The 461,373-nt window shown below is 54.8% G+C and carries 375 protein-coding genes, 12 tRNA genes and 3 riboswitches (2 of these 390 cut by a window edge); of the genes, 222 read left to right on the plus strand and 165 right to left on the minus strand.

The genetic code is table 11. The features are described from left to right. The 5 genes from ACXADJ_RS02445 to ACXADJ_RS02465 form a co-directional block, all read left to right on the plus strand. Positions 1-721: the 3' portion of an undecaprenyl-phosphate glucose phosphotransferase gene (locus ACXADJ_RS02445; protein WP_475062673.1), read on the plus strand. Its footprint begins 683 nt before the window's first position; only the last 721 of its 1,404 coding nucleotides appear in the window; the start codon falls outside the window, past its left edge; it ends in the stop codon at positions 719-721. Positions 722-1,242: 521 nt separating this feature from the next. Next, entirely contained in the window at positions 1,243-2,421 is a 1,179-nt protein-coding gene (locus ACXADJ_RS02450) for an outer membrane beta-barrel protein (RefSeq protein ID WP_475062675.1), read from the plus strand. 88 nt (positions 2,422-2,509) lie between these two features. Continuing rightward, positions 2,510-3,079 (plus strand): polysaccharide biosynthesis/export family protein, encoded by a 570-nt coding sequence (locus ACXADJ_RS02455; protein WP_475062677.1) that lies wholly within the window; start codon positions 2,510-2,512, stop codon positions 3,077-3,079. Between the two features lie 11 nt (positions 3,080-3,090). After that, positions 3,091-5,307, plus strand: a complete 2,217-nt coding sequence (locus tag ACXADJ_RS02460) for a GumC family protein (protein WP_475062680.1) — start codon at positions 3,091-3,093, stop codon at positions 5,305-5,307. Next, positions 5,300-6,016 carry a hypothetical protein gene (locus ACXADJ_RS02465; RefSeq protein ID WP_475062682.1) on the plus strand — a complete coding sequence of 239 codons (717 nt, stop codon included), beginning with the start codon at positions 5,300-5,302 and terminating at the stop codon, positions 6,014-6,016. The genes ACXADJ_RS02460 and ACXADJ_RS02465 overlap by 8 nt, the downstream gene beginning before the upstream one ends. Before the next feature lie 947 nt (positions 6,017-6,963). Here ACXADJ_RS02465 and fabA read toward each other — a convergent pair. Together fabA and ACXADJ_RS02475 are read right to left on the minus strand one after the other, a co-directional pair. Further along, positions 6,964-7,479: a 3-hydroxyacyl-[acyl-carrier-protein] dehydratase FabA gene (fabA, locus tag ACXADJ_RS02470; RefSeq protein ID WP_028293937.1), complete on the minus strand. Its 516-nt coding sequence runs from the start codon at positions 7,477-7,479 to the stop codon at positions 6,964-6,966. A 290-nt stretch (positions 7,480-7,769) separates the two neighbouring features. Beyond that, positions 7,770-8,888: a beta-ketoacyl-ACP synthase III gene (locus tag ACXADJ_RS02475; RefSeq protein WP_475062685.1), complete on the minus strand. Its 1,119-nt coding sequence runs from the start codon at positions 8,886-8,888 to the stop codon at positions 7,770-7,772. A gap of 134 nt (positions 8,889-9,022) precedes the next feature. On the opposite strand from ACXADJ_RS02475, the gene ACXADJ_RS02480 reads away from it, so the two are divergent. Continuing rightward, a complete protein-coding gene (locus ACXADJ_RS02480) occupies positions 9,023-9,382 on the plus strand; it encodes a hypothetical protein (protein WP_475062687.1) in 360 nt (119 codons plus the stop codon). A gap of 71 nt (positions 9,383-9,453) precedes the next feature. On the opposite strand, the gene ACXADJ_RS02485 is transcribed toward ACXADJ_RS02480, so the two are convergent. Beyond that, complete coding sequence (locus ACXADJ_RS02485; RefSeq protein ID WP_028293940.1) at positions 9,454-9,759, minus strand: YhbY family RNA-binding protein; 306 nt, start codon at positions 9,757-9,759, stop codon at positions 9,454-9,456. A gap of 94 nt (positions 9,760-9,853) precedes the next feature. On the opposite strand from ACXADJ_RS02485, the gene rlmE reads away from it, so the two are divergent. From rlmE to ACXADJ_RS02565, 16 genes are all read left to right on the plus strand, one after another. Beyond that, positions 9,854-10,477, plus strand: a complete 624-nt coding sequence (rlmE, locus tag ACXADJ_RS02490) for a 23S rRNA (uridine(2552)-2'-O)-methyltransferase RlmE (RefSeq protein ID WP_028293941.1) — start codon at positions 9,854-9,856, stop codon at positions 10,475-10,477. Positions 10,478-10,545: 68 nt separating this feature from the next. Then, entirely contained in the window at positions 10,546-12,471 is a 1,926-nt protein-coding gene (ftsH, locus tag ACXADJ_RS02495; RefSeq protein WP_475062691.1) for an ATP-dependent zinc metalloprotease FtsH, read from the plus strand. Between the two features lie 517 nt (positions 12,472-12,988). Further along, positions 12,989-13,819: a dihydropteroate synthase gene (gene folP / locus ACXADJ_RS02500; protein ID WP_475062693.1), complete on the plus strand. Its 831-nt coding sequence runs from the start codon at positions 12,989-12,991 to the stop codon at positions 13,817-13,819. Positions 13,820-13,830: 11 nt separating this feature from the next. Then, positions 13,831-15,165, plus strand: coding sequence for a phosphoglucosamine mutase (gene glmM / locus ACXADJ_RS02505; RefSeq protein ID WP_475062695.1), 1,335 nt, complete (start codon positions 13,831-13,833; stop codon positions 15,163-15,165). A gap of 87 nt (positions 15,166-15,252) precedes the next feature. After that, a complete protein-coding gene (gene tpiA / locus ACXADJ_RS02510; protein WP_036537158.1) occupies positions 15,253-15,981 on the plus strand; it encodes a triose-phosphate isomerase in 729 nt (242 codons plus the stop codon). 6 nt (positions 15,982-15,987) lie between these two features. Further along, a complete protein-coding gene (secG, locus tag ACXADJ_RS02515; protein ID WP_084645127.1) occupies positions 15,988-16,365 on the plus strand; it encodes a preprotein translocase subunit SecG in 378 nt (125 codons plus the stop codon). 31 nt (positions 16,366-16,396) lie between these two features. Continuing rightward, positions 16,397-16,482, plus strand: a tRNA-Leu gene (locus ACXADJ_RS02520). Positions 16,483-16,740: 258 nt separating this feature from the next. Further along, the gene (rimP, locus tag ACXADJ_RS02525) at positions 16,741-17,202 is read left to right on the plus strand and encodes a ribosome maturation factor RimP (RefSeq protein WP_028294574.1); all 462 of its coding nucleotides are present in this window, start codon (positions 16,741-16,743) and stop codon (positions 17,200-17,202) included. 22 nt (positions 17,203-17,224) lie between these two features. Then, a complete protein-coding gene (nusA, locus tag ACXADJ_RS02530; RefSeq protein WP_475062697.1) occupies positions 17,225-18,712 on the plus strand; it encodes a transcription termination factor NusA in 1,488 nt (495 codons plus the stop codon). A gap of 27 nt (positions 18,713-18,739) precedes the next feature. Beyond that, on the plus strand, positions 18,740-21,550 hold the full coding sequence (infB, locus tag ACXADJ_RS02535; protein WP_475062699.1) for a translation initiation factor IF-2: 2,811 nt from the start codon (positions 18,740-18,742) through the stop codon (positions 21,548-21,550). A gap of 138 nt (positions 21,551-21,688) precedes the next feature. Beyond that, positions 21,689-22,120 carry a 30S ribosome-binding factor RbfA gene (gene rbfA, locus ACXADJ_RS02540; protein WP_475062701.1) on the plus strand — a complete coding sequence of 144 codons (432 nt, stop codon included), beginning with the start codon at positions 21,689-21,691 and terminating at the stop codon, positions 22,118-22,120. A 95-nt stretch (positions 22,121-22,215) separates the two neighbouring features. After that, positions 22,216-23,193 carry a tRNA pseudouridine(55) synthase TruB gene (truB, locus tag ACXADJ_RS02545; RefSeq protein ID WP_475062704.1) on the plus strand — a complete coding sequence of 326 codons (978 nt, stop codon included), beginning with the start codon at positions 22,216-22,218 and terminating at the stop codon, positions 23,191-23,193. Positions 23,194-23,327: 134 nt separating this feature from the next. Then, positions 23,328-23,597 (plus strand): 30S ribosomal protein S15, encoded by a 270-nt coding sequence (gene rpsO, locus ACXADJ_RS02550; RefSeq protein WP_028294569.1) that lies wholly within the window; start codon positions 23,328-23,330, stop codon positions 23,595-23,597. Positions 23,598-23,904: 307 nt separating this feature from the next. Next, positions 23,905-26,013 (plus strand): polyribonucleotide nucleotidyltransferase, encoded by a 2,109-nt coding sequence (gene pnp, locus ACXADJ_RS02555; protein WP_475062709.1) that lies wholly within the window; start codon positions 23,905-23,907, stop codon positions 26,011-26,013. Positions 26,014-26,610: 597 nt separating this feature from the next. Continuing rightward, entirely contained in the window at positions 26,611-28,692 is a 2,082-nt protein-coding gene (locus ACXADJ_RS02560) for a hypothetical protein (protein ID WP_475062712.1), read from the plus strand. Between the two features lie 76 nt (positions 28,693-28,768). Then, a complete protein-coding gene (locus ACXADJ_RS02565) occupies positions 28,769-30,553 on the plus strand; it encodes a VRR-NUC domain-containing protein (protein WP_475062715.1) in 1,785 nt (594 codons plus the stop codon). Positions 30,554-30,618: 65 nt separating this feature from the next. Here ACXADJ_RS02565 and ACXADJ_RS02570 read toward each other — a convergent pair whose 3' ends face one another. Continuing rightward, on the minus strand, positions 30,619-32,139 hold the full coding sequence (locus ACXADJ_RS02570) for an acetyl-CoA hydrolase/transferase family protein (protein WP_475062719.1): 1,521 nt from the start codon (positions 32,137-32,139) through the stop codon (positions 30,619-30,621). A gap of 399 nt (positions 32,140-32,538) precedes the next feature. Next, on the minus strand, positions 32,539-34,218 hold the full coding sequence (locus ACXADJ_RS02575) for a 2-isopropylmalate synthase (RefSeq protein ID WP_475062721.1): 1,680 nt from the start codon (positions 34,216-34,218) through the stop codon (positions 32,539-32,541). Positions 34,219-34,425: 207 nt separating this feature from the next. Between ACXADJ_RS02575 and ACXADJ_RS02580 the strand changes: the two genes are divergently transcribed. The 4 genes from ACXADJ_RS02580 (at position 34,426) to tadA (ending at position 37,882) form a co-directional block, all read left to right on the plus strand. Next, positions 34,426-34,923 carry an Lrp/AsnC family transcriptional regulator gene (locus ACXADJ_RS02580; RefSeq protein WP_475062723.1) on the plus strand — a complete coding sequence of 166 codons (498 nt, stop codon included), beginning with the start codon at positions 34,426-34,428 and terminating at the stop codon, positions 34,921-34,923. Between the two features lie 323 nt (positions 34,924-35,246). Then, positions 35,247-36,908: a sensor histidine kinase gene (locus tag ACXADJ_RS02585; protein WP_475062725.1), complete on the plus strand. Its 1,662-nt coding sequence runs from the start codon at positions 35,247-35,249 to the stop codon at positions 36,906-36,908. Between the two features lie 77 nt (positions 36,909-36,985). Further along, positions 36,986-37,342 carry a translation initiation factor Sui1 gene (locus ACXADJ_RS02590; RefSeq protein ID WP_475062727.1) on the plus strand — a complete coding sequence of 119 codons (357 nt, stop codon included), beginning with the start codon at positions 36,986-36,988 and terminating at the stop codon, positions 37,340-37,342. A gap of 6 nt (positions 37,343-37,348) precedes the next feature. Then, positions 37,349-37,882: a tRNA adenosine(34) deaminase TadA gene (gene tadA, locus ACXADJ_RS02595; protein WP_475062729.1), complete on the plus strand. Its 534-nt coding sequence runs from the start codon at positions 37,349-37,351 to the stop codon at positions 37,880-37,882. 38 nt (positions 37,883-37,920) lie between these two features. Here the strand turns inward: tadA and mltF are convergent, their stop codons facing one another. Then, entirely contained in the window at positions 37,921-39,363 is a 1,443-nt protein-coding gene (gene mltF, locus ACXADJ_RS02600; protein ID WP_475062732.1) for a membrane-bound lytic murein transglycosylase MltF, read from the minus strand. Positions 39,364-40,516: 1,153 nt separating this feature from the next. Between mltF and purL the strand changes: the two genes are divergently transcribed. After that, positions 40,517-44,419: a phosphoribosylformylglycinamidine synthase gene (gene purL / locus ACXADJ_RS02605; protein WP_475062734.1), complete on the plus strand. Its 3,903-nt coding sequence runs from the start codon at positions 40,517-40,519 to the stop codon at positions 44,417-44,419. An 80-nt stretch (positions 44,420-44,499) separates the two neighbouring features. Here purL and ACXADJ_RS02610 read toward each other — a convergent pair whose 3' ends face one another. The 3 genes from ACXADJ_RS02610 to ACXADJ_RS02620 form a co-directional block, all read right to left on the minus strand. Next, a complete protein-coding gene (locus ACXADJ_RS02610) occupies positions 44,500-46,257 on the minus strand; it encodes a diflavin oxidoreductase (protein WP_475062738.1) in 1,758 nt (585 codons plus the stop codon). A gap of 91 nt (positions 46,258-46,348) precedes the next feature. Then, the gene (locus ACXADJ_RS02615; RefSeq protein ID WP_475062741.1) at positions 46,349-48,106 is read right to left on the minus strand and encodes a NirA family protein; all 1,758 of its coding nucleotides are present in this window, start codon (positions 48,104-48,106) and stop codon (positions 46,349-46,351) included. A 444-nt stretch (positions 48,107-48,550) separates the two neighbouring features. Next, a complete protein-coding gene (locus tag ACXADJ_RS02620) occupies positions 48,551-49,021 on the minus strand; it encodes a DUF4174 domain-containing protein (protein ID WP_475062743.1) in 471 nt (156 codons plus the stop codon). A 380-nt stretch (positions 49,022-49,401) separates the two neighbouring features. Between ACXADJ_RS02620 and rpsP the strand changes: the two genes are divergently transcribed. The 5 genes from rpsP to ACXADJ_RS02645 all read left to right on the plus strand — a co-directional run bounded on the left by rpsP (position 49,402) and on the right by ACXADJ_RS02645 (position 52,395). Next, entirely contained in the window at positions 49,402-49,659 is a 258-nt protein-coding gene (gene rpsP / locus ACXADJ_RS02625; protein WP_028294554.1) for a 30S ribosomal protein S16, read from the plus strand. Positions 49,660-49,680: 21 nt separating this feature from the next. Next, the gene (rimM, locus tag ACXADJ_RS02630; protein ID WP_475062746.1) at positions 49,681-50,208 is read left to right on the plus strand and encodes a ribosome maturation factor RimM; all 528 of its coding nucleotides are present in this window, start codon (positions 49,681-49,683) and stop codon (positions 50,206-50,208) included. Positions 50,209-50,241: 33 nt separating this feature from the next. After that, the gene (trmD, locus tag ACXADJ_RS02635; RefSeq protein WP_475062750.1) at positions 50,242-51,021 is read left to right on the plus strand and encodes a tRNA (guanosine(37)-N1)-methyltransferase TrmD; all 780 of its coding nucleotides are present in this window, start codon (positions 50,242-50,244) and stop codon (positions 51,019-51,021) included. 11 nt (positions 51,022-51,032) lie between these two features. Beyond that, a complete protein-coding gene (gene rplS / locus ACXADJ_RS02640) occupies positions 51,033-51,386 on the plus strand; it encodes a 50S ribosomal protein L19 (RefSeq protein WP_475062753.1) in 354 nt (117 codons plus the stop codon). 70 nt (positions 51,387-51,456) lie between these two features. After that, complete coding sequence (locus ACXADJ_RS02645) at positions 51,457-52,395, plus strand: DsbC family protein (RefSeq protein WP_475062755.1); 939 nt, start codon at positions 51,457-51,459, stop codon at positions 52,393-52,395. A gap of 996 nt (positions 52,396-53,391) precedes the next feature. On the opposite strand, the gene truC is transcribed toward ACXADJ_RS02645, so the two are convergent. Continuing rightward, positions 53,392-54,171: a tRNA pseudouridine(65) synthase TruC gene (gene truC, locus ACXADJ_RS02650; RefSeq protein WP_475062758.1), complete on the minus strand. Its 780-nt coding sequence runs from the start codon at positions 54,169-54,171 to the stop codon at positions 53,392-53,394. Positions 54,172-54,327: 156 nt separating this feature from the next. Between truC and ACXADJ_RS02655 the strand changes: the two genes are divergently transcribed. Next, positions 54,328-55,896, plus strand: a complete 1,569-nt coding sequence (locus tag ACXADJ_RS02655; RefSeq protein ID WP_475062760.1) for a cation:proton antiporter domain-containing protein — start codon at positions 54,328-54,330, stop codon at positions 55,894-55,896. A gap of 46 nt (positions 55,897-55,942) precedes the next feature. Here ACXADJ_RS02655 and ACXADJ_RS02660 read toward each other — a convergent pair whose 3' ends face one another. The 4 genes from ACXADJ_RS02660 to ACXADJ_RS02675 all read right to left on the minus strand — a co-directional run bounded on the left by ACXADJ_RS02660 (position 55,943) and on the right by ACXADJ_RS02675 (position 60,929). Beyond that, on the minus strand, positions 55,943-56,488 hold the full coding sequence (locus ACXADJ_RS02660) for an LOG family protein (RefSeq protein WP_475062762.1): 546 nt from the start codon (positions 56,486-56,488) through the stop codon (positions 55,943-55,945). 42 nt (positions 56,489-56,530) lie between these two features. Further along, complete coding sequence (locus tag ACXADJ_RS02665) at positions 56,531-56,992, minus strand: hypothetical protein (RefSeq protein ID WP_475062764.1); 462 nt, start codon at positions 56,990-56,992, stop codon at positions 56,531-56,533. Positions 56,993-57,296: 304 nt separating this feature from the next. Next, the gene (locus tag ACXADJ_RS02670; protein WP_028294547.1) at positions 57,297-58,676 is read right to left on the minus strand and encodes a PhoH family protein; all 1,380 of its coding nucleotides are present in this window, start codon (positions 58,674-58,676) and stop codon (positions 57,297-57,299) included. Between the two features lie 759 nt (positions 58,677-59,435). After that, entirely contained in the window at positions 59,436-60,929 is a 1,494-nt protein-coding gene (locus tag ACXADJ_RS02675; RefSeq protein ID WP_475062768.1) for a methyl-accepting chemotaxis protein, read from the minus strand. A 578-nt stretch (positions 60,930-61,507) separates the two neighbouring features. On the opposite strand from ACXADJ_RS02675, the gene trxB reads away from it, so the two are divergent. After that, positions 61,508-62,473 carry a thioredoxin-disulfide reductase gene (gene trxB, locus ACXADJ_RS02680; RefSeq protein ID WP_475062770.1) on the plus strand — a complete coding sequence of 322 codons (966 nt, stop codon included), beginning with the start codon at positions 61,508-61,510 and terminating at the stop codon, positions 62,471-62,473. A gap of 52 nt (positions 62,474-62,525) precedes the next feature. On the opposite strand, the gene ACXADJ_RS02685 is transcribed toward trxB, so the two are convergent. The 4 genes from ACXADJ_RS02685 to ACXADJ_RS02700 are packed head-to-tail and all read right to left on the minus strand — an operon-like array spanning position 62,526 to position 64,727. Beyond that, on the minus strand, positions 62,526-63,026 hold the full coding sequence (locus ACXADJ_RS02685; RefSeq protein WP_475062773.1) for a hypothetical protein: 501 nt from the start codon (positions 63,024-63,026) through the stop codon (positions 62,526-62,528). Further along, the gene (locus tag ACXADJ_RS02690) at positions 63,023-63,922 is read right to left on the minus strand and encodes a M48 family metallopeptidase (RefSeq protein ID WP_475062775.1); all 900 of its coding nucleotides are present in this window, start codon (positions 63,920-63,922) and stop codon (positions 63,023-63,025) included. Before ACXADJ_RS02690 ends, ACXADJ_RS02685 begins: the two co-directional genes overlap by 4 nt. Continuing rightward, on the minus strand, positions 63,923-64,405 hold the full coding sequence (locus tag ACXADJ_RS02695; protein WP_475062778.1) for a YbjQ family protein: 483 nt from the start codon (positions 64,403-64,405) through the stop codon (positions 63,923-63,925). Between the two features lies 1 nt (position 64,406). Beyond that, entirely contained in the window at positions 64,407-64,727 is a 321-nt protein-coding gene (locus tag ACXADJ_RS02700; protein WP_475062780.1) for a YbjQ family protein, read from the minus strand. 118 nt (positions 64,728-64,845) lie between these two features. On the opposite strand from ACXADJ_RS02700, the gene ACXADJ_RS02705 reads away from it, so the two are divergent. From ACXADJ_RS02705 to ACXADJ_RS02715, 3 genes are read left to right on the plus strand one after another with little or no spacing between them, the layout of a single operon-like run. Next, positions 64,846-66,126 (plus strand): hypothetical protein, encoded by a 1,281-nt coding sequence (locus ACXADJ_RS02705; protein WP_475062782.1) that lies wholly within the window; start codon positions 64,846-64,848, stop codon positions 66,124-66,126. Further along, positions 66,119-66,838 (plus strand): OmpA/MotB family protein, encoded by a 720-nt coding sequence (locus ACXADJ_RS02710; RefSeq protein WP_475062784.1) that lies wholly within the window; start codon positions 66,119-66,121, stop codon positions 66,836-66,838. The genes ACXADJ_RS02705 and ACXADJ_RS02710 overlap by 8 nt, the downstream gene beginning before the upstream one ends. 1 nt (position 66,839) lies before the next feature. Next, positions 66,840-67,340, plus strand: coding sequence for a hypothetical protein (locus ACXADJ_RS02715; protein ID WP_475062786.1), 501 nt, complete (start codon positions 66,840-66,842; stop codon positions 67,338-67,340). Between the two features lie 2 nt (positions 67,341-67,342). Here ACXADJ_RS02715 and ACXADJ_RS02720 read toward each other — a convergent pair whose 3' ends face one another. Next, entirely contained in the window at positions 67,343-67,978 is a 636-nt protein-coding gene (locus ACXADJ_RS02720; protein WP_475062788.1) for a hypothetical protein, read from the minus strand. 289 nt (positions 67,979-68,267) lie between these two features. Here ACXADJ_RS02720 and ACXADJ_RS02725 point away from each other — a divergent pair, with 289 nt between their 5' ends. Both ACXADJ_RS02725 and ACXADJ_RS02730 read left to right on the plus strand, forming a co-directional pair. Beyond that, on the plus strand, positions 68,268-69,752 hold the full coding sequence (locus ACXADJ_RS02725; RefSeq protein ID WP_475062790.1) for an aminotransferase-like domain-containing protein: 1,485 nt from the start codon (positions 68,268-68,270) through the stop codon (positions 69,750-69,752). 494 nt (positions 69,753-70,246) lie between these two features. Then, positions 70,247-73,378, plus strand: a complete 3,132-nt coding sequence (locus ACXADJ_RS02730; RefSeq protein ID WP_475062793.1) for a bifunctional diguanylate cyclase/phosphodiesterase — start codon at positions 70,247-70,249, stop codon at positions 73,376-73,378. Between the two features lie 96 nt (positions 73,379-73,474). Here ACXADJ_RS02730 and ACXADJ_RS02735 read toward each other — a convergent pair whose 3' ends face one another. The 4 genes from ACXADJ_RS02735 to ACXADJ_RS02750 all read right to left on the minus strand — a co-directional run bounded on the left by ACXADJ_RS02735 (position 73,475) and on the right by ACXADJ_RS02750 (position 78,199). Continuing rightward, positions 73,475-75,238: a subtype B tannase gene (locus ACXADJ_RS02735; protein ID WP_475062795.1), complete on the minus strand. Its 1,764-nt coding sequence runs from the start codon at positions 75,236-75,238 to the stop codon at positions 73,475-73,477. 679 nt (positions 75,239-75,917) lie between these two features. Next, positions 75,918-75,993, minus strand: a tRNA-Arg gene (locus tag ACXADJ_RS02740). Positions 75,994-76,065: 72 nt separating this feature from the next. Continuing rightward, positions 76,066-77,532, minus strand: a complete 1,467-nt coding sequence (locus tag ACXADJ_RS02745) for a heavy metal sensor histidine kinase (RefSeq protein ID WP_475062797.1) — start codon at positions 77,530-77,532, stop codon at positions 76,066-76,068. After that, entirely contained in the window at positions 77,522-78,199 is a 678-nt protein-coding gene (locus ACXADJ_RS02750; RefSeq protein ID WP_475062799.1) for a heavy metal response regulator transcription factor, read from the minus strand. The genes ACXADJ_RS02745 and ACXADJ_RS02750 overlap by 11 nt, the downstream gene beginning before the upstream one ends. 172 nt (positions 78,200-78,371) lie before the next feature. On the opposite strand from ACXADJ_RS02750, the gene ACXADJ_RS02755 reads away from it, so the two are divergent. The 3 genes from ACXADJ_RS02755 (at position 78,372) to ACXADJ_RS02765 (ending at position 81,535) form a co-directional block, all read left to right on the plus strand. After that, a complete protein-coding gene (locus ACXADJ_RS02755; protein WP_475062801.1) occupies positions 78,372-80,153 on the plus strand; it encodes a copper resistance system multicopper oxidase in 1,782 nt (593 codons plus the stop codon). A 122-nt stretch (positions 80,154-80,275) separates the two neighbouring features. Further along, a complete protein-coding gene (locus ACXADJ_RS02760; RefSeq protein ID WP_475062804.1) occupies positions 80,276-81,103 on the plus strand; it encodes a copper resistance protein B in 828 nt (275 codons plus the stop codon). Between the two features lie 117 nt (positions 81,104-81,220). Next, the gene (locus ACXADJ_RS02765) at positions 81,221-81,535 is read left to right on the plus strand and encodes a hypothetical protein (protein ID WP_475062807.1); all 315 of its coding nucleotides are present in this window, start codon (positions 81,221-81,223) and stop codon (positions 81,533-81,535) included. A 4-nt stretch (positions 81,536-81,539) separates the two neighbouring features. Here the strand turns inward: ACXADJ_RS02765 and ACXADJ_RS02770 are convergent, their stop codons facing one another. The 4 genes from ACXADJ_RS02770 to flgA form a co-directional block, all read right to left on the minus strand. Next, positions 81,540-82,325, minus strand: coding sequence for a flagellar brake protein (locus tag ACXADJ_RS02770; RefSeq protein WP_475062809.1), 786 nt, complete (start codon positions 82,323-82,325; stop codon positions 81,540-81,542). A 23-nt stretch (positions 82,326-82,348) separates the two neighbouring features. Beyond that, on the minus strand, positions 82,349-82,849 hold the full coding sequence (gene flgN / locus ACXADJ_RS02775; protein ID WP_028294528.1) for a flagellar export chaperone FlgN: 501 nt from the start codon (positions 82,847-82,849) through the stop codon (positions 82,349-82,351). A gap of 14 nt (positions 82,850-82,863) precedes the next feature. After that, positions 82,864-83,178 (minus strand): flagellar biosynthesis anti-sigma factor FlgM, encoded by a 315-nt coding sequence (flgM, locus tag ACXADJ_RS02780; protein ID WP_028294527.1) that lies wholly within the window; start codon positions 83,176-83,178, stop codon positions 82,864-82,866. Between the two features lie 158 nt (positions 83,179-83,336). Then, on the minus strand, positions 83,337-84,005 hold the full coding sequence (gene flgA, locus ACXADJ_RS02785) for a flagellar basal body P-ring formation chaperone FlgA (RefSeq protein WP_475062815.1): 669 nt from the start codon (positions 84,003-84,005) through the stop codon (positions 83,337-83,339). 131 nt (positions 84,006-84,136) lie between these two features. Here flgA and ACXADJ_RS02790 point away from each other — a divergent pair, with 131 nt between their 5' ends. Both ACXADJ_RS02790 and ACXADJ_RS02795 read left to right on the plus strand, forming a co-directional pair. Further along, on the plus strand, positions 84,137-85,063 hold the full coding sequence (locus ACXADJ_RS02790; RefSeq protein WP_475062817.1) for a chemotaxis protein CheV: 927 nt from the start codon (positions 84,137-84,139) through the stop codon (positions 85,061-85,063). Between the two features lie 96 nt (positions 85,064-85,159). After that, the gene (locus ACXADJ_RS02795; protein WP_475062819.1) at positions 85,160-85,981 is read left to right on the plus strand and encodes a CheR family methyltransferase; all 822 of its coding nucleotides are present in this window, start codon (positions 85,160-85,162) and stop codon (positions 85,979-85,981) included. A gap of 74 nt (positions 85,982-86,055) precedes the next feature. Here the strand turns inward: ACXADJ_RS02795 and ACXADJ_RS02800 are convergent, their stop codons facing one another. The 3 genes from ACXADJ_RS02800 to pyrC all read right to left on the minus strand — a co-directional run bounded on the left by ACXADJ_RS02800 (position 86,056) and on the right by pyrC (position 88,250). Next, positions 86,056-86,421 carry a YacL family protein gene (locus tag ACXADJ_RS02800; protein ID WP_475062823.1) on the minus strand — a complete coding sequence of 122 codons (366 nt, stop codon included), beginning with the start codon at positions 86,419-86,421 and terminating at the stop codon, positions 86,056-86,058. 90 nt (positions 86,422-86,511) lie between these two features. Beyond that, positions 86,512-87,198 carry a ribonuclease T gene (rnt, locus tag ACXADJ_RS02805; protein ID WP_084645120.1) on the minus strand — a complete coding sequence of 229 codons (687 nt, stop codon included), beginning with the start codon at positions 87,196-87,198 and terminating at the stop codon, positions 86,512-86,514. A gap of 14 nt (positions 87,199-87,212) precedes the next feature. Then, positions 87,213-88,250, minus strand: coding sequence for a dihydroorotase (pyrC, locus tag ACXADJ_RS02810; RefSeq protein ID WP_475062827.1), 1,038 nt, complete (start codon positions 88,248-88,250; stop codon positions 87,213-87,215). Positions 88,251-88,517: 267 nt separating this feature from the next. Between pyrC and ACXADJ_RS02815 the strand changes: the two genes are divergently transcribed. Beyond that, on the plus strand, positions 88,518-89,546 hold the full coding sequence (locus ACXADJ_RS02815) for a flagellar protein MotY (protein WP_475062830.1): 1,029 nt from the start codon (positions 88,518-88,520) through the stop codon (positions 89,544-89,546). 43 nt (positions 89,547-89,589) lie between these two features. Here the strand turns inward: ACXADJ_RS02815 and ribB are convergent, their stop codons facing one another. The 3 genes from ribB to ACXADJ_RS02830 all read right to left on the minus strand — a co-directional run bounded on the left by ribB (position 89,590) and on the right by ACXADJ_RS02830 (position 98,433). After that, on the minus strand, positions 89,590-90,330 hold the full coding sequence (gene ribB / locus ACXADJ_RS02820; RefSeq protein WP_475062834.1) for a 3,4-dihydroxy-2-butanone-4-phosphate synthase: 741 nt from the start codon (positions 90,328-90,330) through the stop codon (positions 89,590-89,592). Between the two features lie 131 nt (positions 90,331-90,461). Continuing rightward, a riboswitch (FMN riboswitch) is annotated at positions 90,462-90,644 on the minus strand. Positions 90,645-90,745: 101 nt separating this feature from the next. Continuing rightward, positions 90,746-93,142, minus strand: a complete 2,397-nt coding sequence (gene pbpC, locus ACXADJ_RS02825) for a penicillin-binding protein 1C (protein WP_475062838.1) — start codon at positions 93,140-93,142, stop codon at positions 90,746-90,748. Between the two features lie 209 nt (positions 93,143-93,351). Next, positions 93,352-98,433 (minus strand): alpha-2-macroglobulin family protein, encoded by a 5,082-nt coding sequence (locus ACXADJ_RS02830; protein WP_475062841.1) that lies wholly within the window; start codon positions 98,431-98,433, stop codon positions 93,352-93,354. Between the two features lie 452 nt (positions 98,434-98,885). Here ACXADJ_RS02830 and ACXADJ_RS02835 point away from each other — a divergent pair, with 452 nt between their 5' ends. The 4 genes from ACXADJ_RS02835 (at position 98,886) to ACXADJ_RS02850 (ending at position 103,005) form a co-directional block, all read left to right on the plus strand. Beyond that, complete coding sequence (locus tag ACXADJ_RS02835) at positions 98,886-100,250, plus strand: thrombospondin type 3 repeat-containing protein (protein WP_475062844.1); 1,365 nt, start codon at positions 98,886-98,888, stop codon at positions 100,248-100,250. 73 nt (positions 100,251-100,323) lie between these two features. After that, entirely contained in the window at positions 100,324-101,016 is a 693-nt protein-coding gene (locus ACXADJ_RS02840; protein WP_475062848.1) for a hypothetical protein, read from the plus strand. Between the two features lie 308 nt (positions 101,017-101,324). Further along, positions 101,325-102,542, plus strand: a complete 1,218-nt coding sequence (locus tag ACXADJ_RS02845; protein WP_475062853.1) for an argininosuccinate synthase — start codon at positions 101,325-101,327, stop codon at positions 102,540-102,542. 244 nt (positions 102,543-102,786) lie between these two features. Next, complete coding sequence (locus ACXADJ_RS02850) at positions 102,787-103,005, plus strand: RNA-binding S4 domain-containing protein (RefSeq protein WP_028294518.1); 219 nt, start codon at positions 102,787-102,789, stop codon at positions 103,003-103,005. Positions 103,006-103,192: 187 nt separating this feature from the next. On the opposite strand, the gene ACXADJ_RS02855 is transcribed toward ACXADJ_RS02850, so the two are convergent. From ACXADJ_RS02855 to ACXADJ_RS02865, 3 genes are read right to left on the minus strand one after another with little or no spacing between them, the layout of a single operon-like run. Further along, a complete protein-coding gene (locus ACXADJ_RS02855) occupies positions 103,193-103,531 on the minus strand; it encodes an AzlD domain-containing protein (RefSeq protein ID WP_475062859.1) in 339 nt (112 codons plus the stop codon). Next, positions 103,528-104,271, minus strand: a complete 744-nt coding sequence (locus tag ACXADJ_RS02860; RefSeq protein ID WP_475062862.1) for an AzlC family ABC transporter permease — start codon at positions 104,269-104,271, stop codon at positions 103,528-103,530. The genes ACXADJ_RS02855 and ACXADJ_RS02860 overlap by 4 nt, the downstream gene beginning before the upstream one ends. Next, positions 104,268-104,822, minus strand: coding sequence for a helix-turn-helix domain-containing protein (locus ACXADJ_RS02865; protein ID WP_475062864.1), 555 nt, complete (start codon positions 104,820-104,822; stop codon positions 104,268-104,270). The genes ACXADJ_RS02860 and ACXADJ_RS02865 overlap by 4 nt, the downstream gene beginning before the upstream one ends. 396 nt (positions 104,823-105,218) lie before the next feature. Between ACXADJ_RS02865 and ACXADJ_RS02870 the strand changes: the two genes are divergently transcribed. The 5 genes from ACXADJ_RS02870 (at position 105,219) to ACXADJ_RS02890 (ending at position 109,179) form a co-directional block, all read left to right on the plus strand. Continuing rightward, positions 105,219-106,250: an ABC transporter substrate-binding protein gene (locus ACXADJ_RS02870; RefSeq protein ID WP_475062866.1), complete on the plus strand. Its 1,032-nt coding sequence runs from the start codon at positions 105,219-105,221 to the stop codon at positions 106,248-106,250. A 9-nt stretch (positions 106,251-106,259) separates the two neighbouring features. Further along, positions 106,260-107,042 carry an ABC transporter permease gene (locus ACXADJ_RS02875; protein WP_475062869.1) on the plus strand — a complete coding sequence of 261 codons (783 nt, stop codon included), beginning with the start codon at positions 106,260-106,262 and terminating at the stop codon, positions 107,040-107,042. Then, entirely contained in the window at positions 107,027-107,758 is a 732-nt protein-coding gene (locus ACXADJ_RS02880; RefSeq protein WP_475062871.1) for an ABC transporter ATP-binding protein, read from the plus strand. Before ACXADJ_RS02875 ends, ACXADJ_RS02880 begins: the two co-directional genes overlap by 16 nt. A 69-nt stretch (positions 107,759-107,827) precedes the next feature. Further along, positions 107,828-108,130 carry a DsrE family protein gene (locus ACXADJ_RS02885; RefSeq protein ID WP_475062873.1) on the plus strand — a complete coding sequence of 101 codons (303 nt, stop codon included), beginning with the start codon at positions 107,828-107,830 and terminating at the stop codon, positions 108,128-108,130. Positions 108,131-108,393: 263 nt separating this feature from the next. Beyond that, positions 108,394-109,179: a bestrophin-like domain gene (locus tag ACXADJ_RS02890; RefSeq protein WP_475062876.1), complete on the plus strand. Its 786-nt coding sequence runs from the start codon at positions 108,394-108,396 to the stop codon at positions 109,177-109,179. Positions 109,180-109,213: 34 nt separating this feature from the next. Here the strand turns inward: ACXADJ_RS02890 and ACXADJ_RS02895 are convergent, their stop codons facing one another. Next, positions 109,214-109,771, minus strand: a complete 558-nt coding sequence (locus tag ACXADJ_RS02895) for a tetratricopeptide repeat protein (protein ID WP_475062878.1) — start codon at positions 109,769-109,771, stop codon at positions 109,214-109,216. Positions 109,772-110,073: 302 nt separating this feature from the next. On the opposite strand from ACXADJ_RS02895, the gene ACXADJ_RS02900 reads away from it, so the two are divergent. After that, positions 110,074-110,466 (plus strand): MmcQ/YjbR family DNA-binding protein, encoded by a 393-nt coding sequence (locus ACXADJ_RS02900; protein ID WP_475062881.1) that lies wholly within the window; start codon positions 110,074-110,076, stop codon positions 110,464-110,466. A gap of 15 nt (positions 110,467-110,481) precedes the next feature. Here the strand turns inward: ACXADJ_RS02900 and ACXADJ_RS02905 are convergent, their stop codons facing one another. Further along, a complete protein-coding gene (locus ACXADJ_RS02905) occupies positions 110,482-111,447 on the minus strand; it encodes an integron integrase (protein ID WP_475062885.1) in 966 nt (321 codons plus the stop codon). Positions 111,448-112,177: 730 nt separating this feature from the next. Between ACXADJ_RS02905 and ACXADJ_RS02910 the strand changes: the two genes are divergently transcribed. The 9 genes from ACXADJ_RS02910 (at position 112,178) to ACXADJ_RS02950 (ending at position 118,600) form a co-directional block, all read left to right on the plus strand. Continuing rightward, complete coding sequence (locus ACXADJ_RS02910) at positions 112,178-112,600, plus strand: hypothetical protein (RefSeq protein ID WP_475062889.1); 423 nt, start codon at positions 112,178-112,180, stop codon at positions 112,598-112,600. A 433-nt stretch (positions 112,601-113,033) separates the two neighbouring features. Continuing rightward, a complete protein-coding gene (locus tag ACXADJ_RS02915; RefSeq protein ID WP_475062891.1) occupies positions 113,034-113,378 on the plus strand; it encodes a hypothetical protein in 345 nt (114 codons plus the stop codon). 100 nt (positions 113,379-113,478) lie between these two features. Further along, positions 113,479-113,958, plus strand: a complete 480-nt coding sequence (locus ACXADJ_RS02920) for a hypothetical protein (protein WP_475062893.1) — start codon at positions 113,479-113,481, stop codon at positions 113,956-113,958. Between the two features lie 47 nt (positions 113,959-114,005). Continuing rightward, a complete protein-coding gene (locus ACXADJ_RS02925; RefSeq protein WP_475062896.1) occupies positions 114,006-114,311 on the plus strand; it encodes a hypothetical protein in 306 nt (101 codons plus the stop codon). A gap of 327 nt (positions 114,312-114,638) precedes the next feature. Then, positions 114,639-115,043, plus strand: a complete 405-nt coding sequence (locus tag ACXADJ_RS02930; protein WP_475062898.1) for a DDE-type integrase/transposase/recombinase — start codon at positions 114,639-114,641, stop codon at positions 115,041-115,043. Between the two features lie 253 nt (positions 115,044-115,296). Further along, the gene (locus ACXADJ_RS02935) at positions 115,297-115,551 is read left to right on the plus strand and encodes a type II toxin-antitoxin system Phd/YefM family antitoxin (RefSeq protein ID WP_475062900.1); all 255 of its coding nucleotides are present in this window, start codon (positions 115,297-115,299) and stop codon (positions 115,549-115,551) included. Next, the gene (locus ACXADJ_RS02940) at positions 115,544-115,807 is read left to right on the plus strand and encodes a Txe/YoeB family addiction module toxin (RefSeq protein WP_475062903.1); all 264 of its coding nucleotides are present in this window, start codon (positions 115,544-115,546) and stop codon (positions 115,805-115,807) included. Before ACXADJ_RS02935 ends, ACXADJ_RS02940 begins: the two co-directional genes overlap by 8 nt. A gap of 514 nt (positions 115,808-116,321) precedes the next feature. After that, complete coding sequence (locus tag ACXADJ_RS02945; protein ID WP_475062906.1) at positions 116,322-117,911, plus strand: sensor histidine kinase; 1,590 nt, start codon at positions 116,322-116,324, stop codon at positions 117,909-117,911. Then, positions 117,911-118,600 (plus strand): response regulator transcription factor, encoded by a 690-nt coding sequence (locus ACXADJ_RS02950; protein ID WP_028294503.1) that lies wholly within the window; start codon positions 117,911-117,913, stop codon positions 118,598-118,600. The genes ACXADJ_RS02945 and ACXADJ_RS02950 overlap by 1 nt, the downstream gene beginning before the upstream one ends. Positions 118,601-118,777: 177 nt before the next feature. Here the strand turns inward: ACXADJ_RS02950 and ACXADJ_RS02955 are convergent, their stop codons facing one another. Continuing rightward, positions 118,778-119,638 carry a delta-class carbonic anhydrase gene (locus ACXADJ_RS02955; RefSeq protein WP_028294502.1) on the minus strand — a complete coding sequence of 287 codons (861 nt, stop codon included), beginning with the start codon at positions 119,636-119,638 and terminating at the stop codon, positions 118,778-118,780. 224 nt (positions 119,639-119,862) lie between these two features. Here ACXADJ_RS02955 and ACXADJ_RS02960 point away from each other — a divergent pair, with 224 nt between their 5' ends. Further along, positions 119,863-120,360, plus strand: coding sequence for an NlpC/P60 family protein (locus tag ACXADJ_RS02960; protein WP_028294501.1), 498 nt, complete (start codon positions 119,863-119,865; stop codon positions 120,358-120,360). A 119-nt stretch (positions 120,361-120,479) separates the two neighbouring features. Beyond that, positions 120,480-121,397, plus strand: coding sequence for a glutaminase (locus ACXADJ_RS02965; RefSeq protein WP_475062911.1), 918 nt, complete (start codon positions 120,480-120,482; stop codon positions 121,395-121,397). Between the two features lies 1 nt (position 121,398). On the opposite strand, the gene ACXADJ_RS02970 is transcribed toward ACXADJ_RS02965, so the two are convergent. Further along, positions 121,399-121,827: a group II truncated hemoglobin gene (locus ACXADJ_RS02970; protein ID WP_475062913.1), complete on the minus strand. Its 429-nt coding sequence runs from the start codon at positions 121,825-121,827 to the stop codon at positions 121,399-121,401. A 156-nt stretch (positions 121,828-121,983) separates the two neighbouring features. Further along, positions 121,984-124,152, minus strand: a complete 2,169-nt coding sequence (locus tag ACXADJ_RS02975; RefSeq protein ID WP_475062915.1) for a TonB-dependent copper receptor — start codon at positions 124,150-124,152, stop codon at positions 121,984-121,986. Positions 124,153-124,421: 269 nt separating this feature from the next. Here ACXADJ_RS02975 and ACXADJ_RS02980 point away from each other — a divergent pair, with 269 nt between their 5' ends. Beyond that, on the plus strand, positions 124,422-125,015 hold the full coding sequence (locus ACXADJ_RS02980; RefSeq protein ID WP_028294497.1) for a hypothetical protein: 594 nt from the start codon (positions 124,422-124,424) through the stop codon (positions 125,013-125,015). A 27-nt stretch (positions 125,016-125,042) separates the two neighbouring features. Beyond that, a complete protein-coding gene (locus ACXADJ_RS02985) occupies positions 125,043-125,417 on the plus strand; it encodes a cupin domain-containing protein (RefSeq protein WP_475062920.1) in 375 nt (124 codons plus the stop codon). Between the two features lie 305 nt (positions 125,418-125,722). Here the strand turns inward: ACXADJ_RS02985 and ACXADJ_RS02990 are convergent, their stop codons facing one another. Next, positions 125,723-126,493, minus strand: coding sequence for an inositol monophosphatase family protein (locus ACXADJ_RS02990; protein WP_475062922.1), 771 nt, complete (start codon positions 126,491-126,493; stop codon positions 125,723-125,725). A gap of 144 nt (positions 126,494-126,637) precedes the next feature. Between ACXADJ_RS02990 and ACXADJ_RS02995 the strand changes: the two genes are divergently transcribed. From ACXADJ_RS02995 to ACXADJ_RS03055, 13 genes are all read left to right on the plus strand, one after another. Then, on the plus strand, positions 126,638-127,522 hold the full coding sequence (locus ACXADJ_RS02995; protein ID WP_475062924.1) for an RNA methyltransferase: 885 nt from the start codon (positions 126,638-126,640) through the stop codon (positions 127,520-127,522). A gap of 53 nt (positions 127,523-127,575) precedes the next feature. Next, positions 127,576-128,457: a serine O-acetyltransferase gene (gene cysE / locus ACXADJ_RS03000; protein ID WP_475068110.1), complete on the plus strand. Its 882-nt coding sequence runs from the start codon at positions 127,576-127,578 to the stop codon at positions 128,455-128,457. Between the two features lie 97 nt (positions 128,458-128,554). Continuing rightward, positions 128,555-129,037 carry a Fe-S cluster assembly transcriptional regulator IscR gene (gene iscR, locus ACXADJ_RS03005; RefSeq protein WP_475062926.1) on the plus strand — a complete coding sequence of 161 codons (483 nt, stop codon included), beginning with the start codon at positions 128,555-128,557 and terminating at the stop codon, positions 129,035-129,037. Positions 129,038-129,143: 106 nt separating this feature from the next. Further along, positions 129,144-130,301 (plus strand): aminotransferase class V-fold PLP-dependent enzyme, encoded by a 1,158-nt coding sequence (locus ACXADJ_RS03010; RefSeq protein WP_475062928.1) that lies wholly within the window; start codon positions 129,144-129,146, stop codon positions 130,299-130,301. A gap of 152 nt (positions 130,302-130,453) precedes the next feature. After that, on the plus strand, positions 130,454-130,879 hold the full coding sequence (gene ndk, locus ACXADJ_RS03015; RefSeq protein ID WP_475062931.1) for a nucleoside-diphosphate kinase: 426 nt from the start codon (positions 130,454-130,456) through the stop codon (positions 130,877-130,879). A 98-nt stretch (positions 130,880-130,977) separates the two neighbouring features. Then, the gene (rlmN, locus tag ACXADJ_RS03020; protein WP_475062934.1) at positions 130,978-132,096 is read left to right on the plus strand and encodes a dual-specificity RNA methyltransferase RlmN; all 1,119 of its coding nucleotides are present in this window, start codon (positions 130,978-130,980) and stop codon (positions 132,094-132,096) included. A 12-nt stretch (positions 132,097-132,108) separates the two neighbouring features. Then, positions 132,109-132,909: a tetratricopeptide repeat protein gene (locus tag ACXADJ_RS03025; protein WP_028294488.1), complete on the plus strand. Its 801-nt coding sequence runs from the start codon at positions 132,109-132,111 to the stop codon at positions 132,907-132,909. A gap of 26 nt (positions 132,910-132,935) precedes the next feature. After that, a complete protein-coding gene (gene ispG, locus ACXADJ_RS03030; RefSeq protein WP_028294487.1) occupies positions 132,936-134,057 on the plus strand; it encodes a flavodoxin-dependent (E)-4-hydroxy-3-methylbut-2-enyl-diphosphate synthase in 1,122 nt (373 codons plus the stop codon). A 22-nt stretch (positions 134,058-134,079) separates the two neighbouring features. Next, positions 134,080-135,360 carry a histidine--tRNA ligase gene (gene hisS, locus ACXADJ_RS03035; protein ID WP_475062938.1) on the plus strand — a complete coding sequence of 427 codons (1,281 nt, stop codon included), beginning with the start codon at positions 134,080-134,082 and terminating at the stop codon, positions 135,358-135,360. A 62-nt stretch (positions 135,361-135,422) separates the two neighbouring features. Then, positions 135,423-136,082 carry a YfgM family protein gene (locus ACXADJ_RS03040; RefSeq protein ID WP_475062940.1) on the plus strand — a complete coding sequence of 220 codons (660 nt, stop codon included), beginning with the start codon at positions 135,423-135,425 and terminating at the stop codon, positions 136,080-136,082. Next, positions 136,082-137,305 (plus strand): outer membrane protein assembly factor BamB, encoded by a 1,224-nt coding sequence (gene bamB, locus ACXADJ_RS03045; RefSeq protein WP_475062942.1) that lies wholly within the window; start codon positions 136,082-136,084, stop codon positions 137,303-137,305. Before ACXADJ_RS03040 ends, bamB begins: the two co-directional genes overlap by 1 nt. Before the next feature lie 70 nt (positions 137,306-137,375). Continuing rightward, a complete protein-coding gene (der, locus tag ACXADJ_RS03050) occupies positions 137,376-138,896 on the plus strand; it encodes a ribosome biogenesis GTPase Der (protein ID WP_475062945.1) in 1,521 nt (506 codons plus the stop codon). Between the two features lie 287 nt (positions 138,897-139,183). Continuing rightward, a complete protein-coding gene (locus ACXADJ_RS03055) occupies positions 139,184-139,819 on the plus strand; it encodes a class I SAM-dependent methyltransferase (protein ID WP_475062949.1) in 636 nt (211 codons plus the stop codon). Here ACXADJ_RS03055 and ACXADJ_RS03060 read toward each other — a convergent pair. Further along, positions 139,806-140,315, minus strand: a complete 510-nt coding sequence (locus ACXADJ_RS03060) for a glycine cleavage system transcriptional repressor (RefSeq protein WP_028294482.1) — start codon at positions 140,313-140,315, stop codon at positions 139,806-139,808. The genes ACXADJ_RS03055 and ACXADJ_RS03060 overlap by 14 nt on opposite strands. A gap of 302 nt (positions 140,316-140,617) precedes the next feature. Here ACXADJ_RS03060 and ACXADJ_RS03065 point away from each other — a divergent pair, with 302 nt between their 5' ends. From ACXADJ_RS03065 to ACXADJ_RS03080, 4 genes are all read left to right on the plus strand, one after another. Next, complete coding sequence (locus ACXADJ_RS03065; protein WP_475062952.1) at positions 140,618-141,916, plus strand: homoserine dehydrogenase; 1,299 nt, start codon at positions 140,618-140,620, stop codon at positions 141,914-141,916. A gap of 453 nt (positions 141,917-142,369) precedes the next feature. After that, on the plus strand, positions 142,370-143,287 hold the full coding sequence (gene nudC / locus ACXADJ_RS03070; protein ID WP_475062955.1) for an NAD(+) diphosphatase: 918 nt from the start codon (positions 142,370-142,372) through the stop codon (positions 143,285-143,287). Positions 143,288-143,325: 38 nt separating this feature from the next. Continuing rightward, a complete protein-coding gene (locus tag ACXADJ_RS03075) occupies positions 143,326-143,676 on the plus strand; it encodes a VOC family protein (RefSeq protein ID WP_475062958.1) in 351 nt (116 codons plus the stop codon). A 49-nt stretch (positions 143,677-143,725) separates the two neighbouring features. Then, positions 143,726-144,001, plus strand: coding sequence for a cysteine-rich CWC family protein (locus tag ACXADJ_RS03080; protein ID WP_475062962.1), 276 nt, complete (start codon positions 143,726-143,728; stop codon positions 143,999-144,001). Between the two features lie 72 nt (positions 144,002-144,073). Here ACXADJ_RS03080 and ACXADJ_RS03085 read toward each other — a convergent pair whose 3' ends face one another. After that, positions 144,074-144,928, minus strand: a complete 855-nt coding sequence (locus ACXADJ_RS03085) for a LysR family transcriptional regulator (RefSeq protein WP_475062964.1) — start codon at positions 144,926-144,928, stop codon at positions 144,074-144,076. A 117-nt stretch (positions 144,929-145,045) separates the two neighbouring features. On the opposite strand from ACXADJ_RS03085, the gene ACXADJ_RS03090 reads away from it, so the two are divergent. Further along, complete coding sequence (locus ACXADJ_RS03090; protein ID WP_475062966.1) at positions 145,046-145,483, plus strand: PACE efflux transporter; 438 nt, start codon at positions 145,046-145,048, stop codon at positions 145,481-145,483. Positions 145,484-145,533: 50 nt separating this feature from the next. On the opposite strand, the gene ACXADJ_RS03095 is transcribed toward ACXADJ_RS03090, so the two are convergent. Then, positions 145,534-146,412, minus strand: a complete 879-nt coding sequence (locus tag ACXADJ_RS03095; RefSeq protein ID WP_475062968.1) for a LysR family transcriptional regulator — start codon at positions 146,410-146,412, stop codon at positions 145,534-145,536. A 280-nt stretch (positions 146,413-146,692) separates the two neighbouring features. On the opposite strand from ACXADJ_RS03095, the gene ACXADJ_RS03100 reads away from it, so the two are divergent. Continuing rightward, on the plus strand, positions 146,693-147,466 hold the full coding sequence (locus tag ACXADJ_RS03100) for a ferredoxin--NADP reductase (RefSeq protein WP_028294471.1): 774 nt from the start codon (positions 146,693-146,695) through the stop codon (positions 147,464-147,466). 207 nt (positions 147,467-147,673) lie between these two features. Here the strand turns inward: ACXADJ_RS03100 and ACXADJ_RS03105 are convergent, their stop codons facing one another. Next, positions 147,674-148,195 (minus strand): MarR family winged helix-turn-helix transcriptional regulator, encoded by a 522-nt coding sequence (locus ACXADJ_RS03105; RefSeq protein ID WP_475062973.1) that lies wholly within the window; start codon positions 148,193-148,195, stop codon positions 147,674-147,676. Positions 148,196-148,465: 270 nt separating this feature from the next. Between ACXADJ_RS03105 and ACXADJ_RS03110 the strand changes: the two genes are divergently transcribed. Beyond that, positions 148,466-149,338: a DMT family transporter gene (locus ACXADJ_RS03110; protein ID WP_475062975.1), complete on the plus strand. Its 873-nt coding sequence runs from the start codon at positions 148,466-148,468 to the stop codon at positions 149,336-149,338. A 107-nt stretch (positions 149,339-149,445) separates the two neighbouring features. On the opposite strand, the gene ACXADJ_RS03115 is transcribed toward ACXADJ_RS03110, so the two are convergent. After that, the gene (locus ACXADJ_RS03115; RefSeq protein WP_475062977.1) at positions 149,446-150,816 is read right to left on the minus strand and encodes a YjiH family protein; all 1,371 of its coding nucleotides are present in this window, start codon (positions 150,814-150,816) and stop codon (positions 149,446-149,448) included. Between the two features lie 335 nt (positions 150,817-151,151). Here ACXADJ_RS03115 and ACXADJ_RS03120 point away from each other — a divergent pair, with 335 nt between their 5' ends. The 4 genes from ACXADJ_RS03120 (at position 151,152) to ACXADJ_RS03135 (ending at position 154,588) form a co-directional block, all read left to right on the plus strand. After that, positions 151,152-151,601, plus strand: coding sequence for a hypothetical protein (locus ACXADJ_RS03120; protein ID WP_028294468.1), 450 nt, complete (start codon positions 151,152-151,154; stop codon positions 151,599-151,601). A gap of 130 nt (positions 151,602-151,731) precedes the next feature. Beyond that, on the plus strand, positions 151,732-152,793 hold the full coding sequence (locus ACXADJ_RS03125; protein ID WP_475062980.1) for a phospholipase A: 1,062 nt from the start codon (positions 151,732-151,734) through the stop codon (positions 152,791-152,793). A 33-nt stretch (positions 152,794-152,826) separates the two neighbouring features. Continuing rightward, positions 152,827-153,960: an ATP-NAD kinase family protein gene (locus ACXADJ_RS03130; protein ID WP_475062982.1), complete on the plus strand. Its 1,134-nt coding sequence runs from the start codon at positions 152,827-152,829 to the stop codon at positions 153,958-153,960. A 97-nt stretch (positions 153,961-154,057) separates the two neighbouring features. After that, complete coding sequence (locus ACXADJ_RS03135) at positions 154,058-154,588, plus strand: cytochrome b (protein ID WP_475062984.1); 531 nt, start codon at positions 154,058-154,060, stop codon at positions 154,586-154,588. 82 nt (positions 154,589-154,670) lie between these two features. On the opposite strand, the gene ACXADJ_RS03140 is transcribed toward ACXADJ_RS03135, so the two are convergent. The 3 genes from ACXADJ_RS03140 to ACXADJ_RS03150 are packed head-to-tail and all read right to left on the minus strand — an operon-like array spanning position 154,671 to position 159,089. Beyond that, positions 154,671-156,245: a DHA2 family efflux MFS transporter permease subunit gene (locus ACXADJ_RS03140; protein ID WP_475062988.1), complete on the minus strand. Its 1,575-nt coding sequence runs from the start codon at positions 156,243-156,245 to the stop codon at positions 154,671-154,673. Between the two features lie 28 nt (positions 156,246-156,273). Next, positions 156,274-157,455, minus strand: coding sequence for an EmrA/EmrK family multidrug efflux transporter periplasmic adaptor subunit (locus ACXADJ_RS03145; protein WP_475062990.1), 1,182 nt, complete (start codon positions 157,453-157,455; stop codon positions 156,274-156,276). 5 nt (positions 157,456-157,460) lie between these two features. Then, complete coding sequence (locus ACXADJ_RS03150) at positions 157,461-159,089, minus strand: efflux transporter outer membrane subunit (RefSeq protein WP_475062993.1); 1,629 nt, start codon at positions 159,087-159,089, stop codon at positions 157,461-157,463. Between the two features lie 98 nt (positions 159,090-159,187). On the opposite strand from ACXADJ_RS03150, the gene ACXADJ_RS03155 reads away from it, so the two are divergent. After that, the gene (locus ACXADJ_RS03155; protein WP_475062996.1) at positions 159,188-159,790 is read left to right on the plus strand and encodes a TetR/AcrR family transcriptional regulator; all 603 of its coding nucleotides are present in this window, start codon (positions 159,188-159,190) and stop codon (positions 159,788-159,790) included. Positions 159,791-159,813: 23 nt separating this feature from the next. Here the strand turns inward: ACXADJ_RS03155 and ACXADJ_RS03160 are convergent, their stop codons facing one another. After that, positions 159,814-160,677, minus strand: coding sequence for a bile acid:sodium symporter family protein (locus tag ACXADJ_RS03160; RefSeq protein ID WP_475062998.1), 864 nt, complete (start codon positions 160,675-160,677; stop codon positions 159,814-159,816). Between the two features lie 203 nt (positions 160,678-160,880). Between ACXADJ_RS03160 and ACXADJ_RS03165 the strand changes: the two genes are divergently transcribed. The 4 genes from ACXADJ_RS03165 (at position 160,881) to ACXADJ_RS03180 (ending at position 162,541) form a co-directional block, all read left to right on the plus strand. Next, positions 160,881-161,549, plus strand: coding sequence for a DsbA family oxidoreductase (locus ACXADJ_RS03165; protein ID WP_475063001.1), 669 nt, complete (start codon positions 160,881-160,883; stop codon positions 161,547-161,549). Positions 161,550-161,679: 130 nt separating this feature from the next. Then, positions 161,680-161,886 (plus strand): hypothetical protein, encoded by a 207-nt coding sequence (locus tag ACXADJ_RS03170; protein WP_051219499.1) that lies wholly within the window; start codon positions 161,680-161,682, stop codon positions 161,884-161,886. Positions 161,887-161,933: 47 nt separating this feature from the next. Further along, positions 161,934-162,062: a hypothetical protein gene (locus ACXADJ_RS03175; protein ID WP_281168045.1), complete on the plus strand. Its 129-nt coding sequence runs from the start codon at positions 161,934-161,936 to the stop codon at positions 162,060-162,062. Between the two features lie 185 nt (positions 162,063-162,247). Then, positions 162,248-162,541: a DUF3817 domain-containing protein gene (locus ACXADJ_RS03180; protein ID WP_475063003.1), complete on the plus strand. Its 294-nt coding sequence runs from the start codon at positions 162,248-162,250 to the stop codon at positions 162,539-162,541. Between the two features lie 46 nt (positions 162,542-162,587). On the opposite strand, the gene ACXADJ_RS03185 is transcribed toward ACXADJ_RS03180, so the two are convergent. The 3 genes from ACXADJ_RS03185 to ACXADJ_RS03195 form a co-directional block, all read right to left on the minus strand. Continuing rightward, positions 162,588-164,234 (minus strand): amino acid ABC transporter ATP-binding/permease protein, encoded by a 1,647-nt coding sequence (locus ACXADJ_RS03185; RefSeq protein ID WP_475063005.1) that lies wholly within the window; start codon positions 164,232-164,234, stop codon positions 162,588-162,590. Next, positions 164,231-166,096: a thiol reductant ABC exporter subunit CydD gene (gene cydD / locus ACXADJ_RS03190; RefSeq protein ID WP_475063007.1), complete on the minus strand. Its 1,866-nt coding sequence runs from the start codon at positions 166,094-166,096 to the stop codon at positions 164,231-164,233. Before cydD ends, ACXADJ_RS03185 begins: the two co-directional genes overlap by 4 nt. Positions 166,097-166,235: 139 nt before the next feature. Continuing rightward, positions 166,236-166,844 carry a hypothetical protein gene (locus tag ACXADJ_RS03195; RefSeq protein WP_475063009.1) on the minus strand — a complete coding sequence of 203 codons (609 nt, stop codon included), beginning with the start codon at positions 166,842-166,844 and terminating at the stop codon, positions 166,236-166,238. Between the two features lie 133 nt (positions 166,845-166,977). Between ACXADJ_RS03195 and ACXADJ_RS03200 the strand changes: the two genes are divergently transcribed. Then, positions 166,978-167,220 (plus strand): hypothetical protein, encoded by a 243-nt coding sequence (locus ACXADJ_RS03200; RefSeq protein WP_028294455.1) that lies wholly within the window; start codon positions 166,978-166,980, stop codon positions 167,218-167,220. A gap of 122 nt (positions 167,221-167,342) precedes the next feature. Beyond that, a complete protein-coding gene (locus tag ACXADJ_RS03205; RefSeq protein WP_475063011.1) occupies positions 167,343-168,170 on the plus strand; it encodes an amidohydrolase family protein in 828 nt (275 codons plus the stop codon). 21 nt (positions 168,171-168,191) lie between these two features. Here the strand turns inward: ACXADJ_RS03205 and ACXADJ_RS03210 are convergent, their stop codons facing one another. After that, positions 168,192-168,767 (minus strand): hypothetical protein, encoded by a 576-nt coding sequence (locus ACXADJ_RS03210; protein WP_475063013.1) that lies wholly within the window; start codon positions 168,765-168,767, stop codon positions 168,192-168,194. A gap of 243 nt (positions 168,768-169,010) precedes the next feature. On the opposite strand from ACXADJ_RS03210, the gene ACXADJ_RS03215 reads away from it, so the two are divergent. Together ACXADJ_RS03215 and ACXADJ_RS03220 are read left to right on the plus strand one after the other, a co-directional pair. After that, positions 169,011-170,003, plus strand: a complete 993-nt coding sequence (locus tag ACXADJ_RS03215) for a hypothetical protein (protein WP_475063016.1) — start codon at positions 169,011-169,013, stop codon at positions 170,001-170,003. 13 nt (positions 170,004-170,016) lie between these two features. Next, positions 170,017-170,457 (plus strand): hypothetical protein, encoded by a 441-nt coding sequence (locus tag ACXADJ_RS03220; protein ID WP_475063018.1) that lies wholly within the window; start codon positions 170,017-170,019, stop codon positions 170,455-170,457. Between the two features lie 243 nt (positions 170,458-170,700). Here the strand turns inward: ACXADJ_RS03220 and gcvP are convergent, their stop codons facing one another. The 3 genes from gcvP to gcvT form a co-directional block, all read right to left on the minus strand. Then, positions 170,701-173,625 (minus strand): aminomethyl-transferring glycine dehydrogenase, encoded by a 2,925-nt coding sequence (gene gcvP, locus ACXADJ_RS03225; protein WP_475063020.1) that lies wholly within the window; start codon positions 173,623-173,625, stop codon positions 170,701-170,703. A 248-nt stretch (positions 173,626-173,873) separates the two neighbouring features. Beyond that, a complete protein-coding gene (gene gcvH / locus ACXADJ_RS03230; RefSeq protein ID WP_028294448.1) occupies positions 173,874-174,260 on the minus strand; it encodes a glycine cleavage system protein GcvH in 387 nt (128 codons plus the stop codon). Between the two features lie 174 nt (positions 174,261-174,434). Continuing rightward, positions 174,435-175,523, minus strand: coding sequence for a glycine cleavage system aminomethyltransferase GcvT (gene gcvT / locus ACXADJ_RS03235; RefSeq protein WP_475063023.1), 1,089 nt, complete (start codon positions 175,521-175,523; stop codon positions 174,435-174,437). 534 nt (positions 175,524-176,057) lie between these two features. Between gcvT and ACXADJ_RS03240 the strand changes: the two genes are divergently transcribed. From ACXADJ_RS03240 to ACXADJ_RS03270, 7 genes are all read left to right on the plus strand, one after another. Beyond that, positions 176,058-177,998 carry a methyl-accepting chemotaxis protein gene (locus ACXADJ_RS03240; RefSeq protein ID WP_475063025.1) on the plus strand — a complete coding sequence of 647 codons (1,941 nt, stop codon included), beginning with the start codon at positions 176,058-176,060 and terminating at the stop codon, positions 177,996-177,998. Between the two features lie 299 nt (positions 177,999-178,297). Continuing rightward, complete coding sequence (dctP, locus tag ACXADJ_RS03245) at positions 178,298-179,317, plus strand: TRAP transporter substrate-binding protein DctP (RefSeq protein ID WP_475063027.1); 1,020 nt, start codon at positions 178,298-178,300, stop codon at positions 179,315-179,317. A 111-nt stretch (positions 179,318-179,428) separates the two neighbouring features. Then, positions 179,429-180,094, plus strand: a complete 666-nt coding sequence (locus tag ACXADJ_RS03250; protein ID WP_475063029.1) for a TRAP transporter small permease subunit — start codon at positions 179,429-179,431, stop codon at positions 180,092-180,094. 2 nt (positions 180,095-180,096) lie between these two features. After that, positions 180,097-181,503, plus strand: coding sequence for a TRAP transporter large permease (locus tag ACXADJ_RS03255; protein ID WP_475063031.1), 1,407 nt, complete (start codon positions 180,097-180,099; stop codon positions 181,501-181,503). A gap of 36 nt (positions 181,504-181,539) precedes the next feature. Further along, positions 181,540-183,696, plus strand: coding sequence for an ATP-binding protein (locus ACXADJ_RS03260; protein WP_475063033.1), 2,157 nt, complete (start codon positions 181,540-181,542; stop codon positions 183,694-183,696). 64 nt (positions 183,697-183,760) lie between these two features. Beyond that, positions 183,761-185,116 carry a sigma-54-dependent transcriptional regulator gene (locus tag ACXADJ_RS03265; RefSeq protein WP_475063035.1) on the plus strand — a complete coding sequence of 452 codons (1,356 nt, stop codon included), beginning with the start codon at positions 183,761-183,763 and terminating at the stop codon, positions 185,114-185,116. A gap of 189 nt (positions 185,117-185,305) precedes the next feature. After that, on the plus strand, positions 185,306-185,908 hold the full coding sequence (locus tag ACXADJ_RS03270; RefSeq protein ID WP_028294440.1) for a peroxiredoxin: 603 nt from the start codon (positions 185,306-185,308) through the stop codon (positions 185,906-185,908). A 231-nt stretch (positions 185,909-186,139) separates the two neighbouring features. On the opposite strand, the gene ACXADJ_RS03275 is transcribed toward ACXADJ_RS03270, so the two are convergent. Further along, positions 186,140-188,932: a bifunctional aconitate hydratase 2/2-methylisocitrate dehydratase gene (locus ACXADJ_RS03275; protein ID WP_475063037.1), complete on the minus strand. Its 2,793-nt coding sequence runs from the start codon at positions 188,930-188,932 to the stop codon at positions 186,140-186,142. Positions 188,933-189,881: 949 nt separating this feature from the next. Between ACXADJ_RS03275 and ACXADJ_RS03280 the strand changes: the two genes are divergently transcribed. From ACXADJ_RS03280 to ACXADJ_RS03300, 5 genes are all read left to right on the plus strand, one after another. After that, the gene (locus tag ACXADJ_RS03280) at positions 189,882-190,622 is read left to right on the plus strand and encodes a TetR/AcrR family transcriptional regulator (protein ID WP_475063039.1); all 741 of its coding nucleotides are present in this window, start codon (positions 189,882-189,884) and stop codon (positions 190,620-190,622) included. A gap of 72 nt (positions 190,623-190,694) precedes the next feature. Further along, a complete protein-coding gene (locus tag ACXADJ_RS03285; RefSeq protein ID WP_475063042.1) occupies positions 190,695-193,037 on the plus strand; it encodes an efflux RND transporter permease subunit in 2,343 nt (780 codons plus the stop codon). 13 nt (positions 193,038-193,050) lie between these two features. Then, complete coding sequence (locus ACXADJ_RS03290; protein ID WP_475063044.1) at positions 193,051-193,890, plus strand: outer membrane lipoprotein-sorting protein; 840 nt, start codon at positions 193,051-193,053, stop codon at positions 193,888-193,890. Continuing rightward, positions 193,887-195,089 (plus strand): hypothetical protein, encoded by a 1,203-nt coding sequence (locus tag ACXADJ_RS03295; protein WP_475063046.1) that lies wholly within the window; start codon positions 193,887-193,889, stop codon positions 195,087-195,089. The genes ACXADJ_RS03290 and ACXADJ_RS03295 overlap by 4 nt, the downstream gene beginning before the upstream one ends. Positions 195,090-195,326: 237 nt before the next feature. Continuing rightward, a complete protein-coding gene (locus ACXADJ_RS03300; RefSeq protein WP_475063049.1) occupies positions 195,327-195,995 on the plus strand; it encodes a YiaD family glycine zipper/OmpA-like lipoprotein in 669 nt (222 codons plus the stop codon). Between the two features lie 111 nt (positions 195,996-196,106). Here ACXADJ_RS03300 and dapD read toward each other — a convergent pair whose 3' ends face one another. Next, entirely contained in the window at positions 196,107-197,138 is a 1,032-nt protein-coding gene (dapD, locus tag ACXADJ_RS03305; RefSeq protein ID WP_475063053.1) for a 2,3,4,5-tetrahydropyridine-2,6-dicarboxylate N-succinyltransferase, read from the minus strand. A 69-nt stretch (positions 197,139-197,207) separates the two neighbouring features. Then, positions 197,208-197,555: an ArsC family reductase gene (locus tag ACXADJ_RS03310; RefSeq protein ID WP_475063055.1), complete on the minus strand. Its 348-nt coding sequence runs from the start codon at positions 197,553-197,555 to the stop codon at positions 197,208-197,210. A 248-nt stretch (positions 197,556-197,803) separates the two neighbouring features. Between ACXADJ_RS03310 and ACXADJ_RS03315 the strand changes: the two genes are divergently transcribed. Continuing rightward, positions 197,804-199,801, plus strand: a complete 1,998-nt coding sequence (locus tag ACXADJ_RS03315; RefSeq protein WP_475063057.1) for a methyl-accepting chemotaxis protein — start codon at positions 197,804-197,806, stop codon at positions 199,799-199,801. 18 nt (positions 199,802-199,819) lie between these two features. Here the strand turns inward: ACXADJ_RS03315 and ACXADJ_RS03320 are convergent, their stop codons facing one another. From ACXADJ_RS03320 to sufB, 8 genes are all read right to left on the minus strand, one after another. Continuing rightward, positions 199,820-200,506 carry an alpha/beta hydrolase gene (locus ACXADJ_RS03320; RefSeq protein ID WP_475063059.1) on the minus strand — a complete coding sequence of 229 codons (687 nt, stop codon included), beginning with the start codon at positions 200,504-200,506 and terminating at the stop codon, positions 199,820-199,822. An 80-nt stretch (positions 200,507-200,586) separates the two neighbouring features. Further along, positions 200,587-201,102: a putative Fe-S cluster assembly protein SufT gene (gene sufT, locus ACXADJ_RS03325; protein WP_475063063.1), complete on the minus strand. Its 516-nt coding sequence runs from the start codon at positions 201,100-201,102 to the stop codon at positions 200,587-200,589. Positions 201,103-201,127: 25 nt separating this feature from the next. Beyond that, the gene (locus tag ACXADJ_RS03330) at positions 201,128-201,397 is read right to left on the minus strand and encodes a hypothetical protein (protein WP_028294429.1); all 270 of its coding nucleotides are present in this window, start codon (positions 201,395-201,397) and stop codon (positions 201,128-201,130) included. A gap of 128 nt (positions 201,398-201,525) precedes the next feature. After that, complete coding sequence (locus ACXADJ_RS03335) at positions 201,526-201,885, minus strand: HesB/IscA family protein (RefSeq protein ID WP_475063065.1); 360 nt, start codon at positions 201,883-201,885, stop codon at positions 201,526-201,528. Between the two features lie 98 nt (positions 201,886-201,983). Next, entirely contained in the window at positions 201,984-203,228 is a 1,245-nt protein-coding gene (locus ACXADJ_RS03340) for an aminotransferase class V-fold PLP-dependent enzyme (protein ID WP_475063070.1), read from the minus strand. After that, on the minus strand, positions 203,228-204,556 hold the full coding sequence (gene sufD / locus ACXADJ_RS03345) for a Fe-S cluster assembly protein SufD (RefSeq protein ID WP_475063074.1): 1,329 nt from the start codon (positions 204,554-204,556) through the stop codon (positions 203,228-203,230). Before sufD ends, ACXADJ_RS03340 begins: the two co-directional genes overlap by 1 nt. A 2-nt stretch (positions 204,557-204,558) precedes the next feature. After that, positions 204,559-205,308, minus strand: coding sequence for a Fe-S cluster assembly ATPase SufC (sufC, locus tag ACXADJ_RS03350; protein WP_028294425.1), 750 nt, complete (start codon positions 205,306-205,308; stop codon positions 204,559-204,561). 177 nt (positions 205,309-205,485) lie between these two features. Then, positions 205,486-206,925: a Fe-S cluster assembly protein SufB gene (gene sufB, locus ACXADJ_RS03355; protein ID WP_475068112.1), complete on the minus strand. Its 1,440-nt coding sequence runs from the start codon at positions 206,923-206,925 to the stop codon at positions 205,486-205,488. A gap of 284 nt (positions 206,926-207,209) precedes the next feature. On the opposite strand from sufB, the gene ACXADJ_RS03360 reads away from it, so the two are divergent. From ACXADJ_RS03360 to ACXADJ_RS03380, 5 genes are all read left to right on the plus strand, one after another. Then, positions 207,210-207,677 (plus strand): SUF system Fe-S cluster assembly regulator, encoded by a 468-nt coding sequence (locus tag ACXADJ_RS03360; RefSeq protein ID WP_036536742.1) that lies wholly within the window; start codon positions 207,210-207,212, stop codon positions 207,675-207,677. A 147-nt stretch (positions 207,678-207,824) separates the two neighbouring features. Then, positions 207,825-209,177 (plus strand): TonB family protein, encoded by a 1,353-nt coding sequence (locus ACXADJ_RS03365; protein WP_475063080.1) that lies wholly within the window; start codon positions 207,825-207,827, stop codon positions 209,175-209,177. Positions 209,178-209,317: 140 nt separating this feature from the next. Further along, positions 209,318-209,932: a hypothetical protein gene (locus ACXADJ_RS03370; protein ID WP_475063082.1), complete on the plus strand. Its 615-nt coding sequence runs from the start codon at positions 209,318-209,320 to the stop codon at positions 209,930-209,932. 51 nt (positions 209,933-209,983) lie between these two features. Next, positions 209,984-210,793: a tRNA cyclic N6-threonylcarbamoyladenosine(37) synthase TcdA gene (gene tcdA, locus ACXADJ_RS03375; RefSeq protein ID WP_475063084.1), complete on the plus strand. Its 810-nt coding sequence runs from the start codon at positions 209,984-209,986 to the stop codon at positions 210,791-210,793. A 138-nt stretch (positions 210,794-210,931) separates the two neighbouring features. Beyond that, positions 210,932-211,633: a glutathione peroxidase gene (locus tag ACXADJ_RS03380; protein WP_475063086.1), complete on the plus strand. Its 702-nt coding sequence runs from the start codon at positions 210,932-210,934 to the stop codon at positions 211,631-211,633. A gap of 311 nt (positions 211,634-211,944) precedes the next feature. On the opposite strand, the gene ACXADJ_RS03385 is transcribed toward ACXADJ_RS03380, so the two are convergent. Together ACXADJ_RS03385 and ACXADJ_RS03390 are read right to left on the minus strand one after the other, a co-directional pair. Beyond that, entirely contained in the window at positions 211,945-213,882 is a 1,938-nt protein-coding gene (locus ACXADJ_RS03385) for a phytase (RefSeq protein WP_475063088.1), read from the minus strand. Positions 213,883-213,953: 71 nt separating this feature from the next. Next, positions 213,954-216,728: a TonB-dependent receptor gene (locus ACXADJ_RS03390; protein WP_475063090.1), complete on the minus strand. Its 2,775-nt coding sequence runs from the start codon at positions 216,726-216,728 to the stop codon at positions 213,954-213,956. A 419-nt stretch (positions 216,729-217,147) separates the two neighbouring features. On the opposite strand from ACXADJ_RS03390, the gene ACXADJ_RS03395 reads away from it, so the two are divergent. Both ACXADJ_RS03395 and ACXADJ_RS03400 read left to right on the plus strand, forming a co-directional pair. Then, positions 217,148-218,062: a GGDEF domain-containing protein gene (locus ACXADJ_RS03395; protein ID WP_475063092.1), complete on the plus strand. Its 915-nt coding sequence runs from the start codon at positions 217,148-217,150 to the stop codon at positions 218,060-218,062. 1 nt (position 218,063) lies between these two features. After that, the gene (locus tag ACXADJ_RS03400) at positions 218,064-219,155 is read left to right on the plus strand and encodes an AraC family transcriptional regulator (protein ID WP_475063096.1); all 1,092 of its coding nucleotides are present in this window, start codon (positions 218,064-218,066) and stop codon (positions 219,153-219,155) included. A gap of 14 nt (positions 219,156-219,169) precedes the next feature. Here ACXADJ_RS03400 and ACXADJ_RS03405 read toward each other — a convergent pair whose 3' ends face one another. Next, entirely contained in the window at positions 219,170-220,030 is an 861-nt protein-coding gene (locus ACXADJ_RS03405; RefSeq protein WP_475063099.1) for a M48 family metallopeptidase, read from the minus strand. A 232-nt stretch (positions 220,031-220,262) separates the two neighbouring features. Here ACXADJ_RS03405 and ACXADJ_RS03410 point away from each other — a divergent pair, with 232 nt between their 5' ends. Continuing rightward, the gene (locus ACXADJ_RS03410; protein ID WP_475063103.1) at positions 220,263-221,633 is read left to right on the plus strand and encodes a DEAD/DEAH box helicase; all 1,371 of its coding nucleotides are present in this window, start codon (positions 220,263-220,265) and stop codon (positions 221,631-221,633) included. A gap of 221 nt (positions 221,634-221,854) precedes the next feature. Here the strand turns inward: ACXADJ_RS03410 and ACXADJ_RS03415 are convergent, their stop codons facing one another. The 3 genes from ACXADJ_RS03415 to map all read right to left on the minus strand — a co-directional run bounded on the left by ACXADJ_RS03415 (position 221,855) and on the right by map (position 226,275). Further along, positions 221,855-222,688, minus strand: coding sequence for a pirin family protein (locus tag ACXADJ_RS03415; protein ID WP_475063105.1), 834 nt, complete (start codon positions 222,686-222,688; stop codon positions 221,855-221,857). Between the two features lie 99 nt (positions 222,689-222,787). Then, on the minus strand, positions 222,788-225,496 hold the full coding sequence (gene glnD, locus ACXADJ_RS03420; protein ID WP_475063107.1) for a [protein-PII] uridylyltransferase: 2,709 nt from the start codon (positions 225,494-225,496) through the stop codon (positions 222,788-222,790). Next, positions 225,496-226,275 (minus strand): type I methionyl aminopeptidase, encoded by a 780-nt coding sequence (gene map, locus ACXADJ_RS03425; protein ID WP_028294413.1) that lies wholly within the window; start codon positions 226,273-226,275, stop codon positions 225,496-225,498. The genes glnD and map overlap by 1 nt, the downstream gene beginning before the upstream one ends. 299 nt (positions 226,276-226,574) lie before the next feature. Between map and rpsB the strand changes: the two genes are divergently transcribed. The 16 genes from rpsB to rnhB all read left to right on the plus strand — a co-directional run bounded on the left by rpsB (position 226,575) and on the right by rnhB (position 241,049). After that, the gene (rpsB, locus tag ACXADJ_RS03430) at positions 226,575-227,330 is read left to right on the plus strand and encodes a 30S ribosomal protein S2 (RefSeq protein ID WP_028294412.1); all 756 of its coding nucleotides are present in this window, start codon (positions 226,575-226,577) and stop codon (positions 227,328-227,330) included. Between the two features lie 87 nt (positions 227,331-227,417). Then, a complete protein-coding gene (gene tsf / locus ACXADJ_RS03435; protein ID WP_475063111.1) occupies positions 227,418-228,272 on the plus strand; it encodes a translation elongation factor Ts in 855 nt (284 codons plus the stop codon). Positions 228,273-228,365: 93 nt separating this feature from the next. Further along, positions 228,366-229,100, plus strand: a complete 735-nt coding sequence (gene pyrH / locus ACXADJ_RS03440) for a UMP kinase (RefSeq protein ID WP_028294410.1) — start codon at positions 228,366-228,368, stop codon at positions 229,098-229,100. Between the two features lie 2 nt (positions 229,101-229,102). Continuing rightward, positions 229,103-229,660, plus strand: a complete 558-nt coding sequence (gene frr, locus ACXADJ_RS03445) for a ribosome recycling factor (RefSeq protein ID WP_475063115.1) — start codon at positions 229,103-229,105, stop codon at positions 229,658-229,660. A 9-nt stretch (positions 229,661-229,669) separates the two neighbouring features. Beyond that, positions 229,670-230,437, plus strand: coding sequence for a polyprenyl diphosphate synthase (gene uppS / locus ACXADJ_RS03450; RefSeq protein ID WP_475063117.1), 768 nt, complete (start codon positions 229,670-229,672; stop codon positions 230,435-230,437). Then, on the plus strand, positions 230,430-231,275 hold the full coding sequence (locus ACXADJ_RS03455) for a phosphatidate cytidylyltransferase (protein WP_475063119.1): 846 nt from the start codon (positions 230,430-230,432) through the stop codon (positions 231,273-231,275). Before uppS ends, ACXADJ_RS03455 begins: the two co-directional genes overlap by 8 nt. Beyond that, complete coding sequence (gene ispC / locus ACXADJ_RS03460; protein WP_475068117.1) at positions 231,275-232,480, plus strand: 1-deoxy-D-xylulose-5-phosphate reductoisomerase; 1,206 nt, start codon at positions 231,275-231,277, stop codon at positions 232,478-232,480. The genes ACXADJ_RS03455 and ispC overlap by 1 nt, the downstream gene beginning before the upstream one ends. Further along, positions 232,477-233,817, plus strand: coding sequence for an RIP metalloprotease RseP (gene rseP / locus ACXADJ_RS03465; protein WP_475063123.1), 1,341 nt, complete (start codon positions 232,477-232,479; stop codon positions 233,815-233,817). Before ispC ends, rseP begins: the two co-directional genes overlap by 4 nt. Before the next feature lie 35 nt (positions 233,818-233,852). Continuing rightward, positions 233,853-236,111 (plus strand): outer membrane protein assembly factor BamA, encoded by a 2,259-nt coding sequence (gene bamA / locus ACXADJ_RS03470; protein ID WP_475063126.1) that lies wholly within the window; start codon positions 233,853-233,855, stop codon positions 236,109-236,111. Next, positions 236,084-236,410, plus strand: coding sequence for a BamA/TamA family outer membrane protein (locus tag ACXADJ_RS03475; RefSeq protein ID WP_475063130.1), 327 nt, complete (start codon positions 236,084-236,086; stop codon positions 236,408-236,410). The genes bamA and ACXADJ_RS03475 overlap by 28 nt, the downstream gene beginning before the upstream one ends. Positions 236,411-236,445: 35 nt before the next feature. Then, positions 236,446-236,937, plus strand: a complete 492-nt coding sequence (locus ACXADJ_RS03480; RefSeq protein WP_028294403.1) for an OmpH/Skp family outer membrane protein — start codon at positions 236,446-236,448, stop codon at positions 236,935-236,937. Between the two features lie 39 nt (positions 236,938-236,976). Next, positions 236,977-237,999 (plus strand): UDP-3-O-(3-hydroxymyristoyl)glucosamine N-acyltransferase, encoded by a 1,023-nt coding sequence (lpxD, locus tag ACXADJ_RS03485; RefSeq protein WP_475063136.1) that lies wholly within the window; start codon positions 236,977-236,979, stop codon positions 237,997-237,999. Further along, positions 237,999-238,463: a 3-hydroxyacyl-ACP dehydratase FabZ gene (gene fabZ / locus ACXADJ_RS03490; protein ID WP_028294401.1), complete on the plus strand. Its 465-nt coding sequence runs from the start codon at positions 237,999-238,001 to the stop codon at positions 238,461-238,463. The genes lpxD and fabZ overlap by 1 nt, the downstream gene beginning before the upstream one ends. Next, a complete protein-coding gene (lpxA, locus tag ACXADJ_RS03495) occupies positions 238,460-239,227 on the plus strand; it encodes an acyl-ACP--UDP-N-acetylglucosamine O-acyltransferase (protein ID WP_475063139.1) in 768 nt (255 codons plus the stop codon). The genes fabZ and lpxA overlap by 4 nt, the downstream gene beginning before the upstream one ends. Beyond that, positions 239,227-240,363, plus strand: coding sequence for a lipid-A-disaccharide synthase (gene lpxB / locus ACXADJ_RS03500; protein WP_475063141.1), 1,137 nt, complete (start codon positions 239,227-239,229; stop codon positions 240,361-240,363). Before lpxA ends, lpxB begins: the two co-directional genes overlap by 1 nt. A gap of 80 nt (positions 240,364-240,443) precedes the next feature. Further along, a complete protein-coding gene (gene rnhB / locus ACXADJ_RS03505) occupies positions 240,444-241,049 on the plus strand; it encodes a ribonuclease HII (RefSeq protein ID WP_475063144.1) in 606 nt (201 codons plus the stop codon). 11 nt (positions 241,050-241,060) lie between these two features. On the opposite strand, the gene ACXADJ_RS03510 is transcribed toward rnhB, so the two are convergent. Further along, on the minus strand, positions 241,061-241,867 hold the full coding sequence (locus ACXADJ_RS03510) for a lysophospholipid acyltransferase family protein (RefSeq protein ID WP_475063147.1): 807 nt from the start codon (positions 241,865-241,867) through the stop codon (positions 241,061-241,063). Between the two features lie 100 nt (positions 241,868-241,967). Here ACXADJ_RS03510 and ACXADJ_RS03515 point away from each other — a divergent pair, with 100 nt between their 5' ends. The 3 genes from ACXADJ_RS03515 to ACXADJ_RS03525 all read left to right on the plus strand — a co-directional run bounded on the left by ACXADJ_RS03515 (position 241,968) and on the right by ACXADJ_RS03525 (position 247,550). Next, positions 241,968-243,191 carry a BaiN/RdsA family NAD(P)/FAD-dependent oxidoreductase gene (locus tag ACXADJ_RS03515; RefSeq protein ID WP_475063149.1) on the plus strand — a complete coding sequence of 408 codons (1,224 nt, stop codon included), beginning with the start codon at positions 241,968-241,970 and terminating at the stop codon, positions 243,189-243,191. Positions 243,192-243,407: 216 nt separating this feature from the next. Then, on the plus strand, positions 243,408-245,000 hold the full coding sequence (locus ACXADJ_RS03520; RefSeq protein ID WP_475063151.1) for an isocitrate lyase: 1,593 nt from the start codon (positions 243,408-243,410) through the stop codon (positions 244,998-245,000). Positions 245,001-245,459: 459 nt separating this feature from the next. Beyond that, positions 245,460-247,550 (plus strand): sensor domain-containing diguanylate cyclase, encoded by a 2,091-nt coding sequence (locus tag ACXADJ_RS03525; protein ID WP_475063153.1) that lies wholly within the window; start codon positions 245,460-245,462, stop codon positions 247,548-247,550. 20 nt (positions 247,551-247,570) lie between these two features. On the opposite strand, the gene ACXADJ_RS03530 is transcribed toward ACXADJ_RS03525, so the two are convergent. After that, a complete protein-coding gene (locus ACXADJ_RS03530; protein ID WP_475063157.1) occupies positions 247,571-248,323 on the minus strand; it encodes an enoyl-CoA hydratase/isomerase family protein in 753 nt (250 codons plus the stop codon). A 604-nt stretch (positions 248,324-248,927) separates the two neighbouring features. Between ACXADJ_RS03530 and ACXADJ_RS03535 the strand changes: the two genes are divergently transcribed. From ACXADJ_RS03535 to ACXADJ_RS03550, 4 genes are all read left to right on the plus strand, one after another. Continuing rightward, a complete protein-coding gene (locus tag ACXADJ_RS03535; protein ID WP_475063160.1) occupies positions 248,928-249,659 on the plus strand; it encodes a hypothetical protein in 732 nt (243 codons plus the stop codon). Beyond that, entirely contained in the window at positions 249,656-250,672 is a 1,017-nt protein-coding gene (locus ACXADJ_RS03540; protein WP_475063162.1) for a DUF6976 family protein, read from the plus strand. Before ACXADJ_RS03535 ends, ACXADJ_RS03540 begins: the two co-directional genes overlap by 4 nt. Before the next feature lie 130 nt (positions 250,673-250,802). Beyond that, entirely contained in the window at positions 250,803-251,810 is a 1,008-nt protein-coding gene (locus ACXADJ_RS03545) for an acyltransferase family protein (RefSeq protein WP_475063164.1), read from the plus strand. 172 nt (positions 251,811-251,982) lie between these two features. After that, positions 251,983-252,606, plus strand: a complete 624-nt coding sequence (locus tag ACXADJ_RS03550; RefSeq protein WP_475063166.1) for a phosphoadenosine phosphosulfate reductase domain-containing protein — start codon at positions 251,983-251,985, stop codon at positions 252,604-252,606. 133 nt (positions 252,607-252,739) lie between these two features. Here the strand turns inward: ACXADJ_RS03550 and uca are convergent, their stop codons facing one another. The 5 genes from uca to ACXADJ_RS03575 all read right to left on the minus strand — a co-directional run bounded on the left by uca (position 252,740) and on the right by ACXADJ_RS03575 (position 260,279). Beyond that, positions 252,740-256,363, minus strand: a complete 3,624-nt coding sequence (gene uca, locus ACXADJ_RS03555; protein WP_475063168.1) for an urea carboxylase — start codon at positions 256,361-256,363, stop codon at positions 252,740-252,742. 785 nt (positions 256,364-257,148) lie between these two features. Beyond that, positions 257,149-257,787, minus strand: coding sequence for an urea amidolyase associated protein UAAP2 (locus tag ACXADJ_RS03560; protein ID WP_475063170.1), 639 nt, complete (start codon positions 257,785-257,787; stop codon positions 257,149-257,151). A gap of 18 nt (positions 257,788-257,805) precedes the next feature. Beyond that, positions 257,806-258,546: an urea amidolyase associated protein UAAP1 gene (locus ACXADJ_RS03565; RefSeq protein ID WP_475063172.1), complete on the minus strand. Its 741-nt coding sequence runs from the start codon at positions 258,544-258,546 to the stop codon at positions 257,806-257,808. Positions 258,547-258,571: 25 nt separating this feature from the next. After that, the gene (locus ACXADJ_RS03570; RefSeq protein WP_475063174.1) at positions 258,572-259,411 is read right to left on the minus strand and encodes an ABC transporter ATP-binding protein; all 840 of its coding nucleotides are present in this window, start codon (positions 259,409-259,411) and stop codon (positions 258,572-258,574) included. A 58-nt stretch (positions 259,412-259,469) separates the two neighbouring features. After that, positions 259,470-260,279: an ABC transporter permease gene (locus ACXADJ_RS03575; RefSeq protein WP_475063177.1), complete on the minus strand. Its 810-nt coding sequence runs from the start codon at positions 260,277-260,279 to the stop codon at positions 259,470-259,472. 105 nt (positions 260,280-260,384) lie between these two features. Further along, positions 260,385-260,532: riboswitch (guanidine-I (ykkC/yxkD leader) on the minus strand. Between the two features lie 401 nt (positions 260,533-260,933). Between ACXADJ_RS03575 and ACXADJ_RS03580 the strand changes: the two genes are divergently transcribed. After that, on the plus strand, positions 260,934-261,893 hold the full coding sequence (locus tag ACXADJ_RS03580) for a DMT family transporter (protein WP_475063179.1): 960 nt from the start codon (positions 260,934-260,936) through the stop codon (positions 261,891-261,893). 117 nt (positions 261,894-262,010) lie between these two features. Here ACXADJ_RS03580 and ACXADJ_RS03585 read toward each other — a convergent pair whose 3' ends face one another. Continuing rightward, positions 262,011-263,072, minus strand: coding sequence for a putative urea ABC transporter substrate-binding protein (locus tag ACXADJ_RS03585; RefSeq protein ID WP_475063181.1), 1,062 nt, complete (start codon positions 263,070-263,072; stop codon positions 262,011-262,013). A gap of 73 nt (positions 263,073-263,145) precedes the next feature. Then, a riboswitch (guanidine-I (ykkC/yxkD leader) is annotated at positions 263,146-263,256 on the minus strand. Positions 263,257-263,726: 470 nt separating this feature from the next. After that, positions 263,727-264,593 (minus strand): LysR family transcriptional regulator, encoded by an 867-nt coding sequence (locus ACXADJ_RS03590; RefSeq protein WP_475063183.1) that lies wholly within the window; start codon positions 264,591-264,593, stop codon positions 263,727-263,729. 274 nt (positions 264,594-264,867) lie between these two features. Here ACXADJ_RS03590 and ACXADJ_RS03595 point away from each other — a divergent pair, with 274 nt between their 5' ends. Beyond that, on the plus strand, positions 264,868-265,230 hold the full coding sequence (locus ACXADJ_RS03595) for a YbaN family protein (protein ID WP_475063186.1): 363 nt from the start codon (positions 264,868-264,870) through the stop codon (positions 265,228-265,230). 88 nt (positions 265,231-265,318) lie between these two features. Continuing rightward, a complete protein-coding gene (locus ACXADJ_RS03600; protein WP_475063188.1) occupies positions 265,319-265,996 on the plus strand; it encodes a phosphatase PAP2 family protein in 678 nt (225 codons plus the stop codon). A gap of 58 nt (positions 265,997-266,054) precedes the next feature. Here the strand turns inward: ACXADJ_RS03600 and ACXADJ_RS03605 are convergent, their stop codons facing one another. Together ACXADJ_RS03605 and topA are read right to left on the minus strand one after the other, a co-directional pair. Further along, positions 266,055-266,453 (minus strand): ComEA family DNA-binding protein, encoded by a 399-nt coding sequence (locus tag ACXADJ_RS03605; RefSeq protein ID WP_475063190.1) that lies wholly within the window; start codon positions 266,451-266,453, stop codon positions 266,055-266,057. A gap of 244 nt (positions 266,454-266,697) precedes the next feature. Further along, a complete protein-coding gene (topA, locus tag ACXADJ_RS03610; RefSeq protein WP_475063192.1) occupies positions 266,698-269,391 on the minus strand; it encodes a type I DNA topoisomerase in 2,694 nt (897 codons plus the stop codon). A gap of 643 nt (positions 269,392-270,034) precedes the next feature. Here topA and ACXADJ_RS03615 point away from each other — a divergent pair. Next, positions 270,035-270,817, plus strand: a complete 783-nt coding sequence (locus ACXADJ_RS03615; RefSeq protein WP_475063194.1) for a hypothetical protein — start codon at positions 270,035-270,037, stop codon at positions 270,815-270,817. After that, positions 270,774-271,838, plus strand: a complete 1,065-nt coding sequence (locus ACXADJ_RS03620; RefSeq protein ID WP_475063196.1) for a hypothetical protein — start codon at positions 270,774-270,776, stop codon at positions 271,836-271,838. The genes ACXADJ_RS03615 and ACXADJ_RS03620 overlap by 44 nt, the downstream gene beginning before the upstream one ends. Before the next feature lie 14 nt (positions 271,839-271,852). Here the strand turns inward: ACXADJ_RS03620 and ACXADJ_RS03625 are convergent, their stop codons facing one another. Then, positions 271,853-272,737, minus strand: a complete 885-nt coding sequence (locus tag ACXADJ_RS03625) for a DUF1853 family protein (RefSeq protein WP_475063199.1) — start codon at positions 272,735-272,737, stop codon at positions 271,853-271,855. A 128-nt stretch (positions 272,738-272,865) separates the two neighbouring features. Between ACXADJ_RS03625 and ACXADJ_RS03630 the strand changes: the two genes are divergently transcribed. The 11 genes from ACXADJ_RS03630 (at position 272,866) to ACXADJ_RS03680 (ending at position 287,134) form a co-directional block, all read left to right on the plus strand. Beyond that, positions 272,866-273,750, plus strand: coding sequence for an NAD(+) kinase (locus ACXADJ_RS03630; RefSeq protein WP_475063201.1), 885 nt, complete (start codon positions 272,866-272,868; stop codon positions 273,748-273,750). A gap of 2 nt (positions 273,751-273,752) precedes the next feature. Then, positions 273,753-274,709, plus strand: a complete 957-nt coding sequence (locus ACXADJ_RS03635) for a metallophosphoesterase (RefSeq protein WP_475063203.1) — start codon at positions 273,753-273,755, stop codon at positions 274,707-274,709. Next, positions 274,709-275,782 carry a rhomboid family intramembrane serine protease gene (locus ACXADJ_RS03640; RefSeq protein WP_475063205.1) on the plus strand — a complete coding sequence of 358 codons (1,074 nt, stop codon included), beginning with the start codon at positions 274,709-274,711 and terminating at the stop codon, positions 275,780-275,782. Before ACXADJ_RS03635 ends, ACXADJ_RS03640 begins: the two co-directional genes overlap by 1 nt. Next, the gene (locus ACXADJ_RS03645; protein ID WP_245582679.1) at positions 275,779-276,048 is read left to right on the plus strand and encodes a YeaC family protein; all 270 of its coding nucleotides are present in this window, start codon (positions 275,779-275,781) and stop codon (positions 276,046-276,048) included. The genes ACXADJ_RS03640 and ACXADJ_RS03645 overlap by 4 nt, the downstream gene beginning before the upstream one ends. Then, the gene (locus ACXADJ_RS03650; protein ID WP_475063208.1) at positions 276,048-276,920 is read left to right on the plus strand and encodes a DUF2797 domain-containing protein; all 873 of its coding nucleotides are present in this window, start codon (positions 276,048-276,050) and stop codon (positions 276,918-276,920) included. The genes ACXADJ_RS03645 and ACXADJ_RS03650 overlap by 1 nt, the downstream gene beginning before the upstream one ends. A gap of 86 nt (positions 276,921-277,006) precedes the next feature. Beyond that, positions 277,007-279,652: an aminopeptidase N gene (gene pepN / locus ACXADJ_RS03655; protein ID WP_475063210.1), complete on the plus strand. Its 2,646-nt coding sequence runs from the start codon at positions 277,007-277,009 to the stop codon at positions 279,650-279,652. 110 nt (positions 279,653-279,762) lie between these two features. Further along, on the plus strand, positions 279,763-281,136 hold the full coding sequence (locus tag ACXADJ_RS03660) for a DUF1329 domain-containing protein (RefSeq protein ID WP_475063212.1): 1,374 nt from the start codon (positions 279,763-279,765) through the stop codon (positions 281,134-281,136). A 237-nt stretch (positions 281,137-281,373) separates the two neighbouring features. Next, positions 281,374-282,621, plus strand: coding sequence for a YCF48-related protein (locus ACXADJ_RS03665; RefSeq protein ID WP_475063214.1), 1,248 nt, complete (start codon positions 281,374-281,376; stop codon positions 282,619-282,621). 2 nt (positions 282,622-282,623) lie between these two features. Next, positions 282,624-285,104 (plus strand): efflux RND transporter permease subunit, encoded by a 2,481-nt coding sequence (locus ACXADJ_RS03670; protein ID WP_475063216.1) that lies wholly within the window; start codon positions 282,624-282,626, stop codon positions 285,102-285,104. 124 nt (positions 285,105-285,228) lie between these two features. Next, on the plus strand, positions 285,229-286,098 hold the full coding sequence (locus ACXADJ_RS03675; RefSeq protein WP_475063218.1) for a hypothetical protein: 870 nt from the start codon (positions 285,229-285,231) through the stop codon (positions 286,096-286,098). A gap of 25 nt (positions 286,099-286,123) precedes the next feature. Next, a complete protein-coding gene (locus ACXADJ_RS03680) occupies positions 286,124-287,134 on the plus strand; it encodes an AraC family transcriptional regulator (RefSeq protein WP_475063220.1) in 1,011 nt (336 codons plus the stop codon). Between the two features lie 679 nt (positions 287,135-287,813). Here ACXADJ_RS03680 and ACXADJ_RS03685 read toward each other — a convergent pair. From ACXADJ_RS03685 to ACXADJ_RS03740, 12 genes are all read right to left on the minus strand, one after another. Further along, positions 287,814-287,890: transfer RNA gene (locus ACXADJ_RS03685), tRNA-Asp, on the minus strand. 33 nt (positions 287,891-287,923) lie between these two features. After that, positions 287,924-287,999: transfer RNA gene (locus ACXADJ_RS03690), tRNA-Val, on the minus strand. A gap of 85 nt (positions 288,000-288,084) precedes the next feature. Further along, positions 288,085-288,161 (minus strand) — tRNA-Asp (locus tag ACXADJ_RS03695). Positions 288,162-288,196: 35 nt separating this feature from the next. Continuing rightward, positions 288,197-288,272 (minus strand) — tRNA-Val (locus ACXADJ_RS03700). 20 nt (positions 288,273-288,292) lie between these two features. After that, positions 288,293-288,369, minus strand: a tRNA-Asp gene (locus ACXADJ_RS03705). A gap of 44 nt (positions 288,370-288,413) precedes the next feature. After that, positions 288,414-288,489, minus strand: a tRNA-Val gene (locus ACXADJ_RS03710). A 19-nt stretch (positions 288,490-288,508) separates the two neighbouring features. Beyond that, a tRNA-Asp gene (locus tag ACXADJ_RS03715) sits at positions 288,509-288,585 on the minus strand. Between the two features lie 44 nt (positions 288,586-288,629). Next, positions 288,630-288,705 (minus strand) — tRNA-Val (locus ACXADJ_RS03720). Positions 288,706-288,742: 37 nt separating this feature from the next. Then, positions 288,743-288,819, minus strand: a tRNA-Asp gene (locus ACXADJ_RS03725). 20 nt (positions 288,820-288,839) lie between these two features. Continuing rightward, positions 288,840-288,915: transfer RNA gene (locus ACXADJ_RS03730), tRNA-Val, on the minus strand. 131 nt (positions 288,916-289,046) lie between these two features. Beyond that, positions 289,047-292,163: an efflux RND transporter permease subunit gene (locus ACXADJ_RS03735; RefSeq protein ID WP_475063222.1), complete on the minus strand. Its 3,117-nt coding sequence runs from the start codon at positions 292,161-292,163 to the stop codon at positions 289,047-289,049. Positions 292,164-292,165: 2 nt separating this feature from the next. Then, on the minus strand, positions 292,166-293,308 hold the full coding sequence (locus ACXADJ_RS03740; RefSeq protein ID WP_475063226.1) for an efflux RND transporter periplasmic adaptor subunit: 1,143 nt from the start codon (positions 293,306-293,308) through the stop codon (positions 292,166-292,168). Between the two features lie 266 nt (positions 293,309-293,574). Between ACXADJ_RS03740 and ACXADJ_RS03745 the strand changes: the two genes are divergently transcribed. Next, the gene (locus ACXADJ_RS03745; protein ID WP_475063230.1) at positions 293,575-295,503 is read left to right on the plus strand and encodes an ATP-binding cassette domain-containing protein; all 1,929 of its coding nucleotides are present in this window, start codon (positions 293,575-293,577) and stop codon (positions 295,501-295,503) included. Further along, a complete protein-coding gene (locus ACXADJ_RS03750; protein ID WP_475063234.1) occupies positions 295,500-296,051 on the plus strand; it encodes a hypothetical protein in 552 nt (183 codons plus the stop codon). Before ACXADJ_RS03745 ends, ACXADJ_RS03750 begins: the two co-directional genes overlap by 4 nt. A 93-nt stretch (positions 296,052-296,144) precedes the next feature. Here the strand turns inward: ACXADJ_RS03750 and ACXADJ_RS03755 are convergent, their stop codons facing one another. Beyond that, positions 296,145-296,936: a hypothetical protein gene (locus ACXADJ_RS03755; protein WP_475063237.1), complete on the minus strand. Its 792-nt coding sequence runs from the start codon at positions 296,934-296,936 to the stop codon at positions 296,145-296,147. 552 nt (positions 296,937-297,488) lie between these two features. Between ACXADJ_RS03755 and fadB the strand changes: the two genes are divergently transcribed. Both fadB and fadA read left to right on the plus strand, forming a co-directional pair. Beyond that, complete coding sequence (gene fadB, locus ACXADJ_RS03760; protein ID WP_028294364.1) at positions 297,489-299,654, plus strand: fatty acid oxidation complex subunit alpha FadB; 2,166 nt, start codon at positions 297,489-297,491, stop codon at positions 299,652-299,654. 20 nt (positions 299,655-299,674) lie between these two features. Continuing rightward, a complete protein-coding gene (gene fadA, locus ACXADJ_RS03765) occupies positions 299,675-300,856 on the plus strand; it encodes an acetyl-CoA C-acyltransferase FadA (protein ID WP_036536729.1) in 1,182 nt (393 codons plus the stop codon). Positions 300,857-301,053: 197 nt separating this feature from the next. Here the strand turns inward: fadA and ACXADJ_RS03770 are convergent, their stop codons facing one another. Continuing rightward, complete coding sequence (locus ACXADJ_RS03770) at positions 301,054-301,632, minus strand: NnrU family protein (protein WP_475063246.1); 579 nt, start codon at positions 301,630-301,632, stop codon at positions 301,054-301,056. A 127-nt stretch (positions 301,633-301,759) separates the two neighbouring features. Between ACXADJ_RS03770 and ACXADJ_RS03775 the strand changes: the two genes are divergently transcribed. From ACXADJ_RS03775 to ligA, 5 genes are all read left to right on the plus strand, one after another. Beyond that, the gene (locus ACXADJ_RS03775) at positions 301,760-302,635 is read left to right on the plus strand and encodes a DMT family transporter (RefSeq protein ID WP_475063249.1); all 876 of its coding nucleotides are present in this window, start codon (positions 301,760-301,762) and stop codon (positions 302,633-302,635) included. Positions 302,636-303,345: 710 nt separating this feature from the next. After that, a complete protein-coding gene (locus ACXADJ_RS03780) occupies positions 303,346-304,032 on the plus strand; it encodes a GntR family transcriptional regulator (RefSeq protein ID WP_475063254.1) in 687 nt (228 codons plus the stop codon). A gap of 196 nt (positions 304,033-304,228) precedes the next feature. Next, positions 304,229-307,738: a chromosome segregation protein SMC gene (smc, locus tag ACXADJ_RS03785; RefSeq protein WP_475063259.1), complete on the plus strand. Its 3,510-nt coding sequence runs from the start codon at positions 304,229-304,231 to the stop codon at positions 307,736-307,738. Between the two features lie 85 nt (positions 307,739-307,823). Next, a complete protein-coding gene (locus tag ACXADJ_RS03790) occupies positions 307,824-309,413 on the plus strand; it encodes a cell division protein ZipA (protein ID WP_475063263.1) in 1,590 nt (529 codons plus the stop codon). A gap of 104 nt (positions 309,414-309,517) precedes the next feature. Beyond that, entirely contained in the window at positions 309,518-311,569 is a 2,052-nt protein-coding gene (ligA, locus tag ACXADJ_RS03795; RefSeq protein ID WP_475063268.1) for an NAD-dependent DNA ligase LigA, read from the plus strand. 4 nt (positions 311,570-311,573) lie between these two features. Here the strand turns inward: ligA and ACXADJ_RS03800 are convergent, their stop codons facing one another. Genes ACXADJ_RS03800 through ACXADJ_RS03830 form a run of 7 tightly spaced genes read right to left on the minus strand, consistent with a single transcriptional unit; the run spans position 311,574 to position 319,412 of the window. Continuing rightward, positions 311,574-311,903, minus strand: coding sequence for a YnfA family protein (locus tag ACXADJ_RS03800; protein ID WP_028294358.1), 330 nt, complete (start codon positions 311,901-311,903; stop codon positions 311,574-311,576). An 11-nt stretch (positions 311,904-311,914) separates the two neighbouring features. After that, on the minus strand, positions 311,915-313,693 hold the full coding sequence (locus ACXADJ_RS03805) for a BatD family protein (RefSeq protein ID WP_475063273.1): 1,779 nt from the start codon (positions 313,691-313,693) through the stop codon (positions 311,915-311,917). Then, complete coding sequence (locus ACXADJ_RS03810) at positions 313,687-315,795, minus strand: vWA domain-containing protein (protein ID WP_475063276.1); 2,109 nt, start codon at positions 315,793-315,795, stop codon at positions 313,687-313,689. Before ACXADJ_RS03810 ends, ACXADJ_RS03805 begins: the two co-directional genes overlap by 7 nt. Further along, on the minus strand, positions 315,795-316,856 hold the full coding sequence (locus ACXADJ_RS03815; RefSeq protein WP_475063279.1) for a vWA domain-containing protein: 1,062 nt from the start codon (positions 316,854-316,856) through the stop codon (positions 315,795-315,797). Before ACXADJ_RS03815 ends, ACXADJ_RS03810 begins: the two co-directional genes overlap by 1 nt. Next, a complete protein-coding gene (locus tag ACXADJ_RS03820) occupies positions 316,853-317,395 on the minus strand; it encodes a DUF4381 domain-containing protein (protein WP_475063281.1) in 543 nt (180 codons plus the stop codon). Before ACXADJ_RS03820 ends, ACXADJ_RS03815 begins: the two co-directional genes overlap by 4 nt. Further along, on the minus strand, positions 317,395-318,423 hold the full coding sequence (locus ACXADJ_RS03825; RefSeq protein WP_475063285.1) for a DUF58 domain-containing protein: 1,029 nt from the start codon (positions 318,421-318,423) through the stop codon (positions 317,395-317,397). Before ACXADJ_RS03825 ends, ACXADJ_RS03820 begins: the two co-directional genes overlap by 1 nt. Positions 318,424-318,452: 29 nt before the next feature. After that, entirely contained in the window at positions 318,453-319,412 is a 960-nt protein-coding gene (locus tag ACXADJ_RS03830; RefSeq protein ID WP_475063287.1) for an AAA family ATPase, read from the minus strand. Positions 319,413-319,641: 229 nt separating this feature from the next. Here ACXADJ_RS03830 and ACXADJ_RS03835 point away from each other — a divergent pair, with 229 nt between their 5' ends. Beyond that, complete coding sequence (locus tag ACXADJ_RS03835; RefSeq protein ID WP_475063289.1) at positions 319,642-324,489, plus strand: NAD-glutamate dehydrogenase; 4,848 nt, start codon at positions 319,642-319,644, stop codon at positions 324,487-324,489. Positions 324,490-324,575: 86 nt separating this feature from the next. Here the strand turns inward: ACXADJ_RS03835 and ACXADJ_RS03840 are convergent, their stop codons facing one another. From ACXADJ_RS03840 to ACXADJ_RS03865, 6 genes are read right to left on the minus strand one after another with little or no spacing between them, the layout of a single operon-like run. Further along, the gene (locus ACXADJ_RS03840) at positions 324,576-325,400 is read right to left on the minus strand and encodes a PilW family protein (protein WP_475063291.1); all 825 of its coding nucleotides are present in this window, start codon (positions 325,398-325,400) and stop codon (positions 324,576-324,578) included. After that, positions 325,385-326,017: a prepilin-type N-terminal cleavage/methylation domain-containing protein gene (locus ACXADJ_RS03845; RefSeq protein WP_475063293.1), complete on the minus strand. Its 633-nt coding sequence runs from the start codon at positions 326,015-326,017 to the stop codon at positions 325,385-325,387. Before ACXADJ_RS03845 ends, ACXADJ_RS03840 begins: the two co-directional genes overlap by 16 nt. Further along, positions 326,014-326,508: a GspH/FimT family pseudopilin gene (locus ACXADJ_RS03850; protein WP_475063295.1), complete on the minus strand. Its 495-nt coding sequence runs from the start codon at positions 326,506-326,508 to the stop codon at positions 326,014-326,016. The genes ACXADJ_RS03845 and ACXADJ_RS03850 overlap by 4 nt, the downstream gene beginning before the upstream one ends. A 2-nt stretch (positions 326,509-326,510) precedes the next feature. Continuing rightward, positions 326,511-329,918: a pilus assembly protein gene (locus tag ACXADJ_RS03855; protein WP_475063297.1), complete on the minus strand. Its 3,408-nt coding sequence runs from the start codon at positions 329,916-329,918 to the stop codon at positions 326,511-326,513. Between the two features lie 8 nt (positions 329,919-329,926). Further along, a complete protein-coding gene (locus tag ACXADJ_RS03860; RefSeq protein ID WP_475063298.1) occupies positions 329,927-330,280 on the minus strand; it encodes a hypothetical protein in 354 nt (117 codons plus the stop codon). Next, positions 330,280-330,933 (minus strand): pilus assembly PilX family protein, encoded by a 654-nt coding sequence (locus ACXADJ_RS03865; RefSeq protein WP_475063300.1) that lies wholly within the window; start codon positions 330,931-330,933, stop codon positions 330,280-330,282. The genes ACXADJ_RS03860 and ACXADJ_RS03865 overlap by 1 nt, the downstream gene beginning before the upstream one ends. Positions 330,934-331,309: 376 nt before the next feature. Here ACXADJ_RS03865 and ACXADJ_RS03870 point away from each other — a divergent pair, with 376 nt between their 5' ends. Together ACXADJ_RS03870 and ACXADJ_RS03875 are read left to right on the plus strand one after the other, a co-directional pair. Beyond that, positions 331,310-331,537, plus strand: a complete 228-nt coding sequence (locus ACXADJ_RS03870; protein WP_475063303.1) for a DUF2835 domain-containing protein — start codon at positions 331,310-331,312, stop codon at positions 331,535-331,537. A gap of 53 nt (positions 331,538-331,590) precedes the next feature. After that, positions 331,591-332,613: a quinone-dependent dihydroorotate dehydrogenase gene (locus ACXADJ_RS03875; RefSeq protein WP_475063306.1), complete on the plus strand. Its 1,023-nt coding sequence runs from the start codon at positions 331,591-331,593 to the stop codon at positions 332,611-332,613. Between the two features lie 165 nt (positions 332,614-332,778). Here ACXADJ_RS03875 and rmf read toward each other — a convergent pair whose 3' ends face one another. Then, positions 332,779-332,976: a ribosome modulation factor gene (gene rmf, locus ACXADJ_RS03880; protein WP_475063309.1), complete on the minus strand. Its 198-nt coding sequence runs from the start codon at positions 332,974-332,976 to the stop codon at positions 332,779-332,781. Positions 332,977-333,153: 177 nt separating this feature from the next. On the opposite strand from rmf, the gene rlmKL reads away from it, so the two are divergent. After that, on the plus strand, positions 333,154-335,355 hold the full coding sequence (gene rlmKL / locus ACXADJ_RS03885) for a bifunctional 23S rRNA (guanine(2069)-N(7))-methyltransferase RlmK/23S rRNA (guanine(2445)-N(2))-methyltransferase RlmL (protein ID WP_475063311.1): 2,202 nt from the start codon (positions 333,154-333,156) through the stop codon (positions 335,353-335,355). A gap of 717 nt (positions 335,356-336,072) precedes the next feature. After that, complete coding sequence (locus tag ACXADJ_RS03890) at positions 336,073-337,284, plus strand: ammonium transporter (protein ID WP_475068122.1); 1,212 nt, start codon at positions 336,073-336,075, stop codon at positions 337,282-337,284. Between the two features lie 74 nt (positions 337,285-337,358). Here ACXADJ_RS03890 and hmuQ read toward each other — a convergent pair whose 3' ends face one another. Next, entirely contained in the window at positions 337,359-337,664 is a 306-nt protein-coding gene (gene hmuQ / locus ACXADJ_RS03895; protein ID WP_028294341.1) for a heme-degrading protein HmuQ, read from the minus strand. Positions 337,665-337,912: 248 nt separating this feature from the next. Between hmuQ and ACXADJ_RS03900 the strand changes: the two genes are divergently transcribed. Beyond that, positions 337,913-339,082, plus strand: a complete 1,170-nt coding sequence (locus tag ACXADJ_RS03900; protein ID WP_475063314.1) for a PilT/PilU family type 4a pilus ATPase — start codon at positions 337,913-337,915, stop codon at positions 339,080-339,082. A 158-nt stretch (positions 339,083-339,240) separates the two neighbouring features. Here the strand turns inward: ACXADJ_RS03900 and pgm are convergent, their stop codons facing one another. Next, positions 339,241-340,890, minus strand: coding sequence for a phosphoglucomutase (alpha-D-glucose-1,6-bisphosphate-dependent) (gene pgm, locus ACXADJ_RS03905; RefSeq protein WP_475063316.1), 1,650 nt, complete (start codon positions 340,888-340,890; stop codon positions 339,241-339,243). 156 nt (positions 340,891-341,046) lie between these two features. Between pgm and ACXADJ_RS03910 the strand changes: the two genes are divergently transcribed. Further along, positions 341,047-342,213 (plus strand): DNA alkylation repair protein, encoded by a 1,167-nt coding sequence (locus ACXADJ_RS03910; protein WP_475063318.1) that lies wholly within the window; start codon positions 341,047-341,049, stop codon positions 342,211-342,213. A gap of 61 nt (positions 342,214-342,274) precedes the next feature. On the opposite strand, the gene ACXADJ_RS03915 is transcribed toward ACXADJ_RS03910, so the two are convergent. The 4 genes from ACXADJ_RS03915 to cobB form a co-directional block, all read right to left on the minus strand. Next, positions 342,275-343,150 (minus strand): oxygenase MpaB family protein, encoded by an 876-nt coding sequence (locus ACXADJ_RS03915; protein WP_475063320.1) that lies wholly within the window; start codon positions 343,148-343,150, stop codon positions 342,275-342,277. Positions 343,151-343,276: 126 nt separating this feature from the next. Then, entirely contained in the window at positions 343,277-346,417 is a 3,141-nt protein-coding gene (locus tag ACXADJ_RS03920; RefSeq protein WP_475063322.1) for an efflux RND transporter permease subunit, read from the minus strand. Between the two features lies 1 nt (position 346,418). Further along, positions 346,419-347,543 carry an efflux RND transporter periplasmic adaptor subunit gene (locus tag ACXADJ_RS03925; RefSeq protein ID WP_475063324.1) on the minus strand — a complete coding sequence of 375 codons (1,125 nt, stop codon included), beginning with the start codon at positions 347,541-347,543 and terminating at the stop codon, positions 346,419-346,421. 184 nt (positions 347,544-347,727) lie between these two features. Continuing rightward, complete coding sequence (gene cobB, locus ACXADJ_RS03930; RefSeq protein ID WP_475063326.1) at positions 347,728-348,483, minus strand: Sir2 family NAD+-dependent deacetylase; 756 nt, start codon at positions 348,481-348,483, stop codon at positions 347,728-347,730. Positions 348,484-348,783: 300 nt separating this feature from the next. Here cobB and alr point away from each other — a divergent pair, with 300 nt between their 5' ends. The 7 genes from alr (at position 348,784) to ACXADJ_RS03965 (ending at position 355,029) form a co-directional block, all read left to right on the plus strand. Next, complete coding sequence (alr, locus tag ACXADJ_RS03935; RefSeq protein WP_475063328.1) at positions 348,784-349,905, plus strand: alanine racemase; 1,122 nt, start codon at positions 348,784-348,786, stop codon at positions 349,903-349,905. Between the two features lie 13 nt (positions 349,906-349,918). Continuing rightward, positions 349,919-350,710 carry a putative hydro-lyase gene (locus ACXADJ_RS03940; protein ID WP_028294327.1) on the plus strand — a complete coding sequence of 264 codons (792 nt, stop codon included), beginning with the start codon at positions 349,919-349,921 and terminating at the stop codon, positions 350,708-350,710. 17 nt (positions 350,711-350,727) lie between these two features. Next, positions 350,728-351,468, plus strand: a complete 741-nt coding sequence (locus ACXADJ_RS03945; RefSeq protein WP_475063332.1) for a 5-oxoprolinase subunit PxpA — start codon at positions 350,728-350,730, stop codon at positions 351,466-351,468. Positions 351,469-351,477: 9 nt separating this feature from the next. Beyond that, complete coding sequence (gene pxpB / locus ACXADJ_RS03950; RefSeq protein WP_475063334.1) at positions 351,478-352,176, plus strand: 5-oxoprolinase subunit PxpB; 699 nt, start codon at positions 351,478-351,480, stop codon at positions 352,174-352,176. After that, positions 352,169-353,125: a 5-oxoprolinase subunit C family protein gene (locus ACXADJ_RS03955; RefSeq protein ID WP_475063337.1), complete on the plus strand. Its 957-nt coding sequence runs from the start codon at positions 352,169-352,171 to the stop codon at positions 353,123-353,125. The genes pxpB and ACXADJ_RS03955 overlap by 8 nt, the downstream gene beginning before the upstream one ends. A 38-nt stretch (positions 353,126-353,163) precedes the next feature. Then, positions 353,164-354,048: a DUF4392 domain-containing protein gene (locus tag ACXADJ_RS03960; protein WP_475063339.1), complete on the plus strand. Its 885-nt coding sequence runs from the start codon at positions 353,164-353,166 to the stop codon at positions 354,046-354,048. A 123-nt stretch (positions 354,049-354,171) separates the two neighbouring features. Continuing rightward, positions 354,172-355,029, plus strand: coding sequence for a D-amino acid aminotransferase (locus ACXADJ_RS03965; RefSeq protein ID WP_475063341.1), 858 nt, complete (start codon positions 354,172-354,174; stop codon positions 355,027-355,029). A 316-nt stretch (positions 355,030-355,345) separates the two neighbouring features. On the opposite strand, the gene ACXADJ_RS03970 is transcribed toward ACXADJ_RS03965, so the two are convergent. Next, positions 355,346-356,503 carry a patatin-like phospholipase family protein gene (locus ACXADJ_RS03970; RefSeq protein WP_475063343.1) on the minus strand — a complete coding sequence of 386 codons (1,158 nt, stop codon included), beginning with the start codon at positions 356,501-356,503 and terminating at the stop codon, positions 355,346-355,348. 240 nt (positions 356,504-356,743) lie between these two features. On the opposite strand from ACXADJ_RS03970, the gene ACXADJ_RS03975 reads away from it, so the two are divergent. After that, the gene (locus ACXADJ_RS03975) at positions 356,744-357,391 is read left to right on the plus strand and encodes a riboflavin synthase subunit alpha (RefSeq protein ID WP_475063345.1); all 648 of its coding nucleotides are present in this window, start codon (positions 356,744-356,746) and stop codon (positions 357,389-357,391) included. A gap of 24 nt (positions 357,392-357,415) precedes the next feature. Here ACXADJ_RS03975 and ACXADJ_RS03980 read toward each other — a convergent pair whose 3' ends face one another. After that, positions 357,416-357,658, minus strand: coding sequence for a glutaredoxin family protein (locus ACXADJ_RS03980; RefSeq protein ID WP_475063347.1), 243 nt, complete (start codon positions 357,656-357,658; stop codon positions 357,416-357,418). Positions 357,659-357,743: 85 nt separating this feature from the next. Between ACXADJ_RS03980 and ACXADJ_RS03985 the strand changes: the two genes are divergently transcribed. Both ACXADJ_RS03985 and ACXADJ_RS03990 read left to right on the plus strand, forming a co-directional pair. Then, on the plus strand, positions 357,744-358,508 hold the full coding sequence (locus ACXADJ_RS03985) for a sulfite exporter TauE/SafE family protein (RefSeq protein ID WP_475063349.1): 765 nt from the start codon (positions 357,744-357,746) through the stop codon (positions 358,506-358,508). Between the two features lie 218 nt (positions 358,509-358,726). Next, complete coding sequence (locus ACXADJ_RS03990; protein WP_475063351.1) at positions 358,727-359,059, plus strand: DMT family transporter; 333 nt, start codon at positions 358,727-358,729, stop codon at positions 359,057-359,059. Between the two features lie 116 nt (positions 359,060-359,175). On the opposite strand, the gene ACXADJ_RS03995 is transcribed toward ACXADJ_RS03990, so the two are convergent. From ACXADJ_RS03995 to purE, 3 genes are all read right to left on the minus strand, one after another. Beyond that, positions 359,176-359,730, minus strand: coding sequence for a DUF2058 domain-containing protein (locus ACXADJ_RS03995; protein WP_028294315.1), 555 nt, complete (start codon positions 359,728-359,730; stop codon positions 359,176-359,178). An 18-nt stretch (positions 359,731-359,748) separates the two neighbouring features. Further along, a complete protein-coding gene (locus tag ACXADJ_RS04000) occupies positions 359,749-360,828 on the minus strand; it encodes a 5-(carboxyamino)imidazole ribonucleotide synthase (protein ID WP_475063354.1) in 1,080 nt (359 codons plus the stop codon). A gap of 106 nt (positions 360,829-360,934) precedes the next feature. Further along, positions 360,935-361,429 (minus strand): 5-(carboxyamino)imidazole ribonucleotide mutase, encoded by a 495-nt coding sequence (purE, locus tag ACXADJ_RS04005; protein WP_028294313.1) that lies wholly within the window; start codon positions 361,427-361,429, stop codon positions 360,935-360,937. A gap of 453 nt (positions 361,430-361,882) precedes the next feature. Between purE and yaaA the strand changes: the two genes are divergently transcribed. The 3 genes from yaaA to ACXADJ_RS04020 all read left to right on the plus strand — a co-directional run bounded on the left by yaaA (position 361,883) and on the right by ACXADJ_RS04020 (position 364,407). Then, positions 361,883-362,671 (plus strand): peroxide stress protein YaaA, encoded by a 789-nt coding sequence (gene yaaA, locus ACXADJ_RS04010; protein ID WP_475063360.1) that lies wholly within the window; start codon positions 361,883-361,885, stop codon positions 362,669-362,671. After that, a complete protein-coding gene (locus ACXADJ_RS04015; protein WP_028294311.1) occupies positions 362,664-363,272 on the plus strand; it encodes a YajG family lipoprotein in 609 nt (202 codons plus the stop codon). The genes yaaA and ACXADJ_RS04015 overlap by 8 nt, the downstream gene beginning before the upstream one ends. A gap of 286 nt (positions 363,273-363,558) precedes the next feature. Then, complete coding sequence (locus tag ACXADJ_RS04020) at positions 363,559-364,407, plus strand: hypothetical protein (RefSeq protein ID WP_475063362.1); 849 nt, start codon at positions 363,559-363,561, stop codon at positions 364,405-364,407. 371 nt (positions 364,408-364,778) lie between these two features. Here the strand turns inward: ACXADJ_RS04020 and ACXADJ_RS04025 are convergent, their stop codons facing one another. After that, entirely contained in the window at positions 364,779-367,784 is a 3,006-nt protein-coding gene (locus ACXADJ_RS04025) for a transporter substrate-binding domain-containing diguanylate cyclase (protein WP_475063365.1), read from the minus strand. 296 nt (positions 367,785-368,080) lie between these two features. Here ACXADJ_RS04025 and ACXADJ_RS04030 point away from each other — a divergent pair, with 296 nt between their 5' ends. Together ACXADJ_RS04030 and ACXADJ_RS04035 are read left to right on the plus strand one after the other, a co-directional pair. Beyond that, positions 368,081-368,716: a LysE family translocator gene (locus ACXADJ_RS04030; protein WP_475063367.1), complete on the plus strand. Its 636-nt coding sequence runs from the start codon at positions 368,081-368,083 to the stop codon at positions 368,714-368,716. 173 nt (positions 368,717-368,889) lie between these two features. Then, positions 368,890-369,447 (plus strand): DUF3750 domain-containing protein, encoded by a 558-nt coding sequence (locus tag ACXADJ_RS04035; protein ID WP_475063369.1) that lies wholly within the window; start codon positions 368,890-368,892, stop codon positions 369,445-369,447. A gap of 218 nt (positions 369,448-369,665) precedes the next feature. On the opposite strand, the gene ACXADJ_RS04040 is transcribed toward ACXADJ_RS04035, so the two are convergent. The 5 genes from ACXADJ_RS04040 to ACXADJ_RS04060 all read right to left on the minus strand — a co-directional run bounded on the left by ACXADJ_RS04040 (position 369,666) and on the right by ACXADJ_RS04060 (position 373,807). After that, positions 369,666-370,118: a hypothetical protein gene (locus ACXADJ_RS04040; protein ID WP_475063371.1), complete on the minus strand. Its 453-nt coding sequence runs from the start codon at positions 370,116-370,118 to the stop codon at positions 369,666-369,668. Positions 370,119-370,224: 106 nt separating this feature from the next. Further along, entirely contained in the window at positions 370,225-371,109 is an 885-nt protein-coding gene (locus tag ACXADJ_RS04045; RefSeq protein ID WP_475063373.1) for a LysR substrate-binding domain-containing protein, read from the minus strand. A 60-nt stretch (positions 371,110-371,169) separates the two neighbouring features. Then, entirely contained in the window at positions 371,170-371,940 is a 771-nt protein-coding gene (locus tag ACXADJ_RS04050; protein WP_475063375.1) for an amino acid ABC transporter ATP-binding protein, read from the minus strand. Beyond that, a complete protein-coding gene (locus ACXADJ_RS04055; protein ID WP_475063379.1) occupies positions 371,933-372,889 on the minus strand; it encodes an amino acid ABC transporter permease in 957 nt (318 codons plus the stop codon). Before ACXADJ_RS04055 ends, ACXADJ_RS04050 begins: the two co-directional genes overlap by 8 nt. Positions 372,890-372,991: 102 nt before the next feature. Next, positions 372,992-373,807, minus strand: coding sequence for a transporter substrate-binding domain-containing protein (locus ACXADJ_RS04060; RefSeq protein ID WP_475063381.1), 816 nt, complete (start codon positions 373,805-373,807; stop codon positions 372,992-372,994). Between the two features lie 316 nt (positions 373,808-374,123). Here ACXADJ_RS04060 and ACXADJ_RS04065 point away from each other — a divergent pair, with 316 nt between their 5' ends. Further along, entirely contained in the window at positions 374,124-375,041 is a 918-nt protein-coding gene (locus ACXADJ_RS04065) for a homocysteine S-methyltransferase family protein (protein ID WP_475063383.1), read from the plus strand. 219 nt (positions 375,042-375,260) lie between these two features. Here the strand turns inward: ACXADJ_RS04065 and ACXADJ_RS04070 are convergent, their stop codons facing one another. Further along, positions 375,261-376,163, minus strand: coding sequence for a DMT family transporter (locus ACXADJ_RS04070; protein WP_475063385.1), 903 nt, complete (start codon positions 376,161-376,163; stop codon positions 375,261-375,263). A gap of 258 nt (positions 376,164-376,421) precedes the next feature. On the opposite strand from ACXADJ_RS04070, the gene ACXADJ_RS04075 reads away from it, so the two are divergent. Both ACXADJ_RS04075 and ACXADJ_RS04080 read left to right on the plus strand, forming a co-directional pair. Continuing rightward, positions 376,422-377,321, plus strand: a complete 900-nt coding sequence (locus tag ACXADJ_RS04075) for a helix-turn-helix transcriptional regulator (protein ID WP_475063388.1) — start codon at positions 376,422-376,424, stop codon at positions 377,319-377,321. Positions 377,322-377,369: 48 nt separating this feature from the next. Further along, positions 377,370-378,296 carry an NAD(P)-dependent oxidoreductase gene (locus ACXADJ_RS04080; protein WP_475063391.1) on the plus strand — a complete coding sequence of 309 codons (927 nt, stop codon included), beginning with the start codon at positions 377,370-377,372 and terminating at the stop codon, positions 378,294-378,296. 310 nt (positions 378,297-378,606) lie between these two features. On the opposite strand, the gene ACXADJ_RS04085 is transcribed toward ACXADJ_RS04080, so the two are convergent. Further along, entirely contained in the window at positions 378,607-381,750 is a 3,144-nt protein-coding gene (locus tag ACXADJ_RS04085) for a hypothetical protein (RefSeq protein WP_475063394.1), read from the minus strand. Positions 381,751-382,116: 366 nt separating this feature from the next. Between ACXADJ_RS04085 and ACXADJ_RS04090 the strand changes: the two genes are divergently transcribed. Continuing rightward, the gene (locus ACXADJ_RS04090) at positions 382,117-383,277 is read left to right on the plus strand and encodes an aminotransferase class I/II-fold pyridoxal phosphate-dependent enzyme (protein ID WP_475063397.1); all 1,161 of its coding nucleotides are present in this window, start codon (positions 382,117-382,119) and stop codon (positions 383,275-383,277) included. 15 nt (positions 383,278-383,292) lie between these two features. On the opposite strand, the gene ACXADJ_RS04095 is transcribed toward ACXADJ_RS04090, so the two are convergent. Next, positions 383,293-383,889, minus strand: coding sequence for an NADPH-dependent FMN reductase (locus ACXADJ_RS04095; RefSeq protein WP_475063401.1), 597 nt, complete (start codon positions 383,887-383,889; stop codon positions 383,293-383,295). 161 nt (positions 383,890-384,050) lie between these two features. Between ACXADJ_RS04095 and nfsA the strand changes: the two genes are divergently transcribed. Beyond that, a complete protein-coding gene (gene nfsA, locus ACXADJ_RS04100) occupies positions 384,051-384,788 on the plus strand; it encodes an oxygen-insensitive NADPH nitroreductase (protein ID WP_475063405.1) in 738 nt (245 codons plus the stop codon). Positions 384,789-384,823: 35 nt separating this feature from the next. On the opposite strand, the gene ACXADJ_RS04105 is transcribed toward nfsA, so the two are convergent. Continuing rightward, positions 384,824-385,711: an AraC family transcriptional regulator gene (locus tag ACXADJ_RS04105; RefSeq protein WP_475063408.1), complete on the minus strand. Its 888-nt coding sequence runs from the start codon at positions 385,709-385,711 to the stop codon at positions 384,824-384,826. A gap of 131 nt (positions 385,712-385,842) precedes the next feature. Between ACXADJ_RS04105 and ACXADJ_RS04110 the strand changes: the two genes are divergently transcribed. Then, positions 385,843-387,282: an SLC13 family permease gene (locus tag ACXADJ_RS04110; protein ID WP_475063411.1), complete on the plus strand. Its 1,440-nt coding sequence runs from the start codon at positions 385,843-385,845 to the stop codon at positions 387,280-387,282. A gap of 60 nt (positions 387,283-387,342) precedes the next feature. Here ACXADJ_RS04110 and ACXADJ_RS04115 read toward each other — a convergent pair whose 3' ends face one another. Then, positions 387,343-390,051 carry a nitrate reductase gene (locus ACXADJ_RS04115; protein ID WP_475063413.1) on the minus strand — a complete coding sequence of 903 codons (2,709 nt, stop codon included), beginning with the start codon at positions 390,049-390,051 and terminating at the stop codon, positions 387,343-387,345. 933 nt (positions 390,052-390,984) lie between these two features. Between ACXADJ_RS04115 and nirB the strand changes: the two genes are divergently transcribed. The 4 genes from nirB to ACXADJ_RS04135 all read left to right on the plus strand — a co-directional run bounded on the left by nirB (position 390,985) and on the right by ACXADJ_RS04135 (position 396,032). Next, positions 390,985-393,564: a nitrite reductase large subunit NirB gene (nirB, locus tag ACXADJ_RS04120; protein WP_475063415.1), complete on the plus strand. Its 2,580-nt coding sequence runs from the start codon at positions 390,985-390,987 to the stop codon at positions 393,562-393,564. Positions 393,565-393,584: 20 nt separating this feature from the next. Further along, positions 393,585-393,899 carry a nitrite reductase small subunit NirD gene (nirD, locus tag ACXADJ_RS04125; RefSeq protein ID WP_036536701.1) on the plus strand — a complete coding sequence of 105 codons (315 nt, stop codon included), beginning with the start codon at positions 393,585-393,587 and terminating at the stop codon, positions 393,897-393,899. A 185-nt stretch (positions 393,900-394,084) separates the two neighbouring features. After that, positions 394,085-394,414 (plus strand): hypothetical protein, encoded by a 330-nt coding sequence (locus ACXADJ_RS04130; RefSeq protein WP_475063417.1) that lies wholly within the window; start codon positions 394,085-394,087, stop codon positions 394,412-394,414. Positions 394,415-394,745: 331 nt separating this feature from the next. Further along, on the plus strand, positions 394,746-396,032 hold the full coding sequence (locus tag ACXADJ_RS04135) for a nitrate- and nitrite sensing domain-containing protein (protein ID WP_475063419.1): 1,287 nt from the start codon (positions 394,746-394,748) through the stop codon (positions 396,030-396,032). A gap of 329 nt (positions 396,033-396,361) precedes the next feature. Here the strand turns inward: ACXADJ_RS04135 and ACXADJ_RS04140 are convergent, their stop codons facing one another. After that, on the minus strand, positions 396,362-397,861 hold the full coding sequence (locus ACXADJ_RS04140) for a RimK family protein (protein WP_475063421.1): 1,500 nt from the start codon (positions 397,859-397,861) through the stop codon (positions 396,362-396,364). Between the two features lie 212 nt (positions 397,862-398,073). Between ACXADJ_RS04140 and ACXADJ_RS04145 the strand changes: the two genes are divergently transcribed. Beyond that, a complete protein-coding gene (locus tag ACXADJ_RS04145; protein ID WP_475063423.1) occupies positions 398,074-399,210 on the plus strand; it encodes a peptidase C39 family protein in 1,137 nt (378 codons plus the stop codon). Positions 399,211-399,858: 648 nt separating this feature from the next. Here the strand turns inward: ACXADJ_RS04145 and ACXADJ_RS04150 are convergent. Together ACXADJ_RS04150 and ACXADJ_RS04155 are read right to left on the minus strand one after the other, a co-directional pair. After that, positions 399,859-401,157 (minus strand): NAD(P)/FAD-dependent oxidoreductase, encoded by a 1,299-nt coding sequence (locus tag ACXADJ_RS04150; protein ID WP_475063425.1) that lies wholly within the window; start codon positions 401,155-401,157, stop codon positions 399,859-399,861. 713 nt (positions 401,158-401,870) lie between these two features. Then, positions 401,871-402,149, minus strand: coding sequence for a hypothetical protein (locus tag ACXADJ_RS04155; protein ID WP_475063428.1), 279 nt, complete (start codon positions 402,147-402,149; stop codon positions 401,871-401,873). A gap of 295 nt (positions 402,150-402,444) precedes the next feature. Between ACXADJ_RS04155 and ACXADJ_RS04160 the strand changes: the two genes are divergently transcribed. After that, positions 402,445-403,911 carry a NarK family nitrate/nitrite MFS transporter gene (locus ACXADJ_RS04160; protein ID WP_475063430.1) on the plus strand — a complete coding sequence of 489 codons (1,467 nt, stop codon included), beginning with the start codon at positions 402,445-402,447 and terminating at the stop codon, positions 403,909-403,911. Positions 403,912-404,057: 146 nt separating this feature from the next. Further along, positions 404,058-405,800 (plus strand): bifunctional protein-serine/threonine kinase/phosphatase, encoded by a 1,743-nt coding sequence (locus ACXADJ_RS04165; RefSeq protein ID WP_475063432.1) that lies wholly within the window; start codon positions 404,058-404,060, stop codon positions 405,798-405,800. 131 nt (positions 405,801-405,931) lie between these two features. On the opposite strand, the gene ACXADJ_RS04170 is transcribed toward ACXADJ_RS04165, so the two are convergent. From ACXADJ_RS04170 to ACXADJ_RS04185, 4 genes are all read right to left on the minus strand, one after another. Continuing rightward, a complete protein-coding gene (locus ACXADJ_RS04170; protein ID WP_475063434.1) occupies positions 405,932-407,098 on the minus strand; it encodes an alginate export family protein in 1,167 nt (388 codons plus the stop codon). A gap of 283 nt (positions 407,099-407,381) precedes the next feature. Further along, positions 407,382-408,221: an ABC transporter ATP-binding protein gene (locus ACXADJ_RS04175; RefSeq protein ID WP_036536692.1), complete on the minus strand. Its 840-nt coding sequence runs from the start codon at positions 408,219-408,221 to the stop codon at positions 407,382-407,384. A gap of 105 nt (positions 408,222-408,326) precedes the next feature. Continuing rightward, positions 408,327-409,331: an ABC transporter permease gene (locus tag ACXADJ_RS04180; protein ID WP_475063437.1), complete on the minus strand. Its 1,005-nt coding sequence runs from the start codon at positions 409,329-409,331 to the stop codon at positions 408,327-408,329. A 179-nt stretch (positions 409,332-409,510) separates the two neighbouring features. Beyond that, positions 409,511-410,896, minus strand: coding sequence for a CmpA/NrtA family ABC transporter substrate-binding protein (locus ACXADJ_RS04185; protein ID WP_475068126.1), 1,386 nt, complete (start codon positions 410,894-410,896; stop codon positions 409,511-409,513). A gap of 1,218 nt (positions 410,897-412,114) precedes the next feature. Here ACXADJ_RS04185 and ACXADJ_RS04190 point away from each other — a divergent pair. From ACXADJ_RS04190 to ACXADJ_RS04220, 7 genes are all read left to right on the plus strand, one after another. Further along, positions 412,115-412,396: an ElaB/YgaM/YqjD family protein gene (locus tag ACXADJ_RS04190; RefSeq protein WP_475063439.1), complete on the plus strand. Its 282-nt coding sequence runs from the start codon at positions 412,115-412,117 to the stop codon at positions 412,394-412,396. A gap of 60 nt (positions 412,397-412,456) precedes the next feature. Next, positions 412,457-412,945: a hypothetical protein gene (locus ACXADJ_RS04195; RefSeq protein ID WP_475063441.1), complete on the plus strand. Its 489-nt coding sequence runs from the start codon at positions 412,457-412,459 to the stop codon at positions 412,943-412,945. 23 nt (positions 412,946-412,968) lie between these two features. Further along, positions 412,969-413,478 (plus strand): hypothetical protein, encoded by a 510-nt coding sequence (locus tag ACXADJ_RS04200; protein WP_475063443.1) that lies wholly within the window; start codon positions 412,969-412,971, stop codon positions 413,476-413,478. 212 nt (positions 413,479-413,690) lie between these two features. Next, positions 413,691-416,099: a YgiQ family radical SAM protein gene (locus ACXADJ_RS04205; RefSeq protein ID WP_475063445.1), complete on the plus strand. Its 2,409-nt coding sequence runs from the start codon at positions 413,691-413,693 to the stop codon at positions 416,097-416,099. 122 nt (positions 416,100-416,221) lie between these two features. After that, positions 416,222-416,416, plus strand: coding sequence for a hypothetical protein (locus ACXADJ_RS04210; protein WP_475063447.1), 195 nt, complete (start codon positions 416,222-416,224; stop codon positions 416,414-416,416). A 98-nt stretch (positions 416,417-416,514) separates the two neighbouring features. After that, positions 416,515-417,540, plus strand: coding sequence for an isopenicillin N synthase family dioxygenase (locus ACXADJ_RS04215; RefSeq protein ID WP_475063449.1), 1,026 nt, complete (start codon positions 416,515-416,517; stop codon positions 417,538-417,540). Positions 417,541-417,798: 258 nt separating this feature from the next. Beyond that, entirely contained in the window at positions 417,799-418,008 is a 210-nt protein-coding gene (locus ACXADJ_RS04220; protein ID WP_028294237.1) for a cold-shock protein, read from the plus strand. Positions 418,009-418,096: 88 nt separating this feature from the next. Here the strand turns inward: ACXADJ_RS04220 and ACXADJ_RS04225 are convergent, their stop codons facing one another. From ACXADJ_RS04225 to ACXADJ_RS04240, 4 genes are all read right to left on the minus strand, one after another. Beyond that, the gene (locus tag ACXADJ_RS04225) at positions 418,097-419,452 is read right to left on the minus strand and encodes a sigma-54 interaction domain-containing protein (protein ID WP_475063452.1); all 1,356 of its coding nucleotides are present in this window, start codon (positions 419,450-419,452) and stop codon (positions 418,097-418,099) included. A 216-nt stretch (positions 419,453-419,668) separates the two neighbouring features. Continuing rightward, positions 419,669-420,115 (minus strand): hypothetical protein, encoded by a 447-nt coding sequence (locus tag ACXADJ_RS04230; RefSeq protein WP_475063454.1) that lies wholly within the window; start codon positions 420,113-420,115, stop codon positions 419,669-419,671. Between the two features lie 54 nt (positions 420,116-420,169). Beyond that, positions 420,170-420,472, minus strand: a complete 303-nt coding sequence (locus ACXADJ_RS04235) for a hypothetical protein (RefSeq protein WP_475063456.1) — start codon at positions 420,470-420,472, stop codon at positions 420,170-420,172. 57 nt (positions 420,473-420,529) lie between these two features. Then, entirely contained in the window at positions 420,530-420,694 is a 165-nt protein-coding gene (locus ACXADJ_RS04240; RefSeq protein WP_475063458.1) for a DUF1328 domain-containing protein, read from the minus strand. A 675-nt stretch (positions 420,695-421,369) separates the two neighbouring features. Between ACXADJ_RS04240 and ACXADJ_RS04245 the strand changes: the two genes are divergently transcribed. Continuing rightward, positions 421,370-423,013 carry a diacylglycerol kinase family protein gene (locus ACXADJ_RS04245; protein WP_475063460.1) on the plus strand — a complete coding sequence of 548 codons (1,644 nt, stop codon included), beginning with the start codon at positions 421,370-421,372 and terminating at the stop codon, positions 423,011-423,013. 388 nt (positions 423,014-423,401) lie between these two features. Here the strand turns inward: ACXADJ_RS04245 and ACXADJ_RS04250 are convergent, their stop codons facing one another. Further along, complete coding sequence (locus tag ACXADJ_RS04250) at positions 423,402-425,687, minus strand: methyl-accepting chemotaxis protein (RefSeq protein WP_475063462.1); 2,286 nt, start codon at positions 425,685-425,687, stop codon at positions 423,402-423,404. A gap of 317 nt (positions 425,688-426,004) precedes the next feature. Here ACXADJ_RS04250 and ACXADJ_RS04255 point away from each other — a divergent pair, with 317 nt between their 5' ends. Further along, positions 426,005-426,769 carry a DeoR/GlpR family DNA-binding transcription regulator gene (locus tag ACXADJ_RS04255; protein ID WP_475063464.1) on the plus strand — a complete coding sequence of 255 codons (765 nt, stop codon included), beginning with the start codon at positions 426,005-426,007 and terminating at the stop codon, positions 426,767-426,769. A gap of 212 nt (positions 426,770-426,981) precedes the next feature. Next, positions 426,982-427,470: a hypothetical protein gene (locus tag ACXADJ_RS04260; protein ID WP_475063466.1), complete on the plus strand. Its 489-nt coding sequence runs from the start codon at positions 426,982-426,984 to the stop codon at positions 427,468-427,470. A 20-nt stretch (positions 427,471-427,490) separates the two neighbouring features. Here ACXADJ_RS04260 and ACXADJ_RS04265 read toward each other — a convergent pair whose 3' ends face one another. Then, complete coding sequence (locus ACXADJ_RS04265; protein WP_475063468.1) at positions 427,491-428,915, minus strand: aspartate aminotransferase family protein; 1,425 nt, start codon at positions 428,913-428,915, stop codon at positions 427,491-427,493. Next, positions 428,912-429,967, minus strand: coding sequence for a phosphotransferase enzyme family protein (locus tag ACXADJ_RS04270; RefSeq protein WP_475063470.1), 1,056 nt, complete (start codon positions 429,965-429,967; stop codon positions 428,912-428,914). The genes ACXADJ_RS04265 and ACXADJ_RS04270 overlap by 4 nt, the downstream gene beginning before the upstream one ends. A gap of 287 nt (positions 429,968-430,254) precedes the next feature. On the opposite strand from ACXADJ_RS04270, the gene fabG reads away from it, so the two are divergent. Beyond that, positions 430,255-431,034, plus strand: coding sequence for a 3-oxoacyl-ACP reductase FabG (gene fabG, locus ACXADJ_RS04275; RefSeq protein ID WP_475063472.1), 780 nt, complete (start codon positions 430,255-430,257; stop codon positions 431,032-431,034). Positions 431,035-431,103: 69 nt separating this feature from the next. On the opposite strand, the gene yghU is transcribed toward fabG, so the two are convergent. Together yghU and ACXADJ_RS04285 are read right to left on the minus strand one after the other, a co-directional pair. Then, positions 431,104-431,955: a glutathione-dependent disulfide-bond oxidoreductase gene (yghU, locus tag ACXADJ_RS04280; protein WP_475063474.1), complete on the minus strand. Its 852-nt coding sequence runs from the start codon at positions 431,953-431,955 to the stop codon at positions 431,104-431,106. Between the two features lie 348 nt (positions 431,956-432,303). Further along, entirely contained in the window at positions 432,304-433,404 is a 1,101-nt protein-coding gene (locus tag ACXADJ_RS04285; RefSeq protein ID WP_475063476.1) for an NADH:flavin oxidoreductase/NADH oxidase, read from the minus strand. Positions 433,405-433,511: 107 nt separating this feature from the next. On the opposite strand from ACXADJ_RS04285, the gene ACXADJ_RS04290 reads away from it, so the two are divergent. Beyond that, positions 433,512-434,423 carry a LysR family transcriptional regulator gene (locus ACXADJ_RS04290; protein WP_475063478.1) on the plus strand — a complete coding sequence of 304 codons (912 nt, stop codon included), beginning with the start codon at positions 433,512-433,514 and terminating at the stop codon, positions 434,421-434,423. Between the two features lie 318 nt (positions 434,424-434,741). Next, on the plus strand, positions 434,742-435,743 hold the full coding sequence (locus ACXADJ_RS04295; RefSeq protein ID WP_475063481.1) for a DMT family transporter: 1,002 nt from the start codon (positions 434,742-434,744) through the stop codon (positions 435,741-435,743). A 111-nt stretch (positions 435,744-435,854) separates the two neighbouring features. Here the strand turns inward: ACXADJ_RS04295 and ACXADJ_RS04300 are convergent, their stop codons facing one another. From ACXADJ_RS04300 to rsxA, 10 genes are all read right to left on the minus strand, one after another. Beyond that, positions 435,855-436,631, minus strand: a complete 777-nt coding sequence (locus tag ACXADJ_RS04300) for an amino acid ABC transporter ATP-binding protein (RefSeq protein WP_051219455.1) — start codon at positions 436,629-436,631, stop codon at positions 435,855-435,857. Between the two features lie 17 nt (positions 436,632-436,648). Continuing rightward, a complete protein-coding gene (locus ACXADJ_RS04305) occupies positions 436,649-437,785 on the minus strand; it encodes an amino acid ABC transporter permease (protein ID WP_245582676.1) in 1,137 nt (378 codons plus the stop codon). 2 nt (positions 437,786-437,787) lie between these two features. After that, positions 437,788-438,984 (minus strand): amino acid ABC transporter permease, encoded by a 1,197-nt coding sequence (locus ACXADJ_RS04310; protein WP_036536686.1) that lies wholly within the window; start codon positions 438,982-438,984, stop codon positions 437,788-437,790. Positions 438,985-439,051: 67 nt separating this feature from the next. Then, the gene (locus tag ACXADJ_RS04315; protein ID WP_475063486.1) at positions 439,052-440,065 is read right to left on the minus strand and encodes an amino acid ABC transporter substrate-binding protein; all 1,014 of its coding nucleotides are present in this window, start codon (positions 440,063-440,065) and stop codon (positions 439,052-439,054) included. Positions 440,066-440,926: 861 nt separating this feature from the next. Further along, entirely contained in the window at positions 440,927-441,640 is a 714-nt protein-coding gene (locus tag ACXADJ_RS04320; protein ID WP_475063488.1) for an electron transport complex subunit E, read from the minus strand. 1 nt (position 441,641) lies between these two features. Next, positions 441,642-442,304, minus strand: a complete 663-nt coding sequence (rsxG, locus tag ACXADJ_RS04325; protein ID WP_475063490.1) for an electron transport complex subunit RsxG — start codon at positions 442,302-442,304, stop codon at positions 441,642-441,644. Beyond that, positions 442,304-443,365 carry an electron transport complex subunit RsxD gene (gene rsxD, locus ACXADJ_RS04330; RefSeq protein ID WP_475063492.1) on the minus strand — a complete coding sequence of 354 codons (1,062 nt, stop codon included), beginning with the start codon at positions 443,363-443,365 and terminating at the stop codon, positions 442,304-442,306. Before rsxD ends, rsxG begins: the two co-directional genes overlap by 1 nt. Beyond that, on the minus strand, positions 443,365-446,175 hold the full coding sequence (gene rsxC, locus ACXADJ_RS04335; protein ID WP_475063494.1) for an electron transport complex subunit RsxC: 2,811 nt from the start codon (positions 446,173-446,175) through the stop codon (positions 443,365-443,367). Before rsxC ends, rsxD begins: the two co-directional genes overlap by 1 nt. Further along, positions 446,172-446,816: an electron transport complex subunit RsxB gene (gene rsxB / locus ACXADJ_RS04340; protein ID WP_475063496.1), complete on the minus strand. Its 645-nt coding sequence runs from the start codon at positions 446,814-446,816 to the stop codon at positions 446,172-446,174. The genes rsxC and rsxB overlap by 4 nt, the downstream gene beginning before the upstream one ends. A gap of 22 nt (positions 446,817-446,838) precedes the next feature. Further along, a complete protein-coding gene (gene rsxA / locus ACXADJ_RS04345) occupies positions 446,839-447,420 on the minus strand; it encodes an electron transport complex subunit RsxA (protein ID WP_028294218.1) in 582 nt (193 codons plus the stop codon). Between the two features lie 984 nt (positions 447,421-448,404). On the opposite strand from rsxA, the gene ACXADJ_RS04350 reads away from it, so the two are divergent. The 4 genes from ACXADJ_RS04350 (at position 448,405) to ACXADJ_RS04365 (ending at position 458,501) form a co-directional block, all read left to right on the plus strand. Continuing rightward, positions 448,405-451,353 (plus strand): cadherin-like domain-containing protein, encoded by a 2,949-nt coding sequence (locus tag ACXADJ_RS04350; RefSeq protein ID WP_475063499.1) that lies wholly within the window; start codon positions 448,405-448,407, stop codon positions 451,351-451,353. Positions 451,354-451,412: 59 nt separating this feature from the next. Next, positions 451,413-454,259 (plus strand): TonB-dependent receptor plug domain-containing protein, encoded by a 2,847-nt coding sequence (locus tag ACXADJ_RS04355; RefSeq protein WP_475063501.1) that lies wholly within the window; start codon positions 451,413-451,415, stop codon positions 454,257-454,259. Then, positions 454,246-457,488, plus strand: a complete 3,243-nt coding sequence (locus tag ACXADJ_RS04360; protein WP_475063503.1) for a M16 family metallopeptidase — start codon at positions 454,246-454,248, stop codon at positions 457,486-457,488. The genes ACXADJ_RS04355 and ACXADJ_RS04360 overlap by 14 nt, the downstream gene beginning before the upstream one ends. 611 nt (positions 457,489-458,099) lie before the next feature. Beyond that, positions 458,100-458,501, plus strand: a complete 402-nt coding sequence (locus tag ACXADJ_RS04365) for a hypothetical protein (protein WP_475063505.1) — start codon at positions 458,100-458,102, stop codon at positions 458,499-458,501. A gap of 63 nt (positions 458,502-458,564) precedes the next feature. On the opposite strand, the gene ACXADJ_RS04370 is transcribed toward ACXADJ_RS04365, so the two are convergent. Next, positions 458,565-461,024 (minus strand): transglutaminase-like domain-containing protein, encoded by a 2,460-nt coding sequence (locus ACXADJ_RS04370; protein ID WP_475063508.1) that lies wholly within the window; start codon positions 461,022-461,024, stop codon positions 458,565-458,567. Positions 461,025-461,050: 26 nt separating this feature from the next. Next, a protein-coding gene (locus ACXADJ_RS04375; RefSeq protein WP_475063512.1) for a DUF58 domain-containing protein crosses the window boundary here: on the minus strand, positions 461,051-461,373 show its final stretch. Its footprint extends 994 nt past the window's final position; 323 of the gene's 1,317 nt are visible here — the last part of the coding sequence; its start codon lies off the right edge, out of view; its stop codon occupies positions 461,051-461,053.

A 461,373-nucleotide genomic window follows, 5' to 3' on the forward strand; every position in this document is an offset into this window, starting at 1 on the left:
GCAATGTGGTGACACCACTGCGTCTGTACATTTGATTCCGGACTTCTTCACGTACAACCTGATTCATGCCCGCCTGAGTGAAGTGGGCAATATGCAAACCATCAGTGTTTATGAAACCCCGATCTTTGGTTTCAACGATGTGTTGAAGCGCATGTTCGATATTGTGTTTTCTCTGTGTGTACTGGCGGTGATCGCAATTCCGATGTTGGTGATTGCTGCTGCGGTGAAATTTACTTCGCCGGGCCCGGTTATTTTCAAGCAATTCCGTTATGGCCTGGATGGTCGCAAAATTCATGTGTGGAAGTTCCGCAGCATGTCGGTAACCGAGAACGGCGACAAGGTGGTGCAGGCCAAGAAAGGCGATATGCGTATTACCAAGGTTGGGGCGTTTATTCGTAAAACCTCGCTGGATGAGTTGCCGCAGTTTATTAACGTGTTGCAGGGCAGTATGTCGGTAGTTGGCCCAAGGCCTCATGCGGTGGCTCACAACGAGGAATATCGCAAGCTGATTCCTTACTACATGCTACGCCACAAGGTGAAGCCGGGTATTACCGGTTGGGCGCAGATTAATGGTTTTCGTGGCGAAACCGATACGCTCGATAAAATGGAAGGACGCGTTCACTACGACCTGGAGTACATCCGTAACTGGTCGATTTGGATGGATATCAAAATCGTTTTCCTGACTTTCTTCAAAGGCTTTGTGGGAAGTCACGTGCACTGAGTCACTCAAAGCGCCTGCACAGCCATGGCCAGAGCCCTCGAATTTATATGGGATGGGCTCTGGGTTATGACTGCTAGGGTTCATATGTGAGTTGTTGTTCCGTGTGTAGGACAATCGGAACGAATTTTAAAAATCCTGAAGAATAAAAATATTCTGAACACCAGTGTTGCTGAACACCTGTTGCATGAAATTTGTAAGTCGATTTTGTGAGTCGGTTAGCAAATCTTCATCGGGTTTTCATAATGTAGCGCTAGTGTTGCTTTCGGAATGAGATACTTCAGAACCGTGATTGTCAGCATTGGGTGGCTGTAGCATGAGCTTGTTTGGCTTGTGCTGGCCTGTCCGGCGCAGTTGGGCGTAAGGTTCTGGAAGATAAAGCGCGTTGCTGAAGAAAATTCATGCATGAAAGTCAGTATGTACTGTTATTTTCTGTAAGTACGCGTCATAATTGCGCCGATTTTTGGAACTGCCGGTTAGCCGGCTCCTTAGTAAGATTTCAAGCAAAATTTGAGAGGACTGATATGAAAGCTTGGCAGCTACCTTTGGTTGCGATGGCGACTGTTTCAACAGGCGCATACGCAGTGGAAGCGGACGGAATTCAGCTTGGAAGCGGCGTAACTGTGCTGCCGGGTGTTGAACTGTCCATCTCCGACAACAACAACATCTACCTGGAAGACAGCAACACGAACAGCGCCACCATTACTCGTGTTCGTCCAAACGTTGGCCTGAACGCCGACCTGGGCGCAGCGGTTGTTAACGCTTTCTACCAGTTTGAATCTGCAACTTACTCTGCCGATTCTGATGACAATTACCTGGATCACCTGCTGACTCTGGGTGCTGAGTACGAAGCAACTTCTCGCGTTTCTGTTGCTGGTGCATTCAACTTCACCAAAGGTCATGACGACCGTGGTACCGGTTCACTGCAAACCGAAACCACCAACGAACGAGATCCTTCCGAGTACAGCGAACTGACTCTGGGTGCTTCTGCTACTTACGGTGCCGACTCTGCATTCGCTAACGTAACCGGTTACGTTGAGGGTTTCGGTAAAGAGTACGACAACAACGAAGATATCACTGGCACTCTGGAATACAACAAGACCACTGTTGGTGCAGAGCTGGCTTTGACTGTTTCTCCAGACACCAAGGTACTGTTTGATATCAGCAACGCTGAAATCTCTTACGACGAAGATGCCGCTTCTGCCAAAGAAGGTTCTCTGGTTAAGTTCCTGGTAGGTGCTAGCTGGAACATGACTGGCAAGACCACTGGTGAGTTCAAGATCGGTACCGCGAAGCGTTCTTTCGATGAGTCCACTTTTGACGACAACAGCTCCTTCTCCTGGGAAGGTAACGTAAGCTGGTCTCCTAAGACTTACTCTACCGTTACTTTCATGACCAGCCAGAGCTCCAACGAATCTACCGGTATCGGTTCTTACGTTGACAACAGCTACACCATGGTTAACTGGGATCACGAGTTCTCCACCATGTGGGCAATGAACGTAATGGCCTCCCTGAACGGTGATGATTACGTTGATTTCGATCGTAAAGATACTACCAAGGCATTCACCATTGCGGGTATCTACTCTCCGATGAAAATGCTGGACGTAAAAGCTGCTCTGGATATCGCCAAGCGTGACTCTGACGCTGCCGATGCAGACTACAGCAAGCGAGTAATTTCTGTGGGTGCTACTCTGGCCTTCTAAGCCTTAACTCACTATATTCTTGCTTAAGTCATCGGCCTGCCTTGCAGGCCGATGGTGTTTTGGTAAGTTGCTAAACAGGATGTCTTCAATGCTGCGGTGGTTCAGCCTGCTGGTTCTCAGTCTGGTTTCTTTCTCATTCTCCATCAATTCGATGGCTGCTCCTGCTCAGTACCGTTTGGGTGCTGGCGACCTGATTCAGATCAGTGTGTATGACGAGCCTGACTTGAGTCAGGAAGTGCGTATTGGCCTGTCCGGGACTATTTCCTTCCCATTGTTGGGAGATGTATCGGTTTCTGGCTTGAGCCCTAAAGAGCTGGAAGAAGAACTGGTAACCCGTTTGAAGGGTCCTTACCTGTTAGACCCAAGCGTGACGGTGTCGATTGTTGAGTATCGTCCGTTTTACATGACGGGCGAGGTTGAGAAGCCTGGCAGTTATGCGTTTCACCCGGGCCTGACCGTAGATAAGGCAATTTCCATTGCCGGTGGTTTCACCGAGCGCGCTTCCAAAAGCAAGATTTTTGTTATGCACGATCAGAGTGCAGTCAAGGACGGTACTTCACAGGGGCTGCTGGTAGAGCCGGGTGAGAAGAAATCCCTGGATTTGTACGATGTGGTACAGCCGGGTGACGTAATTACGGTGGAGCAGAGCTTCTTCTGATTGTGATGACTATGAATGAACGTAATAACGGATTTGAAGCCGGCGGCACGGCTTCTGTAGAAACGATTGACCTGATGCACTACTGGCGAGTGTTTCGCCGCCATTTAAGCAAAATTCTGGCGCTGACCATTGTTGCTACTGCTATTGCGGTATTGGTGGTTATGTCCATGACGCCAGTCTACAAAGCCACCACAACCTTGTTGATTGAAGCTGAAGAAGCCAAGATCGTATCCATTGAAGAGGTGTACGGTATTGGTGGGCAGTCTTCTGAATATTTCCAGACTCAATTTGAAATCCTCAAGTCCCGTGAGTTGGCCAAGCGTGTAGCGATTCAATTGGATTTGGTGAATAACCCTGAGTTCAATCCTGCCCATCCGGCTAACGCCAAGTCGTTCTCTCTGAAAGAAATGATTTTGGGTGAGTCCGAAGCGCCGACCGAAGCCGAGATTCTGGCTGCAACAGTTGATAATTTCTGGGAAGCGGTATCTGTCTCACCACTGCGTAAAACCCAGTTGGTAAAAGTGTCTGTTGAGAGCGAATCTCCAGAACTGGCTCAGCGCGCCTCCGATGCCATGGCCAAGGCATATATCGATTCTCAGCTGGAAGCCAAAATTGGCATGACCCAGCAAGCAGCCAGCTGGTTGCAAGAGCGTTTGGGTGGCCTGAAAGCGCGTCTTGATGAGTCTGAGCGCCGTTTGCAGGAATACCGCGAAGCCAACAACCTGATTGATGTTGAAGGTGTCGACACGCTGGTGTCCAAGCAGTTGGATGAAATTACCGAGCGCCTGGTAGAAGCCAGTTCACGTCGTCTGGAAGCTGAAACGGCATACAATCAGCTGCAATCGCTGGATGACCGCAGCTATGACAGTTTGAGCAGCCTGCCGCAAATTCTGAATAACCCACTGGTCGCTGTGTTACGCCAGAATGAGACGCAGGCAGAGCTGAAAGTATCTGAGCTGTCCAAGCGTTATGGGCCAAAACACCCGAAAATGATCGCAGCGCAGTCTGATCTGGATGCGGTTCGTGAGTCTGTTCGTACTCAGATGATCCGTATTGCTTCCAGTATTGAGAAGGAATACAACACCTCCAAGTCAAAAGAGGTTGCTCTGGAAGGCGCACTGGCCGACAAGGTTGAAGAAGTGCGTAAGCTGAACCGTACGGAATTCACGCTGAACGAATATACCCGTGAAGTGCGTGGTAATCGTCAATTGTATGAAACGTTCTTTGATCGTATTCGTGAAACCAACGAAACTGGCGATCTGCAAGCAGCAAACGCCCGTATTACCGACCCGGCGGTATTGCCTAGCGAGCCGGTAAAACCTAACAAGAAACTGGTTGTGGCTCTGACCTTTGTAGTTGCCATGATGTTTGGTGTGGGCCTGGCGTTCCTGCTGGATGCTTTGGATGCCACTCTGAAAAACCCGGATGATGTTGATCGTAAGCTGGGTACGCCATTGCTGGGCATGCTGCCAATGATCGATTCCGGCATCCTGAAGAAACTGAACATCGAAGAAGGCCGACTGGTTCGTGCCTTCTCGGATGATACCTTGCATGGCTTGTCGGAGCAGGTGCGTACCTTGCGTACCAGCTTGACGCTGGCTGGCTTGGAAAGCCCGGCTCAGGTGATTTTGTTGACCTCATCCGTACCGGGTGAAGGTAAAACCACCACGTCTGCCAACCTGGCGGAAGCCTATGGTCAGATGGAAAAAACCCTGCTGATCGACGCCGATATGCGCCGTCCGACCATGGCCAAGAAACTGGGCCTGGCGCCAAACAGCAAGGGCTTGTCGAATGCGGTGGCCTACCCGGATACACTGGATGAGTGTATTCACCACATGGAAGACCTCAACGTTGATGTGATTCCGGCTGGTCCTATCCCGCCAAACCCGCTTGAGCTGTTGAGCTCCCGCAACTTCGAGAAGCTGCTGGGTACTCTGCGTGAGCGTTACCAGCGCATCATCATTGACTCCGCGCCAATGAAGCTGGTGAGTGATGCCTTGTACCTGTCGACCCTGGCTGACGGTGTGGTTTATGTGGTGAAGGCAGACGCAACCCGCGACAAGCTGGTGAAGAGCTGCCTGACCAAGCTGGACGATTCCAACGCCCGTATTTACGGCGTGGTGCTGAACCAGCTGGATGTTAATAAAGAAGCGCGTTACGGCAGCTATGGTGAATACCAAGGCTACTACGATGCGTACGGCTATCGTTCCGAGGAAAAGAATGCCTGAGTCGTTCGATAGCGCTTCAGCAGAGCAGGGGAGTGATTCCTCTGCTTTGACTTCCAAAACCCCGCTGCCAGTTCTGGTATTGCGGGTTTTTGCGATTCTGGGGATACCGGTTGCACTGTTCTGTGTGTATTTCGCTGTCGTTCAAGCGCTGATTAAAGTCGGGAGATCGGCTGATGTGGCCTTTGATGACGTTACTGTTGTGCATCCTAACTCCTGGCTTGAGCTGGTTGCTCCGGTTGCGGGTTGGATTCCCGAATATCATGAAGCCCAAGCCCAGTTTTATATGAAGCAAGGAGCTCATGCGAAAGGTGGTGCTGTTGTTGAGTCGCTAAGTCTATCGGTTGATCATTGGGATAGAGCCGCTGAGCTGCGCCCAGGCTGGCCTTATTACCCGTTATCCGCCTTGGTGGTGTTGTCGTATTACAACGCGCCAGTCGAGCAAGTTCATAGACACGTCGACCAGCTGATCGCACAGTCCTATAATGAGCGCGGCGTGCATCGACATCTTTTTAAAGCGGGATTTCGAGTGTGGCCAAGGCTGACCGAAGAACAGCGACAGTGGTTTATCAAACAAGCCGCTATGCCCTACGGCCAAACCACCCGCCGAGCGTTTCAGGCTGCGCGTGAGTACGGCTACCGTGACATGCTGTGCGCCAACCTGCCACTTAACCGCGCAGCGCCGTACTGCATGAAAAAACGTAAGAAGTAACCTTCAAAGGGCAAGCCGTTGAATCGTGTTTACCCGTAGGAGAAGGCTTGCCTGCGAACATCCGGCTCCGCCGGACGGATGGGACATGTCCCATCCCTACACTTCACTGAAATGCTTGGCGCTGTTAAATATCGCTTGCTCCATATGTATTACGCGTTCCGCTAATACATCCTACGTTGAGGATTGATACTTGTAGGAGGTAGCTTGCTGCCGATCGTGGGTACTCCATTGTAGGGCAGGCTTGCCTGCGAACATCCGGCTTTGCCGGACGGATGGGACATGTCCCATCCCTACACTTCACTGAAATGCTTGGCGCTGTTAAATATCGCTTGCTCCATATGTATTACGCATTCCGCTAACACATCCTACGTTGATGATTGATACCTGTGGGGGGTAGCTTGCTGCCGATCGTGGGTACTCCATTGTAGGGCAGGCTTGCCTGCGAACATCCGGCTCCGCCGGATGGATGGGCATGTCCCATCCCTACACTTCACTGAAATGCTTGGCACCGTTAAATATCGCTTGCTCCATATGTATTACGCGTTCCGCTAATACATCCTACGTTGATGATTGATACCTGTGGGAGGTAGCTTGCTGCCGATCGTGGGTACTCCATTGTAGGAGCAGGCTTGCCTGCGAACATCCGGCTCCGCCGGACGGATGGGACATGTCCCATCCCTACACTTCACTGAAATGCTTGGCGCTGTTAAATATCGCTTGCTCCATATGTATTACGCGTTCCGCTAATACATCCTACGTTGAGGATTGATACTTGTAGGAGGTAGCTTGCTGCCGATCGTGGGTACTCCATTGTAGGGCAGGCTTGCCTGCGAACATCCGGCTTTGCCGGACGGATGGGACATGTCCCATCCCTACAAGGCATTTCTTCCGGGCACAAAAAAGGCGATCCGAGGATCGCCTTTTTTCGCAGCTGATATCAATCGATATCAGAAGTCTTCGGTAGAGGTAAACAGGCCTACGCGCAGGTCTTTGGCGCTGTAGATTTCACGGCCGTCGACTTCCATTACGGCGTCGGCGATGCCCATAACCAGTTTCTGTTCCATCACGCGTTTGATGCTGATGCGGTAGGTTACTTTCTTGGCGGTTGGCAGTACCTGACCGCGGAATTTCACTTCACCACAGCCCAGTGCGCGACCGCGGCCCGGGTTGCCACGCCAGCCCAGGTAGAAGCCAACCAGCTGCCACATGGCGTCCAGTCCCAGACAACCTGGCATTACCGGATCGCTTTCGAAGTGGCAGTCGAAGAACCACAGGGATGGGTCTATGTCCAGTTCGGCAATAATTTCGCCTTTACCGTAGTTACCGCCTTCGTCGCTGATGTGGGCAATGCGGTCCATCATCAGCATGTTGGGCAGTGGCAAACGGGCGTTCCCTTCACCAAAAAGTTCACCGTGACCGCATGCCAGCAGGGCATCACGATCGAAAGATTGTTGGCGAGTCATGCTCGTTTCCTCATTTTAAAAGCGTATTCTTTTCCGTGGCCGTAAAGATGACACAGCGGACTTTGGTTTGCTAATGAAGGTTACTTGAATATTTGGAAATAATCGCTACGACTTCGTGCTGATTTTCAGACAAACGTTTATTGAAGGTTCGGTTGTCTTGATACGACGTGGAATTGCGTATTTCGAACACTTGTTAGAGTCGGGAGCCGGGGAGTATAAAAAATCGAGAGCCGCTGTTCCTGCGGTAGCCAGTGGCGTTTGTCGCAGGAACAGCTGTCGGGTGCTTGGCGTTAGACCTTTTCTACCAGCAGGCTGCCGATGGAGTAGCCCGCACCGAAGGAGCAAATCAGGCCTTTATCGCCAGATACCAGGTCCTGGTTGTGCAGGTGGAAGGCGATGACGGAGCCAGAAGAGGCGGTGTTGGCGTATTCGTCCAGCACGATCGGTGCTTCTTCAGGCTCGGGCAGACGGCCCAGTAGTTTTTTGGCGGCGAACAGGTTCATGTTGATATTCGCCTGGTGCAGCCACATGCGTTTCAGGTCGGTTGCTGCCAGCTCGTTGTCTTGCAGTTGGCCTTCAATGAATTCGGTCACCAGTGGCAGCAATTCTTTGAACACCTTGCGGCCTTCTTGCTTGAAGTAGGGGCGAGTGGCTGGCAGGTCGTCCTGGCAGTGGTCGGTGTAGTTGCCGTCGCAGCGAATATTGTCCGAGAAGCGGGTGAACTGCTTGGTGTTCAGCACCTTGAAGCCTTTGGGGACGCTCAGTGCGGTTGCTGGTTCCAGCACCACGGCGGTGGCTACGTCGCCAAAAATAAAGTGGCTGTCGCGGGAGGTCAGGTCAACCTGGGGGGTGACGAATTCCGGGTTGATCATCAATGCGCGTTTGGCGGTACCGGCTTTCAGGGCAATGAACGCGTTGATCAGGCCGAATGTGGCGGAAGAGCAGGCAATGCCCATGTCGTAGGCGTAACCCGTACAGCCCAGTTTGTGCTGAATTTCTACCGCAATGGACGGGTAGGCACGTTGGTGATTGGTGCAGGCAACGACAATCAGGTCGATGTCTTGTGGCGTCAGGCCGGCGTTGTCCAGAGCTTGCTTGGCTGCGGCCAGGCCCATGCTGACGGCTTCTGGTTCATCGCCTTCGTTGGTGGCTTCAAAACGTGGACGCATACGGGCTGGGTCCAGCATGCCATCTTTGTGCATGGTGTAGCGGTGTTTGATGCCGGAGGCTTTTTCGATGAATTCTGCGCTCGACAGTGGCACGGCAGCGACGGTGCCTTGTTCAATTTCTGCGGCGTGTTCTTCGTTGAAGGTATTGGCGTACTGGTTATAGGCCTCAACCAGTTCTTCGTTGCTGACGCCTTGCGCCGGTGTGAACAGGCCCGTGCCTGTTATGTAGATATCAGTCATTGCGTCCTACCTGTTTTTGCGCCCATTATCGACACAATGGTCAGATATTCCAAATAATCATTGGAGTTTTTCCGCCTTGTGTGGCTGATCCGAAAGCTGACATTACTGGCAGTTGCTGCAGAAAGGAGGGGATCGTGGTCCGTGATTATCTGATGTTCTTGCGCACGGCGTGGTTGGGAATGTTATGGAGCTGTGTGTATCTGGTGCGTCCGGTACTGGAGTCGCAGGGCTATTTTCCACATCACGGTTTGGATGTACTGAATTGGGCGGTGGCTGTGGGTGCGCTTATTGGGCTGCTAATGACGATGCTGTGCGTGTGGCGAAAATTGTTTGATTGGCAGTCCCGGCCACAGCAGTTGATGCTGGTGATGGTGTTGCTGTCACTTGGCTGGTTTGGGCTGACGCCCTGGTGGAAATTGCAGATGGTATTGCTGCATGGTTTATCGTTGTTGGGTGTGTTGTGGCTTTGGATGGCGCCGCGGCGGGTGGTCTGAGAAAAATCTAAAACAGTGCTTCAGGATAGCCCTGAAGCGCTGTGTTCAAGCCTGTATCACTAAGTCAGCGCTTAGAAGCGTTGCAGGTTAGACAGGTTCGCCTTGGCTTTCGGGTTACGACGCAGCAGCAACGCAGTGTTGCCAATTTGCTGAACCAGAATCGCACCAGTGCTTTCAACGACGTCTTCAACGGCTTCTTTTTTCAGCTCGCGGTCACCCACGGCGATTTTGATTTTAATCAGCTCGTGGTCGTCCAGAGCGCGATTCAGCTCGTCCAGGACGGCTTCGGTCAGGCCGTTGCTGGCAACGGTCACGATAGGATTCAGTTTGTGGCCTATTGAACGGTAGGCTTTCTTTTCGTCATTACTGAGCGGCATGTGTTTGTCCGGCCCTCGGGTGTTAGAATGTTGTGTTGCGCTGACTGTTTCAGCGAATTGACACCAAGTATATCTGACTGTAAGGCAAACCCCTATGGCTCGATCAAAATCCAGTGCTGGCTGGCTGAAGGAACATGTTGACGATATTTATGTCCAGATGGCCCAGCAAGACGGCTACCGTACCCGTGCCAGCTACAAGCTGATTGAACTGGATGAGAAGGATCATCTGATCAAGCCTGGCATGACGGTGGTTGACCTGGGATCGGCACCGGGCGGCTGGTCACAGGTGGTGGCGCAGCGGGTTGGTCAGGATGCTACTGTGATCGCTTCTGATATTTTGCCTATGGACACCATAGCCGGGGTGGATTTTATTCAGGGCGATTTTACGGAAGAATCGGTATTCAATGAGTTGATGGATCGTATTGGTGAAAACCCGGTCGAACTTGTAATTTCTGATATGGCCCCCAATATGAGTGGTATGAGCTCTATCGATCAGCCGGGTGCCATGTATCTGGTTGAGCTGGCGCTTGATATGGCGCGCCAGGTTCTCAGCAAAAACGGCAATTTTGTTGCCAAGGTGTTCCAGGGCGAAGGCTACGACGACTACCTGAAAGAGTTGCGTTCTTCGTTCAATAAGGTGCTCATTCGCAAGCCCAAGGCGTCCCGCGCACGATCTCGTGAGGTGTACGTTGTTGCCAAAGGTTTCCGTGGCGAGTAGATGCTTGCTAAGCTTACGGAAAGGATAAAAGTGGCCAACAGGCCGGAAACAGAGAGGTAATGCCGACCATGGCAAAGAATTTCATCTTGTGGGCAGTGATTGCTGCCGTCCTGATGATGGTGTTCAACAACTTCCAGAACGTTGGTACCGGACAGGAATTGTCGTATTCCGACTTCATTACGGCTGTTGAAAGCGGTCAGGTTGAACGAGTCACTATTTCTGGCCAATCCATCAAGGGCACCAGCTCCAATGGCGAAGCATTTGAAACTGTGCTGCCTGCCTACGACGACAAACTGATGGACACCTTGTTGAACAACCAGGTGAAAGTGGTGGGTGAGAAGCCAGAGAAACAGGGTTTCTTCACTCAATTGCTGTTGGCTTCCCTGCCAATCCTGATCATTCTGGCGGTGTTCATGTTCTTCATGCGTCAGATGCAGGGCGGTGGCAGTGGTCGTGGCGGCCCAATGGCGTTTGGCAAGAGCAAGGCCAAGCTGTTGAGCGAAGACCAGATCAAAACCACCTTTGAAGACGTCGCCGGTTGTGACGAAGCCAAGGAGGACGTGAAGGAACTGGTTGAGTTCCTGCGTGATCCGGGCAAGTACCAGCGCCTGGGCGGTAAGATTCCACGCGGTGTGCTGATGGTTGGTCAGCCAGGTACGGGTAAAACCCTGCTGGCAAAAGCCATTGCCGGTGAAGCTCGTGTGCCGTTCTTCTCTATTTCCGGTTCTGACTTCGTTGAAATGTTCGTTGGTGTTGGTGCATCCCGTGTGCGTGACATGTTCGAGCAGGCCAAGAAGCAAGCGCCATGCATTATCTTCATCGACGAAATCGATGCTGTGGGTCGTTCCCGTGGTGTTGGCATTGGTGGTGGTAACGACGAACGCGAACAAACCCTGAACCAGTTGCTGGTTGAGATGGATGGCTTTGAAGTCAACGATGGCATCATCGTGATTGCTGCAACCAACCGTCCTGACGTGCTGGACCCTGCCTTGCTGCGTCCGGGTCGTTTCGACCGTCAGGTGGTGGTTGGCTTGCCGGACATTCGTGGCCGTGAGCAGATTCTGAAAGTACACATGCGCAAGTTGCCAGTGGATGACGATGTCAATGCATCCCTGATTGCTCGTGGTACACCAGGCTTCTCTGGTGCCGACCTGGCTAACCTGTGTAACGAAGCGGCGCTGTTTGCTGCGCGTGCCAACCACAGCCGTGTGGGCATGGAAGAGTTCGAGAAGGCCAAGGACAAGATTCTCATGGGTGCCGAGCGCAAGACCATGGTGATGTCCGAGAAAGAGAAAACCAACACGGCTTACCACGAAGCGGGCCACGCCATTGTGGGTCGCTTGGTGCCTGAACACGACCCTGTGTACAAGGTGTCCATCATTCCGCGTGGCCGTGCGCTGGGTGTGACTATGTTCCTGCCAGAGGAAGATCGTAACTCCATCAGCAAGCGTGGTATCGAAAGCAATATTTGCTCGCTGTATGGCGGCCGTATTGCCGAAGAAATGACGCTGGGTAAAGACGGTGTTACCACCGGTGCTTCCAACGACATTGAGCGTGCGACCAAATACGCGCGTAACTACGTCACCAAATGGGGTCTGTCTGAAAAACTGGGTGCCCAGCTGTACTCGGAAGACGAACAGAATGGTTACCTGGGTTCCAGCGGAGGCGGCCAGATGGCTCACCTGTCGGATGAAACCGCTCGTTTGATTGATGCTGAAGTGAAAGACCTGCTGGATGGTTGCTACAAGCGTGCTTTCACCATTCTGGAAGAAAACCGCGACAAGCTGGAAATGATGAAAGACGCTTTGATGGAATATGAAACCATCGATGTGGATCAGATCGACGACATCATGTCCGGCCGCAAGCCGCGTCCACCAAAGTCCTGGAACAACGATGGCCCAACCAGTGGTCCATCCGCTCCAGCACAGGAAAGCCGCGACATGGCCGGTGACGAAGACACCGACTCCGCAGCCGAGCCTGCTGGTGATCGTTAATGGCTAAAGCACCTTTAGCAGGTGTTTGTTAAAAAGAGCGGCTTCGGCCGCTCTTTTTGTTTGTGCGATCGGCAGCAGGCTACCTCCCACTGGTTTTGCTCGTACATGTAGGATGTATTACGGGGCTGATGTGTGCTTCCGGGAGCGCGGGCCGCTGGCCCGCTTTGAATACGGACCAGCCATTCCACACCGCGACGTCAGATGGCATCCGCTTCGCGTTTTTATCTGACCTACGTTTACGTCACGGTTGTGTCGGGTGTTGCTGTGGCTGATGTGTGCTTCCGGGAGCGCGGGCCGCTGGCCCGCTTTGAATACGGTCCAGCCATTCCACACCGTGGCATCAGATGGCATCCGCTTCGCGTCTTTATCTGACCTACGTTTATGTCATGGATGTTTGCGGTGCGTATCCTCTACCCCAACTCTGTACCTCCGCCGATATTCTGTTATTTGACCGCGCCGGTTGGGCCGTGGCCCGTTCTGTTTTATTCTTCCCGTAAATGCAGTTTTGGACGATTACGTGATTCTTCAATGTGGTTCCCGTCAGCTGTCGCTGGCTCGCCCGGTGGTTATGGGCATTCTTAACGCTACGCCGGATTCTTTTTCTGACGGCGGCCGATTTAACTCCCTCGATGTTGCTTTGAAGCACGCCGAAGCCATGTTGATGGCCGGTGCGGGGATTATCGACGTGGGTGGTGAGTCGACCCGTCCGGGGGCTGATCCGGTGACGGTGGCGGAGGAACTGGAGCGTGTGGTGCCGGTTGTTGAAGGTATTGCCAAGCGTTTGGACGTGGCTATTTCGGTGGATACCAGTACGCCGCAGGTGATTACGGAATCCGCCGCGGTGGGTGCTCATATCATCAATGACGTGCGGGCATTAGAGCGTGAAGGTGCAGTCGCCGCTACGGCCGCGACTGGCTTACCCGTGTGTCTGATGCATATGAAAGGCCAGCCAGAGAACATGCAGGACGCACCGCAGTATGCGTCTGTGGTGGATGAGGTGATGGGATATCTGCAACAGCGCATTGAGGTGTGTGAAGCCGGTGGCATTGCACGTGATCGTATTCTGATTGACCCAGGCTTTGGTTTTGGTAAAACCGCACAGCATAATTATGAGCTATTGAACCGTTTGGCCGAGTTTGAATCCATGAATCTGCCATTGCTTACCGGTCTGTCGCGTAAGCGCATGATTGGTGATGCAACGGGCGTGGATGTGCCGGATCAGCGCACCGCTGGCAGTGTTGCTGCCGCTGTTATTTGTGCCATGAAGGGTGCGCGTATTATCCGTGTGCATGATGTGAAAGAAACCGTCGATGCCATGGCGGTGGTATCCGCTACCCTGGCGTTGTGAGCGAAGAGATTATGTCGAGAAAATTTTTTGGTACCGATGGTATTCGCGGCAAGGTAGGTGAAGCGCCTATCACGCCGGACTTTGTCATGAAGCTGGGCTGGGCGGCCGGTAAGGTGTTTGCCAAACAAGGTAAAACCCAGATTCTGATTGGTAAGGACACTCGTATTTCCGGGTATATGTTTGAGTCAGCGCTGGAAGCCGGCTTGTCGGCAGCAGGTGCCGATGTGGCACTGCTGGGGCCGATCCCAACGCCTGGCATTGCCTATCTGACGCGTACCTTCCGTGCCCAGGCGGGTATCGTGATCAGTGCCTCTCATAATCCGTACTACGACAACGGCATCAAGTTTTTCTCAGGAGCGGGTCAGAAGCTGCCGGATGAAACTGAACTGGCGATTGAGGAGTACCTGCAAAAAGACATGATCTGTGTCGACTCCCAACAACTGGGTAAGGCCGTACGCATCAGTGATGCGGCGGGGCGATACATCGAGTTCTGCAAGGGCACTGCCGGCTCACTGAATTTGCGCGGCATGAAAATTGTGCTCGATTGCGCCCACGGTGCCACGTACGCCATTGCGCCGGCGGTCTTCCGCGAATTGGGCGCAGATATCGTGGTACTGGGTAATCAGCCAGACGGCTTTAATATCAACAAGGGTGTGGGTTCTACCGAGCCTGCGGGGCTGGTTGATGCGGTTCTGGCTGAAAGCGCTGATTTGGGCATTGCCTTTGACGGCGATGGCGATCGCGTTGTGATGGTTGATCATCACGGCGATGTGGTGGATGGCGACCAGTTGCTGTACATCATGGCCGCTCATGCTCAGCAGCAAGGCAAGCTGCAGGGTGGTGTGGTGGGTACCCTGATGAGCAACATGGGCCTTGAATTGGGCATGAAGGAGCTGGGTATCCCATTCCTGCGCGCCAAAGTCGGTGACCGCTATGTACTGCAAAAGCTGGAAGAGAACGGCTGGCGCATCGGTGGTGAGTCGTCCGGTCATTTGTTGTCTCTGGATGTGCAAACTACCGGTGATGGCATTGTTGCGGCTCTGCAGGTGTTGGTAGCCTTGATGGATACCGGAACGTCGCTGCGCGATTGGCACCAGCGCATGATGAAAATGCCGCAGGTCATGATCAACGTGCGCCGCGGAGCCAATGCCGATATCAATAGCGATGCTATTCAAACCGCGGTTGCGGCGGTCGAAGCCGAGCTGGCAGGTCGTGGTCGGGTGTTGTTGCGACCCTCCGGTACTGAGCCTGTGGTGCGGGTGATGGTGGAGGCCGAGACCGATGATATTGCTGCTGGCAAGGCCAAACAGCTGGCCGAAGTGGTCGAAACCGAGTTAAACCGTTGAGCAGAAAGAGGATTCGGGTTGTTTAAAGCCCACTTCTTGGATAGTATCTGCGCTCTTTGATTTTGGGAGTATGCCGTGCGTCGCCTGATGATTGCCGGAAACTGGAAAATGAACGCTTCAACAGCCGCAACAAGCGAGTGGCTGGAGCAGCTTTCGGGTACTGCCGTTGCGGGTCGCGACGTGCTGGTATGTCCGCCGTTTCCTTATTTGTCTCAGTTCCGTGAAGCCATTGCTGACAGCCAGCTGATGCTGGGTGCGCAAAATTGCTCAACTGAAGACAGTGGTGCTTTCACTGGTGAAGTTTCTGCGTCCATGCTCCGCGATCTTGCTTGCGAGTACGTGATTCTCGGTCATTCCGAGCGTCGCGCCCTGTTTGGCGAGACCGATGAGATCATTCTGGCCAAGACGCGCCGTGCGCTGTCTTGTGGCCTGAAAGTGATTCTGTGTGTTGGTGAAACACTGGAAGATCGTCAGGCTGGTAATGAAGAAAACGTCGTTCGTCAGCAGTTGTCTCTGGCACTGTCTGAATTGAGCGAAGACGACTGGCGTTCTGTGGTGATTGCGTATGAACCGGTTTGGGCCATTGGCACCGGCGAAACTGCAACACCGGCGCAGGCTCAGGCGATACACGCATTTATTCGTAGCTTGCTGACTGAACGTGCTGCAGAGCTGGGTGAAAAGACCCGCATTCTGTATGGCGGTAGCGTCAACTCCACTACGGCTGAAGAGCTGTTTGCTCAAGCTGATATTGATGGTGGCCTGGTGGGTGGAGCCTCACTGGACGCCGAACATTTCCTGAAAATCTGTACGGCCTAGGTAATTATGGAATCTATTGTTCTTGTAGTTCACATCCTGCTGGCATTGGGCATCATCGGTTTTGTGATGCTGCAGCAAGGTAAGGGAGCGGATGCGGGTGCCTCTTTTGGTGGTGGTGCGTCCCAAACAGTATTTGGTAGCAGTGGTTCCGGCAATTTTTTGAGCCGCACGACTGCGTGGCTGGCTGCTGCGTTCTTCGTTACGTCACTGGGTTTGGCTATGTACGCCAAGCAACACGCGGAATCTGGCACTGATATTGGTATTCCTTCACAGGAAGTTATTGAAAAGCTTGAGAAAGATACCCCATCTGTGGAAGAATACGCGCCTTCAGTTGATGCACCCGATATGGATGCTTCAGCAAGCGATGCCCCGGTAGTTGAATAACACAACTGTCAGGCATTGATCTGGTAACGATGCGGATGTGGTGGAATTGGTAGACACGCCATCTTGAGGGGGTGGTGAGCTAAGCTCGTGCGAGTTCGAGTCTCGCCATCCGCACCAATAACCAGACCAAGATCAAGTGAACCTGGTTCGCTTTTTGAGCTCAAAGCATTTATAATGCGCCAGCTCAAGCTGTCCAAAGCCCCTCATGTCAGGGGCTTTTTAGTAGCTGTCGTCCGGGGTCACCCGATGGGTTTTACTGTTCGTCCGTGTTTTTTGTGGCGGCAGGGTGGATTTGGCAGAGCGGTTGTCCGATTCCTGGGCAACTTCATCGGGCTGGGCACTAGGTGCCCAGTTTTTGTTTCTGAGAGGTGAAAAATATTGGCACGTGATACTCGCCTGGTTGAAATGCTGAAACCGGTTGTTGAATCAATGGGTTTTGTTTTCTGGGGGCTTGAACTGTTGAGTCAGGGCCGTCAGGTAATGTTGCGCGTTTATATTGACCACGAAAACGGCATCACCGTTGATCACTGTGCAGACGTCAGTCGCCAGATGAGTGCGGTACTGGACGTTGAAGACCCGATTGCACAGGACTACACGCTGGAAGTGTCGTCGCCGGGTATGGATCGTCCGCTGTTTGAACTCTCTCACTATGAGCAGGCTGTAAACGAAATCATCGAATTACGTCTGCGTATGCCTTTTGATGGACGCCGCAAGTTCAAGGGACGTCTTCAGGGGATTGAAGAACAGGATATTGTTTTGCTGGTGGACAACCACGAATACCTGTTGCCGATTGAGCTGATTGAAAAAGCTCATATTGTTCCAAATTTTGATAACTAAGGTTGCACAGCGAGGCTGGAAGATGAGTAAAGAAATTCTCCTGGTCGCGGAAGCGGTTTCTAACGAAAAAGGCGTATCACGAGAAGTGATTTTTGAGGCCATCGAGTCTGCATTGGCAGCGGCGGCCAAAAAGCGTTACGAAGACGAAGAAGCCACCATTCGCGTAGATATCGACCGCAGAACCGGTGATTACGAAACATTCCGCAGCTGGCTGGTTGTTAGCAACGACGTTGTTCCTGGCCTGGGCGACGAACTGACGCTGCAAGAAGCTCAGGAAATCGACGAAAAGCTGCAGCCAGGTGACACCTACGAAACCCAGATTGAAAACCCGGATTTCGGTCGTATTGCGGCACAGGCAGCCAAGCAGATCATCGTGCAGAAAGTACGTGAAGCCGAGCGCGCTCAAATTGTCGAGCAATACGAGCACCGGGTTGGCGAGATGGTTAGCGGTACTGTCAAGAAAGTGACCCGTGACAATGTCATCGTGGACCTTGGCAATAACGCCGAAGGCCTGTTGCCGAAAGACCAGTTGATTGGTCGTGAAATTATGCGCATGGGTGATCGCGTACGTGCCATTCTGCACGCCGTTCGCCCTGAAAATCGCGGCCCTCAGCTGATGCTGAGCCGCACCATTTCCGACATGCTGATCGAATTGTTCCGCATCGAAGTGCCGGAAATTGCTGAAGACGTTATCGAAATCAAGGGCGCTTCCCGTGATCCGGGTTCGCGCGCCAAGATTGCCGTTAAAACCAATGACAAACGTATCGACCCGGTTGGTGCTTGTGTTGGTATGCGCGGTGCCCGCGTTCAGGCTGTTACCAACGAGCTGGGTGGCAGTGAACGCATCGATATTGTGCTGTGGGACGACAACCCGGCACAGCTGGTGATCAACGCTATGGCACCAGCCGAAGTTGCATCCATCATTATGGATGAAGAGACCAATACCATGGATGTCGCTGTCGAAGACGACAACCTGGCTCAAGCTATTGGTCGTGGTGGTCAGAACGTACGCCTGGCGTCCGAACTGACCGGTTGGGAAATCAATGTAATGACCATCGAAGATGCTGCTGCCAAGCAGAATCAGGAAGCGTCCGCTTACGTTGAGTCCTTTATGAATGCCCTCGATATCGACGAGGATTTTGCCATCCTGCTGGTGGAAGAAGGTTTTACCACCCTGGAAGAAATTGCCTACGTACCGATTGACGAGATGCTGGCAATTGATGGCCTGGATGAAGACATTGTGGAAGAACTCCGCAATCGCGCGAAAGACGTGCTGTTGACCCAGGCAATTGCTTCAGAAGAAAAGCTGGAGCCGGCAGATGACCTGCTGGCGATGGAAGGTATGGATAACGCCCTGGCGCACGTGCTGGCCGGTATGGGTATCTGTACGATGGAAGATCTTGCCGAGCAATCCATCGACGACCTGATGGACATCGAGGATATGACTGAGGAGAAAGCCGCGGAGCTCATTATGACCGCGCGCAAGCCCTGGTTTGAGGGCAACGACTAATACACTCACTCGGCACAGGAGATACGTATGGCAGAAGTAACAGTTAAAGAACTCGCCGGCGTGGTGGGGACCAGCGTTGATCGCTTGTTGTCCCAGATGAAAGAAGCGGGTTTGCCGCAAACAGGCGCAGACCAGAAAGTTTCTGACGAAGAAAAAGCTCGCTTGTTGACCTCTCTGAAGAAAAGCCACGGCGAAGAGGCACCGGCTGCAGAGCCAAAGAAAATCACCCTGAAGCGTAAGGAAACCCAAACGCTGAAAACGGGTGCTGGCAAGAAGCAGGTCAACATTGAAGTTCGCAAGAAGCGCACTTACGTGCAAAGCGACGAAATGGAAAAAGATCTGGAAGCAGCTCGCGCAGCTCAGGCTGAACGTCGCGTTGTTGACGAAGAAGCGGCTGAAGCGGCTCGCCAGGAAGCCATCCGCAAGGCTGCTGAACAGCAAGCCGCAGCGGACAAGGCAGCTGCTGATCGCGCAGCGCGTGACGCGGCTGAGGCCGATGCACGTGCCAAAGCGGCGGCGGCCAAGAAGCCTATTTCTGCAACTGCCAAGGTAAGCGTGGCCAAGAAAGCCCCTGCCAAGCCAGTTGCAACGGCAACACCGAAAGCAACCGTTAGCGTCAAGGCCACGGCTCGTCCAAAAGCCGATGCCAAGCCTACCGCGACTGCACGCCCGAAAGCTGAAGCCAAGCCACGTGCTGAAGCCAAGCCGCGTCAGGACAACCGTAGCGGTAACGACCGTCCGAACAACCGTAATGATCGTCCGGGTTCTGCTCGCCCAGGCACAGCTCGTCCAACTGCTGTTGCCAAAGCACGTGCGAAGCCAGAGGATGATGTAGCGCAGAAGCGTGCAGAAGCCGAACTGGCCCAGGCGCGTGGTGATGACAATAGCCGCAAGCGTGGTAAAGCCGGTGACCGTAAGCGTAACGACCGTGAAGATCGTTTCGTTGATGGTAACGAAGGCAACAAGCTGAGCGCTAACCGTCGTCGTGGTGGCAAGAATACCAAGGGCGCCAAAGGCGGCCGTGGTCGTCACCATTCGGATGCCAATAACGAACACGCATTCACCAAGCCAACCGCTCCGGTTATCCGTGAAGTGGAACTGCCAGAAGCGATCACTGTGGGTGATCTGGCAGCCAAGATGGCCGTGAAAGCCGGTGACGTGATCAAAGAGCTGATGAAAATGGGCGTTATGGCGACCATCAACCAGACTCTGGATCAGGACACTGCCACTCTGGTGGTTGAAGAACTGGGTCACAAAGTGACCAAACTGATCTCCGATAATCAGCTGGAAGAAGAAGTCAGCGATTCCGTTAGCTACGAAGGCGAACAGCGCCAACGTGCTCCGGTGGTTACTGTTATGGGTCACGTTGACCATGGTAAAACCTCGTTGCTGGACCACATTCGTCGTACCCGTGTTGTTCAGGGTGAGGCCGGTGGTATTACCCAGCACATTGGTGCCTATCACGTAGAGACAGACCACGGCATGATTTCCTTCCTGGATACCCCAGGACACGCGGCGTTTACCGCCATGCGTGCCCGTGGTGCCCAGTCCACCGACGTTGTGATCCTGGTGGTTGCTGCGGACGATGGTGTGATGCCGCAAACCGAAGAAGCCGTTCAGCACGCGAAAGCGGCTGGCGTGCCTCTGGTGGTTGCCATCAACAAGATGGATAAAGAAGCCGCTGATCCGGATCGTGTTAAAAACGAACTGTCTGCGCGCGACGTACTGCCAGAAGACTGGGGTGGTGATGTACCGTTTGTACCGGTATCTGCACACACTGGTCAGGGCATCGACGAGCTGCTGGAAGCGGTACTGCTGCAATCCGAGATGCTGGAGCTGAAAGCCCACTTCGACGGTCCTGGTCAGGGTTCTATTGTTGAATCCCGTCTCGACAAGGGCCGTGGCCCGGTTGCAACCTTGCTGGTTCAGAACGGTACTTTGAAGAAAGGCGATATCGTACTGGCGGGTACTTGTTATGGCCGTGCCCGTGCACTGCTGGATGAAAATGGCCGTCAGGTTGACGAAGCCGGCCCATCTATTCCGGTAGAAATTCTGGGTCTGAACGGTACTCCGGACGCTGGTGACAACTTCATGGTTGTTGAAAGCGAGAAGAAAGCCCGTGAGGTAGCACAGTTCCGTGAAGACAAGCTGAAGGAACAGGTTCAGCAGCGTCAACAGGCTGCCAAGCTGGATGCTCTGTTCAATGGTATGGGCGGTGGCGAACAGGCTTCCCTGAACGTGGTGTTGAAGACCGACGTTCGCGGTTCCCTGGAAGCGATTGTGTCTTCCTTGCAGAAGCTGGCTACCGACGAAGTGAAAGTGAACGTAGTATCCTCCGGTGTGGGTGGTATTACTGAAACTGACGCAACGCTGGCAGTTGCTTCCAGCGCAGTGGTATTCGGTTTCAACGTGCGTGCTGATAACGCCGCCAAGAAAGTGGTCGAGAACAACGGCATCGACATGCGTTACTACAGCGTGATCTACGATCTGCTGGATGACGTCAAGCAAGCAATGGCTGGCCTGTTGGCTCCAGAGCTGCGTGAAGAAATCGTTGGTATCGCTGAAGTACGTGATGTGTTCAACTCGCCGAAATTCGGCCAGATTGCTGGTTGTATGGTGGTTGATGGCACGATTCACCGTAACAAGAAGATCCGTGTACTGCGCGAAAACGTGGTTATCTACGAAGGCGAGCTGGAATCCCTGCGTCGCTTCAAGGATGACGTTGCCGACGTTCGTCAGGGCATGGAATGTGGTATCGGTGTGAAGAACTATCAGGACGTTCGCCCTGGCGATCAGATCGAGGTGTTCGACGTACGCGAAGTCGCACGTACTCTGTAATAGCGGTAGTTCGCTACCGTATAACCAAAGCCCGGATTATCCGGGCTTTGGTGTCTGTATGGACCGTAAAAATTTGATTTTCGCAGCGCCCAGTATTGGCTCGGCCGGTAACGCTGGCATCGCTGCAAGTGAGTGAATATGCCAAAAGATTACAGCCGTACTTCTCGCCTGGGTGAGCAAATCCAGCGTGAAGTGGCGCAAATGATTCAGTTTGAAATGAAAGACCCGCGTTTGGGTCTGGTGACCCTCAACCAGGTCAAGGTGGCCAAAGACCTGGGTTATGCCGACATCTACTTCACAGTGATGGGTGCCAAGGGCGAAACCGACGAAGAAATACGTGCCCAGACCGAATCCATTCTGAACGATGCTGCGGGTTATTTGCGTAGCAACCTCGCTCGTATCATGACCACTCGTGTCACGCCGATGCTGCGTTTCCATTACGACGAGACGCTGGATCGTGGTTATCGTATGAATAGCCTGATTCGTCAGGCCCGTGAGAAAGACGACAGCGCATTGAAAACCAATGTGACCGACGTTGATGGCCCGATTGGTGCCGACGAAGAGGAATAATCCTGCTTCGTTAGTCATCGTATTCTGCAACGGCTGACTGTTTACGCAGGCAGCCGTTTTTCGTTTTAACCTGATGAATTCCGCTAAGTTAAACCATGGCAAAACGTAAAAAAGGTCGTGACGTTCACGGCGTCGTACTCTTGAACAAGCCGCTGGGACTGTCTTCAAACCAGGCGCTGCAAACTGTGAAACGCCTGTTCAAGGCCAATAAGGCGGGTCATACCGGTGCGCTTGACCCGGAAGCCAGTGGCCTGCTGCCATTGTGTCTTGGTGAAGCCACCAAATTTTCCCAGTTGCTGTTGGAGTCTGACAAAACCTACGAAACCACTGCTTACCTGGGGGAGGTTCGTTCTACCGGCGATCGGGAAGGGGAAGTTATTCGTAGCGCTGATGTCCCTGAGCTGACGGACGAACAAGTGTTAGAGGTGCTGGAGCACTTCAAGGGTGACGTTGAGCAAGTTCCGCCAATGTTTTCGGCACTGAAGTTTGATGGCAAGCCACTGTACGAACTTGCTCGTAAGGGCATGACGGAAGAGGAGGCCAAGGCGATTGCCGAGCGCAAGCGTCGGGTGATTCAAATTCTGCGCCTCGATCTTGATGATCGCCCTTCTGATGTTGAGTTGAATCTGACGGTAAAGTGCTCAAAAGGCACCTACATTCGTACTCTGGTAGAAGACATTGGCGAACACATTGGTTGTGGCGCTCACGTCAGTCGTTTGCATCGCATCCAGACCGGGCCGTATGACGGTGCGAACATGATGACGCTGGAGCAGCTGGAGCAATTGGCCGAGCAGTGCACAGAGGGTGACTTCTCCGCTCTGGATGCGGTTTTGCAGCCGATTGAATCGGCCATTCCTGATTGGCAGGTGGTTGAGGTTCCATTGGAAGATGGTGTGAAAGTTCGCCTGGGCCAATCACTGGCTACTAGCTTGCCGGACGCTGAATCAGTACAATTATGGGCCTCAGAATCGGGCCAACGGCAGTTGCTTGGTGTCGCCAGGATCATCAAAGGACGTTTACGACCTGTCCGGTTGTTAAATATTCCATTGAATCTGGCGTCAGCATCGGCATAATCCCGAATCGGCAATTGGATCGTTAAGTTGTAGTTCCGGTTTGCCGCCCACATCCCACTGTTAATGTGCACGGTGACGATGTGACTTTTAATCCTCAGGCTTCGCCTGACGCACATTAAACTGGAGTTATAAGCATGGCATTGTCTGCTGAAAAGAAAGCTGAGATCGTAAAAGAATACCAAACCGCCGAAGGCGATACCGGTTCCCCTGAAGTTCAGGTTGCTCTGCTGACCCACAACATTGTTGGTCTGCAGTCCCACTTCAAGGCACACGGTAAGGATCACCACTCCCGTCGTGGTCTGATCCGCATGGTTAACCAGCGTCGTAAGCTGCTGGATTACCTGAAAGGTAAAGATGCAAACCGTTACCTGGAGCTGATCAAGCGCCTGGGTCTGCGTCGCTAATCTCGCTTACAGCAAAAGCCCTCCGGGGCTTTTGTTGTATCTGCAGTACATCCTGTAACACTCTCTGAAAACCTGTAGTCACTGTGGTGCCAACCCCGTAAGAACGGTGGTGCTTCTAACCATTTGTCGTTGATTCCGGCAGGCCGGAATCCTCAACTGCTTCGATTGTGCTGTGTTGGCGCATCGTTGCAGTCCTTATCAAGAGCTTATTGTGGTTGATGAAGGACTTGTTTGAGAAAAACGATCAATGCTTAGAAGTACCGGCGGTGATACAGAGTGGTATTTATCTCAATAGAATGGAAATGATATGAGCAATATCCCTGTTGCAAAGACCAAAACCTTCCAGTTTGGTAACGACACCATCACACTGGAAACCGGTCGTGTAGCCCGTCAGGCTGACGGCGCTGTCATGGCCACCATGGGCAAAACCCAGGTTCTGGCGACTGTTGTCGCTGCCAAAAGCACCAAGCCAGGTCAGGACTTCTTCCCGCTGTCCGTACACTACCAGGAGAAAATGTACTCCGTAGGTCGTATCCCGGGCGGTTACCTGAAGCGTGAAGGTCGTCCTTCCGAAAACGAAACCCTGACTTCCCGTCTGATCGACCGTCCAATCCGTCCGCTGTTCGCTGAAGGCTTCATGAACGAAGTTCAGGTGATCATCACTGTAATGTCTGCTGAAAAAGACGTTAACCCGGACGTACTGGGCATGATCGCCACTTCCGCTGCGCTGGCAGTGTCTGGCGTTCCGTTCAACGGTCCTATCGGTGGCGCACGTGTTGGCTTCATCGAAGACGAAGGCTACATCCTGAACCCAAGCATCAGCCAGATGGAAGATTCCCTGCTGGACATGATGGTTGCTGGTACCAAAGACGCCGTGCTGATGGTTGAATCCGAAGCCGACGAGCTGACCGAAGACGAAATGCTGGGTGCGGTACTGTTCGCTCACAAATCCTTCCAGGCTGCGATCACTGCCATCTCTGAATGGACTGCTGAGCTGGGTGTTGAGAAGTGGGACTGGACTGCCGAAGCCCGCAACGAAGCTCTGTACGAAGCCGTTAAAGCAGAAGCTGCTGCTGGCATCGCTGAGGCTTATACCACTTCCGAGAAAATGGCTCGTTACGCCAAGCTGGACGAAGTGAAAGCCGCTGCTGTTGCCAAACTGGCTGCCGCTGAAGGCGAAGACGGTTTCTCCGCTGACGAAATCGCTGACATGGTTGGCGAACTGAAGTACGAAGTGGTTCGTAACCGCGTTATTGAAGGCCAGCCACGTATCGACGGTCGTGACAACGACACCGTTCGTCCGCTGACCATCGAAACCGGCGTTCTGGCCAACACCCACGGTTCTGCGATCTTCACCCGTGGTGAGACCCAAGCCATCGTGGTAACCACTCTGGGCTCTGCCCGTGACGCGCAGATGATCGACTTCCTGCACGGCACCCAGGACGACCCATTCCTGTTCCACTACAACTTCCCTCCATACTCTGTAGGTGAAGCTGGCCGTCTGGGTACTCCAGGTCGTCGTGAGATTGGTCACGGTCGTTTGGCCCGTCGTGGTGTTCAGGCAATGATGCCAGAGCACGATGAGTTCCCGTACACCATCCGTGTGGTTTCCGAGATCACTGAATCCAACGGTTCTTCTTCCATGGCTTCCGTGTGTGGTGCTTCTCTGGCTCTGATGGACGCTGGTGTACCTCTGAAGGCACCGGTTGCCGGTATCGCCATGGGTCTGGTCAAAGAAGGTGAAAAGTTCGCTGTTCTGACCGACATCCTGGGTGACGAAGATCACCTGGGCGACATGGACTTCAAGGTAGCGGGTACTGACGAAGGTATTACCGCACTGCAGATGGACATCAAGATCGAAGGCATCACCGAGCAGATCATGGAGATCGCTCTGGAGAAGGCCAAGGCTGCGCGTCTGCACATCCTGAACGACATGAACAAGGTGATTGCAGAACCTCGTAAAGAGCTGTCTGAAAACGCACCTACCATGACCACCATGAAGATCGCTTCCGACAAGATCCGTGAAGTGATCGGTAAAGGCGGTGCGACCATCCGTGACATCACCGAGAAGTCTGGTGCGTCCATCGACATCAACGATGACGGCGAAATCAAGATCTTCGCAGCGGGCAAAGAAGCTTCTGATCTGGCTCGCAGCATGATCGAAGCCATCACTGCCGAGATCGAAGTGGGTACTACCTACAACGGTAAGGTTTCCAAAATCGTAGACTTCGGTGCCTTCATCACTGTACTGCCAGGCAAAGACGGCCTGCTGCACATCTCCCAGATCAGCGAAGAGCGTGTTGAAAACGTATCCGACTACCTGAAAGAAGGTCAGATGGTTAACGTACACGTAATGGACGTTGATCCTAAAGGTCGTGTGAAGCTGACCATGAAGGGTGTTGAACAGCCTGCATAATTTGCAGCTGTAGCAATGACCTCGCGGGCTCCGGCCCGCAAAAGAAAACCGCCCCTCGCAAGAGTGGCGGTTTTTTTATGGCTGCTGTTTGGTGGGGCAGGGTTGGGAGCCGGGAGTAGGGAGCAATTGTGTGAGAGAGCTTGCTCTCGATAAACAGCAAATAAACAACTGGCAGAATGTTTCCTCCCCGTTGGTTCGGGTCTATTGGCCAACAATGAAAAACAGTTTGTCGGTTACCAACATCCGCGCATCAAGATGAGCCGTTTTGGAACTGAGCGAACACAACATCACGGCCATGGATGGCCGGATAGCCCGGTTAAGGCATGGATGCCGCATCCGGGTGAGTTCGTTGTGAGCGAAGCAAAAAAACGATTAGCGAATCGGTAGCGCAAAGCGGAGGGGTTGGCCTGCCGCCGGGGAGAGAAGGTCTCCCCAAGAGGCAAAAGGCTTAGCTGTATATTTTGCCTCCTAAGGAAAAAGGCCCATCTGTAGGAGCTGGCTTGCCTGCGAAACCCGGCAGCTGCGCCAGATCAACACTCATCTATATTAATTCGGACTTTTTGATGCACGGCAAGGGTTCAGTACCAACGCGCCACTATGCTGAAATTATCACGGTTGGCGGATATCGATATGGGCCTGTTGAAGCACGAATTTACATCATCCGATCACGGCCTGGGCGAACTGCTGGTGCCGGTCGCCAGTGTTGATGCGTTGTGCGCCTTGCTGAATCGGGCAGGGCATCCAACATCGCCCAAGCAAGTGACTCATACTCTGGTTGATATCATCGCACTGGCGGGCAGCGCCTCGGCACTGCTACAAGACTTACAACGTCAGGCGACCTCTTTACCAACAGCTACCTATAGTTCTTTGCCCGATGACCAGCAACTGCATCGCCTCTCATCCATGGTGGCGGTGCGTTTTCTGCTGAACCGACTGGCACCGGCCAATCGGATCTGGCTGGTTGAAGACACTTCGCTGGGACCCGTGTTGGAGGTGTGGCAATTTTTGACTCAGAGGCCTCTGCCGGGACGCCCTCCATATACGCTGGACGTATTGGGGTGGCAGCAGTTCTTACAGTCGTTCGGTAGTGACACGTTCAGTCATTGCAGTGCTGGGCCATGGATTGCACCAGACCAGCCGAGTATCTGGTTGGTCGAGCAGGGTGCGGAATGGCAGTTTCCGGTTCTGGCGGAAAGTCAGCGGGTATGGTGGCTGGCGGCAGGCGATGCTGAACACCTGAGGCAGAAGTTAAGTGATAGTTATGTACTGCATCAAAACTGTCAGGCGGCGGATGGACAAGCCTTGGCTCATGCCGGAAAGGCACCAAAGAGCAGCCGCAAAGGCGCTGCCATTGCCATCGGTGTTGGTGATTCAAGCCAATGCAGCTCTGGTATTCAGGCGAACGACCTCGGCATGCTGGCCGTTCAATTGTTGGAAGCTGAGCTTGAAGGTACGGGCCTGTTGGAGTTACCCATACTCGGTGCTTTTGAGAAGCGAGAACTAGAACTCGCCAAGCCTGGTGCAATCGCTTCTGCACTGAACGGACTGCCCGACTGGTCGGCATTGCCACGCCGTCGTTTTCTGAACGACATGGTGACGGTGACCCGGCCTTCAACACAATGGCAGATGAGCGGTCGTGATGAGCCCGCTTCGGACTGGAAAGGCGCTTTGGATCACTACTTTGCCGATACCGCCGAGGTCAATCCGGGACTACCGGCTCAGGTGTTCAATTTGACGCACGAACTGGCGTTTCCATTGTTCAGCGAGCGTTTTCCCGCCAATTATCATGGTGCTGGCCTTGTCTTTGGTTCTGCCCCTGCCCCTGATTGTGCCTTAAAGGCTGTCTATGGAGCGGAGCTCTCGGGCAGGGTAGTGGAAAACGCCGAAGTTGCAGCCTTTAGCCGTTGCTTGGCGTCCCGCTCCGGCATCAGCTTGCTGACGTTAGAGCCGCACAGGCTGCAATGTTTACAGCCCTTGTTGGCATCGCTAACACAGCAGCTTCACTGGATTTCCCAAGCGGGAGATGTACCTTGTTGGGCCGGGATTCCAATTGTGGTGACGGCCGATGGCTGTGACACGAACATTGCCTCGTCAGACTCTCGGGTGTCGCAGTCCGCAGTGCGTTCGTTCTGGGTGCCGGATACACAAACCGTGCTGACGGCGGTCAGGCATTGTCTGGGAGAATTTGGCGCAGTTCATGTGATTCATGCGCCGTCGTACTCGTCCTCGTTTGCCTTGTCCCACGCTCAAGCCAATGAGCTAATTGAGCAGGGAGCCGTGTGTTTGCGTGGCAACTGTGCCAGTCAGGTTCAAGTGGTTGCATGCGGAGCCAAGGCACTGATGCAGGCTCAGGTTGTGTGTGACCACTTACATGCGCGTAAGATGGCGTTTTCCCTGGTGTATCTGGCAGAGCCTGACGCCTACTCGGACTGGAATAACAGACCATCAAGCGACGATGCCCTGGCCGGTTATTTTCCGCCGCAGGTGTCGCATCGATTGCTGCTGACGGAAGTGTTGCCATCAAGCGGCGGGTTCACTCAGGCCACCGCAAAGTCGCAGACGACTGTGATTTCGGTAACTGATAACACTAACGCCCGTACAGATCAGATGGCCTCTGGTTCTGATATGTCCGGGTACTCTGCTGCTATCGATCGCTGGCTGTCTGAGCTATTTGTCTGACGTCAGAACAGTGTCTGATCTTTAAGATCAACAGCAGCGTTTATCAGTGTTTGGCGCTCTGCGGCGGGTTTTCGGTATGATGATTGTTATGCCAAATAACCCGCCTGTTACCATGCCTGAATCTCCAATCAGCCCTGCTGCTTCAGAAGCCAACGCAACCGTTGAGCTACCGCCGTTTTACTATCTCGATAACTTCGATGCTCTGCTGCGGGATGTGATTGCCCGCTATCGGGATTTACTGACGGATAACGAAGACCGCATTCTGACTGCGCTGCAATCGCTGCCGGATCAGGCTCGTGCTTTATTCGTGCGAATGCACAGCCGCAAGGGCAGTGTGTTCCGGCTGTCGAAACTGCGCTACGCCGAGCTGGGTGACAGTGATGAGTTGGTGATTCAATTGGTCGAAGCTGAATTGGTTCAACGCACAACGGCAGACTCGTTGGCAGTGACAGACTGGCTGGGGCTGTTCAGCAAGCCAGAGCTGTTGGCCTGGCTGTCTGAGCAGGTGGCGCTGCCTAAAGGCTGTAAGCAGTGGAAACGCGTAGCGCTGGATGGCTGGATTGAAGAGGCGCTGCTGTCCGGTGATATTCTGCAGCAACCTGAAGAATCATTAGCGGTTTTGCTATCCGCTGTAGAGCAAGCCATGGCTCTCTGCCAGTTGCTCTATTTTGGCAACTTGCGTCAAAGCTTGACCGAGTTCGTACTGCGAGATCTGGGCGTATACCGTTATCCCAAAGTGGATATCGACGGAGCAGCCAGGGCGTTTCAGAGTCGGGCGCAAATCGAGCGTCACCTTGGCTACTACCAGTTGATGCCTGAAGATCCGGATGCTTTGAAGTCGATGCCCGCAGAGTCGCTTCTGACTTTGGCTGAAGCCTATCCCCTTGATGCTTTGGACGCGGTGCTTACCCGTCGGGTGGACCGTCAGTTATTGAACATTGCCCGTCAGCTGGAGCGACTCAACGAAACCGATGCCGCCTTGTCTATCTACCGTCAGGTACGGCGTCACCCGTCGCTGGAGCGTCAGATTCGTATTCTGGCCAAACAACAACCTGATCAAGCGATGGCGCTGGCGGAGTCTGGCTGGCAATCGCCGGTTAACGAGGAAGAGCAGCGCTTTTTGGAAAGCTTTGTGCCTCGTTTGGCCAAGCAAATGAAGCAGGCTGTGCCGCCCTGGTATTCACCGCCTAGTCAGTGGCAAGAGCAGAAAACGACCCTGCCCGAAGACGCTTTGCAGCAGTTGGCGGAGGGCGCTTCGATTGAAGCAGTGGCTTTGCGCCTGCTTCAAGATGAACAAAAGAGTCTGGCTGATGGGCATGAGGGCACAGGTTTTTACGTTGAAAATGCGCTGTTTTCGTCGCTGTTTGGTTTGCTGTTCTGGGAGGCTGTTTATGCACCGGTTCCCGGGGCTTTCTATCACCCGTTTCAGGTTCGGCCGGACGACCTGTACGACGAGTCATTTGTTGCCAGCCGACAGGACATCATTCAGCGGATACTGGGCTCGATCAAAAGCGGCGATTGGAAGCATGCTCTGGCCGAGGTAACAGCCGCTCATGCCGGAACCGCCAACCCGTTTGTGTATTGGGGCTTTCTACAGTCTGCCGCTGAAAGTGGCTGTTTGGCGCTGGCACTGGAACGGATTTCAGATGACCACTGGTACGCTATTTTTGAACGCATGTTAGGGGATTTACGCCGTCGTAAAACCGGTTTGCCAGATCTGATCTGGTTTGATGGCGAGGGTGGGTTTGAGTTGATCGAAATAAAAGGGCCGGGAGATACCTTGCAGGCCAATCAAAAAAGCTGGTTGGGCTTTTTCGAGCAGCAAGGTATACCGGCCAAGGTTTGGTATCTCACACGCTGAAGCGCAAAGTTACCGTCTTGCTGAACCACGGAGGGGAAATGTGGTTCAGCAAAATTTCAGGGCTGCTACTGCTTCATCGAGCCGGTTTCTTCATAACGCTGGTGCCAGCTCAGTGCTTCGTTCAGCAAATGAGGCGTGTGCATGCCACGACCACTGGCTTCGGCGCGATCCAGATAGTCCTGCAGCATTGGCCGGTATTGTGGGTCAGCGCAGTGGTTGATGATCTTTTCTGCCCGTTGGCGGGGTGACAGACCACGCAGGTCGGCCAAGCCGTGCTCGGTCACAATCACTTTGACGTCGTGCTCGGTGTGGTCAACGTGCGACACCATTGGCACGATCGACGAGATAGCACCACCTTTGGCGGTGGATGGCGACACAAAGATCGACAGATAACCATTACGAGCGAAATCACCCGAGCCGCCGATGCCGTTCATCATCCGGGTACCCATCAAATGGGTGGAGTTCACGTTGCCGTAAATATCGGCTTCCAGCAGGCCGTTCATGGCAATCACCCCCAAGCGGCGGATCAGCTCCGGGTGATTACTGATGTCTTGCTGGCGCAGGATGATCTTGTTGCGGTAGAAGTCGATGTTGGCTTCAAAGTCTTCCATGCCATCCGGGCTAAGGGAAAACGAGGTCGCAGAAGCCACTGCGAGAGTGCCGGACTTGAGCATTTTCAGCATACCGTCCTGAATCACCTCGGTGAACGCGGTCAGGTTCTTGAACGGTCCGGCGTTCAGCCCTTCCAGCACGGCATTGGGAATGTTGCCGACTCCGGATTGAATCGGCAGCATGGTGCGCGGCAGTCGACCAATTTCGATCTCTTCGTGGAGGAAGTTGATGATATGATCGGCGATGCGCTTTGACACATTATCCGGCGCTTTAAACGGGCTGTTACGGTCACCAGCGTTGGTTTCGACCACCGCAATCACCTTGTCGAGCGGGCAGTGCAGGTACTGCTCGCCAATACGCTCGGATGGGTCGGTAATCATAATCGGCTTGCGATGCGGCGGCAGTGCGGTGCCGTAATACACATCGTGCATGCCTTCCAGCTTGGCCGGTTGCTTGTGGTTCACCTCGATGATGATTTTATCGGCCTGCTCAATCCAGGTTTTGTTGTTGCCAACCGATGACGAAGGCACCAGACGACCGTCTTCCAGAATGGCCGTGGCTTCGATCACGGCGATGTCCATCTTGCCCAAAAAACCCGACCAGGCGTATTGCGAAACTTCCGACAAATGCAGGTCGGTGTATTCCATCTCGCCTTTATTGATTTTGTCGCGGCAAATCGGGTCTGTCTGGAACGGCAAGCGCATGTTAATGCCGTCGACCTTGGCCAGCTCGCCATCCAGTTCTGGCGCGGTGGACGCACCGGTCCAGATATTGATGCGGAATTTGTCGCCGCCCTGTTGGTTCAGTCGGCCGATACGGCTGGCCAGTGCAGCCGGGATGGCTTTGGGGTAACCGGCACCGGTAAAGCCACTCATGCCGACGGTGGCACCGGCGGGAATTAACTCGGCGGCCTCGGCGGCGGTCATCATTCGGGATTGCAGCTGTTGGCAAGCCATGCGTTGAGTATCGGCCATGGGAATCTCTCTGTTCGACACACGCCAGCCCGCGTTGAAAGAGTGACTGGCTTGTTTTGTTAATTATTTGTGGCAAATCGAGACTGATGGTACGGGTTGTTGTACGAAATGTATGGTAGGAAAGGGACGACCTTGGTCTAACGAAACAGGTTGTGGTTGTTTTTGGAACAATGGTGTCGGATGGCGCAAGCTTATCCGACCTACGGCAAGCTGCCGATGTTTATGTTTATCGAGAGCAAGCTCTCTCCCACAATATTGGCCAGACCCCAGACCCCAGACCCCAGACCCCAGACCCCAGACCCCAGACCCCAGACCCCAGACCCCAGACAAACAAAAGCCGCGAGCGGTTTCCCGATCGCGGCTTTGGTGGTGCGGTTTACCAGCGCCTATACGTTGCTGTTATTTGTCCGCCAGGGCCTGGTTTACGACGGCCAATACGGCGTTCATGCTGGCGCTGAGGGTATCAGCATCTTCGGCAGCACCAGTGTAGCGCTTGCCGTTGATGTTGGCCTGGATGAAGGCCATGGCACCGGCGTCGGAGCCTTCGCTGGTGGCTTGTTCGTCGAACTGTACCACTTGCACGTTTACACCCATGGCGCGCAGTACCGCGTCGGTGAAGGCGCTGATGGCGCCGTTACCGTGGCCGTCCATATTGATGATGTTGGCACCATCGTTAATCGCCGCTCGTACGGTGTGCTGGTGGCCCTGACCTTCCAGCGAGTAGCTGTCGAGCTGCAATTCGCCGTGGCTGGTCATGAAATGCTTGCGGAACACTTTGACGATGTCGTCGGTGCTCAATTCGCCTTCTTTTTGCTCGGCCAATTTCTGTACCGGCTGGGCAAATTCAATTTGTACCCAACGTGGCAAGGTAACGCCGAGTTCGTTTTCCAACAGGTAGGACGCGCCACCTTTGCCCGACTGGCTGTTAACCCGAATCACGGACTGGTAGTTACGACCGATGTCTGCCGGGTTGATTGGCAAGTAAGCCACGTCCCAATGCTCGTCGTCAGACTGCTTGGCCAAACACTTGCGAATGGCGTCCTGGTGGCTGCCAGAAAACGCGGTGTAAACCAGTTCGCCCAACCATGGGTGACGCGGGTGCGTCTTGATGTTGGTGCAGGCTTCCACGGTGCTGATGATGTCGTCAGCGATGGAGATATCCAATTCCGGATCGATACCCTGGCTGTACAGGTTCATCGCCATGGTGCAGATGTCCATGTTGCCAGTACGTTCACCGTTACCCAACAAGGTGCCTTCGATACGGTCGGCACCGGCCAGCAGGGCCATTTCTGCCGCCGCTACACCACAACCACGGTCGTTGTGGGTGTGAATGCTGACGGTGATGCTTTCGCGGTTGTTAACGTTGTCGCAGAACCATTCAATCTGGTCGGCGAAGACATTCGGCATGGCCGATTCAACCGTGGCTGGCAAGTTGATGATGGCTTTCTTGTCCGGCGTTGGCTGCCAGGTGTCGATCACGGCGTTGCAGATGTCTACTGCAAAGTCGACCTCAGTGCTGGAGAAGCTTTCCGGTGAGTACTGGAACGTCCATTCGGTGTTCGGGTAGTCACGGGACACTTGCAACACTTTTTCAGCGCCCTGACGAGCGATGTCGATGATGCCTTGCTTGTCGAGGCCGAATACCTTGTTGCGCTGCACCGGAGAGGTGGAGTTATAAACGTGTACCACGGCGCGACGAACGCCGTCGAGGGACTCGTAAGTACGTTCAATCAATTCGCTGCGTGCCTGAACCAGAACCTGAATGGTGACATCGTCGGGAATCTGGTTTTCTTCAATCAACCAGCGGACGAAGTCGAAGTCCGGTTGGGAGGCGGCCGGGAAGCCAACTTCAATTTCCTTGAAGCCCATGTTCAGCAGCAGGTTCCACATTGCCTTTTTCTGCTCGACCGTCATTGGGTCGATCAGTGCCTGGTTACCGTCCCGCAGGTCGACAGAGCACCAGATTGGCGCTTGCTGGATCTGCTGGTCTGGCCAACGACGATCACGCTTGTTGATCACCGGAAAGCGACGGTACTTGGCTGGCTGAAAGCCGGCATTGGAATATTTACTGTTGGACATGGTTCTGTTCTTCCGCAATAGGTTCGGTTTGCTTCGATGGTGATAATACTAGCCACAAACGACGGGTGAATGATTGTGAAGTTGCCCCGGATTGTCGGGCTGTTAAGTGTTTTATTGCCATAAATGTAAGATTTATAGAATTAAATTGCTCTTCGGCGTTTTTGCGTGGCAAGCTGTGTGTTGAACCTCGCTTGAGAGAGCCGAAATATGTCTGACCACAGCCGCCAGCAACCCGTTCAATTGGATCGCACCGATCGACGTATCCTGGACTTATTGCAGCGCGACGGATCGCTGTCGAATCTGGAATTGGCAGACCGTGTGGGGCTGTCGCCGTCGCCCTGTTCGCGGCGGGTCAAAGCCTTGCAGGACAGCGGTCTGATCGAAGGCTACCGCGCTCATGTAAACGCCCGCCAACTGGGGCTTAACCTGTTGGCGATGATTCACATCAGCATGGATAAGCACACGCCAGAGCGCTTTGAAGCTTTCGAGCGCACGGTGAATGGTTGCCCGGAAGTGTTGGAGTGCTACCTGATTACCGGCCAGCAGGCCGACTATATGTTGAAAGTGATTGTGCGGGATATGGAAGACTTTCAGCAGTTATTACTGGGTACTATTACTCGTATTGAAGGGGTGTCGGGTGTGCATTCCAGCTTTGTTATGCGCCGTATTGTTGACCGCAGTGCGTTGCCGCTAGGGACCCCCTGAATAACTCTGCACAGCTCTGCGCGTGTCCTGCAGGTTGTCAGAACAAGGCGGCGAATGAAGCGTAATGGCTGGCCCTTTCCAAATTCGCCAACACCGTTCTGGCGGCCTGCAGGCCGCGCCCGACGGGGATGACAGGGCATTGCTGACTCTGTGTCGCTGATTTTTGACGTGACCCGTCAGGCCTGCAAATCAGCTTCGTGATTCAGCTTCGCCTTGTCATCCAGAGCGGGCACCGAGTTATTCAGAGGGTCCCTAGGACCCCCCTGAACAAGACGGCTTGCTTTTAATATCCCGACATCCCCTAATTTCACTGCAAGCCCGGAATGGCTGACTATACTCAGGTGAAGTTTCCTGTTCGGGTCCCAGCCATTGTGAGTTCGCAGTCTCCGACCATTCAAAGCAAGTTGACGCTTTATGTCCTGCTATTCAGCGTTGTGTTTGGCGTGCTATTCAGCGCCATACAGTTGCGGCTGGATTATCAACAGGGGCAGGAGAAGTTTCACTCTGACCTGAACAATGTGCTCCATCATCAATCCGGTCAGCTGTCGTTGGCCCTGCAGCAGTACCACAGCGAAGCCATTCAGGCGGTTTTTGAAGGCATCATGCTGAACGAGAGCATCGTTGCGGTAGAAGTGGAAGACGAGCTGTCTGGCTATATCCAGCACCGCGGCATGCCCTCTGAAGAATTGCTGCAGCCGCCCGATTACATTGGCGCTTATGAAACAGGGCTGATGGGCACCACCTACACCAGCGACGGCCTGGAAAAAATTGGCACCTTGCGAGTATGGGTCGACAAGCGACTGGCTCAGCGCGATTTCCACAGTCGTGCGGCGGTTATTTCTGCCATTGAAGTGGCCAGGGCCGTGGTACTGGCTCTGGTACTGGTATTTGTATTGCGACTGCGTCTGGTATCGCCACTGCGTAACCTGACGGAAAAAATCCGCGGTCTGAATCCGGAAAACTCCCTTACAACCACACTCGAAGACCACAGTAACCTGCGCGAGCTGGAAGACCTGGTTGCCAAAATCAACAGCTTGCTGGCGTCGATCGAAATTGAAATGCAGCGTCGCCGACAGGCTGAAAAGCGGGCTCGTTATCTGAACGACAAGCTGGAAGAGAAAGTCCGCGCTCGCACCAAGGAGCTGAAAGACAGCAACAGCCAGCTGCAAACCAGTATTGATGAGCTACAACGCACGCAACAACTGTTACTGCAAGCCCAGCGCATGGCCTCGCTGGGGCATTTGGCAGCGGGCATTGCTCATGAGATCAATAACCCGGTTGCGGTGGTTTACAGCAACATTGCCACTCTGAGTGAATACACCACCGAACTGATTGAGCTGGCCGACCAGTTCCAGCTGATTGAAAACACCATCACCGACGAAGCCATACGGCAGTCGCTGTCGACCATGCGGAAAGCCATCGACCTGGACTTCGTGCGTGAAGATGCCCCTGATTTGGTCAAAGCGTCGCAATCCAGCCTGGAGCGGGTGCGCAATATTGTTGCTGAACTGAAAACCTTTGCCATTCAGGAAGGGCAGGCCAAGCGCACTGCGGATCTGTTCGAGCTGATGCAGCAGGCGGTCACGGAACTGAAACTGGAAGAGGACGACCGGATTCGGCTGGATATCAATATGTCCGGCATTCCCAAGGTCGACTGTGTCACCGGTCAGATCCGTCTGGCATTCCGCCATATTCTGGATAACGCCCGTGATGCCATCCCGGCCGAGGGGCGTATAGAAATTGCGGCGGCGCAACTCGACGACAAGGTGCAAGTGGTGGTGAAGGATTCCGGTGAGGGAATGGACGCTGAAGTTCTTGCGTGTGCCATCAACCCATTCTACACCAACAAGGAAATTGGCAAGGGCACAGGCCTTGGTCTGACCGTCGCTTTTAACGTGATGATGAATCACGGCGGTTCGCTCGACATCAGCAGTGTGCTGGGGTCTGGAACGACCATTACCTTTACCATACCGATCGTTGGCTAATAGAAGCTCCGCCTGCAACGTGATTGCCGATAGCGGGCTTTTGTTATAGCGTTGGCGGCCTGAAAACGAGGTCAGCTATGAGCAAGAAAAACAGTGGTGGACTGGTCTATTCCACCGAATTCGGACGCGCCTGTCCGGAATGCAACAACCCCATCGACGACTGTGTATGTGGCCAGCCCGAGGCTCCTCAGGGAGACGGCATTGTGCGTGTTTCCCGCGAGAGTAAAGGCCGTGGCGGCAAGGTTGTGACCCTGGTAACTGGCATCCCTTTGGTCGGTGCCGAGCTGAAAACCCTGGCCAAGGAATTGAAGAAAAAGTGCGGCACGGGCGGTGCCTTGAAAGACGGCGTGGTTGAAATTCAGGGCGAGCAGCGAGACTTGCTGGTGGCTGAACTGACCAAGCGCGGTTTTACCGTGAAAAAGTCTGGCGGATAACAGTCAGTGCCAAACGATTTGACCAACCCCATGTTGGGGCAGCAGGTAGAAACCGACCAGCAAGCCATGGAGCTGGCCTTGCAACTGGCCCAGCAGGCGGCGGAAGCCGGTGAAGTGCCAGTAGGTGCCGTAGTGGTGTATGAACAGCGGGTCGTCGGGACCGGTTGCAATGGCCCCATTACCCGGCTGGACCCAAGTGCCCATGCGGAAATGCTGGCGATACGGGAAGCCGCGCAAACCTTGCGTAATTACCGCCTCAGTGGCTGTACTTTGTACGTCACGCTGGAGCCATGCACCATGTGTTTTGGTGCCATCATTCATGGCCGTGTTGAACGACTGGTGTATGGTGCGACAGAGCCAAAAGCTGGTGTGATCGAAAGTGCGATCGAACTGCCCAAACAACCCTATTTCAACCACACGCTGGTCATCGAAAAGGGCGTCCTGGCAGAGCAGTGCGGAGCGGTATTGTCTGAGTTTTTTGCCGCCCGACGAGCGGCAAAGAAGCGCCTCAAGCAGGCAGTGCCGCCAGCTGATTCTTGATTACAGGTTCTTCAGAAGGACTGGCGAATTAACTGCGCTTACAGCAGTGGCGGGATGACCGTCATGGATTGGGATAGCTGAACTTCCGACTCCGTGCTTTGCTCGGCCACGGCTGTTGCCTGTTCTTCATTCCACACCAATACGTCGTAGTAGCGGCGGATGTTCTGAACATAGTCGACGGCTTCGTGGCCACGAGCATAACCGTGACGGGTGTTCTTGTGATAACGGCGCTGGCTCAGCAATGGCAGACTGTCTTTCACATCGCGCCACAGGTTCGGATTGCCGCCCATTTCGTACGTCAGACGGCGAGCATCCTGCAAGTGACCATAGCCAACGTTGTAGGCCGCCAGTGACATCCAGGTGCGATCCGGTTCGGCAACCTGGCTGCCCAGTCGACGACGCAGGCCAGCCAGATATTCACTGCCACCACGGATGCTTTGTTCGGCATCCAGACGGTCGCTGACACCCAGATCACTGGCGGTACCCAGTGTCAGCATCATCAAACCACGCACACCGGTAAAGCTGGTGGCGGTTGGATTCCAGTGGCTTTCCTGATAGCCCATGGCCGCCAGCAGACGCCAGTCAAAGCTGTGCTTTTCGGCGGCACTTTGGAAATACGGTTTGTAGTTGTCCAGCTTGCGGCTGGTTTGACGCAAGAAGCGCTTGGCACCAACGTAATCGAGCTCACCAAGATGGCCGTAATAGCGTTCATTCAAATTCGCCAGCTGCTGTCGGGTACGACGCTCGCTGAAAAACTGGTTGGTCTGCTCCAGCAATGACTGGTCGGCCGACATTGGCAGGGCCCATGCCTGGGATTCTTCATGGCTCAGGGTGATGCCTGTGCCAACGTTGGGGAAGTAGGCTTGCAGCAGACGGAATTCGTTGGAGTCGACCAGGGTGAAGTCGATTTCACCGGTTTCGACCATGTGCAGCAGGTCGGTGACGTCAAGATCGGCGGACTCGCTCCAACTCAGCGAGGGCAGTTCTGTCGCCTGGGTTTGACGCAAGGTCCATGAATGACTGGAGTTGGCCGTCACAATCATCATCTTGCCCGGCAGTTCGCTCAGTTCCCGGGGCTTGCGGGTACCGCGCTTGTAAACCACGACCTCACTGACGGTTTGATACGGCGTTGCGTAGCGGAACCAGCGCTGGCGTTCGTCGGTCTGGGTCAGGCCAGCAGCGGCGATATCTGCTTCGCCAGTTTCTAACTGCTGATAGATTTCACCAATGGAATCGGCCACGTTAAGGCGTAATTCAACGCCCAGATAGTCGGCGAACGACTGCGCCAACTCGTATTCGTAGCCGGTTTTACCACCGCGATCTTCAAAGTAGGTGGTTGGGCTGTTGCGGGTTACCACCGTGATGTAACCGCGCATTTTTACGGTTTCCAACTTCGATGGCCGTACACTGGCGGTGACGGTTGCCAGGCAGGCAATGATCGTCGCGAGCAGTGTCAGCAGTTTGACTGACTTACGCAGCATGTTGTCACTCCTCCGTGTACGTGTGACTAACGACCGTATGGTCGTTTTCAGTAATTATAGATGAATCAACGGGTTATTGATTCTTTTGTCTATTTTAAGAAGCCTGCCGACGTTACTCAACGGTAGCGGCATTGCAATTCTGAATGACGTTAAAAGCCGCAGCGTATTGCCCGGCAGCGCGTCCAGACCGCCTGTGAGAGGGCCGGGCAGTGGTTGCCGGTGCTAGGGTCAGTTTAGCTGGAACTCATTCAAAGTTCGGTTCTGTTCAGCTCAGTCGGTAGTAAAAAACGACTTTGCCGTACACTATGGGTGTGTAAACCCAGAGGTCATGCGGCTTCCGTTCCTGATTGTCTTTTTGTATCGATGGCGTAAAAAAAGATGACACGTGCCAGCGTACAAATCGGCCGAGCGGCTCCCTGCTCAGGCGGCGCGGAATATGACGGAAAAGTTTCGTCTGGTCAATTATTGAACGGGTGGCGACTATTCAACAAACTGTTTCCTTGCTCATTCTGCGATCCTGTTCCCATCACTTTAATGTGAAGGGGACATCTATTTAATCCTGCACGGCTCTCGGCTCGGGCTTCCTGCTTCGCCCTACCTCCTGCATCCATGCAGTCGTGCGCGAGTGTTGCCGTTGTTCAGTGCAAGGCGACGAATGCAGCGAAATGACGAACTTGTCCGGTCGAGTCTTTTCAAATTCGTCAACACAGCACTGGGCGGCGGCAACCCGCGCCCTGCGGGGGCTGCCGGATGATCTCGACTCTGTGTCGCCGACTTTTGACTTGACCCGTCAGGCCTGCAAGGCGGCTTCGTGATTCGAAACCATCCGGTAGTCCAGAGTGAGCACTGGATTAGATAGATGTCCCCTAGAGTCTACGTTGATGGCCGATCTTGGCCATTCACCTTTTGTATGGTTTTTAGCCAGTTACTGGCTCGGGTCTATGGTGAGAACCTGACCGAATGGTCATCGTGCATGTTGCTTAAACTGTCGTGAAAATGCAGCAAAACACCAGCAACCGACCAAAAAGAACGCCTTTCGCCTGCCGGTCCTCGGTGGCTATTAAAGGCAGTTTTCAGTATCATTCCGCCTCATTTTTTGGCTATCCCCTGTCGGCTGAACTCGACGGCCCAACCCCTTCGGAGTCAAGGCACAATGCTTGAGCTGCGCGGCGCACCAGCGCTTTCTGAATTTCGTCAATCCAGAATCCTGAACAAACTGCAGGCCTCTGTGCCTTCAGTAACCGGCGTTTACGCCGAGTTCGTTCACTTCGCCGATCTGAAGGAAGATCTGGCTGACAACGAATTGCTGGTGCTGGAACGCATCCTGCGTTACGGACCCAAAGCCGAACGTCAGGAACCTAGCGGTGAAATGTTCCTGGTGATTCCTCGTTTTGGCACCATCTCTCCATGGTCTTCCAAGGCAACCGATATTGCCCACAACTGTGGTCTGGCCAAGGTGGATCGTCTGGAGCGTGGTATTGCCTACTACGTGCAAGGCGCGACGGCTGCCGACCGTGATGCCGTGGCAGCCGCACTGCACGACCGTATGGTTGAAACTGTGCTGGCCAACACCGCTGAAGCCGCTAACCTGTTCTCTCACGCTGAGCCTGCGCCGCTGTCTACCGTAGACATTTTGGCCGGTGGCCGTGATGCACTGGTAGAAGCCGACAAGACTCTGGGTCTGGCGCTGGCCGACGATGAAGTGGATTACCTGTTCGAAAACTATCAGGCGCTGGGTCGTAACCCGACCGACGTTGAGCTGATGATGTTTGCTCAGGCCAACTCCGAGCACTGCCGTCACAAGATCTTCAACGCCAGCTGGACCATCGATGGCGAAGACAAGGATCTGTCCTTGTTCAAGATGATCAAGAACACCTACGAGTGCTACAGCGACAACATCCTGTCTGCGTATAAAGACAACGCCTCGGTGATCTCAGGTCACAAGACTGGCCGCTTCTTCCCGAACCCTGATTCCCGTCAGTACACCTACCACGAAGAGGATATGCACATCCTCATGAAGGTAGAGACTCACAACCACCCGACTGCGATCGCCCCTCACTCAGGCGCGGCGACCGGTTCCGGCGGTGAGATTCGTGACGAAGGTGCAACCGGTCGTGGTTCCAAGCCAAAAGCGGGTCTGACCGGTTTCACCGTGTCCGACCTGAAAATTCCGGGCTTTGAACAGCCGTGGGAAAGCCAGTACGGCAAACCAGACCGCATTGTTTCTGCCTTCGACATCATGATCGACGGCCCTCTGGGCGGCGCGGCATTCAACAACGAATTCGGTCGTCCTAACCTGTGCGGTTACTTCCGTACCTTCGAACTGCAACACGATGGCGAAGTACGTGGTTACCACAAGCCAATCATGATTGCTGGTGGCTACGGCAACATCCGTGACGAGCACGTGCAGAAGGGTGACATCCCGGTAGGTGCGGCTCTGATCGTACTGGGTGGCCCGGCGATGCAGATTGGTCTGGGCGGCGGTGCCGCTTCTTCCATGGCATCCGGTCAGTCCAATGCCGACCTCGACTTTGCTTCCGTGCAGCGTGAAAACCCTGAAATGGAACGTCGTTGTCAGGAAGTGATCGACCGCTGCTGGCAGCTGGGCGATGAAAACCCGATTGCCTTTATCCACGATGTGGGCGCAGGCGGTATTTCCAACGCTTTCCCTGAGCTGGTTTCCGACGGTGGCCGTGGCGGTAAATTTGAGCTGCGTAACGTACCGAACGACGAACCAGGCATGAGCCCGCTGGCGATCTGGTCGAACGAATCCCAGGAGCGTTACGTCATGGCAGTCGCCATGGAAGACCTGGACACCTTCGATGCGATCTGTGCCCGTGAGCGTGCGCCATACGCCGTTGTGGGTTACGCCACCGAAGAAGAACATCTGACCGTGACCGACGAACACTTCGGCAACAGCCCGGTGGATCTGCCTTTGCAAGTGCTGCTGGGCAAGCCACCGCGCATGCACCGTACAGCGGAAACCCGTAAGACCAACGCTGTAGCGTTTGAATCTGCCGGTATTGATCTGGCCGAAGCCGCCGACCGCGTACTGAAGCTGCCTACCGTAGCCAGCAAGTCGTTCCTGATCACCATTGGTGACCGCTCCATTACCGGTACTGTGGCCCGTGACCAGTTTGTGGGTCCTTGGCAGGTGCCAGTGGCCGACGTGGCTGTAACCACTTCTTCCTACGACACCTTCGCTGGCGAAGCCATGGCGATGGGTGAGCGTACTCCTGTGGCTCTGCTGGATTCCCCGGCTTCCGGTCGTCTGGCTGTAGCCGAAGCCATCACCAACCTTGCGGCAGCGCCAATCGAGAAGATGGCTGACATCAAGATGTCTGCCAACTGGATGTGTGCTGCTGGCCACGAAGGCGAAGACGAAAAACTGTACGCCACTGTAAAAGCTGTGGGTATGGAGCTGTGTCCTGAACTGCAAGTCACCATTCCTGTGGGCAAGGACTCCATGTCCATGAAGACCCGCTGGAACGACAATGGTGAAGACAAGGCCGTTACCGCACCAATGTCGCTGGTCATCACCGGCTTTGCGCCAGTGACTGATGCCCGTAAGGTGCTGACGCCAGAACTGAAGAAAGACGAGCCGTCCGAGCTGATTCTGGTCGACCTGGGTCGTGGCCAGAACCGCCTGGGCGCTTCCTGTCTGGCACAGGTTTATCAGCAGGTCGGTGACAAGCCAGCCGATCTGGACGACGCTGAAGACTTGAAAGCCTTCTTTGCTGTGGTTCAGGGCCTGAATGCTGATGGCAAGCTGCTGGCTTACCACGACCGTGCCGACGGTGGTCTGTTCGCCACGCTGGTGGAAATGGCCTTTGCTGGTCACGCGGGTCTGGATATTTCCATGGACCTGCTGGCCGACTCTCAGGAAGAGCTGGCCGCTGCACTGTTCGCTGAAGAATTGGGTGCGGTCATGCAGATTCGTCGTGACGATCTGGAAGAAGTGCTGGCGCAGTTCGAAGCCGCCGGTCTGGGCGATTGCACTGCCGTCATTGGTGCGCCAAATGAAGACGACCAGATCACTTTCAGCTTCCAGGATGAAGAGTTCCTGAGCGAATCCCGTGTTAACTGGCAGCGTGCCTGGTCTGAAACCAGCTTCCGCATGCAAGCCCTGCGTGACAACGCCGAGTGTGCTCAGCAGGAATTTGATGCTCTGCTGGATGCCGAAGATCCGGGTATCCACGCGGAACTGACTTACGACATCAACGAGGATATCTGTGCTGACTTGCCAGCATCCTCGTCCGAAGATGCGCCGAAAGTGGCGATTCTGCGCGAGCAGGGTGTTAACGGCCAGATCGAAATGGCGGCGGCGTTTGACCGTGCCGGTTTCCACACGGTTGACGTTCACATGAGTGATATTCTGTCTGGCGCTGTGACCCTGGAAGGTTTCCGTGGTCTGGTGGCGTGTGGTGGTTTCTCCTACGGTGACGTACTGGGTGCCGGTGAGGGCTGGGCCAAGTCGATCCTGTTCAACGAACAGGCTCGTGGTCAGTTCCAGGCGTTCTTCGAGCGCGCCGATACCTTTGCACTGGGTATCTGTAACGGTTGTCAGATGCTGTCCAACCTGCATGAGCTGATTCCGGGTGCTGGCCACTGGCCACACTTTGTTCGCAACATGAGCGAACAGTTTGAAGCCCGTGTTGCCATGGTTGAAGTTCAGGAATCCGATTCCGTGTTCTTCGCTGGTATGGCCGGTTCCCGTATGCCAATCGCCGTAGCTCACGGTGAAGGTCGTGCGGAATTCGGTTCTGAAGACGACATCGCCGAGCTGTCTGCTGGCCAGATTGCACTGCGCTATGTTGATAACTACGGCAAGGTGACCGAACAGTACCCGCTGAACCCGAACGGTTCACCACAAGGTATCACTGGTCTGACCGCCAATGACGGTCGTGTGACCATCATGATGCCGCATCCTGAGCGTGTGTTCCGTGCTATCCAGAACTCTTATGTTCCAGTTGGTGCTGATGGCGAGCAGTGGGACGAAGACGGTGCCTGGATGCGTATGTTCCGTAACGCCCGCGTATGGTGTGAAGAGAACTAAGCAGCTCTTTTTACTGGCCATTAAAAACGGCGGCTCGGGTTTCCCGAGCCGCCGTTTTGCTTTGGGGGCTTTAAATTCTCTCAGTACACATCACGCTGATAGCGGTGTTCACTGATCATCTTGTCCATGTACGCATCGGCACCGGCGGCATCCGTCGCACCGTGCTCCATAATCACTTCCCGAATGCTTTTATCTACATCGGCGGCCATACGTGAGGCATCGCCGCAAATGTAGATGTAGGCGCCGCTTTCCAGCCATTGGAAAAATTCCTCACCTTGCTCTTTGATCAGGGTTTGGACGTAGACTTTCTGGTCGCTGTCCCGTGACCACGCCAGACTGGTGTTGGTGAGAACTCCGCTGTCTTGCCAGGCTTTGATTTCATCGCGATAGAGAAAATCCTCTGCCTGATGCTGGTCGCCGAAGAACAACCAGTTGTTGCCTTTGGCATCACGCATTTCGCGCTCTTCCAGAAATGCGCGGAACGGGGCAATGCCGGTGCCAGGGCCAATCATGATGACGGGCGCTTCGTCGTTGGCGGTAATGTGGAAGTGTTCGGATGACTGGATGTAAACGCCGATGTTGCTACCGGCCTGCAAGCGGTCGCCCAGCCAGGTGGATGCCACGCCTTTGCGGGCTTTGCCGTTGAGGTCGTAGTGCACCTCGCCAACCGTCAGGTGTACTTCTCCCGGGTGCTTTTTCGGGCTGGAGGCAATGGAGTAAAGGCGGGGTTGCAGGGCGCGCAAGCCATCAACAAAGGTTTGCGCGTCGATGCTTGGCTTCAGCTCGTTGATCACATCGTATACCTGAAAGCCCTCGGGAGCGCTGTCGAGTCCCCAGGTTTCCAGGCATTTGGCGTTGACGGTGTGAATATCCAGCTTGCTTTGCAGTAGCACGCGCAAGCTGGCCTGGCCGCTTTTCAGGCTGACCACTTCCTTGCCGCTGAAGCCCGCTACCGCCAGCAATTCGCTGACTTCTTCCGCACAGTTCAGAGGCCACACGCCGAGTGCGTCGCCAACGTGGTACTCAACGTCTTCGCCGCCGCCGGCAAGAGATATTTCGATATGGTTTACCCGCTTGGCGGAGCCTGAACCGCTGAGATTTTCAGTGTGGATCAGGTTGGCAATAAACGGGTTGTTCTTGGTGTATTTGGGCTCCTGATCGCTGTCGTTGGCAGCGGGTGCCGCTGCAGCGCCAGCCGCATTGCTGAAGGCTTCCGATTGAAAGACCCCTTCCTTCCAGCTGGCATAGTCGTCTTCAAAGGCAACGTCGCACAGCACCAGGTCGTGGCATGGGGTCGCTCCCAGTTCGACCAGCCGCTGGTAGATATCTGAACCGACCTTGTTGAAGTGGGTGTAGCTGGAGTCGCCCAGGCCGCATACGCTGAAGTTCAGGGCTGCCGGCATAGGGGCGGCGTCATCTGCCATCAGGGCAGTGTAGAAATTCCGAGCGTTGTCGGGTGGCTCGCCTTCACCAAAGGTAGAGCAAATAACAACGGCGTGTTGTTGGGCGGCGAGGTCGGCCGGTGTGATGCTGTCGAGCTCAATCAGCTCGGCCGCAAAGCCTTGAGTCGCTGCGAATTTTTTCAGGTCTTTCGACAGCACTTCGCAGTTGCCGGACTGGGAGCCGTAGTACACCTTCAGCGGCGTTGCTGCGACCTCTTTTTCACCTCCTGCGGCGGCAGCGGCGATGGTGCTCAAACCGGTCAATAAACCGTTCAACCACTGGCGTTGCTGCGGGTCGAAGGGGGCGTTTTCAGGCAGCTCAACCACGGTATTTTGAGCATTCTGGGCGGTGGTATTAATGATCGAAGACAGCTCGGAAATCAGGGTGTCAGTCATGTGCTTGTCCGTCGTGATAATGGCTATTCGGGTGTGTCAGTAGGCCGGGGCCTTTGAGTCAATCGGTTCTGCGCTGGGCTGTCAGGGAGATTCAAAGGGGCTCAAGCAGAACGTCTTTCAGTTCTGTGTCGTTGAGTCGGTTGACGAAGGTGATAAAGCTTTCGTTGCCTTGCCTGGATTTCAGGTAGTTACCAACGATGGTTTCTGAGGTTTTGCAAATATCGCGGGAGGCGATGGGGCCACAGAGTGGGCGGGCGAGGTGTTGATCGTCATCGACGCCACCGCCAACCACAATGTTGTAGCCTTCGCTGCCATCGTCGGCGGCGGTACCAATCATGCCCAGATCGCCAATGTAGTGCTGAGCACAGGAGTTGGGGCAGCCGGTCAGATGGATGTTGATGGGTTGGTCGAGATCAAATCTGTCATTCAGATGATCGACAATGGCGTTGCCGTCTTCCTTGGTGTAGGCGTTGGCAAGTTTGCAGGCCCAGCGGCCAGTACAGGCAACGGCACCGGCTTCAAACGCGGTGGCGCTGGTGGTCATGCCAAGAGACTCGATTTCGCGGATGACAGTATCGACATCCTCGTCCTTGATGTGCGGGATCAGCAGGTTTTGCCACACCGTCAGGCGCACATCGTTGTTGCCGTATTTCATGGCAATGCGGCCGATGCCACGCATTTGCTCTGGCGACATCTTACCGAGTCGGAGAGCAACGCCAATGTACTTGTAGCCCGGTTGAGCCTGTGGATGTACACCAATATGGCCATGGCGGTTGATGGTGGGGCGTGGGGCGTCAAATTCGGTCGACAGCGGAATCAAACGGGTGCCTTTGCCATAGCCGTCCAATACTTCCTGAATACGTTCGCATACCCAATCAAATCCATGAGCATCCAGAACGTATTTAAAGCGGGCTTTCTTTCGGTTGGTGCGATCTCCATGTTGAACGAATACCCGTAATATGGCGTCTGCTATTTCGGTGGTATCTTCCGGTTTGCAAATAAAGCCGGTATCGCGGGCAAAATCATGGTGTCCGGTAATACCTCCGAGAATCAGGCGGCAATAAATACCGGGTTCCACATTCTGGTTATTCTCTTTGACGTTGACTGCAAGAAAGCCGACATCATTGGTATCTGAAACGCAGGATGTGGTGCCAGCGTTATCAAATGAGAAATTGAATTTGCGAGGAATCCCCTGATAGTCGCGGGTATTCAATATCAGATGGCTGAGCTTGTGTGCGTATGGACGCAGGTCGATTAATTCTTCCGGATCGAAACCGGCAGTAGGGATGCAGGTGATGTTACGCGCGCTGTCGGCCCCGGTGCCTTTACAGGACAAGCCGGAGTCGTAGAAGAGGCCGAGCATTTCTAGGATGCGGTTGGGTTCAATCTCTCGAAACTGAAAGCTGCCGCGAGTGGTCACGTGGGCATAGCCTCCGGCGATGTTTTCTGCAACATCGCCCAGTACCATCATTTGGTCTCCACGCAGTACGCAAGCAGGAATACGCATACGCACCATATAACCAATACTGGCTGGTGCGACATTAAATAAACCAAAATGGCGGGAAGCGAATTGATCCAGTCCTTCCAGTATTTGATTGGTGTCGTTACTTTTTACGATATCGTCCCAGATATCCAATACATGCTTTTCGTATTTTCTTTTTTCTTCCTTGCACAAATCCTCCACCGGCGTTCCCCAGAAGGTTTCCGGTACATTGGATTCCTTGGCCTGTGATGAAGAACCCAGGGCCATGTGCAGGTTGGTTTTTATCAACATATCGGCCAACCAGGCTTTTTGTTCGGCGGTAAAACCCTGCTGCTCTGTGGCTGATGTGTTAATAATTGGAATCATATTTATATCGCTACTTTTGTTGGCTATGAGAATTTCAGGCATAAAAAACCCTCAGCCCCATTGCTGGAGCCGAATATCGCCGTTGATAAAGATTCTTGGTTCTATCCACCAAGACCAGCAAGAGATGTGCCAGCGACGGCAGGAAGCGTTGCAGTTCAGAGCCGGAGTGGTCTACTACTTTCTATTGATCCCAGCTCCAGTCTGGTTTGGTTTAGGTTTAGTACTGTTTTGTACGGTGTAGGCACAGGGATAGGAAAGGCGTGTTGATGAGACAAATTTCTCTTTCTGGTGTGGTGTAAATGGTGCTTTGGAAGGATTTTTGCCCTGTTTGAGGGCGGTTTTAGTAGAGGTATGTCTTGTCAGGTAGCTCAAAGCTACTTTGCGAGAGCTAAGTGTGTGTCAGAGCAAGGCCTGCTTGGCAGGCCTTGCTTGTTGGAAAGAGGCTTATTGTTTCAGCTTTTCCTGACGCATTTCCCGCTGACGCATTTCCCGCTGACGCATGGGCATTTCATCAATGTCGTCGTAGATGGCGCCAATATCCAGCTCATCGTAGGTTTCCTTGATATCTCCATCCTTACCAATCAAAACCACCCGGGTTTTCGGGGGTGCCAGATACGGGCTGAACGAAAGCTTCATCACCAGCTCATCGGAGAGGGTGTGGTGGGAATTGGAGTCAATCAACTGTTGGCGGTCGCTGTCAATTACCAGCCAGACCACGTTGCGCAAGGTCAGTTGCAGGTCTTCCTGCTTGAAGGTCTTGACCCAGCGTTTGTTGTCATCCTGATCGGCAATGATGATGCGATGTTTGCCCTGAAACGGTTTCAGGCTGGTGATTTCTTCAGCGCCGGAGTGGGCGGTGAACATCAGGCTGGCAAACAGGGTGGTGAGAACGGCCGGAATCGTGATGGCGCGCATGTTGGGTTCCTTTATACAGAGTCAGAGGCTTCAGATTAAATGGATGTCCCTTCGAGCATAGCCTCAGATGGCGGCTGTATAAATGGGGCTCACTATGGACTCACCAGGGGGCGATAGCTAAGACTGTCAACTGTTTTGGATTTGCCGTTTACATATCGCTCAAGACAGTCCATAATTCGCGACCCTTTGAATAGGCCTTTTCTGTCCGTTCGGTGGTTTTCAGGCTCGTTTTCGAGCTTTTTTAGCCACTGTTTGTACCGAAAAGATGTTGAACGGTGGGCGATTTTAAAACCCGCCACCGGGACTCCCGGATTGCAGGAACTTCCTCCTGCGGTATCTGGTTTTCCCGCTTGATAAATCGATCGGAGTAGATCTTTTTTATGGTAGTTATTCGTTTGGCCCGTGGTGGCTCCAAAAAGCGTCCTTTTTACAGCATCAACATTGCAGATTCTCGTTGCCCACGCGACGGTCGTTTTATTGAGCGTGTTGGTTTCTTCAACCCTATCGCCCGTGGTGCGGAAGAAGAGCTGCGTCTGGATCTGGAACGCGTTGAATACTGGATGGGTAAAGGCGCCCAGCCAACTGATCGCGTTAAGAAGCTGATCAAGCAAGCTCAAAAAGCTTCTGCTGAAGCCTAAGGCGTGTTAGTGGAGGGAGCGATGGAGACCACCCAGGAAGTCACCATTCTTGGCAAAGTCACCACCGCGTTTGGCATCAAGGGGTGGGTCAAGGTGTATTCCTTTACCGATCCAATGACCAACATACTGGACTACCCAATCTGGCTGTTGAACGTTAATGGCGAGTGGCGCAAGTTCGAGTTGGAAACTGGCCATACCCAAAGCAAGGGGTTGGTGGCAAAAATCAAAGGCGTGAACGACCGTGATGCGGCGCTGGCTTTGTCCCAGACCGAAATTGCTGTTTACACCAGTGAATTGCCCGAGCCCGAAGAAGATGAACATTATTGGTTCCAGCTGGAAGGCCTGAAGGTAGTCAATACCCATGGTCAGCTGCTGGGCGAGGTGAAAGAACTGTTCGACTCTGGCGGTGGTAACCAGGTAGTTGCTGTTAAGAGCTGCGAAGGCAGCATCGACAAGCAAAAACGCCTGATTCCTTTTGTGGATGCCATCGTTCTGGATGTGGACCTGGATGCAGGTCAGATCCAGGTGGAGTGGGAAGCAGATTACTAACCGACGTACACGGTCGGATAGAGGCACAAGACGATGTGGTTTGGAGTGGTCTCCCTGTTTCCGGAGATGTTCCAGTCACTCACCGATTACGGTGTCAGTGGCAGGGCGGTGAAGCAGGGCCTGGTTTCGGTCAATCGCTGGAACCCGCGTGATTACGCATACGACAACTACCAGACCGTAGATGATCGTCCTTACGGTGGTGGTCCTGGCATGCTGATGAAAATTCAGCCGCTACAAGACGCCATTCGGGCTGCTCGTGAAGCAGCCGACCAGCATCCCGGCAAACCGGCCAAGGTGATTTATTTGTCACCTCAAGGTCGCAAGCTGGATCAGCAAGGCGCGCTTGAATTAGCGCAAGAAGACAAGCTGATTCTGGTTTCAGGACGGTACGAAGGCATTGATGAGCGTTTGATTGAGCGCGAAATCGACGAAGAGTGGTCTTTGGGCGATTTTGTACTCAGCGGTGGCGAACTGGCTGCCATGACGCTGATGGATTCCGTGATTCGTCTGGTGCCAGGTGTATTGGGGCACGATTTATCGGCCCAGCAGGATTCCTTTATGGAAGGCTTGCTGGACTGCCCACATTACACCCGCCCGGAAGTGTACGAAGGCGAAGCTGTTCCCGAGGTGTTGCTGAGCGGCAACCACGAAAAGATCCGCCAGTGGCGGTTGAAACAGTCCTTGGGCCGAACCTGGGAGCGACGTCCGGATTTGCTGGAAACGCTGGAACTGAGTAACGAACAACATAGATTATTGACAGAGTATCTGCGCGAGCACGGCCACACACCAGACACCGGCTCGGCAGACTGTTAAGGAGCAATGCAATGAGCAACAAGAATCCAATCATTCAGCAGATCGAAACTGCTCAGCTGAAAGGCGAAGTACCTGCTTTCGGCCCTGGCGACACTGTTGTTGTACAGGTTAAGGTTAAAGAAGGTAACCGTGAGCGTCTGCAGGCGTTCGAAGGCGTTGTAATCGGCAAGCGTAACCGCGGCCTGAACTCTGCTTTCACCGTCCGCAAGATCTCCCACGGTGTTGGCGTTGAGCGTACCTTCCAGACTCACAGCCCACTGGTTGACAGCATCGCTGTTAAGCGTCGTGGTGACGTTCGTCAGGCCAAGCTGTACTACCTGCGTGAGCGTAGCGGTAAGTCTGCACGTATTAAAGAAAAGGTATAATTGGTTCTCACGAACCTTATATCGAGAAAACGGGCCTTTTGGCCCGTTTTTTTATGCCTGTAAGAAATTGGTGTTAGTCTGTTACTTTGAATTCAAGGCTGGGAACCCGATCAAGGATTGGCGTTCAAAGGCCGACGAGCGACGACAAGGTAAGTGTCACAATGAAAAAATTGATGTTAGCCAGCCTGGTATCCGGCTTGGCTATGCTGCCCTGGGGGCTTCTGCAGAAGATATCAGCGACGTGGCGGAAGCCCGTTTGCAAACCATCTACGGTGACCACATCAAGGTGGCTGAAGCCAATCTGATCGCCAATGGCCAGATTCTGGAAGTCACCATGGAAAGCGGCCCATTCCTCTATATGACGCCAGACGCCAGCCACCTGATCTATCGTGACGAAGTGATTCGTATCGACGGTGGCAGCGCTGTGAACGTGACTGAGGCTCGATTGAATCCGAAACGTGCCAAGGCGTTGGCCGCTGTGGCGAATGATCAGACCGTGGTGTTTGAAGCCAAGGGCGATCAGAAAGCATTGATCAACGTGTTCACCGACATCGACTGTGGTTACTGTCAGAAGCTGCATCAGGAAGTCGATGAGCTGAATGATCTGGGTATTACGGTGCGCTACCTGGCGTATCCTCGTTCCGGCATCGTTGACCGTCAGACCGGCCAACCGACTCAGTCTTACCAGAAGATCAACTACGTTTGGTGTCAGGACGACCGCGCAGCGGCTATGACCGAAATGAAAACCGACCAACAGCAGTTGAACAGCCTGGGTCGCCAGTTACGCGCTGGTAACAGCGCGCTGCAGGGCAAGGTTGAAAAGCTGCAACAGACGCTGGTCAGCAACATGCAGGCGGGTAACGGTTGTGCCACGCCAGTAGCGCAGCAGTATCAACTGGGCCAGCAGCTGGGTGTGAATGGCACACCGGCTATCTTCACCGAAGACGGTCAGTTGTACCCGGGTTATATGCCGGCCAAAGAGATGGCCAAGGCGCTCGGTGTTTTGTAACAGAACCCGCGATGTGCCGGTGATGTACCTGTGTTAACAGGGGGGGATAGAGCCCTGTCAGAGAAACCCGCCACGGCGGGTTTTTTGTTGTCTGTAAGAAACCCTCCAAAGCCATTTTGGAAACCGCTGAAAATGACGGGTTGGTTAAAAAATAGACAAACAAAGGGAGGGATAGACATCGCTTGGGCCTGAAGCGTTTTTAAAGGCTATATGCACACAATTATCCACAGAATCTGTGGATTAACTGGAGGCTGTGGGCAAGATTCAGCGCTGTTTCAGATCGGTGCTGCCCGAAAATTCGCCCTTACATACCATGGTATGAGTCAGGGCGAGTCAATTATTCACAGTCCAACTTTTGATCGATTTCTCATTTGTAACAAAGTGGCATTTGCACCTTTGGTTAATAATCCGTCAAGTGGCTGTTTTTTAAACTGTTTTTGATAAGAATCTGACGCGTTCAGGATTGTTTAACAAATGTGCAATAAACTTCTGGCTGGCGCGGATTCTTGTCCCCCGAATTATCCACAGAGCATTTGTACCGCTTTGTTGATCCCGATGGCGCAAATTGGAAAAATTTTTTCCTGCAAGTCTTGACTGCAATCTTTTGCGTGAAAGATGAAAAAATAATATTGGCCAGGCGTTATTCACATCGCTGTAAATTGAAAATTTGCTCGCTAGAGATTTGTCAATAGACTGCTATAAAATACTTGTATATTTTATAAGTTACTGAAAAATAAGGAAAAATTAATCTGGTGCAAAACCGACCAATCCGTCAGAAAGCCAGTAATAATGCGGCTTTGCGGCACTTTTGAATAATTTATGCCCAAATTTATCCACAGAATCTGTGGGTAACCCTGAGTCAAGGGTAAAAATCGGAATTTGCGGGCAAAAATGCGGTTAAATCGAAAAAAATTGCCTTCGGCAGGGAAGTTGACGTGAATTGGTGAAAAGTTATCCACCAGCCGCTTGACTGGCGGATTTGCCTCGAAATCGGGCTTATTGCCCCGTCACAGAGCAGTCTTCTGAGGGGCGTTGGTTGTCTTCCTGGTGCAAGGCTTCTGGCAGCTGTTGTTGCCAGCCAAAACGGACGATCAGGCGGTTCCAGATGGGGTCCAGAGGGGCCACAAAGGTGAGCGTTTCGTTAGTAACAGGATGTTGCATCTGTAACTGCCAGGCGTGTAGCAACAAACGGCCAGCATCGAAGTGATCACGGAAGTAGCGACTGTGGCGACCCTTGCCGTAGCGTGCATCACCAATGATGGGATGCGACAGGTGTTTCAGGTGACGACGGATTTGATGTTTGCGGCCGGTTTTGGGCACGGCTTCAACCAGCGAATAACGGGACTGAGGGTACTTGTCGATTTCGACCGGGATTTCCACCGTGGCTTTCAGGTAAAAGTCGGTGATGGCTTCCTGAGCCGGCTTGTCTACTTCGTGCTTGGCGTATTTGTCGACAGGGGGCTTCATGGCGTAGTCCAGGTGGATGTGCTCCTGCATGTAGCCACGGGTAATCGCCAGGTAGCGCTTCTCGACTTCCCGTTCGCGCCATTGGTCGACAATCAGGCTGGCCATTTCACTCGATAGTGCAAACACCAGTACGCCAGAGGTGGGCTTGTCGAGACGGTGCACCGGGTAGACCCGCTGCCCCAGCTGGTTTCTTAGCAGTTGCAATACAAAGCGTGTTTCATGACGATCGATTTCGCTGCGATGCACCAGCAGGCCACTGGGCTTGTTGATGGCGACGAGGTACTCGTCTTTATAAAGAATTTCTAGCAAGGGAATCCAACCTGTAATATGAGCGCGCAAACTTTACCCAAAATGACGCTCACCAGCACCTCTTTTGCGGCCCGTCAATGTTGGTCAGGCGAGTGTGTTTGATGCTGGAAGGGGTTAGGCCTTGAACCTTGTGGCTGTTTAATTAAGGAAAACCGAATGGATTTTGTCTGGATTCTGGTGGCATTTGTGTGCGGCTTTGTGGTCAAGCAGCTGGGGATGCCACCTTTGGTGGGTTATTTGCTGGCGGGGTTTGGCCTCCATGCGGCGGGCATGCAGCCAGATTCCAGTTTGCAAAAGCTGGCCGATCTGGGCATTACCCTGATGCTGTTTACCATCGGTTTGAAGCTGAATGTCAAAGCACTGCTGAAAACCGAAGTGTGGGCCACCAGTGTGGTGCACACCGGTGTCTGGACGTTGTTAATCGCCGGTTTTGTGGTGCTGCTGGGCTGGCTGGGTATCAGCAGTTATTTGCAGCTGCCACTGACCACCGCCATTCTGGTCGGCTTTGCGCTGAGCTTTTCGTCCACGGTGTGTGTCATCAAAATGCTGGAGGAGGCCTCCGAGCTGAAAGCCCGTCACGGTAAGCTGGCGGTCGGTATTCTGGTGATTCAGGACATCGTGGCAGTCATTTTCCTGGTGGCTTCCACCGGCAAGGTGCCTTCGGTTCTGGCGTTTGGCTTGCTGGCGTTGTGGCTGCTGAAACCGCTGCTGCACCGTATGGTCAGCCGGGTTGGACACGATGAATTACTGCCGCTGCTGGGTTTTTTCCTGGCGCTGGGAGGCAGTGAGCTGTTCTATCTGGTGAATATGAAAGGGGATCTGGGTGCCTTGATTATTGGCATGCTGTTGGCTTCTCACCCCAAGTCGTCTGAAATCTACAAGTCGCTGATGGGCTTCAAGGATCTGTTCCTGATTGGCTTCTTCCTGTCGATTGGTTTTACCGCGCTACCAAGTTGGGACATGGTGCTGCCGGTTGTTGCCCTGACTTTGACCTTGCTGCTGAAGTTTGGCCTGTTCTTCGGTTTGTTGGTGATGTTTCGGGTCTCCGGGCGGGCGTCGTATCTGAGTGCCCTGGCGTTAACCAACTTCAGTGAGTTCGGTTTGATCGTTGCCAGTCTGAGTACCGAAAAAGGCTGGATGAGTCAGGATTGGCTGGTGATCATTGCTGTCGCCATGTCGCTGTCGTTCGTCCTGAGTTCGTTTATTTACCGTCGTGCCCACCATGTGTATGCCTTGCGCAAAACGTCGATCAACCGTTTCGAGCGGGCTGGTGCGCACGCCATTTACGAGCGCCCGGACAATGCCAGTGTGCTGATTCTGGGTATGGGGCGTGTGGGCAAGGGCGCTTATCAGGCTTTGGAAGATGAATTCGGGTCACGCATTTGTGGCGTCGAATCGGACGCTGAGCGGGTGATCCGGTTGCGCAAGCAAGGTATCAATGTGGTGGCTGGTGACGCCGACGATATGGAGTTCTGGGAGAGCATGGGCTGCTCTGACGGCCATATTGATCTGATTATGATGGCGCTGCCCTCCCATCTGGAAATGAAGAGCACCCTCGAAATGCTGCGGCTATCGGGCTATACCGGTCGGATTGCCGCCGTAGCGCGCTATGACGACGAACGGGATGAACTGCTGGCGATGGGCGTGGATGTGGTGTTCAACTACTACGCCGAAGTCGGTGCGGGCTTTGCGGCCCAGAGTCGCCATCTGCTGGGGACTTTCTGAGCCCGACTGCTCTGGCCCCGCTGCGATATTCGCTCAACCTTAATCCTCAGGCGGCGGCGTGCTCGTTCAACAGGGTCAATAACTCGGCGGGTTGCGTGGCTTTTAACAGCGGCACCTGATGATGGGCAAAGTCCTGTTGTTGGATGTGCTCCATCAGGGTGAAGAAGGGCTGCCAGAAATCGTTCACATCAAAGCAGACGCAAGGCTTGTTGTGGTCGCCTATGTTGGACCAGCACAACACCTCAACCATTTCGTCCAGTGTGCCGATACCGCCCGGTAAAGCGATAAAAGCATCCGCCAGTTCAACCATTCGGGCCTTGCGTTGGTGCATGCCGCTGACGAATTCAAGCTGGGTCAGCCCCTTGTGGGCGCGTTCCTGAATCCACAGGTTATCTGGCATGACGCCAATGACGTCACCACCTTCCGCGAGCGCTGCATCCGCCACAATCCCCATCAGTCCGGCGGAGCTGCCGCCATAGACGATACCGACGCCCTGACTGGCCAGGTAGCCGCTGAGTGCGGCGGCTGCCTCGGCAAATTGCGGGTCGTTGCCCATACGGGAACCACAGTAAATCGCGACGCGTTTAATCATTGGGAAGTCCGGTGCTGGCTGTTGAGCGCGCAGCATAACGGATCAGAACAGATTCAGCACCAGCGCAGCGGTTTCACAGTGGTCCTGCTCTTTCATGTCGTTTTTCTGGGTGCTCTGGTCGGAGCTTATTTTGGCGTAGCTGCTGCGAGAACCTTTGCACAGGGTGAGCCCCAGGACGTTGTTTTTCGAGCGTACGAACAGGTTCATATTCACCAGGCCACGGCTGCGAGAACGCAAATGTAGCTTTTGCGGCGACAGCGTAAACGAGCGCAAGCCGTCTTTGGAGGTGAGGTTCATGCTGGTGCCAACCGGTGCGTTAACGAACACCGCATCGTCGCGGATTTCAACGCTGGTCCAGTTGGAATCGGTCTCGAACTCCAACTCGTAAATCTTGTATTCGGAGTCCTCACCCTTGGCGTCAGCAGCCAGTAGCTGAAATGGGGCCAGGCTTAACAGTACGGTTACCAACCAGCGACAGACCGGGTTACGGGAAATGATTGCCATAATATCGTCCATAAACATCCGTTAAGAGAGATAGGGACTGGCACTCGTCATGGGGAAACAGCGGCCCATTGGGCGAGAAAAAGTCCACTTGTCTGGATCAGTATAGACAGCAGTCAGGAAAGTCACGGTCGTGCGGATGAATTTGTTGGTAGCAGCGGTTTGGTGCTGTATTGCTTGGCGGCCCGGTTCGCAGGCAAGCCTCCTCCTACAGGTGTTGGGTATGTGAGGTAAATGTAAGCCTGTGTGTAGCGGGTAGGGTGGGGACATGTCCCCACCGCTGTTTTTCAGGGTAATTCATGGCAATTTACAAATGCGTTTCCGCGTATTCCGCCAGCGGTGAACGTGGCGAGCCTTCCAAATGAATGGTGCCGCCCAGGTTAAACTCCTTGAAGCGTTCAATCAGGTAGGTCAATCCAGAGCTGATCGGGTTGAGATATGGAGTGTCGATCTGCGCCAGGTTGCCCAGGCACACCACTTTGGAGCCCGCCCCTGCCCGGGTGATGATGGTCTTCATCTGGTGTGGCGTCAGGTTCTGGCACTCATCAATCAGGATCAGACTGTGTTGGAAGCTGCGGCCGCGAATGTAGTTCAGGGATTTGAACTGCAACGGCACCTTTTGAAGGATGTAGTCGACGCTGGAATTCTGGTGCTCGTCATCGCTGTGCAGGGCTTCCAGGTTGTCGGTAATCGCGCCCAGCCAGGGCTCCATTTTTTCTGCTTCGGTGCCCGGCAGGTAGCCGATGTCTTCGTCCAGGCCGCGGGTGCTGCGGGTGGCGATAATGCGGCGGAACTGCTGGGTGGCAACGGTCATTTCAATGGCTGCGGCCAGCGCCAGAATGGTTTTACCCGAACCCGCCTGGCCGCTCAGTGTCACCAATGACACATTGGGGTCCAGCAACAGGTGCAGCGCCATCGCTTGTGGCAGGTCGCGGGGTTTCAGGCCCCAGGCGCACTGCGACATCATTTGTTCGGCAGGCAGATCCTGCAATACGGCAATTTCCTGCCCAAGGTCGACGATTTTGCCAATAAAGCCTGCTTCGTCGACGATAAAGCGGTTGATGTACAGCTCTTCCGGCAGATCGGCACGGGGAATACGGTGGAAGGTGCCGGAGGTGTCGTGGAAGGTTTCTACCTTGCTTTGGCTGTCCCAAAAGGAGCCGGGGTAGGTGTGGTAGCCGGTTTCCAGCAGCGACACATCGGTCAGCAGCTGGTCGTTCTGGTAGTCCTGCGCGCCGACGCCACAGCCCCGGGCTTTCAGGCGCATGTTGATGTCTTTGGTAATCAGCACTATGTCGCGGCGCGGGTTTTTCTCTTGCAGCGCAACCAGGCTGTTGATGATCTTGTTGTCGTTCAGGTCCAGCGGCAGGGTGCGATTACGGCTGTCAAAGCCGTCCAACAGGATGGAAAAGGTACCCTGGGTGCTGCCGTCAGGGCGTTGAATAGGCACCCCTTTGGATACTTCGGTCGGGCTGGCATCGCCAATAATCTGGTCGATCTGGCGAATGGCCTCGCGGCAGTCAGTGGCAATGCCTGCCTTGCCGATCTTCAGTTTGTCGAGCTCTTCCAGCACGGTCATTGGGATAACGACCTGATGTTCCTCGAATTTGTGAATCGAGGCTGGGTCGTGAATCAGCACGTTGGTGTCCAGCACATACATTTTTGCGGCGGTTTTGCGTGCGGCCATAAAGACGCTCTCCTGATGTCAGGTGATCGGAACAAAAACGGAATGAAAGATGTACCGGCGCAAGGCCGGTTGCAGGGCATAACGGTTGGTTTGGTGCTTGTGTGGGCGGTTGTTTGGACGATTGTTTGGGCAGAAGCCCGGCGAATTGAGTTAGCAGTTGGGCTAGTGGTTGGGTTCGCGATTGAATTGAAGGGTGGTTCAAGGGCGAAGTTGAAGGAGCGGGTAAAGCAGCTGCGTGAAGGGTATCTGAGGAGCTTGTCTGACGGCCATGAAATGAGTCGGCAAGTCCCCGGAAGCGTTGCACGTTCAGCGCCTCTGAGAGTGGCCTGCAAGCAGGCAATGGGCAGCAGCGAACCACTGCATGAACTTCAAACGGGTAGACTGGCAACGTCTCCCTCCCTCCGTGGGTGATGAATTCAATATGGCTCTAATTGCTGCTGATGTGAAGTGGCAGAAGTAATTTTTTGTGGAGTGGTTGGTTAACCCATAGGAGGTGCCAGGCGCGGGTTACAGCTCCAGAGCCGTGTGCCATGGTGCCCTGCCATCCCCTTTGGGCGCGGCCTGCAGGCCGCCAGAACGGTGTTGGCGAATTTGGAAAGACTCGGTCGGACAGGTTCGTCATTCCGCTGCATTCGCCGCGGGGGCGTTGTAAAGAGCCAATGACAGCCTGCAGGACTCGCGCACGACTGCATGGATGCAGGAGGTAGGGCGAAGCAGAAAGCCAGAGCCGAGAGCTGGGCAGAGTTATTCAGAGGGTCCTTAAAACAGCTCGACTTCGCTTTTGCTTTCCGAGCTTTCAAAGCGCAGCTTTTCATCGGTTAACTGATCAATCATGCCAATCAAACGGTTGCTGACGTCTTCAATGCGTTCGAATCCCATCCGCACGTTGTCGTGGCTTTCAAGGCTGTTTTGCCAGTCGGGCTGTCTAACAGCGAGGAGGATTTTTGCCATTTCCTCGTGCAAGGATTTATGCAGTGGCTCAATGCCCTTGTACGAGGGTAAGTGGCTGAAATACTGGTGGCCAATGCCGGTTTCATACCATTGGCCAAAGCGACAACTGTGGTGGTCGCAATCGACCGCGCGCCAGGCATCGCTGCTGGGGCCTGCTTCAATGGCCCGATAGCCGTTTTGCACATAGATCATGTGGTCTACCTTGATCAGTGAGGCGAAGCTCACAATCTCGGAATAGCTGATCTTCTGGTAAGTGCGCTGGGCGATGCTGGCCAGTTCGCCAAACGAGGTTTCAAACTGCAAGGTTGAGCCGGTCACCGAGCGGGTCGATTCCACCATATCGCTGGCGGCGTCTGCCATGGCGTTGGAGGATGTCTGAAAATGAGTCATCAGGCCGCTGATGTTGGCGGTTGCAGATTGGGTGTTGGCGGCCAGTGCACGCACCTCATCGGCCACCACTGCAAAGCCTCGGCCGGCCTCACCGGCGCGGGCGGCCTCGATGGCGGCGTTCAAAGCCAGCAGGTTGGTTTGTTCGGCAATGGTATCGATCTGACGCAGCACTTTGGCGATTTCTTCGGTGTGGTCGCGCAGTTCGGCGGCATTACCGTGAATGGAATTGGCTTTTTCCGACTGTTGTTGCAGGTCGCCCACCACTCCGCGAATGCGGTTCAACGCATCGGTCGATAGTTGTACCCCGGTGGCGGATTGTTTTTCAACAGCGGTCATTTCATTGGCCACTTTTCCCAGGTCTTCCTGATTGCGGGCCAGGTTGGTCAGCAAACCTTCGGTTTTGGTGTGGCCAATGTCGCGGTCGAGTTCTTTGTTGTTGCTGAGGAAGTTGGCTTCTTCGATGGCTTTGAAGGCCACGGCGATGTTGTTCAGGGAGTCGTTCAGTTGCCCCTTCAGGCCAGTGCAGTCTGGCGCCCGGAAGAACTTTTCTTCACTGGCGGCCCGAAAGGAAGATTCGGCTTCGCGGATGTAGCTTTCAACCTGATCCAGAAACGAGTTCAGGTTGCCGGACATCTCACGCATGTTTGCATCGGCGTTTTTCAGCGCCAGTCTTGGGCTCAGATCGCCCTGATTCACCTGGTTCAGTACACCGTGCAGTTGCCCCCGTTGCTGCTGCAAAAACTGTTTTTGGCCAAACCGCAGCAGCGTCATGATGGCAAACAACGTCAGGCTGGTGGCCATGGCGAGCATCGAGCCGCCGGAAAACATCAGGATGGCAATGCTGGTTAGCCAGCCGGCCTGGTTGATGAAGTTCAATGTGCGGGGTGAACAACGAGAACAAAACTCCCACATGGTTCAAAGGCTCCTTTTCGAACGTCCGTTATGGAACGGCGTAGTGCTGGCAAGGTGGCGGACTATTATCGAACGGCTGTAAGGCATCGAACGGCTGCAAGGCATCGGACGGCCGTGAGGCATCGATAGTGTTGGATGACTGTTGACCTTTCTCGCTTTAAGCGCGTTTTGAGTATAGGCAACAAATCCAAGGGTGCAGGGGTGAACCGATTAAAATCCGTAACAGCGTGATGCCAGAGCCAATCGGAGGAATCCGATGTCAGCCAGGACGACGAGGTCGGGTAGTCGCCAGAGCTGAGCGCCCTGCGGGGGCTGCCGGATGATCTCGACTCTGTGTCGCCGACTTTTGACTTGACCCGTCAGGCCTGCAAGTCGGCTTCGTGATTCGACACCATCCGGTAGCCCAGAGACTGCACCGGATTAAATAGATGTCCCCTTAGGTTATTTGCTTTCTGTATAAGGCAGCTATTGAAACTGCAGTAGTTGCCTATATATAGTCTGCAACCTTTCAAAGAAGTCTAAAAATCAAAGCTGCTATACGGGCTTTGGTTACCGGGCCGTCACATCTGGAGATCGAAATGAGCGAACCACGCCACGTTAAATTGTTGATTCTGGGCTCTGGCCCTGCGGGTTACACCGCTGCTGTTTATGCTGCCCGCGCCAACCTGAATCCTGTGATGATCACCGGTATGCAAATGGGTGGTCAGCTGACCACTACCACCGAAGTGGATAACTGGCCTGGCGATGCCATGGGTGTTCAGGGCCCAGAGCTGATGGAACGCATGAAGGCGCACGCCGAGCGTTTTGAAACCGAAATCGTGTTCGACCAAATCAGCGAAGTGAACGTGCAGCAGCGTCCTTTCTACCTGAAGGGCGACAGCGGTGAATACACTTGTGACGCTCTGATCATCTGTACGGGTGCTTCTGCCAAGTACCTGGGTCTGGAAAGTGAAGAAGCGTTCAAGGGCAAGGGTGTTTCTGCTTGTGCTACCTGTGACGGTTTCTTCTACCGCAAGAAGCCAGTGGCTGTGATCGGTGGTGGTAACACCGCAGTTGAAGAAGCTCTGTACTTGTCCAACATTGCTTCTGAAGTCGTGGTTGTTCACCGTCGTGACAGCTTCCGTTCCGAGAAGATTCTGGCCGACAAGCTGCTGGAAAAAGCCAAGAACGGCAACGTGACCATCAAGTGGAACAGCGAGCTGGACGAAGTGGTGGGTGACGACATGGGCGTTACTGGCATGCGCATTAAAAACCGCGAAACCGGCGAAACTGAAGACGTTGCCGTAGACGGCATCTTCGTTGCCATTGGTCACCAGCCAAACACCGGTATTTTCGAAGGTCAGCTGGAAATGAACGACGGCTACCTGAAAGTACACAGTGGCACCAACGGCAACGCGACTCAAACCAGTGTTGAAGGTGTGTTTGCTGCCGGTGACGTGTCTGACCACATCTACCGTCAGGCCATTACCTCTGCGGGCACTGGCTGTATGGCTGCGCTGGATGCTGAGAAGTACCTGGACAACCTGGAAGCCAGCAAAGGCTGATTAGTCGGTTGCTGAATGAAAAAGGCCTCTGATGAGGCCTTTTTTGTGGGCGTTATTTCTCTTCGTCGATGCAGAATGTGAATTCCTTTATCACCGAATTCGAAACTGCAAAGCCAGCTACTGGCTTTTCATCATCGCCTTGGCCCTCTGTCACCATGACAGCGCACCCGTCTCGCATCACGTGGTCATGTAATTGATAGGTATGGCCAGCCTTAGGCTCAAATCCCATGGCGGCGAAACAAAAGGTGCTTCCCCATGTATGTCTTATCCCGACGGTTACGGCTTTATCCGCAGTAATCATCACGGGAACCTGAGCTTCTTCAGACTGAATACCTTTAACAATTGCAGTCTCTGAGCATTTATCTTCGCCAATAACACCGATAAAGACCTGATTAACTCTCATCTTCAGAATGGAGTTGGTCTTTTCGTAGTTGTTCACAACCAGTGTTGCCTGTGGCGTATTCTCATCAGGAGTGACGTACTTGCTGGCACAGCCTCCCAATATCAGTGTGGAAATAGCGGTGGTAATCAGGGCGATCTTGCAGAAGTTCATTCCGTTTCCTTGTTAGCTTTCCCGGTATTCAGAAAATGGCTTTTGATTTGTAATTCTGAGGGTAATGCAGTCAGTTGAGCCTTACTGCCGGTTACCTGTTTTTGTTTGGCGATGACCGCCAGTCGCTCGGACGTCATCGGGTGTGTCTGAAACACAGTCTGCCAACGGGATTCACCGTGTTGGTCGAGCATCTTTTCAAAAAACTCTTCGGCACCCAGGGTATGGCCATAATGCTGTTGCAGCATGAGCAGAGCATCGCGGTCGGCGTCACGTTCCATATCGCGGCTGAAGGACAACAGTGTCACGCTGCTGGTGAGCTGGGCCAACCCGGCTGTGTCGCCGGTTACCAGACTGATCATCATGCCGACGGTCAGCTGTTCCAGCGCCAGTTTGAGCGGATGGCGTTGCTGTACATGGCTGTATTCGTGAGCCATCACCATTGCCAGGCCATTTTCGCTGTCGATGCTTCTTAATAATCCTGCACTGACGAATACATGGCCGCCAAGGGTGGCAAAGGCGTTGGGAATGTCCATGTCGCTGAGGTAATGCACGGTCACCGGCAGCCGGTCTGGCTGGTGGGCTGTCAGATCGTCCATCAGCTGTTGCAGGGCTTGTTGTTTGGCGTCTGCCTGTGCGTCGTTTTCCGTATGGGCGGTATCTTCTGCGCTGCTTTGCTCAAATGGCACATGGGTATCGCTAAACAGATCCCGCTCCCATTGGTAGGGAATGAAAGGGGCAATCCAGCGCGCGCTGTAGGCAAGCGCCAGTGTGGCAAGTAACAGGGTAAGCAAGACCCCGGTGGCCAGTACCAGCAGGTCTTTTACCGGTGCATTGTGGGCGTTGTTTATGTGTTCCGGCGGCTTGGGATTACCGCCGGGCAGGGTTGGCTGCGACATTCAGCGGTTGTCCGGCGCAGAAGCTTGAGTCGGAATCATAGCGGTGCCATAAGCCAGCACCTCGATAGACCCCAATCCTTTGCCGGCGTTTTCGCCAATGCGGCTGGTTTCCAGCTTCAGGTTGAGGACCGCATCGGCCCCCAGCATTTTGGCTTCTTGCTGCATGCGTAGAATGGCTTCGCGTCGACCGCGGTCCAGCAGGCTTTCATAAGCGCCGACGCGGCCGCCAACCAAACTGCGCAAACCGGCCACAACGGTTTTGAAATAATCCACCGAAATAACCACCGAACCACTGACCATCTCGCTGGAGTGGGACAGCATTGAGCGTGGCGGAATTTTGGTGCTCAGCACCAGCAACGAGCGCAGCTCGTCTTCCCGAGCCTGAATACTGCGGTAGTGTTTGCGTTCATTGCGGCGGCCAAACAGGTAGCCGAGCGACAGCATCCCCAGAAACAGGGCAACCTGAAACAGTAGCTCGCCCATGTTAGCGATCCTCGATGATCACTGCGCTGCCATACACAAACAGCTCAGAGGCACCGGCGGCAATGGAAGAGGTAGAAAAGCGGACGTTGACGACGGCGTTGGCACCCAGTGAACGGGCCTGCTCCTGCATGCGCGCCAACGCTTCATCGCGGGACTCGGTGAGCAGCTCGGTGTAGCTGCTGAGTTCGCCACCAAAGATGTTTTTCAAACCGGCCATGATGTCTTTACCGGCGTGTTTGGCGCGCACTGTACTGCCTTGTACCAGACCCAGGTGCTGGGTAATGCGTTTGCCAGGGACGACTTCCATATTGCTGATGAGCATGATGTTTCCTTTTTTGCATGCCTGATTTTATTGATAAGAATACTATCGCTATTGCCCGGCGCAAAAAAGTCAGCATGGACTAGACTCATACAAAATCACCGAATGCATGAGTTGTCCCATGATGGAATCCCTGTCTGGCTGGACCCTGCTGTTGATGGCCGCCATTGGCCTGTTAACGGTAGGTTTTCACTTCTGGCGGTTCAGTGGCAAAACCCTGGATGTTGCCCCCAATATTCTGACCTCGCTGGGTATCTTCGGTACCTTTCTGGGGGTTGCGTTAGGTTTGTCCGAGTTTGATACGACGGACATTCAGGCCAGTGTACCCACCCTGATGGAAGGCCTGAAAACCGCGTTCTGGTCGTCCATTGTCGGCTTGCTGGGAGCGCTCAGTATCAAGGTGCGCGGCGCGTTCGGTCAGTTGACCGCGCCGACCGGAAAGCAGCAGGGGGCGACCATCAGTGACCTGCTGGAATCCCTCGACAAGATGAAGCTGTCGCTGACAGAAATGAACCAACTGGCCCGCGATAACAATGCCGCCGCGGCCATCAGTGCCTTCCAGACTGCCGCCAGCAGTCAGGGGGAGCGCCAGCACAAGGCCTTGATGCAGGAGCTGGAGCAAATCAATCACTCGCTGGAGCACTATCAGGAGCGCATGGCAGAAGCCAACGCCAAGGCGCTGGTTGAGGCCATTGAGCGAGTGATGACCGAGTTCAACACCAAAATCAACGAACAGTACGGTGATAACTTCAAGCGCTTGAACGAGTCTGTGATTTCCATGCTGGACTGGCAAAAACAGTACAAGGCGCAGATTACCGAGCTGATTGATGAACAGCAGCGCAGCACCGAGTCGATGAAGTCGGCGGTTGAGTCGTTTGAATACATGGTGCGCCACGCCGATGCCTTTAACGGCATATCGGCCTCGTTGGAAGAATTGCTGACGGCGATGGAAACCCAGCGTGACAGTTTGCAACAGCAACTGGGTAGCCTGGCCGGTTTGATTACCAGTGCCGCTGATGGCTTGCCTCAGCTTGAGCAGCGAGTGTTGGGTCTGACTCAGGGCATGGCCGATGCGGTTGAAAAACAGCAAAGCTGGCTTAGCAGTGAGCTGAGCGAATCCCAGACCAAGCTGCAAAACCAGTGGCAGCAGCAACTGGCCAGCACTCAGGAAAACCTGCAAAACCAGCAACAACAGAGTCTCTACCAGCTGCAAAAACTGGGCGAGCGCGTCGAGCGTCAGTTTGTGGTGCTGGACGAGTCCCTCGAAGCGGAGCTGAACAAGTCGCTGAAATCGCTGGGTGTTCAACTCAGCGCCTTGTCCGAGAAATTTGTTTCCGACTACAGCCCGCTGACTGACAAACTGCAACGTCTGGTGCAAACCGCGGAGCGCGTGCATGAGTGATCAAAGCAGCCTGCTGGATGGCCAGCCAGCGCCGGAAGGTGAAGCCCACTGGTTGTCGGTAGCCGACCTGATGGCCGGGCTGATGATGGTCTTCATGTTGGTGTCGATGGTGTTTATGGTCAACGTCGAAACTGAGCGTAACAAGGTGCGCGACGTCGCCATTCTGTACGACCAGTTACGCACCCAGTTGTACAAGGATTTGCAAACCGAGTTCACCGACGACATGGCCCGCTGGGGCGCTGAGCTGGACGAAGACCTGGCGTTTCGTTTTAACAACACCGATGTGCTGTTCGACAAGGGCGATGCCGACCTGAAGCCTGAATTTCAGCAGATACTGGCAGACTTTTTCCCGCGCTATATTCGCATCATTACCGGTGAATCCTACCGCGAAGACATTCTGGAAGTGCGTATTGAAGGCCATACCTCATCGGGCTGGTTCGGCGCCAAAAACGAAGACGAAGCCTACATTCGCAACATGGAACTGTCGCAGGAACGTACCCGTTCGACACTGGCTTACGTGCTGGAGTTGTCGTCTGTGGAGCAGGACAAAAACTGGCTGAAAACCCACCTGACCGCCAACGGCCTGTCATCGGCCAAGCCGGTCCGCGACCAACAAGGCGACGAAGTGGCGGAAGGCTCACGCCGGGTTGAATTTCGGGTGCGTACCGATGCCGAAGGCCGCATCGCCACCATTCTTGACAAGGTGCTGTAGCGTGAAGCTGGTGGACTTTTCCGAGCAGCCCGAGTGGCTACAACTGAGACAAGCCATGGGCGCGGCAGACACTGGCTCGTTCGAGCTGTACGACCCTGAGCGGCACTTGAGTCATCAGGAACTGAAAGTCCTGGCAGAGCAGGGGCTGGTGATTCCAGCCAGCCGTTTGTTACTGCTGAAAGACCGCACATTGGCGCACAAGAATCGACGCGTATGGGTTCGGCAAACGGGAGTTGAATACCCTCAGTGGCATGTTTCCAGTTGTCACGAGGTCGATCAGTGGCGGCATAAGAACGTCGACGTACTGGCGAGCATATCGACCCAGGAGCCGCAACTGGCGGATGGCAAAACGTCGGGCATTTGTATGGCCTGTCTGGCCGAGATGGGCTATCAGGGGATCGACAGCCGCCGCATTCGGCGGGTCGATTTTGCCGAGCAGGTGAAAGCAGAATTCAGTCTGGCGGCCTTCTTTGCAGAATACCCGCCAGACTGGTCAGCATAGGCTTAGCGTGCGGTACGACGACGGCTACGAGCCCATACACACTGCCAGATAACGGCGTGGGCAATGCCCGTTAGTGCCATAGCGACAGCATCAATACCCGAGGCACTGTGCACACCGTCAATGGCAGCGGCATCCATTCCCAGCGAGTGACCAAACAGCAGCGCACACAGCGGCAGGGACACCACAAACTGCCATGCCACCATGGCATCGGTACGGCGGAACAACAGCAGTTGGCTACCCAACTGATAAACCGTCAGAGCAACCACCAATGACAGCAGGGCCCAGCCCAGCGACAGTTCTGTCACCGCATTCAGAGTGGCAAACGGCAGCAGCAGGGTGGCCAGCACGCTGGTGATGCCGATCCACGGCCAGTTAGCCGACGACGGAAAATCCCAGCCGCGTACCGACAACCACAGCATGGCCAGCACACCGGTCATGGCACTGGAGCCAAACGCCAGGGTATGACTGGAAAACTGCTCCAGCGCCAACCAGCCAGACGCCACCATCACCATCGCAGCGGCGATTGCGCCGGTAATCAGAATACCCAGTGTCAGCGTGCGCTTGTTGGTATCAATGGCCGCTTTACTCTCGATATTGCGGTCAGAAACGGGTAATTGAGCGGTAAGCGAATGTGTCATGGCGCCCTCCTGTGAGCGAATGATCATGGGACGATCACAGTATCCAACAGCGCAACTGTTGCGGTTAGCGGCAGAATCAAGGGGAAATACCAGTACAGAATGACGTAACAGTTAACTGAACTGGCCAAAAAGCAACAAACTGTACTGGTCATGCTTCAAGCCCCGGGCGTATGCTGTTGACATACTTTTCAACCACTCAGGACAGCCGTTACGGCGCGGTTCTTTTATTGCGGGACACCCCCTCAATACAGAGCCCGACGCTGACCCTTTTGTTATTCAGGACACCCTCATGCTGGAACGTACATTGGAAAAACCGCTTTACCTTCAACTGGCCGATAGCCTTGCCGCTGACATTCAGTCTGGCGTGTTTCCGGTCGGCCACAAGATTCCCAGTGTCCGTAAAATGAGTGCCCAGAAAGGCGTCAGCATTTCCACGGTGTCGCAGGCGTACGCCTGGCTGGAAGATCAGGGCTGGTTACAGGCTCGGCCGCAATCCGGTTATTACGTGCGCTCGGCATTTGCCGCCAACGACCCGGAAGGCGAGCCTCGGCTGCCAGTGTCTGAACCGGAGAAAACCCCCACCAAAGTCACCAAGGTCGATCTGATTACCGAGCTGTTGGACGAGTTGAAGACGCCCGGCATGGTGAACCTTGGGGCAACGATTCCTGAAGATTCGCTGATGCCTCAGCGGCAGTTGCAGCAGCACATTCAGAAGGCGGCGCGTTATCACATTGATGAAGTGTTGCAGTACCAGTTTTCGCCGGGGTATCCGGCCTTGCGGCAGCAGCTGGCGGTGCGCATGCGCGATGCCGGCGTGCACTGTGGCGCCAGCGAAATCGTGGTAACGCACGGTTGCGTTGAAGCGCTGACCCTGTGTTTGCGCGCCACCACCAAGCCAGGCGACCTGCTGGCGGTCGAGTCACCGTGTTATTACGGCTTTTTGCAGCTGGCCGAATTGTTGGGCCTGAAGGTGTTGGAAATACCGACCGACCCGCAAACCGGCATGAGCGTAGAAGCGCTGGAGCTGGCGCTGAGCCAGTGGCCGATCAAGGTCGTGCTGTTGACGGCACGCTTTTCCAACCCGCACGGTTCGATTATTCCGGTGGCACGACAGAAGCAATTGGTGTCGTTGGCCCGCCGTTACGACATTGATTTGCTGGAAGACGATATTTACGGCGAGTTGGCATTTATTGGCGATAAAGGGCCAAACAGCGCCCGCGCCGCAGACGGTGCTTTTTCGGCTCTGAAAGCCTGGGACACCGATGGCCGGGTGATGTATTGCAGCTCGTTCTCGAAAACCCTGTCGGCCGGTTTGCGGTTGGGCTGGTGTTTGCCGGGGCGGCACTTCAAACAAGTGGTTAAAGAACAGACTTTCACCACTTTCTCGGCCAGTACCTTGTCACAATATGCGGTGCAGTCGTATTTGCAGCACGGCCACTACGACCGTCATTTACGTAAGTTGCGGCAGGTTATCACCGAAAACTTCGCCCGTTTCAAGTTGGAGATTCGCCGTTTCTTCCCGGAAGAAACCCTGATCTCATGCCCCAACGGCGGCTACTGCTTATGGATTCAGCTGCCTGACGGCATCGACTCGACCAAGCTCTACCACCTGGCTCGTGAGCGTTCCATTACCGTGGTGCCGGGCAGTCTGTTCTCTAACAGCGATCGTTTTGACCACTACCTGCGTCTTAACATTGCAGTGCCCTGGAACGACAAGCTGGAAGAAGCCTTGCGCACCCTGGGTCAGCTGGTGCATCAGGGGACATCTATTTAATCCTGCACGGCTCTGCGCGAGTGTTGCCGTTGTTCAGTGCAAGGCGACGGATGCAGCGAAATGACGAACCTGTCCGGTCGAGTCTTTTCAAGTTCGTCAACACCGCACTGGGCGGCGGCAACCCGCGCCCTGCGGGGGCTGCCGGATGATCTCGACTCTGTGTCGCCGACTTTTGACTTGACCCGTCAGGCCTGCAAGTCGGCTTCGTGATTCGAAACCACCCGGTAGCCCAGAGTGAGCACCGGATTAAATAGATGTCCCCATCGGTCAAAGCGAATAAAACAAAGCTACAAAGTTACATAGCCAAGCCCAAAACCAGCGCCTGCCAGTTGTGACTGGCAGGTGGACTTCCTCTCTCCCTGTTCTTTACTGCAAGGATGACCCTTCGGGGCTCTATTGATCGCTCTGACAGTTTCAAGCTGTTGTGAGCTTGCTAGGAGAGCCCCACAAGACTCCCGGCATCTTGCCGAAGGACAGGGACGATGAGGACGTTTATGACATTGCGCAAACAGATGGTCGTCGCGGTTGTTAGCTTGATCGCTGTAGGTGCACTCAGTAGCTGGACCATTGGTCGTTTGCAGCTGCATCAGGAAGCTCAGGAACTGGTATCCCGTGAGCACGCTCAGGTGCTGAGCATGTCGGCGCGGTTTGAAGGTTACCTGCAAGGGGCGGTCAACATTCTGGAGTCGCTGTCGGGGGAAGCCAGATTTTCGGCCGCTCTGGCCGATCCTCACCCCGAGCCACTGGTAGCGCCCATGCTACGCGAGATCATTAACCGACATCCGGAGTTTCATCAGGTGCGCTGGCTCGACGAAAGCGGCCGAGAGCAAGTCCGCTTGCAGCGCTTTGGTCGCGAGGTGTTGTCCCTGCCCGATGGCGAGCTACAAGACAAATCATCGCGTTATTATTTCTCTGAGACTATCCAGTTACTGCGCGGCCAGGTGTATTTTTCGGACATCGACCTGAACATGGAAAACGGCCGTGTAGAACAGCCTTTCCGGCCGATGGTGCGGCTTGCCATGCGGGTGTTCGACAACAATGGCGTCGCCCGTGGCATTGTCGTCATTAACCAGCAAATCGACCCCTTGCAAATCAACCCGGACACGCCGGAATCCGTCTCTACAGGTCTGGTGCTGAACGCCAGCGGTGATTATTTACGTGGCTTCAGCAGCGAGCAGGAGTGGGGCTTTATGTTCGACCAGCCGCAGCGGCTGGGGCAGAGCCACCCGGATGCCTGGGAAACCATCTGGATGCAAAACGATGGCTTACTGGAGCGCGACAACCTGTGGACCTGGTCGACCGTGGCTCTGGCGAATGCCGCCAACGCACCTCGGGTAAAACTGGTGCGGTTTGTATCGGCCGAGACCCTGACAGCCATGCAATGGCAAATCTGCCGTTCTATTTTGATGGTCAGCGCACCGGTGACATTGCTGTTGTGTTTATTGGCAATGGCGCTGCTGCACTCCCGTCATCATCATCGTCAAACCAGTGCCCGACTGGAAATTTCGGAACGTTTGCGACAAATGACCAGCGACCTGCTGAAGGTACGAGCACGGGCGCAAAACCTGGTGGAAAGCAGCATCAACGGCATTCTGATTGTTGATAATCACGGCGTAATCGTACTGGCTAACCCGGCGCTGAACAGCATGTTCGGGTATCACGAAGGTGAGCTGGTGGGGCAACAAGTGGAAGTGCTGATTCCTGAGCATGGGCGCAAGGCGCATCAGCGAATGCGGCACGATTACTTGCAGCAGCCGTCGCGACTGTCGATCGTTAACGACCGCCACGTGTACGGCAGGCACAAGCAGGGCCACAAGATCCCACTTGAAATCAGCCTGAGCCCGGTGGACATGGACGGCGAGCTGGAAGTTTCGGCAACCGTCATGGACATCAGCCAGCGCCTGCACAGTGAAAAAGAACTGCGTAACTTTGCCCGAGCCTTTCAGGACTCAGGCGAAGCCATGGTCATTACCGACACCGAGTACTGCATCGAGCATGTGAACCAGACGTTTCTGGACCTGACCGGCTTTGACCGCAACGACATCATTGGTCAGGGAGCCAGTATCTTCCTGGGCGGCTCGGAAGAGCAGCGCGACCACTTCAAGGTCGAGAAAGGGGACGAACGCTGGACCGGCGAGCACTTTGCCAAACGCAAGAATGGCGAGCTGTTTCCAATTCGGTTGTCGGTTAGCCATGTTGAGGACGACAGCGTTGGTATGCATTCGCCGATGGCGTCCTGTCATTGTTTGTATTCGTTTATCGATATATCCGACATCAAGGCCAACCAGCGCAAGCTGGAGCAGCTAGCCCATCACGATACCCTGACAGGCTTGCCTAACCGGGTGCTGTTTGCCGAGTCGGTTGAGCAAGCGATTGCCCGGGCTCAGCGGCGTCGCATGCGCTTCGCCATGCTGTTTATCGACCTCGACAACTTCAAATACGTCAATGATGGTCTGGGTCACCATGCAGGGGATCAGCTGTTGATCAAGGTATCGGAATTAATCCGTACCGAGCTGCGTCGTGAAGACCTGGTGGCCCGCTTGGGCGGTGATGAATTTGTGGTGCTGTTGCAAGATATTCACGATGTCGATGATGTCATTCGCCTGACCGACAAACTGCTCGACAAGCTCGACGTGCCTTTCAACATTAAAGCCGAAACCGTGCGGGTCACCGCCAGTGCTGGGATCTGCATTTATCCGGACGACGGCGAAGATTACGAAACCCTGCTGCGGAAAGCCGACGGTGCCATGTATCAGGCCAAGGACGCGGGCAAAAACACCCACTGCTTCAGCAGTGACGACGTTAGCCAGCACTCCGCCAAGTTGCTGAAACTCGATTATGAACTGCACCGTGCCATTCAGAACCGTGAGCTATTCCTCAGCTATCAGCCGCAAATCGACCTGAGCACCGGTAAACTGTGCGGGGTTGAAGCGCTGGTGCGCTGGCGTCACCCGGAACTGGGTGTGGTGCCTCCGGGGGACTTCTTGCCGGTGGCCGAAAAAACCGGCTTGCTGGCTTCGCTGGAACATTGGGTGTTACGCACAGCGTGTGAACAAGCCAAGAGCTGGCGCGATCGCGATATCCGCTTTGGACGCGTGGCCATTAATCTCTCTGGCACCCGCCTGGAAAAAGGTCAGTTTGCTTCTGAAGTGATTGATATTCTGCGAGACACGGGCTGTGAAGGCGCCGACATTGAGCTGGAAATTACCGAAGACTTTATTATGCAGCGGGCCAACTCGGCTCTGGAAGAACTGCAGGAGCTGCGCAGTCGTGGCATCACGTTGGCCATTGATGACTTCGGCACCGGGTATTCGTCGCTGGCGTATTTGCGCCGCTTGCCGGTGGACAAACTCAAGATCGACAAGTCGTTCATTACCGAACTGGCGGAAGACAGTGGCAGCGAGCAAATTGTGATGGCGGTGATTGCGTTGGGCAAAAGCCTCGATTTGACCGTGACGGCCGAAGGGGTAGAAACCCTGAAACAGTCTGAAATCCTGCGCCGCAAAGGCTGCGACACGGTGCAGGGCTACTACTACGACAAACCCTTGTTCCCACAAGACTTTGAGAACAAATACTACCCGTCGGTGATTCCATTTCGTGGCCGCCAAAACGGTCAGGGCCAATAAATGGCACTGACCGTCCATAGCTATACCGTCCAAAACCTGACCGTACAAAACTGAGCCGGGCGGCGCCCAGCTCAGTTTTGCTCTTGCGCAGACGACTCACTCCGCGCTGTTGGCCGTAGCCAGGGTATCAGCGATCCAGCTGAAGGCCTCTTGCACATCGTAGTTACCGGAATGCGGTACCAGGTATGGCAAGGCGAAGTTCACATTTTCCACTGAATCGTCGTTGCGAATCGCCTGATACAGCAGAGTCTGCATGGCGTAGGCGGTATCGCGGTCGACCATGCCGTGGCGAACGTACCAGTTCGGTGCGCTGTCGGCGTCGCTGCCGAGATACTCGAGTGGGTTGATCAGTTTCAACTGGGTGGCCAGCTCTTCGCCATAGCTGCTGCTCAGGTATTCATCCCAGTCCATACCGGTGTCGTCCGGACCAGAGCCGTCAGCCAGGACTTCGTTGTTATTCCAGGTCCACTCCATGTAATTGGAGTATTCGTAGTTTTCGTTACCAAACAGGTTGGTTTCACCACTGACGTTCGGGTTACCAGTCACCGCCGCCGCATCAAATGCCACGACGGTTTTGAGTGAAATGGACGATGTTACAAAAGAGAGGAATTTCTCCAGATCGATACTGGCAACCGTTGCTGTAGTGCCACTGCCTTCCAGAGTCAGCCAGTCGTTTGGCAGCGTGTAGGTTGTACCGCGCTGGGTGACTTCGAAGTTCTCGCCAAATGCCGGAACGTCTGTACCTGCGGCAATCTGGCGTTCAATTTCTTCGGTCAGGAAAGCGATGGTTTGATCGTTTAGGCCATCTGCGGTCAGAGCTGTGCCATCTTCCAATGTCAGCCCCAGATGTTCGACATAATCCGGAAACAGTGCGGCAATGGCGGCGGAGGCTGCCGGTTGCGGCCCTTCCGAATAGGAAACGTCGTTCAGTGCGCCGGTATTGTCATCGCTGCGAATGGCGTTGTATTGCCACTCGTAACCAGCATCGGCATTACCAAGGTTGTTAATCGGGCAATAGGCTACCGCGGCAAATACATCGTCGTTGATGGTGCTGGCCAAGGTATCATCAGCGCCGGTGACACCAGCTGCGCCGATGGCACTGAGGAACGGAAGGTAATCGGCGCTGTTACCGCTGGCTGCAACCGCAGAGGTCAAACCACCGCCGCCACTGGTGCCGTTGACCACAATACGCTCGGCAGAGCCTGGCATAGTGGCGTCGTTCAGGCGCAAATAACGAATCGCGGCTTTGGCATCCACCACAGGGGCTGGCGCCTTGCCCACCCAGCTGCCATCAACACCCAGAGCGCCGCGGCTACGAGTCCCCACATTAACGACCACATAACCGGCCTTGAGCGCCGCGCCAATATTATCGCTATCGGACGTGCTGCTGAATTCAGCCCCTTCCTCGATGCTGGTTTCTGCCGGACTGTTGTACCAGCCGCTGTTCACAACAGCGAAGTAGAGCGCGGTATCCTGATCTTCGACTGAGCTTTCCGGCACTGATACATACATGGTCTGGAAAGTGTAAGGGTCGGTAGCGCTGTTCCAGCTTCCAAATCGATAGTAACTGGCAACTTCTACCGGATTGGCGACATACACAATCTTGTACTGGCGTACGGCCACGCTTTCGCCGTCGAGTACCACGTTTACGGTGGTGTAATCGGTGGCATCAAACGCCAGTGCAGTGTCTTCCACATCGGCGACTACCGAACTGGTATTGTCATTGTCGTCATCACTACCGCACCCCATCAACAGGGAAGCAGACATCACCGCAACCGCCAAAGGCTTGGCAAATGCAAACGGATTTGAGGAACGGATGGAGGACAAGGCCCCCAACAGGTTGGTATTGGACTGAGTCATTGCAGGCTCCAGCGAAGTTATCTTTGTTGTTATTAAAATGCGCAGTCAGCGTCGAAGACCGACCGCTAACGAGGATCGCCGCTGGAGCAGAACGGCGTATCGACCACTGCATCCGGCAGGCTTATCACCTTTTCGATGCTAGAAAAGCCCGCCGACAGAAAACAGCCTGCCAAACCAAAACGAATCGTTATCAATTTTGAAACGTAAAGACCGCCACCTGCCGCCACTGAACCGGCCTGACAAACCCCTGTGACTTATTGACGATACTGACAAGCCTGGCCTGAAATGCGCCACACAAACGCAACCATACGCGCCAGTGCACCGCAGAAAGTGATTGCCTGTTTCCCTAACTGAAAAATAGCCGTGGTGAATTGCTTAAAAAGTAGAGGGTGTTCAGGTCCCGAAAAGCCGGGAAATTAATAACGCGAGACAAAAACTTATGGCCGGAACTGCATGGAGCGCCAGAACAGCGGTGATGTAATGGGTGTTCAGCCGGACCGTGGTGTGAAAGTGGACCGAGTGTGCTGCTGGAAAGCGACGGATGCTTGAGGGCTTGTCGCTGGAAGTAGGATGTAATAGCCGAAGGCGTATTACATTTACCTGCTCGTTATATTGCACGCATCTGCTTGCGCAATCTGGTCAGCCGAAGGGGCGTGGGATAGTACAGAAATCGATGTAATGGCCTCCCCACAGGGACTCGAACCCCGATCGTCCGCTTAGGAGGCGGATGCTCTATCCTGTTGAGCTATAGGGAGTGGAAGAGAGGGCGCGTATGGTACTGAATTCCAGCGCGCTTGGCCAACGGGCATGAAGCTTTGTTGGTGTTTTTATGATCCTGTACGGTTTTGGTGTGAGGCTTCCGGGCTGGCATCCGGGATTGTGTCTGTGGCAGGCAGTGTGATGCTGAAGTGGTTTTCGTGGTCAGCACTTTGGGCCGCGACGCTGCCGTGATGCAGTTGCACGATGGATTTGCAGATGGCCAGTCCGAGGCCGGTGCTTTCGTTGCCTGTGCTGCGGTGGCGTGATGGGTCGGCGCGATAGAATCGCTCGAACAGGTGTTCAAGGTGCTGGCTGGGGATGGCGTTGCCGGGGTTGCTGACGGTCAGTGTTACGCCGGTTGGGGTATTGGCCAGTGTGACGGTAATTCGGCTTTGCTCGGCGGTGTGGCGGATGGCGTTGGAGATCAGGTTGCTGATGGCTCGGCGCAGCATATTGCGGTCACCTTGCACGTTGCGGGCTTCACCCTTCAAATGCAGCTCGATGGCACGTTCGTCGGCCAGCAGTTCAAAGAATTCAAACAGGTCTTCGACTTCTTCTTGCAGGTTTATCCGGCTGGTTTGCAGGGCTTGCTGGTGGTTGTCTGCTTTGGCCAGCCACAGCATGTCAGACACCATGCGGGCCAGCCGCTCCTGTTCTTCCAGGCTTGAATAAAGCAGCTCCTGATAACTGTCCAGGTCTCTGGGTTGCGCCAGCATTACCTGAGTTTGGGTGATGAGGTTGGTCAGTGGCGTTCGCAGTTCGTGGGCGATGTCGGCGGAGAAGTTTGACAGCCGTTCGAAGCCGTCTTCCAGTTGCGTCATCATGGTATTGAACGACTCAATTAACGGCACCAGTTCGCTGGGGCAATGTTCCGCCGACAGTCGCTGTTGCAATTGGCCGGGCTGAATCTGGCGAATGTAGTCGCCCACCTTGCGCAGCGGCGCATGTCCCTGTCGGATGCCCAGCCATACTGCGAGTAACGTTAGCCCGCCCATGGCGGCGGCAATCAGCCACAGCTGGTGGTTGAATCCGTCCATAAAGTGGCGATGGAAGGCCATGTCGGCGGCCAGTATCAGCTGGTAGTGATGGGCGTTTGGAGCTTGTCCGGTGCTGAGCGTGAGTACGGCGCCACGATAATGCTGTTGGTCGTGCTGCCACTGAATCAGGGTGTTGGCGTTGATGTGCTCGCTGCCCGACTGCTGCAGAACCCATTCGGGCAGGGCAAAGTTGGGGCTGCTGTGCAGCAAGGTGCCATTGTCTATTAGCTGTACCTTGATGCCGTGCTGGGCCTGCACTTGATCGAGCTGTTCCAGCAGTTCAGTTCGGCCGTGTTGGCTTTGGCTGCCAAGCAGTTCGGCGACCAGCGCCAGCTGCATGGCGTCTTGTTCGACGAAGTGGTCTCGAATGGATTGCTGTACCAGCATGACCAGGCTGATCAGGCCAATACCAATGGCCAATGCCGCATACAAGGTAACGCGCCGTTGCAAGGACAGCGGTCGTTTACGGGAGCGGCTGCACAGGGGTTCAGTTGTCATCGTCGTCCAGCCGATAGCCCATGCCGCGTACGGTATGGATCAGTTTGGGTTCAAATGGGTCGTCGATCTTGCGGCGCAGGCGGCGGATGGCAACGTCGATGACGTTGGTGTCGCTGTCGAAGTTCATGTCCCACACCTGTGACGCGATCAACGACCGTGGCAGCACTTCGCCTTTACGACTGGCAAGCAGTTCCAGCAAGGCAAACTCGCGATTGGTGAGGGAAATTTTCTGGCCAGCGCGAATGGCTTGCCGTTTGATGATGTCGATTTGCAGGTCGGCCACCGCCAGTGACTCCTGTACCGGACGGTTACCGCGTCGCAGCAGGCTACGTACTCGCGCCAACAATTCCGCAAACGCAAACGGCTTGACTAGGTAATCATCGGCGCCCAGTTCCAGCCCTTTGACGCGGTCTTCCACCTGATCCCGTGCGGTCAGAAACAGTATTGCGGTCTGGTTACCCGCCTCACGCAGTGACTGACAGATTTTCCAGCCGTCGACGTCTGGCAGCATCACATCCAGCAGAACCAGATCGAACGTTTCGGTCATGGCCAGATGATGGCCATCGAGGCCGTTACGCGCCAACACCACATTGAATCCGGCTTCGCTTAGGCCCTGATGCAGGTAATCGCCGGTTTTGGTTTCGTCTTCTACGATCAATAGCCGCATAAGGGTCTCCATGATGAGACTGCGATTGTAGCCGACCGGATAGGGTCTGCGACATGACGGCAACATGACGATTTTGTCATCTTGAGGTCATCGGCAGGTCAGATGTGTTTTTCGACAATGAGGCATTCATCAGGCGTCGTTGTTGGACGCATGGCTTCAAAAGGAGAACGGAATGAGCAGTTGGCAGATGCCCGGGTTGTCTCGTCGTCGATTTGTGCAGGGGCTGGTTGGTGGTGCTGCGCTGGCAGCGACCACGGCGAGTTATGGCGCCAAGGCAGATACACCTTCACACTTGTCTAACGGTAGTCAGGTTCTGAGTGGCAAGGTGTTTAACCTCGAAGTGTCAGAGACGCAGGTTAACTTCACTGGCGTTCGTCGTACAGCGACTGTCATTAACGGCTCCTTACCAGCGCCGACGCTGGTTTGGCAGGAAGGCGAAACAGTCACCATTCGTGTCACCAACAAACTCAGCGTGCCAACGTCGATTCATTGGCACGGCATTATTTTGCCGTATCAGATGGACGGTGTGCCGGGCATCAGTTTCAAGGGCATTGCCCCCGGTGAAACCTTCACGTATCGCTTTAAGGTCGAGCAAAGCGGCACTTACTGGTATCACTCCCATTCCGGCTTTCAGGAAATCACGGGTATGTACGGTGCCATTATCGTTAAGCCGAAAGCTGTCGACCCGATCAGTTATGACCGTGAAATCCCATTGCTGCTGTCTGACTGGACCGACGATGATCCGATGGCGGTGTTTGGCAAGCTGAAGGCTCATGCGGATTTCATGAATTACAGCCAGCCAACGGCGCCAGAGTTCTGGGCTGATGTGCGTCAGTACGGCCTGCAAGGGGCAATGAACAAGCGTCAGATGTGGAATGAGATGCGCATGAGCCCGACCGATCTGGCGGATACCTCCTCAGCGGCTTTTACCTATTTGATGAATGGTGTCACGCCTGCCAGCAACTGGACCGGCCTGTTCAAGCCGGGTGAGCGGGTGCGTCTGCGCTGCATTAATGGCTCGTCAAACACCTTTTATGACGTGCGTATTCCGGGCTTGAAGCTGACCGTGGTGGAAGCCGATGGCCAGCGGGTTGAGCCGGTTACGGTGGATGAATTCCGTTTTGGCCCGGGCCAAACCTACGATGTGATTGTGCAGCCGGCGGACCAGCCATACACCATCTTTGCCCAGAATATGGGGCGCAGTGGCTATGCACGCGGCACGCTGGCTCCGGTATTGGGTATGTCTGCGCCGGTACCGGCGATGGATAAGCCGGAATGGCTGACGATGACCGATATGATGGGGGATATGGGCGGCATGCACTCTGGCGTGGCCAGTGGTTCTGGCAATCATGCCGGAATGAGCCATCAGGGCATGAACCACGGTGCTATGAACCACGGAGACATGCATCATCAGGGCATAAAACAGCCGACTCATACCGTCAATCACGCCCGTTCGGAATATGGCCCAAGCGTCGATATGCGGGTCGATACCCCGCGTACCAATCTGGATGATCCGGGCATTGGTTTGCGCAATAACGGCCGCCGGGTACTGACTTTGGCGGATCTGCATACACCAGGCGGTCCAATGGATCATCGCCTGCCGGAACGCGAAATCGAGCTGCACCTGACCGGTAATATGGAGCGCTACAGCTGGTCGTTTGATGGTCTGGAATTTGGCGATTCGACTCCGGTGCATTTCCGTTATGGCGAGCGCCTGCGAGTGATTTTGCACAACGACACCATGATGACTCATCCAATGCATATGCACGGTATGTGGAGCGAGCTGGAGAATGACCGTGGCGAGTTTCTGGCACGGTTGCACACCATTCCGGTACAGCCTGCCCAGCGCATCAGCTTTCAGGTAACGGCGGATGCTCTGGGTCGCTGGGCCTGGCATTGCCACCTGTTATTCCATATGGACGCCGGTATGTTCCGGGAGGTAGTCGTATCATGAAACTGACGATGAAAAAGACACCGTTGGTAGTGGCTGTGCTTTCGGTTATGAGTGCGACGGCTGGGTCTGTCTTGGCAGATGACGCTGTGTCTATGGATCACTCTGGAATGGATCACTCTGGAATGAATCATTCGCAGATGAATCATCCTGTAACGGGCCACGAAGGAATGGGCCATGACAGCATGAACCACGGCGAGATGAACCATGATATGTCTGGAATGCAAGGCGGCTCTGCACCGGCTAACGCCCGCGATCCTCATGCCTATTCCGGTGGTTACACCCTGACATCGGGTCCTTATGCCATGGAAGGTCCTCGTCAATTGGTACTGGCTGATGAACATTGGTTCTCGTCGCTGTCACTGGAGCAGCTGGGTATCAGTCGCAGCGGTGACGAAACCAGCAAGGTCGCTGAAGGTGAATACTGGATGGGTACGACCTGGGATCGTCTGGTACTGAGCTTTGACATCGACCGTTTGAACGGCGAAACCGAAGCCGAGCTGGGCGGCTATTGGCGCCATGCCATCACCGCGTTCTGGAATACCCAGTTGGGCGTTAAACACGAGCGGGGCGAAGACGATTCCCGCAACTGGGTCGGGGTGGGCTTTCAGGGGCTGGCGCCTTACTGGTTTGAATCCGAAGCCATGCTGTTCGTTGGTGAGCAGGGCGTGACCATGCTGGAGTTGAGCGCCGAATACGAGATCCTGCTAACCCAGCGCTGGATCATCGCCGTTGAAGCCGATGCCAATCTGGCGGGTAAGAATGATCCGGAAGGAGAGTTTGCCAGTGGCCTGGTATCTACCTCTGTGGCACCGCGTTTACGGTATGAAATCAGCCGTCAGTTTGCGCCCTATGTTGGTGTGCAGCGCAGCCACTGGTACGGCGATTCCGCTGACTTGCAGGAATCCCCAGCCGAAACAGCCTGGCAAGCTGGTGTTCGGTTGTGGTTTTAAATCCGTCTTTGGCAGTAAAACACCGAGTTGGTACGGCCCGTTTGCAGCACAGACCTGCTGTAAGCGGGCTGCTACCATGTTGGTATGCCGCTGTTTATCTCATCATGGGGAGTTCTAATGAAAACACAGCAATCATTAACCCGGCCTGCCGTGGCTATGCTGGTTACTCTGTTTGGCGCGGTTGTTAGCCTGAGCAGTCACACTGCGTGGGCTCATGGCGATAGCCACAAGGGGCTGGAAGACGAGTGGTATATGAATATTGAAAGTGTTGAGGACCTGGAGTCTGATCACCATGACCACACGGAGTCGAAGTCAGTTGCGAAAAGCGCATCCGGGGATCATCATTCGCAAGCCCAGCACTCGGAACAGGCTAGCCAGCAGCACCACAAGTCCGATGGTTCGGGTAGTCCGTCGTCAGAAGAACCGCAATAAGCGTTTATAAACCCGCTGACCCTGTCCCGGCCTCTGATTCGGCGTTGGCCTGATGGCGCTCTTCCCACTGGAAGTCGGCAATCAGTTTGCGAATGTAGCGTTGGGCATTGGACGACACCCGTGAAAAGACAAATCCGGCGCGGGTATTACCATCGTTATCTATGATCAGGTGACGCACTTCCAGGCCACAATCCATATGGTGCTGCTCGTTGAAGCGGATGGTCGCAGCGGCAATCGGGTTTAGCGCTTGCAGCTCATTCTTCAGGTCGCCACTGAACAGCGCTTTAAAGCCGGATTCCGACAGGTCGAGCAAACGCCCGCGGTGCTTGGGTACCACCAGCTCCGGGTCGGAGTGGTCAACTTCCGGAATTTCAATTAACACCTTATGGGCTGTGGGAATATTCACTCGGTACGCGCCGCGGCGCTGTACATATTCCAACGAGCTGGGGAACTCGCCCCGATAGCGGTTGGCATTCTTCATATAACGCAGACGGCCATCGGCTTCGAAGCGAATTTGCACGCCACGGCTTTCGCAAAACACACGAAAGCGTTTGCCCTGATGCAGCAACTGATTGCCTTCGGTGGGAATCAGGGCACTCATAAAGAAGCTGCGGGATTTCAGGTCGACATCGGAAAATCGGGTGCGAAATTGGGTACTTGAGCCATCAATCATAATCTCGACGTCTTTTTCCATCAGCACCAGCGCCCGCAATGCGCCATAGATGTCGGCGGTGTTGGTTAACTGGCTGTTTGGCGTATCTGGCTCAAAAGAGGCCGAGGCGTGTCCCATGAAATGCTCCTGCGTGTGGTTCTTCAGGCGGAGATGTAGCCGCCGCCGGTTCCACCCAGCTGACTTTGTCCCTGCTTATTATAAAGAATAGTCGACTGTTGCTTTTTGCCACGCAGAATTTCCAGCCGTTGTTGAACCCGGCGGCGATTTTTCAAAACAATATCCGACAGCCGGGCCGACAAGGTTCGGTTGCGCTCGTACCAGGCGGCAAGTTGTTGCCACAGGGAGCGAATGTCGGCGTGGTGTTGAATGGTGGGGTGCTGAAGAAAGGCTTCGGCCAATGGCAATTGGTGCTCGTTGAGCCATTGCAGCCGTTCGTTGGCCAGTTGGCTCAGGTGTTGAAGGCTGGCTGATTTGCGCCGCGCAGCGGCCTGCAGGGCTTCGGCATTGGGGTGACGCAGCAGGGTGAGTTCATCGGTCAGACGATGATGCAACAAACGGGCGTGGGCCAGCTCGGCCAGAATCAATGCACGCAGTTGTCCCGTTTGTTGGTCGTTCAATGGCAGGTTTGGGGTCTTGGACATGGCAAGTTACCGAATCAGTTGAGGCCTCCCTCAAAGTCCAGCATTTTTCCTGCCAACCTATCGTAATCGATTTTGTACTCACCGCTGTCGATAGCGCTGCGAATGCGTTCGACGGTGGCGTCATTGACTTCCGGCATTGAGCTGATTTCAGCTTCAATCTGCTGGATGGTTTTACCGCTGGCACTCAGTTTTACCTGATCGCTATAGCCGCTGTCAGAGCTGCCCGCTTGTTTGGCGCTGTCGGCACTGGTTGCGTCGGTCGCATCGTTGCTCCGCGCTGTTGAACGAGTGCTGTTGTCCACACCGCCCGTAAGCTTGTTAATGTTCATGTTGAAGTCTCCAAACCATTGCATTGAATGTACCCCTGCTATGAGTGTATCGGCCAGCCCTTCACCGACTTTAGAAAATATTTTAAAAATTTTTGCCGATCGTTTATTTGCTGCTATCACGCGTGCAGGCAGGTGTGTTGAGGCGGTGGCGAGGGTCCCTAACGCACTTCCACTTCGCCCGGCCCAACAACAGTTGCTGACACGACCTTTCCTGAACGCAAATTCCGTACCCGAAGCGATTTTCCCATGCGGCCACTGCCCAGCGCCTCAGCACGGGACTCGATCCTGATGGGCCCACGAACTACCAATACCCGGACATGCTGACCACGCTCGATCACCTGTGCAGGCCGCATCATATCGGGCGACAGCACCGTGCCCTGGCGCAGGTTGCGACGGAATTCCATGTGCTCCAGCTGGTTAGCATCTAGCACATAGCCCTGGGTTAAATCGCCCAGGTCCTGTTCGGCAAAATGGATACTGGCGGCGTCGATTGGTTCGCCGGAGTTGACGGTGCGCGTCAGAATTGCGACGGGTTGCATCACATGCAACTGCACAGCGACAAATTGTTGCCACCAGGGTGAACGGCACACCAGTTCGACGCCGTTTCGACCCGGTTGGATGGGGCGTGTCAGAGAGGTTTCTATTTCTCCCTGGCAGCCTGGTAGCTGATAAGAAGCGCTGATGGAGGGCAGGCTGATACTGGCCTGTGCGCTATCGCCGCCAATAGCCTGCCACTGCTTTAGCAATGTCTGCTGCAACGTCTGTTGCCAGCCTGCGTGTGCCCAAACAGGCAGTGCCAACAGAAACAATACAAATATCCTACCCATGTTCCAGTTCTCTACTATGCTGATTAATGACTGATTTGAAACGTCATGATTCTGGCGATTAACCAGCGTGAGTGAATGTCCCACACAGGGTTTTGCAAGCGCTGTGCCGAATTACCTTTTGGGAGCTTTTTATGGCCGGTGTGTTAGATACGGTAAACCAGCGAACGCAACTGGTCGGTGAGAACCGGCTGGAGTTGCTGTTGTTCCGCGTCAACGGGCGGCAGGTCTACGGCATCAACGTGTTCAAGGTGAAGGAGGTACTGCAATGTCCTCCCTTGACCGTATTACCTGGCAGCAATCCGGTGGTTCGCGGGGTCGCTCATATTCGTTCGGGCACCATTCCGATCATGGATATGAGTATGGCCACGGGGAACGCGGGTTTGACCGATTTGAAAAATGCCTTCGTCATCATTACCGAGTACAACGGTAAGACGCAGGGCTTTCTGGTTGGCGGTGTGGAACGCATCGTCAATATGAACTGGGAAGAGATTCATCCACCACCGAAGGGTACGGGTAAAGAGCATTACCTCACCGCGGTAACCCGCGTTGAGAAGGAACTGGTGGAAATCATTGATGTGGAGAAAATCCTCGCTGAGGTGTCGCCAATCAACGAAGAAATCAGTGCAGGCGTTGTGACTGAGTCCGTTCAGGAACGAGCCAGACAAAAACGCGTGCTTATTGTGGATGACTCCAAGATTGCGCGTAAGCAGATTACCCGCTGTCTGGAGAACATTGGCGTCGAAGTGGTGTCTTTGAATGACGGGCGCCAGGCTTGGGAACATCTTTATGACATGGTGGAAGAGGGGCAGTCGCCTCAGGAAACCTACATGATGATGATCTCGGATATCGAAATGCCGGAGATGGACGGCTATACGCTGGTCACCCGCATTCGTTCCGACTCCCGTATGAGCGGTTTTTACGTGGTGTTGCACTCCTCACTCAGTGGGGTATTCAATAAAGCCATGGTCGAGAAGGTGGGGGCAGATGACTTCATCGCCAAATTCGACCCTGACGTGTTGGCAGCCCAGGTAACCGGTCGCGTGGAAGCGGGCGTATGACAAGGACTACCGTGTGTTAGAAAAACGGCCAGGTACGGCGATTCAGGCACCATGGACGGTGAGAATTGTCAGCGGCAATGAGGTTCGAAACAGAGTATGACACTGCAGATTACAGCGGATGAGTACAGGCAGTTCAGAGAGATGCTTGAAAGCAGTAGTGGCATCATGCTGGGCGAGGGCAAGGAGTACCTGATTGCCAGTCGCCTGCGTCGTTTGCTGGACTCCCAGGGCCTGAAATCCATCAATGACTTGCTGCGCAAGCTGTCGCTTGATCGTGCGCTGCAAGAGCAGGTGATTGATGCCATGACCACTAACGAGACACTGTGGTTCCGGGATGAGCATCCCTATCGGGTGTTTCGGGAGCGACTGCTGCCCGAGCTGGCGGAAGCACGTCGGCCGCTGAAAATCTGGTCGGCAGCGTGTTCGACCGGACAGGAACCGTACTCACTCAGCATCGAGATTGAAGAATTTCGCAAGTTGTATCCGGGCAAGTTGGCTACTGGTGAGCGCATCGTTGCTACAGATATTTCTCCCAGTTCACTGGCGGCAGCCAAGCAGGGGGTGTATCAGCAGCTGGCCATTCGTCGTGGTATGAGCGACAAGCACCTGAAGTCCTATTTTCATCCCCGTGATGGAGACTGCTGGCAGATTGACGAAAAGATCAAATCGCGGGTGGATTTCCGCTCGCAAAACCTGCAACAAAACTTCAGTGCTTTGGGCAAGTTTGACGTGATCTTCTGCCGCAATGTATTGATCTATTTCTCTGGCGATCTGAAATACGACATTCTGCGGCGCATGCATGGCTCGCTGAACCCAAGCGGCTATCTGGTGTTAGGCGCTTCGGAAAGCATGAATAATCTGGGCGAGTACTTCGATATGGTGCAGTGCCATCCGGGGATTATTTACCGGGCGCGATAAGCGCCTGGTGTGCCGTCAATCGTGGCGGCACTTTCAATCGGCATTTTCAGTCCAGCCGGCATTTGGCGGCAAATTCAGCTGGCGATAAAGTCCTTCCAGGCCAGCAGCAAATCCAGAAAATCGTCCAAACCACAGCCGGCTTGCTGGTCGGATTCCTGCAAGCTCAGTTGTTCTTCTTCCAGATTGATATCCTCATCGTGCATGACTTCGTGAGCCAGTACTTCGGCTTCGTGTTGGCTCAGTTGCAGGATGGTTTCCTTGCCTTGCCAGCGGTAGTCGCGCAGGCCGCCATCGAGCAGTAGTTCGACGGTGGTGATCAGTGCCCGCAGGTGTTTCAGGTCGTCGCCAATTTCATCGGTCAGCCAACGGCCCAGCAGCAGTTGTTCATCGTCCAGGCGGGCGACAGGCTTGTGGCCTTCAAACCAGAATTCGTAGTCCAAAGTGGGCTCCGGTAGCAGCAGAAAATCGGGGGCGGGAGTATAGCGTGGGGAAGGCGAGTGAGGGGAGCCCTCACTCGCAAAAGACAGGGCTTATTCGGCTGTGCTGTCGCTGTGGTTGTCAGCGTTGTCCAGCGCCAGTGGCCAACCACCCAGGTCCTTGTAGCGGTTCACAATAAAGCAGAACAGCTCTGCGGTTTTGTAGGTGTCGTAAGCGGCACTGTGGGCCGCATCGTTATCGAAGTCGATACCGGCGGTGATACAGCTTTTTGCCAGTACGGTCTGGCCCAGCGAAATGGCGGCAATCGAGGCGGTATCAAACGACGAAAACGGGTGGAACGGGTCGCGCTTGATGTCGCAACGGTCCACAGCCGCTTTCAGGAAGGCGTGGTCGAAATGGGCGTTGTGGCCCACCAATACGGCGCGGTTACAGCCGTATTGTTTGATCTCGCGGCGCACGGTCTGGAACATGCTGCTGAGCACGTCGATTTCAAATTCGGCATCGCGCTCCGGGTCAAATGGATCAATACCGGTGAAGTCCAGCGCTTCCTTTTCGAGGTTGGCTCCGTCAAAAGGGTGCACATTGGCTTCCAGGGTTTGATCCGGGTGCAGATAGCCGTCGTCGTCCATTCGCAGGGTTACCATGGCAATTTCCAGCAGCGCGTCGGTGTCTGGGTTGAAACCGCCGGTTTCCACATCCACTACCACTGGCAGGAAGCCGCGGAAGCGTTGCGCCATCAGGCTCTTGTCTTGCTTATCGCCGTTCGTTGCGTCAGTCATCATCAATCCTTAATTCAGCCGTTGGCCAGTTTCCAGCGCAGGGTGTCGCCTGCACGCAGAGGAACAATCACGTCGTTGCCAAACTCCATTTCCGCCGGTACTTGCCAGTCTTCCTTCACCAGGGTGATGGTGTCGCTGTTGCGTGGCAAGCCGTAGAAATCCGGGCCGAAGTGGCTGGCAAAACCTTCCAGTTTATCGAGGGCACCAAGGTCTTCAAAAATCTCGGCGTACAGTTCAATGGCAGCGTACGCGGTGTAGCAGCCAGCGCAACCGCAGGCGCTTTCTTTGGCACCTTTGGCGTGAGGAGCGCTGTCGGTGCCAAGGAAGAATTTGCCGTTGCCGGAAGTAGCCGCTTCCTGCAAGGCCGCTTGATGAATGTTGCGCTTGAGGATTGGCAGGCAGTAGAAGTGTGGCTTGATACCACCAACCAGCATGTGGTTACGGTTGTAGGCCAAATGCTGAACGGTGATGGTGGCGGCGACGTTGGCGTTCTGGCTGTTGACGAAGTCGGCGGCATCTTTGGTGGTGATGTGCTCGACCACCAGTTTCAGGTCGTTATGACGGGAAACCAGCGGCGCCAGAATGGTGTCCAGGAATTCCTTTTCGCGGTCGAAAATATCCACATGGTTGTGGGTGACTTCACCGTGTACCAGCAACTTCATGTTGTTTTCAGACAGGGCGGCGGCCAGTTCGTCCAGCTTGCCAAGATCGGTCACTCCAGAGTCGGAGTTGGTGGTGGCACCTGCCGGGTACAGTTTTACGGCTTGCACGCGGCCAGTGGCGGCGGCTTCAGCAATCATTTCCGGGGTGGTGTTATCGGTCAGGTACAGCACCATCAGCGGGTCAAAGGAGCTGTTGCCTGCCTGCGCCAGAATGCGCTCGCGGTAGGCCAGTGCTTGCTCGGCGTTCATTACCGGTGGTTGCAGGTTTGGCATGATGATCGCGCGCTGCATCACTCGGGCGGTGGCGGGTACCGTGTGTTCCAGTACCTGACCGTCCCGCACGTGCAGGTGCCAGTCGTCCGGGCGAGTGATTGTAAGGCGATCAGTCATTGGGAATTCCTTCGTCGTGGTGATCGTGCCTGTTAGCGGGCAGCCGGAATGGTCCGAGTGCCACTAAAGACACCGATTCAGAATTTGAATGGTAAAAATTGGCCGCCATTGTAGCGCAACAGCGGCTTTACTGCTTGGCTTTGTCGTGGGGCTTGCGCGTCGGCCATGAAAAGTCTGGCCGAAAGTATTCAAGCCAAATGGACGTCGGCCGATAACCCCGTTAAGCCATCCATGTTTTTGCCATCAGGCACAGGTTGCAATGATTCCATGATTCGCCCAACGCGCCATTCTTCTGCCCATGGCCGTATTGATGCCAGCGCCTCGCGTCGTGCATCCAAAACGGCCGTGAAGACTCGACCCGCCAAGCGCTGGTTGAGGCTGCTGTGCATGGCTGGGTTGTGTGGTTCGGCGTTCTGGAGCAGTGCCGGACAAACGCCGCGGCCCTTGGAATATGGGCTCAAGATCGATAACACCAGCTGGATGGTGTACGGCTCGGTGTTCGAGTGCAAATTTGAACAGCCCATCCCGGGCTACGGTGCGGGCATTTTTGTGAAAAAAGCCGGTGAAGACATCAGTTTTCATCTGACCAGCACCAAAAACATCATGGACTACAGCAAGGCTCAGGTGGCGCTGTTACCACCACCGTGGCGTCCGTCGGAGCGCACCGAGAATCTGGGGTCAGCGGACATTCGCCGCGAAGGCCCACTGCTGGCGCTGGATTCCCGCCGCAGTAACGTGTTTATGCACGGCTTGCTGGAAGGCAAGCGGCCGACCATCAGCCACCACACTTATTACGACGACAACCGTTACGTACGGGTGTATCTATCGAGCGTTACCTTTCAGGACTTTTACCCGATCTTTATGGATTGCGTGGCCCAGCTGTTGCCAATGAACTTTGATCAGGTATCGCGTCGCAAGGTGTTCTTCAAAAGTGGTGAAGACAAAATCGACGCGGCGGATGTGAAAGTGCTGGATCAGATTATTTATTACGTCAAACACGACCCCAGAGTGAAAGCTATTTATCTGGATGGCCACTCGGACAGTGTTGGCCGCCGCTACGACAACCGACAAATGTCCAAGCGTCGGGTGGAAGACGTACAGCAGTACATGCTTGATGAAGACGTTGACCCTGCCATGATCACCACCCGTTTTCATGGCGACCGTTATCCGGTAGCCAGTAACGGCAGCGCCAACGGCCGGGCGCAAAACCGCCGTGTGACCATTCGTCTGGAAATGGACGAAGACATGCCGATACCGGATGACCTGCTGTTTATTTCCACCGGGCCGCTGCGTTAAGCGCATGGCCCAGTCGTCGGGTATTCATTGCTCCAACGAAAACCTACTCCATTGCTTCTGCTTGTTCATGCTGGACGGTTGATTCCTGCAAGGTGCGGTACAGCACGATGTCTTCAATGGTCAGCACCGGCATATTGCGGGTTTTGCCAAAAGCGATGATTTCCGGCGTTTTGGCCATGGTGCCGTCTTCGTTGGTGACTTCGCACAATACACCGGCAGGGCTCAGGCCTGCCAGCTTCATCAGGTCGATGGTGCCTTCGGTATGACCACGACGTTCCAGTACGCCGCCGGCACGGGCGCGCAGCGGGAAAACGTGCCCCGGGCGCGCCAGGTCGTCCGCTACTGCGTCTGGTGCACACGCCGTTTTGATGGTGGTCACACGGTCGGCGGCAGAAACCCCGGTAGTGACGCCGCGCTTGGCTTCAATGGAAACCGTAAACGCTGTTTGGTTGGCGCTTTCGTTGTTGGTCACCATCGGTGCCAGCTGCAGTTTTTCGGCGGTGTCGTGTGGCAAGCACAGGCACACAATGCCGCTGCATTCCCGAATCATCAGCGCCATCTGGGCGTTGGTCAGATGGTCTACCGAGTAGATCAGGTCGCCTTCGTTTTCGCGGTCTTCGTCATCCAATACCAGTACGCCTTCGCCTTTGCGGAGGGCATCCAGTGCCTGTTCAACACGTTGGATCGGGGTGCCGAATTCGTTCAGCAGTGAGTGTTCGCTGGTAGGGGCAAGTGTGCTGTTCAAGGCATTTTCAACAACGGAATTTGAGGTGTTCTGATTCATGGTAATACTCCAGAAGAAATCATGAATCAGGGCTGATACGGGAGGGCCAGGCGCAAGGGAGCCGCGTCCGGCAAACAACAGACGACCGACTACCAGCCGTTAGACGGCAGGGCAGACGGTTTTTGAGTGTCGCTTATCCTCTTTCATCCGGACTATGACCGTCGGCTCTGGAGTTTGACCAGATCTGCTTGACCCTTTAACCGGCTGTTTATGGCTGATTAAAGGCGCTCGTGGGCTTGTTGCTATCAGGATTGTGTTGTCTTGATGGGCAACCTACCACCGGTGGGGAATTTCACCCCGCCCTGAGAATAAAACGGCTGTTTGAAAACAACCGCAATCGGAGCATAGAAAAAACCGTTTGGCGCGGTCAAGCCGCTGCGGTGGAACAAGCTGGTTCACGGCGTGGTAAAGGGCTTTAGTCCCACCAGAAGCTGACCCAGTCACTGTTGCCCTGATCGTCTACCAGCATTAGCTGTTGCTTGCCCGGCCGTTGCAGTTGGATGTTCAGGGTTTGCTCTGCCCCCGTGCTGGCAACAAACTGGCCGTTCAGAAACCAGTGTCGAGCACCTAATCCCCCTTGGCTGCCCAAGGTCATCTCGGGCGAGCGTTGAGCATTGACCGCCAACAGGTGGCTGTCGGGTTCTGCGCCGATGATTTGCAGCGGCTGTTCAATGGCGACCTGGGATTTGCAGTCGTCGGCCAGCGCGGGAATCTGGTGCTGGTAGCGGTGTTTGCGGTTTACCCAGGGCTCCAGCATCAGTGGCCACAGCGCCAGTTTGACACTGCTGGCGCGGGGGCCACCACAGCCCGGCTGAATCAGCTTGCCGTCGGCGTTCAGGCTCATGGTCATCGGGTTCTGGGTATAGGGACGATGGGCGTCGGGCAGGGTGGGTGGTACCTGACCACGGACAATCCAACCTTGTCGGGTTTGATGGCAGGAGGCTTGGTCGGTCTCGCTTTGACGTCGGCCTAACGGCCAGCAGACGGTGGCTTGTTCAACGTCGGCGGGCGCCGCGGGCCAGCCGGGTTGTCGGTCGACCATGCGGAAAACCTGTTCCAGCAGTGGCAATGCCGTTACGCCGCCAAAATACCCCGGTGATGGGGTGCCATCTGGGCGGCCAAGCCAGACGCCAATGGTGTACTTTTCAGAAACACCGATGGCCCAGGCGTCACGGAAGCCGTAACTGGTGCCGGTTTTCCAGCCGAACGGGCGATTTACGGCGACGTCGATGCTGCGGGTTCGAGACGGCAGTGGGTTGTGTATCAGCTCGGCGGTAACCCAGGCGGCTTCAGGGGACAGCAGCCAATGGCTGGCCGGAGCCTGAGCTGATGTTTGTCGTTGTTGTTGGTTCTGCTGCTGTCGCTGTTGTTTAAGTGGCTGCTGAGACTTCAGAAGGTATTGAATCGGGCGGGTTTGCCCCTGATTCATCAAGCCGTGATACAGCATCACCAAATCTTCCAGACGCACACCACCGCCGCCCAGTGCCAACGACAGATTGGCTTTGCCGTCACCGGGAATACGGTAATTGGCACCTGCGTTGCGAATGGCGGTGTGAAACACCTGGCTACCCAGTTGTTCCAGCACTTGCACCGCTGGCAGATTCAATGACTGATGCAGCGCCTGACGCGGAGTTACTGGGCCAAAGAAGCCGTTGGAAAAGTTACCGGGTTGGTAATCTTCCCTCAGCCTTGGTATATCGCTGAGCAGGCTGGCTCCGTGAATGATGCCGCGGTCCAGTGCCAGACCGTAGATAAACGGCTTCATGGTTGAGCCGGGAGAGCGGACGGCGGTCACCATATCCACATGGCCCCAGCGTGCCGCATTGCCAAAATCGGCGGTGCCAGCGTAGGCCGCTACCTGATTGGTGCTGTTTTCCAACACCAGCACGGCTCCGGAATGATGGTCTGGCAGTGGCTGAACATAGCGCTTCAGCAGGTCGGCCACTTCCATTTGTACGTCGAGGTCGAGGCTGGTTTGAATCACCGCCTGCTGCGGCTGTTGCTGCACCAACCGCCTGGCCAGCAATGGCGCGTGCTGAGGGACGCCGGGCTTGAGTGCCAGCACCGGTTCCATCAAGGCCTGTTCGGCTTCCCGAGCGGTAATTATGCCGTTACCTGACAGCCGTTTTATGACCTTGTCGCGGGCGGCTTTGGCCCGCTGCGGGTGGCGGTCGGGGCGCAAGCGTGAGGGTGCCTGAGGCAATACCGCCAGCAATGCGGATTCTGCCAATGACAGCTCAGCTGCGGATTTATCGAGGTAGGTTTGCGCCGCCGCTTCGACCCCTTCAATCACGCCGCCCATTGGCGCGTAGTTCAGATACAAGTCGAGAATCTGTGACTTGCTCAAATGCCATTCCAGCTGCAGGGCGCGGGCCATTTGTCGGGCTTTGCCCGCCAGTGTGCGAGGGTGTGGATAAAGAATTCGGGCCACTTGCATGGTGATGGTGGAACCACCGGAAACCACACAGTCACAGCGCCAGTTTTGCCAGGCCGCGCGCATCAGCGCCAGCGGGTTGACCCCCGGATGATAGTAAAACCACTGGTCTTCGTAGCTCAGCAAGACCTGCTGATAGCGCTGGTCTACCTGGGCGTGGCTGGTGGGATAGCGCCACACGCCTTGCTGGTCGGGGAACGCACGCAGCATGCGGCCGTAGCGGTCGGTCACGACTTGTGCAAAGTCCTGGGCAAGGTCTTGCAGGTTGTTTGGTTGTCGTTGTGAGTTGGCTTGATTGGCACTGTCCATTACGGCCTGTACCCGTGGACCGACCGGATAACAGCGGTCGAGTACCCACAGGCTGACCATGATTGCCATGAGGCCAATACACACCGTCTTTACCCACAGTCTGCGCCATAAGGCGCAGCACAGAATGCGACAAACCCGGGCGACTCTGCGGCCAGCGCGTTGACCCAGATGCCTGCCGATGGCACTCAAATGGCTATTGGCTAACGCATGTATGGCGGTTGGGATGGCACGTTTCAGTGCCTCCAGCCGATTGCGCCAGCGACGGCGCTTGAGCCGGCTCAAGGCTTAATCACCATCGTTTGAGTACTGATGCCGATGGCACGGGCTTCGGGGTCGTACATGTCTTCCAGCAGTGGTCCCGGAATACGGTACTGCCCCGGCGTGACGGCACGGGCAACGTAGTACAGGCGGGCGCGGTCCCGGCCGTTGTCGTAGCGGCTGCCAGTCGCCAGTGCGGCAACAAAGCGGTCGTCGCGGAATTCCCGGTGCAGCAATGGGCTGTCGGCTTTCCATTCACTGATCGGCGTACTGTCGATCAGTACCTTGTCTATTGCACCGGCCGAACCGTTGGCCAGGTTTTCATTTTCCAGCTCCAACCCTGCCGGGAGCAGGTCCACGGCCATCAGGTCCGGGCGGTATTTCTTGCTGCTTACTTGCAGCTCTACCAATACCCGATCGCCGGTTTTCAGCGTCAGCTGGTCATTGTCGAACGCCAGTGGTGTGCCGTCTGGTTTGAAATAACGACGCTGGATGGTAACGCCGCCCTGATTCACCGGAGCGTTATTTTGCAGGTAGCCCTGCACCATAAACTCGGCACTGACCGACTCTTCACCGGTATTGGTCACGGCTGGCAACCAACCCAGCTGTTGGCTGTTAAGTGGCATTCGTTGCTGCCTGCTGCCACTCAGAATATCCGGCTGGTAGGCACCAGAGTCGATCACGGCTTGCGGCAGTTGTTGCATGGTCATGCTGACTTGCCATGGCGTTCCGTTCTGGTCCTGCTGGTTGGAGGCTTGCAGCAGTTGGATACGTTCCTGAGTGCTTAACCAGCGGCGATTGCGCAGGTCGGCCTCCAGTTCAAACAGAAGGTCGTCCCGCCATGCGTTGGCTGTTTTCGCCTGCCCCAACAGATTAACGATGGCGGCCTTGTCGCGCAGCGGTGAACCGTAGTCGCCAAGGTAGCGTTGGCTGCGCTGGTGTTGCTGGGCGGTTTGCAGCAGCTCGTCGGCTTTGCGTTGGTCTCCCATCAAACGCGCGGCTTCGGCCAGTTGCACCAGTGACAACGGCGTTGCGGAATCCGGCGCACCGGACGCCAGTTTGCGAATATCTGCCAGTGTGACCTGGCGATGGCGCGCTAACACATAGGCTGAGTAGCTGCGGTAGGCGAAGCGGTAACTGTCGCGGTCGTCGCTCCAGCGTTCACGATTGTCGGCACGGCCACGAACGTATTTCTGCATCCGCTGAATCGCACGTTCCAACACGTAGTTGTTGATGGGATAGCCTTGCTCGCGGGCATCGGTCAGGAAGTCGGCGGCGTAGGCGGTCAGCCAGTGCTGTTCGTAGTCATCCGACAGTGACCACAGCGTAAAACCACCGTTAGACAGCTGGCGTTTGTAGATTCGGTTAAGGCCGTCCGTCAGCGCCTGTTCGCGCTTGAATTGGCGATTGCGGCGCTGGTTAAGGTCGTCGATTTGCTGTTGCGGCACAAACAACCAGGGCCAGCTGCTGGATACCGATTGCTCCAGACAGCCATACGGGTAGTGCAGCAGTTCGTCGAGCTGGTGGGCCGGGTTGAGGTTCACACGGCTGTCCAGAATCAGCTCGCCCTTGAGGCCTGCGGCTGCCAACTGGGCAAATTCGTCGGCATTCATGGTCAGGCTCTCGCCAGCACTCAAACGGTCGCGGTAGCGCTGGGTCACAGCCGCCAGCGTTGGCCGACTGACCAGTTGCCAATGACGGTCTACCGGGTAGTCGTCGATGCCATCGACCGTAACGTGAAAGTCGATATGGCCCAGCGAGCCCTTGGCTGGCAACGTTGCCGTAAACGGCAGGGTAACCGTGGTTTTCTGTTGCTGTGCCAGCTCGATGGTGCGGTTAACGGCGTCAAAATCGACTGGGCCAGAGGCCTTGGCTTGCAGCGTCAGCGTGGCGGTCTTTCCGCTCAGGTTGGTCAGATCGAGGGCAATATGGGATTGGTCATTGATGCCCGCAAAACGCGGCAGTGACATCTGGGTAACCAGTGGTGCTGCAATGGTGACTTCGGCATCGGCATGGCCAACCCGCTGGCTGTCGAACGCGACGGCCATCAGTCGTACCCGGCCGTTGAAGTCGGGCAGCGCCAATGGAATCGAGGCGTTGCCGTTAATCACTTTTACGCGGCCGGAGTACAGCGACACAATTTGCACCTGTGAACGAGCCATATCACCACCGCGTGCCATGGCGGCGTCACCACCAAATTTGAGGGTGGCGGGTTTGCTGTTATTGAAGTCGATCAGCTGGTGGTACAGGTCGTATTGGTCGGCCTGATAACGACGCGGAGCAAAAAAGAAATCGAATGGCTGCGGAGTTTCAAAACCGGATACCGACAATACGCCCACGTCGACGGCTGCCAGGGTAACCCAGGCGGAAGAAACCGCCTTGCCACTGCTGTCTGTGACCGCCAGATCGACATTCACGGTGCGGTTTGGCAGCCACTTTTCCGGAGCATTCAGGTTGATTTCCAGAGCGCGGTCAGTGCGATCCAGTGGCAGATGAATCAGACCAACCGCCCGGGTTGGGGTGATGCGCTGCTGGTTGTCAGAGGGTTGCAGATACAACACGCTGGCGTAGAGGTTGTGCTGGGTCCAGCTCGGGTCGATGGGAATATCGACCGTGCCACCGGTTTTCGGCAAGCTGACCCGTTTGAAGAACTTCAGGCCGTCGCCTTCAACCATCACCAGCGCGTCGTAACTGGCTTGTGGCAGTTGCTCGATGGCGGCCGGTGGCGTGATGTTCAGCACCGCCACGTCGTTGCTGCGGTAGCCTTTTTTATCCCATGCCAGAGTCACTTGTTGTGGCTGGGCAGAATCGGATTCAGACCCGGAGCGCCACCAGTAGGATCGGTCACCAGCTTTGAAGGGCACCATGGCTTGCAGGCCGGTGTCCGGGTCGGTAAGCAACAACTGGTACTCGCCCCAACCTACCGGTACTTGCAGTCGCAGTGGCGCTTTGCTGCTGAGGTCGACAGTCATCGACAGCTCTTTCACCGACTGCTCTTCGCGTTCGTCATACCAGCCTCGGGAGCTGCTGTAGCGCCAGTGGTATCGCGGCGTGACGTTCATCAGGCTGACGTTGACGGAGGTGCGGTCGAACAGTTGTTCGGTTCCGTCGGTCAGAACGATATCGAAATCGGCCAGACCGTCTTGTGGAGCATGGTCTGTGAAAGCCGGTTTAATGCCCAGCAGCTGCTTGCCGGGCAGCCAGACTTCCTTGGTACGGCGAATGACCGGACGGCCACCGGATTCAAACAGGCTGCCCGTCAGTTCGACGGCCATGGGAATGGTCGCTTGTGGCCACTGGTTTTCGACGCTGACGGTGGCCTTGCCCTGTTCATCCATCACCAGCTCTTGTTGGTTGTGGCTATTCCATTGGCGCAGGTTGGTGTTACCAAACCAGTAGTCTTTCCAGCCTTCAAACGGGTGTGGTTCCGGCCGCACGGCTACGCTGACGTCGAGGCGATTGCCGGCCGCCGGAGCGCCGTACAAATATTCCCCCAGTACCGGAACCAGGAGGTCGTCTGCTCCGGTGTGGCGATTATCGGCTTCGGCTGGGTTGGTGGTTTGCCCGGCGGGTCGCCAGCTTAACTTCATGCGCTCTGGCATAAAGTCTTCCACTTTAAAGCGATAGGTCGCGGTTGAGCGGTCGGGCAGGTCGACTTCGACCCGCCAGGTGCCGGTCATGGCGTCGTCAGCAATGGCGTATTGCCATTCGTAATAGCCGTCGGCCTGAGGTTTCAGGCTGACGCTGGTGACTTTCTGGGCGTCCGGGCGAATGATGTCGGCGCGCAACGGCACTGCTTTGACCGGCTGACCATCGTCGCCACGCAGCAGTGCGGAAAATTGGGCGGTTTCGCCGCCGCGGTACAGATCCCTTGGGGCATAGATAAACAGGTTCTGCACCCGGTAGGGACGCTGGCTGTAATGAAATGCCGACAGGTCCAGCGCGGTGGTGTTCAGTGGCAGGATACTGACGGATTCGTCTTTGCGAACAATCAGAATGTCTTGTGAATTCAGGCGGCTGCGAAGATGGAAGCGGCCTTCCTTGTCGGTGCTGCCAATGTCTGTACGGCTGCCGTTACCTGTCATGCGTTCGATGCGGGCACCGGCGACGGCTATGGTCGTTGCCAGACTTTGTACAAACAGCTCGGCCCCGTGATCGTATTGGCGCAAATGCAGGCCCAGATCGGTAACGGTAAACCAGGTTGTAGGGTGCTCGTATTCGAAGTTGGCGGGCTGATCCATGACGGCCACGTACATGCCCGGCAGCTGCAATTCCTTGATGTGGTTGATTGGCAGATTGACCTGACGGCGGCGGTTGTCATCGCTGGTTAATTCAAAGCGGCCTTCGTACGCCAGTTCGGCGTGCTTGCTGACGGTTTGCAAGTAGTAGTTGCTGGAACGGGTGCCATTGCCCAACAGGTCGAGCACCGAAGCAATTTGGTTGTCGTTAACCCGCATAAAGGTGACGTTGGCTTCTTTGATGTTGCGAGTAATGACCGGCAAGCCCTGTTCACTGCCCGGTACCAGCACATGGCCGTCACTGGCAAACGACAGTACCGGTGGGGCGGAGGCGGTCGTCACGGTATTGGCATACGACTGGCCCAGTTGTTTGCCGGACGAGGCCATCAGGCCGGGGCTGACATTAATCTTGTAAGTGGTTTCCGGAACGGCACCGGTCATAAACAGGGACTTGCCGTCTTCAGAAAACAGCCAGCTAATACCGCCGCTTGCGCGTTGATTGTTCACCCGAATGAAATCGCTCAGGTCGCGGCTGTGATCCAGCGGTGCCGAAAAACGGATTTCCACCGTGCTACCACCGTCAAAGGTGGCTTCCCGAATAGCACCGATGGTCAGCTCAATATTGGCGTAGCGGTCGGTGTCATCTAGAGGGGGTGTCTGGCTGTTGCTTTCGCCATTGTTAACCTGGCTGTCGCTATGGGTGGCCAGTTCGCTGTTGGTGGGTTCCGTCGCCGGTGGCTGAACGGACTGAGCACTGGACACTTCAGCGTTGTTAGAAGTCGTCGGTGCAGACGCTTCCTCGCCACAACCGCTGAGGGCTAACAATAAGGAAACAGTAACAAGTAGCTTTGGGAAGCCTGGCATTATCGCCCTCCTGGCGTACCTGAGATGCTTCGCCGAACAACCGACGAAGCCACAAAGAAGAATTTGAAGGGCGACGATTATAGCGACTGAAATAAATTCGGCCGGAAGTGCTGCATGTTTTCCACTCTCTTTGGTTGTGCCAGGCACTATTCTTATTAAGAAGAATGTTAACTGTACAAATACTGACCCGAAATTACCTGCTGCACAGTTGCTCAGCTAAGCATCTGTTTCTAAAAACAAACTCCAAAACTGACACCCACTTTGTAAAGGGATTGTTGGGTATCGTGTCGAAGCGTCAGCTTGTTGGGGTGTATTCCCTTAACAAAATCAGATAGTTTTTGGATATGCGGATTAGGTTTCAGGGCGTTGTGGCAATAGCGCCTTGATTATTTGTCCCACTCAATACTAACCAGCAACAGCGGGCTGAAGGTGGCCCACGGAGGATGTTGTCTATGGCGTTGACCAGGTATTCATATTGGGCGTTCGGGGTCGCAAGTGCGCTATCCCTGACTGCCTGTGGCGGGGGAGGCGGCGGAGGTAGCTCCGACGATCAACAGGAGCCGCAGCAAGTGTCCCTGACGGGGGTAGCCGTTAAAGGCCCGGTAGCTCAGGCCAGTGTGGCTGTTTATGAACTGGACCTGCTGGCTGCAAATTTAAAAGGTGACCTGATAACCAGTGGGACTACGGCGGAAACTTCGTTTATCAGTGGTATGTCGATCAGCGACGTGCTGGCGGGTGAAAAGCTGGTGGTTGAATTCACGACCTCAACGGCAACAACAGACATCAATACCGGCACAGTGCCATTGATCACTACCTTTACCACGGTTATTGATGCCGACACTGTGATCGCCGGGGGTTCTGTTTACGCCTCACCACTCACCAGTCTGGCAGTAAGCCTTGCGCAACTGCAGGCCGATACCTCAGCGCCATATTCCGGTAATGGCGACGGCGTGGTTACGGTGGACGAGTTTGAAGCCGCGTTGACGCTTTCCGTACAACAGGTTCTGGCGACGGTGGGTTTTGGCTGGTCGACCGATGCTGACCTGCTGAATACTCCACCGCTGGTGGTTTCGGATACTGCAACCGATGCTCAGCTTCAGCAAACCCTGCTCTATCGTCAGGCGATCGAAGGGATTGCCGTCGTTGTGAATGACATCGCTGAAACCCTGCTGGAAGGTGATGCGACAGCCGAGCAGGTGTTCGATGTATTGGCCCAGGATTTGACCGATGGCGTGATCGACGGCCAGTCTTCTTCTGGCCCAATCGCTCTGTTGGCGACGGTTTCCTCTGATGACCTTCAGGCCGTTGTGGAAGAAGACGTTTCCAACAAGGTGATTCCTGGCACAAACACGACGGTTGGCAACGTTGAGTCATTACTGGTTTCTGAAACCGACACGACACAGGTACTTGAATCCACCGAAAGCCTAAGCGATGGCACGGTCAGCTCTGAGCCTGAAGCAGCGAATGCTGAATCCGATATTGATGGCGATGGTGTTGTCGATACCGAAGACGCCTTCCCGAATGACGCGACCGAAACGACAGATACCGATGGTGATGGTACTGGTGATAACTCGGATGCTTTCCCGGAAGACCCTTCTGAAGACACGGATACCGACGGCGATGGTTTGGGTGACAACAGCGACCCATATCCGAGCAGCAGCGACGGCGATGAGGATGGCATTGACGATCCAGCCGACAACTGCCCGACCGTCGCTAACGCCGATCAGGCTGATTCCGATCAGAACGGGGTAGGCGATGCCTGTGAAGGCGAAGCGACCTGGGACAACTTCAACTGGGATGAGGCGAACTGGCAATAAGCGCCCGCCTTCCCGGCCCGGTGGTCTTGATTGGACATGCCACCGGCACGAATACAAAGAATTGGAGCATGTTATGAAAACACGGATTATCTCTGCTATCGCCCTGTCTACCCTGGCCCTTGGTGCTATCCCTTCTGTGCGAGCGGGGACAGTAGGCTCACTCACCACATTTGAGTCTGGTGCCGCAGCCAAGGCGTCTGAGGTGAATGGCAACTTCAGCGCAATCACCACCGCGGTGAATGACAACGCGAGTCTGATTTCTGAGTTGCAGGCCTCTATTGAAGCTCTGCAGGATGCCATGCCGCAGAAAGTCACGGCAATGTCTGATCTGGTAGGGCGCGAGTACTGCATGATCAACAGTTTCGCTGGTGGAGCGTTCAGCGGTGATAACTTTGCCCGTGTGAATATGGGCACTGAGTCCAACACATTGACCGTGACCAGTGAAACCCAGGTGACCATCTCGGGCATAAGCAATAATGAGCTGGAGCTGGGCTTGATGGTGGAGTACTACAACTACACCGATGGCAATGGAGAGTCAGCTTCAGCGCCTGGACTGCAAGGCTCTCTGGATACTTACAGTGAAGTAGACAGTGCATCAGGCACCGTCAATGGGTTGAGCGGTGGGGTTATGTCGGTAACCTTCGGTACTACCACCATCCCATTCTACGTAAGCAAGTACGGTGATGTGCTTATTGCCCGCGACTTCGATTCTTCTGACAGTCAAGAAAAGTGGAGCAGCACCATGACGGCGGTTGAATGTAATTGATCCTGCTCTGGTGCGATCACCCTGTGCAGTGGAGTTGTCGCACTGTTTGTGAAACCTATGTGAAAACGGCGCTTATTTGCTCTAAAGCTGTGCAAATAAGCGCCTTTTTTGAATTTTATTTTAGAGAAAACCATAAAACCGAATAAAATTCGGAAAAAACAGTCTCTAATATCAATTCATTTAATCGTCATGGCTGGATAAAAGGGTGGCATCTCGTTAGAATGCTGCCCTTTTTCTTAGGCCGTTCCCGTCTGGTGCGGCGCCTGTTGGTGGTTTCTTCCACAGGCAGAATTCATCTGGAGAATTTCATGTCAGACATCAAAAAAGTGGTGCTGGCCTATTCTGGCGGTCTGGATACGTCCGTAATCGCCAAGTGGCTGCAAACCGAATACAACTGCGAAGTGGTAACTTTCACTGCCGACCTGGGTCAGGGTGAAGAAGTAGAACCAGCACGTGCCAAGGCCGAAGCCCTGGGGATCAAGGAAATCTACATCGACGATCTGCGCGAAGAATTTGCTCGCGACTTCGTATTCCCGATGTTCCGTGCCAACACCATTTACGAAGGTGAGTACCTGCTGGGTACCTCCATCGCTCGTCCGCTGATCTCCAAGCGTTTGATCGAAATTGCCAACGAAACCGGTGCCGACGCCATCGCACATGGTGCAACTGGTAAAGGTAACGACCAGGTTCGTTTCGAACTGGGTGCCTACGCGCTGAAGCCAGGCGTCAAAGTGATCGCGCCATGGCGTGAGTGGGACCTGAACTCCCGCGAAAAACTGATGGCCTACTGTGATGAGCACAACATCCACGTAGAGAAGAAGAAAGGCAAGAAGTCGCCATACTCCATGGATGCCAACCTGCTGCACATCTCCTACGAAGGTGACCTGATCGAAGATCCATGGGCAGAGCCAGAAGAAGACATGTGGCTGTGGTCTGTTTCTCCAGAGAATGCTCCGGACGAAGCAACCTACATTACCCTGAGCTTCAAAAACGGTGACGCGTGCGCCATCGACGGTGTTGAGAAGTCTCCAGCCACCATCATGGAAGAGCTGAACAAATTGGCGGGCGCTAACGGTATCGGTCGTACCGACATCGTTGAAAACCGTTACGTGGGCATGAAAGCTCGCGGCTGCTACGAAACCCCAGCGGGTACCGTACTGCTGAAAGCACACCGCGCGATTGAGTCCATCACCCTGGACCGTGAAGCGGCTCACCTGAAAGACTCCCTGATGCCTAAGTACGCCGAGCTGATCTACAACGGCTACTGGTGGTCTCCAGAGCGTCAGATGCTGCAAGCTGCCATCGACGAAACCCAGAAAGTCGTTAACGGCGACGTGCGTCTGAAACTGTACAAAGGCAACGTGATCGTTGTTGGCCGTCAGTCTGAAGACAGCCTGTTCGACGAAGCCATCGCGACCTTCGAAGACGATGCGGGTGCATACGACCAGAAAGATGCAGAAGGTTTCATCAAGCTGAACGCTCTGCGTCTGCGTACCGCTGCCAAGAAAGGCCGTGGCATGCTGTAATGAGTAGTCGGGCGCTCGGAGTCGGGCGTCTGGTGCTTATCAGCTAAACAAAAAAACGGGAGCTATGTTTGCTCCCGTTTTTTATGCCTGTCGTTTAACGGCTAACCGCAAAACAGCCGCGCGAGTTCCCGCATTTAGCTGCTATCATCCCGCTTATTCAGGGCAGCCCGAATTTTTCTGAGGGCCAAACCTCTGCTATTCGCCACGATATCGCGCTGTCACCACTTTTCCTAATGGATACCCCATGCAAGACATCATCATCACCCGCGAACCGGTTGAACTGTTCAAAATCCTCAAATTCGAAAACATCGCCTCCAGCGGTGGTGAAGCCAAGCTGATGATCGAAAACGGCGAAGTGCTGTTGAACGGCGAGTTGGAAACCCAAAAGCGCAAGAAAATCCTCAACGGTGACGTGATCGAAATCTTCGGCGAGCAATACAAGATCGTATTGGCCGGGGAATAATCACACTCGCTAACCCCGTAGGTCAGATAAAAACGCGAAGCGGGTGCCATCTGACGTGTTTCTGGCAGTCCCCTTGTCGGATGGCGCAAGCTTATCCGACTTACAGTAGTAACCCCGTAGGAGCAGGCTTGCCTGCGATGGTTGGCTGTGCGCAAGGTGGGCAATTCAATTCGGCCAATGGATGGGGTTAGCCAAACACCACTTCGACGAGCCCAAACACCATTACCCCAACAAACGTGGGTAACCCCATGGAACGGGTTTTGCGCCAAACCAACAAGGTGGCGACAATACCAACGGCGCTGGCGATCCAAGACACCATGCCCGGATGCACCGGCACCAGCGACGTACCAAACATGGCCGCGATCATGGCTGGCCCCAGAACAGTAAGCCAATCCGGTGTATCGGCCAGCATGTTCTCGCTCTGGCTTTGGGTCAATTTGCGTTGCATCCATAAATAAGGCACCAGCCGAATCAGGTAGGTGCCCACGGCAATACTAACCATCGTTAGCCAAATCTCATTGCTCACTGTTTTACCTCGGTTGATTCAACCTCTGGCTGTGGTATACGAGGCTTCAAAGCGTAAAACACCAACGCCCCGGCAACGGCCGCCAGCGGAATAGCAACGTTGGGGTAGCCAAGCAACTTCACCATCAATGCCAACGCTGCGGCGCAGGCTAATGCCGCAGTCCACACGCGGTTGGTACAACGTGGCGTAACCAGCACCAAAAACAGCGCGGGCAGGGCAAACGGCAACACGTCATTGATTAACGGCCAGCGTTGGGTCAGCTCGTCGCCGGCGATAGCGCCAATCGCAGTACCGGCAATCCAGCTGAACCACGCCAGCAGCCCCGCGCTGGTGTACCAGGCCATGCGGTCTTCTTTTGCCAATTTCGGCAGAATCGTTAGCGACAGCGCGAAAATCTGGTCGGTCAGGCAGTGCATCAACGGAATCCAGCGTTTGTCGCTGCCCAGATACGCTGTGATGTTCGGTGCGTAGAGCATATGGCGGGCGTTGATCAGCAAGGTCATGATCACCACCAACCATAAGGGCGAGCCCGAAGCGACCATGGCCACAAACAGAAACTGCGAAGCGCCTGCGTAAATAAATACCGAGATTAAAATAGTTTCCAGAACGCCAAAGCCGGACTGAATGGAAATCAGACCGAACGAAATCGCGATGGGGATATACGCGCCTAAAAGGGGCAGTGCGTCTTTCAGTCCTTGTTTCCAGGCGGAACCCGGCGGCGTCGCTTCGGGTATATTCATTCGCTATCGCTCGTTAGAGGGGCCGGCTGCCGCTCGGTTTTCGGGTAGGTGACCACCACCATCATGGTCGCCCACAGTTCGTCGGTCTGGTACTTGTGCGGCCGTGAGGCGTCAAAAGTGAAGGTGTCGCCCGCGCGCAGGGCTTTCAACTCGCCGGTGTTGCCAGCATTCACCTCGCCGCTGACCATGGTCACTGACTCCACCGTACCGGCAAAGTGGGGTTCAGACTCCCGCACACTGTGAGGCGCGCACGACATCCAATACACATCCACCCGCGGGTTGTCTGTGCCCTGATCAATCAATCGCACCTGAACGCCGTTTTCTCCCCACGCCATATCGGCGCGGGCAATCAAATCGCCAAACGGCACGTTTAACTGCAACGCCAGTCGCCAGATGGTTTCGATGGTGGGGTTGCCTTCCCCTTGCTCGATGCGCGACAAATTGGACTTGGCGATCCCGGCATTGGCAGCCAGCTGCGACAGCGACAAGCCTTGAGCCAGCCGCAAAGATTGCAGATTTTGGCCAAGCGTGGCGAAGTTGGGTTTTTCCATTGAATGGCCCTTGGGTAGGGGAACCGCTTTAGCGCGGTTCACTGTCGACAATCAAACTGTTCTATAAAAGGAACGTTCTTTATATCGAACGTTTTATCGTTGCTGGAGCAGGAAGTCAACCAGGCCATGTTTGGAAGCCGGGGCTGTGTAAGGGGCCATTTCAGGGGCTGTGTATAGGGCTGCCGGGTTGTTCCTGATGATCGGAATTGTGACGCGTTTGCAGGTCCGGCCAGTTGCAAAGCCAGTGTGATTTCCCCGTATTCATTTAAATCGCCAGTCGGCTGGTCTGGAAAATCCAATATCGATAGGCCAAAACGATATGAATAACAACTTTCATTTTTATTTAATTTATATAGGATTCAGCCTCCCGAAAATTCAACTAACTGGAGTGCTTTCATGCGTCGTTTCATGACTCTGTTGACGTTGGTGTTGTTTGGCTGGAGTAATCTGGCTGCAGCCGACGAGTCCCTTGAGGTTGGTTATATGCCAATCGTTCCTGTGTCTCAGGCATTCATCGTGCTGGAGAATGGAACGCTGGAAGGCGCCGGTGTTACTGATCCTGAGCTGTTCAAGTTCCAGAACGGTCCTGCGATTGTGCAGGCGCTGCTGGCGGGCCAATTGGACGTTGCGTATCTGGGTATTGGTCCGGCTATGGTTGCCCGTGCCAAGGGTGCCGACATCAAGGTGGTTGCGTCCAACATTGTTGAGCAAATCAGCATGGTGACGCTAGGCGATCTGGCGCCGTACTTTGCCAATGGCGACGCCAAAACCGCGTTTGCCCGTTTCAAGGCCGACAAGGGCCGTAAGCCGGTCATCACCACCTTTCCACAAGGTTCTGTGCCAGAAACCGTACTGCAATACTGGCTGCGTCAGCAGCTGGGCCTGACTTCAGACGAAATCAGCGCCAACATCGAAATCATTTATCAGGGCGCGGCTCAGGTACAGCAATCCCTGATGACCAATGCCGTCGACGGCGCTGCCATTCTGGAGCCGGTGGTCAGCATCGTGATGGATCGCAAGTCGGACGCCAAAATAGTGGCTTCCGGTTCCGGTATGTTCCCGAACCAGCCAGGTGCGGTACTGGTGATGCGTGAATCCCTGATCAACAACCAGCCAGAGCTGGCACAGGCGCTGGTGAAAGCCCATGTTGACGCTACCAACCTGCTGCGTAACGACCCTGAAGCCGCGGCCAAGCCAGTAGGCAAGTACGTTGGTGGTGGTCGTCTGCCGGCCAAAATCGTATTGAACGCCATCAAGAATTCTCACGATGGTTTCCAGGCCGACCCGAACGCCATCATCGAAGGTACTCGTGTGATGCGTGACTTCCAGGCCGCGCAGGGCACTCTGAAGGCCAAGGTTGATCTGGACACCCTGTTCGATGTGCGTTTCTACAACGCACTGAACCAGCAAACGTTGACCCAGGAGTAATACGTCGCAATGGCACAACAGCCTCATCCTTTGACTCGCTCTCGTTGGGGGCGGGCATTATTGGGATTTGCAGGCGTGGCGGCTTTCGTTGCGCTGTGGAAATACGCCCAGGCCGCTGGCTGGGCGGCAGCTGGCACCATCCCTGACCCGTTTGCCTTGCCGCAGGCCTTGATGGATGAATGGGAATCCGACCGCCTGATGCCTGCCATTCTTTCGAGTCTGGTGCATTACGGTTGGGGTCTGGCAATTGGTACGGTGCTTGGATTCCTGGTCGGCACGCTGGCGGCGTCTTCCTCGCTGCTGGACGCTTTGCATGCCTGGCTGGCGCGTATTCTGCGGCCGATTCCGCCCCTGGCGTGGGTCGTTTTCGCGATCGCCTGGTTCAAGGTCAGCCATGCTGGTGCGGCGTTTGTGATCGCCATCGGGGTGTTCTGGGTGAACTACTTCGCTACTTATTCTGCCGTACGCAACGTTGACCCGCGTTTCTACGAGCTGGCCAATGCCTTTGGTCAGAACGGCCATCTGAAACAGGCGTTGCAGGTGACCCTGCCGGGCGCTGCGACGGGTATTTTTTCAGGCATTCGTACTGGCATTGGTCAGGCATGGATGACCCTGATTGCCGCCGAACTGTTGGGTGTACCCGGCATGGGCCAAGAAATGAACGCGGCAGCAGGCGTCGGTGCCTACGAAGTGGTGGTGGTTTACATGCTGATTATTTCGTTGGTGTACACCCTCAGCGATACCCTGTTTGGTTTGATTGAAAAGCGAGTTCTGACATGGCGCCCATCCTGAATATTGAAGGCTTGAGCTACCACTACGGTAACAATCCGAAGCCGGTATTTGCCGATCTGAACCTGCGCATGGAAGACGGTGAATTTATCGCAGTGGTGGGTGGTTCCGGGGTTGGCAAATCGACCTTGCTACGCTGTGTAGCGGGGTTGGCGACTGCCAGCAGTGGCACCATTGACCTCAAGGTTGAACAAGACGATACCCGGCGCTCCCGCGGCATTGTGTTCCAGGACGGCCGTTTGATGCCGTGGCGTCGACTGCGCAGCAACATTGCCTACGGTTTGAATGGGCTTAAGTTGACCAAGGAACAAAAGCGTCAGCGAGTCGATGAAGTGATCAAGCTGGCCCGACTGGAAGAATTTGCCGACCGTTGGCCACACCAGCTATCGGGTGGTCAGGTACAACGAGGCGGAATTGCCCGGGCGCTGGCTGTGCATCCGCATTTGCTGTTGATGGACGAACCGTTCAGTGCGGTAGACGCCATTACCCGCCACCACTTGCAGGACCAGCTGCTGGCTATTTGGGAGCAGATGCGCAAAGCGGTAATGTTCATTACCCACGACATCGAAGAAGCCGTGTATCTGGCCGACCGAGTGATTGTTCTGTCTGGCTCACCGGCCAATGTCGCGCTGGACCAGCGCATTGAACTGCCGCGCCCACGTCGTCGTGGCAGTGATGAGCTGCAGCAACTGGCACAACAGATCGCCAACGCGCTTTAACTGAATAGCAATAATCGAATAGAAATCAGGTGTCTGACCGCAGGCGCTGTTTTTTGAAAGGATGATTCCATGGCCGTTACCCAACTGCTGATTCACGCCCCTACACCGGACGCCCTCAAGCGCGCCCAGAACAACGCCCGTAACCTGCTGAAGCTGGAAGCCGACGCAGAGATTGAAATTGTAGTGAATGGTCCGGCGGCAGCGCTGGCGGTGACCCTCACCGACGAAGACATCGTTTCTCGCCTGGTGGTGTGCGGCAACAGCCTGCGTATGCAAGAACTGACTGCTCAGCAAGGCGTACGTGTGATTGACGCGGCGGTGCAGTATCTGGCACACCAGCAAATGGCTGGCTGGGCCTATATCCGCGCCTGATCGCGTCTAAACCGCGTTTTTGAGCAGCGATAGCAACGACTGTGCTTTAAGCTGAACACAAGCCCGCGTACGCAACCCGTTCGCGGGCTTTTTCTTTTGCTGAATGTTTGTGGTTCATTAGCCCGCCTGATTTACCTGAGCGCGAACACTCAAAAGCTGAAAAATGCGCTGGCAAATTGATCATACTTGCCGTGAAAGCAGGTCTATCAAGCGTCCCGCTTGCTTCTGGTCTCTCTTCTCCAATTTCTTTCCCGGACTGTTCAATGCCATCTACCGAACTGCTTTACAGCGTCAGCAGCATCACCATTGCGGTTGTGCTGTTTGTGGCCATCGTTGTTTTTAACGAACTGGGCTTTCGGGCCGGGCGCTATGTGCAAGCCAAAACCGACGACGAAGTGAAAGCCATGACGGGCTCCATTCAGGGCAGCATTCTGGGCTTGCTGGCATTGCTGTTGGGTTTTACCTTCAGCATGTCGATGCAGCGCTACGATGCTCGCAGCATGGCGGTGATCGATGAAGCTAATACCATTGGCACCGCCATGTTGCGGGTAAAACTCTTACCGGACGCGTACCGTGATGAGGCAGACGCAGCACTGAAGCAATACGTGGCACTACGGGCCGAAGTTGGCTCTGTCGACCTGACCCGCGAAGAAGAGCGTGCCCGCTATAACGAACGAGCGGTAGAGCTGCAAAACCAGCTGTGGAACATCGTCACTCAAGCCACCGATGCCGACCCCCGTCCGGTAACCACCGGCGCGTTTCTGAACTCGCTCAACGACATGATTGACGCCCAAGGCAAGCGCAACACCATATTGCAGCAGCATGTGCCTGAAACCATTCTGTTGTTGCTGTTCTTTGTATTCGTCGTCAACGGCGACATGATGGGTTACTCATCAGGCCTCAGCGGCAAACGTATGACGGTGCCGATTGTGTTGGTATCGCTGCTGATCCCCCTGATTGTATTCACCATTATCGACCTCGACCGGCCCAAGCGTGGCTTTATTCAGGTTGATCAAAGCGTGATGCAAACCTTGCAGGCGGATGCCTGAGTCAGCAGCTTCCTGTTTGGGCAAACAGCGGCAATCACTTTTCGCCGATGCCTTGTTGCTTCAGAAACTCGCTGGCATCCGCTAACCCTTCCAGTGCAGCCAATCGTAACCAGCGTACGGCTTCCTCGCGATCCTGTTCGGTGCCAACGCCGAAATACAGCGCCTTGCCGTAGTGATAGCGGGCGAGGGTGGCGTACCCGGCAGGGTCGTGTACGTGAGCTCCGCGTTTCATCAGCGAGGTGGAACGCTGCAGGTCTTGCGGGATGGATACACCGGCTTCGTACATCTGCGCCAGCCAAATCATCGAATACACATCCTCCCAGCGTTCAATGCAGTTGTTGAAAATGGCCATGGCGGCTTCGTGGTCGCCGGTTTTTTCGGCAGCGTAGCCGTAAAGGCACTTGAAGCGGTTGTTTGAGTGCACGTAATTTTCGTAGCTGAGGTCGCTGGTGTTTTGCTGAGGCAGGGCATCTCCGTATGAATCGCTGTGTGAATCACCTTTCGGATTATTTGGGGCATCGGCCAGAACACCGTCAGAGAAAGCGGTAACAGTGAACGACAAGCACAGGGAGAGCAGGGTTTTAACGCACATAAACACATCCTTGTTTGTTATTTTTAAGTGGTTTCAGGGAGGTTGTTGTTCAATCATTGAGCGACTAGCCAGCAGCATCGTCAAGCCAACAGCCGATAAACGGCACCAAAGTTCAGCTGGCTCAAAATGCCTGCAACCCTGTGTCTACAACCGCATGCCTACTACCAGTGCAGCCAGCTAATCAGGCATAAATTCTGACCAGAGTAACGAGCCTCACGACCTTTGCATGATGAGATGCCGGGACAAGAGGTGTTTGGGACGAGAGCCGCTTGAGAAATACCAAATCGAAAAAGGCAGAAGCAATGAACAGCAATCTGGACGCAGTAAAACAGTATCTGGCCAGCAAACCCGAAGCACAGCTGGATTATCCCTTCGGCCCGGAAGCCGAGGTGTACAAGATTATGGGCAAAATGTTCGCGCTGCTAAGCCACAGAAACGGCCACGACTGCCTCAACCTCAAATGCGACCCGCAAGAAGCCATCGAACTGCGTGATGTATTCGATGCCGTTCAACCCGGCTACCACATGAACAAAAAGCACTGGAACACCGTAGTACTTGACGGCTCGCTGCCACAAGGAGAAATCGAACGCATGATCGACAATTCCTACACACTGGTAGTGCAGAGCTTGCGTAAAGGGGAAAGGTCAGGGCTGGAGGCGAGGCATGGTACACAGGCTATTTACGGAAATTGCTGATTACGACTGGAAACGTTAAATGGAAAGCCGATCCAACGGGCTTTCTGTACCCGCAAAATGCTGCCCGATCACATGCGTGTAAATCTGTGTGGTTGCCACATCGGTGTGGCCCAGCAACTCTTGCACGGTTCTGATGTCGCGACCCGATCGTAATAGCTCGGTCGCAAAGCTATGCCGGAAGGTATGGCAATTCACGCGTTTGTTAAAAATACCGGCTTTGAGTAGCACGGCTTTTAATGCTTTACGGGGCACCGAGTCATGCAGGTGATGCCGACATAGCACGCCCGTGACCGGATGGTTGCAAACACCGCTCGAGGGAAATAGAAACATCCATGCTGGCTGCCTGAAAGCATTCGGGTACTTTTTGCCAAGCGCATCGGGCAAAGATGGCCCGATACCTTTCAAATTATCTTGCTGCTGTATCGCAATGCTCTGCTGAATTTGCTCCCGAAGGCTTTGATGCACACTGGAGGGCAGAATAGTCACTCGGTCCTTACCGCCTTTACCATCATGAACCGTTAAAGAGCCTGCTGAGAAGTCGACGTCTTTAATGCGCAGGCGCAAGCACTCTGTGATGCGCAATCCAGATCCAAATAATAACGAAAAGATCAAATGATCTCGGCCTCTCATATGCTGCAGAATTGCTGCAACCTCTTGAGGAGAAAGCACGGTGGGTATCTTTCGGGGTTTATTTGCCTGTCGGAAATCCAGTTTTCCGAGCGGTTGTTCAAGGAATTTATCGTACAAAAACACCAGAGCGTTCAGTGCAACACGTTGAGTATTGGATGACACATGACGGTCTGATGCCAAATGTTCCAGAAAACACATGACCTCTGGCGGACCCATTTCACCTGGATGGCGTAAACCACTGTGTCGAATAAAGCATTTGATCCACTGCAGGTAAGTTTTCTCTGTTCTTAGGCTGTATCCGTTTAGCCGCATGAACCTGGAAATCTGATTGATGAATGGGCTTTTGCTCATGGTTCTACCCCTCCCGAGAGAACTGTATGAATGAACAGTATATCAATGGAGTAGGCGAAAGCATGCGTGTTTTGTCAGAATTGGTTGCTCGTTTTTCCAGCAGCTGTTAGCGTAAGTGGTTGAAATTAGAGTGGTTGGCAAAAGTGGAGAGACTGCTTTGCGTGCCATCAAGGATGGAAAAACGCGCATGCGCGTTTAGTCGGCGTTGAGCTGCTGGGTCAACTGGAAAATGGCCATAGAAATCAGAGGCTTGGGTATGATTTGCAACAATATAAGCCACCGACAAAACGCGCATGCTCAGAAATAAAGCTGTTATAAGCCATGATGAGAAAGTGCCCACAATGTAGCGACCAGTCGGTTAAAGTCAGGATGCTGTCTTTTTCGAATCGTATGCATTGTGATAAATGTTTTTTTCAATACGAATACACAGCACTGTCAAAGTGGTTTCTAGCTTTTGTCGGTGCGTTCATTCCGTCAATAGCTGTCGTATTAGGTTTGTTCACGGAAAGTTGGGTAGTTTTTGGTGTCGTGCTCATACTGCTGCCTTTTTTAGGCGAGTTTGTCTTTGCAAAGTACTGCACATTAAAACCGGTTGGTTTACGGGCAATGAGAGCAAAGCTAAGTGGAAAAAGCTTATAACAAGTTGCTGTTGTCGCCGCTGCGCGGCTGGGACAGCCTACTCGCCGCTTCGCTCTGTTCCGGCTGCCCCAAAGCAAGGCGTTAGGCCCCTATGAATCGAAACTACGAAATTGTTGACGGTATTTATCTAGTGCAAGGAAGTTACGAACTTGATTTGCACAATAACTTCGATTTCAAGAATCTGGAGTATTCGATAGCTGAGCGCAAACTAGTATTAATCTGGGAGCTCTCGAAAGGTGATTGGGTAGATTTAGATACGCCAAAGGCATTAACTATCGAGTTCAACGAAGTGAGTGAATTTCGCTTTATGCCGCGAGACTCAGAAACGCCTTTCACGGAAGACGACTGCTTAAACTCCTTTGGATATTGGGTAGATGAAGAATGGCTCGAAGGTGTCATTATGGTTGAGCCCAATCAAAAAGCTGAGCCACAATGGCTTACAGCAATTGATTTCATGTCTGGTGCGGTTTTGGCTGTCCAGGCGGAGAGTGCCAATGCAAAAGTTATGGCCTAACAAGGCAATTAAAAATCGCCCACAAAAAGCGTGGGCTGGACTCGCTAACGCTCGCCTTTTATTGCGGCGTTAAGTGTCTAATCGAGAATGAGCAAAGCTCTTGAGAAAATTTGGCTGTTACCGTTAGTGCTCGCACTTGTTGTAGTACTTTCATTTGCAGCAGTGTTAATCGGCCTTTTTCCAATGCCATATTATTTCGGCTTGGTTATACCATATCTCGTAGTGGGCAACCTAGGGCTAATTGCTTACGTTGCCGCCAGGCACAGAAAACAAATACTAAAGGTATCTTTAGTCAGTATTGTATCGCTAGGGTTAGCATATCTATGGACAATACAAACGGCTTAAGTGCAAAACACTTAACAAGCAAAGGCAGCATCGCCCTTCGGGCTGGACGCGCTAACGCGCGCCGCTGCTTTGGCCGTTAAATGTATCCATGAATAAGCTGCTTCCACAATTCGAAAATGTAAGATCCTGGCAGGCGATCCTACTGGCTGCATTTAGCGTGCTGCTGACATGGCTTGCAACAATTTATGCAGTAGCTGAGTACGTGGAGAAAGCTGGCTCCGAGATATCTGAGTTAGGTGGTTACTCTAAAGTTGCAGCAACCACATTTGATGGCACGGCTATTATTTTCGGCTTGGGTGTTTATGTTGTGGCTGGGTTTTTATGCCTATTGGTTCTTTCTATTTTCAAAGGGCTTCGGGCGTCTCCGTTTGCTCAAGTGATATGGGCGCTGTTAATTTTTATAGGGGTGATTCTTGCCAAGGTATTTAGCTAAAACATTTAACAAGGCGCTGTTGTCGCCGCTATCGCGGCTGGGACAGCCTACACTGCGTTTCGGCTGCCCCAAAGCTTGGCGTTAAATATAAATGAGTGCTATGAAATACCTTGATGCAATTATACTGTTTGTCAGCGGTTGTTTCTTTTTAACAGAGGCTTTAAAGCCTTTTCCCGAAAAGCATGAGTTAGAATATACTGAAGGACAGATCTCTAGTGTTAGCCCTTGTAATAAACCTATAAAAGGACGTTTCCTTCAGACGATTGCGATAACCGGAGTAGATGGGAAAGTTGTAAAATTCAAGAGACCCTGCGTCAGTGGGTTTAAGAGACTTTCTGAACGCGATGTTGAGAAAACTGCAAGTATATTTTATGAAATAGAATACATTTTCTTTTTATATCCAGAAGTAGAGGTATTCCACTTTAATGTAGGTAAAGTAAATTATACCGATTACATAGATAAAAAGTCTGATCGTATGATAAAGCCACTTAATACCCTAATGGGGTTGGGGTTTTTATTTGCATCTGTGTTCATGGCTATAAGAATATTTAACAAACGCGTCAATAAATACGCTCGCTAGCTCGCGCTTATTGCGCGGGCGTTATATTTCTAGGAGAATTTGGCACTATGTCAGCTGAAACTATATCACTTATTGCTGTTTTAGTTGCAGGATTATCAGCTTTTTATGCTCGCTGGGCTTTTAAGGAAGCTAAAAAGGCAAATGAGCTGAATCGCTTCAAAGCTCTCCTTGATTTAAAAAGTGGTTACTTAGCCGAAATGAATAATCAAATAATAGCTGCTAAAGATTGGGGCAAAGATGATGGTTTTGCTCAAGCTTGCCGCGATAAATTTGCTAAATCTGACACCAAACATCGAGAAGTGTGCAAAGAACTTGATGCTTACCACTCACGTTTAGTGAAAAACGAAATATAACAAACAGTTAAAGCGGGACTTATGATCTTCCCCCATTTTACCGGACACCTTTTTAACGACGAAAAGGTGTTCTATGCCAGCTTACAATAACCAGAAAAAGACAAAGCAATAGTCGCTTGAATTTAAACGCTCGGCGGTTGAGATGAGTCTTGAAGAGGATGTTCAAGTGCAGCAAGTTGCAGAGCGTTTGTTCCACGTTTTCGGAAATTAAGCCGTTCATGCTGTCACGATGGCGGAAAGAATACCGGGAGGGTCTGTTGAAGCCTTCTCGACTGCCATCAAAAGCAGCGAAACCGACCGTGAGCAAAGCGAAGAAAGCGGCATGGAATGAGAAGACGCTGTTCACGAGTTTACAAACCAGCTTCAAAAGGCACGAGAGAGTGCTATAGCAAGCATCCGAATCGCTTGATTGATGCAGGTAAACCAACCGCATTGAACCAGCAATGGGTGGGAGATGTGACGTACTTGAATGTCGGCAAGCAGTGGTTCTACCTGTCGACGGTCATGGGTCGGTTTTCTCGTCGTATCCTGAGTTGGAAACTGAGCCATGAAAGAACCGCCAGGGTCACATGTCAGGTATTGAAACTAGCGTTAAAAGTTAGTGGGAGCCAGGGTTCAGGAATCATTTTTCACACAGACCGTGGCAGTGATTATGGCGCTGAGGCGGTGCAAAAACTGCTTGGTAGCAAAGGGATGATTTGCGGGCATGAACCGACCGGGAAAGTGTACTGACAACGGAGCTATGGAGTCGTTCTTTCACAGCCTGAAAGCGGAAAAGTTAACCGCCAACATTTGAAAAACATACTCAGGGTTACAGTCGGCGCTCAAACAGTATATTGATCGTTTTTACAACAGAACTCGCTTGCACTCTGGCTTGGGATAGTCAGGCCTTGGCTGCCAGAAACAGGGCTATGTACGGTATCTTGTACATGTTTGCACTCTTAGGCTAAACTTGTCCTCTGTAATGTACAAGTCAGGTGCCGACATGAGAATCGTCTCTTTCACTGAAGCTCGGAACAGTCTCAAGTCTGTTTTGGATAACGTCATCAACGATGCGGATACGACGGTAATCACTCGCCGGGATTCCGAGGATGCTGTTGTGATGTCATTGGATTACTACAACAGCCTTATGGAAACGGTTCACTTGCTCCGTTCACCAGCAAATGCTGAGCATTTAAACCGTTCAATAGAGCAGTATAAAAAGGGCAAAACGACTCAGCGAGAACTTATTGATGAGTAACCGGCTGTTATCGTGGACTTATGAAGCCTGGGATAGCTACGTTTATTGGCAGAATCAGGACAAGAAAACTCTGAAGCGTGTCAATAAGCTCATTACTGATGTGCAACGTTCGCCTTTTGATGGAATAGGAAAACCAGAGCCTTTTAAAGAAAACCTGTCGGGCTTCTGGTCTCGCAGAATTGATGATACTAATCGTTTAGTATACGCCGTGGATGATACGGCAATTACTGTTATTTCGTGTCGCTATCATTATTAGTAGGTGGCAGCTAACAAACAAATGTTGGGGGCACAAACACGCGGGCTCTGCTTCGCAGTATAGCCCACGCGTTTGTGCCGCCAAATTAGGACGTTAGTAATCCTTCTGGTGATCTGCTCTATGGCAGTGGTGCAGAATCCGGTGAATAGTTCGGTGGAGCCGTAATCGCTGTGTTGTACCGCTGTGCAACCTGAAAGAGTTTCGTGAATAAATTCACTCCTACATGGAATCCTTGTAGGAGCGGTTTTAACCGCGAATCAGCGTTGAAAATATTCGCGAGCAAGCTCACTCCTGCACTCACGTCGCGTAGCAGCTGGTTTGTCTGCGAATAACACCGGGAATGTTGACGCCGCCCAACCTGAAAGAGTTTCGTGAATAAATGCGCTCCTGCAAGGAATCGTTGCAGGAGCTTCACGCACCGAAACCATTTATTCCAATCTAAAACCGATATACTGATCACCTGAAATAACGTCTCAACTGCGGTTGGTGTTACGGTCGGTTATACGGGTGATGCATGTTCAAGAAAAAGCTGTTTTTGTTCGGTTTTCTGTCGGCGGCGGTACTGATTATCGCCTTGGCTGGCGTGGCGGTATCGGCTCATATTACCCGCGAAAACCTCAAGCAAAGCATGGTGGCGCAGAGCCTGCTGAGCGAGCACCAGCAGCTTTCGAGTATTTCCTATCGACTGTTCAAGCAACTTACCGATGAGCTGATTTTCGGCCGCAATGCCAACCAGGCGTTGGTGCGCCGCAAGCAGGAGTTGATTGATCAGTCGTTGCGAATCATCCGGGAGCTGGAGATCGAACAGCGGCAAGCCCTGGGCGAACAACTCACTCAAGGCAGTGTGGAAGATACCGACGAACTCGAAGCCTTGCTGCAAGCAATCATCACCGAGTTTCGGGCCATCATTGCTGAAAACGACCAAACGCCATTAAGCCAGCGGGCGCGCTTTCAGCAGTTGCTGGAAGTCACCATCGACAACCAGTTCCGCGAGGCTATTAACGCAGCGGTTACCCGTCAGAGCCGTATGGTGTCGGCTACCAATGCCCGTATTGATACGCTCAATACCGCGCTGGTGTGGTTCACTATTTTGCTCGGTGTATTGGTCGGCCCATTTATTGTGTTTGGCTGCTTCTGGCTGTTTAACCAGCTCTATCAGCCGTTAAGTGAAATCACTACTGGCACCCGTCTGATTGCCTCCGGCGATTACAAAACCCGTTTGCCAGAAAACCTCGACAGTGAGTTCGACTCTCTGGTGCAGTCGTTGAACCAGCTGGCTACCCGGCTGGCGGAGCACGAGCAACAGCAAGAGCAGCAAAACCAGCAGCTGCAATTTGAAGTGGAGCAGCGCACCCGCGAGCTGACCGAGGCCAACCATCAGCTGACCATGCTGGATGCCCGTCGTAAGCAGTTTATTGCCGATGTGTCCCATGAGCTTCGCACTCCTCTAACGGTCATTAGAGGTGAGGCTCAGGTGACCTTGCGTCAGCAAACCGGCGACGAAGCCGTGTATCGTGAAACCCTCAATATCATTCTTGAACAAGCGGTGGGCCTGAGTCGTCTGGTCGACGACCTGTTGTTGCTGGCGCGTGCCGAAATGAGCGAGCTGCGCTTGCATCTTGCGCCGGTGAATCTGGCGGAATTGGTACAGAATCAGTGTCGACACTGGCAGCGTTTGATGCCCAAGCGTCAGTTTGATCTGGAAGTTGCGCCGCAGCTGAACGAGTGCCTGGCGATGGCGGATGAGCAGCGTTTGCAGCAAGCGGTGGCGATTTTGATGGACAATGCCACCAAGTATTCACCGCTGGAAGGCCGGGTGACCCTTAGCCTGTCGAGATCCGATACTCAAACCGGCGAGTATTATCAGATTCAGGTGGTGGACGAAGGCGAGGGGATTTCGCCAGCGGATTTGCAGCATATCTTCGAACGCTTTGTGCGCTTCAAGCCGCGTGCGGAAGGCATGGGGCTGGGGCTTGCCATCGCCAAAGCCATTGTGCAGGCGCATCATGGCGATATTCGGGCGCAGTCGTCGGCCAGTGGTTCGGTGTTTAGCCTGATGATTCCTGTCACCGCCAACGGCGTTAGCCTGGAGAACAAGAGCTGATGAAAATTCTGATTGCTGATGACGAAGTGCCGCTGCTAAATTTTCTGGAGCGCGGTTTGCGGGCGGAAGGCTTTGAGGTGGTGAGTGAGTCGTCGGTGTTGAAGCTGTTGACTACCATCGAGCAAGAGCAGCCGCAGGTCGCCGTGCTTGATCGTATGTTTGGCAATGAAGACAGCGTCAGCCTGTTGAGCCACATCAAACGACTGCCGGTACCGCCGATGGTACTGCTGTTGACCGCACGGGACGATGTGTCAGACCGTGTAGAGGGACTGCGTGAAGGTGCCGATGACTACCTGTGCAAACCGTTCGACTTTGATGAATTACTGGCCCGTATCGAAGTGCTGGGACGTCGGCCTGTGGTGGCTCACGTGGTGGAAACCCGCACGCTGGATTGTGGCTGTGGTGAGCTGGTTTTGGATCTGGATGAGCGTATTGCCCGGTTGCAGGATGAAGAAATGCAGCTGACCAAGTTGGAATTCGACTTGTTGCAATATTTGTTGGAAAACGCCGGCAAGGTGCTGACCAGGGAGCGGATTTTGAGCCGGGTATGGCAGTCGGTGCGAGACCCGCAAACCAACATTGTGGATGTGTACATCAGTCGCTTGCGTCAGCGATTGGCGCAGACCGATGATTTGAAAATTGAAACCCTTCGCGGCAGTGGTTACCGGTTATTGCACACAGCGCATTAAGCGTTGGCGGTTTTAACCGCGAATCGATGCTGCTGGTGTTTCGTGAATAAATTCACTCCTACATGAACGGCACGTGGGGCTGGATGTAGGAGCTGGCTTGCCTGCGATGTAACCTTCCAATAAACAGAAAAGGGTGTGCGGCGCACACCCTTTAGGGGACATCAGTCTTAGGGGAAATCAGTCGATTTTAGACAGCAGGTCCGGGTTGATTACCAGGTTACGAACGCCGTGTGCGTGGTCTTCCTTGAAGACGTTGCTGTCACACCATTCGTCAACAGAGGCGATGTCTACCACGGCAACTTTCGGGCGAACGCTCCAGCTAACCTGGAATGGGGAACCGCCTTCGTTGTATTTCGGGCCAGTGGTGGAGCCTTCGTATTGAACCGGTGCACCCATGTTGGTCGGGATGTTTGGCGCCTGGTGGTAGCCGTTCACTTCTGCAATTTGAGTCATCTTGGTGAAGTCGATGGCTTTGCTGTCGTTAGCCAGAACGATCACCTGGGTTTCTACGCGCAGCTGTGGGTTGCCGATGCTGTCAGCCAGACAAGAACCCAGAGTTGGACCAGGTTTTACCGGTGCAGTGGAGTGTACGAAGTGTACTTCCAGCGTTTCGCCTACTTTCAGGCCGTGACCCTTGTCGCCACATACGTTGCCTTTGTATGGCTTCAGCTGGGATTTGGTCAGCTTGCCGTCGTACAGGAAACCGGTGCCGTGGCCTTTGCCATCGCCGTTACCCTGATAAGTCGTGAATTCGCCGCCCTTGTGCTCAGCGCCGCTGTGGAAGTGGATGTTGCACAGGTTCATTTGAGTGTGGGATGGCGCTTCAGAGAAGATGATCTTGTTGTTGCCAGCCAGAGTGTCGATGTCACGCGGAGACTGTGGGCCAAAGCCTTTGCCTTCGGTGTTGGTGGCCAGGTTGGCGCGCTGCTCGGCAATCACACTGTCGGCAACGTCTTTGGAGGAACCAGCCTGAGTGGACATGGAAACGGCAGTCAGCAATACGGCCGGTGCAAGAAACGCGATGTGCTTGGTGTTCATGTTGAGTCCTCTGTTAAGAAGACGTCAAGGTAGCTAACCGCTCTGAAAAGAACCTGAACTGAACATTAAAAACAGATTAACAAACGCTAACGAACCAAACCTGAAGCAGTTACATCCGGTTACCTCGAGCAACTGAAAGCAGATGGGTGTTCGCCCACGTAAGTGTAAACCTGCTCGAACCTCCCGCTTTGGCTTGTCACAATACGCTGATTGGGAGGAAGAGTATGAGAATCGGGTATCTGACCACCGTATTGGCTGTTGTGGCGGTGTGTTCCGGCTGGCTGTCGGGGTGCAGCAGTTCAGCACCAAAGGCATCGTCGCAACCACTGGATATTATGGATCTGGTGGACGGCGTTGATGTGCGCGACAAACTGTATCAGCAGTACGATGACTGGCGCGGCACTCGTTATCAGTGGGGCGGGCAGTCCCGCAGCGGCGTCGACTGCTCGGGGTTTGTGCAGCTAACCTACACCCGTGTACTGGGCAGTTGGGTGCCCAGAACCACCTTGTTGCAAAGCCAGTTTGGTCGGGCTGTCAATCGAGTGGATTTACAGCCCGGTGATCTGGTGTTTTTCAAAACCGGGTTTGATACCCGCCATGTCGGTATGTATTTGCAAGATGGTGACTTCCTCCATGCCTCTACCACCGCTGGTGTCACAATTTCCAACCTTGATGAGCCATACTGGCAGCAGCACTATTGGCAGTCCCGCCGAATGCCCTGAATTTCGTGTTAAGAATCCCGTGTTTGGAATCAGGCCTGGCAACCCTTGAATATCTGCTCTTCCGGCGTCTTTCCCCTGTAGTACTATCACGGCCTGAACAGACGATCGAGGTGAAGGCCTTGCAAGACATTCTGGACGACATTGTCGCCACCATTGGCAAAAGCGATGACCGCGGCAACGTGGCGGACTATATTCCTGAGCTGGCTGGAGTCGACCCCAATCAGTTTGGCATCTGTGTGGCGACGACCGACGGACAGGTGTTCAGTGCGGGCGATAGCGAGCAGCTGTTTTCCATTCAGAGTATCTCCAAGGTGTTCAGCCTGACGGTGGCGCTCGGCCATCTGGGCGACGGTGTGTGGAAATGGGTTGGCCGCGAGCCATCGGGCGATCCGTTCAATTCCATCGTGCAGTTGGAACACGAACACGGTAAGCCGCGAAACCCTTTTATCAACGCCGGTGCCATTGCCATTGCAGACGCCATTTTGATGAAGCGCCTGCCGAAGGAAGCCTTGGCTGAAATCCTCAGCTTTGTGCGCTTTATTGCCGATGACGAGTCAATTTGCTTCGACAGCAAAGTCGCTCAGTCTGAGTTGGATACCGGTGAGCGAAACCGCGCTCTGGCGCATTTTATGAAAGCCTACGGCATCGTGAAACAGCCGGTCGATTACGTACTGGGAACCTATTTTCACCACTGCGCCATTGCCATGAATTGCCGCCAATTGGCGCAGGCCGGTTTATTTCTGGCAGGGGATGGCCGCAACCCGGTAACGGGTGTTCAGGTGATTTCTTCCAACCGTGCCCGGCGCATCAATTCCCTGATGCTGATGTGTGGCCACTACGATGGTTCCGGGGAGTTTGCTTTTCGGGTTGGCTTGCCGGGCAAGAGTGGTGTTGGTGGTGGCATTCTGGCCGTTGCACCGGGCAAGGCATCGATTGCGGTGTGGTCACCGGGTTTGGACGACGTCGGTAACAGCAAGCTGGGCACCGCCGCGCTGGAGCGACTGGTACAGAAAACCGGTTGGTCTGTATTTGCCTGAATCAGCGATTCGCCATGCGATGCTGACATACCTGCAATACCCGCTGCGCCGGACGACTGAGCTCACGAACCAGGTATTCACGAAAATCATCCGGGTAGTCCAGCTGCTGTAGGGCCTGATCCATACAGGTGAGCCAGGCACGGGTGCTGTGCAAGTCGGCGGGTAAATGAGCGTGGGCTTGTGGAATGCTGATCGGACCGTAATGCTCCCGATACAGCTTTGGCCCACCAGTCCAGCCGCTCAGGAAAAACGCCAACTTGCGGCTGGATTCCGTCAGGTCGGCTGGGTGCATAGCGCGCAGGCTGGCTGCTTCTGGCAAGGTGTCCATAATCTGATAAAAACGATCGCATAGCTGGGTCAGCCCTGGCAGCTGTCCTGCTGCCTGATACGTGGCGTCGCCATCGCCGTATTCACGTTTATCCGTTGTCATATCGGGTCTCACTCACTTTGCGTTCTGTCAGGTTTGGGGGGGGCAGGAGAATCATACTCGGGTGCATATTCAGGCTGCCAGTGTAATTCACGTTGGCGGCTTGTCTGAATCTGCCTTCCTGTTCCCCTGTCAATGTCCCTCTCAGTAACCCTGTTATCAGAAGCTGTATTGAGCTTTCACCCAAAAAGTCCGACCCGGTTCATTAACGCGAGTGTCGTTCTCATAGCCAGCAATGGCAGCCCCCGAGCGTGAAATATGCTCGGCGTAGGCTTTGTCGAACAGGTTGTCGATACCGCTGCTGATGCGCAGGTCGCTGCTGACTTTATAAGCCAGATGCAGGGACGTTCCCTGGAAGGCCGGGCTGCGGCCGATGTCCTGCCCAACCACGGTGCCGGTGCCTTCGGCAACGCGATTTTGTGCAGCGACGCCACGCCATAAGGCTCCGGCTTCCCAGTTGTCTGTTTGCCAGGTGAGTCCCAGCTTGGCTTCCAATGGCGGCATTTGTCCCAGCGGCTGATGGTCGGTGAGATTGTGGCCGTGAACCCACGCTAGTGAGGCGTTGGTTTTCCATTGCTCGCTCAGGTTAATCGTTGCATCGGCTTCTGCGCCCCAGCTACGTGCGGTGACATTACGGGCGTTGGATGCAAAGCCGCTGACGTCCGGCAGTTGCTCAACCAGAATGTAGTTGTTGTGGTGGGCGTAGAACACCGACAGGCTGCCTTTGGCATAGCCGCTGGTGTGAATCATGCCCATATCAATCTGGGTGGTGGCTTCGGGTGACAACTCGAACGTACTGGCGCTGCCACTCATCATCATGCTGGTGGCGGCCGGTTTTTTGGTGCGTTCCCAGTAATCGGCGGCGCGTTCGCTGTGGCCAAGGCCCACATACCAGCGATGGGTGCCGCGCATGTTCTGTTCGTATCGTATGAACATGCTCTTGAGAGTTTGCTGGTCACTGTTGCCTGCGGTCTCAACGCCAGAGCGCAGGTCGCGGGCGTAGTCCTTGTTCAAGCGCAGGCCCAGATGCAGGCTGTTGAAATTGGCCAGCGGCTGATCCAGTTCGGCGTATAGTCCGGTGCTGGTAAAGCGCATGTCGTCTACGCGGCTGAGGTTTTTATAGGCCGGGGCCATTCCCATCATGCCCATCGCCGTTCGATTACGATGATTGTTGGCCTGCCAATCGAGGCCAACCTCCAATTCGCCAGCTGGTAATTGCGCCAGATTCAGGTCGTTGGACAGTACCAGTGCAGCGCCTTTGGAATCCCGGTCGGGGTTGCTGACCATGGTCATCCCTGTGTTATTGCGCAAGCTGTAGTTGTCCATCACGTGGTCGATGCGATTGCGGTAAAAACGGGCTTCCAGTTGCTGCGCGCTGATCAGGCTGTCGTTGCTGCCATACAGTTGCTGAACCCAACGCACACCGGCGTTGTTACGTTTGAACTGAGCGCCGTCCATCGATCGGTCGGCGTAGCGTGCTTCACCGTCGCTGGTGCCAAGGCTGACCTCCAGGCGTGTTGCGGCTGTGGGGGTTAGGCCCAGCGTGGCGTCGGTGCTCCAGCGAGTGTAGGCAGAATGTACTTCGTCGCCGTTGCCGTCAGTGTAGTTATTGGCGTCCGCTCGGGTGCCATTGAGCTTCAGGTAACCTGTCTGGTTGCCTGCCAGCAGATGCACCATCTGGTCATTACGGTCGGCGCTGGCGTACAGCAAGCTGGCGTCACCGCTGATATCGGCTTCTTCAAAAACCGGCTCCTTACGCTCAAATCGCACCACACCCGCGCTGGTGCCTGGGCCATTTTTGACCGATTGCGGCCCCTTGATGATGGTCACCTGATCATAGGATTCCGGAAATACATACGCCGTTGGTGGGTCCATACGCATGCCACAGCCGCCCAGAATTTGCTCACCGTCCAGGACGATGCCAAGCCGTGATGCGGCCATGCCGCGCAATACCGGATCGCCGTCGCTACCGCCCTTGCGCACCACACTGAATCCCGGAATGTTCTTCAGCAGGTCAGCGCCATCCGCAGCTGGCAAAGGCTGACGAGGTGCTTTGGGGTCGGTGATCAAATACAGAGGGTCTTGTGTCTGAATGCCGGTGACCACGATGGTGTCTTGCACTGCAAGCAGGGTGTCTTGTTCGGCAGCGTTGTCGGCGATGGCCTGATGGCTGGCCGCCATGCTGAACACGGTAATGCCAGCGATGGATTTCATGGCGGTAGCCACTGCTTTGGTCAATAACTTGGGGCTTGGCTTAGCGTTTGGTTTAGCGCTTGGCTGGCAAGCCGCTTCAAGGGTGTGGAGCGAAGTGTTTGATACCTGCGTCATGCGTGGGGTTCCTGACAGCGATCCCTGAGTGATTGTTGTTCGGCGGCGGAGCTTACCAAGGGGCATTGGAGTTGCCGTGTGACGGGATGTCGCATGCTTAAGCCAGGTTTAAGCCCAGGTTTGGACTGCTTTGTCAGGCGCTGGAGTTCCTTCTGTGGTACTGGCGATCAGTTTCTGCTCAGTCGTTGATGGTCGTCGCGAATTGGCATTGCCATGGTCCAAGGGCGCAGGGATGCTTCGGTTTTTATACAAGGACAAGGGTCCGGGCTATGGATTTGTTTTTACAGGTATGGGCAGCATCGTTTTATCTGTCCAACAAGGTGCTGTTTGCCATTGCTGAGTCCCGCGATGAAGAATGGAAGCGCAAGCTGAAAATCGTCGGTTGGGCTATTTACATTCTGGGCGTGCCGCCGTGGGTAATCATCATGGTGGCCAAAAGCAACTGGATGGCCGCTGCCATTGAAGCGGGCGGTATTCCGGCCATGATGCTGGGTTTGTACAACGTGATCAAAGGCCAGCCATCGACCAACCGTTTGCTGAACCGATCCATTGAGGCCTTTACCTACAGCATGTTGGCGCTGGGCATTGGCTACAGCTTGTATGAATACGGCGGCATCAGTGCACTGTCCCAGGTGCTGGAGTTCGGCGTGACGATTGGCTTCTTGCTGGGCAGTTACTACATGGCCAAGGGCAGCATGTACGGCTGGTTGTTCTTTGCCCTGATGAATATTTCTATGGGCAGCCTGACCCTGCTGCAAGACAAATACATCCTGGCTATCCAGCAAATGATGTCTCTCAGCTTCGTGATGTACGGCTTTATGGTGGCGCGCAACAACGCTCGCCGTCAGGCCGCTGGCGGCTGATTGTTCAACGTTTCAGGAGCGTAAAGGATGCTTACCACACCGCAGTATTTCAACACCGCCGCCGAAGACGAGTATTTCTTCGTTGAAGGCTGCCACATCCTTGAATACCTCAACGACCCGGCAGACAGCGAGTGTTCCATTGCTCGCGCCCGGGTGCAGCCGGGCGTACAAACCCGGTTGCATTCGCTGACGGATACCACAGAGCGTTACCTGATCCAGTCGGGCAGTGGCATCGCCACCATTGATGGTGAAACCAGGCGTCTTGCGGCTGGGGATGTAGTGGTGATTCCTGCCGACTGTCCGCAACAGATTCGCAATGACGGCGAACAGGATCTGGTATTTCTGGCTATTTGTACCCCTCGCTTTGTGCCGGGGTGCTATCGGGATTTGGAAAATTCCTGATTTGAGTAACACAGGGATGCCAAAAGAATGTTGATCTGCTGATTTCAGGCCTTGCGTCGCCCTAGTTTCACTGCAAAATCCAAGCAGCCCTCCCAACCACCACCCACAAAAAAGCCCGCCGTTACGGCAGGCTTTTATGCAGGCTTTGCTGGTCGCAAAGCTGGGGTTCCCCGATCAGCTGCAGCAAATACATCAGGTTGGCTATCATGGCTGTCTCCTGAACAGACTGTTAGTCATCAGTCTGGTTCAGGAATTGCCATTCAGCCAGCCGGGTTTGGCTGGTGGCAGCTGTCGTTCAGAACTTATCAGCCTTGCAGCAAGCTTTTCAGCAGGCGTGGGTTGCAGACAGCGATGTTTGCACCTGGCTTCAGCTGAGGCTGGCCAGTAACGTCAGAAACCAGTGCGCCAGCTTCGGAGGCAATCAGGCCACCGGCTTGCAGGGCAAACTCGTCGATGTTGCTCAGCAGGGCACCCTGGAAGCGGTCGGCGGCTACGTAGCACAGGGACAAGGCGTTGGAGCCAATGTTGCGCAGGTCGTAGCTGGTGCTCATCAGTTTCATCAGGCGTTCGCGCTGGGCGTAGGCGTCTTCACCCACACCGGATGGCTGGGTGTAACCTACCATGGCGTCTGCCAGGGTGTTTACGTTGCCAACACGGATACGACGGTTGTTGGCTTGCGCACCACGGCCACGGGAAGCAGTGAACTCGTCACTGTTCAGCGGGTTGGTGATGATGGCGTGTTCGGTTTTGCCGTTGATCTTGCAGGCAATGATGATGGCGAAGGTTGGAATACCCACGCGGAAGTTAGCGATGTCGTCGATAACACAGACAGACCATTCAGGCTGCTTTTCATCACCAGCGTTCAGACCGGTTTCGCGGCCCTTGTAGTTGTGTTCCGGGTAGGATTTTTTCAGATCAAAGATGATCGCTTTTTCCAGACCGATGGAGCAATCGGCGATGAACTTTGCTTTTTCCTGATCGGAGCTTTGTGAAGAATCAAAACGGTCCAGGCGGCGGACCAGGTCTTCACCGGCATTGCGTGCAGCACGCAGAGCCAGATTTACCATTGGCTGCATTTCGACAACTATCTCTTAAAGAACGGGGGAACAGGTAATTATATCAGGATGGTGGTGCGTGTCGATGCCTGTTTGATACACTTTCGCGCCTCGAATTATTTCGTCGATTTGTTTTTACCCTGCCAGCCACCGAAGGAAAGCCACTTGAGCGACCAGACACCGTCACCCGCTGCCGCCGAAGACGCCACCGTTACCCGTTTTGAAGGCATGAATCTGCTGGATGCCATCGACATTGTGATGGTGAACACCACGCACGCCGGCAATATTGGTGCAGCGGCCCGTGCCATGAAGAACATGGGCATTGGTCAATTGGTGCTGGTCGACCCGATTGCGGCAGTGGATGAAGAAGCCGTCACCCGTGCTTCCCGCGCCGACGACATTCTGGAGCGGGTGCGCATTGTACCGACGCTGGAAGACGCCATTGCCGATTCTGTGTTGGTGGTGGGTACCAGTGCCCGTAGCCGTCATATTCCGTGGCCGTTGATGTCGCCACGCCAGTTGGGTGGCAGTGTGATTCCGGTAGCGCAGGCGGGCGGGCGTATTTCCCTGGTGTTTGGGCGCGAGTCCCGCGGCTTGACCAACGAAGAGCTGCACCTGTGCCATGCCCACGTACACATTCCTACCGAAGAAAGCTTTTCTTCGTTGAACGTGGCGCAGGCGATTCAGGTGCTGTGCTACGAAATGCGGCTGGCAGCGATGGAGGCTGAACAGGCGCTGGGCGGCAATGTGCAGTCCGAATCGGCTCCGGTGATGGGGCAGCGTTGGGGCGTCGACTGGGATCATCCGCCAGCGACGCATAAAGAGTTGAACGGTATGATTCAGCATCTTGAACAGACGCTGGTTGATATTGGCTTCCTTGACCCCAATACACCGAAGCAACTGATGACCCGTATCCGTCGACTGTTTCAGCGCGCTGAACCGGATCGCATGGAAATCAATATTCTGCGTGGCATGTTTTCATCGGTTCGGCAGCAAGCCGACAAGCTGAAAACCAGTCAGCAATCCCGGGCCGATGGCGACGACGCTTAGTAATCCCGTCGGACTCCCCACTGAAAGGCAGCAAGCAAGAGGAAACCGCCTTGATATTTAAACAACTGCGTGAAGATGTGGCCTGCGTATTCGCACGCGATCCGGCCGCCCGCAACACCTTTGAAGTGCTGACGACCTATCCGGGCGTCCATGCCATTCTGCACTACCGCATGGCGAATGCACTTTGGTGTCGTGGCTTCAAATGGTTGGCGCGTTTGCTGTCTACGTTCAGTCGTTGGGTTACCGGTGTGGAAATCCACCCTGGCGCCACCATTGGCCAGCGTTTCTTTATTGACCACGGTATGGGCGTGGTGATTGGTGAAACCGCAGAAATCGGTAACGACTGCACTCTTTATCATGGCGTTACCCTTGGCGGCACCAGCTGGAACAAGGGCAAGCGTCACCCAACCCTGCATGATGGCGTGGTTGTGGGTGCTGGCGCCAAGGTGCTTGGCCCGATTGTGGTGGGTAAGGATGCCCGTATCGGTTCCAACGCGGTGGTGACCAAAGCCGTGCCGGAAGGTGCCACTGTGGTGGGTATTCCGGGCCGTATTGTGCGTGTTAATGGCCAGAAGAAAGAAGTGCCAGCGGCGGCAGTACGTATGGCCGAGAAGCTGGGTTTCGATGCTTACGGTATGTCCAGCGATATGCCAGACCCGATTGCCCGCTCGATTCACAACATGATGGAGCACATGGAAGCGGTGGATAACAAGATTGACCGCATGTGCAAGGCCATGGGTGAAGCCGGTATTCACAACTGCGATGACGCCTTGCCGGAATTGGCTCGTGAAGACTTTGTCAGCCTCAGTGATATGGATGCGCAGGCCAATAAAGTAGCGACGGAGAAAGACGCGAATGTTGCTCGTGGTTCTGTTGCTGACAGCAAACACAGTTCCGACTCTGAAACAAAAGAGGCCGATGCTGACAAATTGTGATGCAAGTACTGTGTAAAGAGACATGGATCAACGGCTTTAATGTTGACTGAATTGGTCGGAAATAAAGATAATCCCGACCAATTCGGAGGATTTTTCCATGCGACTGACAACCAAAGGCCGTTACGCGGTGACCGCCATGCTCGATCTGGCCATCCATGCCGAAGGCGGCCCGGTAAGTCTCAATGATATTTCAGGTCGACAGGGTATTTCCCTGTCGTACCTCGAGCAACTGTTTGCCCGGCTGCGCCGCTGCGGTCTGGTGTCCAGTATTCGTGGCCCCGGCGGCGGCTATCAACTCAGCCGCGATCAGGACGCCATTAATGTGGCCGAGATCGTCGATGCGGTGAACGAATCCATGGACGCTACTCGTTGCCAGAAACAAGGAAACTGTCAGGAAGGCCTGGAGTGTTTGACGCACCATTTATGGCTGGACCTGAGCGATCAGATTCACGACTTCCTGTCCGACATCACCCTCAAGCAGCTGATTGAGCGCCGGGAGGTGCAGCAAACCGCCAAACGTCAGGATGAACACTCCGCCAGCCGCATTGATGTCCTGTTATCCGACGCCGTAGGCAGTTAAGAACGACTCGCCTCGCTTTGCCGTGAGTTTTCGCACACGCAGGGCAGGGCCAACCGAATAACAGGCAGAGTGGTTACCCCTCTGCCTTTTTTGATTTGGAAGCACCATGAAAACCCTGTATCTGGATTATGCCGCCACCACACCGGTCGACCCGGCGGTCGCGCAAGCCATGACCGAATGTCTGACTCTGGATGGCAACTTTGCCAACCCGGCCTCCCGTTCCCATCGTTTTGGTTGGCAGGCCGAAGCGGCGGTTGAAAAGGCCCGTCGTCAGGTGGCCGATATGTTGGGCGCTGACCCGCGCGAAATCGTCTGGACTTCTGGTGCGACGGAAAGCGATAACCTGGCACTGAAAGGAGTGGTGGAGTACATCCGCAGTCACAACCCTGAACAGAAATGTCACATCATCAGTTCCTGCATCGAGCATAAGGCGATTCTGGACACACTGAAGTGGCTGGAAAGCCAGGGTGTGGGCGTAACCTTACTGAGCCCGGACGCCGACGGCTTGATCACCCCCGAGCAAGTACAAGACGCGCTGCGTGACGACACCGTGCTGGTCACCCTGATGGCGGTGAACAACGAACTGGGCACGGTGACCGACATCGCCGCTATTGGCGCGTTGTTGCAAAATCACCCGGCGCTGCTGCATGTCGATGCCGCTCAGGCCGCGGGCAAGATTCCTTGCAATGTGAACGACTGGCAGGCCGATCTGGTGTCGTTGTCGGCGCATAAATTCTATGGCCCGAAAGGCGTTGGCGCTTTGTACGTTCGACGCCAGCCGCTGGCCCACGTCAGTGCCCAGATGCACGGCGGTGGCCATGAGCGCGGTATGCGTTCAGGCACTCTGCCAACTCACCAGCTGGTGGGTATGGGCGAAGCCGCCGCGTTGGTTACAGCGCAGTTTGCTGAAGAAGAAGCCCGTATTCGTGCGCTGCGTGACAAGCTCGAAGCGGCCATGTTGGCGTTGGGTGGTGTGCATGTGAACGGTCATCCGCAGCAGCGCACCGCGGCCCATATGAACCTGTCTTTTGAAGGTGTGGATGGCGAAATTCTGCTGGCTTCGCTGGCGCAAGTCGCGGTGTCGTCCGGTTCGGCCTGTACCTCGGCCAGTGTTGAACCGTCGTATGTGCTGAAGGCCATTGGCCGTTCTGACGTACTGGCTCATGCCGGTTTGCGCTTCAGTCTGGGTCGCTTTACCACTGCAGAAGACATCGACTTTGCCATCGAAACCGTTACCCGTGTGATCGGGCTGTTGCGAAAGTAAACGCTGGTTCAGGGTAATCTGCTGCAAAAGCGACACAAAGCGCCGGAAATACTGTGCCGGGTGTCATTTGGTGCGTACAACTTTGGTAAAAACGTGCGTATAATCCGCCGGATTTTTAACCCTGAATTTATTTATAGAATTGGAGCATACACATGGCTGTTGAACGCACGCTGTCCATCGTTAAGCCAGACGCAGTTGGCAAAAACGTAATCGGTGAAATCCTGGCTCGTTTCGAGAAAGCTGGCCTGTCCATCGTTGCCGCTAAAATGGTACGTCTGGACGACGAAAAAGCTGGCGGTTTCTACGCTGAGCACAAAGAGCGTCCTTTCTTCAAGGATCTGGTTGGTTTCATGACTTCCGGTCCTGTTGTTGTTCAGGTTCTGGAAGGCGAAAACGCCATCGCTCTGAACCGCGAACTGATGGGTGCTACCAACCCTAAAGAAGCGGCTGAAGGCACTATCCGCGCTGACTTCGCTCAAAGCATCGACGCTAACGCTGTTCACGGTTCCGACTCCGCTGCTTCTGCAGAACGTGAAATCGCGTACTTCTTCGCTGCAGACGAAATCTGCGCTCGCTAAGATCGGCTTGCCGTATTAGCTGATGAGGGCGGATTGCCCTCATCCTTCTTTTCAAAATCAACCTCTGCTGGGAAGCACCAAGCCAGGTAACTTGTTCGATGACCGAAGCCTCAGAAAAAATCAATCTGCTGGGATTATCCCCAACCAAAATGGAAGAATTTTTTGCCAGCATCGGCGAAAAGAAATTCCGTGCCCAGCAGATGCTGAAGTGGATTCATCAGTACGGCGAGGCGGATTTTGAAAAGATGACCAACATGGGCAAGGGCTTGCGCGCCAAGCTGGCCGAGATCTCCGAGATCGCTCTGCCTGAAGTGGTGTACGAAGACATCTCATCCGATGGCACCCGTAAATGGGTGATGCGCATGCCTGGCGGCAGCTCCATCGAGACGGTTTATATCCCTGAAAAAGAACGCGGCACCCTCTGTGTTAGCTCACAGATTGGTTGCTCGTTGGACTGCTCTTTCTGTTCCACCGGTAAGCAAGGCTTTAACCGCGATCTGACCGTGGCCGAGATCATTGGCCAGGTATATGTAGCGGCAATGAGCTTCCACGAGCCCGGTGAACGTCGTGAGCGTCGTATTACCAACGTTGTGATGATGGGCATGGGCGAACCGCTGTTGAACTTCAATAACGTGGTCGACGCCATGAACCTGATGATGGACGACAACGCCTATGGCCTGTCCAAGCGCCGTGTGACCCTGAGTACTTCAGGCGTGGTGCCAATGATGGACAAGCTGGGCGACGTCACTGACGTGTCGCTGGCGGTATCCCTGCACGCACCGAACGATGAACTGCGTAACGAGCTGGTGCCGATCAACAAGAAGTACCCGCTGAAAGAGCTGATCGCGGCGACCAACCGCTATCTGTCCAAGCTGCCGGACCGTCGCAAGGCCACCATCGAATACACCATGATGGAAGGCGTGAACGACACCATGGAACATGCCGAGCAGCTGGCCGAGCTGATGAAGCAGGTGCCGTGCAAGATCAACCTGATTCCGTTCAACCCGTTCCCGAATTCCGGCTACAAGCGCCCAAGTAATAATCGCGTGTACCGTTTCCGCGATCACCTGATCAATGAAGGTCACATCGTGACCATTCGATCGACCCGTGGCGATGATATTGATGCGGCCTGTGGTCAGCTGGTAGGTCGCGTTGCCGACCGTACCCGACGCAGCGCCAAGTACATCAAGGCTGTTCAACTGGATTCCAATCAATAAGGCTACTCAGGCATGAGACAACTCGGAAAAATCCTGCAACATCTGACGCTGTTCACCTTGCTGGCAGCGCTGACTTCCTGTGTGACAGTGACCGAAAGTCGATTGCAAAAGAACAAGGACCCGGAAAAAGCCGTCGAAAACTACACCCAGTTGGGTTACGGCTACTTGCAGAAAGATCGTCCGGACTTGGCTCGTAAACGTCTGCAAAAAGCACTCAGCATCGATGCCACCTACGCCCCGGCCAACGACGCCATGGGCTTGCTGTGGCAAAGCGAAGGGGAATTCGACCTGGCGGAAGAATTCCTCAAGAAAGCAGTTGCCTACGACAGCGACTTCAGCGCGGCCAAACACCACCTGGGCCGTTTGTACACTCAGCTGAAGCAATACCAGCAAGCCGAAGAATGGCTGAAAATTGCCGCTGGTGATCGTTACTATGAAGGCCGTGCCCGTGCCTACAACGACCTGGCGCGGAACTTCTACCTGCAAGGCATGCCGGTGAAGGCTACTGACAGCTACCGCCAATCCTTGCGTCTGGAACCATACAACGCCGAAGCGCTGGCCAATATTTCCACCTTGCTGTTTGAAGCCCAGCGTTACGACGATTCCAACAAATACTTCAACCGCCTCGACCGCATGGCTCAGGCGGGCACCCTCAAGCACACGGCGCACAGCGCCTGGCTGGGTATTCGACTGGCGACCATCTTCCAGAACATGGGACAAGTGGTTCGACTGGCGGCCATCCTCAAGCAGGATTATCCGAAATCGACAGAATATCGCCTGTATCAGGAGTCCCTCGCTGGGGCTCAGGGTTAAGGTTCAGGCACAAGCGAGACTGACAGATGCACTTTGAAAATCCGATCAAACGTCGTAAGAGCCGTAAAATCTGGGTCGGTGATGTGCCGGTGGGCGGCGATGCGCCTATCTCCATTCAGACCATGACCAACACCGACACGCTGGACGTGGACGCCACCGTGGCGCAAATCCAGCGTGCCCAGGATGCCGGTGCGGACATCGTGCGTGTGTCCGTACCTTCGATGGAAGCGGCCGATGCTTTCGGCAAGATTCGCCAGCAGGTGAACATCCCGCTGGTTACCGACATCCATTTTGACTACCGCATTGCCCTCAAAGTGGCCGATCTGGGTGCAGACTGTCTGCGTATCAACCCGGGTAATATTGGCCGTGATGATCGTGTGCGTGCGGTGGTTGATGCTGCCCGTCACAATGGCATTCCAATCCGTATCGGTGTTAACGCCGGTTCCTTGGAAAAAGAGCTGCAGAAAAAATACGGCGAGCCGACGCCTGCGGCACTGGTGGAATCCGCCATGCGCCACATTGATATCCTCGACAAGCTCGATTTTCAGGATTTCAAACTGAGTCTGAAGGCCTCCGACATCTTTATGACGGTGGCGGCTTATCGCCAAATTGCCAGTCAGATTGAACAGCCGCTGCATTTGGGCATCACAGAAGCCGGCGGTTTGCGCGGCGGTACTGTGAAGTCGTCCATCGGTCTGGGCCTGTTGTTGTGGGATGGCATCGGCGACACCATTCGTGTTTCGCTGGCGGCCGACCCGATTGAGGAAGTGAAAGTGGGCTGGGACATGCTGAAGTCCCTCAAACTGCGCTCCCGTGGCATTAACTTTATTGCTTGCCCAAGCTGTTCACGTCAGAACTTTGATGTGATCAAAACCATGAACGAGCTGGAAACCCGCGTTGAAGACATCCGTACCAATATGGATGTTTCCGTGATCGGCTGTGTGGTGAACGGCCCGGGTGAGGCGAAAGAAACTGACGTTGGTTTGGCCGGTGGTCAGCCTAACCTGATCTACATCGACGGCAAGCCCGCGACCAAGTTGGGCAATGACAACCTGGTCGATGAACTGGAAGCCCTGATTCGTCAGCGTGCTGCCGAGCTGGACGAACAACGCAAAGACATGATTGCAACCGACGCCTCTGCGGAATAAGCGGGTCGGTAAAGAGAAGAATATGAGCAAGAAAATCCAAGCCGTTAAAGGCATGAACGACATCCTGCCAACCCAAAGCCCGGTGTGGCAGTACCTGGAAGGTACCGTCAAGGAGCTGCTGGCAGGCTACGGTTACAACGAAATTCGTATGCCGATTGTTGAACAGACCAATCTGTTCAAGCGTTCCATCGGTGAAGTGACCGACATCGTTGAAAAAGAGATGTACACCTTTGACGACCGTAACAAGTTGAGCCTTACCTTGCGTCCGGAAGGTACAGCGTCCTGTGTACGCGCTTGTGAAGAACACGGCCTGCTGTACAACCAGACCCAACGTCTGTGGTACACCGGCCCGATGTTCCGGTATGAAAATCCTCAAAAAGGCCGCTACCGTCAGTTCTACCAGATTGGTGTAGAAACCTTTGGTATTGGCTCTGCCGATATCGACGCCGAGCTGATCCTGATGACGGCTCGTCTGTGGAAGCAACTGGGCATCGCCGATTCTGTTACCTTGCAGCTGAACACGCTGGGTTCCAACGACGCACGTGCGGAATACCGCGCAGCGCTGGTGGAATACCTCAGCCAGTTCAAGGATCAGCTGGACGAAGACAGCCAGCGTCGTCTGGAAACCAACCCTCTGCGGGTACTGGATTCCAAAGACCCGAACACTCAGGCTCTGTTGAAAGACGCGCCTCAGCTGCACGATCACCTGGATGAAGAATCCGCCGCCGATTTCGCCAAACTGCGCGCCATTCTGGATGCCGCCGGTGTGGGTTATGAAATCAACCAGCGTCTGGTGCGTGGTCTGGATTATTACAACAAGACGGTGTTTGAGTGGGTAACCGACAAACTGGGTTCCCAGGGCACGGTGTGTGCCGGTGGCCGTTACGACGGTCTGGTCGAGCAGTTGGGTGGCAAGGCCACACCAGCGGTGGGTTTCGCCATGGGGGTTGAGCGTCTGATCCTGATGCTGGAAACCCTTGACGTGATTCCGGCGGAAGTACACCAGACGGTGGATGTTTACATCTGCGCGCTGGGTGAAGGCGCTGACCTGGCCGCCTTGCTGCTGGCCGACAAGCTGCGTGAAGACAACGGCTGGCTGCGCGTGCAAACGCACTGCGGCGGTGGCAGCTTCAAGAGCCAGATGAAAAAAGCCGACAAGAGCGGTGCTCGCTACGCACTGCTGCTGGGCGAAACTGAACTGGCTGACGGTACCGCTGCGGTGAAAGATCTGCGTGGCGAAGCCGAACAGCAAACCATCCCGCAGGCCGAACTGGCTGCGTGGTTGGCAGACAATATGCTGTGATCGCTGAGGCGATCCGGCAACCAAACCTAAATTAAAAACGTTGGAAAAGGGGACGTCAGGCAATGACTGAACTGCGTACGGATGAAGAACAGGCAGAAATGCTGAAAAACTGGTGGGCAGAGAACGGCAAGAGCCTGTTGGCGACGGTCGTAATCGTTGCTGGCGGCTGGATTGGCTGGGATTTCTACCAGACCCAACAGCAGCAAACCGGTGAAGCTGCTGCACAGATTTATTCGCAGCTGACCGAGCAAGCCGCACTGGCCCAGTCGGGTTCCAACGTTGCAGCGCAACAGGAAGCAGTGGCATTGGCAGAGCAGTTGAAGAAAGACTTCGACGGTTCTACCTACAGCCAGTTTGGTTCGTTGTTTTTGGCCCGCTTTGCTGCCGATAACGGCGACATGGAAAGCGCTGCCAAGGAACTGCGTACACTGGTCGACAGTGCTGAAGCGCCGATCAAGTACATGGCCAAGGTTCGTTTGGCCAACGTACTGGTGGAACTGAACGATACTGACGCTGCCATTGCATTGGTCAGCACCGTTGAAGACCCAGCTTACGCTTCCCAGTATCTGGAAGTGAAAGGCGATGCGCTGTATCGCAAAGGCGATCTGGGCGCGGCTCGTGAAGCCTACCTGGCGGCGATTGATTCAGCTTCCGAGCTGGGTCTGGATACCCAGCCACTGAAGCGCAAGGCCGACTTCCTGGTTGCTGCTGAGGACGCCTGATGCTGATTCGCGCAAGCCTGCTGGCCGCAGCTGTACTGCTGGCTGGCTGTTCATCATCACCCGAGCAACCGCAAGACGACAGCACCGTAATCGATACTTCGGTGGACGTTGGCAGCAACGGCCTGTCGGTTGAATGGCGTACTCGCGTGGGGCAGGGTGTGGGATCTCACTACACCCGTATTGCGCCAGCGGTGGTGGACGACAAACTGTATATTGCGAGCCGTGATGGCCGCATTGCCCAATTGGAGCTGGCCAGCGGCGACGCCGACTGGGTAGTCACGCTCGACGATGACATTGGTGCTGGCGTTGCTGTGCAGGGCCAGTACCTGATTGTGGCAACCCGCAACGGTGTGCTGCACTGTCTGGATCGCAACAACGGCGAAGAAATCTGGCAAGCGCCGCTGAGCAGCGAAGCCGTGTCTCCGGCCGGTTTTGACAGCAGCAAAGCCTACGTTCATACCATTGATGGCCGTATTTCTGCGTTTGACCTGGCAACCGGTGCCCAACGTTGGTCCTATGAAACCGCCATGCCGATTCTGTCAGTGCGTGGTACTGCCAGTCCGGTGGTTGTTGGCGGAGCCGTGGTTACCGGTTTGGCTAACGGCAAGGTGGTTGCGATTGATGCTCGTCTGGGTGTTCCGTCCTGGGAAAAGCGTCTGGCGACACCAGAAGGCCGTTCTGAGCTGGAACGTCTGGTCGATTCCGACGGTACGGTTCAGGTCGATAACCAGCTGATTTACGCTGCCAGCTACCACGGTAAAATGGCCGCTTTGAGCGCATCCGGTGAAACCCGTTGGGAACAGGATGCCTCCAGCTACACCAGTCCGGCGATGGCATTGGGTAACCTCTACCTGACGCTGGACGACAGCTCTGTTCAGGCGTTTGACGTTTACTCCGGCAACCCGGTATGGACGCAGAAAAGCCTGCAAGGCAAACAACTGGGCGCAGTTGAAGCATGGGATGGCAAGTTGGCCGTGGTCGATTCCGACGGTTACATCTACTTGCTGAGCCAAATTGACGGCGAGATTACATCGCGCTTGTCATTGGTTCCGAATGCGCTGCACGTCAGCTACCCTAATCAGTCAGAAGCGACCCGGTGGCGTCGTCTGCGTGGCCAGCACTTCGGTGCCTACAGCCCGCTGCAAGCCACTGCGGAAGGTTTGCTGGTGTACACCAATAACGGTGACATCATGCTGCTGACGCAGGACGATACAGACTCCTGATACACTGGGTTCAGCTGTCTGAATGTGTGGGGGAGCAAACGCTCCCCTTTTGTATTTATTGAGGTATTTCATGGTTCCTGTCATTGCATTGGTAGGTCGACCGAACGTTGGCAAATCCACTCTGTTTAACCGTCTGACCAAAACCCGCGATGCGCTGGTGGCGGAGATTGCGGGCCTGACCCGCGACCGTAAGTACGGCGAAGGCAAGGTCGGCGACTATCCATTCATCGTTATTGATACCGGCGGTATCAGCGGTGAGGAAGAAGGCATTGATGAGGCCATGGCTCACCAGAGCTATCAGGCCATTCAGGAAGCAGACATTGTTTTCTTCATGGTGGACTCCAACGCCGGTATTCTGGAAGGCGACCGCGTGATCGCCAACCATCTGCGTAAAAGCGGCAAATCGGCGTATCTGGTTGCCAACAAGATCGACGGTAAAAACCCGGACGTTGTGTTGGGCGAAATGTACGAACTCGGCATGGGCGAGCCGCTGGCGATTGCAGCGGCCCACAACCGTGGCGTCACCGCGCTGGTCGAGTACGTGATGGAAGAATTGCACGGCAAGCCGGAAGAACCGGAAGCCGACCTGGACGAATGGAACTACGTTTGGGATGAAGACGAAGACGGTAACCTTGAGGAAGTGGTTCACGAAGAACTCGACGTCAAAGGCATCAAGATTGCCGTGGTTGGCCGCCCGAACGTGGGCAAGTCGACGCTGGTAAACCGCTTCCTTGGCGAAGACCGTGTGGTGGTGTACGACGAAGCCGGTACTACCCGGGATTCGGTTTACATTCCGTACGAGCGTCACGGTCAGGATTACACCTTGATTGATACTGCCGGTGTCCGTCGTCGCAAGAACATCAGCGAAGCCGCCGAGAAGTTCTCCATCATCAAGACGTTGCAGGCCATTCAGGACTGTCACGTCTGTATTCTGGTGCTGGATGCCCGTACCGGCATCGTCGAGCAAGACCTGCACATGCTCAGCTTTGTGCTGAACGCCGGTCGTGCGCTGGTGATCGCCATCAACAAGTGGGATGGCATGACCCAGGACGACAAGGATCGCGTGAAAACCGAGATCGACCGTCGTTTCGATTTCCTCACCTTTGCCGACATGCACTTTATTTCAGCGCTGCATGGCACCGGTGTAGGCCACCTGTACGAATCTGTTGATCAGGCGTATGAATCCGCCATGGGCAAGTGGCAGACCAACATGCTGACTCGCATTATGGAAGACGCCGTTGCCAGCCATCAGCCTCCGATGGTACGTAGCCGTCGTCCGAAACTGCGTTACGCCCACCAGGGTGGTTCCAATCCGCCGTTGCTGGTGGTTCACGGCAGTCTGGTAAATGACCTGCCGGAAGACTACAAGCGTTACCTGGCCAACACCTTCCGTCGCGTGTTGGACATCAAGGGCACGCCGATTCGGGTTGAATTCCGTCAGGGCGAAAACCCGTACGCTGAAACCAAAACGGAAGTACGCCACCGTAGTCGTCGTCGTGCGGAAGCGGTTGAACGTACGGCCAACAAGCGTCGTATCAAGCAGGAAAAAGTCCAGAAAGGCGCTAAAAAGCGCAACCGTAACAGCGGTTAATCGCTCGCTGGTTTTCTGCCTAAACAAAAAAGCCGAACCCGATACAGGGTTCGGCTTTTTTGTGGGCGTCGCTCGGGCTTCTGTACATCTGTCAGGTTGGTTTTGACAGTTAGTACCTGTCTTAACTGTCAGTAGGGCTTGTATTTGGTGTCAGCGCTTATGGGGAGCGCAAAAATCGACCAATCTGAAACGACCAAATGTTTTCAGGCTGCATGAGGTTTGGCCCTGCGCTGTTTTAGTTGCCGTGCCGGTCTTTCCGCAGCACAGCTATTCAGAGCGAGGGAGTTATGCCTTCACCATTGGCCAGTGTGCCGTATTACGAAAAACACGCCGCGCGTTTGGCGGAATCCTACGACACGCTCGCATTCGAGCAGTTGCACAACGACTGGGCCAGCCGCCTGCCAAATCCGGGTAAGGCTTTGGATGTTGGTGCTGGCACCGGCCGTGATGCGCTGTGGCTGGCCTTGCACGGTTGGCAGGTAACGGCGGTCGAACCCGCTGATGCCATGCGCGAGCTGGCTGCCCGCAAAACCCTGGCACTGGGACTGGACGATGACTCGTTGTGTTGGCACAACGATGCCTTGCCAGCGTTAAACAGTGTGCAGGGGCAAAGTTATCAGTTGGTGCTGGTGTCGGCGGTGTGGATGCACCTGTCGGTAGCCCATCGTCCGGCGGCGTTCAAACGGCTGATCGAGTTACTGGCCGAAGACGGCATGCTGGTGATGACACTGCGGGATGGCCCGAACGAGTGTCAGCGGCCAATGTATCCGGTCAGCAAGGAAGAAATCATCTCGCTGGGGCGACCCATGGGATTACAGGTTGAAGTGGTGAGCGGGCGGAGCAAACAGCCGGATCTGCTCAAGCGCCCCGATGTGCGCTGGCAGACCCTGATTATCAAGCGGGAAGCTCTCAGGCTGGTGTGATTTCCACCATCAGCTCGTCGCTGAGCTGCTCCAGCGCTTCTTTCACATCGTCGTCGTCCAGTTCGTCTGGCACCTGCAATTCTGCATCGGCATGGAACATGGTGACACCGGTCATTTCGGCCTGGAAACAATAGGTCGTCAGTTCCAGCACGTTCACACCCAGTTTGGCCATCTTGCCCGACACTTCACTGACAATACCGGCGCGGTCGTTGCCCACCAGGCTCAGGTTCAGGTGGTGGCTGCCTTCTTCGTCGTTGCTGCCGCGTTCGGCGCGAATCTCAATGCCCTTGCCAGCCAGTGCGCCCAGATCGGCAATCAGTGGCTCGTAGGCTTCGTCTTCCAGTTTAACGTGGATAATACCGGCGAATTTGCCCGCCAGACTGGCCATGCGGCTTTCGGTCCAATTGCCGTTGTGGGCGGAAATCACGGCGGATATATGTTCAACAATGCCGGGCTTGTCGTCGGCGATGACCGTAAGAACCAAGGATGTCGTCATAAGAAAGCTGCCAAAATAGTGATGAAAACAGCGCTGAGGTTAACAAGCCTTGGCCTTGGCACCAAGCAGGATCGATGATAAGGCCGAAACCGGTCAATATCGTTGATCCTGATGCCGCCTTCCAGTAGCCTTTGGCGCTTTGTTTTGTCTGCGGCCATCGCCCTTGGTGGTGGCCCTGTGGTAAATTTCCCGGCCCGAGCGCCGTGCAGAGATTTGCAGGCAGTCGATGACGTCGGCCAGTTGAACGGCAATGACCTTGTGTCAGCCAGTCCGTGCCGCAATTTATTCAAGAGGAGATGACCTTGAAACCGGTAAAAGTTGGTATCTGTGGTTTAGGTACAGTCGGCGGTGGTACTTACAATGTACTGACCACCAATGCGCAAAACATTGCACGCCGGGCGGGTCGCGAGATTATTGTGGCGCAGATTGGCGCCCGTCGTCCGAACCCGAATTGTGACACCACTGGCGTCGAGGTGACCGCCGACATTTTTGACGTTGCCCGCAACCCGGACATCGACATCGTGGTAGAGCTGATTGGCGGCTATGACGTGGCTCGTGAGCTGGTAATGCTGGCTATCGAAAACGGCAAGCACGTTGTGACTGCCAACAAGGCCTTGATCGCCGAGCACGGTGAAGAAATCTTCGCCGCCGCTGAGCGTCAGGGTGTTTCCGTGATGTACGAAGCAGGCGTTGCCGGTGGTATTCCAATCATCAAGGCGCTGCGTGAAGGTCTGGCGGCTAACCGCATCAACTGGCTTGCCGGCATCATCAACGGTACCGGTAACTTCATTCTGACCGAGATGCGCGACAAGGGTCGTGACTTCGCCGACGTGCTGAAAGAAGCCCAGGAGCTGGGTTACGCCGAAGCGGATCCAACGTTCGACGTTGAAGGCATCGATGCGGCCCACAAGCTGACTATTCTGGCTTCCATTGCCTACGGTATTCCGCTGCAGTTCAACCGTTGCTACACCGAAGGCATCAGCAAGATCACCCGTGACGACGTTGAATACGCCGAAGAGCTGGGTTACCGCATCAAGCACCTGGGTGTGAGCTGTCAGACCGAAAAAGGCATCGACCTGCGCGTTCACCCAACCCTGATTCCGGAAGATCGTCCAATCGCCAAGGTTGACGGTGTTCTGAACGCTGTAATGGTGAACGGCAACGCTGTGGGCGATACCCTGTACGTTGGTGCTGGCGCTGGCGCTGGTCCAACGGCCTCTGCCGTCGTTGCTGACATTATTGATCTGGCTCGCACCCTGGAAGCCGATGCGACCAACCGTGTTAATCACCTGGCTTACAACGTGATTGAGGACGACAAGGTACTGCCAATTGAAGAGGTGGAAACCGCTTACTACCTGCGTATTCAGGCGCAGGACAAAACCGGTGTACTGGCGTCAGTGGCGACCATTCTGAGCGAGCGTGGCATCAACATTGAAGCCATCATTCAGAAAGAGCCTTCTGAAACCGAAGAGCTGGCGCAGATCATTATCCTGACGCACCGAGTTATGGAAAAAACCATGAACGGCGCGCTGGAAGCCATCAGCGAGCTGGACAGCACTGTGGGCGACATTACCCGCATCCGTGTTGAACACCTGGCCTGATTCGATCTGAGTCAGTGCTGATCAAAGCCCTGTCCCCGGACAGGGCTTTTTTGTTTCTGCCGGTTGATAGGGCTGCTTGCTGCAACGGCCTGATCATTTGCGGGCACGCCATCACAGCGTTATGTTGTAGAGGGGACATCTATTTAATCCGGTGCTCACTCTGGGCTGCCGGATGGTGTCGAATCACGAAGCCGACTTGCAGGCCTGACGGGTCAAGTCAAAAGTTGGCGACACCGAGTCGAGATCATCCGGCAGCCCCCGCAGGGCGCGGGTTGCCGCCGCCCAGTGCTGTGTTGATGAACCTACGCGGCCCGATTTGAAAAGGACTCGTCATTTCGCTGCATTCGTCGCCTTGCACTGAACAACGGCAACACTCGCGCAGAGCCGTGCAGGATTAAATAGATGTCCCCTAGAGACCGACTTCCTTCGAACTGACCTGATAAGGTGGATCGTGTGAGTATTTCCAAAGACCAGGCATCTGCGTCTGATAATGACTGTGTGCCTGATAATCACTGTGTCATTGCAACCTTCGAGCTGGTGGACACCGAGCTACCGGCACCAGAGAGCAGCAGCGGCTGGTTTCTGACCATTGCCAATGGTGAATTGCCTACCGACAGTCATGGTTTGCTGGTGTTGTGGACCCAGGCCCAGTTTGATCAGCAGTTTGCCAGTGTAGAAGGCCTGGTTCGCCAGGCGCCGCTGTTTCTGGGTATGGCCAATGGCAATCAGCCTTGTTTTGTTGCTGTGCTTGACGCTCAGCCGGCGCTGAAGGCTGCCAACTGGGCAGCACCAAGAGCGCTGTTGCCAACGCTGTCGGCAGACCAGTATCTGGCGGTGTCTCGTGGCCTGCAATTGGGCGTATGGGCACGCGACCATGCCTATTGTGGTGCCTGTGGCAGTGCCACCGAGCCTCATAGCAGCGAACGCGCCATGCACTGCGTTTCGTGCAACAAGTTCTATTACCCGCGCATCAACCCCTGTGTGATCACCATTGTGACCAAAGGTGACTATTGCCTGTTGGCGCACCACACCCGTTACGCCACCGATTTTTACAGTACGCTGGCAGGGTTTATTGAAGCGGGTGAAACCATCGAGGCGGCCGTGCACCGTGAGATTTTTGAAGAAGTGAGCGTGCGGGTGAAAAACCTGCGTTACTTCGGTAGCCAGAGCTGGCCGTTCCCGGGACAGCTGATGGTTGGCTTCAGTGCCGAACACGCCGAAGGCGAGATTGAAATCGATGGCAACGAAATTGACGATGCTCGTTGGTTTCATTACAACGAGCTCCCCAACACGCCGGGAACCGTGTCGATTTCCGGCCAGTTGATCCGCCAGTTTGTTGAAGCTCGCAAGGCGGCCAATGGCGAGCTTTGATCGGCACTTGGCTGGAAATATCCAATAAGGAGAGCAGCATGCATCTGCACGGAAAACTGAACTACGTCGAATTCGCCAGCCGCGATCTGGCCGCTACCAAAGCGTTTTTCGGCAACGCCTTTGATTGGCAATTTACCGATTATGGCGACGATTACACGGCGTTCAGTAATGAGGGGTTGGATGGCGGGTTCTTCAAAAGCGACAAGGTTGCAACGCCGGCTTCAGGTGCTCCCTTACTGGTGTTCTACAGTGCAGAACTCGAAAGCACTCAAGTCGCTGTAGAAGCGGCTGGGGCTGAAATCAGCCAGGCGATTTTCAGTTTTCCAGGCGGGCGTCGCTTTCACTTTGTTGAGCCAGGAGGCAATGAGTTTGCAGTATGGTCCGAGTAACCCATCAGCTGGGTATGAAGGCGGTCAGCGTCGTGGGAGTTAATACACTGTGACTAATCAGACCAGTCAGCAGCTTGCTGCAAATTCAGTAAAGACAGGTGCAGTAAACACAGACGCAGCAAAGACAGAACCTGAGCGCTTTGACCCCGAGAGTATTTGCCCAGCCTGTGGTCAAGCCAACAGCTGCACCATGGCGGCAGGCAAAAGTGCCTCCAGCTGCTGGTGCATGACCACGCAGTTTTCCGAAAACGGCCGCGACCTGGCGTTTCAGACCGATCACGACCGCTGCCTGTGTCAGCGTTGCGCCACGTCTGAGGCAAAGTAGAGCATGCTTCTGTTCATTTCAGCCCAGTGCCTTTCTGGTTAGCTTATTTCAGCACCGGTCACTTATCTCAGCTCAGTTGCGGGTAATCTGATCAACCAGCCATTGGCCTGCCACGCCCGGCGCGTTGTTTCTGCTCCAGATCACGTCCAGTGCCACGGTGCGCGGGTAGCCGCGCACATTCAAACGGGTCAGCTCCTGACCAAAGCGTTCAACCAGAGAATCCGGTAGTTCAGCCCAACCCAGTCCCATGCGGGTAAACTCCAGCAGCGTCAGGTAATCCGGCGCTGACCAGACGTTGCCGGTGCTGGTGTCTGGCTCAGGGGCGTAGGTTTTCAGCCGCAGCTGGCGTTCGGCGCTCAGTTCCAGATTGCTGCAACCCGGCAGGGCCGCCAGCGGGTGGTTGTGGCTGACGTAAAGATTGAATGCCGCCTGGGACGACAGCCGCTGGTGGGCTATGTCGGCGGGGTAGTGGGGCTGGCTTGCAGTAAGCCCCAGCTGCGCAAAATCTTCCTGAATCATCACAATCACATCGCCGTGCTCGGACGGCCCGCATCGAAACTCGGTGTCGGGAAAGTGTTCGGCAAAGCGGCTCAGCAGTTCGCGGTTCAGTAGCGGCAGAAACAGGTCACTGGCAACCATCGAAACCAGTGATTCGACGTTATCGACCAGGCGCACACTGAGGGCGTTCAGCTGTTGGTTGGCATTCAGGATGGTATTCACGACACCCAGCACCTGACGGCCAGCGGCATTGAGGCGTGGCTGGCGACCGTCGCGGTCGAACAGTGGGCAACCAATGTCGGCTTCGAGGTTGGCAATGGCAACGCTGATGGTGGATTGGCTCTTGCGCAGTCTACGGGCGGCAGCAGAGAACGAGCCCAGCTCTGCCGCCAGTGCAAAGGCGGTGAGCGCTTCGGGAGAGTATTTCATCTATTAATAAAACCGATAGAAGGTATTTTTCAACTATCGTAAAAATGAAAGAGCATGGCAATCCTATCACCTAATCCCATCACTTTTACTCATGACTTCTGGGGGGAGGAATTGACCATGACGACCGCTGCTGCGAAAACCGCTGAGCGCATTGTGCATGCTCTGCTGTTCGAGCTGTTTGCTATTCTGCTGCTAGCCCCGATTGCGGCGCTGGCACTCGACAAGCCGCTGCTGAGTGTTGGCTCTCTGGCGTTGGTGCTGTCGGCCATCGCCATGAGTTGGAATCTGGCTTACAACCTGCTGGTGGATCGATATGTTCAGGTAGGGCGGATCGACTGGCGCTGGCGTCATCGGCTGCTGCATGGGATGGTGTTCGAGCTGGCACTGATCGGTATTTGTGTGCCGCTGGTGGCCTGGTGGTTGGCGATCAGTTGGTGGCAAGCCTTGCTGCTGGATATCGCGTTCTTTGTGATTGTTTTGCCTTACACCATGGTATTCAACTGGTGCTTTGATCGCTGTTGGCACCAGTTGATGAGTCGAGCCATATCCCACTGAGATAGGGTTCAGGTACGGTTTATCAGGCTCTTGTTATCAGGCTCCTGGCATCAGACGTTTTCGCACAGCTTCAGCCAGGCTTCGAGACCGGCGGTTTTGAACTTCTGCTTGTGCAACACAATGTACAGTTGGCGGCCAAAATCCCGGTGAGGGGTGTTTACTTCGCAAAGGTCACCACGCCCAAAAGCGTCTTCCAGGGTGATGCGTGACAGGCAGCCAATGCCGAGGTCAGCCTGCACCGCGCGCTTGATGGCTTCGGTGTGCTCCAGCTCAATTGCAACAGTCAGTTGCGGCAACAAACCGTGCATACCCCGATCAAACGCTTGTCTCGTGCCGGAACCTTCTTCGCGCAAAATCCATTGGGCTTGTGCCAGCGCCTGATCATCGGCGCTTTCGAGTTTGGCCAATGGATGATCCGGGTGGCAGAACACCACCAGTTCGTCGTCTTGCCAGGGCTGGATGTCGAGGTCGGGGTGATTGATTTCACCTTCGATCATGGCCACATCCAGCTCGAAGTTCAGCACCTTGCTGACGATGTGTTCAGTATTGTCCACCGTCAGGGCGATTTCAGCACCTGGGTGCTGCTTCAGGTAGTCCGCCACCATGCCCACCGCCATGTAGTTGCCAATGGTCAGGGTGGCGCCGACGCGCAGTTTGCCGGTGCCGTTGTGCTGCATCAGATTGTTTTGCAGGGCAGTGGCCTGCTCCATCAGCGACATGGCCTCTGGCAACAGCAGGCGGCCTTGTTCGTTCAGTTGCAGGCGCTTGCCGATACGGTCGAACAGTTGCACGTCGAACTGGTTTTCAAGGTCTTTCAGGGCCGATGACGCAGCACTCTGCGACATCGCCAGATGGTCGGCGGCGCGGGTCAGATTGCCGCTTTGGGCAATCGCAATAAACACTTCCAGTTGGCGCAGTGTGTATCTCATCAAGGGGTGCTCGTGGTTGCTGACGTTTGCCCGCAGGTGAACGTCTATTTTCGGAAAATCCGATTATTAATATTTATACAACCCGTTTTATCGAAAAAAAGGGCGGGCGTACAGTAAAACCATCAAGCAACCGCCGATGAGAATGGCCAGCTCCAGCGGACAACCCAATAGGGGACATCTATTTAATCCTGAACGGCTCTGCGCGAGTGAGCACCGGATTAAATAGATGTCCCTAAAAATTCAGCGACGAACAAGATCGCGATTAGCCTGGAGATAGAGAATGAGCAAATTGATCAAGGAAACCGTGACCAGCGTTCACCACTGGAACGATACATTGTTCAGTTTCACCACCACCCGCAATCAGGGCCTGCGCTTCAAAAACGGTCACTTCACCATGATCGGGCTGGAAATTGAAAACAAACCACTGCTGCGCGCCTACAGTATTGCCAGTGCCAACTACGAAGAAGAGATGGAGTTCTTTTCCATCAAGGTGCAGGACGGCCCGCTGACCAAACATTTGCAGAAACTCGCGGTGGGCGACGAAATTCTGGTGGGCACCAAGCCAGTGGGCACATTGATTTCCGATAACCTGCTGCCGGGTAAAAACCTGTATTTGCTGAGCACTGGCACCGGGCTGGCGCCGTTTATGAGCATCATCAAGGACTACGAGATTTACGAGCAGTTCGACAAGGTCATTCTGACCCATGGTGTGCGTTACGTCAGCGAGCTGGCGTATCAGGATCGCATTGAAAACGAGTTGCCTAACAACGAGTACTTTGGCGATGTTGTACGTGACAAGTTGATTTACTACCCAACGGTGACCCGCGAGCCGTTCCGTAACGAAGGCCGTCTGACCGACTTGATCACTTCTGGCAAATTGTTTGAGGACATTGGTCTGCCAAAACCGGATCTGGAAAACGACCGCTTTATGCTGTGCGGTAGCCCGGCCATGTTGAAAGACCTGACCGATATTCTGGACGGTTTGGGCTTCCAGGAAGCGCGTCAAGGCAACGCCGGTCACTACGTGATTGAGCGTGCCTTTGTTGAGAAGTAAGCCCTGCTAAAATTATCTTTCTATCAAGATATTTCCATGATGGCTTCTGAAATCTTTTCAGAAGCCATCATCCCTCTCTGCTGTTTTTCTGTACAAGCTGGCGATCACTTCAGGGTAACTGGCTGAGTGGTGAGGGGATAACTGCTAGTCACAGCACATCTTTCTGAACGATTGCTCAATATGTCTTTACATGAAGTTATATTCTGATCAATTGTTCGATTTTCCATCCATTGGTTGGTCTTCAAACTGCGTCAGCCAGTGTTTCAGCAGTCCGCCCAGTGCGTCTTGCTCTTCATTTCCAAGTGATTGCGTCAGTCGATTGAGGTTATCCATGTGGGATTCAACAGCCCGGTGAGCAACCGCACGACCGGCAAACGTCAGTACTACCAGCATGGAGCGTTTGTCGGATTCGGATGGTTTTCGGCTGATCAAACCGGCTTTTTCAAGACGGTTCAGACGGTTGGTCATGGCACCGGAAGACAGCATCGCGCTTTGAAATAACTCGGTTGGCGTCAGTGTCCATGGCTCTCCGCTGCGTAACAGCGTCGCCAGCACATCGAATTCGCCGAAGTTCAGACCATGCTGTTTGTGGCACGCTTCGACCTCCGCCGCCAGGTGGTTGTAGAGGCGGTAGATCCGGCCGATCAGAGCCATGGAATCTGTGTTCATGTCGGGCTTTTCGTTCGCCCATTGCTCAATGATGAAGTCTACGTGGTCTTGATCAGACATGATGTGGAGCCCACTCCGAAGGTATTGAATAAATGACCGAATGTTAACCGTGGAATGGCCAGTATTCCATGTTAACAATCTTGATATTAAGTTAATTTATCTCGTCATTAAGATAAAGTATCTTTACTTGAAGATAAAATGCTAACAGAATGCCGTCTTTGACAGGCGATGGGGAAACCCGGCTCTGATGTCGGCAAACAACGGCTGTTGGTGTTGCTACCGCCACAAGGCTTGCTGTCTTTATATGAAGATAATACGAGGTTTATGGGTATGAAATACTGGCTGATTGGCGTACTGGCGCCGTTGTTGTGGGGCACAACGTATGCGGTAACCCAGCACTGGATGGCCGACATCGATCCATTGTGGATTGCGGCATTGCGGGTGCTGGTACCAGGCCTGTTGATGTTGCCATTTTTGCCTTTGACGGTGATCCGACAGCACTGGCATCGCATGTTGCTGCTGGGCGGTTTGAACATTGGCATTTTTACCGTGCTGCTGTTTCAGGCCATCAGTCGTTTGCCGGGCGGTGTTGCTGCAACCCTGGTGTCGACGGTGCCGCTGCAAATTCTGCTGATGCGTTGGGTGAGTGGTAACCGACCACAAACTGCCAGCTTGCTGGCCTCCATTGGTGGTAGTGCCGGTGTTGCCTTGTTGGTATGGCGCGCCAGTGAACCCTTGAATCCGGTCGGGGTGGGCTTTGCTCTGGCGGCTGGGTTTTGCATGGCATTGGGCATGGTGCTGACTCCTCGATATTCCCGCGGAGTGCCACCGTTGCAGATGGCTGCTGGGCAACTGTTGTTGTGCGGACTGGTACTGGTGGCAGCGGTATTGAGTACTGGACGGGCGTTACCTGAGTTTGATGCGGCGGCACTGATGGCCTTTATCTGGATTGCGCCTCTTGGAATGGGCGTGGGCTTCTATTGCTGGTTTTTGGCCATGCAGCACATTCCGACCGATAAACTCAGCTTCCTTGGTTTGCTGAACCCGCTGATTGCCGTGGGCTGTGGGGTCGTGCTTATGGGCGAAACCCTGACCCTGATGCAGTTGTTGGCGGTGGGAATTGTGTTGAGTTGTGTGCTGGTGGCTCAGCTGAAGCCTAAACAATCACCAGCACAGCCATCGGCTGACAAGGCGGTTTGTTGACGGGGCTCGTTAAACCAGCGGCCCTGGCAGCTTCCAATCAAAAGCACCGGCGGCCTAACATCCGTCCGGTGCTTTTGCTGCTGTTTCTTGCTACGGGCTCAACAGGATCAGAAAATCAGGTGAGCTACCGCAGCAATCACCGGCAGTGTGATCAGCGTTCGCAGGATGAAGATGATGAACATCTCCAGCAGATTGATGGGCAGACGGCTGCCCAGAATCAAAGCGCCAACTTCCGACAGGTAAATCAGTTGGGTAATGGACACCGCGGCGATCACAAAGCGGGTCATTTCGCTTTCAATTGATGCGGCCATAATCGATGGGATGAACATATCCGCAAAGCCAACCACCAGGGTTTCAGAAGCGGCCACGGCTTCCGGGATATGCAACAGCTCCAGCAGTGGCACAAACGGCATGCCCAGCACACTGAAGATACTGGTGTTTTCAGCGACGACCAGCGCCAAGGTGCCAATGGCCATCACCACTGGTAACACACAGAACACCATTTCCGCCGCGTTGCGGGCGCCGTCCACCAACACGGCTTTGGCACCACGGCTACCTTGCGCCCGTTCGATGGCGCTGCTCACACCAATACGCAGCAATTCACCGAAGGACTTGCTGGCCAGTTCGCAGGGGGTAGCTTGCTCGCCATTCAGGTATTCGTTCGATTTTCGGCTCAGCGGTGGCAGCCGCGGAATGATCAGGGCGGCAACAAAACCGGCCAGTGACACGGCAAAATAGAACGGAATGAACAGGTGTTCGAGCTTCACTTGAGACACCACCACCAGCGCAAAACTGATCGAGACTGCTGAAAAGGTGGTTGCGATGACGGCGGCTTCGCGCTTGGTGTACATGTTCTGTTCGTACTGCTGGTTGGTCAGCATGATGCCGACGGTACCGTCGCCCAGCCAGGAGGTCACGCAGTCGATGGACGAGCGGCCTGGCAGGTTAAACAGTGGCCGCATCACCTTGCTCATAAAGCTGCCAACCAGCTCCAGCAAGCCAAAATCCAGCAGCAATGGCAGCAGCAAACCGGCAAACAGGAACACCGACAGCAAGGTTGGCATCAGCTCGTTCAACACCAGTCCACCGGTGTATTCGTGCCAGATCATGTCGATACCGGTGCTGTTGAGCGCCATGATGGCAAACGCCGCGCCGAGTACTCGCAACACCAGCCAAGGCAAGCTGGTCAAAAACAGGGTGCTGAAAAAAGGCTTGTTGTGCAGGGGTTTGGTAAAGGTTGTGAGCACCGACAGCGCTGCCGCCAGGCATATCAGGGTGGTGACAACAGTAGGGGCGGAGTCACCAAGCAGTCCCTTGAATTCGGCTGCCAGAATGGCAATGGGAATGGTCACACCGCCGTCGTAAGGCACTGGCGTCATAAACAGCAGCAGGCCAATAAGGGAGGGGATGATGAATAGCCAAACACCGCCTTTGGAGGCCGGCTTGGCATCGCCCATGTGAGTCACTTCATTCGGCATTCTCTGGTCCTTTATTATCAGTTGTTGTGGCCTTTTCAGCGACTGCGAGCGGGCAATGGCTGTTCAGTTAGCGTTTCTGGTTCAATTCTCAGACTCAACAATCGTTGGCCCGGCCAGAAAACAAGTGCTGGCAATCTACTACCGAATCGAAAGGATTTTGTTTTCATTGATCTTCCCAAAACCGCAGATATTGCATTTGGGCTATGAAAACTGGCATTGAAGCTGCAAATACCTACTCACAGTGGTTCAGAACCCGGGGAGAGGCAGCAGAAGACGCTGCAATTGACGGGATTCTGACGAAATAACCGCAACAAGTGTCAGAAAAGAGGTGAGTCATGGCAGGTCAGGGTCGTTTGAGTGACATCATGCGCAGTTTGAATCAGGCCAATGAAGTTGGCCTGCGGATTCGGTCGGCGGGCTATGTGCTGGAAAAGTCGGACATGAAAGCCATGCTGGCAGAGCTGGCGGGGTCGATTTCCGAAGCCAAGATGGAGTTGGGCATTCTTCAGGGGTATCTGCAAGACAAAGACGTCGAGCTGAAAACCATGGGGGAGCTTCTGCACACCAAGGCCAATCTTCGTCGTCGTGGTGATGGTTACTACAAAAGCCGCGAAGGTCGCCCATACGGCCAGCCGTATTGTTCCTACTGCTGGGAGCATGAACACAAGCTGATGCATTTGCACAATCGCATTCTGAAGAAGGACGTACGCATTTGCCCGCACTGCAAAAACGAATACCAGGCCCAGCGTACGCCCTATCTGGAAGCCGATGCCTTGATGATGTAACGGCTGTCTGATCGAGCGGTTAATTGCACGGGATTCAAAGGAATCAATTTACGGCCCGGACTGTCAAGATAGCGGTCAGTCACTTACTATTCAGAGGGTCCTTACCGCTAATAATCAGGAAATCCGGGTCATGTTTGTTTTCAGGCATTCGTTCGCTGCCGTGCTGGCAGCTGCTTTTTTTGCTCCGTGTGTGGCAACAGGGGCGCCAGCCTCAGAAACCGACCAGGTCGACCAACCTTTTGCGAATGCAGACAGTCAGGACGACATCAAGCCGTTACTGGATGGCGAGCCGGTGAAGCGCCAGAAAGTCGATGTCGAGATGATCGACCCGTCTGAATTCAAGGAAAACATCCGTAAGAACGCGCCGCGGGCGGTGGAGCGCATGCAGATTGAAGACATCGCCGCCTCCAGCCCTTTTGTACTGCTGCCTCATCGTCCCAATTACATCATGCCACTGAGCTGGCAACGTCGGCCTAACAACCGTGAGTTGGACGAGCTGGTGGACTACTACTCGGACGGCGAGAAAGAATACGACGGCGATTTCGACCACCTTGAAATCGTGATGCAGCTGAGCGTTAAATACATTGTTGCTGAAGACATCCTCACCAAGCTCGACCGGCTTGAAGTGGCCTATACCAACAAGTCGTTCTGGCAGGCCTACAACTCGGATATCTCACGGCCATTCCGTGAAACCAACCACGAGCCGGAAATCATCTACTCCTGGTTGCCTGACTCCAAATGGCTCGACCACGCCAGTATTTCCCTCAACCATCAGTCCAACGGGCAAACCAGTTCGTTGTCGCGTAGTTGGAACCGTATTGAGTTTTCCGGTGCCTGGGCGTTCTCTCATGGCTTATGGGGACTGCGCACCTGGTGGCGTATACCGGAAGAATCGTCATCCGACCCGTTTGATCCTACCGATGACGACAACCCCGGCATCGAAAGTTACCTGGGCTATGGCGAGTTGCGTTACATCCGCAATTATGGCCGCCACTCCATCGCTGTGATGATGCGAAACAACCTGGATTTTGACGACAACCGTGGCGCTTTTCAGCTGGATCTGACCTTTCCGCTCACCGAGCGACTGACCTGGTTTGTTCACTACTTTAATGGCTACGGCGAAAGCCTGATTGATTACGATCGCTTCCAGGAGCGTATTGGCGTCGGCATCAAGCTCAGCGACTGGATATAATGGCCGTTTTGCAGTGACGGATTGAGCAACCACATGATTCGACTCGGATTGATCGTAAACCCCTGGGCTGGCATTGGTGGCAGCGTGGCGCTGAAAGGCAGCGATGGCGAAGCCACGGTGGCCGAAGCCCTGAAGCGGGGAGCGCAGCAAAAATCCGGCCTGCGAACCTTGCAGGCATTGGAAATTCTCAAGCCGCTGGCGGATCAGTGTCAGTTCCTGACCTGCCCAAACGACATGGGTGCCAACTGGCTCGATCAGGCCGAACTGGCGTTTGAACGGTTGCCGATGACCCTGCCAGCCGATGGCCAAACCCGCGCCGAACATACGTTAGAAGCGGCGCGTTTGATGTTGGCGGAAAGCCGCCAGCGACCCATCGACCTGCTGCTGTTTGCTGGCGGTGACGGCACTGCCCGGGATATCTGTTCTGTGGTTGGCGATGCGATCCCGGTGCTGGGTATTCCGGCCGGGGTGAAAATTCACTCCGGGGTGTATGGCATCACTCCGGTGGCTTCTGCAGAAGTGGTGGCCCAGCTGATTCGCGGTGGGCTGGTGGATGTGCGGGAGTCGGAAGTGCGCGACCTCGACGAAGATGCCTTTCGCAAAGGCGTTGTCCGTGCCCGTCATTATGGCGATATGAAAGTGCCACAGCTGGGGCATTTTGTGCAGGCCGTGAAGATGGGCGGCGTGGAATCGGAAGAGCTGGTATTGGCGGATATTGCCGCCACCTTGCAGCAGGAAATGGAAGACGATTGCCTGTACCTGATCGGCTCGGGCAAAACCACGCAGGCGCTGCTGGATGACATGGGATTGGATGGTACCTTGTTGGGTGTCGATGCCGTCTTGAATGGTGAATTGATTGGCCGCGACCTGACCGAACAGCACATTCTGCAATTACTGGCGCAATACCCTGAACGCAAGGCGGTGCTGAGCATCATGGGCGGGCAGGGCCATATTATTGGCCGTGGCAATCAGCAGTTCAGCCGCGAGGTGTTGAGCCAACTTGGCCGGGAGCAACTGATTCTGGTCAGCACCAAAACCAAAATTACCGAACTGAACGGACGGCCGCTGGTGATCGACAGTGGCGACAGCGGGTTCGACCGCGCTTGGGCGGGCACCATTGAAGTCCTGACCGGTTATCAGGACCGAATTCTCTACCCGGTTGGTTAAGCTGTACGAGCTTTTTATTGTTCCGTTATACCCTTTGTGTCATGTCATTTGTGCACGACCCTGATATAAACAGTGGACAACTAAAAAGGAGAATCCTATGGCAACCGGAAACCGCAGTTATAACCTGCTGAGCAAGCTGTTCCACTGGGTCAGCGCCATCATCATCATTGGCCTGATCGTGGTTGGGCAGAAGATGGAAAACATGGAAGGCCCTGAAAAATTTGAGCTGATGGGCCTGCACAAATCGTTCGGTGTTTTCATCCTGTTGGTACTGTTTGCCCGGGTCATCAATCGCTTTACCAATCCTGTCGACGATGTGCCGGGCATCTCTGCCATGAATGCCAAGCTGGCCAAAGCCGGTCACGGATTGTTGTATCTGTGCATGATCCTGATGCCCGTCAGCGGCATCCTTATGTCGCAGTCCGGTGGACATGGGGTGGAGATGTTCGGACTGGCGTTGCCCACTTTTGTTGGCGAAAGCGAAGCGCTGGGCGGTGTTGCTCATGCCGTGCATGGTTTGGCTTCCAAGGCCTTGATTGGGTTGATTCTGGGCCACGCCGGTGCAGCCTTGTACCACCACTTTGTTCTGAAAGATGCGACCCTCAAGCGTATGACCCACGGCAGCTGAAAGACAGTTAAACAGAAACGAAACAGGGCATGTCGAAAGGCATGCCCTGTTTTGGTTTTCGCAGCAGCGGTGCGTTTCCCCGTCAGTGGCCACCTGCGGCTGCCGGGTCAACGGTTTTGTTTGGCTTGGGGGCCAGCCAGATGGCAAACGCCGCAATAAACATCACCACAGCGGTGGCCATAAAGATCTGGTTGGTCGCCAGCATCACGCTTTGGCCATTCAGCAGTTGTTCCAGCGTTGCGTTGACCGCATCCGGTGTCATGCCGCTGTTGCTCAGCATGCTGCGGACACTGCCATCGCGGTCCAGATCACCCACCAGAGTGGCGTGATTCACCGTTGTCTGGCTGTCCCACTGAGTGGTAATCACCGACGTTGCAAAGGCGCCGGAAATCGTCCGCAGGAAGTTCATCAAGCCTGCCGCCGAAGCCATTTCTCGTTCATCCACACTGGCCATGGCAAGGCCCGTCAGGGGAACGAAGAAGAATGGCATGCCAATGCCCATTAACAGCATCGGTATGGCGATATCCCAGTAAGTCATCTCCATGTTGGAGAAGCTGCGCCATAGAATGATCAGGCCGAGCCACATCACACCAAAAAACACCAGCTTGCGTGGATCAACTTTCATCGACATGCCCGCGGCTACAGGCGATAGCACCACCGCGAGTACACCGATCCAGGCGGTCGCCATGCCCGCTTCGGTGGCGGTGTAACCCATCAGGCCTTGCAGCCATTGTGGGGTCAGCACGTTGATACCGAAGAAACCGGCAAACGCCAGACTGATGGTCAGCACAGCGGCCGAGAAACCCCGGTGCCTGAACACCCGTAAGTCGACGATCGGGTTGTCGTCGTGCAGCTCCCAGATCAGGAAGGCTGCGAAACCGATGACTGCAATAATGCTGAGGGCAACGATTTCGGTAGACGCAAACCAGTCGAGGTTCTTACCCTCATCCAGCACCAGTTGCAGACAGCCTACCCAGACAATCAGCAGCAACAGACCAACAATATCGATCGGGGCTTTTTGCAGCGATTCTTCGTAGCGTTTCAGCAGCTTCCAGGCCGCCATTGCACCTACCACAGCGAACGGCAGGTTGATCAGGAAGATCCAGTGCCAGCTGTAGTTGTCACACAACCAGCCACCCAGAATCGGTCCCAGAATTGGCGCAATGACCGTGGTCATCGCCCACAGGCCAACGGCGGCGCCGGCTTTTTCGGGCGGAAAAATACGCAGCAGCAAGGTTTGCGACAGTGGCATCAGTGGGCCGCCAGCCAGGCCCTGGAAAATACGGAACACAACCAGCATTTCCAGAGAGGTCGACAGGCCACACAGCACCGAAAACACACCAAACAGCGCCATGCTGACGCAGAAAACACGTACTGCGCCAAAGCGCGCCGCCAGCCAGCCGGTCAGTGGTACCGTGATAGCCTCGGCCACTGCGTAGGAAGTAATCACCCAGGTGCCCTGAGTGGTGGTTGCGCCCAAGCCGCCAGCAATGGTGGGTACCGATACGTTGGCGATGGTCATGTCCAGCACGGCGATGAAGTTGGCCATTGCCAGCACAATCGCCGCCAGAATCAGCATGCCGCCTTGCAGCGGCTGCTCACCGTCGTGCGGCAAACCGGCCGCCGACGGATTGTATTGAGAAGAGCTCTGGCTCATACAGCTTTACCCGTTGTACGTTGCTGAATCAGTCGGCAAACGCCACGCGCTGCCCGTTGCCCGAGGTGCTGTCGGTATTGATGGTGACTTGCATCGACAAGCCAACCCGCAGTGGGTGCTGTTCCAGTTCGCTGTTGTCCAGACGAATACGCACTGGTAGTCGTTGCACCACCTTGATCCAGTTGCCGGTGGCGTTTTGAGCCGGAATCGCGGCAAAGGCTGAACCGGTGCCGCCCGAGAAACCTTCTACCACCCCTTGGTACGTCACGGATGAACCGTACAGGTCTGAAGTGAGTTCAACTTTCTGGCCCACGCGGACTTGCTCCAGTTGGCCTTCCTTGAAGTTGGCGTCGACGTACATATTGGCCACTGGAACCACCGACAGCAGCGGCGTTCCGGCATTAACGCGCTGGCCCAGTTGCACGCTGCGCTTGGCCACCACACCGTCTACCGGTGCACGAATTTCGGTGCGGCTCAGGTCCAGTTCTGCCTGCTGTTTACGCGCCAGTGCGGCCAGCACTTCCGGGTGATGTTCGGCATCGGTGCCCGCGGTAAGCACTTTGTTGGCGTCCAGCTGTTGTTCGGCGGCGATCAGCATGGCGTGAGCCTGTGCGGCGCTGGCTTTGGCAGCGGTCAGCGCTGCCTGGGCAGACGACCAGGCGTTCTGGGCGCGGGTCAGTTCATCACCGGAAATCGATCCGGATTTTTGCAGTGCCTTGCGACGTTCGAGGTCGATTTGTGCACGCTCGAAGTCGGCTTTGGCAGCTTCCAGTTGGGCGTTTACGGCTTCCTGGGAGGCGGTTTGCGCATCGACCTGGGCTTGCAGGGCACGATCCTGAGCGTAGTAACCTTTCACCCGACGCAGAGTCTGGTCGAGGTTGGCGCTGGCCTGTGCCAAAGCCAGTTTGGCGTCGGCCGGGTCGATGACGACCAGTAGATCACCTTTTTGTACCTTATCGGTATCGTGCACCAGTACGTCGGCAATGTTGCCGCTAACCGCTGGGGTGATCTGGGCAATTTCGACATCGGTGTAGGCGTTGTCGGTTTCAACATAGTGAGAGGCGACCAATTCGTAGTAGCTGAAGCTGCCAATGGCGGCGATCAGTACCAGTCCACCCAGGCCCAGCAGCAACTTGTTGCGACGGGCTTTGTTGTTGGCCGAGGTGCTGTTGTTGGTTTCTACAGCTGGCTGTTGGCTGTGTTCTGTCATGGTCTTCAGGCTCCGAATGCTTGCTCATCGGCAGCCATCTGGGTGCTACCGGAAGAGTGTGAAATCGATGTGGTGGTCGCGTTTGACGACGGCTCTTTCTGTGTGGTGTTTTGTGGTTCGCTCTGTGGTGCGATCTGTGACTCCACGTAGCCACCGCCTAACGCCCGCTGCATAGCGACATCCAGAATCAGTGAGCGGGAATTCAGGTTGGTCAGGTTTTGCAGGCTGCCCAGCAACAGGTCTTCTGCCGACAGCACATCCAGATAACTGTCGAGCCCGCCTTCGTAGCGGTTGCGGGCAATATCAAAGGCCTTTTGCGAGGCGGCATAGGCTTCTTCCGCCTTGTCGATTTGCTGTCCCAATGCTTTCTGGCTGACGGCTGTGTCGGCAACCTGCTGCAAGGCGTGAGTCACGGTGCGGTTATAGCTGCCGACCGCCTGATCGTATTGGGCGCGGGTCTGGCGCAGCTGGGCACGCAGTCGGCCGCCATTGAAAATTGGCAAAGAAATGGCCGGGCCAATGGAGCCCACGGTGGAGCCGCTGTCGGTCAATTGATCGAGGTAAATGGACTGCAAGCCAAAGTAAGCCGACAGATTCACGTTGGGGTAAAAGGCTGCCTTGCGGGATTCTGCTTCGCTTTGCAGGGCTTCTACCTGCAAGCGGGCGGCGGTGATGTCCGGGCGGTGACCCAGCAGGTTCAGTTGCACCTGTTGTGGCAGACCAAATGCCTTGTCCAGCGTAAAGGCCGGGCGGGCAATGGAGTCACCACGAGCAGGCCCCTGACCCAGCAGCGCCGCCAGTTGGTTGCGCTTCAGAGCAATGGACTCGTCCATTTGCAGCAGGTCGTTCTCGGCGTTGGCCTTACGCGCTTCGGCACGGTAGCGACTGCCGAGGGTTTCCAGACCGTTGTCGTAACGCTCGCTGATCAGTTGCAGGGTTTGGCTGCGAATCTTCAGTGCGCGCTCCAGCGTGTCGCGCTGGGAAAACAGCTGCGCCAGTTCGGCGTAACGCGTTGCAACATTGGCGGCCAGAGTCAGGCGGGCATCGGCCAGTTCGGCTTGTGAGGCCAGCAAGCTGGACGTGGCGCTGGCCAGTGCTGCACTGTTTTTGCCCCAGAAATCGATTTCCCAATTCAGGTTCAGGGTTGCCAGGCCGTAGTTATTCCAGCCCTGTGGCGTGAAGGCGTCCGGGGTCAGATAGTTGTAGCTTTGCTTCTGTTTGGTGATGTTCACATTGGCACTGACATCGGGCTTCAGTGCGGCGCTGGTGACATCGCTGAACGCTGCCGCTGCGCGCACCCGAGCGGCGGCCACGGTCATGTCCGGGGAATTAGCCAGTGCTTCGTTAATCAGCTGGTTGAGCTGGCTGTCCTGATAGCGGGTCCACCACTGGGCAGTGGGCCAGGGCGTTTGATCATTGGCTGAGGCTGCTTGCAGGGATTGCGTAGCGGACAGTTGCTGGCCGTCCATCATGTTGGGGTGTTGATTGTCTTCGGGCAGCTGCGCACAGCCACTGAGGGTCAGCAACACCAGCAAGCCCGCGAATGACCCCATGCGGGTAAGGCCATCAAATTTGGGCCTGAAGGGTGTCGTCGGGGACTGGGTTGTGACTGAAATAGAGGAGCGGATGGGCATGATGAACTCCATAAATAAACCGTACTGTACAGTTTAGTTTTGATTTTTCGTTCGTCAAGGCTAAAATGAACTCATCAGTTCAGTTTTGAGCAGGAACTATGAAAACCAAATCAGAAGCGCGGCGACAACATATTCTGGAAGTTGCCACCGAAGTGTTTGCGGAAACCGGCTTTGAGCGTGCCTCCATGGCCGAGATTTCAGCTCGGGTAGGCGGCTCCAAAGCCACGCTGTACAACTACTTTCCGTCCAAGGAGGAGTTGTTTCTGGAGGTGATGATCAGTACCAACCAGCAACAATTCAGCGCCGTTCAGCAGTTGCTGAAAGTGTCTGACCAGCCCTTAAGGCAGGTGTTGCAGGGGTTTGGGGAAGCACTGGTGAAACTGATTTATTCACCAGACGTACTGGCGGTGCGCCGTTTGGTGATTGCCGAAGCGGTGCGGTCTGACCTGGGTTACGACTGCTATTGCCGCAGCCGCAAGCAAGGTGAAGAGAAGATTGCCGCCGAGCTGGCGGAAGCCGTGGCACGCCAGCATTTGAAGGATTACCCACCGGCGCTTATGACATCGCACCTGCTGACGTTGATGGAATCCGAGTTTATCGATCGCATGGTACATCGCAGTGCGCCACCGCTCACTGATCAGGAAGTGAGTGCCGCGGTGGCGCGGGCGCTGGATGTGTTTCTGGGCTTCTACAGCGCCTGAGTTTCAGGCTGCCATGCGTCCTTTCAGGCGGCGACTGGCTTGCGTTTTACCCACAGGGTAAACAGGGTCGCGGTGGCGAACATCAGCAGGCTGTAAACGATCGGCGCCATCGACATTTCTGCGCTCTGCAAAATGGTGCTGGTGATCATCAGCGCCATGGTGCCGTTTTGCAGGCCCACTTCCAACGCGATGGTGCGAGCCTGTTGTTCACGGTGCAGCAACCAGCTGCCAATGCCGTAGCCGGCGGCCATGGTGATCAGGTTAAGGGCAATGGCACCGCTGCCTGCAGCGGCCAGGGCAGCGCCCAGCTTGCCTCCCAGCTTGACGCAAATCGCAACGATCAACAGCGCCAGCACCAGACTTGAAAAGCGTGTCACCCAAGGCTCGGCCTTTTGCGCAAAGCGGGCCCACTTGGCTCGAATCAACATGCCCACGATCACCGGGATGACCCCAACGACCAACAGTTGAATCATGGTTTTTGCCACCGGCAAGCTGAAGCCATCCGTGCCGTCGGCGTAAAGACCAATCGCCCAGGCAGCCAGTACCGGAATGGTAAATGGCGTAATAAACCCAATCACCGCTGTCAGCGATACCGACAATCCCACATCACCTTTGGCCAGCATGCTGTACAGGTTGGAGGTCGAGCCACCCGGACACAGGGCGATGATAAACAAACCGATGGCAACCCCACCGCTGAGGCCCAGTATTTCAATGATGGCAACTGCGATAATTGGCAACAGCACCAACTGGCACAAAGCGCCGACCAGAAATCCTTTGGGTTCGGTGGCTACACGGCGGAAGTCCTGGGCGGTCAGGCCCAGACCGACCCCCGTCATCACCAGAATCAGGGCGATGGGCAGGCCAGCGGAAATAAGGGATTCGAGCATGATAGATCCTGGTTATTCGTTGTAATGGCTGAGAAGGGTCTGCTGACCGACAAGAGCGATGGAAAAATAATGTAATTCGAATGTTCGAACAACAGTAGCCCGCGACCAAATCGGCAGTGCATATCCGCCATTAACCGTGCACACTGTATTGAGAGGGTCCCAAGTATTGGCCTTTTGCTGGTATGTCGTCCCCAGGAGCAGTAATGAAACAACATATACAAATCGATTTTGTGTCGGACGTGGTATGCCCATGGTGTGCTATCGGTCTGAACAGTCTGTTAACGGCTTTGGAGGCGCGTCAGCAAGAAGTCAGTGTGGCCATTCGTTTTCGTCCGTTTGAACTGACCCCGGAAATGGGGCCGGAAGGCGAAGAGGTGATTCCTTACCTGTGCAAGAAATATGGAATGACCGAAGAACAGGTGGCAGAAAATCAGCAAACCATCACCGAACGTGGCGCAAATGTGGGTTTTACCTTCGATTTTCGCACTGACAGCCGCAAGTGGAATACCTTCGATGCCCACCGCCTGATTCATTGGGCGTCAGCCTCTGAAAAAGCCGAGAAAGGCAACAAGGCGCTGCTGCTGAAGCACCTGCTGTTCCAACGCTATTTCACTGAAAACCAGAACATCAGTGACCACGCCATATTATTGCAGGCAGCCGAAGACGTTGGCCTGAACGCCACCGAAGCTGCCGAAGTGCTGATCGGTGACCGTTACGCCGGTGATGTTCGTTATGAAGAGCAACTGTGGCAAGAGCGTGGTATCCGCTCGGTGCCTGCGATGGTGTTCAACGAGAAGTTTCTGGTATCTGGCGCCCAACCACCAGCGGCCATTGAACAGGTGATCGACCGTATTCTGGACGGTGGCCAGTAGTGGCCGAAAAAGAAACCATTTGAGCCAGATTGCAGTAATCTGCGAAAAATGACACATTTCTGTCATATTGGGGTTTAAAAAGTATATACGTTGTATATGCTTAAAATATCTTCGGGCGCAGAGGTACCGAATGAGCACGGATAAAAAACAGGCAGCATTGGCTTCGGGTGATGACAAAAAAGCACGCAAGGGCAAGAAAGACGCCCAGCTGCTGATTCGGATTCATTCAGAAGAGCGGGACGAATTCATCTCTTTGTGTGAAGAGCTGGATACCACTGCCGCTCGGGAGCTTCGCCGTTTTATCCGCCAGTTCATCAAGGATCACCAGCACGACTGAAGATGCCAAAACCCATTACCGTCAGTTCACTGACAGGAGCATGTCTCATGGCCAAGAAAAAAGAATCCAAAAAAGTTGTTAGCCTGAAAAAAGCAATCAAGGCTCGCAAGGCGAAAGTGGCCAAGCATGAAGCCAAGCTGAAAACACTGAAGAAGAAGCTTAAAAAAGCGGCCTGATTCGGTTCTCAGTCAGAAGCCCCGCCAGCGCGGGGCTTCTTCGTTTTTAGGCCCCGTGTTTTATACGTGATTGATCAAGACATCTTGTTCCGGTGTCTGTCACAGGGAGTGAGCCAGACTTGCAAACCTCCTCCGCTTTCCACACCATGCCCCGCTTAAAATCCGTGATAAGAGAAAAATCCCCCATGTCTGGACTGTTCCGAGTAGTAAGTCTGTTGGAAGGCTTGTCGTATTTGCTGATTTTGAGTGTAACGCTGGGCTTTATCAGCCGTGAATACGTCAGCACTTTGGGCATGGGCCACGGCGTGCTGTTCTTGTTGTACTGCATATGCTGTGTTGCTGCGGGTAGCCGTGATCGTTGGTCGGGCTTTGCCCTGATTATGGTGTTTTTTGCGTCGCTGATTCCGTTTGGCTTTGTGCCGGTTGAGCTGTGGCTCCGCAAGCGCGAAGCCCGTTCCTTGAGTACAGTGTTGGATTGAACGGCGCTGGATTAAACAGCGCCGTTCTTTCCTGTTACTCCCGTTTTTACAGCTCCAGCACCTGTTGACCGTCCTGAATCAAGCCCTGGTCGTGGGTGTTGGCGACCACCAGATGGTTGTGCCAGTGCACCGCCAGTCGCGCAAAAATGCGTTCTGCCAGGGCGGCATCCATACCGGCGGCGGGCTCGTCCAGCAGTACCATCGCCGGTGCTCTCAGAATCAGCCGGGCCAGACCAATGCGTTTGGTTTCACCACCGGAAGGCTGCCATTCGCCATCGCCCATCCAGGTGTCCAGTCCATGAGGTAGTTGGCGCGCCCAGTCATTCAGTTCAACCAGAGCCAGTGCCGCCCATATGTCGTCGTCGCTGGCGTTCTGGTGCAGACAGAGGTTGTCACGCAGTGGCGCTTTCAGAATATCGATGCGTTGCGGCATCAGGCCGATGTCTTCGGCATCGACACCCAACAGTTCAATCACCCCGCGTTGAACTTGTAATTCACCAGCCAGCAAATGAATCAGGGTGCTTTTGCCACGGCCGCTGCTGCCGGTAATCCAGCACCATTGGCCTTGTTTGAACTCATGGCTTAACTGCTCAAACACCGGCGGGTTCATGGTTTCGCTGGTGGACGGATAGCGGTAGCTGATGGCTTGCAGCCGAACACAGGCGCTGGCGGTATCCGATTCAAAACGGCTGCTGGCCGGGCCAAACAGGCGCTGGTCGTGTCGTTTAACGGGCTCTTGTCCCAGTCGTTGCAGGGCTTTCATGCCCAGCTGCCAGGCGGCAAGAACCGGACTGGCGGTGATCAGTACATCGGCAGTTCCGAGTGACAACAGCAGCAACATAAACAGATTGGCCGCAATCAATTCTCCAGCCTGCCAGGCTACAAAACCCTGCCAGAACACCCATACCGTCAGTGCAATCAGGCTGAGGTTCGCCAGCAGCAACAGGCTTTGTTGCAGGTTTACCGTACGGGCTTCCTGCTGATCGGCCTGCTGGCCCTGGTCCACCAGTTGCTGACCAGTTTGTTGTAAACGGCCATGCAGGGTCAGGGTACGCAAGTTGCTCAGTAACGCACTGGAACGCTGCCACTGCTCGGCCCGTTGGGTGTGCAGCTGATTCTGTGATGACAACACCTCACGGCTGTACAGCCAGGGCATGACTACCACCGCCAACAACAACAACGGCAGTGCCAATACCAGTGAACCCGGTACGACCAGCCAGAGCATGAATACAAAGCCCAGCGTGGTGGCCAGCGCAACCACAGCAGGCAGCAAGGCCGACAAATAGATGGATTCAATGTGCTGAATATCCTGCATCAGACGGCTGGCGCTGTCGTGGCGGTTCAGCTGGGTTTCCTGCCAGCGCTGCTGGCTGATAAACCGAAACAGATCCGTGCGCAGGTGGGAAACCACTCGAAACGTGGCTTCGTGGCTGCTAAGGCGTTCGCCGTAGCGGCCAAAGGTACGGGCGATCGATAACCCACGCACCATGGCGCCGGGAGAGAAAAAGTCGAACTGGTGTGCGGCCACGGCGCTCAGTCCGGCCAGTGCCGCCGCACTGATAAACCAGCCAGACACGGCCAGCAAGGCCACACCGGCATAAGCGGTGACCACGGCGAGGAAAACGCCCAGCAGTGCCATGCCTTTCTGTTGCCGCAAGATACGGAAATAGTGGGAGCGTAACGAGTTGTTCATGACTGTGCTCCGGTTACGGCAGGGTTTATAGAAGCAGGAGCGGAGAGAGCACTGTCAGCCGGCTGCATGGCGATCACCTGATTAAAAAAGCCCTGCTCGGCGACTCGGTGGCTGGCCATGATCAGCATGCCGCCCTGTTGGCAATACTGATCCAGCCGTTGCATAAATTCGTTGGCGGTGTCCTGATCCAGGTTGGCGGTGGGCTCGTCCAGTAACAACAGCGCAGGTTGGTGCAAAAACACCCGTGCGAGGGCGATGCGCTGTGCCTGACCACCCGATAGATAGCCACCGCTGTCGCTGATCAGGTAATCCAACTGGCCCGGCAAAGCATTCACCAGATCGAGGGCGCGAGCGTCATCCAGAGCCTGACGAATGCGCTCATCGGTAAAATCGCCGCCCAGTGTCAGGTTGTCGCGAATGCTGGCAAACAGCAGCTCCGGTTTTTGCGACAGATAACCAATGTGGCAATACCACTTCGGGTTTTGGAACAGCTTGTCAATGCGGTCTGCGTCGGTGTCGGCGTCTGTATTGCCAGTAACAGCCACAGCATTGCCCGAGTGGGCAGGTCGCAACCCAGCGAGGGTATCCAGCAGGGTGGTTTTGCCAGAGCCGGAGGCACCGTCCAACAACAAACGGTCGCCGGGATGCAGCTGGAAACTGACCGGCGCATGCACAGCATGAGTCTTACTGCCACTTTGCAGTTGCTCTACATGCAACGACGTTACGGTGTTGTTTGCATTGATAGCGCTAGTGCTGTGAGTGTTGGTTGCTGGCCCTGTCTGTTTTTCTACATTGGTTTCTACACCGGTTGCTGTACCAGTTTCTTGGCTGGTTTCTGCGTGATACAGCGCATCCAGCTTTTGCAGGTGCTCGGCCACGCTCATGGCGTCCATACGGTCGTGATACAAAGCGCCCATCTTGCGCAGCGGCATATAAAACTCAGGAGCCAGCATCAGCAGGAAAACACCTTCGAACATTCCGTAGCCACTGGCGTAGGCGCCAAAGTCGTACTTGTTGAGGAAAAACAGACCCAGATACACGGCGACAATGGCCACACTGATGGCGCTGAAAAATTCCAGCAAGGTGCCGGACAAGAACGACAGCCGCAGCACCTTCATGGTGGATTGCCGAAACTGCTCGGATTGCTGAAACAGCTGGTTGCTTTCGGCATCGGTGGCGTTGGCCAATTGCAGCGCCTGAAGGTTCTTCAAGCGATCGGACAGCAGGTCGCCCAAACGGTTGAGCTGTTGAATGTTCACCCGGCTGATCTCAGCGGCCCGTGAGCCGACCAGAACCATAAAAATGGGTACCAGAGGCGCAGTGAGCAAAAAGATAATCGGCACCAGCCAGCTGACGGTGGCGGAGGCAAGGATGATGGCCAGCGGCATCAGCACAGCGAGATTTTTCTGCGCCACAAAGTCGGCAAAATAGCCACGCTGTTTGTCGATCTCGGTAGTCAGCAGGTTGCTGGCTTCCGCGCTGTTGAAGGCCGGAAACAAACGAATATTCAAGCCAAAGCAACGTTGCAGGGCAAAGCGTCGCAAGGCATCCCGAACCTTGATACTGGCGCGGTTACCCACTCGCTGCTGCAGGTTGGCCGCCAGTACACGAAGGATCAGAGTGGTTGCCAATATCACCCAATCCAGTATGCCCGGTAACTGGCTATTGGGTTGGTAAATAGCGGCATCCAACATGCCAGCAACCTGCCATGCCAGCGCAATGGTCATCACCACTTGTACCATGCCGAGCAGGGTAGAAAGCGTGTTCTCACGGCGGGCGTGTTGACCAAAATGTTTGAGCAGGGCAGCCGGGGTGGCGAAGGGCGTCGTGCCCGGAGTGGACGCTTGTTCGGTACGGTTCAACGTTAAATCCTGAAAGCTCTACAGAGCAGTTTGTCGGGGCGATAACAAAGAAAAACAGACGCTATATAACGCCCTAGTAATGTATCAGAAAAGTCGATGACCGTTCGAGCAAGATGTCCCCTGAAAACTTGCGCTGGGCTCAGAGCAATCGCAGAAAGTTGAATTTCAGCGTCAGCACGATTTCGTCGCTGAGGCGGTCGCTTGCAATCTTGTCGAACTTGAAGCGGCGCGACAAATCCAGAGTGATGGAATCCTCCGGGCCAAGGGTTTGTTCAATACCAATGCCCCACACAAACACACTGGAGTGATCGCGGGTTTGGGTGCCCTCGTCGTTGCTGCGCTTGATGTTGCTCTTTTCCAGATTGAGCACGCCGTAGGGGGTAAAACCGTCGGTTTGGGTCCAGTTGTCGTACGACATCCGCGCCAGACCAAACCCCATCACCTGGCTTCGAATGCGTGCGCTCTCCAGACGGACTTCCCGCTGGGAGTAATACACCTTGCCTGCCAGCGAAGCTTCCCAATCCTGACTGACACACCAGGCGGTGTGCTTGGCACCAATCGACAGGTTGTACAGATCGACGTCGCGTAGCTCGCCATCGCGCAGCAAGATGCCGCCGTTAACGTATGCACTTTTCCAGAGGCTACGGCTGGTGGGGTCGCAGGCAGCAAACGCCATGTCCGGCGCCAGACTGGCAGCGGCTGCCGTGGTGGCCAGAAAAATACGACTTAAATGTTTTGTGCGTGACAAGGGCATGATCAACAAAGCTTGATGTGGGTCTCCGTAGACCGGTGTTTACAGCTTAAGTGCGCTGCCGAATGGTAATTTTTGGTCTTTAATTCAACTGATAATTATTCATTTATCAACACAGGGAGCGAGGCCCATGCTGCCAGAACACGCCTTCTATTTTCACATTATGGACGCGCAAGGAAACGGCATTCAGCATGTTTCACTGGAAGGCATCTACATGGACGGCCACCGTCGATTGCTGCCAGCGGTATACACCGACAACCAGGGCAAAGCCATTATAGAGAGTTTTTCCAACTTGCTGATTGGGTTGTTTATCGACGGTCAGCAAGTGGACGAACGCTTCTATCCCGGCCAATTGTACGGGTTTCAGAAGTAGGCGGCTGCTTCTTGTGTGCCGGGCTGTGCGGGTTTTGTATGGCTATGGGCACGAAACCAACTGGTTGCAGGGCTACATGATAGCTAATGTGGGGACTGGCCATTCAACGACCAGAGATTCCCATGTCTGTATTCAGCGAACGTAAGATCGACTGCCACAACCATATTTTTGACCCGCTGCGGTTTCCCTTTCAGCCAAATGTCTATCACCCGCAAGGTGCGGAAATTGCCAGCGCCGACACCTTTTATCAGGTTCTGGACACCTATGGTGTAAGCCATGCCTTGATAGTGGGCCCTAACTCCGCTTACGGCGAAAATGATAACAGGGCCTTGCTGGACGCCATTGCTCGCTCTAACGGTCGTTGTAAAGGCATGGCGGTTGTTGGCATGGATACATCCTTGTCGCAGCTACAGGAACTGGCCGAACAAGGCATCGCTGGCGTTACATTTAACATTGCCTTTTATGGTGTGGAGCACTTTGCTGACTGTGGTGCACTGCTCGATAACATTGCCCAACTGGACATGGTGGCGCAGTTTCAAACAGAGGGAGCACAGCTGCTGGCGCTGGAGGACACCTTTCGCCACAGTGGTGCGAAATTGTTGATCGACCACTGCGGGCGACCGGTGCTTGATGAAGGTACAAAAGCACAAGGCTTTCAGGCCGTACTGAACATGGCAAATACCGGCCGTGCCTGGATCAAGGTATCGGGCTTCGATAAGTTCTCTCAGCAGGCACTGCCTTTCAATGACGTCACTCCCTGGGTACAAGAGATCAAACAGGCCTTTGGAGAAAACAAACTGATTTGGGGCTCTGACTGGCCATTTCTGAAAGCCCGCCAAAGACTGGACTACGGCACCTTACTGACGTTGGCCGAACAGCAATTCCCTGATCCCCAGCTGCGCCGCAAATACTTTTGGCAAAACGCTGCGGAACTGCTGGGCTTCGAATAATCAGACAGAACCTGGCTGCCGTTAGCGAATTTCGATAAACGGCAGCCAGCGGTTTTTCGGCTCCAGCTCTTCCCGGTCCCATTCGCCAAATGGCAGCACCGACAAATCATCAGGAGGCGACGCCAGCATGTTCAAATCAACTGCTTGGGCGTTGCCCTTGATCACACCATCCTCAATACGCAGCTGGTAATACACGCCATTCCAGAAATTGACCCCAAACTCAGCCGGTTGCTTGTACATAAACAGAAGATCATGAGACAGCCAGCCTAACTGCTGTTCAGTCACTGTGCGCGGCTGATCGTACGGGTAGGCCAAATGGCACATCAGTTCTGGCCCTTCGAGACACTTCATCTCCTTCATCGACAAAAAGAAATCCTTGAAGCGCTCGTGCTCCATATGCAGCGAATACTCACTGCCAGAATTATCAGTCGTGAAACGCACACTGCCTATCGGATATTCGTTGCCTTGCTTGTCGAGCAGGTAAATATGCTTTTCGCCATCAAGGGCGGGGTTGGCTTGAACATTGGTGGTCAGCACCACCGTTGCTACAGCACAAGAAAGCGAAGAGAAAACGGAAAAACGACTCGAACGTAACATGCTACCTCCGGTTCACTGTGCTGCTTGGAAAAGCAGCTGGCGGTTTATTGTTGTTCTCTCTCTGCGTGGTAGTCTTGGACACAGCGGTTTCATTACCACGCGGAGCGCGGGAACGAGCACAAAATTTATCGGACAACTATGCTGACATAGCGGAGTGAGTGGACAATTTGATGCGTGATAACTTCTCGTTTATCTTTAATGTAATATGATTTTTTGCAGTCGGATCAGATTTAAGGGACTAGTGTGGACGTAAAATTAGTTGGGTTTGAAATAAAAACTGCGCGAGGTTTTGATGTCGGCGAGTTCTTTCAAGAGTTAGAAAGGTATGAGAAAAAAATTAGAGAATATAAGAAAATTAAGTATATATATTTTTCGGATGTGGAAAATAATATTATTGTAGGTCTTGCTCTTTTTTTTGTGGGGCAAAATAAGTTTGTTACTGCAAGTAAAAATTCTGATGTCGACGATGATTTCAAGCTTGAAGTAGATGTTGAGTCTCTTGGGGAAGGGAAAGAACAGGTTGATCCATTATTTTTTGTTATGAATCCTGATACATATCGTGGTGTCTATTTTCAAATGCCTGGATCAAAAGGGTTTGAGAAATTAAAAATGATATTGAAGCTTACCCATGATTCGTATATTCGTGATAAGAAAAGAGATTATAAGAATGAGTTGAGCAAATTCAATAAAGAACGCTCCTCAAAGAAATTGAATGATGAAGTTGATGAGAAATATGGAGGCTCTTTTTCTATTTCTCCATTGGTTACTCGTAAGGATCTTGATGCGGTAATTAGTGAAATTGACTCAATAGAAAAGATTTCTGTATCGGGTGTTATGGCAGCTGAAATATCTGGTGGTTATGGTCCTTTAAAACCATATGCCAGAAAAGGAAATACATCTATCAATGTCGATAATCAATCTAATATGGAACTTCTTAAAAAAACAATTAAAAAGATATTTTCCGGGAAGGTTGGAAAAAATACCGAAAGTTCGCTTAAGTTGATAGGTAAATCTATCTCAGGCGAAAGTTTGGCTTTGTCAGTAGGCGATAACTTGGATCACTTTGGAAAATATGAATTTGATGATTTTATAACACTTCTTCCAAGTGGTCAGTGGAGTTCGTATGTCGATAGTGACGCAGTAGGTGCTATGATTGATATTGTAACCGGAGACGTCCAGAAGTTTGGTACCCCTCCAGCTGATAAAAACTGGAAAATTAAAAGCGCTAAGGACTAGTGTGGGAGGTTTTTTGGAAAGTTTTTTAGCATTTATTTGTTCGTATCATAATGAGTTCAAAACTGCACTTTTTATGTCAGGGTTTACCTTGGGTGCTTTTTTGCTATCAATGAAGACCTTCATTCTTAAGACGATGAAAGAGGAGGTTTACGATACGGAGGAATATCGTGAGTTATACGAAAAGGCACGTTCGACTGGCGATGCATCTGAGGGGGTTTATGATCCACTTAAGAAGCTGAGTGGGATTCTTTATAAATCTATTGTTTTGTCGTTTTTAAGTGGATTTTCACAGATTACAATTGGTGCATTATCGAATGGGGTGTCATCTTTTATTTGTTTTATTTTGGCTTTTATTTCTTGGGTCTATGTAAGTTTGTCAATAAAGTATGTTGGTGATAATTGGAAAAGTAGTTTCATCTATGCTGAAGAGCGTTACAAAAAGAGATGTAAATAAATACAGCTGTCTCACTCTCTTTGGTTCCGCTGCATTACCACGCGGAGCGTGGGAACGAGTGTGAGTTTCAGCATAATTTTCTATCTTCCATAAACACCAAAGCCCGCAATCGCGGGCTTTGGTGTTTTAGTTCGGTGGCAAGCTATCTTCTACAGGAAGCGCTTACCATAATCCGCTACATTCCCACGCCGGAGCGTGGGAACGAGGCCATGCGGGCCAGCGGCCCGCGCTCCCAGGTACAAATCAGTCTTCGTAGTTTTCAATCGCCGGACAAGAGCAGATCAGGTTGCGGTCGCCGTATACGTCGTCGATACGGCCAACGCTTGGCCAGAACTTGTGGGCACCCAGGTTTTTGGTTGGGTACACGGCTTGTTCGCGGCTGTATGGACGGTCCCATTCGCCTGCAATCACGGCTGCGGTGTGCGGGGCGTGTTTGAGGGCGTTGTTTTCGGCGTCCATTTCACCTGCATGAATGGCGTTGATTTCCTGTTTGATGGAAATCATGGCTTCGGCGAAGCGGTCGATCTCGGCCTTGGATTCGGATTCGGTCGGCTCAATCATGAAGGTGCCCGCTACCGGGAACGACATGGTCGGGGCGTGGAAGCCGTAGTCCATCAGGCGCTTGGCGATATCTACTTCGGTCACGCCGGTTTCTGCCTTGATCGGGCGCAGGTCGACGATGCATTCGTGTGCCACACGGTCGTTTTGGCCGGTGTACAGGATCGGGTAGTGTTCGCTCAGGCGCTTGGCCAGATAGTTGGCTTTCAGCAGTGCGTTCTGGGTGGCCAGACGCAGGCCGTTGCCGCCCATCAGGGTGATGTACATCCAGCTGATTGGCAGGATGCTGGAGGAACCGTATGGGGCGGAGGATACCGCGCCGTTGCCTTTGGCGGCGTCGTCAATCGGTGCCACGCTGTGGTTGGCAACGAACGGTGCCAGGTGTGCGGCAACGCCGATAGGACCCATGCCCGGGCCGCCGCCACCGTGTGGAATGGCGAAGGTTTTGTGCAGGTTCATGTGGGTCACGTCGGCACCGATGATGCCAGGCGCAGTGAGGCCTACCTGTGCATTCAGGTTGGCGCCGTCCATGTATACCTGACCGCCGTTGGCGTGGATCAGGTCGCAGATTTCCTTAACGCCTTTTTCGTACACGCCGTGGGTCGACGGGTAGGTCAGCATCAGGCAGGACAGCTGGTCTTTCAGTTCTTCGGCCTTGGCTTTGAGGTCGTCGAAGTCCACGTTACCTTGTTCGTCACAGTTGGTAACTACGACGCGCATGGAGGCCATCTGGGCGGATGCCGGGTTGGTACCGTGAGCAGAACGAGGAATCAGGCAGACGTTGCGGTGACCTTCGCCACGGCTCTCGTGGTATTTCTTGATCGCCAGCAGGCCAGCGTATTCACCTTGGGCACCGGAGTTTGGCTGCATGCAAACGGCCGGGAAACCGGTGATGGTTTTCAGGTAGTCGTTCAGTTCGCCGATCATGGTGCGGTAGCCAACGGTCTGGTCGGCCGGGGCGAACGGGTGAATATTGGCGAACTCAGGCCAGGTCACCGGGATCATTTCGGTGGTGGCGTTGAGTTTCATGGTGCAGGAACCCAGCGTGATCATGCTGTGGTTCATGGCCAGATCTTTCGCTTCCAGACTCTTCATGTACCGCAGCATGTCGTGCTCGGTGTGGTACTGGTTGAAGGTCGGGTGGGTCAGGAATTCGGTGTTACGTGCGGCGTCGGCCGGAATGGATTCAGAACCGTTGGCAACGATTTCGGCATCCAGTGCGTACACGTCCAGACCATGGGTATCAACAGAGCCACCCAGAATGATGTCGAACAGTTGCTGGATGTCGGCAGCAGAGGTTTTCTCGCTGATGGCAACGCCCAGTGTGTCGGCACCTTGCAAACGCAGGTCGTCACGCAGGTTAACTTCGGCGCTGTCGGCGCGCCCCAGAACGGCGTCACGGTCGGCGACCTTGAAGGTCAGGGTGTCAAACCAGCTGTTGTTCAGCAGTTCGATGCCGCCTTTTTTCAGGCCCGCAGCCAGAATGTCAGCCAGACGGTGAATGCGGCCAGCGATGGTCTTCAGACCCTGTGGACCGTGGTACACAGCGTAGAAGGAAGACAGGTTGGCCAGCAGCACCTGAGCAGTACAGATGTTGGAGTTGGCTTTCTCACGACGGATGTGCTGTTCGCGGGTTTGCAGTGCCATACGCAGGGCAGGTTTGCCGTTGGCGTCGATGGATACACCGATGATTCGACCCGGGATGGAACGCTTGAAGGCGTCGCGGGTAGCAAAGAACGCAGCGTGTGGGCCACCAAAGCCCATCGGTACACCAAAGTGCTGGGCGTTACCCAGAACGATGTCGGCTCCCATTTCACCCGGTGCTTTCAGGTTCACCAGTGCCATCAGGTCGGTGGCCATGGCGACCAGTGCGTTGTTGCCGTGCAGGGCGTCGATCAGTGCGGTGAAGTCACGCACGTCACCGTTTTTGCCCGGGTACTGGAACAGGGCACCGAATACGTCGGCACTGGCGGCGTCGTCTGCCGGACCTACCAGAATGTCCCAGCCGAAGGCTTCGGCGCGGGTTTTAACCACGTCGATGGTTTGCGGCAGGCAGTTTTCGTCGATAAAGAAGGTGTTGGACTTGTTCTTTTTAACAGAGCGCTTGGCCATCGCCATGGCCTCAGCCGCGGCGGTACCTTCGTCCAGCAGGGAGGCGTTGGCCAGTTCCATACCGGTCATGTCGATGACCATTTGCTGGAAGTTCAGCAGCGCTTCCAGACGGCCTTGGGCAATTTCCGGCTGGTATGGGGTGTAGGCGGTGTACCAGCCCGGGTTTTCCAGCACGTTACGCAGGATCACGTTAGGAATGATGGTGTCGTGGTAACCCAGACCGATGTAGCTCTTGTACACCTTGTTCTGGTTGGCCAGACCGCGCAGGTAATTCAGCGCTTCAAATTCTGTCTTGCTGTCGGCAATTTCCAGAAAGGCGTCGCTCAGAATGTCGGACGGTACGATTTCTGCGGTCAGTGCGTCCAGCGATTCCGCGTTGATTGCTTCCAGCATTGCGGTGGTTTCGGCGTTACTGAAGCCGGCACCATTGGAGGCGATATGACGGCCAACAAAGCCATCACGCTGTTCCAGTTGTTGCAGAGACAGAGTTTGAGTCATGGATACAAAACCCTTGAAGGTGAATAAACCGGGCGGAGCCCCGCTTGATAAACAAGGAACCCCTGAATAGGTCAGAGGTTCGAATTTTGGTGACTGGCGTTTCAGCGCTGCTTTTTACGGATTAGTACAAACTACCAGTCGGTACAAATCACGAGTTAGTGCAACGTGTAAAAAGAAGCTCGCCAGAAACAAGCAAGCCGGAAGCGATTAGCCCCCGGCTTGATGACAGTCGTGCTGTGAGCGGCTACTTAGTCTTCGCACAGGGCGGTGTAAGCGTCAGCGTCCAGCAGAGCGTCCAGGTCGGCCGGGTTGGCCAGTTCCATACGGAAGAACCAGGCTTCACCGTATGGGTCTTCGTTGACTTTTTCCGGTGCGTCTACCAGGTCTTCGTTAACCGCAACGATTTTACCCGCCAGCGGGGCGTAGATGTCGGAGGCGGCTTTTACGGATTCAACCACGGCGCAATCGGCTTCGGCTTCGAATTCGGCGTCTACTTCTGGCAGTTCAACGAATACCACGTCACCCAGAGATTCCTGAGCGAAGTCGGTAATACCGATGGTCACAGTGCCGTCGGCTTCTACGCGAATCCACTCGTGGGAGGCAACGTATTTCAGATCTGCAGGAACATTAGCCATGTTTATCTCCAAGCTGGCTGCGTTGCCCGGCTGTTGGCGTTAGGTTGACCAAAATCAGCAAGACACAGGCAACGACGATGTTTGTTTGTATAAGCGCTGCATTTTACGGATTCCTGCGGCGGGCAAAAGCCGTCTTTGGAAGGAATCCGCGAATTTATGACAGAAAAAGGTTAATCAACCTTCGTAAACCTTTTTACCGTTACGAACGAACGGCAATTTCACCACTTTTGCTGGAATCTGCTTGCCGCGAATATCGACGAAGCAGCTGTCGCCGGTACCAACCGGTACACGGGCCATGGCGATGGAGCATTCCAGAGTAGGAGAGAAAGTACCGGAGGTCACTTCACCTTCGCCCACACCTTCAACAATAACCTTCTGGTGCGAACGCATGATGCCACGGCCTTCGAGCACCAGACCAACCAGTTTGTTGGCAACGCCAGCGGCTTTTTCTGCTTCCAGCGCTTCGCGGCCAATGAAGTCGCGACCGGCCGGTTCCCAGGCAATGGTCCAGCCCATGTTGGCTTGCAGTGGCGATACGGTTTCGCTCATGTCGTTACCGTACAGGTTCATGCCGGCTTCCAGACGCAGGGTATCGCGGGCACCCAGGCCACATGGCTGTACGCCACCGTCGACCAGTGCTTGCCAGAAAGCCGCAACGTCGGCTTCCGGGATCATGATTTCCAGACCGTCTTCGCCGGTGTAACCGGTACGGGCAAAGAACCAGTCGGCCAACGGGCGGCCCTGGAAGATTTTCAGGCCATCAACCGCTACGGCAGATTCCGGTTTTACCTGCTTCACTTTGGCGATGGCGTTCGGGCCTTGTACTGCGATCATGGCCATTTCCGGGCGTTCGGTCAGGGAGATGTTGGAGAAGCCGCGCAGGTTGGCTTCCATCCACTCCAGGTCTTTGGCTCGGGTAGCGGAGTTCACTACCACACGGTAGCCGCCGTCGGCCTTGTAGACGATCAGGTCGTCGATCACGCCGCCGTCCTTGTTGAGCATGCCGGAGTACAGCGCCTTGCCTTTCTCGGTCAGCTTGGCAACGTCGTTGGCCAGCAGTTTTTGCAGGTAGTCGGTGGCGTCGGAGCCCATGACGTCAACGATGGTCATGTGGGACACATCGAACATACCGGCGTCGGTACGTACCGCTTTGTGTTCTTCAATTTGTGAACCGTAGTTCACCGGCATGTCCCAGCCGGCGAAGTCGACCATTTTGCCGTTGGCTTCGAGGTGTTTCTCGTACAAAGCAGTGCGTTTTGCCATGAGCCGTCCTGTTGTTATCCGTTGGCGCCACGTGGCCACTCAGGATGTGGGCCGGGCGAGATCAAAAAAGGGCAAGCAGTATACAGTGTTGTGAACGGGAGCACAGCAATTGCACGGTACGGAGCCGCTGCCGTTAACTGCGCGGAACGGAAATGCGGTGGTTTCGGGCCGTTTTGTATCAAAATTAACAGTAAGGACCCTCTGAATAACCCGGTGCTCGCTCTGGATGACAGGGCGACGCTGAATCACGAAGCTGATTTGCAGGCCTGACGGGTCAAGTCAAAAATCAGCGACACAGAGTCAGCAATGCCCTGCCATCCCCGCAGGGCGCGGCTTGCAGCCCGCCAGAACGGTGTTGGCGAATTTGGAAAGGACTCGTCATTCCGCTGCATTCGCCGCCTTGTTCTGACAACCTGCAGGACTCGCGCAGAGCTGTGCAGAGTTATTCAGAAGGTCCTTAACAAACGTTCCTTCCTGGAAATATGGTCTAGGCTTTTAAAAGAACTTCTCTTTTATCTTTCTGGAGCTTTGACCATGACACTCCGTCAACGGTTAATTCTTATTATTCTGGCTGCGGTGGTTCTGCCCATGGTAGTGATCGCTGCGATTGCCGTGACTGACTTCCGAGCGACCTCGGAAAAGGCTTTTCGTCTGGATGCGGCTGAGCGAATGACTCAAATCAGTCAAACGTTCGAAGGGTTTCTGACCAATATGGCTCAGAGCGTTGCCTTTTTCTCCAAACTCGAGTCACTGCATGCACTGGATGAATCTGTCGTAAATTACTTTGGCCCCAAACGGCCAATGACCCCCGATCAAAACGGTGAAGCAGAAGCTGAGGCCTGGCGGGTGATGGAGGCGTTCGGTAGCAGCAATCCGAATCTTGAATACGTTTACCTTGGCCTTGAAAACGGCAGTTATATCCAATGGCCAAAAACCGATCTTGGTGAATACAATCCAACCAAGCGTCCATGGTTCCAGGCTGCTATCAAGCAACCAGGGGTTCCGGTCACCAGCGCGCCTTATGCCGACTGGGGGACAGGCAATCCGCTGCTGCCATACATGCACACGTTCAAAACGGATTCCGGTATGACTGGCGTCATTGCTATGGACATTACGCTTGGGCAGCTGACCGAAATTGTCCGTGGAGTGACCTTTGGCGAATCCGGCTACCTGGTTCTGGTCGACCAGACCGGCGTGGTGTTGGCGGATGCCGGCAATCCCGACAACAATTTCAAAAAAGTGGCTGAACTTGGCAATGACTATTCAGCGATGGCCGCTGGTAGTCTCAATAATGTGACGATGGCGGGGGATAACTGGTTGGTGGCGCGTCATGTGTCAGAAGCCTCTGGCTGGACGTTGATTGGTCTGGTACCGGCGTCCGAAGTGTTTGCGGCTGCCGATGCGTTCCAGCGGGATGTGGTTTTGGTGGCTTTGGTACTGGTGGTGGCCTTTGGTGCGCTGGGCATGTGGTTCAGCAATTTGATCACCCGTCCGATTGCCGCCATGACGCTCAATATGGAAGAAATCGCTAACGGTGAAGGCGACCTGACCAAACGCTTGCCAGATGGTGGTAGCGACGAGCTGGCTCACATGGCCTCGGCGTTTAACAAGTTCGTGGCCATGATTCATCAATTGGTGAAGGACATTACCGAGACGTCGCGCTCAGTGGGCGTACAGTCGGGGGATGGCGCTGGCATCTCTGAGTCGATGGCGCGCAGTGCGCGGATGCAGTCTGATGCTATGGATCAAGTATCCGTGGCGTTTAATGAAATGGTGGCAACGGCCTCAGAGGTGGCCAAAAGCTGTAACGAAACGGCCTCGTCTGCGGATCAGAGTCAGGGGCTGGTGTTGAGTGGCCAGCAGTATATCGACCGTTCTACCAGCGCGGTGCAGTATCTGACCCGCGGCATTGAAGATTCTAACCAGGCGATGAAAAACCTGGCCGATGAATCCCGCAACATCACCACCATTCTGGACACCATTCGTGGTATTGCTGAACAAACCAACCTGCTGGCATTGAACGCAGCCATCGAGGCTGCCCGCGCTGGCGAACAAGGCCGGGGCTTTGCGGTGGTGGCCGATGAAGTTCGTACTCTGGCTGGCCGTACGGCGGATTCCACCGCTGAAATTGATGCCATGATTGCATCCTTCAACCAGCAAACGGCAGACGTAGCCAATAAGCTGGAAACCACCTTGCAGCATTCCGAGCAAACCCTGTCGGCTTCTGATCAAACCCGCGAAGTATTCTCCTCCATTCAGGATTCGGTGACCCGCATTCGGGATATGGCGCAGCAAATTGCAGCGGCAGCGGAGCAACAACAACAGGTATCGGAAAGCATCAACAAGAACATCGTGGAGGTGAACACCGAAGCCAACGCGACTCAGGGGTTTGCCGACAAATTGCACAACAGCTCGGGTAGCCTCAAGCAGTTGGCCGACCGTTTGGCGGCAACGGTGTCGCGGTTCCGGATTTGATGTTCGCTGCCTGATTCAAGAGGGACACTAAAAAGCCTGCTTCTGCAGGCTTTTTTGTGGCTGCTTGCGGGGTTATTTGAAGGGCCTCCGTGAGAAAAAAAATTCTTATTTTGGGCTTTGGTCAGGAATTTAACGGCTTTTTTGTCAATGATTTTTAGGTGGGGTTTAATAAAATCCTTTAAAAAACAGTGGCTTATGATTTTGGCCCAATCCTTGTAATAGACACTCCACAACAACGAAAAAACAAGCAATTCACTGCTCGTCACCAACAACAATAAATTCGAACGTGGAGTAATCTCATGAAAGCGATCAAGAAGCTGGGCCTGGTGTCTGCTATGTCTGTTGCGGCTTTGTCCGGGGCTGTAATGGCGCCATCCGCCATGGCTGACACCACCTGGAACGTGTCCCTGTGGGGCAAGCAGCGTGCCTTTACCGAGAACGTTGAAAAGCTGGCCGAACTGGTTGAACAGAAAACCAATGGCGAGTTCAAGCTGAATATTTCCTACGGCGGTCTGAGCAAATCCAAGGAAAACCTCGACGGTATTTCCTTCGGTGCTTTTGAAATGGCACAGTTCTGCGCCTTCTACCACGCCGGTAAAAACCCGACCATTACCGTGAACGAACTGCCGTTCTCTCACGATGTTTCGCTGAGTCGCGTCGCTGAAATCTACACCGCGGTGTACAACCACCCTATCGTTAAAAAAGACCTCGCGCGCTGGAACGCCACGCTGCTGATGCCAACCCCAATGCCGCAGTACAACCTGGTAGGTAAGGGCGATGTATTGGACGAGCTGAGCGACTTTGAAGGCATGCGTATTCGTGGGCCGGGCGGTCTGCTGGAAGTGTTGACCAAGTACGGTGCCATCAAAACCGGCGTTCCGTTTAGTGAAGTGCGTCAGGCGATGGACTCCGGTGTGATCGACGCCGCCTCGTTTGCTCCTCACGCTCATCTGGCCACCAACACCACGGCTATTGGCAACTGGGCCACCACCAACCTGAACCTGGGTTCCGGTGACTGTCCGGTCGTTGTTAACAACGACGCGCTGGACATGCTCAAGCCTGCTCACAAAAAAGCACTGTTGGATTCCGTGCCTGAAGCGCTGGCGTACTACGTCGAAAACTACGAAGGCGTGACCGCCGCCTACGAGGCCAAGCTGGATGAAAACAACATCACTCGTGTGACCTTCACTCCAGAGCAAACCGCTGAGCTGGACAAAGCGGCTGCCACCGTTCGTGAAGAATGGGTGAAGCAGTACAAGGGCAAGTTTGACTCCCAGAAACTGCTGGACTTCGCTGCCGCGCAATTTGCGGGCAAGTAACGTCAGGCGGTGTTAACCCGGTAGGGCTGCGGAGTGTTCCGCCAGCCCCTCCTCTTCAAGCCCACCGGCCGGTGGGTTTTGTATTCACGATTATTTCAAGAGAGCTGAATTATGGCTGGAAGCGCTACCGTGCTGTCCGATCAGTCGGCATTGAGCCGTATTGACCGCCTGTTCTATCGGCTGGAGTCCGTTCTTGGACTCGCTGGTGGGGTGGTGATTCTGTTACTGGTGTTGCTGGCGACCGCCAACATTCTGGGGCGTTGGTTTTTTGACTTGCCGGTGCAGGGCTACATCGACTGGGTAGAACAGGCGATGGCCTTTATGGCGTTTATGGGGCTGTCGTTCACGCAACGGGATGGCGGCCATATTCGTATGGATATTCTGGTGGGCCAGTTGAAAGGGCGTTACCTGTGGTTCGTCGAACTGCTGACCTGTTTGATTATGCTGGGCCTGACTGTTCTGCTGGCATGGGGTTCTTACAAGCATTTTTGGCGTGCCTTCGAAAACGGCGATACCTCGTTTGATATCGGCTTGCCGACCTGGCCTGCCAAGCTGGTTGTGCCAGTGGCCTTTGCCATTCTGGCGCTGCGTTTGGTGCTGCAAATCTGGGGTTATGGCCGTGCGCTGATTTCCGGTGAAAGCAATCCGGTGGCAGTGCCATTGGTGGAAGATGCAGCGACCGTAGCTGCCCGCGAGGCAGCGTCGGTGGAATCCGAGGTCATTGAATCTGGCAATTCCGACGCAGACAAAAATCACGATCAGGCAGGGCGGAGCTGAACATGGGTATTTGGGAAACAATGGCCGCCATGGACCCGATCGAGATTGGTCTGTGGGTAACAGGTATTATGTTGGTATGTGTACTGCTGGGTTTGCGAGTGGCATTCGCTGCGGCATTGGCAGGTTTTCTGGGCTTGCTGTGGATTTTTTCGGCCCGCATGGGCTTTGAGCGCGGCTTTGAAGTAGCGGTAAAAATGGCGGGTACGATACCGCATTCCAAAGTGTCTTCGTTGGCGCTGTCGCTGATTCCGACCTTTATTCTGATCGGCTTTTTGGCCTATCACGCTGGTCTTACCCGCTCCTTGTTTGAAGCGGCGAAAAAGTGGCTTGGCTGGTTGCCGGGTGGCATGGGTGTGGCCACGGTATTTTCTACCGCCGGTTTTGCCGCGGTATCCGGTGCCTCTGTGGCAACGTCTGCGGTATTCGCTCGTATTGCAGTGCCTGAAATGCTCAAGCTGGGCTACGACAAGCGCTTTGCCGCGGGTGTGGTTGCCGCTGGTGGCACGCTGGCCTCGCTGATTCCACCGTCTTCGATTCTGGTGATTTACGCCATCATCGTTGAACAGGATGTAGGCGCGCTGTTGATGGCAGGCTTTATTCCGGGTGCGGTATCGGCGCTGATCTACGGTGGCTTGGTGGTTTTCCTTGCCTTGATGAACCCGAAACTGGGACCGCCAGTAAAAGGCTTTACCTGGAAAGAACGGTTGGCAACTTTGCCGGGCGCGTCTCCGATTCTGTTTGTGGTTGGCATCATCGTTATCTGTGTGTACGGCGGAGTGGGTACACCTACAGAAGCGGGTGCACTGGGCGCGTTTGTGATTCTATGCATGGCGTTCTACAAGGGCATGAAGCTGGGGCAGCTGAAAGATGCTTTGTTGGAATCGGCCAAACTGACGGTGATGATCTTCACCATCATCTGGGGTGTGCTGTTGTACGTGCGCTTCCTGGGCTTTGCCGACCTGCCAAGTGCGTTCTCTGACTGGCTCACCAGTCTGGATCAGAGCCCAATGCTGACGCTGGTGCTGATTCTGTGCGCCTACGCCGTGCTGGGTATGTTCATGGATGCCATTGGTATGTTGCTGCTGACTTTGCCTGTGGTGTATCCGGCGATCATTGCCCTTAACGGTGGTGCTGACGTGGCCGCGGTAGATTCAGCCTTTGGTATGTCCGGAACTGCATGTGCCATTTGGTTCGGGATCATTGTGGTGAAGATGGCAGAGCTTTGTCTGATCACGCCACCGATTGGTCTCAACTGTTTCGTGGTCGCGGGCGTGCGCCCTGAATGTACCGTGCAGGACGTGTTCCGTGGTTGTACGCCATTCTTTGTGGCAGACGTACTGACCATCATTGTTTTGATCACAGTGCCGGGCTTTGTGCTGTGGCTGCCGTCATTGATGGGCTATGGTTGATCGCTCTCTCAATGAAACCGCTGTAAGGCACATCGTATGACGACCAGCAGTCACCCGGATTCAGGCAGCAACCGTGTTGCTGCAACGGCTGTTCGCAAGGACAGCCGCTTGCCTCTGGCCTGGGTGCTGTTGGCCGTTGCCTTTGTGTTGCTGGGCACCGCCGGTTACTACATCGGTAAGGTGGCCTCGCTGGCACAGGAAAACCGCAATTCTGCGGTGATTTTCAAACAATCCCTCAAAGCCTCCATTGATCAGTTTGAATACCTGCCTGCGCTGTTGGCTCGTGATGAGCGGCTGCGCGATATGCTCACTGGCCGAGTCAATAATCAGGATTTTATTAACCAGTATTTGCGCTTTACCGCCGAACGGTCGGGCGCAGATATCGTCTATGCCATGGACGCTCGTGGTGAAGTACTGGCGGCCAGTAACTATCTGGATAACTCCAGCTTCCTTGATGAAAATTACGCTTTCCGGCCGTATTTTCACCGCGCCCGCGACTTTCGTAGTCGTCAGTTTTATTTTGCCAAAGGCACCACCACCGGGATTCCGGGATTCTTTATTTCTGCACCGGTGTTTGAAAACGACGAGTTTATCGGCGTCGTGACCGTCAAGTTGGAGCTGGAAAGCCTGACCCGCAGTTGGGAGTCTGCGGCCCAACGGGTGATGGTGACAGACCACCGTGGTGTGGTGATCATCACCTCCGAGCCGGATTGGCAGTATCAACTGATTGCGCCGCTGAGCTTGCAGCAGCGTGAGCAATTAATTTCCGAACGTCAGTTTCCGGACGAAGACCCGACCATGCTGTTCCAGAAATCGGCGTCGCTGGGTTGGTTCAGCGATACCGACTTATGGCACATCGGCCGCGATGCCTGGCTGGTGAATCATTCCCCCATTGAGGGCATGGACTGGACCATGCACCAGGTCAAACGCCAGAGCGAACTGGTGCTGCCGACCATGGTGTGTTTTGCAGTGCTGACGCTGGTGGCGGTGCTGTGGCTGCTGTTTATGATTGAGCGGCGCAAAAAAGCGCGCTACCGCGCCAGTATTCGTCAAGCCGAGACACAGCGCAGGGAAGACCTGCAACGGCTGATCGATAACATTCACATCGGCGTGTTGGTGTGCTCAGCCGAAGGCCGGATTTCGTCGATGAACGACTACGCCGAAAACCTGTTGTTGGCCGGGGCCGACTTTCGTGATGGTCAACAAGTCAGTGTGGTGGATTTGTTGCAAATCCCTTCGTTACAAACACTCCATAGCCCGGTGGCCTTGCAGCAGCAAGCGCCGCAGTACGCCGAAACCTGGACTCGTATTGGCGGGCAGCCAGTACCCGTGATGTATGCGGTATCGCCCGTGGTGTACGACAACCGCGAGCATTATCTGGTAACCCTGATCAACATTGCCAAGCGCAAACGAGCCGAAGACGAGCTGGTGAAGCTTAACGCCTCTTTGGAAGAAACCATCAGCGAACGCACCCGTGAGCTGGAAACCGCCCAGCAAGCCTTGCTGCAAAAGAGTAAGGCCGCCGCATTGGGGAAAATGGCAGGCACTATTGTGCACGAGCTGAGTCAGCCGTTGTCGGCTATGAATAGCTCGGTGGCGGCGCTGGAGTACAAGCTCAAACGGGAAAACTGGGAAGGTGCTGTGCAGTCCGCCAGTCGTTTGAAGCCGTTGTCGAGCAAGATGGAAAAAGTCATTCGTATGCTCAAGCACTTCAGCTACGGTGAAAGTGAACAGCAAGAACAGATTGACCTGTTGGCGGTGGTCGAACAGGTGATCGAAGTGTCGTCGGACCAGCTCACTGAGCGGGGAGTACAGCTGAATATTCACCAGCAGCTGCCTGCGGAACACGGCAAGGTGATGGGTAGCGCCTTGAAGCTCGATCTGGCGGTGTCCAACTTGCTGAAAAATGCTTTGGATGCCGTTGCTGATTGCGCCGAGCCAACCATTAACATTGGGCTGCGGGAAGATAACGGCGAATTACTGCTGACCCTGGCTGACAACGGTGGCGGTATCGACAGCGCTATCATGGGGCAACTATTCAACCCCTACGTGACCACCAAGGAAGTCGGTAAGGGCATCGGACTTGGATTATCGATCACCCAGGAAATCGTTCAGCAAATGCAAGGCACACTGGACGTTTGCAACCGCGATGGCGGCGCTTGCTTTACCCTCAGATTGCCCCTGATCCGTTAGACCTTTTGTTTTACCGCAGTGTAAGCTGCAAGCATGATGCTCACACCGCGTTGATGGCCAGATAATGACTACAGATTCCCACATTGAAATCCTGATCATCGATGATGATGAAGACATCCGTATCAACTTATCGGATTTACTCTCCACCGAGTTTGAGCAACTGTCCACCTGGTCTTCTCCTGCCAAGGTGATGCCGCGCATCAAGAAAGGCGCCCCTTTGGTGGTGGTGACCGACCTGCGCATGCCCGATGCCGACGGCTTTGAGTTTGCCAAGCAGGTGTTGGATATCGACGCCGATATTCCGGTTATCCTGATGACGGGATACGGCGATATATCGATTGCCGTAGACGCTATGAAACAGGGCATTTTTGATTTTGTCGAAAAGCCGTTCGACATTGATTATCTGATGAACGCCATCCGGCGAGCGCTGGAAATCCGGGCCAATCAGCTGGCGTTAAAGTCCGGCGGGCATGCGGGTGAAGCGGGTTTGGCCAACACCATTGTTGGTCAGTGCAAGGCCATCAAGTCGCTCAGGCAAGACATCGAAGAGTTTGCCCCAATGGATATTCCGGTACTGGTGTACGGAGAAACCGGGGTGGGCAAAGAGCTGGTCGCACGCTCGTTGCACGACCTGTCGGGTCGAGCTGACGGCCGTTTTGTGGCGCTGAATTGTGCCGCGATTCCTGAGCAACTGGCAGAAGCCGAACTGTTTGGCCATGAAAAAGGCGCTTTTACCGATGCCGGTGCCGCTCGTGACGGCAAGCTGGTGCACGCCAATGGCGGTACGCTGTTTCTGGACGAAATTGAAAGCCTGCCATTAAGCACCCAGGCCAAGTTGCTGCGAGCCATATCCGACAAGCTGATAACGCCGCTGGGTTCCAACAAGGAAATCCCCATCGACTGTCGCATTGTGTCGGCGACCAAAGACGAGCTGCGCAACAACGACAACTTCCGTCAGGACCTGTTCTTCCGCCTGCAAGTAGCCGAACTGCGGATTCCGGCATTGCGTGACCGGGAAGGGGATGTGGTCAGTTTGTTTGAATTCTATGCTCGTCAGCAATGCGACAACTTTGGTACCCAATACAAAAGCGCCGACGAACACACCCGCCAGGTGCTGTTGCAATACAGCTGGCCTGGTAACGTTCGCGAGCTGATCAACGTCGCTACCCGCTACGCCATACGCAGCTGTCGCCAGATTGAAAAGGCGATTGAATCTGACACCGCCAACACCTTTGAAGTGCAAGCCGGAGAATCGTTAAAGGAGTTGGTACAGGCCTATGAGGAAAAGCTGCTGCGCTCGAAACTGGCTCAGCATGCGGGCAAGGTCTCCGCGGTGCTGGACGATCTCTGTATTGAACGCCGTACCTTTAACCAGAAGCTGGTGAAGTACGGGATCAACAGCAGTGACTATCGGGAATAGGCGTCGTAAAAGTGCCTGTATTGCGGCAATTTGGATACTTGTAATTATAAAGAGCTATCGGGTTTATTATTTCTATCTATCAGTTGTTTGAACCGTGATCAGGCCCGCTTGAGTAGGCCAAAACCCCATGTATTATCGGCGTTTCTGAAATGCAGCACTTCTGCTGCGACTCACTAATGGAGTGACACCATGAGCGTTTTGGTAGGCAAGCAAGCCCCTGATTTTACCGTTCCAGCCGTATTGGGCGACGGTACCATCGTTGATTCTTACAACTTCGCTGAAGCGACCAAAGGCAAGTACGCCCTGGTTTTCTTCTACCCACTGGATTTCACCTTCGTATGCCCATCCGAGCTGATCGCTCTGGACAAGCGTATGGCCAAGTTCGAAGAAATGGGTGTAGAAGTGATCTCTGTATCCATCGACTCCCACTTCACTCACAACGCATGGCGTAACACTGCCATCAACGACGGTGGTATTGGTCCTGTTAAATACACCATGGCTGCTGACGTTTCCCACGCTATCTGTAAGGCGTACGACGTTGAAACTGCTGGTGGTGTTGCTCTGCGTGGCGCATTCCTGATCGACAAGGAAGGCGTAGTACGTGCTGCCAACATCAACGACCTGCCACTGGGCCGTAACATTGACGAGCTGGTTCGTCTGGTTGACGCTCTGCAATTCCACGAAGAGCACGGTGAAGTTTGCCCAGCTGGCTGGAACAAGGGTGACAAAGGTATGAACGCTTCCCCGGAAGGCGTTGCCAAGTACCTGTCCGAGTCTGCTGAAGGCCTGTAATCAGCGCCTTTTGATGTGATTCGAGAAGCCCTCGCTGCGATGTGCAGCGGGGGCTTTTTTGTGGCTGTTTTTCAGGCTTTGTTCAGGGTTTTGTTCAGGACTCTGTAACCCCGGTCTGACCTTTTCTTTGCCCCTGAACGCAAAACGCCCGATGACAAGCATCGGGCGTTTTGGGATGAATGACCCACGCCAGCGGCGTGGGTCAAACTGTCATTTGCGCTCAGGCAGCAGTTACACAGCAACTACCGGGATATCACCGGAAACGCTCAGGTCTTTGCTTGGTGGCGCGAAGGAAGTCAGGTTAATACCTTCAACGGCAGCCTTGTACTCTTCCAGAGTCGGGAAACGACCCAGAACACAGGACAGAACAACCATTGGAGTAGAGCCCAGCAGGGACTCACCTTTCTTCTCGGCAGTGTCTTCTACCACACGGCCCTGGAACAGACGGGTGGAAGTCGCCAGTACGGTGTCACCAGGTGCTGCTTTTTCCTGGTTACCCATACACAGGTTACATCCTGGACGCTCCAGGTACATGATGTTCTCGTACTGGGTACGAGCAGCCTGCTTTGGATTCTCGTCGTCGAAGGTGAAACCAGCGTACTTGGACAGGATGTCCCAGTCGCCTTCTGCTTTCAGTTCGTCAACGATGTTGTACGTTGGTGGCGCAACAACCAGTGGAGCCTTGAAGGTAACCGGACCGTTCTTCTCCAGGTTACGCAGCATGGCAGCGATGATCTGCATATCGCCTTTGTGAACCATACAAGAACCAACGAAGCCCAGGTCAACCTTACGGCCATCGTAGTAGGAAGTCGGACGGATCACGTCGTGGGTGTAACGCTTGGATACGTCTTCGTTGTTAACGTCCGGGTCAGCAATCATTGGCTCTTCGATAGAGTCCAGATCTACAACCACTTCAGCGTAGTACTTGGCGTTATCGTCTGGAGCCAGTGCTGGAGCTTCACCGGATTTAACTTCAGCAATACGCTTGTCGGCCAGTTCGATCAGGCCTTGCAGCATTTTGGCTTCGTTATCCATGCCCTTGTTGATCATGATCTGGATACGGGACTTGGCCAGTTCCAGAGAGGCGATCAGGGTTTCATCGGTGGAGATACAGATGGAAGCCTTGGCTTTCATTTCTGCAGTCCAGTCGGTGAAGGTGAAGGCCTGGTCAGCCAGCAGAGTGCCGATCTGAACTTCGATCACACGGCCCTGGAAGACGTTTTCGCCCTGGAACTGCTTCAGCATCTGAGCCTGGGTCGCGTGAACGATGTCACGGAAGTCCATGTGCGGCTTCATGTTGCCTTTGAAGGTAACCTTCACAGACTCAGGGATTGGCATTTCAGCTTCACCAGTCGCCAGTGCGATAGCCACAGTACCGGAGTCAGCACCGAAAGCCACGCCCTTGGACATACGGGTGTGAGAGTCACCACCGATGATGATCGCACGGTCGTCGACAGTAATGTCGTTCAGAACCTTGTGGATTACGTCGGTCATGGAGTGGTAGATGCCTTTCGGGTCACGTGCAGTGATCACACCGAAAGCGTTCATGAAAGCCATCAGCTTAGGCGTGTTGGCCTGAGCCTTCTTGTCCCACACGGAAGCGGTGTGACAGCCAGACTGGAACGCACCATCCACAGTCGCGGAAATGGTGGAAGCCGCCATGGATTCCAGTTCCTGACAAGTCATAGGACCAGTAGTGTCCTGGGAACCTACGATGTTCACCTTAACGCGAACGTCGGAACCAGTGTGCAGCGGAGTCTTGGAGTTAACACCGATGGCATTACGGTTGAAGATCTTCTCAACGGCAGTCAGGCCCTGACCTTCGATGGAGATTTCTTTTGCTTGTGCGTAAACAGCCGGAGCTTCAACACCCAGGGTTTCAGCAGCGAAAGTCTGCAGCTTCTTACCGAAGGTAACTGCGTAGGAACCGCCAGCTTTCATGAATTCCACTTTCTGTGGAGTGAAAGCGGAAGCTACGTCTACCAGTTCCTTGTCGCCGTTGTACAGCTTCTTGGCTTTGGTATCGATGGTCAGCACGGTACCGGTAGCAACGGAGTAGGCTTCTTCCAGTACCGGATCGCCGTTTTCGTCACGTACCACGTTGCCATCCGCATCAACTTTTTTGACCCAGTTTTTCAGGTCCAGACCGATACCGCCGGTCACACCAACAGTGGTCAGGAAGATAGGCGCGATACCGTTGGTACCAGCAACCACCGGACGGTTGTTGATGAAAGGAATGTATGGGGAAGTCTTTTCACCAGCCCACAGTGCCACGTTGTTCACACCGGACATACGGGAAGAACCCACGCCCATGGTGCCTTTTTCGGCGATCAGCATCACCTTGGCGTTCGGGTGCTTTTCTTTCAGCTCAGTGATTTCTTTCTGGGCTTCAGGGCTGATCATGCACAGGCCGTGCAGTTCACGGTCGGCACGGGAGTGAGACTGGTTACCCGGAGACAGCAGGTCGGTAGAGATATCGCCTTCAGCAGCTACGTAGGTAACCACGTCGATTTTCTCTGGGATATCGTCCAGCTTGGTGAAGAATTCAGCCTTGGCGTAGCTTTCCAGCAGGTCTTTGGCAACGGCATTGCCAGCCTTGAATGCTTCGGACAGACGGTTGTAGTCGGCGTCGTACAGGAATACCTGGGACTTCAGAACTTCACCAGCAGCAGCGGCTTGCGCGTGGTCAGACAGAGCCACGTCCAGCAGAGCTTCAACAGAAGGGCCACCCTTCATGTGAGACAGCTGCTCCAGAGCGAACTCAGGAGAGATCTCGGCAACGGTTTCGTTACCCAGAACGATGTCTTTCAGGAAAGCAGATTTAACAACTGCAGCAGGAGTCGTACCCGGCAGAGTGTTATAAATGAAGAAGTTCAGAGATGCTTCGCGGTGCTCATTGCCAGTGTCTTTGATCTGGGCAATGATTTCAGACAGCAGCTCGGCACTGTCGATTGGCTTCGGGTTCAGACCCAGGTCCTTCTTACGAACCTCAATTTCTTGTAGATATTCTGAATAGTAACTCATAGCGCCCACATCTCATCTAGTCTAATTTTGATCGCGCAATAAGATATTGAAAACTCGTTAACAGCTCAATGAAAACGCTATAAATGGCGTGAATATCTGTAATAACTTTTGTGAATGTGTAATTTTTTGGCTATTTTTCGAGCCAGCCCATTCGTATGCAAAAGCCGCCGTTTTTAGCATGTCCCTGCGCAAACAACTTAATGAAAATGATTCTCATAATGGCAGGGCGATTCAAACTCATATCCGGGTGAACGGTTTCATTGATATTGCGCTGAGCAGAGTATATCACGTTTTATGCTGGCGGCTTTTTATCGCGGTCGGACTGACAGGGGGATTGGGCACCAAAGCCATGATGACGGGCGTTTTGGGCGCAGTTTCAGGTGTGATCAGACGGACATAATCTCTGCCTGTGCCAAAGTGGTCAAAGGCGCGGCTTATGCCAGTACTGACCTGTGCTCTGTGAATAAATACCTCCAGCCAAATGTCACCTTATTGACACATTTGCGCTGCGCTTAAGGCCGTAACGTTATTATTTGTAATCCTGATTTTGTTTATTCAAAAGGGTAGTGAATAACCGCTTTGCTATTAGATATTGGTATTGTATTACCCCGAATATAACTATTTATTTTCCGTGTTGATCAATTCGTTTTTGTTTCTTTAAAGGCCTTCTTAACTGCCTGAAGCTACCTGAATAACTTTCGGTCTGAGCCCTGACTCCTGACCTCCGCACCAGGATGCTTGATGGTCGAAGATTTTATTTCGACGGATCGTCAATTAAAGTTCCTGAGGGAACGGATTGTTTCAAGCTGGATGCTTTTCGATCAGGGTGGGCTGTTTTATTTTGACGATCAGTCAGAAAACGGCAGCGTTTTCCATCGGCGAAGTAGGGATGACCCACTTCGCTTTTTTTAACCGTTTTATTTTGACGGATCGTCAAACTGGTAGCGATATGGCCCCGAAGATCATCAACGACGAAGACAAACAGCAACGCCAGCAAGTCATCATGGGGGCGGCACTGGAGTTGATTCGCAGCGGCGGTGGGGTGGGTGCCGTCACCATCGACAAGGTGGTTGCCAAAGTGCCGTACTCAAAAGGCACCGTATACGGCCATTACTCCAGCAAGGAGGACCTGCTGACGGCCATGTGCAACTACTGCGTCAGTACCCTGATTGAGGTGTTTGCCGCAGCGATTGATTTTGAAGGCTCCACTCGCGAGAAAGCGCTGTGTCTGGCGTACTCCTATTTACTGCATGCGCAATCCGATATGACCCGTTTCAATCTGGTGGTGACGGCGAAAACACCCGCCACCCGGGCCAAGGCTTCACAACACCACACCGAAGAGCACATGGCGCTGGAGGACGATTTGAATCGGCTGTTTTGCAGCGTGATTGTGGACGCCATTGAAAATGGTGAGCTGACGCCCAAGCCGGGTATGGACGCTGGCGGCGTTGCCTTCGCCATTTGGTCGATGACCTACGGCACCGTGGCATTGCTGCAGGACCAGGTTGAGCGTTGTGCCATACGCGAATCCCAGGTGCTGGAAGTAGCCTATCTGACACATACCAATCTGGTGCTGGATGGCCTTGGCTGGCAGCCGCTGGACAACAGCATCGATCTGCAAGCTCTGACCCGAGCGTGTCACCAGCGGGTAGCTCCACAAATCAAGAACCATGGCCTGCACAAACCCTGATTTCAGCTTTTATTCATTTGCTCTGCTACTCACCTTAATACGCCCCCTGACGCTTGCAGGGAAGGAGACCTGATGCAAGACCGCTTCTTTAACTTTGTGCTGAATCGACCGTGGCTGGTGCTGCTGTTGTCGGCGTTGTTCGTGATGGCCGCTGCGGTTGGCGGCAAGAACCTGGTATTCAAAAGCGACTACCGGGTGTTTTTCAGTGACGAAAACCCTCAATTGATGGCCTTTGAGGCCATGCAGAAGGTGTACAGCAAAAGCGACAACGTTGCTTTTGTACTGTCGCCGAAAAACGGAGAGGTATTCACACCGGCTACACTGGCTGCCATCAAACAGCTGACGGAAGACGCCTGGCAAATTCCGTACTCCACCCGGGTGGATTCGATCACCAACTATCAACACACCGAGGCCGAGGAAGACGACCTGTTTGTGGCGGATCTGGTGCTGGAAGCTGATGAACTGCCTGACATGGACATGCAGCAGCTGAAAGACATTGCTGTTAATGAGCCGCTGCTGGTCGACAAGCTGCTGTCTGACAAGGGCCACGTCACTGTGGTTAACGTCACTGTGCAGTTGCCTGCTATTGATCCGACCAAGGAAGTTCCAGAGGTCGTCACCTTTGCTCGTGAACTGCGCGATCAATTTGTTACCGCAAACCCGGACATTGAGGTGCGGTTGTCTGGGGTAGTGATGCTCAACAACGCCTTTGCCGAATCGTCACTGGGAGATCAGGCAACGCTGGTGCCAGCCATGTTCCTGATGGTTCTGGTCGCCATGATTTTTCTGTTGCGCAGCATTACGGGCACGTTGGCGTCACTGGTGGTGATCATCTTCTCGATTCTGTCGACCATGGGAATGGCGGGCTGGATGGGGTTTTATTTAACCGGGCCGTCAGCAACGACGCCAATCATGGTGCTGACACTGGCGGTCGCCGACTGCGTGCATATTCTGGCGTCGATGTTCTACGACATGCGCCACGGTGCCACCAAGCGCGATGCCCTGATGCACAGCCTCAAGCTCAACCTGACGCCAGTGTTCCTGACCAGTGCCACCACGGCCATTGGTTTCCTGAGCATGAACTTCTCCGATTCGCCACCATTCAACGATCTCGGCAACATGGTCGCCATAGGTGTGATGTTGGCGTTTGTATTCTCGGTAACTACCTTCCCTGCTTTGCTCACAGTCCTGCCAATGAAAGTGAAAGTGGTGGACGAAAGCCACAGCGGTGCGATGGAGAAGCTGGCTGACTTTGTGATTCAGCGTCGCAAAGTGTTGCTGCCGGGAATGGCATTGGTAATTGCTGGCAGTGTCGTGTTGTTGCCCAACAACGTATTGAACGACGATTTCGTTAAATACTTCGACCAGACCGTGCCGTTCCGTCAGGCCACCGATTACATGGCCGACAACATGTCGGGCCTGACCACCATCGAAATCTCAATCGGCTCTGGTGAGAGCAGCGGTATTAATGATCCTGGCTTTGTAAAAGCGTTGGGGGACTTCAGTGACTGGTTGCGTGAACAGCCGGAAACCGATCATGTGAATACGCTTTCCGACACCCTCAAGCGTCTGAACAAAAACATGCACGGCGACGATGAAGACTATTACACCTTGCCACAAGACCGCGAGCTGTCGGCGCAGTACCTGCTGTTGTACGAAATGTCGCTGCCGTACGGCCTCGATCTGAACAATCAGCTCGACGTCGATAAATCCAGCACCCGGGTGGTCGCCACCTTCCAGAATCTCACCAGCTCCGAGCAGTTGGATATCGAAAACCGCATCTACCGCTGGTTTGCCGAACAGGCTCCACAGCTGCAGGTGGAGGTTGCCAGCCCAACACTGATGTTCGCTCACATCGGCCAGCGCAACATCATCAGTATGCTGATGGGAACCGCCATCGCTCTGGTGTTGATTTCAGTGCTGCTGGCGTTTGCGCTGCGCTCATTGAAGTTTGGCGCCATCAGTCTGATCCCGAACATGGCGCCGGCGGCGATGGGCTTTGGTGTCTGGTTTATGATCGATGGCCAGATTGGTTTAGCGCTGTCGGTGGTCGCCGGTATGACGCTGGGTATTGTGGTGGACGACACCGTGCATTTCTTAAGCAAGTACCTGCACGCCCGCCGGGACAAGGGGTACGGCACCGAAGCCGCGGTTCGCTATGCGTTTTCCAGTGTCGGTCGTGCGCTGGTGATTACCACGCTGGTGCTGGCTGCAGGCTTCCTGGTGCTGGCGCAATCCAGCTTCAAATTGAATGCCGACATGGGCCTGCTGACCGCCATCACCATTGTGATCGCCCTGATTGTCGACTTCCTGTTCCTGCCGCCACTGCTGATGCTGCTGGACAAGGAAGACAAGACAGCAGTTAGCGCGGATACCAACAATAAGCACACTTCAGCGACCTCTGCGTCGGTATAAGGATTTGACGATCATGAAGAATAAATTGATGAAGAATAAATTGATGAACAAGATATTTACATCACTGGCACTGACGGCTGCCACCACGGTTTCCATGGCCGCTCACGCCTTTGAACTCGATACGTCGCTCACCCCAGAGCAACAAGGGCTGGCCATTTCCCAGGCGTCGAAAGACAGCGATCAAGGCTGGCAGGACATGCAGGGCGAAATGAACATGGTGTTGCGCAACAAGCAGGGCCAGGAGAGTGTGCGGGCAGTGCGCATGAGTTCGCTGGAAGTACAGGGCGACGGTGACAAGAGTTTGTCGGTGTTCGACGAACCTCGGGATGTCAAAGGCACCGCGTTTTTGAGCTTCTCCCACGCCGTGGGCGCGGATGAGCAATGGCTGTATTTGCCCGCTCTGAAACGGGTCAAACGCATTGCCTCTCGAAACAAATCCGGCCCTTTCATGGGCTCTGAATTCGCTTACGAAGACCTGTCCTCGTTCGAGGTGGAAAAGTACACCTATAAGTACGTTGGCACGGAAGCCTGTGGTGAACTGCAGTGCTATGTGGTGGAAAACTACCCGGTCGACAAGAACTCCGGTTACACCCGTCGTATCGCCTGGATCGACACCGCAGAACTGCGCGCCCAGAAGGTCGATTTCTACGACCGCAAGAACAGCCTGCTGAAAACCCTCACTTATGAAGGCTACAAGGAATACGAAGGCAAACACTGGCGTCCGGACCTGATGAAAATGGTCAACCACCAGAGTGGCAAAAGCACCGATCTGGCCTGGAGCGGCTACCGCTTTAAAACCGGTTTGAAAGACGCTGACTTCAATAAAAACACCCTCAAGCGGGCTGGTCGATGAAACGCCTGCTGCCGCTTGCAGGTCTGTTGCTGACGGGGGCGTTGCCCTCGCTGGCGCAGGCTGAGCTGTATTACGAGAAGTCGGGCAATGTGTCGCTGGAGGCTCGCTATTTCGCCGATTCAGACGCAGACCAGCAGCAGACAGGAATGCAGTTATCGATTGCTGCCCAGCCTAAGCTGCTGTGGGAGTGGAACGGTGGCGACGATACCGTCACGCTGGAAGTGTTCAAACGTTTTCTCGACAGCGACGACGAGCGCAATCACTTTGATTTGCGCGATCTCAGCTGGGTACACGTAGCCGATAGCTTTGAAAGCCGCATTGGTATCCGGAGGGTGTTCTGGGGCGTCACCGAGTTCCAGCATCTGGTGGACGTGATTAACCAGACCGACGGCGTTGAAGCACCGGATGGCGAAGACAAGCTGGGTCAGCCGATGGTCAACGTGTCTCTGGTGCGTGACTGGGGAATTGTTGATGTGTTTGTGCTGCCGTATTTCCGCGAGCGCACCTTCGCCAGCGAAGAAGGACGTTTTCGTCCGGCACTGGTGGTGGACACAGACCATGCCCAATACGAGTCGGGCGACGAACAAAAGCACATCGACTACGCGCTGCGCTGGAGCCACTACATCGGCGATTTTGATATTGGCCTGCACGCCTTCAAGGGCACCAACCGCGATCCGATCATGAACGCTGAACTGCAAGGCAGTGAGGTCGTGCTGGTGCCTTACTATGCCCAGATGACCCAGTTTGGTCTGGATTTACAGGCTACCATCGACAGCTGGTTGTGGAAGTTTGAAACCATTCACCGCAATACCCAGCCGGAAAACTACTGGGCTGCCCAGGGCGGTTTGGAATACACCTTTTATGGCGTGATGGATTCCAACGCCGATGTTGGCGTGCTGACGGAATACGGTTGGGATCAGCGTGGCGAAGATGCCGGAGTGCTGGCCCAGAACGATGTGTTTGCCGGTGCTCGCCTCACCTTTAACGATGTTGACGACAGCGCTCTTTTGATTGGTGGTGGCTACGACCTGGATTACGGCTCCAGCAGTCTGGTGGTGGAAGGCAGCAAGCGGGTGGGCGAAAGCTTCAAGCTGAGCATCGACGGTAACCTGTTCCTGGCCGACGATTCGGATGATGCCGTGCTGTACAGCATTCGGGAAGACGACTACGTTCAGCTGACGCTGGAGTATTTTTACTGACGGTTGTTCACGGCGTGCGTAGCCGGGGGCGGAGAAACTGTGGCCTGTGACGGTTAGCAGAGGAGCTGTAGCAGAGGGCAGATATTCTGTGTGCACTCTGCTACACCGTTGTTTAAAGGCGTCGTTTTAACTACTGCGTTAAAGACACCGTTTGAAAGCCATTGTTTTAAAAATGAACCTGTACCGGCATTGCCAGTCGACAGATAAGCATTCATTTTTACAAACAATGGCGAACCCATGAAATATTTTGCTTTAGCAACCGCACTGGCCGTATCCATCACCGGCTGTTCAACCTACGACGCCTACACTGGCGAAGAGAAAACCTCCAATACCGCCATCGGTGCCAGCATCGGTGCCTCGGTGGGTGCTGTGGCCGCCTACCTGGCCAACAAGGATGAAAAGAGCGGTACCCGTAACCGTCGTATTCTGGCCGCAGCGGCGGGTGGTGGTGCCATTGGCGGTGGTGTGGGTTACTACATGGATTCCCAGGAGGCCGAACTGCGTAAGCAACTGCGTGGCACCGGCGTCAGCGTTGAGCGTGTTGGGGACAACGTGAACCTGATCATGCCGGGAAACATTACTTTTGGCTCAGGGCGTACCGCCATTGCTTCCAACTTCTATGAGGTATTGGATTCTGTTGCCGTAGTGTTGGAAGAATACGACAAAACCCTGGTGGTGGTCGCTGGCCACACTGACAGCGATGGCTCTGAAGCCTTCAACCAGCAGCTGTCAGAAGACCGTGCGCATTCAGTGGCCGAGTATCTGAAAGTCAAAGGCATCAACGAAGTGCGACTGGAGCCAGTCGGCTTTGGTGAGTCAGAACCGATCGCCAGCAACAGCACGGCCGAAGGCAAGGCATTGAACCGCCGGGTGGAAATCACCCTGATGCCCGCAACAACCGACTGATTGCCAGGCGTTTGATTCAAACTCATAAAAAAGCGCCTGTCGGAATTCCGGCAGGCGCTTTTTTGTTGGCTGTTGCCAGCGACGGGGGTTCCTGTCGCTGGCAGGCAGGCCTTAGTTGTTGGCGTGCAGCTCTTCGTTCAGTTCGATGGCGGACTTGTTGGTCACGCACTGAACGGCGCCGCTGATGGAGTCACGACGGAACAGAAGGTCGGATTTACCTGCCAGGTCACGGCCCTTGACGGTTTCAACCAGGTTCTTGGCATCGTCCAGTACCTGAATCTTGGTACCGGCAGTGATGTACAGACCGGCTTCAACCGTGCAACGGTCACCCAGTGGGATACCAATACCGGCGTTGGCGCCGATCAGGCAGCTTTCGCCCACGGAGATGATGATGTTACCGCCACCGGACAGGGTGCCCATGGTGGAACAACCGCCGCCCAGGTCGGAACCGTTACCAACCACAACACCGGCAGAGATACGGCCTTCAACCATGGAAACGCCTTCAGTACCGGCGTTAAAGTTAACGAAACCTTCGTGCATGATGGTGGTGCCTTCACCAATGTAAGCACCCAGACGTACACGGGAAGTGTCGGCGATACGAACGCCAGCCGGTACCACGTAGTCGGTCATGCGTGGGAATTTGTCGACGCTGTTAACAGACAGCAGTTCGCCGCTCAGACGGGCTTCCAGCTGTGCTGCAGCCAGTTCAGACAGGTCTACCGCACCCTTGTTCGTCCAGGCAACGTTTGGCAGCAGGCCGAACATACCGGCCAGGTTCAGGCCGTGTGGCTTGACCAGACGGTGAGACAGCAGGTGCAGCTTCAGGTACACCTCTGGGGTGGTCACAGACTGCTCGTCAGTGGCCAGTACGGTCACAACAACTGGCTTGTCGCTGTCGGTGCAAGCACGGGCAATGGCAGCTTGCTGGGCGTCAGTGGCTTCAATCGCGTCTGCAAAAGCGTTCAGTTCACCGCCGTCAGCTTCCAGTGCTTCGTTGCCGCCTTCGTAGCCCAGAGCCGCTTTGGCTGCTTCAATCAGTTCGGCAGTCGGGTTCAGCAGTGGCTTGGAGTAGAACACTTCCAGCCAGTCACCGTTGGCGTTTTTGGTACCGACACCAATGGCCAGTGCAAATGCATTGCTCATGTAACAATCCTCAATATCAGCTGCCCTGGGGCAGAGTCTTTATAAAAACGTGTTCGCTTGTTGCTGTGATTAGTTGGCAAACAAGCTGGAATATTCGTCGGCCTTGAAGCCCAGTACCTTTTCCGCACCGGTGTCCAGCAACGGACGCTTGATGATGGACGGGTTATCCAGCATCACCTGACGGGCGTTGGTAGTATTCATGTTGTCTTTCAGGTCATCAGCCAGCTTGCGCCAGGTCGTACCGCGCTTGTTGATCAGCGCTTCCCAACCCAGCTCGTCGAGCCACTGGTCAACCAGGACTTCTGGCAAACCGTCTTTTTTGTAGTCGTGAAATTGGTAGTCAACGCCTGCGTCATCCAGCCATTTGCGGGCTTTCTTGATGGTGTCGCAGTTCTTGATGCCGTACATGGTGGTCATTGCTGATCCCGCTGCCGAAATTTCAAAGCGCGAAGGATAGCAAACGAGCGAAGCGAGTTCAGTACCCGAGTGGCTGCGTCAGGAAATTGATAGCCCACACCTATCACGGAGTCATGAATCTGGCGGTGCAGGCCGACAAAGTTTGCCATTCCGCTGGCTAACCGGCGGCATCACAGACAGTGGCTGCAATCTGACCAGTCTGGTCTAGGCTGAAAGACATCTTGATATGAAGTCCTGGGAGTCGGGATATGAGAGCAATCAGCAACCTCAAGGTGAAAACCAAGCTGATGTTGATGACCTTGCTGCCGCTGGCGGCACTGTTGTTCTTCCTGTTTGACGAGTTGTCCTTGCGGTTACACACCCAACAGCAGATGCACGACATTACGGTGCTGGTGAAAGTGGCCCGTCAGAATGGCCTGTTGGCCCACGAGCTGCAAAAAGAACGTGGCATGTCGGCCGGTTATCTGGGCAGCAAGGGCACCGCCTTTGCCGACAAGTTGCCGCAGCAGCGAGGCCTTGGTGATGGCCAGATTCAGCAATGGCAAGGGCTGCTGACGACGCTTGATACCACCGGTTATCCGCTCGTCAATCAGGCACTTGAGCGTGTTCGTAGCGACCTTGCCCAGTTGGCAGCGATTCGTAATCAGGTCACCAGCCAGCAAATTGTATTGGCAGATACCCTCAAGTTCTACACCAGCACAATTCGCGAATTGCTTGCTATTTCGGCGTTGGCGTCGCGCTATACCTCCGATGGTGAGATATCACGCGATTTGCAGGCCTACTACAACTTCTTGCAGGGGAAGGAACGGGCCGGTATTGAACGTGCTGTGCTCAGCAATGCTTTTGGCGCCGACCGGTTTGCCAAAGGCTTGTACCCGCGTTTTATTCGTCTGGAAACCGAGCAGGCGGCCTTCCTGAATACCTTTGAAGCGTTTTCCACGGAGCAGAGCCTGGCTGGTTACCGGGCTTTCCGCAGCAGTAAGGAAGAACAGGCGGTGACGGAGTACCGTGCCATTGCTCATGAAAAAGCGGACAGCGGTGGTTTTGGCCAGCAAGCAACGGCGTGGTTTGCCGCTTCGACAGCGCGTATTAACTTATTGAAGGGCATTGAAGACAGCCTGGAGACAGACTTGCTGGCAGCAGCAGAGGCCAAACACAATGCCGCTCAGGCGGGTGTGTGGGGAACTTTGCTGTTGGGGGTGGTGACCTTGGTTGTAACGTTGTCGGTCACCTGGATGGTGTCGATGGTGCTGTATCAGCAGATTGATGCCTTGTCTCGCAACATTCATTCGGTCACTGATCGCCTCGACCTTACGATCAGGCTGCCGGTGTTGGCCAACGATGAACTGGGTAAGGTGTGCCAGGCCATGAACGAATTGCTGGTCAAAATGGAAACCACGGTTGGGCAGTTTCTTAACAACACCACCGAGATGAATCTGATCGCAATGCAAAATCAGATGACCATTTCATTGAGTGTGAAAGGCATGAAAGCCCAGCAGGACGAGACGGCTTCGGCGTCGACGGCGGTGAATGAACTGGAGCAGGCGACTCAGGAAATTGCTTCCAGCATTCAGACGGTGGCCGACCGGGCAGAAGAAGCCAACAAGATTGCCAGTGAAGGTGGTGATGTGGTGGCACGCAGCCTCAAGAACATCAACTCTCTTAACGGCAGCATGACCCAGGCCGCGGCGGTGATTCAGGATTTGCACAAATCCAGTGACGCCATCGGCGGAGTGCTGGAAGTGATCAAAAACATTGCTGAACAAACCAACCTGCTGGCATTGAACGCTGCAATTGAGGCCGCTCGTGCCGGTGAACAAGGTAGAGGCTTTGCTGTGGTGGCGGACGAAGTGCGGGCGCTGGCGCAGAAAACCCAGGAGTCTACGGAGGAAATCAGCCGCATTGTTGGCAAGTTCCAGCAAGATTCCCAGCGTGCTTTCACGGCGGTGGAAGAGTCACAAGCGTCGGCTGCTGAAACCGTCGAACTGGCGGACACTTTGTCGACCGAACTGGGCCGTATTCAGACCTCGGTGCGTAGCATTCAGGATATGACGGATCAGGTGGCCTCTGCAGCGGAAGAGCAGGTGGCTACCAACCGGGAGCTGACCAAAGGGGTGGTGAGTATTCACAAACTGTCGGAGTCCACCGCGGCAACGGGTAACTTCATGAGTAAAACCAGTGTACAGCAGCGTCAGTTGGCGGAGCGCCTGCTGCAAGCTGCGCAGCAGTTCCGAATTTTTAAATAACGTCGGATAACACCCGGCTCAGGCTGGGTGCATCTGTTGTAGCAGGAAGGTACAGAGATCGTTTATTTCGGCCACACACACCTCGTGTTGCATCGGGTAGCTGTGCCACTGTGGCACGCTGCCATGCTGGCTCATTCGCGCTTTTGCTTCTTCGCCCAGACTGATGGGCACAACCCCGTCCCGACTGCCATGGCCAATAAATATCGCCAGCGCCTGATTGACTGGTTGAAAGACCATGGGCTCATCGGCTTGGCCTAGCGGCATGTAGGTACTGAGTGCCGCCATACCACCCAGCGGCTGTTCAATGTCTGAGGCCGTCTGCCACGCCACCGCACCACCTTGGGAAAAGCCGACCAGAAAAATGTTCTGGCTCGGTACACCATCGGCGATTTGCTGCTGAATCAGGTTACTAATGCGCTCTACCGACTGGTTCAGGCTGTTGGGCTCTACCAGTCGACGCGGGTTGGCCGAGAGGATGTCGTACCACGAACGCATCGACTCGCCAGCGGCAAAGGTGACGGGCTGAACCGGCGCGTGGGGGAACAAAAAGCGGGTGCTGCTGAGATCCATCTGGCGGGCCATGTGTTGGGCCACGGCAATAAAGTCGTAACCGTCAGCGCCGAGTCCGTGCATCCAGATAATGCAGTGAGTAGCGGCGTGTTGTGGTTCCAGAATTACCTGATCCTGTGTTTCCTGCATCTGCATCAGTGGTTTCCTGTAAGCGGTGGGGATACAAAAACGGCAGTCTGAGACTGCCGTTTTTGTTCGGGTTTGAAAGCGGACGATCAGAAGAACAAGCCAGCTTCCAGCTGGGCTTCTTCGGTCATCATGTCGCGGTGCCACGGTGGATCGAACACCAGCTCAACTTCTACGTTTTCAACATTGGGAACCTTGGCAACGCGGTATTTCACGTCGGACACCAGTACTGGCCCCATGCCACAAGTTGGAGCGGTCAGGGTCATGCGAATGGTGACATTGCCAGCGTTGATATCAATGCCGTACACCAGGCCAAGATCAAGCAGGTTGATTGGAATTTCCGGGTCGAAAATCGTTCGCAGCGCTTGTTCAACCTGTTCTCTGCGAACCACGCCGTCGTCGTGTTGCTCGAACACAATTTCTTCGGATTCCAATCCCAGTGCAGCAGCATCGGTGCCGTCAACGCGCAGCATATTGCCATTAACGGTGACTGTGTAGTTACCGCCCAGTGCCTGGTTAATGGTGACAAACACGCCCGGCTGAATAACCGTCGGTACACCGGATGGAACCTGTCGTGCAGGGCATTCTGCCTGCGAAACGACCATGCGTTTTTCCATGATTCACTTCTGTCTAGTGCTTGCGTTTGAATCGGTTAAAGTAATCCAGCAGCTCGTGGTAATCGAGGTCTGGATGGCTGACCCATTCGCTGATCTTGTTGAATTTATCGAGGCCGGAATCGCCGAACGCGGCCAGTGTCGGGTGGAAGGTTTCCAGCCATACCTGAAACTCCAGCGCGATACACACATCCGGGCGCTTCAACAGCCCGAAGTGGTCCTTGATAAAGTCCATGTAATACAGGTGGACGACCCGATCCCGAATCTGCTCCAGCGAATCAGCCATGCCAGACTCCGTGCCAACAAGGGCGACAAAAGAAAAGTTGGCTCGATTATGCCACTGCTGTGGTCGCTCGCCAGAGACAGAGCTCAAGTTGCTTTACGAACTGTTTGATTCATAAAGCGGTGTAATCATCACACCGAGAAAGACTCTCCGCAGCCGCACAGGTCTTTGGCATTGGGGTTGTTGAACTTGATGGTGCTGTTCAACCCTTCCTTGCTGAAGTCGATTTCCGTGCCACGCACATAGGCTTTGGCATCGGCGGCAATGTACAGGGTGACGTCATCCGCTACCTGAATGGCCTGGTCGCCTGCGGCAGGCTTCTCTACGAACTCAACTTCGTATTTGAAACCCGAACAGCCGCTTTTCTTCACGGCCAGGCGAACGCCTTGCTTGTCGGCATTTTTGGCCAACAGCTTGCGAACGTGAGCAATGGCGGCATCAGTCATGGTGACGTCGGCAGCAGCATTGGGATCGTAGGTTTCGATACTCATTTTCAGTGTCCTCACTGTCACGCCAGAGGTCGGAAGTCAGACGTCGGACGCGTTACGTGTTCGACCAGCTTCAGACGTCAGACCTCAGACGTCCAGTATCAAAGTAAGAAAGTCTTCGCTTTTTCAAGGCCGTGGAACAAGGCCTCTACTTCAGCCTCGGTGTTGTAAAACGCCATCGAAGCTCGAGCCGTGCCCGGAATACCCAGACGGGCCATCAGCGGTTGGGCACAGTGGTGGCCAGTACGAATGGCGATGCCTTGCTGATCCAACAGCGCGCCAACATCCGCCGGGTGTGTGCCTTCCAGCAAGAAGCTGAATACCGAGGCTTTCTTGCGGGCTTCGCCAACAATGCGAATGCCGCCCAGCTCGGCCGCCATCTCGTGGGCTTTCTTGATCAGAACATCTTCCTGCGCGGCCAGAATCTTGCGATCCAGACTGTTCAGGTATTCGATGGCAGCGCCCAGAGCAATGGCTCCGGCGATATTCGGTGTGCCGGCTTCGAATTTGTACGGCAGTTGATTCCAGGTGGTGCCATCGAACGAGCAACGGTCGATCATTTCGCCGCCGCCACGGTAAGGAGGCATGTCGTTCAGCAGTTCTTCCTTGCCGTACAGCACGCCCATACCGGTCGGACCAAACAGCTTATGGGAAGAAAAGGCGTAGAAATCGCAGTCCAGACGCAGTACGTCAACGTCGAAGTGGGATACGCCCTGAGCGCCATCGACCATCACCACGGATTCATTGATGCGTGCCATGCGCACGATGTCGTGAATCGGGTTGATCGAACCCAGCGAGTTGGACACATGGGCAATGGAGATCAGTTTGACCCGTGGTTCCATCAGCTCGGCGAAGCCGTTCAGATCCAGTTCACCGTTGTCCAGTACCGGGATCGGTACGACTTCGGCGCCTTTCTCTTCGGCCAGAATCTGCCACGGCACGATGTTGGAGTGGTGTTCCATTTCGGACACCAGAATGCGGTCGCCCGGGCCAATGTTCTTACGACCCCAGGTAGAGGCCACCAGGTTGATGCCTTCGGTAGTGCCACTGGTCCAGATGATTTCTTCCGGCTTCAGTGCGCCAATGAAGTTCTGCACGGTACGACGTGCTGCTTCAAACTGTTCAGTGGCCTTGTCGCTGAGGTAGTGAGCACCACGATGTACGTTGGAGTTGACGGTTTTGTAGAACGTCGACTCACACTCAATCACCGCATTCGGCTTGTGCGTCGTCGCACCGTTATCCATGTAGATCAGCGGCTTGCCATGCACCTGCTGGTGCAGGGCAGGGAAGTCCTGACGTACTTTTTCGATGTAGGCCTGACGTTCTGCAGCGGCAATCGTACTCATCACAGGTCTCCGGTTTGTTCGGCCGAGAACAGTTGCTCACGACCAAAACGCTGAGCCAGTACCGGGCGCAACCAGTCGCCGATGGCTTCCAGCTTGAGGTTGTCGATCAGCTCGTTGATAAAACCGAAGCTCAACATCACCTGAGCATCAGCGGCACTGATGCCACGGCTTTGCAGGTAGAAGCGGGCCTTTTCATCTTGCTGGGCAACGGTGGCACCGTGGGCGCACTGCACGTCGTCGGCGTAGATTTCCAGTTCCGGCTTGGTGTTGATCTCAGCTTTGTTAGTCAGCAACAGGTTCTTGTTGCTTAGCTCAGCCAGGGTTTTCTGGGCATCCTGATGGATATGAATGCGGCCGTTGAACACTGCCTTGGCTTCGTCGTTGATGATGCCGCGGAACACTTCGTTACTGGTGCAGTGGGCAACCTTGTGCTCAATGCAGGTATGGAAGTCGACCAGCTGCTTGCCCTGTGGCACATAGATGCCGGCGATTTCAGCGTGGGAGCCACCAACGTTATGGTTGATCACCATGTCGTTACGGGTCAGCACCGAGCCCAATCCCAGATGGAAGGCGTCGTAGTTGGCATCGCGTTGCAAATCAATGCGGGTAGTGCCCACGAAGCTTGCTGCGTTGGCCATCATGTTCAGACGGTAGTGGTTGAAGCGGGCATTGTCGCCCACACGCACGTCGGTCTGGTTGTTGGTGAAGCTGTTGTCGGCGTCGTCGGACAGCGAGGCAAACTGCTCGATCAGGGTCATCTCGGCACTGGTGCCCAGATCAACCAGAACCCGGCTGTTAACCGAGTAGGCCGCGTCAGCACCGGTGTTCAAAGAGACAATGTGCAGCGGCTTGTCCAGACGGCTGTTTTTGGCAATCTGAACCAGTACGCCGTTTTGCAGGGCGGCGTCGTTCAGATCGTTGAACAGATGCTGGTTTGGCTGTTGGCGGGCAGCGCTCAGGCGCTCGGCAATGATCGCTTGCTGCTCGGCGTTGGCATCAGCAAACAGGGTCACCTGCTCCAGTGCCAGCGCATTGGACAGCTCAAGGTTGATCTGACCGTTGATGATCACCAGCTTGCTGGCATCCAGATTCTGGATGCTGATGTGCGCTTGCAGTTGCTCGGCACCAGCAATCGCCGCCGGTTGTGCGGCATCGAAGCCCTGGTCGCCCAGTGTTTTCAGCGAGCAGTATTTCCACGCTTCCACCTTGCGGGTTGGCCATTGGGTATCGGCAAACGCGGATTTACCGGCTTGCTGAACATCGGCCAACCAGTTCAGTGGTTGGGCTTGCTCCAGAGCGGCCAGTTGTTGGGTTTGAAATACACTCATGATTACGCCTCGCCGTTTTCCAGCCAGCCGTAGCCTTTTTCTTCCAGCTCCAGTGCCAGTTCCTTACCACCAGATTTGACGATCTTGCCGTCAGCCAGTACGTGAACGTAGTCCGGCACAATGTAGTCCAGCAGACGCTGATAGTGGGTTACAACAATGAACGAACGGTTTTCATCGCGCATGGCGTTCACACCGTTGGCCACGACTTGCAGGGCGTCGATGTCCAGACCGGAGTCGGTTTCATCCAGAATGCACAGCTGAGGTTCCAGCAGCATCATCTGCATCAGTTCGTTACGCTTTTTCTCACCGCCGGAGAAGCCTTCGTTAACACCACGCTTGAGGAAGCTCTGGTCGAGGTTAACGGCTTTGACTTTTTCACGAGCCAGCTTGAGGAAGTTAACGCTGTCGAGCGCATCCTTGCCCTGGTGTTCGCGCACGGCGTCTACTGAAGCCTTGAGGAATTCGAGGTTGGAAACACCCGGAATTTCAACCGGGTACTGGAATGCCAGGAACAGACCTTCGCGGGCACGTTCTTCGGTTTCCAGCTCCAGCAGTTCCTTGCCATTCATCACGGCGGAACCGTCAGTCACTTCGTAACCTTCACGACCGGCCAATACATTGCCCAGAGTACTTTTACCAGCACCGTTAGGGCCCATGATGGCGTGAACTTCGCCCGGCTTGATGTCCAGGTTCAGGCCTTTGAGGATGGGCTTGTCTTCAACAGATGCGTGCAGGTTTTTAATGCTGATCATGGTTGTATCTCGTTTAGTCTGGCGCCCGGTGTCTGGCGTCGGGCGCTTTCGTTTAATTCTGGTCGGACGTCTGAAATCGGACGCCTGACGCTAATTTTGTCGGACGTCGGATGCTGGACGTCGGATGCTATTCGTTGCTTGCCTCAGACGTCAGACCTCTGACATCAGACCAATCCGTTAGCCAACAGAGCCTTCGAGGCTGATTTCCAGCAACTTGCCGGCCTCTACCGCAAATTCCATCGGCAGTTCCTTGAACACCTCTTTACAGAAACCATTCACGATCATGGAAACGGCTTTCTCGGTGTCGATACCGCGCTGGCGGCACAGGAACAGCTGGTCATCGCTGACGGTGGAAGTGGTGGCTTCGTGCTCGATCACAGCAGACGGGTGCTTGCTTTCGATGTACGGGAAGGTGTGGGCACCACATTTGTCGCCAATCAGCAGCGAGTCGCATTGGGTGAAGTTACGGGCGCCTTCGGCACCGGAGTTCATTTTCACCAGACCGCGGTAGGCGTTTTGGCTCTTACCGGCAGAGATGCCTTTGGAGATGATGGTTGAGCGGGTGTTCTTGCCCAGGTGAATCATCTTGGTGCCGGTATCAGCCTGCTGGAAGTTGTTGGTCAGCGCAACGGAGTAGAACTCACCCACAGAGTTGTCGCCTTTCAGAATACAGCTTGGGTATTTCCAGGTCACGGCGGAGCCGGTTTCTACTTGGGTCCAGCTGACCTTGGCGTTGGTGTGGGCAATCGCACGCTTGGTTACGAAGTTGTAGATACCACCTTTGCCTTCTTCATCGCCCGGGTACCAGTTCTGCACGGTGCTGTATTTGATTTCAGCATCGTCCATGGCAACCAGCTCAACCACCGCGGCGTGCAACTGGTTTTCGTCGCGCATGGGTGCGGTACAGCCTTCCAGGTAGGACACGTGGGAGCCTTCGTCGGCAACAATCAGGGTACGTTCAAACTGGCCGGTCTTGGCTTCGTTGATACGGAAGTAGGTGCTCAGCTCCATTGGGCAGCGCACGCCTTTCGGGATGTACACGAACGAACCGTCAGAGAACACGGCGGAGTTCAGTGCCGAGTAGAAGTTGTCGCGCTGCGGTACCACGGAACCGAGGTACTTTTTAACCAGCTCTGGATGCTTGTGCACGGCTTCAGAGATTGGCATGAAGATAACGCCCGCTTCTTCCAGCTTGTCGCGGAAGGTGGTGGCAACCGAAACCGAGTCGAATACGGCATCCACCGCCACACCGGCAAGCGCCATTTGCTCGTGCAGTGGGATACCCAGTTTTTCGTAGGTTTCCAGCAGTTTCGGGTCGACTTCGTCGAGGGACTTTGGACCGTCAGCCATGCTCTTTGGTGCAGAGTAGTAAGACAGCGCCTGGAAGTCCGGCTTTTCGTATTCAACGTGTGCCCATTCCGGCTCTTCCATTTGCAACCAGGCGTTGTATGCCTTCAGGCGCCATTCGGTCAGCCACTCAGGTTCGCCCTTTTTGGCGGAAATAAAACGGATCACGTCTTCGTTCAGACCCGGTGGCAGGGTTTCCGATTCAATCTCACTGATAAAACCGGCCGCATATTCCTTGCGGATTCGCTGATGAATTTCCTGGTTCGGCATGTCGGCCGCGGCTGGGTTAACTACATCATTCATGGCGCTTTCTCTTGGTTGGGCGTCCTACTGTTGTGCACGACAGCAGGTTGGCGAAGCCGGATTGTTCGGCCAATTCCGTCGATTGGACGAACGACTTCAACGTCTGATCAAATTTTCCAAGCATTTTACTCAAGTACTCGCCTGATTACCACAAATGATACTAATTTGGTATTCTTTCCGGGTGATTGACTTTTCCAATGTTCAATCCAGCCTGCATCCCGCTTGGGGTGCGGACTTTTGTGAGAATGAGAATGAAAATCAGCAAGTTGACAGACTATGGAATTCTGGTGCTTAACCAGCTCGCCCGAACCGGCGTAACCTTGCAAAGTACGGAAGAAATTGCCGCTGCTACGGCCTTGCCGTTGCCAACCGCTCGTAAGGTAATGCGAACTTTGGTGGATTCCGGTTTGGTGTTGGCCAAGCGAGGATCAAGAGGGGGTTATCGCTTGTCCCGTAGCCCGGCCCGAATTCCGTTATTGAGCATTGTCGAAGCCTTTGAAGGTAAGGTGAACCTGACTGAGTGCAGTGATGAGACAGTGCGTTGTGATATTCAGGACCAGTGTTCGCTGGCCGGGAACTGGGGCGGCATCAATTTTGTGGTAAAAACCGTGCTGGCGGGGATCAGCCTCAACGACATCCGTAACCCGCAATCGCTGTCGAAAATGATGGCCAGCTTTCAGCCCAGTAACGAGCAGATTCAATTGGTCAGTATTGACTAAGCGGGAATGGGGCTCTTGAGGGTTTTCATTAGGTGTGACGCGGACCGTGAAGGGATCAAAACCGGATTTATGTCTGGCGACCTTGAATACAATTTTCTGTAACGTCAGTTGGTTATGGTTTAAGGCTGATCAAAGAAGTGGTTAGCCATGAAAACAGTAACAGCGATTTTTACCTTTGTATTTTCTATCTTTCTGACCTGTAGCTGTGTCGCCGTATCGGCTCTGGAGCTACAGGGGGTGTCGACCTACCAGCGCCTGAATAACGACATGTATATCGCCGCTGTCTACACGGACAACCGTTCAGCGGATACATGGCTATCGGACCTGCATCCCTTGCGGATGGACATGATCATTGTGGCAGAGGAGCTGTCTCCCCGACGATTCTATCGGCTTTGGAATGAAGGCCTGGCCATTAATCTGACTGAGGCTGAAATGAACGCCCGTGTTGCTCAGGTCACTGGTTTTATGCGGTTGCTTAAGGCTGATCTTGTAAAAGGAGATCGAGTCAGTATCGTGAATAACGGCAGCGATACTCGTATTTCTATCAATGGTGTGCTGCTGCAAACCGTGGATGACCCCGGCTTTGCCAAAGCGCTGCTCACCGCATGGGTTGGCAAATACCCTCGAACCCAGCAATTTAAACAGGACTTGATAGCTATGCAGGCGTCGGAACGCTCTGCCCGGGCAACTGAGCTAGCCATGCTGGTACCGGCCGAGGGGCGAGTGGCGGTAATCGAACAGTGGCGCAAGCCGAAAGCCAACGCTGCAGAAATGAACAAGGCCGTTGCCGTCGCTCAGACTCCTGCTGCGGTGGAGGTCGCAGGCAATACAGCGAGTGCGGAAGAATCTAATTTGATCTTGCCTGCCAATGAAATCTTAATTGACTCCAGTACTGCTGGAAACGCAGGAGATATCGCGGCTGTCAGTGTCAATAACAGTGACAGTAATAGTAATCGTGAGACTGACGTTGCAAGCACCACAGCCAACAGTGGTTTGACAACCGCTGATTCAGTAGCGGTCGACGTCACAGAGCAAGGCACAGAGGCTACAGAAGCTACAGAGGCTACAGACTTTGGTTCTGCAGAATCCCATACAGATATCAGTGCTGTTGGAAGTGAGCAGGCTGTTAAGTCATCACTGAATCAGCAGGAGGAAGCTGAGCCGGCCGCAGAACGACTCCTGGCTGTACAGATTGCCCAGCAGCAGGCTGAAGCTGCTTATTATCGAGGCATGTTGATGCAGGCCAATGCACTGGCGAAGTACCCTAAAAGAGCTCTGCAGCGTGGCTTGGAGGGGAGCCCGAAGGTAATCGTAGTGCTTGATCGCTCCGGCAACATCATTCAAGCGGATATCTCTGACCCCTCCGGGCATAAGATGTTGGATCACGCTGCGCTACATGCGGCCCGTAAGGCTGCTCCTTATGCTGAGATACCGGCGCTGTTGGAGGGTGACGAGTTTGAATTTGATATTCCTTTTCGTTTTGTGATGAATGTCCGTTAACTGAACGGACACCCTGCTATGTTGGTGATGTAGGACAATCCTACCTCGTGTACTCTGGTGCATTGTTCTTACATCCTAAGAGTCACACCAGCCAGGGAATAGTGGCATTGTTGTTAACCCAAGTATTAGCAGGTAGCAGTATGAAAACTTGGTCAGTCATTTGTCTGTTGTTTGCCCTTGTCTCTTCACCTGCGTTCGCCGTCAATGAACGCTCCTACGGCTCTTTCGAGCTGCTGGGAAAACCCTGGTTTATCGTGTCCATGAGCGATGCGTCGTCTTCTGGTTTGTCTCTGCGTGACGGCTTCCGACTGGAGTTCAAAGTCGTCGAAGAAGAGATCGCCCCTCGTCGTTTTCAAAGCCTGTGGCTGGATGCCCTGACATCTTCTGGTGCCAACGTGAATCTGCAAGCGCATTCAGAAGATCTGCAAGTGTTCTTCGACGCCATTCGTGGGCCGCTGCTGGAAGGCGATTATCTGGCTCTGGAAGCGCAGGGCGATACCACGGTGATGACCATTAACCATTACGAACATGCTCGTTTGGACGGTAACTTCCTGTCCATGTTCGTTGCCTCCCTGACAGACCGCATTGCACCAGTGCCAGTATTGCGTAATGGTCTGCTGAATGAGATTCCATCTGATGACCGCCAGTCGCTGGAACGTCGCTTTATGCAGCAGGACGTTTCACTCAGTCGCGTTAGTCAAACCGCTCGTTGGTTGCGCTACGACCATGGCGGCGCTCGCCTGTCTTCTCTCTGATAACTCTTGATATACTGCGCCTTTTGATCGACACAGATTCAAGAGGTAGCAGTGACTCCCGGATACATTGATCGCTTTGGCGGTATTGGCAGACTCTATGGCGTGCAGGGACTTGAGCGCATTGCTGCGGCGCACGTGTGTGTGGTTGGCATTGGTGGCGTAGGGACCTGGGTTGCCGAGGCGCTGGCTCGTTCCGGTATTGGCGCGCTGACGCTGATCGACCTTGATGATGTGTGTGTCACCAACACCAATCGCCAGATCCATGCGATGACCGGCACTGTGGGCAAGATGAAAGTGGCGGCCATGAAAGAGCGGGTGCTGGCCATTAATCCGGACTGCGACGTTACCGTGGTCGAGTCGTTTCTGACCGCGTCCAATCAGGAAGCCTTGTTGGCCCCTGAAGGCAATCACGGCCATTTTGATTACGTCGTGGATTGCATCGACAGCGTTAAAAACAAGGCAGCGCTGATTGCGTTCTGCAAACGCCGTAAGATCCGCATCGTCACCACCGGCGCTGCGGGTGGCCAGACCGATCCCAGTCAGATTCAGGTGGGCGATCTAAACAAAACCACCAACGACCCGTTGGCGCGTAAGGTTCGCTCGCTGTTGCGTCGTGAATACGGCTTTTCACGCAACCCCAGCCGTAACTATTCTATTCCATGCGTCTACTCAACCGAGCAGCTGCAATACCCGCAGCCGGACGGTTCGGTATGCCAGACCAAGTCGTTTGACGGCGATTCCACCCGACTGGATTGTTCCTCTGGCTTTGGTTCCGCCACCATGGTTACAGGCACCTTTGGGTTTGTCGCTGCCGCGCGGGTGATCAAGCGCATTGCGGAAGGGGCGGGCAAGAAGGGTTAGCTGGGGCTCTGAATAACTCGGTGTTCGCTCTGGTTTAGAGGTTGTGCCCGACAATTTCATCTTCGCCTGTGAAAGCGCTTTACTCCGGCCTGGAATCGCCGGATGATGTATAGGCTTTGTACAGGTTTGGAGGTTTCCATGAAATACGCTCGTCGGGTACAGCATGCGCGTCAGGCTCGCGTTTCATCTGCATCATCCAACAGGGCTGAAAGCCGTGTGATGGTTGCGCCGCAAGAAAACATTTCCCCGCAATACAACTCCCAGCAACATGGCGGCTTACGCTCGGGTTGGCTGCTCGCGGCCGTTGTCATGGTGGCCTTGTGGCTATTCGCTGCGACGACTCAGGCCGGTGAAAACGCAGACGCCAATTGGCCAGCCGACTGCCCGGCCATTTACCACCAGAACATGAAGCAACTGCACAGCAGTAAGGTGCTGAACCTGTGTGACGTATCCCAAGGCAAGCCAGTGCTGTTGATTAACACGGCCAGCCATTGTGGTTTCACCAAGCAGTTTGGTGATTTGCAGGCTATCCACGATAAATACAAGGATCAGGGTTTGGTGGTGGTTGGAGTTGCCTCCAACAGCTTTAATCAGGAAGCCAAAACCGAAGAAGAAGCCGCTCGTATTTGTCGCAAGAACTTTGGGGTGACCTTCACCATGCTGGCCCCAGTGCCGGTTAAAGGCGACGACGTTCACCCGCTGTTTAAAGAGTTGGCCGCCCAGTCTGTGCGACCTAAATGGAATTTTTATAAATACCTGCTGAATGCCGATGGTCAGGTGGTTGAGTCCTGGTCGAGCATGAGTGTGCCGGACGACGACGATCTGCGTCAGGTGCTGTAATTCCTTTCTTGCAGGCATAAAAAAGCCGGGACTTTCCCGGCGAATGCTTCGATGAAGAAGAACATCAGAGTTGCGAGCATGGAGGGCCTCGCACCTTCAAGTTAGCAACCCATGCGTGACTTTGATGTGTCGTTTGGCAATGCGTTCTTCAGTCGGCCTGAATTGTTCATTTCTTGTTCAGGTTGGTTGGCTGTCCTCAAGCTTTTACTGCTTGATGGAATAACGGGGCAAATTTGCCCCGTGTGCTTATCCTCTTCTCTCTTTCTCGTTTCTCGATTTTGCTTTCCGGCGTGTTCTGTCTCGGGGCCGCTTTAGTGTGTCAGCAGGGCACGAATGTCTCGCCAGTCGACGTATTTGAAGTTCTGGTGCTGTTCCGGCAGCAGGTTGCGGCCGTCCTGTACCACTAACAGCCCTTGCGGGTATTGGTCGCCTAGGTTAGCTGAGGTGACGGTCAAACCATCGGTTTCAGAGGCGCCGTCGATGCCTTTGCTGGCGTTCAGGCCAACGCGGAAACGACCAACGTAGGCGAACGGTGCTTCGGCTTCGTATACCACGTAGCTGTCGTTGCCCTGGCTCGACACCACCAGATAGTTGGCATCTTCGGTTTGGTAGATGTCCATGCCTTCGATGTCGGCAACCAGTTTATCTCCCAGCGTCGCTACTTCGGTCATGCGGGTGCTGGCGGCAGGTTCGGCACCCAATGTCCATACTGCGCGGTTTTCCTCACCCAAAAACAGACGGCCAGCGCGGTCGTCGGCAACACAGCCTTCCGGTTGGCTGGCAACGGCAAACTGCCGTACCCGCTTGCCGTGCCAGCCGTCCTGGCTGTCGAGGATCTGGTATTGCTCAAACTCGCCGTTTTCGCTGTTGATAAAAGCAAACATCTGGTTGCGGCTGTTTTTGTACATGCAGAGGCCGTACACGCTCTCCAGTGTGGTCGCAATTTCCCCGGCGGTGCTGACCACGCCGGTGTCCGGGTTGATGGCAAACAGCGAGATTGACTTGTGGTCCCGGTGACTGGCAGTGGCAATGTCCATTGGCTGGCCGCGCAGGGTGAAGTGCTGGCGCACATCGACGTTGTTTACCCGGCCTACTGGCAGCTGTTGCACTTGCTTGCCGTCCAGGTCGTAAACGTTCAAAGCGTGTTTTTTGTTGGTTCCCAATACCAGGCTGGCAGCAGGGTTGTGTGGGTTAACCCAAATGGCCGGGTCATCGGCGGCATCGCCAGCGGTGCTGACCGGATCGGTTTCGGCCGTCGCAGCAATGGTTGCGATGCGATCACTGACATTGATGGCAGGCTGCGATGGCAAGCGCAGGCTCAGCAATTGTTCGCTGTGTTTGTCGAACACACCGGCCTGACCGGACAGTGGCGAAATCAGCAGGGTGTCGATGGCAACTGCAGCGCCGTTGGCGGCCAGCGTATCGACACCAAGGTATTGGCCGTTATCGAGTTGGTACTGATGGATGCGATCACTTTCGGCTTCGGCAATCCACAGGCTGTTGCCTTGAATTGCCAGGGCACCAGCTTCTCCCTGAATGTGGCCAAACGGGCTGGCCATTTCCACCATGGTACGGCTTGGGTCACTTTCGGCACGGGCATTCATTTGCCATACGCCGACGGCTTGTTCGCTGATGTACAGGGTGTCGCGGTCGTCGTCGGCCACGCAATATTCAGCCCCGGGCGCGGTGGCAAACTGACGCAGCAGGGTGGTGTTCAATTGGGTGGTATGGGCATCGGCGCTGGCCGGGGTCAGCATCAGCTGCTGGCCGTTGGCGTTTTCGTCCAGCAGGAACACTTGCATGGCATCGCCTTGTGGTGCGTACAAACACAGTCCTTCCAGTGGTGTATTGATAACGCCGCCAACTGCATCCTGAACCCGCTGGTACTGGCCGCTCTGTTCGTTGCGCACAAAGGTGCTGAGGTGCAGGCGTTGGCTGTTGTCGACCGATACGGTCATCAGCTTGCCATCGACGATGCGGCTATCAAGGAATTCGCCATGCCATTTGTCTTGCCAAATGGTGGCCGCGCCGTTGGACTGCTGTCCCAGTTGCAGTTTGTGGTCCGGGCCAATCGACAGCCAGTGTTGCTCATTCAGCATCAGCAGGTGCTCGCCGCCTGCCAGTGTGGCTTTAGCTTGTATCGGGCTGGTAGCTGACGAGGTGGAGGTTTGTGGTGTAGCGGCGCAGCCAGCCATCAGCAGACTGGCACAGCTCAGGGTGGTTAGCAGTAACCGGTGGGAGTTGTTCATCATTGTCTCATTCTCGAACGGAGGTGGGTGATAAACCGGCTCGCAAGCGAGCCGGTCTGGGCTCGGCCAGATCAGAAGCTGGCGTAGCTCACACCCAGGGTGTAGGTGGTGCCGTAGGTTTCGTACTGGGCGTTGTACTGTTCGCTGCCCTGGTACATGTAGTACGGCTCGTCGGTCAGGTTGGCGGCCTTGAAGCGTACTTTCAGCTGCGGGTTGACCTTGTAGCTGGCGTTGAAATCCACCTGGGTCTGGGCGGCCTGACGAATGTCTTCGCTGCTGTCTTCGTAGTTGCCCACTTCGTCCAGGTAGGACGACTTGTAGTTGGCCGCCAGACGCAGGCTGATGCGGTCGTTTTCATAGCCGACCATCAGGTTGCCGGTGGTGTCAGACTGTTTTGGCAGATTGATGGTGCGCGTCAGGACGGTGCCGTCGTCGTCGGTGCTGATATCGGCCTTGGAATCCACAAAGGTGACGTTGGCACTCAGCAGCAAGCCATTGTATGGCGACGGCAGCATGTCGAATTTCTGCGAGTACGCCAGTTCCAGTCCCTTGACGGTGGCGGTGGTGCCGTTGCGGAAGGTGGTGGTTACCGTGTTGTCTTCGCCCGCCAGCGCGTTGTAGTAACTGTCGTTCTGGATGTCGGTTTCGTAGGAGAAGTTATCGATACTTTTATAGAACGCAAACGCAGACACCATGCCGGCGTTGCCCATAAAGTGCTCGATACCGAAGTCGAAGTTGCTGGATTCCAGCGCTTTCAGATTCGGGTTACCGACTTCCAGTTCGTCGCCGTCGATGGCGATGCTTGGGCGAATTTGCTCAAAGGTAGGGCGCACCACGGAGTTGGTCCAGGCGGCACGGAAGTTGGTGCTTTCATCCATTTCAATCTTGGCCAACAAGCCCGGCAGCACGTGGTTGTAGTCTTGCTTGAAGTGGGTGCGGGTAATGTTGACGTCGTCGGTTTCGTTGACTTCGTAGCCTTTGCTTTTCTGCTGGGTGCTCTCGTAGCGAACACCGGCGATCAGTTCGGCCAGATCGGTCTCTACCTTGGCCATCACGTAGGCGGCGTTGACGTCTTCTTCGATGGTGTAGTCTTCAACGTAGGAATCCACCAGGCCTTCTTCAACCGCATCGGCTTCTGCACCTGCGTCGGCGGCGAGGCTGTTCATCAGCGAACGCAGCTTGCCTTTGCTCAGTGATGGGCCATATGTATTTGAGGCATGGCTGCCAAGGCTATAGTCAACGTTGCCGTCAACGTAGTCCGACATCGACACACCGTCGGCGGAGTACTTGCGTACATCGACGTCCTGATGTTTTTTACGGTTCTTCAGCTTGCCGCCGAATTTGATCATGGCCGGGTAGTCCATGACGATGGTGTCACGGGTGATGTCGATGCTGGCAACGGTCACGTCATCTGTGCTGTGGCTTTTGACCCGTTCGATTTCGTCCAGCTCGAAGTTGGCGGCATCGTAGAGTTCGTCTCCGAACAGAATCGGTTTGCGTGAGCCGTTGTAACCAACGGCATCGACGCCAGCGGTAAACACTGCGCTGTCCATGGAGTCCGGTTCTTTTTCCTGCGCGCTCGACAGGCCGAGGTCGTATTCGACGGTCCAGTCGTTGATGTAGTGCTCGCCACCGAAGGTCACTGACTTGATGGTCTGGGTTTCGGTGCGGTCTTTCAGTTCGCGGGCAATCTCACCGGCACCGGTATCACCTGCCAGGCGGGCTTCGGTTTCTTCTTCGCTGTCGAGGAACGCGGCTACCAGGGCCTGACGTTGTTCTTCGTCGGTGAATTCGGAGTACAGGGTGCGCAGGTGAAAGGCGTTGTTGATGTCGTGCTCGTAGTCGAGGTTCAAGGCAGCGCCTTTGCGCTCACGATTGATGGTGTAGTCACGCATTTCCATTTCTTCGAGGCCATCGCCATCCCAGGCACCACCGGTTTCGGTGTTTTCGGAACCGAAATCACGGCTTTCGTAGCTGGCTGCCAGCGCAACGCCCAAACGACGTTCGCCACCCAACTCGAAGGTGTCGCCGCCAGCGAGGGACACTTTCGGGTTGTTGTCGCCGGTCAGATCAACGTGGTTGTACTCGGCGTCGGCGCTGTAGAACAGGCCTTCCCGGTCGAGGGCTGATACGCCTTCGACTTCAATCGCGCCGCCAATGGAGTTGGCGTCCATGTCGGGGGTGAGAGTTTTGGTGACGACCAGAGAGCTGATCAGGTTGGCTGGAATCACGTCCAGTGCGACGGAACGAGTACCGGCTTCCGGAGCTGGAATCTGGGTGCCATTGACCGAAACGGCGTTGTAATCCGCGCCCATACCACGAACCCGCACAAAGCGACCTTCGCCCTGATCGCGTTCAATGCTGAGGCCGGGAATACGTTGCAGCGCTTCGGCGGCGTTGGCATCCGGCAGTTCGCCGATGGCGTCGGCATTAACGGCTGACACAATGCCGTCGGAATAGCGTTGGCGATCCAGTGCACGCTGCATCTGCGCGGCCTGACCGTAAACCAGTACTTCGTCCACCACATCGTCGCCGTCGTTAACAATGATGCTTTCCGATGTGACCTGATTGTCGGCAACGGTGATCTTGCGGGTATCAATAACCTTGCCGCCCATTTTGACGATCAAGGTGTAGTCACCTGCCGGCACTTGCGGCATGCGGAAACGACCGCCTTGTTCGGCCAGCACTTCGCGCTTGCTTTCATCCAGGCGCACGACCGCGCCCTTGTATACGGTCTGGCTGGCGGCATCGACAATGCGGCCTTCAACAATGCCATCGGCGTGGGCCTGAGTGTGGGCAAGGGCCGCGGTCGCCAGTGCAATACTGACGGCCAGAGGTTTCATCATGAGTTTCACTGTTCGCTCTCCAGTAGGTCTTGCCACCGGCCGGTTCTTTGGCTGGCTCGTGTGGCGCTCTTTTATTTGTGAACCCGGCGCAAACTAGAAAGCCTGTGTGACAGTGCTGTGACGGTATTTTCAAGTAACAGACTTGGGACGGGGTTTGGTGGCGAAAAGCGGCGTTTGGCGCGGTGACTGAGGGCGCTGATGATCTCATTTGACCCCTACACCGTTGCCGGTCGTGCTGACGGCAAGATCACCTGAGTGCTCGGCAGGCCTTATGGCATCGGTGCTGCTGCCTCTGTCATAAAAAATTCATCGAAAATCGGCGGTTTTACATTGAGCTGATATGACCCCCGGCGGCTAAATGCGCGAACCGCATGCTTAAATGCAGCATCACTTAACGCGACTGGATTCAGGGCTGGATCATGTTTTCAACACTGGGATTGCACCGGCAAAAACTGCTGCTGATTTTTGGCCTGGCCTTTGGTGGGCTGATCGGCTTTGCGTCCGTCGGTACCGTTAAACCCTTGGCTGTTATTGACTGGATCGACGTCATTGGTGAGGGCGGTTCCGCGCTGGCGCTGGCGGTTTGGATGGTGCTGATTCTGGGCAGTCGCCCGGCGGGACGAGTCACCGATTTGCTGACCCTTGGGCTGGGTTTTATGTTTCTGGCCATGTGGCAGGACAACCTCGACGAATTCATTGAGGTACCTGCGGGCATTATGTGGGATCACTGGCTGGAATCCGGCGCCATGCCGATTGGTGTCGCCTTGCTGACGTACGGCCTGATTCACTGGCACAAGGAACAGCTGAAGATTAACCAGCAGTTACGCAAACGTGAGCAGCTGTTTCGCGAGCATCGGTTTATCGACAATCTGACCCAGCTGGGGCGGGTTGGTTACTTGAAGGAAGAGCTGCAAGGCTTGCTGGCGAGGCAGAACCATCAGCCAATGGTACTGCTGATGGTCGATATCGATCGTTTTGCCGAAGTGAACCGGCTGCACGGCCACCGGGAAGGGGATGCCTTGTTGCATGAAATGTCGGAGTTGCTGCTGCTGAATCTGCGTCAGCAGGATTTGATTTGCCGTTACGCCGCCGACCGCTTTGCGGTGCTGTTGCCTGATACTTCCATTGAACGGGCACGGCAAATATCCGCCGAGCTGGCGCTGGCAGTGTCTCACTTTGCCTATAAACACAAAGAAACCGGTGAAACCTTGTATCAGAGCATCAGTGTCGGTTTGGCGGCTTGGCAGCAGGACTCGCCGGAAGCCTTGATTCAACGGGCCAATCAGGCGTTGGAGCAAGCCAAGGCAGGTGATGGTCAGAGTGAGGTTGCCTGATATGACGCGGACTGCATGGAGCCAGCGTTATGGATCTGACCGTATGGAGTTGAGCTATGGATGGTACGAAAGCGATGACAAGCTGTTCGCCGCTCATCATCATCCTGCCTTGTTGATCGATCTGTTACGTTCGCGGGATGTTTGCAGCCACAAGATTTTGCGTGGCACGGGCCTGTTTTACGACGATATTCTCAAGGGCCAGTCGCGGATATCGGAATCCCAGGGGTTGGGGCTGGTGGCCAACGCCAACAAGCTGAATACCGAGGCCGAATTGTCATTTCGCTGGGGCTCCAGCTGGTGGCCAGGCCACTACGGCGCGGCCAGCAGCTTGTTGGGCAACGCCGGCAATTTGAATGAGGCGCTCGACGCTTTACAACAATATCGCTCGTTACTGACGCCCTGGATTATCCCTCATGTGGTGGTGGATGATCGCTATTGCTACGTGTACTGGCTGAATGTGTCGGGCAGTGGTGCCGAACGTTTTCTGGTGGAAGCGGCCATGAGTGCGCTGACGTCGTATAGCCGTTGGATGAGCGACAGCCGTTTGCCCTGGAAATTTGGCTTCAGTTATTCCTGCCCGCCCCATGAAGAACAATACCGGGTGAATCTGGGTAATGAGTTGTGGTTCAACCTGGGCGTGGATGTGATGTTTATCGACAAGCGCTGGCTCAATGCCCGTTGGCCAAGAGGGTCGGCGACGGCGTTTCAGGTAGCTCGGGCAGAGTGCGTTGCACAGATCGATTTCCCGGAAATGTCACTGCCGGAATACGTCTACCGCACCTTGCTTAAGCAAATTCAGCAGCCCTTCAATCTGCCAGACATGGCCGAGCAGCTGGGGATGAGTCCGGCGACGCTGAAGCGAAAGTTGGGCAAACACGGCAGCAGCTTTCAGCGTTTGCAGGATATGGCGCGGTTACAAATGAGTTTGTACTTGCTGCATGTGTGCGGCTGGAATAACGAGCAGGTGGCAGCCCATTTGAACTTTAACGATGCCACCAACTTCCGTCGTGCTTTCAAACGCTGGGCAGGGGTAACGCCCAGCGACTCTCGCAATCAGTTCAACCTGTTTGGTAATGACCTGATCACGGGATGAACGCGTTTATCTGATCAGTCCAGCTGGCCCAGGTCGGTCACCATGGTGACTGGATAGACGGCTGCTTTGGTCATGGACGGATTCAATGCGCGCATTTTGGTGCCCAGATTGCCAAGGGTTTTGGCTCGGTTCTTTGGTGATGGGTGCGTACTCAGGAACTCAGGCGTGCTGCCACCGGCGGCTTGTTGCATTTTCTTCCACAGGCTCACGGCTGCTTCTGGCTGGTAACCGGCACGGGCGGCCAGTTCAATACCAATTTCATCTGCTTCGGTTTCGGCGGTGCGGCTGTTTGGCAGTTGCAGGGCGTACTTGGCGGCCAATGCCGTGCCCGTCAGGGCAATGCCGTTCTGGTCGGTGGCTGATGCGGTTGCCGCCAGACCCGCGTTAATCAGAACCGCACGGGACATTTGCTCGGCAGTGTGGTTGGCCAGCGCGTGAGAAATTTCATGGCCCATGATCTGGGCAATTTCGTCGTCGTTCAAATCCAGCTGATTGATGATGCCGGTGTAAATGGCCATGCGGCCGCCCGCCATGCACCAGGCATTGAGGGTTTCCGGATCGTCGATCACGGCAACGCTCCATTCCCAATCGGCGGTTTTCGGGAATTTGGCAACCGCTTCGGTGACCAGGCGGCCAGTGATGGTTTGAATGCGCTTCAGCTGCTTGGCGTCGGTCACCAGCTGGTCGCTTTGTTTCAGTTCGGTCACGGTGGAAACGTAAGCGCTTTTGGATTGGCTAATGGCTTCATCCGGCGATACCACCATGATTTGTGAGCGGCCGGTTGGGCTTGTTGCGCAGCCAGCCAGCAGGGCGGCGCTGAGGCATGCGGTGAGCATGGCCGGTTTGGTGATTTTGCGGGTGTTGTTCAGCAGCATGTGTGAATTCCGGTTTCTGTTAAAAGCGTTTCGGTCTGGATTTAAGCCGCAGTTTAATCGTATTTGGCATGCACTTTAATGGCTTGATTGCATTGGGTGATTCGCGGGCTAGGTGAATCAGACATCAGAGTCAGAAGCTGGTTAGCGTTATTCAGAAGGTGCCCGTCAGCTTTTACCCTATCCTTGTCATGAGACTGTTATACTCCGCGCAAATTCACCATGAGGCTTTTCTGTGTTTACTGAATTATCACTTAACCAACGTTTGTTAGTGGGACTGGAGCAGTTGTCGATCGACACGCCGACGGATGTTCAGCAAGCTGTGATCCCGCTGGCAATGGCGGGCAAGGACGTTCAGGTGTGCGCGGAAACCGGCAGTGGTAAAACCCTGGCCTATTTGCTGCCCGCCATGCATGCCATGCTGGAGCAGCCAGCCCCAAATTCGGCAACCCGCATGCTGGTGCTGCTGCCAACCCGTGAGCTGGCGCAGCAGGTGTTCAAGGTGGCAGAGCATTTCTGCAAGCTGGTGAACCTCAATGTTGGCCTGCTGACTGGCGGTCAGGAATTCAAGTATCAGTCAGCGGTATTGCGTAAAAACCCTGAGATTGTGGTTGCTACACCAGGTCGTCTGGTCGATCACCTGAAGCGTGAAAGCTGCGACTTGAGCGATCTGGAATTCCTGATTCTGGACGAAGCTGACCGCATGCTGGACATGGGCTTCGCCGAAGACATGGATATTATTCGTGCGGCCTGCCGTGACGAGCGTCAAACCATGCTGCTGTCGGCCACCTTACGCCACGAGGGTGTGCGCCGTATTGCCACCAAGTTGTTGCAGTCGCCAGAAGAGGTGACCACTCGCGCGATTCAGGACCAGCACGAAAACATTGTGCAGCAGCGTATTCTGGCGGATGACAATCCACATAAGGATCGGCTGCTGGTGTGGCTGCTGGCCAATGAAAGTTTCGACAAGGCCATTGTGTTTGTGAACAAGCGGGTGGAAGCGGATCGCTTGTTTGAGTTCATCCGTCGTCACCGCGAAGGCGTCGCCGTTTTGCACGGTGAGATGACCCAGGATGAACGCAAGTACGTGATGCAACAGGTGCGTGTGGGCAAGCGTCCGATTCTGGTGGCGACCGATGTCGCTGCGCGCGGTCTGGACGTGGAAGGCATGGATCTGGTGATTAACTACGATCTGGCTCGCAAGGGCGACGAATACGTTCACCGTATTGGGCGTACTGGTCGTGCCGGTCGTGATGGCAAGGCCATCAGCCTGATTGCTCCGAACGAGTGGAACCTGAAGGCGGCGATTGAGCGTTACCTCAACGTTGAGATGGAATCTCGCAAGGTTCCGGGTCTGGAAGGCAATTACAAGGGCCCGAAAAAGGTCAAGGCGTCTGGCAAGGCGGCCAGCTCGGTCAAGCGCAAGAAGAAACCTGCGGGTAAGGGCACTGGAAAAGGCCCGGCGGGCAAATCTGCGAGCCCGAAGAAGCGTAATGGCCCACGTCCATCCCGTCCGGGTGGTTCACGTGCAGATCGCAGCAATCTGATGGATGGCGAAGGTTTTGCGCCAATTCGCAAGAAGAAGCAGAGTGCTTCCGATAGCTGATGCAGCGCTTGTGAATGTCATAAAAAGCCACTCAGTTGAGTGGCTTTTTTGTTGGGCGGCGTTTTGAAAGTTGTTACAAGCGTTCAAAACTCGCCTGCTTACAGCTGTTAACTGCTGATGTTTCAATTTAGCTGTCACGGCTTCCGTTGCTAAAGCCCCGGATACCGAGTCTTGGCTACCTGGTCTCAGGCGCCGAGCTTCAGTTTCCGAGGAACAAAGCTTTAGTTCCCAAACCGTCCGGCGTTGTAGTCCTGAATCGCCTGTTGAATCTCTTCGACACTGTTCATCACGAACGGACCATAGTGCACCACTGGCTCTTTTAATGGCATACCTGTCAGCAACAGCAGGCGGGTGTGTTCTTCCACTTCGAGGGTGATTTCACCATTCTGCGGCTGTAGCACGACCAGTGCCTTGCCTTGTTTCAGGCCTTTCAGGTTGCCGTCGTAGGTAAATGCCATCACTTGCTTGCCATGTTCAATGGGCAGAGTCAGCGATTGGCCAACCTGCATTTCAACATCGGCAATGCCAGCCTGAGCCGCCATTTTGTTCAGCGGAGCAGTGAACTGCTCGCCATCAATACTCCAGTGACCAGCAATCAGTTTGAGGTTGGCACCGGATTGGCTTTGTACATTTACCAGCTCTTCTGCCGGTACGTCGCGGTAATCCGGGTCTTTCATCTTTTCGCTGGCAGGCAGGTTGATCCACAGCTGGAAACCATGCAAACCGTTCATTTCCAGTGACGGCATTTCTGAATGAATGACCCCGCGGCCTGCCGACATCCACTGTGCACCACCGCTGTGAATCATGCCGCGGTTGCCCATATGGTCACGGTGTTCGAGGCCGCCCTGACGGAGGTAGGTTAGGGTTTCCATGCCGCGGTGTGGATGTGGAGGGAAGCCACCAACGTAGTCTTTTTGGTCGTCGGAGCGCAGCTCGTCGATCATCAGAAACGGGTCCGACAGGGATTCGTTAAACAACGCCACGCGCTGGATTTTGACGCCATCACCGTCGGATGTGTGTTGGGCAGGAATCAGTTTTTTGTAGGGCAGAGTCATAAGCACCTCCTTTGAATACAAGCATCATAGGAGGTGTTTGGTTTCGAAAAAACCGGATTAATTCGACCGATTTTGGTGAAAAATTCGAAAGGTTTCGGGTTACACCTGAGTCTGGGCTTCGACCTGTTCGTCGAGGCCGGTTTCCAGTGCCTGCTGAAGGATCATGCAGGTGTCCGGGTCGGAATAGGGCTCGCCGTATTGGTCAACGATGTAGAAAATATCCGACACCCGTTCACCTTCGGTCAGCAGCTTGGCCCCCTGAATCTGGGCGCCAAAGTCCGAGAATATGGCACCCACACGGGCCAGCAGGCCGGGGCGGTCGGCGGCGGTCACTTCCAGTACAGTGCGGTGCATGAACGGGTCGTTGCTCATGGTGACTTGGGTCGGTACCGGGAAGTACTTCAGCATTCGTGGTGTGCGGCGCTGAATGATGGTGGAGTAGTCTTCCGGATCATCGAGGGCTTCGATCAGTGCGATACGAATTTCTTCCAGCCGATTGCGGTCTTCCACCGGGTGGTCGTTTTCGTCCAGCACAATGTAGGTGTCCATGACGTTGTTGTCGGTTTCCGACGTCATGATACGAGCATCCTGAATGTTCAGGTTGAGCTGGTCGAGGGTGGCTGTGGTCACCGCAAACAGGTCGATCTGGTCTTTCATGTAAATGAAAATCTGGGTGGCCCCTTCCAGATCACGGTCCGACGTCTGGCGAATACTGACCAGCGGATCGGTGCTGTTGCCGTGCTGGTGGATGGCGTAGGTGTGCCATACCACGTTGTCTAGGTTCTCGCGCAGGAAGTAGTCATCTCCGGCATGGCCCCAGATGCTACGCACTTCGTCGGCATCCAGCCCTTTTTGTTGCAGCAGTTCGATGGCGTCCTGCTGGATTTCCTCGATGTAGGATTCTTTATTGATCGGATTGGCCAAGCCGCGACGCAGCGCTTGCTGGGTGTTGCGGTACAGCTCTCGCATTTGTTCCGCACGCCAGCTGGTCCACAGCTTCGGGTTGGTGGTCACCATGTCGGCGACGGTAATCAGATACAGCAAGTCCAGATGGTATTGGTCGCCCATGTCCCGGGCAAACTGATGAATATCATCCGGGTTGTTGAGGTCCAGCCGCTGGGCGGCGTGGGACATGGTCAGGTGGTTGGCAATCAGCCAGCTGACCATGTGGGTATCGGTTGGCTTGAGGTTGTGCTGACGACAGAAGTTCTGGGCAATGGTCTCGCCATTGGCGCAGTGGTCGCCTTCAACGCTCTTGCCGGTGTCGTGCAGCAATGAAGCCAGATAAATCACTTCGCGGCGCTGCACTTTATGGATCAGCTTTGAGGCCAGCGGGTATTGTTCGCGCTGCTCTGAGAAGCGCAGCTGGCGCAGGAAGCGAACCATACGGAAGCTGTGATCGTCGACCGTGTGAATGTGCAGCAGGTCGTGTTCCATCATGCCAATGATGTGGCCAAACTCAGGAATATAGCGGCCAAGAATGCCGTAGCGCATCATCCGTGACAGCTCGCGCACTACGTGATCCTTGTTGCGCATCAACTCCATAAAACAGGCGTTGTGTACCGGGTTGGTGCGGTATTCAAAATCGATCAGATGGCGGTTGTCACGCAGCGCGCGAATGGTATCGGAGTGCACACCCAGAATGTCGTTGCCCTGGCGGTCCTTGAGCTTGGCGCAGAGGGTGAATACTTGCAGCAACCAGATGGGCTCGCGGGCGAATAACTGTGGATCGAGTACCTGTAAGTAGCCGTTTTGCAGCACGAAATGTTCGTTCACCGGCTCCGGTTCAGCCTGCTGTTGCTCTTTCATGAAGTCTTCATTGAAGTGCATCAGCAACAGATCGCACAGCTCGGTGGTGGCCAGCTGGTTGCGATAGAAACGAGTCATGAAGCGTTCAACGCCGAGCCGCTCGTTATCGTCTTCAAAGCCAAGCAGCTGCGCTACTTCCCGTTGCAGGTCGAACAGCAAGCGGTCTTCCTCGCGCTCGGCCAGCATGTGCAGGGCGTAACGCACCTGCCACAGAAAATGCAGGCTGCTGGTCAGGCGTTTTTGCTCAAATTCGGTCAGAAAGCCGCGTTCCTGCAAGCTTTCCAGTGAGCCATCGCCAAAAAAGCGCGAGGTTACCCAGCTGACGGTCTGGATGTCGCGCAGGGTTCCCGGGGAATTTTTGACGTTGGGTTCGAGGTTGTATTCGGGGTCGTTGTGCTTGTCGTGGCGGTTATCCAGTTCTTTCCATTTTTCCTTGAAGAACTGATTGGCCGGCCACATGTCCGGCTCCTGCACAATGTCCTGCAACGCATCAAACAAGCGGTTATCGCCGGCAAGCGGGCGACTCTCCAGCATGTTGGTGATGATGGTCAGATCCTTGACGGCTTCGTTGCGGCAGTCGTCCAGGGTGCGAACGCTGTGGCCAATGTCGAGACGGGTATCCCACAGGGTGGTGATGAACCCCTGCAAGTCGGCGCTGTGTTTTTCAATGGCGGCTTCGTCGCGGCACAGCAACAAGACGTCGATATCGGAGTGACGGTGCAACTCACCCCGGCCATAACCGCCAACGGCGATCAGGGTGAGGTCGTCGGTATCGAGCTTGTGTTTGTGCCAGAGGGCGGCCAACAAGGCATCAATTTGAGCGGAGCGGAAGTGGACGGGAGGAAGGGCATCGAGGGTGGCGCGGAAATAGTCGTCGGCGGCTTGTTGGGTTTCTTTCAGAAAACTTCGCACCACCGGCAGTGGTGCGGGAGCATCTGCAAGGCGCGCCAGCAAGGTATCTCGCTGAACCGGGACTAATTCCGTTACCACTGCTGTCATTATTCCGTCCAGTACTTCTCTTCTTTACGGGCTGTGAGAATTTCAACGCCGGTGGCGGTCACCGCCAGGGTGTGTTCCCACTGGGCAGACGGTTTGCGGTCTTTGGTAACCACGGTCCAGCCGTCCTTCATCAGTTTGTTGAAGCGGGTACCCATATTGATCATGGGTTCAATGGTGAAGGTCATGCCTTCTTTCAGGGTCACACCGGTGCCAGCACGGCCGTAGTGCAATACCTGCGGTTCTTCGTGGAAGACCTTGCCAATGCCGTGGCCGCAGTATTCACGGACAACGGAATAATGATTGGCTTCGGCGTGCTTCTGAATCGCGGCGCCAATGTCGCCCAGTTGAACGCCGGGTTTCACCATGTCGATGCCAATGTACAGACATTCCTGGGTGATTTCGACCAGACGCTTGATGGCAGGAGTGGGTTCGCCCACAAAAAACATCTTGCTGGTGTCGCCGTGGTATTCGTCCTTGATGACGGTGATATCGATGTTAATGATATCGCCCTTCTTGAGGATCTTGTCGTCGCTTGGAATGCCGTGGCAAATCACCTGGTTGATCGAGGTACAGATGGACTTCGGAAAACCGTTGTAATTCAGCGGAGCAGGAATCGCCCCTTGCTTGTTGACGATGTAGTCGTGGCAGATGCGATCCAGTTCGCCGGTGGAGACCCCGGGGACAACATAGGGCTCGATCATTTCCAGCACCTCGGCGGCCAGTCGGCCAGCGATGCGCATTTTCTCTATTTCTTCTGCCGTTTTGATAGATACAGTCATGTAGGAACGAATAAGTCAGTTTGATAAGCCCGCCATTGTATCGGGAGTTGGCCAACGGGTGAACAGAGATTAATTGTAATCAATCGTGATTGTGGCAATGTCTTTGCTGGCAACGCTTGCGGGAAAGTGGTATAAAGCGCGCGCTGAAATCCGTGTACGGACGAGCAAGCAATTGACTCGCACCGGCACATTAAAACACACACGTACTGCAACGGTGGTCCGGGGTGCTGATTCTGCCTGGCAGGAACAGTCGGTTCACTGGGTACGTGGAGGCCTAACCCAATCATAAGGTAAAGAAAATGGCACAAGTAAATATGCGTGACCTGCTGAAAGCAGGTGTTCACTTCGGTCACCAGACCCGTTACTGGAACCCAAAGATGGGTCGTTACATCTTTGGTGCTCGTAACAAGATTCACATCATCAACCTGGAGCACACTGTACCTGCGATGAACGCAGCTCTGGCTCAGATTGAAGGTGTTGCTGCCCGTAATAACAAGGTTCTGCTGGTTGGCACCAAGCGCGCTGCTGGCAAGATCGTTAAAGAGCAGGCTGAGCGTTGTGGTATGCCTTTCGTGGCACACCGTTGGTTGGGCGGCATGCTGACCAACTACAAAACCATTCGTCAGTCTATCCGTCGTCTGCGTGACCTCGAAGCGCAACAATCCGATGGTACTTTCGAGCAGCTGACCAAGAAAGAAGCCCTGATGCGTAGCCGTGAAATGGAGAAGCTGGAACGCTCCATCGGTGGTATCAAGGAAATGGGTGGTCTGCCAGACATGATCTTCGTGATCGACGTTGACCACGAGCGCATCGCTATCCAGGAAGCCAACAAGCTGGGTATCCCGGTTGTAGGTATCGTTGATACCAACTCCAACCCAGACGGCATCGACTACGTTATCCCAGGTAACGACGATGCTATCCGCGCTATCCAGATCTACGCTTCCGCTGTTGCTGACGCGGTACTGGAAGGCAAGCAGCAGAACGGTCCAGCTGCTGGTGAGTTTGTTGAAGAAGCCGCTGCAGAATCTTCCTCTGAAGAAGCTGCTGCCGAGTAATTCGACTCTCAGCGCGCGAAAAAGGGGGCTTGCCCCCTTTTTTTAAAGAAAGAATTTGTAGATAAGTAATTTTTGAGGATTGGGATTATGGCGGGTGTATCTGCTGCTCTGGTAAAAGAACTGCGTGAACGTACTGGTCTGGGCATGCTGGAGTGTAAAAAAGCTCTGGTTGCTAACGACGGTGACATCGACAAGGCAATTGAAGACCTGCGTAAGAACTCTGGTCTGAAAGCTGCCAAGAAAGCTGATCGTACTGCTGCCGAAGGCAAGCTGCGCATCATCACTCAGGACGGTGTGGCTTTCGTTGTTGAAGTTAACTCCGAAACCGACTTCGCCGCTGGCGATGCCAACTTCGCTGCTTTCGCTGATCAGGTTGTTGCCAAACTGGCTGAAACCCGCGAAACCGACGTTGCCAAGCTGATGGAAGGTGAGCTGGAAGAAGCTCGTATGGGTCTGGTTCAGAAGATCGGTGAAAACATCACTGTTCGTCGTCCAGCCGTGATCGAATCTGACGTTGTTGGTGCTTACCTGCACTCCAACGGTAAAGTTGGCTGTGTTGTTGCTCTGAAAGGCGGCAACGAAGAGCTGGCTAAAGACATCGCTATGCACGTTACTGCGTCCAACCCACGCGTTGTACGTCCAGAAGACATGCCTGCTGATGTTGTAGAAGCTGAAAAAGACATCATCAAGGCCCAGCCTGATATGGAAGGCAAGCCTGAAGCCATCGTTGAAAAAATGATGGGTGGCCGTATCAACAAGTTCCTGAAAGAGAACAGCCTGGTTGAACAGCCATTTGTTAAAAACCCTGATCAGACTGTTGGTCAGCTGGCCAAAGCTGCTGATGCCGAAATCGTTACTTTCATCCGTCTGGAAGTAGGTGAAGGCATTGAAGTTGCAGAAGTAGACTTCGCTGCTGAAGTAGCTGCTCAGCTGAACGGCTGATTTTATTCGGGGCAGGCTTGTCCCTGTCCCAATATTCCATATGCCGGGGTTTCCCGGCATATTTGTATCCGAATTACGCTCACGGAGTCGATCATGTCCAAACACCAAAGCCCTAAATACAAACGCATTCTTCTGAAACTGAGTGGCGAGGCCCTGATGGGCGAACTCGATTTCGGTATTGACCCCAAGGTGCTCGATCGCATGGCGCTCGAAATTGGTCAACTGAAGGGCATTGGCGTACAGGTCGGTCTGGTGATCGGTGGTGGTAACCTGTTCCGTGGCAAGCAGCTGAGCGAAGCGGGCCTGGATCGCGTTGCTGGCGACCATATGGGCATGCTGGCGACTGTAATGAACGCGCTGGCCATGCGTGATGCGTTGGAACGTGCCAACATCACCACCCGTGTGATGTCTGCCATTCCAATGAGCGGTGTGGTTGATCACTACGATCGTCGTAGCGCCATCCGCGCGCTGGAGCAGGGTGATGTGGTTATTTTCTCTGCCGGTACCGGCAACCCGTTCTTCACAACCGACTCTGCGGCCTGTTTGCGTGGTATTGAGATCAATGCCGACGTGGTAATGAAAGCCACCAACGTCGATGGTGTGTATACTTCGGATCCGAAAAAAGACCCGACCGCCACCAAGTACGACAGCCTGACCTATCAGGAAGTACTGGAGAAGCAGCTGGGCGTGATGGATCTCACGGCGATTTGTCTGGCGCGAGACCACAGCATGCCACTGCGCGTATACGATATGAATGAAATGGGAGTGCTGGCCCGTCTGGTTACTGGCGGCAGTGACGGTACTCTGATTGTTAGTGAGGAAAACTGAGCATGATCGAAGAAATCAAGCAAGACGCCGACGAACGTATGCAGAAGAGCATTGGCGCTCTGTTGGAAGCTTTCAAGCGTGTCCGTACCGGCCGTGCCAATCCAGCCATCCTGAATAACATCAAGGTAGATTACTACGGTACCGAGACTCCGGTTGCCCAGGCTGCCAACATCATCGTTGAAGACGGCCGTACACTGGCGATCAACCCTTGGGAAAAGAACATGGTGCAGGTTATTGAACGCGCCATTCTGAAATCCGATCTGGGTCTGAATCCGAACACCTCCGGCGACACCATTCGTCTGGCCATGCCAATGCTGACTGAAGAAACCCGTAAGGATTTCATCAAGCAAGCCCGTGCGGAAGCGGAAAAGGGCCGTGTCTCTATCCGTAACATCCGTCGTGATGCCAACAGCAGCATCAAGGATCTTCTGAAAGAGAAAATGATCTCTGAAGACGAAGAGCGCGGCGGTGAAGATCAGATCCAGAAACTGACCGATAAGTACATTGCTCAGGTTGAAGAGCATCTGGCTCAGAAAGAAAAGGACCTCATGGAGGTCTGATCAGTCCGGATGTCTACCAGTATCAATGATCAGGGTGCAGCTCAGGGCTGCGCCCCCCGGCACGTTGCCATCATCATGGATGGCAACAACCGCTGGGCCAAAAAACGCCTGATGCCAGGCATCGCTGGCCACAAGGCTGGCGTTGACGCGGTGAAAAAAGTGGTTGAGCAGTCTGCCCGTGAAGGGGTAGAAGTGCTGACTCTTTTTGCTTTCTCCAGTGAAAACTGGCGCCGCCCTGCCAACGAGGTCTCTGCCCTGATGCAGCTGTTTACCATTGCGCTTGAGCGTGAGGTGAAACGCTTGCATCGCAACAATCTGAAATTGATTGTGATGGGTGACAAGACCGGATTCTCTGAACGTATCCAGAAGCTGATTCGTGACGCCGAAACGCTCACGGCCAATAACACCGGCCTGACGCTGGTTGTTGCTGCCAATTATGGCGGTCAGTGGGACATTGCCCAGGCCTGTAAACAGGTTGCATTGGCGGTACGTGACGGCTCGCTGGACCCTGAATCCATCGACGAGCAGACCATTCATCGCTACACCTGGCTGAATGAACTGCCTGCCCCGGATCTGATGATTCGGACCGGTGGAGAACAGCGAATCAGTAACTTCATGCTGTGGCAAGCCGCCTACAGTGAACTTTATTTCAGTCCCGTTTTCTGGCCTGACTTCAAGGAAGACGAATATCGCAAGGCGCTGGATGCTTTTTATTCCAGAACCCGACGCTTTGGCCGAACGGACGACCAGTTGAAGGAATCTGCTGGCAGTGTTTAAACAGCGTGTCATCACCGCTCTGGTGCTTGCTCCCTTGATGATCATCGGCATTTTCTTCTTGCCGCTGAAACAATTCGCCATTTTTATCGCCGCTATTGCGACGCTCGGAGCCTGGGAATGGGCCAATATCGCCGGCTATGAACGGCGCTGGGGCCGTGTTGGCTACGCCTTTCTGGTGTTTGTGTGCTTGTACATAACCGCCAGAGCCTACTACTTCATCCCTGAGGTGGTGGTCTATTTCCTCACCGTCGGAGCCTTCTGGTGGGTGATCGCCTTTGCTTTGGTTCGCCACTACCCTCAAGGAACCTCGCTTTGGACCTCGCGGCCGATCCGGGCCATCCTCGGCTTGTGTGTGTTGCTGCCCATGTGGGTTGGCTTTATGCATCTGAAAATGCAGCCGCACAGCTCATTGCTGATTGTGTTCGTCATGCTGATTGTCTGGGGCGCCGATACCGGTGCTTATTTTGCGGGCAAGAAGTGGGGCAACAGCAAACTGGCGCCAAACGTCAGTCCAGGCAAGTCCTGGGCTGGTTTCTGGGGTGGTCTGCTGACCTCCGCGGTGGTGGCCTTGCTGTTCGGTCTGGGACTGGATCGCTGGTTGCAGCCAATGAGCCAGGCCGACTACGTGCAAATGGTGGTGATTGCCATGGTGACCATGGTGGTATCTGTACTGGGCGATCTGGTCGAAAGCATGATGAAACGTCACCGCGGCATCAAGGACAGCTCCTCGCTGTTGCCGGGTCATGGTGGTGTGTTGGACCGCATCGACAGTATGGCGGCCGCTGTACCTGTCTTCGCCTTGTGCATCTATTTGCTTGATTGGGGATTTGCCAAGTGATCAGGAACGTCACCGTGCTGGGGTCGACCGGTTCCATTGGTTGTAGCACGCTGGATGTGATTGCTCGTCACCCGGACAAATACCGCGCCTTTGCCCTGACGGCCTCCAGCAGCGCTGAGAAAATGGCCGAGCAGGTACTGCAGTTCGAGCCGGTCTTTGCGGTGATGGCCAATGAAGAGGCGGCGGCCAGGCTTAAAGCCTTGCTGCCTGCCGATCATGCAACGCAGGTGCTGGCCGGCGCTGATAACCTTGCCATGGTGTCGCGTCATGACGAGGTGCATCAGGTGATGGCGGCCATTGTTGGTGCAGCAGGTTTACTGCCAACACTGGCGGCGGCGGAGGCGGGCAAACGGGTGTTGCTGGCCAACAAGGAAGCGCTGGTCATGGCGGGGCCGCTGTTTATGCAGGCAGTGCGTGATGGCGGTGCTGAGCTGCTGCCCATCGACAGTGAGCACAACGCCATTTTTCAGTCGATGCCCGTGGCTTACTCGGGAGACTTCTCCCAACACGGTATTCGCAAGATTTTGCTGACAGCCTCCGGTGGTCCGTTTCGGGGTTGGGCGGCAGACAAACTGGATGCTGTTACCCCCGCACAAGCGGTGGCGCATCCCAATTGGTCAATGGGGCAGAAGATATCGGTTGATTCTGCCACCTTGATGAACAAGGGCCTTGAATTGATTGAGGCTTGTTTTCTGTTTAACTGTGCGGCCAATGACGTGCAGGTGGTGGTTCACCCGCAAAGCGTGATTCACAGCATGGTGCAATACAACGACGGTTCGGTGATTGCTGAACTGGGGCAGCCCGATATGCGCACCCCGATTGCCTATGGCATGGCGTGGCCTGAGCGTATCGAGGCGGGTGTGGCATCGTTGGATCTGTTTGAGATTGCCCGACTTGATTTCGAACCTGCCGATGAGGTGACCTTCCCAGCATTGGCGCTTGCCCGTCAGGCGTTTGAAACCGGCATGACCATGCCCGCGGTGCTGAATGCGGCCAATGAAGTGGCGGTGGATGCATTTTTGCGGGAACAAATTGCCTTTACTGACATTCCAAGGCTGGTTCAGTCGGTCATGGCCGAGCACGTGCCGGTGGCTATTGGTCATTTGGACACCGTGTTGGCGGCCGACGAGTGGGCGCGTGAGACGGCCAATCGGCTGCTCGCCAAAGACTTTCCGAACGCTGGTTTGAATGAGGTAGGTTCGTGACAATCCTGTGGTTTATCGTCGCCATCAGCCTGTTGGTGGTGGTGCATGAATACGGCCATTTCTGGGCTGCTCGTCGCTGTGGCGTCAAGGTGCTGAGATTTTCCGTCGGTTTCGGTAAACCCCTGTTTGAGGTCAAGGACAAACTGGGCACGGCCTACTCGGTGGCCCCTTTGCCGCTGGGTGGCTACGTCAAAATGCTCGACGAGCGTGAAACCCCGGTGGCCGATAACCTGCGTCACGAAAGCTTCAATTCCAAAACCGTCGCCCAGCGCAATTTCATTGCGGCTGCGGGTCCCTTCGCAAACTTTATTTTCACCATTGTGGTGTATTGGCTGTTGTACGCCATCGGCACCACGGGTGTGATTTCGCAAATTGGTGACGTTACCCCAGACTCGGTTGCCTGGCAGGCCGGTGTGCAGTCTGGTGATCGCATTGTTGCGGTCGACGGCCATGAAACCTCAACCTGGGAAGACGTTAACTGGCGTTTGATCGACCATCTGGGCGAGACCGGCCAGATCGAGCTTTCGCTGCAAGACAGCAACCGCATTGTGCGAGACGTCAGTCTGCCGATTGAAAACTGGCAGTCAGACACCGATCAGCCAGACCTGATGGGCAGCCTCGGGTTTCAGCCTCGTCGTCTGGAAGTACCGGCTCTGATTGGTTCGGTGGTTGAAGGCAGTGCTGCCGAGCAAGCCGGTCTGCAAGTGGGCGACAAGGTGGTTGCTGTTGATGGCGAAGATGTAAAGGATTGGTTTGATTGGGTCAGGATTGTTCAGCAAAGCCCGGGGCAAACCCTGCTGACTACTGTTCAGCGCGATGGCGGTACCATCGAATTGCAGCTGACGCCGGGCTCCCGCGAACAGGCTGATGGCGAAGTTACTGGCTTTGCCGGCGTCGGTACGGTTCAGCCGGAAGTGCCGTCTTCATGGCTCAGTACCAGCTCTCTGGACCCCTTCTCGGCGTTTCTGAAAGCTTGCTCAAAAACGTGGGATCTTATTGTTTTTACTCTGGAATCTCTCTGGAAAATGCTGGCTGGGGATCTCTCGGTAAAGAACTTGAGTGGCCCAATCACCATTGCTAAAGTAGCCGGCGCTTCGGCGTCGGGTGGGGTTGAATCCTTTGTTCAATTCCTCGCCTTGCTGAGTGTTTCGCTTGGCGTTCTCAATCTGCTGCCAGTGCCTATGCTGGATGGCGGTCATATTGTGTTCAATACGATTGAGGGCATCATTGGCAAGCCGGTACCGGAACGGGTGCAGGCGGTTGCCATGCAGGTAGGGATTTTTCTGCTGTTCAGTCTGATGGCAGTGGCTTTCTACAACGATATTGGTCGGCTCTGATCCCTCGGGGCCTCGAAACTGGATTTACGTATTTCATGCGCTCGCTGTTTTTAACCCTGGTGCTGGGGCTGGTTTCTTCTGCCGCTCTGGCGGATTCCTTTGTTATTGAAGACATTCGCCTGGAAGGTTTGCAGCGGGTCTCTGCCGGTACGGTGTTTGAACGTTTGCCTGTGGCTGTTGGCGATGCGGTCGACAGTGAGCGTCTGGCGTCGGTATCCAGCCGTTTGTTCGCAACCGGGTTGTTCAACGACATCCAGTTGTACCGCGACGGCAATGTGCTGATTTTCCAACTGGTCGAACTGCCGACCATCACCTCGCTGGAACTGGATGGTAACTCCGCGATTCCGGATGATGTGCTGCTGGATAACCTGAAGACTGCGGGCCTGTCAGAAGGCATGGTGTTCAAGCGTTCGACGCTGGAGCGCATCGCGCTGGAGCTGGAGCGTCAGTACGTTATTCAGGGCCGCTACGACGCCAAAATTACCACCGAAGTGGAGCCGCTGCCGCGTAACCGTGTTGGTCTGACCATCAAGGTAGACGAGGGCAACGTTGCCAAAATCGCTCATATCAACATCGTCGGTAACCAGGCATTTTCTGACGACGAGTTGTTGGGCCAGCTAACCCTGCAGGAATCCAACTTCTGGTCCTGGTACGCTGGTGACAACAAATACTCCCGCGAAAAACTGACCGCCGACCTCGAAAGCCTGCGCTCCTGGTACTACGACCGCGGTTACCTGCGCTTTAACATCGAAGCCACCCAGGTTTCCCTGGCGCCAGAAAAAGACGGTGTTTACATCACCATCAGTGTGTCCGAAGGCGAGGTGTACACCATTCGTGACATCAAACTGGCCGGTAATCTGGTGCTGGACGAAGACAAGTTCGCCAAGCTCTACAAAATTGAAAGCGGTGAGACCTTCTCTCGCCGCAAGGTGATCGCAAGCAGCGAAGCGATGATTCGCCTGTTGGGTAACGATGGTTATACCTTTGCCAAGGTTGATGGTAACCCGGCGCCAGACGATGACTCACTGGAAGTAGACGTTACCTTCTTCGTTGAACCGGGCCGTCGTACCTACGTGCGCAGCATCAACATCACCGGTAACGAAACCACCGAAGACGAAGTACTGCGTCGTGAGATGGTTCAGATGGAAGGCGGCTGGGCGTCTACCGACAAGATTGAGGCCGGTAAAAACCGCCTGAACCAGCTGGGCTTCTTCAAGTCCGTCACCGTCGATACCCCATCTGTTCCGGGTGAAGATGACCTGATTGATGTGAACTACAACGTTGAAGAGCAGCTCAACGGCAGCCTCAACTTCAACATCGGTTATGCCGGCGGCAGCGGTATGATTCTGGGCGCCAGTGTCAGCCAGAATAACTTCCTCGGCACCGGTAACCGCATGAGCATGAGCGTTCAGAAGAACAAGACCGTGCAGTCGTACAACTTCTCGTTCTACGACCCGTACTACACCATTCATGGTGTTAGCCGTGGCTTTAACCTGTTCTACCGTGAAACCGACTACGAAAGCCTCAGCACCGTCAGCGATTACCAGACCAACTCCAAGGGTGGTAACGTGACCTTCGGTTACCCGATTTCCCGCCAGCAGCGTTTGTCGGCCAGCGTTGGTTACACCAATACCCGTATGTTTGAAGGCTCAACCGTACCGGCTGAAATCCTCGAGTTCCTGGAAGAAAACGGTGACGATTTCGACGAATACACCCTGGGTCTGAACTGGCGTTTCAACGGACTCAACCGTGGCATGTTCCCGACCGATGGTATGGAACACAAACTGTCCCTCGACATCGGCGTGCCAGGCAGCGACCTGACCACCTACAAGATTGGTTACACCGCCAACTATTACTTCCCGATTGTTGGCGACTGGTCGTTCCGCATTCGTACCGAGCTGGGTTACGGCAACGGCTATGGCAAAACCGAGCGTCTGCCGTTCTTCAAAAACTACCGCTCCGGTGGTCTGGGTTCGATCCGTGGCTACAGCTCCAACAGCCTGGGGCCAAAGGGGCTGCCTGAGTACACCGTGGTGCCGGTTGCCGAAACCGACAGCAATGGCGACGTAGTGTACGAGACTGACGATCTGGGTCGTCCGGTATACGACAGCGATGCGCCAACCGTGGTGTATACCACCGACGAAGACGGTGCCGCTGAAAGTCATTCGAACTCCAGCCAGTACAAGCCTGTCTACAAGACCGGTACCGACGGTTCGGTTGAAACGGCTCCGGCGTATTACGAGTCCCCGGCTTCCCTGGTGGTAATATGCTGGCGGAAACATCGTTCGAACTGATTTTCCCATTCCCGTTTGTTGAAGATCGCAGCCAACTGCGTAGTGTGGCCTTCTTCGACGCCGGTAATGCGTTTACGGACTACTGTTACACCCCGAATGACGCCGACGTGCCAAACCTGACTAGCCATCCGTACTGTGATACCGGATTTAATTTGTCGGACATGCGTTTGAGTACCGGTATTGGTGTGACCTGGATTACGGCGATTGGTCCGTTGACGTTTGTGTATTCGATCCCGCTGAACGATCAGCGTAACGACGATACAGAAGGCTTCGAGTTCTCTCTGGGTCAGGTCTTCTAACGAATTAATTTACTGCTTGTTTAAGGAGCACCGGAATGCGTTTTGTTGTACTGATGATGGTTGCGCTGCTGTCGCCGCTGGCGATGGCAGAAGCCAAGGTTGGCGTAGTGGATATGGAACGTGCACTGTTCCTGTCTGACGATGCCAAGGAGGCATCGAAAAAGTTTGAAGCCGATAACGCAGAAGCCATTGGCAAGGTGAAAGACCTGGAAGGCCAGCTGGTTGCGATGCGTGAAAAGCGTGAAAAAGATTCTGCCATCATGAGCCAGGCAGAACTGGACAAGCTGGCGGCGGACTTTGAAGAAAAAGCCCGTGAGCGTCAGTTCTACATGGAAAAACTTCAGAAGCAGGACCAGGCCTGGCGTCAGCAGTTCTTCCGTTCCAAACTGCCAGAGCTGGAAGAGGTTCTGAAAGCGATTATTGAAGACGGCAAGTACGATGTTGTCTTGCAGGCCGGTGCGGTGGTGTACAGCAACCCGACCGTTGACCTGACCAAGCCACTGCTTGAGCGTTTGAACAAAAAGTAATCAGCTGGTCTGATTGCCTGATTTGAAAAGGAATACCGAATGGAGCTGACCGCTTCCCAACTTGCCGACCATCTGGGCGCAGAACTGCGCGGCGATGGAAACCTTGTCATCCGGGGAGTGGCTGCTCTGGCTGCTGCCAGCAGCGAGCAGGTTGCCTTCCTGTCCGACCCAGCCTATCAAAAGGATCTGGCGGTGACGGCGGCGGGTGCCGTGATCATCAAGCCGGAACTGGCCGATCAGGTTACCGGTGTGGCGTTGATCACCGACAACCCGTATCTGGCCTTCGCCCGTACCACCCAGTTGTTCGACAACCGTCCAGCCCCTTCCCGCAGCATTCACCCGACCGCTGTGATTGAAGAGGGAGCGGTGATTGGCGAAAACGTCTCTATTGGCCCCAATGCCGTGATTGGCAAACGCAGCGTGATTGGTGCCGACACCGAAATCGGCGCTTGCTGTGTGGTTGGCGACGACTGTGTCATTGGCGACAACTGTATCTTGAATCCCAACGTTACTCTCTATTATCAGGTAACACTTGGGCACCGTGTTCGAGTACAATCCGGCACCGTTATTGGCGCCGATGGTTTCGGCTACGCGCCAGATCAGGGACGCTGGGAACGCATTGCCCAGTTGGGTGGTGTGCGTATTGGTAATGACGTTGAAATCGGTTCCAACACCTGCATCGACCGTGGTGCGTTGGGCGATACCGTGATTGCCGATAATGTTATTCTGGATAACCTGATTCAGATTGCCCACAACTGTGAAATCGGAGAAGGGACCGCCATGGCAGGCTGTGTTGGTCTTGCCGGTAGCACCAAAGTGGGTAAACACTGCACCATCGCCGGTGGTGCGGGTCTGGCTGGCCATATGAGCCTGGCCGACGGTGTGCATATCATGGGTATGACACTGGTAACGAATTCTATTGATGAGCCGGGTGTGTATGCATCGGGCACATCGCATATGCCTGCAAAACAGTGGCGTCGTAACGCTGCACGATTTAAACAGCTCGATTCAATAGCCAAGCGGCTGCAGAAACTAGAGAAAAGCCAAGAAGGTAACGCTTGATGTACCCTCAACCAATTCAGACTGTTCAGGAATTTTTGCCACATCGTTATCCATTCCTGTTGGTCGACCGTATCAATGACGTAGACCTTGATGCCGAAGAAGGCCCGGTGATCCGTGCCCTCAAGAACGTCACCATTAACGAAGAATTCTTCAATGGCCACTTCCCGGGTCACCCGGTGATGCCAGGTGTACTGCTGCTGGAGGCCATGGCGCAGTCCGCAGGTCTGCTGGGCATGACCATGCTGGGCGGCGAACGCGACCCGAACATGCTGTACTACTTTGCCGGTGCCGATAACGTGCGTTTCAAGCGTCCGATTGTGCCGGGTGATCAGGTGATTCTGGAAGCGCGCTTTGTGAACAGCCGTCGTGGTATCTGGAAGTTCGATTGTCGCTCTCTGGTTGATGGTGAAGTGGCCTGCGCCGCTTTGATTACCTGTGCCGAACGAGTAATGGAGCCAGCATGATCCATCCTACGGCCATCATTGATCCAGCCGCCCGCATTGCCGACAACGTAGAAATCGGCCCGTACTCAATCGTGGGTGCGGATGTGGAGATTGGCGAAGGTTGTGTGATTGGACCGCATGTGGTGATCCAGGGACCGACACACATCGGCAAGGGCAACCGGATTTTCCAGTTTGCGACCATTGGCGAAGAGTGCCAGGACAAGAAATACGCTGGTGAGCCGACCCGTCTGGTGATTGGCGACAACAACGTGATTCGTGAAAGCTGCACCTTTCACCGCGGTACCGTGCAGGACAACAGCGAAACACGGGTTGGTAGCAATAACCTGTTTATGGTCAACGTCCACGTTGCCCATGACTGCGTGATTGGTGACAACTGTATTTTTGCCAACGACACCAATCTGGCTGGCCACGTAGTCGTCGACGACTGGGCCATTCTGGGTGGTGCCACCCAGGTTCATCAGTTCTGCCGCATTGGTGCCCACGTGATGGCGGGTGCCGGTACCGTGGTCCTGAAGGACATTCCAGCCTATGTTATGGCGCTGGGTTATCCGGCAACACCGCACGGTATTAATTCTGAAGGTTTGCGTCGTCGTGGTTTCACGGCCGAGCAAATCAGTGCGGTGAAAACCGCCTACAAAGTGGTTTATCGTCAGGGTCTGACCAGTGCCGAAGCGCTGGGAAAACTGCAGACTCTGGAAGTCGATTCAGCCGCCCAGCTGCTGGTCGACAGTGTCAAGGCTGCTACCCGCGGAATCATCAGATAGTGAAACGGATTGCGATTGTTGTTGGTGAGACCTCCGGCGATATGCTGGGTGCTGGCCTGCTGAAAGCACTCAAGGAAAAGTACCCCGATGCCACCTTCGAGGGCATCGGTGGTCCGTTGATGCAAGCGCATGGCTTTGACAGCCTGTATCCTATGGAGCGCCTGTCGGTGATGGGGCTTGTGGAAGTGCTGGGCCGCCTTGGCGAGCTTTTGAAAATTCGCAAGAACCTGATCCGTCGCTGGATTGATAATCCTCCCGACGTCATGATTGGCATCGACGCCCCGGACTTTAACCTGACGCTGGAGCAGAAACTCAAGGCCAAAGGCATCAAGACCGTGCATTACGTCAGCCCGTCGGTTTGGGCCTGGCGACAAAAACGCGTTATCAAGGTTGGCAAAGCCGTTGACCTGATGCTGACGCTGTTCCCGTTTGAAGCCAAGTTCTACGAAGACCACCAGATTCCGGTGCGATTCGTGGGTCACCATCTGGCCGATAAAATCCCCTTCGATACCCCGAAAACCCCGGCTCGTGAAGCCCTGGGGCTGGACGTCAGCAAGCCGATCGCCTGTTTGATGCCTGGCAGTCGTGGTGGTGAAGTGGACCGTATGGGACCGGTGTTTATGGACACCGCCCAGTTGATGTTGCAGCAACGCTCCGATTTGCAGTTTGTGATTCCGGCGGCCAGTGTCGAACGACACGAGCAGTTGGAAAGCCAGTTGGCTGAAATGCCAGAGAAACTGCCGCTGAAAATTGTGCTGGGTCAGTCGCAGCAATGCATGGCCGCTTCGGATGTGATTTTGCTGGCATCCGGAACGGCGACGCTGGAAGCCATGCTGTTGAAGCGCCCGATGGTGGTCAGCTACAAGGTGAACGCGATTACGGCATTCCTGCTGCGCAGGATGCTGAAGCAACCGTTTATTGCCTTGCCTAATCTGCTGGCTGGCAGACAGGTGGTGCCGGAAGTTCTTCAGGAAGCAGCAACGCCGGTGCGTCTGGCGGAAGAAATGATGCGCAACCTGGAAGATCAGCAAACCCGTCATCAGCTGCATGAAACCTTTCAGTTTATCCATCGTCAGCTGAAACGCAGCGCTGACGAAGAAGCAGCCAATGCCATCATTGAATTGATCGAAGGCTGATTCCATCATCATCGGGTTATTCAGGCAGCCGCTTGTGTGTCCCGGTGAACTCTTCTTTATCTCCTCTTTGCGGTATTCCCATGATTGAACAGGAACAACAACTGGTCGAACAGGGCCTGCGTTATTGCGGCGTTGACGAAGCGGGTGCCGGCCCTTTGTGTGGCGATGTCGTGGCGGCAGCGGTGGTACTGGACCCAGCCCGGCCGATTGAAGGTCTGAACGACTCCAAGAAACTGACTGAAAAGCGCCGCGAGGCACTCTACGCCGAAATTCTGGCCAAGGCAGCAGACTTTGCCATTGCCCGTTCGACCGTGGAAGAAATCGACGACATCAATATTCTCAACGCCCGCATGCTGGCGATGACCCGTGCGGTGGAAGGTCTTGGCGACAAGCCGGACCACGCCTTGATTGACGGCAACAAGTTACCAGAGTTGGATATGGATGCGACGGCCATCATCAAGGGCGATAGCCAGGTGATGGCCATTGCCGCAGCGTCCATTCTGGCCAAGGTCACCCGTGACCGTGAAATGCTGGAGATGGAAGAGCAATACCCGGGTTATGGCTTTGCCAAACACAAGGGGTATGGCACCAAGGCGCATCTGGAAGCGTTGCAGGCACTTGGGCCATGCGCCATTCACCGCCGCAGTTACGCGCCGGTGAAGAAGCTGTTGCTGGAATCTGAATAAGCGGGTTCTGGTCAGCGGTCAAATTTCTGCTGCTGGCAGTAGGTCGCCTCACGCACCAGATCGCGCAGCGCCTCGTCATTCTCGGTCGTGGCAATCACGTCTGGGCTGATCACGTCGCCAATACCAATGTGAATGGTTGAACGGCGCTTTTTCAGAAACTCGGCCGGAATCCGCATGGTGCGCAGGGCTGGATTGATTTTGCCCAGCAGGTGAAAACTACGGCTGTTGGAGCCGTGGAAGTACACCGGGATCACCGGCACGTTGGCCTTGCGAATCAGGCGCATGCTGGAAATTGGCCATTGCTTGTCAGCAATGCCTTGCTGACCCGGATACCAGGTGGATACTTCACCCGCCGGGAACAGGCCAAGGCCGTTGCCTTGCTTGATTTGCGCCAGTGATTTACGCATGCCACCCATGCCTTTGGGGCCGCGGTTTTCAAACGGGTTCACGGTAATGAACAGGTCTGAAATTGGTGCAAAGTAGCTCAACAGGAAATTGGCGACCACGCGAAAATCCGGCCGGATACGGCAGATGATCAGCAGCAGGATCACGCCATCAAGAAACCCGAAAGGGTGATTGGATACCGTAATAAATGGACCTTCCTTCGGAATCACCTTACGCAGGGCGTCGATGTCGTAGTCCAGTTTGATATCGAGGTAGGCAAGGCAATCTTCGATCATGTCGATGCCTTGCTTGTGCTCCAGTTTGTCGTAAATGCGAACCATGGTGGGTCCTTTCAACAAACGCAGCAGCATATTCAATTTGAATGGGGAGAGTTTGGTCGCTTCCAGTAGTCCCTGGCGATCAAATAACTCCATAGCGTCTTTCCCGTCGTGGTATCGAATCGCTGGCATAATACCAGCCATCGAAGGGGCGGCAAGCGCCAACAATGCAATGAACTGAATTAAGGTAATCCCTGTGACAGAGACTGACGTAGTCGTTATTGGCGCTGGTGCCGCCGGCCTGATGTGTGCGGCATTGACGGCCGCATCCGGCAAGCAGGTGCTGGTACTGGATCACGCCAATCGGGCGGGTAAAAAGATTCTGATGTCGGGTGGCGGCCGCTGCAATTTCACCAATTACTACGTCGAGCCCAACCGTTATCTCAGCCACAACCCGCATTTCTGCAAATCCGCACTGAGCCAGTACACCCAATGGGATTTCATTGCCCTGGTTGACCAGTACGGCATTCCTTACCACGAGAAAAAAGACGGTCAGCTGTTTTGTGACAACAAGGCCGTCGACATCCTCAATATGTTGCTGAACGAATGCGAGGTTGCAGGGGCATATATTCGTTTGTCGACCGCCATTGATGCAGTAACAAGACGTGAAGACGGCCGCTTTGAGCTGCTTACCCATCAGGTTCGAAATCCCGACCAGCCTTCCGGGACGGTTGTGGCCAATAAACTGGTGGTCGCCACCGGTGGCCCATCCATTCCGACACTGGGGGCAACGGGGTTTGGTTTTCAGCTGGCGAAAGACTTTGGCCTCAAGGTGTACGAACCGGTAGCGGCGTTGGTGCCGTTCACCCTGACCAGCCAGTTGAAGCAGTTGTGCATCGACCTGGCAGGCAACGCCTGTCGGGTTGACGTCAGTTGCAATGGTCAATCCTTCCTCGACGATATGCTGTTTACCCATCGGGGCCTCAGTGGTCCGGCGATGTTACAGATTTCCAGTTACTGGCAACCGGGCGATACCTTGCAGATCGACCTGCTGCCAGGACTGGATGCCGCGGAGCAGCTGCGTGCCGACCAGCACAGTAATCCCAAACAACAGTTGAAAACCTGGTTAAGCCACAAGCTGAATCAGGCGATTGCCGATAAATGGCTGGCAGCGATGGCATTCCGCGCTGAGGCAACGCTTGCGAGCCTCAATGGCCAGCAAATGGACGCATTGGCAGATGCGCTGCACAAATGGCAAGTAAAACCTTCAGGCACCGAGGGCTACCGCACGGCGGAAGTGGCGCTCGGTGGGGTGGATACCGACGAACTATCCTCCAAAACCATGCAGTGCAAGCAGGTGGAGGGCCTCTACTTTATTGGTGAAGTGGTTGATGTCACAGGACATTTGGGGGGATTCAACTTCCAGTGGGCTTGGTCCAGTGCGTGGGTGGCCGCCCAAAGTCTGATTGCCGATTGCTGAATCGCAGGAAATGGGCTGTTTACCGCTACTTTGGTAATAACCGGTTCATACCAAGGAATAACATTTCCGATGTGAATTGCAGATATACGATCTATTGATTTCAATTATGGTTTTGTTCTCCATAGTATTGGTTCCAAGCAGAGCCGAGCATCCCATCTACAATAAGCGGGAGCCGGTACTGAATACCCCAAAACGCTATGACAAAGGACGAAACCCATGTCTGCATACCAGAATGACATCAAAGCAGTTGCTGCACTGAAAGAAGCCGCTGGCGCTGGCTGGTCTGGCATTTCCGAAGAAGCCGTTGCACGTATGCGTGCCCAGAACAAGTTCAAGACTCACCTGGACATTGCCAAGTACACCGCCAAGGTGATGCGTGAAGACATGGCCGCCTACGACGCTGACAGCTCTCAGTACACTCAGTCTCTGGGTTGCTGGCACGGTTTCGTTGGTCAGCAGAAGATGATTTCTATCAAGAAGCACTTCGGCAACACCAACCGTCGTTACCTGTACCTGTCTGGCTGGATGGTTGCTGCACTGCGCTCCCAGTTCGGTCCTCTGCCTGACCAGTCCATGCACGAGAAAACAGTGGTTGCTGGCCTGATCGAAGAGCTGTACACCTTCCTGCGTCAAGCCGATGCTCGTGAACTGGATCTGCTGTTCCGTCAGCTGGATGCCGCCAACGAAGCGGGCGACAGCGCCAAAGCTGCTGAAGTCCAAGCGTTGATCGACAACCACGAAACTCACGTAGTGCCGATCATTGCCGACATCGACGCCGGTTTCGGTAACGAAGAAGCCACTTACCTGATGGCCAAGCAGATGATCGAAGCGGGTGCTTGCTGCATCCAGATCGAAAACCAGGTTGCTGACGAGAAGCAGTGTGGTCACCAGGACGGTAAGGTTACCGTTCCTCACGATGACTTCCACGCCAAGCTGCGCGCAGTTCGCTACGCCTTCCTGGAGCTGGGTGTTGATGACGGTGTGATCGTTGCTCGTACCGACTCCCTGGGTGCTGGTCTGACCAAGCAGATTGCTACTGTTAAGACTCCTGGCGATCAGGGCGATATCTACAACAGCTTCCTGGACGTTGAAGAAATCACTGTTGACCAGATGCAGCAGGGTGATGTTGTGATCAACCAGAACGGCAAGCTGGTTCGTCCTAAGCGTCTGCCTTCCGGTCTGTTCCAGTTCCGTCAGGGCACCGGTGAAGACCGTTGTGTATTTGACTGTATCGAAGCTCTGAAAGCCGGCGCTGACCTGCTGTGGATCGAAACCGAGAAACCACACGTTGGCCAGATCGGCGGTATGGTTAACCGTATCCGTGAAGAAATCCCGAATGCCAAGCTGGTTTACAACAATAGCCCAAGCTTCAACTGGACAATGAGCTTCCGTCAGCAGGTATTCGATGCCTGGACTGAAGAAGGTAAGGACGTTTCCGCCTACGATCGCGCTGGCCTGATGAGCGTTGAGTACGATGAGTCTGAACTGGCCATCGAAGCTGACCGTCGTATCCAGAGCTTCCAGGCTGATGCAGCACGTGAAGCAGGTATCTTCCACCACCTGATCACGCTGCCGACTTACCACACTACTGCTCTGTCTACTGACAACCTGGCCAAGCGTTACTTCGGTGAAGAAGGCATGCTGGGCTATGTGAAGCAGGTTCAGCGTGAAGAGATCCGTCAGGGTATCGCTTGTGTGAAACACCAGAACATGGCCGGTTCCGACCTGGGTGATGCTCACAAGGAATACTTCTCCGGTGAAAACGCTCTGAAAGCGTCTGGTAAAGACAACACCATGAACCAGTTCTAAGAACAGTCGGTTGATGGAAAACCGCAGCAGGGCAACTTGCTGCGGTTTTTTTGTGTCTTGTGTGCGGGGAGGTTTGTAAATTTCCTTAACTGTCAAAATGTAACAGTCAGCCATGCTGGAAGGTGACTGTTATGGTTTTTTGTTTTCCTGGCTGAACTGGTGAAGTGAAAACTCACTGGTATTTACAATTCGTCAGTTCTAAACGACTTTCTATTGCTGATCAGTGGTTCATTTATTCGTTGTTTGCTACCGGTTATCGTTTGTTACGAAAAACCTCTGCCTTGTGTTGCGTCGTATGACTATACTCCGGGCCCATAATATTCATTTTATGGCCTCCCAGGATCTTCTTGATAACTCTGGCAGCCTGTAAGCCCACCCGATGGGGATGGTTGGCTGTGCAGGTATTGCACTGCGGGTTATCCAAAGCATCCCCCGGGGCACAAAGAGCCCACGTTTTCCATGTTCAGGTCTATCCAGCTCCAGAGTCTGTTGTACCGGGGATTTCTGAGTAGTGCTCTGATACCGCTGTTGGTTATTGAGCTTTGTCTGTTGCTGATGTACTTCGGCGCCAACCGGTTTATTTTTGATGCTTACCAAAACAGTTTGCTGGATGAGGCCTTGCAGGGCATCAATCAGGCCGCTGAATTGGAAGCCGACAGTTTTAATCAGCGATTACGTGCGGTTGATCAACTGGCCGCGGTGATGGCTGTTTCCCACGAAGCATTTTTTGCCTCTCTGCCTGTACCGACAGCTACCGGTGCAACGTCAAACAATATGTCTGGCATGGCTGGATGCGGCCGACCAATACCTGACGGTTTTCTGCAGCAACACGCCAATGGCGCCTGGTTTACACCGGTTGATAACGGCGGCGCGTCGGTTTACTACGCCAGCCATACACCCATGACGGCAACAACGCTGGCCAAAGCCTGGTGCAGTGAATCTCTGGATGTACAACTGAAAGCCATGGTCGAGCATAACGATCTGGTGACCCAGGCCTATCTGAACACCCGGGATGATATGAACCGTATTTATCCCTTTATGGCCGATGCGGCGGGGCAGTATGGGCCCGACTTGCACATGCAGGATCACAGCTTTTACTACCTGGCGGATGCAGAACATAACCCCCAACGCCAGCCAGTGTGGACCGGCGTGTATCTGGACCCGGCAGGACAGGGCTGGATGGCTTCGGTGGTTGCGCCTGTGTATCAGGGAGACTGGCTGGAAGGCGTCAGTGGTTTGGATATCACCATCGATTCGTTCGTCAGCAACGTCTTGCAAGGGGACCACCGCTGGGACGGCGGCCGCTTTCTGGTCGATGCCGAAGGCATGATTCTGGCGATGCCGCCGGAAATTGAGTCGTTGTTGCAACTGCAAGAACTGAAGTCCCACGTTTATCAGTCCAGCGTCGATGGCACGGTCGAAAAGCCCGAAGCGTTCAACTTGCTGAAAAGCGGCGATGCTGAAGTGCGCCTGCGCATGGGGGAGTTGTTGGCCAGCCCCGAGCGCGAGGGCAACCTTGATAACCTGGTGCTGGATTCCCGCCAGTACTTGTTGAATGCCCAGTTGGTGGAAGAAACCGGCTGGCGTTTGATCACAGTGGTCGATCGTCAGGCGTTGTTGGCACCAATGGCCCATCTGAAAGACATCAGCCAGCGGGCGGGCTTTATTGCCATTGTGCTGATGGCGGTGTTTTACCTGTTGTTCTTCCTTTATCTGGAATGGAAATCCCGTCGCTTGGCGGAGCAGGTGTCCCAGCCGATGAAGAAGTTGTCGCAGTGGAGCCAGTCGCTGGGTTCCAATCCGGATAACGAACGTTTTGACTCGGTGGGCATTGCTGAAATCGACCAACTCTATCTCGATGTCAATCGCATGAGCAGTCATTTGGAAGAGAAAACCCGCTTGCTGGTCGATTCGCAAATGCGTGAGCAAATCACCCGCCGGGAAACCGAACAACTGGAAGAAATGGCGGCTACAGATCGACTTAGTGGACTCTACAACCGTCACAAACTGGATCAGTTGCTGCTGATTGAGTCCGAGCGGGCAATGCGCTCTGGCGATACCTTCTGTGTGATCCTGATGGACATCGATCACTTCAAGATGATCAACGACAACTTCGGCCACACCACCGGTGATCACGCCATTGTAGAAACTGCGCTGTTTCTGCAACAGTCGGTGCGCAAGGTCGACTACGTTGGCCGCTGGGGTGGGGAAGAGTTCATGATCCTCTGCCCCATGACCGAACTGGCTGGCGGCTTATTGCTGGCCGAGAGTCTGAGGTCGGCCATCGCTGGGCAGCAATTCACCGAAGTCGGTCAGTTGACTGCGAGCTTTGGCGTTGCCAGCTGGGACCAAAAGGAAAGCATCAAGACGCTGATTCAACGTGCGGATGAAGGCTTGTACGCTGCCAAGGACGCTGGCCGTAATCACGTAGGTTGTACTCAGGAAATTGCTCTTGAGTCGGAGGCCGGTATTTCTTCTGATTTGGGATGGGACGATTCATCCAGTACCGGGCCGAGTTCAGGCCGGGTAAGAATACGAACGCCGGGCTGATTTGCGCCCGGCTTGCGCGTTTATTTACCTCGGCTTAAGGCAGCACGCATACGTATCTGGGTTTCCTGCGTTTGCAGCAAATCAGCGAACAAGCGCATTTCCCGATCGACCGCTTCATCCACGCGCTGCACATGGCCTTCTGCGCGAGACAGTTGCTTGATGGCTCGGATAGAACCCTGTGAGTTTTTGCACAGCGCCGCCGCTGTGTTCAGCGCCGCAGCCAGTGCTTCGCCGTCGTCAGTGACGGCATTCAACAGCCCCCATCCCAAAGCCTCCTCGGCGCTAAAGAAACGGCCGGTGTAGAGCAGGTCGGCTGCGGCTTTGGGGCCGATGGCCTCGCTCAGCATGACGGAGCAAGCACCTTCCGAGGTAACCCCAATTTTGGCAAACGGCAGAGCATAGCGGGTCGATTTCCCTGCGTAGGCCAAATCGGCATGCAGCAAGATATTGGCACCAATGCCTACGGCCACCCCTTCCTGCGCGACGATCAAGGGTTTGGTCAGTGCCGCGAGGGTGTGAAAAATACCGGCAACGCCCTCTTTTACAGCGTGCAGATCGCCGCCGGGCAGCAGGTCGCTGAGGTCATTACCGGCAGAAAAAGCGTGCTCGGAACCGGTCAATACAATCACCATAACGCTGTCGTCAGAGTCTGCTTGCTGCAATGCGCCGATCAGATCGGTGTAGGTTTGAACCCGAATGGCATTCAGAACTTCCGGGCGGTTCAACTCCAGCAATGCAATGCCGTTGTCCTGGCTGTAGCGCACATCCGTCATGGTGACTCTCCAATAGATGAAAATATTTTTATTGTTTGTGTAATTTAATTCACAAGTATTTTGCATCAGCCAGCCAGTGGCAGCAAGCTCAGCGAGCCGTCATTGGCCTTTCAATTCATTCGGTTAGCGGCCTCTGTGTTGCCGTTCGTTACTCTTTTGTCGTGCTTTTGTTCTGGAAGGTAACTACTACTTGGGTACTGCTTTCACTGCGCCTAAAGCAGTTATGGGTCACTGCCACTGGTGCCATATCCAATCCTGCTGATCGGCATAGCATAAGGGGACATCTGTTTAATCCCACACGGCTCTGCGTGAGTGTTGCCGTTGTTCAGGGCAAGGCGACGAATGCAGCGGAATGACTAACCTGTCCGGTTGAGTCTTTCCAAGTTCGTCAACAGAGCGCTGGGAGACGACAACCCGCGCCCTACGGGGGCTGCCGGATGATCTCGACTCGGTGTCGCCGACTTTTGACTTGACCCGTCAGGCCTGCAAGTCGGCTTCGTGATTCGAAACCATCCGGTAGCCCAGAGCCTGCACCGGATTAAATAGATGTCCCCACAAGTTTCTCCACCCCCGCAATCGCCCCAACAATAACAAGAGGTTGCCGATGAACTACGAAGCCGTTGAACAACTCATGGGCGTTACATCGCCATGGATCATCCACGACATCCGCATTAATGAAACCTACCAGCGTGTTGAAGTGCACATCGGCCAGGCCCGCAGTGGCTGGTTTGGTGCCCGTCGGGCGGTACAGAATTTTCGCGGACATCACAAAATCTGGCGTCATGTGAACCTGGGGGCGCTGCGTTGCACCGTACGGGTCGACTACCCGGAAGGTGGCGTATTGCCAGACCTGCCGTGGGCCGGGGACGACAATTCCGGCTTTACCCATGCCATGGGACAGCGGATTTTCCGCATGTTGTCGGAAGGCATTTCGTTGGGGGTTATTGGTCGCTTGCTGGATCTGGATGCCGATAAACTGTGGCAGTTCAAACGTGGACTGGATACTGGTCGACTGGGTGCCGGCTTTGAAAAAATGCTGCCACCGGCCGTCGAGAGTGTTGAATCTACGGAGCCGGTTGCTGAGCCTGTGGTGGAGGAAGATGCCTTGCCAGAGGCCAGTGCCACCATTTGGCATGAGTTGCTGAAGGGCGACAAGGACCTCGAAATGCGCAACCTGGGTTTGCGCTTGATGCTGATGAAGTTGCGCCAGCAATACTCCAGCGCCAAAGACGACGACGTACGTTTACTGAAGGCCCAGCAGCTGCGTCTGTACTTCGAGAAAAACAAGGGTTCGACCCTGCACGAAGTTGAACAGATTCGGGGGGCGTTGCAATGAGTATGACGTCCGCAGGTGATCGTATTTCGACCATAAATGGCCAATTGATGAGCATTGCCGAGGCCAGCCAATTGATTCTGGCCGGTGCCGGGGTATCGGTAGCCGGGGATGAAGAAGCCCTCAAGCAGCTGCCGAAAGGGCTCTGGATTGGTGGCACCATTCCGTATTTCATGACCGACGAAGGCGGCGTGTGCCGTCGTGATCAGGTGTTTGTTAACCCGCTGCCATCGGCCAGTGGTGATCCGGGCTTGTGTACCTACGATGTGGGTAGTATTCACTCATTGTGTCTGGATGCACCGACCAATGGTTTCACCGTACTGATTGTTCCGGCCTTTTCGGAGATTCATCAAACCTTTGCCCACGATGCCCCGGAATTCGATGGCATGTACATGCAGCCTTTGGTGGGCTGGGTGGCCGGTGCGCACCTTGATGATCTGGGCAGTCGAACGCCAAAAACCGTGTTCGGCCCAACCGGCGAATTTCTGGAAGATCAGGCGGTGGCCATGCATGTGGCGCTGGATGTCGACAAGGCCGCCAGCATCGAGACCGTTAACCTGTTTTCGCCGGGTGCCGGCCCGGCGCTGCGGTTCCGGGAGTCCGGTTTTGTGGTTACGGAGGTCGAAGTGGATGGCAAACTGACCAACTTTGCCCATTACCTGAAAGAAATGCAGATCGATACCCGACTGCCGCTGGTGGCGGACTACTGCGGTGCATTTATTAACGTCAGTGTGCAGGAAGTGGATGTGGAGCAGGGCCAGGTGAAGCTCTACGCGCCGGTGTTTCCAGAGCTGGAGTACCGCATTGCCGGTTCTATCCCTCCATACGCCGAGGCCATTAAAAACGCCATACCGGATGGTTCTCTGGAAACCGCGTTTTGCTGCAACTGCATTCTGAACTACCTCTACGGTGAGCTGGAGGGCCAGAAAACCGGCCGTATGGTCGGCCCCATGACCTTCGGTGAAATTGCCTATCAGTTGGTGAACCAGACGATGGTGTACCTGCGGATAGACTGATTTGCGTGATTATTCCATCCGGGTAACCACTGTTATCCGGTTGGAATCTGTATTCTGTGTTTGCCTGAGAGGGTGATGCCGTTAGTCTGTCGGCATATTTGCAACAAGGGTCCCAAGGGCAAGCTGACTTATGCAATCAGGCTCCCGGCTTTTGGCGCTGGATGTTCTGCGCGGCATCGCAGCAGTGGTAGTGATGCTGCACCACTATCTTTACCACTTTGACGAAATCTATGGCCATCCCCAGTGGGATGTGGGCTGGGCCGATATCGGTCGCTACGGCGTAGAGTTGTTCTTTATGCTAAGTGGCTTCGTGATCTTCTGGAGTTTGCAGCGAACCGAACAGCCGTTCGACTTTATTGTGTCGCGGTTTTCGCGTTTATTTCCGGCTTATTGGGCGGCCATTGCACTGACGTTCGTGACGGTTTCACTGGTGGGCTTACCCGGCCGGGAAGTGAGCGGCACGGAAGCACTCTGGAACCTTAGCATGGTGCATCAATATCTGGATGTGCCACACGTCGATGGTGTGTACTGGACGCTGGTGCTGGAACTGACCTTTTATTTCTGGATTTTTCTGGCCTGGCTGGTTAATAACCTGCGCCACATTGAATGGCTGTTTGCTGCGGTGATTGGCGTATCGGTCTTGCATCACAGCGCTGTGTTTGCCCTCGATGATGATTTGCGCCGAGCCTTTCTGCTGACCTATTTGCCATTCTTCCTGATCGGTATGTGCGTTTATAACCTCTATTCAGGTCGCGGTGTGGCATGGCAGCAGTGGGGGCTGGTGGGTTATTCGCTGCTGGCGTCGGCGGTGATTTTCAGCCCGGCGCTGGCGCTGCTGTTTACGGCCTTCGCAGCGCTGCTGTATCTGGCGGTGAGTGGCCGTTTGGCGTTTCTGGTAACGCCGCCTTTGCTGTGGCTGGGGGGAATATCCTACGCCCTGTATCTGATTCATCAGAACATCGGCTACATCATTATTCGCCACTTTTATGCCGAGGGCTGGCAACCGGCATTGGGTGTTGCCGTGGCAGTACTGGTGTCGTTGCTGTTGGCCAGCCTGATGGCGGTGTGGGTAGAGCGCCCGGCAATGGCATGGATTCGAGGGCGTTGGCGAAGCGCCCAGCGCTTGTCGCTGGACTAATGCTTATAACTATTTCAATGGTTCTAGCAGCAAATTGATATCAGTAGGGTTTGGGTGTCCGTTGATTTCAGCTTCAGCGACCCCATTCTTATGCTAGTATCCAAATCAACATATAAAACTGAATCGTCTAAACTTTTGGTTATATGTTAAGACGATTCCAATCTAGGTGATAATGATGACGTCGATTGCACAAGCGAATCAGGAATTGGGCAATGCCAGTCCACTGGAAATCATTGAATTCGCACTCAGCCAGTCCAACAAGCCACTGACTTCTACCAACTTCGGCCCGTACGAAGCGGTGATCCTGCACATGGTGACCCAGGTTAAGCCAGACATGCAGATTATCTGGGCTGATTCCGGTTACAACACCCGTGATACCTATCTGGTGGCCAAGCAGTTGATCGAACGCTTGAACCTGAACATCGAGGTGTACACCCCGAAAATTACCGCGGCTCGTTGGGATCACGCTTTTGGTGGTATTCCGGATATCGACGATGAGCGCCACGATGCGTTCACTCACGCGTTCAAGCTGGAGCCGTTCACCCGCGCCATGGCTGAACAGCAGCCGGATGCCTGGTTTACTGCCGTTCGCAGTGAGCAGACTGAATTCCGTCAGAACCTGGAAGTGTTCGGTGAAGGCCCTAACGGTGCCCTGAAAGTTGCACCTCTGCTGCACTGGAAAGAAGCCGATATGCAGGCGTACCTGGAAAAGCACGAGCTGCCGAACGTGAAGAAATACTTCGATCCAACCAAAGCCCGCGATAACCGCGAGTGTGGTTTGCACACCAAGCTGTGATGTCTGTTTCTTAATAGAAGCAGAGCTTGAACAAAAAGCCCCGATCAATCTGCATTGATCGGGGCTTTTTGTTTGGACGAGGGTATTGGCTGGAGGGTGGTTTGGCTGCAAGCAGCCGAGGGGCGAAAGAGGATTAATCCTCTTTCAGCACCACCAACAAGCTGCCGGGGGCGACGCCCTGACCGGCTTGTTTCACCACCTCAACCACAATACCGGCCTGATGGCTGGCGACTTCGATTTCCATCTTCATGGATTCCAGAATCAGCAGCGGTTGGTTGGCATCGACCTTGTCGCCCGGTTTCACCAGACACTGCCAAACGTTACCGGCAACGTGGCTTTCCACGGTGAACTCACCTTCTTCCAGTACGCGCTCTTCTTCCTGCTCACTGTCAGCCGGTTCGCTGTCGTAGTTAAAGCGGCCAGTGCGTTTCCAGTCTTCCAGCTCTTCCTGGAAGGCTTTCTGGCGTTCAACCTGAAACTCGTTGATGCCGCCCGCCTGTTCGGCCAAAAACGCCTCGTACTCGGCCAGATTGAATTTGGTTTCTTCAATCTTGATCGGGTATTGGCCATGCGGGAACTGTTGGCGAATGTCGGTCAGTTCATCGTGACTGACTTCGTAGAAACGCACCTGATCAAAGAAGCGCAGCAGCCATGGCTGAGTGAACTCTTTGGTTTGCTTGTAACGGTTCCACTGTTGCAGGGTACGGCCAACAAACTGGTAGCCACCAGGGCCTTCCATGCCGTAGATACACATGTAGGCACCACCGATACCAACGGAGTTTTCCGCGGTCCAGGTGCGGGCCGGGTTGTACTTGGTGGTTACCAGGCGATGACGCGGGTCGACCGGTGTCGCCACTGGCGCGCCCAAATACACGTCGCCCAGACCCATTACCAGATAGCTGGCATTAAAGACGATGTCTTTCACATCCTGAATGGAATCCAGGCCGTTGATGCGGCGGATAAACTCGATGTTGTCCGGGCACCATGGGGCGTCAGCACGCACGGACTGCATGTACTTCTCTGCTGCCAGACGGCAAACCTCGTCGTCCCAGCTCAATGGCAGGTGGACGATACGGGAAGGCACTTCGGCACCTTCCAGGTCGCCGAGCTGATCTTCCGCCGCTTGCAGCAGCTCCAGCAGTTGGGCCTGAGGAAGTACGGTGGAATCATAGTGCAGCTGCAGTGAACGAATGCCCGGCGTCAGTTCTTGCAAGCCGTCGATGTGCTGACGTTGCAGGAATTGCATCAGGGCGTGGACGCGGAAACGCAGACGGATATCCAGTTGCAGCGGGCCATATTCAACCAGCAGATAACGGTCACCGGACGGGCGATAGACAACGCCGGTCGGGTGGTCGTCGGTGCTGATTTCAGCAATGATCGGTGACGCCGGGCGATACTCTGGTACAGCAACATCCGCTTTGGAATCCAGTGCTTGCAGGTTGCTGGCTTGTTGTTCGAACAACTCCACTGCAGTCTGCTGGGAAACCGGCACAAAACGCACCTTGTCACCGGCTTTCAGCTGACCCAGTTTCCACAGGTCGGCGGTGATCACCGTGGCCGGGCAAACAAATCCACCCAGGCTCGGACCATCCGGGCCCAGAATCACAGGCATATCGCCGGTGAAGTCGATGGTGCCGATGGCGTAGGCGTTGTCGTGAATGTTGGACGGGTGCAGACCCGCTTCGCCACCGTCGGTACGCGCCCATTCAGGTTTCGGGCCAATAAGACGTACGCCGGTACGGCTGGAGTTGTAGTGAATTTCGTAGGCGGTTTCGAACAGGGTGTTGATGTCAGCTTCGGTGAAGAATTCCGGCGCACCATGCGGACCATAGATCACTCGCAGCTGCCATTCGTTGCTGATTTCCGGCAGCAGGACATTGCTATCGGCAAAGTCGGCAGCAGGTTTGCTGGCCAGTACATGCAGGACATCGCCCGGTAGCAGTGAGCGGCCGTTGTGGCCACCGAACTGACCCAGTGTGAAGGTGGATTTGGAACCGAGGTAATCTGGCACCTGTAAACCACCGTCGACCAACAGGTAAGCACGAGCCCCGGCACCAGACACTGAACCGGTATCCAGCACATCGCCATTTTGAACCTCAATGGCCTGCCAGAACTCAACGCTGTGTACCTCGCCATTGGCGCGAGTCAGTTTGGCGTTGGTGGTGGCACCGGCCAATAGCACACGAGTAGCACTGTTGAATTTCAGTACCGGGCCTTTCAAGGTGATTTCCAGACCAGCGTCTTCGGCCTGATTGCCCAGCAAGCGGTTGCCCAGCTCAAAAGAGTAGCTATCGAATGGGCCGGATGGCGGTACACCAATGTCCCAGTAACCGATACGGGCAGGTAAGTCTTGTACGGTGGTCTGGGTGCCCGCAGCAATCACCTGAATGGTATTTGGCTGGTGGCTGAGGGTTTTCAGCAACTGGGTATAAACGTCGCCCTTGCCAACACGCTGATCGGCCAGAATATCCAGCAGGTAGGCGCGGTTGGTTTCGATGCCGTACAGCTCTGAGCCTGCCAGGGCATCAGACAGACCTGCAATCGCTTGATCGCGGTTGTCAGCAGTAACGATGACCTTGGCGACCATCGGGTCGAACAGGGCTGGAATAGTCGTGCCGGATTCCACCCAGGTATCGATACGCAAACGGCCGTTAGATACTTGCTCTGGCCATTCAACGCGGCTCAGCAGACCAGCAGATGGCTGGAAGTCCAAAGCCGGATCTTCTGCGTATACACGGGCCTGAACGGAGTGGCCTTTGGATTCGAAGCTGTTATCCAAAGGCAGTGAGTCTTTACCCGCCTGAACACCCGGTAGACGTACCATCCATTCAACCAGATCAACGCCGAACACTTCTTCGGTAACACCGTGCTCAACCTGTAAGCGAGTATTTACTTCCAGGAAGTAAAATTCGCCGGTGCCTGCATCAAAGATAAATTCAACGGTACCGGCGCTCTGGTAGTTCACCGCGGCGGTCAGACGCTCGGCAGTGGCTTGCAGCTGGGTGCGCTGTTCATTACTGAGGCCCGGTGCCGGAGTTTCTTCCAGCACTTTCTGGTTGCGGCGCTGCAGCGAGCAATCTCGCTCGCCCAGAGTGATGACCTTACCGTTGCCGTCACCGAATACCTGTACTTCGATATGGCGGGCTTTTTCGACAAATTTTTCCAGAAACACGCCATCGTTGGAAAAGTTGTTGGCGCTCAGACGTTTGACACTGTCCCACGACGACTTCAGTTCTTCGGCGCTGTAACACAGCTGCATGCCGATGCCACCGCCACCTGCGGTGCTCTTCAGCATCACCGGGTATTTGATGGACTCAGCGGCTTGCAGCGCGGCTTCCAAATCAGTCAGCAGCTCGGTACCTGGCAGCAGTGGAACGTTATTGGCTTCAGCCAGTGCGCGGGCGCTGTGCTTGAGGCCAAAGGCATTCATGTGTTCGGCACGAGGGCCAAGGAAGAACACACCGGCTTCTGCGCAAGCGTTGGCGAAGTCGGGGTTTTCACTCAAGAAGCCGTAACCAGGGTGAATGGCTTCGGCACCGCTTTCTTTGGCGATTTCCAGCAGGCGCTGTTGGTTCAGGTAGGTGTTGGCCACAGAACCTTCGCCGAGGCTGTAAGCTTCATCGGCTTCCTGAACATGGCGGGAGTGAAGGTCTTGCTGGTGGTACACGGCCACAGAGCCGATGCCCATTTTTTTCAGGGTACGGATAATGCGGCAGGCAATGGCACCGCGGTTGGCGATAAGGACTTTGGTCAGCATGAGCGTTCAGGCTCCGTTCAGGTGGCAGGTCGTCCTGCCTGTAATTCTGTGACCAACGGGTCGTCCCGCTGGTTTTTGTTCGGTGGCGGAGCAGGGGGGATTCCTGCTCCGCTTTTTAATTTTGGGGTGATGTATTACGCCTTCGGCTAATACATCCTACGGAAGTGACTCCGCTTTTTAATGTGCGACGTTGGGGTGCCTCTTGGGAGGTCTTACCTCCCGCCGGCTGGCATCCCACCGCTTTGCGCTACCGGTTCGCTGATCCGATATCGCCAAAATCTCGCAACGGGCCGCCGTCACTGGACATCCATGTCCAGAGTCGGCTCTCCCGGCATCCATGCCGGTTGGCCCTGCTCGATGTGGCTCTATCGGGCGAACCTTGATGCGCGGGATGAAACCGCGCATCGGCTTTTCATATTTCGCTTTGTAGGTTGGGCCGCGCCCAACACAGCAAGGTACTTTTAAAAAGCGGCCTTGCGTCTTCATACCCCGCGCCTTGAGGTTCGCCAGTTTTTTTCAGCAAACGCAGGTCGCTGACACATGGATGTGTCGGCAGGCCAGTTGAGGCATGGATGCCGAATCTGGCCGTGGCCGTCGCGTTTGCGCAGTTAAAACCGATACTGCGAGCCGGTAGCGCAAGGCGGGGGTTGCCCGTCCGGCCCGGGGGAAGTCCCCGAAGAGGACAACCCTGTTACCGATTAAAGAGCGGTTTCCGTATTTACTATCAAACTTCGTGTTGATGGGCGGAGCCCATCCTACGGTTTGATGTCCGTTTAAAGCCCTGATTATTCCCAAACCAGTACTTCGATCGGTGTTGGGTTGTAGCCGTTGCACGGGTTGTTCAGCTGTGGGCAGTTGGAGATCAACACCAGGGTGTTCATCACAGCTTTCATCTCGACGTATTTGCCAGCACCGGAGATACCGTCGGCGAAGGTCAGGCCACCTTCCTTGGTAATTGGCACGTTCATAAAGAAGTTGATGTTGTGAGTGATGTCGGCTTTTTCGAGACCGTATTGTTCGTTCTCGTTGATGGCCAACATCCAGCTGTCGCGACAGGCGTGCATGCACTTTTTCTCAAGCGAGTAGCGCACGGTGTTGGACTCGGTCGCACAGGCACCGCCAAGAGTGTCGTGGCGGCCACAGGTGTCAGCAACGATTTCCAGCATGGGATTGTTTTCGTTGGTACGTAGTACCGAACCGGCAGTCAGGTAGACGTTGCCTTGTTCGCGAACGGTATCCATGGCGCTGTAGCGCTCGGTGACGTCGTCGGCGTTGTAGAACAGGGTGTCGGCAGCCTGGTTGCCTTCGAGGTCAAGAATACGGAAGGTCTGACCGGCTTCAATGCGGTGCAGGAAGTAGTCACCGGCATCAACGTTTTGACGGAAGATGGCGTCTTCTGGGCGCAATGTGCTTTCTTTGATCATCTGGTTTGCTCCTCAGAGTTAGTCCATGAAAGTGTAGAGGTGAGTGTTCTGGAAACCGCGTTGGTTTTCAGGACACAGGTTCTTGCAGTAGTCGTCTTCGGCAACCGGAGCGGCTTTGGCCAAGGCGTACTGAACCGGCTTGCGTGGGTATTCGTCAAAGCCGGTGGCCGGGGATGCCAATGGATGCGGGCAGGTGTGGAAGATCACCAGGGTATCCATTTCAAAGCGAAGGGTGATGGAGTCACCTGCTTTGGCGGCTGGGGCATAGCTCATGTTGCCTTCGTCGTCGGTGAACACCTTGCTGAACAGGTTCAGGTTGGCGGCCATGTCGCGACGGGTAAGGCCGTATTTGGCGAACTCGACCATAAAGCTGTCGTAGCCATTCAGGGTCCAGTCGTTCAGGCCTTGCTGGTAGCTAACACGTGGCCAGCGTTGTTCCAGCATGGTTTTGTTCATGTTGCCGCAGACGGTGTCGTGCCAGCCGCAGTCGTCTTCAACGATGGAGGCCATCACGCGGCCCATATCGGAGTACAGGCAATGGCCTTTGGTCAGTTTGAAGGTGTGCTGGGCCTTGAGGCTGTCCGGGGCGTTGTACTTTTCTTTCAGGTCGTACGGGTTAAACATCAGCAGACCCAGATTGGCACCGCCTTCTACATCCGTAAGGGTCAGCAAGGTGCCTTTTTTGACGCGCATGGACCAGTGGGCCCCACCGCGCAGGGTGTCTGTGTATACGGTTTCACCGATTTGGTATTCACTCATCTTTCTTGCTCCTGTGAATGTCGGCTCAGGACACCAGTTGTTCATCCTGGTGACGTGAAGTCAGGTTTACGTCATGACGAATATCGTCGTGTAAATTTTTGCTGGTCAGGCCAATAGGCAGGTCGTAGGTAATGGTGGCGCCCCAGGCGTGTGGGTGAGTGGGGTCGTTACGTACCTTGTCGAATACCCACAGGCGGGTGCCCAGATAAAACCCTTCGGTGATGTCGTGGGTAACCATGAAAATGGTGGTGCCGGTTTCTTCCCACAATTCCAGAATCAGCTGGTGCATGTCGGCACGAATGCCTGGGTCGAGTGCACCAAACGGTTCGTCCAGTAGCAGCACCTTGGGCTTTTTGATCAGTGCCTGGGCAATCGCCAGGCGCTGTTGCATACCACCGGACAGCTCATGGGGATATTTGTGCATGGCGTGGTCGAGGCCGACTTTTTCCAGCAAGGTGGCGGCTTCTTCCAGCGCTGCTTTGCGTGCGGTACCAAACAGCTTGCCGAACAGTCGTCCGGTCAGGCTGGTGGATTCCAGCTCGAGGCCCAGAATGACGTTTTCCAAAACGTTCAGGTGCGGGAAAACGGAGTATTTCTGGAATACGATGCCGCGATTGACGTCGGGCTCTTCTGAAATCGGTTGACCTTCCATCAGGCATACGCCGCGGGTGGCCTGCTCCTGGCCTGACAGCATTTTCAGAAACGTCGATTTGCCGCAGCCGGAGGCGCCAACCATGGTGATGAATTCACCTTTCTTAACCTGAGTATTGATGTTTTCCAGCACCACGCTATCGCCATAGCGTTTGCCAACACGTTTGAACTCAAGAAAATGTGGCGGCTTTTCGGTTACGAGTCTGACAGTCATAAGGAGGTCCTTGGTTTCCGTTCGTTTGCCTTATCCAGCGGATATCACGGTGGTGCGGTTATTTCTGGTACCAGGGGAATACCCGGCGATTGATCTGGCGCAGCAGTTGGTCTGCACAGATCGCCAACACCGTGATCCAGGCCACGTAGGGCAGGATGGTGTCCATCGCCATATAACGACGAACGAGGAAAATGCGATAGCCAAGGCCTTCGTTGGCGGCAATGGCTTCGGCTGCGATCAGGAACAGCCAGGCGGCGCCCATTGAAAGACGTACTGCGTCGATCAGTCGGGGCATCATCTGAGGCAAAACCATGCGAGTCATTAACTGCCAGCTGTTGGCCCCTAGGGTCTGGGCCTTGATCCATTGCTCTTCCGGCAGCTCCATCACACGTTGCTGCAGATCGCGGATCAGGAAAGGGGTGATACCAATGATGATCAGCACCACTTTGGACAGTTCACCAAGGCCAAACACGATAAACAGCACGGGCAGCATGGCCATTGGCGGCACCATGGCAATGGCTGTGGTGAAGGGGGAGAGCTTGGCGCGGACCAGCGGGAAACTGCCCTGGGCCAAACCGAACAGCAGTGCAATCAAAGCACTGATGCCGACCCCCATTGCCATACGTTCAAGCGAGGCGAAGGTGTCGCCCCAGAAGATAATTTCTCCGGTACGACGGCTTTCTTCCGTGGCCAGGCGCAGTAAGGTATCGCCCATGGTTGAGAAAGCTGGCAGCAGTTTGTCGCGCGGGTTTTCTTCAAGGCGAAGGTCTGAAGCGACCAGATAAATCAATACAACGGCGATAAAAGGCAGGGCGCCCAGTATCAGCGTTGATAACTTCGTTGGTTGCAGGTTGACCAGCTTGCGCATGGCGCATCTCCTGATGTCGGGTTTACGGTACGAAACAACGGGATGTTCAAAAGAACGTCCGGCAAAATCTAACACCCGTTGTACATTGGTGGTCAGATTCTGCAAGTCTCCCGGGCTTTTGTCCCGCCGTGTAACCCCCGCATCAGGCTTTGATCAAGATTTGACGTCAAAGCGAGAAGTGGCAAGGTCGGCTGCTCTCGGACCAGACGTAAACTATCTAACGATTGTTACCGGAACCCTAGCTGCCTATTCGATGAGATGTCGGTATCCCATTGCATCTTGCATACAAGATCGTATGCGATGAGTGTGCCAGTTTGGTTTTACCGGAAGGAATAGTGTGGTCAAGGCGCTGCCGGTGGTTTTGTGGAGGGTGTCCCATTTTCTGAAATTGAGAATCGCCCTTAACTGGGGCGTTGTTGATGTTTTTGTTCTTTTGTAGTGCAAATCTGGTCCGGAAATACATCCTTCTCCGTTGTGCTTCGAATGGCTTGGCCAAAGGTGCGTTGCTTTGAGGTCTTTCTATGCATTGGAATCGGAGTTGATGGCCCCGAATTGTCTTTGCTGACCGTGAATACACTATTTCAGAGTGTTGGCTGATTGGCGGCACTTTTCTTGAATTGCAGCTTGTATACAAGTCTTGTTGGAATCTATGCCGTGAATGCTCTCTCCCGTTTTTCCCCTAACCCTGCTGTGGTGCTGTTGTTTGCCTCGATCTTGTGGGGCAGTGCCTGGATTCCCCTCAATGCCATTCAGTCAATGGGATTGCAGCATAGCCAGCTGTTGCTGGTGGCGTATTGGGTTGGCTCGCTGCTGACGTTGTTGCTGGCTGTGCGGTCGTGGCAGCGTTGCTGTCAGGATGTGTTGGCCAATCGCAAGGAGTTTGTGGGGATCTTGCTGTTTGGTGGGGTGGCCAATGTCAGCTTTTCGATTGCACTGATGGAGGGCAATGTGGTCCGGGTGATGGTGCTGTTTTACCTGTTACCTGTCTGGAGCACCTTGTTGGGCAAATGGTGGTTGCAGGAATCCATCAATCTGGTGAAAACCCTGATGATTGCCATGGCGTTGGTCGGGGTGGCCATGGTGGCGGGGCTGCGTCCTGATAACCTGGATGTGTTTATGGCAACGCCGTGGGGACTTGCCGATACGCTTGGCCTGATTGCCGGTTTTACCTACGCGGCGAACAACGTGCTGTTCCGCAAGACCGAGCAGGCCCAGCTGGTCGCCAAGGTGGGCGTGATGCTGCTGGGCTCGGCGCTGTCTCTGACCTTGGTGGTCGCGCTGGGATTGGGGGGCGAAGGCGGCGGTGCCCATGGTGCTGTTGCTTTCGCTCAGGACGCGGCTACGGCGGTACCTGTGTGGGCGTGGTTGGCCGCTGTTTTGTATGGCTGCACCTGGCTGATGTTGATGTCGTTTGGCTCTCAGTGGGGCGTCAGCAGGCTGCCTGCCAGTCGCTCGGCACTGATCATTATCATGGAGCTGGTGACGGCTGTGCTGTCGGCGGAACTGCTGGGTGAAAGTGCACTGGATATGGCCGGTTGGCTGGGGTGTGGTTTGATTCTGGCCGCTTCGGTGCTGGATGGTCGCAGTGAGGCGCAACCGTCGCTGGCGACCTGATAGATACAGCCTGAGCTCCGTTGCAGCGTAGCGGATCGAGTGGATGCAAAAAGCCCGGCACATGGCCGGGCTTTTGTTTGGCTATTTGAAGCCAGAGGGCTTGGCGTTCAGGCAGACTTACAGTTTGCCTTCAGCAGCCATCTTCATGTACTTGTCGGTAAAGCGCAGCTGGATGTTATCCATGTCGCCGTTGACCGTACCGTTCGGGAAAGCAACGCCGATGAAGTCTGCGTCTGGAGCGCCGTCACCCAGCAGGCCGTGCTGGAAAGAGAACTCGGAAACATACTTCATGGTGGCTGGCAGTTCTTTGCTGTTTACGAAGCTGGCGGCATCGGCAGGCTTGTAGAACATTTTGGTCGCGGCCAGCTGAGCGTCGTAACCGGCCAGGTCGGTACCGGATGCTTCAGCCATCATGGCGCGGGCTTCTTTACCCGTCTTGTCGTTCCTGAACATGATGCTCATGGTTTCGTACCAGGCACCTACCAGGGCTTTGGCGAATTTTGGATTGTTGGCCAGAACTTCGCTGTTGATCATGGTGGCGTCGATGATTTCGCCAGGAATCTTGCTGGAGTCAAACACCTTGTTGGCGTTTGGCATGGTCATGATTTCGCTTACCAGTGGGTTCCAGGTAACCACAGCTTCTACGTCGTCGGTGCCGTAGGCAGCGACCATGTCGGCATCAGAGGTGTTGATAACAGATACGTCTTTTTCTGCCATGCCAACGCTGTCCAGACCACGGGCCAGCAGATAGTGGGAAACAGACAGCTCAACCAGGTTAACTGGCTTGCCTTTCAGATCGGCAATGGAGTTGCCTTCTTTCAGGATGATGGCGTCGTTGCCGTTGGAGAAGTCGCCAACGATCAGGGCGGTGGTGTCTACGCCGCTGGCCGCAGGAATGGTCAGGGCATCCATGTTGGTCATCACGCAAGCGTCGAATTCGCCAGCGGTGTATTGGTTGATGGATTCAACATAGTCATTGATTTGTACAACTTCGATTTCGATGCCGTACTTGTCGGCCCACTTCTTGACGATGCCTGCCTTGTCGGCGTAATCCCACGGCATCCAGCCTACATAAATAGACCACGCAAGACGGAAGCTGTCCTGGGCATTGGCGTTGAATGGCAGCAGAGCGGCCAAGGTGACCAGACTGGCTAGCACCAGGCGATTCAGGCGTAACATGGTAGTTCCTCATTTTTGGTTATCGTTGCGGCAGAAGGTCTTCGGATGCAGCGAAAATCCATGCTGTTCCTGGGCCTCCCGGGCTTTTGTCCCGCCGTGTAACCTGACGCTATGCGTCTGAGGTCGATCGCTCTCGGACCAGTCGCTTCTGTGTGTCGAAGCCGGAACCCTAGCCATCTATTTCCAAATTGTCAGGACGTCCTGTCCCGTATCCTGAGATCCCCTGCTACGCATACTCAAAGCAAGGTGCATACCACTATTGTGTGATTTACCAAAAGCCCGTCTTGAGTGCGTTGCAAAATTGCCAGTGTGAATTGGTTCACATTTGCATCTAAAATGAAATTTATAAACTGCACTGTCTTGGTGCGTTTGTTTGGCTGGTGGTTTTTAATGGTGCAATAGTGACTGTTTGAATTAACCGTTCATGCGTTAGAATAAATACTGTACAGGGCAAATTTGGCGTTATTTGTCTATCTGTGTCCTAAAATGGTCTATTGGTTTTGGAATGGAGTGTTTAAAAAATAAACTCACGCACTATTTGGGTGCGTGGGCTTGACTAAAAGTCTCAGGGGCGAGTCCTCTTTCTGCCGTCAGCACGATCTATCCGATGCCCTACGGTTAAATAGGCGGTTGGATAGACGGTGAGAAAGGCAGTTACAAAGACTTTCTTAACAAGGACGCCAGATAACGGGTTGCCGGGCCTGAGCTGCCCTCAGCGGCTTCTACCAGATACAAGTCTTCGTAACGTGCACTGTCGTCCTTCATGGGCAGTGGCTTCAGTGTGCCGTTGTCGAGGTCGGTCTGAATCCAGTTCATGGGCAGCCAGGCATAGCCCAAACCACGACGCACAATGTTAAGGCTGGTGTTGGTATGGGATACCGTCCAGCGTTGGTGGGCGCCCAGCCAGCCGGAGTCCCTGCGTTGCTTGCTGCCATCACGCATAACGATCTGGCGGTACTCCATCAGGTCTTCCAGTTTCAGATCCTGACGGGATTGCAGCGGGTGGTCGGGGCTGCTGACAGGGATAAACTGCTCGCGGTAAATCTGTTTGCCCTTCAGTCCGGCTGGCATGATTGGGGTCACCAGCAGATCCAGCTCACCATTTTCGAGCATGTCGTTGCCGCCGTTCATAACGAACTCGGTCAGTTCTACCCGGGTGTTGGGAAACTGCTCTGAGAAATCGGCCAGCAGACAGAACAGATGGTCGTAAGGGAAAATCATATCCAGCGCCAGATGGATCACTGGCTCTACGCCCTGACGCAATACATCTGCGGCCTTGTCGAGGTTTTCAGCCTGCTCCAACAGCTGGTTGGCTCGTTGCAGCATGACCTTGCCTTGTTCGGTGAGGACCGCCTTACGACCCTCCACCTCCAGCAGGGTAATGCCCAGCTGCTCCTGCAGTTTGTGCACGCCATAACTGATGGTGGACTGGCTTTTGAATATTGCTTCGGCTGCCTGGGCATAACCGCCATGTTCGACAACTGCCTTGAACATGCGCCATTGTTCGAGTGTGGTTTTCATACAATCTCCGGAACGATGCCCAATCTTACCGAATTTATGCCGTGTTTTAAGCGATGAAGGTATACTTGGGCTTCTGAAGAACTCTGCACGGTTTTGTTTGGGCAACACTGATGGCCAGCAGGCGCGCCCCAAAAGGGCAGCAGGGTAAAGTTGAATGTCTGGAATGGAGTGGGCTGTGGAACAAGGTCCGTCCGCAACAACGGAACCGGTTGAGTTCAAGCCGGTTAGAAATCCCGTAATCCGATATCTGTTGATGGCGGTTGGTTGGCTCTGTGTGGCGTTGGGAACCGCGGGCATTTTTCTGCCGGTGTTGCCGACCACGCCATTCTTGCTGCTGGCAGCTGCCTGTTTTGTCCGCTGCTCGCCGAAATTCTACTATTGGCTGGTAGGGCATCCGCGGTTGGGCAAATACCTGCTGTATTACCTCAATGGCAAGGGCATGCCATTCAAAGCCAAAATATACACGCTGCTGTTGATGTGGACGTCATTAATGCTGACGGCGTTTGTGATTCTGGATTCTCCGGCCCCAAGGGTGGTATTCCCGCTGATTGGTTTGGGCGTCAGCATTTATATCCTGCGATTGCCAACACTGAAGTTATCGGCCGATGCAGCCAGCAACACGGATACTGAACTTTGACGAAATTCGTGCGTCTTTGGCGGGTTATTCTGGCCACGAGCAGGGCATAGTCGGTATTCTCTGCGGCGAATTTTTCGGGAGTAGTGTTGTGTCTTTGCTCAAGCATCATCTGGACATTGTTGTATTTGCGCTGTTAGTTGCGGTGTTTCTGTTGTGGCCGCAACTGGATCTGACGGTGAGTGGTTGGTTTTACGACCCAGCCACTGCTGAATGGCCGCTGAAAGACCAGCCGGTTGTGGTGGCTATTTACGGTATCTTTCGCTACATCCCTTATCTGTTGGTGCCGATGCTGCTGGTGGCAACGGTACTGTCTTATCTGAAACATGGTTTGCCGGCGACGCAGCGCAAGGTGTGGCTGTTTTTGTTGATCAGCCTGCTGGCCGGCCCCGGGATTTTGGTGCATTCGGTGTTCAAGGAAGGATTTGAACGCCCACGCCCACGGCAGGTGCAGGAGTTTGGTGGCAGCAGTGGTTTTACGCCGGCGTTTGTTGTCTCGGATTCCTGCCAGCGCAGCTGCAAATCGTTTGTCAGTGGTCACTCCGCGATGGGATTCTGGCTGATGGCGCTGGCCTGGTGGACTCGTCGAAAGGCCTGGTTCTGGGCGGGACTTGGGTTAGGTGTGGTGGTCAGTGCTGGTCGTATCGTCCAGGGTGGTCATTTCCTCAGTGATACGATTTTTGCCGGGTTTGTCTGTTATTTCACTTATCGATTATTGAGCTGGTGGCTGTTGGGGCATAGCCGGATAACACCTTGCTCTGATAGATAAAGGGTCCGTAGCGGATATCTGTCTCAGGCTCCGCTACGGCCTCTGTCTTACGTAAAACTCAGTCTACCGTCGCCAGTTGGCGATTCTTTTCGATGGTGGCAGTACCAATGCCACGTACCCGGGTCAGCTCTTCAAGGCTTGCGAAAGGCCCATGTTCTTCTCGGTGGCGCACAATGGCTTCGGCTTTTGATGCGCCAACCCCTTTCAGCAATGTCAGCTCTGCCGCCGATGCAGTGTTCAGGTTGACCCGTGCAGCATTGCTGTTGCTGTTGAGGCTCTTGTGGGTGTCATTACTGCTGTCGGCAGACGCCTTGTAGGTCATGTTGGTGGTGGTGACTTGGGGGTCGCTGACCGATGCTGATGCAGGGGCTTGATCGGTCCCGGCAGAAGCGATGCTACAAACTGCCAGAAGGCTGGCCAGAGTGCTGCACTTGATCCAATTATTGATCGTTTTCATCTTAACTTCTCCTTGTTAGGGCTCGTGTTTACGAGGGCTGACGTCAATGTCGTGTCTTAAATCTAGCAGCTCCAGAGACAGCAAACATCCCTCGCGAGAACCAGATTTCAATTTTATTTTTGGTACTCCAGTATGAGTTTTTGAGGTTTTTACGCGTTAAGGGGACACTTTTGAGCGACAGAGCTATAAACAAAAAAACGGTCATTGGGGAAACCCAATGACCGTTTTTGTGTTTCTGCGATAATCAGTCGTCTGCGTTTTTAGACGCTTTGGTGGACTTTTTGGCCGGCGCTTTTTTCGCTGTCGTTTTTTTAGGAGCGGCTTTTTTCTTCTGCTCAATCACCCACTTGCCGTCGGTGAACCAGGCTGACCAGCCAGTGGCCTTGCCTTCAACTTCCGACATCACGTACTGCTCTTTGGATTTACGGCTGTAGCGAATTACCGACGGGTTGCCGTCGTCATCCGCCCGTGGCGCATCCAGCAGGAAGTGATACTTCTCAGGCAGTTCTGCCTGATGAGCAATCAGCTCTTGTACCAGTGGTGGTCGGGTTTCGCGGTTTTTCGGGAACTGGCTGGCGGCCAGGAAAAGACCGGATGCACCGTCACGCAGTACGTAGGTGTCGTCCACTTTCTGGCATTGCAATTCCGGACAGGCAATCGGGTCCATCTTCGGTGGCGCTGCTTCGCCGCTTTTCAGCAACTTACGAGTGTTTTTACACTCGCTGTTGGTGCAGCCGAAGTATTTGCCGAAGCGGCCGGACTTGAGCTGCATCTCGCTGCCACACTTGTCGCATTCCAGCGTTGGGCCATCGTAGCCTTTCAGCTTGAATTGACCGGCTTCAACTTCAAAGCCATCACAATCCGGGTTGTTGCCACAAATGTGTACCTTGCGGGTTTCATCCAGCAGGTAGCTTTCCATCGCTGCGTCACACTTCACGCAGCGGCGTTTCTCCATCAGACGGCGGCTTTCCGCTTCTTCGTCTTCATCGGCGGAAATGGCTTCGTCACCCGGCACCAGATTGAGGGTTTGGGTGCAGCGTTCCTTGGGGGGCAAGGAGTAACCGGAGCAGCCGAGGAACACACCGGTAGAACCGGTACGAATCTGCATATGACGTCCACAGTTTGGACACTCAATGTCGGTGTCGACCGGGTCGTTCGGGCGCATGTTTTCGCCAGCATCGTCCAGTTTGTGCTGGAAGTCGCTGTAGAAGTTATCGAGCACGTCGATCCATTGGAATTCGCCCTCGGCAATATGGTCGAGCTTTTCTTCCATATTGGCGGTAAAGCTGAAGTCCATCAGATCGTTGAAGTTTTCAACCAGACGGCTGGTTACGATGTCGCCCATTTTCTCGGCGTAGAATCGACGGCCTTTGAGGCTGACGTAACCACGTTCCTGAATGGTCGAAATGATCGACGCATAGGTGGAAGGGCGGCCAATGCCTTTCTTTTCCAGCTCTTTAACCAGTGCCGCTTCGGAGAAGCGTGGGGCCGGCTTGGTGAAATGCTGTTTTGGCTCCAGCTCAACCAGATTCAGAGTGTCGCCTTCGGCCACATCCGGCAGCAATACGTCTTCATCCTTCCCAGCGGAAGACAGCACACGCAGGTGGCCGTCAAAGCGAATCACACGGCCACGGGTCTTCATTTCGAAGTCGCCGGCAGCGGTGGTGATGGAGGTGCTGGTGAATTTGGCATCGGCGGTCTGACAGGCGACGAAACGACGCCAGATCAGGTCGTACAGACGCTGGGCATCCGGTTCCATGCTGGACAGATCGGCGGCACGCAACTTCACATCGGATGGGCGGATTGCTTCGTGCGCTTCCTGGGCACCTTCCTTGCTGCTGTACAGACGCGGGTTGTCTGGCAGGTACTCTTCACCTAGCTTGGTGCTGATGTAACCACGTACACTTTCAATGGCATCCTGACTCAGGTTGGTGGAGTCGGTACGCATGTAGGTGATGTAACCGGCTTCGTACAGGCGCTGGGCCAGAGTCATGGTCTTCTTCACGCTGAAGCCCATGCGGGTACTGGCCGCTTGTTGCAGCGTCGAGGTAATGAATGGAGCGGCTGGCTTGGAGCTGGTTGGACGGTCTTCGCGTTTGCTGACGGCAAACGGCAAGGACTTCAGTTCGGCCATCAACTGAGTGGTATCCGCTTCGTTGGTGGGGCGGAATTCCTTGCCCTGATATTTGGTCACCTGTGCACGCAAGGCTTCGCCGCCAGCGGTACTCAGGTTGGCAAAGGCTTCCCAGTACTCTTCCGGAATAAAGGCGCGAATTTCGCGCTCACGCTCAACAATCAGACGTACGGCAACGGACTGCACCCGGCCGGCTGACAGACCACGGGCGATTTTGCTCCACAGCAGTGGCGATACCATAAAGCCAACAACACGGTCGAGGAAGCGACGAGCCTGTTGTGCATTTACCCGGTTCATGTTGAGGTCGGAAGGCTCTTCAAAGGCTTTTTGAATCGCTTTCTTGGTGATCTCGTTAAAGACTACCCGACGGTAGTTTTTGTCTTCGCCGCCAATGATCTCGCGAAGGTGCCAGGCGATGGCTTCCCCTTCGCGGTCCAAATCCGTTGCGAGATAGATGGTGTCGGCATCTTTCGCCAGACGCTTGAGTTCATCGACCACCTTTTCCTTGCCGGGCAGCACCTGATAGTTGGCTTTCCAGCCGTGCTCCGGGTCGACGCCCATGCGGTTGATCAGTTGTTCCTTGGCCTTACGGGCCTTGTAAACAACCTTTTCTTCCGGCGACATCTTGCGGGTCAAGGCAGCCTGTTTGGCACGTTCCTTGGGGTCAGAGGTTGAACCTGAGCCTGAGGTGGGCAGATCACGGACGTGACCTACGCTGGACTTCACCACATAGTCCTTACCCAAGTACTTGTTGATGGTTTTCGCCTTGGCAGGCGACTCCACAATCACCAGCGATTTGCCCATATTTCTCCGAGCTACCTTATCTCTAATCAAATGCTACAGGGGACATCTATTTAATCCTGCACGGCTCTGCGCGAGTGTTGCCGTTGTTCAGTGCAAGGCGACGAATGCAGTGGAATGACCAGTCCTTTCCAAGTTCGTCAACACTGCACTGGGCGGCGGTAACCCGCGCCCTGCGGGGGCTGCCGGATGATCTCGACTCTGTGTCGCCGACTTTAGACTTGACCCGTCAGGCCTGCAAGTCGGCTTCGTGATTCGACACCATCCGGCAGCCCAGAGACTGCACCGGATGAAATAGATGTCCCCTATACAACGGTTATATCGCGACATTTATAGGGGCAGCATAGGGGTTGGTCAAGCCTGATGCGAGTTTCTTCTTGACTTCATCGTGCTATTTGTTCTCGGAAATCGTCAATTTGGGGGCGGTTTGATTGCCCATTTGTGGGGCATGAACAGGGGCTGACAGGCGCGATCCGGCGGCAATATAACCAGTGCTGAACGCCGTCGTGGCGGGTTGTGGAGTGTTCATTTCGGGAACTGTATCAAAACAGCTTCGAGAGCAGCTTCTATATATGTTGCTAGACTTTTCAGAAGCGGAAATTGCTGTCGCAGAATATTGTGGTAAATCACGGGAGATTCGTTTGCCATGTCAGCCATCGCTTTGGTTATTGCTATCGCCTTGCCCATCGCCTCAATCATGGCGGGTATGGTGTATTACGGCCGTAATCAGCAGAAAAAACAGTCTCAGCGCATCCAGACCCGTTTGATCATCAACAAGACTGCCGAGCTAAGAGAAGCGGTGGAGCTGCTGCTGAACATTGATCAGGGACGCGAGATTCCGCCGCTGATCATTGATCGTGTCGAAGAACTGATTCAAAAAGCCCACGAGATTTGGCCGGGCCCGAAGGAAAAGGATGAAGAAGACCCCTTCCCGGAAATCGATTTTGACGAGCTGCGCCAGCGGGTGGATGCCGAAGACAGGGAAGTCCGCGAACTGTTCAACAGCGACCGCGAGATCAATTACGCCAAACGTCAGGTTGCCGTGGTGATGCAATCCCTGACCAGCATGGTGAAGCGTCGAGTAATAACCAAAGGCAACCTGGAGGAGTATCGCCGGCACCTCAAATTATTGATGCTGATTCTGGAGGTCGAAACCTTCAGCCATCAGGGTGATCTGGCAGCCGACCGGGATGACGTGATGAGCGCGGGCAATTATTACAAGGCAGCGCGCAAGATGCTGATTGAATCGGATCTGACCTTCCCGGAAAAAAATGACAAAATCCGCGAATTGGCCCAGCGCAACACCGCGCTGTTCAATGGCGGCGTTGCCAAACAAGACAAGCTGTCGCAGGCCATGGAAAGTGAAACTCCGGAAGAAGATCCACATGGCATCCCCAACGGCGACGAAGACGCCAAGCGCAAGTACTGACCCCGAATCTGTCGTCAATGAGCTGCTGGCGCTTTGTACGTCGGCAGTGATTGAATCCCATCAGCTGCCTGCTGAACTTGTGAATGCGTTACTTGATCGTGAGCATATGGCACAGCCGTTCTGTGAAAATGTGGTGCAATCGTTCCGTGTGGACGTACTCAGGCTTGATCAGATTCACCCGGTCTTGCAGGGCAACAAGATTTTCAAGTTGCTGGATCATATTCCCCGTTGGCAGCAATCCGGCCGGAATGGCTGGGTGACGCCGGGCGGCTGCTGGTCGAATCATTTACACGCCTGCGCCTGGCTGGCACGGCGGCTGGGGATTCCGGTTACCGGTTTGGTGCGGGGTTATGAGCACCTGCCACTCACCCCCATGCTGGAAGATTGCAAGCGATGGGGAATGACGTTGGTGTTTCTGGATAAACAATCGTATCGGCATCGTTACGGTGCCGAATTTCAGGAACACTGGCGCAATCACTGTGATGGCTATTTTATTGGCGAAGGTGGTGCTTTGGCGGTTAAAGCAGACCCTGCTGTTAGCCGGCCGGGTATGACCGCTTTTCAATGGCTGGGACAGCAATGCCAGGGGTATGAGTCTGTCTGGATGGCTGCCGGTAGTGGCACAACCGCTGGACAGCTGATGCCGTCTTTGCCGAGAGAGTGCGCCCTGCATGTATTGAATACGGTGCAGGATAACGGGCAGTTGGCTGAACACTTACAGAACTGCTGGACAAATCTATGGCAAGGCCAGAGGGACAAGCAAAACTGGCACTTGCATGCGTCGCAACAAGGTGGTTTTGGCAAGGCTCGAAAGCAGGCCAAACCCTTGCTGGAAAAGCTGGATTCGCTGGGGTTGGTACTGGACCCTGTATATGGTCTGCCTCTCCTGAAGGCGTTACTGCAACACCACAGGCAGGCGTCAGTACAAAAAGGGCCAGTACAGGCTCGACCGCCGTTATTGATTCATGGCGGAGGCCTGCAAGGGCGTCGCGGGATAGGGCTCGAATGTATGGCTGAATGACTGTTGTTGAGACGCTATTTGGGGAAGGCCTGCGGCCATTGGTCGTTGACCACCATGGCCCGCTCAACCTCTGCCCAACCAAATTCGGTACGTTCCACCCGAGCGATGCTCAACGGCACCGTGAGGCAGTCGAAATGACGTACTACCAGACAGACCAGCTCATCAGCACTGGCCTTTACCGGTGATAACGCCGGAGACAGCCATTGGTCCTTGGCCAGAATGATCCAGTCTCCATGGTTGACCTGCTCGGCCAACTGGTGAGCATGGCACCACCATCCCCGCCAGTGATGTGGGTTAACCTCCAGCGGCAGTGCCGCCTTGATGTTGGTATCTACCGGGTGAAACAGACAGCCACGCATCAGCGCCTCGGAGCGTAAGGCATCCGTGTTTGAAAAGCCAAGGTCAGCAATCGCCGTTTGAGCGGCTTCGGTATGTGCCAGTGGCAGTTGATGGTCACGGGTATGAGCAATTTTATTGGCCAGCAAATCCCGCCGGTTAGGGCCGATCCACTCATCGTTGTGGCCAAGGTAGAACTTCATCGCCAGCTCCAGATGCAACGGCTGTTGGGGCAGTTTCAACAGCAGATCCAGCTCACCTAGCGTGCGTTCGGTGGAAGCGATTTGCAGATTGGCTGCAAGCGCAATGTGTTGCTCTTGCAGCCAGCTTTGCCACAGCTGTTCGAACACCAGTCCGAGACGGGAGTGGGGGCTTTCGGCAGGGAGCTGCCAGTGTTTCCTGGGGCCAGCCTGAAGCAACAGTTCGTCAAGCCAGAGCGGCTGTGCCGGCGACCATGAGGTGTCCAGCAGTGCGGGTGAGCTGACAGCCCACACCAGATCACGTAATGACTTCTCTGGCAGTTTGAAGAAGGTTTCCTGCAAGGTGTCCATGAGTTTGGTCACAAGCCTTTTGTTGGGCGCTGTGTTATAAATCGCCCCGTTAATAAAGAGTGCTGCCAGAGTGACAACTGAAGCGGCACCGTGCAAGCATCCGTGCAAAGCGCCATAGACAACGATGACTGGGTAAGGTGATGGAAGAGTTTCGCAATATCGGCATTATTGGACGACTGAACAGTAACAAGGTAGTGGAAACGGTCAAACGCCTTGCCCGTTTCCTGACCGACGAGGGCTACTACGTCATCCTCGATGAGCGTATTGCTGAAGTCATACCAGGCCACAACATGCAGATCAGCAAGGTGAATCTTCTGGGTGAAATTTGCGATCTGGTGATTGTGGTTGGTGGTGATGGCAGTTTGTTGGGGGCCGCCCGGGCCTTGGCCAAATATCATATTCCGGTACTGGGCATTAACCGTGGCCGACTGGGCTTCCTGACCGACATCAGCCCGGACGACAATATGTGCGATGAAGTCATGGCGGTATTGCAAGGCGAATACACCAGCGAAATGCGTTTCCTGCTGGACGCCGAAATCAAACGGGATGGTAACCCGATTGGTTCTGCTGCGGCCTTGAACGACGTCGTCTTGCACCCGGGTAAATCGGCTCGCATGATTGGCTTCGACCTCTATATCGAAGGCCAATACGTCTACAACCTGCGCGCTGATGGCCTGATTGTATCGACCCCGACGGGCTCGACCGCTTATTCGCTGTCTGGCGGTGGCCCGATCATGCATCCAAAACTGGATGCCCTGGTATTGGTGCCGATGTTCCCGCATACCTTGTCCAGCCGCCCGATCGTGGTGGATGGCAAAAGCGAGATCAAGATCCATATTGATGGTGATCTCGATATTTACCCGACCGTCAGTTGTGATGGCCAGACCCATATACCTTGTGCACCGGGCGACGTTATGACCATTCGGAAGAAGGCGCACAAGCTGAAGCTGATCCATCCAAAGAGCCATAACTTCTACGAAATCTGTCGTACCAAGTTGGGCTGGAGCAGCAATCTCGGAGACTGATTATGCATCAGGGATATGACCTGATCGGGGATATCCACGGCTGCGGTCAAACATTGATCCTGCTGTTGGAACAGATGGGGTACCGCAAAGAGCACGGCGTGTACCGTCATCCGCACCGAAAGGTAGTGTATGTTGGCGACGTCGTCGATCGCGGGCCTAACATCCGTCTGGCTTGTGACGTGGTACGTGACATGGTGGAAGCGGGCGAAGCAGAGATGATCATGGGTAACCATGAATACAACTTGATCACCTACTGCACTGAAGCCCCGGCGGGCATGCGTCAGCCGTATCTACGAGAGCATACTCGCCGCAATACCCGCATTGTTGAAGCCACGCTGGAGCAATACGCCAATCACCCGCACGAGCTGAACGAGATGCTCGACTGGTTTCTTGAGCGTCCGTTGTTTCTGGAGCATGACCACTTTCGGGTGATCCATGCGGCCTGGGACCAACAGATGGTTGATGAATACATTGCTCGCTATGGTGGCAACCAGCTCGACCGTGACTTGCTGGTGGAGTCGGTTGATACCAGCACCTTCCTGTATCGCTTCCTCGATCGATCCCTGCGTGGCACCTCGCTGAAATTGCCGGAAGGCCGCTCGATGACGGCCAAAGACGGTTTTGTGAGGCAGTTTTTCCGCACCCGTTTCTGGGAAAGTGACCCGCAGCGCTACAGCGATGTGATATTCCAGCCGGACCCGCTGCCACCTGATTTGCACCATTCGTTACTGTCCGATGCAGAAAAAGAGCAACTTCTTTTCTACGGGCCGGAAGAAAAACCGCTGTTTTTTGGTCACTATTGGATGGCGGGTATTCCTGCGCCGATCAAACCGAACCTGGCTTGTCTGGATTACAGTGCCGTCAAGTACGGTCGTTTGGTGGCTTATCGCATGGATACCGAACAACATCTGCAACCCAGCAAGTTCACCTGGGTTCGAGTCGAACAGAAAGAGCGTTAATGCAACCACTGCTGGTTTTGGTCGCGCCTCCAGACATTAACCTGGCGCCGCTGACCCAACATTTATGGGCCAATCGTATTGGCCACCGGGTGATTGCTGTCGATGGGCAGCAGCACCTGTATCTGGCGAATCCTGACGATGCCGAGCAGGTGCGAATCTGGTTGGAGCAGTGGCGAAATGGCGAGCTGGGCCAACCGGCTCATACCGCGCACGGTCCTTCCGTTGTTACCCGCTTTGTTCTCGGGCTGACATACATTCCCCTGACGCTGCTGGTGTCGTTGCTGATTGTGGGCGTTTTTGGCGCCATGAGTGTCAGCGATTTCTGGTTTGACTGGGCTCGTCCGGGCATGGACTGGTGGCCACAAGACAAATTCAATCCAGTTGCCTACTGGCACATTGGCCTGCTTGATTGGCTCAAGCCGACGCTGCTGCATTTTTCGCTGATGCACCTGGTTTTCAACACTATGTGGTGGTGGATTCTGGGGCGCAGCATTGAAAAACAGGACGGCAGCCTCAAACTACTGGCGCTGGCTCTGATCACCGCGCTGGCTGGCAATATGGCCCAGTGGTGGGCGGCGGGGCCGGGCTTTGGTGGCATGTCCGGCGTTACCTATGGCCTGATGGGCTGGGTCGGCTGGCGGCAGTTTCAGCGCCATATTCCGTACCCGATTCCTAAAATGTTACTGCCCTTTATGGTGGGCTGGCTGCTGCTGACGATGTTTGGCGAGAGTCTGGTGCCTGGCTTGACGGGCATTGCCAATGCTGCGCATTTGGGCGGTTTGGTTACCGGCATGTTGTTGGCTGCGGTATGGCCACTGACCGCCGGTGATCGGGCATTGATCGATGCGCTCCGACAGGTGACTCGACAAAGCGGCCAACAAGGCGGCCAGCAATCCAATCGGTCAGCCGGGCAGCCGTCCGGGCAAGAAACCCGGGGTTCTCAAGCAGCAAAACCGGTTTCTGACCCGAGCGCTGAGAACAACACTGAAGATTTTGGTGGCCGTGCCAGCAAGAATACAACAGGGGATGACGAAGAAGCGTCCCGTGACAACAGACAAGACCGAGGTGAATGATGACACTCGAAGACCTGATCCAATCACTGACCCCAGAGGTCTATGAAAATCTCAAGAACGCGGTGGCACTGGGCAAGTGGCCTAACGGTGTGGCACTGAAAGACGGTCAGCGTGAACTGTGTCTGGAAGCCATCCTGCACTATGAAGTGACCCACGACGTACCGATGGAACAGCGCGTTGGTTTTGTCGCCGGTGCCTGTTCCAGTGGCAACGTAGACAAGATCGGCCGTGATGACGACGATGTTCAGCCGCTGACCATCCAGTAATGCTGACGACTGAGAAACAACCGCTGGCGGCTGGTGCTGTCAGCAAGATGCGGGTACGTGCTACAGACGACGGTCAGGTAAGCTACCAGCTGCAATTGGGTGACCATACCGTTGCCATGAACGATTTGCTGGGCCAGTCGATTCACTTGCACTGGCATGGTGAGATTCACTGCAACAGCTGTGGGCGCAAAACCAAAAAGAGTTTTGGCCAGGGCCATTGTTACCCTTGCTTCAGCAAACTGGCGCAGTGCGATCCGTGCATGATGAGTCCGGAAAAGTGCCATTTTCATCTGGGCACCTGCCGTGAGCCTGAGTGGGCCGAGAGTGTGTGTTTTCAGTCCCATTATGTGTACCTGGCCAATTCATCCGGCCTGAAGGTCGGCATCACCCGGGCCACCCAGCTGCCAACCCGCTGGATTGATCAGGGGGCGATTCAAGGCATGGCCATTGCGAAGGTAAAAAGCCGTCGTATTGCCGGGCTGGTGGAAGACCTGCTGCGCGGCAGCGTTGCCGATAAAACCAATTGGCGCACCATGCTCAAGGGCACAACCGATATCATCGACCTGAACGCTCAGCGGGATGCTTTGTTCGAGCAATATCAGCAGGAACTGAGTGCTATTTCAGAGCAGTTCGATGACGATAGCGGCCCAGCGATTGAACCCTTGATCGCGACCAATTCGCTGTCGCAAACTTTTCATTACCCTGTGCTGGAATACCCAACCAAGATTTCCAGCCATAATCTGGATAAAAATCCGGACGTGCAGGGACGTCTGATGGGCATCAAGGGTCAGTATCTGATGCTCGATACCGGCGTTATCAACCTGCGTAAATACACCAGCTATCGGGTCTCCCTGTTTGGGGACAATGGATAATACCCGAACATCAAGCTGCCCGGTGGTTGATGAGTTTTACCCGGGCAGGCTCGATCAGCAGGCTAACAGTTATAAGGAAACCTCCCATGCGTGATGCTCAACCGCAAACCATTCACCTGACGGATTACCAGCAGCCCGGCTACTGGATCAACACCACCGAGCTGACGTTTGAGCTGCAAGACGACGCGACTCTGGTGACGTCAGTACTGGTACTTGAAGCCAACAGTGCCGTCGATAGTCAGGGCGAACTGACCCTGCACGGTCAGGAACTGGAATTGGTTGCTGTCGAGCTGGACGGTCAGGCGTTGGACGCCAGCCGTTACAGCACCAGCGACGAATCCCTCACCATCGGCGGGCTGGCCGATCAGCACACGCTGTCGATTGTGACCCGCATTCAGCCCGACAAAAACACCGCGCTGGAAGGTCTGTACCGTTCCGGCGGCATGTACTGCACCCAATGTGAAGCCGAAGGCTTCCGTCGTATTACCTATTATCTGGACCGCCCGGATGTGATGTCGGTATTCACCACCCACATCATTGCCGATGGCAGCCGTTACCCGGTGATGCTGTCGAACGGTAACTGCGTTGCTGACGAAACCCTGGCAGACGGTCGTCGCAAGGTCACCTGGAGTGATCCACATCGCAAGCCTGCGTACCTGTTCGCACTGGTGGCCGGCGACCTGCTCAGCAAGGAAGATAGCTTCACGACCATGAGCGGTCGTGAAGTGAAACTGCAGATCTTTGTTGAGCCGCAGAACATCGACAAAACCGACTACGCACTGGATGCCCTCAAGCGCTCCATGCGTTGGGACGAAGAAACCTACGGCCGGGAATACGACCTCGATATCTTCATGATTGTGGCTGTAGATGACTTCAACATGGGGGCGATGGAGAACAAGGGTCTTAACATCTTCAACTCCTCTTGCGTGCTGGCTAACCCGGCAACGGCGACCGACGCGGCGTACCAGCGTATTGAAGCCATTGTGGCCCATGAGTACTTCCACAACTGGTCCGGCAACCGTGTGACCTGTCGCGACTGGTTCCAGTTGAGCCTGAAAGAAGGTTTCACGGTATTCCGTGACGCCAGCTTCTCTGCTGACATGAACTCGGCGACGGTCAAGCGCATTGAAGATGCCCGCTTGCTGCGTACGGTTCAGTTTGCCGAAGACGGCGGCCCGATGGCGCACCCGGTACAGCCAGACTCGTTCATCGAAATCTCCAATTTTTATACCGTTACCATTTACGAAAAAGGCGCAGAGGTTGTGGGCATGATCCACAAGATTCTCGGTGCCGACGGTTTCCGCAAAGGCTCGGACTTGTACTTCGAGCGCCACGATGGTCAGGCCGTGACCATCTACGACTTTGTTGCTGCGATGGAAGACGCCAATGGCGTTGACCTGAGCCAGTTCAAACTGTGGTACAAGCAAGCCGGTACGCCAATTGTGACGGCCGCTGCTGAATACCGCGAAGATGAGCAAGCGCTGTATCTGACCCTGCATCAGCAGTGCCCGGATACTCCGGGACAGAGCGGCAAAAAACCGATGTGGATTCCGGTGCAGCTGGGCCTGATCGATGCCGAAGGTAATGACATGGCGGTGAACGTCAGCCCGGCGCAGAACCCGCAGGGTCTGGATACCTGGACCGACGCCAGTCAGGTTCTGCACTTCACCGAAGAAGAGCAAACCTTTGTGTTCTCTGGCCTGAAAGAACAGCCGGTACTGTCGCTGTTCCGTGATTTCTCGGCGCCGGTGAAAGTACGCTTCATTCAGCCGGAAGAAGAATTGCTGTTCCGTCTGCAAACCGACTCCGACGGTTTCAACCGCTGGGACGCCGGTCAGCAACTGATGCTGGGCTGGATTCAGCAGGCTCAGGAAGGTGAATTCGAGTTGCCGGAAACTGCCCGTCAGGTACTGGCAGGGCTGTTGGCCGACGAATCCCTCGATCCGGCCATGGTGAGCTACTTGCTGACCTTGCCATCCGAGGCCTATGTTGCCGAATTCAGCGACCAGGTTGATCCTCACGCGATTCATTTGGGTCGCAAGCGCGTTCGTCTGGCCGTTGCCATGGCCTTGAACGAAGAATTTGCCGCTTGCTACCAGCGTCTGGAATCCGATGCGGAATACCAGCCAGAGCCAAAACAGATGGCCGCTCGAGCGTTGAAAAACCTCGCCCTGAGCTACTGGAGCCTGGCTTCCGATGCGGGCGTCAACAAAGCCGTTAGCCAGTTCGGTAAAACCGACAACATGACCGACCAGATGGCGGCCATGGTTGCGCTGGTAAACAGCGGTGATGACGAACTGGCACCGAAAACCCTCGATGCCTTCTACGAACAGTGGAAGCAAGACCCGCTGGTGGTGAACCAGTGGTTGTCGGTGCAGTGTGGTTCTTCCGAAATCGGCACCATTGAGCGCGTGAAACAATTGATGGAGCACGAAGCCTACGATTGGCGCAACCCGAACAAGATTCGCTCTGTGCTGGGTGCCTTCGCCAATCAGGCGTTGTGTCACTTCCATGCCACCGACGGTTCCGGTTATGCCTTGTTGGCGGATGCCATCATTCGTCTGAACGCATCCAACCCACAGATAGCTTCGCGGCTGATTACACCGCTGACCAAGTGGGGACGTCTGGTACCGCAACTGTCTGAGAAGATGAAAGCCGAGCTGCAACGCATTGCTGACGAGCCAAATCTGTCTCGGGATGTGTACGAAGTCGTAAACAAATCCCTGGCCTGATGGTTGGGGTAAAGCTGGTCAAAGCATTGACCATGCAGGCTAAACCGCGGGCTCCTGGGCCTGCGGCCTGCCAAAACAGCCGCCAAAGCCTTGTGCTTCTGGCGGCTGTTTTGTTTCAACGATGCTGGCGCTGCATTGCGTCTGGTAAGGCGCTAATGGTGCTATTACAGGCTGGCATGCTGTCGCCGGTTCATGCGCAAGCCGCTGGGCTGTCTGATCAGGCATTGTCTGAACGGCTGAACGCGGCAGCGGCGCTTGGTGCGTCCCTGACGCCTTTCGGTGCGGAAAGGGCGGGGGCTGAGCCAGTGGATGCTGAAAGGGTGGTGGTTGACGGAGCGGACGCGGAAACAACAGGAGCCAATACTGCAGAATGGCAGAAATTGCCGCCGTGGCGCGGTGGTTTGTCGTTTCCGCCAGCAGACTTCAATGGCCATTTGATCAATCCGTATCGGGCCGAAGCGCCACTGGCCTTGCTGACCGCCAGCAGCCCGGAATCGCAGCTGCAATGGCTCGGCACCGGACTGCGTCTGTGGTTGCAGCATCACCCCCAACAAGCTATTCGGGTATACGCCTCTCACCGCACAGCGACAGCGCCGTTTCGCATTCTGGATCAGGCCTACCGCAATCGTGTGCGGCTGGAATCATCGCCTCAGGGTGGTTTTCTGTATGGTCACGGCGCCATACCTTATCCGCAGCCCGAGCGCGGCGAGCAAATTATCTGGAATCACCTGCTGGCCTGGCGTGGCACACAAGATGACCATGGCCTGTTGGAGCGCCAGCGCCAAAATGGCGAAGCTTCGGTGCCCTGGTTATGGCAGGTGTCCGAACGATGGCCCTGGCAGCAAGACGTTGAGCACTGTGGCCATGCCTGTGAAGGCGAGCAGGGACACTACAGCGCCCGGCTGCAATCCCTGATGCAGCGCCAGTGGCAGCTGGTGCAGCCACAGCAGAATGCGCCTCTGATATGGAAGCAGCAACTCTACATGCAGGCGGGGCGGCCGATTCTGGACGCCTCGATTGCCGGTTCCTGGCCTGTCAGTGAGCAGACCCGGATGCTTGGTAGTGCTGAGGTTGGTCTTTACAGCGAACTGCCACGAGATTACTTGTGGTCGTTGTTGGGTAAACGAATGCTTCTGGTGCCTTACAACCAGTACCCGTCACAAGACGTTGTTGAGACCATGCAAAGTGGCAAGGGGGTGATGGATTGGCAGCAGCTGCGTTTCGAGCTGCATCGGGTTTGGGTGGTTGATGGCGTGCTGCGCAAGAATGCCGATAACCAATACCGTAAGCGGGTCTATTATGTGGATGAGGACAGCTGGCAAATTGTGATGGCCGATCTGTACGGCCACGATGGCAGCTTGCAGCGAGTGGGGTTGCAGTTCCTTTACAGCGACTATCGTATTCCAGCGGTGCGAACGGCGTTACAGGGCATTCTGAACGTGCGCAATGACGATGCCAGTTGGTTGCTGAGAACCAGCTGGTAGTTTGCTGGAACAGAGCCATTTGCGATGGTTTGGTAACAAAAACTCGCATTGAATCAAACGTATGTATTAAATTTGGTTCCGAGCCGGATCAGGTCCGTTGTGTTGGCAAAACCGGGGCAACGTGAGACTATAGCTAACCTTAAGGATATAGACCTGTTCCATTAACTCACAAAAGTCCGGGCTTTGCTGGTCGTCTTATGACCGCGCCTGAGGCAGACAATAATAACGGAGTTCTTGATGACTTTAATCAGGGCACTGCTGATCGGCACCCTGACCTGCGCTTTGCCGGGTCTGGCGTTGGCACAATGGTCAGATCCGCTGGAAACCCCGGCAATGACATCCACCAAAGCCCATCAGGCCTTACTGCTGGACATCGCCCATGCAGGCAAGCAGCGGTTGGTGGCGGTTGGCGCGTTTGGCAATATCGTCTGGTCGGATGACCAGGGCGCCAGCTGGCAGCAAGCCAGTGTTCCCGTCAGTGTGACGCTCACTTCGGTTGATTTTGCCGACGAGCGCCATGGCTGGGCCACCGGTCACGATGGCGTGATTCTGGCCAGTGTTGATGGCGGCCAAAGCTGGACGCTGCAACTTGATGGTCATCAAGCTAACAAGGCCATGATTACTGCATCCGAGCACTTTCTGGCAGCCGCCGAAAATACGTTGGCGCTGGCTGAGGACAGCGGCGATGACATTGCTATTGAAGACGCCGAAATCGCTGTCGAAGACGCAACCTTTGCTCTGGAAGATGCCGAGTATGACTACGACATCGGCTCGACCAAACCTTTCCTCGATACCCTGTTTCTGAGCGCCGATCACGGTTATGCCGTTGGCGCATACGGCATGGCCTTTGAAACCACTGATGGTGGCAAAAGCTGGCGCCAGTTCACCTCCCGTCTGCCCTTGGCACAACGTCCGCATCTGAACGACATTGAACAAGGTGCCTACGGTCGCTTGTTTATTGTGGGTGAAATGGGCCTGCTGCTGACCTCCGACGATCAGGGCAAAAGCTGGCAACGGTTGGAAAGCCCGTATGAAGGCTCGCTGTTTGCGATCATTGGCAATGCCAACGAACTCACGCTGATGGGGCTGCGTGGCCATGTGTACCGTTCCGAAGACGCTGGCCAGAACTGGCAAGAGCTGAGTATCGACAACGAGAATACCCTGATTGGTGCCACTGTCAGCAACGCTGGCGAGATCGCACTGGTTGGCAACGGCGGCACGCTGGTGCTGTTGCCTGCGAGTGATGCAACGACGGCGCAGGTCGCGACAGTCAAGGGCCGTAAGGGGCTGGCTGCCATTGCGTCAACCACTGACGGTTTTGTAGTGGTCGGTGAAGCGGGCGTACAGCGTATCGACGCCAGCGGTAACCTCAAGCAGGCAGCCAGCCTGTATCGCGACCAGAATAACAATAACAGCAATAATGAGCCTGCAAACGGAGCGCTAGCCTCGGCCAACACGCAGCTGTTGGGTTCAGAGGAGCATTGATCATGAGTCAGAATCATCACTATTCCAGCGAACCGGAACACTACATCCTGTCGCCGCAAACCGAACCCATGCTGGAACGCATCCTCTTTCATCGTCGTGCGCTGGTGCTGTTGGTGCTGGCGGCATTGACGCTGGTGTTTGCCTGGGGCCTGACCCAGGTTCGACTGGACTCCAGCATTGAAAAGTACATCCCGCTGAATCATCCCTACATTCAGAATTACCTGACTCACAAGGATGATATGAAAAGCGGCGTTGCCAACGTCAAGGTTGCGGTAGCGGCGGTCGATGGCGATATCTTCAATGACGATTACCTGAAGACGTTGAGCAAGATTAACGACGACGTCTTCTTCTTGCCGGGGGTTGATCGCTCTGGCATGCAATCCCTCTGGACACCTAACACCCGCTGGACGGAAGTGACCGAAGAGGGCTTTCAGGGTGGCCCGGTGATTCCGGCCGACTATGACGGCAGCCAGCGCAGCATTAATCAGGTGCGGGAGAACATCCTCAAATCCGGTCAGGTTGGACGCCTGGTGGCCAACGACTTTGGCTCTACCATCATCAATGTGCCACTGGTTGAAGTGAACCCGGAGACCGGCGAGAAGCTGAATTACCAGCAGCTGGGTCAACAGCTGGAAGAGAAAATCCGCGACCAGTACGGTAGCGACAGCATTAAAATTTACATCACAGGCACGCCAAAGAAACTGGCCGATTTGCTGGATGGTGCTGTGTCTATCGGGTATTTCTTCCTCGCAGCCATGGTCATGACCGCGGTGCTGTTGTACCTGTATTCCCGTTGTTGGAAAGGCACCATTGTGCCGGTGGTTGCGTCGTTGGTCGCCGTGGTATGGCAGTTGGGTGCGCTGGCCATTATGGGCTTCAGCATCGATTTGTATTCTGTGCTGGTGCCGTTCCTGGTGTTTGCCATCGGCATCAGCCACGGGGTTCAGATCATCAATGGAATCGCCATTAACTCAGGCCACGGTGACGACAAACTCATGGCTGCTCGTAAGGCCTTTCGTGGCTTGTACGTGCCAGGCATGTTGGCGCTATTAAGTGACGCCATGGGATTCCTGACCCTGCTGTTTATTGATATCGGCGTGATTCAGGAGCTGGCCGTTGCTGCATCGGTGGGGGTGGCCATGATCATCGTCACCAATCTGGTGTTGCTGCCGATTGTGATGTCCTACCTGGGCATCAGCCCTTCCGGTGTAAAGCAGGCGCAGAAAGCCGATCAGGCCGATCCGGCGGTTTGGCGTGGCCTGAGTGTATTTGCTGAACGTAAGGCGGGCGTAGCCGCTTTGGTGCTGGCGGTACTGCTGGGTGTGTTTGGCTGGCACTACAGCCGCGATTTGCAAATTGGCGACCTCGACAAAGGCGCGCCAGAGCTGCGTGCGGATTCTCGCTACAACCTTGATAACGACTTTATGGTGTCCCATTACTCCACCAGTTCCGATGTGCTGGTGGTGATGGCCGAAACGCCGGTGGAAATGTGTAACACCTTCAAAGTAATGGATGTGCTCGACCGCTTTATGTGGCACATGGACAACGTACCGGGTGTGCAGTCCACTGCCTCGCTGGTGTCTGTGTCGAAGCTGGTGACCAAGGCAATGAACGAGGGCAACCTCAAATGGTACGCGCTGTCGCGCAACCAGACGGTATTGAACACCTCGATTCAACGGGCGCCATCCGGTCTGATCAACTCCGACTGCTCAATGACGCCGGTCATCATCTACCTCAATGACCATAAAGCCAAAACCCTGCAAACCGCGGTAGATGCGGTCGAGGCCTTCAAGTCCCAGTACGACGATCAGGTTGATGATATCTACTTCGGCATGAAGCCAGATCAGATTGAAGACGCGATTGCCGCCGGAGATATTCAGGCGACGCCGGTACGTTTGCAGCTGGCGTCGGGTAACGCGGGCATTGAGGCGGCGACCAATCAGGTGATTGCTGATGCTCAGGACACCATGTTGATCTTTGTGTACGTGGTGGTGTTCAGCCTGTGTTTGCTGACCTTCCGCTCACTGACCGCTGTGGCGTGTATTCTGCTGCCGCTGGTGTTGACCTCTATTTTGGGTCAGGCCTTGATGACCTGGCTGGGTATTGGCGTGAAAGTGGCTACCTTGCCGGTGATCGCGCTGGGTGTGGGAATTGGTGTCGACTACGGTATTTACATCTATAACCGCCTCGAGGCCATGATCATCAGTGGTTTGTCGTTGCGGGATGCCTATCTGCAAACCCTGCGCTCAACCGGTAAGGCGGTGAGCTTCACCGGTGTGACCCTGGCCATTGGTGTGGCGACCTGGATTCTGTCGCCGATCAAGTTCCAGGCCGACATGGGCATCCTGCTGACCTTTATGTTTATCTGGAACATGCTGGGCGCCTTGATTCTGTTGCCTGCGTTGGCCAGCATCCTGCTGAATCCGGCGAAGATGCAGCAGCGTCATGCCAAAGCCCATGAGGATGTGCCGCCGGCCGTCTGACAAGAGACGACAATTGTTTTCAAAGCATCGTCCCTGAAATGCCCCAAAATCAGACCCCGGCACTTGCCGGGGTCTGTCTCTACAGCGGTATACTGCTGGCTGAAATTTTTGCCTGGAGTACTCGATGAAAAGCCCGATGGGACTGGACGCCAACTTGCCGGTAATGGATCTGCTGAAAGAAGCGGTTGGTATTTTGTACGTCAAACGCGCGGAACTGACCCGACGCTTTATGCCGCTTATTCTGGTGATGGTGGCGCTGGATGTAGCGGGGCAGTACGTGCTCGGCGAAAGCCCGATTGGCCAACTGCTGACCTCTTTGCTGGCTGCCAGTTTATCGGCCGTGGTGGCGACAGGGGCCCATCGAATGACCCTTCGTCCCCAGGAGCCCATGTACCCCGACGGCTATTTCGGTGCCACCCAGTTGAGTTACATTGGCCGTTCCATTCTGATCAGTATGATCGCTGCGGTGATCTGTGTACCTGCCATGATGACGATGATCATTTCGATGAGCTCCTCACCGGAAGGTACGCCGCTGGCGGGCAGTGTGATTTTGTTTATGGTTGTCAGTGTCATGGTGGCTATTTATGTTAGCTCGCGCCTGATGATTACCTTGCCGGAAGTGGCGCTGAGCAAACAGACCAGCTTCTCTCGTGCCTGGAAGCTCAGCCAGGGCAACGGCAGTCGGATGGCGATTGTGGTCTGGATTCTGCCCATTGTGATGATGATTCCAGCGTTGCTGCTGATGTTGGTCGACTCCCTGATTACCCTGATTCTGGGATCGTTGATTTCTTATATCGCCACCTTGGTTGGACTGGTGACCCTGTCATTGGCGTATCAGTTTGTTGCCGAATTCAGTGACGATAACCGTGGTAATGGTAATGGAAATGGCAATGGCGATAGTAGTGGCAGCGGATTCAATAGCTCAGTAGACCCTCAGTTTGATGGCCAGCGGGACGACCCCCAACCTCCGCGCTCGGGCGGTTTTGATGCCTGAGCCTTGCCTTAACCAGAAGTAGTTTATGAAACTTGGTGACCTCTCCATTACCTATGTTGAGCTGATGGCTCGTGCGGCACAAACCGCCGGTTTTGATGCTTCCCACGTGATGAACCAATACGAGTTGCCAGCAGAGCGTTGGGCGCTGCCGGGTCACCGGGTCAGCATTCCGCGTTTTTTGCGGGTCGGACATGAGGTCATCCGTCAGGGCGGCATTGCTGACCTGGGGCTGCGTATGGGGGCGCTCACCAGTCCTTCGGTATTGGGTCTGGCAGGTTGGCTGGCGGATTCCGCTGACAACGTGCGAGGGGCTTGTGAGGCGCTGGTGCGCTACGAATTATTGGCCAGCTTCAACGCCCGTGGCCGATCCTCCTTCATTGTTGAAGCGGGTAAGGGCAAGCTGTGTTTTTACTCCATCAGCCCTTACAACGCCTATAACCGCTTTATTGTCGATATGGTGCTTAAAGGCTGGGCGTCGCTGCTGACCCACATCAGTGGGGAAGATCTGGTCGAACGGGTCACCATTGAGTTTGAAGCCCCTGCCTGGCAAGAGCGCTACGGCCACCATTTTTCCTGCCCGGTGCAATTCGGTGCCGAACAGAATGCCATCGTGCTCAAAAGTGGTGCATTGGAAAAATTGCTTCTGCATCGTTGTGCTTCTCACCATCGCTGGTTGCTGGATATGGCAGAAGCCGAACTGGCAAAGGTAAAACGGGGGTTGTCGGTCTCGGAGCAGGTCGCTCGCGCTTTGTCTCCGATGCTGGAAGGCTGTGCTCCAGAGCTGGCAGAGGTATCGCGGCAGTTTGGCAAAGCGCCATGGACGTTGAAGCGAATGCTGGCGGCCGAAAATACCAATTATCAAACGGTGTTGGATAACACCCGCAGGGATTTGGCGATTGCCTATGTACGGGAAACGGATCTGGCGGTGGGGGAAATTGCGTATTTGACGGGGTTTGGTTCAGCGACTGCCTTTCAGCGGGCCTTCAAGCGTTGGACGGGCGAAACGCCACGCCAGTTAAGGCAGTCTTCAGTGTGAGGGATTACATTTCGACGGCGTCATCAACGTCGTCGTCGTATTCCTCGTAAATAACATCCAAAAGTTCTTCAGTGTAGTCAGACATAGTCTTTCTCCTTCTTATATTTGAAGCTCCGTTCCATACGAAGCGTTCCTGCACTCCAGCCATTCCGGAGTCTGTTTTCTCAGTTTAGTCCAAAACTATTCAAGCATAGGTTATGCCAATAGTATATGACCATTTGGTCAAGAAAACAGTAAGACCGATCAATTTGTGAATTGTTCCAAGTCTTGTTGCTACCTGGCGAACATTATCTTCACTTTGTGACAGCTCAATGAACCGAGCACTACAGATTTATGTTGCTGCTCGAATGTGCCAGTGGAATTCACTATCACATAAATGATAATGAATATCAATTGTGTTTGTGTGATAACTGGTTGTTGGTGATTGCTCGGGGGAGATTCACATTAGTGCTGGGAGTGCCTGGGTTCTTTGGTTGAATCAAACCGCACAAAAATAGCCTGGAGTGTCGCTGATGCCCATAGGAGCTGGTCGAAAGGATAGGGGGAGTTCTTGGTAAATCGAAAAGGAAGGTATCGTAAGTGATGAGGTCGCGACTTTGGATTTCTAGAACAACGAAGACAACATCAGATTGATGTCAATTTTGAAGAAAAAACAATGCGGGATTTCTAAGAGAAGAAATGGCGGACTGGACGGGACTCGAACCCGCGACCCCCGGCGTGACAGGCCGGTATTCTAACCAACTGAACTACCAGTCCGCATGTGTGATGCTTGAACCTGCATCGAAGGTTTGGTGGGTGATGACGGGATCGAACCGCCGACCCTCTGCTTGTAAGGCAGATGCTCTCCCAGCTGAGCTAATCACCCAATATTTAAACTCATTGGAATGAGTGGCTCCTTTACATCGGAGAGATGACTGTCGAGACAGTAACAATGATTGCCATCTTTGAAATGGCGGACTGGACGGGACTCGAACCCGCGACCCCCGGCGTGACAGGCCGGTATTCTAACCAACTGAACTACCAGTCCACATTGTGTGATGCTTGAAACCTGCATCGAAGGTTTGGTGGGTGATGACGGGATCGAACCGCCGACCCTCTGCTTGTAAGGCAGATGCTCTCCCAGCTGAGCTAATCACCCAAATTGTTTGAATAAAAAGATGGCGGACTGGACGGGACTCGAACCCGCGACCCCCGGCGTGACAGGCCGGTATTCTAACCAACTGAACTACCAGTCCAGCTCTTTATTCAGCAGATGTTTTTTAGCCAACACATCAGAAGTTGGTGGGTGATGACGGGATCGAACCGCCGACCCTCTGCTTGTAAGGCAGATGCTCTCCCAGCTGAGCTAATCACCCGAATTGTATGAATAAAAGATGGCGGACTGGACGGGACTCGAACCCGCGACCCCCGGCGTGACAGGCCGGTATTCTAACCAACTGAACTACCAGTCCAGCTTTTATTCAGCAGATGTTTTTTTAGCCAACACATCAGAAGTTGGTGGGTGATGACGGGATCGAACCGCCGACCCTCTGCTTGTAAGGCAGATGCTCTCCCAGCTGAGCTAATCACCCATAATTTATACTCGTTGGAACGAGTTGAACGAAAAGATGGCGGACTGGACGGGACTCGAACCCGCGACCCCCGGCGTGACAGGCCGGTATTCTAACCAACTGAACTACCAGTCCAGCTTTTCATTCTTGCTTTCTGGTGGGTGATGACGGGATCGAACCGCCGACCCTCTGCTTGTAAGGCAGATGCTCTCCCAGCTGAGCTAATCACCCCCTGAAAGCGAGGTCGCATTCTACGCACAGGGCGCTTTGTGTCAAACACTATTTTTCAATTTTCTTAAACTTTTTCAGTGACTTGCGAAATGCTGGCCCGATTGGCTGTGTAACAATCAGCTTTGTCGATTTTATACACGGCCGAGGCTGCGATCTGATCGTCTGTCAGCCAACACCAGTAAACAAGGCGTCAGAATCAGTGTCAGGACGGTAGCAAAGGTCAATCCACCGGCAATGGCGGTGGAAAGTTGGGTCCACCATTGCGATGACGGTGCGCCGACACTGAAATGCCGATGAATCAGATCGATGTTCCACTGGAAAACCATCGGCATCAGACCCAATACCGTAGTGATGGCAGTCAGCAGCACCGGCCGCAAACGTTGCGCACCTGTTCTGAGGGCCGCTTCGATGGCGTCCAGGCCGTCCTTGCGGAGGCTGTTGTAGGTATCAATCAGAACGATGTTGTTGTTAACCACAATGCCAGCTAGCGCAATAACCCCAACACCGCTCATCACAATGCCGAACGGCTCTCCCCGAATCAGCAACCCCATTAATACGCCGACAATCGACAGCACAATGGCGCTGAGGATCAGTCCAGCCTGGTAAAAACTGTTGAATTGGGTCACCAGAATGGTTGCCATCATGAAAATGGCAATGCCAAAGGCGGTGCCCAGAAACTGGCCGGTTTCGGCCATTTGTTCAAAGTCGCCGCGGAATCGGGGTTCGACGCCAGCCCCTTGCCAGTCCAGCGAGGCCATCTTCTCGCTCAGTTGCTGGATCTTGTCAGTGGCGTTGACGCCGTCTTTCACGTTGGCGGTAAGACGATAGCGCCGTTTGCCGTCAATTCGCACCAGATCGCCACCACGGGGCTCTGCGGTTTGGGTCATAAACTGGCTCACCGGCACCAGGCCATAAGGGGTGGTCAGATTAAAGCCGTCCAGATCGTCCAGAGTGCGTCGGTTTTCCGGGTAGCGCAGCACAATATCCACTTCATCATCGGTGAAATCCGGTTGGAAACTGCCGACTACCTGACCGCCGGTCAGCATTCGCACCATGTTGCCAGCCGCCGATATGGACGCGCCAAAGCGCGCCGCTTGCTCTCGGTCGACGCTGAGCTTCCACTCAATGCCCTCCAGCGGGCGATCGTCGCGAATGTCCTTGAGGTCCGGATCTGCTTCAAAAATGGCCCGCACCTGATCCAGCAACGGCAGGATGGCTTCAGCACTGTTGGCGGTCAGTTGCAGTTGTACATCGGCACCGCCCGGCGGACCGCCTTGCTGTTTGCGGGTTTCGATCAGAATGCCGGGGATCGCGGCGGCTTGCTGTTCAATGTCGGCCAATACGGCGTTGGCGGAACGGCGTTGCTCCCAATTGCTGAGTTCCAGCTGAATACGGCCAATCAGATCCGGAGCGGAATCGTTGGCGGGTTTGGCCATGGTGGTGGTGTAGATACTGTCGACTTCGTCCATGTTGAAAATCAATTTTTCAACTTGCAGCACCAATGCTTCCCGCTCGGTGATCGACAAATTGCCGCGGGCACGGATATCGACCATGGCGATGTCACTGTCGACATCCGGGAAAAACTCGACGCCGTGGCCGTATTTGCCGTACAGCATGAACGAACCCACCATACTGGCAATGGCAACCAGCAACACCAGCAAGGGGTGGCGCAAAGCCAACCGCAGCAGCTTGACGTAGCCGCCGGCAAAACCACCGATGCGTTCGAACTCGCCACGTTCAGCGGCGAGTAAACGCGCCACAGCAGGGTCCGAACCTTGCTGTTTATGGGCCATCAAACTGCCAATAGCAGGTACCACAATCAGCGCCATAATCAGTGAGGCAGTGAGTGTGTACAGCAGGGTCAGCGGCAGGTACTTCATGAACTCGCCAGTGGTGCCGGGCCAGAACAACAGTGGCAGAAACACCGCCAGTGTGGTGGCTGTTGAGGCAATAATCGGCCAAGCCATGCGCTTGGCGGCAGCGGCGTAGGCTTGCTTGGGAGCAAGACCCTCAGCCAGTTTGCGGTCGGCCAGTTCGGTCACCACAATGGCGCCGTCAACCAGCATGCCGACCGACAGAATCAGGGCAAACAACACCACCATGTTCATGGTGCTGCCACTCATACTGAGCCAGATAATCCCCATCAGAAAGGCACCGGGAATCGCGATGCCGACCAGAATGGAGTTGCGAATCCCAAGGCTACCCAGCACCAACACCATCACCATCAGGGTGGCGACCAGCACGTTGTTGAACAGGTCGTTGAGCATGGTGTTGATTTCTTTCGAGCCGTCCTGAATCACCTGGGCTTCCAGCCCATCTGGCCAATAGGGTTTGACGGTGTCGATGACACTGCGCACCTGATCAACGGTATCGATGATATTGGAGCCAATGCGCTTTTTGATTTCCAGGGTGACCGCCGCCTGACCGCCAACCCGGGCGGCGCTGCTGCGGTCCTTGTAGGCCAGTCGGCCAACCGCAATATCCCGGAACAGCACCACCTGATCGCCGCTGACCTTGATCGGCATATTGAGAATGTCGCTGATGTTTTCCACCAGTCCGGGAATGCGAATGGCAAAGCGGCCGGCGTCGTTTTGCAGGTCTTCACTGGCCACCAGTGAACTGTTGTTGCGTACCAGCTGAGCCAGGTCGTTCATCGACAGGCCGTAACTGTCCATGCGTGCCGGGTCGACCACAATTTCGGCAATTTCTTCCCGTTTCCCCTGAATCGCAGCTTCCAGAACGCCCGGCAAAGACTCCAGTCGGTCTTGCAGGTCGCTGGCAACGGCGTACAGCTCGGCTTCGTTGACATCCCCCGCCAGCGTCACTACGGCAATCGGAAATAACGCAACGTTAATCTCCATCACCTTGGGTTCATGGGTATCGTCGGGTAAGTCGGCACGAGCATCATCGACCTTTTGGCGTACATCCAGCAGCGCCTGGTCAACGTCGACGTCGGTGTAAAACTCCAGAGTGATCGACAGGTGGCCGGTGGTCGCGGTGGACACCATTTCCTTCAGACCATCAATGCCCCGCAGTTCGCGTTCAAGAGGTTTGTACAAGAGGCTGTCGGCGTCGTTGGGAGAAATGCCATCGTGGGCAACCGACACGTACACAAAGGGCACGGCAACGTCTGGCGAGCTTTCTTTGGGAATGGTCAGCAGGGTCATGGTCCCCGAGATCATCACCAGTGCAAACAGCATCAGTACCGTTCGGGTGCGGCCGAGGGCTGCATCAATCAGCGCAAACATGATTATTCCCCTGCGCTGATCGCGTGCTGGCTTGAATTGGCGTTATGGGATGCCCGTGGTGGCTCGTTATCCCAAACAGGAATAACGCTGTCGCCGATATCCACAAATCCGGCCCCTTGGGTGATCAGGTGAAGAGGGGATGGGCCAAATACCCACACGCCATTTTGTTCCGCGTCTTCCAGCTCAACCGGCGTAAAGGCGACGGTATTGTCGGCCGTGATGGTTTTCAGTCCCATCTGGCCGTCCGAATCCAGCATCAGCAACGCCGGTGATACCTTGTACGCCGGGCGGGTTTGCAACGGCAAAATCAGCTTGGCGCTTTGACCCGCCGGTATGGCTCGGTTCTCGGAGTTGGCGACCTCCAGCTCTACCCGGAAAGTGCGAGTGGCACTGTCGGCCTGCACGGCGACAAAGCGGAGTTTTCCCGGCAGCACCTCGCCTGAGAGAAGTCTGGCCTCACCGTCCATGCCGGCTTTAACGTTGGCTACCTGATTCTCTGGCACCTGAGCGATTACCTTGAATGGCGATACGTCGACCAGTTGCAGCAGCGTCGTGCCATCTTTGGCAAAGTCACCGATTTCGACCATGCGCTGGTTGATAATGCCGTCAAACGGCGCGCGAATACGGGTGGCATTCAGCATCAGCTGGGCCGACGTCAGCTCGGCTTCGGCATTGGCAAGGGCCGTTTCTACCTGCGCCATCTGGGAAGCGTTGGTCAAGCCGCTGGCTTGCAGCTTTTCGGCGCTCTGTTTTTCCAGTTTGCGCTGTTTGAGACTGGCTTCGGCCTGTTTTACCCGAGCTGGCCAGTCGCGTTGGTCGAGTTCCAGCAGCAACTGCCCCTGACGAACCCGGTCACCTTTCTGAGCATGCAATGCCACTACTTTGGCGCGAATTTCGGATACCAGCGTCACTTCCCGGCCCACCGCCAGCTGCGCGGAAAGCTCGATATTCTGTTGATGCTGAACGGCTGTCAGAGTGGCTGCCTTGACTCGCATTTTGTCGCTGGGGTTGTTGGATTCTTCGGTGTTGTTGGCAGCGGTTGACTGTGCTGACGAGTCGGCCGATGGGCCGCTGAGCATCCAGCCGACGGCGGCGACAACAATCATGGCGGCCAGTAAATAACCCTTGTTGATCGAAGAAGGCATGTGTCCGTGTCCTGTTGTTTATTTTGAGTGCCAGCAGTTGAGGGGACTGCTGGCGGTGTCATTCGATGACAATTTCGGTGACGGTGGTTGATCATAGATCAAGCGACTATTTGATTGAATGACAAACAGTGGATGAATGCCTGTTCTATTTTGTCGCACGCAATGGCGCTGTTAACTGGCTCGGGCTGCCAGTAAACTCTCCCTCTTTCTGAAATAACCGCATTCACGGGCGGCAACGAGCCGGTGAATGCCTGCAGGCTGTATTTATGGTGTTGGTAAGTTTGAAGCAGGCCGAGCTGGCCTTTGGTGACCACGTCTTGCTCGACAAGGTCGACCTGGATATCCAGTCCGGCGAACGGGTGTGTGTGGTCGGGCGCAACGGCGAGGGCAAATCGACCTTGCTGAAAGTGCTGACGGGTGAGGTGACCACCGACGATGGCGTCGTGCAGCGTCGTGATTTGCTGAAAATGTCAGTGCTGCAACAGGCGTTACCGGCCAAGGTAGATATTCCGGTGTATGACGTCGTGGCGCAGGGCCTGGGCCAGTTGGGCGAAGACATCGCCGCTTACCACGACGAAACCATGAAAGGCGAACACGCCAATCTGGATTTGCTGGAAAAGCTGCAAACCCGCATTGAAAGCCAGGATGGCTGGAGCTGGCAGCAAAAGGTGGAAGCCATTATCCAGCGCCTGAACCTGCCAGCGGAAACCAGCTTTGCCCGCCTCAGTGGTGGCTGGCAGCGCCGCGTTATGTTGGCTCGGGCATTGGTGGTGGAGCCGGAATTATTGATTCTGGACGAGCCAACCAACCACATGGACATTGCCACCATCCAATGGCTGGAAGAGCAGCTGAAGCAGTTCCAGGGCTCGCTGGTGTTCATCAGTCACGACCGGGCCTTTGTGCAAAACCTGTCGACCCGCATCGTCGAGCTGGATCGCGGCAACCTCTACAACTGGAATGGCGATTACCACTCCTTTATTGAATACCGTGAAAAACGTCTGGAAGACGAAGCCGCTCAAAATGCACTGTTCGACAAGCGTTTGGCGGAGGAAGAAAAATGGATTCGTCAGGGCATCAAGGCTCGCCGCACCCGTAATGAAGGCCGCGTCGAACGCCTCAAGGAAATGCGTAAGGAGCGGGGCGCCCGTCGTGACCGTCAAGGCACAGCCAACATCGCCATGTCTTCCAGCGATGCCTCCGGCAAGATTGTCTTCGAGCTGAACGACGTGTCGTTCGGTTGGGAAAACAATCCTCAGGTCGATACCTTCTCGACCATTATCCAGCGTGGCGACCGCATTGGTCTGGTTGGCCCCAACGGGATTGGTAAATCGACCCTGCTGAAACTGCTGCTGGGCAAGCTGGAGCCACAAAGCGGCTCACTGAAAGTGGGCACCAAGCTGGAAGTCGCTTATTTCGACCAGTCCCGCGAACTGCTGGATGACGACAAGTCCATCGCCGACAACGTCGCTGACGGCAAGGACCACGTGATTGTGAACGGCGTAAGCCGCCATGTGATTGGCTACCTGGGTGACTTCCTGTTCCCGGCAGAACGTGCCCGTACACCTGTTCGAGCCTTGTCTGGTGGTGAGCGCAACCGGGTATTGTTGGCCAAGTTGTTCCTCAAACCCTGCAACCTGCTGGTGATGGACGAACCGACCAACGACCTCGACGTGGAAACCCTCGAGTTGCTGGAAGAGCGCTTGATGGAATTCGACGGCACCTTGTTGCTGGTGAGCCACGACCGTGCCTTCCTGGATAACGTCATCACCCAGATGTGGGTGTTTGAAGGTGCAGGCCGCATCGACGAACAAATGGGCGGTTATAGCGAATGGGAAGAACGCAAGAAAGCGCAGGAAGCCCAGTTCAAAGCGGTTGAAAAGGCCAACCAGCAGAAGCAAAAAGCCCAGCAGGCCAAATCCGAAAACAAGGCCGCTGCACCAGCGGCGAATGCCAAAGCGGCTGCGCCTGCCAAGAAACTGTCGTACAAACTCCAGCGCGAGCTGGACATGCTGCCAGACCAGATTGCGGAAGCCGAAGCCGCGCGTGATGCACTGGCCGAGCAAAGCAGCGCAGCGGATTTCTATGCCGGAGATCAAGACACGGTACAGCGGGTATTGGCAGACTTGTCTGCTGCCGAAGCGAAGCTGGAACAGCTGGAAGAGCGCTGGCTGGAACTGGAGGAAATGGCTTCATGACATGGCTGATCATCGTCTTTGTGGTGATGGCCCTGATTGGCACCATCTACAGCATGCGCCCCAGCGCCCGTGACCGTCGTTTGTCGGAATTGCGTCTGGCGGCCATTCGCAGTGGCATTCAGGTGCGTCAGCAAACGTTCCGGGTGGATGCTGCCAAAACCGGTGTGCGGGAAGACATTACCGCCACCGGCTACACCCTGATGGTGCCGCAGCCGCCTCACGGTGAGAAAGCGCGTCAGCAATTGCTGTTTCGTATTGTCGGTCAGGAAGGCTGGGAAGCCGCTGGACTGCCTGATGGTTGGGCCTGGCACGACCTGCCTGAAGCCAAAGATCACGAGGCAGCGGTTGCCCGGGCGGAGGCTCTGGCTCCGCAACTGGTGCGCTTGCTGTCGTCGATGGACGATGAGCTGAAAATGCTGGAAGTGTACGAAAACCGCATTGTGCTGTTTGCCGCCGAACAAAAGAGTGCGTCGGCAGAAAAGTACCTGAAAGTGCTGGAAGGCCTGCGCCTGATGGCTGATGAACTAGTGTTGCAGCGCATGCGCTAGCTGTTTTGAACCGGATGCCAGATACATAAAAACGCCACAGTCGGATTGCCGGCTGTGGCGTTTTGCTATCTGGATGTCTGAAAGGGCGGCGTATCAGGAGCTGTGAATACGGCCTTCCAGTTCTTCCAGGTGACGAATGATGCGGTCGTTGTAGCTGATCACCAGAAACGGCACGTCCATTTCGTGTTGACGGGTAATGGAGTTACGCAGGAAGCGCCATTTATTGTTGATGTTGTCCATCAACACATACGTAGAACGCTGGTTGGCAGCCGACTTCAGGTCGTTGAGGCGAAATTCAAACGCGCTGGTCAGTTCCTGCATGCTGTTGCGGTACTGGCTCAGGAACTCCTCATCCATGGTGACGGAAGAGCTGGCGGCGTAGTGGGTGGTCATTTCCTGCAGCAACAACGCCATTTCACGGGTTTTCTCGATCATCGGGTCGGCCGGGGTTTTGCCCGCAACTTTCTGGTACACAGCGCCAATCTGGTTAACCAGGTCTTCGTTGAGCCGGTTCAAACGCTCAACAGACTGTTCGTCGGCATAGCCAAGGTCTTTGACGGCATCGCGGTTGGCTTGCAGCGAACGTGCAAATGACAGCCAGCGCTGGCGGATTTTTTCGACTTCAGCGGCGTGGGCGCTGCCTTCAGACTGTTCACGGGCTTTTTCGATCGCCACCTCGAACGATTCCATATCAGAATCCATTCGACGGGCGTATTTGCGGTCGCCTTCAAGGCCGGTGTACATAAAGAAGTCGGTCATAACCCCAACGGACGCAAGGCGCATATGCTGCAGGTGTTGCATCAGGGTATTGGATTCGGCGTGTGCCGACAGCGTGGATAGCATCAGGGCAGCGAGCAGCCCGAGCGAGCGGATGGCTGTGATCATGGTGTGGCCTCTGTCTTCTTGTCTCTGTTTTATTTTTATTCTTCCACCGGCGCCTCTGGTTTCTTCTGTGGAAACCTTGGAAAACGCGGCGTGCGGGCCCAAATCTGTGTTCGGTGCTCTCGCAACATTAAGATCAACGTGCCACATCTTAAGCCAGCCGGTGCGGCTTGTCCCGTATTAGTACCTTGGTACTAGTGCGTATGGCCGGAATAGATGCGTTTTCAATGTCCACTCATGGCGATTTGGTTATGAATGCTTTTTGTGGCTTTGAGCGCAGTCACTTTGTCTGAACCGGGGCTATTCTTTAACAGTCCATAAAGCCGGTTATTTGATTACGGCGTCGCGAGTGTTGACTTTGGCGGCGTATTCAAGGAAGGTTGATGTATATTCAAACGGTCGTATGAATCACTTGTTTGAAATATTGCTGTCAGATGGCGACGCCCCGAGGTATCGCCAATCGCAGCAAGACAGCAGAATAACAATGACTACTGCTAACAACGCCTCAGAGCACCAGCAGTCCCAATCGCTAACTTCACACTTGGAGATCAGTTGATGATTTACGAAGGTAAAGCCATCACGGTAAGCATGATCGAAGGTGACATCGCCGAACTGAAGTTCGACCTTCAGGGCGAATCCGTCAATAAATTCAACCGCGCTACCTTGCAGGAACTGGAACAGGCCACCAAAGCCGTTGCCGCTGCTGACGGGGTAAAAGGCGTACTGATCAGCTCTGGCAAGGATGCTTTCATTGTCGGTGCCGATATCACTGAATTCGGCGGCTACTTTGCTGGCAGCGAAGAATCCATCGTCGAGTGGCTGGGTTTCGCCAACTCCATTTTCAGTGCGGTGGAAGACCTGCCAGTACCAACCTTGTCGGCCATCAATGGCGTTGCACTGGGTGGTGGTATGGAAATGGTACTGTCGACCGACCTGCGAGTGATGGCCGACAGCGCCAAAATCGGCCTGCCGGAAGTGAAACTGGGCATCATGCCGGGCTTTGGTGGCACCGTGCGTCTGCCACGTGTGATTGGTGCGGATAACGCCATCGAATGGATCTGCATGGGCAACGAGCAGCGCGCCGACAAAGCGCTGGCTGACGGTGCGGTGGATGCGGTCTTCCCGTTGGAAAGCCTGCGTGAAAATGCCATCGCGATGCTGAAATCCGCGATTGCGGGTGAGCTGGATTGGCAGCAGCGTCGTGCCGATAAGACTGGCAAGATGAAGCTGAACCCGATGGAATCCATGATGGTGTTTGAAACCGCCAAAGGATTCGTTATGGGTCAGACCAAAGGTCAGTACCCAGCGCCAATCATGGCCATCAAGACCATGCAGAAACACTGCAGCATGACCCGCGAAAAAGCCCTGGCGGCTGAAGCCAAGGGGTTTGCAACACTGGCCAAAACCACCGAAAGCCAGGCTTTGATTGGTCTGTTCCTGAACGACCAGCTGCTGAAGAAGAAAGCCAAGGATTACGACAAGGTTGCCAAGCCGACCAACAAGGCGGCGGTATTGGGTGCCGGCATCATGGGTGGGGGTATTGCTTACCAGAGCGCCTACAAGGGCACACCGATCCTGATGAAAGACATCAACGAAGCGGGCATTGAGCTGGGCTTGTCTGAAGCCAACAAGCTGCTGTCCAAGCGCGTTGAAAAAGGCAAGATGACTGCTTACAAGATGGGCGAAGCACTGAACCGCATTCGTCCAACCCTCAGCTACGGCGATTTCGGCGATGTCGATGTTGTGGTTGAAGCGGTGGTTGAAAACCCGAAAGTCAAAAAAGCCGTATTGGCCGACCTGGAAGATCAGGTAACCGAAGACACCGTGGTGACTTCCAACACCTCGACCATTTCCATCGACCTGCTGGCCGCTGACCTCAAGCGTCCGGAAAACTTCCTTGGTATGCACTTCTTCAACCCGGTACACATGATGCCGCTGGTGGAAGTGATCCGTGGTTCAAAGACCTCCGAAGAAGCTGTTGCCACCGTGGTTGCCTACGCCAAGAAAATGGGCAAAACCCCGATTGTGGTGAACGACTGCCCGGGCTTCCTGGTTAACCGTGTGCTGTTCCCTTACTTCGCGGGTTTCTCTGCGCTGGTGCGCGACGGTGCCGACTTCCAGAAAGTCGACAAGGTGATGGAGAAGTTTGGCTTCCCAATGGGCCCGGCTTACCTGCTGGACGTAGTGGGTATTGATACCGGTGTGCACGCCAACGAAGTGATGGCTGACGGCTTCCCGGATCGCATGAAAGCCGACTACAAGACTTCGATGGAAGTGATGTTCGAAAACGAGCGTTACGGCCAGAAGAACAACAAGGGTTACTACAAGTACGAGAAAGACCGTAAGGGCAAGCCGAAGAAAGTGGTCGACGAAGCCGCCTACGAACTGATCAAGCCTGTAGTTGCTGAGTCAAAAGACTTCGAAGCCGATGAGATCATTGCTCGCTGCATGATTCCAATGTGCATTGAAATTGCTCGCTGTCTGGAAGAAAACATCGTTGCGACTCCGGCAGAAGCCGATATGGGTCTGATCTTCGGTATTGGTTTCCCTCCATTCCGTGGTGGTGCTTGTCGCTACATGGACACCGTTGGCATGGCTGAGTTTGTGGCCCTCTGCGACCAGTTTGCGCATCTGGGCAAACTGTACGAGCCAACTGCCCGTATGCGTGAAATGGCCGCCAATGGCGAAAGCTACTTCGGCAACACCGAAGCGGCAGAATAAGAGCGAATCTGGAGATCAATATGACAACCCTGAATCCAAAAGACGTGGTAGTGATCGACGCGGTTCGCACGCCAATGGGCCGCTCGAAAGGCGGTGTATTCCGCAACGTGCGTGCTGAAACCCTGTCGGCGACCCTGATCGACGCCTTGTTCGATCGCAACCCGAACGTGCCAGCCAAACTGGTGGAAGACATCATCTGGGGCTGTGTGAACCAGACCAAAGAGCAGGGCTTTAACGTCGCCCGCCAAATCGGTCTGCTGACCAAGGTGCCAAAAGAAGCCGGTGCCCAAACCGTTAACCGTCTGTGTGGTTCTGCCATGAGTGCGATTCACACCGCAGCTCAAGCCATTATGACGGGCAACGGCGACGTGTTTGTGGTCGGTGGTGTTGAGCACATGGGTCACGTTGAAATGACCCATGGTTTTGACCACAACCCGGCCTCTTCCAAGCACTTCGCCAAGGCTTCCAACATGATGGGCCTGACCGCTGAAATGCTGGGCAAGATGCACGGCATCAGCCGTGAACAGCAAGACGCGTTTGCCGCTCGCTCTCATGCTCGCGCCCATCAGGCGACGCTGGATGGCAAGTTCAAGAACGAGATTGTTCCGTGTCTGGGTCACGACGCTGACGGCAAGCAGATTCTGGTTACCGAAGACGAAACCATCCGTCCGGAAACCACCGCTGAAACTCTTGGTAACCTGCGTCCGGCGTTTGATCCAAAGAGCGGTACCGTAACAGCGGGTACCTCTTCGCAGATCACCGATGGCGCTGCGGCCATGCTGCTGATGAGTGCGGAAAAAGCCGAAGAGCTGGGTTTGAAGCCACGTGCTCGTATCGTATCCATGGCTGTCGCTGGTGTGGATGCGGCCATCATGGGTTATGGCCCGGTGCCTGCGACCAAGAAAGCGCTCAAGCGTGCCGGTCTGGAAACCACTGACATTGATTACTGGGAGCTGAACGAAGCCTTCGCGGCTCAGTCACTGCCATGCATCAAGGACCTGAAACTGACCGAAATCGCCGACGAACGTATTAACGTTAACGGCGGTGCGATTGCGTTGGGTCACCCACTGGGTTGCTCCGGTGCTCGTATTTCCACCACGTTGTTGAACGTGCTGGAAGACAAGGGCGGTCGTTATGGTGTCTCCACCATGTGTATCGGCCTGGGTCAGGGCATCGCCACTGTGTGGGAACGTCTGGACTGATACAGGCTTTTCGTTGGGCGTAATTTGCTGGGCGGGGCCCAGCCTACGGTCAAAGCGGCCTGTAGGTTGGGCCTCGCCCAACAAGCTCAGTGATCTACCCATAAAAAACGCCCGCCTGAGCAATCAGGCGGGCGTTTTTTGTGGTGCTAATAACTTCTGGACCATAACTCTTGTCAGTCAAACAGCGCCTGGTCGAATTACATCGGCATTGGCGCAATACCAATCAGCAATGCATGGAGCCAGAAGGCAAAAGCCGCCCACAGCGCCAAACCAATCACTACGGAAATGCCATCCCACGCAATTTTACCCTCGCGAACCACGCCATTGGCACGATCGCGTTTGCGATGAATGATATAACCCACCACACCCCACGCCAGGAAGGAACCAAACAATAGCACATCGTGCAGGCCGCCGTTGCAAAGCAAATGACCAAAGGCCCAGGTCTTGATGGCCAACAGCATGGGTGAGCCGGTTTTGGCCTTGATCCAGCTGCCAGGCACCAGGGCTGCGCCAACAAAAATAGCAGCAAACACCGTCAGTAACAGGTTGATGTGGTTCATCCAGAACGGCGGAATCCAGAGCCACAAAGGGTCCATACGGGCGGCGGCGTAACCGTGGGCGATCAACCCCAGACCAACGACGGCGCCAATCGAGTGCACAGCGCGGTAGGGAAGTTTGCCAAACTGCTGCATCAGCCGATCTCTCATGTCGGGGGAAAACAGCACCACCGAATGAATCCCCAAAAACAGAACCAGTCCAAGAACAAGCATAATCATGGTGTGCCCCAATTAATCGTTGTAAGCCTCAATAGCGCAGGTATGGTAGCCATTATGCGGCAGTGGCTCCAGAGATCCTCTGAATCACCCTGCTCAATAAAAACAATAACAACAAAAGGACCTGGCCATGCACGCAGCAGATCAATCTTCGTCCCCAACTCGCTCGCTGTTGATGGTGACCGCCTGGGTATTGCTGGCCTTTGCCGCTAATTCCTTGCTGTGTCGCTGGGCCATGCGGGAATATCACTTCGACCCCGAGCTATTTACTGTTATTCGCCTGACGTCCGGTGCGCTGATGCTGTCGCTGTTGTCAGGTTTCAAGCGCGGTGGCAACGAAAAGCGATCCTTGCCACTGCTGAACCGTCGTAACGGGTTACTGGGGCTTGGGCTGTTTGTCTATGCCGCGGCGTTTTCGGCCGCTTATATCCACCTCGATACCGGTTTGGGAGCGTTCGTCCTGTTCACAACCGTGCAGCTGACTCTGCAACTCACGGCATTCTGGCGAGGTCAGCGGCTGAATGGTTGGCAGGTGGCCGGAGTCTTGCTGGCGATGCTGGGGTTGGCCGTGTTGCTGTTGCCGGGCAGTGAAATCCAGCGATGGTGGCCGGTCATTGTGATGGTGCTGGCGGGCCTGGGATGGGCGGGTTTTGTCGTAATGGGGCAGGGGTCAACCAATCCACTGGCTGATGTGCAATCCGCTTTTGTCGTCGCGTCATTTATTTCGGTTTTATTGTTGCCGTGGGTGGAACTATCTCCGGTGCCAGAAGGCTGGCTACTGGCACTGGCATCCGGTGTTGTCGCCTCGGGAATTGGCTATTTTGGTTGGTATCAGGTACTGCCCAGGTTGGGCATCCAGCTGGCAGGGCAGCTCCAATTATTGGTGCCACCACTGGCCGTTGGAATGGGCGTTGTGGTGTTGGGAGAGCCTCTGACCTTACTGATGTTGGCGGGAATGGCGCTGATTATTGGCGGTGTTTTGCTGGTACTCAGGTTCAAGCGCTAGGGACTCCCCCCGGCACATTGTCGATATTGGCAAGCAGATGGCGGTTGCTGTGGAAGGCAGGCAGAATGGGGGTTGCTGATGGTGTTGTCATTTTGCCTGCCGATTTGGTGCCACTTTGAAAACGTTGTTTCCGGTATTTTCCAACGGTCTGCGGATAAGCCTTTTGATGTCCAGGCAAAGTTTATGCTTCACGGCTAGTAATTCTAAAAATCTAAGTTACTAAACGATAAATAAAATAACTCAAACTCGTTGCCGTTCGTTTAATAAACTTTACCGTACGTCTGAAAAGAATGGGTTTGTTGAGCAAACAAGTGTTCAATATCGTTCTATGCTTATGAGATTTGACTATATATATTGTTGCCAATAGCATAATAAAACGATTATCAATGATCCGGTTCATGCTTTAATGCCGTCTATCGTGACGTCATAACAGGATTGCATCCGGTTTTGTCTATAATCTTGTCACAAAGAAAAACAAAGTCCTGACAGTCTGTTACCAGAATTCAGGCTACGCTGGCGCACAGGGTGCGGCCCTAAACCGCAACGGTGGCGGCGTATGCAACAATCTGCAAGGTTATCCACGCTGTTTTACCTGTCCGGATTGAATGCAACTCCATCGCATGTGCTCAAACAAACCGCACAAGCTGGCTGCGTTGTACCCAGCCACTCCGTTACACCGATTAGAATTGCGATAATAGAGGGAATGAACAATGGCATTTGTGGTAGCCGAAAGTCTGGCTGAACAAATCGCTAATCACCTGGCCACCCGGATTATTCAGGGTGACATGGTGAATAACGAAAGAATTCAGGAAGCCCGTATTGTTAATGAGCTTCAAGTGAGCCGTGGTTCTGTTCGCGAAGCTTTGTTGATCCTGCAACGACTTCATCTGGTCACTATTTTGCCGCGTCGCGGTGCGTTCGTCAGTGAGCTGAATGCCGATCGTGTTCGTGGTTTGTATCGCCTGTACGGCAACCTGCTGGAGATGCTGGCTGAACGTCTGGTATGGAAAGCCAATGAAAGCGACAAGCTTGAACTGGGCCGGTTGATTGAAAAACTACGCAACAGCGCAGCCATTCATGATGAGCACTTGTTCGCAGAAGCCAGTTTTGAGTTGATCAGCGCTGCAGCCATCGTGGCAGACAACGAATACCTGACCACTGCACTGGAAAACCTGCGTCCGCCCGTGCATCGCACGCTGGCTCTGGCTGTGCGCGAAAACCTCAGCGAAATCGATGAATGCACGCGCTTTATTACCGACCTGGTAGAGTGCTCGCTGAAAGGTGACATCGATTCCGTACCGGCTCAGGTGAACCACTACTTCAAGCACCACAGTGCGCTGGTGATTGGTGCCATCGAAAAAGGCGAAGCAGGGGAAGTAACCGCCGTTAACGCCTGATTCCGGTCGCTACTCTGATCGTATGGGGCTCGCCAGAGCCCTTATTCCCTCTGTTTCTGCCAGTTTGACCGCTATGGGCACTCTCAACAGCCCAGTGCTTGGTCTGAATGGGGTTCTGGCACTCAAGAACCGTATTCAATTGCAGTCTGGCTGGTTATCATAGCCAGTCAGTTCAGTTGTTTGGCACCCACTCATTATGCGCCTGAAGGCCATCAAACTCGCCGGTTTCAAGTCGTTCGTCGACCCGACCACCGTTCCCTTTACCACCAACATGACCGGCATTGTCGGGCCCAATGGTTGTGGCAAATCGAACACCATTGATGCCGTGCGCTGGGTAATGGGCGAAAGCTCCGCCAAATACCTGCGTGGCGACGCCATGACTGACGTTATCTTCAACGGCTCATCCGAGCGTAAGCCCGTCGGCAAGGCCAGTGTGGATCTGGTGTTTGATAACACCGACCAAACCTTGCGTGGCGAATACGCCGCCTACACCGAAATCAGCGTGCGCCGCCAGGTAACACGCGATGGCCAATCGACCTATTTTCTGAACGGCAGCCGCTGTCGCCGCAAAGACATCACCGACCTCTTCCTTGGCACCGGCCTTGGACCGCGCTCCTACGCCATCATCGAACAGGGCATGATCTCGCGCCTGATCGAAGCCAAACCCGAGGAATTGCGCGTTTACGTCGAAGAAGCCGCGGGCATTTCGCGCTACAAGGATCGTCGTCGGGAAACCGAAAATCGCATGCGCCGCACGCTGGAAAACCTGGAGCGCTTGCAGGACATCCGTGATGAATTGGAACGCCAGCTTGGCCACCTGCAACGACAAGCCGACGCCGCTGAAAAATACAAGGCACTGAAAGCGGAAGAACGCAGCAAAAAAGCCCAGCTGCAAGCCCTCAAATGGCAATCGCTGAACAACGACTACCAGCAACGGGAATTGAAAATTGCCGAGCTGGAAACCCGCATGGAGCAGCACAACGCTGAACAAACCCGGATCGAGCGGGACAACGAAGCCCTGCGTTTGCAGCAATCCGAACACAACGAGCGCTTTCAGGAACTTCAGGGCCAGTTCTACGAAGTGGGTGCCCGGATTGCTCGTCAGGAACAGAAAATTGAGCACCAGTCGCAAATGTCGTTGGAGCTGGATCGCAACCTGGCTGAAGCCGACCGTCAGATTGAAGAAACCCTGCAAGCGCTGGAAAACGATCAGCTCGAACTGGAACGGCTCGATAACCAGAATCTTGATCAGGAAGAAGAGCAGGAGCTGCTGTGCGAACAGCTGGAACAAGCACGGCTGGAACTGGAAGACGTCGAAGCACTGCAAGCACGCTGGCAAGACGACTGGCAGCAATTTACCCAGCGGGCAGGTGAACCTGCACGGCAGGCCGAAGTGGCGCAATCCCGCATTGCTTCGCTGGATCAGCAGCTACTGCGGCTGGATCAGCAAATCCAGCGTCTGAACAGCGAAAAACAGCAGCTGCAAGACAATCCTGAACTGGAAGAAATCGAGCTGCTACGCGAAGAAGTCAGCGAATTTGAACTGCAAGCCGAAGAGCAGCAAATGCGCGCTGAAGAAGTGCGCGAACAAGTCGAAGCAGCGCGCAGCAGCATCGAAACCCAGCGTAAGCAGGTAACCGAAGGGCGTGAGCAACTCAGCCAACTGAACAGTCGCAAGGCAACCCTGGAAGCCTTGCAGAAAGCCGCCATGGGCCAAAGCAATGAAAGCGTCTCTCGCTGGCTTGAAAGCCGGCAGCTGGCGCGAGCGCCAAGGTTGGCGCAGCAGCTACAAGTGGAATCCGGCTGGGAGCAAGCCGTTGAAATTGTGCTGGAAGACCACCTGCACGCTTTGCTGATAGACGATCTCGATCAAGCCGCCAAATGGCTCGATAGCCTCAACGAAGGGCGGTTGGTGTTTCGCGACAAGGCCGCTCCGATGCTGGATTCGTCTGCCGCTGCAAGCGATGCTCTGTTACATAAGGTCAGCGCCAATACGGGTCTGGCCGACTTGTTGGCTGGTGCTCGTACCGTAGCGTCGTTGCAGCAGGCGTTGCAGCAACGCAGCCAGCTGGACGCTGGCGAATACTGGATCACTCCGGACGGCACTCGCATTGGCCAGCACTGGATTCGGGTGCACAAACAAGCGGAAGAGCAAGGCAGCCTGCTGGCGCGCCAGCAGGAAATGGAGCTGCTGCACGAGCAGTGGGACCAGCTCGATATGGACGTTGAAGATTGGGAAGTGGAGTTGGAATCCGCCCAGCTGCGGATGCACACGCTGGAACAACAGCGCGACAGCGCCCAACGCGAATGGCAGCAGGCCAGCGCCCAATTGACCCAACTCACCTCGCAGTTGGCGGCCAAACAGGCCCGTGCTGAACAGTTTGCCCAGCGCAGCGAACGCATTGACAGCGACCTCGAAGAGGCCCGCGAACAGCGCATGATGCAACAGGAAGAACTGGAGCAATTGCGGATTGAACGACAGCTTGCTCACGACGCTATTGAAACCCACGCGGATGAACGTGACCGGCTGCTGGAGCAACAAAGCGAATTCAAACTGAAGCTGGAAGACGCCCGAGCCCAGGTTCAGCAACAACAGCAGGTCTGGCACCAGTTTGAACTGGGTCAACGGGAAACCAGCAGCCGCAAGCAGGCACTGCAAACGGCTGTACAGCGGCTCGAACTGCAATTGCAGCAGTGGCGTCAGCGACGTCAGATGGTGCTGGACAGTCAGCAGCAGGACCACAGTGCCGATCTGGAACTGCTGAAAGCCGAATTACAGCAAATGCTGGAACAGCGTCAGGAAGCCGAACTCAAGGTGCAGGAGGCTCGCCGGGCGCTGGACGAAACCGAAGCCGGCTTGCGGCAACTGGAAGCTGATCGTAGCAAGGTCGACCAGCACATACTGGATGTTCGCAATCAGCTGGAATCGGTGCGGATGGAGTGCCAGGCGCTGGATATCCGCCGTCAGGCATTGATTGAGCAGTTGCAGGAAGAAAAACTCACGCTCAAGGACGTGCTGGAGAACATGCCAGAAGACGCCGACAGCGAACGTTGGCAGCAGGATCTCGAGGACATCGCAGAAAAAATCCGTCGACTGGGTAACATTAACCTTGCCGCTATCGACGAATACAAGGTTCAGTCTGAACGAAAAACCTATCTCGATGCCCAACACCAAGATCTGGAAACCGCACTGGCCACTCTGGAGAGTGCGATTCAGAAAATTGATCGTGAGACCCGTACCCGATTCAAAGAGACCTTTGATAAAATCAATGCGGGACTGGCCGACCTGTTTCCGAAAGTATTCGGCGGTGGCCATGCTTCGTTGGATTTGACCGACGAGGACATGCTGACGACGGGCGTTGCCATCATGGCGCGGCCGCCGGGCAAGAAAAACAGCACCATCCACTTGTTGTCGGGTGGTGAAAAAGCACTGACCGCTATTGCTCTGGTGTTTTCTATTTTCCAACTGAATCCGGCACCGTTTTGTATGCTGGACGAGGTGGATGCGCCACTGGACGATGCCAACGTCGGTCGTTATGCCCGACTGGTAAAAGCCATGTCAGAAAAGGTGCAGTTCATATACATTACGCACAACAAGATTGCGATGGAGATGGCGTCCCGATTGATGGGCGTCACAATGCAAGAACCTGGTGTTTCCCGACTGGTATCTGTCGATGTCGAGGAAGCTGCCGAAATGATTGAATAATTGTGATTTCCCGTGCTGTTTACATCGGGTTGCTGTGACATCAGACCCCAGCCAAGGGAAACGTGGATAAGAGGAATTTAAGGACATGAGTTGGCAAACCCTGACCATCATTCTTGGCTTGCTTGTGGTGGTTATTATTGTTTTGGACGGTTTGCGCCGGATGCGCAAAGCCCGTGCCGAAGCCCTCAAGCTCGATATTAAAAACGACTTCAACTTCCCTGAAAGCGATGACAACCCGGAATTGCCAACCGGTGGTTTTCGTGTGGTTGGTGATGACGATGAGGCCGCTGGCCCTGATGGCAAATCACCAGCCGGCAAGCCTCGAGAAGAGAAAAAACGCCCGGAGATCCCGACCATGCGCGGTCGCGTGGCCGCTGCCCATACAGGCTCGGCGAGTACTGCTACCGGTAGCTCTGCAGCGGTTCATAAGCCGGCCGAGCGAAAGGAACCCGTGTTCAAGGATCTGGATGCTGGATTTGATGGCGATGATCTGGGACCGGTTCGAGTTCGCAGCGCCGTGGACACTGACCAGTCAGCCCAGAGTAATAAACAGCACAGCCATGAACAGCAACCGGCACCAGAAACGGTTCTGGAAACGCCACAAGCCACTGAGCTGAGCACACCGCAAGGTGACCAACTCGATGTGCCAGCTGAGGCGGCTTCAGAGCAGACTGTGGATACCCCGGTCGTTGACAACACGGCGGCCCAGAGCGAATCCCGAGTAGACGCTTCTGATTACAGTGGCAGTGATAATGACAACGACAACGACCAGATGCAGGAAAACATCCAATCCTGGTTGAACACACGCACCCGCGAAATCGAGGAAGAGCTGGTGCCCCTGCAGGAAACGGCTTCCATCATTCCGAAGGCTCGCCCGGTGGATCTGGACGAAGACGTACCGTTGTTGATGTCGGTGGAATCCCTCGGTCAGGAACTGGACATGGAATTGTCGAAGCTGGAAGGCAAAGACGTCAGTGCTGCTTCTGATGACTCCAATGGCAGTGAAAGCGAACAGCTGTTAGATGGCGACGACACTGACACATCGCCACGTCGACAAACGCTGGAAGAATCCTTGACCGGTCCATCCGAGTACCACAAAGGCGACAAGCCAACCCTGCAAGAAGAAATCGACATGCAGGAAGAGCAGGGTGAAGACCAGGGCAGTGAGCTGGTTATTTACGCCAACGACGATGCGGAGCAATTGGCCGATCGGGCACAGGCGGAAGTGGTACTGGTGATTAATGCCGTAGCACGAGACCCGGAAGGCTTTTCTGGCCGCTCGTTGCTGCACCTGTTCGACGGTTGTGACTTGCGCTTTGGCCACGAACGTATTTTCCACCGTTTTGAAGAAGCGGATGGCAAAGGACCGATTCAGTTCTCGGTCGCACAAACCTACGAGCCGGGTATTTTCAATCCGGCCACCATGGAAGACGAACGTTTTTCCGGGTTGACCTTCTTTATGAGCTTGCCGGGTGCAGAACGCCCGTTAGAAGCTTATCAGGCCATGTCTGAAATGGCCCGTGTGCTGGCCGATCACCTGCATGCTGAACTGCGCGACTCCTCTCGCAGCACGTTCACCAAACAAACGGTTGAACACGACCGTCAGCAAATCCAGGAATACGAACGCCGCAAGGCCCTCAAGGCCAAAAAGATGGCTGCCGGCAAGCGTCGCTGATCCTTGTCAGCACAGCACGGAATCATGCCCAGCTAACAGCTGGGCTTTTTGTTTTTAACCCGGCTGCCAAATGGGCCGGGTACGAATGTTGAGAAAGCAGATACATGGCTACTCCAGGCACCGCCTCCGACCGTATTAATGCCCTTCGTGAGCAGATTAACGACCACAACTATCGCTATTACGCACTGGATGAACCCGCGATCCCGGATGCTGAATACGACAAGTTGATGCGTGAGTTGCAGACGCTGGAAGCAGACAATCCGCAGCTGATTACCAACGACTCGCCAACCCAGCGGGTGGGTTCTGCACCTTTGTCGGCGTTTGACGAGGTACAGCATGAACTGCCAATGCTGTCCCTCGACAACGCCATGAATGCTGAGGAATTTCGGGCGTTTTATCAGCGGGTTCAGGATCGTCTGAAATCCAGCACGGATATTGAATTGGTGTTCGAGCCCAAGCTCGACGGCCTGGCAGTGAGCTTGCTGTACGAAGACGGCCAACTGGTTCGTGCTGCGACTCGCGGCGATGGCACTACCGGTGAAGACGTCACCACCAATGTGCGTACTATCCAGAACGTACCACTGAAGCTTAAGGGTACAGCCGGAGATTACCCGCAGCGCGTTGAAATCCGCGGTGAAGTCTATATGCCAAAGCCGGGCTTTGAGGAATACAACCGCAAGGCCCGTGAAGCCGATGAAAAGGTATTTGCCAACCCGCGGAACGCTGCTGCGGGTTCCTTGCGCCAATTGGATTCCAGCGTTACCGCCAAGCGTCCGTTGGAGTTCTGCGCCTACAGCGTGGGCGTGGTATCTGATGAGTACAGCTTTCCGGAAACTCACCGGGCGGTGCTGGACCAGATTCGCCTGTGGGGCATCAAGATTAACCCGGAAACCCGTGTGGCTCTGGGCGTTGAGCAGGCGCTGGAGTGCTATCAGGCGTTAGCTGAAAAACGCATGGGGTTGGATTACGAAATCGACGGTACCGTGTTCAAGGTGAACAACCTGGCATTGCAGCAGCAGCTGGGCTTTGTTGCTCGTGCACCGCGCTGGGCCATTGCCTTCAAATTCCCGGCAGTGGAGCAAATGACCCGCTTGTTAGCGGTGGATTTTCAGGTCGGCCGAACGGGTGTCCTGACACCGGTTGCTCGTCTGGAGCCGGTTCAGGTTGCAGGAGTGACCGTCAGTAATGCCACATTACATAATATGGATGAAATAGTTCGGCTTGATGTTCGTATATTCGATACGGTCGTTGTAAGGCGAGCAGGTGATGTGATTCCCCAGATTGTGTCTGTGGTTAGATCAAAAGGGACTGGCAATACCAAGAAGATCTACATGCCTTCACGCTGCCCAGTGTGCGATTCTCACGTTGAGAAAGTCGAAGGTGAAGCCGTGTCCCGCTGTACCGGCGGTTTGGTGTGTGCTGCCCAGCGCAAAGAGGCCATCAAACACTTTGCTTCCCGCAAGGCGCTGGACGTGGAAGGTTTGGGCGACAAACTGGTCGACCAGCTGGTGGATGCCGGCTTGATCGACTCCGTCGACGATCTTTTCCATCTGACCCTGGATGATATTGCCGGTCTGGAACGCATGGGTCCTAAATCTGCTCAGAACGTGCTGGCCGCTTTGGAGAAAGCCAAATCCACCACGTTGGCGCGTTTCCTGTACGGTTTGGGCATTCGTGAAGTGGGCGTGGTGACGGCGCAAAACCTGGCAGCGCACTTTGGTTTCCTGCAGTCCATTATGGATGCCACGCTGGATCAGCTGATTGCAGTGCAGGACGTAGGTAACGTTGTTGCCGAGCACGTGATGAACTTCTTTGCGGAAGAACACAATCGCACCGTCATCGAACAGTTGCAGAAAGCCGGTGTTCATTGGGATGAAGCAGAACCGGTTGCAGCGGCCGAAGGTGAATTGCCGCTGGACGGTCAGGTGGTGGTGATTACTGGCACGCTGTCGGTGCTGACCCGTGATGAGGCCAAGGCGCACTTGCAGGCGTTAGGTGCAAAGGTGACGGGCAGTGTATCGGCCAAAACCGACTTTCTGGTGGCGGGCGAGAAAGCCGGTTCCAAGCTGGCTAAAGCCAACCAATTGGAAGTGCCGGTCAAGGATGAAGCCGCGCTGGTGGCCTTGTTGGCTGAGCACGGCATCGTGGTTGGCTGACCTGCTAGCTCCGGGGCGCAAACATAATGATGGCCATGCCCAGCATGGCTATCAGCGTCCCGACGATATCCCACTGCGATGGTCGAATCCCATCGACCAGCCAAAGCCACAGAATTGCCACAAAAATGTAGACGCCGCCGTAAGCGGCATACACGCGTCCCGCTGCCGTTGGATGCAGCGTCAACAACCAGGCAAAGGCTGCCAGGCTCAACGCCGCAGGCAGTAATAGCCAAACGGATTTACCTTCGCGTAGCCACAAATATGGCAAATAGCAGCCGATGATCTCGGCCAATGCAGTCAGCACAAACAGGCCAATGGTCTTGAGCTCTGGCATTAATCGATTCCTTAATTCGGATACAGCGGCTGGTCAGGGTTTATGGTCTGATGCGCCGTCCGCGTACGGCTAGTGGCCGTCGCTGATTTTCTTAGTGCTTTCAGCTCATTCAAAAGCGTTTTGCCATCAAACCGCATCAGTTCGGCGCGGTCGGAAAAAAGGCTGGCGTCCAGTTGTTGCAGCAATCCTTTCAGCGTTTCACTCTGTTGAGTCAGGGCTTCCGTGTTGCGGGCGCCCAAAGGCTGTTCGGCCATTACCCACTGCTGCAATGCATTTCGAATAGCCAGTGTATCGGTGGTTTTGCAGGCGGCTTGCAGTGCTTGCCACTGGTTGTTGGTGGGTGTTTCGTCGTTGCTCGGCGCTGCATGGCGGCGCTTTGCAGATTGCTTCAGGGTCATCAAAATAACCGCCAGCCAGCCCAGTATGGCCAGTGCCCAGCCGGCAATGGCCCACCAGCTCATTGGTAAGCCCAGCCACTCGGTTTGCTGGTGGGCATCCAATTGCAGCCCATCTGTTTGCTGTAAATCGCTTTGGTTTGCTGGAACGGCGGCTTGTGAATGTTGTTTGGGCCCTGCTGGCAGTGGGATCGCCTGATGTACCGGATTGGCGCTGATGGTCAGCGTTTTTTCTGGCAGTGTGGCGTACTCCAGCTGGTTCTTACGGGTGTTCCACCACGGGATGCGGATTTCTGGCAGCACCAGTTTGCCTTCGCGGGTTGGCACCATGGCGATGGATTGCTGGAACTGGCCGGACACGCCAGTGGAGCTGGGGATATCCTGATGTTCCGGTTGATCCGGGTACTGCTTCAGGCCTGCGGGTTGCGGTAAATCCGGCAGTACAATTTGGCTGGCCGACATGCCTTTGGTATCAACAATCAGGGTTCGGGTAATCGGGTCGCCTACTTTCCAATCCGCCGGATCGGCGCTGAAGTGTTCCTTCAGCGTCAATTGCTCCGCAGGTAGCCAGGGCGCAGCGGGGTACTGGGCCGGAATCGGCAGGATGTTCAGTGTAATGGGCTTGGTGTTGGCACTGATCATCTGGCGGCGGCTGGTGTAAGGGTAGGACGGGTCCTGAACAATGGCGGTGGCTTGAAAACGTTGCCCCGGAATCACCAGTTCACCGGCTTTCTCCGGCTGGATGGTGTAGGTGCGCTCATAAACGCCAACCCGGTCGCCATCGATGACGCTGGTGTACTGTTTGGCATCTCCCATTTGCTCCACACGGGCATCTTCGACCGCCAGATCGGACAGCGACGCATCGCGGTGATTGACCTTGAAGTAGAGCTTTTCGGTATAGAGAATCTGGCCCTGAACGTAGTAAGCCGGTTGCGGCTGCACCTGTATATCAAAAAAGGCGTTGCGACTGGCTTGCTCGCGCACGGCGTCGGACATGGGCTTGACCTTGATGGCCAGCGGTTGGCTGGTTTGGCCATTGATGGTCAGTGCCGGAATGGTCAAATTGCCGGTGCGTTTGGGCAGTAGCATCAGATTCCATTCGGTGCTGGAACTGCTGCGGCCGTTGATCCAGCGCGAGTTGCTCATGCGGCTGGGGCCTTGAACAATATCGAAGTCCTTGCGTAAACCAGAGAAGTCCGGCGTACCGGTGCTGATTTGCGGGTCGTGGGTGAGCGTAAACTGGATGGTTTCCTGTTCGCCCACCATATTACGGTCTACCTTGGCGGTAAGGCTGTCGGCCAGTGCGTTGTGGCTGGTCAGGATGGCCAGCAAAATGATCATCAGCCACATCTTGGGCATACATGGCTCGCCCTTGAGCCAGCGACGAATCACCATAGTACTTCCTCTGGATCGTTCTCTTGTTGTTGCTGCTGTGAATACTGGTACAGGAATTTACGCTGTAGCAATTTACCTGGTTGGTCGGGCACCCGGTTCAGCCATTGGCGCAGGTTGGCTTGTTGTTCGGGGGACAGGTTTTTCAAACTGTCGGCCGGAATATCACCTAACGGCTGTACGTTTTGAGGCGTCTGGTCATCACCTTGTTCGCCAGGTTCCGCCGTCTGAGCAGTCTGTGCCTGATCTTGCTGTCCCTGATCTTGTCCTTCTTGTTGCTCTTGGCGCTGCTCGGTGGACTGCTGCTGTCCTGCTTCGGCATCCGATGGACGTTGCTGGTTTTGCTGCTGTTGCAGGCGCTGCTGGAAGTCCTTGTCATTTTGTTGTTCGGATGTGTCGCTGTTACCAGATTGGCCTTGCTGATCATTTGCCTGATCCGAAGGCTGGCCCTGTTGTTGACCCTGTTGGCCACTTTGACTTTGCTGCTGGCCCTGATCTTTTTGGTTAGAGCCTTCTTGATTCGAGCCGTCTTGGTTAGAACCTTGTTGACCCTGGCTGTTCTGTTGCTGACCTTGATCTTGCTGATTCTGCTCATCACCTTGGGAAGAATCCTGTGACGAGTTGTCGGAGGAGTCTTGAGACTGGTTTTGATTTTGCTGTTGCTGTTGCTGCTTGAGCGCCTGTTCAACAATCTTGCGATTACCGATGGCATCTTCCATGTGCGGGCTTTGCGCCAGCGCCTGGTCGTAGGCGTCCAGAGCCTGTTGCAGCTTGCCCTGCTGGGCAAGGGCATTGGCCTGGTTGTAATAGCCTTCGGCTGTCGGGTTTTGCTCCAAAGCCTTGGCAAACGCATCGGCTGCGGCCTGATAGTCGCCGGCTTTGTAGGCGGCACTGCCTGCCCATGACGAATCTTCGAAGCGTTGGGCGGCGGCAGCCGGATCGGTCGCCATCAATTGTGAGCCTTGCTGATCGGGGGTGGACCACAGGTTATCCCAGACGCTGGACTCTGCAGGCGCTGTTGCGACTTGCCCAGCTTCTTCGGCATAAGCCGGTTGGGCAGGGATGGCACTGCTGAGCAATACCGCAGCCATCACGCAAACGGCGAAGGTACCTTTGCGAAACACCAGCAGGGCCAGAGGCAGCAGAGGCAGAAGCAGCCAGTAGCCTTCATCTATCCAGCTGTCGTACTGACGCTGGATGCCATCACTGTCTGCGGCTTCGGCGTTTACGGGTTGTTGGCGAATCAGCGATTGCCAGTCGTTATCCAGCAGGCTGATGGGCTGCCATTGAATGCCGGTTTGTTGCTGTAATTGGCTGAACGGCGCGGTGTTCAGGCTGGGCAGTACCATGGCGCCGTTGCCATCCTGCAAAAAGCCGCCCTTGGGTAACGGAATGGGTGCCCCTTCCTTACTACCCAGCGTAATGATGCCCAGCTGGAAATCCGGGGTGTCGAGGGCGCTTTCAATACGGCCAATGTCACGGTCCTGAATGCCGTCAGTAATCAGCAGCAGCTGCGCTCCTTTCTGCCCGGCGTCCCGAACCAGATGCTGGGCCAGTTGGATGGCCAGGTCTGGTCGACTGCCGGCTTTTGGCATAATGAACGGCGACAGTGCTGGCAGCAGGTTGGCGATGGTTGCGTTGTCGTCGGTCAACGGCGTCACGGTGTGGGCGTCACCGGCGTAGGTGACCAGTGCTGTCAGACCATCGCGGCGGGTGTTGAGAATGTCGTGGACTTTCTGAATCGCCCGTTCGGCACGGGACGGTTTAACGTCTTCTGCGGCCATTGAGTACGACATATCCAGCAGCACCACCAACGAGTCGTCATTCTTGTAGACCGGCTGTGGCAGCTTCTGCCAGCTGGGGCCTGCGGCGGCAAAAATCGCCAGCAGGCCGCCAATGGCCAGCCAGCGCAGCTGCGGCATGTGCTGGCCGGACGGCGCCTGTTCGACCATGTGATCGATCAGTTGTGGGTCGATCACCTGATGCCACTGTCGTTGCTGTTTGCGGCGTTGCTGGCCCAGCAACAACAGGGAAACCAGGGGTATCAGCATCAATAACCACAAAGGGCGAATAAAGTGGAAGGATTCCAACAGCGTGCTTTCCATTATTGGCCTCCTTTTACAGGGTCAGTTTCCGATTTGTGGCTCAACCGTTGGAACGCTGGAACTGCAGCCTGAGCGAGCCATAGCAGCATGGCGATCGTCAGTGCCACCCCCAGCGGCCACTGGAACAGGCTGTGCTGGGGACGAAATTGTTCGGGGTCTTTTTCGGTGGGTTCCAGCTGGTCGATCACGTCGTAGATTTTCTGCAATTCTTCAAAGTTGCGGGCGCGATAGAACTCCCCACCGGTGACTCTGGCGATTTCGGTCAGGGTGGTTTCATCCAGATCCCGTGACGGGTTGACACGGCGACTGCCAAATATCGAAGGCACCACCATGGAATCGGCTCCTAGGGCGATGGTGTAAATGCGTACCTGATTGTCTGCTGCCAGTCCGGCGGCTTTGATCGGGTCGACTTCGCCAGCGGTATTGGCACCGTCGGTTAATAGCACAATCACGCGGCTGTCGGACGGCTGCGACAGCAGCCGCTTGACGCCAAGGCCGATGGCATCACCGATGGCGGTTTGCTCTCCGGCGAGGCCAATCTGGGCTTCCAACAGGTATTTGCGTACGGTTTCCCGGTCGAAGGTAAGTGGTGACTGAACGTAGGCGTTGGAGCCGAACAGAATCAGCCCCAGTCGGTCGCCCTGACGCTGGTCGATGAAGTCGTTGACCACGTATTTCACTGCATTCAAACGCTGGGTCCAGCTGCCGCTGACCTGCATATCTTCTACTTGCATACTGCCGGATATGTCGACGGCCAGCATCAGGTCGCGGCCACTTTGGGGCAGCGGTACGGCTTCGCCCATTTGAAATGGCCGTGCAACGGCGGTCACCAGACAGCACCAGGCCAGCAGGGCTAACAGGCGTTTCAAATTGCTCTCACGGCCAGGCCCAGTGCTTTGTTGTTCCGTCGACCACTGTTGCAGACGACTAACGCGCAGGGCGGATTGCTGCGGTTGGCGTGGGGTTAAAAAGGCGCGGGCCAGCAGTGGCAGTGGCAGCAGCACAAATGCCCATGGCCAATGCCATTGCAGGGATTCCATAAAGGCCAGCAAGGTGTTCATGCGCTGGCCTCCACTGTTGTTTGGGGTTTGGCTGTGGGATCAGCATTCAACAGCCAGCGGCAGCTTTGCTCGTGCAAGGTTTGCAAAGCCGGTAAAGCAATGGACTCGGGGTTCTGGTAGTGGCCTTTCATCAGCAGTTCGAGGCTGTCCTTATTGAAGGCGTTGACGCAGTACTGGTCCAGCGCCGTCAGCCAGGGCTTGCCAATCAGGTTCAGGTTGTGGGGAGCGTGGGTTTTCATCCACAGTTTCAGGCAGGTTTGCAGTTCAATCAGATACTGCTGGCGCTGGCTGGCGTCTTCCAGGTTGAGGTTGCCCATCTGGATCTGTAAACGATCGACCCATGCTTGCGCTTGTTGGCGGCGCAGTTTGCGTTGCCGTGCTGGCACCCATAAGTGGCGATAGCTCCAGGCCGCTGCGGTGGCAATAACCACCAGCAGCAGAACAATCACAATCCACCAGCCCGGCGCCAATGGCCAGAAGCCAATCGGCTCGGGCAGGTGAATGTCTGCCAGCGGCAGTTGTTGTGTGGTGTTGGCCATCAGTTGTGGCCTCCTTTCCAGCTGCCATCCGAACAGCCTGGTGAACGTCCAGCCGAGCTGTCGATAGGCTGGCTGACGTTTTGGCTGAAGCCCATGCCCTCACGCAGACGCGTTAGCGGGTGGTCGGTGGTGCACACGGAAATCAGCGGTGTCGACAGCCGCATCATGTGGTTGTGTAACGCTTGCTGATGCTCGGCGAAGGCTTGCTGGTGTTGCTGCCGCTGTTGGCGGTGAGTGTGAATATTGCTGCGCTGGTGGCCGTCGGTCAGTGTCATTAACCCCATGTCGGGCAGTTCGGCTTCCAGTGGATCATGGACCTGAATGGCGGTGATGTCGCAATGGCGTCGCAGCTGGAATAGTTGCGCTTCGGCGTCGCTGCTCATACCTCGCCAGTCGCTGACGATGTAAATCGCGGTACCCGGACGGGCAATGCGGCGCAGGTTCAGCATGAGCTGGTAGAAGCGTTGTTGTTCGTCGGATTGGCTGGCCCGGGGTGTGTCATGGTCACAGAAGTCGGTGATTGAACGAATCAGTTGCAGTACCTGGCGGTTGCCGGTGCGCGGACGGATATCCAGTTCGTCGGTCTCGCTGAACAGCAGTGCCCCCAGTCGATCGCCTTCGCGTACGGCAGCCCATCCCAGCAAGCTCAGCAGTTCGGCGCAAACGAGCTGCTTGAGAGTACGGCGACTGCCAAAATTCATGCTGGCGCGGAAATCGCCTACCAACAGTACCGGCCGTTCGCGCTCTTCCTGATACACCTTGATATGGGCTTCACCAGTGCGAGCGGTGACCCGCCAGTCCATTGCCCGTATGTCGTCACCGGCCTGATAAAGGCGGTTTTCAGCGTAGTCTAGGCCACGGCCGCGAATGGCCGACGCGTGGCCACCCGACATGGCGCTGAGGACCTTCTTTTGTTTGCGCAGCGGCAGGCGCGTGGCCAGCTGGCTCAGTGCGGTGAGCTTGCTGGTGTCTGCCTGCGGGCCGTGATGAAACAGCTCAAAGCCGGAAAATTCGCCAGTTCCGTTCATGGCTGTGTTGTTCTCCGCGAGTCAAAGGATCAGATGATAGGAACCAGTTGAATGATGTCGTCGATCACCTGATCGACACTGCGGCCGCTGGCCTCGGCTTCGAAGCTCAGCAGGATGCGGTGGCGCAGCACGTCGTGAATAACGGCTTGCACATCGCTTGGGCTGACGTAGTCACGGCCAATCAGCCAGGCGTGGGCGCGGGCACAGCGTTCCAGTGCGATGGTACCGCGCGGGCTGGCACCAAATTCAATCTGGTGTGCCAGTGCCTGGTGGTATTGCTCGGGGCGGCGGGTGGTCATGGTCAGCTGCACGATGTATTGCTCGACGGCTTCGCTCATGTGCAGTTCCAGCACCTCTTTGCGAGCGGCGAAAATGTCTTGCTGGGTCAGCTTGGGCACCTCGACGGGCGGCTGTTTCATGGCTTCGCCGCGGGCCAGACGCAGAATAGCCAGCTCGGCGTCGGCATCCGGGTAGTCGATTTTTACGTGCATCATAAAACGGTCGAGCTGGGCTTCGGGCAGCGGGTAGGTGCCTTCCTGCTCAATCGGGTTCTGGGTCGCCATCACCAGAAACAGCTCAGGCAGCTGGCGCGTGACACCTGCGACGGTGATCTGACGTTCGGCCATGGCTTCCAGCAATGCGCTTTGTACCTTGGCGGGTGCCCGGTTGATCTCGTCGGCGAGGATCAGATTATGAAAAATCGGGCCAGCCTGAAATTCAAAGTTGTGGTGTTCGGGGCGATAGATTTCAGTGCCGGTGATGTCGCCGGGCAGCAAATCCGGGGTGAACTGGATGCGTTTGAAGTCGCCTTCAACGTTGTCGGCAAGGGCGTTGATGGCTTTGGTCTTGGCCAGACCGGGAGCGCCTTCTACCAACAAATGGCCATCGCTCAGCAGCGCCACCATCAAACGGTCTACCAGGTGAGGCTGGCCAATAATGCGGCTTTGCAGGGCATTGCGTAGCTGTTGGAATCCTTGTTGATGGGACATGTCGATTTCCTGTAATGCGGTCTGATCAGTCTCTCTGAATGGGCCAAATCCGCAACAATGGATTTCGGCCAGAACGGCCAGTGAGATTGGGGCATATCCACTAAGTTCAAGTCGTTATCAGGAGCATATCCTGAAGTGAACCCGCTAACATGGATAAGGTCACTGAAATATTCGTATTCACTGCTAGTCTTAAAATTTATAAAAACGTGGACTTTACGGGGTCTCCAGCATGCTCACCGCCTTGCACGACATCATCTCTGAACGTAACACCGAAGCCCAGGCCAAAGCGCTGGGCAAATTTGCCGATCTTTACTACGCCAATGCAGCGGTTGACGAACTGCTGGCACGACCGGTTGCCGATCTTTACGGTGCCACCTTGTCTACCTGGCATTTTGTCCAGAATCGTCAGCCGGGCGAGGCCAAGATTCGGGTGTTCAACCCGGACCATGAAAACCACGGTTGGCAGAGTATGCACTCGGTGGTCGAGGTGGTGTGCGACGATGTCCCATTCCTGGTCGACTCGGTGCGCATGCAGCTGAACGCCCGTCAGATGTCGCTCCATGCGATTCAGTACTGTGTACTGCATGCCAGCCGCGACAAGGACCACAACCTCAAGAGTAACATCGACTGGGCCAAGCCTGGCAAAAGCAAAACGCCGGAAGCCATCCTTTATATCGAGTTTGACCACCATTCCGACAAGGACGTGTTGCAGCGTCTGACCGATGCCCTGCACTCGGTGCTGGAAGAAGTGACCTGCTGCGTTGAGGACTTCCCGAAGATCGTTGAGCGTGCAACGGAAGTGGCCAACCAGCTGAAGCAGTCCAAAGCCGAGCAAAGCAAGGAAGCCGAAGCCTTTATTCGTTGGCTTAGCGAAAATCACTTTACCTTCCTGGCGTCGGATGAATTCCACTTCGAAACGAAAGGCAAAGAAGAGTGGGTAGTGCGTGATGAATCGCAAGACCTCGGTACATTCCGCTTCCACCGGGCCGAGCGCTCCAGTTTGAAGCTGCAAGACCTGTCGGCGGACATTCACGATTTTATTACTGGCGACAGCCCGGTGAGCTTTATGAAATCCGGCGTGCGTAGTCGGGTTCATCGTCCGGCCTACCCGGACTACGTGGTGGTAAAACGCTACAACGACAAGGGCGAAGTGATTGGTGGTGTGCGCTTTATGGGCCTCTACACCTCCATCGTTTATACCGAAACCCCGAACAACATTCCGATTGTGCGCAAGAAGCTCGAAGCGGTACGGGCGCTGGCCAACTTCGATCCGGTCAGCCACAGCGGCAAGGAACTGAACCGTATTCTGGAAGTGTATCCGCGTGATGAGCTGTTCCAGTCTGACGTCGAGCAGTTGCACAAAACCGCCATCAGCATTCTGAATATTCAGGAACGCCGTCAAACCCGCGTTTACCTGCGTCGCGACACTTACAGCAAGTTCGTTAGCTGCCTGGTGTATGTACCTCGTGATATCTACAACACCGAACTGCGCCAGCGCATCGAAAGCGTGCTGCGAGTGGAGTTTGAACCGCTGGATGTGGAATTCACCACCTACTTCTCGGAGTCGGTGCTGGCCCGCGCCCAGTACACCCTGCGCCTGGACAGCGACCGCGATAACAGCTTCGACGAAGCGCTGGTGGCTCGCAAGATTCAGAGCGTGGTGCGTTCCTGGTCGGATGACCTGCACGACGCCTTGATCGAACAGGTGGGCGAAGAAACCGGTAACCGCCAGTTCCATAACTACCGTTCGGCGTTCCCGGCTGGTTACCGTGAAAGCTTTGGTGCCCGTACTGCCGTAGCCGACATCCAGCACATGGAAAACCTGCTGCAAGGCAAGCCGGACGACCTCGGCATGGTGTTCTACCGCGAGCTGGAAGAAGACAATAACCACCTGCGCTTCAAGCTGTTCCATCGTGGTTCCATCCTGCCGCTGTCGGATGTGATTCCGGTACTGGAAAACCTCGGCCTGCGCGTGCTGGGCGAACACCCGTACGAAATCATCACCGAAACCGGTGAAGTGGTGTGGATTCACAACTTCCTGCTGCAATACACCCTGTCTGACAGCATCAGCATTTCTGAAGTGAAAGCGCTGTTCCAGGATGCCTTCCGCGCCATCTGGAATGGTCAGGCCGAGAACGACGGCTTTAACCGTCTGGTACTGGGTGGCCAGCTGGGCTGGAAAGAGATTTCCCTGCTGCGTGCTTACGCCCGTTACATGAAGCAGATTCGCTTTGGTATTTCGGAAAACTACATTGCCGATACCCTGTGCCGCTACATTCCTATCAGCTCCTCGCTGGTGCAGTTGTTCAACACCCGCTTTGGGCTGGATGTTGGCGATAGCGAGCAGCGTGAAGCGGCCTGTGCAGAACTGGAACAGAACATCATCGACAGCCTCGATGACGTCAGTCAGCTGAACGAAGACCGTACCATTCGTCGTTATATTGAACTGATCAAAGCGACCTTGCGGACCAACTTCTTCCAGCTGGACGAAAATGACGAAGTGAAGTCGTATATCTCGCTGAAGATTAACCCGGCCTTGATCAGCGACATGCCGCTGCCACGTCCGATGTTTGAAATCTTCGTGTACTCCCCACGGGTTGAAGGTGTGCACCTGCGTGGTGGCAAGGTTGCTCGTGGTGGTTTGCGTTGGTCTGACCGACTGGATGACTTCCGTACCGAAGTGCTGGGTCTGGTAAAAGCCCAGCAGGTGAAAAACGCGGTGATCGTGCCGGTCGGCGCCAAAGGCGGTTTTGTGGCCAAACAGTTGCCGAAAGACGGTGGCCGTGATGCCTTTATTGCTGAAGGCATTGCCTGCTACAAAACCTTCATCAGCTCGCTGCTGGACGTTACCGATAATCTGGTAGAAGGCCAGCCGTACCCGCCAGAGCGCGTGGTGCGTCACGATGGCGACGACCCGTATCTGGTGGTCGCGGCAGATAAAGGCACCGCAACCTTCTCTGATATCGCCAACGAAATCGCCGTATCCCGTGGCTTCTGGCTCGGAGATGCCTTCGCCTCCGGTGGTTCTATTGGTTATGACCACAAGAAAATGGGCATTACCGCCAAGGGTGCCTGGGTATCGGTACAGCGCCACTTCCGTGAGCGAGGCCACAACGTGCAGGAAAAAGATTTCAGCGTTGTGGGTATTGGCGACATGGCGGGTGACGTATTCGGTAATGGCATGTTGCTGTCTAAGCATATTTGCCTGGTCGCAGCGTTTAACCACATGCACATCTTTGTTGATCCCAAGCCGGTATCTGCTTCTAGCTGGGAAGAACGCAAACGCTTGTTCGACCTGCCACGTTCCAGCTGGGCCGATTACAACAAGGAATTGATCTCCAAAGGTGGCGGCATCTTCGATCGTTCCGCCAAGAGCATTCCGATTTCCATTGAAATGAAACAGGTGTTCGGTATTTCTGCCGATCGTCTGCCGCCGAACGATCTGATCAGCGCGATCCTGAAAGCGCCGGTCGACCTGATCTGGAATGGCGGTATCGGTACTTACGTCAAATCCTCCAGCGAACGTAATTCGCAAGTGGGCGACAAGGCCAACGACGGTCTGCGGGTGAACGGCAAAGACTTGCGCGCCAAAGTGGTGGGCGAGGGCGGTAACCTTGGTATGACCCAGCTGGGCCGGATTGAATTTGGCCTTAACGGTGGCGCCAGCTACACCGACTTTATTGATAACGCCGGTGGTGTGGACTGCTCCGACCACGAGGTGAACGTCAAGGTCATGCTGAACGAAGTGATGGACAACGGCGACCTCACTCGTAAGCAGCGTAACAAGATCTTTATGGACCTGACCGACGACGTGTCGTCACTGGTGCTGAAGAACAACTACCGCCAGACCCAGGCCATCGCGCTGGCCTACAAGGACTGCCTCAGCCGTCTGGAAGAGTACACCCGCCTGATGAAGGCCTACGAAGGCCAGGGCAAACTCAACCGGGCGCTGGAATTCCTGCCGGATGATGAGCTGCTGGCCGAGCGTCGCGCCAATGGCAAGGGCCTGACCCGACCAGAACTGTCGGTGCTGATTTCCTACGCCAAGGCTGACCTGAAAGAGCAGCTGAACACCGCCGAAATCTATAATGACAGCTATGTGTCTGAAATCATTACCACAGCATTCCCACAGGCGCTGGACGAACGCTTTGGTGAGCAGCTGCGCGGCCACCGCCTGCGTCGTGAAATCATTGCCACCCAGTTGGCCAACGACATGGTCAACTACATGGGCATCACCTTTATGCACCGGTTGCATAAGTCCACCGGTGCCACCGTGGCCGACATTGCCCGCTGTTACGTCGCCGCTCGCGACATCTTCCAGCTGGATAGCCTGTGGCAGAGTCTGACGGAGCTGGATTACCAGATTCCGACCGAGCTGCAGGAAGACATGATGTCGGAACTGATGCGTCTGGTGCGTCGTGCTACACGCTGGTTCCTGCGTAATCGTCGTTACTCTATCGACATTGAAGCTGAAGTTGCCAGCTTCCGTCCGGCGGTTGCCGCGATTGCAGGTAACCTGGGCGACGCCCTGCGTGGTTCTGCGCTGGAGCGTTGGCAATCGGCGTATCAGGCTCGTCTGGATCAAGGCGTACCGGAGCAACTGGCGGCTTACACCGCCGGTGCTGTGAACCTGTACTCGACGCTGGGCATTATTGAAGCGGCAACTGAAACCGGCCGTCCGGTATCGGAAGTGTCTGCGGCCTACTTCGAAGTGGGAGAGCAGCTGTCACTGAGCTGGATGGGACAACAGATCAACACCCTGCCGACCAACAGCCACTGGGAAGCACTGGCTCGTGAGAGCCTGCGTGACGACCTCGACTGGCAGCAGCGAGCACTGACCATCAGCGTATTGGGTCAGCAAACCGAAGGTGAAGATACCGCTGAATCGGTTGCCCGCTGGCAAACTGACCAGCAGCACATGGTCGAGCGTTGGACCTCGATGCTGGGTGAGTTGAAATCGGCAGACAATGTCGAGTTCGCCATGGTGGCTGTTGCTCTGCGCGAACTGCTGGACCTGGCGCAAGCCAGTAAAGCCGCCGTGGTTGTGGCTGATGCTTCCAAAGAGGATGACGCGTAAGGCTAAAACAGTCTGACGTGGTAAACCTGAAGCCGGTGCTGCGAGAGCAGTACCGGCTTTTGTTTTTGGCATCCGACCTCAATTAACTATTCACTATCCGCCACCACGTTCTCGCTATTCATCAAATACACGGTGTCTTCAAACATTAACCGTGGCACGCCGTCGCTGAATCGCAGCGGGTCGGCGTCCAGTCGCAGGTAGCTGCGGGTGCCGGTCAGGCGGGCCGCGTCGCTGTAGCCACGGGCCAGGATGGCGAGGCGAACGGCGGATATCTCGCTTGCGTCGCTGATGTCTGCCAGTGCAACAAAGCCATGGCTGTCTTCGGTGGCGTAGAGCAGTTGCAAGTCTTCAATGCCGCTGGTGAGCGTTTGCGCTGAATCCAGCAGAGTGCCGGAGGATGTGTAGGTGGCGCACCGCAACAGGTCGTTGTATTCATCATCGCCGCTGCCGGAATCCCGTTCGACCCAGAACACATCCACCACCATGTCGGTTTCGGCAACGCCTAGGTCAGCCAGACTGGCGCCGGTGCAGGTAAGGCCGTTGTCTGACACCCGTTCAATAGCAATCTGGTCCGGAGCGTCGGTGTTATCGATGGAGCAATGAGCGTTGGCGGCTGGTGGTGTGGCGTTGCTGCTGCAACTGGCCATTACGATGCTGCCGGGGGCGACCTCACTGAACGGGTTGTAGCCGCCAGCGGCGATGTGGTCGGCCAGCCAGTGTATGGCGAAGCGGGCGTTTTCCTGCGCCTCCGACATGCTGCCAATGCGGTTGCCGCTGCGGTTGGCGCCCATCATCAGTTGAAACAGGATCATGCCGATGATGACCGACAGGGTGCCGGCAATCATCAATTCAACCAGCCCCAGTCCTCGCTGTTGTCTGAAAGACCGGTTGGGAATCAGTCGTTGTGCCACAGGCTGAACTCCGTTGAAACGTTACTGCGATATTGGCTGGCCTGGTCACGGCTATAAACGGCGTTGCCCTCGTCGTCCTGACCGGCGGTACGAATGTCCCATGAGAGGGTGATTTGTACCTCGCTGGAACTGGCGTTGTAGCCCTGATTGTCGTTAACGCTGACAATCAGTTCCGGGTTTGGCAATGAGTCGGCGCTGCTGCTGTAGGTGTAGTCGGCATTGCTGTCGCTGATGGTACCCGCACAGGCGATGTCCCACAGGTCGTAGGCGGCCAGCTCGCTTGTGCTGCAATTGGCGGCGGCTTGCTGGCTGCTGCCGTTGTGCCATGCCGCGCATTGGCTTGGCTGACTGGTACAGCTGACGGCCGCTCCGGCAGTGTCGTAGTCGGCGTAGGCCTGAGCGTTCAGCCGAATGCGATGGCCAAGGTCATCGACCATGTTCATGGCTAACGACTGGTAGGTGTTTTCCTGTGAAAAGCGATCGGATTCCAGCAGCGTGAAAGCCAGACCAACCAGTCCGATGGTGGTGATGGCCATGGTAACCATCAGTTCGATCAGGCTGAAACCGGCTAACCGGCGACGGTAATTTCCATGCGGTAAATGGTGGCGAACAGTCATGGGCAGTCGCTCGTGGTAACGGTGGTTTGCCCGGAAACACTGAGATTAACCTGATACACCCGGCTGCCAGTGCAACCCGCCAGCTGCAAGGTTAAAGCGCCGGTGTTGCTGGCGAGGCCGTAGGCGTCAAACCCCAGTGCGCCGGAAAAACTGGCGCTGATGGTGGCGTCTTCCGGTGGTGTTGCCACGCGCAGGTCGACGGACGAAGTATCTTCCCGCACGGTCCAGCCGTCTTCCCAGCTGCTGCCTGGTTCAATCACCACATCGGTACTGTTTGATATGGCATGGCTGCGGGCAAAACTCAGGTCATTCAACAACTGGCTGAGCATGGCTTCGGATTGCTTGTTGGTCAGCCAGGTGTGAAGCGATGGCGTACCGACGGCCATCAGAATGCCCAGTATGGCGATGGTGACCATCAGCTCGATCAGGGTGAACCCTCGGCGGTTTCGTTGTGTGCAAGGCGGTGTCTGCAAGGGTTCGATCAACAGCATGTTCAGTACTCCTGCCAGTAGCTGCGGCTGATGGTGTTCTGGCAGTTGTCGGTTTTTACTGTGACGGTGCCGACCGCCAGAATGGCTGAGTTGTCGCAGCTGCTGTCGCTGTCATCGTCGTCATCATTATTGCCGCTGTCGATGGCATCGGAGCTACTGCTGTCACTGTCGACGTACAGTGGTGCCGACAAACCGGCAATGCCCGGGGCGTTGGTATCGATGGTGTCGACTTGCAGGCTGGCTTCTTGTTCGCCGTCGTCGTTGACGCTGTACACCAGTTGCAGGATGTAAAGGTCGGTGGTGCCAAGGTCGGTTTCGCAACTGCTGCTGGTGCCATCGGGTGGCAGGTACGAGGTGATGTAGGTGTAGCCGTTGAGGGTGGTGGCGTCAGTGAGAATTTTCTCGCCATCGCCGGTTAGCTGGTAGTACAAGCCGGTTTGCATCTGGCTGGCAGTTGCTGAGGAGAGCGAGCCTACTTCGGCGAGGTCTGCCCGTTCAACGGTGGTGTAACTTTCAGGTGCGGCGTCAGTATCGAAGTCGTTGATCACGTAGATGTTGTCGACGGTGGTGGTGTCGAGCGGGTGAGCGCGGTAACCCGAGCCAATCACTATTTGATAACGTCCGGCTGTGTACACCACACCGTCTTCGTCGACAAAATTGCCGCTGTTTTGGTACGACACATCGGGTGTTGTGTAAAAGCGGGTGATGTTGGTTTCGGTGTCGTCTTCGCCGACGTCGGCAATCACGCCGCCGCTGGCAAAGCTGCTGGCCGAGTTGGAATCGCTGCTGTCCTGGGCCAGGTCAAAGCGCCAGATCCGGCCACCGAGGTCGGCGGTGTAGAGGATGTCGGCATCGCCATCGTTGTCGGCATCCACCGGAACAATATCGGCGACGATGGCGCTGGTCATGTCGGTCAGGTTGAGGTTGGCACCGGTATTAGAGGCTTTCCACAAGAGTTCGCCGGTTTGGTAGTCAACCATGTAGACGGCGTTGCCCATGCTGTGTTCGGTACGCTGGTTGTTATCGTCTTCGGCTTCGTCATAGCCTCCGCCAAAAAACAGCACGGTTTGCTGGCTGCCTTTCCACAGAACAGTAACGGGCGTTAGCTCGGACCAGCTTTGGCCCATTTCTTCAAAGTCACCGCTGCCACCGACGATTTCCCAGGCAAGTTTGGGGTTGTCGCGGTCGGCTACATTGAGGGCATAGTAGTTTTTGCCACCACGCCGCATGCCAATGAATAACAAGGCTTCCTCGTCGCTGTCGACGATATCGTCGTTGTTGCTGTCGACATGGTACGACGACAGCTTGCCGTCCAGTCCGTAGGCCTTGCTGGTGTCGTCGTTGAAATACGACAGTGCACTGTTGAACAGGTCGGTCGGAATAAACGCAAAGCGTTCGGCCGGGTCGTCTTCGGCGGTGTCGATGGCGTGGAAATAGCCGGAGTTGGTGCCAACGAACAGGGTTACGTCAGGTTCGCTTTCGCCGCTGGAGACGTTGGTGCGGGTGCCGTAGGTCAGCATCAATGGCTGGCTGTGCAATGGGTCTTCCATTTCCCGACGGGCATCGCCATCGGCAGAATCCGGATCGATGCCGGACAGCCACAGCAAGAAGTCGGCTTTGTCGTCGTCGCTAAGGTCACTGAATGCATCGAGGTCGTACAGGTCGGTGTTGTCTGAGGTGATCCGGTTGCCAGAGGCGGTCAGGTTGTTGCTGGCGAAGTTGGTCAGCACGTTGCGGGCGCTGGCATCGTCCATTCGACGGGCAGCGCCGCCCAGGGTGACGTCAGAGCCGTCCGGTGCATCTTCGGATTCGGTCCAGTAGCTGGTGGCGTCGTCGGCAAAGTAGCCGCTGTCTTCGTCGATGGCAGCGTCGCCATTGGCATCGTAAATGGTGCCGTCGGAACCGAGTCGGTAGCGTTTGATGTTACCGCGCCAGGCTGCTGTTTCTGACGGTTTGAAGACCGAATAGTAAAGCTCGTCCAGGTGCTCCAGGCTGTTGAACGCGCTGACGGCCGCAGCGGGTGCTGCAAAGGTGCCTGAGGTGGCGGTGATGGTGGCGAATACCTTGTTCAGAGCCTCGGTGAGTGCTTCGGTGTCGTCGCCACTGCCGGAAATGCCGCCGCCGTATTCGGCCATGGCAGCCAGCCGCTCTTCGTATTCATCGCCGATAAACCCACCAATGGTATGCACGTAGATGGGCTGATCGTCGTCGAGTTCTTCGCTGTTATCGGTGTTGTAGAGGAAGTAGGGCAGTTCTTCGGCGCAATCGCCGTCGGCACCGTTGCTACCGCAGGTTTCGGAAAAATCTTCATCTACCGGGAAGTCGGCGCTGGCGAGGGTGCTTAACCAGGTGCGGATTTGGCTGTCTGCGCCTTTGTCGCCGTTGGGCTCGCCGTCGGTGAACACCACAATGTGGTTTTTTTGGCAGGAGGCGGTGATGGGCGAAACGTAGTTGCCGCTGCCGTCGTGGGTGTCGTCCAGGTTCAGGTATTCTTCACAGCTGCTGGTGTCGGAGCTGTCGTCTGAATTGTCATTAGAGCTGTCGTTGTTATTGCCGTTTCCGTTGCCATTTCCGTTTCCGTTATTGCCGCCGTTGTTCCAACCTCCGTTGCCATTGTTGTTTCCGTTATTGCTGCCGTTATTGCTGCCGTTATTGCTGCCGTTATTGCTGCCGTTATTGCTGCCGTTATTGTTGCTGTTATTACCACCGCCGTTATTACCATTATTCCAGCCAGCCACCCGTTGGTAGCGGTATTCATTGCTGCTGAACACCTGACGGCTGGGAGACACCACATAGTCACCGCGGGTCACCACGTAGCCATCTGATGTTGTGGGTACAGCTGGCTCGAGCGAGGCGTATTGCCCCATACCAGAACCATTATTGAAGGCGCTGTCGGTACTGCTGCTGACCATGCATTGGTCGGTGTCATCGGCGTCGGTTGAGCCATAGGTCATGCTGCTGCCACGATAAAACTGCGCTATTTCGTAGAGGCTTTCGGTTAGCGGAGTGCCGCCGGAGGCCGAGTAGTTGTCCAGGACGCTGCCAAGCAAGTCCTTGATGCCGTCGTCATCGATCGACAGCATGGGGGTCGACAGGCGTCCTCCCTCGCTGTTGGTATTGAAGCGAGCCAGCGCAATGTTGATGCCGCTGACGTTGTTCAACACGTCGATGGCGGCATCCCTGACCACATCCAGACGGGAGCCGACCGACTGGCCGTCTTCATAAACGCTGGTTGCCATGCTGCCGGAGGTATCGAACAAAAACACCACGTTCGGTGGTGTGTCGGTATCGCTGTTGGATACGTAAATTTCGGTGTCGTCGGCAAGGCAAGCCGGGGCTGCCAATAGCCACGCCAATAAATGGCTGGCGGCGCTTTGATATACAGTCACAGACGTGTTGCGGGTAATCATGGTCGGCCTCAATACTGGCTGCTGGCGTGGCCGCCAAAGTTGACGTAATTGATGGTGTTGGCAGCGCGGTCGATGCCAATGAAAATGATCGCGGGTGTCTTGCGAAGATAGAGTTCGCTGGCGCGTTGCAGGTCGATGGCTTGTTGGTACTCCTGCAGCTCTGTTGTGCTGGTCAGGCTGAAGCTTTGGGCGTTGCAGTCATCGCACAAGGCCACCGACAGCGCAGTGCCCGAGAAGGTCTTCAGGTCGGAAGCGCTAACCTGATATTCCACGCTGTTCATCAGGTTGTCGGCCAAACATCCGTGGCTGATTAACATCCCGGCCAGTATCAGGCTGTGTTGCAAAGCACGATAGCAATTCATCAGTTGGCCCCTGCGCCGGTGAGTGTGATGCCCTGCACCTGGCGCGAAACGATCTTGCCGTTGCTGTCGGTGGTGGTGGCGACGATACGGAACGGGTAACGGCTGGTTTGGCCGCCGCTGCTGCCAGCGTTGCACTTCAGGCAGTTGCTGTTAATCGGGTGGGCGGTGTCGTAGTAAATCTGTGTTGATACGGTGCCGACCGCGCTCAAGCGGGTGGTAGAGGGCTGCGCCCAGCCGTATTGGCTGTATGGGTTCAAACCAACGTTGTCGTAGCTAAGTTCGTCGTCACTGGTGCCGTTGTCGGTTTGGCTTTGGATAGCGTTTTTCTCCGAGCTGATCAGTGCCATGAGGTCGTCGAGGGCATCAGAGCCGAGGGCTTCGTAGTAGGCGTTGAGGTTGCCGTAGGTGCGGTCAATGCTGTTAACGCTGGCGGTGCGAACCTGTTGTTTGACGCTGTAATTGGTGATGGCGCGGTTTTGCAAGGTGGTTTCCTGCAAGGCGACACCGGCTGCAACGGTGAGCACCGTCAGCATGGCCAGGCTGATGATCAGGGCCGAGCCCCGCTGTCGATTGCCACAGTGTGTTAATGGATAAGGCTCTGGCGACCGGCAGCCGAATAGCAAATCGATAGCTGGCGTGTGGGTAGTTGGCAAAAGGAATCCGTTTAATCGGCCGAAGGCAGACACCGTGGCTCTCCGTGGCACTGTTTAGGTTTATTTAAACGGAAATTATCGCCACAACGGCGCTGGGGCTGGATCTGAATTGCACAATTTTTGACAGGGCGACAGAACCCGACAAACGCCCTTGAACAGTCGGTTTAAGGAGTTTGCTTGTGTCACCTCAACTACCAGGTTGACCAGTAGTTTTTATAGGTGTGTCAGTAATGGTTAGTTTGAAACTGACAATGTCTGGGTGTGTCGTTGGCCAGAGGCTGATGCGCAGTGAACAAAGACCTGCAAATGGGTCGGCGCGACTTCTATACTGTTTAAATGCTTCGCAGATTTCAGAACAGCCAAAACGGATGACCCTATGGCGCGGGTGATTTTCGACCTTTATATCAGTGCAAGTGAGTACCAACAGTACTATTCGGGGGCGGTGCGCATGGTGCAGGTGGTGGCTCTGGATGGCAGAACGGTCCGGTTTCCAGCCAATGTGCTACGTGGGGTGGTGCGCCACGACGGTATTCGTGGACGTTTTGCAATTGATACCGATGAACAGGGCAAGTTCCAGCGCATTATTGAGTTGTCTCGCGTATAATCGCGCCAATTTTGAAATCATCTCCCCTTTACAATCACCCCTCGAGGATTCCTATGGATTGGTACAGCGCCATTCGCCCCCTGTTGTTCAGCCTGAGTGCCGAAACTGCCCACGAAGTCAGCCTTGATCTGATGGGCGCTGCAGAGCGTCTGAAGCTGTTGAAATTCATGCTGCCAGAGGTCAAGGGCGAGCCGGTGGAAGTGGCGGGTATCCGTTTCCCCAACCCAGTTGGCCTGGCTGCTGGTCTGGACAAAAACGGCGATTACATCGACGCCTTGAGCCGCATGGGCTTTGGTTTTATCGAAATCGGCACCATCACGCCGCGCCCTCAGCCGGGTAACCCGCAGCCGCGTTTGTTCCGTATTCCTGAGCGTCAGGCCATCATCAACCGTATGGGTTTCAACAACAAAGGCGTTGATTACCTGATTGAGCGAGTGAAGAGCGCCAACTACACCGGCGTGCTGGGCATCAATATTGGTAAAAACTTCGACACGCCGGTTGAAAACGCCGTGGACGATTACCTGATCTGTCTGGAAAAGGTGTACCAATACGCTACCTACATCACGGTGAATATTTCGTCCCCGAATACGCCGGGACTGCGTACCCTGCAATACGGTGACGCCCTGAAAGAACTGCTGCAACCACTGAAAGACAAGCAGACAGAACTGGCGCCGCATTTTGGCTACAAGCCAATCTTCGTGAAAATTGCGCCGGACATGAATACCGACGAAGTTGGTCTGGTGGCCAGTGCGTTGGTTGAGTGTGGTATGGACGGTGTGATCGCCACCAACACCACGCTGGACCGCGATGGCGTTGAAGGCTGTGAAAACTCCAACGAGCAGGGTGGTCTGAGTGGCGCTCCGCTGGAAGAGAAAGCCACCGAAGTGCTGGAAAATCTGTGTAAGGCACTGGATGGCAAGCTGCCAGTGATTGGCGTTGGCGGTATTACCGATGGCGCAGGCGCGATTGATAAAGTGAAAGCCGGTGCCGAGCTGGTACAGGTGTACAGTGGCTTTATTTACCGCGGCCCTGAACTGATTCGTGAAATGGTCGAAGCTCTGGCCAATCACGATTGAGGCTTTGCTACCCGGAATTGCAGGCATAAAAAAGGCCCCTCTTGGGGGCCGCCTCCCGGGGTAGGAGGCTTGCTTTTTTTGTCAGCCCAAAGGCTGGAAATCGATGCTGTTGAGGCTCAAAGAAAGTGGTCTTATGACCATGCCCTGGAGAGCCCCCGAAGATGGTTAGACAACCATCCGATGAATACCAGAAACGCCGGTGTATCCATCCCAGTGGTCTGCGCGTCCAGAGCGCCAACCGGCCAGCCAGGCATCCCGGAGAGCCCCATCTGGCGGAGCCAGATCTTTGGATTTCCGTTCAATGCCAGCGCGATAGCCGCGTGTGTAAGCTCGTTCTTGCAGATCGCGTTTCTGTTTTTTCATACGATGCATCCTCGCTTCAATTAGCAAATGATCGCTGCGGTCGTTCAGTTCAAGACGATCTTCAACAGCGACACTGGTGTTGTATCGCGAATAGGCACCACTTGTTAACGATTTTATTTAAATAAAATGTCACTCGTTTGTAACGTTTGGCTATTTCGTCCAATAGGCATGAACTCTATGCAAGAAAACCAATCACTCCCGACCCGTTCCTGGCTGGCTGTATGCAGCAAGGGTATCGAACCCCTGTTAGCAGACGAAATCCGCGCGTTGGGTGGTGAGGTTGAACGCGAAACCCACCTGGGTGTGCACTGGCAAGGCACGCTGGAGACCGCTTACCGTGTGTGCTTGTGGTCCCGACTGGCGAATCGTCTGTTGATGCCGATGCTGGAAGAAGACACCGACAGTGTTGAAGCCATGTACGACCACGTGCGCAACATCGACTGGACCATGGTGTTTCCGTCCACCGCGACCTTCCGCATCGACTTTCACGGCCGTAGCCCGTTTATTAATAACACCCAGTTTGGTGCCCAGAAGATCAAGGATGCCATTGTGGACTGTTTCCGAGAGGAAGCAGGTTCGCGTCCTAACGTCGATAAAAACGCTGACATCCGAGTGGAAGCCCAGTTGCGCAAAGGCAAGCTGGCCATCTATCTGAACTTCAGTGGTTCTGGCATGCATCGCCGTGGCTATCGTTTGCAGCCGGGCCTGGCGCCGTTGAAAGAAACCCTTGCCGCGGCCTTGCTGGTGCGTGCGGGTTGGCCCGAAATGGCCAAGGCGGGCAAGCATCTGGTCGATCCTATGTGTGGTTCCGGCACCTTGCTGATTGAAGCAGGCTTGATGGCCGCCGATGTGGCACCCGGTTTGAACCGTCAGGAGCATGGCTTTGAGCGCTGGCATGGCCACAACCGCAAGCTGTGGCTGGAGTTGGTGGAAGAAGCTCGAGAACGTCGTGCCGATGGCATTAACAGCATGAAGAACCGTTTCTACGGTTTTGATAAAGACGCCAAACAGCTGGACGCGGCCAGTGCCAACCTGGCGCGCTCTGGTCTGGCGGGTCTGATTCACCTGGAAAAACGCGAAGTCGAGCAGTTGCGCATCAGTAAAGACGCCATCGAACAGGGTGGTTTGCTGATTACCAACCCGCCATATGGCGAGCGACTGAGCGAACTGCCTCAGCTGGCACCGCTGTACCAGCAGCTGCACGATGCAGCGATGCGTGTACCAGAGTGGAAGTTGGCGGTATTCACCGGTAATACCGATTTGGCCAAGGCCATTCGTCGCCCGTTTGCCAAGCGCTACAAGTTCCTGAACGGCAAGATTGAAACCCAGCTACTTATGTTTGATGCGGCGGATGAACGTTCCAGCCAGCCGCAGGCATCGATGATTCGCGGGCCGGTGGAAGCCTTTGCCAACCGCTTGAAGAAAAACCTCAAGCAAATCGACAAGTGGGCCAAGCGCGAAGAGATCTTCAGCTATCGGGTGTACGACCAGGATTTGCCAGAGTACGCGGTGGCTGTCGACATCTACACCGATGCCCGTGATCCACTCAGTGGCCGCTGGTTGCACGTGCAGGAATACGTGCCACCCAAGTCCATTGATGAAGCCAAGGCCGAACGTCGCTTGCTCGACGTGCTGGCAGTCTTGCCTGAAGTAACAGGCGTTAGTGCAGATCAAATCGTGCTGAAGCGTCGTGAGCGTCAGGCGGGTAAAAAGCAGTACGAGAAACAAAGCACCGATGGCGTTGCTCGTCACCGTTTCCCGACCCGCGAAGGTCAGGCACAAGTGTGGGTAAACCTGAAAGACTACCTGGACACCGGTCTGTTTCTGGATCACCGTCCAACCCGTCTGGACATTGCCAAGCGCATTGCCAAACTGCCGGCGCCGAAGTTTCTTAACCTGTTCTGCTACACCGCAACCGCCAGTGTGCACGCCGCCAAGGCCGGTGCCATGTGTACCAGCGTGGATATGTCACGTACTTACCTGAACTGGGGCAAGGACAATTTTGAGCTGAACGGTATCAAAGCGGGCAAGCACGAATTTATTCAGGCGGATTGCTTGCAGTGGTTGGCTGACTGCTCTGGCAAATACGACCTGATCTTTATGGACCCGCCAACCTTCTCCAACTCCAAGCGCATGGAAGGGGTGCTGGATATTCAACGGGACCATGTTCGCTTGATTGAACAAGCCATGGCCTGCCTGAACCCGGGCGGCTTGCTGATCTTCTCGACCAACTTGCGTAAATTCGCCATGGATACCGATGCCTTGCAAGCAGGAGCCGCAGGCCCGCTGAAAATCCAGAACGTCAGTAAGAAGTCTGTGCCGCAGGACTACGCCCGTCGTCCAAATATTCACCACTGCTTTCATATTGAGCGAGCGTAATTGCATGGCCAATACGGCTGCCCATTAGTGGCGGCCGTATTTGTATGGCTTGATACTTTGGCGGTGCGCAGTGCGCACCCTGCAAATGGACATGTAGCCAGTTGTAGGTCTGATATTGTTGGTCTGATAAAGACGCGAAGCGGCTGCCATCTGACATCTTGTATGTGCGGCGTTGGCTGGCGCTCTCTTCTCTCCAGCTTACGTTGTTGTACTTGTAGGAGGGATCGGGGCGCGTAGCCTTATTCCCGATGTGCTCCAGTGCGCGATGCTCACCCTATCTATTGCCTTGCGGCTATGACATGGCTTCTCGAGAGCAAGCTCTCTCTCCCACAATGTCTGCTGACACCTGACACCTGACACCTGACACCTGACACATTCCAATAAAACGCACCAAAATAAACGCATACTTAATGCTTGTGTTTTTATCTGGTGCATAAATCGGTTTTTCTTGGCGACGCTCGACCCTCCGAAATCTTTTTATCTTCTGGATTTTGCTCGTCTGTGGTGCTGTGTTTATCTGCAATGCCTTGTTTTGAGTCTTAAATGTCACCTTGATATGTGACAAAGATGACAAAGTTGGTACACATCCTGCTAATACCAATCCCTCTAAGAGAATAAGCACTCTTAAAGTGCAAAAAGCGCTGGTGGTGACCCTTTCACTAACCGGCGAGAACGACATAACGAAACAGAGGGGAAATTCTTGTGGAAAGTCTGGATCTGACAGGCGTAAACAGCGCAGTTGAAACACTGATGTCTGGCACCAATACGCTTTTTATCCTGCTGGGCGCCATTATGGTGTTGTTGATGCATGGAGGCTTCGCATTTCTGGAGGTGGGTACTGTCCGCCACAAAAACCAGGTTAATGCACTGGTCAAGATTCTGACCGACTTCGGGGTTTCAACCCTGGCTTACTTCTTTATTGGTTACCAAATTGCCTACGGCAGCAATTTCTTTGCCGGTGCCAGTGAACTGACCGTAAACAACGGCTACGAGCTGGTGAAGTTCTTCTTCCTGCTGACCTTTGCTGCTGCAATTCCAGCCATTGTGTCTGGTGGTATTGCTGAGCGTGCCAAGTTCTATCCATTCCTGCTGGCGTCGTTCCTGATTGTGGCGTTTGTGTACCCATTCTTCGAAGGCATCATCTGGAACGGTAACTATGGCTTCCAGAGCTGGTTGGAAGAAAGCTACGGTGCGGGTTTCCATGATTTCGCCGGCTCTATTGTGGTTCACGGTGTGGGCGGCTGGATTGCGTTCGCGGCTATTTACCTGCTGGGTTCCCGTAACGGTCGTTACCGCAACGGTAAGGTGGTTGCCTTTGCACCGTCCAACATTCCATTCCTTGCGCTGGGTGCGTGGATTCTGACCGTTGGCTGGTTTGGCTTTAACGTGATGTCTGCTCAAACCGTGGATGGCATTTCCGGTCTGGTGGCCGTGAACAGCCTGATGGCCATGGTAGGCGGTACGTTGGTTGCTATGCTGGTTGGCAAGAATGACCCTGGCTTTATCCATAACGGCCCACTGGCTGGTCTGGTGGCTGTGTGTGCCGGTTCCGACATCATGCACCCAATTGGCTCTCTGGTCGTTGGTGGTGTAGCAGGTGCTCTGTTCGTGTACGTGTTCACCCTGGCGCAGAACAAGTTCAGCAAGTTTGACGACGTGCTGGGTGTATGGCCGCTGCACGGTCTGTGTGGTGTGTGGGGTGCGATTGCCGCTGGTATCTTTGGTTCCGAAGCCATGGGTGGCCTTGGTGGCGTGAGCATGATGGCTCAGATCATCGGTACGGTTGCGGGTGTGGTGATTGCGATTGGCGGTGGTTTCATCGTTTACGGTCTGGTGAAGGCGGTTGCTGGTTTGCGTCTGAACGAAGAAGACGAGTTCAACGGCGCAGACCTGAGCATTCACAAAATCAGCTCAACCTGTGATGACTGATCGTGACTGCCTGACGGCTGCCTGGAAATAACAAAAAAGCGCCCATGGGCGCTTTTTTGTTGTCTGTCATTCGCTTACAGCACGGATTCGAAGCATTCCAGCTGCGGCGGACCCATGTAGATATCCTTGCGGGCACCGCCTGCGTTGGCGTGGGCCTTACGAAACGCTTCGGACTTGGTCCAGCCTTCAAAGGCGTCTTTCGATTCCCAGACGGAATGGGAGGTGAAGAGGGTGTATTCGTCGTTGCTGGCACCTTGCAGCAGGTTGAAGCTCTTGAAGCCTGGCACTTCGTCCAGGTAGGTGTCGCGGCTGCGCCAGATTTCAATAAAGTCCTCTTCGCAGCCGGGTTTGATTTTGAAGCGGTTCATTGCAATGTACATACAGACAGACTCCTTATAGCCCATGTTGAATCATTGGATTTGACAGCAAGTCCCCTAAAGCATCGCAGATTTTTGCAAAGAAGTTCAGGGCTGACTTTCGATGATGCCCTGTGTGTTTTACGCGACCCGTTTCCGGTTAATGGCATTTTCGAGTCGGCTGTCGTGAATGTCAGTAAACCTTGCCAGATTACCCGTCTAGTCTTTACAGTCCCTTACCCGAATATGGCTCAACGACGGAGAAGTAACCCATGAGCATGGATCACTGGCTGACCATTCTGGCCAAGAAAGACGGTTCCGACCTCTACCTGAGTACCGGAGCACCGCCTTGCGCCAAATTCCAGGGGCAGTTGAAGCCACTCAGCAAAGAACCGCTGGGGTCGGGTGATATCGAGAAAATCGCCTATGCGCTGATGAACGACGCGCAAAAGAAAGAATTTGAACAAGAGCTGGAAATGAACCTGGCTACCTCCAATGCCGCGGGTCGCTTCCGGGTCAATATCTTCAAACAGCGCCATGAAGTCTCGATTGTAGCGCGTAACATCAATACCGAAATTCCTAATCTGGAAAAGCTCAACCTGCCGCCGATTTTGAAAGAAGTGGTGATGGCCAAACGTGGTCTGATTCTGTTTGTCGGTGGTACGGGCTCAGGTAAATCGACCTCACTGGCGGCGCTGATTGACCACCGTAATGCCAGCGCTGGTGGCCACATCATCACCATCGAAGACCCGGTGGAATTCGTGCACAAGCACAAGCGTTGCATTGTTAACCAGCGTGAAGTGGGGACCGACACCAAAAGTTTTCATGCAGCATTGAAGAACACCTTGCGACAGGCACCAGACGTTATCCTGATTGGTGAAATCCGTGACCGCGAAACCATGGAACATGCGTTAGCCTTCGCTGAGACCGGCCACCTGGCCATTTCGACCCTGCACGCCAATAACGCCAACCAGGCGCTGGAACGTATCATCAATATGTTCCCTGAGGAGCGCCGTCAACAGCTGCTGATGGGGTTGGGGCAAAACCTGCGTGCGTTCGTATCCCAACGACTGCTACGCACCGTCGACGGCAAACGCTGTGCGGCTGTGGAAGTGATGCTGGGTAATAAAACCATCGAAGACCTAGTGATGCGTGGCGACCTGCCAAGCATCAAGGAAGTCATGGAAAAGTCCGAGAACCTTGGCATGCAAACCTTCGACGGCGCGTTGTTCAAGCTCTACATGGACGGTCGAATTTCCCTGGATGAAGCCATCAAAAACGCCGACTCGCCAAACAACCTGCGTTTGCGCATCAAGCTGGCCGAAAACGACGGTGGCTTGCCAGACGAAGCCAAGGAAGGGGAATCATCGGCCATGGCGTTCAGCCTGATCATGGACGATGACGAGAAAGACGAAGAAGAAGAGCCACTGCCGCAGGGGTAAGTGTTGGGCGTGGCCCAACCTATGCGCGAATCAATACAGCAACTGCTTCGCGTCTTTATCAGGCCTACGGTGATACCCGAACGCGGGAACAAAAACGCCGCCGTGATCTTCATCAGGGCGGTGTTTTTATGCAGGCTCTTTCAAGCCCTAAAAGCGTCTTAGCCTTTCAGCACGCTATCCACCAGCGCCTTGGCGTCGGCTTCCAGCAGGTCTACATGTTCTTCGGATACGAAGCTTTCCAGGTAGATCTTGTAGACGTTTTCGGTACCGGAAGGACGTGCTGCGAACCAGCCGTTGGCGGTTTCCACTTTCAAACCACCAATCGGCGCGTTGTTGCCCGGAGCGTTGGTCAGAATGCGGGTGATGGCGTCGCCAGCCAGTGAATCGCCGTGTACGGCTTCCGGGCTCAGGCCTTTCAATACGGCTTTTTGCTCGGGTTCACACGGTACGTCGATGCGCTTGTAGTAAGGGCGGCCATAGCGAGCCACTTGTTCTTCGTACAGTGCCTGCGGGTCTTTACCGGTGACGGCCAGAATTTCAGCAGCCAGCAGCGACAGGATGATGCCGTCCTTGTCGGTGGACCACACGGTGCCGTCTTTACGCAGAAAGGAAGCGCCAGCGCTTTCTTCGCCACCAAAGCCCATGTCGCCGTTGAACATGCCTTCCACATACCACTTGAAGCCAACCGGTACTTCACACAGCTCACGGCCAAGGCCGTTAACCACGCGGTCGATCATGGCGGAGGATACCAGCGTCTTGCCGAATTTGATGTCGTCTTTCCACTCGGCGCGATGAGTGGCCAGGTATTCAATAGCAACGGCCAGATAGTGGTTCGGGTTCATCAGGCCGGTAGCCTTACAGACGATACCGTGACGGTCGTAGTCCGGATCATTGCCCACAGCGATATCGAACTGGTCCTTGATGGCCAGCAGGTTTTGCATGGCATAAGGAGAGGAGCAGTCCATACGGATGCGGCCGTCTTTATCCAGCGGCATAAAGCCGAAGGTTGGATCAACGTCTTCGTTCACCACGGTGATGTCGAGGTTGTACTTCTCGGCAATCGGCTTCCAGAAGTGCAAGCCGGAGCCGCCCATTGGGTCGACGCCAATCTTGATGCCAGCTTTGGCGATGGCTTCCATGTCGATCACGGAGCCCAGATCGTTGACGTAGTGGCTGATGTAGTCGAAGTCTTCCACCAATGGGCTGGCATCGGCTTCTTCGGCTATGATCCACTCAACGCCATCAAGATCGTTTTCCAGAATCTCGTTGGCACGCTGGGCAACCCAACCCGTAATGTCGGTATCTGCCGGGCCACCTTTGGCGGCGTTGTATTTGATGCCGCCGTCTTCCGGTGGGTTGTGGGACGGGGTGATCACAATGCCGTCGGCCAGATCATCGTCGTCGGCATCGGCGTTGTGGGTCAGAATGGCGTGAGAAATCACCGGCGTTGGGGTGTAGCCACCACCGTCCTGAATGCGCACGCGAACACCGTTGGCAACCAATACTTCCACGGCGGTGCCAAAGGCGGCTTCCGACAGTGCGTGGGTGTCTTTGCCCAGGTACAGCGGGCCTTTGATACCTGCATCGGCACGGTATTCGGCAATGGCCTGACAAATAGCGGCAATGTGGTTTTCGTTGAAGGTGGTTTTCAAGGCAGAACCACGGTGACCAGAGGTGCCGAACTCGACCTTTTGGCCCGGGTTATCCAGAATTTCCGGTTGATTGCGATAGTAAGCTGCGACCAGCGCAGGCACGTTGACCAAAGCGTCACGTGGGGCGGTTTTACCGGCATCCGGGTGAATTGCCATGTGGGGTTCCTTGTTGTTCCATCGAATTGGCTCAATGCTGCGGGAAAGCGCTGCAGGTTTCAATTCCTCGCGGGGCGGAATACCAAAGTATCTTCGCGGCAAATTGTCAGTATGATTCAGCAATGACCCCATTTTACCCCTGAGGCACCGCTGAACATGGCCGAACTGCTGAAAAACCAATACGGGCTGGAAGTCCCTCAACAGCTGGCGCAGCAGTTGCAGGCCGTCTGGCCAGCGTTTGATGCCGACGGCTTTATGCGGCGGGTGCAGTCACAGTATGAGTCCTTTGAGCTGATGGGCCGTGGCCGTTTTCTCGGCCAGTTGTTAGGCGAGTTTTTACCGGCGGATTTTCCTGCCGCTGTGGACGTCTTGTTGAAATCAGTAGGCGAGCCTCTGACCACCGACCGCAGCTTTTCGATGTCGGCGTTTTACTACCTGCCACACACCTGCTTTGTTGCCGAATACGGGCTGGATTACTTTGATGAATCCATGGCTGCTCAGTACGAGTTGACCCAGCGCTTTACCGCCGAATTCAGTATTCGGCCCTTTATTGAGCGCTACCCTGAGCAGACACTGGCGTTATTGGCTCGGTGGGCTTCGGACGACAACTATCACGTACGTCGCTTGGTCTCTGAAGGCACCCGTCCGCGTCTGCCGTGGGGCAAACAGCTGAAAGAGTTTATGGCCGATCCAACGCCCGTTCTCGAATTGCTTGAGGCATTAAAAGACGATCCGGAGCTGTACGTGCGTCGTTCGGTGGCGAACAACCTGAACGACATTGGCAAAGACAATCCTGAACGCTTGATAGAAGTGTGTTCACGCTGGATGAGTGAAGCAGAAACGTTGACGCCAGCGCTGAAAACCAATCGTCAATGGCTGGTCAAACATGCGCTGCGAACAGCGATTAAACGCTGTGACCCCGCGGCGTTGGCGGTGCTGGGTTACGGCGCCGATACCGCGCTTGAAGCATTGGACGTGTCAGGCAGTTTGAGTGCTGCTGAGGCTCGTATGGGAGAGGCGATAGAAGTCCGTGCTGATCTGGCTTTGCCCAAACCTTCAGGTTCTTCAGGTGCAGCCGAGCTGGCTCTGATGGTCGACTTCAGAGTCCACTTTGTAAAAGCCAATGGCAGGACCTCCGCCAAGGTGTTCAAACTGAAAAAATTGACGTTGAAGGCGGGTGAGCAAGTGTCTCTGAGCAAAAAGCTGTCGCTGGTAAAAATGAGCACCCGCACCTTGTATCCGGGTACTCACAAGGTTGAGCTAATAGTGAATGGTCAGAGTTATCCGGCGGGTGAGTTTGAGTTGGCTCCGTCTAATGGCTGACAGCGAACCTCTGATGCCTGGTTTGCTGGTTGGGGGACCGTGGAGGAAAGTTGAGTGCAGGTTATTTGGCCTGAACCCCCATCCTGCGTTTCGCCCTGTGCGAGGCGCCGTTGCGAATGGCCCAGCGCAGGGTGTTGGCAATGCCGTTCATGCTGCGGTTAATGACCCATTTTTGCGGCGCTGAAAAATGAATGCCTGCTTGCTGTTGAGCCCAGCCTGGCAGCAGGTTCATGCCGGCTTGGGTCATCACCTTGCCTACAGGGATGGCTAACCGGCTGGGTGCCGGGGCGTTCAAGAGCAGTCGCTGCACTTCCGTCGTGCGTTCATCGAACACCAGTTCGGGGCGCTGTTGGTTAATCCGTTCTTCAACCGCTTGTCGCGTCTTGGGTACGTTCGTTGCTCCGAGGCGTTCGGCTACTAAAGCGGTCTCTTCAAAATACCGATCCTGTTCCTCGCGGCTTAGCGGTTGGCTGCCGTAGCGCTGGAACGACTCCAGAAAACAAAATACTTCGGCAACGTGTACCCAGGTCAGTAATACCGGGTCGTTGGCGGAGTAGGGGCGGCCGTCCGGATGAGTTCCTATCACCTGATTGTGCAGGGTTTTGACCCGTTCTATCAGGCGTTCGGCGTCGGCGGTGGCCGCAAAGGTTGTCGCCGCAATAAACTGGCTGGTGCGACGTAGACGGCCAAGCAGATCGTCGCGGAAATTGGAGTGATCCCAAACACCGGCCAACGCCAGTGGGTGCATCATTTGCAGCATCAGCGCACCAATGCCACCGCACAGCATGGCGGGAAAATCGCAGTGCACCCGCCAGCAGACGGCGTCCGGGCCGTAGAGGCCGGGGTCGCCGGGTGGGTTCTCGTAGTCGATGTTGTTCAACGCGAGGCCGCTGAGGCCACGAACCTGTTGTTCGATGCGTTTGCGAATCCATTCCAAAGTGGCTGATTCCGGTTGTTTTTATCGTTGTTATCGTTTTTGTAGGAGGGACTTCAGTCCCGAACGCCCGAGCAGCTTGCCAGGTTGTCGGGACTGAAGTCCCTCCTACAAGTTATATCGAAGCCATCATCTCACCTTGATGCGGTAGGCATAACTGTAGAGCACCGGCACCACGCCCAGTGTCAGGATGGTGGCAAAGCCGAGGCCAAAGGCAATCACCACTGCCATGCTGCTGAAGAAAGGATCAAACAGCAGCGGCAGCATGCCCAAAATAGTGGTCAGTGCGGCCATGGTAACCGGACGCAGACGACTGACCGAGGCTTCAAACAAGGCCTGATAGGGCTCCTTGCCGTCTGCGCTTTCCAGCTTGATCTGGTCGACCAGCACAATGCCGTTTTTCACAATCATGCCCGACAAACTCAGGAAACCGAGCAGCGACATAAAGCCGAATTCCGCCCCCAGCAACAGCATGCCGGCGGTGACGCCAATGATCGCCAGCGGCACACACGCCCAGATCACCAGTGCCGCTCGGGCTTCGTTAAACAGCAGCACGGTGATGATGAACATAATCAGGTAGCCCATCGGCAGCGAGGCGAACACGTTGGCCTGGGCCTCGCTGGAAGACTCATACTCGCCGCCCCATTCCAATGAGTAACCGGTTGGCAGGTGCAAAGCTTCGATTTGTGGCCGCAGTTGCTGAAACAGGTCGTCGGCGGTCATGCCGGAAGCCATGGTCGGGTCGGCGTACACTTCGATGGTGCGTTTGCGGTCACGACGCATGATCAGTGGGTCTTCAAACACCACATCAAAGCTGTCGACCACTTGCTGAATCGGAATGTAACGGCTGAACACCGGGCTCCAGATTTGCAGGTCCATTAGGTTGTTGACGTTCAGGCGCTCGCTTTCCGGCGGCCGAATCAGAATCGGCATCAGGGTGGTGCCGTCGCGGTACAAGCCCACTTGCTTGCCGGTGAAGCTCATCAGCAGCAGGTCGTCGAGGTCTTGTTTGGTAATGCCGGCACGGCGGGCGGCATCGTCACGCAGGTGTGGGCGAATCACTTTCACACGCTCGCGCCAATTGTGGCGAATATTGGTTGCACCGGCTTGCTGGTGGAAGATGTCTTCAGCTTGCTCGGCCAGTTGGCGCAGCTGCATCTGATCCGGGCCTGCGAAACGGGCAACAATCTTGGCCTGTGGGCTTGGGCCAATTTGCAGCCGTTTGAATTTCACAAAGGCGTTCGGCATGTCGGTGGCGGTGAACTGCTGTGCTTTGGCAATCATGGCTGGAATCATGTCGCGTTCTTGGGTGCGAACCAGTACCTGGGCAAACGCCGGGTACTCCTTTTCCACGGCGTAGGTCAGCATAAAGCGGGTTTCGCCGCGACCCACGGTGGACGAGGTAAATTCAACGCCGTCCTGTTGCAGCATCCAGTTTTCCAGCTTGCGGGCTTGCTGCTGGGTGGCCTTTATGTCGGTGCCTTCCGGCATCCAGATATCGACCAAAAAGATCGGCGTATTGGACGGCGGGAAAAACGACTGTTTTACCTGGCCAAAGCCGATCACGGCAACCACCATCAGCACCACCATTAACAGCATGGATACACCCCGGTGGTGCAGCATCAATTGCAGCATACCGCGGTAGGCGTTGTAGAGAGCGCCATGGTAAGGATCGGAGCTGTTGTTTCCTGTGTTGCTATTTGCGGTGTTGTCGCCATCAGAGCTGTTGGCCGTTTGCTCACGGAACATCAGGTTGCACAGAAATGGCGTTAGCGTCAGCGCGGTAACCCAGCTGAGGAACAGCGAGATCAACAGCACCCAGAACAACGAGCCGACAAATTCACCAACGCTGTCGGGTGACAGGCCAATCGGCGCAAAGGCGGTAATGGCAATCACGGTGGCGCCCAGCAGCGGCCATTGGGTTTGCTTGACGATATCCCAGGCGGCGCGCACTCGGGTCTGACCTTTTTGCAGCCCCACCATAATGCCTTCGGTGACCACCAAAGCGTTATCAACCAACATGCCAAGGGCAATGATCAGTGCGCCCAGTGAAATACGGTGCAGGTCGATGCCAAAGAACTTCATGGCAATAAAGGTGCCCAGAATCGTCAGAAGCAGCACTGAGCCAATGATGACCCCGGCACGCGCCCCCATAAATACGAACAGAATGCCGATCACAATGGCGACTGACATGGCCAGGTTCAGCACAAAGGCTTGCGAGGAATTATCCACTTCCACCGGCTGGTCGTAGATGGTGTGCAGTTCAATACCAACCGGGCGATTGCTGTCCATATCGGCGAGCTTGGCGCGCAGTCGTTCACCCACTTCCACCACATTCACCTTGCCAGTGAAAGCGATGCCCAAACGCAACGATGAAATGGCCTGATAATTGGACAAATGGGTCGGGTTTTCGGTCACACCGGAGCGGATGGTGGCAATGTCTTTCAGATAAATCAGTTTGTCGGAACCGGGTTCGCTCAACAGCAGGTTACCCAGCTCCTGAATGCTCTGGAATTCGCCGGTGGGGTGGATGCGAATGGATTCAGAGCCAATGCGAATACGCCCCGCGTTGCTGACGATGTTCTGTGCACTTAACAGCTGATAGAGGCGGCTGACCGGAATGCCAAGGTTGTTCATCTGCTCATGGGAGATATCGATGAAGACCTGTTCGGTCTGGTCGCCGGCGATTTCAATATTCGAAACGCCGTCCAGCGTCATCAACTCGCGTTTCAGGTAGTCGGCGTAGTCGGCCAGATCCTGATAGCTGTAGCCATCGCCAGTGATGGCCAGCAGCACGCCAAACACATCGCCAAAGTTGTCGAGCACAATCGGGGCCGCAGACCCCGGTGGCAGCGAAGAGGCTTCATCGTTGACCTTGCGGCGTAGCTCATCCCAAATTTGAGGCAGCTGGTCGCCCTTGTAGCTGGATTTAACTTCCAGGTGAATTTGCGACAGCCCGGCCTTGGAAATGGAATCCACGTGCTTGATGTACGCCAGCGACTGAATGGCACCTTCCAGCTTTGAGGTGACTTCTTCTTCCACCTGCAACGGCGACGCACCCGGATAGTAGGTGTACACCATGGCTTCCTTGATGGTGAACTGCGGGTCTTCCAGGCGGCCAAGGCCGAGATAGCTGATGACGCCGCCCAGCAACAAAATCAGCAGCATCATCCAACTGGTGGTTTTGTGCTTGATGAAGTAGGTGGCGGCGTTGCCTGAGGCGCCTTCGGGCAGGCTGTTGCGGGCAGTTGTTTGAGTCGGTTCGCTCATCTTACAAACCCCGTTCCTGCTGCCATGGGCGTACGCTCATGCCGGCTTGGGCGGTGTTTACACCTGCCGCCAGAATGCGATCCCCGGCCTCCAGACCAGAAACCACCTCAATGCCTGCCTGGGTAATCTTGCCGGTAACGATCTCGCGCAGCTCCAGCTGGTTACTGTTATTCACCTGCCAGACGCTGGCTTGCTGTGAGCCTTCCTGCTGTTGGGCAGACTGGAATACCGCTTCAACCGGAATCACCAAAGCCTTGCTGCTGACCGACAGCACCTTGCTGAGATCGGCGTAGACGCTGGCCGACATGCCGGGCAGTGGGTTCAGGCCTTCGGGGCGTGGCAACTGCAATTGAATTTGATAACTGCCGGTGGCCGGGTCGGCTTCGGTGTTGTGCTGTTTATAAGCGGCGTCAAAGCGTTGGCCGGGCAGGGCATCGAATTCGACTTCCGGGTGGTATTGATTGTCAGATCGGCTCAGTTGAATCATCAGCTGCTCCGGTACCTGAATCACCACCACCAGTTGGCCCCGGGCCTGTAGCTTCAGAATGGGGGTGCCTGCGGCAACCGACTGATGGTTATCGGAGTATTTATCCGCAACGATGCCTGCAAATGGTGCTTTGAGGGTGGTGTAGGAAAGATCAGTGGTGGCACTGTCGTAAGCGGCCTTGGCGATATCCAGTTCGGCTTTTGACTGGTCGTACTGGGCGCGGGATACCTGATTTTTCTGGTAGAGGTTGTCGATACGATCAAACTGCGAGCTGGCCAGCTGATAGCGGGCCTGACGTTCGTTAACCGCCAGCTGGTAATCCGACGGGTCCAGTGTGGCGAGTACCGCGCCTTTGGCCACCTGTTGACCGGCTAACGCTGGTAAGGTTTGCAGTTCACCGGGAACCCGGAAGGCCAGCTGTACTTCCTCTGCGGCCGCTACTTTGCCTGGAAAACGGCGCAACAAGGCATCGGCGCCAGAACTGACCTCGACAATGCGGGCCGGGCGCGGTGTGTTAGTAGTGGCTGCTGGTGCATCAGCCTGCTCTGAACCACAGCCGCTTAACAGCAGCATGGGTAGAAACAGGGCAATAAGCAGGGCGCTGGTCGGGGTAGCAGGGAATCGCAATGGGCCAGTCATAAGGAATCTCTTGATCGTCAGAAGGGTGCTGATGGGCGGGCATCAGCAGCGGCTGTCCATAGAAAAATAATAATTTACAAATTGTAATTTTAAAGGGCGTGTGATGCCAAGCCTGTTTCTTTTCAGGTGCGTCGTTACCAGTCAGACCCGTCGTTATCGTTAAGGCGAATTGTTACAGGCTAGGTCAATTCTGCTGCCAATCGCTCAGCAACTGTTGCAGATACCCCGGTAGCACCTCGCCCGCTCGGCCGTACAGGTGTTCGGCAAAATTATCCCTCACCTGACTGGGCTCGAGATTGATCTCTATCGTATGTGCACCAGCATTGTTGGCCACTTCGACAAAGCCTGCCGCAGGGTATACATGGCCCGAGGTACCAATGCTGATAAACAGGTCACAGGTATCGAGTGCACGATAAATCTCATCCATAAACAGAGGCATCTCGCCAAACCAGACGATGTGTGGACGCAGGTTAGGCTCGTTGCAGCATTCGCAAAGGCTGTTTTCCAGAATATCGCCACTGTGAGGATAGATGGTGTGGGTTTTGCTGCAACGCACCTTCTTCAGTTCGCCGTGCATGTGCAGCAGGTTTTGGCTGTTGGCGCGTTCGTGCAGGTCGTCGACGTTCTGTGTCACCAGCAGGAACTCACCGGGCCAGGCGGCTTCAAATTCCGCAAGGGCCTTGTGGCCTTTATTGCAGTCCACGTCGTTCAGCTGTGCCCGGCGGGCATTGTAAAAGCGCTGCACCAGCGCCGGGTCGCGCAGAAAGGCTTCCGGGGTGGCGACGTCTTCCAGCCGGTGGTTTTCCCACAGGCCGTCGTTGTCGCGGAAGGTTCGGACACCGGATTCGGCCGAAATACCCGCGCCGGTCAGTACCACAATGCGGGGAGCGGAACGGGAGGTACTGCCTGCTTGCCCGAAATCCGAAGGCTTGATGCTCATAGCGATGATCCTGAGTGAGATGCCTCTTCTATGTAACCATGTTTGGCAGGAATTTCGACCTCCTTCTGGGCCATGAAGAGAAAAAGGCTAAAAAGAGCATGTACCGCTTGACGATAGTTTCACAGTTTTTTCCTTTTTGTTTCATTTTAAATAAAGATGAATGTTCTGCTTAAGGCGTTTTTTTAAGTTAAACGCTCCTTCAGTAATTGCATCGCCAACGTATAATTTTGAAAGTTCGCCCGCCAGAAGCAAAACCCGCTTCTGGCACTGGTAAAGAAGTACCGAATCTGAGGATTTTCAATGTTCTATCGCGACACCTGGGTAGAGGTCGATCTCGACCGTATCGCCCACAACGTCAGCAGCATCAAACGTCATAGTGGCTACCAGCAATTGTTTGCTGTGGTGAAGGCCAATGCCTATGGTCATGGCGATGTTGAAGTGGCGCGAGCGGCGTTGGAAGCCGGAGCTACGCACTTGTCGGTGGCGTTTCTGGACGAAGCGCTGAAGCTGCGCCGTTCAATCAAAAACGTACCGATTCTGGTGATGGGGCCAATCCGCCCATCCGATGCCGCCGTAGCAGCCGACAACCAGATTGACGTAACCGCCCACACGCTGGACTGGATTCAACAGATTGCCGGTTATCAGGGTGCCACCCTGAATGTGCACCTGAAAATGGACAGCGGCATGCACCGCATCGGCATGAGCTCTGCGACCGAACTGCAAGAAGCCTGTCGACTGCTGCAGCTGAACCGTTCGGTGAAACTGACCGGTATCTTTACCCACTTTGCCACCGCCGATTGCGATGCCGACTACTACCAGCAACAGCTGGCCAACGTCGACGAAATGACTGCCGCCATCGACATGAGCCAGTTTGAGCTGGTGCATGAATCCAACAGCGCGGCGCTGCTGCACCACAGTCAGCAGCCGCATACCAATTGCGGTCGTTTGGGCATTGCCATGTACGGTCTGGCTCCGGGCGATGTATTCGATATGCCGGTTGAATTGCAGCAGGCGATGTCGCTGCACAGCCGCATCACCCAGGTGAAAACCCTCAAGAAGGGCGAGAAACTGGGCTATGGCGTAACCTTCGAAGCCAGCGAAGACACTCGCATAGGCACCATTGCCATTGGTTATGCCGATGGTTGGTTGCGTTACCACCAAAATCGACCTGTACAAATCAACGGCCACACCTTCAAAGTGGTGGGGCGGGTTTGTATGGATCAATGCATGGTCACCATTGACGACAGCGTCAAGGTGGGTGACCGCGTCGATTTGCTAAACGATCAGTGCACCATTGATATGGCTGCCAACGACCTCAACACCATCAACTACGAAATCGTTTGTTCCATCTCCGATCGTATCCCGCGCGTGTACAAGCACGGTGGTCAGGTGGTTGGCGAACGCAATGATCGTTTCAGATAACAGGGTTAGTGATATGAATTTGAAGACTTTATCTCCGGTAGAACTGCGTCACCTGATTCGCTCTGGTGAACACACCAGCAACACCTCTGGTCTGGCGCAGGGCTTTGTTCAGTGCAATCTGGCGATTTTGCCAGCAGATTGGGCTGATGATTTTCTGAAATTCTGTCAGCTGAACCCGAAGCCATGCCCATTGGTGGGTATTTCGGCCAACCCGGGCGACCTGGTGATTCGTGATCTGGCCGAAGACATGGACATCCGTAAGGACGTACCAAAATACCGCATCTTCAAGGACGGCGTGTTCGTTGAGGAAGTGACCGACATTACCGAACACTGGCGCGACGACCTGGTGATTTTTGCACTGGGATGTTCGTTCTCGTTTGAAGAAGCGCTGCTGGCCGACGGTCTGGACGTTCGTAACATCTCTGAAGGCGTGAACGTGCCTATGTACCGCACCAACATCGAGTGCAAGCCAGCCGGTCGTTACTCTGGCACCAACGTGGTGTCCATGCGTCCGATGAAGCCTGCCGATGCCATCCGTGCGATCCAGATTTGCTCTCGCTTCCCGTCCGTTCACGGTGCGCCTGTGCACTTTGGTGACCCGGCAGCGATTGGTATCAAGGACATTAACACCCCGGACTTCGGCGATGCTGTGACCATTCGTGAAGGCGAAGTGCCTGTGTTCTGGGCCTGTGGTGTAACGCCTCAGGTGGCGCTGGAGCAAGCCAAGCCATCCTTCTGCATTACCCACAGCCCGGGCCATATGCTGATCTCTGACGTGCCTAACAGCCGTCTGTCCATTTTGTAAGCGAACAGGAGCAAACGATGAAACTGAATTGTGATCTCGGCGAAAGCTTCGGTTCCTGGAAAATGGGCATGGACGAAGCCGTCATGCCATTTATCGACCAGGCCAACGTAGCCTGTGGCTTTCACGCCGGTGACCCGGTGGTGATGCAGCGCACGCTGGAACTGGCCAAAGCACATGGCGTAGAAGTAGGTGCTCACCCGGCCTATCCGGACCTCCAAGGCTTTGGTCGTCGTTCCATGAACTGCACCGCCAAAGAAATTGTGGCGTTCGTGCAGTATCAGGTCGCGGCACTGGACGGCATGGCCAAAGGCCAGGGCATCGAAATCCAGTATGTTAAGCCGCACGGTGCGCTGTACAACGACATGATGGCCAAGGCCGACGTGCGTGCCGCCATCATGCAGGCGATTGCCGCTTTCTACCGTCCGATCAAGCTGATGCTGCAAGCGACGCCACAAAGTGCCGACATTCGTGAAGAAGCCAAGGCGGCGGGCATTGAAGTGCTGTTCGAAGCCTTTGCTGACCGTTGCTACGACGACGACGGCAAGTTGCTGTCCCGCACCAAGCCGGGCGCTGTCCACACTCGTGAAAAGATGCTGGCGCAGGTCAAGCAGCTGAACGAGCAGGGCACTCTGACCACCGTTAGCGGCCACACCTTGAAAATCGACGCCGACACCTTGTGTGTGCACGGCGATAACGCCGAAGGCGTCGCCGCTATCGAAGAAATCCGTCAGGTCGTTTACTCCGGCCAGCAGGCGTAAGGGCAGCGGATGAGAATCGAAGTAGCAGGCGAAAACGCCCTGATCATCTACGTTGGTGCTGACTCTAAGGTAGGAGGGGGTGAAGCCGGTGTTGCCAATCGTGTCGAGCAGATCACCCGTTTGTTGCGTCAGCAATTGGGTGCCGACCTGATTGATCTGGTGCCATCTTATGCCAGCGTGCTGGTGGTGTTCGATATGTTCCGTTGTGACCACCTGAAGGTGCGTAACGCGATTCGTGACATCGAGCCACTGCTGACCAACGACGCTTCCGCCGAGGGCCGCATTGTGACCTTGCCGGTGTACTACGGCGCGGAAGTGGGCGTCGATCTTGAAGATCTGGCTCGCAACGCTGGCCTGACCACCGACGAAGTGATCGACATTCACCGCAACGGCGAATACCGCGTCTACGCCATCGGCTTTGCGCCGGGCTTTGCTTATCTGGGAGACGTTGATCCACGTATCGCTGCGCCGCGTTTGTCGACCCCGCGCCAGAAAGTACCGCGTGGCGCAGTGGCGATTGCCGACCGTCAAACAGCAATTTATCCGGCCGTTTCGCCGGGTGGCTGGAACCTGATTGGTCGCTGTCCGACGCGCATGTTCAACCCTGAACAGCAACCGACCATGCCGGTACAGGTGGGCGATATCGTGAAATTCGATGCCATCTCCCGTGATGAATTCCTGGCACTGGGAGGTTCTCTGGATGACTGATCACGCTGCAAACAAACAGGGCTTCAAAGTAGTCCAGCCGGGCCTGATGACGCTGATTCAGGACGCGGGTCGTTACGGCCAGCACGGCATTGGCCTGACCGTTGGCGGTCCGCTGGACGGCGAAGCTTTCCGCTGGGCTAACCGTCTGGTTGGCAACGACGTCAACGCTACCGCGCTGGAAGCCAGCTTTGGTGGTTTGGTGCTGCAGGCGCAGGTGGATTCCGCCATTGCCCTCACCGGTGCCGAAACGCCGCTGACGATTAACGGCCAGCCGAAAGACCAGTGGCGCACTCACGCAGTGAAAGCCGGTGACGAGATCAAGCTGGGTTTTTCTACTAATGGCTGTCGTGCCTATCTGGCAGTGGCCGGTGGCTTTGATATTCCACACAGCTTTGGCAGTGCGGCCACGGTGGTACGTGAAAAAGTCGGCGGCCTGAAAGGTGAAAAACTGGCGGCGGGTGACGTGCTGGCAGCCAACGCGGTGACTGATATCGAGCTTAAGCTGCTGCCCGAATGGGAACGCCCGGATTACAGCGCAGACGTTACTCTGCGAGTGATTCTGGGGTATCAGCAAGCGGCGTTCACCGAATTGCAGGTGGCGCGTTTCCTCAGCAGTGAATACACCACCACCGACCGTTCAGACCGTATGGGCTATCGTTTGGAAGGGCCTGAAATCAAGCCATCCATCGACGGCATCCTGTCGGAAGGCATTTGCCACGGTGCCATTCAGGTACCGGCGGATGGCCAACCAATTGTGCTGTTGAACGACCGTCAGACCATTGGTGGTTATCCGAAGATTGGCTCTGTGCTGTCACTGGATACCGGCCGTCTGGCGCAACTGACACCTGGCTCCAAAGTGCGCTTTGAAACCATCAACATCGACGAGGCGCACAACATTCATATGTTGGCGCGCTACCGTGAAAACGCGACCCGCATGGTGCGCGGTTAATACCGCCACTGTCCGACGCCCGTTAGAGATAGAACACTATGACACTGACTACCATTCGTGCCGAACACACCCTGGCCGGTGCCGTTGAGCTGAGTTCACGCATTGAAGACCTGCTGGTTGCCCGCAACCCGCGCGGCATGCAAACCGTGCAGGCCACCATGCGCAAGGGCTACGTGCTGCGCGCCGCCATGATGATGCAACAGTGCGACGGCACGGTGCTGATTGGCACCGGTTTCCCGGTTGCCGGCACGTTTGAAACCGACGGTCCTGTGGGTGCTATCTCTCTGTATCGCGGCCTTGAAGCCATGGGTGCCAAGCCGGTACTGGTGTGTGGCGACCCGCTGGCTTCAGCCATAGAAGCTGACTTCCGCGTTGAAAAGTTACCGGTTGGTCCTGCCAGTCAGGAAGAGCGTTGTGCCAAGGCAGCTGAGGTGCTGGAGAAATATCAGCCACAGCTGGTGATCTCTATCGAGCGTCCGGGGCAGGCGGCTGATCACGGTTACTACAACATGCGTGGCGAATCCATTTCCGCCGGTGCGGCAAGTTTCGACGAAATCATGCAAATGGCCGGTTGCCCGACCGTCGCTGTGGGCGATGGCGGTAACGAAATTGGCATGGGCAACGTTGGCCCTGCGTTGCGCAGCCTCGACATTACGCCAGCGCTGACCCGTTGTGGTGAGCTGGTGGTGGCCGACGTTTCCAACTGGGGCGGCCATGGCCTGATCGCCATGCTGGGCTGGCTGGTCGGTAAGGATTTGCTGGCCGACTTCGACAACCTGGCGGTGCTGCAGTACTGCTCTGAGCACGGCAGCGTGGATGGCGTAACCCGCGAAAACACCCTTACCGAAGACAGCCTGCCAGCAGAAGACGGCATTGCAATGCTGAAGCAACTGCGCCAGCTGACCGGTTTTATCAGCGCCTGATGTGACGGCCGATGTAACCCGGCGGTAACGAATTACGACTGAATTATCATTGAAAAGAGAGGGCTGGCGGTTCGCAATAGCAAAGAGTCGACTGCCAAATCCTCCGCACTACTGGAGAAAGAGATGAGCATTGTTTATCTGAACGGCGATTACATGCCGATGGAAGAAGCCAAGATTTCACCGATGGACCGCGGTTTCCTGTTCGGTGACGGTATCTACGAAGTGATCCCGTCCTACGACGGCAAGCTGGTTGGCTTTGGTCCACACATCGATCGTATGAACGAAGGCATGGGGTTCATCGATATCAAGCTGGACTACTCCCACGACCAATGGCGTGAAGTGTGTGAAGGCCTGATCGAGAAGAACGGTGGCGGCAACCTGGGTATCTACCTGCACGTTTCCCGTGGTGCAGACAGCAAGCGTTTCCACGCTTACCCGGCCGACATTCAGCCTACCGTTTACGCTTTCGCGTTCGAAATCCCGGCTGCTCCAGTAGCAGATAAAGCCAAAGCCAAGGCTTACAAAGTATCCAGCACCGAAGACCTGCGCTGGAAGCGTTGCAACATCAAGTCCACTGCACTGCTGGGCAACGTGATGCACTTCCAACAGGGTTTTGCTTCCGGTAACAACGAAATCATCTTGTACAACGCCAACGGTGAAATGACCGAAGGCAGCGCGTGTAACGCCTACATTGTTAAAGACGGCGTGGTGATCACTCCACCACTGGACAACCAGATCCTGCCGGGCATCACCCGTTTGATGCTGCTGGACATCCTGGCCAAAGACGGTTCCATCAAGGTGGAAGAGCGTACTGTGACCATGGAAGAAGTACGTAACGCCGATGAAATCTGGCTGACCAGCTCTTCCAAGGAAATTGCCCCGGTGGTTGAACTGGACGGCAAGCCAGTAGGCACTGGTGAAGTTGGCGACGTGTGGGTAGCGGCCCAGACTTTGTACAGCGCAGGCAAGCACAACTACTGAGTTGTGGCAGACGCCTGCAACGGCTGTCGGATGGCCAAGCTTATCCGCCCTACAGTCAGGCGTTTGCGTCGCAATGAGTAGTACGGAAAGTGGTTGAGGTGAACACCACCAAGGGGGATGCAGGCCCTGGGTGGTATTGATCAGAACCAGAAAAAACGCCCGTCGGAGTGATCCGACGGGCGTTTTTTTATTGATCGACATGCAGAGTAGCGCATGGTCTGTGGGAGGTAGCTTGCTGCCGATGGTTTGTGTTTATCGAGAGCAAGCTCTCTCCCACAATCTTCTACCAGACACCAGACACCAGACACCAGACGGTCTACAACTGACAATCATCAAAATGATCGCGGAAGAAGTCCCGAATCTCGGCGGCTTTGTCCATGGCGTCGTCGTGGCCCAGCTGAATCAGGCGGCGGCAATAGCCTTCGGAAAACAGCAAATAACTCAGGATGCCTGAGCCATTTTTCTTGTTATTGCCCTGGCCATTCAGCACCAGCTTCAGGGCTTTGGGCATTTCATCGGCGTGTTCGCCCGCCAACACATCCAGCGACACACTGGGGCTGATGTCGAGCAATTGAACAGGGCGCAGCTCCATGTCGTAGTGTTGGCGCACGGATTTAGGGATGTGCTGCAAGGTGCGGTTAATGCGCAACAGGCGTTCAATGTCGGTTTCCATGCTGTCCAAAAATGCCGCATTGAGCATGTGGCCCATCATTTTTGCTGGGGACGGGTAAGTTGCATCCGGAACATCGGGTTTGGTGCGGTGGGCGATGGCGCTGACACCAATCACCATGATCTTTTCGGCGCCCAGGTGCAGGGCAGGGCTGATTGGAGCCAACTGACGTACCGCTCCATCGGCGTAGTACTGGTCGCCCAGGAACATGGCCGGGAAAATCATGGGAATGGCCGATGAGGCTAACAGGTGATCGATAGTCAGCTCGGCGCGCACGCCAACACGACGCTGGCGTTCCCAGTTCTGGATCTCCGGGTGTCCCTCGAAAAATGCCGTCGACTCGCCGCTGTCGATGCCCGAGCAGCTGACGGCAAGGGCATACAAATGGTTTTCGTCAATACAGCGTTTGACCCGCTGAAAATCGACCACTTCTTCCAACAGTTCTCGCAACGGAGCATTGTCCAACAGTGACACCGGATCATTCTTGTAGCGCCTGCCGAAAATCATGCTTCGACTTAGCTTGGCCAGTGAATTGGAGATCCCCATAAAGTCGGTGCGGTAAATTTGGTCGGGAGTGAAGTGCCGCCAGATGCGGTCCAGTTGGCGAATACCGCGCCGGTAGTCATCGGCGTAACTGGCCAGGGCGATGCCGTTGATGGCCCCTGCGGAGGTGCCGGAAATGATATCGAACGGGTTGTAGTGTCCTTTGGGAAGGATCTCGTGGACGGCTTTTAATACCCCAACCTGATAGGCGGCTCGAGCACCACCACCTGACAAAATCAGACCGGTTCGTTGCAATTTCATAGCGTGCTACCTTGCTGGAGGCTGGCCTTTTTTAGTGCCAGCGAAATCTCAATGCCTGACCATGTATTTGTGATGGTTTGCTTCGGTCAATCGTGACGATGAATGGGTATCTATCGGTTGCTGGAAAACTGCTGGTCAGGCTGGATGTCGTTACTGCGTTGGCGACAACGACTGTCCGCACGCTTTCAGTATAGTGCATAATGCCAGTCCGCTTTTGAGTCCTTGTTTGCAGGAGCAGCCATGTTTACCGGTATCGTCCAAACCCGTTTGCCCATTCATCATGTTGAACGCAAAGCCGATTTTGCGACCTTTGTGCTGAAGTTTGATGACCAACTGCGTGCCGGTTTGGAAATTGGTGCCTCGGTGGCACTGAACGGAACCTGCCTGACGGCTCGCGAGATCAACGGCGAACTGGTCAGCTTTGATGCCATTGGCCAGACACTGGCAGTGACTAACCTCGGCGCGCTGGAACCCGGCCATGAGGTGAATATTGAACGCGCAGCAAAAATGGGCGACGAAATCGGTGGCCACATGATTTCCGGCCATGTGATGGGGCAGGTTGCAGTGCTGGAGAGAATTGAATCCGAAAACAATCTGGTGCTGTGGTTCGAACGGCCGTCAGAATTGGCACCGTACTTGTTGGACAAGGGCTACGTAGCTTTGAACGGCTGCAGCCTGACCATTGCCGAAGTCGAAGCAGATCGTTTCTCTGTTCATCTGATTCCGGAAACCCGCGATGTAACGACGTTTGGTAACGCGCAGCCGGGTGACCTGATCAATCTGGAAGCCGACCCTCATACCCAGGCGGTAGTAGATACCGTCACCCGTTTGCTGGGCGACAGCCAGCTGCTGGCGCAACTGACTGAACGGCTGGCAGTCAAGGGTTGATCTGCCAGCAATGAATACCTGTTCTCAGAGTGAGTTCAGGTACTGAATAATATCGCGGGACTCGAACATCCACTGTTCTTCGCCTTGCTCGTTGGTAATCAGCAAGCAAGGAACCGTAGTGCGGCCAGTGGCTTTTTGCTGCTGTTGGCGATATTCCGGATTTTGCAACACATTGCGTTTTTCTACCTTCACATTCAGGCCCGGAAGGCTGCGAAGAACCATCTGGCAGAATGGGCACATATCGTAGTAGTAGAGCGCGTAAGTCATAGTTTTCCTCTAACACAGCGGATGATGGAGCGGCATGCAAGCGTGTAGCCAGCCGTCAGGGAATCCGCCTGAACAAGACAATTTCATGGATATTCTAGAACACCTTATTCTCCTTGTACTGGCGATAATCGCCAATTGGTTTTCTGCATTGGCCGGTGGTGGTGCGGGTTTGATTCAGTTGCCGATGCTGATTTTCCTCGGTTTGCCGTTTTCGCTGGCATTGGCGACCCACAAGGTGGCGACAGTGGCTTTGGGGGTGGGGGCCACGAGCCGCCATTTGAAAGAAGGCCATCTGCAGTGGTGGTTAATCGCACTGATTGCCGGTGCTGGTATTCCCGGTGTGGTAGGTGGTGCGCTGTTTATCATTGGGGTGGACGATCGCAGCGCGGAAATTGCGTTGGGGATTTTGATGCTGGCGCTGTCGGCTTATTCCATTTTCAAGCCGGATTTGGGGCTGGATGAAACACCACGCCACAGAGATGCCTCTGGCATGGTGATCGGCGGTTTGATTCTGTTTGTGATTGGTGTGATGAACGGTGCGCTGTCGGCGGGAAGTGGGTTGTTTGTCACTCTATGGCTGGTGTACTGGTTTGGCTTTGAATACAAAAAAGCCGTAGCCCATACGCTGGTAGCGGTTGGCCTTGGCTGGAATGGCTCGGGGGCGCTGACCATGGGCACGGTGGCTGAGGTTCAGTGGAGCTGGATTCCGGCACTGCTACTGGGTTCAGTCATTGGTGGATATCTGGGAGCGAACAGCTCCATCAAGGCCGGTAATCTGACCATCAAGCGGTTGTACGAGGTGGTTACCCTGGTTGTGGCGTTGAAGCTGTTGGTCGGGGAGTTGTTGTAAGTTTCTCTGCGGTGTTTGGCTGATGGGCACGAGTGCCCATCCTGTCTTGCCGCTTGTCACCTCGTTTGAGGTACTCCACTGTCTATGCCATGCAACAGCGTGGCCCATGCCCCGATTTTGCTTCCCCGGGGGAAAATCCGACAGGCATAATCCGCCTCCATTTGCTCATTTTTCAGAGCATTCCTGAACCAGGCTGAGTTGATTGATCGGAGGGCGATATGAATCATTGGTTGATTCTGATGGTGGCGATTGTGCTTGAGGTGATTGCAACGTCGGCACTGAAGCAGTCGGATGGCTTTTCTAAGCTGGTGCCATCGGTAGTGGCCGGTTTGGGTTACGCCGGGGCGTTCTGGCTGTTGGCCATTTCGCTGAAAACCATTCCGGTGGGCATTGCCTACGCCGTTTGGGCCGGAGTTGGCATTATGGCTATTACCTTGATTGGTTGGGTGCTGTATGGCCAGAAGCTGGATGTTCCGGCGATTGCTGGTGTGGCCATGATTGGCGGCGGGGTGGTGCTGATTAACGTGTTCTCAAGCGTCAGTGCGCATTGATCATTGGGTCTGGGGTCTGGGAGCGTAGCCTCTGAGGTCGTAGGAGCGAATCGGGACGCGCAGTTTCATTCGCGAATGAAGCTGCGCGCCCCGATTCGCTCCTACGATACCGGTGATTACCACATCAAATCGTCTGGAATCTGGTACGCCGCGTACGGATCGTCTTCTTCCATCACATCGCCGGATGCATCGGCAATCATGATGTAGTGTTCAGGGTCACGCTGCTTCACCTTGTCAGCAACCTGTACCGGCACCACTTTGTAAACCGCTTCTTCCTTCACCACTTCCAACAGGATGATGGCCAGCTGGCCACGGCTCAGGCGATCCCATACTGCCTGATTCACGTACATCTGCTTCACTTTCTTGTCGTGAACGAAGTTGTACTTGATCTCACCGTCGCAATCGATGGCGTTGGTTTTGATCAGCTGCTTCACCTGAGCAACGATGGCCTTTTGCTTGGCGGCCTCTTCGCGCTGACGGTTCAGCTCTTTATCGCGGGCGGCTTTTTCCTTGCGCGCGGCTTCTGCGGCGGCGGCGGTGTCTTCAATGCCTTCGTCGTTACCGGTACGCTTGGCGTGCGCGGTTTTCTTCATTTCCTTGGCGTTTTTCTTGGCCTTCTTCTGATTGATCAGGCCCATTTCCAGCATTTGTTCTTGCAGTGACTTGGCCACTTGAATCTCTCCCTTGCCTTACTTGCTGCCGCCAGCCCAAACGCCTTCCGGCATCAGGCCAACCAGTTTGTCGATGGTGCTGTTGCGTTCTTCTACAGACGCAGAAGTGACTGTCACATGGCCCAGCTTGCGGGCAGGGCGTGCTTCCTTGCCGTAAGAGTGTACGTAAACACCGGCCAGACCATCGGCAGCAATGGTTGGGGTCTCGTCACCGATGACGTTCAGCATGGCAACGGCCGGGAACTTGGCTTCGGTGTTGCCCAGTGCTTTGCCGGAAATCGCCAGCATGTGGTTGCGGAACTGACTGGCGTCCGCACCTTCGATGGACCAGTGGCCGGAGTTATGTACACGTGGTGCCACTTCGTTGGCGACCAGACCAGATTCAGTATCGAATAGCTCCAGGGTAATGGTGCCGACGTAGTCGAGGCTGTTGGCCAAATCGGTAATGTAGGTGCGGGCTTGTTCGGCCTTGGCGTCGCTCAGACCTTCGCATGGGAACAGCGAGTAACGCAGAATGCCTTCGTGGTGCACGTTTTCGGTCATTGGCCAAATCACCACGTTGCCTTCGGCGTCGCGGCTGGCAATAACTGAGGTTTCACGGGAGAAGGTAACGAAAGCTTCAGCAATCAGCTCACGGCCGCCAATGGCGTCCCAGGCTGGTTCGGCGTCTTCCGGCGCGCGCAGTACAAACTGGCCCTTGCCGTCGTAGCCTTCGGTGGTGGTTTTCAGCACGATCGGCAGGCCCAGCTGCTCAACGGCGCTTTTCACATCTTCCAGTGAGTTCACGGCGCAGAAGTCGGCGGTGGCGATGCCCGCAGCACGCAGGGCGTTCTTTTCCGACAGACGGTTCTGGAAGGTTTTCAGGGCATTCAGGCCTGGCGCCAGTTTGTCGGCGTGGTCTTCCAGAATGGCAACGATATGAGCCGGGATGTTCTCGGTCTCGTAGGAAATCAGGTCATTCACGGCGATAAACGCACGCAGGGCGTCATCACTGTGAGCGCGCAGGTCGTACAGGTTTACGTCGATGTCTGCCAGGTCGGTGATGCTGTCTTGCAGCATCTGACCCAACTGGCCATTGCCGAGAATACCGATCTTCATATCTTGCTCTTGCCTTAATTACGGTTGTCGGAGTTCAGAAAAACAAAAAGCGGCTGGAGAGCCGCTTTTTGGAGTGCGATTCAGATCGCGAATTGTACCTGCTGAATCAGAAGGCGTCGCGTGGATCTGGCTGCGACAGCACAGTTTCGGTCTGATTGGCACGGAATTCGTCGATGCGAGTCATCAATTCAGGGTTGCTGGTGGCCAGAATCTGCGCAGCCAGCAGGCCTGCGTTCTTGGCACCGGCATCACCAATGGCCAGCGTACCCACGGCAACGCCGCCTGGCATTTGCACGATGGACAGCAGTGAGTCCAGGCCATTCAGGGCGCGGGACTTAACAGGCACACCCAGCACTGGCAGGGACGTTTGGGAAGCCACCATACCTGGCAGGTGAGCAGCGCCGCCAGCGCCGGCGATGATGACTTTCAGGCCGCGGTCGTGGGCGCTTTTGGAGTAGTCGAACAGCAGGTCTGGAGTACGGTGTGCAGAAACAACCTGTACTTCGTATTCCACACCCAGGGTGTCGAGTGTTTCAGCGGCGAACTGCATGGTAGGCCAGTCGCTCTTGGAGCCCATGATAATGCCAACCTGAACTGTCATTGTGTAAACCCTCTTACTGCGGGTCGGCCATGCGCTGATAGAAAGTGAGCGCTTCCAGCCAACCTTGATTTAACACCGGAAGGCTCATGCCTTGCCGGTGAACATTCTCTCGCCAGAAAAAATAACTCCACGACCCGGCGGAACCTGAAGAGGTCCGGGCTGGTCTTGTTGGCAGTTGGGAATCGACCAGCGACGTTGCTGGTACAAAATTCGGGCCGAAGGACCATCGGAGATCGGTCTCTGGCGAGGCCGATGAAAGAAAGCGCGAAAGACTATCACATGGCGATTTAATAAACAGACAACAAAAAAACTACCAATCTTCCTTGTTTGATTACCTAGGTCTATTAAAAACAGCTATCGCAGGGATAGCTGTGCGGCGCTCCAGCAGGCTTGGGTTCGTCCTGTGGCACCGTTATGATGGCGTTATTCATTTAAAAGGAACGAGCACGCATCATGTTGACTCTGTTATCGCCAGCCAAAACACTGGACTACGAGACACCCGCAACGACCAGCACCAGCAGCCAACCGCGCTTTCTGGACGACTCTGCCGAACTGATCGACGTGCTGCGCAAATACTCGCCGGATGAAATCGGCGGTTTGATGAAACTCAGCGACAAGTTGGCTGAACTGAACGTTGAGCGTTATTCCAGCTGGCAGTTGCCGCTGAATGAAAGCAACGCCAAGCAGGCCATTCTGGCCTTCAAGGGAGACGTTTACACGGGCCTTGAGGCCGAAACCTTGCAGCAGCAGGACCTTGAATACGCTCAACAGCACGTGCGCATGCTGAGTGGTTTGTACGGCATTCTGAAACCGCTGGATATGATGGCGCCATACCGTCTGGAAATGGGCACCAAACTGAAGAACCCACGGGGCAAGGACTTGTACGAATTCTGGGGCAATACGCTGACAGAATCGCTCAATAACGAACTGGCAGAACACGACAGCAAGGTGGTGGTGAATCTGGCGTCTAACGAGTATTTCAAATCGGTAAAGACCAAACAGCTCAGCGGCGAGTTGATTACGCCCGTGTTCAAGGATGAGAAAAACGGCAACTTCAAAATCATCAGCTTCTACGCCAAAAAAGCCCGTGGCATGATGGCTCGATACATCATCGACAACCGTATCGACACGCCAGAGGAACTGAAAGCCTTTAACGTGGCCGGATACAAATACTGCCCAGAAGATTCCAAAGGCAATACCTGGGTGTTTAATCGAGCCGAAAAGGATCTGCCAAATGCATAAACTGACCTCTGTTTTCCGCAAAACCTTGTTAACGACTGCCATGGTTGCAGGCGCGGGTTTGGGGTTGAGCGGTTGTGTGCTGTCGCCTCAAGTGGTTGAACTGAACGAAACCGCTAACGTACCGGCCGGAGAACTGAGCCAGCCCCGTAATGCACTGGTGCGCGTTGTTGACCAGCGCGGCATGGAAAACGATTTGCTAGGTTATCGTGGTGGACGTGAGCCGGAAAACTCGCCGCTGCTGACCAAAACCGATCTGAAAACCTCGCTGACCAACCGCCTGCGCTCGTCATTGGCAAACGTGGGTTTTGGCAACGGCACAGGTGCCGATCCGGTGAAAGTTCAGCTGGACGTCAACACCTTCAATTATCAGTGTAACGAAGGGGTGATGGTGAACGAATGCACCCTCGACCTGACCTTCGCGATGACCGTAATGAACGGCGCTGACACCTTCGACAAGCCATACAGCATCAGCGAAACCCGCTCTGTGGTGGCGTCACCAGCACAGGTGTACAACGAAGAATGGGTGAACGAAGCGCTGGATAAAATCTGGGGCCACATCTTCAAAGACCCTGAATTCCTGCGTGCGTTGGGCGTTCGCTGAGAGACCGGTTTTAATTAACCGATGAACTGAAAAGCCCCAGCGGGAAACTGCCGGGGCTTTTTCATTAGTAAATAAACCGAACCTCATGATCGGTATCCATGCGGTTTCTGGTCTGTATCCTGATGCTATAGCGTCAGGATTCTTTTGGTTCTGTTTGGTCTGGTACGGTTCAGTTGGGTTTGGTAACTGATACTAATCTGATACTTCGGTTCGTCTTTCCTGTTGATAGACTGTTCATCATACGGTTGTACTTCCCTCCGGCATCTTTCTTATCAACGGATATGACATGGCTACTTTTCTAAATGACTCTGACATGGACAGGGTAATTGAGTTATTGGTTCTCAAGGCGAAGAGGGAAGTCACGCTCATTTGTCCGAACATCAGCATGCCGGAGCATTTGCTGAAATTGCTGTGCGAACGTGCAGAGCAAGGTATCAAAGTAAGTCTGGTATACCGCCATCAAAAATTTGTCTCACGTCTTTACTCGTTGACCCGGTTGCCGAATTTGTCGGTGTTCGTCAGCCATAATCTGAATGCGCGTTGTTATTGCAACGAGAGCAATGTGGTCATGGCCAGTCGACCACTCAGTTCCGAGGTTGATTCGTTGGACATGGGGGTGTTGCTGACTAAATCGGGCGACAGCGCTGCCTTTGTTTCTGCGCGTTCAAAGATTGATGACATCAAGCAAGCGGCGGAGATGCTGATTCATAACACGCCTGAAACATTGGCCAAGCCGCCGAGTGTTTCGGCGTTGTCGAGTGTTTTCTACGCACCAGCCGAGGAGCCTGTAGAGTCACCCTCGGCCATACGTTATCTGGCAATGGCCAATGATCCTGCCATAAACGATGGTGCTGCGGCAGCGGTGCCTTCTGTACCTTCGCACCAATCGGCAGTCATGGAGCCAGAGTATTCTTCAGAAGGCGTTAATCTACTGACCACCACTGAGCTGGCTGCTCACTTGAAAGTGACAGAAAGCGCTTTGGTTAGCCAATTGGTTGCCGATGGCTTCCTAATCAAGCAGCAGCAAAACTACTACATGGCGGCCTGTGCCAAACGGTTGGGCGCCATCAGCCGAGTGGTTGATAACGCTTTGGTGTTTATGTGGCCGACGGACCTTTGGCGAAAAACAGCCTGAGCATATCCAACTGAACAGGTTTCGGCTTGCTCCGCCAACCCCCTAGGGACCCTCTGAAAAACTCTGCACAGCTCTCGGCTCTGGCTTCCTGCTTCGCCCTACCTCCTGCATCCATGCAGTCGTGCGCGTGTCCTGCAGGTTGTCAGAACAAGGCGGCGAATGCAGCGAAATGACGGGTCCTTTTCAAATCGGGCCGCGCAGGTTCGCCAACACCGTTCTGGCGGGCTGCAGGCCGCGCCCTACGGGGATGGCAGGGCATTGCTGACTCTGTGGCGCTGATTTTTGACTTGACCCGTCAGGCCTGCAAATCAGCTTCGTGATTCAGCTTCGCCCTGTCATCCAGAGCGGGCACCGAGTTTTTCAGAGGGTCCCTAGGCCAGCTCCGATTGAATATCGGCAATCACCCGGTTACGGCCCTTGTTCTTGGCGCTGTAAAGGGCGTTGTCGGCCCGCAATACCAGCTGGCGGGCGGTGTTGCCCGGGCCGTGGCATTCGGCCAAGCCAATGCTGGCAGTGACGTGGTCAACTTCGCCAAACTGTTCTGCGGCAATGGCCGTGCGCAGTTTTTCTGCCAAACGGAAGCCCATGGAACCGGAGGTGTTTGGCAACACCAGCATGAACTCTTCACCGCCCCAACGGCCGATCAGGTCGTTCTCGCGGCTGTGCTGGCTCAGCACGGATGCCACGCGCTTCAGCACTTCATCGCCTTCCAGGTGGCCGTAGACGTCGTTGATTTGCTTGAAATGGTCGATGTCGAGCAGCATCACAACGAAGGTTGCGTCATCGTCCAGCACCTTGTTGAGCTGGGTTTCAATGTAGAGTCGGTTGGACAGCCCGGTCAGGCTGTCGGTGGTCGACAGAATCGACAGCTCACGGTTTTTGCTGCTGAGGGCGTCATTGGCGTCTTGCAAACGTGCTTCCGCCGCATTGCGCAGGCCCATTTCGGTTTTTAATGCCCGGTTCAGGCGCGCCAGTTTCCAGTTCCACAGCACGATACCCAGCATAATAACGAAAATAATGGCGACGATTTTCCACACCAGATCGTAGTTGACCTGCTGGTCGAACTTCACCGCCACCCAGCGTTGGAACACCCGGGAGCGTTCTTCTTCGGTGATGTAGTCGGTGGCCTTGTTGAACATCGACAGCAGTTCGGGGCTGTCGTTACGAACGGCAATAGCGAGCTTCCAGTCTTCGTCCAGTCGTCCGCCAATCTTCAGGTTAATAAACCGACCTTCACGAATCGCATGACCCACAGGCGCGATGGCGCCAATCATGCCGAACAGGCGGCCTTCTTCAACTTGTCGCAAGCCTTCGGAGATGTCGTTCACTTCAATCACTTTCAGGCTGGGGTAATCCTGTTGCAGCTTGTTGAGCAAACCATAGCCACTGGGCACGGCGATGACCTGATCATCCAGCGACTTCAGGCCGTCCACAAACATGGCGTTTTCCTGAATGGCAATCACCAGAGGCAGACGTAAGTATGGCTTTGTGAAGTTCAGCTGGCGCGCCGCTTCCGGGGTTTCAAAGGCGGCCGACATAATGTCGCAGCGGCGATTCTGGGCGTATTGCAACGACTGCGATGTGCTGTCGGTTTGCACCATGGTCAGGCCAATACCAATCTGGTTGGCCATCAGGTTGAGGTAGTCGGCCACCATGCCTTCGTGTTTGCCTCCCTGGCCGATCTTCTCTAACGGCATCCAGTCCGGGTTGGCGCAGAAGGTGATGTTTGGTTGATTAGCCAGCCAGGCTTTTTCGGCTTCGTTCAATTCCATGCCGTTTTTGGGGCGGGCGACGTAGTTTTCATTGCCCATCCAGCGCTTGGAAATCAGCGCCATTTCTTCCCTTGAGATCGACTCGATGGCGCGATCCATAATGCCTTGCAGAACTGGCCAATCAGAACGAACGCCAATGCGCAGGTTAGCCAGATCAGGCTGTCCCAGCTCGACTTCACCTGTAATGGACAGGTCATTCATCAGATTGCGGGCAATCAGGTGGTTCACCACGGCAGCCTCTGCCAACGAGGCATTGGCTTTACCAATAGAGACCGCTTTCAGGCCGTCTAGCACGTCTTTAACGTAATGGATTTTGATGTTTGGATAATCACGGGTGAGTACTTCTTCGTAGAAAGAGCCCTTGGTAATGGCAACCGTTTTACCGTTGAGTTGGTCGATGGATTCGTAGCGTTGGTCTTTCTTGCTGGTAATCACGTTCGGGTTGTAGGCGAACGGGCGGGTGAATCGAATGTACTCACGGCGCTCCGGCGTATTGACCACATTCAACATTACATCCAGCTGACGGTCTTTGGTCATCGCCAGGAAGTCGCCCCAACTGGGGCCGCTGATGTATTCAATCCGAAAACCGGTTTTGCGGGCAATCAGGTTCATTACATCGATCGAATAGCCCTTTGGTTTGCCCTGTTCGTTGAAATTGAACGGCGGCCAGTTCAGCTCGTTGTGAACACGCAAGACCGGATTGGCTTCCAGAAAGGCTTTTTCGTCCTTATCCAGTTGCAACACCTGGGTGCTTTGCAAACCGCTGCTGAGCCAGCGGCGCGCCAGGCGGTCGCGCTCCTGGCCGGTAACGGAACGCAGGGCTTTCTGCAAAATGCCCTGGAATATGCCCCAGTCGTTACGGATGCCGATGCGCAAGTCGATGTTGAAGAGGGGGTTGTCGATGCCACCGATGACCTTGAGGTTGTTCAGCATGTTGTTGCGAATCACAAAATTCTGCACAGCAACGCCGCTGATGGTGGCATCGGCGTGGCCAAACGACACGGCTTTCAGGGCTTCCAATTGATCACTGACCAGCAGTAATTGGATGCCTGGGTAATGCTTCTCGATGGTTTCCTGATAGAAAAACCCTTTTGGAATTGCCAAAACCCGACCATTCAGGTCGCGCAAATCGCGTACTTCGTTGTTGTCGTCACGAACGGCAATGCCCGGCGGGTTGTTGAAATAGGGATCGGTGAAGAGGATGAACTTGCTGCGGTCTTCGGTCTCGACGATGTTCAGCATCACATCGAGATCCTTGTTGGCCAGCATGTTGGTGAATTCGCCCCAGCTTGGCCCGGTGATGTACTGAACCTGAATGCCAAGTTTCTCGGCCAGCAGGTCCATAAATTCGATGGAATAGCCCTTGGGGCGACCAAACTCGTAGTAGTTGAACGGCCCCCAGCTGGTTTCATTATGAACCCGGATGGTTTGATGGTTCTTTAGCCAGGTCTTTTCCTGCTGGGTCAGCCCCATATCGGCTGCCGGTTCATTGGATTCGGAAGCCGCAGAAACCGGATTGATAACGCCGAACAGACCCAGGCACATCATCAATAGCAGGGGCTGGCAGCGTTGCCACGCTGCCGCGAAGGAATCGAAATTAGCCAACCGTGAATTCACAAAGCGCCTACATCTTGAAATAAATAGAAACAGAGCCGTGATTCTAGCGCCTGGTGGTTGTTTTATAAACGACCAATATGGCCAACGGTTGTTCAATGTTCGTGAATGGTTGAGTGCCGGAAGTAGGGTGGCTCACGCTGGCCAGCGGAGGCTGATAGAGCCTGCCAGGGCACTTTTGGATGGATTGCTGTCGTTCGTTGAGACGAAATACGGTAAATTGCACGTTATTGTGCGCCGTACCTTCGGCGCTTTTATTTTCGCCTGTGACGGTCAGGGATACGAACATGCCAGACTTCAGCTTTTGGTTTCTCTTCTTTTCTACCGCATTGACGTTGAATATCGCGCCGGGTCCGGATTTGCTTTATATCCTCACCAAGACCATTGCTAACGGCCGTAAGGTTGGTGTGGCGTCTGCACTGGGTGTTTGCACCGGTGCGCTGTTTCATGTGTTTGCCGCAGCGGTTGGTCTGTCTGCCATTTTGGTGTCGTCAGCACTGGCGTTTACGGTGGTGAAGTTTGTAGGTGTGGCGTATTTGCTGTATCTGGCCTGGGATTCATTCAAGTCAGCGGGCACCAGCTTGCAGGTATCGGCTGATGGCCAGCCAAAGGAGTCTGCATGGGCTGCATTCCGTCAGGGTGTGCTGGTGGATATTCTGAACCCGAAGGTGGCTATTTTCTTTATGGCTTTCTTGCCGCAGTTTGTGCGCGAAGGGCAGGGCGCGGTGCCATTGCAGTTGGTGTATTTGGGCTTGTTGGTGATCGCCGTGGCAGTGGTGGTTGAAGTGTCTTATGTGTTGCTGGCCTCCAAGCTGACCAATAAGGTTCGCAGTAGCAAGCGTTTGAGTGTGTGGCTGGACCGTACTGTTGGTGCGGTGTTTGTGGCACTGGGCATCAAGCTGGCGGTTAGCTCTAGCCGCTAATCTGCCGCTCAGGTAACCATACAGCTATTCAAGCCGCTGTTCAGGCCGCCGTTTTATCTGGTATGCCGTGTTGATGAGCCAGTTTAATAGCGGTAATCAATCGCTCGATGCTGAACCCAGCGGCGGCGCTGGCGTCCCAGAACGGTGTTCTGAATCTCAAGGCGTTCAATCTTATGATGCGATGGTTACAACCCCGATGGCTGTTCACCCTTCTGATGCTGGTATCGGTATCGGCCTGTAGCAATGCGGATTGGCGTACTGCCAGCCGGGAGCCAGCAGGGTTGGCACCAGACCCAGAGCAAACGTCGGAAGCAGTGATTGAAGTGTATGGCGCCGATGCGTTCAGCTGGCGTGGCTGGTTTGCCATTCATACCTGGATTGCCGTGAAGCCCGTACAGGCGTCAGAATATACGGTATATGAAGTGGTTGGTTGGCGCGTGAAGCGTGGCTTACCTGCGCTGCGCGAATACACCACAAGCACACCCGACCGGTTTTGGTACGGTGCCGAGCCGGAGGTGTTGCTGTCTATCAAGGGTGATAAAGCTGCCGAGTTGATACCGCGTATTCAGGAGGCTGTGACTCGTTACCCGTGGGCCAATGAATATACGGTGTTCCCGGGGCCAAACAGCAATACCTTTCCGGCCTGGGTAGGCCTACAAGTTCCCGAGCTGGAGCTGGATTTGCCATTTAGTGCGATTGGCAGTGGTTATGCCGATAATGATCCTGACTGAAAATCCTGCCAGGCAAATCAAGGCGATGAAATGGTCTTATTGAATAGTCCAGAGCGAATAGACCAGCTGATGGTAAATATTGACCGTTCAGACTGTGGGTTGGCCCTGCGGTCATGGCTCCCCGCGGATCGCTGGGGAGTTTGATGCTTGGGACCCTCTGAATATATCTGCACGAGCACCGGGTTATGCAGAAGGTCCCTTGGCAAATACAGGCTGGATTACTGACGGAGGTTTTCTGCCAGCGAAGCGCTTACTTCCTTGACCTCGCTAAAATAAACGGTGCAGTCTGTTTCGTAATACGTCCACTCGCCATCATGGTGTTCAGTAACCAATTGCTCCGCACAAACAGATGGGTATTCTCTTTCTCCGTTCTCTTCCAGTGGATATATTGTAAAACGAAGATAAAACCTTGTTGTCATGAATGATAGCTCATTCACTGATTTCGCGCGGCTGTATATTGTGACTATGTTTTCTCTTTTTTTATGGCCGAGAATTTCTGGTTGCCAATTGGAAAGTGAGACTTTAGTGCCATCGTTCAACGATTCCAACATGGTGTTTTTGCTGCTTATTTCTGCGAGTGGGGCTATATAAATTACCCAGAAAGTGATGCAGGTTATTACCGAGATGCTAAGTCCTAGCCCCCATGCAAGTCCTTTGAATATCTCTTTCATATTGTTGCTTAAACCTCGTCCCTGTTGGTATCAATACGACCGATGAATTGATAAACATATTGTAAATGTAGTGTACTTGGTCATACGGGGATTAACTACCTATCATCTATCCCTCCCGCAACTCCCGCTCCAACCAATCGAGAAACAGCGCCGCATCCGGTGCCAGTTTCTTGCCGGATTTCCGTACCAGATAAAATGACTCGCTGGCTGGCAAGCGTTCCGGTAACGGGGCGACGAGTCGGCCTTCAGCAAGTGCATCTTCCACCATGGCGCTTCGCGCCAGTGCAACCCCGGTTCCCAGTTCGGCCAGTTTGAGGGCTGATACAACGTTATCGACCTGAATGCCGTGGGATGGGTCGATGTCGTCTTCGTTCATCAGGGAAAGCCAGTAGCCCCAGCCTTCTTCGTAGCCCATGACGTGCAGCAGGGTAAGGCCTTGCAGGTCTTGTGGGCTGTTTATGGGATGCTGTGCCAGCAGCTCTGGCGAGCACACCGGGAATAGTTCGTCCCAGCTCAGGCGCTGCGACAGGTGTCCGGCCCATTCGCCGCTGCCCCAGCGGATTTCAAAATCGTCGTCGGCTTCGACGTCTTTCACCCACAGGGTGCTGGTGTAGCGTATATCGATGTCGGGGTACTGGGCATTGAAGTCACGAATGCGCGGCGCCAGCCAGGTCATAAAGAACGACAGGCTGCCACGAATTTTTACCGGAACGCGTTGGCTTTGGCTGAACAGTTCGGTGGTGGCGGCGGCCAGTCGTGAGATGGAATCCTGAACGACCGGCAGGTAAGACTGGCCTTCGTCGGTAAGGGCGATGCCACGCGGCAGTCGTTTGAACAGGGCAACGCCCAGATGACGTTCCAATAGCCGGATTTGCTGGCTGACGGCCCCTTGGGTCAAGTGCAGTTCCTGCGCGGCTTTGGTGAAGTTGAGGTAGCGGGCGGACACTTCAAAGGTGCGAAGCCAGTTCAGTGGTGGCAGGGTTTTTTGCATGGTTTCGTCGGGGCCGGTGTCAGTTCGGCCCCGAGTATACTGGATTGTTTTGTCGCGCGGTTAAACGTGGTGCAGCACCTGGCCCAGGAACTGTTGCAAGCGTGGATGTTGCGAGGTGAAGAAGGTGTCCGGGGATTCTTCCAGTACCAGCTCGCCGTCTTCCATAAATACCACCCGGTCGGCGACTTCTTTGGCAAAGCCCATTTCGTGGGTAACCACCACCATGGTCATGCCTTCGCGGGCGAGGGTTTGCATAACTTCCAGTACTTCGCCGACCATTTCCGGGTCGAGGGCGCTGGTGGGTTCGTCGAACAGCAGGATGTCGGGCTTCATGGCCAGCGCCCGGGCAATGGCCACGCGCTGTTGCTGACCGCCTGAAAGTCGTGCCGGGTAATTGCTCATGCGGTCGGCCAGGCCTACGCGGGTGAGCAGCTGTTCGGCGGTTTGCTGGGCTTCTTTGCGGCTTTGTTTCAGAACCTTCATGGGCGACAGCATGACGTTTTGCAGGGCGGTTTTGTGCGGGAACAGGTTGAACTGTTGGAACACCATGCCGACTTCTTCGCGCACCTTGTTGATGTTGGTCGCTTTGTCGTTGAGGTCGACGCCTTCAATGCGAATGCTGCCGGAAGAAATGGTTTCCAGCTGGTTCAGGGTTCGCAGAAAGGTCGATTTGCCCGAGCCACTGGGGCCAATAATCACCACGACCTCACCACGATGAATATCCAGTGATACCTGTTTCAGGGCATGGCAGCCGTTAGGGTAAATCTTGTCGACCTTGTGGGCTTCGATGATGACATCGTTTGTACGCTTGTGTGCAGTTTGCTCAGGCATCAGCGGCCATCCTTTTTTCCAGACGTTGGATCAGCAACGACAACAAGCCAGTGATTAACAGGTACAGCAGGGCAACGGTGAACCATACTTCAAAGGGCGCAAAGTTGCCGCTGACCACTTCGCGTCCGGCTTTGCTGAGGTCGGTAATCGAAATCACCGACACCAGTGAGGAGTCCTTGATTAGGTTAATAAACTGGCCCGCCAGCGGTGGCAGCGTGCGTTGAATGGCTTGCGGCATGATGACGTACACCATGGCTTGCACGTAGTTCATACCTAACGAGCGTGCGGCTTCCATTTGGCCAGGCGGAATTGATTGAATGCCTGCTCGCACAATTTCAGCCACGTAGGCCCCGGTGAAAATTGCCAGTGCCGCGACACCTGCGGTGAAACGGTCCAGGTCGAACACGGTGCCAATAAAGAAGTAAACGATGAAAATCTGCACCAGCAGCGGGGTGCCACGGATGATTTCAATGTAGGTAATGGCCAGATCGCGCAGCACCACTTTTTCAGAGATGCGCATCAGGCCAAAAACCACCCCCAACAGAATGGCGAACACCAGCGATACCACAGATATTTTGATGGTGACCCACAGACCAATGGCGATGGTGCCAAAGCGCCAGCCGTGTTGCTGGGCAATGGTGTCGCCCTGAAACACCATGTCGCCGTCCATCACCAGTAGTTCGTAGCCAACAGGGACAAATTGCGGCTCGCCACCAGCATCCGGCTCGACGGTCAGTTGGCCGTTGTCATCAATCCAGGCAGTACCGTCGATGTGTGCCAGAACGTCCTGTGGGGTGGTGTCGATGACGTGCGGCCACAGCCGTTCCCAATTCCAGGTGTAATTAATGCGCTGGCCCGACAGGTAAATACCGGATACCAGTACCGCCATGATCAGCAGGTACAGGCCGTGGCCCAGCCAGGGGCTTTTGGTGGAGGCGTTTGGAGTCATGTCTGGAAAATGCGGTGGCTGAAAGTTCAACAGCCGCGGCTATGGGAAGCATAACCGCGGCTGCTGCTGACCAGTGTAGCGTGTTACCGCTACAACCGTGGCTTATTGAACCTGTTTTACCCAGGCGTCGGACTCAAACCACTTGGCGTAAATGCGATCGTAGGTACCGTCGTTCTTGATCATCTTCAGGTAGTTGTTGAGGAAGTTCAGGAAGTCCGGGTCGCCGCGACGAATGGCCCAGCCCAGTGGCTCGTAAGTGAAGCTGGCATCCAGGTGGATCACTTTGTCTTTGTGCTGGGAGGCGTACAGGGCGTTGTATGGCAGGTCGTAAACGAAGGCGTCGGCCTTGCCGTTGATGACTTGCAGCACGCCATCGGCGGAGGTTTCAAACAGGTTCAGTTTGGCTTTTGGCAGGTGCTTTTCCGCAGCCATGGCACCGGTCGTACCGATTTGACTGGTGATGGTGTACTGACCGTTGTTGAGATCCTTGTAGCTTTTGATGGTGCCAGCCAGCTCTGGACGGATCAGCACGGTTTGGCCAATTTCCAGGTAAGTGTCGGCGAACATCACTTGCAGGTTACGTGCTGGGGTAATGCCCATGCCGCCAATGATGATGTCGCATTTGCCGGTTTGCAGGGCCGGGATAATGCCGTCCCACGCGGTGTTAACGGGTACAAACTTGACGCTCATGGAGCGCGCCATGTGCTTGATCACGTCGATATCAAAACCAATGAAATTGCCGTTTTTGGCCTTCATGTAGAACGGCAGGTAACCCGCTTCAAAGCAGCCGTGCAGCTCGCCGCTGGCCAGAATGCCATCGATGGCGGATTTGTCCGCAGCGGAAGAAGAGGCAGATGCGCCCAGCAGGGAGGTGCCCACCAGCAAGGTGGCCAACATGCGTTTCAGTACAGAGGTCATAACAGGTCCCGGTTCTGTTGTTATTTGGCGTCAGAAAAGCGCGTAACTATAAAGAAGCGGTTACGGTCTGAGTAACGACGATATGGGTGCCTAAGACCAGGTTTTTTTAATGGCTGGTTTTGGTGGGTGGCTTTGAGATTGTGAAATCAGAGATTTTTAGAGGGGTTTTCGGAGGTTTTGGCAGGATTCAGAGAGGTTTTGCCAAGTTGTTGAGATTGAATTTCAACAAAAGCATCAATTCGATTAATGAAATGATAGGTTGAAAAGGTCGATTCGGCTACACTGCCGCGCTGATTTAACCAACGGAATTTCCCTTATGACTTCTCTGACGATTCTGGATGGCGGCATGAGCCGCGAACTGCAACGCCTGGGCGCCCCTTTCCGACAGCCTGAGTGGTCGGCACTGGCCATGATGGAAACCCCGGAGATTGTTAAACAAGCGCATAAGGAATTTATTCAGGCTGGCTCCCGGGTGATTACCACCAACAGCTACGCCTTGGTGCCGTTTCACATTGGCGAACAGGTGTTCGAGCAGCGAGTGGGTGAGCTGGCTGCCAATTCTGTTGCGGTAGCCCGCGCTGCTGCTGAGGAAAGTGGTGAAGCGGTGACCGTTGCAGCGTCCATCCCGCCGCTGTTTGGCTCCTACCGTGCCGACCTGTACGAAGCCGACCGCTTTGAGGAAATCGCCCGCCCATTGGTTACCGCCCTGAAAGCCGGCAATCCGGACGTATGGCTGAATGAAACCCAAAGTCTGTTGGCAGAAACCCTCGCCATGAAAGCGTTGGTGGACAGCATCGACAGCGAGAAAAAACCGTACTGGGTGTCGTTCACACTGGAAGACTTTGAGCCTTCCGATACTCCGAAACTGCGCTCGGGTGAAACCGTTCGTGATGCGGTTGAAGCCATGGCAAACGCTGGTGTGGATGCGATTCTGTTCAATTGCAGCCAGCCTGAAACCATTTCTGACGCCATTCGCGTGGCAAAAGACGTGTTGGCCAATAGCAACGACGAGCGCATTCAGAACATCAAGGTTGGCGCGTATGCCAACGCCTTCGCGCCGCAGCCAAAAGATGCTACTGCTAACGACGGTCTTGACGAAGTACGCCCGGACCTGACGCCAGATACCTACACCGTGTGGGTCAAAGAGTGGAAAGACATGGGTGCTGATATGATCGGCGGCTGCTGTGGCATTGGTGTGGAGCACATTGCTGCGATTAAAGCGCTGGGGTTGTAACCGCAATCGAGAGCAAGCTCTCTCCCACAGGTTGTGTATGCGCTTGTAGGAAGGAATTCATTCCCGATGCGGTTTGGTTTTTGTGGTGGTTGATGGGCACAAGTGCCGATCTATCAGTGGGGTTTTGGGCGGCGTTCCTGGTGTTGCAGGAGCGCCGTGGTAAAAAAACCTTCATCGCGAATAAATTCGCTCCTACGATCTGCCAGACGCCAGCCTTCCTCACGCCGCTTTTGCTTTGGCCGCTGTCACTGCATTGCGCGGCTTCCAGAACATCACGGCATTTCCTGCCAGAATCAGCACTAGCCCGACGACTGCCGCGAAGCGCCATTCATAACCCTCGAACAGGGTGGATATGGTCAGCGCGACCAATGGGAACATGACGGTAGCGTAGGCAGCCTGGCCGGTTCCTATACGGCCAATCAGCAGGAAGTAGGCGCCAAATCCCAGTATCGATCCAACAATGGCAAGGTAAAACAGGCCGCTCAGGTAGGGCAGGCCGGTGTCTATGCGGAATTCGGTGCCGCTCAGCAGGATTACTGCCAGCATGGTTAGCGCGCCATAAGTCATGGAGTAGGCGTTGGTGGTGAATACATTGAGGCCTCGTTTTTGGTGGCGGGCGCTGATGATATTGCCGAGTGAAAATCCATAAGTGCCCAACAAACACAGGCCAATGCCCAGCAAGGTGTCAGTATTGGCGCTGGAGGCGGTCAGGTCGTGCCAGAACAAGCTGATGATGCCGACGATACCGAGGCTGTTGGCCAGCATCAGGCGGGCGGTTACCCGCTGTCCCAGAAACAGCACGCCGTTGATGGCGTTGAACAGGATCGCCATCGAGAAAAGCACCGACTCAAGCCCGCTGTTGATGTAGTGGTTGGCCTGATAGAAGCACAGGAAATTGAAGCAGAACACGCACATGCCCTGTAGCACACAGAACAGGTGATCTGTGCGGCTGATGCGGGTCAGTTTGCCCATCAAGGCGACCATGGGCACCAGCAGCAAGGCGGCCAGTGCGAAGCGGTAAAATACAGAGACCGCTGCAGCCACATCACCGGTTTGCATGGCGATGGCGATCCAGGTGGTGCCCCAGATCAGTACGGTGGTGGCGTATAAAAATACTGTCATGGTGTTTACCTGTTTTTGGATTTGAAGGTGGATTCGAAGATGGATTTTGCAGTCGGATTGTGAAATTGGACTGGTCGTAATGTGACCATGCTGCCGTTTTGCTCGTGTGGTCGCTGCTACCAACTTGCGCCATTTGCACATTCTTGCGGTTAATTTTTCAAAAATGTCTGTTTCAGGGCTTTGCCACTGGCGACCGCTTGGCGGTTGTTGACCACTCACTTAAGATAATTTGAACAGTAATGAACAAGGCCAAACGGCGTGGCAGAACAGTACCAGGTGTACAACAACTTGCAGCAGCACAAGGCGCGTTTGCTCAATGAGGGCAGGCTGGTGGCTGGCTCGGCATCTGGCGCAGAGGCCGTCGACGGCATTGGACTGGCGGCCTGGAATAATCGCAACGATCGGGTGGTTGTCGACGGTGCTGACCACCACACCTTGAGCCTGTATGTTGAAAACGGCTACGAGTCGTACCTGAAAACGCCCCATGGCTGGAAAAATGGCGGTGCGCCCGACCGGCTGTGTTTAATGCCCAAAGGCTATGCTTCTACCTGGGACATTCGTGGTGAACTCACCTTTGTGCACCTGTATTTTACCGATCGTCACCTGAGCCAAATAGCCGAGCAGGTATGGGACAAAAGCCCCGCCGGGCTGACGGTAGACGAGCGTATTTTTGCCGACGACCCACAAGTCGCGATCCTGTACCGTCAGTTTCTGCTGGCCAGCAACTGGCACGACAACGCCGACCGCCTGATTCTTAGCAGCGCAACCGCCATGTTGCTGACGCATCTGGTAAAAGAGTACACCCACTTTCAATGGACGCCGCTAACGGTCAAAGGCGGGCTGGCACCATTTCAGCTGGCGCGGGTAAAGGCCTTTGTAGACGCCAATATTGATCAGCCGCTGCTGCTGGCAGATTTGGCCGCTCTGGTACAACTCAGCGAGTTTCATTTTGCTCGCATGTTCAAACAAAGTGTTGGTCTGGCACCGCACCAGTACGTGATGCAACAGCGCTTGTTAAAAGCCGAGCAATTGCTCAAACACACTGATACGCCGCTGACCGACATTGCCCAGCGCTGTGGCTTCAGCTCCTCCAGCCATTTCTCCAATCGCTTTCGTCAGCTACGAGGCACGACCCCGAGCCAGTACCGCCGCCGCTGAGTTGTGTTATACGTAGACGCGTTTGCAACGATTTACCGGGATAATTTCATGAAGATTGTGTTTGCCGCGCCATCACTGGACGCGCAGCTATGGCTGCCGGAGTTGAACCGTGCCTTGCCAGATGCCGACATTCAGGTTGATGGTCAGCAACCAGAGGGCTGGTTGGCCGATTATGCACTGGTGTGGTTGCCTGCGGCTGGTTTCTTCAGTTCGCATCCGCAATTGAAAGGCATTGTGAATCTGGGGGCAGGCGTTGATAAGTTATTGGCGCAAGCCGATTTTCCGCGTCAGGTGCCGTTAATGAAGTTGCGCGATGCGGGCATGGGGGCCTTGATACTGGATTACGTGCGGTATGGCTTGCTGCACTTTGGTCGTGACTTTGACCACTACCGCGCTGATCAGCGTGCGCTGGTGTGGCAGCCCCGGGACCTGAATAACCCTCTGAAGCGAAAGGTGACTGTGTTGGGCACCGGAGCCATTGGCCAGACCGTGGCTAACGGACTGGTTGCCGATGGCTACACCCTTCGCAGCTGGGGCCGAAGCCCAAAGCACATTGAAGGCGTTGATGTGTTTGCCGGTCAGGTGGCCCTGGCAGATTGTTTGGCAGACACCGATGTGCTGGTGAACCTGCTGCCTTGCACCCACGAGACCCAGGGTCTGATTCAGCAAGAGCAACTACAGCTGCTGAACCGAGGTGCTGTTGTGATCAGCGCTGGCCGTGGCGAAATTTTCAGCGAGTTGGCGTTGGTGCAGGGCTTGGAGTCTGGCCAGCTGCGAGGAGCCCTGTTGGATGTGTTCGAACAAGAGCCTTTGCCCGCCAATTCGCCGTTGTGGCGAATGGATAACGTGCTGGTTACCCCGCACATTGCAGGTCCGACCCTGATTGACGGCGCGGTCGAGCAGGTGAGTGATTACTTGCTGAAGCTGGACGAGGGTGTTTCGGTGCCTTGTGTGGACGTTGAAACGGGTTACTAGGGACCCTCTGAATAACCCGGTGCCCGCTCTGGATGACAGGGCGAAGCTGATTTGCAGGCCTGACGGGTCAAGTCAAAAATCAGCGACACAGAGTCAGCAATGCCCTGCCATCCCTGCAGGACTCGCGCACGACTGCATGGATGCAGGAGGTAGGGCGAAGCAGGAAGCCAGAGCCGAGAGCTGTGCAGAGTTATTCAGAGGGTCCCTATTATTTTAAATCCGTTACCAAATTATTGGATGCGGGTTTTCTTGGCGCCGGATTACTTGAATGGCTGTTAGCGCAACTGGCCTGTTAAAAAGAACAGGGTGGCTATTCCACCCTGACCTGATACTGCAGTTTAAACTCGGGAATGTCGGTGCCATCCGCTGCGCTCATCACGCCCCTTGGGTTAAGACGAATGTGGGTGATTGCTTCGTCGATGCCGCGGGCATCCGGTTGTGGCACATAGTCGAAGTTGGTTCCATCGGTTGAAAAATCGACATCGTCGGTCAAGTCGTCCAGCGCGGTAAAGTTAAAGGTCAGCCCTGACGGAGTGCTGTCGCCATCGGTGAAAATAATCGGGCCGCTGTTTCCCGGGTTGGTGGTAGTGGTGAAGTCGTCGGCAATAAACACCAGCTCGGAATCAATCACGTCGACAATCACAATGCTGTTGTTAGTGATGCTGCCGTCGCCTGGGTTGCGTATCGTCAGTGTGTACATGACATCAGCGCCGGGAATGGCTTTGGGGTTATTGGTGCCGTTCACCGGGTCCCATATGGTTTCTGTCGTTTTGATCAGTTCAGGCTCCGGCCGCCCAGTGACGTTGATAATCACCGTCCGTTTGGCCATAACGATGCCTTCATACCCCTCGTCGGCTTCTATGGTGATACGCCATTGGCCTATCCATTCCTCGCCATCCGGAAACTCCATGCCTGGCTCGTCTGCGGGTGGATATTGGTAGGTTTTGAAAGCCCCTGAACTGATGATGGGGTCGAGCAATACCGGGCTGGGTTCGCTGCCTCCAAAGGTAGGCAGTAGTTCATCACCTGCTGGTGTTCTGATGCTGGTGATGCGGGCTTCGGTGATGTCCTCAAAACCGAAGGGGTCGCTGACAACGATTCTAAGGTAAGCCTCAGACCCTTCTGTAACCTGAGTGGTGGCAGTGCCATTGGGGTATGGGGCATTGTAAGCGAGGATGCTGTTGATGTTGATGATGGTATTGGAGTTCAGCTCAATTCGCGCCCGGGTGTTGGACCGGTTGGCGTAAATGCGCATGTCGTCTTCGGCGTCGAGGCTGATATGAAGCTGCAGGCTGTCTCCCGCATAAATAGAAGCTTGGTTAATGATTTCCAATGGGTAGGAAAAACGATAAATACTGCGGCAACGCAACTCGCCCCAGTAACCAGTGAAGGACACCTGGTAGGCCGCAATCGTTTGGCCTCGCGTAGCATTGACCAATTCGACCTCGAAATTATCGACTCTACGCCTGCCATTTCCACAATCCATTTTCACGTAAAACTCGCTGGCTATGTCTTCGCTGTAATCCAGCGACAGGTTGGTTTGAACCGCCGGTGTCAGCGTCCAGACTGCGGTTGTTCCACTGTCGATGGTGAAGTAATCCGGTGCGCCAGAGGCTTCCTCCGACATACGGCTTAGCGTCAAATCCGCACTGTTGTCACTCATATGCAGATACAAGGGTTTGTTGCCCTCGGTAGAAAAGGCTTGCCCGACGGTGACGGTTTCCGAGGTGATATTGGTTGAATTCAGATTACTGTCGGTTACCACCGCGGTGTTGGTGAAGGTGTCACCGCTTTGCGCGGAGGTTGAAACGACAGCGTCGAGGGTGATGGCAACGCTGTTATTGGCCGGTACAAATACATCCGTCAGCTCAAAATATCCGGCACCATGGTCACCATCCGGTGCTCCATAGGTTTGTAAGCTTGCTCCTGAAGGTACCGTAATGACACTGAAGGAGTCGATACCGGCGGGCAGGTGGTCGACCAGTGTGGCCATGGTCGAGCTATTACCGGTGTTATTCAGGTTGATGGTGTACGTCAGTGTATCGCCGGGGTGAAGTGTCTCCCCAAGGGTGCTGAATTCGACATTTTTGACCGACGTCGTCAGGTCGGCGGTGCCAATGGTAAGGCGCAGGGTGGTTTCATTGTTCCAGGGGTTGTTGTCGAATTCCCCGGCGGCTATGGAAACGGTTGCCGTCATGTCGATTTCGTCCAGTGTGGTTGCTGCCGTCCCTAAGGTCAGTAGCAGGTCTTCACTGAGTTCTTCGTCCCCGATCGAACCAGAGTAAACACAGCTGACGGTGCTAGTGGTCGCGGCATGACATTGCCAATTGGTGCCGCTAAAGCCCTCATACGAAACGTTGTCCTCAAGGTCTATTTCGACCGTACTGCCCCCAGATGCTTCACTGGGGCCGTTATTGACTATATTCATCACAAAGGTGGCATCTGTACCTCGAACCACACCAATGTCGCCATCATCTATAACGGTGAGGTCGGACACTGGCTGGTTGGGAATACTGATGATTTCTGCACTCAGGAATACCCTGTCCTGGCCGGTAGAGTAGACGGTTGTCGCAGAGGTCTGATTAGCGCTCAGGTAGTTGCCAATTTGATAGCTGTCGATATCCACACCGGAGGTGGTGCCAATTTCATTGGATCGTGAGTTGAACTGGTTGCTGGCGGGATTAATGTTGTCGATCAGCTCACGGTTATTAAACAGCAGGTCTTCATAGGTGTTATTGCGGCTTTGAGAGTTACCGAAGTCGCCTTCCCAGGTGATGTGAGCGTGCTTGCCCTGATCGGTGGAAGGATTATCGGAGACGACGAAGTTGCTCGGCGTCAGTGTAATAGAGCTGCCCCAGAAGGTTTGGAAGCCGTCGAAAATATTAACGACTCGCAAAGGCTCAGATGAGGCTTCATATACAATCACCAGTGCCCAGCCACCGAAGACGGTAGCGTTGCTGCAATAGATGCTGTTCTGTCCGGTTTCGAACGTTAATCCACTAAATGTGTAAGTGGCGGACGTGCTGTTGCTGACGTATTCGGTGACGTCGGCTTTGCCAGAGAAATAGACACGGTTGTTGTCGGTTTCAACGGTGTGGTAATTGCCCAGAGTTGCGCGGATAGAACGGCCATTGAGGGTGACCTGGGAATCTACAGAACCGTTGCCGGCCCAGTATAGAAAAGCCGCTTCAATGGTCGCATTGGCAGGGAGCTGCACAGTGTCGGTAGAACTTCCTCCCTGCACCATTTGGCATTCGTCGTCGTTCCTTCGAAGAGAGCCGCCCGCCAGAGCGAAGTCGATGTTACCTGCAAAGGTCTCGTTCAGTTCTACCTGGGTGTCGGCATGAGTGTATACAGCAGCAAGCAGAAAATAGCAGGCAAAAAAACAATAACGGACCAGGCGCAGCAGTGTTTTCCAGCCGCTCGTGGCGCATCCATACGCTCGATTTGACATGTCGTCGCTTTACGATAGTGAGCCAGTACCACCTTGTTCTGGCTTTATGTGTGTGATTTTTAGTCACAATACCATGTGAACTGTCAATTTCTGTGAGTTGTTGTTGGTTTTGCGTTAAATGGCTGACGATGCCCATCGATCTTGCGATGCTTGTCACGCTTTGCTGGTCTTCAGTTTTCCCAGAACCCTCTTAATAACTCTGCATAACCTGATGCCGTAAGTGTTTTTAATCCTGACAAGCCTGACTACTGTATCTGGCATTCACTGCGTGCAGCTGCACCACGCCAAATCGTGATCTGGCCCGCAGTAATTGATGTACTCCTTCCGCTACAAGGTTCAAATCCCCTTGTGTGAGGTAAAGCCCTGATGAAGTTCCCAATGCATGGTGGCGATCTGGCCGCTGCCGCTGCGTATTTTGGTGTGCCAATGAACGGTTGGATTGATTTGTCTACCGGCATCAATCCGGAGCCGTATCCCTTTCGCGTTCCGCCGCTGGAAACTTTTGCCACCATGCCTTATCTGGATGCAAGCGCGCATGCCGCAGCTTGCGGTTATTACGGCAGTGACCAGCTGGAGGTTATTCCGGGGTCGCAGTCTTTTATTGCCCACCTTCCCGGCTGGCTGGAAGACAAACCCATGCTGGTTCCTGACGTGGGGTATCAGGAGTATCAGCAGGCATGGAAAGACGCTGGTCGAACCGTGCAACCGTACAGCGCCATGGACGCGGGCTCCATGGTACGAAGTGTGGAAGATCAGCTGGCGTTGAATCCGGATCAGCATCTGGTGATTATCAATCCGAACAATCCCACGGGCGTACAGATGCCGTTGTCGGTTTTGGACGGCTGGGCCAAACGACTGGCACCGGGTTGCTGTTTGCTGGTGGACGAAGCCTTTATGGACATGACGCCGGACCAATCCATTTTGCAGTCGCCTGACCGCAGTGAGGCAGATTTGCCTGCCAACGTGTTGGTGTTGCGTTCGTTTGGCAAGTTTTTCGGTCTGGCAGGGTTGCGCATTGGTGCCGTGGTGTTTGGTGATCAGGTGTGGGAACGCTGGCAGGGTGTTCGTCGGGGCAAGTCGCTCTGGAGTCTGAATGGTCCGGCGCAAACCATCGCGGCGGATGCCTGGCGAGACACCGACTGGCACCGTTTTGCCCGGCATCAAATTCCGATTCTGGCTAATCGGATGCACCGGACGCTGACGCCTCTAATGGCCAATGCGCGGCTGCAAAGCCGAGGTGGCTTGTTTGTAAGCTATGTTTTGCCGAAAGACGAGGCGAGTGCCATTTATGAGGGGTTGGGCAGAGAAGGCATTCTGGCCCGGCCGGTATCCTTGTCCGCAGGCGCTGCGATGGCCGGCAATGGTGAAATGACCGCTAGTGGTCAGGCAATGCTGCGATTTGGATTGATTTCGGCCTCCAGAACGGATTCCTGGGATCGCTTGGCGGCGGTGGTCGATGAGCTGTCGCAGACGCTGCATGCAACAAGCTCACTGTCATCAACAACGGCCGCCGCCAAAGCTGGCTAGGGGCCCTGGAAACTATCAGGACATGCCGTTGGCGTAATCCGCTTGGGCTTCCAGCAGTTTGCCACGGACTGGCTTCAGGGCTTCTGCGTAGGTCAGCAGTTGATCGACTGCGAATTGCGCGCGCTTGCTGATGTAAGCATCGGATTCCGCTTCAATACCGTCTTCCCACAGATCGCCGATGCCGCGCAGAATCAGGTGTTCCGGGGTGTACATCAAACGGGCGTTCTTGTAGCCGCTGGCGCGCAATTCTGCGATGACAAAAGCACCACCAACCGCGGCGGAAACACCGACCAGTAGCACTGGTTTATGAGCCATGTGCGGCTGTCCTGCATTCCACAGCAGCAGGTTTTTCAGACCGGCCGGTGCCATGCCGTGCCACTCCGGAACCACAAAGATAAAGGCGTCGGCATTGGCGGCGGTTTGCTGCACCTTATTCACGGCTTCATTGGCCGGCGTTTCGCCATCCCACAGTGGCAGGGAATCTTCAAACAGATCAATGATATCAGCATTGCCGTTCAGAAAATGCTGCTTCAGGACTTCGGCAATACGGGCGCTTTGAGAGTCGCGGCGATGAGCGCTGGAGATAATGGCGGTGCGGAGAGTGTCGGACATGGTCTGTTCCTTTCAGAAGGTCACTGTTGTTCGGCGATGGATTCTAGGGGGAGTTGGCGTCAGTCCCTATGTCTACTGGTGAAACTATCTGTTTTCTGGTTCATTACAGAGCCAGGGATTAACGTAGATGGCCCTGAAAAAGTGACCAATTGGGAGTGTGTATGAACCCCGTGATCGACTTGTTGAAGTCTCATCGATCCATTCGAAAATTCACCGATCAGCAGGTCGACGATGCCGTCATCCAGCAGCTGGCCGAAGCCGGGCAGGGGGCTTCCAGCTCCAACCATGTTCAGGCCTACACCATCATCCGCGTGACCAATCCGCAGCTGCGCCAGCAAATCCAGCCACTGGCGGGCAATCAGTCGTACATTACGGGCGCGCCGGAATTCTGGGTGTTTTGCGCCGATATGAAACGCACCACCGACGCCATTGGCCGTGCCGGCGTCGATCCGCAAATGGGCATGATGGAGCAGCTGATCGTCGCAACGGTCGATGCCACACTGGCGGCGCAAAACGTCGCCGTTGCCGCAGAATCCCTGGAGCTGGGCATTTGTTACATTGGCGGAGTCCGTAACAACCCGCAAGAGATCAGCGAACTGCTAAAACTGCCAACCCATGTGTACCCGGTGTTTGGCATGTGCATTGGCTACCCGGATCAAACGCCAGACATCAAGCCTCGCCTACCGTTGGCGTTGGTGTTGCAGGAAAACGCCTATAGCGATTCCAACGATCAGGCACTGGTGGCGCAATACAACGCCGACATGGAACGCTACTACCACGAGCGCACCGGCGGCCAGAAAAGCTCCAATTGGACCGAAGGCCTGAAGCCGATGTTTGCTGGTAAATTGCGCCCCCACATGAAAGATTTTCTGTTCAAACAGGGGTTTGAGGGGAAGTGAGGGGTTTGAGACAGTCGATGAGCCAGGCAGGGCGTTCATCCGCTGTCTGAAAACCGTTGCGGCGGCACCCCAAAGTTCTTTTTGAAGGCAGCCACGAAGGCGCTGCTGCTGGAATAGCCCAGCGACAGCGCGATGGCTGCGCTGCTTTCCCCATCTCCCAGTCGCTGTACGGCTTCCAGTAGTTTCAGGCGGGTACGCCATTGGCGAAAGCTCATGCCGGTTTCGTTCTGAAACAGCCGTTCGATGGTACGTGGGCTTGCGCCTGCTGCTGAGGCCAGTTGTTGCAGGTTACTGCTGGTGGCCGGGTCTCGGGTGAGTATGTCCATCACCGCTTGCAGGCGGCGATCGCGGGCGCCGGGCAGGTGCAGTGGCGATGTTTGTTGTTCTCCGAGTTGATCCAGTACCACTTCAATCAGGTTGGCGGTTTTGCTACTCATGGGCGGGCTCAGGTCGAGCGATGCCAGTTTGAGAATCAACTCTCGCATCAGAGGGTTGATGGTCAGTACCAAACATTGATCCGGCAGCCGGTGAGTGACGGATACGTCAACAAACAGGTAGCCGATGCTGGCGTCGCTGACCACTTGTATATCGTGCTCCATATTGCTGGCAATCCAGACCGCGTGGCTGGGCGGCACAATCCAGCTGCCGGAGGCCGTATTCACTTTTAATACACCACTGGCAGCCCACGCCAGTTGCGCCCGGGGATGGCTGTGTGGAGTTCGTAATGAGCCCGCTGGCAGTTGTTCAGACAGGCACAATACAGGGCACTCTGGGTCCATACGGCGGCCAAGCAATGTACCGGTGCCATCTTCCGGATGCAGGTTAGGCGCTTGTGCATCGGCCGTGTGCGACGTTGTGCTGTAGCGTTCTGATGAACGTGGGCTTGAATGCCAGTGCAAACCTGGCGGGTTATCGATATCCATTGGCGTTCTGTCGACTGATCGCAATAGGTTAAATTGCCACAATACGCTGACGGTGCAAATGGCCGCAGCGACATTCTGTGTTCCTGTAGGGCATTCGCTACGATCCAGTTCGATTCAGAATCAGGTATTTTATGTCCAATCCGACGTCCTCAAAACCGCAAGGTGTTTTCCATCCCAAGTATCTTTTTCTGGCCTTGATGTTTGCCCTGGCGGCTTGGGTATTGGCGTTTCCGGTTGCGGAGTTGGACGCCACCCAGAATTACGCTTTGGTGTTGGTGTTGTTGATCGTACCTTTGTGGTCCACCGGTGCCATTCCTGAATTTTTGACAGCGCTGATCTTTTTTCTGATTGCCATTCTGGCCGGTATTGCAGAGCCCAATGTGGTGTTTTCAGGCTTTGCCTCTACCGCCTTGTGGCTGATTTTTGCCGGTACGGTGATGGGCATGGGCATTCAAAACACTGGGCTTGGCGATCGCCTCGCGTCGGTGTTGCAACGGGTGTTAGCGGGTAGCTATGAGCGCTTGATTATCGGCCTGGTGGTTGGCGGCCTATTGCTGGGGTTTGTAATGCCGTCGTCGATGGGGCGGCTGGTGATGATGCTACCGATTGTACTGGCGCTGTCTGAGCGCATTGGTTTTCAGCCAGGCACCATGGGGCGGTCGGGTATTATCATGGCGCTGGCGATTGGTACCCACATTCCAACGGTGGCGATTTTGCCTGCCAACATTCCGAATATGGTGCTGAGTGGTGCTGCAGATTCCTTGTATGGCATCCAGTTTGGCTACCTCGACTATCTGATTCTGCATTTTCCGGTGCTTGGTGCTCTGAAAGCGGCGTTGCTGATTGCGATTATTTTGTGGGTGTACCCGGCGCGGGAATCCAATGCCGTTCTGGCGCAGTTAAATGATGGTGATAGTGTTGGGGCGACGACTGCGGCTGCGGTGAAAGGATTTTCGAGCGGTCAAACTCGTATGCTGTTGGTGTTGCTGGCAGCATTGGCCTTGTGGTTAACCGACAGCTGGCACGGTATGAATCCCGCCTGGGTTGGTTTGGCTGCCGCAGTTTTTATGATGATGCCAGGGGTGAATCTGGTTGACCCCAAAAAGCTGAATGTGAATGCCACCATGCTGATTTTTATTGCAGGCATTCTGGGCATTGGCGCGGTCATCAATAACTCGGGTCTTGGCCAGTGGTTCGCTCAGCAACTGGAACACCTGTTCCCAATGGCGCCCGGTGACCATTTTCGCAACTACCTGTCGTTAGCCAGTATGTCGTTTCTGGCAACCCTGCCAACCACTCAGGCGGGCGCTCCGGCCATGTTGGCGCCGATGGCGGCGCACTTTGCTGAAACGTCCGGATTTGCGTTGAGTACAGTATTAATGACCCAGGTGCTGGGGTATTCCAGCATTATGTTTCCGTACCAGTCCGGCCCTTTGTTGATGGCCATGCACCTTAGTGGTGAACCTGCAAGTCGGGTGCTGAAAGTGCAGTTTCCGCTGGCTTTGATTACCTTGTTGGTGTTGGTGCCGCTGGACTACCTTTGGTGGGATTGGCTCGGCATGTTTGATTGACAGTCTGATTACCTCTGCATAGCCCAATGGGCTATGCAGAGGTGCCGAGTCAGCGATATATCAGGCTTCAACGGCCAGTGCGGCGGCTGCGTCTTTATGCTTTTCGATCAGGCCGCGCAGTTCCGGAACGCAAGAGCCACAGTTGGTGCCGCATTTGAGTGCCTCACCCAAACCTTCCACGCTGCAACAGCCTCCCATAATGGCGTCTATGATTGGGCGTTCGCCAACGCCGAAGCACGAGCACACCATTTTGCCTTGATCAACGACACCATCTACCGGGCGTCCAGCCAGTAGGGCGCGACGGTCGCTGGTTTCCAGTGTGTCTTTGTCAAAACACTGCTGTAACCACTGGCGCGATTCAAAGCGCAGTTGCGGGTGGCAGAACATCACCGCCTCAATACGGCCTTCCCGAATGGCGACCAGTCGCAAGTGCTGATTGTTGTCGTCCCGCATTTCCTGCCATTGGCAGTCGCTGTGGGGCAGTTGCTGACGCAGCCAATTGGCCATGTCGGCGGGTGTTTGGTTGCCAGCCAATTCGTAGCCATGGCAATGGTCGTTGAGGCCATAAGCCCAGTAGTCGCAGGGCGGTTTGCCAAGGTCGGAACGGCTTAACAACATGCCTTGCCAGTTCAGGGCGGCTGGCTCGGCCTTGATAAGGGTGTACTTCAGCTCCGGCTGGCCTGAAAACGGGTCGCGGGTTTTGGCAATCAGGGTGCCCATTCGGGCTTTGCTGGCGTAACGGTCGGTCCAGTGCATCGGCACGAAGACTTCGCCTTTACGCTGGTCGGTGCGGATGCGGGTTCGCATCAGGATGTCGCCGCGCTGATTGAACAGCCGTGCTATTTGGTCGTCCTTGAGGCCGTATTGCTCGGCGTCGTCCGGGTGCACATCAACGTAAGGTTCGCTGATGTGTTGGGCCAGACGGGCAGATTTGGCAGTCCGCGTCATGGTGTGCCAGTGGTCGCGCACGCGGCCAGTGTTCATCACCAGTTCGCCATCGCCTGCGGGTTCCGGCAGCTGGTTGGACACCGCTACAAAGCGAGCCTTGCCGGTTGGTGTGTAAAAGTGGCCGTCGTCGTAAAAGCGGGCACGGCCGTTGGGGTATTCGCTGTTTACCGGCCACTGAACAGGCGTCAGGTTATCGTACTGTTCGCGGCTCATACCACTCAGGCCGCTCAAATCCAGATCGCGCCTGGCATGGCCATCACTGCCATTTTCAAAACCGGTCAAGCGGGTGTGCTCGTCGAAAATCTCGGCCGGATGTTGGTACCCAAACGCCTGCTCGAAGCCGAGTTTGTTGGCAACCTGAGTCATTGCCCACCAGTCCGGCATGGCTTCGCCGGGGGCCTTGATGAAGTTACGTTGCCGGGATATCCGGCGCTCGGAGTTGGTCACGGTGCCGTTCTTTTCGCCCCAGCTGGCGGCTGGTAGCAGTACGTCGGCCAGCTCGGCGGTGTCTGTATTGGCCATGCAGTCCGATACCACCACCAGATCACAGGCCTTGATGGCTGCCTTGACGTCGTCGGCGTCTGGCAAGCTGACCAATGGGTTAGTTGATACCACCCAAAGGAATTTGATCTTGCCGTCCTTGATGGCATCAAACAGGTCGACGGCTTTCAAACCCGGGCCGCTGATCAGATTCGGAGCCTGCCAGAAACGCTGAATGCGGTCGCGGTCGGTATCGGCGAAGTCCATATGAGCAGCCAGCTGGTTGGCCAAACCGCCCACTTCACGGCCGCCCATGGCGTTGGGTTGGCCGGTAATTGAAAACGGCGCAGCACCAGGCTTGCCAATTTTGCCCGTCGCCAAATGCACGTTAATGATGGCGTTGCCCTTGTCGCTGCCGTTACGGGCCTGATTGACGCCTTGGGAATAGAAGCTGAGCGCCTTTTCAGTATCGCCAAACCAGTCGAAGAAGGTTTGCAGGTCGTCAGCGGCAATGTCGAGTTGCCGGGCCGTCGCTTCAAGCCCCGCGTATTCGGCATTGGCCGCTTCAATGGCCTGGTCGAAGTTTTCCGTGTTGGCGTCGATGAAGGGCTGATCCAGTTTGTTGCTTTCGGCCAGATGCGCCAGCAACGCATTAAACAGCAATACGTCAGTGCCCGGGCGAATGGCCAGATGCAGGTCGGCAAAATCACAGGTAGCGGTTTTCCGAGGGTCGATCACCACCACTTTTTTGTGCGGGTTGGCAGCTTTGGCAGCGGCCATCCGCTGATACAAAATCGGGTGTGCCCAGGCGGCATTACTGCCTACCAGCACCAGCAGATCGGCCAATTCGAGGTCTTCGTAGCAGCCTGGAACCGTGTCTGAACCCAATGAGCGTTTATAGGCTACCACTGCGGAGGCCATGCACAGGCGGGAGTTGGTATCGAGGTTGCCACTGCCAATAAAGCCTTTCATCAGCTTGTTGGCGACGTAATAGTCTTCGGTGAGGATTTGGCCGGCGGCGTACATGGCGACGGCTTCCGGCCCATGCTTGCTGACTACGTCGGCAATGGTGTCGGCGACCAGTTGCAGGCTCTCGTCCCAGCTGGCGCGTTTGCCATGTATGGACGGGTAAAGCAGTCGGTCGGTGTGGTCGAGGGTGTCGTGAAGAGCAGAGCCTTTGACGCATAGTTTGCCAAAGTTCGATGGGTGGGCGGTGTCGCCCGCTACGGGCAATACTTGCTGCTCGATGCGGTCTTGATTCTGATCCAGGGTCACCGAAACACCGCAGCCAACACCGCAGTAGGGGCAGGTGGTGCAAGTGGTGTGATTGGCTGTGGTCATGATCGAATCCTGTATTTCGGGTAAAAAAAAGCGCTCGCCGGACTAGCCGGGGAGCGCCTTTGCTCTCGAAAGAACCGCTGGGGCAAACGGCTTCATCGCAGTTTGCCTATTCCGAAAATCAGCTTTCGGGTCACCATGATATGGCGGTTCTTTCCATCAAATTGTTTTCAACTGGACGTTGTACATCCAAAAACAGTGCCACATCCAACATTATTTGGCCAATCGAGGTTTGAACAAGCCTCTGACGGCTGCATTGTACTGTTTACTGGTTCTGTCGTTTTCGGGGTACTCCGTTTGCAGGAAAGCATGGATAGAGGCCTAAAGCCCATGGGCATGGGCACCAGTCAGTATGGAAGAGGGCATTGCCCATGTCGGGTGCCGAATATCTTGTTATTTGGGGGTGGTTAAAGGAACAAGAGTTAAATAATGGTCGCGCCGATGGTGTGCTGTATTACCTTGGCCGTTTTGTGACCAAAGCATGACAAATGCGACTGAATTTGTTTGCTTGTGGTGCGTGGCGCACTTTCATGGTGCGATTTGTGTGGTTTTGCTCGGTCAAAGATTCGTTGTTCAAGCTCATGCGATAGAGGGGCCAGCTGTCGCGTTGCTATTTCTTTTGGGTCTCTGTCTTGAGGTGGTGTGATGCTCAGTCGGCCATTGGTGAGCTGGTAAAACTACCAATAAAGCCCATGAACGCGCCTTTTTATCCCGTATTTCAGCCGGCGTAGCGAGTCGTAAAAAGGAACTGATATTGCCTTTGTCTGACTTGCCAAATGGCATTTGGACACGAAATACGACATCCATTTGCTGATTTGGCACCTGACTTGCTACAGCAACTCTGATGTCCGTCCATGGCAACGACGCCCGGATTGGTCAGCGCAACGATGCACATAAGGAGAAAAAGCCTGATGACAAGATAGAGAGACCCCTCACATGAGCAAGAAACGCATCGTCGTTGTTGGCAACGGAATGGTTGGCCACAACTTTATCAATACGCTGGTTACTTCTGACCACGCATCCGAATTCGATATCATTACCTTCGCTGAAGAAGACCGCCTGGCCTACGACCGGGTGCAGCTCAGCAAGTACTTCTCCGGCTCCAGCGCCGATGATCTGGCACTGACCACCGAAGCCGAATACCAGTCGCAGGGCGTTATCTACACCCTGAATGACAAAGTGGTTGAGATTGACTCCCACGCAAAAACCATCACCACCGCCAGTGGTCGTAAAGAGGGTTACGACAAACTGGTTCTGGCTACCGGTTCTTTTCCTTTTGTGCCTCCAATCCCGGGTAAAGACCAGGATCACTGCCTGGTGTACCGCACCATCGAAGACCTTGAGAACATCGAAGCATCTGCCAAGGTCAGCAAAACCGGTGTGGTTGTTGGTGGTGGCCTGTTGGGTCTGGAAGCCGCTAACGCACTGAAAGAAGCGGGCCTTGAAACCCACGTTGTTGAATTTGCTCCACGTCTGATGGCCGTTCAGCTCGACGAAGGCGGCGGTAAGCTGCTGCGTCGCAAGATCGAAGACCTCGGCGTACAAGTCCACGTGGAAAAGAACACCAAGGAAATCGTTGCTGGTGAAGAATGCCGTTACCGCATGAACTTTGCTGATGGCTCCTTCCTTGAAACCGACATGATCCTGTTCTCTGCCGGTATTCGCCCACAAGACGAACTGGCTCGTCAGTTTGGCCTCGATATCGGCGAGCGCGGCGGCATCGTTGTTAACGATTACTGCCAAACCTCCAACGATGACATTTATGCCATCGGCGAATGTGCCCTGTGGGACAACAAAATCTACGGTCTGGTGGCTCCGGGTTACCAGATGGCCAAGGTGGCCTTCAATCACATCGTTGATAGCCTGATCACGCATCAGGAGCCAGCGCTGGCGTTCCAGGGTGCCGATATGAGCACCAAGCTGAAACTGCTGGGTGTTGAGGTTGCCTCCATTGGCGACGCACACGGCCACACGGCGGGTAGCCAGAGCTATGTGTTTAACGACGACATTGCCGAAGTGTACAAGCGCTTGATCGTCTCCGCCGACGGCAAAAAGCTGTTGGGTGCGGTACTGGTCGGTGATTCCGAAGCGTATGGCACCTTGCTGCAGCTGATGCTGAACGACATGGACATTCCAGGCAATCCGGCGTCACTGATTCTACCTGCATCAGACGGCGCTGAGCCGATTGGACTGGGTGTTTCTGCGCTGCCGGAAACCGCACAGATCTGTTCTTGCTACGACGTTACCAAAGGCGATATTTCCAAAGCAGTGCAGGGTGGTTGTTGCACCATGCCTGACATCAAGGGCGAGACCAAAGCGACCAGCGGTTGTGGTGGTTGTACCGCACTGGTGAAGCAGGTGATGGATGCCGAGATGGAAGCGCTGGGCATGGAAGTGAACACGGATATTTGTGAGCACTTCTCGTACACCCGTCGTGAACTGGCAGATGTGATTCGCGTGAAAGGCTACAGCACCTTTGCTGAGGTGTTGGCCAACGAAGGCAACGGCGGTTGTGGCTGTGAAATCTGTAAGCCGGCCATTGGCTCCATTCTGGCGTCGTTCAACAATGAATACGTATTGAAAGACGAGCATATTGGCCTGCAAGACACCAACGATATCTTCCTGGGCAACATGCAGAAAGACGGTACTTACTCCGTTGTGCCTCGTGTACCGGGCGGTGAGATCACGCCAGAAGGCCTGATTGCCATCGGTGAAGTGGCCAAGGAATTCGATCTGTACACCAAGATTACCGGTGGCCAGCGTATCGACTTGTTTGGTGCCCAGTTGCATGAATTGCCGACCATTTGGGAAAAACTCATCGATGCGGGCTTTGAAACCGGCCATGCCTACGGCAAGTCGCTGCGTACCGTGAAGTCCTGTGTTGGCTCCACCTGGTGTCGTTATGGCGTACTGGATTCCGTGTCCATGGCGATTGCGTTGGAGAACCGCTACAAGGGTCTGCGCGCGCCGCACAAGATCAAGTTTGCGGTATCTGGCTGTACTCGTGAGTGTGCCGAAGCCCAGTCCAAGGATATTGGTGTGATTGCCACAGAGACCGGTTGGAACCTGTATGTCTGCGGTAACGGCGGTATGCGTCCTCGTCATGCTGACCTGTTCGCCACCGATCTGGATGACGAAACCCTGGTGAAATACATCGACCGCGTGCTGATGTTCTACGTTCGTACCGCCGATCGCTTGCAGCGTACCTCGGTGTGGATGGAAAACATGGAAGGTGGTCTCGACTACCTGAAAGACGTGGTGATCAATGACTCGCTGGCTATCTGTGAAGATCTGGAGCGCGGCATGACGCGCGTGGTGGGCGCTTACCAGTGTGAATGGAAAACCACCGTCAACAACCCAGAGCGCCTGAAGCGCTTCCAGCACTTCATTAACGCCGATGAAGAAGACAAAAACCTGTTCTACGTGCGTGAGCGTGGCCAGCGTCGGCCAGCGACCGAAGCCGAGCGTATTGAATTGGTTGAACTGGCCAGCAACCCTGTCGCCGGTGGCGAGTAAGCAGTAATAGGAGAGAGATCATGACTAACGTATGTGCCCTGACAGACATTGCCCCGGATACCGGCGTGTGCGCACTGCACGAAGGTGAGCAGGTTGCGCTGTTCCGTATTGGTAACACCGAACAGGTGTTCGCCGTCAGTAACTACGATCCATTCGGCAAGGCCAATGTGATGTCTCGTGGTTTGATCGGCACCAAGGGTGATCGCTACATGGTGGCGTCGCCGCTGTACAAGCAGCATTACGACCTGGCAACCGGTGAGTGCTTTGAAGACGAAAACATCAAGCTGAAAACCTGGACCGTTCAGGTGAAAGACGGCCGAGTCGAACTGGTGTAAGTACCAGCCTGCCATTGTCTGGCAGGCAAGACCCATCAACCGCTGTAACGTCGCCAGAAATGGCGGAGTTACAGCGGTTTTTTTATGGGATTTTATGGGGCTTTGTGTGAGGGCTGCAGCTGGTTGCAAAAGCAGGCTAATACGCGGTATTACAGGCACTCGTCATTATTGGTGCAGCGTTTGATATGAAGCCACTATCTGAAACACGTTTTTCTGCAGATGTGTCGCTGGCGGATATCAATGCCTTGTACAAGCGCAGCGGCGAATCCGGGCGGGCATCACCGTCGGATGTTCGGCTGGGACTGTTTTTGAACAACGAACTGGTATGCGCTGCTCGCCTGCAACGCTATGACCGCGGCTGGCTGCTACGTAATGTATGCACGCTGCCGGGTCATCGTTCCCAGGGCTGGCTTCGTTGCTGCTGGAGCATCTGCAAAGGTTGCATCTGGAAGAAGGCGCTGGGCTTTTGCGTCAGGGCGCAGCGCCAATATTCACCTTGCCATTACCTCATCTAGATGACTTTTATCGTCGCAACGGATTTGTGACTGTGGACAGCCCCCAAAGCCCGGATCTGCAACGGGTGTTTCATAGCGCCAGGAAACGCCATTCGCACATCCAGTGGATGAAGTTACGGCCTCTCGATAATTGATCTGCTGTTTTTGTCAGGATGCACCATCACGGTTCACATTGCTGGTGTTTGGTGGCGTTTAGTGGTTCGGAGGCTGAATCATGCGCCATTCTCTGGACCTGCCTACCTCAAAAAAGGCAGGTTTGCCCCAAGTTGGAACACTCCTTGCTGTAACAATCAGATAACCATATCCGTGATGCTTGCCAGGGCCTTTATTCATGAGCCAAACCCCTTCCACTGAAGACTTCCTGTATGCTGCCCGTCGGGCTGAAATTGCTTCGTTGAAGCAGCTGGAGGTCAGTTGTGATCTGGTGATTCGCGCCACCGAGCTGATTCACGAGCTGCAGCGAGAACGTGGGCTATCCAATTCCTTCCTGGTGTCGAGTGGTACACGTTTCTCCCGTGAGCTGCAGGATGAAATGAGCCAAATCCATGCAGCCGAGAAACACTTTCGCACCATGTTGGGGCGACTTCCATTGGGTGATAGTTCCCTGAATTCTTCACGACTGTTTAGTAGCGTAGCGTTTGTATTGCACGGACTGGATGAGTTGCCTGAACTGCGCCAGCAAATTCTGGCGCAAAAGTTAACTGCCGCACAAACCACCGGCCTGTTTAATCGTCTGGTCGCTGGCTTGATTCATGTGGTGTTTGAAGCTGCAGATATTTCCCACGACCCGGACATTACCCGCTCACTGATTGCGTTATTTAATTTTGTTCAGGGCAAGGAATATTCCGGTCAGGAACGGGCGTGGGGCTTGATTGGCTTCACCAGTGGTGAATTCAGCAACAAGGTTCAACAGCGGGTAAAAGACCTGCAAGAAGCGCAAATTCGTTGTTTTGATATCTTCACCGAATTCACGCAGCCGGTGCATGCCGACACTTTGCGCCGGATTGAGTCATCAGAAGCGGCGACCGAGCTTGAAAAGCTGCGTCAGATGATTGCCCGCGCCCGCCATGGTGACAGCTTGCCTGCGGCCATGAGCGAAATCTGGTATTCGGTCTGCACCCAGCGTATTGATGCCATGCAGCTGGCCGAAAAAGCATTGGCGACGTCGTTGCAACAGCTGTGCGAACAGAAAATCAAGCAGGCGGAAGAAGAATTGACGCTGCACACGGAGCAGATCAAATCCTTGCTTAGCGCCGAGGAGCCGCCGATTTCACCCTTGTCGCGTGATCCGGATGGCGATGACCTCGACGGCCCTGTGGTCAACGTTGCCGCTGGCTTTAACATCAAGCTGGCGCAGTCTGTGTCCGAGTTGGTGCAAGGGCAAGCGGCGCGAATTCAGCAAGTCAGCGCCGAGCTGGCAGAAGCCCGCCAGGCATTGGATGAGCGCAAGCTGGTGGAAAAGGCCAAAGGCCTGCTGATGCAGTCGAAAGGCATTTCAGAAGAAGAGGCTTATCGCGAGATTCGCCAGGCGGCGATGAACGGCAAGCAGCGTATTGTCGAAGTCGCCACCCATATGATCCGGGTGGCAGACATGCTCTTGGGCGAACAGCAAAAGTAATGTCTGGGGGGCATCTATTTAATCCGGTGCTCACTCTGGGCTACCGGATGGTTTCGAATCACGAAGCCGAGTTGCGGGCCTGACGGGTCAAGTCAAAAGTCGGCGACACAGAGTCGAGATCATCTGGCAGCCCCCGTAGGGCGCGGGTTGCCGCTGTCCATTGCTGTGTTGACGAGCTTGGAAAGGACACGTCATTCCGCTGCGTTCGTCGCCTTGCACTGAACAACGGCAACACTCGCGCAGAGCCGTGCAGGATTAAACAGATGTCCCCCTAGCCACGGTTGTGGCCGGATTGATGCTCAGCGCGTCGGATGTCTCTGGCGCGCCTGTCAGGCCCCCTGATGCTGGTTTTCCATCCGGCGCAGAAACTCCGCCATGATGTCATGGTACAGCGCAGGCCCTGTGGTCTGGTCTTCAACACCGGCATCGACGCTGGGGTTATCATTCACTTCAATCACCACCACACGATCGTCAACCTGCTTGAGATCGACGCCATAGAAGCCGTCACCAATCAGGCGTGTGGCTTGCAGAGCGGCGTTCAGCACAGGCGTTGGTACATCCCACACCGGCAAGGTATCGAAATCGCCGGAATCCACCTGTTGCTGATCATGCTGATAAATCTGCCAGTTGTCCTTCACCATGAAGTACCGACAGGCAAACACCGGTTTGTTGTTCAATACGCCAATGCGCCAGTCGAAGTCGGTGTACAGGTATTCCTGCACCAGCACCAATGCTGATTTTTGCTTCAGGGTTTTCAGGCCCTGCGCCAGCTCCTTGCGGTCCTTGGCTTTGGTCACGCCACGAGAGAAGGAACCGTCTGGTGTTTTTAAGACCATCGGGTAGCCTAACGCCTGTTCCAGTTGATCCATCACCGCGTCGCTGACCTTGCTGACGATCAGGGTGTTGGGCGTACCAATCTGATGGTTTTTCAGCAGGTCGGCCAAATACACCTTGTTGGTACAGCGCAAAATGGACGTAGGGTCATCCATAACAACCAGACCTTCGGCTTCGGCTTTTTTGGCGAAACGATAGGTGTGGTGGTCAATGGCGGTGGTCGCCCGGATAAACAGGCCGTCGTACTCCGCCAGCCGCATGTAATCTTTCTTGCTGATCAGCTCAACGTTAATGCCCAGGGTGTTGCCCGCCTGAATAAAATGCGTAATGGCCTCACTGTCGCTCGGCGGCAACGCCTCATTTGGGTCCAGCAAAATAGCCAGATCGTAGCGGTAGCGCTTGCGGGTTTTTGGCTTGCGCCAAATCTGGGTTGAGTAATCTTCCAGAGCGTTGGCAAACAGGGTTTGCTGGTCTTCGCCAATGTCTGGCAACGCCAGTACTTTCAGTTTGTCGACCTTCCAGCCACTGCCTGCCAGGTTGCCGCGACGCATGGTGACGTCCAGCACGGGAGCCGGAAAACGCTCGAACAATTGGCGACCCAGTTTTGCCAGAGCACCATGATCCTGGTGGCCTGCCACGTTGCCAAAGAACACCTGAAAATTGAACTGTTTGCTACTGGCATCGGTGGCTTCCAGTTCCGCGTCCAGCGCCTGATCCAGGCCTTCCAGCTGAAGTGCCAACAGGGACTTGCGGCGCACGTCGTTAAACACGGTGATGGATGGAATCACACTGTGGCCACGGGCTTCCGCCAGCAGCGAGCAATAGTAGCCCTTGCCCAGCGCGGTGCTGTTACGGCAGCAGTTCAGAACGCGTACTTTCTGGTCGGAGACGTCGCTTTCCAGCGCCAGATATTGATCGAAGGTAATCACGTCCTGGCTCGGGTAATAAGGTGCCCAGTCGTTCAGGTCATCAACCACGACGTAAAAAGCAGGCATAGGGCAGGGGTCCTTTGGGTAGTCCGGCACTGTTATGTTGGGAGTCAGTGCTGATTGGGGATAAGAAGTTTGATGGAGCCATAATGGAATTGGGTGCGCGCTTTGAAAAGCGAAGGTTTCTTGTCGTTAAGAGCAGAAACCTTCGTTTTTCTTTATGAAAAGCTCGGCCTATGGTGGCGCTTCTATTCCCACATAAGCGGCGTATTGGCCCTATGTCTTCTGCTGCACCTGTATCGATTCGAATGGCGCTGCCTACTGATGTCGATGCCCTTTTCGATCTTGAAATGTTCTGCTTCGATGGTGACCGTCTGTCCCGCCGTAGTCTTGCCTATTTTGTACGCCATGCTCACGCGGATGTGATGGTCGCGTTGCTGGACGGCAATGTGATTGGCTACGCCATTGTCATGTATCGGCGCGGAACCCGACTGGCCCGCTTGTACTCTTTGGCGGTGCACCCGGCTGCTCGTGGTTTGGGTGTAGGCAAGCGTCTACTGGCGCAGTCGGAGGCCAATGCGACGGATAAGGACTGCGGCTTTATTCGGCTTGAGGTCAGTATCGAGAATGAAGCTGCCATCGCTCTCTATCGGGCGTCAGGTTATGTTGCTCGTACCCGCTTGAAAGCCTATTACGAAAACGGCAGCGATGGCTGGCGCATGGAAAAAGCGCTCAGCCGCCATGCCAATCCGCCAGCGCGGCCGACCCCTTATTTCGAGCAAACAACGGATTTTACCTGTGGCCCCGCCAGTCTGATGATGGCGCTTGATGTATTGCAGCCGGACTATCAACCGTCCGAGCAGGAAGAGCTGCAAATCTGGCGCGAGGCCACCACCATTTTCATGACTTCGGGCCACGGCGGCTGTTCGCCCTATGGCCTGGCCCTGAGTGCCGTCAAGCGCGGCGTGAGTGTCAGTTTGATCACCGACCACGACGGTGTGCCCTTTGTTGATGGCGTTCGCCATGAACTCAAAAAACAGGTGATTGAAAAAGTACATGCGGACTTTCTGAAACAGCTGCGTGAAACAAGCGTTAGCCTGTTGTACCAGCCGATGGCGCTGGAGCCAGTGCTGGCGGCGTTAAAGCAGGGCAAGGTGTTGCTGTGTTTGATCAGTACCTGGCGGCTAAACCGCAACAAAGCGCCCCATTGGGTGGTGCTGAACGGCGCCGATGAGCGCTTTGTGTACCTGACCGACCCGGACTTTGACAAGGAGCAAGGCCAAAGCCCGACGGATTATGTTGATGTGCCGGTAACTCATCAGGAATACCTGGCGATGGCGTGCTACGGCAAGCAAAAGCTGCACGCGGCGCTGGTGTTGGGGGGAGGGTCGGTGGCTAATGCTGGCTGCTTCTGAGTCTTTTCGATGCGTTCTGTGTTCTGGTCGGCGTCTAAATAAATGTTGTTGTTAGATACTTTCCGAAATAGGGAATGACAGGCTGAGAGTAGAGTGGAAGCGGTTTTTGAGGTTCTGTGGAATTTGGCCAAGAGTTTAGGGGCGATGTTTATAACGTGTTTGTTTATGGCTTTGGCTACCGGAGCTCCTGATCCCAGAGAGTTCGATTCTGATCATAGTGAGTCAAACGTTGTTCCGGGTGCTGTTGCCGAGAAGAGTGACCTTGTGGCCAACATCATCTGGGTGCTTTTAACGCTGCCTCTGCTGTATTGGATATGGTTTTAGCTTTTCGGCGCTGATGGGCACGAGTGCCCATCCTATGGAGTGTGGTCGTGTTGGATGTGGGGGAGTTTATTCCCGATGGCTGGTGACGGTGCGCAGTGCGCACCCTACATGAGTACGTTTGAAGGCTTGATGTAGGTCTGATAAAGACGCGGAGCGGCTGCCATCTGACGTGTTGTATTCGCTGACGCTGCGGTGTTGGATGGCGCTCGCTGCGCTCGTTTATCCAACCTACGTTGTTGGTTATGTAGGAGGGAATTTATTCCCGATAAGACCATCGAGAGCAAGCTCTCTCCCACAGTTTCTGACGACATCCGACATCCGCAATCAAGCCACGTCTTCACACCAGGCTTTGCCGAACAGCAGGTTAGTACGCAGGTCGCTGATGTCTGCCTGCTGGCACAGCAGGTCGAAGTACCAACCCGAATCAAGGACGTCGCCAACGCACAGGACGCCGACGATGCGGTTGTTGTTGATCACCAGTTTTTTGTACACACCGGCGGCGAGGTCTTGCAGGTTCATCACTTCGTCGCCTTCTTCCGGTTCGTAGCGTCCCATGCTGTGCATGTCGACGCCGGACACTTTCAATTTGGTCAGGTGGTCTTGTTCGCAGTAGTGCTTGGGCTGGTGTTCGCTTTCCAGTGCGGCGGGGATGTGTTGTGCATCATGGTCGTAGTGTTTGTAGCGCAGCAGTTCATGGGCAAGCGTTTTGGCTTGTTCCCAGATTGGGGCAACGAGGCCGTAGGTCGCTCCTTCAAATTCGCAGCATTCACCCAGTGAGTAGGTGTTCGCGGCGGAGGCGTGCATGCGGCTATTGACCTTGATGCCTCGGCCCACGTCCAATCCAGCGGCTTTGGCCTGTTCGGCGTTGGGAATGATGCCGGTGGCAAAAACAATCAGGTCGGTGTTGAGCGTATGGGAGCGTTTATCGGCGCGGTCTTCATAGTGGATGGCGGTGGCCAGCCCGGTGGTGGCGTCTGAATCGATATTCAGTGGGTTAACTCCGGTTCTGACATCAACGCCGCGGCTTTCCAGTTCGCGTTGCAAAATGCCAGACGCGGTGGCGTCCAGCTGGCGGTTCATCAACACCGGATTGCGGTGCATCAGGGTGACGTTAAGGCCTTGTGATTTCAGGCCAACAGCGGCTTCCACCCCCAGCAGGCCAGCACCAATGACGGTGGCGTGCTGAATCTTGCCGGTGGCAGCCAACATGGCGTCAACGTCGGTCATGGTGCGGAAGCCCAGTACGTTGGCAGGCTTGTGCTCCAATCCCGGTAGTGGCGGAATGGATGAGCGCGAACCGGTAGCAAGCACCAGTGCCGTGTATGGAAACTGCTCTCCGGTGACGGTGGTAATGTGCCTGGTTTGGGTGTCGATGTGGTCAACAGCAGCGTTCAGGTGAATCTGGATGTGGCGCTGTTGGTACCACAGCGCATTGTGCGGCGTGATGGCTTCCAGTGTGGTTTCCTGAGCCAGCAGCGGTGACAGCATAATGCGGTTGTAGTGGGGGATGGCTTCATCACTGAGTACATGAATTGCGTCGAACGGGTGATCGATGCCCAGTTGCTCCAATACCCGGTTGGCCGCCATGCCGTTGCCAACAATTACCAGTGTTTTTGCGCTCATGTACGTTTGTCTCGCCATAAAAAAAGCGCTTGCTGAACGTTGCCAGTGGGCAGGTTCAGAAAGCGCCTTTGCATTCTTGTCAGGTTGTTTGAAAGGTCTGTGCTGACGGGCTGCTGTGTCGAATATCTTGTCAGCTACCGTTAACAGGTTTTTGAAGTCCGGCGTCTTTGCCAGTGCCCTGCGGTGGTGTCGCCCTTGGTTGCCTTTCAGGTTAAGGACCCTCTGAATAACTCGGTGCCCGCTCTGGATGACAGGGCGAAGCTGAATCACGAAGCTGATTTGCAGGCCTGACGGGTCAAGTCAAAAATCAGCGACACAAAGTCAGCAATGCCCTGTCATCCCCGCAGGGCGCGGCCTGCAGACCGCCAGAACGGCGTTGGCGAATTTGGAAAGGGCCAGCCATTCCGCTGCATTCGCCGCCTTGTTCTTACGACCTGCAGGACTCGCGCAGAGCTGTGCAGAGTTATTCAGAGGGTCCTTGATCTTTTATTGAAGCAGTATGTGTGCCAGTGAGTGGTTGAACATAACATTGGTGAGGCAGTTCGCGTCTGCTGGCGTATCTGGCTTGTACTTGTGTATTGGCCGTCTGGCTGACCAAGGATGACCGGGATGGGATTTTGCTCTGTTCTGGTGCCAGTCATGTGCAAGTGGATTGGTAATGGTGCGGAACGGGGCGGAATGAGGGTGAGATGAGCCTCCGGTTGCTCTGCATCTCAATGGGTCAGAAGTGCATCTGCGAGTTCTGTTTGTAGCATCTTGTGCTTAAAACGTAGCCACTTTGCCGCTGCTGTGCGGATCATGGTCGCATAGAGCACTCCAGCGCAGCGGTCGGCCGGTTGCGGCTTTGTCCTGGCTGGCTGCAAGACCGGCAGGACAGGCTTGGCACTTGGCTCAAATTTGATGCCAAAAAGTACCAGTTGCACCAAATGTTGGCGGGATCGTAGTGATTTATCAAATAGGTTTTCAGGACTCAATAAACGCAATGCTGACATTTTTATGGCAACGTCCGATTCGTCATTTTTGAATTTGGCCCGCTGCTTGCTAAGGATAAATCAACAACCAATTAACCGGCTTTGGCAACGAAGTACATGGCCGGATACAGATGCAACGATGCACCTTAAACAGGCAGGGCAGTGGCAACGCTGTTGATCATGGCCGCCCGGGCATTGTTGTATGGGTTTATCCCTCCATACTGTTTTCCCTCTCTGTGTGTTTAAGGTTGCTGACGCTCTGTATTCGGTCATCTTTTGCGACCATGCCCAGATTAACCTGATGAGTTTCAGACCTATGAGCGCAGAACGTTTTAACCTGCTGAGCTTCAGCGGCAAGATGAAAGTCCTCCACATGAGCTGGATGGCATTTTTTATTACCTTCTTTGTGTGGTTCAACCACGCTCCAATGCTGCAGGCCATTGCGTCCAGCCTGGGTCTGGCTCCGGCGGAAGTGAAAACCCTGCTGATTCTGAACGTTGCGCTGACCATTCCAGCCCGTGTCATCATCGGTATGCTGACTGATAAATTTGGTCCGCGGCTGGTGTATTCCGTGCTGCTGGCGGTGTGTTCGGTGCCGTGTTTTATGTTTGCCATGGCCGATACCTTCGAGCAGGCGGCCATCGCTCGCTTTATGCTGGGCTTTATTGGTGCCGGTTTCGTTATCGGTATTCGTATTGTGTCTGAGTGGTTCCCGGCCAATGAGCTGGGTACTGCTGAGGGCATTTATGGCGGTTGGGGTAACTTCGGTTCCGCCGCTGCGGCCTTCACCTTGCCTGTGATTGCCCTGTGGTTCGGTGGTGACGACGGCTGGCGTTACGCTGTTGGTGTTACCGGCGCGCTGTCGCTGATCTTCAGTGTGATCTACTACAAAAACGTGACCGATACGCCGAAAGGCTCTACCTACTTCAAACCTAAAAATCTGGGCGCTATGGAAGTGACCAGCAAGGGCGATTTCTTCTTCCTGCTGATCATGAAAGTGCCTATGTATGCTGCTCTGGCATTGCTGACCTGGAAGCTGTCCCCAGCGGGCGTCTCCATGCTGAGCGAATCCACTGCCTTGATGATTTATGTGGGCCTGGTGCTGTTGTACGTCTATGAGGTTTACAACGTTTGGAAAGTGAACAAGAACGTATTCGTAGAAGAAGTGCCAGAAATGCACCGCTATGAATTCAAGCAGGTGGCGGTTCTGAACGTGCTGTACTTCGCTACCTTTGGTTCCGAGCTGGCAGTGGTATCCATGCTGCCATTGTTCTTCGCTGAAACCTTCGACCTGTCACCTGTGATTGCCGGTATGGTGGCGTCTGCCTACGCCTTTATGAACCTGATGTCGCGTCCTGGCGGCGGCTGGCTGTCGGATAAATTTGGCCGTAAATCCACTCTGCTGATTTTGACCGCTGGTCTGGCTCTGGGTTACTTCGTTATGTCGCTGGTGGATAGCAGCTGGCCGGTATGGTTGGCCGTGGTTGCCGCAATGGCGTGTTCCTTCTTTGTTCAGTCCGGTGAAGGTGCGGTATTTGCTGTGGTGCCTCTGATCAAGCGTCGTCTGACCGGTCAGATTGCAGGTATGACCGGTGCCTACGGTAACGTTGGCGCGGTAACCTACCTGACTGTGCTGTCGCTGGTTGATTACTCCACCTTCTTCCTGGTGATTGCCGGTACTGCGGTACTGGGCTTCGTGGCGCTGCTGGCCATGCGTGAGCCAAAAGGTCACATGGTTGAAGTGAACGACGACGGCAGTGTGGCTATGATCAGCGTTGACTGATGTGTCAGAGAGTCTGATTAGCTGACTTAAATCACCCGGTTCGCCGGGTGATTTTGTATCTGGAGTTTGCCCTGTTGAAGCGACAGGTCGATGGCTCCGGGCGTGGGTAAACCGCGTATTCTGAATGCACACAAGGGGATTGAGCCATGGGGCAGCCCAGCAAACAGCAGTTGGATATTCGTGTTGGCGGTTGTTCAAAAGCCGGTGTGAAAGCCGAGAATCAGGATGCCTTTGCGGCTTACCAGCCGGGCGTTCAGGGCGCCCGTTACAAAGGCGTTGGTGTGTGTGTGGCTGACGGGGTCAGTTGCAGCGAAAACGCCAGTCAGGCCAGCACCCTCAGTGTTACCCATTTCTTGCAGGACTACTACAGCACACCGGAAAGCTGGGATGTAAAGAGCGCGGCCAGCAAGGTGTTGTCCTCTCTGAACGCCTGGCTGTTTCATCACAGTTTGCAGGGTGGCGTTAAGCAGGATGGCTTGATCACCACCTTTACCGCAGTGGTGGTGAAATCGGCAACGGCGCATATTTTTCACGTTGGCGACAGTCGGCTGTTGCACATCAGTGGCAGTTCGGTAGAGCAGGTCACCCGTGATCATGTTCAGCCTCAAACGGGCCATCTGACCCGAGCGTTGGGGATGGATTCGCACCTGGAAGTGGACTATCGGCAGCGGGATGTGCGCATCGGCGATTTGCTACTGCTGGCCAGCGATGGCTTCTACCGTTTTGTGTCGTTACCGGAACTGACCGCCAGCCTTGAACAGCTGGAGTTTCCGGCCAGCCAGCGGGTGCTGGAGCAGTGGTGCCAACAGTGGGTAGCGGCCGCTGAAGGCAATGGCAGTGACGACAACATCACCTGTGTACTGCTTCAGGTAGTTGATTTGCCCGCGCCTGAAATTGAGGAAGTTGCACGGCAGAATGCCAATCGGGTGATTCCACCGGTGCTGGAGATCGGCCAAAAGCTGGATCAATACCAGGTGCTGGATGTGTTGCATTCCAACAGTCGGTCCCATGTTTACAAGGTTCGTAATACGCTTAATGACGAGATCGGCGTGCTAAAAGCGCCGTCGATCAACTTTGAGGACGATGAACAGTACCTTGAGGCGTTTGGTCGTGAGCTTTGGGTTGGCCGGCGTCTGGATCACCCCAATCTGATGAAAATGGCGCCGCAGAATGACCGCAGCCAGTTTCTCTATCAGGTGTGCGAATACCTGGACGGTGCCAATCTTCGCCAATGGATGCACGATCATCCAAACCCGGAATTACCGATGGTGCGGGAAATCATCATGCAGGTGATTGCGGGCTTACGGGCGATGCAGCGAAAGGGCATGGTGCACCGCGACATAAAGCCCGAAAACATCATTATTGGTCATGACGGCCGGGTGCGGATCATCGATTTTGGCGCTGTCTCGGTCAAAGGACTGGCGGAACTGGGCAGCGGCAAACGTGAAGAGCGGCCGGAAGGCGACGTCGGTTACATCTCACCAGAATATGTGATGGACGGCATTGCAGTGACTGCCAGTGATCAGTTCTCACTGGCGGTGATGGTGTACGAAATGCTGGCCGGATGCCTGCCATATGACATGGCGCAGGTGATTCGTCGTGGTGCCAAATCCACGGGAGAATGGCATTACCGTTCCTTGCGGGAGGCTCGGCCTGATCTGCCATTGTGGTTGGATTTGGCCATCAAGAAAGCCTGTCACCCAAAACTGGAACAGCGGTATGAAAGCTTCTCTGAGTTTGCTGCCGACTTGCAGGCACCGAATCAGGCTCTGCTGAAATTACACACCCGCAAACCCTTGATGGAGCAGGCACCAACCCAGTTCTGGATGTTGTTGAGTTTGCTGCTGGGGATGATGTCGCTGGCCCAGTGGTGGTGGATTTTGAGGTAGGGCGCGAGAGAAGAGACGACTGGTAAAAGGAATTAACACCAGAACAGCAGCCACGCTGTTCTGGTGAACCGGACGACCGTTCAGCTCCCAACGGAGAAAGAAGGCCAAAGCGGACATCGGCTGTTAAGCGATCAGAACTTGGCCGATACCCAGGCCCACAGCTTGTCAGTGTCGGCACCGCTATCGCCTTTGCTGTACATTGCGGCTTTCAGGCCAACGGTGAACATATCGTCGATTTTCTTGACGGCCAGCAGGTCCAGTTCAGAACCCAAATCAGCGCCGCCTTCATCGGTATCGAACATGTGGTACATACCCACCAGTTTCACACCGGCAACATTGCCAACGGCTTTGAGGTAAGTATCTGTCAGGCCGGAGGCTGGGGTGCCCAGGAACTTGTCAGCCCAGCCATTGAAAGCGTGCTTGGTGGCCATAAAGGTCTGGAAACCGTACGCGCCGTCGTCGCTGCCCAATACTTCATAACCTGCAAAAACCTTGGCTTTGCCCAGCGTGGCACCCAGTTCAGCGAACAGGTAGTTGGCGCTGTAGTCCTTGGCGTCCTGCATGGCGTATTCCGCCGTGTACATCAGGGTGGTGCTTTCCAGCGCTTGCTTGCCAGCAAAACGCACGCCCAGGGTATCGGCGTTGGACGCTGCGTTGGCCGGGTTGTCTTCGTTTTTCTGGTAGTAGCCATAACCGGTCAACTTGCCAGCCTCAAGACCTTTGTAGCTGACATTGAAAAGGTTGTTGGCAACATCAACTTGGGTAAACAGGATGGTGTTGATCTTGTCGATGTAGGCGTAGGTGACGTCCCAGTCGTCGTTGCTGAAACCGGCCTTGAAGGCATCGAAGGTTTGCTCGTTCTGGCGCCAGCCAACGTTACCAGCGAAACGGGCGTTATCCAGAATAATGCGCTGACGGCCCAGAACTGCGGATACGCCATCTTTGGCGTAGCTGATTTGCACGCGGTTGAATTCGGTATTAACCGGGTCGGCCACGGTGTTGTACTGGGCGTCTTCCGGGTTGTATTCGTCGATCAGAGCGCGTGTGTCTTCCAGCTCCACCAGTGCTTTGAAGCCGTACAGGGAACCGGTTTCATAACCGAGGTTGGAGCCCAGAGTCAGAGCCGTGGCTGCATCCAGTGTGTTGTCGGTGTCGTTGGTTTCGTAGCGCAAGTTGAACTGGGCAATTGGCTTGCCTTCGGTCAGGGCTTTTGCAACGTCGGTTTCGGCAGAGGCGGTTTGGCTGGCGGCGGCGGTGGTCATGGCGATAGCAGCCGCTAACAGTGACTTCGTGTACATGCAGTTGATTCCTTCATCGGTATGTTCAGTTTCAAACCGCCGAGCGAATCCATCCCGATGCCGAAACGGCAGCAGTGACTCACCGGGCTCCCCGGTTTTTTATGGTTGTTGGTGTTTCATGTGCGGGGCAGGAGTCAGGCTCCTGCGGGCAAGCGACGCTTTTTTATTCTGTTATTGGCCGCTGTGATGCAAGCTGCCGCTTTCTGTGAGCGGCTATTCAGGTGCTTCTGTGTAACCCGATGCTTGTTAACTGCTGCACCGGGTTTACAGAGGCCCTTGTCGTTCAGGCGACTTTGGTTTTGCCGTCGCTCTTTTTGGATTTTACGTCGCTGATGTGCTCAACTTTTTTTTGCTTCTCGTACAGGAACTGCAATACCTGGCTACGGTAGTGGTTGTAGCGTGGGTCATCCGCCAATTCGAGACGGTTACGTGGGCGTTCCAGTTCGATATCGAGAATCTCGCCGATGGTGGCGGCTGGGCCGTTGGTCATCATCACAATGCGGTCTGACAGCAGTACGGCTTCGTCAACATCGTGGGTAATCATGATCACGGTGTTGTTCAGGTCTTTCTGGATTTCCATCAGGGAATCCTGCAGGTGGGCGCGGGTGAGGGCGTCCAGTGCTCCAAACGGTTCATCCATCAGCAATACTTCTGGTTCCATGGCAAGAGCGCGAGCAATGCCCACACGCTGCTTCATACCACCGGAGATTTCATCCGGGCGCTTGTGCATGGCGTGGTCCATGTGCACCAGCGCCAGATTGTGCTCAATCCATTCCTTCATTTCGGCTTTGGATTTTTTGCCTTTGAAGACGGTTTTTACCGCCAGCTCAACGTTCTGGTAGGCGGTCAGCCATGGCAGCAGCGAGTGGTTCTGGAACACCACCGCGCGTTCAGGACCTGGCTCGTTTACTTCTTTGCCATTCAGTACCGCACCGCCTTCGGTGGCTTGCAGCAGACCGGCAACGATGTTCAGTACGGTCGACTTACCACAGCCGGAGTGACCAATCAGGGAAATGTATTCGCCTTTTTTGATCTTCAGGTTCACGTCGCGCAGGGCGCGGAAAGAACCTTTCGGAGTCTGGAATTCGATGCCACAGCCGGTGATGTCGAGGAAATTGCTCATTATCTTGCTCCTGGTGCTTTCGCATTCCCCTCCAGCCCAGAGGTCTGGGGTGGAAGGGCAGTCATTTGGTGATCGGTTCAACCTGGGTTTGTTCAGCAACCCGGATCAGCGGATTTCTGCGGACTTGTCCCAGCTAAAGGCCTTCTGCAGGCTCAGCATCATGCGGTCGAGCAGGAAGCCGATGAAGCCAATGGTCAGCACCGCAACCATGATGCGGCCAAGGGAGTCGGAAGAACCGTTCTGGAATTCATCCCAGACAAACTTACCAAGGCCCGGGTTCTGAGCCAGCATTTCGGCGGCAATCAATACCATCCAGGCAACGCCCAATGACAGACGCAGACCAGTGAAGATCATTGGCAGTGATGATGGCAGCACGATCTTGGTCACATGAGTCATGAAGTTCAGACGCAGTACCTTGGAAACGTTTTGCAAATCACTGGAGATAGACGCCACACCCACAGAGGTGTTGATCAGGGTTGGCCACAGGGAACACAGCATCACGGTGATCATGGAGTTGATGAACGACTTCGGCACGGTTGGGTCGGCAGAGGTGTACAGCGCGGATACCACCATGGTCACCAGCGGCAGCCAAGCCAGTGGGGAAACCGGTTTGAAAATCTGGATGATCGGGTTAAAGGCCGAGTTCAGGGTAGGGCTCAGGCCAGTCAGAATACCCAGTGGAATGGCGATCAGGGACGCCAGAATAAAACCGGACAGCACCGTCACCAGCGACGTTGCAATCTGGTCGAAATAGGTTGGTTTGCCAGTGTAAGGGCGAATCTTTGGCTCATAGGATGGGTCTTTTGCCATCCGGGCCTCGTTGCGTTTTTCCTGGCGCTCGTAGAAGGCCTCGGCTTTTTCGCGTTCGGCAAAATGCTCTTCGATCAGGCCAGTGCTTTGCTCATACACATCGGCCGGGCCAGGGAAGTTACCCAGTGAGGTTTCAATGTTGCTGGCAGCAGCGTGCCAAAGCATCAGGAATACCAGAATACCAGCCATTGGCACGCCAATAGCCTTGATGATGACCTGTAGATTGTTGCTGACGTCGTCGCCTTTGGCGATTTTAACGACTGGCTCCAGCCAGCTGATGTTGGATAACGCGATGCTCATTTCTCTCTCCTGCCAGGGTTATATCCCCGTTGTGGTTGCCAGCCCTGCTGTTGGATGGCTGGCAAAACCGGGTTTAGGGGATGATCCCCCTGCTGCAATTGGCGACTGCATTCTGCCAACTGCGGTATTTCTTATGTGGGCCCCTGATACAACCGGATTCAGGGGCGGGTTTTACAAGATCAGATGGTGTCTGAACCTTTCAGGCCGATGTCGAACTTCTTCAGGTACTCGTTAGGCTTGGTACCGTCATAAGTGATGTTGTCGATGAAGTGCTTCTGTGGTGCCTTGAAGCCGGTTTCCTTGTCGAAATCCGGGAAGTCCTTGGCTTTCAGCTTGCCTTCGGCGATCAGCTCTTTGGCAGCCGCTGCATAGATGTCCGGGCGGTAAACCTTCTTGGCAGTTTCCATGAACCAGTCATCAGACTTCTCTTCAGCAATCTGACCCCAGCGACGCATTTGGGTCAGGTACCAGATGGCATCGGAGTAGTACGGGTAGGTGGCGTTGTAGCGGAAGAATACGTTGAAGTCCGGCACGTCACGCTTGTCGCCTTTTTCGTATTCGAAGGTACCGGTCATGGAGTTGGCGATTACGTCGTAGTCGGCGCCTACGTAGTTAGGCTGTGACAGGATCTTCACCGCTTCCGGACGGTTGGCGTTGTTGTTGGCATCCAACCACTCAGCCGCACGAATCATGGCTTTTACGACTTTCTTGTGGGTGATCGGGTACTTGTCAGACCAGGCCTTGGATACACCGAACACTTTTTCCGGGTTGTCTTTCCAGATTTCGTAGTCGGTAACCACTGGCACACCAATGCCCTTGAATACCGCCTGCTGGTTCCACGGTTCGCCTACGCAGTAGCCGTAGATAGTGCCGGCTTCCAGAGTGGCTGGCATTTGTGGTGGCGGGGTAACAGACAGCAGTGCGTCGGCGTCAATCTGACCAGAGGTGTCGCCCTTGGCCGGTGCGTAGTAGCCAGGGTGGATGCCACCGGCTGCCAGCCAGTAACGCAGCTCATAGTTGTGGGTAGAAACCGGGAATACCATGCCCATGTTGAACGGCTTGCCTTCAGCCTTGTACTTGTCAACCACTGGCTTCAGTGCGTCAGCCTTGATCGGGTGAACCGGTTTGCCGTCGGCCTGCTTTGGAATGTTTGGCTTCATCTGGTCCCAGATATCGTTGGAAACCGTGATGGCGTTACCGTTCAGGTCCATGGAGAACGCGGTAATGATGTGAGCCTGGGTACCAAAACCAATGGTGGCACCAAGAGGCTGGCCTGCCAGCATGTGAGCACCGTCCAGCTGACCGTCAATGACGCGGTCGAGCAGAACTTTCCAGTTGGCCTGGGCTTCCAGAGTGACGTACAGACCTTCGTCTTCGAAGAAGCCTTTTTCATAGGCAACAGCCAGTGGCGCCATATCAGTCAGTTTGATAAAGCCAAACTTGAGCTCTTCCTTCTCGGCCCATTCCTCTGCGCTGGCAGACGGCACAGACAGTGTGGCCAGTCCGCTTGCCAATACAACCGCTGTGGTCAACAGCTTGCGGCGCAGTGTGTTGATACCTCGCATCATGCTTCCTCTTCTTAGGCTTAAAAAACAAAAAAGGCGCTACGACATAACGTCGGTAGCGCCTTTGCTGAAACTTCAGGTGTTCTTGATTTTTGGTTAGCCCGCCATTGGGCTTGTGAAATGACTAATACAAGCGGTGTGCCAAATTGTTTGGAATCGGTTGGCGGTCAGGATCGATTGGCAGTTTGTTAAATAGCCTGCCTTGACAAGATCGCTGGTTCGAAAAATTTCAGACAGCGGCAGGCTTGTGAGACGGAAGTGTCGGCTTAAATCAAGTGGCTCAAATTGCCACAAAGCCCCATCTTTACTGGTGTTTTCAAGAGAGTGAAAGGCTGTTGAGTTTTTGGTCACAAATACACATCGCTGGATGGAGGTTCTTACTCGGTTGAGCGAAAAAACGACGCTTTAGCCATCCTGAAGGGATTATTCATGGCTATAAAACGCAGCGAACCTGGCCTGATTTCACTGTTTTGTCAGCTTTGGCCGTTATTTGCCCGGCGACATTTTTGACAAATTGGTCGGGATTCGGTGGCTGTCTATGTCAGCGGAAGGAGGTTGCGAGGAATCGCTGGAGCATGCTGGTGCATTGTTGTGCGTCAAATGAGCATCTGCGTATTAATACGGTGCGCTGTTTCGGGGCGCTGTTTCGGGGCGTTGTTTCGGTGTAAGAAACGAAAACTTCAGCTCCGTATGTGATGTCGATGATGAGAAGAGTGAGAGTGCAATATCTACAGCATTGGTCTGAAAAATATACACGGCGAGAGTACGGCTAACGATCTGGTTTTTAATAATTTCCAATAAAAACAAAAAGTTATAACTTGGCATGAGGCTTGAAACACTCTGAGTGTGAGTGAGAAATCACCACGGCGGTAACCCGCCTCCGCATTCAGCCATCCGCTTGAATCGGTTTGGGTTAGTGTCCAATGACAGGTAAAGGGGACATCTATTTAATCCGGTGCTCACTCTGGGCTGCCGGATGGTTTCGAATCACGAAGCCGACTTGCAGGCCTGACGGGTCAAGTCAAAAGTCGGCGACACAGAGTCGAGATCATCTGGCAGCCCCCGTAGGGCGCGGGTTGCCGCTGCCCAGTGCGGTGTTGACGAACTTGGAAAGGACACGTCATTCCACTGCATTCGTCGCCTTGCACTGAACAACGGCAACACTCGCGCAGAGCCGTGCAGGATTAAATAGATGTCCCCTAAAGAGGAGTTAGCACTATGGCTAATACAGCTCGCGTTCAAGAGAACACTCAAGCCAAAGAAGACGTGAAAGAGGCCGCCGAACAGGCCGCCGACATTACAGAAAGCAACGTCAAGAAGATGCAGCACACGGCCAGTCATCTGTATCACCAGGCACATGATGTGGCCGAAAGCGCCGCTTCGCGCTCCAAAGAGATGGGGCAGGCCGCCACGACCTACGCCAGGGAAAATCCGCTCAAAACCGCCGGTATGGCCTTTGTTGCCGGAGCACTGTTGTCTGCGCTGATCAAGCGTAAGTAATTCAGATGCGGGCTTTGGCCCGCTCGAAACACTTGTATGGCTACGCCGAGGATAAGCGTTATGAATCAGTCGGCATCGATAGATAAAACCGTATCCAACACAGCACCACATGCTCACAACGAGGAACGCGTTGACACGGCCGCGCAACAGGCAGCGGAGACGGCAACCGACGACGTGAGTTGGGACCAGTTGCTGGCCGGGATTAAACAAGGCTCGGCAACCTGGCTGAAGCTGGTGCAAACGGAAGCACAGCTGGCCGTGGATACGATTGCCCGACTGCATGCGCTTAGCCTGTCGATGGCGGCCATTGCGGTGACAGGCTGGATGGCTCTGATGGCGACCATCGGAGCGCTGGCCTGGAAGCAGGGGATGGCGCTGGAAATGATTTTTGGCGTCGCTACCCTGATGTGTTTGGGGGTTTTGTACGGTTTACGTCAATACCACCGCAAGTTGCTCCGGTCGCTCGGTTTTCAGGCGTCGTTACGACAGCTTGGTCTGGGAACCTCGGGCAGCACAGCGGCTGAAGATAGCCCTTCAGATAAACAGTAAACCGTTTCTTCTCAGGAGGCCTTATGTCGAATCGCGCTGATCTGATGGCCAGACGAGACGATCTGGAAGCCCGCTTGGTCAATCAAAGGAAACATACTGTCAGCCATTGGCACGGATTCAAATTGGGTGTAACCGCCAGGCTGGTGCACCCGCTGACGCTGCTGGGCGTTGCCGGAGTCGGCTATCTGGTCAACCCGGTGTCGCTGCGGAAGCCCAAAGCAGCTGGCCAGTCGAGTAGCTATTCAAATACCGAGCCGGCACCTTGCCAACATCATTCGCCAGACAGTGATCAGAAAACGAAGCAGGATGACGTAAATGAACCGTCTGTGCTGTGGGGTTTCATCAAGGGGATGGCGGCACACCATGTGAAGCTGAAAGCCGAACGGATTATTCAGCAGGCACTGGCGGATTGGAAAGATAACCGCGGTACCGAGCATTCAGAGGCTGCTCAGTATGCTGAATCTGAAGAAAATGCCGAGCGCAGCCAGACAGAGCATAATCAGCCCGAGCACAATCAGACTGAACGTGACTAGCGAATTGCAATAAATAGCCCTTTTAAGCTGCAAATCATCAGCAATTTCCGAATTCAACGTAAAAATCCGACTTTCTGGCTCGGTTATTCTTCAGCTTGAAGCCAGTTTTTGGGAGAATACGGCGCTTTGGCGCTCACAGCTCGGCCCATGTTTCTGCATTTGGGCACAAGAAGCTGACTCTGCCGCACCCGTATTTCCAAGAGCTTGATTTCATGCCTTCTACACTGCCTCAACAAAAGCCGGTCACGGACGATGCCCAGCACCTGTTCTCCCATCATCCTTATTGGGCGGAATGCTTTGGTACTGCGCCGTTTTTACCTATGTCCCGGGAAGAAATGGATCAACTCGGCTGGGATAGCTGCGACATCATTCTGGTAAACGGTGACGCCTACGTCGATCACCCAAGTTTTGGTGTCGCTGTGATTGGTCGCTTGCTGGAAAGCCAGGGTTTCCGTGTCGGTGTGATTTGTCAGCCGGACTGGAATAATCCGGAAGAATTCATGAAGCTGGGCAAGCCCAACTTCTACTTCGGTGTGTCGGCGGGCAACATGGACTCGCTGATCAACAAGTACACTGCTGACCTCAAGGTACGTTCCGAAGACGCCTACACCCCACACGGTACGCCGGAAAAACGTCCGGACCGTGCGGTGATTGTGTACTCGCAGAAAATCCGCGAAGTGTACAAAGACGTACCGATTGTTATTGGTGGTATTGAGGCCAGCCTGCGCCGTATTGCCCAGTACGATTACTGGAGCGACCAGGTGCGTCGTTCGGTTCTGATCGATTCCGGTGCAGATATTCTGCTGTATGGCAACGCCGAGCGGGCGCTGGTGGAACTGAGCCATCAATTGGCGTCGGGTCGCAAGATCGAAGACGTGATCGACCTGCGCGGCACGGCATTTATTCGTGATTTGCCGCCAGCGGGCTGGACCGAAATTGACTCCACCCGTATCGACTGGCCGGGGCATATCGATGCGCTGCCAAACCCGTACGAGATGAAGGAAGCCAACACGGAGTCCTGTGCTTCTGATCAGCAGGCGAAGGAAGAGGGTGCCGACCCGGACGTGATGCCGGTGAAAATTGTGCCAATGCCACTGCAACGCAAGGTCGAGCACGACAACAGCACCACCTACATTCGTTTGCCGTCGTTCGACAAGGTGCGTAATGACAGTGCCTTGTATGCCCATGCCTCACGGGTGTTGCACCAGGAATCCAATCCGTATAACGCCCGTCCGTTGATGCAGAAGCACGGCAACAAGGAAGTGTGGGTTAACCCACCACCAATCCCACTGGAAACGGACGAAATGGACACCGTGTTCGCACTGCCGTATCAGCGTGTAGCACACCCAAGCTATGGTGATGCGCGCATTCCGGCCTACGAGATGATCCGTTTCTCGGTCAACATCATGCGCGGCTGCTTTGGTGGTTGTACCTTCTGCTCCATTACCGAACACGAAGGCCGCATTATTCAAAGCCGCTCCGAAGACAGCATCATCCGCGAAATTGAAGAAATCCGCGACAAGGTGCCTGGTTTCACCGGTTCCATTTCGGATCTGGGTGGCCCAACCGCCAACATGTACATGCTGAAGTGCAAGAGCCCGACCATTCTGAAGAATTGCCGTCGCTTGTCCTGTGTGTACCCGGGTATTTGTAAAAACCTCGAAACCAGCCACAAGCCGACCACCAATTTGTACCGTCGTGCTCGTGCGCTGCCGGGCATCAAGCGTATCGCCATTGCCTCTGGTCTGCGCTACGACCTGGCGGTGGAAGATCCGGAATACGTACGCGAGCTGGTTACCCATCATGTTGGTGGTTTGCTGAAGATCGCGCCGGAGCACACCGAAGCCAATGTGCTCAACAAGATGATGAAGCCGGGCATGGGCACCTACGACAACTTCAAGCGCATGTTTGACAAGTTCTCGAGAGAAGCCGGTAAGGAGCAGTATCTGATTCCTTACTTTATTGCGGCGCACCCAGGTTCCGACAGCACCGAGATGATGAATCTGGCGCTGTGGCTGAAGCGCAACAAGATGCGGGTGGATCAGGTTCAGACCTTCTATCCATCGCCAATGTCGCTGGCGACGGCGATGTACCACTCCGAGCGTAACCCGCTGCAACGCATGAGTTACAAGAGCCCGAAAATGCACATCTCCCGGGATGTAAATGACCGCCGGGTGCAGAAAGCCTTCTTGCGTTACCACGATGAGCGCAACTGGCCAATGCTGCGTGAAGAGCTGCGCCGTCTGGGTCGCCATGACCTGATCGGCAAAGGCCCGAATGCCCTGATTCCAGACGAAGACATGCCAAATGGCCGTACTCCTCGCCCGGGCTTCAAGGCCAAGGGGCGCGGTAAAACCACTGGGGCGAGTAAAACCCACGGCAAGGCTTCCGGTTATGGCATGAAAGATGGCCGCGGCACACCGGGCAAAACCCATAAGGGGGGTGTCAAGAAAGACGCTGGTCAAGGTCAGGGCGCTGCTAACAAACCAGCAGGCAACAAGTCTGTGGGCAAGCCAGGTACTGGCCGCAGCAAGCCGATCACGTCCAAAGCCCCTGGCAGTAACAAGCCGTCGAATAACGGTGGCAAGCCGGGTGCTCGTAAAGTACGCAAGCTGAAGTAATTCCAGTGCACAATGTGCGTTGCCGGAAATACTGACAAACCAAAGGCCCGCAAGCACAATGCTTGCGGGCCTTTTTTATGCCGGGCTTATTGAATCATCCTCTACAAGGCAGGGAGTCTTTTATGACGACAGCGATTAACAAATTTTGTCCTCGTTCCGGCAAGCCCGTGGTCGACACTTCGCTGACGGAGTACCGCGGGTACACGGTGGGCTTTTGCAACCCGGGTTGTCGGGACGACTTTGCTGCCAACGTGTCCGAGCGGCCAGATGACCGTCGCTACTTTGATGTGGTGATTAAAGAGTCAGAGGGTTGCTGATTCGGATCAGGGCGATTGGCTGCTGATGGTTGGAAACACCGTCTTTATGGTCTACTTTCAGTCCCTTGTTCTGATTCCCAAACAGGGAGACCTTGGTCGTGCCGTCCTCTTTTACCCAACTTCCCATCATTGATATCCGTGGCTTGTACTCTGATAACGAGCATGAACGGCTGGCGGTGGCCGCCGAGCTGAAGCAGGCAGCCTCTGATGTTGGCTTTATGTACATCAAGGGACATCACATCCCTGACGCGGTGACTGATCGTCTATTGGAAGTAACCCGGGAGTTTTTTGCCCAGCCGCTGGCGCGTAAGCAGGAAAGCTATATAGGCCATTCCAGCAATCACAGCGGCTATGTACCAGAAGGGGAGGAGGAGTTTTACTCCAGTCAGCAAGGGATTACCGGTACCGACTTCAAGGAGTCCTACGATATAGGCTTTGAGCTGGATGATCCTTCCGCCCAGAGGCCGATGCTAGGGGCAAACCAGTGGCCGCCGTTACCAGGCTTCAAGGAAGCGGTGTTGGCGTATTACCACGAAGTGTTTCAGCTGGGGCTTGACTTGTTTCGTGGCTTTGCCCTGGCGCTGGGATTGCCCGAGCACACCTTTGTTGAGCAATGCACCCGGCCGCCCAGTCAGTTGCGTATGGTGCATTATCCGTTTAATGCCCAAGCGGTGGATCGCCAGGGGATTGGTGCGCACACCGATTACGAATGCTTCACCCTGTTGCTGCCGACCGCGGATGGTCTTGAAGTTCTGAACGGTGATGGGGTCTGGATTGATGCGCCGGTGAAACCGGGTTGCTATGTAGTGAATGTCGGCGACATGCTGGAACTGCTGTCCAATGGCCGTTTTGTGGCTACGTCCCATCGGGTACGCAAAGTGAAAGAGGAACGCTATTCGTTTCCGCTGTTTTGCAGTCTGGATTATGACACTGTGGTTAAGCCGATATTGCCGCCGCTTTCGGAAGCGACTGCCGATCAATACCAGCCGCTGGTGTGTGGCGACCACCTTTATGCGCAAACCATTCATACCTTTCGTTATATGAAAAAGCGCCTGGCGGAGGGCAAAATTCAGCTACCGGACAGTTCCAAAGCGTTGGCGAGTTTTGGCAAACATGCTCAGTGACGTGGGGCGAGCGAAGCGGCATTTGACGGCAATGGATCAAGACATATTGACCAATTACATGGGGTTACTCTAAAACGATTGACATTGATTCGGTGCCTGTATAGATTCGCTTGCAGCACGAAAGCAAGTCCTGTTTAACAATCTCCATTACGTAGCTCAATTAGTAGTTCTCCGTCCTGTAGTTTTTTAAATCAGCTGTCTTCTCGTTGGCTATCGCTCGCAAGGGCACTAACCAATTTTTTCTACAGGATATATAAAATGTCTAACACAGTTACCGGTACCGTTAAGTGGTTCAACGAAGCTAAAGGCTTTGGTTTCATCGAACAGGAAAACGGCCCAGACGTATTCGCTCACTTCAGCGCCATCACTGGTTCTGGCTTCAAAACTCTGGCTGAAGGCCAGAAAGTTGAGTTCACTGTAACTCAAGGCCAGAAAGGTCCTCAGGCTGAGAACATCGTTGCTCTGTAATAGCAACCTGTTTCGCTGAAGCAAAAGAAAAGCAAGCCATCTGGCTTGCTTTTTTTATGGGCGCTATTCAGCGAACGTCACCGTAAAATCACTCCGCTTGTTCGTACTGCTCCAGCTTGTTGTACAGCGTTTTGACGCTGATCCCCAGCATCTGTGCCGCATTGGTCTTGTTCTGCTGACACGCCGTCAGGGTGTTCATAATCAGCTGACGTTCTGCTTCCCGAATCGACATTCCCGCCGCCAACGAGGCATTGCCACTGGCTTCTGACTCCAACGCTTCGTTGCTGAAGTCTTCCGGGGTAATTGCCCCCAATGACAGTATGTGTGCCCGCTCCACCCGGTGGCGCAGTTCCCGCACATTGCCCGGCCATTGATGGCTCTTGATGATGTTGATGACGGCGTCGGAGAAAAACTTGCTGGTGCCGGTTTCTTCATTGCGAGTGGCCAGAAAATGATGTGCCAGCTCAATCACGTCGTCTCCCCGTTCTCGTAGCGGGGGCAGCTGGATCGGAAAGTGGGCCAGGCGGAAATACAGGTCTTCGCGCAGGTGGCCGTTGTCGATGGCGTCGGCAGGCACCCGGTTGGTGGCTGCGACCACTCGCACCCGGGTATGTCGTGTTACTTCTGAGCCAACCCGACGAAACTCGCCGGTTTCCAGCACCCGCAGCAGCTTGCTTTGCAGCTCCAGCGGCATTTCGGTGATTTCGTCGAGAAACAGGGTGCCATTGCCTCCCTGCTCGAAAAAGCCAATGTGTTGCTGGCTGGCGCCGGTAAATGCGCCTTTTTCGTGGCCAAACAGTTCACTTTCAACCAGTTCTTGCGACAGTGCCGCGCAATTAATAGCAATGAAGGGTGCGTGCACCCGTGGGCTTTGCTGGTGAATCGTGCGTGCGGCAAGTTCTTTGCCGCAGCCACTTTCGCCCACCAACAGCACGTTAGCGTCGGTACGCGATACCCGTCGAATCAGGCGGTAGAGCTTTCGCATGGCGTTGGATGACCCCAGCAGCAATCCATACTGATCCAGGTTAGAGGTGTGCGGAGCCAGGTTGGACGGTTTGCTATGGCGCAGGCGGTACTCACTGGCCAGCTCTTGCAGTACTTCCTTGATGTAGCTGTGATCCAGCGGAGTACGGAAATGGAACGCAACGCCTTCCGCCATCATTTTATCGAGCCACTGGCTCGGGCTGCCGTCAGAGACCACCACCCAGTCGGAATGGGAACCCTGGTCTTCGCTGAACAGGGCGTAATCCTGCTCACACACCTTATGGGTGATCAGCACGTTAAGATCGGTTTGGGCGGGGTTATGGGTATCGGCCAGGGTAAATTTCAGGCTATCCAGCTCTTGTGCGAACAACGCGGTGGCCTGGTTCAATGCGGCAGGCAGCGTATCGCTGGTGTCAAAGGGGTCGTTACCCGGGGTCAGCAAGATCGATGCGCTTGGCATGCCGTCTACTCCCTGTGTTGGCGTATCCGGGGTAAGCCTTTGGGCTCAACCGGAAGGATCTGCCGATGTTTTGGTGAATGAGCCGGATAGCACCGCTCTGTTATACAGGCTCTGATGGCTGGCAGGGAAGCTGGTTCAATAAAAGTTGTACGAGGCCGACAGGGGTTGTCAAATTCTTGAACTGGTTTTGATTGCGAGAATAGTGGGAAACCCGGTTCAGGCGGCGAGGGAGAGTTTGAGGCGGTCGAGCAGCTGCAGACCATTGGCCAGTTCTGACGACATTGTTTGGTTGAAGTTTCGCTGCTGCTGGCTTGTTTGACTGTCTTGCAGCAGGGATCGCCAGCCAACCAGCGTTGCTGACAGGCTGATGATCAGGTGTTCGGTGGCATCTGCCGATTCTGTACCGGTCGCTGCCATCGAGGTTTCCGGCAGCAGGGGGGCTAACCCCAGCTGCTGGTCGGCGACGTTCAGAAAGCGTCCGAGCTGCTGACAGACCTGGCGGGCATGTTGCCGACTGCTCGGCGTTTGCTGCGAGAGATCACAGCGGCACCAGTGTGCGTGTTGCAGTCCGGTTTCAAAGGCGATGCGGGCAACCTTGCTGCTCCAGTTGTGCTGTTGGTTGCGGATGATCAAATCCTTCATGGTGATGGCCTTTGTGGTCACTGTCTGAATCCGTCCGGTTTCTTGCGCCAATTATCCTGAAACAGTAATCCTGAATCAGCAATCCGTATCGCTGGCACCAGCTTCCTGCTTCACGGTTTCACAACCGTCTTCAATGGCGTTACCCGCATCCGTTGCGGCATCTTCTGTTGCATCCTTGGCGTCGTTCCAGGCATCGACGGTGGCGTCTTTGGCGTCATTCATGGCATCAGATGCGTCGTCGGCCATTTCAGATGCGCTGTTCTGGATTTTTTCGCTGGTGGTTTCCTCTTCGGAACAGGCGGTGATACCAGCACTGGCCAGCAAAACGACAAATGCAGGTGCCAGCAGTTTACGAGTGATGGATTGTTCGTTTTTCATGGTGTTTTCCTTCTTCTGAAAATCGTGGTTGGTGATAGATCGATGTGAGTGTTGTGGTTATGAGCGTCGAATCGCCCGGCTTACCAGCGACAGCACAAACAGCACGATAAAGATCATGAACAGGATCTTGGCGATACCGGTGGCTGCGCCTGCAATACCGCCAAATCCGAAGATGGCAGCGACAATCGCGACGATAAAAAACATAACTGACCAGCCAAGCATGGTGTCCTCCTTACCTCGGGGATGAGGTTGTGTTGGTTACGTTGGCTTGTTTCACATAACGCTTACTGACCTTTCAAAGGCTGTGCCAGAAATTAAAAAGTTAATAAAAACAATGGCTTGTGGTGTTTTTGGTATTCCTGGTCAGGTGCTTGAGCAACCGCTTTCAGGAATTTCTTACAGGCTGTAAGGAAAAATTTTCAGACTTTGACGCGGCTGATGGCCGAGTGGCTTGTAGGTGGGGACATCTATTTAATCCGGTGCTCACTCAGGGCTGCCGGATGGTTTCGAATCACGAAGCCGACTTGCAGGCCTGACGGGTCAAGTCAAAAGTCGGCGACACAGAGTCGAGATCATCCGGCAGCCCCCGCAGGGCGCGGGTTGCCGCCGCCCAGTGCGGTGTTGACGAACTTGAAAAGACTCGACCGGACAGGTTCGTCATTTCGCTGCATTCGTCGCCTTGCACTGAACAACGGCAACACTCGCGCACGACTGCATGGGTGCAGGAGGTAGGGCGAAGCAGGAGGCCCGAGCCGAGAGCCGTGCAGGATTAAATAGATGTCCCCAGGTGGAATGAACCAACAAGGGGGTTGCTGCTCACATTGTTTATGTACATTGAAACCCCATCGGCCCGTTAGCCGTTGGGAGGTTAGCAACAGCTTTTGGCTTGGAGGGATGATGCGCCTGTTCCAATACTATTTTCCGTTGTCGGTTATGACGCTGGTGGTTGCCGTGTTGGCGAAAGGCTGGCTGGCAACGTTATTGTTGTTTTGGGCAGGGCTGTCCTTGATGTTGGCGGCGGCAGTGCAGGCCGCGGGTAAACCGGACCGCTGGCGCAAGCGGTTGGATGGCCGCTGCCGTTTGCCGATGTTATTGGCAAGTACGCCGCTGGCCTTCGGGGTGTATTGCTACAGTGCGGTCAATCGCCAGTGGCGCCGTTGGCATGGTGTGCAGCGGGTCGGCAAATATCTGTATTTTGCCTGCGAGCTGACGCCAATGGATATGCGTCGTGTACGGGCCTCAGGCGTCATGGCGGTGCTGGACGTGACTGCGGAATTTCCGGGGCTGGGTTTGTTACGACAGCCTGCTGACATGGACTATCTGGCAGTGCCGGTCGCGCCGGGACGAGCTCCCAGAGAAGATCAATTACGTCGAATGCTGAATTGGCTCGACGCTCATCGTAAAAACGAAACGCCGGTGTTGATTCACAGCGCCCGCGGCAGCTCCAACGCACTGTTTGTGGTGGTTGCCCAGCTGCTGGCATTGAACCCGAAAAAAAGCGCCCGCGAGCTGGTCGAGCAAATGGCCGAGCACATCAAGGGGGTCAAACTCTCAGAGTCGCAACTGGGCGCACTGGAACGCTACCGCCGCGAGGGCGCGATTCAGGCTCTTAATCATGCCTGGATTATTGCCAATCCGGTGGCCGGTGGCGGTAAATGGCACAGCGCCGAGGCCATGGTGCTGGAGCGGCTGGAGAAGTACTTCCGACTGACCGTCACGACCACGACGGAGCGCATTTCGGCTCGGGATTTGGCCATGAAGGCACTGGCGGATCAGGCCGATGTGGTGATTGCCTGTGGCGGTGACGGCACATTGGCCGAAGTCGCCGATGTGATTGCCGACAGTGACGCCGTATTGGGCATGATGCCCCTGGGGACATCGAATTCGTTGTGTTTTTCGTTGTGGGGTGTTGAAGCCAAAGTGCTGCCGGTCGAAACCGCCTGTGATCATATTATTGCGGGCAACGTGCGCTCGGTGGATGTGGCCGATTGCAATGGCCAAACCATGCTGCTGGCGATGGGGGTCGGGTTTGAACAGGCGATGATTTCTGCCGCAGACCGCGGCCGTAAAGATCAGAGCGGGCAGTTTGCCTATCTTCAGGGGCTGTGGGACAGCTTGCAGAAAAATGATATTCAGCAGTTGCGAGTCGCGTTTGACGACGGCGATTTTGAATCTATTGATACTTCATCACTGGTCGTCGCCAATGCCTCACCGTTCAGTGCCTTGCTGGCTCAGGGAGGTGGCAAACCATCCATCAGCGATGGCTTGCTGGATGTTACCTGGTTGGACCCAAGAGAGTCGGCGTCTGAAAACCTGCACAGCCTGGCGCAGCTGCTGATAGCGGGCTTGACCGATACACCGGCCACTGAGTTTGTGCACCATCGCAAGGTCGAGCGTATTCGGCTGCGCGCGGTAGATGGCCGCTCATTGGACTATGTGCTGGATGGCGAAGTGTTGGCGTCCACGGAAATCGATTTGTGCGTGCACGCCAGGTCACTCGATATTCTGTCGCCCGCTGCTGTGGATAGTGCTCAGGCATAAAGGGCTGGGGGTAATCCCCAGAGACAAAAACAGGCAGCTAACAGGCTAGGGACCCTCTGAAAAACCCGGTGCCCGCTCTGGATTACAGGGCGACGCTGAATCACGAAGCTGATTTGCAGGCTTGATGGGTCAAGTCAAAAATCAGCGACACAGAGTCAGCAATGCCCTGCCATCTCCGTAGGGCGCGGCCTGCATACCGCCAGAACAGCGTTGGCGAACCTGCGCGGCCCGATTTGGAAAGGTCTAGCCATTCCGCTGCATTCGCCGCGGGGTTGTTGTAGTGAGCCAATGACAACCTGCAGGACTCGCGCACGACTGTATGGATGCAGGAGGTAGGGCGAAGCAGGAAGCCAGAGCCGAGAGCTGTGCAGAGTTATTCAGAGGGTCCCTAGAACAAGGTAATGTCTTCGTCGTCGTCATCCTCGTTATTGCTGTTGCCCGACTGTGCAGGGGACGATGCCTGTTTTGTCGCTGAAACCGCCTGTGTGCTGAAGTCTGTTTCCGCTTCAGGCTCAGCTGGGCTTGACTCGATGCCGTCCAATCCTGCCGTTGTGGCGGCTGCGGTCACAGGTATCGCGGCAGCCATGCCGTTTTGCGCTGTTCGCGTGGAATTTGTGGCGGCGTTTGTGACTGTGTTGTGGTCGCTGGTTTGTTCAGGAGCCAGCTCATCAGCCGAATCCAGATTGTCGATGGTGCTGAGGTCAAAATAGCCAACAGCCTGATCCAGCGCTTGTGCCAACAGGCCCAGCTCACGGCTGCTCTGCTGATTCATTTCCGAACCCTGCTGGCCTTTGGCCGTTTCATTCAAAATGCTGTTCAGGTTGATGTCGATGTTCTGAATGGCAACGGTTTGCTCGTTGGTCAGGGTGGCAATCTGCTGGTTGCCGTAGCTGATCTGGTGCATCAGGTCGGTGATGATATCCAGAGTCTTACCGGACTCCCGACCAATCTCGAGTACCAGATTGGCGTTGCTGGTGCTCTCTTTCATGGCCTCAACGGCCTGCTCGGTTCCTTCAATAATCTTGTAAATAATTTGCGTGATCTGGGTGGTGGATTCTTCCGTACGTTTGGCTAGCGAGCGTACCTCGTCTGCAACCACGGCAAAACCACGACCGGACTCACCCGCTCGAGCGGCTTCAATTGCCGCATTCAGGGCCAGCAGGTTGGTTTGTTCGGCAATGCTGCGGATTACATCCAGCACGCCGTGGATGTTGCTGATGTCAGACGCCAGGGTCGACATTTTGGTCGAGGTGCTGTCCAGCAGCTGGTTGAGGCTTTGCATGGCGTCGATGCTTTCAGCCACTTTGGCTTTGCTGCGCTGGGACTCTTCGTCGCCGGTACGGGAGGCTTCTGCCGCCTTGACGGTAGCGGCCTGCATCTGCAAAAACGCGGTGCCAATGCTGGTAACAGCGTCTACAGATTCCGAAATGGCCGCCTGCTGGTTATGAACGCCGTCGCTCATATTGCCAGCCAGCTTACTCAGCTTGGTGGCGTTGTTGGAGATCCGGTTGGTGCTGCTGGCAATTTGGGCAATGGTGGCACCCAGACCGTTTTGCATGTCATCCAGCGCCTGTAACAGCTGGCTGCCTTCGTCATTGCCGGTGACTCGAATACGGTTGTTGAGCTTGCCGTCGGCAATGTTTCTTGCGGTCTCCATGGCGTATGACAGCCGCCCCAGCAGCGGCCGGGTAATAAAGTACAGCGCTGCACTGATCAACAGCGTAGCGGTGATGGTGCCGATCACGCCTACTAGCAGCAGGGTGTTTTGCAGATGGTGAATCGTCTCCAGATACAGCTGTTTGGGCAGGGCAAACACCAACGTCAGCTCACCTGCTACCAAATGGGCAAAGGAGGCTTTGTACAGGTTGCCTTCCAGCTCCAGCAGCCCAATACCGTTTTCCTGTTTCAGTGAATCGGCGAAGAACTTCGCTGAGGATTCCTGCTTGGTGAAATCCAACGACAGAATCATGTCGTCACGGTTGCTGGCGAACACCACGCCGTCCTTGTTCAACAATAGGGTGATGACGCCTTCATCCAGTGAGCCGAGGGCTTCTTGTGAGGCGTTAGCCAAATCGATCGGCATACCCAGTGAGCCAATCAATTTGCCGGTAAAACGGTCGGTGATGGGACTGGTATGAAAGATGATTGGACGATCGGTGATCGGCGAAATCATGGTGTCTTCCATATGTGGAACATCCGACAGCAGTTGTGCGGTGATCGGATTGGATTCTTCAAAGATGTAGTCTTCGGACAGGCCACCAATGCCATCGGCGATGATCAAACGCCCATTGGTGATAAAAATGTTTTCGTACACCCCCTCGGTGGATTGATGAATCTTGCCCAAATAGTCACGCACGTTTTGCTGCGTGCCTTCGTGCACTTCGCCCATCAGATCGTATTCTTCCGCCAGCCCTACGACTGATGGCACGTTGGTGGTGGCGATGGCCTGGTTTTTAAGGCTTTTGAAAATAGCGTCCAGCTGATGACGTTTTTCATAGGCTGCCATGCGGATATCGCGCTCGATTTCTTCTTCAATGGCTGCCACTGAGGTTTCGATACTGATCCAGAGGGTGATGCCCATCAGAACACCCAGACACAAGGCCGAGGCGATGGACACTTTGAGGAAAAGAATGTTTTTTGAGGCGCTGCGCGGCACGGTATTCTGCTGACTCATCGTTTGGGCTATCTCACCTTATTGACGCTGAATCCGACGATCGGGTTTTCAGAAAAGCTCAGTCAGCCAAACGGCGGAGTTCACTTTGCTCCACTAACAATAGGCCACTGACCATAGCTGGTGGCGACAAACCGGCATGTGATGTTTGTAGCTTGGGGCTGGTGTCAGCAAAGGGAGGAATGGCAGCTATGAAAATTAACCGGCGCGCTGTTCCGGTTGATGCTTTGCGGTGTTCTGAGAAGCGTTGTTCAGCGCTACTCAGGGTGTAAGCTAGGAGCTCTGATTTTTTTGGCCTGATTGAATGGATTAACGGCATTATGTCGCGTAAGAAAATACAACGCCAAACTGCGTTGCTGGAACAGCTGGCAGTGTCACCGACCATGAGGGTGAATGCGCTGGCACAGTTGTTTGCGGTGACCACCGAAACTATCCGGCGGGATCTGGAGGAATTGGCGGAACAGGGCATGATCAGCCGCACGTATGGCGGTGCCGTGATTAGGCAAGCGCTTGAGCCGGTGGTGTCGGAGCGGCACAAGCTGTATCTGGCTGAGCGCACCCGTATTGCGCAAGCAGCGATGGATCAGTTGCAGGACGCCCGGGTCATTATGATGGGTTCGGGTGCTACCACTGCTGAAGTTGCCCGTCAGATGGCGCGGCAGCTGAATGATAAAACCGTGATTACTCATGCGTTCGGCGTTGCCAAAGCGCTGGCCAACAACCCCAGCATGGAAATCATCATGGCGCCCGGCAGCTATCACGAAGGGGAAGCGGCCACGCATGGGGCCATGACCCAGCGCTTTGTCAGTCAATATCAGGCGGATGTGGCGGTGCTGGGGGCATCTGGGCTGGATGTCGATGGCTGCAGTGACGCCTTGATGGATGCTGCCGAAGTGTACAAATCCATGGTTCAGCAAAGTAGCCGGGTGGTGCTGGTGGCCGATCATTCCAAGTTCGACAGAGTGGCGCTGGCCCGTTGGTGTGGCTGGTCTCAGCTGGACTGTGTGATTTCAGATCGGCAGCCCGAATTACCGCTTCAACAACGCATTGAGCAAAGCCGGGCTGACTTTGTAGTGGCTCCCTGATGAGTGGTAAGCGAAAACTGGTTTGAAATTGCACAGCGGTTTTGTGATACATTTCGCGTTACGGGCAGGTAATGCGCCCGTTTGATCCACATAGGGGATAGAGTGTTGCCGATTAAGCAAGACTGCTGGTCGAGCTGCCCCTTTTGTGATCGGCTGTACGGATGTTCATGAACGAACCTCCGTGATGGGATTTTCGAATTTCAGGGATGAGTATGAACAAAGCACTTCTGATTTCTTGTCTGGTGGCTCTGGCGAGTTGTTCTGGCCTGCAAACGGCACAACAAGGACAGAGCTATTCTCTCGGTATTTACGACTACAACGCCCCGAATGGGGAAGTACAACGTGGTCGTGAAATACTGGTCACCGACTTCTTCTACCGCAATGATGAGCAGGTTGACCCGCGTAAAGGGTTACAGCTGAAAGCCATCGATATTGGCGCGGGTCATCGTCCGATCAAGGTACAACCTCAAGACATTCGCAGTTTCCATGCGGATCTGGAACATATGCTGAAGGCAGCCGACGGCGAGGCCATTGGTCGGCCGATGGCGGGTTATTCGTTACGCCGTGAAGCAGTGCGGGAACAGCAGTTTTTGAGCATTCGCAATCAGGATGAAAGCTATGAGTTACGCTTGGCGGATGCCGAGCGCATTCAGCGGTTGGTACGGCAGCTGATGGAAGACAATGAGTCTGGCGGCGAGTGACGCCGCCAGATTTTATTTGCTCAGTCGACAGTTGATTTTCTCAGCGCGACTCGCATTGCGGTAAGGAAAAAATCTACCTCACGGTCGTTCAACGTCATGGACGGGCGTAGCTTCAGCGTTGCACCTGACAGTCCCGCTGCGCCACTCAATACCCTCTGTTGTTTTAGCTGCTCTATCAAGTGTTTGGTTGTACTGGCGCAGGGCTGACCGACTGCGTTTTGTATATCGACACCAATAAACAGCCCCTGACCACGCACTTCGGCCAACGCCGGGTATTCCCTGGCCAGTTGCGCCAGTCCCTGTTTCAGCTCCTTGCCGCGCTGGCTGGCATTGGCCAACAGATCTTCCTGTCGCAACACCTGCAATACGGCCAAGCCCACCGCACAGGCCACCGGATTACCGCCGAAGGTATTAAAGTAGCCGGTGGTTTGGCAAAAATCGGCCAGCAGAGTTGGTCGGGTCACCATGGCAGCCATGGGAAAACCATTGCCCATGGGTTTACCCATGGTCACCACATCCGGTACCAGGCCGTGAAATTGAAACCCCCAGAAATGGCTACCAAGCCGCCCAAAGCCCGGCTGAACTTCGTCCGCAAGGTACAAGCCACCGACACGTTTGACGGCGGCCACGGCATCGGACAGAAACCCCTGAGGTGCGGTGTGAATACCATCGGATGAAAAGACCGAGTCGACCAGCAAACCGGCGACGCCATGACCGCGCTGTTGCAGGGTGTCGATGGCTAGCTGAACATCGCGGGCAAAGCCCTGCCGAATGGCCAATTCAGCCTGCTGCGGGTCTGTAATGTCTGCTGCGTAATACGACTTGGCCGGGGCCGGTACCGTTACCACATGGTCTGGCAGCTGGCCGCGTTTCAGCGAAGAAGGCGATACGTCGGTTACCAGTGCAGTGTTGCCATGGTAGGCGGCTTCCGTAACGATGAATCCGCGAGCACCACTGTGGGCCATGGCCACACGCATTGCCAGGTCGTTGGCTTCACTGCCTGAGCAGGTCAGCATCACGTTGGACAGCTCGGCAGGGAGTTGTGCTTTCAGAGCTTCCAGATATTCGTCGACCACATCTACCAGATAGCGGGTGTGGGTGTTGAGTTTGCCCAGCTGCTGGCTGACGGCTTCGGTTACTGCCGGGTGGCTGTGGCCAATGCAGGGTACGTTGTTGTAGCAGTCGAGGTATTGGGTGCCATCAGCAGCCTGCATCCAGGCCCCTTGGGCAGACACCATTTCAATCGGTTGCTGGTAGAACAGCACCGCCGCCGCGCCCTGATTGGCAAGCCGACGTTTTGCCGCCGGGGTTTGCGCGCTGTGATGATCAAAGGCGTTCATGTCCAGGATGCCTTTGTTGGCGTCATGGCTACGGCTTTGGGTATGGCTTTGTTTCACGGCAGTGTTGCAGGTGCTGGAAGCACTGGAAGTGGGAGAGTTGATCATGCCTCACTGACCTCCGCAGAATGTGCCTGTAAATACGCTTTTGCCAGTGCCACTGTACCCTGGGTATAGCGCTCATGACCGGCTTCAGCCGCCGTCTCGGTTTCGGCATGGGATGCCACCCAGGCGGTAAGCAGCATGCGGCGGAACATGATGAAGTCGGGCAGCATGGCTTCGTGCTCTGGCGCCAGTTCTCGTACGCGGCGGTAGCCGCGTAGCCAGGCTTGCTGAAGTTGCGGAACCTGCGGAGAGTCTTCAAAAAACGAGATGGCCGACGCAAAGTCGTACATAAACCAGCTGAAGCCTGCATCGTCAAAATCAATCACCGCCAATTGATCTTCCTGAACCAGCAGGTTGGCCAATCGAAGGTCGGTGTGAATCAGGCCGAATCGGTCGGCTCCGTCACCGTAGTCAGCCAGACGTTGTTGCAGCACACCCAGCAGCTGTTGCAGCACCTGTTTGCCGTCCTGATCCAATCCGGCGGCGGCTTGCCAGTCACCCCATAAAGGCGCGTCGCCAAAGGCCGATGCAAAGTCCCAACGTTTTCGTACAAAACCATCTGGCAGCGGCCAATGGCGGCTGTGTTGATGCAAGTGGGCGGAAATGGCACCCAGGGTTTCAAACCCTGCTGTGAGGTCGTCGTTGGGGTTTGGCTCAGCGCCTGGCATGAATTCAAAGGCGACGACGTAGCGGCTGGCGCCGTGATCATCAAAGCGAGCGATCAGTGGGTCTTCGTGGGGCGGTGCTTTATGTCGCGGCAGTGGAGCTGGGGTGGTGACCAGCTGACTGGCTTTCAGCGCCTGAATCCATTCCAATTCCGAGCGAATCTCCGCCTCGCTGTGATAGTCCGGGCGATGCACCCGTACAATAAAGCGATTCAGGCCTTCTGTTGTGGTAGTGGACTCAAATGTTGGATCTTCCACAATAAATGTGGCGTTTTCCGATAAGGTCAACAATTTCACCTGAGCCTTGGGACTGGCTCCCCATTCACTGATAAGTGATTCGACACCGTGCTTCAGTCGTTGCACAAACTGCTCATCGTAGATCTTGGTCATGCTGGTTGCCTGCCATTTTGCTGAGGTTTGGGCCATCCTGTCATGGCTTGGTATGTCTTCCGAGTGTGAAATCTGTAATTTGCAAGTTCGACAACTTTGGCATATTGGCATGTCGTTTTTGTGGTTCTTGAAAGATTTTTCATTGAAACGACGTTGCTGATTCCACATTCTGAAATGAATCCGAACACGGGGTTCGGTATCCAGAGGGACCTCTGAAGACACGTTACCGAAGTTATTGCAGAGCGGTTGGTAGCGGTAGCCAGAGAGCCCGTTCAAGCGGAGGACGTATGCTAACGTCAATTCAGAACAGGGTAGTGATCGTTACGGGTGGTTCCAAAGGCATTGGTAAAGGCATTGCCTCGGTGTTTGCTCGCCAGGGCGCCAAGGTAATGATCGCCGCCAGAGGCATGGCAGATGCTGAGGCCGCGGTGGCCGAGATCGTGGCAGCAGGGGGCACAGCGGCGTGTTGCAAGACGGACGTGGCCGATTGGCAGTCGGTGAAGAACATGGTGAAAATCACCGAAGCGGAGTTTGGCCCGGTCGATATCCTTTGTGCCAACGCCGGTATTTTTCCTCAAATCAAACTGATTGATATGGAGCCGGATGACTGGGATTCAGTGATGGCGACCAACCTCAAAAGCACCTTCTTGTGTGTAAAAGCCTGTATTCCGTCGTTTGAACGGGCGGGTAAAGGGCGCGTGGTGGTGACCTCGTCGATTACCGGGCCCATCACCGGTTATCCGGGCTGGGCTCACTACGGTGCATCAAAAGCCGGACAGCTGGGCTTCCTGAAAACCGCTGCCATGGAACTGGCACGTTACGACACCACCATCAATGCGGTGATGCCGGGCAACATTATGACCGAGGGCTTGCAGGACCTGGGGCAGGAGTATCTGGACACCATGGCGGCGTCGATTCCGTTGAAGCGCTTGGGAGCAGTGGAAGACATCGGTAACGCAGCGCTGTTTTTTGCGTCTGACGAAGCCTCGTACATCACCGGCCAGCAAATAGTGGTGGATGGCGGTCAGATTTTGCCGGAAAGTCTGGAGTCGCTTAGCGATATCTGACTTCCGGTTCCAAAAGTAGAGGGAGTCGCTGAATGACGGCTCCCTTCTTGTTTCATCCAATTCCGATGTCTAATCATCCGATGGATCAAAATCAGCGGCACTGTGTCGCTCAGCCATGTGTGGCGCATCGTCGCCCCAGATTTTGTTCACCCGAACGCCGCGTCTTACTGCCGGGCGGGCGTCCATGGCCTTGGCCCAGCGCACCACGTGGGTGTAGCTGGAAACATCGAGAAACTCGGCAGCATTGTACAAACGGCCAAGCACCAGGCCGCCGTACCAGGGCCAAATAGCCATGTCGGCAATGCTGTAGTCGTCACCGCAGATCCATTGGTTTGTGGCCAAATGCTGGTCCAGCACATCCAGCTGACGTTTCACCTCCATGGTGAAGCGATTGATTGGGTATTCGTATTTTTCGGGCGCGTAGGCATAGAAATGGCCAAATCCGCCGCCCAGAAACGGCGCACTACCCATTTGCCAGAACAGCCAGTTGAAGCATTCTGTGCGATCTGCCGCCGTGTTTGGCACAAAGCGGCCGAACTTTTCAGCCAGATACATCAGGATAGAACCCGACTCGAACACCCGTTGTGGAGGGTTCGTGCTGTGATCCATCAAGGCCGGAATTTTTGAGTTGGGGTTGGCTGCCACAAAGCCAGAGCTGAACTGATCGCCCTCCAGAATATTGGCCAGCCAGGCATCGTATTCGGCGTCGGCAACACCGGCTTCCAGCAACTCTTCCAACAGGATGGTGACCTTTTGGCCATTTGGCGTTGCCAGCGAGTACAGCTGCAAGGCATGTTCGCCGGTTGGCAGCGTTTGCTCGTGGGTGGCACCCGCGGTTGGTCGGTTGATGTTGGCAAATTTACCGCCATTACCCGGGTTCCACTGCCACACCGCCGGCGGCGTGTAGGTGTTGTCTGTCATCGTCTTGCTCCCTGAAATTTGCTTCATGATAAATCACTGCGCGTTGTTGGCGACGCGACAGTGATTTCCACGAGGGTTAGGACCCTCTGAATAACTCGGTGCCCGCTCTGGATGACAGGGCGAAGCTGAGTCACGAAGCTGGTTTGCAGGCCTGGCGGGTCAAGTTAAAAATCAGCGACACAGAGTCAGCAATGCCCTGCCATCCCCTTCGGGCGCGGCCTGCAGGCCGCTAGAACGGTGTTGGCGAATTTGGAAAGGGCCAGCCATTCCGCTGCATTCGCCGCCTTGTTCTTACGACCTGCAGGACTCGCGCAGAGCTGTGCAGAGTTATCCAGATGGTCCTTGGGGTTATTTGGCTTCGCTGTAGCGTTCCAGCCAGTGAGCATAAGACGCCGGCAATACCCAGGAAGGCTTGTCGATACCCAGCTCTTTGGCGGCGTAATATGGCCAGTGTGGATTGGCCAGGTGCGCTCGGCCAATCATCACCAGATCGAGTTTCTGTTCAGCGACCATGGCCTCGGCCGTGGCTGGCAGATCGAATCCCCATGCAGAAGACACCGGGATCTCCGCTTCGTCACGAACGCGCTTGGCGATGTCGCCCAAAAAGGCCGGACCCCATGGAATCTGCGCATCTGGCGTGCTGAATCCCATGCTGACACTGAGCATATCCAGACCAATCTGTTTGAACTGACGGGTCAGGCCAATGGCTTCGGCAAGGGTCTCTTCGTCACGACCATCAAACTCCAATACCCCGAAGCGGGCGGTGAAAGGCAGGCTCTGCGGCCATACGTCTCGTACTGCTTGCATGGTTTCCAGCAGGAAACGGCTGCGGTTGTCGATCGAGCCGCCGTATTCGTCGTCGCGCTGATTGGCATGTACCGAGAAAAAGCTTTGCGCCAGATAACCATGGGCAAAGTGTAGCTCCAACCATTCGTAGCCAGCTTCTAACGCACGTTTGGCGGCGCTGACAAAGTCATCCCGGACCCGTTGAATATCGTCGTGGGTCATTTCCTGCGGCACTTTGGGCAGATGCTCACTGAAGGCCACCGCCGACGGAGAAATGGTGTCCCAGCCGCCTTCAGAGGCTTCCATAATATGGTCGTCGCCTTCCCACGGGCGATTGGCGCTGGCTTTGCGGCCAGCGTGGGCAATCTGAATCCCCGGTACGGCTCCGGCTGCCTTGATGGAGCGAACGATCTGCTGGTGGCCTTCTACCTGGCCGTCTTCCCACAGACCCAGGCACCCCGGCGTAATACGACCGTCAGGAGAAACGCCGGTGGCTTCGACAATCACCAGACCAGCACCGCCACGGGCCAGCGCGCCGTAGTGAACCTGGTGCCAGTCGTTGGTGTAGCCATCAACAGCCTGATACTGACACATGGGTGGGATCGCAATGCGGTTACGCAAGGTGACGTCTTTCAGGGTAAAGGGTGTAAACAGTTCGCTCATGTCGGTTTCCTTTGGAAATAACGGAAAGTGGATCAATGGGGAGATCCTATGGCGTTCTTGTGATAAGTTGAACCATCGATGACTTATAACTTTTATAAGAGATTCTAATGATTAATCCGCAATGGCTTCGTTCTTTCGCCACTCTGGCATCGGAAGGCAATTTCACTCGTACGGCCGATCAGCTGGGGCTGACGCAGGCGGCGGTCAGTCAGCACATTCGGCATCTGGAAGATGAGCATGGCATTTTGTTGATTCGTCGTCCGCGCAGTGTCGAACTGACGCCAGCGGGGAAGGTGATGTTGCAGTACTGGCAAGACATGCAGCTGGCGCATGAGCGGATGCAGCACCGTATGGCTGACCATGAAGCATTGGCGGGTGAGGTGCGGCTGATAACGCCGGGCAGTGTGGGTTTGCTTTTATACCGTTATCTTATCGGTCTGCAAGCTCAGACACCGTCGCTGCGAATCCATCATCGCTTTGCGCCGGACGCCGAAGTGGAGCAGTCGGTGGTGGATGGCTGCCATGAGCTGGGTGTGTTGCCCTATCAGCCTGAGGACAGCCGTTTGGAAAGTCGTTTGTTCTGCATGGAACCGTTGGAGCTGGTAGTGCCAGCAGGGGCGGATGTGACCGGCTGGAAAGATCTGCAGGCGTTGGGCTACATCGGCCACCCTGATGGCAAGGCGATGGCCACGCGGCTGCTGGCGCGTGTGTTCCCCGGTTGTCCATCGTTGGATCAATTGCCGTGTCGTGGCTTTGTCAATCAGATCTCCTTGATCCTGGAGCCGGTGGTGCTTGGCCTGGGCTTCACGGTAATACCTCGTTATGCCCGCCAGGCGTTTGCTAATCAGGAAGGTATTCAGGTGGTGCCGGCGCCTGTGGTGGTGCGGGATTCTCTCTATCTGATTCATCGCAATGACTGGCCATTATCGCGCCGGGCGGAGTTTGTAATTGGGTCGTTGCATCAGTCCCTTTGTGAAGTGGACGGCTACTTCAAACCGCCGTGTGTCAGCTGTGATTAAGCGCCTTTTACATTTTTTCAGGAAACTGTCGTTCGTTTTCAGGCTCTTTGAAAGAGTGCCTTCATGTGAATGTTCAAACATTAGCCATCGGTAGGCCAAGCGCCGCGCTGAATAAAATGGTGCCGCTTTTTTGCTGGTCGGTAGGCCGGTTTTGTGTGAGTGTGTCTTACCTTGGAGGCCACCCGGCACTGGAAGCAAGGGAACGGAGTACCGAGCCGTGGTATCAGGAATCTGTGCCGGTCAATGTCGACTGGATGCAGTAGCAGGAATTGTGCGCGCAGCGTTAACGAAGACGCTGTGCCTTTTAGGAGTTTGGCTGTGAATACGGAAAAGCGGGCGGTTATATTTGCCCTGATGGCAGTGCTTTGCTGGTCGACGGTGGCGACCGCGTTCAAACTGGCGTTAGAAGAACTCTCTCCTCGCTGGATGCTGACCATTGCGGTGATCAGTTCCTGGTGCGTGCTGTCGGCGGTGTTGATTCACCGCTCACAGCTTTCAATGGCCTTGGCGTCGTTTCGCAGTCACGGTTTCTCTTATGCCCGTCAGGCCTTGATCAATCCGGTGTTCTATTACCTGATTCTGTTCGAAGCCTATAACCTCTTGCCGGCTCAGCAAGCGCAGGCGATCAACTACACCTGGGCTATTACCATGAGCGTCTTGGCGGTGCCTCTTCTCGGTCAGAAACTGTTCCCGAGAGACATTGTGGCGCTGATTCTGGCCTACCTTGGTGTGCTGGTGATTGCTACCAAGGGCAATGTGTTTGGGCTGGAGTTTGAGTCGCTGGCTGGGGTTGGTTTGGCGCTGCTGAGTACCTTGCTGTGGGCCATGTACTGGATTTTGAATACCCGTGCCGCCCAGCGGGGTGAGCAATTGGAGCCGGCCATCAGCCTGTGGGCCAGTTTTACGCTGGCCATCCCGGTGCTGTTGGCCATTGCCATTGCATGGGACGGCGCGCCGTTTTCAGTCAATGAAGTTGGTACTTTGAAAGAGGTTGCTGAGGGCGGCGAGGCCATTGAGCCAAACCTGTTCAAAGGCATTGCTGCCTCTGTTTACATTGGTCTGTTTGAAATGGGGATCACCTTCCTGTTGTGGCAAACCGCCATGAACCTGACCAAGCAAACGGCTGCCATCAGTTCGCTGATTTTCCTCAGCCCGTTCCTGTCATTGATTTTTATCAGCCGGATTCTGGGTGAGCCGGTGCATATGGCAACCCTTGTTGGGCTAGTGTTGATCATTGCCGGGCTGGTGATTCAGAAGCTTTCCTTTGGCAAAAAGAAAGCGCCGGTGGATCAAGAGGAAGCACTGGCGGCTCACGAGTAGAGTGTTCTGGCCTTGCAGGTTCAGAACCGGGAATCAAAAAAGCCCCCGACCGTTACCAGTCGGGGGCTTTTTCTTGTTCTCAAGCCGCTGCTTGCGGCTACGAACCCTTGATCAGTGTTGCAATACCTGACTCAGGAACAACTGCAGACGATCCGTTTGTGGGTTGTCGAAGAACTCATCTGGCGTGTTTTCTTCAACAATTTCACCGCCATCCATGAAGATTACGCGGTCGGCCACTTTCTTGGCGAAGCCCATTTCGTGGGTAACACAGATCATGGTCATACCTTCTTCAGCCAGCTCAACCATAACGTCCAGTACTTCCTTAACCATTTCAGGGTCAAGTGCAGACGTTGGTTCGTCGAACAGCATGATTTCCGGGCTCATACACAGCGAGCGAGCTACGGCAACACGCTGCTGCTGACCACCGGAAAGCTGGCCTGGATATTTAAGTGCCTGGTTGGCGATTTTTACACGCTCCAGGTACTTCATTGCCGTCGCTTCCGCTTCTTCCTTCGGTTTCTTCTGTACCCAGATTGGGCCGATGGTGAGGTTTTCCAGAATGGTCAGGTGTGGGAACAGGTTAAAGTGCTGGAACACCATACCCACGTCCTTACGGATGGCTTCGATGTTTTTCACGTCATCGATCATTTCAATGCCGTTTACGAACATCTGGCCTTTCTGGAATTCTTCCAGACGGTTGATGCAGCGAATCATCGTGGACTTACCGGAACCGGAAGGACCACATACCACGATACGCTCACCTTTCTTCACCTTCAGGCTCACGTCTTTCAGTACATGGAAGTCACCGTACCACTTGTTCATCTTGTCGATGGTGATGATGTCTTCCTGGCTGGCATCTGTCGCAGATGTAATGTGTTCAGTTGTCATAATTCTTGATTCCTGCTTCAGGAGCGGTGGCTGGTGTCGAGTTTACGTTCAATGTGGGCAGCTACAGAGGACATGCTGAAGCAGCATACCCAGTAAACCACGGCCACAAACAGGTAGGCTTCGGTCGAGAAACCACCCAGCCAGTTGGAGTTTGTCAGGGCGTTCTGTGCGGTGCTGAGGACTTCAAAAATACCGATAATCATCAGGAAGGTGGTGTTTTTGAACAGCATTACAGCGGTTGCCAGAATGTTAGGCATGGAGACCTTGATCACCTGTGGCAGGATCACCAGCAAGGTCGTCTGCCAGAAGCTCAGGCCCAGTGCGTCGGCCGCTTCGTACTGGCCTTGTGGGATCGCTGCGAAACCACCGCGATACACTTCAGCCATGTAGCCCGCCATAAACAGGGTCAGAACGATCCAAACCCGCAGCAGCTTATCGACATTGGTACCTTCCGGGAAGAACAGCGGCAGCATCACCGAGCCCATGAAAAACAGGGCCAGAACGGGCGTACCACGGAAGAACTCAATCAGAATCACACAAATACTGCGCGCCATCGGCATTTGGGAGCGACGACCCAGTGCCCACAGGAAGCCCAGTGGCATACCCAGAATGATACTGGCAGCAGCCAGGAACAGGTTCAGGGCAAAGCCACCCCAGTAATCGGTAGCAACGTAGTCCAGACCCAGCAGACGACCATCCAGAATGATGATGGCGATGAAAGGCAGGGCCAGCAGCATGGCAATATCAACCTTGTTGCGCAGGTGCTTTGGCAGCCAGAACGGTGATGCCAGGGTGCCAAACAGCAATACCAGGCTGAGGTTTACACGCCACAGCGACTCGGTTGGGTAGCTTCCGTACAGCAGAGGTTGCAACCAAACCTTGATAAACACCCAGCACGCACCGTCACCGGTACAGTCGGCCTGGGTTGAGCCACTCAGGTTGGCGTCGAAGAACAGCCAGTTGAACAGCGGTGGCAGCAAGGTCATCAGCAGGGCAACCACACCGATGGTTACCAGGCTGTTGAGCCAGCCAGAGAACAGGTTTTCGCGCAGCCAGGCGTAGGCACCGGTAGAGGTAACTGGCGCTGGTTGAGCCGGGCTGGGTTCAAAAACCCGTGCTTGAGTGCCCATGGCACCCGTAGTTGTCTTGGTCATGATTACTTCCTCTCTACCAGGGCAACGCGACGGTTAAACCAGTTCATGCAGAACGAAATGGTCATGTTGACGGCGAAGTACACCGCAATGGTCATAAAGACGATTTCAATCGCCTGACCCGTCTGGTTCAGGGAGGTACCTACAAACACGGTAAACAGATCCGGATAACCAATGGCCGTCGCCAGCGTGGAGTTCTTGACCAGCGACTGATATTCACTGTTGAGCAGAGGAACGATCACGCGCATGGCTTGCGGCACGATGATCAACTTCATGATCTTGCTGTCTTTCAGACCGATGCTGCGAGCCGCTTCGGTTTGGCCTTTAGGCACGGACTGAATACCGGCACGTACAGCCTCTGCAATAAAAGCACCGGTGTAGATGGTGAGCGCAATCGCCAACGCCATCAGTTCGGGAATGATGGTAATGCCACCGCGAAAGTTAAAGCCTTTCAGTTCCGGGTATTCCAGGTGGAAAGGAACGCCCATTACCAGTGTGGCCAGAATTGGCAGGCCCAGCAGTATGGCCAGCGAGATGCGGAACGTTGGCAGCTGGGTACCTTCCAGATCCTGCTTCTTTTTGGCATAACGAACAAAGAACCAGGTGCCTACAACGGCAACGGCCATGGCAACGTAAACCACCATTGCACCGGGCTCCTCCAGTGGTTTTGGCAGGTAAAGACCGCGGATGTTAAGGAAGAAAGCATCGCCAAGGTTGAGGCTGTTACGAGCATTGGGCAGTGCCGCCAGCACTGCGAAGTACCAGAAGAATACTTGCAGCAGCAACGGGATGTTTCGGAAGGTTTCTACGTACACCACAGACGCCTTGCGAATCAGCCAGTTTGGCGAGAAATAGGCAACGCCCATGATAAAACCAACGATGGTGGCCAGAACGATACCGATGGCGCTGACCAGAACCGTGTTCAGCAAGCCAACGTAAAAGGTATCGAGGTAGGTATAGCTGGCATCGTAAGGAATCAACGACATCAGAATGTCGAAGCCGGCCGTCGTGGTCAGGAAGTCGAAACCGGTCTTGATGCCGCGAGCTTCCATGTTGGCCAGAGTGTTACCAATAATGGTCAGCAGGAAATAGCCAAGCGCCGCTACCAACAAAATCTGGTAGAAAACCGCTCGGATATGAGGATTGTTATAAAACGCCGGGGCAGATCCTTGCCCTTTAGTTGAGCTGGATGCGTTTGTCATAATTATCTCTTGGTGGAATTACCCGCCGCAGAACAGCGGCGGGCAGGTGTAGCGGAATAAACCCGAATTAACGGATTGGGTTGGAGTACATCAGGCCGCCCTTATTCCATTGAGCGTTTTGACCACGAGAGATTTGCAGTGGGGAACCCTTACCAACGTTGCGCTCGAAGGATTCGCCGTAGCTACCAACCTGCTTGACGATGTTGTAAGCCCACTTTTGGCCTACGCCCAGTTTTTCACCGGAATCGCCTTCCACACCCAGCAGACGCTTCTGCTCAGGAGAACCCGACTTAACCATCTTGTCAGCGTTGGCGCTGTCCAGACCCAGGTATTCAGCTTCAATCATGGCAGTCAGAGACCACTTAACCACGTTAAACCAGGCGTCATCACCCTGACGAACAACAGGACCCAGAGGCTCCTTGGAGATAACTTCTGGCAGAACCACGGCGTTGGATGGGTTTTTCAGACCAATACGGATGGCGTACAGCTGGGATTGGTCGGACGTCAGTACGTCACAACGACCGCTTTCGAAGCCAGCACGAGTCTGGTCAGAGGTGTCGAAAGTGATGGCAGTGTACTTCATGCCGTTAGCGCGGAAGTAGTCAGCCAGGTTCAGTTCGGTGGTGGTACCGGCCTGGATACAAACGGCAGCGCCGTCCAGTTCCAGTGCGGATTTAACACCCAGGTTCTTGGAAACCATGAAGCCCTGACCGTCGTAGTAGTTAACGCCAGCGAAGTTCAGACCCAGAGAAGCGTCACGGGTCAGAGTCCAGGTGGTGTTACGGGACAGCATATCGACTTCACCAGACTGCAGGGCGGTGAAACGCTCTTTCGCAGTCAGTGGCTTGTATTGCACCTTGTTGGCGTCACCCAGTACAGCAGCGGCTACTGCTTTACATACGTCGACATCCATACCGCTCCAGTTGCCTTTCTCATCCTTCTGAGAAAAGCCAGCCAGACCAGTACTTACGCCACATGACAGCATGCCGCGTTCTTTAACATCGTCCAGAGTACCTGCCTGTGCAGATGCTGCGATGCCCATGGACAGTACTGCTGCTGCGGTAGTCAGCTTTTTCAACATAGGTGTAGCTCCCTGATTTTTAGTAGGTTGTTTCATCAGTCTCTTGGTGCCTCTATGTAATACAAAGACAATGCCAACCCTGAAAGTCCTGTTGATAAAACCAAATAAAAAGTACAAATGGATAAAAACCCTGTTTTTAGAGAATTAAATTCTGAAAACCAAAGTTGAAATAGGAAAAGATTGCTAAGGGTTATAAAAGGCCCTAAAAGGGTGCATTTTTTTAGGGCATTGTGCTGCGTATCTGTGCGAAGCGGGTGCACGCAATTGGGGCGATACGTAACACCGCCTGTAAAACTGGGGTTTTTGGAATATGTGCAAGTTCACAAATAGTGCAAACGAAAGTATCAATAGCCCGCAGCAACGTATCGGCGCAAGCGGTGCTGCTGTTTGTGGGTGACAGTATTACCGATGCTAAATGGTGGAAGAGGGCTGTTAATGCGGCGGCGGTACTTTTTCTTGAGGCGCAGACGCTGTCATGATCCTGATTGACCCAATAGCCCATATGGCAAGGCCTTCAGCGGCTTTGCTTGCCCCTACAGGGATGGTTTCAGGAATTATCTGCCGCTTTTTGCTGAATCGGCTCGGTGATTGGACTGATGGCTGAATAGGTGATTAGCGGAGAGATTGGTCAGAAAAATAAATTGCAGAGCGAGCTGAATAGTCTGCGTGGAATATGTGCTGGTGGCTCATGAATTGTGTGCCGCGGAATTACCAAAAATAGCAGCACGGTCGGCGTGGCTGACGCTCTTTTGCAGTGGAATGGCCGCAGGATTTAATTCTGCCGGAGCGTTTCTGGGGTTGGGAGAATGGATGCGCCTGCTGCCAGATTCCGGCAGTAGGCGCATAGAAGTGAGCAGAAGGTCAGCCTACCTTGCCGGTTACCCGAACCCGTTTCGGAGCACTGGCTTCAACGGGCTCTTTACGAGCTTCGGCAGCATCCTTGATGCGTTTGTCGATCACGTTTTTCACGGCAATCAACAGGCCCATCGCCACAAAAGCACCAGGAGGCAGGATGGCAAACAGGAAGTCCGGGTAATTGCTGAACAGCTCGATCTTCCAGTTGGCCGCCATTGGGCCAAACAGCAGTTGCATGTCGGAGAACAGCACGCCCTGACCCAGAATCTCTCGCATGGCGCCCAGCAGCACCAGTACCACGGTGAAGCCCATGGCCATCATAAAGCCGTCGACCACCGAAGGCAGAATCGGGTTTTTACAGGCAAAGGCGTCGGCACGGCCCAGAATGGCGCAGTTGGTTACGATCAGTGGGATAAAGATCCCCAGCACTTCATAGAGTTCGTAGGTGAAGGCTTGCATCACCAGTTCAGCCACGGTTACGAACGAAGCAATAATCATAACGAAGGCCGGCAGGCGCACGGCATCTGGCACATGATTACGAATCAGCGACACCGAGAAGTTGGAGCCGATCAGTACCATCATGGTCGCCATGCCCAGGCCCAGGGCATTCACGACGGAACCAGTTACGGCCAGCAGCGGGCACAAGCCCAGCAGCTGAACCAGCGCCGGGTTGTTGTTCCACAAGCCGTCGAGGGAAATATCCTGAAGGGATTTGGCCATATCAGTGTTGCTCCTCGGACGAATCGGTGGCTGGCAGGCTCAACAGCTGAGCCTTGTGCAGCTCAAAAAACTGCAGCGCATGTTTTACAGCGCCAACAACGGCGCGCGGGGTAATGGTGGCACCGGTGAATTGGTCGAAGGCACCGCCATCTTTTTTAACGGCCCATTCGTCTTCACCCAGACCAAACAGCGATTTGCCGTTGAACTCCAGCACCCAGTCGGACTTTTTCATATCAATCTTGTCGCCCAGTCCCGGGGTTTCGCGATGGGCAACCACTCGTACCCCGGCGACGGTACCGTCTGCGTTAATGCCCACCAGCATGTCGATCACGGTGGTGTAGCCGTCCGGGGCGACGACCGGGAAAATCAGTGTGCTGATTTCACCATCGCGGCGAGCAATGTGAATGGCGGCGTCGTCTTTCAACGGCCCCAGCAGTTGCTGGTTAAAGCGTTCATCGACGGTGGTGACATCGGTCAGCAAGTTGTTGTCATAGCTGCCGACGGGCACGATTTCATTCAAGGCGCGGGCTTCTGCGGCGCGAATGTTCTGCTGAATACGCTCTTTGGTGCCTACCTGGGCGACGGCAATGGCACCGGCGGTGACAACGGCAAACAAGCCGAGGCCAACGGCGTTTTTGCGAATGGAGGCGAACAGTTCTTTCATTATTTGGCCTCCGGTTTTTTCAGGCCACGGGCCGCTTTCTTGTGGCCGTAGGTACGTGGCTGGGTGTAGGCGTCAATAAACGGAGCAGCGAAGTTCATCAGCAAGACTGCAAAGGCCACGGCATCCGGATAGGCACCCCAGGTACGGATCAGGTACAGGAAAATACCAATGCCAGCGCCGTAAATCAGTCGGCCCAGTTTGGTGGTTGAAGCGGACACCGGGTCGGTTGCAATAAAGAAGGCACCGAGCATGGTCGCGCCGCTCAACAAGTGCAGGGATACCGGGGTGTACAGGTCTTCATCCCAGCCCAGTACAAGCGAGCAAATGGCCAGAGCCCCAAGCATTGATACCGGGATGTGCCAGGTGATGATGCGCTTCCAGATCAGGAACAAACCACCGGCCAGAAACGCCAGGTTGACCCATTCCCAGCCGCCATTCAGCCAGCCGTTGAAGACGGGTTCGGCCAATACTTCGGCGGCGGTCTTGCTGGCAATCTGGTGTTTGTAGGCATCCAGAGGGGTAGCACCCGTGAACGCATCAGCAGCGCCACCGGCAAAAATGGTGCTGAGGGCATCGCCAAAGCTGGCCAGAGTCACCGTTGCGCCATCCAGGCCCATTTGGCTGGAAGCTGCCCAGTTGGTGGTCATCTGTACCGGGAAAGACACCAGCACCAGTGCGTAGCCAACCATGGCAGGGTTGAACGGGTTATTGCCGATACCGCCGTACAGTTGCTTTGCAAAAATGATGGCAAACATGGTCGCCACGACGGTGATCCACCAGGGCGCGAGGGGAGGCAGTGCCAGACCCAGTAATACGCCGGTCAGTAGCGCGGTGTTGTCTTTGACAAAAAACGATACCGGGCGATTGCGCAATTTCAGGATGGCGGCTTCGGTCGCCACGGCAACCAGAGCCGCCAGTACGGTATTGATCAGAGTGCCGAAACCGAACAGCCAGGTCATAACTGCAAGCCCTGGCAGGGTTGCCAGGGTCACGGTCATCATCACCTTACTGGTACTGTTGCGCCCGTGAGCGTGAGGGGACGATAGAGTCAGCAAGGCCATCAGTGGGTTCCGCTTTCGGTGGTTTCTGGGTTCTGGTTCAAGCTGGCGGCCAAATCGGGAGCGACGGCGGCCAGCTGTTGTTGCATGGTGGTCAGCTTATCGCGCTGTTTCACCACGCCCTTGTTGATGGCTTCAACGGTATCGAGGCCTTGTTCTTTGGCCATCTCCAGACGTTCTTCCATCTTCGCCAGCTTGTCTTGCTGGGCCAGCAGTTTCTTGTGCAGGGCGTCGATTTCTTCGGCGCTCAGCTGTGGTACTTCTGCTTCTTCCGGCTCGGTAGCTGGGGCAGGAGTCGTTTCAGGCGCTGGCAACTGCTGTTGCAGTTCTTCTACTTTCGCACGTGCTTTTTCAACGCCTTTGGCGATGGCATCAACGGTATCCAGGCCTTGCTCTTTGGCAGTGGCCAGACGTTCTTCCATCTTCGCCAGCTTGTCTTGCTGGGCCAGCAGTTTCTTGTGCAGGGCGTCGATTTCTTCGGCGCTCAGCTGTGGCACTTCTGCTGCTTCCGGCTCTGTAGTCTGAGCTGGGGCTGCCGGAGTATCTTCAGCCGCAGGCAACTGCTGCTGCAGTTCTTCCACCTTGCTGCGCTGCTTTTCAACGCCTTTGGCGATGGCATCAACGGTATCCAGCCCTTGCTCTTTGGCAGTGGCCAGACGTTCTTCCATCTTTGCCAGCTTGTCTTGCTGGGCCAGCAGTTTTTTCTGCAGCGCTTCGATTTCTTCGGCACTCAGTTGCGGTTGAGCATCTGTGGTGCTGTTGCTGGATGGCTGCTCTGATGTCTGGCCAAGAGACGCCTCGTAGGCGGCTTTGGCTTCGTCAACACGAACTTGCTGTTTGTCGATGCCGGTTTGCAGGGCTTCGACGGTATCCAAACCTTGTGTCTTGGCTTCTTCCAAACGCTTCAGGGCGGTGTCCAGGCGTGCCTGGGCGGTTTCCCACTTGCGTTTCAGTCGCTCTGGGCTGTTTGGATCGCCCTTGTCCGGGCCATCGGTCGCTGGGGCGCTGGCCTGTTCTTTCAGGGATTTCTTTTCGGCTGCAATGTCTTTTGCCAGTGCCTTCATCTTGGTCTGGGATTTCTCCAGCGCCGCGGTGAAGGTATCGACCTTGGTTTGCATGCTTTCGTCGCCAGCTTCTACCGCTTGCTTGGCTTCGGAGAGCTTTTCCTTGGTCTTGGCAATGGCAGTTTGCGTTGCTGTCAGCTGCTTCTGCAGTTTTTCCAGTTCTGGACTGGTGGCAGGTGCTGCGGATGTAGCTGCGGCCGGTTTGGCAGCGGCCGGAGCAGCATTGCCAGCGGCAGCAGCGGCTTTTTTCTCGGCTGCGGCCTTGGCGGCAGCTTCGGCACGGGCTTTACGCTTGGCTTCTTTTTCAGCAATTTCGCGTTCCTGTCGAGCCAGTCGACGCTCGTAGCGTTCCTTGGCCTTCTCGGATTTCGCCTGGGCGGCACGTTCTTCACGAATGGCACCCTTGGCGTGGCGATAGTACTGCACCAGTGGAATCTGGCTTGGGCATACGTAGGAGCAGGCTCCACACTCAATGCAGTCGAACAGGTTGTGCTGTTCAGCCTTGTCGAATTCTTCAGCGCGGCTGAACCAGTACAGTTGTTGTGGCAGCAGCTGAGCCGGGCAGGCCTCGGTGCACATGCCACAGCGGATACAGGCCATGGCGGCGTCGTTCAACGGCATTTCTTTTTCCGTTGGCGCCAGCAAACAGTTGGTGGTTTTCACCACCGGCAGTTCGGTGTGGGGCAGGGCAAAGCCCATCATCGGGCCACCCATTACAACCCGTTCGCGCTTCTGTGCGCGATAGCCAGACAGCTCCAGCAGATGCGATACCGGGGTGCCCAACAGCACTTCCCAGTTACCTTTGTTGGCTACGGTGTCGCCGGTCACTGTGGTGATGCGGCTGATCAACGGCTCGCCGTGGTACACCGCGCGATAAATAGCTGATGCGGTACCTACGTTCTGACAGACGATGCCGAGCTGGGCCGGAATACCACCGGACGGGACTTCCTTGCCGGTCAGAATCTGGATCAGCTGCTTTTCACCGCCAGATGGATATTTGGTCGGAATGGCCACCACATCGATGTGATGTTCTTCGTGCAAGCTTTCCGCGGCGCGATTCAGTGCGGCAATGGCTTCGGGCTTGTTGTCTTCCACACCAATCATGCAGCGTTTGGCATTCAGCAGGTACATCAGCACCTGGGCGCCACGAAGGATTTCTTCGGCGCGCTCACGCATCAGCATGTCGTCGGCGGTAATGTATGGCTCGCACTCGGCACCGTTGAGAATCAGGGTGTCGATCGGCGTATCGCCTTTGTCGTCGCGCTTGACGGTCAGTTTGACGGACGTCGGGAAGCCCGCGCCACCCATACCGGCGATGCCACAACCGCGAATACGATCAACCACCTTGGCGGGATCAATATCGGTGAGGTCGTCGACGCCAAGTTCGGTTAGCAGGCTCTGGTGTTCAATCCACTGCTCCTTGCCATCGGGCTCAATCACCATACAGAGGTCTTGCAAGCCTGAAGCGTGGGGAACCGGACGCAGCTCAATGGCTTTGATTACGCCGGAAGTCGGGGCGTGCAAGCCAACACTGACGAAGCCTTGTGGTTCAGCAATCAGCTGACCTTTCAAAACGCTGTCGCCAACATTCACGATCGGATTGGACGGGGCACCAATGTGCTGGCCCAGTGGCAGCACCAGTTGGTCTGGCAGGGGCGCCGGTTGGATCGGTCGCTGGGTACTCTGGTGCTTGTTTTCAGCCGGGTGAATACCCCCATCAAAGCTGTGCAGCTGAATCAGATGGGTCATGCGGCCTGGTCCTTGTTCGAATCGTCAGTATCGTTGGTGGTTTCGTCGTTGCTAACGGCAGCAACGCCGGGCTTGCGGTCGGTAGCAATCAGCTCGACGCCGGACGTCGGGGCTTCCCAGTACCAGGTGTTGGTGTCGTGTTCGATGGCCACCATGTCAATGCAGTCTACCGGGCATGGCTCGACACACAGGTCGCAACCGGTGCATTCGTCAGCAACCACGGTGTGCATTTGCTTGGCGGCACCAATAATGGCGTCAACCGGGCACGCCTGGATGCATTTGGTGCAACCAATGCATTCGTCTTCGCGAATAACCGCCACTTTCGGGCCTGCCGCTTCGGCACCGTGCTCGGCGTCCAGCGGTTCAGGTTCAACACCCAGCAAGTCAGCCAGTGCCTGAATCGTGCCTTCACCGCCCGGTGGGCATTTGTTGATTTTTTCGCCGCTGGCAATGGCTTCGGCATAGGGTTTACAGCCAGGGTAGCTGCACTGGCCGCATTGGGTTTGTGGCAGCAGGTCGTTGATCTGGTCAACGATAGGGTTGCCTTCAACCTTGAATTTTACCGCAGCGAAACCCAGTACCGCGCCGAAAATCAGCGCCAGAACGGCGAGCACTGCAATAGCAATAATAATGGTGGTCATGTGTGTGCCTCGTCTTCCGGTATCAGATGCTCACCAGGCCGGTGAAGCCCATGAATGCCAGTGACATCAGGCCCGCCGTTACCATGGCAATGGCGGAACCCTTGAATGGCGTTGGTACGTCGGCGACGGCAATGCGCTCACGCATAGCAGCGAACAGCACCATTACCAGAGAAAAACCAACGGCTGCGCCAAAGCCATAAAGAATTGAGTCCACCAGGCTGTTGTCGCGTTTGATGTTCAGCAGGGCAACGCCCAGTACCGCACAGTTGGTGGTAATCAATGGCAGGAATATACCCAAAACCCGGTACAGAAGTGGGCTGGTTTTCCGAATAGCCAATTCGGTAAAGCCAACAACCACCGCAATCACCATGATGAAGCTGATGGTTTTCAGGTACACAAGGTCCAGTGGTAGCAGCAGGTAGTTGTAAACGATGTAGCTGCACAGGGACGCCAGTGTCAGTACGAAGGTGGTTGCTGCGCCCATGCCGATGGCGGTTTCCAGCTTGTTGGAAACGCCCATGAATGGGCACAGGCCGAGGAACTGAACCAGTACAAAGTTGTTCACCAATATTGTGCTAACCAGAATCAGCAGATACTCGGTCATTCGGTGCTCCGGGTGAGTGGCTGCTGGTTAAAAAACAGCCAGCCAGGAAATCAGGGTGGCGTATTATCCCAAAAACCTGTTATTGCCATCAATAAACAGAGAGCAATGTTTTTATTGGTTTTGGTAATAACGCTATGCGGAAAAACTGGAGCAGAGGGTGTTGGGGCAGGATTTTGAGCAAATGACGTTCATTCGACCAGAGACCTCCAGGGACCCTCTGAATAACTCTGCACAGCTCTCGGCTCTGGCTTCCTGCTTCGCCCTACCTCCTACATCCATGCAGTCGTGCGCGAGTCCTGCAGATTGTAAGAACAAGGCGGTGAATGCAACGGAATGACCAGTCCTTTCCAAATCGGGCCGCGCTGGCTCGCCAACACCGTTCTGGCGGGCTGCAGGCCGCGCCCTACGTGGATGTCAGGGCATTGCTGACTCTGTGTCGCTGATTTTTGACTTGACCCGTCAGGCCTGCAAACCAGCGTCGTGATTCAGCATCGCCCTGTCATCCAGAGCGGGCACTGAGTTATTCAGAGGGTCCCTAGGTGTCGCACGCCAATGCGGACGCGCTCTTTGGTTCTATTCTGAGCCCAGTGTGAAACCTATCAATTGCACCCTTTCAAAAATTTACAAAATGATAATCAGCATCAAGGAACTCGCTTGTCGGATGAGTCGTAAGGGCAGGGCTCTGGGATACGGATGCCATGCGTGTTTTTTTATTCTGGCGTTTCGTTAGCTCGTGAGGGCGCTGTAAGCCCGCTAATTCAAAGCTTTCGGTGCCAATGGCCAGGCATTTTTTCATTGGCAAACCTCGACGGGCTTATCCTGATGAAAGTCCGTTTTCTGCGGTTGAAATTCCCACCGAAAGCCCGATTTGGGCGTTGGAGGCGCTATCGTAATGAAATGCCGCTAGTGATAACGATTATCAAAAGCATTCGTGTATGGTAGCCTCCGCGCGGGATTCAGAGCGATTTCTCGCGGAGAAACAACATGCAATTTAAGCAATCAACCTTGCGCGGAGCCTTGTGCTCTGCTGCCGTGTTGCTGTCTGCCTGTGGTGGCAGCAGTAGTAGCGGCAACTCGGGTCCCGTGTTTGGTCAAGCCAGTTATGACTTTTCGGTTGCCGAAGATACTGCCTATAGCGGCAGTGTGGCGGCGACTGACAGTGATGGCGATACCCTGGCCTACACGGTCCAAACCTCACCCTCGATGGGAACGCTTTCGGTCAACGCCGATGGCACCTTTGTGTATACCCCTGCGGACAACCTGTTCGGTGACGACACCGCCACGGTCAATGTTACCGATGGCGAGGTGACGGTATCGGCGGTGCTGAACTTCAGCATTGCAGCGGTTAATGACGTCCCTGTGATTGATAGTGTGTCTATCATTGCCGACGTCGACGGTGACACCCTCAATGGTCAAATCGACGCCTCGGATGTTGATGGCGACAGCCTGAGTTACTCGGTCGCAGAGGCCCCTGAGGCTGGCACATTGACGATCAACGACGACGGATCGTTTGACTACGTGCTGGAGTCGGTGACGTCGACGGCGAACGAATTCACTGTGCAAATCGACGACGGTAACGACGGCGTATTGCAGCAAGTGATTGCTTTGCAGTCGTCTTACGCGACCAACGAACAGCGTCGTGCCTATTACTACGCCTCTGACGTATCGCATTTGCGCACCGCGGAAAATCGCATTCTGCTGAATGGCGACGATGACGCTGAAACCATCACCGACACCACGGTTGCTGCGGATGTTTATGTCAACATTGCCGAAGGCTATGCCCTCAATGGCTATATTGACGAAGCGCTGGCGCTGGTGGAAGAGAACATTGCGTCTCTCAAAACCCAGGGCAACGCTTACCGTGCGATCGGTCAGGCCCTGAACTCAATTGAGGAGTTCGAGCAGGCCAATGATGCGCGTGAAATGGCAACCGCCGCGTATAACCAGTACATCAGTGGCAACGGCGTTGCCAATATGTCGAGCTCGGATGCCTCAAGCTTGATGGGCGTTGTTCGTGATTACAACGAAGCGGGCGCGGATACCCAGGCTCAGGCGCTGCTGGAGGTTATTCTTGGCTACTATGATCAGCTCGGCAGTGCTGACGAAGAATCGTCTACCACGCGTCGCTATTTGGTTATTGCCATGGAAAGCTACGTTGCTACCTTGCTTGAAAACTACTTGAGTGATGCGACCGATGCCAACCACGATCTGTTGGTGGAGTACATTGGTGTGTTGGGCGATATGGCGTCTGATGCTGGTTACCGCTCGACCTCACGTTATGCCCGCTATGAAATCTACAAGGCAACGTATTCCGGTTACACCGCTGCCTATTATTATCTGGCATCGATACCTACTGGTAATGCCGATGATCTTGCAAAAGCCCGCGAATGGCTGGCCAAAACCACGGCGTACTACAGCGCGGTAAATTACGACGACAGCTACACCTTCGAAGCTGATGCCAATGCAGCATCAACTCTGGCTGGCTCTCCAACCGGATTGCACCAAATGGCGGGGTTGTTTGCAGCCCTGTATCCGGACGCTGTGGCGTTTGCGGAAGACGGTACTCAAACCGGCAACGTACCACTGACCATCCTGCTGGATTCAGGTAAAACCCACTCGAGCTTGTCCAACGCCTATCGTTATATCTTCAGCTATGGTATTGCCGCTCGTATTGCCAATGGTGAAGAACAAGCAGCGGTTATGGCTGCCCCGGAAGCCTACTATTCCGAGGTATTTACCAGCTCAACCCGTCTGGACAAACTGCGTCAGGCCACTGTGGAATTCGGTGCGGTCACCAACAAGTTCAACTTTGGTGCAGCAGCCATTCTGAATTATCAGGGCGAACACGAAGCATCTCTTGCTTTGCTGGAATACGCGCTGACCCTGGTGCAATCCGATGACTACACCAGTCTGAACAGCACCAGTGTTTCTGACCTTATTGGCAGCACAGGATGCGGTCGCGTGGCGTGGCTGATCAATCAACAACAGGACGATAGCACTGCTTATCAGGATGACCTTGCCCAGTGCCAGACGCTGGCGGCCAACACGCTGCTGCCGTCCAGTGGCGATACCTATAGCTACAGCCGTGCTCTGGGTGCCATTGAATACCTGATGCTGCTGTGGAACGACGCAGGCAATGCGGATCAGGTAGCTGCCAATGTTGATATTGCCAACAACATCATTGCCGAGCTGCAAACCAGCGAATCTGATGAATACGACTACGATGCTACTGAAACCTACGCCCAGTCGCTGTTGCAAATTGCCAACGCCCACCTGGCGGTAGGCAATCTGAGCGAGGCCAGAACCGCCTATGGCCTGGCGATGGATAGCGTCGATGCCCTGGTTGGCGAAGAGTCACTGGATGAAGAAGGTCAACTGGATCAGCTGAACGACATCATCAACGCCATCGTGGACGGTGAAGTAACGTCGCTAGCGGATTCTTCCAGCTGGATGGCACTCCGCGATTACCGCCTTGGCGTTCAGTATCTGGCCGGTGTTGCCGACTCTGCCGAGTATCAAACCACCATTCAGAATACCGACGACCGCTTGCAACAGCTGTATGGCAGCCTGATTACCCAGGCTTCTGGTTTTGCCGACGGCGCCAAGCTGGAAGCGTTCGAGAATCTGGTCGACTCTCTTGCCAACGCGGGCCTTTACGACACTGCCGCCTCGCTGGCAGTGGATGCCATTCATTCCACCACCGAAACCGAAGCTCTGTTGCAAATCATTGCCTCGGCTGAAGCGGTGCGTGATCAGTTCCCGGCGCAAACCATTGCGGCAGTGGATACCGACCTGGATGGCTACCCGAACTTCTTCCTTCCAAACGTAGAGATTGTGGATGACAGCGCTGAAGGTCTGGTGCTGGACGCCGACGATGACGGCGACGGCATCAACAACCCACAAGACGTTTACCCACTGATTCCCGGTTCCTGATCGGGCTTAACCGGCCCGCATGAACAAGCGGGCCATCAATCAAGGTTCTGAATCCCACCATGAAGTACATGAACATTTTACGATTGATTGGACTGGCCACGCTACTTACCGCAGCCTGGTCAGCCCAGGCCGAAAACAACCCAAGCGGTGATTCGGCCACTTCTCCTCTTGAAGCGGCCCGCTTCTCTGAATTCCCGACCGACGTGCGCCAGCAACTGCTGGCCATGTTGGATCAATATCAGCTTGATCCCCAGCGCCTGATGGCGTGTGTTGACCAAAGCCGTGAAACAGTTGCTCCTGAAACAGGTGTAGCCGAGGCTGGTACTCGGTTTGAACTGAACTGGGACCAACTGACCACCTGTCTCGAACAACCGATCCAGACCCTTGATGAAGTTGTGGTCACCGGCAAATACATCGGGCTGGACGTCGAAGTACCGGAAATTGCCGGCCGATACGTAATGAACCGCGCCATGATCGACGCCAGCCCCAAAGGCAATGGCGAAATCAGCGAACTGCTGGCGGTATTGCCCGGCGTGCAGCTGGGTGACGAAACCCTCAGTGCCGACGAAGCCGGTGAAATCAAGGCCAAGCGAGTATCCATTTCCGGCGGCCAGGCTTGGCAAACCGGATTCTTTCTGGACGGTGTGAACATCAACAGCCGCCAGGACCCGGCGTCCTACAACCGCGATGTTGCCAATATCAACGACGTTGCTGGCAGTGCCCAGTCGGTCAACATTAACGAACAGTTGGTCGAAACCATCGAGGTATTTGATAACAACATCCCCGCCCAATACGGCGACTTCAGTGGTGGCGTGGTGGAAGTCAGCACTCGTGAGCCGGACGACGAATTTCGGTTCGGTATTGGCGTACGTGCCAACAACAGCAGCTGGGGTGAATACCACGTCTTCCTGAACGATGAAGACGTCGAGTTGCCCAGTGAGCCAGAGTACGAAAAGCGCTCCTACAGCCTCAATATGGAAGGCCGTATCAGCGAACACCATAAGCTGATGCTGGTGGCGAACCACAGCACCAGCGACATCACCAAAGTGTCATTTGATCAGGCGCAACAGACCAGCCGCGAAAACAGCAATCTGATGCTCAAGCTGGTGCAGCAGGATTTGTGGGTCGACCAACTGGAATGGACGGTGAATGTATCGCCCTACGAGAGCAAGGACCTGCTGATCAACGTTAAAGACAGCGATATCTCCATCAAAGGCGGTGGTTACAGCACCAGCCTGAAACTGCAGCAGGAATTCGATGACTTTACCCTGAAAAGCAAACTGGCCTACAACCTCAGTGAGAACTCCCGCCGGGCGCCGCAGCATTATTTGCCGTGGATCAAGTCACTGGGTAAAGAATGGGGCATCGACGGTACCGGTTTGTCCCGCGAGGGTGGCTATGGCGATATCGACAAAACCCAGCAGACGCTAGGGTTTGACCTCGACTTGACCAACATGTCCTGGCATTGGGGCAACAGTCAGCACTGGTTACAGGCCGGTGTGCAGCTGAACCATGAGCAACTGGAACGCCAGCGCTACAACGACAGTTACGTGTACAGCAACGCCCAAAACGGCATTCAGGATCTGAACTGCAGTGGCTTTACACTCGACTGTATTGAGCTGCAACGTTCGATGACCGAGGAGCAGTTGGCGGCACAGCTGGGTGTCGATGAGCTCGACTTCAACAACGCCGAGCACATTGCCGCTTATGAGGCCACCATCATCAGCTCGCCGCAGTACTTCAAGGTACGTCGTGTTTACCACGCTGAACACATCAATGTGGCGGTCAACAAGGCGGCGGCTTACATCACGGATACGGTCGACTGGCACAACTGGACCCTGAACCTCGGCTTGCGCTACGAAACCGACGACTTTTTTGGCAACCACAACATTGCGCCGCGCATCAGTGCTGGCTATCGCCTGTTCGGTGACGAAGACCGCCTGATCACCCTCGGTTTTAATCGCTACTACGACTCCAATCTGCTGACCTACAAGGTGCGCGAGAAACAAACTCCGTACAGCATCGAGAGCCGTGCATTGAACAGTGACAACTATGTTCAGGGCTGGCAAACCGCGACCGGTAGCGGCGGTGATCGTTACGTTTATCAAGACGTTAAAACGCCTTACAACGATGAGGTCGTGGTGGGTTGGAAACACGCCACCTGGGCGGGTAACTACTCTATCAAATACGTGCAGCGTTGGCAGCGTGACCAGCTGGTGCGTTCCGATGAGGACTACTACAACCCGACCGATGGTTATACCTATCGGTATCAGGTGAACGAAGGCGAAGGCCTGAATCGTCGGGTCAGTGTGTCGTGGGCGCTGTCGTTGGATGAGCACAGCCTGTGGGCCAACAGCAGTTATCAGATTTCCCAGAGCTACAACGGTGGCTACGACACCGCGGCGGAAGACACCGATGAAGCCGATCTGGTCGCGCTGTACACCGAAGATGAAAACGGCGAGGGGGTTTATACCGAAACCAGCCGTGATTCGCTGGAGCGCTTTATCAGTGAATTTGGTCAGCCTCTAACGGTGAACTTTGGCTGGAGCAGCCACTGGTCCGACCGCTGGATGACCAGCCTGTTTGGCTCTTTCCGGGGCGGTTACAAAAGCTGGCGTGATACCGGCAGCGAGTACGAAAGCACGCAAATCATAGCCAATAGCGATGGCTCAGGGGCGGGCACCAGCCTGGCGATACCCGTGTATGAAGAATACCGGGTACCCAAACGCTGGCTGTTTAACGCCGCCATGTCGGTGAAGGTATTCAACGGGGAGCACCATCAACTGACCCTGCGTACCGACATCAACAACCTGTTCAACAGCCGTACCTTCACCGTCGCCGACGGTGATTCCGGTATCGAGCTGGGTCGTCAATTCTGGTTTGGAGTGAACTATGACTTCCGTTAATCGCTGGCAGGCCCCGCTGAAAGGTGCTGTGAAGAAAACGGCGTTTGTTGCCATGGCTGTTGTGTCGACCGTGATGACAACGAGCCTGTCCGGCTGTGCCGTGTGGCAGGCCGAGCAGGATTCAAACGCGGTATCGCAAAACGCCAAACACCAGCGCTTTGACCCTGACCCTCGCATTGTCAGTGAAACCCTCGACAACGGTTTGTCGGTATATCTGGTCGACACCAGCCAGAACTTGCAGCAAGCCAAAGAACGTCAGCAGAGCAAAGAGGGCACTGAACCCGCTTTTGCTCAGGAACAAACACCGGAACAGACAAACAGACCAGCCACCAGCGAACTGATTGTGCGTTTGGTAGTGCATACCGGCTCGGTGGATGAAGCCGATGACCAGCTGGGTGTGGCACACATGCTGGAGCACATGGTGTTCCATGAAACCGAAGATTTCCCCGAAGGGCTGCATGCCAGATTCAAGCAGCTGGGCTGGATGACCGGCCGGGAAATCAATGCGGTTACCCGTGAAGAACTGACCCAGTTTTACGTGCGCTTGGCCGGTTCCGATGCTCAGATTCGTACCCAGTTAAGCCATGCGCTGGCGGTGCTTTCCAACATCGCCACCAAGGCTGCTATTCAGCCGGCTGCCTGGCAGCAGGAACGGCAAGTGGTGCTGAACGAATGGCGTCGTTCCGACCCCAAGCGGGATCGGGTGAACCGCGCGCGCAAATACATTGTGCGTGACGGTAGCCAGACTGCTCAGCGTCCAACCATCGGTACTTACGAAAGCATTAATGCACAAACCGCCGATCAATTGCGGGCGTTTTATCAGCACTGGTACCAGCCGAACAACATGTCGCTGGTGATTACCTCGGCCTTGCCGATTGCTGAACAACGGGCGCTGGTGGAGGCATCGTTCGGGCGTCTGGTGGCGGATCATCAGGTTGAACCCTTCTGGCAGCGCAGCTGGCGTCAGATATCGGTACAGCCTCGATTAACGCTGGGCACCATCGAACGTCAATCCGCTCTGCGTGTGGTCGATGGCGTGCGTTTGCCGCTGGGCAAATCGAGCGAGCAGGGCGATGTGAATCAACGCATGATCGAGTATGTGCTGCGCAAGGCATTGCGAGCGCAACTGTATCGACAGAACGATGCGTTGGACGACGCTTTCATCAGCATGACGCGCTCGGAGTTGGATGGTAATACCCAGGTGGTTGGTTTTGTGGTGCGTTCCATAAATGATGCCCTGCCAGCCAATGAGCAAAATGTTGCCCGCTTATTGCAACGATTGCGGACCGAAGTTGCCCGCTTGCAGCAGTTTGGTATTCAGCCGGAGTTCATCAACAAGGAGATATCAGAAACCCTGGCCCTTGCCACCAAGCTGAAAAACCATCCATCGGAGCCCGATGCCGCCCAGTGGCAGGATCGGATCGTGAACGCGCTGATTGACCATGACGAACGCACAGAGCCGGTGCAGTATTTTGCCGAGCTGGAAGCCGTACTGTCTGTCATGACCGCGGATGACGTTAACCAATGGCTGTCGCAACACTGGCTGAGCAGTGCTGACCGTTTCCTTTACGTCGAGGGCATTGATGCCGAGAAGCTCGATGAATCGCAGCTTATCGCGCTGGATAAACAGATTTCGATCACTGACCAACAGCCAGCTCAGGAGCCGCTTAAGCCAGAACATCAGCTGGAAGCACCGGTAGAGCTGGATTTGCCTGATCTGGTTGTTGGAACAGCCAAATACCAGAAGCTCGACAGCGCAGTGAATATCTCAGCCAATAGCACGGCCATTCAGCAGTGGGCGCTGGGCAATGGGGATTCTGCGGTAGTTGTGACGATACCAGTAGGTCAAGTAGCTGTGGATCAAGTGCCAGGCAGCGGTTCCCCTGAGCTGTCCCAGTTACAAATACGCGGCGCCTCCGCGGCGGGTTATGGCTCAGAGATTGAAAGCGGTAACCAGCCAGAGGCCATTCAGAGCGCCGCCGATCAGGTTCAACTGCGGCAGTTGGCGATGCAGCTGGGCGAGCAAAGCGGCCTGCCGGGCTGGAGCGACTGGCAGTTTCAGGATTGGAAAAAACGCCACGGCGTACACTGGAGCATCGATCAGTCGGCCCGACAGTTGTCGTTGGATCTGAATCTGTCCGTTGAACAGGCCTTTGGTGATGAAACCCTGGGGCTGCTGAACGGCATGTGCCTGATTCAACAATGGCGCAAGCAGGGTGCGCTGAATGACGAAGCGATGGCGTTTATCAGCGATCAATACAGCCAAAAGACCGCCAATATTGAGAAGCAAGCCCGCCAGCAGGGTGCTGATGAATCGAAGCGGACCAACAAACAACGCATCACCGATGCTCAGCTTGGAAAACGACCGTTCCGGGTCGATATCGATTGGACGAAGATCAAGCGAGAGCAGCTGGATGCCTTGTATCGCCAACAAATGCAGCAACCGGTGCAGTGGTTGATTCGGGTGCCTCAGTCTCGCGTGGCAGAACTGCAACAGGCCGTAGCAAGCTGCATGGACGGTGTTGAGGTACTGGCTTCCGATGCGAGTGCTCTTAACAGCGACAATGCGGCAGCGAATGCCAATCGGGCTACGCTGCGGCAGTTTCTGCAAGTACGCCAGGTGGATGGCAAGCAGCAGTTGCAGCTGACTGGCAAGGCGGAACACCGCGCCGAGTATCAGGGATTGGGCGAAGCCGAGTACCAGTGGTCTGTTACCAATGAGTTGATACTGCCAGTGGTGCAGGAACTGGCGGTCAAGGCATTGAAGCAACGACTGCGACAGGAACTGCAGGGCATTTACAGCGCCCGCTTTGCGCTGGAACCAGACAGTGACAGCCAGGCATTGAAAGTAACACTGTCGTTTGAAACTGCACCGCAGCGACTGGATGAAATCGCGCTGGAAAGCCAAAAGGTGCTGGAAAGTTTGTCCGATCAGTTTACCGATGCCGACATACAGCGGGTGCTGGACTTGCACCGTCAACGCATGCTGCTGCCGCAGGCTCAACCGATTTTGTCGGTGCAGTGGCTTGACCAGTACCGTCGTTATGAAGGCCCTCAGGCGTTGTGGTCGGCCTTGCATCAGTCTGCAACCGACGCTCAAGGCGCGGCCTTGATCTCGCAATGGCAGCAGGCGTTGCAGCACGTATCGGTGGCGGATGTTCGGACGGCGATAAGCCAGTGGGTACCACCGCAGAAGTGGTTGCAGGTTTATACCCGCGCGGCGAAATAACCAATCAGGCTCGCTAATCCTAATCAAGGCCAAGCCCTCTGGATCGATGATTCAGAGGGCTTTTTTGTACCTGTGAGTGGATGATTAGGGACCCTCTGAAAAACTCGGTGCCCGCTCTGGATGACAGGGCGATGCTGAATCACGAAGCTGATTTGCAGGCCTGACGAGTCAAGTCAAAAATCAGCGACACAGAGTCAGCAATGCCCTGTCATCCCCGTAGGGCGCGGCCTGCAGCCTGCCAGAACGGTGTTGGCGAATTTGGAAAGGACTGGTCATTCCGCTGCATTCGCCGCCTTGTTCTGACAACCTGCAGGACACGCGCAGAGCTGTGCAGAGTTTTTCAGAGGGTCCCTAGAGAAAATTTAAACAGCCGGTCAGTTTGCCAGACAATCCGTCATTGAACAGCCGTTAAGTGTCAACAATGGCAGTGCAGATAATGAGAACTGGGTCCGGAAACGACAATTCATCGGCTTCAGCGTTGACGTTTTTTTGTGGGTGGTGAAAATTCGAGCCATTCGGAGTGAGGGGCTTCCTCATCCCAAAGAACCAAGAAAGAACATTGCTCTAAGCACGTAAATAAACACAAAAAGAGATGTCACAGGAGGTGATGTATGTCGCAACCGTTATCCGCTGACGCGGCCGCATCCATGTCGGCGCTGGCGTTAAAGTTTGAACTTGAAACCGGCAACCGTATTCGTTGGCGTAATGCTCCGGAAGGTATGGCGGCCATTTTGAATATGTCGCTTCATTCTGGCCGTGAAGAGTTGGTTGCTCTTGCCAATCAGGTCGTCGCCAAACTCTGTGATGTCTGGTTGAACGAGCTTGCCAGCCGTGGCCTGAATGTCGCGGGTGCAAGCAGCTATCGTGGCGCGACGCCGCTGGTGGCGGACAACACCCAGCCTCAAAAAGCGAAGCAAACCACGTATCGTGGGGTCACCAGTCAGACGACTTCCGAGGCGCCTGTCGCTGCCAAATCCCAGCGCATGTACCGTGGACAGGTGATTGAGGATTGATTGTTTCCGTCTGGCGGTATCAAAGCAAAACCAAAGCAAAACCTGAACGTCAGTTTTAGCCTTTTACCTCAAGAGCGTTACCCCAAAGCCAGCGGTGGTATTGATTGGCAACGATGCCAGCCAGTCCACCACATCCAATGCGATCGATGGCAGGTCTTCCTCCGGCTGTTCGATATCCCCCTGGCCGTACCAGCGTTGCTGCAGCCAGATGCAAAACTGATCCAGTGCTGCGGTACTGGTGTCGCCCTCTGGCGTCGTTGCAGTTGCTGATGCTGCTCCTGTTGATGCTGCCGCATAGGATGTCAGCCGGGCTTGCCAATGTTCAATCGGTTCACCGGTGTTGCGTTGCAGCCCCTGCAGTGTGGCCATCCGGTCAATCCAGCGATGGCAATAATCCAGATCCTCTGGCCAGTTGTGGTATTTCCGTTTTTGCAGGCGATATTGAATCCAGCGTTGCAGTGCTGTTGCCAGCCAGCGCTCGCGGTAATACCAGCCTGCGGTCGCGGCGATAGCAAACACGATCAACAAGGGCCAGGCGCTGGTGAGCAGCCACAATAGCCTGCCAACCACAAATCCCACCGGTGCCAGCAGCAACCAATACAGCGCAGACCAAATCCAGCGGCCAAGCAGGTTGATCAAGGTGTCTGTGATGGAGTGTGTTTGACCGGACTCCAGCTCGCTCTGCTGGCTGCGGTGCTGAATGTAGCGATTAAGCTGGTCGGCGGTGCTGTTAAACCAGCCTTCGTCGTCTGCTGTGGTTGAGCGCGGGTAGGCTGGCGTCGGTTCGAAGCTGAGCCACTTGCCTTCAATCCAGGCTTCTGCCCAGGCATGGCCGTCAATGGCACGCAGCTCAAAGTAGCCCGTCACCGGGTTGCGCTGGCTGGCGCTGAAACCGGTTGCCAGCCGGGCAGGGATACCAAGGCTTCGCAGCATCACCACCATGCTGGATGCAAAGTGCTCGCAGTGGCCGCTTTTGCGATCAAGCAGAAAGGGCGCTAGCGGCGTGTTGCCCTGATGATCGACCACCGATTGCAGGCTGAATTGATAGTTTTCCCGTAAATAACTTTCCAGTTGCTCTGCCCGTTGCAGTGGTGTGCCGCCAGCTTGGGTGATGTTGCTGGCGAGTTTGCTGATGCGCGGGTCCAGATTGGCCGGTAGCTGCAGGTCGTTGGCATCCGGTGCGGGCAGTCGACTGACGCTGCGGCCATGGATATGTTGCGGTTCACTGACGACGGTATAGCGGGTGTCGGCTGGCAACGGCTCGGCCGTCACCGGATGATGCCAGCGATCACTGGCGATGCTGCTGGCGGCAATGGCAACGCGCACCGGGGTATCGACGGCGGGTAGCCAGGCGCCAACAGGGTGCTTGACGGTAAATTCCTGATACAGCAAGCCTTGGTCGGAGTGTTGTCCATGTTCCGCGGGCAGCTCGAACTGGCCATCGCCATTGGGTAACCACTTCTGCAAATGGTCTTGCTCGGTGCGCCATTGGCGTCCATCAAAATGGTTAAAATTGCGGACTTTTACGTAGTGATTACGTGGCTTGGAGTGTTCTGCATTGCTGGAGTAGTTGGTTTTCATCAGCAACACAACCGCATCCAGGTCGAGTCCTGAGGTGGTTGCCGGATCACGGCTATCGACGGCGTCTTCAATGGAAAATTGCTGGCGAAAGCCCGGGTAATCATAGGCTTGCTGGCTGGCAGGAATCTGGTCGCTTTCCCACAAGGCTTTGGGGGCCAACGAGCTTTGTTCGTCTTGTGACTGTTCAGCTTTGCCTGTGTCTGAATTTGTCGGCTGCTGCTGCGAGCGCTCGGCTTCGGCATCCCACAGCGGATTGCTGATGCTGCTGTTTTGGCTCAGCGGCATCACGGTGCCGCCAATATTGGCTTGCGGAGGCATCGGCAGCAATAGATACGCCAACAGCGCGAGTCCAACCACCGCAGCGGTTGGCAGCCAGGGAGCCATGCCGCCAACATGCCTTGGCGTCTTTGCTGAATCTGGCTGTTTTATTTCAGCAGATTGTTCGGTGTTCAGTTCCCGCCAAAGCGCTGGCAGCAATAAACACACACAGGCGCTGTAGGCCAACATCAGCATCAAATAACTGGCTGACGTCGATTCAGCAGCACCAATCATCAAGGCGGCAAAGCCGGATGCCAACCCAACGTATTGGCGTTTGGAAGCCGCTTGAGCACTCTCGCTGGTCAAGTTCAGTGCCAGCTGGCTGGCCACCAGTAATGCCATCAGGGCCAGCATCAAATCGGTGGTGAACAGCAGCATCAGAAAGCACAGCAAGCCCAGGGCGGCGATGGCATTGCCGAACACAAGGCGCTGTTTGGCATCGGGACGATTGGTTTGCGCCATGCGTAAACAGGCGTAACTGCCAGCGGCGGCCAACATGGCCAGTAGCCAGGCAGCACCCGTGCTGCCAAACAGAGTGGCAGCGGCTCCCAGCAGGCCAAGGCCAAATTGGGCGCTGTGCCAGAGAGCGAACGGGTTGAGGGAGCGGATTAGCGGTTTAAACATGGCGGTTCTTTTTGTATTCACCCGAATCATATTTCGCGTAGCCAGCGTTGCAGTCGACTGGAGGCGTGCAGTTTCAAAACCCGTCGGTTCGGGTTGGTGCCCGGTTCCGAATGCCAGCCTTCGGGCCACTGCTGCATGGGCTGATCAAAACTCGCATCACAAAGCTGTATGTCCAGCACACTGGTGCCGTTCGCCAATGGCAAACGCGACACATTCACTTGTGGCAGTTGGCTCTGGTTGCGGATCAGAATCAAGGTGCTGGCATTAGCCCCCGTCAGTGCGCTGCCGATGACTGATTCATAGCTCTGAATATTGAGGGAGTGTGCTTGCCACGGCTTGGCCTGGGTCA

The sequence above is a fragment of the Oceanobacter sp. ABM4_470 genome (genome assembly GCF_056158645.1).

Bases quoted from the DNA above. Each gene is read 5' to 3' on its own strand.
- ACXADJ_RS02690 (WP_475062775.1), bottom strand. From the start codon at position 63,922: ATGTCGCAGCCAACCCTGCCCGGCGGTAATCCCAAGCCGCCGGAACAC.
- ACXADJ_RS04065 (WP_475063383.1), top strand. From the start codon at position 374,124: ATGACTTCTCTGACGATTCTGGATGGCGGCATGAGCCGCGAACTGCAA.
- ACXADJ_RS04365 (WP_475063505.1), top strand. From the start codon at position 458,100: ATGTCGCAACCGTTATCCGCTGACGCGGCCGCATCCATGTCGGCGCTG.
- rbfA (WP_475062701.1), top strand. From the start codon at position 21,689: ATGCCAAAAGATTACAGCCGTACTTCTCGCCTGGGTGAGCAAATCCAG.
- ACXADJ_RS03290 (WP_475063044.1), top strand. From the start codon at position 193,051: ATGAAGAATAAATTGATGAAGAATAAATTGATGAACAAGATATTTACA.
- ACXADJ_RS03940 (WP_028294327.1), top strand. From the start codon at position 349,919: ATGAATTTGAAGACTTTATCTCCGGTAGAACTGCGTCACCTGATTCGC.
- ACXADJ_RS03740 (WP_475063226.1), bottom strand. From the start codon at position 293,308: ATGCCTTCTTCGATCAACAAGGGTTATTTACTGGCCGCCATGATTGTT.
- tsf (WP_475063111.1), top strand. From the start codon at position 227,418: ATGGCGGGTGTATCTGCTGCTCTGGTAAAAGAACTGCGTGAACGTACT.
- ACXADJ_RS03400 (WP_475063096.1), top strand. From the start codon at position 218,064: ATGACGCGGACTGCATGGAGCCAGCGTTATGGATCTGACCGTATGGAG.
- ACXADJ_RS04020 (WP_475063362.1), top strand. From the start codon at position 363,559: ATGGCTACTTTTCTAAATGACTCTGACATGGACAGGGTAATTGAGTTA.
- ACXADJ_RS03475 (WP_475063130.1), top strand. From the start codon at position 236,084: ATGCTGGCGGAAACATCGTTCGAACTGATTTTCCCATTCCCGTTTGTT.
- ACXADJ_RS03985 (WP_475063349.1), top strand. From the start codon at position 357,744: ATGGATATTCTAGAACACCTTATTCTCCTTGTACTGGCGATAATCGCC.
- ACXADJ_RS04320 (WP_475063488.1), bottom strand. From the start codon at position 441,640: ATGGCCAAATCCCTTCAGGATATTTCCCTCGACGGCTTGTGGAACAAC.
- ACXADJ_RS03170 (WP_051219499.1), top strand. From the start codon at position 161,680: ATGAGCACGGATAAAAAACAGGCAGCATTGGCTTCGGGTGATGACAAA.
- ACXADJ_RS02915 (WP_475062891.1), top strand. From the start codon at position 113,034: ATGAATAAGCTGCTTCCACAATTCGAAAATGTAAGATCCTGGCAGGCG.
- ACXADJ_RS03560 (WP_475063170.1), bottom strand. From the start codon at position 257,787: ATGATCAAAGAAAGCACATTGCGCCCAGAAGACGCCATCTTCCGTCAA.
- ACXADJ_RS02720 (WP_475062788.1), bottom strand. From the start codon at position 67,978: ATGACACATTCGCTTACCGCTCAATTACCCGTTTCTGACCGCAATATC.
- ACXADJ_RS02585 (WP_475062725.1), top strand. From the start codon at position 35,247: ATGGCTGACTATACTCAGGTGAAGTTTCCTGTTCGGGTCCCAGCCATT.
- ACXADJ_RS03535 (WP_475063160.1), top strand. From the start codon at position 248,928: ATGAACTACGAAGCCGTTGAACAACTCATGGGCGTTACATCGCCATGG.
- ACXADJ_RS03135 (WP_475062984.1), top strand. From the start codon at position 154,058: ATGGCAACCGGAAACCGCAGTTATAACCTGCTGAGCAAGCTGTTCCAC.
- ACXADJ_RS02450 (WP_475062675.1), top strand. From the start codon at position 1,243: ATGAAAGCTTGGCAGCTACCTTTGGTTGCGATGGCGACTGTTTCAACA.
- map (WP_028294413.1), bottom strand. From the start codon at position 226,275: ATGACTGTATCTATCAAAACGGCAGAAGAAATAGAGAAAATGCGCATC.
- ACXADJ_RS02730 (WP_475062793.1), top strand. From the start codon at position 70,247: ATGACATTGCGCAAACAGATGGTCGTCGCGGTTGTTAGCTTGATCGCT.
- ACXADJ_RS03085 (WP_475062964.1), bottom strand. From the start codon at position 144,928: ATGAAATACTCTCCCGAAGCGCTCACCGCCTTTGCACTGGCGGCAGAG.
- ACXADJ_RS03980 (WP_475063347.1), bottom strand. From the start codon at position 357,658: ATGACTTACGCGCTCTACTACTACGATATGTGCCCATTCTGCCAGATG.
- ACXADJ_RS03825 (WP_475063285.1), bottom strand. From the start codon at position 318,423: ATGAACGGAACTGGCGAATTTTCCGGCTTTGAGCTGTTTCATCACGGC.
- ACXADJ_RS03100 (WP_028294471.1), top strand. From the start codon at position 146,693: ATGAGCAAATTGATCAAGGAAACCGTGACCAGCGTTCACCACTGGAAC.
- ACXADJ_RS03855 (WP_475063297.1), bottom strand. From the start codon at position 329,918: ATGATTACCCGCAACACGTCTGTGACTGTATATCAAAGCGCCGCCAGC.
- ACXADJ_RS04170 (WP_475063434.1), bottom strand. From the start codon at position 407,098: ATGTACACGAAGTCACTGTTAGCGGCTGCTATCGCCATGACCACCGCC.
- ACXADJ_RS02870 (WP_475062866.1), top strand. From the start codon at position 105,219: ATGCGTCGTTTCATGACTCTGTTGACGTTGGTGTTGTTTGGCTGGAGT.
- ACXADJ_RS03145 (WP_475062990.1), bottom strand. From the start codon at position 157,455: ATGACAGAACACAGCCAACAGCCAGCTGTAGAAACCAACAACAGCACC.
- ACXADJ_RS02750 (WP_475062799.1), bottom strand. From the start codon at position 78,199: ATGCGGCTATTGATCGTAGAAGACGAAACCAAAACCGGCGATTACCTG.
- trxB (WP_475062770.1), top strand. From the start codon at position 61,508: ATGAGCGAACCACGCCACGTTAAATTGTTGATTCTGGGCTCTGGCCCT.
- rlmN (WP_475062934.1), top strand. From the start codon at position 130,978: ATGACCGAAGCCTCAGAAAAAATCAATCTGCTGGGATTATCCCCAACC.
- pnp (WP_475062709.1), top strand. From the start codon at position 23,905: ATGAGCAATATCCCTGTTGCAAAGACCAAAACCTTCCAGTTTGGTAAC.
- ACXADJ_RS04360 (WP_475063503.1), top strand. From the start codon at position 454,246: ATGACTTCCGTTAATCGCTGGCAGGCCCCGCTGAAAGGTGCTGTGAAG.
- ACXADJ_RS03530 (WP_475063157.1), bottom strand. From the start codon at position 248,323: ATGACGGATGTGCGCTACAGCCAGGACAACGGCATTGCATTGCTGGAG.
- ACXADJ_RS02705 (WP_475062782.1), top strand. From the start codon at position 64,846: ATGATGGAATCCCTGTCTGGCTGGACCCTGCTGTTGATGGCCGCCATT.
- rsxA (WP_028294218.1), bottom strand. From the start codon at position 447,420: ATGACCGAGTATCTGCTGATTCTGGTTAGCACAATATTGGTGAACAAC.
- ACXADJ_RS04190 (WP_475063439.1), top strand. From the start codon at position 412,115: ATGGCTAATACAGCTCGCGTTCAAGAGAACACTCAAGCCAAAGAAGAC.
- ACXADJ_RS04050 (WP_475063375.1), bottom strand. From the start codon at position 371,940: ATGCCTGAGCAAACTGCACACAAGCGTACAAACGATGTCATCATCGAA.
- ACXADJ_RS03360 (WP_036536742.1), top strand. From the start codon at position 207,210: ATGAAAATCAGCAAGTTGACAGACTATGGAATTCTGGTGCTTAACCAG.
- ACXADJ_RS02945 (WP_475062906.1), top strand. From the start codon at position 116,322: ATGTTCAAGAAAAAGCTGTTTTTGTTCGGTTTTCTGTCGGCGGCGGTA.
- ACXADJ_RS04305 (WP_245582676.1), bottom strand. From the start codon at position 437,785: ATGACCAAGACAACTACGGGTGCCATGGGCACTCAAGCACGGGTTTTT.
- ACXADJ_RS03670 (WP_475063216.1), top strand. From the start codon at position 282,624: ATGAGTCAGAATCATCACTATTCCAGCGAACCGGAACACTACATCCTG.
- ACXADJ_RS03270 (WP_028294440.1), top strand. From the start codon at position 185,306: ATGAGCGTTTTGGTAGGCAAGCAAGCCCCTGATTTTACCGTTCCAGCC.
- ACXADJ_RS02875 (WP_475062869.1), top strand. From the start codon at position 106,260: ATGGCACAACAGCCTCATCCTTTGACTCGCTCTCGTTGGGGGCGGGCA.
- ACXADJ_RS03640 (WP_475063205.1), top strand. From the start codon at position 274,709: ATGCAACCACTGCTGGTTTTGGTCGCGCCTCCAGACATTAACCTGGCG.
- sufB (WP_475068112.1), bottom strand. From the start codon at position 206,925: ATGCCGAACCAGGAAATTCATCAGCGAATCCGCAAGGAATATGCGGCC.
- ACXADJ_RS03040 (WP_475062940.1), top strand. From the start codon at position 135,423: ATGACTGAACTGCGTACGGATGAAGAACAGGCAGAAATGCTGAAAAAC.
- ACXADJ_RS04035 (WP_475063369.1), top strand. From the start codon at position 368,890: ATGATGCGATGGTTACAACCCCGATGGCTGTTCACCCTTCTGATGCTG.
- rpsP (WP_028294554.1), top strand. From the start codon at position 49,402: ATGGTAGTTATTCGTTTGGCCCGTGGTGGCTCCAAAAAGCGTCCTTTT.
- fabG (WP_475063472.1), top strand. From the start codon at position 430,255: ATGCTAACGTCAATTCAGAACAGGGTAGTGATCGTTACGGGTGGTTCC.
- ACXADJ_RS02795 (WP_475062819.1), top strand. From the start codon at position 85,160: ATGACACTGCAGATTACAGCGGATGAGTACAGGCAGTTCAGAGAGATG.
- ACXADJ_RS02950 (WP_028294503.1), top strand. From the start codon at position 117,911: ATGAAAATTCTGATTGCTGATGACGAAGTGCCGCTGCTAAATTTTCTG.
- ACXADJ_RS03160 (WP_475062998.1), bottom strand. From the start codon at position 160,677: ATGCTCGAATCCCTTATTTCCGCTGGCCTGCCCATCGCCCTGATTCTG.
- secG (WP_084645127.1), top strand. From the start codon at position 15,988: ATGGAATCTATTGTTCTTGTAGTTCACATCCTGCTGGCATTGGGCATC.
- ACXADJ_RS03110 (WP_475062975.1), top strand. From the start codon at position 148,466: ATGAAATACTGGCTGATTGGCGTACTGGCGCCGTTGTTGTGGGGCACA.
- uppS (WP_475063117.1), top strand. From the start codon at position 229,670: ATGTCTACCAGTATCAATGATCAGGGTGCAGCTCAGGGCTGCGCCCCC.
- ACXADJ_RS03630 (WP_475063201.1), top strand. From the start codon at position 272,866: ATGGAAGAGTTTCGCAATATCGGCATTATTGGACGACTGAACAGTAAC.
- ACXADJ_RS03260 (WP_475063033.1), top strand. From the start codon at position 181,540: ATGACGACCAGCAGTCACCCGGATTCAGGCAGCAACCGTGTTGCTGCA.
- ACXADJ_RS03835 (WP_475063289.1), top strand. From the start codon at position 319,642: ATGCTCACCGCCTTGCACGACATCATCTCTGAACGTAACACCGAAGCC.
- ACXADJ_RS03210 (WP_475063013.1), bottom strand. From the start codon at position 168,767: ATGTTACGTTCGAGTCGTTTTTCCGTTTTCTCTTCGCTTTCTTGTGCT.
- ACXADJ_RS04070 (WP_475063385.1), bottom strand. From the start codon at position 376,163: ATGACAGTATTTTTATACGCCACCACCGTACTGATCTGGGGCACCACC.
- ACXADJ_RS04115 (WP_475063413.1), bottom strand. From the start codon at position 390,051: ATGACCACAGCCAATCACACCACTTGCACCACCTGCCCCTACTGCGGT.
- ACXADJ_RS03545 (WP_475063164.1), top strand. From the start codon at position 250,803: ATGCAATCAGGCTCCCGGCTTTTGGCGCTGGATGTTCTGCGCGGCATC.
- ACXADJ_RS03075 (WP_475062958.1), top strand. From the start codon at position 143,326: ATGCATCTGCACGGAAAACTGAACTACGTCGAATTCGCCAGCCGCGAT.
- ACXADJ_RS02770 (WP_475062809.1), bottom strand. From the start codon at position 82,325: ATGGGACACGCCTCGGCCTCTTTTGAGCCAGATACGCCAAACAGCCAG.
- pgm (WP_475063316.1), bottom strand. From the start codon at position 340,890: ATGGCAATTCACCCGGATGCCGGTAAAACCGCCCCACGTGACGCTTTG.
- ACXADJ_RS03480 (WP_028294403.1), top strand. From the start codon at position 236,446: ATGCGTTTTGTTGTACTGATGATGGTTGCGCTGCTGTCGCCGCTGGCG.
- ACXADJ_RS02670 (WP_028294547.1), bottom strand. From the start codon at position 58,676: ATGGCCGCACGCAAAACCGCCGCAAAAATGTATGTGCTGGACACCAAC.
- ACXADJ_RS03815 (WP_475063279.1), bottom strand. From the start codon at position 316,856: ATGAACACCTTGCTGGCCTTTATGGAATCCCTGCAATGGCATTGGCCA.
- gcvH (WP_028294448.1), bottom strand. From the start codon at position 174,260: ATGGCTAATGTTCCTGCAGATCTGAAATACGTTGCCTCCCACGAGTGG.
- ACXADJ_RS03570 (WP_475063174.1), bottom strand. From the start codon at position 259,411: ATGACTGTCAGACTCGTAACCGAAAAGCCGCCACATTTTCTTGAGTTC.
- pxpB (WP_475063334.1), top strand. From the start codon at position 351,478: ATGAGAATCGAAGTAGCAGGCGAAAACGCCCTGATCATCTACGTTGGT.
- hisS (WP_475062938.1), top strand. From the start codon at position 134,080: ATGAGCAAGAAAATCCAAGCCGTTAAAGGCATGAACGACATCCTGCCA.
- ACXADJ_RS02985 (WP_475062920.1), top strand. From the start codon at position 125,043: ATGCTTACCACACCGCAGTATTTCAACACCGCCGCCGAAGACGAGTAT.
- ribB (WP_475062834.1), bottom strand. From the start codon at position 90,330: ATGAATCAGAACACCTCAAATTCCGTTGTTGAAAATGCCTTGAACAGC.
- ACXADJ_RS03090 (WP_475062966.1), top strand. From the start codon at position 145,046: ATGACGACCGCTGCTGCGAAAACCGCTGAGCGCATTGTGCATGCTCTG.
- ACXADJ_RS02930 (WP_475062898.1), top strand. From the start codon at position 114,639: ATGAGAAGACGCTGTTCACGAGTTTACAAACCAGCTTCAAAAGGCACG.
- ACXADJ_RS02460 (WP_475062680.1), top strand. From the start codon at position 3,091: ATGAATGAACGTAATAACGGATTTGAAGCCGGCGGCACGGCTTCTGTA.
- ACXADJ_RS04150 (WP_475063425.1), bottom strand. From the start codon at position 401,157: ATGAGCGCAAAAACACTGGTAATTGTTGGCAACGGCATGGCGGCCAAC.
- ACXADJ_RS02840 (WP_475062848.1), top strand. From the start codon at position 100,324: ATGAAAACACGGATTATCTCTGCTATCGCCCTGTCTACCCTGGCCCTT.
- infB (WP_475062699.1), top strand. From the start codon at position 18,740: ATGGCAGAAGTAACAGTTAAAGAACTCGCCGGCGTGGTGGGGACCAGC.
- ACXADJ_RS03180 (WP_475063003.1), top strand. From the start codon at position 162,248: ATGTCTGGACTGTTCCGAGTAGTAAGTCTGTTGGAAGGCTTGTCGTAT.
- ACXADJ_RS02660 (WP_475062762.1), bottom strand. From the start codon at position 56,488: ATGATTAAACGCGTCGCGATTTACTGTGGTTCCCGTATGGGCAACGAC.
- pepN (WP_475063210.1), top strand. From the start codon at position 277,007: ATGCGTGATGCTCAACCGCAAACCATTCACCTGACGGATTACCAGCAG.
- ACXADJ_RS02925 (WP_475062896.1), top strand. From the start codon at position 114,006: ATGTCAGCTGAAACTATATCACTTATTGCTGTTTTAGTTGCAGGATTA.
- rlmE (WP_028293941.1), top strand. From the start codon at position 9,854: ATGGCTCGATCAAAATCCAGTGCTGGCTGGCTGAAGGAACATGTTGAC.
- dctP (WP_475063027.1), top strand. From the start codon at position 178,298: ATGAAAGCGATCAAGAAGCTGGGCCTGGTGTCTGCTATGTCTGTTGCG.
- nirB (WP_475063415.1), top strand. From the start codon at position 390,985: ATGAGCAAGAAACGCATCGTCGTTGTTGGCAACGGAATGGTTGGCCAC.
- ACXADJ_RS03310 (WP_475063055.1), bottom strand. From the start codon at position 197,555: ATGACCACCATGTACGGCATCAAGAACTGCGACACCATCAAGAAAGCC.
- gcvT (WP_475063023.1), bottom strand. From the start codon at position 175,523: ATGGCAAAACGCACTGCTTTGTACGAGAAACACCTCGAAGCCAACGGC.
- mltF (WP_475062732.1), bottom strand. From the start codon at position 39,363: ATGCTGCGTAAGTCAGTCAAACTGCTGACACTGCTCGCGACGATCATT.
- ACXADJ_RS04370 (WP_475063508.1), bottom strand. From the start codon at position 461,024: ATGTTTAAACCGCTAATCCGCTCCCTCAACCCGTTCGCTCTCTGGCAC.
- rplS (WP_475062753.1), top strand. From the start codon at position 51,033: ATGAGCAACAAGAATCCAATCATTCAGCAGATCGAAACTGCTCAGCTG.
- nusA (WP_475062697.1), top strand. From the start codon at position 17,225: ATGAGTAAAGAAATTCTCCTGGTCGCGGAAGCGGTTTCTAACGAAAAA.
- ACXADJ_RS03300 (WP_475063049.1), top strand. From the start codon at position 195,327: ATGAAATATTTTGCTTTAGCAACCGCACTGGCCGTATCCATCACCGGC.
- ACXADJ_RS02725 (WP_475062790.1), top strand. From the start codon at position 68,268: ATGCTGGAACGTACATTGGAAAAACCGCTTTACCTTCAACTGGCCGAT.
- ACXADJ_RS02960 (WP_028294501.1), top strand. From the start codon at position 119,863: ATGAGAATCGGGTATCTGACCACCGTATTGGCTGTTGTGGCGGTGTGT.
- ACXADJ_RS03250 (WP_475063029.1), top strand. From the start codon at position 179,429: ATGGCTGGAAGCGCTACCGTGCTGTCCGATCAGTCGGCATTGAGCCGT.
- glnD (WP_475063107.1), bottom strand. From the start codon at position 225,496: ATGACAGCAGTGGTAACGGAATTAGTCCCGGTTCAGCGAGATACCTTG.
- ACXADJ_RS03615 (WP_475063194.1), top strand. From the start codon at position 270,035: ATGTCAGCCATCGCTTTGGTTATTGCTATCGCCTTGCCCATCGCCTCA.
- flgN (WP_028294528.1), bottom strand. From the start codon at position 82,849: ATGTCCAAGACCCCAAACCTGCCATTGAACGACCAACAAACGGGACAA.
- ACXADJ_RS04195 (WP_475063441.1), top strand. From the start codon at position 412,457: ATGAATCAGTCGGCATCGATAGATAAAACCGTATCCAACACAGCACCA.
- ACXADJ_RS04140 (WP_475063421.1), bottom strand. From the start codon at position 397,861: ATGCCTGCTTTTTACGTCGTGGTTGATGACCTGAACGACTGGGCACCT.
- ACXADJ_RS02830 (WP_475062841.1), bottom strand. From the start codon at position 98,433: ATGCCAGGCTTCCCAAAGCTACTTGTTACTGTTTCCTTATTGTTAGCC.
- pyrC (WP_475062827.1), bottom strand. From the start codon at position 88,250: ATGACTGATCGCCTTACAATCACTCGCCCGGACGACTGGCACCTGCAC.
- purE (WP_028294313.1), bottom strand. From the start codon at position 361,429: ATGACAGTTCAGGTTGGCATTATCATGGGCTCCAAGAGCGACTGGCCT.
- ACXADJ_RS04225 (WP_475063452.1), bottom strand. From the start codon at position 419,452: ATGCCAAGCGCATCGATCTTGCTGACCCCGGGTAACGACCCCTTTGAC.
- ACXADJ_RS03900 (WP_475063314.1), top strand. From the start codon at position 337,913: ATGAGCATGGATCACTGGCTGACCATTCTGGCCAAGAAAGACGGTTCC.
- tpiA (WP_036537158.1), top strand. From the start codon at position 15,253: ATGATTGCCGGAAACTGGAAAATGAACGCTTCAACAGCCGCAACAAGC.
- ACXADJ_RS04235 (WP_475063456.1), bottom strand. From the start codon at position 420,472: ATGAAAAACGAACAATCCATCACTCGTAAACTGCTGGCACCTGCATTT.
- ACXADJ_RS03770 (WP_475063246.1), bottom strand. From the start codon at position 301,632: ATGATTATGCTTGTTCTTGGACTGGTTCTGTTTTTGGGGATTCATTCG.
- ACXADJ_RS03810 (WP_475063276.1), bottom strand. From the start codon at position 315,795: ATGGAAAGCACGCTGTTGGAATCCTTCCACTTTATTCGCCCTTTGTGG.
- ACXADJ_RS02455 (WP_475062677.1), top strand. From the start codon at position 2,510: ATGCTGCGGTGGTTCAGCCTGCTGGTTCTCAGTCTGGTTTCTTTCTCA.
- ACXADJ_RS03330 (WP_028294429.1), bottom strand. From the start codon at position 201,397: ATGGCTGATTCGCTGGAGCAGATTCGGGATCGGGTCGTCCACCTGTAT.
- ACXADJ_RS04110 (WP_475063411.1), top strand. From the start codon at position 385,843: ATGTCCAATCCGACGTCCTCAAAACCGCAAGGTGTTTTCCATCCCAAG.
- ACXADJ_RS04090 (WP_475063397.1), top strand. From the start codon at position 382,117: ATGAAGTTCCCAATGCATGGTGGCGATCTGGCCGCTGCCGCTGCGTAT.
- ACXADJ_RS03315 (WP_475063057.1), top strand. From the start codon at position 197,804: ATGAGAGCAATCAGCAACCTCAAGGTGAAAACCAAGCTGATGTTGATG.
- gcvP (WP_475063020.1), bottom strand. From the start codon at position 173,625: ATGACTCAAACTCTGTCTCTGCAACAACTGGAACAGCGTGATGGCTTT.
- ACXADJ_RS04060 (WP_475063381.1), bottom strand. From the start codon at position 373,807: ATGACCTCTGTACTGAAACGCATGTTGGCCACCTTGCTGGTGGGCACC.
- ACXADJ_RS03280 (WP_475063039.1), top strand. From the start codon at position 189,882: ATGGCCCCGAAGATCATCAACGACGAAGACAAACAGCAACGCCAGCAA.
- ACXADJ_RS04000 (WP_475063354.1), bottom strand. From the start codon at position 360,828: ATGAAGATCGGTATTCTCGGCAATGGCCAGTTGGGTCAGATGCTGCAA.
- rnt (WP_084645120.1), bottom strand. From the start codon at position 87,198: ATGACTGACGCAACGAACGGCGATAAGCAAGACAAGAGCCTGATGGCG.
- ACXADJ_RS02755 (WP_475062801.1), top strand. From the start codon at position 78,372: ATGAGCAGTTGGCAGATGCCCGGGTTGTCTCGTCGTCGATTTGTGCAG.
- ACXADJ_RS02475 (WP_475062685.1), bottom strand. From the start codon at position 8,888: ATGACTGATATCTACATAACAGGCACGGGCCTGTTCACACCGGCGCAA.
- rsxD (WP_475063492.1), bottom strand. From the start codon at position 443,365: ATGGCCTTGCTGACTCTATCGTCCCCTCACGCTCACGGGCGCAACAGT.
- ACXADJ_RS02485 (WP_028293940.1), bottom strand. From the start codon at position 9,759: ATGCCGCTCAGTAATGACGAAAAGAAAGCCTACCGTTCAATAGGCCAC.
- ACXADJ_RS04285 (WP_475063476.1), bottom strand. From the start codon at position 433,404: ATGAGCGAACTGTTTACACCCTTTACCCTGAAAGACGTCACCTTGCGT.
- ACXADJ_RS02710 (WP_475062784.1), top strand. From the start codon at position 66,119: ATGAGTGATCAAAGCAGCCTGCTGGATGGCCAGCCAGCGCCGGAAGGT.
- ACXADJ_RS04290 (WP_475063478.1), top strand. From the start codon at position 433,512: ATGATTAATCCGCAATGGCTTCGTTCTTTCGCCACTCTGGCATCGGAA.
- ACXADJ_RS04300 (WP_051219455.1), bottom strand. From the start codon at position 436,631: ATGACAACTGAACACATTACATCTGCGACAGATGCCAGCCAGGAAGAC.
- ACXADJ_RS02845 (WP_475062853.1), top strand. From the start codon at position 101,325: ATGTCAGACATCAAAAAAGTGGTGCTGGCCTATTCTGGCGGTCTGGAT.
- flgA (WP_475062815.1), bottom strand. From the start codon at position 84,005: ATGGGTAGGATATTTGTATTGTTTCTGTTGGCACTGCCTGTTTGGGCA.
- ACXADJ_RS03680 (WP_475063220.1), top strand. From the start codon at position 286,124: ATGAAACTTGGTGACCTCTCCATTACCTATGTTGAGCTGATGGCTCGT.
- ACXADJ_RS04250 (WP_475063462.1), bottom strand. From the start codon at position 425,687: ATGAGTCAGCAGAATACCGTGCCGCGCAGCGCCTCAAAAAACATTCTT.
- cobB (WP_475063326.1), bottom strand. From the start codon at position 348,483: ATGAGCATCAAGCCTTCGGATTTCGGGCAAGCAGGCAGTACCTCCCGT.
- ACXADJ_RS03115 (WP_475062977.1), bottom strand. From the start codon at position 150,816: ATGCCGAATGAAGTGACTCACATGGGCGATGCCAAGCCGGCCTCCAAA.
- ACXADJ_RS03830 (WP_475063287.1), bottom strand. From the start codon at position 319,412: ATGTCCCATCAACAAGGATTCCAACAGCTACGCAATGCCCTGCAAAGC.
- ACXADJ_RS03945 (WP_475063332.1), top strand. From the start codon at position 350,728: ATGAAACTGAATTGTGATCTCGGCGAAAGCTTCGGTTCCTGGAAAATG.
- ACXADJ_RS02910 (WP_475062889.1), top strand. From the start codon at position 112,178: ATGAATCGAAACTACGAAATTGTTGACGGTATTTATCTAGTGCAAGGA.
- ACXADJ_RS02865 (WP_475062864.1), bottom strand. From the start codon at position 104,822: ATGGAAAAACCCAACTTCGCCACGCTTGGCCAAAATCTGCAATCTTTG.
- ACXADJ_RS02880 (WP_475062871.1), top strand. From the start codon at position 107,027: ATGGCGCCCATCCTGAATATTGAAGGCTTGAGCTACCACTACGGTAAC.
- lpxA (WP_475063139.1), top strand. From the start codon at position 238,460: ATGATCCATCCTACGGCCATCATTGATCCAGCCGCCCGCATTGCCGAC.
- ACXADJ_RS03645 (WP_245582679.1), top strand. From the start codon at position 275,779: ATGATGACACTCGAAGACCTGATCCAATCACTGACCCCAGAGGTCTAT.
- ACXADJ_RS02835 (WP_475062844.1), top strand. From the start codon at position 98,886: ATGGCGTTGACCAGGTATTCATATTGGGCGTTCGGGGTCGCAAGTGCG.
- ACXADJ_RS02665 (WP_475062764.1), bottom strand. From the start codon at position 56,992: ATGGCAATCATTTCCCGTAACCCGGTCTGTCGCTGGTTGGTAACCGTA.
- ACXADJ_RS03735 (WP_475063222.1), bottom strand. From the start codon at position 292,163: ATGTTTGCGCTGATTGATGCAGCCCTCGGCCGCACCCGAACGGTACTG.
- ACXADJ_RS03380 (WP_475063086.1), top strand. From the start codon at position 210,932: ATGAAATACGCTCGTCGGGTACAGCATGCGCGTCAGGCTCGCGTTTCA.
- ACXADJ_RS03590 (WP_475063183.1), bottom strand. From the start codon at position 264,593: ATGAAAACCACACTCGAACAATGGCGCATGTTCAAGGCAGTTGTCGAA.
- ACXADJ_RS04245 (WP_475063460.1), top strand. From the start codon at position 421,370: ATGCGCCTGTTCCAATACTATTTTCCGTTGTCGGTTATGACGCTGGTG.
- rsxB (WP_475063496.1), bottom strand. From the start codon at position 446,816: ATGACCACCATTATTATTGCTATTGCAGTGCTCGCCGTTCTGGCGCTG.
- ACXADJ_RS02590 (WP_475062727.1), top strand. From the start codon at position 36,986: ATGAGCAAGAAAAACAGTGGTGGACTGGTCTATTCCACCGAATTCGGA.
- rmf (WP_475063309.1), bottom strand. From the start codon at position 332,976: ATGAAAAAACAGAAACGCGATCTGCAAGAACGAGCTTACACACGCGGC.
- nfsA (WP_475063405.1), top strand. From the start codon at position 384,051: ATGAACCCCGTGATCGACTTGTTGAAGTCTCATCGATCCATTCGAAAA.
- rlmKL (WP_475063311.1), top strand. From the start codon at position 333,154: ATGCAAGAAAACCAATCACTCCCGACCCGTTCCTGGCTGGCTGTATGC.
- ACXADJ_RS04080 (WP_475063391.1), top strand. From the start codon at position 377,370: ATGAAGATTGTGTTTGCCGCGCCATCACTGGACGCGCAGCTATGGCTG.
- der (WP_475062945.1), top strand. From the start codon at position 137,376: ATGGTTCCTGTCATTGCATTGGTAGGTCGACCGAACGTTGGCAAATCC.
- ACXADJ_RS04135 (WP_475063419.1), top strand. From the start codon at position 394,746: ATGAGCCAAACCCCTTCCACTGAAGACTTCCTGTATGCTGCCCGTCGG.
- rnhB (WP_475063144.1), top strand. From the start codon at position 240,444: ATGATTGAACAGGAACAACAACTGGTCGAACAGGGCCTGCGTTATTGC.
- ligA (WP_475063268.1), top strand. From the start codon at position 309,518: ATGGCTACTCCAGGCACCGCCTCCGACCGTATTAATGCCCTTCGTGAG.
- ACXADJ_RS03550 (WP_475063166.1), top strand. From the start codon at position 251,983: ATGATGACGTCGATTGCACAAGCGAATCAGGAATTGGGCAATGCCAGT.
- ACXADJ_RS03790 (WP_475063263.1), top strand. From the start codon at position 307,824: ATGAGTTGGCAAACCCTGACCATCATTCTTGGCTTGCTTGTGGTGGTT.
- ACXADJ_RS02850 (WP_028294518.1), top strand. From the start codon at position 102,787: ATGCAAGACATCATCATCACCCGCGAACCGGTTGAACTGTTCAAAATC.
- ACXADJ_RS03390 (WP_475063090.1), bottom strand. From the start codon at position 216,728: ATGATGAAACCTCTGGCCGTCAGTATTGCACTGGCGACCGCGGCCCTT.
- ACXADJ_RS04180 (WP_475063437.1), bottom strand. From the start codon at position 409,331: ATGAGCATCGCGTTATCCAACATCAGCTGGCTGGAGCCAGTCGTTAAA.
- ACXADJ_RS03525 (WP_475063153.1), top strand. From the start codon at position 245,460: ATGTTCAGGTCTATCCAGCTCCAGAGTCTGTTGTACCGGGGATTTCTG.
- ACXADJ_RS03165 (WP_475063001.1), top strand. From the start codon at position 160,881: ATGAAACAACATATACAAATCGATTTTGTGTCGGACGTGGTATGCCCA.
- fadA (WP_036536729.1), top strand. From the start codon at position 299,675: ATGACAACCCTGAATCCAAAAGACGTGGTAGTGATCGACGCGGTTCGC.
- ACXADJ_RS03255 (WP_475063031.1), top strand. From the start codon at position 180,097: ATGGGTATTTGGGAAACAATGGCCGCCATGGACCCGATCGAGATTGGT.
- smc (WP_475063259.1), top strand. From the start codon at position 304,229: ATGCGCCTGAAGGCCATCAAACTCGCCGGTTTCAAGTCGTTCGTCGAC.
- ACXADJ_RS02655 (WP_475062760.1), top strand. From the start codon at position 54,328: ATGGATTTTGTCTGGATTCTGGTGGCATTTGTGTGCGGCTTTGTGGTC.
- ACXADJ_RS03055 (WP_475062949.1), top strand. From the start codon at position 139,184: ATGCCTTCACCATTGGCCAGTGTGCCGTATTACGAAAAACACGCCGCG.
- ACXADJ_RS03295 (WP_475063046.1), top strand. From the start codon at position 193,887: ATGAAACGCCTGCTGCCGCTTGCAGGTCTGTTGCTGACGGGGGCGTTG.
- frr (WP_475063115.1), top strand. From the start codon at position 229,103: ATGATCGAAGAAATCAAGCAAGACGCCGACGAACGTATGCAGAAGAGC.
- ACXADJ_RS04265 (WP_475063468.1), bottom strand. From the start codon at position 428,915: ATGATCAACTCTCCCACTTCCAGTGCTTCCAGCACCTGCAACACTGCC.
- ACXADJ_RS04165 (WP_475063432.1), top strand. From the start codon at position 404,058: ATGGGGCAGCCCAGCAAACAGCAGTTGGATATTCGTGTTGGCGGTTGT.
- ACXADJ_RS03155 (WP_475062996.1), top strand. From the start codon at position 159,188: ATGAAAACCAAATCAGAAGCGCGGCGACAACATATTCTGGAAGTTGCC.
- ACXADJ_RS03240 (WP_475063025.1), top strand. From the start codon at position 176,058: ATGACACTCCGTCAACGGTTAATTCTTATTATTCTGGCTGCGGTGGTT.
- ACXADJ_RS02675 (WP_475062768.1), bottom strand. From the start codon at position 60,929: ATGTGGGAGTTTTGTTCTCGTTGTTCACCCCGCACATTGAACTTCATC.
- ACXADJ_RS03820 (WP_475063281.1), bottom strand. From the start codon at position 317,395: ATGGCCAACACCACACAACAACTGCCGCTGGCAGACATTCACCTGCCC.
- ACXADJ_RS04210 (WP_475063447.1), top strand. From the start codon at position 416,222: ATGACGACAGCGATTAACAAATTTTGTCCTCGTTCCGGCAAGCCCGTG.
- ACXADJ_RS03540 (WP_475063162.1), top strand. From the start codon at position 249,656: ATGAGTATGACGTCCGCAGGTGATCGTATTTCGACCATAAATGGCCAA.
- ACXADJ_RS03095 (WP_475062968.1), bottom strand. From the start codon at position 146,412: ATGAGATACACACTGCGCCAACTGGAAGTGTTTATTGCGATTGCCCAA.
- ACXADJ_RS03140 (WP_475062988.1), bottom strand. From the start codon at position 156,245: ATGAGCCAGAGCTCTTCTCAATACAATCCGTCGGCGGCCGGTTTGCCG.
- ACXADJ_RS03780 (WP_475063254.1), top strand. From the start codon at position 303,346: ATGGCATTTGTGGTAGCCGAAAGTCTGGCTGAACAAATCGCTAATCAC.
- ACXADJ_RS03130 (WP_475062982.1), top strand. From the start codon at position 152,827: ATGATTCGACTCGGATTGATCGTAAACCCCTGGGCTGGCATTGGTGGC.
- ACXADJ_RS03870 (WP_475063303.1), top strand. From the start codon at position 331,310: ATGGCGCGGGTGATTTTCGACCTTTATATCAGTGCAAGTGAGTACCAA.
- ACXADJ_RS03925 (WP_475063324.1), bottom strand. From the start codon at position 347,543: ATGACTGGCCCATTGCGATTCCCTGCTACCCCGACCAGCGCCCTGCTT.
- rpsO (WP_028294569.1), top strand. From the start codon at position 23,328: ATGGCATTGTCTGCTGAAAAGAAAGCTGAGATCGTAAAAGAATACCAA.
- sufT (WP_475063063.1), bottom strand. From the start codon at position 201,102: ATGGTCGTTTCGCAGGCAGAATGCCCTGCACGACAGGTTCCATCCGGT.
- ACXADJ_RS04310 (WP_036536686.1), bottom strand. From the start codon at position 438,984: ATGACAAACGCATCCAGCTCAACTAAAGGGCAAGGATCTGCCCCGGCG.
- iscR (WP_475062926.1), top strand. From the start codon at position 128,555: ATGCGACTGACAACCAAAGGCCGTTACGCGGTGACCGCCATGCTCGAT.
- ACXADJ_RS04085 (WP_475063394.1), bottom strand. From the start codon at position 381,750: ATGTCAAATCGAGCGTATGGATGCGCCACGAGCGGCTGGAAAACACTG.
- ACXADJ_RS03665 (WP_475063214.1), top strand. From the start codon at position 281,374: ATGACTTTAATCAGGGCACTGCTGATCGGCACCCTGACCTGCGCTTTG.
- ACXADJ_RS02900 (WP_475062881.1), top strand. From the start codon at position 110,074: ATGAACAGCAATCTGGACGCAGTAAAACAGTATCTGGCCAGCAAACCC.
- ACXADJ_RS02920 (WP_475062893.1), top strand. From the start codon at position 113,479: ATGAAATACCTTGATGCAATTATACTGTTTGTCAGCGGTTGTTTCTTT.
- ACXADJ_RS04200 (WP_475063443.1), top strand. From the start codon at position 412,969: ATGTCGAATCGCGCTGATCTGATGGCCAGACGAGACGATCTGGAAGCC.
- flgM (WP_028294527.1), bottom strand. From the start codon at position 83,178: ATGAACATTAACAAGCTTACGGGCGGTGTGGACAACAGCACTCGTTCA.
- ACXADJ_RS03010 (WP_475062928.1), top strand. From the start codon at position 129,144: ATGAAAACCCTGTATCTGGATTATGCCGCCACCACACCGGTCGACCCG.
- ACXADJ_RS04350 (WP_475063499.1), top strand. From the start codon at position 448,405: ATGCAATTTAAGCAATCAACCTTGCGCGGAGCCTTGTGCTCTGCTGCC.
- bamA (WP_475063126.1), top strand. From the start codon at position 233,853: ATGCGCTCGCTGTTTTTAACCCTGGTGCTGGGGCTGGTTTCTTCTGCC.
- ACXADJ_RS02815 (WP_475062830.1), top strand. From the start codon at position 88,518: ATGATTCGCCCAACGCGCCATTCTTCTGCCCATGGCCGTATTGATGCC.
- ACXADJ_RS03585 (WP_475063181.1), bottom strand. From the start codon at position 263,072: ATGTTACGCCTGAATCGCCTGGTGCTAGCCAGTCTGGTCACCTTGGCC.
- ACXADJ_RS02980 (WP_028294497.1), top strand. From the start codon at position 124,422: ATGGATTTGTTTTTACAGGTATGGGCAGCATCGTTTTATCTGTCCAAC.
- ACXADJ_RS03265 (WP_475063035.1), top strand. From the start codon at position 183,761: ATGACTACAGATTCCCACATTGAAATCCTGATCATCGATGATGATGAA.
- ACXADJ_RS03675 (WP_475063218.1), top strand. From the start codon at position 285,229: ATGAAAAGCCCGATGGGACTGGACGCCAACTTGCCGGTAATGGATCTG.
- ACXADJ_RS04270 (WP_475063470.1), bottom strand. From the start codon at position 429,967: ATGACCAAGATCTACGATGAGCAGTTTGTGCAACGACTGAAGCACGGT.
- ACXADJ_RS04255 (WP_475063464.1), top strand. From the start codon at position 426,005: ATGTCGCGTAAGAAAATACAACGCCAAACTGCGTTGCTGGAACAGCTG.
- ACXADJ_RS02890 (WP_475062876.1), top strand. From the start codon at position 108,394: ATGCCATCTACCGAACTGCTTTACAGCGTCAGCAGCATCACCATTGCG.
- pyrH (WP_028294410.1), top strand. From the start codon at position 228,366: ATGTCCAAACACCAAAGCCCTAAATACAAACGCATTCTTCTGAAACTG.
- nirD (WP_036536701.1), top strand. From the start codon at position 393,585: ATGACTAACGTATGTGCCCTGACAGACATTGCCCCGGATACCGGCGTG.
- ACXADJ_RS02790 (WP_475062817.1), top strand. From the start codon at position 84,137: ATGGCCGGTGTGTTAGATACGGTAAACCAGCGAACGCAACTGGTCGGT.
- ACXADJ_RS02990 (WP_475062922.1), bottom strand. From the start codon at position 126,493: ATGCAGCCAATGGTAAATCTGGCTCTGCGTGCTGCACGCAATGCCGGT.
- uca (WP_475063168.1), bottom strand. From the start codon at position 256,363: ATGCTGACCAAAGTCCTTATCGCCAACCGCGGTGCCATTGCCTGCCGC.
- fabA (WP_028293937.1), bottom strand. From the start codon at position 7,479: ATGACTCGCCAACAATCTTTCGATCGTGATGCCCTGCTGGCATGCGGT.
- purL (WP_475062734.1), top strand. From the start codon at position 40,517: ATGCTTGAGCTGCGCGGCGCACCAGCGCTTTCTGAATTTCGTCAATCC.
- ACXADJ_RS03060 (WP_028294482.1), bottom strand. From the start codon at position 140,315: ATGACGACATCCTTGGTTCTTACGGTCATCGCCGACGACAAGCCCGGC.
- ACXADJ_RS04040 (WP_475063371.1), bottom strand. From the start codon at position 370,118: ATGAAAGAGATATTCAAAGGACTTGCATGGGGGCTAGGACTTAGCATC.
- ACXADJ_RS03990 (WP_475063351.1), top strand. From the start codon at position 358,727: ATGAATCATTGGTTGATTCTGATGGTGGCGATTGTGCTTGAGGTGATT.
- ACXADJ_RS02860 (WP_475062862.1), bottom strand. From the start codon at position 104,271: ATGAATATACCCGAAGCGACGCCGCCGGGTTCCGCCTGGAAACAAGGA.
- ACXADJ_RS03275 (WP_475063037.1), bottom strand. From the start codon at position 188,932: ATGAGTTACTATTCAGAATATCTACAAGAAATTGAGGTTCGTAAGAAG.
- ACXADJ_RS03415 (WP_475063105.1), bottom strand. From the start codon at position 222,688: ATGACTCTGCCCTACAAAAAACTGATTCCTGCCCAACACACATCCGAC.
- yaaA (WP_475063360.1), top strand. From the start codon at position 361,883: ATGTTGACTCTGTTATCGCCAGCCAAAACACTGGACTACGAGACACCC.
- ftsH (WP_475062691.1), top strand. From the start codon at position 10,546: ATGGCAAAGAATTTCATCTTGTGGGCAGTGATTGCTGCCGTCCTGATG.
- ACXADJ_RS02620 (WP_475062743.1), bottom strand. From the start codon at position 49,021: ATGCGCGCCATCACGATTCCGGCCGTTCTCACCACCCTGTTTGCCAGC.
- ACXADJ_RS02700 (WP_475062780.1), bottom strand. From the start codon at position 64,727: ATGCTCATCAGCAATATGGAAGTCGTCCCTGGCAAACGCATTACCCAG.
- ACXADJ_RS03320 (WP_475063059.1), bottom strand. From the start codon at position 200,506: ATGCAGATGCAGGAAACACAGGATCAGGTAATTCTGGAACCACAACAC.
- ACXADJ_RS03370 (WP_475063082.1), top strand. From the start codon at position 209,318: ATGAAAACTTGGTCAGTCATTTGTCTGTTGTTTGCCCTTGTCTCTTCA.
- ACXADJ_RS04130 (WP_475063417.1), top strand. From the start codon at position 394,085: ATGAAGCCACTATCTGAAACACGTTTTTCTGCAGATGTGTCGCTGGCG.
- ACXADJ_RS04160 (WP_475063430.1), top strand. From the start codon at position 402,445: ATGAGCGCAGAACGTTTTAACCTGCTGAGCTTCAGCGGCAAGATGAAA.
- ACXADJ_RS03150 (WP_475062993.1), bottom strand. From the start codon at position 159,089: ATGCCCATCCGCTCCTCTATTTCAGTCACAACCCAGTCCCCGACGACA.
- ACXADJ_RS04105 (WP_475063408.1), bottom strand. From the start codon at position 385,711: ATGGATATCGATAACCCGCCAGGTTTGCACTGGCATTCAAGCCCACGT.
- ACXADJ_RS02735 (WP_475062795.1), bottom strand. From the start codon at position 75,238: ATGACTCAGTCCAATACCAACCTGTTGGGGGCCTTGTCCTCCATCCGT.
- ACXADJ_RS04260 (WP_475063466.1), top strand. From the start codon at position 426,982: ATGAACAAAGCACTTCTGATTTCTTGTCTGGTGGCTCTGGCGAGTTGT.
- rsxC (WP_475063494.1), bottom strand. From the start codon at position 446,175: ATGACCCATCTGATTCAGCTGCACAGCTTTGATGGGGGTATTCACCCG.
- ACXADJ_RS02685 (WP_475062773.1), bottom strand. From the start codon at position 63,026: ATGAACTTCTGCAAGATCGCCCTGATTACCACCGCTATTTCCACACTG.
- truB (WP_475062704.1), top strand. From the start codon at position 22,216: ATGGCAAAACGTAAAAAAGGTCGTGACGTTCACGGCGTCGTACTCTTG.
- pbpC (WP_475062838.1), bottom strand. From the start codon at position 93,142: ATGGCAATCATGGTCAGCCTGTGGGTACTCGACCGCTGTTATCCGGTC.
- ACXADJ_RS03955 (WP_475063337.1), top strand. From the start codon at position 352,169: ATGACTGATCACGCTGCAAACAAACAGGGCTTCAAAGTAGTCCAGCCG.
- ACXADJ_RS02575 (WP_475062721.1), bottom strand. From the start codon at position 34,218: ATGTCCAACAGTAAATATTCCAATGCCGGCTTTCAGCCAGCCAAGTAC.
- fabZ (WP_028294401.1), top strand. From the start codon at position 237,999: ATGTACCCTCAACCAATTCAGACTGTTCAGGAATTTTTGCCACATCGT.
- ACXADJ_RS03025 (WP_028294488.1), top strand. From the start codon at position 132,109: ATGAGACAACTCGGAAAAATCCTGCAACATCTGACGCTGTTCACCTTG.
- ndk (WP_475062931.1), top strand. From the start codon at position 130,454: ATGGCTGTTGAACGCACGCTGTCCATCGTTAAGCCAGACGCAGTTGGC.
- ACXADJ_RS04095 (WP_475063401.1), bottom strand. From the start codon at position 383,889: ATGTCCGACACTCTCCGCACCGCCATTATCTCCAGCGCTCATCGCCGC.
- fadB (WP_028294364.1), top strand. From the start codon at position 297,489: ATGATTTACGAAGGTAAAGCCATCACGGTAAGCATGATCGAAGGTGAC.
- ACXADJ_RS03635 (WP_475063203.1), top strand. From the start codon at position 273,753: ATGCATCAGGGATATGACCTGATCGGGGATATCCACGGCTGCGGTCAA.
- ACXADJ_RS03175 (WP_281168045.1), top strand. From the start codon at position 161,934: ATGGCCAAGAAAAAAGAATCCAAAAAAGTTGTTAGCCTGAAAAAAGCA.
- ACXADJ_RS02565 (WP_475062715.1), top strand. From the start codon at position 28,769: ATGATGATTGTTATGCCAAATAACCCGCCTGTTACCATGCCTGAATCT.
- ACXADJ_RS03575 (WP_475063177.1), bottom strand. From the start codon at position 260,279: ATGCGCAAGCTGGTCAACCTGCAACCAACGAAGTTATCAACGCTGATA.
- ACXADJ_RS04055 (WP_475063379.1), bottom strand. From the start codon at position 372,889: ATGACTCCAAACGCCTCCACCAAAAGCCCCTGGCTGGGCCACGGCCTG.
- ACXADJ_RS03970 (WP_475063343.1), bottom strand. From the start codon at position 356,503: ATGAAATTGCAACGAACCGGTCTGATTTTGTCAGGTGGTGGTGCTCGA.
- topA (WP_475063192.1), bottom strand. From the start codon at position 269,391: ATGGGCAAATCGCTGGTGATTGTGGAGTCGCCTGCCAAGGCGAAAACC.
- ACXADJ_RS04240 (WP_475063458.1), bottom strand. From the start codon at position 420,694: ATGCTTGGCTGGTCAGTTATGTTTTTTATCGTCGCGATTGTCGCTGCC.
- ACXADJ_RS04155 (WP_475063428.1), bottom strand. From the start codon at position 402,149: ATGTCAGCATTGCGTTTATTGAGTCCTGAAAACCTATTTGATAAATCA.
- ACXADJ_RS04045 (WP_475063373.1), bottom strand. From the start codon at position 371,109: ATGCAAAAAACCCTGCCACCACTGAACTGGCTTCGCACCTTTGAAGTG.
- ACXADJ_RS03385 (WP_475063088.1), bottom strand. From the start codon at position 213,882: ATGAACAACTCCCACCGGTTACTGCTAACCACCCTGAGCTGTGCCAGT.
- ACXADJ_RS03405 (WP_475063099.1), bottom strand. From the start codon at position 220,030: ATGCTGCTGAACAACACCCGCAAAATCACCAAACCGGCCATGCTCACC.
- ACXADJ_RS02695 (WP_475062778.1), bottom strand. From the start codon at position 64,405: ATGGGCGAGCTACTGTTTCAGGTTGCCCTGTTTCTGGGGATGCTGTCG.
- lpxD (WP_475063136.1), top strand. From the start codon at position 236,977: ATGGAGCTGACCGCTTCCCAACTTGCCGACCATCTGGGCGCAGAACTG.
- ACXADJ_RS04205 (WP_475063445.1), top strand. From the start codon at position 413,691: ATGCCTTCTACACTGCCTCAACAAAAGCCGGTCACGGACGATGCCCAG.
- ACXADJ_RS03605 (WP_475063190.1), bottom strand. From the start codon at position 266,453: ATGAAAACGATCAATAATTGGATCAAGTGCAGCACTCTGGCCAGCCTT.
- ACXADJ_RS02560 (WP_475062712.1), top strand. From the start codon at position 26,611: ATGCTGAAATTATCACGGTTGGCGGATATCGATATGGGCCTGTTGAAG.
- ispG (WP_028294487.1), top strand. From the start codon at position 132,936: ATGCACTTTGAAAATCCGATCAAACGTCGTAAGAGCCGTAAAATCTGG.
- ACXADJ_RS03845 (WP_475063293.1), bottom strand. From the start codon at position 326,017: ATGACTGTTCGCCACCATTTACCGCATGGAAATTACCGTCGCCGGTTA.
- glmM (WP_475062695.1), top strand. From the start codon at position 13,831: ATGTCGAGAAAATTTTTTGGTACCGATGGTATTCGCGGCAAGGTAGGT.
- ACXADJ_RS02615 (WP_475062741.1), bottom strand. From the start codon at position 48,106: ATGATTCCAATTATTAACACATCAGCCACAGAGCAGCAGGGTTTTACC.
- ACXADJ_RS03520 (WP_475063151.1), top strand. From the start codon at position 243,408: ATGTCTGCATACCAGAATGACATCAAAGCAGTTGCTGCACTGAAAGAA.
- ACXADJ_RS03200 (WP_028294455.1), top strand. From the start codon at position 166,978: ATGCTGCCAGAACACGCCTTCTATTTTCACATTATGGACGCGCAAGGA.
- ACXADJ_RS02610 (WP_475062738.1), bottom strand. From the start codon at position 46,257: ATGACTGACACCCTGATTTCCGAGCTGTCTTCGATCATTAATACCACC.
- ACXADJ_RS03750 (WP_475063234.1), top strand. From the start codon at position 295,500: ATGACATGGCTGATCATCGTCTTTGTGGTGATGGCCCTGATTGGCACC.
- ACXADJ_RS03120 (WP_028294468.1), top strand. From the start codon at position 151,152: ATGGCAGGTCAGGGTCGTTTGAGTGACATCATGCGCAGTTTGAATCAG.
- sufC (WP_028294425.1), bottom strand. From the start codon at position 205,308: ATGATCAGCATTAAAAACCTGCACGCATCTGTTGAAGACAAGCCCATC.
- ACXADJ_RS04355 (WP_475063501.1), top strand. From the start codon at position 451,413: ATGAAGTACATGAACATTTTACGATTGATTGGACTGGCCACGCTACTT.
- rimM (WP_475062746.1), top strand. From the start codon at position 49,681: ATGGAGACCACCCAGGAAGTCACCATTCTTGGCAAAGTCACCACCGCG.
- ACXADJ_RS03395 (WP_475063092.1), top strand. From the start codon at position 217,148: ATGTTTTCAACACTGGGATTGCACCGGCAAAAACTGCTGCTGATTTTT.
- ACXADJ_RS02745 (WP_475062797.1), bottom strand. From the start codon at position 77,532: ATGACAACTGAACCCCTGTGCAGCCGCTCCCGTAAACGACCGCTGTCC.
- ACXADJ_RS03875 (WP_475063306.1), top strand. From the start codon at position 331,591: ATGGATTGGTACAGCGCCATTCGCCCCCTGTTGTTCAGCCTGAGTGCC.
- ACXADJ_RS03860 (WP_475063298.1), bottom strand. From the start codon at position 330,280: ATGAATTGCTATCGTGCTTTGCAACACAGCCTGATACTGGCCGGGATG.
- ACXADJ_RS02970 (WP_475062913.1), bottom strand. From the start codon at position 121,827: ATGACAACGGATAAACGTGAATACGGCGATGGCGACGCCACGTATCAG.
- ACXADJ_RS03185 (WP_475063005.1), bottom strand. From the start codon at position 164,234: ATGAACAACTCGTTACGCTCCCACTATTTCCGTATCTTGCGGCAACAG.
- ACXADJ_RS02955 (WP_028294502.1), bottom strand. From the start codon at position 119,638: ATGAACACCAAGCACATCGCGTTTCTTGCACCGGCCGTATTGCTGACT.
- ACXADJ_RS03910 (WP_475063318.1), top strand. From the start codon at position 341,047: ATGGCCGAACTGCTGAAAAACCAATACGGGCTGGAAGTCCCTCAACAG.
- ACXADJ_RS02935 (WP_475062900.1), top strand. From the start codon at position 115,297: ATGAGAATCGTCTCTTTCACTGAAGCTCGGAACAGTCTCAAGTCTGTT.
- ACXADJ_RS03800 (WP_028294358.1), bottom strand. From the start codon at position 311,903: ATGCCAGAGCTCAAGACCATTGGCCTGTTTGTGCTGACTGCATTGGCC.
- bamB (WP_475062942.1), top strand. From the start codon at position 136,082: ATGCTGATTCGCGCAAGCCTGCTGGCCGCAGCTGTACTGCTGGCTGGC.
- alr (WP_475063328.1), top strand. From the start codon at position 348,784: ATGTTCTATCGCGACACCTGGGTAGAGGTCGATCTCGACCGTATCGCC.
- ACXADJ_RS03205 (WP_475063011.1), top strand. From the start codon at position 167,343: ATGTCTGTATTCAGCGAACGTAAGATCGACTGCCACAACCATATTTTT.
- ACXADJ_RS03975 (WP_475063345.1), top strand. From the start codon at position 356,744: ATGTTTACCGGTATCGTCCAAACCCGTTTGCCCATTCATCATGTTGAA.
- ACXADJ_RS03335 (WP_475063065.1), bottom strand. From the start codon at position 201,885: ATGAGTATCGAAACCTACGATCCCAATGCTGCTGCCGACGTCACCATG.
- ACXADJ_RS03775 (WP_475063249.1), top strand. From the start codon at position 301,760: ATGCACGCAGCAGATCAATCTTCGTCCCCAACTCGCTCGCTGTTGATG.
- ACXADJ_RS03365 (WP_475063080.1), top strand. From the start codon at position 207,825: ATGAAAACAGTAACAGCGATTTTTACCTTTGTATTTTCTATCTTTCTG.
- rpsB (WP_028294412.1), top strand. From the start codon at position 226,575: ATGGCACAAGTAAATATGCGTGACCTGCTGAAAGCAGGTGTTCACTTC.
- ACXADJ_RS03850 (WP_475063295.1), bottom strand. From the start codon at position 326,508: ATGCTGTTGATCGAACCCTTGCAGACACCGCCTTGCACACAACGAAAC.
- dapD (WP_475063053.1), bottom strand. From the start codon at position 197,138: ATGAGCAATGCATTTGCACTGGCCATTGGTGTCGGTACCAAAAACGCC.
- hmuQ (WP_028294341.1), bottom strand. From the start codon at position 337,664: ATGTACATTGCAATGAACCGCTTCAAAATCAAACCCGGCTGCGAAGAG.
- rsxG (WP_475063490.1), bottom strand. From the start codon at position 442,304: ATGAAAGAACTGTTCGCCTCCATTCGCAAAAACGCCGTTGGCCTCGGC.
- ACXADJ_RS04030 (WP_475063367.1), top strand. From the start codon at position 368,081: ATGCCAGACTTCAGCTTTTGGTTTCTCTTCTTTTCTACCGCATTGACG.
- ACXADJ_RS03960 (WP_475063339.1), top strand. From the start codon at position 353,164: ATGACACTGACTACCATTCGTGCCGAACACACCCTGGCCGGTGCCGTT.
- ACXADJ_RS02905 (WP_475062885.1), bottom strand. From the start codon at position 111,447: ATGAGCAAAAGCCCATTCATCAATCAGATTTCCAGGTTCATGCGGCTA.
- ACXADJ_RS03285 (WP_475063042.1), top strand. From the start codon at position 190,695: ATGCAAGACCGCTTCTTTAACTTTGTGCTGAATCGACCGTGGCTGGTG.
- ACXADJ_RS03650 (WP_475063208.1), top strand. From the start codon at position 276,048: ATGCTGACGACTGAGAAACAACCGCTGGCGGCTGGTGCTGTCAGCAAG.
- ACXADJ_RS04015 (WP_028294311.1), top strand. From the start codon at position 362,664: ATGCATAAACTGACCTCTGTTTTCCGCAAAACCTTGTTAACGACTGCC.
- ACXADJ_RS03340 (WP_475063070.1), bottom strand. From the start codon at position 203,228: ATGAGTACGATTGCCGCTGCAGAACGTCAGGCCTACATCGAAAAAGTA.
- ACXADJ_RS03620 (WP_475063196.1), top strand. From the start codon at position 270,774: ATGGCATCCCCAACGGCGACGAAGACGCCAAGCGCAAGTACTGACCCC.
- ACXADJ_RS03805 (WP_475063273.1), bottom strand. From the start codon at position 313,693: ATGGTGATTCGTCGCTGGCTCAAGGGCGAGCCATGTATGCCCAAGATG.
- ACXADJ_RS02465 (WP_475062682.1), top strand. From the start codon at position 5,300: ATGCCTGAGTCGTTCGATAGCGCTTCAGCAGAGCAGGGGAGTGATTCC.
- ACXADJ_RS02765 (WP_475062807.1), top strand. From the start codon at position 81,221: ATGAAAACACAGCAATCATTAACCCGGCCTGCCGTGGCTATGCTGGTT.
- trmD (WP_475062750.1), top strand. From the start codon at position 50,242: ATGTGGTTTGGAGTGGTCTCCCTGTTTCCGGAGATGTTCCAGTCACTC.
- ACXADJ_RS03920 (WP_475063322.1), bottom strand. From the start codon at position 346,417: ATGAGCGAACCGACTCAAACAACTGCCCGCAACAGCCTGCCCGAAGGC.
- ACXADJ_RS03510 (WP_475063147.1), bottom strand. From the start codon at position 241,867: ATGGAGTTATTTGATCGCCAGGGACTACTGGAAGCGACCAAACTCTCC.
- ACXADJ_RS04145 (WP_475063423.1), top strand. From the start codon at position 398,074: ATGTCTTCTGCTGCACCTGTATCGATTCGAATGGCGCTGCCTACTGAT.
- ACXADJ_RS02975 (WP_475062915.1), bottom strand. From the start codon at position 124,152: ATGACGCAGGTATCAAACACTTCGCTCCACACCCTTGAAGCGGCTTGC.
- ACXADJ_RS02760 (WP_475062804.1), top strand. From the start codon at position 80,276: ATGAATCATTCGCAGATGAATCATCCTGTAACGGGCCACGAAGGAATG.
- ACXADJ_RS02580 (WP_475062723.1), top strand. From the start codon at position 34,426: ATGTCTGACCACAGCCGCCAGCAACCCGTTCAATTGGATCGCACCGAT.
- ACXADJ_RS04185 (WP_475068126.1), bottom strand. From the start codon at position 410,896: ATGCGAGGTATCAACACACTGCGCCGCAAGCTGTTGACCACAGCGGTT.
- ACXADJ_RS03565 (WP_475063172.1), bottom strand. From the start codon at position 258,546: ATGAGTGAATACCAAATCGGTGAAACCGTATACACAGACACCCTGCGC.
- ACXADJ_RS02885 (WP_475062873.1), top strand. From the start codon at position 107,828: ATGGCCGTTACCCAACTGCTGATTCACGCCCCTACACCGGACGCCCTC.
- ACXADJ_RS02570 (WP_475062719.1), bottom strand. From the start codon at position 32,139: ATGGCCGATACTCAACGCATGGCTTGCCAACAGCTGCAATCCCGAATG.
- ACXADJ_RS02895 (WP_475062878.1), bottom strand. From the start codon at position 109,771: ATGTGCGTTAAAACCCTGCTCTCCCTGTGCTTGTCGTTCACTGTTACC.
- ACXADJ_RS04175 (WP_036536692.1), bottom strand. From the start codon at position 408,221: ATGAGCAATTTCCTCGACATCACCGGCTGTGGCATCGAATTCCAGACT.
- sufD (WP_475063074.1), bottom strand. From the start codon at position 204,556: ATGAGTGTATTTCAAACCCAACAACTGGCCGCTCTGGAGCAAGCCCAA.
- ACXADJ_RS03125 (WP_475062980.1), top strand. From the start codon at position 151,732: ATGTTTGTTTTCAGGCATTCGTTCGCTGCCGTGCTGGCAGCTGCTTTT.
- ACXADJ_RS03755 (WP_475063237.1), bottom strand. From the start codon at position 296,936: ATGATCACAGCCATCCGCTCGCTCGGGCTGCTCGCTGCCCTGATGCTA.
- ACXADJ_RS04220 (WP_028294237.1), top strand. From the start codon at position 417,799: ATGTCTAACACAGTTACCGGTACCGTTAAGTGGTTCAACGAAGCTAAA.
- ACXADJ_RS03965 (WP_475063341.1), top strand. From the start codon at position 354,172: ATGAGCATTGTTTATCTGAACGGCGATTACATGCCGATGGAAGAAGCC.
- yghU (WP_475063474.1), bottom strand. From the start codon at position 431,955: ATGACAGACAACACCTACACGCCGCCGGCGGTGTGGCAGTGGAACCCG.
- ACXADJ_RS04315 (WP_475063486.1), bottom strand. From the start codon at position 440,065: ATGTTGAAAAAGCTGACTACCGCAGCAGCAGTACTGTCCATGGGCATC.
- ACXADJ_RS02940 (WP_475062903.1), top strand. From the start codon at position 115,544: ATGAGTAACCGGCTGTTATCGTGGACTTATGAAGCCTGGGATAGCTAC.
- ACXADJ_RS03745 (WP_475063230.1), top strand. From the start codon at position 293,575: ATGGTGTTGGTAAGTTTGAAGCAGGCCGAGCTGGCCTTTGGTGACCAC.
- ACXADJ_RS03105 (WP_475062973.1), bottom strand. From the start codon at position 148,195: ATGTCTGATCAAGACCACGTAGACTTCATCATTGAGCAATGGGCGAAC.